The organism is Heliorestis convoluta, assembly GCF_009649955.1.
Classification (GTDB): domain Bacteria; phylum Bacillota; class Desulfitobacteriia; order Heliobacteriales; family Heliobacteriaceae; genus Heliorestis; species Heliorestis convoluta.
On sequence record NZ_CP045875.1, the window covers coordinates 1,421,884 to 1,883,256 of the forward strand.

The 461,373-nt window shown below is 42.5% G+C and carries 418 protein-coding genes, 49 tRNA genes, 12 pseudogenes, 2 riboswitches and 7 other annotated features (1 of these 488 only partly in view); of the genes and pseudogenes, 340 read left to right on the forward strand and 139 right to left on the reverse strand.

Annotation, left to right across the window (positions count from 1 at the left end; all coding sequences use genetic code 11):
* From FTV88_RS06560 to addB, 3 genes are all read right to left on the reverse strand, one after another.
* A protein-coding gene (locus FTV88_RS06560) for a sugar phosphate isomerase/epimerase family protein (RefSeq protein WP_162007932.1) crosses the window boundary here: on the reverse strand, positions 1-662 show its 5' portion. The gene continues 145 nt to the left of window position 1, outside the view; 662 of the gene's 807 nt are visible here — the first part of the coding sequence; it begins with the start codon at positions 660-662; the stop codon falls past the left edge of the window.
* A 121-nt stretch (positions 663-783) separates the two neighbouring features.
* A complete protein-coding gene (gene addA / locus FTV88_RS06565; protein WP_153724941.1) occupies positions 784-4,761 on the reverse strand; it encodes a helicase-exonuclease AddAB subunit AddA in 3,978 nt (1,325 codons plus the stop codon).
* On the reverse strand, positions 4,761-8,357 hold the full coding sequence (gene addB / locus FTV88_RS06570) for a helicase-exonuclease AddAB subunit AddB (protein ID WP_153724942.1): 3,597 nt from the start codon (positions 8,355-8,357) through the stop codon (positions 4,761-4,763). Before addB ends, addA begins: the two co-directional genes overlap by 1 nt.
* 122 nt (positions 8,358-8,479) lie before the next feature.
* On the opposite strand from addB, the gene FTV88_RS06575 reads away from it, so the two are divergent.
* Both FTV88_RS06575 and FTV88_RS06580 read left to right on the forward strand, forming a co-directional pair.
* Positions 8,480-9,259 (forward strand): polyphosphate kinase 2 family protein, encoded by a 780-nt coding sequence (locus FTV88_RS06575; protein ID WP_243137381.1) that lies wholly within the window; start codon positions 8,480-8,482, stop codon positions 9,257-9,259.
* 122 nt (positions 9,260-9,381) lie between these two features.
* Positions 9,382-10,410, forward strand: a complete 1,029-nt coding sequence (locus FTV88_RS06580) for an HD-GYP domain-containing protein (RefSeq protein WP_153724944.1) — start codon at positions 9,382-9,384, stop codon at positions 10,408-10,410.
* Between the two features lie 158 nt (positions 10,411-10,568).
* On the opposite strand, the pseudogene nrdD reads toward FTV88_RS06580, so the two are convergent.
* A pseudogene (nrdD, locus tag FTV88_RS16235) lies at positions 10,569-10,670 on the reverse strand (anaerobic ribonucleoside-triphosphate reductase); the annotation flags it as partial.
* Positions 10,671-11,023: 353 nt separating this feature from the next.
* On the opposite strand from nrdD, the gene FTV88_RS16030 reads away from it, so the two are divergent.
* Entirely contained in the window at positions 11,024-11,149 is a 126-nt protein-coding gene (locus tag FTV88_RS16030) for a hypothetical protein (RefSeq protein ID WP_279236978.1), read from the forward strand.
* 135 nt (positions 11,150-11,284) lie between these two features.
* On the opposite strand, the gene FTV88_RS06590 is transcribed toward FTV88_RS16030, so the two are convergent.
* From FTV88_RS06590 to FTV88_RS06630, 9 genes are all read right to left on the reverse strand, one after another.
* The gene (locus FTV88_RS06590; protein ID WP_153724946.1) at positions 11,285-12,775 is read right to left on the reverse strand and encodes a nitrite/sulfite reductase; all 1,491 of its coding nucleotides are present in this window, start codon (positions 12,773-12,775) and stop codon (positions 11,285-11,287) included.
* Between the two features lie 60 nt (positions 12,776-12,835).
* Positions 12,836-13,426, reverse strand: coding sequence for an adenylyl-sulfate kinase (gene cysC, locus FTV88_RS06595; RefSeq protein ID WP_153724947.1), 591 nt, complete (start codon positions 13,424-13,426; stop codon positions 12,836-12,838).
* Between the two features lie 505 nt (positions 13,427-13,931).
* Complete coding sequence (gene cysP / locus FTV88_RS06600; RefSeq protein ID WP_153724948.1) at positions 13,932-15,005, reverse strand: sulfate permease; 1,074 nt, start codon at positions 15,003-15,005, stop codon at positions 13,932-13,934.
* A gap of 76 nt (positions 15,006-15,081) precedes the next feature.
* A complete protein-coding gene (sat, locus tag FTV88_RS06605; protein WP_207707926.1) occupies positions 15,082-16,215 on the reverse strand; it encodes a sulfate adenylyltransferase in 1,134 nt (377 codons plus the stop codon).
* 88 nt (positions 16,216-16,303) lie between these two features.
* The gene (locus FTV88_RS06610) at positions 16,304-17,017 is read right to left on the reverse strand and encodes a phosphoadenylyl-sulfate reductase (RefSeq protein ID WP_153724949.1); all 714 of its coding nucleotides are present in this window, start codon (positions 17,015-17,017) and stop codon (positions 16,304-16,306) included.
* A gap of 118 nt (positions 17,018-17,135) precedes the next feature.
* A complete protein-coding gene (locus tag FTV88_RS06615) occupies positions 17,136-17,315 on the reverse strand; it encodes a YezD family protein (protein ID WP_153724950.1) in 180 nt (59 codons plus the stop codon).
* Positions 17,316-17,601: 286 nt separating this feature from the next.
* The gene (locus tag FTV88_RS06620) at positions 17,602-18,036 is read right to left on the reverse strand and encodes a peptidylprolyl isomerase (protein ID WP_153724951.1); all 435 of its coding nucleotides are present in this window, start codon (positions 18,034-18,036) and stop codon (positions 17,602-17,604) included.
* A gap of 159 nt (positions 18,037-18,195) precedes the next feature.
* Positions 18,196-18,954 (reverse strand): tetratricopeptide repeat protein, encoded by a 759-nt coding sequence (locus tag FTV88_RS06625; protein ID WP_153724952.1) that lies wholly within the window; start codon positions 18,952-18,954, stop codon positions 18,196-18,198.
* A gap of 53 nt (positions 18,955-19,007) precedes the next feature.
* Positions 19,008-20,744 (reverse strand): sensor histidine kinase, encoded by a 1,737-nt coding sequence (locus FTV88_RS06630; protein ID WP_153724953.1) that lies wholly within the window; start codon positions 20,742-20,744, stop codon positions 19,008-19,010.
* 264 nt (positions 20,745-21,008) lie between these two features.
* Between FTV88_RS06630 and FTV88_RS06635 the strand changes: the two genes are divergently transcribed.
* The 3 genes from FTV88_RS06635 to FTV88_RS06645 are packed head-to-tail and all read left to right on the forward strand — an operon-like array spanning position 21,009 to position 24,979.
* On the forward strand, positions 21,009-21,659 hold the full coding sequence (locus FTV88_RS06635) for a cobalamin B12-binding domain-containing protein (protein WP_153724954.1): 651 nt from the start codon (positions 21,009-21,011) through the stop codon (positions 21,657-21,659).
* Entirely contained in the window at positions 21,652-22,710 is a 1,059-nt protein-coding gene (locus FTV88_RS06640) for a uroporphyrinogen decarboxylase family protein (protein WP_153724955.1), read from the forward strand. The genes FTV88_RS06635 and FTV88_RS06640 overlap by 8 nt, the downstream gene beginning before the upstream one ends.
* Positions 22,700-24,979, forward strand: a complete 2,280-nt coding sequence (locus FTV88_RS06645) for a response regulator (protein WP_162007933.1) — start codon at positions 22,700-22,702, stop codon at positions 24,977-24,979. Before FTV88_RS06640 ends, FTV88_RS06645 begins: the two co-directional genes overlap by 11 nt.
* A gap of 132 nt (positions 24,980-25,111) precedes the next feature.
* On the opposite strand, the gene FTV88_RS06650 is transcribed toward FTV88_RS06645, so the two are convergent.
* The 23 genes from FTV88_RS06650 to FTV88_RS06760 all read right to left on the reverse strand — a co-directional run bounded on the left by FTV88_RS06650 (position 25,112) and on the right by FTV88_RS06760 (position 28,912).
* Positions 25,112-26,161: an HD-GYP domain-containing protein gene (locus FTV88_RS06650; protein ID WP_153724957.1), complete on the reverse strand. Its 1,050-nt coding sequence runs from the start codon at positions 26,159-26,161 to the stop codon at positions 25,112-25,114.
* Positions 26,162-26,198: 37 nt separating this feature from the next.
* Positions 26,199-26,618 (reverse strand) — a sequence feature (16S ribosomal RNA rRNA prediction is too short).
* 362 nt (positions 26,619-26,980) lie between these two features.
* Positions 26,981-27,055: transfer RNA gene (locus FTV88_RS06655), tRNA-Gly, on the reverse strand.
* Between the two features lie 3 nt (positions 27,056-27,058).
* Positions 27,059-27,141, reverse strand: a tRNA-Leu gene (locus tag FTV88_RS06660).
* Between the two features lie 22 nt (positions 27,142-27,163).
* Positions 27,164-27,239: transfer RNA gene (locus FTV88_RS06665), tRNA-Thr, on the reverse strand.
* 8 nt (positions 27,240-27,247) lie between these two features.
* A tRNA-Ser gene (locus tag FTV88_RS06670) sits at positions 27,248-27,338 on the reverse strand.
* Positions 27,339-27,345: 7 nt separating this feature from the next.
* Positions 27,346-27,422, reverse strand: a tRNA-Asp gene (locus tag FTV88_RS06675).
* 6 nt (positions 27,423-27,428) lie between these two features.
* A tRNA-Val gene (locus FTV88_RS06680) sits at positions 27,429-27,504 on the reverse strand.
* A gap of 8 nt (positions 27,505-27,512) precedes the next feature.
* Positions 27,513-27,588 (reverse strand) — tRNA-Glu (locus FTV88_RS06685).
* Positions 27,589-27,593: 5 nt separating this feature from the next.
* Positions 27,594-27,669: transfer RNA gene (locus FTV88_RS06690), tRNA-Lys, on the reverse strand.
* A 5-nt stretch (positions 27,670-27,674) separates the two neighbouring features.
* Positions 27,675-27,749: transfer RNA gene (locus FTV88_RS06695), tRNA-Gln, on the reverse strand.
* A gap of 5 nt (positions 27,750-27,754) precedes the next feature.
* Positions 27,755-27,838, reverse strand: a tRNA-Tyr gene (locus tag FTV88_RS06700).
* A gap of 8 nt (positions 27,839-27,846) precedes the next feature.
* A tRNA-Phe gene (locus tag FTV88_RS06705) sits at positions 27,847-27,922 on the reverse strand.
* Between the two features lie 8 nt (positions 27,923-27,930).
* Positions 27,931-28,007 (reverse strand) — tRNA-Val (locus tag FTV88_RS06710).
* Positions 28,008-28,017: 10 nt separating this feature from the next.
* A tRNA-Met gene (locus tag FTV88_RS06715) sits at positions 28,018-28,094 on the reverse strand.
* Positions 28,095-28,102: 8 nt separating this feature from the next.
* Positions 28,103-28,189: transfer RNA gene (locus FTV88_RS06720), tRNA-Leu, on the reverse strand.
* A gap of 25 nt (positions 28,190-28,214) precedes the next feature.
* Positions 28,215-28,289 (reverse strand) — tRNA-Cys (locus FTV88_RS06725).
* 1 nt (position 28,290) lies between these two features.
* Positions 28,291-28,366: transfer RNA gene (locus FTV88_RS06730), tRNA-His, on the reverse strand.
* Positions 28,367-28,400: 34 nt separating this feature from the next.
* A tRNA-Arg gene (locus FTV88_RS06735) sits at positions 28,401-28,477 on the reverse strand.
* Between the two features lie 3 nt (positions 28,478-28,480).
* Positions 28,481-28,554: transfer RNA gene (locus FTV88_RS06740), tRNA-Gly, on the reverse strand.
* 14 nt (positions 28,555-28,568) lie between these two features.
* Positions 28,569-28,645 (reverse strand) — tRNA-Pro (locus FTV88_RS06745).
* Between the two features lie 9 nt (positions 28,646-28,654).
* Positions 28,655-28,746: transfer RNA gene (locus tag FTV88_RS06750), tRNA-Ser, on the reverse strand.
* A gap of 8 nt (positions 28,747-28,754) precedes the next feature.
* Positions 28,755-28,830, reverse strand: a tRNA-Met gene (locus FTV88_RS06755).
* 6 nt (positions 28,831-28,836) lie between these two features.
* Positions 28,837-28,912, reverse strand: a tRNA-Asn gene (locus FTV88_RS06760).
* 89 nt (positions 28,913-29,001) lie between these two features.
* Positions 29,002-29,253 (reverse strand) — a sequence feature (23S ribosomal RNA rRNA prediction is too short).
* 334 nt (positions 29,254-29,587) lie between these two features.
* On the opposite strand from FTV88_RS06760, the gene adhE reads away from it, so the two are divergent.
* From adhE to FTV88_RS06780, 4 genes are all read left to right on the forward strand, one after another.
* Positions 29,588-32,224 carry a bifunctional acetaldehyde-CoA/alcohol dehydrogenase gene (gene adhE / locus FTV88_RS06765; RefSeq protein ID WP_153724958.1) on the forward strand — a complete coding sequence of 879 codons (2,637 nt, stop codon included), beginning with the start codon at positions 29,588-29,590 and terminating at the stop codon, positions 32,222-32,224.
* A gap of 236 nt (positions 32,225-32,460) precedes the next feature.
* Positions 32,461-33,024, forward strand: a complete 564-nt coding sequence (gene ahpC / locus FTV88_RS06770) for an alkyl hydroperoxide reductase subunit C (protein ID WP_153724959.1) — start codon at positions 32,461-32,463, stop codon at positions 33,022-33,024.
* An 11-nt stretch (positions 33,025-33,035) separates the two neighbouring features.
* Positions 33,036-34,565 carry an alkyl hydroperoxide reductase subunit F gene (gene ahpF, locus FTV88_RS06775; RefSeq protein WP_153724960.1) on the forward strand — a complete coding sequence of 510 codons (1,530 nt, stop codon included), beginning with the start codon at positions 33,036-33,038 and terminating at the stop codon, positions 34,563-34,565.
* A 490-nt stretch (positions 34,566-35,055) separates the two neighbouring features.
* Entirely contained in the window at positions 35,056-35,325 is a 270-nt protein-coding gene (locus FTV88_RS06780) for a DUF1294 domain-containing protein (protein WP_153724961.1), read from the forward strand.
* A 28-nt stretch (positions 35,326-35,353) separates the two neighbouring features.
* On the opposite strand, the gene FTV88_RS06785 is transcribed toward FTV88_RS06780, so the two are convergent.
* Complete coding sequence (locus tag FTV88_RS06785) at positions 35,354-36,082, reverse strand: CoA-transferase subunit beta (protein ID WP_153724962.1); 729 nt, start codon at positions 36,080-36,082, stop codon at positions 35,354-35,356.
* Complete coding sequence (locus tag FTV88_RS06790) at positions 36,082-36,876, reverse strand: CoA transferase subunit A (RefSeq protein ID WP_153724963.1); 795 nt, start codon at positions 36,874-36,876, stop codon at positions 36,082-36,084. The genes FTV88_RS06785 and FTV88_RS06790 overlap by 1 nt, the downstream gene beginning before the upstream one ends.
* A 494-nt stretch (positions 36,877-37,370) precedes the next feature.
* Positions 37,371-37,640 (forward strand) — a sequence feature (23S ribosomal RNA rRNA prediction is too short).
* A 119-nt stretch (positions 37,641-37,759) separates the two neighbouring features.
* On the opposite strand from FTV88_RS06790, the gene FTV88_RS06795 reads away from it, so the two are divergent.
* The 27 genes from FTV88_RS06795 to FTV88_RS06925 all read left to right on the forward strand — a co-directional run bounded on the left by FTV88_RS06795 (position 37,760) and on the right by FTV88_RS06925 (position 42,118).
* Positions 37,760-37,835, forward strand: a tRNA-Asn gene (locus FTV88_RS06795).
* Between the two features lie 6 nt (positions 37,836-37,841).
* Positions 37,842-37,917: transfer RNA gene (locus tag FTV88_RS06800), tRNA-Met, on the forward strand.
* 8 nt (positions 37,918-37,925) lie between these two features.
* Positions 37,926-38,017, forward strand: a tRNA-Ser gene (locus tag FTV88_RS06805).
* A 9-nt stretch (positions 38,018-38,026) separates the two neighbouring features.
* A tRNA-Pro gene (locus tag FTV88_RS06810) sits at positions 38,027-38,103 on the forward strand.
* Positions 38,104-38,117: 14 nt separating this feature from the next.
* Positions 38,118-38,191 (forward strand) — tRNA-Gly (locus FTV88_RS06815).
* 3 nt (positions 38,192-38,194) lie between these two features.
* A tRNA-Arg gene (locus tag FTV88_RS06820) sits at positions 38,195-38,271 on the forward strand.
* Between the two features lie 35 nt (positions 38,272-38,306).
* Positions 38,307-38,382: transfer RNA gene (locus tag FTV88_RS06825), tRNA-His, on the forward strand.
* A gap of 1 nt (position 38,383) precedes the next feature.
* Positions 38,384-38,458 (forward strand) — tRNA-Cys (locus FTV88_RS06830).
* Positions 38,459-38,483: 25 nt separating this feature from the next.
* Positions 38,484-38,570 (forward strand) — tRNA-Leu (locus FTV88_RS06835).
* A gap of 8 nt (positions 38,571-38,578) precedes the next feature.
* Positions 38,579-38,655: transfer RNA gene (locus FTV88_RS06840), tRNA-Met, on the forward strand.
* Between the two features lie 8 nt (positions 38,656-38,663).
* A tRNA-Val gene (locus FTV88_RS06845) sits at positions 38,664-38,740 on the forward strand.
* 8 nt (positions 38,741-38,748) lie between these two features.
* Positions 38,749-38,824 (forward strand) — tRNA-Phe (locus tag FTV88_RS06850).
* An 8-nt stretch (positions 38,825-38,832) separates the two neighbouring features.
* Positions 38,833-38,916 (forward strand) — tRNA-Tyr (locus tag FTV88_RS06855).
* A 5-nt stretch (positions 38,917-38,921) separates the two neighbouring features.
* Positions 38,922-38,996, forward strand: a tRNA-Gln gene (locus FTV88_RS06860).
* A 5-nt stretch (positions 38,997-39,001) separates the two neighbouring features.
* A tRNA-Lys gene (locus FTV88_RS06865) sits at positions 39,002-39,077 on the forward strand.
* A 5-nt stretch (positions 39,078-39,082) separates the two neighbouring features.
* Positions 39,083-39,158: transfer RNA gene (locus FTV88_RS06870), tRNA-Glu, on the forward strand.
* 7 nt (positions 39,159-39,165) lie between these two features.
* Positions 39,166-39,241: transfer RNA gene (locus FTV88_RS06875), tRNA-Val, on the forward strand.
* Positions 39,242-39,248: 7 nt separating this feature from the next.
* Positions 39,249-39,325 (forward strand) — tRNA-Asp (locus tag FTV88_RS06880).
* A 7-nt stretch (positions 39,326-39,332) separates the two neighbouring features.
* A tRNA-Ser gene (locus FTV88_RS06885) sits at positions 39,333-39,423 on the forward strand.
* A gap of 8 nt (positions 39,424-39,431) precedes the next feature.
* Positions 39,432-39,507 (forward strand) — tRNA-Thr (locus FTV88_RS06890).
* Between the two features lie 9 nt (positions 39,508-39,516).
* Positions 39,517-39,593, forward strand: a tRNA-Pro gene (locus FTV88_RS06895).
* Positions 39,594-39,614: 21 nt separating this feature from the next.
* Positions 39,615-39,701 (forward strand) — tRNA-Leu (locus tag FTV88_RS06900).
* A gap of 4 nt (positions 39,702-39,705) precedes the next feature.
* Positions 39,706-39,780 (forward strand) — tRNA-Gly (locus tag FTV88_RS06905).
* A 3-nt stretch (positions 39,781-39,783) separates the two neighbouring features.
* Positions 39,784-39,858, forward strand: a tRNA-Arg gene (locus FTV88_RS06910).
* Between the two features lie 13 nt (positions 39,859-39,871).
* Positions 39,872-39,947, forward strand: a tRNA-Trp gene (locus FTV88_RS06915).
* 182 nt (positions 39,948-40,129) lie between these two features.
* Positions 40,130-41,086 (forward strand): tyrosine-type recombinase/integrase, encoded by a 957-nt coding sequence (locus FTV88_RS06920; RefSeq protein WP_153724964.1) that lies wholly within the window; start codon positions 40,130-40,132, stop codon positions 41,084-41,086.
* A gap of 294 nt (positions 41,087-41,380) precedes the next feature.
* Positions 41,381-42,118 carry a hypothetical protein gene (locus tag FTV88_RS06925; protein ID WP_153724965.1) on the forward strand — a complete coding sequence of 246 codons (738 nt, stop codon included), beginning with the start codon at positions 41,381-41,383 and terminating at the stop codon, positions 42,116-42,118.
* Between the two features lie 216 nt (positions 42,119-42,334).
* On the opposite strand, the gene FTV88_RS06930 is transcribed toward FTV88_RS06925, so the two are convergent.
* Positions 42,335-43,522: a tyrosine-type recombinase/integrase gene (locus FTV88_RS06930; RefSeq protein ID WP_153724966.1), complete on the reverse strand. Its 1,188-nt coding sequence runs from the start codon at positions 43,520-43,522 to the stop codon at positions 42,335-42,337.
* 354 nt (positions 43,523-43,876) lie between these two features.
* On the opposite strand from FTV88_RS06930, the gene FTV88_RS06935 reads away from it, so the two are divergent.
* The 3 genes from FTV88_RS06935 (at position 43,877) to FTV88_RS06945 (ending at position 47,290) form a co-directional block, all read left to right on the forward strand.
* On the forward strand, positions 43,877-45,733 hold the full coding sequence (locus FTV88_RS06935; protein ID WP_153724967.1) for an ATP-dependent nuclease: 1,857 nt from the start codon (positions 43,877-43,879) through the stop codon (positions 45,731-45,733).
* Between the two features lie 421 nt (positions 45,734-46,154).
* Positions 46,155-46,577, forward strand: a complete 423-nt coding sequence (locus tag FTV88_RS06940; RefSeq protein ID WP_153724968.1) for a hypothetical protein — start codon at positions 46,155-46,157, stop codon at positions 46,575-46,577.
* A 2-nt stretch (positions 46,578-46,579) separates the two neighbouring features.
* The gene (locus FTV88_RS06945) at positions 46,580-47,290 is read left to right on the forward strand and encodes an HNH endonuclease (RefSeq protein WP_153724969.1); all 711 of its coding nucleotides are present in this window, start codon (positions 46,580-46,582) and stop codon (positions 47,288-47,290) included.
* Positions 47,291-47,440: 150 nt separating this feature from the next.
* On the opposite strand, the gene FTV88_RS06950 is transcribed toward FTV88_RS06945, so the two are convergent.
* On the reverse strand, positions 47,441-48,895 hold the full coding sequence (locus FTV88_RS06950) for a DNA cytosine methyltransferase (RefSeq protein ID WP_153724970.1): 1,455 nt from the start codon (positions 48,893-48,895) through the stop codon (positions 47,441-47,443).
* Between the two features lie 186 nt (positions 48,896-49,081).
* Here FTV88_RS06950 and FTV88_RS06955 point away from each other — a divergent pair, with 186 nt between their 5' ends.
* The 32 genes and pseudogenes from FTV88_RS06955 (at position 49,082) to FTV88_RS07110 (ending at position 78,023) form a co-directional block, all read left to right on the forward strand.
* Positions 49,082-50,023: a hypothetical protein gene (locus FTV88_RS06955; protein ID WP_153724971.1), complete on the forward strand. Its 942-nt coding sequence runs from the start codon at positions 49,082-49,084 to the stop codon at positions 50,021-50,023.
* Between the two features lie 232 nt (positions 50,024-50,255).
* Complete coding sequence (locus FTV88_RS06960) at positions 50,256-50,927, forward strand: DNA-methyltransferase (protein ID WP_162007934.1); 672 nt, start codon at positions 50,256-50,258, stop codon at positions 50,925-50,927.
* A 635-nt stretch (positions 50,928-51,562) separates the two neighbouring features.
* Positions 51,563-51,979 carry a phBC6A51 family helix-turn-helix protein gene (locus FTV88_RS06965; protein WP_243137383.1) on the forward strand — a complete coding sequence of 139 codons (417 nt, stop codon included), beginning with the start codon at positions 51,563-51,565 and terminating at the stop codon, positions 51,977-51,979.
* A gap of 164 nt (positions 51,980-52,143) precedes the next feature.
* A complete protein-coding gene (locus FTV88_RS06970; protein WP_153724973.1) occupies positions 52,144-53,037 on the forward strand; it encodes a tyrosine-type recombinase/integrase in 894 nt (297 codons plus the stop codon).
* 969 nt (positions 53,038-54,006) lie between these two features.
* Complete coding sequence (locus tag FTV88_RS06975; protein ID WP_162007935.1) at positions 54,007-54,186, forward strand: aspartyl-phosphate phosphatase Spo0E family protein; 180 nt, start codon at positions 54,007-54,009, stop codon at positions 54,184-54,186.
* 87 nt (positions 54,187-54,273) lie between these two features.
* Positions 54,274-55,674 (forward strand): ABC transporter ATP-binding protein, encoded by a 1,401-nt coding sequence (locus FTV88_RS06980; protein ID WP_153724975.1) that lies wholly within the window; start codon positions 54,274-54,276, stop codon positions 55,672-55,674.
* Between the two features lie 132 nt (positions 55,675-55,806).
* A complete protein-coding gene (locus FTV88_RS06985) occupies positions 55,807-56,649 on the forward strand; it encodes an amidoligase family protein (protein WP_153724976.1) in 843 nt (280 codons plus the stop codon).
* Positions 56,650-56,693: 44 nt separating this feature from the next.
* Positions 56,694-56,972 (forward strand): hypothetical protein, encoded by a 279-nt coding sequence (locus FTV88_RS06990; protein ID WP_153724977.1) that lies wholly within the window; start codon positions 56,694-56,696, stop codon positions 56,970-56,972.
* Between the two features lie 141 nt (positions 56,973-57,113).
* A complete protein-coding gene (locus FTV88_RS06995; RefSeq protein WP_162007936.1) occupies positions 57,114-57,611 on the forward strand; it encodes a gamma-glutamylcyclotransferase family protein in 498 nt (165 codons plus the stop codon).
* A 224-nt stretch (positions 57,612-57,835) separates the two neighbouring features.
* The gene (gene terL / locus FTV88_RS07000) at positions 57,836-59,500 is read left to right on the forward strand and encodes a phage terminase large subunit (protein ID WP_243137385.1); all 1,665 of its coding nucleotides are present in this window, start codon (positions 57,836-57,838) and stop codon (positions 59,498-59,500) included.
* A 60-nt stretch (positions 59,501-59,560) separates the two neighbouring features.
* Positions 59,561-61,018 carry a phage portal protein gene (locus FTV88_RS07005; RefSeq protein WP_153724979.1) on the forward strand — a complete coding sequence of 486 codons (1,458 nt, stop codon included), beginning with the start codon at positions 59,561-59,563 and terminating at the stop codon, positions 61,016-61,018.
* Entirely contained in the window at positions 61,018-61,923 is a 906-nt protein-coding gene (locus tag FTV88_RS07010) for a phage minor capsid protein (RefSeq protein ID WP_153724980.1), read from the forward strand. The genes FTV88_RS07005 and FTV88_RS07010 overlap by 1 nt, the downstream gene beginning before the upstream one ends.
* A 2-nt stretch (positions 61,924-61,925) precedes the next feature.
* Entirely contained in the window at positions 61,926-62,462 is a 537-nt protein-coding gene (locus FTV88_RS07015; RefSeq protein ID WP_153724981.1) for a hypothetical protein, read from the forward strand.
* Positions 62,463-62,531: 69 nt separating this feature from the next.
* The gene (locus FTV88_RS07020; protein WP_153724982.1) at positions 62,532-63,446 is read left to right on the forward strand and encodes a major capsid protein; all 915 of its coding nucleotides are present in this window, start codon (positions 62,532-62,534) and stop codon (positions 63,444-63,446) included.
* Between the two features lie 266 nt (positions 63,447-63,712).
* Entirely contained in the window at positions 63,713-64,060 is a 348-nt protein-coding gene (locus FTV88_RS07025) for a hypothetical protein (RefSeq protein ID WP_153724983.1), read from the forward strand.
* A complete protein-coding gene (locus FTV88_RS07030; protein ID WP_153724984.1) occupies positions 64,060-64,371 on the forward strand; it encodes a hypothetical protein in 312 nt (103 codons plus the stop codon). Before FTV88_RS07025 ends, FTV88_RS07030 begins: the two co-directional genes overlap by 1 nt.
* The gene (locus tag FTV88_RS07035; RefSeq protein WP_153724985.1) at positions 64,371-64,814 is read left to right on the forward strand and encodes a hypothetical protein; all 444 of its coding nucleotides are present in this window, start codon (positions 64,371-64,373) and stop codon (positions 64,812-64,814) included. The genes FTV88_RS07030 and FTV88_RS07035 overlap by 1 nt, the downstream gene beginning before the upstream one ends.
* Before the next feature lie 14 nt (positions 64,815-64,828).
* Positions 64,829-65,194 carry a minor capsid protein gene (locus FTV88_RS07040; protein ID WP_153724986.1) on the forward strand — a complete coding sequence of 122 codons (366 nt, stop codon included), beginning with the start codon at positions 64,829-64,831 and terminating at the stop codon, positions 65,192-65,194.
* Positions 65,194-65,601 carry a phage tail tube protein gene (locus FTV88_RS07045; RefSeq protein WP_153724987.1) on the forward strand — a complete coding sequence of 136 codons (408 nt, stop codon included), beginning with the start codon at positions 65,194-65,196 and terminating at the stop codon, positions 65,599-65,601. Before FTV88_RS07040 ends, FTV88_RS07045 begins: the two co-directional genes overlap by 1 nt.
* Before the next feature lies 1 nt (position 65,602).
* Positions 65,603-65,899 carry a hypothetical protein gene (locus FTV88_RS07050; RefSeq protein WP_153724988.1) on the forward strand — a complete coding sequence of 99 codons (297 nt, stop codon included), beginning with the start codon at positions 65,603-65,605 and terminating at the stop codon, positions 65,897-65,899.
* 20 nt (positions 65,900-65,919) lie between these two features.
* Positions 65,920-66,228, forward strand: a pseudogene (locus FTV88_RS07055) (hypothetical protein); the annotation flags it as partial.
* A gap of 45 nt (positions 66,229-66,273) precedes the next feature.
* Positions 66,274-68,331 (forward strand): phage tail tape measure protein, encoded by a 2,058-nt coding sequence (locus FTV88_RS07060; protein WP_153724990.1) that lies wholly within the window; start codon positions 66,274-66,276, stop codon positions 68,329-68,331.
* A 2-nt stretch (positions 68,332-68,333) separates the two neighbouring features.
* Complete coding sequence (locus FTV88_RS07065; RefSeq protein ID WP_153724991.1) at positions 68,334-69,047, forward strand: distal tail protein Dit; 714 nt, start codon at positions 68,334-68,336, stop codon at positions 69,045-69,047.
* 11 nt (positions 69,048-69,058) lie between these two features.
* The gene (locus FTV88_RS07070; protein WP_153724992.1) at positions 69,059-72,208 is read left to right on the forward strand and encodes a phage tail spike protein; all 3,150 of its coding nucleotides are present in this window, start codon (positions 69,059-69,061) and stop codon (positions 72,206-72,208) included.
* 12 nt (positions 72,209-72,220) lie between these two features.
* Entirely contained in the window at positions 72,221-72,571 is a 351-nt protein-coding gene (locus tag FTV88_RS07075; protein ID WP_153724993.1) for an XkdW family protein, read from the forward strand.
* 50 nt (positions 72,572-72,621) lie between these two features.
* Entirely contained in the window at positions 72,622-72,867 is a 246-nt protein-coding gene (locus FTV88_RS07080; RefSeq protein WP_153724994.1) for a BhlA/UviB family holin-like peptide, read from the forward strand.
* A gap of 3 nt (positions 72,868-72,870) precedes the next feature.
* The gene (locus FTV88_RS07085) at positions 72,871-73,503 is read left to right on the forward strand and encodes a peptidoglycan recognition protein family protein (protein ID WP_153724995.1); all 633 of its coding nucleotides are present in this window, start codon (positions 72,871-72,873) and stop codon (positions 73,501-73,503) included.
* Positions 73,504-73,532: 29 nt separating this feature from the next.
* Entirely contained in the window at positions 73,533-73,757 is a 225-nt protein-coding gene (locus FTV88_RS07090; RefSeq protein ID WP_153724996.1) for a hypothetical protein, read from the forward strand.
* A gap of 114 nt (positions 73,758-73,871) precedes the next feature.
* Positions 73,872-74,894 (forward strand): helix-turn-helix domain-containing protein, encoded by a 1,023-nt coding sequence (locus FTV88_RS07095; protein WP_153724997.1) that lies wholly within the window; start codon positions 73,872-73,874, stop codon positions 74,892-74,894.
* Entirely contained in the window at positions 74,891-75,667 is a 777-nt protein-coding gene (locus FTV88_RS07100) for an ATP-binding protein (RefSeq protein WP_153724998.1), read from the forward strand. The genes FTV88_RS07095 and FTV88_RS07100 overlap by 4 nt, the downstream gene beginning before the upstream one ends.
* Positions 75,661-76,920 carry a DnaB-like helicase C-terminal domain-containing protein gene (locus FTV88_RS07105; protein ID WP_153724999.1) on the forward strand — a complete coding sequence of 420 codons (1,260 nt, stop codon included), beginning with the start codon at positions 75,661-75,663 and terminating at the stop codon, positions 76,918-76,920. Before FTV88_RS07100 ends, FTV88_RS07105 begins: the two co-directional genes overlap by 7 nt.
* A 140-nt stretch (positions 76,921-77,060) precedes the next feature.
* The gene (locus FTV88_RS07110; RefSeq protein ID WP_153725000.1) at positions 77,061-78,023 is read left to right on the forward strand and encodes a toprim domain-containing protein; all 963 of its coding nucleotides are present in this window, start codon (positions 77,061-77,063) and stop codon (positions 78,021-78,023) included.
* Here the strand turns inward: FTV88_RS07110 and FTV88_RS07115 are convergent.
* Together FTV88_RS07115 and FTV88_RS07120 are read right to left on the reverse strand one after the other, a co-directional pair.
* Positions 78,004-78,432 carry a hypothetical protein gene (locus tag FTV88_RS07115; protein ID WP_153725001.1) on the reverse strand — a complete coding sequence of 143 codons (429 nt, stop codon included), beginning with the start codon at positions 78,430-78,432 and terminating at the stop codon, positions 78,004-78,006. The genes FTV88_RS07110 and FTV88_RS07115 overlap by 20 nt on opposite strands.
* 35 nt (positions 78,433-78,467) lie before the next feature.
* Positions 78,468-78,872 carry a helix-turn-helix domain-containing protein gene (locus FTV88_RS07120; protein WP_153725002.1) on the reverse strand — a complete coding sequence of 135 codons (405 nt, stop codon included), beginning with the start codon at positions 78,870-78,872 and terminating at the stop codon, positions 78,468-78,470.
* A 238-nt stretch (positions 78,873-79,110) separates the two neighbouring features.
* Here FTV88_RS07120 and FTV88_RS07125 point away from each other — a divergent pair, with 238 nt between their 5' ends.
* From FTV88_RS07125 to FTV88_RS16125, 21 genes and pseudogenes are all read left to right on the forward strand, one after another.
* Positions 79,111-79,704, forward strand: coding sequence for an RNA polymerase sigma factor (locus FTV88_RS07125; protein WP_153725003.1), 594 nt, complete (start codon positions 79,111-79,113; stop codon positions 79,702-79,704).
* A gap of 42 nt (positions 79,705-79,746) precedes the next feature.
* Positions 79,747-80,430, forward strand: coding sequence for a hypothetical protein (locus FTV88_RS07130; RefSeq protein ID WP_153725004.1), 684 nt, complete (start codon positions 79,747-79,749; stop codon positions 80,428-80,430).
* A gap of 63 nt (positions 80,431-80,493) precedes the next feature.
* Positions 80,494-82,770, forward strand: coding sequence for a DNA polymerase (locus FTV88_RS07135; protein ID WP_243137389.1), 2,277 nt, complete (start codon positions 80,494-80,496; stop codon positions 82,768-82,770).
* Entirely contained in the window at positions 82,749-83,681 is a 933-nt protein-coding gene (locus FTV88_RS07140; RefSeq protein ID WP_243137391.1) for a PD-(D/E)XK nuclease family protein, read from the forward strand. The genes FTV88_RS07135 and FTV88_RS07140 overlap by 22 nt, the downstream gene beginning before the upstream one ends.
* Positions 83,682-84,014: a PDDEXK family nuclease gene (locus tag FTV88_RS07145; protein WP_153725005.1), complete on the forward strand. Its 333-nt coding sequence runs from the start codon at positions 83,682-83,684 to the stop codon at positions 84,012-84,014.
* A gap of 45 nt (positions 84,015-84,059) precedes the next feature.
* Complete coding sequence (locus FTV88_RS07150; protein WP_243137392.1) at positions 84,060-84,479, forward strand: 4Fe-4S single cluster domain-containing protein; 420 nt, start codon at positions 84,060-84,062, stop codon at positions 84,477-84,479.
* Positions 84,476-86,398, forward strand: a complete 1,923-nt coding sequence (locus FTV88_RS07155) for an anaerobic ribonucleoside-triphosphate reductase (protein WP_153725007.1) — start codon at positions 84,476-84,478, stop codon at positions 86,396-86,398. Before FTV88_RS07150 ends, FTV88_RS07155 begins: the two co-directional genes overlap by 4 nt.
* Positions 86,399-87,646, forward strand: a complete 1,248-nt coding sequence (locus FTV88_RS07160; RefSeq protein ID WP_153725008.1) for a DNA cytosine methyltransferase — start codon at positions 86,399-86,401, stop codon at positions 87,644-87,646.
* 30 nt (positions 87,647-87,676) lie between these two features.
* The gene (dut, locus tag FTV88_RS07165) at positions 87,677-88,177 is read left to right on the forward strand and encodes a dUTP diphosphatase (protein WP_153725009.1); all 501 of its coding nucleotides are present in this window, start codon (positions 87,677-87,679) and stop codon (positions 88,175-88,177) included.
* Complete coding sequence (locus FTV88_RS07170) at positions 88,174-89,103, forward strand: hypothetical protein (protein WP_153725010.1); 930 nt, start codon at positions 88,174-88,176, stop codon at positions 89,101-89,103. Before dut ends, FTV88_RS07170 begins: the two co-directional genes overlap by 4 nt.
* A gap of 341 nt (positions 89,104-89,444) precedes the next feature.
* Positions 89,445-90,083, forward strand: coding sequence for a DNA methyltransferase (locus FTV88_RS07175; protein WP_207707927.1), 639 nt, complete (start codon positions 89,445-89,447; stop codon positions 90,081-90,083).
* The gene (locus FTV88_RS07180; RefSeq protein ID WP_153725011.1) at positions 90,017-90,709 is read left to right on the forward strand and encodes a DNA methyltransferase; all 693 of its coding nucleotides are present in this window, start codon (positions 90,017-90,019) and stop codon (positions 90,707-90,709) included. The genes FTV88_RS07175 and FTV88_RS07180 overlap by 67 nt, the downstream gene beginning before the upstream one ends.
* 101 nt (positions 90,710-90,810) lie before the next feature.
* Complete coding sequence (locus tag FTV88_RS07185) at positions 90,811-91,335, forward strand: hypothetical protein (RefSeq protein WP_153725012.1); 525 nt, start codon at positions 90,811-90,813, stop codon at positions 91,333-91,335.
* Complete coding sequence (locus FTV88_RS07190; RefSeq protein WP_153725013.1) at positions 91,316-91,546, forward strand: hypothetical protein; 231 nt, start codon at positions 91,316-91,318, stop codon at positions 91,544-91,546. The genes FTV88_RS07185 and FTV88_RS07190 overlap by 20 nt, the downstream gene beginning before the upstream one ends.
* The gene (locus tag FTV88_RS07195; RefSeq protein ID WP_243137394.1) at positions 91,547-92,077 is read left to right on the forward strand and encodes an AAA family ATPase; all 531 of its coding nucleotides are present in this window, start codon (positions 91,547-91,549) and stop codon (positions 92,075-92,077) included. It abuts the gene before it with no gap.
* An 84-nt stretch (positions 92,078-92,161) separates the two neighbouring features.
* On the forward strand, positions 92,162-92,458 hold the full coding sequence (locus tag FTV88_RS07200) for a sigma factor-like helix-turn-helix DNA-binding protein (RefSeq protein ID WP_243137396.1): 297 nt from the start codon (positions 92,162-92,164) through the stop codon (positions 92,456-92,458).
* A 1-nt stretch (position 92,459) separates the two neighbouring features.
* The gene (locus FTV88_RS07205) at positions 92,460-92,849 is read left to right on the forward strand and encodes a hypothetical protein (RefSeq protein WP_153725015.1); all 390 of its coding nucleotides are present in this window, start codon (positions 92,460-92,462) and stop codon (positions 92,847-92,849) included.
* A 24-nt stretch (positions 92,850-92,873) separates the two neighbouring features.
* Complete coding sequence (locus FTV88_RS16090; protein ID WP_162007937.1) at positions 92,874-93,683, forward strand: LysM peptidoglycan-binding domain-containing protein; 810 nt, start codon at positions 92,874-92,876, stop codon at positions 93,681-93,683.
* Positions 93,647-93,892: a hypothetical protein gene (locus FTV88_RS07215; protein WP_153725017.1), complete on the forward strand. Its 246-nt coding sequence runs from the start codon at positions 93,647-93,649 to the stop codon at positions 93,890-93,892. The genes FTV88_RS16090 and FTV88_RS07215 overlap by 37 nt, the downstream gene beginning before the upstream one ends.
* Positions 93,893-94,047: 155 nt before the next feature.
* Positions 94,048-94,716 (forward strand): hypothetical protein, encoded by a 669-nt coding sequence (locus tag FTV88_RS07220; protein WP_153725018.1) that lies wholly within the window; start codon positions 94,048-94,050, stop codon positions 94,714-94,716.
* Positions 94,717-95,286: 570 nt separating this feature from the next.
* Positions 95,287-95,748: pseudogene (locus tag FTV88_RS16125) on the forward strand (tyrosine-type recombinase/integrase); the annotation flags it as partial.
* A gap of 160 nt (positions 95,749-95,908) precedes the next feature.
* Here the strand turns inward: FTV88_RS16125 and FTV88_RS07230 are convergent.
* The 3 genes from FTV88_RS07230 to FTV88_RS07245 form a co-directional block, all read right to left on the reverse strand.
* Complete coding sequence (locus FTV88_RS07230) at positions 95,909-96,418, reverse strand: hypothetical protein (RefSeq protein ID WP_153725019.1); 510 nt, start codon at positions 96,416-96,418, stop codon at positions 95,909-95,911.
* Positions 96,419-96,870: 452 nt separating this feature from the next.
* Positions 96,871-97,632, reverse strand: a complete 762-nt coding sequence (locus FTV88_RS07240) for a hypothetical protein (protein ID WP_162007938.1) — start codon at positions 97,630-97,632, stop codon at positions 96,871-96,873.
* 84 nt (positions 97,633-97,716) lie between these two features.
* Positions 97,717-98,943, reverse strand: coding sequence for a tyrosine-type recombinase/integrase (locus tag FTV88_RS07245; protein ID WP_153725022.1), 1,227 nt, complete (start codon positions 98,941-98,943; stop codon positions 97,717-97,719).
* A gap of 206 nt (positions 98,944-99,149) precedes the next feature.
* Between FTV88_RS07245 and FTV88_RS16130 the strand changes: the two genes are divergently transcribed.
* From FTV88_RS16130 to FTV88_RS07280, 7 genes are all read left to right on the forward strand, one after another.
* On the forward strand, positions 99,150-99,560 hold the full coding sequence (locus tag FTV88_RS16130; RefSeq protein WP_368277564.1) for a PH domain-containing protein: 411 nt from the start codon (positions 99,150-99,152) through the stop codon (positions 99,558-99,560).
* Between the two features lie 45 nt (positions 99,561-99,605).
* The gene (locus tag FTV88_RS07255; protein WP_162007940.1) at positions 99,606-100,112 is read left to right on the forward strand and encodes a hypothetical protein; all 507 of its coding nucleotides are present in this window, start codon (positions 99,606-99,608) and stop codon (positions 100,110-100,112) included.
* A 98-nt stretch (positions 100,113-100,210) separates the two neighbouring features.
* On the forward strand, positions 100,211-100,537 hold the full coding sequence (locus FTV88_RS07260) for an amidoligase family protein (protein ID WP_279236979.1): 327 nt from the start codon (positions 100,211-100,213) through the stop codon (positions 100,535-100,537).
* A 43-nt stretch (positions 100,538-100,580) separates the two neighbouring features.
* On the forward strand, positions 100,581-100,859 hold the full coding sequence (locus FTV88_RS07265) for a hypothetical protein (protein WP_153725026.1): 279 nt from the start codon (positions 100,581-100,583) through the stop codon (positions 100,857-100,859).
* Positions 100,860-101,263: 404 nt separating this feature from the next.
* The gene (locus FTV88_RS07270; protein ID WP_243137398.1) at positions 101,264-101,638 is read left to right on the forward strand and encodes a hypothetical protein; all 375 of its coding nucleotides are present in this window, start codon (positions 101,264-101,266) and stop codon (positions 101,636-101,638) included.
* Positions 101,599-101,901 carry a hypothetical protein gene (locus FTV88_RS07275; RefSeq protein WP_243137400.1) on the forward strand — a complete coding sequence of 101 codons (303 nt, stop codon included), beginning with the start codon at positions 101,599-101,601 and terminating at the stop codon, positions 101,899-101,901. Before FTV88_RS07270 ends, FTV88_RS07275 begins: the two co-directional genes overlap by 40 nt.
* A gap of 53 nt (positions 101,902-101,954) precedes the next feature.
* Entirely contained in the window at positions 101,955-102,572 is a 618-nt protein-coding gene (locus FTV88_RS07280; protein WP_153725027.1) for a DUF4351 domain-containing protein, read from the forward strand.
* Between the two features lie 290 nt (positions 102,573-102,862).
* Here FTV88_RS07280 and FTV88_RS07285 read toward each other — a convergent pair whose 3' ends face one another.
* The 7 genes from FTV88_RS07285 to FTV88_RS07315 form a co-directional block, all read right to left on the reverse strand.
* Complete coding sequence (locus FTV88_RS07285; RefSeq protein ID WP_243137402.1) at positions 102,863-103,789, reverse strand: AraC family transcriptional regulator; 927 nt, start codon at positions 103,787-103,789, stop codon at positions 102,863-102,865.
* A 244-nt stretch (positions 103,790-104,033) separates the two neighbouring features.
* Positions 104,034-104,534, reverse strand: coding sequence for a hypothetical protein (locus tag FTV88_RS07290; protein WP_207707928.1), 501 nt, complete (start codon positions 104,532-104,534; stop codon positions 104,034-104,036).
* A 195-nt stretch (positions 104,535-104,729) separates the two neighbouring features.
* Positions 104,730-104,894 carry a hypothetical protein gene (locus FTV88_RS07295; protein WP_153725029.1) on the reverse strand — a complete coding sequence of 55 codons (165 nt, stop codon included), beginning with the start codon at positions 104,892-104,894 and terminating at the stop codon, positions 104,730-104,732.
* 163 nt (positions 104,895-105,057) lie between these two features.
* The gene (locus tag FTV88_RS07300; protein ID WP_207707929.1) at positions 105,058-105,579 is read right to left on the reverse strand and encodes a DUF1648 domain-containing protein; all 522 of its coding nucleotides are present in this window, start codon (positions 105,577-105,579) and stop codon (positions 105,058-105,060) included.
* Positions 105,580-105,737: 158 nt separating this feature from the next.
* Entirely contained in the window at positions 105,738-105,986 is a 249-nt protein-coding gene (locus tag FTV88_RS07305; RefSeq protein WP_153725030.1) for a hypothetical protein, read from the reverse strand.
* Between the two features lie 191 nt (positions 105,987-106,177).
* A complete protein-coding gene (locus FTV88_RS15625; RefSeq protein ID WP_207707930.1) occupies positions 106,178-106,477 on the reverse strand; it encodes a small multi-drug export protein in 300 nt (99 codons plus the stop codon).
* 493 nt (positions 106,478-106,970) lie between these two features.
* Entirely contained in the window at positions 106,971-107,906 is a 936-nt protein-coding gene (locus tag FTV88_RS07315; RefSeq protein ID WP_153725031.1) for a site-specific integrase, read from the reverse strand.
* Between the two features lie 203 nt (positions 107,907-108,109).
* On the opposite strand from FTV88_RS07315, the gene FTV88_RS07320 reads away from it, so the two are divergent.
* Positions 108,110-108,787 (forward strand): geobacillin-26 family protein, encoded by a 678-nt coding sequence (locus FTV88_RS07320; protein WP_153725032.1) that lies wholly within the window; start codon positions 108,110-108,112, stop codon positions 108,785-108,787.
* A gap of 384 nt (positions 108,788-109,171) precedes the next feature.
* Here the strand turns inward: FTV88_RS07320 and FTV88_RS07325 are convergent, their stop codons facing one another.
* The gene (locus FTV88_RS07325) at positions 109,172-109,630 is read right to left on the reverse strand and encodes a site-specific integrase (protein WP_153725033.1); all 459 of its coding nucleotides are present in this window, start codon (positions 109,628-109,630) and stop codon (positions 109,172-109,174) included.
* Positions 109,631-110,432: 802 nt separating this feature from the next.
* Between FTV88_RS07325 and FTV88_RS07330 the strand changes: the two genes are divergently transcribed.
* From FTV88_RS07330 to FTV88_RS07355, 6 genes are all read left to right on the forward strand, one after another.
* Positions 110,433-110,801, forward strand: coding sequence for a BlaI/MecI/CopY family transcriptional regulator (locus FTV88_RS07330; protein ID WP_153725034.1), 369 nt, complete (start codon positions 110,433-110,435; stop codon positions 110,799-110,801).
* A gap of 6 nt (positions 110,802-110,807) precedes the next feature.
* A complete protein-coding gene (locus FTV88_RS07335; protein ID WP_153725035.1) occupies positions 110,808-112,361 on the forward strand; it encodes a M56 family metallopeptidase in 1,554 nt (517 codons plus the stop codon).
* Between the two features lie 379 nt (positions 112,362-112,740).
* Positions 112,741-112,846: a sequence feature (23S ribosomal RNA rRNA prediction is too short), on the forward strand.
* A gap of 19 nt (positions 112,847-112,865) precedes the next feature.
* Positions 112,866-113,127 (forward strand) — a sequence feature (23S ribosomal RNA rRNA prediction is too short).
* A gap of 72 nt (positions 113,128-113,199) precedes the next feature.
* Positions 113,200-113,275 (forward strand) — tRNA-Glu (locus FTV88_RS07340).
* Positions 113,276-113,497: 222 nt separating this feature from the next.
* Positions 113,498-113,905, forward strand: coding sequence for a LapA family protein (locus tag FTV88_RS07345; RefSeq protein WP_153725036.1), 408 nt, complete (start codon positions 113,498-113,500; stop codon positions 113,903-113,905).
* Between the two features lie 461 nt (positions 113,906-114,366).
* On the forward strand, positions 114,367-116,115 hold the full coding sequence (locus FTV88_RS07350; protein ID WP_153725037.1) for a phosphoenolpyruvate carboxykinase: 1,749 nt from the start codon (positions 114,367-114,369) through the stop codon (positions 116,113-116,115).
* A 178-nt stretch (positions 116,116-116,293) separates the two neighbouring features.
* Positions 116,294-117,727, forward strand: a complete 1,434-nt coding sequence (locus FTV88_RS07355) for an ATP-binding protein (protein WP_153725038.1) — start codon at positions 116,294-116,296, stop codon at positions 117,725-117,727.
* A gap of 41 nt (positions 117,728-117,768) precedes the next feature.
* Here the strand turns inward: FTV88_RS07355 and FTV88_RS07360 are convergent, their stop codons facing one another.
* Entirely contained in the window at positions 117,769-119,271 is a 1,503-nt protein-coding gene (locus FTV88_RS07360; RefSeq protein WP_153725039.1) for a S41 family peptidase, read from the reverse strand.
* A gap of 414 nt (positions 119,272-119,685) precedes the next feature.
* Here FTV88_RS07360 and trpE point away from each other — a divergent pair, with 414 nt between their 5' ends.
* From trpE to FTV88_RS07445, 16 genes and pseudogenes are all read left to right on the forward strand, one after another.
* Positions 119,686-121,176, forward strand: coding sequence for an anthranilate synthase component I (gene trpE / locus FTV88_RS07365; RefSeq protein WP_153725040.1), 1,491 nt, complete (start codon positions 119,686-119,688; stop codon positions 121,174-121,176).
* A complete protein-coding gene (pabA, locus tag FTV88_RS07370; protein WP_153725041.1) occupies positions 121,173-121,739 on the forward strand; it encodes an aminodeoxychorismate/anthranilate synthase component II in 567 nt (188 codons plus the stop codon). Before trpE ends, pabA begins: the two co-directional genes overlap by 4 nt.
* A 17-nt stretch (positions 121,740-121,756) precedes the next feature.
* The gene (gene trpD, locus FTV88_RS07375) at positions 121,757-122,812 is read left to right on the forward strand and encodes an anthranilate phosphoribosyltransferase (RefSeq protein WP_207707931.1); all 1,056 of its coding nucleotides are present in this window, start codon (positions 121,757-121,759) and stop codon (positions 122,810-122,812) included.
* A gap of 15 nt (positions 122,813-122,827) precedes the next feature.
* Positions 122,828-123,667 (forward strand): indole-3-glycerol phosphate synthase TrpC, encoded by an 840-nt coding sequence (gene trpC / locus FTV88_RS07380; protein ID WP_153725042.1) that lies wholly within the window; start codon positions 122,828-122,830, stop codon positions 123,665-123,667.
* A 16-nt stretch (positions 123,668-123,683) separates the two neighbouring features.
* Entirely contained in the window at positions 123,684-124,367 is a 684-nt protein-coding gene (locus FTV88_RS07385; RefSeq protein WP_153725043.1) for a phosphoribosylanthranilate isomerase, read from the forward strand.
* A 28-nt stretch (positions 124,368-124,395) separates the two neighbouring features.
* Positions 124,396-125,586: a tryptophan synthase subunit beta gene (gene trpB / locus FTV88_RS07390; RefSeq protein WP_153725044.1), complete on the forward strand. Its 1,191-nt coding sequence runs from the start codon at positions 124,396-124,398 to the stop codon at positions 125,584-125,586.
* On the forward strand, positions 125,580-126,440 hold the full coding sequence (gene trpA / locus FTV88_RS07395) for a tryptophan synthase subunit alpha (RefSeq protein WP_243137404.1): 861 nt from the start codon (positions 125,580-125,582) through the stop codon (positions 126,438-126,440). Before trpB ends, trpA begins: the two co-directional genes overlap by 7 nt.
* 269 nt (positions 126,441-126,709) lie before the next feature.
* A complete protein-coding gene (aroF, locus tag FTV88_RS07400; protein WP_153725045.1) occupies positions 126,710-127,723 on the forward strand; it encodes a 3-deoxy-7-phosphoheptulonate synthase in 1,014 nt (337 codons plus the stop codon).
* 34 nt (positions 127,724-127,757) lie between these two features.
* Positions 127,758-128,623, forward strand: a pseudogene (pheA, locus tag FTV88_RS07410) (prephenate dehydratase).
* Entirely contained in the window at positions 128,620-129,798 is a 1,179-nt protein-coding gene (locus FTV88_RS07415; RefSeq protein ID WP_153725048.1) for a prephenate dehydrogenase, read from the forward strand. Before pheA ends, FTV88_RS07415 begins: the two are co-directional and overlap by 4 nt.
* Complete coding sequence (gene aroA / locus FTV88_RS07420; protein WP_153725049.1) at positions 129,792-131,132, forward strand: 3-phosphoshikimate 1-carboxyvinyltransferase; 1,341 nt, start codon at positions 129,792-129,794, stop codon at positions 131,130-131,132. Before FTV88_RS07415 ends, aroA begins: the two co-directional genes overlap by 7 nt.
* 54 nt (positions 131,133-131,186) lie before the next feature.
* On the forward strand, positions 131,187-131,864 hold the full coding sequence (cmk, locus tag FTV88_RS07425; RefSeq protein ID WP_207707932.1) for a (d)CMP kinase: 678 nt from the start codon (positions 131,187-131,189) through the stop codon (positions 131,862-131,864).
* 5 nt (positions 131,865-131,869) lie between these two features.
* The gene (locus FTV88_RS07430) at positions 131,870-132,541 is read left to right on the forward strand and encodes a lysophospholipid acyltransferase family protein (RefSeq protein WP_162007942.1); all 672 of its coding nucleotides are present in this window, start codon (positions 131,870-131,872) and stop codon (positions 132,539-132,541) included.
* Positions 132,542-132,671: 130 nt separating this feature from the next.
* Positions 132,672-134,711: a bifunctional 4-hydroxy-3-methylbut-2-enyl diphosphate reductase/30S ribosomal protein S1 gene (locus tag FTV88_RS07435; RefSeq protein WP_243137489.1), complete on the forward strand. Its 2,040-nt coding sequence runs from the start codon at positions 132,672-132,674 to the stop codon at positions 134,709-134,711.
* A gap of 131 nt (positions 134,712-134,842) precedes the next feature.
* The gene (locus FTV88_RS07440; RefSeq protein WP_153725052.1) at positions 134,843-137,068 is read left to right on the forward strand and encodes a type IA DNA topoisomerase; all 2,226 of its coding nucleotides are present in this window, start codon (positions 134,843-134,845) and stop codon (positions 137,066-137,068) included.
* On the forward strand, positions 137,068-137,361 hold the full coding sequence (locus FTV88_RS07445) for a GIY-YIG nuclease family protein (protein WP_153726557.1): 294 nt from the start codon (positions 137,068-137,070) through the stop codon (positions 137,359-137,361). Before FTV88_RS07440 ends, FTV88_RS07445 begins: the two co-directional genes overlap by 1 nt.
* Positions 137,362-137,396: 35 nt before the next feature.
* Here the strand turns inward: FTV88_RS07445 and FTV88_RS07450 are convergent, their stop codons facing one another.
* The gene (locus tag FTV88_RS07450) at positions 137,397-138,050 is read right to left on the reverse strand and encodes a hypothetical protein (protein WP_162007943.1); all 654 of its coding nucleotides are present in this window, start codon (positions 138,048-138,050) and stop codon (positions 137,397-137,399) included.
* Positions 138,051-138,205: 155 nt separating this feature from the next.
* Here FTV88_RS07450 and FTV88_RS07455 point away from each other — a divergent pair, with 155 nt between their 5' ends.
* From FTV88_RS07455 to FTV88_RS07715, 54 genes and pseudogenes are all read left to right on the forward strand, one after another.
* Positions 138,206-138,901, forward strand: coding sequence for a hypothetical protein (locus tag FTV88_RS07455; RefSeq protein ID WP_153725054.1), 696 nt, complete (start codon positions 138,206-138,208; stop codon positions 138,899-138,901).
* A gap of 108 nt (positions 138,902-139,009) precedes the next feature.
* Positions 139,010-139,486, forward strand: coding sequence for an ACT domain-containing protein (locus tag FTV88_RS07460; protein ID WP_153725055.1), 477 nt, complete (start codon positions 139,010-139,012; stop codon positions 139,484-139,486).
* Positions 139,487-139,491: 5 nt separating this feature from the next.
* A complete protein-coding gene (locus tag FTV88_RS07465; protein ID WP_153725056.1) occupies positions 139,492-140,781 on the forward strand; it encodes a homoserine dehydrogenase in 1,290 nt (429 codons plus the stop codon).
* An 80-nt stretch (positions 140,782-140,861) separates the two neighbouring features.
* Entirely contained in the window at positions 140,862-141,914 is a 1,053-nt protein-coding gene (thrC, locus tag FTV88_RS07470) for a threonine synthase (RefSeq protein ID WP_153725057.1), read from the forward strand.
* A gap of 1 nt (position 141,915) precedes the next feature.
* Positions 141,916-142,848, forward strand: coding sequence for a homoserine kinase (thrB, locus tag FTV88_RS07475; protein WP_153725058.1), 933 nt, complete (start codon positions 141,916-141,918; stop codon positions 142,846-142,848).
* Positions 142,849-142,865: 17 nt separating this feature from the next.
* The gene (locus tag FTV88_RS07480; RefSeq protein ID WP_153725059.1) at positions 142,866-144,125 is read left to right on the forward strand and encodes an aspartate kinase; all 1,260 of its coding nucleotides are present in this window, start codon (positions 142,866-142,868) and stop codon (positions 144,123-144,125) included.
* Positions 144,126-144,508: 383 nt separating this feature from the next.
* Positions 144,509-145,240 carry a FadR/GntR family transcriptional regulator gene (locus FTV88_RS07485; RefSeq protein WP_162007944.1) on the forward strand — a complete coding sequence of 244 codons (732 nt, stop codon included), beginning with the start codon at positions 144,509-144,511 and terminating at the stop codon, positions 145,238-145,240.
* A gap of 110 nt (positions 145,241-145,350) precedes the next feature.
* Positions 145,351-145,782, forward strand: a complete 432-nt coding sequence (locus FTV88_RS07490) for a DUF6917 domain-containing protein (RefSeq protein WP_153725061.1) — start codon at positions 145,351-145,353, stop codon at positions 145,780-145,782.
* Between the two features lie 58 nt (positions 145,783-145,840).
* Positions 145,841-147,304 carry a hypothetical protein gene (locus FTV88_RS07495; RefSeq protein WP_153725062.1) on the forward strand — a complete coding sequence of 488 codons (1,464 nt, stop codon included), beginning with the start codon at positions 145,841-145,843 and terminating at the stop codon, positions 147,302-147,304.
* A gap of 125 nt (positions 147,305-147,429) precedes the next feature.
* Positions 147,430-148,707 (forward strand): FAD-dependent oxidoreductase, encoded by a 1,278-nt coding sequence (locus FTV88_RS07500; RefSeq protein ID WP_153725063.1) that lies wholly within the window; start codon positions 147,430-147,432, stop codon positions 148,705-148,707.
* A 169-nt stretch (positions 148,708-148,876) separates the two neighbouring features.
* A complete protein-coding gene (locus FTV88_RS07505) occupies positions 148,877-150,280 on the forward strand; it encodes a hypothetical protein (protein ID WP_243137408.1) in 1,404 nt (467 codons plus the stop codon).
* Positions 150,281-150,453: 173 nt separating this feature from the next.
* A complete protein-coding gene (locus tag FTV88_RS07510) occupies positions 150,454-151,710 on the forward strand; it encodes an aspartate aminotransferase family protein (protein WP_243137410.1) in 1,257 nt (418 codons plus the stop codon).
* Positions 151,711-151,729: 19 nt separating this feature from the next.
* A complete protein-coding gene (locus tag FTV88_RS07515; protein ID WP_153725065.1) occupies positions 151,730-152,194 on the forward strand; it encodes a type II toxin-antitoxin system RatA family toxin in 465 nt (154 codons plus the stop codon).
* Between the two features lie 206 nt (positions 152,195-152,400).
* Entirely contained in the window at positions 152,401-153,222 is an 822-nt protein-coding gene (locus FTV88_RS07520; RefSeq protein WP_153725066.1) for a polyprenyl synthetase family protein, read from the forward strand.
* 25 nt (positions 153,223-153,247) lie between these two features.
* Entirely contained in the window at positions 153,248-153,979 is a 732-nt protein-coding gene (locus FTV88_RS07525) for a demethylmenaquinone methyltransferase (protein ID WP_153725067.1), read from the forward strand.
* 155 nt (positions 153,980-154,134) lie between these two features.
* On the forward strand, positions 154,135-155,037 hold the full coding sequence (locus tag FTV88_RS07530) for a 4-hydroxybenzoate octaprenyltransferase (RefSeq protein ID WP_279236980.1): 903 nt from the start codon (positions 154,135-154,137) through the stop codon (positions 155,035-155,037).
* Between the two features lie 84 nt (positions 155,038-155,121).
* Positions 155,122-156,228 (forward strand): aminofutalosine synthase MqnE, encoded by a 1,107-nt coding sequence (mqnE, locus tag FTV88_RS07535; protein ID WP_153725068.1) that lies wholly within the window; start codon positions 155,122-155,124, stop codon positions 156,226-156,228.
* Between the two features lie 3 nt (positions 156,229-156,231).
* On the forward strand, positions 156,232-157,056 hold the full coding sequence (locus FTV88_RS07540) for a menaquinone biosynthetic enzyme MqnA/MqnD family protein (RefSeq protein WP_153725069.1): 825 nt from the start codon (positions 156,232-156,234) through the stop codon (positions 157,054-157,056).
* Complete coding sequence (gene mqnC, locus FTV88_RS07545; protein WP_153725070.1) at positions 157,053-158,123, forward strand: cyclic dehypoxanthinyl futalosine synthase; 1,071 nt, start codon at positions 157,053-157,055, stop codon at positions 158,121-158,123. Before FTV88_RS07540 ends, mqnC begins: the two co-directional genes overlap by 4 nt.
* Positions 158,124-158,139: 16 nt before the next feature.
* The gene (tatC, locus tag FTV88_RS07550; RefSeq protein ID WP_243137412.1) at positions 158,140-158,940 is read left to right on the forward strand and encodes a twin-arginine translocase subunit TatC; all 801 of its coding nucleotides are present in this window, start codon (positions 158,140-158,142) and stop codon (positions 158,938-158,940) included.
* A 162-nt stretch (positions 158,941-159,102) separates the two neighbouring features.
* A complete protein-coding gene (gene tatA, locus FTV88_RS07555) occupies positions 159,103-159,315 on the forward strand; it encodes a twin-arginine translocase TatA/TatE family subunit (protein WP_153726560.1) in 213 nt (70 codons plus the stop codon).
* Positions 159,316-159,395: 80 nt separating this feature from the next.
* Positions 159,396-160,352 (forward strand): polyprenyl synthetase family protein, encoded by a 957-nt coding sequence (locus FTV88_RS07560; RefSeq protein WP_153725072.1) that lies wholly within the window; start codon positions 159,396-159,398, stop codon positions 160,350-160,352.
* A 120-nt stretch (positions 160,353-160,472) separates the two neighbouring features.
* Positions 160,473-161,882: a cytochrome c biogenesis protein ResB gene (resB, locus tag FTV88_RS07565; RefSeq protein WP_162007945.1), complete on the forward strand. Its 1,410-nt coding sequence runs from the start codon at positions 160,473-160,475 to the stop codon at positions 161,880-161,882.
* Between the two features lie 5 nt (positions 161,883-161,887).
* Positions 161,888-162,724, forward strand: coding sequence for a c-type cytochrome biogenesis protein CcsB (gene ccsB / locus FTV88_RS07570; RefSeq protein ID WP_153725074.1), 837 nt, complete (start codon positions 161,888-161,890; stop codon positions 162,722-162,724).
* 33 nt (positions 162,725-162,757) lie between these two features.
* Entirely contained in the window at positions 162,758-163,393 is a 636-nt protein-coding gene (locus FTV88_RS07575) for a precorrin-2 dehydrogenase/sirohydrochlorin ferrochelatase family protein (RefSeq protein ID WP_153725075.1), read from the forward strand.
* A complete protein-coding gene (hemA, locus tag FTV88_RS07580; RefSeq protein WP_153725076.1) occupies positions 163,369-164,688 on the forward strand; it encodes a glutamyl-tRNA reductase in 1,320 nt (439 codons plus the stop codon). The genes FTV88_RS07575 and hemA overlap by 25 nt, the downstream gene beginning before the upstream one ends.
* Entirely contained in the window at positions 164,688-165,647 is a 960-nt protein-coding gene (hemC, locus tag FTV88_RS07585; RefSeq protein ID WP_153725077.1) for a hydroxymethylbilane synthase, read from the forward strand. Before hemA ends, hemC begins: the two co-directional genes overlap by 1 nt.
* Positions 165,647-167,185: a uroporphyrinogen-III C-methyltransferase gene (gene cobA, locus FTV88_RS07590; protein WP_153726561.1), complete on the forward strand. Its 1,539-nt coding sequence runs from the start codon at positions 165,647-165,649 to the stop codon at positions 167,183-167,185. Before hemC ends, cobA begins: the two co-directional genes overlap by 1 nt.
* An 88-nt stretch (positions 167,186-167,273) precedes the next feature.
* Complete coding sequence (gene nirJ1, locus FTV88_RS07595; protein WP_153726562.1) at positions 167,274-168,452, forward strand: putative heme d1 biosynthesis radical SAM protein NirJ1; 1,179 nt, start codon at positions 167,274-167,276, stop codon at positions 168,450-168,452.
* A gap of 32 nt (positions 168,453-168,484) precedes the next feature.
* Positions 168,485-169,480 (forward strand): porphobilinogen synthase, encoded by a 996-nt coding sequence (hemB, locus tag FTV88_RS07600; protein ID WP_153725078.1) that lies wholly within the window; start codon positions 168,485-168,487, stop codon positions 169,478-169,480.
* 18 nt (positions 169,481-169,498) lie between these two features.
* Positions 169,499-170,494, forward strand: a complete 996-nt coding sequence (gene nirJ2, locus FTV88_RS07605) for a putative heme d1 biosynthesis radical SAM protein NirJ2 (RefSeq protein ID WP_153725079.1) — start codon at positions 169,499-169,501, stop codon at positions 170,492-170,494.
* 3 nt (positions 170,495-170,497) lie between these two features.
* A complete protein-coding gene (gene ahbA / locus FTV88_RS07610; RefSeq protein ID WP_153725080.1) occupies positions 170,498-170,959 on the forward strand; it encodes a siroheme decarboxylase subunit alpha in 462 nt (153 codons plus the stop codon).
* 46 nt (positions 170,960-171,005) lie between these two features.
* The gene (gene ahbB, locus FTV88_RS07615) at positions 171,006-171,488 is read left to right on the forward strand and encodes a siroheme decarboxylase subunit beta (RefSeq protein WP_368277569.1); all 483 of its coding nucleotides are present in this window, start codon (positions 171,006-171,008) and stop codon (positions 171,486-171,488) included.
* Between the two features lie 14 nt (positions 171,489-171,502).
* Positions 171,503-172,813 (forward strand): glutamate-1-semialdehyde 2,1-aminomutase, encoded by a 1,311-nt coding sequence (hemL, locus tag FTV88_RS07620; protein ID WP_153725081.1) that lies wholly within the window; start codon positions 171,503-171,505, stop codon positions 172,811-172,813.
* Between the two features lie 3 nt (positions 172,814-172,816).
* Positions 172,817-173,074: a hypothetical protein gene (locus tag FTV88_RS07625; RefSeq protein WP_153725082.1), complete on the forward strand. Its 258-nt coding sequence runs from the start codon at positions 172,817-172,819 to the stop codon at positions 173,072-173,074.
* Between the two features lie 528 nt (positions 173,075-173,602).
* On the forward strand, positions 173,603-175,303 hold the full coding sequence (gene ilvB, locus FTV88_RS07630; protein WP_153725083.1) for a biosynthetic-type acetolactate synthase large subunit: 1,701 nt from the start codon (positions 173,603-173,605) through the stop codon (positions 175,301-175,303).
* A gap of 2 nt (positions 175,304-175,305) precedes the next feature.
* Complete coding sequence (gene ilvN, locus FTV88_RS07635; protein ID WP_153725084.1) at positions 175,306-175,803, forward strand: acetolactate synthase small subunit; 498 nt, start codon at positions 175,306-175,308, stop codon at positions 175,801-175,803.
* A gap of 44 nt (positions 175,804-175,847) precedes the next feature.
* On the forward strand, positions 175,848-176,972 hold the full coding sequence (fni, locus tag FTV88_RS07640) for a type 2 isopentenyl-diphosphate Delta-isomerase (protein WP_153725085.1): 1,125 nt from the start codon (positions 175,848-175,850) through the stop codon (positions 176,970-176,972).
* A gap of 133 nt (positions 176,973-177,105) precedes the next feature.
* The gene (locus tag FTV88_RS07645; RefSeq protein WP_153725086.1) at positions 177,106-177,846 is read left to right on the forward strand and encodes a hypothetical protein; all 741 of its coding nucleotides are present in this window, start codon (positions 177,106-177,108) and stop codon (positions 177,844-177,846) included.
* 55 nt (positions 177,847-177,901) lie between these two features.
* On the forward strand, positions 177,902-178,666 hold the full coding sequence (locus tag FTV88_RS07650) for a hypothetical protein (RefSeq protein ID WP_153725087.1): 765 nt from the start codon (positions 177,902-177,904) through the stop codon (positions 178,664-178,666).
* A 91-nt stretch (positions 178,667-178,757) separates the two neighbouring features.
* Positions 178,758-178,871 (forward strand): annotated as a pseudogene (locus FTV88_RS16045) (PDZ domain-containing protein); the annotation flags it as partial.
* A complete protein-coding gene (locus FTV88_RS07655) occupies positions 178,851-180,095 on the forward strand; it encodes a DUF512 domain-containing protein (protein WP_153725088.1) in 1,245 nt (414 codons plus the stop codon). The pseudogene FTV88_RS16045 and the gene FTV88_RS07655, both read left to right, overlap by 21 nt.
* Before the next feature lie 21 nt (positions 180,096-180,116).
* A complete protein-coding gene (gene der, locus FTV88_RS07660; RefSeq protein ID WP_153725089.1) occupies positions 180,117-181,439 on the forward strand; it encodes a ribosome biogenesis GTPase Der in 1,323 nt (440 codons plus the stop codon).
* Between the two features lie 55 nt (positions 181,440-181,494).
* Positions 181,495-182,100 (forward strand): glycerol-3-phosphate 1-O-acyltransferase PlsY, encoded by a 606-nt coding sequence (gene plsY / locus FTV88_RS07665; protein WP_438266912.1) that lies wholly within the window; start codon positions 181,495-181,497, stop codon positions 182,098-182,100.
* Positions 182,101-182,138: 38 nt separating this feature from the next.
* Complete coding sequence (locus FTV88_RS07670) at positions 182,139-183,164, forward strand: NAD(P)H-dependent glycerol-3-phosphate dehydrogenase (RefSeq protein WP_153726564.1); 1,026 nt, start codon at positions 182,139-182,141, stop codon at positions 183,162-183,164.
* Positions 183,165-183,387: 223 nt separating this feature from the next.
* Positions 183,388-184,866, forward strand: a complete 1,479-nt coding sequence (spoIVA, locus tag FTV88_RS07675) for a stage IV sporulation protein A (protein ID WP_153725091.1) — start codon at positions 183,388-183,390, stop codon at positions 184,864-184,866.
* A gap of 180 nt (positions 184,867-185,046) precedes the next feature.
* The gene (locus tag FTV88_RS07680) at positions 185,047-185,640 is read left to right on the forward strand and encodes a flavodoxin family protein (protein ID WP_153725092.1); all 594 of its coding nucleotides are present in this window, start codon (positions 185,047-185,049) and stop codon (positions 185,638-185,640) included.
* Between the two features lie 33 nt (positions 185,641-185,673).
* Complete coding sequence (locus FTV88_RS07685; RefSeq protein ID WP_207707933.1) at positions 185,674-186,681, forward strand: deoxyguanosinetriphosphate triphosphohydrolase; 1,008 nt, start codon at positions 185,674-185,676, stop codon at positions 186,679-186,681.
* A 172-nt stretch (positions 186,682-186,853) separates the two neighbouring features.
* On the forward strand, positions 186,854-188,812 hold the full coding sequence (gene dnaG, locus FTV88_RS07690) for a DNA primase (protein ID WP_153725094.1): 1,959 nt from the start codon (positions 186,854-186,856) through the stop codon (positions 188,810-188,812).
* A complete protein-coding gene (gene rpoD / locus FTV88_RS07695) occupies positions 188,790-189,902 on the forward strand; it encodes an RNA polymerase sigma factor RpoD (protein WP_153725095.1) in 1,113 nt (370 codons plus the stop codon). Before dnaG ends, rpoD begins: the two co-directional genes overlap by 23 nt.
* Before the next feature lie 86 nt (positions 189,903-189,988).
* A tRNA-Ile gene (locus FTV88_RS07700) sits at positions 189,989-190,063 on the forward strand.
* A 344-nt stretch (positions 190,064-190,407) separates the two neighbouring features.
* Entirely contained in the window at positions 190,408-191,208 is an 801-nt protein-coding gene (locus FTV88_RS07705; RefSeq protein WP_153725096.1) for a tRNA (adenine(22)-N(1))-methyltransferase, read from the forward strand.
* The gene (locus tag FTV88_RS07710) at positions 191,163-192,284 is read left to right on the forward strand and encodes a Nif3-like dinuclear metal center hexameric protein (RefSeq protein ID WP_153725097.1); all 1,122 of its coding nucleotides are present in this window, start codon (positions 191,163-191,165) and stop codon (positions 192,282-192,284) included. The genes FTV88_RS07705 and FTV88_RS07710 overlap by 46 nt, the downstream gene beginning before the upstream one ends.
* 22 nt (positions 192,285-192,306) lie before the next feature.
* Positions 192,307-192,918 (forward strand): metallophosphoesterase family protein, encoded by a 612-nt coding sequence (locus FTV88_RS07715; protein WP_162007946.1) that lies wholly within the window; start codon positions 192,307-192,309, stop codon positions 192,916-192,918.
* 15 nt (positions 192,919-192,933) lie between these two features.
* Here the strand turns inward: FTV88_RS07715 and FTV88_RS07720 are convergent, their stop codons facing one another.
* A complete protein-coding gene (locus FTV88_RS07720; protein ID WP_153725099.1) occupies positions 192,934-193,653 on the reverse strand; it encodes a TVP38/TMEM64 family protein in 720 nt (239 codons plus the stop codon).
* A gap of 45 nt (positions 193,654-193,698) precedes the next feature.
* On the opposite strand from FTV88_RS07720, the gene mobA reads away from it, so the two are divergent.
* The 19 genes and pseudogenes from mobA (at position 193,699) to FTV88_RS07815 (ending at position 212,428) form a co-directional block, all read left to right on the forward strand.
* Entirely contained in the window at positions 193,699-194,292 is a 594-nt protein-coding gene (gene mobA / locus FTV88_RS07725; protein WP_153726565.1) for a molybdenum cofactor guanylyltransferase, read from the forward strand.
* A 3-nt stretch (positions 194,293-194,295) separates the two neighbouring features.
* A complete protein-coding gene (gene fdhD, locus FTV88_RS07730) occupies positions 194,296-195,087 on the forward strand; it encodes a formate dehydrogenase accessory sulfurtransferase FdhD (RefSeq protein ID WP_153725100.1) in 792 nt (263 codons plus the stop codon).
* A 62-nt stretch (positions 195,088-195,149) separates the two neighbouring features.
* Positions 195,150-195,659 carry a molybdopterin-guanine dinucleotide biosynthesis protein B gene (gene mobB / locus FTV88_RS07735; RefSeq protein WP_153725101.1) on the forward strand — a complete coding sequence of 170 codons (510 nt, stop codon included), beginning with the start codon at positions 195,150-195,152 and terminating at the stop codon, positions 195,657-195,659.
* Between the two features lie 435 nt (positions 195,660-196,094).
* A complete protein-coding gene (locus FTV88_RS07740) occupies positions 196,095-196,667 on the forward strand; it encodes a 4Fe-4S dicluster domain-containing protein (RefSeq protein WP_153725102.1) in 573 nt (190 codons plus the stop codon).
* Entirely contained in the window at positions 196,664-197,539 is an 876-nt protein-coding gene (locus FTV88_RS07745; RefSeq protein WP_153725103.1) for a CoB--CoM heterodisulfide reductase iron-sulfur subunit B family protein, read from the forward strand. Before FTV88_RS07740 ends, FTV88_RS07745 begins: the two co-directional genes overlap by 4 nt.
* Positions 197,540-197,552: 13 nt before the next feature.
* Entirely contained in the window at positions 197,553-199,535 is a 1,983-nt protein-coding gene (locus FTV88_RS07750) for a CoB--CoM heterodisulfide reductase iron-sulfur subunit A family protein (protein WP_153725104.1), read from the forward strand.
* On the forward strand, positions 199,532-199,972 hold the full coding sequence (locus tag FTV88_RS07755) for a hydrogenase iron-sulfur subunit (protein WP_153726566.1): 441 nt from the start codon (positions 199,532-199,534) through the stop codon (positions 199,970-199,972). The genes FTV88_RS07750 and FTV88_RS07755 overlap by 4 nt, the downstream gene beginning before the upstream one ends.
* Positions 199,969-200,913 (forward strand): 4Fe-4S dicluster domain-containing protein, encoded by a 945-nt coding sequence (locus FTV88_RS07760; protein ID WP_153725105.1) that lies wholly within the window; start codon positions 199,969-199,971, stop codon positions 200,911-200,913. Before FTV88_RS07755 ends, FTV88_RS07760 begins: the two co-directional genes overlap by 4 nt.
* 52 nt (positions 200,914-200,965) lie before the next feature.
* Positions 200,966-201,979: a 4Fe-4S dicluster domain-containing protein gene (locus FTV88_RS07765; protein ID WP_153725106.1), complete on the forward strand. Its 1,014-nt coding sequence runs from the start codon at positions 200,966-200,968 to the stop codon at positions 201,977-201,979.
* Positions 201,980-201,983: 4 nt separating this feature from the next.
* Positions 201,984-202,853: an FAD/NAD(P)-binding protein gene (locus FTV88_RS07770; RefSeq protein ID WP_153726567.1), complete on the forward strand. Its 870-nt coding sequence runs from the start codon at positions 201,984-201,986 to the stop codon at positions 202,851-202,853.
* Positions 202,854-203,107: 254 nt separating this feature from the next.
* Positions 203,108-203,473 (forward strand): response regulator, encoded by a 366-nt coding sequence (locus FTV88_RS07775; protein ID WP_153725107.1) that lies wholly within the window; start codon positions 203,108-203,110, stop codon positions 203,471-203,473.
* The gene (locus FTV88_RS07780) at positions 203,474-204,109 is read left to right on the forward strand and encodes a chemotaxis protein CheC (RefSeq protein ID WP_153725108.1); all 636 of its coding nucleotides are present in this window, start codon (positions 203,474-203,476) and stop codon (positions 204,107-204,109) included. It begins immediately after the preceding gene.
* Entirely contained in the window at positions 204,102-205,706 is a 1,605-nt protein-coding gene (locus FTV88_RS07785) for an ATP-binding protein (RefSeq protein WP_162007948.1), read from the forward strand. Before FTV88_RS07780 ends, FTV88_RS07785 begins: the two co-directional genes overlap by 8 nt.
* 5 nt (positions 205,707-205,711) lie before the next feature.
* Positions 205,712-205,855 (forward strand): annotated as a pseudogene (locus FTV88_RS16135) (hypothetical protein); the annotation flags it as partial.
* 41 nt (positions 205,856-205,896) lie between these two features.
* Positions 205,897-207,132: a CheR family methyltransferase gene (locus FTV88_RS07795; protein WP_153725111.1), complete on the forward strand. Its 1,236-nt coding sequence runs from the start codon at positions 205,897-205,899 to the stop codon at positions 207,130-207,132.
* A 6-nt stretch (positions 207,133-207,138) separates the two neighbouring features.
* Positions 207,139-208,143 (forward strand): chemotaxis protein CheW, encoded by a 1,005-nt coding sequence (locus FTV88_RS07800; protein WP_162007951.1) that lies wholly within the window; start codon positions 207,139-207,141, stop codon positions 208,141-208,143.
* Between the two features lie 16 nt (positions 208,144-208,159).
* A complete protein-coding gene (locus FTV88_RS07805; RefSeq protein WP_153725113.1) occupies positions 208,160-209,620 on the forward strand; it encodes a methyl-accepting chemotaxis protein in 1,461 nt (486 codons plus the stop codon).
* An 18-nt stretch (positions 209,621-209,638) separates the two neighbouring features.
* Complete coding sequence (locus FTV88_RS07810; protein ID WP_153725114.1) at positions 209,639-211,813, forward strand: hybrid sensor histidine kinase/response regulator; 2,175 nt, start codon at positions 209,639-209,641, stop codon at positions 211,811-211,813.
* Positions 211,814-211,837: 24 nt separating this feature from the next.
* Positions 211,838-212,428: a CheB methylesterase domain-containing protein gene (locus FTV88_RS07815; protein ID WP_153725115.1), complete on the forward strand. Its 591-nt coding sequence runs from the start codon at positions 211,838-211,840 to the stop codon at positions 212,426-212,428.
* Positions 212,429-212,471: 43 nt separating this feature from the next.
* Here FTV88_RS07815 and thiH read toward each other — a convergent pair whose 3' ends face one another.
* The 4 genes from thiH to FTV88_RS07835 all read right to left on the reverse strand — a co-directional run bounded on the left by thiH (position 212,472) and on the right by FTV88_RS07835 (position 215,155).
* Positions 212,472-213,578, reverse strand: a complete 1,107-nt coding sequence (gene thiH, locus FTV88_RS07820; RefSeq protein WP_153725116.1) for a 2-iminoacetate synthase ThiH — start codon at positions 213,576-213,578, stop codon at positions 212,472-212,474.
* A 64-nt stretch (positions 213,579-213,642) separates the two neighbouring features.
* Complete coding sequence (locus tag FTV88_RS07825) at positions 213,643-214,410, reverse strand: thiazole synthase (RefSeq protein ID WP_153725117.1); 768 nt, start codon at positions 214,408-214,410, stop codon at positions 213,643-213,645.
* Between the two features lies 1 nt (position 214,411).
* Positions 214,412-214,612 (reverse strand): sulfur carrier protein ThiS, encoded by a 201-nt coding sequence (gene thiS, locus FTV88_RS07830; protein ID WP_162007952.1) that lies wholly within the window; start codon positions 214,610-214,612, stop codon positions 214,412-214,414.
* A gap of 66 nt (positions 214,613-214,678) precedes the next feature.
* Positions 214,679-214,786: riboswitch (TPP riboswitch) on the reverse strand.
* A gap of 63 nt (positions 214,787-214,849) precedes the next feature.
* The gene (locus FTV88_RS07835; RefSeq protein WP_153725119.1) at positions 214,850-215,155 is read right to left on the reverse strand and encodes a hypothetical protein; all 306 of its coding nucleotides are present in this window, start codon (positions 215,153-215,155) and stop codon (positions 214,850-214,852) included.
* Positions 215,156-215,357: 202 nt separating this feature from the next.
* On the opposite strand from FTV88_RS07835, the gene FTV88_RS07840 reads away from it, so the two are divergent.
* Positions 215,358-216,338, forward strand: a complete 981-nt coding sequence (locus FTV88_RS07840) for an ATP-binding cassette domain-containing protein (protein ID WP_153725120.1) — start codon at positions 215,358-215,360, stop codon at positions 216,336-216,338.
* Positions 216,339-216,372: 34 nt separating this feature from the next.
* Entirely contained in the window at positions 216,373-217,170 is a 798-nt protein-coding gene (locus tag FTV88_RS07845) for an ABC transporter permease (RefSeq protein WP_243137053.1), read from the forward strand.
* 90 nt (positions 217,171-217,260) lie between these two features.
* Here FTV88_RS07845 and FTV88_RS07850 read toward each other — a convergent pair whose 3' ends face one another.
* The 5 genes from FTV88_RS07850 to FTV88_RS07870 all read right to left on the reverse strand — a co-directional run bounded on the left by FTV88_RS07850 (position 217,261) and on the right by FTV88_RS07870 (position 222,422).
* Positions 217,261-217,437: a hypothetical protein gene (locus FTV88_RS07850; protein ID WP_153725122.1), complete on the reverse strand. Its 177-nt coding sequence runs from the start codon at positions 217,435-217,437 to the stop codon at positions 217,261-217,263.
* Positions 217,428-218,807 carry a Ger(x)C family spore germination protein gene (locus FTV88_RS07855; RefSeq protein ID WP_153725123.1) on the reverse strand — a complete coding sequence of 460 codons (1,380 nt, stop codon included), beginning with the start codon at positions 218,805-218,807 and terminating at the stop codon, positions 217,428-217,430. Before FTV88_RS07855 ends, FTV88_RS07850 begins: the two co-directional genes overlap by 10 nt.
* On the reverse strand, positions 218,804-219,931 hold the full coding sequence (locus tag FTV88_RS07860; RefSeq protein ID WP_153725124.1) for a GerAB/ArcD/ProY family transporter: 1,128 nt from the start codon (positions 219,929-219,931) through the stop codon (positions 218,804-218,806). Before FTV88_RS07860 ends, FTV88_RS07855 begins: the two co-directional genes overlap by 4 nt.
* 16 nt (positions 219,932-219,947) lie before the next feature.
* On the reverse strand, positions 219,948-221,684 hold the full coding sequence (locus FTV88_RS07865; protein ID WP_153725125.1) for a spore germination protein: 1,737 nt from the start codon (positions 221,682-221,684) through the stop codon (positions 219,948-219,950).
* Between the two features lie 99 nt (positions 221,685-221,783).
* Positions 221,784-222,422, reverse strand: a complete 639-nt coding sequence (locus FTV88_RS07870) for a superoxide dismutase (RefSeq protein ID WP_153725126.1) — start codon at positions 222,420-222,422, stop codon at positions 221,784-221,786.
* A gap of 163 nt (positions 222,423-222,585) precedes the next feature.
* On the opposite strand from FTV88_RS07870, the gene FTV88_RS07875 reads away from it, so the two are divergent.
* On the forward strand, positions 222,586-223,050 hold the full coding sequence (locus FTV88_RS07875; protein ID WP_153725127.1) for an HAD family hydrolase: 465 nt from the start codon (positions 222,586-222,588) through the stop codon (positions 223,048-223,050).
* Here FTV88_RS07875 and FTV88_RS07880 read toward each other — a convergent pair.
* From FTV88_RS07880 to FTV88_RS07895, 4 genes are all read right to left on the reverse strand, one after another.
* A complete protein-coding gene (locus FTV88_RS07880; RefSeq protein ID WP_153725128.1) occupies positions 223,009-223,422 on the reverse strand; it encodes a hypothetical protein in 414 nt (137 codons plus the stop codon). The two genes, FTV88_RS07875 and FTV88_RS07880, sit on opposite strands and share 42 nt — an antisense overlap.
* 61 nt (positions 223,423-223,483) lie before the next feature.
* Entirely contained in the window at positions 223,484-224,572 is a 1,089-nt protein-coding gene (serC, locus tag FTV88_RS07885; RefSeq protein WP_153725129.1) for a 3-phosphoserine/phosphohydroxythreonine transaminase, read from the reverse strand.
* A gap of 197 nt (positions 224,573-224,769) precedes the next feature.
* On the reverse strand, positions 224,770-225,504 hold the full coding sequence (locus FTV88_RS07890) for a hypothetical protein (RefSeq protein ID WP_153725130.1): 735 nt from the start codon (positions 225,502-225,504) through the stop codon (positions 224,770-224,772).
* A 77-nt stretch (positions 225,505-225,581) separates the two neighbouring features.
* Positions 225,582-226,199, reverse strand: a complete 618-nt coding sequence (locus FTV88_RS07895) for a nitroreductase family protein (RefSeq protein WP_153725131.1) — start codon at positions 226,197-226,199, stop codon at positions 225,582-225,584.
* A gap of 291 nt (positions 226,200-226,490) precedes the next feature.
* On the opposite strand from FTV88_RS07895, the gene FTV88_RS07900 reads away from it, so the two are divergent.
* The 30 genes from FTV88_RS07900 (at position 226,491) to sigG (ending at position 259,650) form a co-directional block, all read left to right on the forward strand.
* A complete protein-coding gene (locus tag FTV88_RS07900) occupies positions 226,491-227,252 on the forward strand; it encodes a histidinol-phosphatase HisJ family protein (RefSeq protein WP_153725132.1) in 762 nt (253 codons plus the stop codon).
* 54 nt (positions 227,253-227,306) lie between these two features.
* Positions 227,307-228,128 (forward strand): M55 family metallopeptidase, encoded by an 822-nt coding sequence (locus FTV88_RS07905; protein ID WP_153725133.1) that lies wholly within the window; start codon positions 227,307-227,309, stop codon positions 228,126-228,128.
* 70 nt (positions 228,129-228,198) lie between these two features.
* Positions 228,199-229,005 (forward strand): bacillithiol biosynthesis deacetylase BshB1, encoded by an 807-nt coding sequence (bshB1, locus tag FTV88_RS07910; protein ID WP_153725134.1) that lies wholly within the window; start codon positions 228,199-228,201, stop codon positions 229,003-229,005.
* A gap of 7 nt (positions 229,006-229,012) precedes the next feature.
* Positions 229,013-230,140: an N-acetyl-alpha-D-glucosaminyl L-malate synthase BshA gene (bshA, locus tag FTV88_RS07915; RefSeq protein WP_153725135.1), complete on the forward strand. Its 1,128-nt coding sequence runs from the start codon at positions 229,013-229,015 to the stop codon at positions 230,138-230,140.
* A 72-nt stretch (positions 230,141-230,212) separates the two neighbouring features.
* Positions 230,213-230,320 carry an RCKP-type rubredoxin-like domain-containing protein gene (locus FTV88_RS07920; RefSeq protein ID WP_153725136.1) on the forward strand — a complete coding sequence of 36 codons (108 nt, stop codon included), beginning with the start codon at positions 230,213-230,215 and terminating at the stop codon, positions 230,318-230,320.
* Positions 230,321-230,678: 358 nt separating this feature from the next.
* Positions 230,679-231,803 (forward strand): DUF362 domain-containing protein, encoded by a 1,125-nt coding sequence (locus FTV88_RS07925; RefSeq protein WP_438266913.1) that lies wholly within the window; start codon positions 230,679-230,681, stop codon positions 231,801-231,803.
* An 81-nt stretch (positions 231,804-231,884) separates the two neighbouring features.
* A complete protein-coding gene (locus FTV88_RS07930) occupies positions 231,885-232,286 on the forward strand; it encodes a Fur family transcriptional regulator (RefSeq protein ID WP_153725138.1) in 402 nt (133 codons plus the stop codon).
* Positions 232,287-232,422: 136 nt separating this feature from the next.
* A complete protein-coding gene (locus tag FTV88_RS07935) occupies positions 232,423-232,926 on the forward strand; it encodes a DUF4912 domain-containing protein (protein ID WP_153725139.1) in 504 nt (167 codons plus the stop codon).
* Positions 232,927-232,931: 5 nt separating this feature from the next.
* Positions 232,932-235,796, forward strand: a complete 2,865-nt coding sequence (locus FTV88_RS07940) for a 1,4-alpha-glucan branching protein domain-containing protein (protein ID WP_153725140.1) — start codon at positions 232,932-232,934, stop codon at positions 235,794-235,796.
* Positions 235,797-235,988: 192 nt separating this feature from the next.
* Positions 235,989-237,158 carry a M28 family metallopeptidase gene (locus FTV88_RS07945; protein ID WP_162007953.1) on the forward strand — a complete coding sequence of 390 codons (1,170 nt, stop codon included), beginning with the start codon at positions 235,989-235,991 and terminating at the stop codon, positions 237,156-237,158.
* A complete protein-coding gene (locus tag FTV88_RS07950; protein ID WP_243137054.1) occupies positions 237,155-238,183 on the forward strand; it encodes a ThiF family adenylyltransferase in 1,029 nt (342 codons plus the stop codon). The genes FTV88_RS07945 and FTV88_RS07950 overlap by 4 nt, the downstream gene beginning before the upstream one ends.
* A gap of 91 nt (positions 238,184-238,274) precedes the next feature.
* The gene (locus FTV88_RS07955; RefSeq protein ID WP_153725142.1) at positions 238,275-238,826 is read left to right on the forward strand and encodes a UbiX family flavin prenyltransferase; all 552 of its coding nucleotides are present in this window, start codon (positions 238,275-238,277) and stop codon (positions 238,824-238,826) included.
* A 157-nt stretch (positions 238,827-238,983) separates the two neighbouring features.
* Positions 238,984-239,415, forward strand: a complete 432-nt coding sequence (mraZ, locus tag FTV88_RS07960; RefSeq protein WP_153725143.1) for a division/cell wall cluster transcriptional repressor MraZ — start codon at positions 238,984-238,986, stop codon at positions 239,413-239,415.
* Positions 239,416-239,473: 58 nt separating this feature from the next.
* A complete protein-coding gene (gene rsmH, locus FTV88_RS07965) occupies positions 239,474-240,412 on the forward strand; it encodes a 16S rRNA (cytosine(1402)-N(4))-methyltransferase RsmH (RefSeq protein ID WP_153725144.1) in 939 nt (312 codons plus the stop codon).
* A 47-nt stretch (positions 240,413-240,459) separates the two neighbouring features.
* Positions 240,460-240,966, forward strand: coding sequence for a cell division protein FtsL (locus FTV88_RS07970; protein WP_153725145.1), 507 nt, complete (start codon positions 240,460-240,462; stop codon positions 240,964-240,966).
* A gap of 148 nt (positions 240,967-241,114) precedes the next feature.
* Positions 241,115-243,265 (forward strand): stage V sporulation protein D, encoded by a 2,151-nt coding sequence (locus FTV88_RS07975; RefSeq protein ID WP_153725146.1) that lies wholly within the window; start codon positions 241,115-241,117, stop codon positions 243,263-243,265.
* Between the two features lie 53 nt (positions 243,266-243,318).
* On the forward strand, positions 243,319-244,863 hold the full coding sequence (locus FTV88_RS07980) for a UDP-N-acetylmuramoyl-L-alanyl-D-glutamate--2,6-diaminopimelate ligase (protein ID WP_153725147.1): 1,545 nt from the start codon (positions 243,319-243,321) through the stop codon (positions 244,861-244,863).
* Positions 244,850-246,334, forward strand: coding sequence for a UDP-N-acetylmuramoyl-tripeptide--D-alanyl-D-alanine ligase (locus FTV88_RS07985; RefSeq protein ID WP_153725148.1), 1,485 nt, complete (start codon positions 244,850-244,852; stop codon positions 246,332-246,334). The genes FTV88_RS07980 and FTV88_RS07985 overlap by 14 nt, the downstream gene beginning before the upstream one ends.
* Positions 246,335-246,357: 23 nt before the next feature.
* Positions 246,358-247,323, forward strand: coding sequence for a phospho-N-acetylmuramoyl-pentapeptide-transferase (gene mraY, locus FTV88_RS07990; protein ID WP_153725149.1), 966 nt, complete (start codon positions 246,358-246,360; stop codon positions 247,321-247,323).
* Between the two features lie 25 nt (positions 247,324-247,348).
* A complete protein-coding gene (murD, locus tag FTV88_RS07995; protein ID WP_243137055.1) occupies positions 247,349-248,707 on the forward strand; it encodes a UDP-N-acetylmuramoyl-L-alanine--D-glutamate ligase in 1,359 nt (452 codons plus the stop codon).
* 119 nt (positions 248,708-248,826) lie between these two features.
* Positions 248,827-249,927 carry a stage V sporulation protein E gene (gene spoVE / locus FTV88_RS08000; protein WP_153725151.1) on the forward strand — a complete coding sequence of 367 codons (1,101 nt, stop codon included), beginning with the start codon at positions 248,827-248,829 and terminating at the stop codon, positions 249,925-249,927.
* A gap of 36 nt (positions 249,928-249,963) precedes the next feature.
* On the forward strand, positions 249,964-251,085 hold the full coding sequence (gene murG, locus FTV88_RS08005) for an undecaprenyldiphospho-muramoylpentapeptide beta-N-acetylglucosaminyltransferase (protein WP_153725152.1): 1,122 nt from the start codon (positions 249,964-249,966) through the stop codon (positions 251,083-251,085).
* A gap of 137 nt (positions 251,086-251,222) precedes the next feature.
* Entirely contained in the window at positions 251,223-252,617 is a 1,395-nt protein-coding gene (gene murC, locus FTV88_RS08010) for a UDP-N-acetylmuramate--L-alanine ligase (RefSeq protein WP_243137056.1), read from the forward strand.
* Between the two features lie 10 nt (positions 252,618-252,627).
* Complete coding sequence (gene murB / locus FTV88_RS08015) at positions 252,628-253,560, forward strand: UDP-N-acetylmuramate dehydrogenase (protein ID WP_153725153.1); 933 nt, start codon at positions 252,628-252,630, stop codon at positions 253,558-253,560.
* The gene (gene murA / locus FTV88_RS08020; RefSeq protein ID WP_153725154.1) at positions 253,561-254,835 is read left to right on the forward strand and encodes a UDP-N-acetylglucosamine 1-carboxyvinyltransferase; all 1,275 of its coding nucleotides are present in this window, start codon (positions 253,561-253,563) and stop codon (positions 254,833-254,835) included.
* A gap of 141 nt (positions 254,836-254,976) precedes the next feature.
* Entirely contained in the window at positions 254,977-255,762 is a 786-nt protein-coding gene (locus FTV88_RS08025) for a cell division protein FtsQ/DivIB (protein ID WP_153725155.1), read from the forward strand.
* Positions 255,763-255,886: 124 nt separating this feature from the next.
* Positions 255,887-257,056 (forward strand): cell division protein FtsZ, encoded by a 1,170-nt coding sequence (gene ftsZ / locus FTV88_RS08030; RefSeq protein WP_153725156.1) that lies wholly within the window; start codon positions 255,887-255,889, stop codon positions 257,054-257,056.
* 147 nt (positions 257,057-257,203) lie between these two features.
* The gene (locus FTV88_RS08035) at positions 257,204-258,022 is read left to right on the forward strand and encodes a sigma-E processing peptidase SpoIIGA (protein ID WP_279236715.1); all 819 of its coding nucleotides are present in this window, start codon (positions 257,204-257,206) and stop codon (positions 258,020-258,022) included.
* A 57-nt stretch (positions 258,023-258,079) separates the two neighbouring features.
* Positions 258,080-258,787: an RNA polymerase sporulation sigma factor SigE gene (gene sigE / locus FTV88_RS08040; RefSeq protein ID WP_153726570.1), complete on the forward strand. Its 708-nt coding sequence runs from the start codon at positions 258,080-258,082 to the stop codon at positions 258,785-258,787.
* An 89-nt stretch (positions 258,788-258,876) separates the two neighbouring features.
* A complete protein-coding gene (sigG, locus tag FTV88_RS08045; protein ID WP_153725158.1) occupies positions 258,877-259,650 on the forward strand; it encodes an RNA polymerase sporulation sigma factor SigG in 774 nt (257 codons plus the stop codon).
* 748 nt (positions 259,651-260,398) lie between these two features.
* Here sigG and FTV88_RS08050 read toward each other — a convergent pair.
* The 3 genes from FTV88_RS08050 to recJ form a co-directional block, all read right to left on the reverse strand.
* On the reverse strand, positions 260,399-261,559 hold the full coding sequence (locus FTV88_RS08050; protein WP_153725159.1) for an MFS transporter: 1,161 nt from the start codon (positions 261,557-261,559) through the stop codon (positions 260,399-260,401).
* A gap of 207 nt (positions 261,560-261,766) precedes the next feature.
* Complete coding sequence (locus tag FTV88_RS08055) at positions 261,767-262,939, reverse strand: ATP-grasp domain-containing protein (protein WP_153725160.1); 1,173 nt, start codon at positions 262,937-262,939, stop codon at positions 261,767-261,769.
* Positions 262,940-263,398: 459 nt separating this feature from the next.
* Positions 263,399-265,102, reverse strand: a complete 1,704-nt coding sequence (recJ, locus tag FTV88_RS08060) for a single-stranded-DNA-specific exonuclease RecJ (RefSeq protein WP_153725161.1) — start codon at positions 265,100-265,102, stop codon at positions 263,399-263,401.
* Positions 265,103-265,236: 134 nt separating this feature from the next.
* Here recJ and FTV88_RS08065 point away from each other — a divergent pair, with 134 nt between their 5' ends.
* From FTV88_RS08065 to FTV88_RS08095, 7 genes are read left to right on the forward strand one after another with little or no spacing between them, the layout of a single operon-like run.
* Entirely contained in the window at positions 265,237-266,043 is an 807-nt protein-coding gene (locus tag FTV88_RS08065; protein ID WP_153725162.1) for a hypothetical protein, read from the forward strand.
* Entirely contained in the window at positions 265,982-266,380 is a 399-nt protein-coding gene (locus FTV88_RS08070; RefSeq protein ID WP_153725163.1) for a hypothetical protein, read from the forward strand. Before FTV88_RS08065 ends, FTV88_RS08070 begins: the two co-directional genes overlap by 62 nt.
* Positions 266,377-266,628 carry a hypothetical protein gene (locus FTV88_RS08075; protein WP_153725164.1) on the forward strand — a complete coding sequence of 84 codons (252 nt, stop codon included), beginning with the start codon at positions 266,377-266,379 and terminating at the stop codon, positions 266,626-266,628. Before FTV88_RS08070 ends, FTV88_RS08075 begins: the two co-directional genes overlap by 4 nt.
* On the forward strand, positions 266,625-267,533 hold the full coding sequence (locus FTV88_RS08080) for a hypothetical protein (RefSeq protein ID WP_162007954.1): 909 nt from the start codon (positions 266,625-266,627) through the stop codon (positions 267,531-267,533). The genes FTV88_RS08075 and FTV88_RS08080 overlap by 4 nt, the downstream gene beginning before the upstream one ends.
* Positions 267,530-268,342, forward strand: coding sequence for a DUF8727 domain-containing protein (locus FTV88_RS08085; RefSeq protein ID WP_153725166.1), 813 nt, complete (start codon positions 267,530-267,532; stop codon positions 268,340-268,342). The genes FTV88_RS08080 and FTV88_RS08085 overlap by 4 nt, the downstream gene beginning before the upstream one ends.
* Positions 268,326-269,675: a nuclease domain-containing protein gene (locus FTV88_RS08090; RefSeq protein WP_153725167.1), complete on the forward strand. Its 1,350-nt coding sequence runs from the start codon at positions 268,326-268,328 to the stop codon at positions 269,673-269,675. Before FTV88_RS08085 ends, FTV88_RS08090 begins: the two co-directional genes overlap by 17 nt.
* Complete coding sequence (locus FTV88_RS08095; RefSeq protein WP_153725168.1) at positions 269,672-270,019, forward strand: hypothetical protein; 348 nt, start codon at positions 269,672-269,674, stop codon at positions 270,017-270,019. The genes FTV88_RS08090 and FTV88_RS08095 overlap by 4 nt, the downstream gene beginning before the upstream one ends.
* 88 nt (positions 270,020-270,107) lie before the next feature.
* On the opposite strand, the gene FTV88_RS08100 is transcribed toward FTV88_RS08095, so the two are convergent.
* The 4 genes from FTV88_RS08100 to FTV88_RS08115 form a co-directional block, all read right to left on the reverse strand.
* Complete coding sequence (locus FTV88_RS08100; protein WP_153725169.1) at positions 270,108-271,346, reverse strand: LysM peptidoglycan-binding domain-containing protein; 1,239 nt, start codon at positions 271,344-271,346, stop codon at positions 270,108-270,110.
* A 150-nt stretch (positions 271,347-271,496) separates the two neighbouring features.
* A complete protein-coding gene (locus FTV88_RS08105) occupies positions 271,497-271,967 on the reverse strand; it encodes a hypothetical protein (protein WP_153725170.1) in 471 nt (156 codons plus the stop codon).
* A gap of 268 nt (positions 271,968-272,235) precedes the next feature.
* Positions 272,236-274,413 carry a cell division protein FtsA gene (locus tag FTV88_RS08110; protein ID WP_153725171.1) on the reverse strand — a complete coding sequence of 726 codons (2,178 nt, stop codon included), beginning with the start codon at positions 274,411-274,413 and terminating at the stop codon, positions 272,236-272,238.
* Between the two features lie 121 nt (positions 274,414-274,534).
* Positions 274,535-274,780 (reverse strand): type II toxin-antitoxin system HicA family toxin, encoded by a 246-nt coding sequence (locus tag FTV88_RS08115; RefSeq protein ID WP_153725172.1) that lies wholly within the window; start codon positions 274,778-274,780, stop codon positions 274,535-274,537.
* A 146-nt stretch (positions 274,781-274,926) separates the two neighbouring features.
* Between FTV88_RS08115 and FTV88_RS08120 the strand changes: the two genes are divergently transcribed.
* Positions 274,927-275,484 (forward strand): 3D domain-containing protein, encoded by a 558-nt coding sequence (locus FTV88_RS08120; RefSeq protein WP_153725173.1) that lies wholly within the window; start codon positions 274,927-274,929, stop codon positions 275,482-275,484.
* A gap of 111 nt (positions 275,485-275,595) precedes the next feature.
* Here FTV88_RS08120 and FTV88_RS08125 read toward each other — a convergent pair whose 3' ends face one another.
* The 35 genes and pseudogenes from FTV88_RS08125 to FTV88_RS08295 form a co-directional block, all read right to left on the reverse strand.
* Positions 275,596-276,114 carry a gamma carbonic anhydrase family protein gene (locus tag FTV88_RS08125; RefSeq protein WP_153725174.1) on the reverse strand — a complete coding sequence of 173 codons (519 nt, stop codon included), beginning with the start codon at positions 276,112-276,114 and terminating at the stop codon, positions 275,596-275,598.
* 19 nt (positions 276,115-276,133) lie between these two features.
* On the reverse strand, positions 276,134-276,916 hold the full coding sequence (locus tag FTV88_RS08130) for a CheR family methyltransferase (protein ID WP_153725175.1): 783 nt from the start codon (positions 276,914-276,916) through the stop codon (positions 276,134-276,136).
* A 267-nt stretch (positions 276,917-277,183) separates the two neighbouring features.
* Complete coding sequence (locus FTV88_RS08135) at positions 277,184-277,321, reverse strand: hypothetical protein (protein ID WP_153725176.1); 138 nt, start codon at positions 277,319-277,321, stop codon at positions 277,184-277,186.
* A gap of 42 nt (positions 277,322-277,363) precedes the next feature.
* Entirely contained in the window at positions 277,364-280,048 is a 2,685-nt protein-coding gene (gene ppdK / locus FTV88_RS08140) for a pyruvate, phosphate dikinase (RefSeq protein WP_153725177.1), read from the reverse strand.
* A complete protein-coding gene (locus tag FTV88_RS08145) occupies positions 280,041-280,895 on the reverse strand; it encodes a pyruvate, water dikinase regulatory protein (RefSeq protein ID WP_153725178.1) in 855 nt (284 codons plus the stop codon). Before FTV88_RS08145 ends, ppdK begins: the two co-directional genes overlap by 8 nt.
* A 17-nt stretch (positions 280,896-280,912) precedes the next feature.
* On the reverse strand, positions 280,913-281,578 hold the full coding sequence (ccpN, locus tag FTV88_RS08150; RefSeq protein WP_153725179.1) for a transcriptional regulator CcpN: 666 nt from the start codon (positions 281,576-281,578) through the stop codon (positions 280,913-280,915).
* 113 nt (positions 281,579-281,691) lie between these two features.
* Positions 281,692-283,767 carry a glycine--tRNA ligase subunit beta gene (glyS, locus tag FTV88_RS08155; RefSeq protein WP_153725180.1) on the reverse strand — a complete coding sequence of 692 codons (2,076 nt, stop codon included), beginning with the start codon at positions 283,765-283,767 and terminating at the stop codon, positions 281,692-281,694.
* Between the two features lie 100 nt (positions 283,768-283,867).
* Positions 283,868-284,764 (reverse strand): glycine--tRNA ligase subunit alpha, encoded by an 897-nt coding sequence (glyQ, locus tag FTV88_RS08160; RefSeq protein ID WP_153725181.1) that lies wholly within the window; start codon positions 284,762-284,764, stop codon positions 283,868-283,870.
* Between the two features lie 88 nt (positions 284,765-284,852).
* Positions 284,853-285,121, reverse strand: a binding site (T-box leader).
* Positions 285,122-285,212: 91 nt separating this feature from the next.
* Positions 285,213-285,641: a DUF4342 domain-containing protein gene (locus tag FTV88_RS08165; protein ID WP_153725182.1), complete on the reverse strand. Its 429-nt coding sequence runs from the start codon at positions 285,639-285,641 to the stop codon at positions 285,213-285,215.
* A 20-nt stretch (positions 285,642-285,661) separates the two neighbouring features.
* Complete coding sequence (gene recO, locus FTV88_RS08170) at positions 285,662-286,432, reverse strand: DNA repair protein RecO (RefSeq protein ID WP_153725183.1); 771 nt, start codon at positions 286,430-286,432, stop codon at positions 285,662-285,664.
* 42 nt (positions 286,433-286,474) lie between these two features.
* On the reverse strand, positions 286,475-287,155 hold the full coding sequence (gene deoC / locus FTV88_RS08175) for a deoxyribose-phosphate aldolase (RefSeq protein WP_207707842.1): 681 nt from the start codon (positions 287,153-287,155) through the stop codon (positions 286,475-286,477).
* Positions 287,156-287,208: 53 nt separating this feature from the next.
* The gene (gene era, locus FTV88_RS08180; RefSeq protein ID WP_243137494.1) at positions 287,209-288,141 is read right to left on the reverse strand and encodes a GTPase Era; all 933 of its coding nucleotides are present in this window, start codon (positions 288,139-288,141) and stop codon (positions 287,209-287,211) included.
* A 92-nt stretch (positions 288,142-288,233) separates the two neighbouring features.
* Entirely contained in the window at positions 288,234-288,701 is a 468-nt protein-coding gene (locus FTV88_RS08185; protein WP_153725186.1) for a cytidine deaminase, read from the reverse strand.
* A gap of 85 nt (positions 288,702-288,786) precedes the next feature.
* Complete coding sequence (locus tag FTV88_RS08190; RefSeq protein ID WP_368277237.1) at positions 288,787-289,164, reverse strand: diacylglycerol kinase; 378 nt, start codon at positions 289,162-289,164, stop codon at positions 288,787-288,789.
* The gene (ybeY, locus tag FTV88_RS08195; RefSeq protein WP_153725188.1) at positions 289,139-289,630 is read right to left on the reverse strand and encodes an rRNA maturation RNase YbeY; all 492 of its coding nucleotides are present in this window, start codon (positions 289,628-289,630) and stop codon (positions 289,139-289,141) included. The genes FTV88_RS08190 and ybeY overlap by 26 nt, the downstream gene beginning before the upstream one ends.
* Positions 289,631-289,644: 14 nt before the next feature.
* Positions 289,645-291,774, reverse strand: a complete 2,130-nt coding sequence (locus FTV88_RS08200; protein WP_153725189.1) for an HD family phosphohydrolase — start codon at positions 291,772-291,774, stop codon at positions 289,645-289,647.
* Between the two features lie 94 nt (positions 291,775-291,868).
* A complete protein-coding gene (locus FTV88_RS08205; protein WP_153725190.1) occupies positions 291,869-292,849 on the reverse strand; it encodes a PhoH family protein in 981 nt (326 codons plus the stop codon).
* Positions 292,850-292,898: 49 nt separating this feature from the next.
* Positions 292,899-294,140 carry a sporulation protein YqfD gene (gene yqfD, locus FTV88_RS08210; protein ID WP_153725191.1) on the reverse strand — a complete coding sequence of 414 codons (1,242 nt, stop codon included), beginning with the start codon at positions 294,138-294,140 and terminating at the stop codon, positions 292,899-292,901.
* An 18-nt stretch (positions 294,141-294,158) separates the two neighbouring features.
* Positions 294,159-294,443 (reverse strand): sporulation protein YqfC, encoded by a 285-nt coding sequence (gene yqfC, locus FTV88_RS08215; protein WP_153725192.1) that lies wholly within the window; start codon positions 294,441-294,443, stop codon positions 294,159-294,161.
* Positions 294,444-294,580: 137 nt separating this feature from the next.
* Positions 294,581-295,030, reverse strand: coding sequence for a GatB/YqeY domain-containing protein (locus FTV88_RS08220; protein WP_153725193.1), 450 nt, complete (start codon positions 295,028-295,030; stop codon positions 294,581-294,583).
* Between the two features lie 41 nt (positions 295,031-295,071).
* Positions 295,072-295,248, reverse strand: a complete 177-nt coding sequence (rpsU, locus tag FTV88_RS08225) for a 30S ribosomal protein S21 (RefSeq protein WP_153725194.1) — start codon at positions 295,246-295,248, stop codon at positions 295,072-295,074.
* A gap of 178 nt (positions 295,249-295,426) precedes the next feature.
* Positions 295,427-295,771, reverse strand: a complete 345-nt coding sequence (locus FTV88_RS08230; RefSeq protein WP_153725195.1) for a histidine triad nucleotide-binding protein — start codon at positions 295,769-295,771, stop codon at positions 295,427-295,429.
* 21 nt (positions 295,772-295,792) lie between these two features.
* Positions 295,793-297,112 (reverse strand): tRNA (N(6)-L-threonylcarbamoyladenosine(37)-C(2))-methylthiotransferase MtaB, encoded by a 1,320-nt coding sequence (mtaB, locus tag FTV88_RS08235; RefSeq protein ID WP_153725196.1) that lies wholly within the window; start codon positions 297,110-297,112, stop codon positions 295,793-295,795.
* Positions 297,109-297,852 carry a 16S rRNA (uracil(1498)-N(3))-methyltransferase gene (locus FTV88_RS08240; protein WP_162007955.1) on the reverse strand — a complete coding sequence of 248 codons (744 nt, stop codon included), beginning with the start codon at positions 297,850-297,852 and terminating at the stop codon, positions 297,109-297,111. The genes mtaB and FTV88_RS08240 overlap by 4 nt, the downstream gene beginning before the upstream one ends.
* 1 nt (position 297,853) lies before the next feature.
* Positions 297,854-298,795 carry a 50S ribosomal protein L11 methyltransferase gene (gene prmA / locus FTV88_RS08245; RefSeq protein ID WP_243137058.1) on the reverse strand — a complete coding sequence of 314 codons (942 nt, stop codon included), beginning with the start codon at positions 298,793-298,795 and terminating at the stop codon, positions 297,854-297,856.
* Positions 298,796-298,826: 31 nt separating this feature from the next.
* Positions 298,827-299,948 (reverse strand): molecular chaperone DnaJ, encoded by a 1,122-nt coding sequence (gene dnaJ / locus FTV88_RS08250; RefSeq protein ID WP_153725198.1) that lies wholly within the window; start codon positions 299,946-299,948, stop codon positions 298,827-298,829.
* Positions 299,949-300,017: 69 nt separating this feature from the next.
* Positions 300,018-301,856 (reverse strand): molecular chaperone DnaK, encoded by a 1,839-nt coding sequence (gene dnaK, locus FTV88_RS08255; protein WP_153725199.1) that lies wholly within the window; start codon positions 301,854-301,856, stop codon positions 300,018-300,020.
* 41 nt (positions 301,857-301,897) lie between these two features.
* Positions 301,898-302,524, reverse strand: coding sequence for a nucleotide exchange factor GrpE (grpE, locus tag FTV88_RS08260; protein ID WP_162007956.1), 627 nt, complete (start codon positions 302,522-302,524; stop codon positions 301,898-301,900).
* The gene (locus tag FTV88_RS08265; RefSeq protein ID WP_153725201.1) at positions 302,521-304,083 is read right to left on the reverse strand and encodes a TCP-1/cpn60 chaperonin family protein; all 1,563 of its coding nucleotides are present in this window, start codon (positions 304,081-304,083) and stop codon (positions 302,521-302,523) included. Before FTV88_RS08265 ends, grpE begins: the two co-directional genes overlap by 4 nt.
* 83 nt (positions 304,084-304,166) lie before the next feature.
* Entirely contained in the window at positions 304,167-305,198 is a 1,032-nt protein-coding gene (hrcA, locus tag FTV88_RS08270; protein WP_153725202.1) for a heat-inducible transcriptional repressor HrcA, read from the reverse strand.
* Between the two features lie 96 nt (positions 305,199-305,294).
* Positions 305,295-306,449 carry a radical SAM family heme chaperone HemW gene (gene hemW, locus FTV88_RS08275; RefSeq protein WP_153725203.1) on the reverse strand — a complete coding sequence of 385 codons (1,155 nt, stop codon included), beginning with the start codon at positions 306,447-306,449 and terminating at the stop codon, positions 305,295-305,297.
* Positions 306,450-306,461: 12 nt separating this feature from the next.
* Positions 306,462-308,266 (reverse strand): annotated as a pseudogene (gene lepA, locus FTV88_RS08280) (translation elongation factor 4).
* 84 nt (positions 308,267-308,350) lie between these two features.
* Complete coding sequence (gene murJ, locus FTV88_RS08285; protein ID WP_243137059.1) at positions 308,351-309,991, reverse strand: murein biosynthesis integral membrane protein MurJ; 1,641 nt, start codon at positions 309,989-309,991, stop codon at positions 308,351-308,353.
* Between the two features lie 115 nt (positions 309,992-310,106).
* Positions 310,107-311,252, reverse strand: a complete 1,146-nt coding sequence (gene spoIIP, locus FTV88_RS08290; RefSeq protein WP_162007957.1) for a stage II sporulation protein P — start codon at positions 311,250-311,252, stop codon at positions 310,107-310,109.
* An 80-nt stretch (positions 311,253-311,332) separates the two neighbouring features.
* Entirely contained in the window at positions 311,333-311,689 is a 357-nt protein-coding gene (locus tag FTV88_RS08295; protein ID WP_153725205.1) for a phage holin family protein, read from the reverse strand.
* Between the two features lie 171 nt (positions 311,690-311,860).
* On the opposite strand from FTV88_RS08295, the gene rpsT reads away from it, so the two are divergent.
* Positions 311,861-312,130: a 30S ribosomal protein S20 gene (rpsT, locus tag FTV88_RS08300; protein WP_153725206.1), complete on the forward strand. Its 270-nt coding sequence runs from the start codon at positions 311,861-311,863 to the stop codon at positions 312,128-312,130.
* Positions 312,131-312,169: 39 nt separating this feature from the next.
* Here rpsT and holA read toward each other — a convergent pair whose 3' ends face one another.
* Positions 312,170-313,264: a DNA polymerase III subunit delta gene (gene holA, locus FTV88_RS08305; protein WP_153725207.1), complete on the reverse strand. Its 1,095-nt coding sequence runs from the start codon at positions 313,262-313,264 to the stop codon at positions 312,170-312,172.
* A 96-nt stretch (positions 313,265-313,360) separates the two neighbouring features.
* Here holA and FTV88_RS08310 point away from each other — a divergent pair, with 96 nt between their 5' ends.
* From FTV88_RS08310 to FTV88_RS08325, 4 genes are all read left to right on the forward strand, one after another.
* Entirely contained in the window at positions 313,361-314,518 is a 1,158-nt protein-coding gene (locus FTV88_RS08310; protein WP_153725208.1) for a CotS family spore coat protein, read from the forward strand.
* Positions 314,519-314,582: 64 nt separating this feature from the next.
* Positions 314,583-317,072, forward strand: a complete 2,490-nt coding sequence (locus FTV88_RS08315; protein WP_153725209.1) for a DNA internalization-related competence protein ComEC/Rec2 — start codon at positions 314,583-314,585, stop codon at positions 317,070-317,072.
* Between the two features lie 88 nt (positions 317,073-317,160).
* Positions 317,161-317,961, forward strand: coding sequence for a spore coat protein (locus tag FTV88_RS08320; RefSeq protein ID WP_243137060.1), 801 nt, complete (start codon positions 317,161-317,163; stop codon positions 317,959-317,961).
* A 390-nt stretch (positions 317,962-318,351) separates the two neighbouring features.
* Positions 318,352-319,674 (forward strand): replication-associated recombination protein A, encoded by a 1,323-nt coding sequence (locus tag FTV88_RS08325; RefSeq protein ID WP_153725210.1) that lies wholly within the window; start codon positions 318,352-318,354, stop codon positions 319,672-319,674.
* Between the two features lie 609 nt (positions 319,675-320,283).
* Here the strand turns inward: FTV88_RS08325 and FTV88_RS08330 are convergent.
* Positions 320,284-321,813 (reverse strand): glycine betaine uptake BCCT transporter, encoded by a 1,530-nt coding sequence (locus tag FTV88_RS08330; RefSeq protein ID WP_153725211.1) that lies wholly within the window; start codon positions 321,811-321,813, stop codon positions 320,284-320,286.
* A 210-nt stretch (positions 321,814-322,023) separates the two neighbouring features.
* Between FTV88_RS08330 and FTV88_RS08335 the strand changes: the two genes are divergently transcribed.
* Complete coding sequence (locus tag FTV88_RS08335) at positions 322,024-322,377, forward strand: hypothetical protein (protein ID WP_153725212.1); 354 nt, start codon at positions 322,024-322,026, stop codon at positions 322,375-322,377.
* Positions 322,374-323,612: a DNA polymerase IV gene (locus tag FTV88_RS08340; protein ID WP_153725213.1), complete on the forward strand. Its 1,239-nt coding sequence runs from the start codon at positions 322,374-322,376 to the stop codon at positions 323,610-323,612. Before FTV88_RS08335 ends, FTV88_RS08340 begins: the two co-directional genes overlap by 4 nt.
* 92 nt (positions 323,613-323,704) lie before the next feature.
* Here FTV88_RS08340 and FTV88_RS08345 read toward each other — a convergent pair whose 3' ends face one another.
* Positions 323,705-325,003 carry a peptidoglycan-binding protein gene (locus FTV88_RS08345; protein ID WP_153725214.1) on the reverse strand — a complete coding sequence of 433 codons (1,299 nt, stop codon included), beginning with the start codon at positions 325,001-325,003 and terminating at the stop codon, positions 323,705-323,707.
* Between the two features lie 284 nt (positions 325,004-325,287).
* Entirely contained in the window at positions 325,288-325,935 is a 648-nt protein-coding gene (locus FTV88_RS08350; RefSeq protein ID WP_153725215.1) for a ComEA family DNA-binding protein, read from the reverse strand.
* A 689-nt stretch (positions 325,936-326,624) separates the two neighbouring features.
* Between FTV88_RS08350 and FTV88_RS08355 the strand changes: the two genes are divergently transcribed.
* The 38 genes and pseudogenes from FTV88_RS08355 (at position 326,625) to FTV88_RS08540 (ending at position 364,672) form a co-directional block, all read left to right on the forward strand.
* Positions 326,625-326,894 carry a YlmC/YmxH family sporulation protein gene (locus tag FTV88_RS08355; protein ID WP_153725216.1) on the forward strand — a complete coding sequence of 90 codons (270 nt, stop codon included), beginning with the start codon at positions 326,625-326,627 and terminating at the stop codon, positions 326,892-326,894.
* Between the two features lie 150 nt (positions 326,895-327,044).
* A complete protein-coding gene (gene nrdR, locus FTV88_RS08360) occupies positions 327,045-327,503 on the forward strand; it encodes a transcriptional regulator NrdR (RefSeq protein WP_153725217.1) in 459 nt (152 codons plus the stop codon).
* Positions 327,504-327,615: 112 nt separating this feature from the next.
* Positions 327,616-329,754, forward strand: a complete 2,139-nt coding sequence (locus tag FTV88_RS08365) for an anaerobic ribonucleoside triphosphate reductase (protein ID WP_153725218.1) — start codon at positions 327,616-327,618, stop codon at positions 329,752-329,754.
* A gap of 215 nt (positions 329,755-329,969) precedes the next feature.
* On the forward strand, positions 329,970-330,476 hold the full coding sequence (gene nrdG / locus FTV88_RS08370; protein ID WP_153725219.1) for an anaerobic ribonucleoside-triphosphate reductase activating protein: 507 nt from the start codon (positions 329,970-329,972) through the stop codon (positions 330,474-330,476).
* Positions 330,477-330,497: 21 nt separating this feature from the next.
* Positions 330,498-331,322, forward strand: coding sequence for a peptidoglycan editing factor PgeF (pgeF, locus tag FTV88_RS08375; RefSeq protein ID WP_162007958.1), 825 nt, complete (start codon positions 330,498-330,500; stop codon positions 331,320-331,322).
* Positions 331,323-331,334: 12 nt separating this feature from the next.
* On the forward strand, positions 331,335-332,039 hold the full coding sequence (locus FTV88_RS08380; protein ID WP_153725221.1) for a response regulator transcription factor: 705 nt from the start codon (positions 331,335-331,337) through the stop codon (positions 332,037-332,039).
* Between the two features lie 7 nt (positions 332,040-332,046).
* Positions 332,047-333,435: a two-component system histidine kinase PnpS gene (gene pnpS, locus FTV88_RS08385; protein WP_162007959.1), complete on the forward strand. Its 1,389-nt coding sequence runs from the start codon at positions 332,047-332,049 to the stop codon at positions 333,433-333,435.
* Between the two features lie 115 nt (positions 333,436-333,550).
* Complete coding sequence (locus tag FTV88_RS08390; protein WP_153725223.1) at positions 333,551-334,765, forward strand: methyl-accepting chemotaxis protein; 1,215 nt, start codon at positions 333,551-333,553, stop codon at positions 334,763-334,765.
* A 103-nt stretch (positions 334,766-334,868) separates the two neighbouring features.
* Complete coding sequence (locus FTV88_RS08395) at positions 334,869-335,756, forward strand: phosphate ABC transporter substrate-binding protein (RefSeq protein ID WP_153725224.1); 888 nt, start codon at positions 334,869-334,871, stop codon at positions 335,754-335,756.
* Positions 335,757-336,085: 329 nt separating this feature from the next.
* Positions 336,086-336,646 (forward strand): substrate-binding domain-containing protein, encoded by a 561-nt coding sequence (locus FTV88_RS16050; RefSeq protein ID WP_153725225.1) that lies wholly within the window; start codon positions 336,086-336,088, stop codon positions 336,644-336,646.
* Between the two features lie 62 nt (positions 336,647-336,708).
* Positions 336,709-336,942, forward strand: coding sequence for a substrate-binding domain-containing protein (locus FTV88_RS16055; protein WP_162007960.1), 234 nt, complete (start codon positions 336,709-336,711; stop codon positions 336,940-336,942).
* 102 nt (positions 336,943-337,044) lie between these two features.
* Entirely contained in the window at positions 337,045-338,004 is a 960-nt protein-coding gene (gene pstC / locus FTV88_RS08410; RefSeq protein WP_243137061.1) for a phosphate ABC transporter permease subunit PstC, read from the forward strand.
* A gap of 2 nt (positions 338,005-338,006) precedes the next feature.
* On the forward strand, positions 338,007-338,852 hold the full coding sequence (gene pstA, locus FTV88_RS08415) for a phosphate ABC transporter permease PstA (RefSeq protein ID WP_153725227.1): 846 nt from the start codon (positions 338,007-338,009) through the stop codon (positions 338,850-338,852).
* Positions 338,853-338,875: 23 nt separating this feature from the next.
* Entirely contained in the window at positions 338,876-339,634 is a 759-nt protein-coding gene (gene pstB / locus FTV88_RS08420) for a phosphate ABC transporter ATP-binding protein PstB (RefSeq protein ID WP_153725228.1), read from the forward strand.
* Positions 339,635-339,656: 22 nt separating this feature from the next.
* A complete protein-coding gene (phoU, locus tag FTV88_RS08425; protein WP_153725229.1) occupies positions 339,657-340,316 on the forward strand; it encodes a phosphate signaling complex protein PhoU in 660 nt (219 codons plus the stop codon).
* A gap of 158 nt (positions 340,317-340,474) precedes the next feature.
* The gene (gene uraA / locus FTV88_RS08430) at positions 340,475-341,734 is read left to right on the forward strand and encodes a uracil permease (protein WP_153725230.1); all 1,260 of its coding nucleotides are present in this window, start codon (positions 340,475-340,477) and stop codon (positions 341,732-341,734) included.
* A 103-nt stretch (positions 341,735-341,837) separates the two neighbouring features.
* Entirely contained in the window at positions 341,838-342,827 is a 990-nt protein-coding gene (locus tag FTV88_RS08435) for a biotin/lipoyl attachment domain-containing protein (protein ID WP_153725231.1), read from the forward strand.
* 125 nt (positions 342,828-342,952) lie between these two features.
* Positions 342,953-343,639, forward strand: coding sequence for a YggS family pyridoxal phosphate-dependent enzyme (locus FTV88_RS08440; protein ID WP_153725232.1), 687 nt, complete (start codon positions 342,953-342,955; stop codon positions 343,637-343,639).
* Between the two features lie 22 nt (positions 343,640-343,661).
* Positions 343,662-344,132, forward strand: a complete 471-nt coding sequence (locus FTV88_RS08445) for a cell division protein SepF (RefSeq protein WP_153725233.1) — start codon at positions 343,662-343,664, stop codon at positions 344,130-344,132.
* Between the two features lie 11 nt (positions 344,133-344,143).
* Positions 344,144-344,968 (forward strand): pyrroline-5-carboxylate reductase, encoded by an 825-nt coding sequence (proC, locus tag FTV88_RS08450; RefSeq protein WP_243137062.1) that lies wholly within the window; start codon positions 344,144-344,146, stop codon positions 344,966-344,968.
* 51 nt (positions 344,969-345,019) lie between these two features.
* On the forward strand, positions 345,020-345,277 hold the full coding sequence (locus FTV88_RS08455) for a YggT family protein (RefSeq protein WP_153725234.1): 258 nt from the start codon (positions 345,020-345,022) through the stop codon (positions 345,275-345,277).
* Between the two features lie 105 nt (positions 345,278-345,382).
* The gene (locus FTV88_RS08460; protein ID WP_162007961.1) at positions 345,383-346,012 is read left to right on the forward strand and encodes a DivIVA domain-containing protein; all 630 of its coding nucleotides are present in this window, start codon (positions 345,383-345,385) and stop codon (positions 346,010-346,012) included.
* Positions 346,013-346,033: 21 nt separating this feature from the next.
* Positions 346,034-346,265, forward strand: a binding site (T-box leader).
* 105 nt (positions 346,266-346,370) lie between these two features.
* The gene (ileS, locus tag FTV88_RS08465) at positions 346,371-349,100 is read left to right on the forward strand and encodes an isoleucine--tRNA ligase (protein ID WP_243137496.1); all 2,730 of its coding nucleotides are present in this window, start codon (positions 346,371-346,373) and stop codon (positions 349,098-349,100) included.
* 211 nt (positions 349,101-349,311) lie between these two features.
* Positions 349,312-349,865, forward strand: a pseudogene (pduL, locus tag FTV88_RS08470) (phosphate propanoyltransferase).
* 141 nt (positions 349,866-350,006) lie between these two features.
* Complete coding sequence (locus FTV88_RS08475; protein WP_153725237.1) at positions 350,007-350,297, forward strand: ACT domain-containing protein; 291 nt, start codon at positions 350,007-350,009, stop codon at positions 350,295-350,297.
* Positions 350,298-350,320: 23 nt separating this feature from the next.
* A complete protein-coding gene (locus FTV88_RS08480) occupies positions 350,321-351,688 on the forward strand; it encodes a PFL family protein (RefSeq protein ID WP_153725238.1) in 1,368 nt (455 codons plus the stop codon).
* A 127-nt stretch (positions 351,689-351,815) separates the two neighbouring features.
* Complete coding sequence (locus FTV88_RS08485; RefSeq protein ID WP_153726576.1) at positions 351,816-352,133, forward strand: DUF5665 domain-containing protein; 318 nt, start codon at positions 351,816-351,818, stop codon at positions 352,131-352,133.
* A gap of 25 nt (positions 352,134-352,158) precedes the next feature.
* A complete protein-coding gene (locus FTV88_RS08490; RefSeq protein WP_153725239.1) occupies positions 352,159-352,887 on the forward strand; it encodes a TraR/DksA C4-type zinc finger protein in 729 nt (242 codons plus the stop codon).
* A 689-nt stretch (positions 352,888-353,576) separates the two neighbouring features.
* Positions 353,577-353,858 (forward strand): alpha/beta-type small acid-soluble spore protein, encoded by a 282-nt coding sequence (locus FTV88_RS08495; RefSeq protein ID WP_153725240.1) that lies wholly within the window; start codon positions 353,577-353,579, stop codon positions 353,856-353,858.
* Between the two features lie 131 nt (positions 353,859-353,989).
* Positions 353,990-354,466: a signal peptidase II gene (lspA, locus tag FTV88_RS08500; RefSeq protein ID WP_207707950.1), complete on the forward strand. Its 477-nt coding sequence runs from the start codon at positions 353,990-353,992 to the stop codon at positions 354,464-354,466.
* 15 nt (positions 354,467-354,481) lie between these two features.
* A complete protein-coding gene (locus FTV88_RS08505; RefSeq protein ID WP_243137063.1) occupies positions 354,482-355,444 on the forward strand; it encodes an RluA family pseudouridine synthase in 963 nt (320 codons plus the stop codon).
* Positions 355,445-355,734: 290 nt separating this feature from the next.
* Positions 355,735-356,283: a bifunctional pyr operon transcriptional regulator/uracil phosphoribosyltransferase PyrR gene (pyrR, locus tag FTV88_RS08510; RefSeq protein ID WP_153725241.1), complete on the forward strand. Its 549-nt coding sequence runs from the start codon at positions 355,735-355,737 to the stop codon at positions 356,281-356,283.
* Between the two features lie 80 nt (positions 356,284-356,363).
* Positions 356,364-357,305 carry an aspartate carbamoyltransferase catalytic subunit gene (locus FTV88_RS08515; protein WP_153725242.1) on the forward strand — a complete coding sequence of 314 codons (942 nt, stop codon included), beginning with the start codon at positions 356,364-356,366 and terminating at the stop codon, positions 357,303-357,305.
* Positions 357,289-358,593 carry a dihydroorotase gene (locus FTV88_RS08520; RefSeq protein WP_153725243.1) on the forward strand — a complete coding sequence of 435 codons (1,305 nt, stop codon included), beginning with the start codon at positions 357,289-357,291 and terminating at the stop codon, positions 358,591-358,593. The genes FTV88_RS08515 and FTV88_RS08520 overlap by 17 nt, the downstream gene beginning before the upstream one ends.
* Before the next feature lie 19 nt (positions 358,594-358,612).
* On the forward strand, positions 358,613-359,704 hold the full coding sequence (gene carA / locus FTV88_RS08525) for a glutamine-hydrolyzing carbamoyl-phosphate synthase small subunit (RefSeq protein ID WP_153725244.1): 1,092 nt from the start codon (positions 358,613-358,615) through the stop codon (positions 359,702-359,704).
* 1 nt (position 359,705) lies between these two features.
* Positions 359,706-362,930 carry a carbamoyl-phosphate synthase large subunit gene (carB, locus tag FTV88_RS08530; protein ID WP_153725245.1) on the forward strand — a complete coding sequence of 1,075 codons (3,225 nt, stop codon included), beginning with the start codon at positions 359,706-359,708 and terminating at the stop codon, positions 362,928-362,930.
* Positions 362,931-362,946: 16 nt separating this feature from the next.
* Positions 362,947-363,768 (forward strand): dihydroorotate dehydrogenase electron transfer subunit, encoded by an 822-nt coding sequence (locus tag FTV88_RS08535; RefSeq protein ID WP_153725246.1) that lies wholly within the window; start codon positions 362,947-362,949, stop codon positions 363,766-363,768.
* Positions 363,761-364,672 carry a dihydroorotate dehydrogenase gene (locus tag FTV88_RS08540; RefSeq protein ID WP_153725247.1) on the forward strand — a complete coding sequence of 304 codons (912 nt, stop codon included), beginning with the start codon at positions 363,761-363,763 and terminating at the stop codon, positions 364,670-364,672. Before FTV88_RS08535 ends, FTV88_RS08540 begins: the two co-directional genes overlap by 8 nt.
* Before the next feature lie 143 nt (positions 364,673-364,815).
* On the opposite strand, the gene FTV88_RS08545 is transcribed toward FTV88_RS08540, so the two are convergent.
* Positions 364,816-366,033 (reverse strand): L-lactate MFS transporter, encoded by a 1,218-nt coding sequence (locus tag FTV88_RS08545; protein WP_153725248.1) that lies wholly within the window; start codon positions 366,031-366,033, stop codon positions 364,816-364,818.
* A 354-nt stretch (positions 366,034-366,387) separates the two neighbouring features.
* Complete coding sequence (locus tag FTV88_RS08550; RefSeq protein WP_153725249.1) at positions 366,388-368,184, reverse strand: Rqc2 family fibronectin-binding protein; 1,797 nt, start codon at positions 368,182-368,184, stop codon at positions 366,388-366,390.
* A gap of 185 nt (positions 368,185-368,369) precedes the next feature.
* Here FTV88_RS08550 and FTV88_RS08555 point away from each other — a divergent pair, with 185 nt between their 5' ends.
* From FTV88_RS08555 to hslO, 24 genes are all read left to right on the forward strand, one after another.
* Positions 368,370-371,174 (forward strand): calcium-transporting P-type ATPase, PMR1-type, encoded by a 2,805-nt coding sequence (locus FTV88_RS08555; protein ID WP_243137064.1) that lies wholly within the window; start codon positions 368,370-368,372, stop codon positions 371,172-371,174.
* Positions 371,175-371,208: 34 nt separating this feature from the next.
* The gene (gene dapF, locus FTV88_RS08560; protein WP_153725251.1) at positions 371,209-372,054 is read left to right on the forward strand and encodes a diaminopimelate epimerase; all 846 of its coding nucleotides are present in this window, start codon (positions 371,209-371,211) and stop codon (positions 372,052-372,054) included.
* Positions 372,055-372,291: 237 nt separating this feature from the next.
* Complete coding sequence (locus tag FTV88_RS08565; RefSeq protein ID WP_153725252.1) at positions 372,292-373,170, forward strand: YicC/YloC family endoribonuclease; 879 nt, start codon at positions 372,292-372,294, stop codon at positions 373,168-373,170.
* Positions 373,171-373,275: 105 nt separating this feature from the next.
* Positions 373,276-373,551 carry an extracellular matrix/biofilm regulator RemA gene (gene remA, locus FTV88_RS08570; protein ID WP_153725253.1) on the forward strand — a complete coding sequence of 92 codons (276 nt, stop codon included), beginning with the start codon at positions 373,276-373,278 and terminating at the stop codon, positions 373,549-373,551.
* Positions 373,538-374,161, forward strand: a complete 624-nt coding sequence (gene gmk, locus FTV88_RS08575) for a guanylate kinase (RefSeq protein ID WP_153726579.1) — start codon at positions 373,538-373,540, stop codon at positions 374,159-374,161. The genes remA and gmk overlap by 14 nt, the downstream gene beginning before the upstream one ends.
* A 35-nt stretch (positions 374,162-374,196) precedes the next feature.
* Complete coding sequence (gene rpoZ / locus FTV88_RS08580) at positions 374,197-374,406, forward strand: DNA-directed RNA polymerase subunit omega (protein WP_153725254.1); 210 nt, start codon at positions 374,197-374,199, stop codon at positions 374,404-374,406.
* Positions 374,407-374,408: 2 nt separating this feature from the next.
* Positions 374,409-375,620, forward strand: coding sequence for a bifunctional phosphopantothenoylcysteine decarboxylase/phosphopantothenate--cysteine ligase CoaBC (coaBC, locus tag FTV88_RS08585; RefSeq protein WP_243137065.1), 1,212 nt, complete (start codon positions 374,409-374,411; stop codon positions 375,618-375,620).
* Positions 375,621-375,730: 110 nt separating this feature from the next.
* Positions 375,731-376,924 carry a methionine adenosyltransferase gene (gene metK, locus FTV88_RS08590; RefSeq protein WP_243137066.1) on the forward strand — a complete coding sequence of 398 codons (1,194 nt, stop codon included), beginning with the start codon at positions 375,731-375,733 and terminating at the stop codon, positions 376,922-376,924.
* A 206-nt stretch (positions 376,925-377,130) separates the two neighbouring features.
* Positions 377,131-379,416, forward strand: coding sequence for a replication restart helicase PriA (priA, locus tag FTV88_RS08595; protein ID WP_162007962.1), 2,286 nt, complete (start codon positions 377,131-377,133; stop codon positions 379,414-379,416).
* Positions 379,417-379,447: 31 nt separating this feature from the next.
* The gene (def, locus tag FTV88_RS08600; protein ID WP_153725257.1) at positions 379,448-379,915 is read left to right on the forward strand and encodes a peptide deformylase; all 468 of its coding nucleotides are present in this window, start codon (positions 379,448-379,450) and stop codon (positions 379,913-379,915) included.
* A gap of 3 nt (positions 379,916-379,918) precedes the next feature.
* Positions 379,919-380,860, forward strand: a complete 942-nt coding sequence (gene fmt, locus FTV88_RS08605) for a methionyl-tRNA formyltransferase (RefSeq protein ID WP_153725258.1) — start codon at positions 379,919-379,921, stop codon at positions 380,858-380,860.
* Between the two features lie 37 nt (positions 380,861-380,897).
* Entirely contained in the window at positions 380,898-381,728 is an 831-nt protein-coding gene (locus FTV88_RS08610; RefSeq protein ID WP_153725259.1) for a DUF116 domain-containing protein, read from the forward strand.
* 10 nt (positions 381,729-381,738) lie between these two features.
* Entirely contained in the window at positions 381,739-383,091 is a 1,353-nt protein-coding gene (gene rsmB / locus FTV88_RS08615; RefSeq protein WP_162007963.1) for a 16S rRNA (cytosine(967)-C(5))-methyltransferase RsmB, read from the forward strand.
* Positions 383,092-383,094: 3 nt separating this feature from the next.
* On the forward strand, positions 383,095-384,171 hold the full coding sequence (rlmN, locus tag FTV88_RS08620) for a dual-specificity RNA methyltransferase RlmN (protein WP_243137067.1): 1,077 nt from the start codon (positions 383,095-383,097) through the stop codon (positions 384,169-384,171).
* A 2-nt stretch (positions 384,172-384,173) separates the two neighbouring features.
* Positions 384,174-384,938, forward strand: coding sequence for a Stp1/IreP family PP2C-type Ser/Thr phosphatase (locus FTV88_RS08625; RefSeq protein ID WP_162007964.1), 765 nt, complete (start codon positions 384,174-384,176; stop codon positions 384,936-384,938).
* The gene (gene pknB / locus FTV88_RS08630) at positions 384,935-386,839 is read left to right on the forward strand and encodes a Stk1 family PASTA domain-containing Ser/Thr kinase (protein ID WP_162007965.1); all 1,905 of its coding nucleotides are present in this window, start codon (positions 384,935-384,937) and stop codon (positions 386,837-386,839) included. Before FTV88_RS08625 ends, pknB begins: the two co-directional genes overlap by 4 nt.
* A 35-nt stretch (positions 386,840-386,874) precedes the next feature.
* Positions 386,875-387,786: a ribosome small subunit-dependent GTPase A gene (gene rsgA / locus FTV88_RS08635; RefSeq protein WP_153725263.1), complete on the forward strand. Its 912-nt coding sequence runs from the start codon at positions 386,875-386,877 to the stop codon at positions 387,784-387,786.
* Positions 387,783-388,454 (forward strand): ribulose-phosphate 3-epimerase, encoded by a 672-nt coding sequence (rpe, locus tag FTV88_RS08640; protein WP_153725264.1) that lies wholly within the window; start codon positions 387,783-387,785, stop codon positions 388,452-388,454. Before rsgA ends, rpe begins: the two co-directional genes overlap by 4 nt.
* Before the next feature lie 110 nt (positions 388,455-388,564).
* A riboswitch (FMN riboswitch) is annotated at positions 388,565-388,685 on the forward strand.
* Between the two features lie 116 nt (positions 388,686-388,801).
* Positions 388,802-389,950, forward strand: a complete 1,149-nt coding sequence (ribD, locus tag FTV88_RS08645) for a bifunctional diaminohydroxyphosphoribosylaminopyrimidine deaminase/5-amino-6-(5-phosphoribosylamino)uracil reductase RibD (protein WP_153725265.1) — start codon at positions 388,802-388,804, stop codon at positions 389,948-389,950.
* Positions 389,923-390,588: a riboflavin synthase gene (locus tag FTV88_RS08650; protein ID WP_153725266.1), complete on the forward strand. Its 666-nt coding sequence runs from the start codon at positions 389,923-389,925 to the stop codon at positions 390,586-390,588. Before ribD ends, FTV88_RS08650 begins: the two co-directional genes overlap by 28 nt.
* 48 nt (positions 390,589-390,636) lie before the next feature.
* Positions 390,637-391,842 carry a bifunctional 3,4-dihydroxy-2-butanone-4-phosphate synthase/GTP cyclohydrolase II gene (locus tag FTV88_RS08655; protein WP_438266894.1) on the forward strand — a complete coding sequence of 402 codons (1,206 nt, stop codon included), beginning with the start codon at positions 390,637-390,639 and terminating at the stop codon, positions 391,840-391,842.
* 40 nt (positions 391,843-391,882) lie between these two features.
* On the forward strand, positions 391,883-392,350 hold the full coding sequence (gene ribH, locus FTV88_RS08660) for a 6,7-dimethyl-8-ribityllumazine synthase (protein WP_153726583.1): 468 nt from the start codon (positions 391,883-391,885) through the stop codon (positions 392,348-392,350).
* Positions 392,351-392,365: 15 nt separating this feature from the next.
* A complete protein-coding gene (locus FTV88_RS08665) occupies positions 392,366-393,268 on the forward strand; it encodes a bifunctional hydroxymethylpyrimidine kinase/phosphomethylpyrimidine kinase (protein WP_153725267.1) in 903 nt (300 codons plus the stop codon).
* Entirely contained in the window at positions 393,261-394,148 is an 888-nt protein-coding gene (gene hslO / locus FTV88_RS08670; RefSeq protein ID WP_153725268.1) for an Hsp33 family molecular chaperone HslO, read from the forward strand. Before FTV88_RS08665 ends, hslO begins: the two co-directional genes overlap by 8 nt.
* Positions 394,149-394,201: 53 nt before the next feature.
* Here the strand turns inward: hslO and FTV88_RS08675 are convergent, their stop codons facing one another.
* On the reverse strand, positions 394,202-395,743 hold the full coding sequence (locus FTV88_RS08675) for a methyl-accepting chemotaxis protein (RefSeq protein WP_153725269.1): 1,542 nt from the start codon (positions 395,741-395,743) through the stop codon (positions 394,202-394,204).
* A 325-nt stretch (positions 395,744-396,068) separates the two neighbouring features.
* Here FTV88_RS08675 and FTV88_RS08680 point away from each other — a divergent pair, with 325 nt between their 5' ends.
* The 3 genes from FTV88_RS08680 to FTV88_RS08690 are packed head-to-tail and all read left to right on the forward strand — an operon-like array spanning position 396,069 to position 399,385.
* On the forward strand, positions 396,069-396,479 hold the full coding sequence (locus FTV88_RS08680; RefSeq protein WP_153725270.1) for a GntR family transcriptional regulator: 411 nt from the start codon (positions 396,069-396,071) through the stop codon (positions 396,477-396,479).
* Positions 396,472-397,374, forward strand: a complete 903-nt coding sequence (locus tag FTV88_RS08685; protein ID WP_153725271.1) for an ABC transporter ATP-binding protein — start codon at positions 396,472-396,474, stop codon at positions 397,372-397,374. The genes FTV88_RS08680 and FTV88_RS08685 overlap by 8 nt, the downstream gene beginning before the upstream one ends.
* A complete protein-coding gene (locus FTV88_RS08690; protein WP_153725272.1) occupies positions 397,346-399,385 on the forward strand; it encodes a DUF6449 domain-containing protein in 2,040 nt (679 codons plus the stop codon). Before FTV88_RS08685 ends, FTV88_RS08690 begins: the two co-directional genes overlap by 29 nt.
* Positions 399,386-399,489: 104 nt before the next feature.
* Here FTV88_RS08690 and FTV88_RS08695 read toward each other — a convergent pair whose 3' ends face one another.
* Positions 399,490-401,139: a thiamine pyrophosphate-binding protein gene (locus tag FTV88_RS08695; RefSeq protein WP_153725273.1), complete on the reverse strand. Its 1,650-nt coding sequence runs from the start codon at positions 401,137-401,139 to the stop codon at positions 399,490-399,492.
* Positions 401,140-401,348: 209 nt separating this feature from the next.
* On the opposite strand from FTV88_RS08695, the gene buk reads away from it, so the two are divergent.
* From buk to FTV88_RS08710, 3 genes are all read left to right on the forward strand, one after another.
* On the forward strand, positions 401,349-402,419 hold the full coding sequence (gene buk, locus FTV88_RS08700) for a butyrate kinase (RefSeq protein WP_153726584.1): 1,071 nt from the start codon (positions 401,349-401,351) through the stop codon (positions 402,417-402,419).
* Positions 402,416-402,844 (forward strand): methyl-accepting chemotaxis protein, encoded by a 429-nt coding sequence (locus FTV88_RS08705; protein WP_162007966.1) that lies wholly within the window; start codon positions 402,416-402,418, stop codon positions 402,842-402,844. The genes buk and FTV88_RS08705 overlap by 4 nt, the downstream gene beginning before the upstream one ends.
* Before the next feature lie 184 nt (positions 402,845-403,028).
* The gene (locus FTV88_RS08710; RefSeq protein WP_153725275.1) at positions 403,029-403,652 is read left to right on the forward strand and encodes a stalk domain-containing protein; all 624 of its coding nucleotides are present in this window, start codon (positions 403,029-403,031) and stop codon (positions 403,650-403,652) included.
* Between the two features lie 156 nt (positions 403,653-403,808).
* Here the strand turns inward: FTV88_RS08710 and FTV88_RS08715 are convergent, their stop codons facing one another.
* From FTV88_RS08715 to FTV88_RS08780, 13 genes are all read right to left on the reverse strand, one after another.
* On the reverse strand, positions 403,809-403,988 hold the full coding sequence (locus FTV88_RS08715) for a hypothetical protein (protein WP_153725276.1): 180 nt from the start codon (positions 403,986-403,988) through the stop codon (positions 403,809-403,811).
* Between the two features lie 139 nt (positions 403,989-404,127).
* Positions 404,128-405,039 (reverse strand): M28 family peptidase, encoded by a 912-nt coding sequence (locus FTV88_RS08720; RefSeq protein ID WP_153725277.1) that lies wholly within the window; start codon positions 405,037-405,039, stop codon positions 404,128-404,130.
* Positions 405,040-405,061: 22 nt separating this feature from the next.
* Complete coding sequence (locus tag FTV88_RS08725; RefSeq protein ID WP_153725278.1) at positions 405,062-405,496, reverse strand: dual specificity protein phosphatase family protein; 435 nt, start codon at positions 405,494-405,496, stop codon at positions 405,062-405,064.
* Between the two features lie 370 nt (positions 405,497-405,866).
* Complete coding sequence (locus FTV88_RS08730) at positions 405,867-406,631, reverse strand: hypothetical protein (protein WP_153725279.1); 765 nt, start codon at positions 406,629-406,631, stop codon at positions 405,867-405,869.
* Between the two features lie 531 nt (positions 406,632-407,162).
* Entirely contained in the window at positions 407,163-410,441 is a 3,279-nt protein-coding gene (locus FTV88_RS08740; protein ID WP_153725281.1) for a UvrD-helicase domain-containing protein, read from the reverse strand.
* The gene (locus FTV88_RS08745) at positions 410,438-411,514 is read right to left on the reverse strand and encodes a RecB family exonuclease (RefSeq protein WP_162007967.1); all 1,077 of its coding nucleotides are present in this window, start codon (positions 411,512-411,514) and stop codon (positions 410,438-410,440) included. The genes FTV88_RS08740 and FTV88_RS08745 overlap by 4 nt, the downstream gene beginning before the upstream one ends.
* A 172-nt stretch (positions 411,515-411,686) precedes the next feature.
* Positions 411,687-413,147, reverse strand: coding sequence for a hypothetical protein (locus FTV88_RS08750; RefSeq protein WP_153725283.1), 1,461 nt, complete (start codon positions 413,145-413,147; stop codon positions 411,687-411,689).
* Between the two features lie 292 nt (positions 413,148-413,439).
* Positions 413,440-413,649, reverse strand: coding sequence for a hypothetical protein (locus FTV88_RS08755; RefSeq protein ID WP_153725284.1), 210 nt, complete (start codon positions 413,647-413,649; stop codon positions 413,440-413,442).
* A 118-nt stretch (positions 413,650-413,767) separates the two neighbouring features.
* Complete coding sequence (locus FTV88_RS08760; RefSeq protein ID WP_153725285.1) at positions 413,768-415,363, reverse strand: AAA family ATPase; 1,596 nt, start codon at positions 415,361-415,363, stop codon at positions 413,768-413,770.
* Between the two features lie 433 nt (positions 415,364-415,796).
* Positions 415,797-416,849, reverse strand: coding sequence for a hypothetical protein (locus FTV88_RS08765; RefSeq protein ID WP_243137068.1), 1,053 nt, complete (start codon positions 416,847-416,849; stop codon positions 415,797-415,799).
* A gap of 3 nt (positions 416,850-416,852) precedes the next feature.
* A complete protein-coding gene (locus FTV88_RS15880) occupies positions 416,853-417,623 on the reverse strand; it encodes a hypothetical protein (protein ID WP_243137069.1) in 771 nt (256 codons plus the stop codon).
* A gap of 21 nt (positions 417,624-417,644) precedes the next feature.
* The gene (locus FTV88_RS08775) at positions 417,645-418,667 is read right to left on the reverse strand and encodes a helix-turn-helix transcriptional regulator (RefSeq protein ID WP_153725286.1); all 1,023 of its coding nucleotides are present in this window, start codon (positions 418,665-418,667) and stop codon (positions 417,645-417,647) included.
* 66 nt (positions 418,668-418,733) lie between these two features.
* On the reverse strand, positions 418,734-419,897 hold the full coding sequence (locus FTV88_RS08780) for a hypothetical protein (protein WP_153725287.1): 1,164 nt from the start codon (positions 419,895-419,897) through the stop codon (positions 418,734-418,736).
* A gap of 450 nt (positions 419,898-420,347) precedes the next feature.
* On the opposite strand from FTV88_RS08780, the gene FTV88_RS08785 reads away from it, so the two are divergent.
* The 11 genes from FTV88_RS08785 to FTV88_RS08835 all read left to right on the forward strand — a co-directional run bounded on the left by FTV88_RS08785 (position 420,348) and on the right by FTV88_RS08835 (position 430,413).
* Positions 420,348-420,776, forward strand: coding sequence for a Na-translocating system protein MpsC family protein (locus FTV88_RS08785; RefSeq protein ID WP_153725288.1), 429 nt, complete (start codon positions 420,348-420,350; stop codon positions 420,774-420,776).
* Between the two features lie 268 nt (positions 420,777-421,044).
* Positions 421,045-421,509, forward strand: a complete 465-nt coding sequence (locus FTV88_RS08790; RefSeq protein WP_153725289.1) for a RidA family protein — start codon at positions 421,045-421,047, stop codon at positions 421,507-421,509.
* A gap of 148 nt (positions 421,510-421,657) precedes the next feature.
* Complete coding sequence (locus tag FTV88_RS08795; RefSeq protein ID WP_153725290.1) at positions 421,658-421,903, forward strand: hypothetical protein; 246 nt, start codon at positions 421,658-421,660, stop codon at positions 421,901-421,903.
* Positions 421,900-423,723 (forward strand): cobalamin B12-binding domain-containing protein, encoded by a 1,824-nt coding sequence (locus FTV88_RS08800; RefSeq protein WP_243137070.1) that lies wholly within the window; start codon positions 421,900-421,902, stop codon positions 423,721-423,723. The genes FTV88_RS08795 and FTV88_RS08800 overlap by 4 nt, the downstream gene beginning before the upstream one ends.
* The gene (kamB, locus tag FTV88_RS08805) at positions 423,720-424,736 is read left to right on the forward strand and encodes a lysine 5,6-aminomutase reactivase subunit KamB (RefSeq protein ID WP_153725291.1); all 1,017 of its coding nucleotides are present in this window, start codon (positions 423,720-423,722) and stop codon (positions 424,734-424,736) included. The genes FTV88_RS08800 and kamB overlap by 4 nt, the downstream gene beginning before the upstream one ends.
* Before the next feature lie 326 nt (positions 424,737-425,062).
* Positions 425,063-425,983, forward strand: coding sequence for an AEC family transporter (locus FTV88_RS08810; RefSeq protein WP_153725292.1), 921 nt, complete (start codon positions 425,063-425,065; stop codon positions 425,981-425,983).
* 77 nt (positions 425,984-426,060) lie between these two features.
* Positions 426,061-426,423 carry a protease complex subunit PrcB family protein gene (locus FTV88_RS08815; protein ID WP_153725293.1) on the forward strand — a complete coding sequence of 121 codons (363 nt, stop codon included), beginning with the start codon at positions 426,061-426,063 and terminating at the stop codon, positions 426,421-426,423.
* A gap of 308 nt (positions 426,424-426,731) precedes the next feature.
* A complete protein-coding gene (locus FTV88_RS08820) occupies positions 426,732-427,457 on the forward strand; it encodes an ABC transporter ATP-binding protein (protein WP_153725294.1) in 726 nt (241 codons plus the stop codon).
* A gap of 5 nt (positions 427,458-427,462) precedes the next feature.
* Positions 427,463-428,242: an ABC transporter permease gene (locus tag FTV88_RS08825; RefSeq protein WP_162007968.1), complete on the forward strand. Its 780-nt coding sequence runs from the start codon at positions 427,463-427,465 to the stop codon at positions 428,240-428,242.
* Between the two features lie 61 nt (positions 428,243-428,303).
* Positions 428,304-428,999, forward strand: a complete 696-nt coding sequence (locus tag FTV88_RS08830; RefSeq protein WP_153725296.1) for a response regulator transcription factor — start codon at positions 428,304-428,306, stop codon at positions 428,997-428,999.
* A 73-nt stretch (positions 429,000-429,072) separates the two neighbouring features.
* Complete coding sequence (locus FTV88_RS08835) at positions 429,073-430,413, forward strand: sensor histidine kinase (protein WP_153725297.1); 1,341 nt, start codon at positions 429,073-429,075, stop codon at positions 430,411-430,413.
* A 7-nt stretch (positions 430,414-430,420) separates the two neighbouring features.
* On the opposite strand, the gene FTV88_RS08840 is transcribed toward FTV88_RS08835, so the two are convergent.
* Positions 430,421-430,741 carry a type II toxin-antitoxin system RelE/ParE family toxin gene (locus FTV88_RS08840; protein ID WP_153725298.1) on the reverse strand — a complete coding sequence of 107 codons (321 nt, stop codon included), beginning with the start codon at positions 430,739-430,741 and terminating at the stop codon, positions 430,421-430,423.
* Entirely contained in the window at positions 430,719-431,009 is a 291-nt protein-coding gene (locus tag FTV88_RS08845) for a type II toxin-antitoxin system Phd/YefM family antitoxin (RefSeq protein WP_153725299.1), read from the reverse strand. The genes FTV88_RS08840 and FTV88_RS08845 overlap by 23 nt, the downstream gene beginning before the upstream one ends.
* Before the next feature lie 284 nt (positions 431,010-431,293).
* Between FTV88_RS08845 and FTV88_RS08850 the strand changes: the two genes are divergently transcribed.
* Both FTV88_RS08850 and FTV88_RS08855 read left to right on the forward strand, forming a co-directional pair.
* A complete protein-coding gene (locus tag FTV88_RS08850; protein ID WP_153725300.1) occupies positions 431,294-432,451 on the forward strand; it encodes a pyridoxal phosphate-dependent aminotransferase in 1,158 nt (385 codons plus the stop codon).
* Between the two features lie 244 nt (positions 432,452-432,695).
* Positions 432,696-437,210, forward strand: coding sequence for a PDDEXK-like endonuclease domain-containing protein (locus tag FTV88_RS08855; RefSeq protein ID WP_153725301.1), 4,515 nt, complete (start codon positions 432,696-432,698; stop codon positions 437,208-437,210).
* Positions 437,211-437,353: 143 nt separating this feature from the next.
* On the opposite strand, the gene FTV88_RS08860 is transcribed toward FTV88_RS08855, so the two are convergent.
* On the reverse strand, positions 437,354-438,121 hold the full coding sequence (locus FTV88_RS08860) for a TspO-related membrane protein (protein ID WP_153725302.1): 768 nt from the start codon (positions 438,119-438,121) through the stop codon (positions 437,354-437,356).
* Between the two features lie 259 nt (positions 438,122-438,380).
* Here FTV88_RS08860 and FTV88_RS16270 point away from each other — a divergent pair.
* The 11 genes and pseudogenes from FTV88_RS16270 to FTV88_RS08915 form a co-directional block, all read left to right on the forward strand.
* Positions 438,381-438,431: pseudogene (locus FTV88_RS16270) on the forward strand (IS3 family transposase); the annotation flags it as partial.
* A gap of 465 nt (positions 438,432-438,896) precedes the next feature.
* Positions 438,897-442,061 carry a helicase-related protein gene (locus tag FTV88_RS08870; RefSeq protein ID WP_153725303.1) on the forward strand — a complete coding sequence of 1,055 codons (3,165 nt, stop codon included), beginning with the start codon at positions 438,897-438,899 and terminating at the stop codon, positions 442,059-442,061.
* 12 nt (positions 442,062-442,073) lie between these two features.
* A complete protein-coding gene (locus FTV88_RS08875; RefSeq protein ID WP_153725304.1) occupies positions 442,074-442,802 on the forward strand; it encodes a DUF4391 domain-containing protein in 729 nt (242 codons plus the stop codon).
* 19 nt (positions 442,803-442,821) lie between these two features.
* The gene (locus tag FTV88_RS08880) at positions 442,822-444,831 is read left to right on the forward strand and encodes a site-specific DNA-methyltransferase (RefSeq protein WP_153725305.1); all 2,010 of its coding nucleotides are present in this window, start codon (positions 442,822-442,824) and stop codon (positions 444,829-444,831) included.
* Between the two features lie 12 nt (positions 444,832-444,843).
* Positions 444,844-447,913 (forward strand): annotated as a pseudogene (locus FTV88_RS08885) (restriction endonuclease).
* Between the two features lie 158 nt (positions 447,914-448,071).
* A pseudogene (locus FTV88_RS16145) lies at positions 448,072-448,320 on the forward strand (restriction endonuclease); the annotation flags it as partial.
* 177 nt (positions 448,321-448,497) lie between these two features.
* Positions 448,498-448,992 (forward strand): hypothetical protein, encoded by a 495-nt coding sequence (locus FTV88_RS08895; RefSeq protein WP_162007970.1) that lies wholly within the window; start codon positions 448,498-448,500, stop codon positions 448,990-448,992.
* A 22-nt stretch (positions 448,993-449,014) separates the two neighbouring features.
* The gene (locus FTV88_RS08900; RefSeq protein WP_243137498.1) at positions 449,015-450,037 is read left to right on the forward strand and encodes an McrB family protein; all 1,023 of its coding nucleotides are present in this window, start codon (positions 449,015-449,017) and stop codon (positions 450,035-450,037) included.
* A gap of 11 nt (positions 450,038-450,048) precedes the next feature.
* On the forward strand, positions 450,049-450,468 hold the full coding sequence (locus FTV88_RS08905) for a 5-methylcytosine restriction system specificity protein McrC (protein WP_243137071.1): 420 nt from the start codon (positions 450,049-450,051) through the stop codon (positions 450,466-450,468).
* A gap of 328 nt (positions 450,469-450,796) precedes the next feature.
* Positions 450,797-450,973: a hypothetical protein gene (locus FTV88_RS08910; RefSeq protein WP_153725309.1), complete on the forward strand. Its 177-nt coding sequence runs from the start codon at positions 450,797-450,799 to the stop codon at positions 450,971-450,973.
* A gap of 158 nt (positions 450,974-451,131) precedes the next feature.
* On the forward strand, positions 451,132-451,377 hold the full coding sequence (locus FTV88_RS08915; protein ID WP_153725310.1) for a hypothetical protein: 246 nt from the start codon (positions 451,132-451,134) through the stop codon (positions 451,375-451,377).
* A gap of 341 nt (positions 451,378-451,718) precedes the next feature.
* Here FTV88_RS08915 and FTV88_RS08920 read toward each other — a convergent pair whose 3' ends face one another.
* The gene (locus FTV88_RS08920) at positions 451,719-455,270 is read right to left on the reverse strand and encodes a tetratricopeptide repeat protein (RefSeq protein WP_153725311.1); all 3,552 of its coding nucleotides are present in this window, start codon (positions 455,268-455,270) and stop codon (positions 451,719-451,721) included.
* A gap of 310 nt (positions 455,271-455,580) precedes the next feature.
* Here FTV88_RS08920 and FTV88_RS08925 point away from each other — a divergent pair, with 310 nt between their 5' ends.
* Positions 455,581-455,778, forward strand: a complete 198-nt coding sequence (locus FTV88_RS08925) for a hypothetical protein (protein ID WP_279236994.1) — start codon at positions 455,581-455,583, stop codon at positions 455,776-455,778.
* A gap of 198 nt (positions 455,779-455,976) precedes the next feature.
* On the opposite strand, the gene FTV88_RS16240 is transcribed toward FTV88_RS08925, so the two are convergent.
* Entirely contained in the window at positions 455,977-456,228 is a 252-nt protein-coding gene (locus FTV88_RS16240; RefSeq protein ID WP_438266914.1) for a sunset domain-containing protein, read from the reverse strand.
* Positions 456,225-456,482 carry a thermonuclease family protein gene (locus FTV88_RS08930; protein ID WP_153725313.1) on the reverse strand — a complete coding sequence of 86 codons (258 nt, stop codon included), beginning with the start codon at positions 456,480-456,482 and terminating at the stop codon, positions 456,225-456,227. The genes FTV88_RS16240 and FTV88_RS08930 overlap by 4 nt, the downstream gene beginning before the upstream one ends.
* Positions 456,483-457,061: 579 nt before the next feature.
* Between FTV88_RS08930 and FTV88_RS08935 the strand changes: the two genes are divergently transcribed.
* The 3 genes from FTV88_RS08935 to FTV88_RS08945 all read left to right on the forward strand — a co-directional run bounded on the left by FTV88_RS08935 (position 457,062) and on the right by FTV88_RS08945 (position 460,640).
* Complete coding sequence (locus tag FTV88_RS08935; protein ID WP_153725314.1) at positions 457,062-457,757, forward strand: hypothetical protein; 696 nt, start codon at positions 457,062-457,064, stop codon at positions 457,755-457,757.
* Positions 457,758-457,778: 21 nt separating this feature from the next.
* The gene (locus FTV88_RS08940; RefSeq protein ID WP_153725315.1) at positions 457,779-458,768 is read left to right on the forward strand and encodes an HNH endonuclease; all 990 of its coding nucleotides are present in this window, start codon (positions 457,779-457,781) and stop codon (positions 458,766-458,768) included.
* A 279-nt stretch (positions 458,769-459,047) separates the two neighbouring features.
* Positions 459,048-460,640 carry a deoxyguanosinetriphosphate triphosphohydrolase family protein gene (locus FTV88_RS08945; RefSeq protein WP_162007972.1) on the forward strand — a complete coding sequence of 531 codons (1,593 nt, stop codon included), beginning with the start codon at positions 459,048-459,050 and terminating at the stop codon, positions 460,638-460,640.
* A gap of 370 nt (positions 460,641-461,010) precedes the next feature.
* Here the strand turns inward: FTV88_RS08945 and FTV88_RS15885 are convergent.
* Positions 461,011-461,269, reverse strand: a pseudogene (locus FTV88_RS15885) (transposase domain-containing protein); the annotation flags it as partial.
* Positions 461,270-461,373 lie beyond the last annotated feature (104 nt).

Consider the following 461,373-nt stretch of genomic DNA (forward strand, 5'->3'; position numbering starts at 1 on the left):
TCAATCGTCCCTTTTCCGATGGGAAGATGTAGATCAGAATGGCCATCATTGTCATGAAGATGCAAGCCTGCGAGCTTCGTTCCTAGACGACGAATCACAGAGGGAATATCCCAACCGTTAATGTGAGCATGCCCTACATCGAGCAAAGCTTGTGCAGCTACCTGCTCTTGCAGTAAAGCGATATAGGCTTCTTGACCAAAAATCTCCCCGTCTCCATGACCTATATTTTCAATGGCCAATGGAATTCCCAATCGATGGGCTTTGCCTGCTAACAAAGACAAGGCTTGCTTAATTCGCTGTCTTGCTAACGTTGTATCAAAGATTTGCGTTGAACTTGCATTGGGATGAATCGTCACATGATCGCATTGTAACTCCACAGCAATTTGCAAAAAATCTTTGTATGTATCAAGCGATATTTCACGAATCGCAGGGTGGTTCTCTGAAGCAAGATTCAGATCATAAAAAGGTGCATGAAGACTCCGTGGTCCCTTATAGTGTCGCAGCCATTCCTTCGTCTGCTCAAAATCCGATTCTGGGTCTCGCCAACAAGGTCTCTCGGCAAAGATTTCGATACCAATCTCTTCATCCATGCACTTTTTTAGATCCTCTTTGTCCCGTAATGAAAGCGTACTTACAAAGATACGTTTCCTCTTTAAGACCATGGTTCGCCTCCTCCAAGTCGACAACATCTTCCATCAGAGAAATGTTAAAGCTCTTTCTATAAATTTCTTTCTCCACACTCTGACAAATTCCTGCCACGCTTTTTGAAGGACAAAGTTGTTATTATATTTGCAACGCTTTTCCAATGGAGAAAAAGTAGATATGTCGCTCCTGTGGCTTCTGGCTCCACGCTTCGACCAAAGCTCTTTCGTACCAATCAAGTTGGGAACGATACTTTCGCTTCATCTCTTGCAACCACAGCTCTTGATCAGGGTTTTTTTGCCGATCCGATTTATAGTCGAGTAAGATCCATTGACCCTTTTCTTCAAAAAGACAGTCAATCACACCTTGTAGCACAATCTTTTCACCTTTTCCATCTTCTTCGCCTTGTACCACCTTATGACCTCTCTGTATCCTTCCTACTTCTCGCGCCTCTGGACAAGATCGAATAAAGGCTTCGAATTCAGGGAGAGGCAAAGCCAAGCTAAAGGGCACTTCGCGCAGAACCGTAGAAGCAGAAAGAAGTCGCTTCCCTAAAGGGCTTTGGAAAAACTGATAAATCTCTTGATCCGAAAGGGCTTGTCGCTGCTCTTTACGAAGCACTTCTCGAAGAACAAGATCATCAATTTGTCGACCAATCGCAGACAGTGATAGATCTCCTGCCAGCGCGATATGCTGCATCACCAGGTGAATGGCCGAGCCTCTTTCAGAGCCTGAAAGAGCGCTTTTTTTCTGCAAAAATTGAGGCCGCTCTTGAAAGTACATTTCCAAAGAGTTGCTTTGCCTTTCTGGAAGTAGAGTCTTCTCATCGACAAAACCAGGTTCTTCCGGGCGGGTAAACCAGTTTTTCAATTGGCTGATCGACACTTTTACAGGCAAGCCTGCTTTTGCCTCATAGCCATAGTTCCACTGCAGATAGGGGCTTAGGTCCTCACTATTTGTAAAAGGTTCAAAGGCTCGGACTTTTTCTATCTTTTCTTGAAGAGAAAGCTTATCTTGAGCCTGCTCTTTCTCTTCAGCAACTGTTGTCCTGTTGGACTGGTGAAAATCGCGAGAAGTACTGTAATAAAGAGACCAGCAAGAATTCATCCAAGGCTTGCTCATAGTACTTCTGGCTATCTCCCTCCCTACTTCCTCTTCTCCAGATGCTTGCTTCGCTCCCTGTTCATCTTGTGCTCCTTCTGCCCACTTCTTAATAATCTGGCCATCAGGGTGCGCTGCTAGAACCGGTCCTATCCAGTCAAGAAAGCTAGAAGCCCGCAACAGATTCTGATCGGCCAAGGGTTTGCCCAGTTCTACCTCTTGTTGACACCACTTTTGCGCTGTTTTTACACGATCGGCCACAGTTCCTACCAGAATCAGTTTTTCTTTCGCTCTCGTTACAGCCACATAGAGAACGCGCATCTCTTCAGCCAAGGTCTCTTTATAAATCTTTCGTTCAATGGCCAGTTTTGCTATCGAAGGATAGTGATAGCGCCCTTCTGGTTGTAGAACAAGAGGGCCTAGGCCCAACTCTTTATGCAGCAAGAGCTTTTGTTTGCCCTCTCTTAGGTTAAAACGATTGCCCAGAGAAGGGACAAAAACAATGGGAAATTCCAGCCCTTTGCTCTTATGAATGGACATAATTCGCACAACATTCTCTTTTTCCCCAAGAGCTCGTGCTGTTCCGAAGTCGCCACCTTGATCTTGCAGTCGCTCGATAAAGCGCAAAAAGCGAAACAAACCGCGAAAACTTGTCTTTTCAAACTGTAAAGCCCGAGAATAAAAGGCTCTTAAATTGGCTTGTCTCTGGTGTCCGCCCACCATTGCTCCAACATAATCGTAAAAGCCTGTTTCTCCATAGATCTGCCAAATCAAGGTTGCTAGAGGTCCGCTTCGAGCCAGGGTGCGCCATTTTTCTAGCTTTTGTAAAAAAGAAAGAACCTTCCCCAGAAGCGCATCAGAGAGGGAGGCCTCGTTTCCTCCTTCTCGGGAATAAGCAAGCAAGGCCTCATAGAAGGCACCCTCTTGTTCGTACAGTCGTAACGTGGCCAGTTCCGCTGCCGTAAAGCGAAAAAGAGGGGACCGTAAAGTGGCCGCAAGAGGAATATCCTGGCTAGGATTGTCGATCACTTTTAATAAGGCCATCATAACGGACACTTCCGTTGCTTCAAAATAGCCAGAACCGACTTCCGCATAAGCAGGAATTTCCATAGCGCGGAACTCATCAACAAACACATTGGCCCGGCCTTTCGTAGCGCGCAGTAAAATTACAATATCTAGATAGGTCGCTTGCCGGTACGTGCCCTTTTCTTTGTCATAGACATACTCCGATGCGACCAACTGTTCAATGCGACGGCCGATCAGGCGTGCCTCTAGCTGTGTACGCTCCAGCTCAACCTTTTCATCAAAGCCATCATCATTTCTTTCATCGCCAAGAGCTTCTTCTTGCCCCTCAACACCAGTCCTTTCTGCTTCCTCATCAGACCCTTCTTGATCTTCTTTGTTCTGAAGCAAGTAGAATTCAATGGGTCCGTCACCAAGATGGGTGGAATCCTGGGGATAAAAAGCTCCACTTTGTAGAAACGCCTTTTCATCATACGTCATTTCACCAGCATAGGCTGTCATAATGTGCTGAAAAAGAAAGTTAACACCCTCTAGTATATTGGCGCGACTGCGAAAATTTTTCGCCAGATCAATTTTTCTACCGCCCTTTTCCTTCTCTAACACTGCCTCTTCATAAGGTTGAAAAGCACCGTACTTTTGAAGGAAAAGACTGGGCTCTGCGAGACGAAAGCGATAGATGCTTTGCTTGACATCACCGACCATAAAGCGGTTCTCTTGAGACAAAAACTCTAAGATAGTTTCTTGTACCCGATTGATATCTTGATATTCATCGACAAGAACTTCCACGTAATGTTTCGATAGCTCTTTCGCAATCGGTGAAGGCTTCCAGAGGCCAGAATCTACTTCCTCGCTGAGCAAAGCAAGGCATTTATGTTCTAGATCGTTAAAGTCAAGAAGACGCTTTTCTTCCTTTCGCGCTTGATAGGAATTGGCAAAATCTAAGGTTAGTTCCACGAACAACGCCATCTCTGGCCCTAGCTTCTCTAGCTCTTTCACCATCTCATTGGGATGGCGAGAAAAGTATTTTTTCTCCATATCCCGTAGCTTGTCTTTACAATGGTTTCTCTTTGCTTTAACTTCTTCTTTCCGCGCTTCGTCTACTTGAACTCTCTTACTCGGCAATCTCTTGAAAGCAAGATGAACAAAGCCCTCGTATAAAGAGAGCCAAGATTTTTTACAAGCTTGCTGCAAATCTTGAAGCTGATGCAATTCCTCTTGCACAATTTCTTCATAGTGATAAGGCCCTGGTGCTTGGCAAAGAGCGAGCGCTCCTGCTAGTTCCTGGGCCAAGGCTTCTAAATCCATGGCCAGATCTTCACGCAACAGGGCAAACCAAGGTATATCATCAATCGATTGCTGCTGCACCTGGTCAAAAAGATTGACAATCTGCTGTAACCAAGTAAAAGGTTGCGGTTGGCTTTGCGCACGTTCATAGAGCTTACGAACCACTTCTTGCAAGGCACTGTCATCCCGATCGCTGCCGTAGGCATCTAAAAGTCGGTCAAAAGCGTCTGCTTTCTCTTGTTCTACAATACCTGCACCTATCTTGTCATAAAAATCTTCAAAGACTTGATCAAGCCCATCTTGTTGCAACAAGGCACTTTCTGTCTCATCAGCAATGCGAAAAGAAGGGTCTAGCTCTAAGCGATAATAGTGCTTTCGTACCAACTCCAAGCAATAGGAGTGAAGTGTCGTAATAGAAGCTCTGTTGAGCAGGACCAGTTGTCGCCGCAGGTGTCCATTTTCTGGTTCTTGATGAAGTGCTTTCGTTACAGCCTCTCGAATCCGTTCTCTCATCTCTGCGGCGGCTGCATTGGTAAAAGTCAGAACGAGCAAGCGATCGACATCAAGGCCTTCTCGAATGTAGCCAATAATTCGTTCTACAAGCACAGCCGTCTTACCCGCACCAGCGGCAGCCGCTACCAACAAGTTAGAACGGCGCGCTGTAATAGCCTGCCACTGCTCATCAGTCCACCGACTCTCTCGCTGTAACATCAAAAACGCCTCCTATCGTAGCCACCTGAGCCATCGATGCCAAGAATTCCTTCCTTGTTGCCTTTTGCGCACTGGCTTAGATCGTACATAACCGATCTTTCGTGACTCGAACTTTGCCCCACTTTTTCTATCTTTGACCAAATGGCCTCGCTCGGCTCATCAAGGAGAATTCGATACTGGTTCTCATCTAGCAACAAGTCGAACTGACAGACCGCTTTATAAGCGCAAAAAGTACAAGCCACCCTTTCTTTTCTTTTGTAGGGATCAATGGCAATGGAGCCATCAAGAATGGCTTCCCCCATCTGACGAAAAAGTTGATGCAAGTACGTACGTAGCTTTTGAAACTGATCTAACGTCATAATAGAAGAGCGGCTATCGAAAGTACCATCTTTTTTTAAAGCGACTGGTAAAATATCAGAAAAACCAAAGAGATCGCGATCCATAAGACGAACCGCATCGGGATCAGCCAAAAGCACCCCTTGCATTTTCAGCTTTTTGATCAAAGATTTTGCCGCCTCTTCCGGTGCGATAGGCCCTTGTTGTGTCAACATGGGGTTTTGCACCGTAAAATAAAGCATACCACCGGGATGAATCAGGTGATGATCGGAACGGTTGAAAAGATAAGGTCCTGCAGCAAGCGCCACATCGAGGTAGGCCAGTAACTGCAGTCTCAGTCCATGATACATCTCAGCAAGCTCTAGACGGCTGAAGCTCGATTTGTAATCAACAATGCGCAGCAAAGAGCGATCGTTGCCATCATAGCCATCAATGCGATCAATCCGACCGACTAGCTCTAAAGAGCGTCCTTGTGATAACGGCACGATTAAAGGTGGCAAGCCTTGCCCCGGTCCAAAAGACGCTTCTAAGCGCAAGGGTCGGAAGGAGCCACGACGCAACTGCTCTGTCATCGTCCAAGTGGCACGGCCTACCGTTTTTTGCAATCGTCGTTGCAAATAGCGAAGACGAGCCGAACTAAGTAGAATTTCATTCTGTAGCTGCGGCGCCAAGGAAGATACAATGGTCTTGCTCAAATCCCCACATTGCCCTTCTGTCATGGACGCCCAGTCTAACTTTTTCTCGAACACTTGCTCACCAAAAATCTTCATCGCTTCATGGAAGAACTGCCCTAGATCGGGTGCCTGCAACCGGAAAAGAGAACGCTCTTTTAATCGCAAGCCATGAGAAAGAAAGTGAGAAAAAGGACAGCTCGCAAACTGCTCAATCCGTGAAATTCCGGTACGCAATTTTTTTCCGTAGAGCTTTTTGCTTAGCTCTACTGTCAGGGGCGGTTCCTGGTTGTGATGCCACAGACCAGGCACAATTCCCTCTAGCTCAGAGCGCCATGATGCTTGCCGAACAAACCAATCATAAAGCTTCCACCAAAAGGGCGCCATCGCTCGGCCAGCAAAAGCTTCTCGCAAAGGTGGCATCAGATACGAAAGAGCACGGCGAGGATGATATAGATATTCCTGCAACAACCTTTCTTCTTCTTCTTCGAATAAAGGTGGCTCTACAAAGTACGTCTTTTCTTCCACTTGCTCATAAAGCTCTCGAATCCGCGCGACAATCGAAGAAGGCATCATCGCTTTGCCTTCTTCATCGGCCAGGGGATAGGTCACAAAGAGGCGTTCGCTCGCTCGAGTTAAAGCGACATAGACAAGATACTGTTCTTCAAAAAGACGGCGGCGACTGCCTGGTGCTAGCTCTAAGCCGCTTAACACTTTTAACCGCTCTCGCTCTCCATCATCGAAGATCCCATCTTCTTGTACGCGCGCTGGAAAAATACCATCAGAAGCACCAATCAGAAAAGCGGCCTTTACTTCAGGGCTGCGAGAGCGATTCAGAGAAGCAATCAGAACTTGATCATATTCCGGCGGAATCAAGCCTAAGGTAAGACTTTCTAGACCGGCCTCTATGACAAGGCGATAGGTGGCAAGATCCATCTCCTGATCGTCAAAAGCTTCTACCACTTGATCGAATAGATCAACGATGGCTTTCCAGATCTGACGATGAGTCCTTGCTTCTTCCAGCAAGCCCTCCTCTTCGGCTTGATCACTCCAACGAGCCAAAGTTGCTGGTACCTGTAGCTCCATAAGCAATTCGTACAAAGCCGCTGTAATGGCTCGAACTTCTCCTTTTTTTTCGACTTTCTGCTGAAAAACGAGCAAAGCGTGACGAGCCTTATCTCGAGCCTCATTGACAGCAACGAGCCGCTCTAGATCTTTTCGCTGTCTCTCTAGATCTTCTTCTTTGCCTGTTATCTTCCGTTGAAAGACCCAGGGCTGCTGATCACGCCAGCGATAGCCGCGAATGCCATGAGCGAGTACATAATTTTCCAATCGATCGACTTCTTCCCGCTCTAAGGGAACCAAGTCGGTCTTCAGATAGCGAAAAAGAGGCTCATAAGACCAATCAAAGTGTAGAGCATCTAAAGCAGAACGAAGCAATTCTACCAGCGGATGATGCTGTACGGGACGCTTGCGATCAAGGAAAAAAGGAATATCAAAATCTTGAAAAACAGCGGCGATCAGATCATGATAAGGCTCCATATCGCGAACAAAAAGAGCCATCTCACGCCATCGATAGCCCTCATCGCGGCTCAAACGCAAAATTTCCCGAGCCACACCCTCTATCTCACTTCTTCGATTCACAGCACCACCTACTACAAGACCAGAAGCAGGCCCTGGCAGCACTGGCGTAAGGCGGTGGAAATAAGCGCGCTCTAGATGCTGTAGTACGTGATTCTGCAAGCGATAGAGCTTGCGTTGCACGACAGTTTCTTCTACAGGCACTTGTAATTGCTGTGATAGTTCGATCAACTGTTGATATGTTTGGGCCGTACGATAAAAAGGATCGGTCTCATCGGATGCACGCTCGATTGTGGTAGCATCGAGCGTTAGCGTTATATTGACTTGATGACAGCACTTCATCAAAGCGCCAAGTACCTGCAACTCCTGTGGTGTAAAGCCTGCAAAGCCATCAACCCAGATCGTACCGTCTCGTAAAGTCTCTGATTGAGGCAGCTTTTGAGCTAGTAAAGTTAAGTAATCATCAGGATCGGTATATGTATGAGCTAAAAAGGCAGAAAAAGACTCATAAATCAAAGCCAAGTCTTGTAGCTTATGGGCCAGCAAATTGTTGCCTTCTTTTTCTTTGACCTGATTATAGCTCTGTAGCAGACTTTCCCCATTGACTTGATATAATTTTAACTCTGTTAAAGTGCCCGCCAAGGCATCGGCAAAGCCAGGCCGTTCAGCAGAACGATGAAAAATACGTAAATCCTCTTTCTTCGCTTCTACGATCTGGCGAAGAACCATCCGCTTCCCTATCTCACCAATGGGCAACCGAGCAGCGCCACCGACTTCCTGCAAGATACGCCAGGCCAGACGACGAAAACTATAGACTTGGCCTCGAATGGTACCACGCAGTTCTGGCGTAGACAAAAGGGCTCGTTCTGTCTGAAAGGAAGCTTGTTCTGGAACGAGCAGTACCAGTGCTTTTCCCTGTCTTGAACAATGAAGAGCCCTTCTCGCTTCTTGCAAACAAAGATGGGTCTTACCTGTGCCAGCTCGTCCAAGGATCAACCGAAGCCCCAATAGAAGACACCTCCTTGATTCTTAACATATCTTGACAGATTAATAAAAAGCAATTCGTCAAAGGAAAAAGCAAACCCTTTTTTACCCTATTATCATTTCTAAGAAAAGGAATCGCCTACGCAGTGAAGAATAAAGTAGGTAATAAAAGAAAAAGAGAATTAGGAACAAACGGAGGTTTGATGATGCGACTTGCTGATATTGATCTAACGCAGCGTTTAAACCGAGCCGAATATCAGGAAAAATTATCTCAATTACAATTGGCTCACTTACAATACCAAGCGATGATGATCGAAAAAGATGTAGCCATTATCATGGTTTTTGAAGGCTGGGACGCCTCTGGCAAAGGCGGTGCTATAAAAAGAATTACAGAGAAACTAGATCCACGAACCTACGAAGTTCACCCGATAGGCGCCCCTACACCCATAGAACTACAGCACCACTACATGCGACGTTTCTGGGTGCGGCTACCTCGTCATGGACAAATGGCTTTGTTTGACCGCAGTTGGTATGGCCGCGTTCTCGTAGAAAGAGTTGAGAAACTATGCGAGAAAGAAGCATGGCGACGGGCCTATCGAGAAATTAATGAGTTCGAAAGGCTCTTGCTCGATGACAAAACACTGCTGCTGAAGTTTTTTCTTCATATCAGTCCAGAAGAACAATTGAAACGGTTCAAAGACAGAGAAGAAAACCCCTACAAAAGATGGAAAATCACCAGCGAAGACTGGCGCAATCGGGACAAGTGGGCAGAGTACCACAAGGCAATTGATGAAATGCTAGAAAAAACGCATACAGCCACAGCACCCTGGTACCTCATCCCTTTTGAAGATAAAAAGTATGGACGCATTCGAATCATGGAAATTATCCTTCAACGATATAAGCGTTTTTTCAAATATGTACTCTAGCCGCAGGCTCTTTACGTATGGTATAGAATAGAACTCTCTGAGCATCTCGAAAGGCTCTCCCAAGTTAAAAAAGGACTCCCCCCTAAGTCTCTTGTAGTCCTCTTTACGACAGGAGGAAAGACATGCAACCAACTATTAAAAGAATACGATCTGCCTCGGCTCGAATTGGAATGGAACTAGCCAATGATGTTTTCTCTCCCACAGGTTCTGTAATCGCCAACAAAGGAGAACGCTTGAACGTTCGGCTCTTACACATGATTCGAATGCACAATATAGAATATCTCTATATCATTGTTGGCGAAAAGATTAACCCGGAAGAGTATCTCAATATTGAGAGACAAAGCATGATACAATTCTCAGAAGCTTATAAGGCAACAGAGTCTGAAGTAAAAAAGAGCATGCAAGGCATATGTCAAGGCGAAAAAGTAGAAGCTCATTGTTTTTTTGAAATCACCGATAAGGTTATGCATTCCCTCGAAAAGCCAGAAGAAATTCTCAAGTATTTGTACGCTCTACGAGCAGACCGAAGTACCACCTTTACGCACAGTTTAAACGTATCGATTGTAAGCAACCTTATAGGAACGTGGTTACACTATGGGCCAGCGCAGATTAAAGAACTGACCATCGCAGCTCTTCTTCATGATATCGGTAAAACTATAAGGAGTTATCACCCAGAGCAAGATTATCACTTCCATCCCCTTATAGGGCACGATCTGCTTCAAAAGCACAATTATCCCGCATCGATTGCCAACGCAGTCCTTTTTCATCATGAAACCCTCGATGGCACTGGCTTTCCCATGAAAATAAAGTGGGGAGAAATTCCTGAGTACGCCCGTATTATTGCCATCGCCAATTTTTATGACAATCAAACAACAGGTGGCAAGACTTATCAAGAACGGCCCCATCCTTATAAAGTTCTACAACTCTTAGAAAGAGATGGGTTCACACGCTTTGACTCAACCTACATGAACACCTTCATGAAAAGAATTGCACACTATTACCAAAATGCCTGGGTTCGCCTTAGCGATGGAAGAAAAGGCAAAATCGTCTTTATTAACGAATATGCACTCTCTTCACCGATTGTAGATATAGCCGGAGAATTGGTAAACCTCTATAGTAGAAAAGACATAACCATTGATCGTATCCTGTAAAGAGTAAAAAAAAGAGCTACCTCTTAGCGTAGGTAGCTCTTTTTCCATTAAACAAAATCAGCCAATACTTTTTTCTGATCCTTTTCCGTCCAAGCACAATCGGGCATGCTTTTTTCCTTAAGCCTGTCCAAAGGGTCGAGATCATTTTGACAGCAGCCATGGGTTGTACGAGCATGTAACTCAGCAAGCTTCGCATCGTTAAAACGATCTGTCGTAGACAAATAACCGGTGATTCTCCGAACACGAACAATGGGGCTCGTTCCAATAACTCGAAGAGCCATTTGCCCTTCCTCTTCCAAAACTTCTACTGTATGGGGGTTATAAATCTTCTCTTCTTGCACCATCTTCTTCGCTTCAGCAAGCACAAGCTGCTCTTGTTCTTTCGTCAGTGTCAGGGCCGAATGAATGATCATGGCCGCCACCTCCCCTAGTTATCTATCTCTATTGTGCCGATTGGGCCATCTTTTGTCAACGCTAATTATTATTATTATTGACCCCTTTTCCTTCTTCTCATTCAGCTATAAAAAAGGTGAAATAAGCTGGAATTATTAACCATATCTTTTCGACAACATATACATAATAGTGAACCTATAGCTAGAAGGGAGGGATTATCATGTTCCCACCAGAAAAACCGAAGCCTCGCGTTATCAGCGTAACTCTTCGTCCTGGGGACCGCCTCGTTGTAAGCTGTGATCGAAGAAAAAGAAAAAAATCTTGCTGCCGTCCCATCTTAATGTAGTTGATTTTACTGTAGCCCGATCCTGCTGTAGTCCGATCCTGCTGTAACCTATTCCTACTGTAGAACTATCTAGAAATAGTTCTACTCTACAATCATAAATCCTTTACAAGAAAGAAACCGCTAAGAGATATTTCTCTATGCGGTTTCTTTCTTCCCTATTTTCTTTTTGATGTACTCTGTAAGGGCTCTGACTATATCTTTTTCGAGGACGACAGCCACTTCTTCCGTGCATAGACCACTTTCTTGGTTTTTTTCATAGATAGTGAAAGCTTCGACCACGTTGCCATCGAGGGCTACTTTTTTTCCTTGCAAGCCAATATCAGCAAGATGGCGATGACCACAGCTGTGAGGACAACCTACAAGATGAATGCGTAGTGGCGGAACTTCTATACCTTCTTCTGCAAAATTCTGGTCAAGCTTTTGCACCCATTGATAGAGCTTTTCTTTGGTATCAATAGTGCTGTACTTACAATATTGCCCACCAGTGCAAGCAAGAGACTGGCCTGTCAAAGCAGCCGGTTGAAGAGGCAACTCTTGGAAAATCTCTTCTTCTTGAAGCTCTCTTTTTTTATAAAAAGGAATATGGGTGATCAGTATATTCTGACCATAGCCAATACGCAACTCGCCAACCCCATACCGATCTGCAAGGCTTGAAAGCACCTGTAACTGAACCGCAGTGAATCGTCCCATGGGAATATGAACACCGAGAAAATCATAGCCCTTTTGCTTTTGTCGATGAAAACCATAGTAAGGGCCAGGACGCTCTGTTTCTACAGCACTTATGCCTCGGCTAGGTAGTTCATATCCTACATATCGGATCAACTCTTGTTGAAATTTCGTTAGGCCCCATTGTTGTACCACATGCTTTAAGCGCGCTTTTTGCCTGTTTTCACGGCAGCCATAATCGCGAAAAAGAGCGACAGCGGCAGCAGAAAGAGGTACCACTTGATGAGGCTCTACGAAAAGATCCAACTCCTGTGCCACCATAGCGTCTCGCGATAAACCACCACCCACATGAACGTGAAAACCAAAAACAGAATCTTCATCAACCTTTTTATAAGCTGGTGTAAAAGCAAGGCACTGAATCTTCTCATGACCTTGTAAAACAGCACTGGCTGTCAAAGCAATTTTGAACTTACGAGGCAAGTCCGTGCAACTTCGATCTTGTTGAAAAAACTGATAAAGCCCTTGAACCAGCCCCCTCGTATCTAGGAACTCCTGGGGATCAATGCCTGCTAGTAAATTGCCTGTAATATTTCTCGTCCGATCGCCGCCAGAACCACTGGTCGCAAGGGCTACTTCATCAAGCTTCTTTAATATATCAGGAATATCTTGCAGACGCAGATTATGAAATTGCACAGCCTGGCGCGTCGTAATCGAAAGACGCCCATCACCATAGGTCGAAGCAATGCGAGCTAGCATTCTCCCTTGTTGACTGCTGAGCAGACCTGCCGGAATATTCACCCGCAAAAAAAGGAGGCCTTTTTCTTTCGGTTTATGAAAATAGATGCCTTCTTTCTTCAACCACTTCTGATCATGATCTTCGATTGGACCAACACCCGATTGCAGCAATCTTTGAATTTTTTCTATAGTTTCATAGGTTTTACTGTTCGTAACGAGATTCATCTGCCCTTCGCCTCCCAGGTTACTTATAATAAGCAATCGGACTAGCCTGCTAGGTCCCCACTACACAATCGAACGCTTTTTCAAATATTGCACCACTTGATCTACACTCTCATCTAAACTAAAACGATCCGTCTCAATAGTAAGAGCAGGCGCCGTCGGCTCTTCATAAGGCGAGCTAATACCTGTAAAAAAGGGAATCTTGCCAGCACGTGCTTTTTGATAAAGACCTTTCGGATCTCGTCGTTCACACTCTTCCAAAGAGCATTTTACATAGATTTCAATAAACTCTTCCTCCGCTACAAGCTGGCGAACCTGGTCCCGATCTTCACGAAAAGGTGAGATAAAAGCCGTTAAAACCACAATCCCAGCATCAACAAAAAGCTTAGACACTTCACCAATACGACGGATATTTTCCTGACGATCTTGATCAGAAAAGCCTAAATCTTTGTTCAGACCGTGACGTACATTATCACCATCTAGAAGATAGCTATGAACTTTCTTTTCATACAGCTTGCGCTCCACAGCATTGGCCAACGTCGATTTGCCCGAACCAGACAACCCGGTAAACCATAAGATAGCGCTTTTATGACCTTTTTGTTTTTGTCTCTCGTCCTTAGAAAGGACCGTTTCATGCCAAAATATATTATTCATTACAAAAACCTCCTCCGTTAATAACCCAACTGCCTACCAACAGCCTATTTACGAACCCCATGCCCATTCGGGTACAAACAAAGAGCAAAATTAACTATCGCTAATTACCTTGGGGGTACTTTACCTAGGGGCCAGGTCATCACGCTTTCCTCCGCTCTGGACTGGTCCCACGCTGTTACCGCCAGCAAAGCTGGCGACAGCTGAGGTCCCAAGTCCCGCTACGGAAAGCGTGATGCCCAGTCCCAGAGGTTTTTTTGCTGATTGTTACTCCCCTTGGCATTGCTTTGTGTAAATTTCTGCTATATACGTAACTGCCTGTATTTTTCAATAAGCCATTTGGTTATTCACAGCCAGCAAGATGTACCTGGGTCAGGACTTATTCATTCCTGGAGAGAGGACTTCAGACCTCAGCCATCGGCAGCTTTGCTGCCGCTCATGGCGTGGGATGAGTCCGTTCGGAAGGAATGAATAAGTCCTGACCCCACCACAGGGTATCTATTTCGTGCTATATCCCCCCACCTTGATCATGAATCGCCCGTCTCTCCTGCTGAATCGACTTCGCCAAACTAATAGCACCGACAGTAGCAATAAAAAGACTTGCCAAGACGAGTAAAGTATAATAATCGGCTTTGATAAAAAGCTGAATAAAACCGTAAGAAAGAACCAGAGACAGCAGAGGCGAAACAACCCAAACTTTAAGAATTTGCTTAATAATCCCTTTTTGCCAGAGCATAAAACCTTGACGCGCTGTTCCGATGCCCATAATCCCTGAGGTAGTCACTTGCGTCAGAGGTACAGGCAAACCGAAAATGGAAGCAATAATAACAAGGCCGCCGCCCGTAAAAGATACAGCACTCCCTTGAAGCAGCGTTAGATTGGTAATGCGCTTGCCATTTGTTTCGAGCACTCTTCCTCCCATTAAAAGAGCACCGACGGCAACGAAAAGTCCACCGTAGAGAACGCCATTGTTCACATCTATCATACCAGCTCCAACGAGGGGACCAACGGCGTTGGCCACGTTGTTCATTCCGGCTGCGAAGGCTTCTAAGGTGCCTGCTGTAATGAGCAAGATGACGAGGGGCTTTTTCCACTTGCCTTCCCCTTTGAGCTGGGGCCAACGCTTTTCCATTTTCAGAACGAATTTGCCAAAAAAGTAAGACAACGAAAAAGCCACGATGGGCGTTATTACCCAGAAAGAGACAATCAAAGCGAGCTTGTCGTAATAGAGAGCTTGAAAAGCAATCCCTGCACCCACTATAGAGCCTACGACAACTTCACTCGTTGACAAAGGGATGGCCATAAGATTGGCAATAAACAAAGTTAAGCAGGCAGCAGCCAAAATAATAACGACCAATTCTACCGTTACAATGGAAGAGGGAATGATGCCAGAGCCGATGGTGCGAACAACTTCACCACCGGCTAAAGCACCCAGGAAAACAGCAATGGCTACTACGAGTAGGGCTGTTCTTTTTTTCAATGCGCCGCTTCCATAAGCGGGGCCCATGGACGCAGCCGTTCCACTCGCGCCAATATTCATGGCGAAAAAGAAGGCTACGGCAAAGGCAATATAGATAAGCATGGGCTGTCACCTGCTTTTTATCAATCTACGCTAGCAATCCACTTTTCTATCATAGAAGAGGCAGTCTTACTAGAAATCAATCTTTCTCCTGCAAGCCTTTAATCAAGACTTGAGCCACTTCGGCTCTTGTAAATTCTGGTGGCGGTACAATGCCCTGATGTAGCATCTCGCGAACTTTAGTCCCTGAAAGCGTTAGATGATGTTCTTTCCCGTGGGGGCAAGTCTTCGAAGAGGCCATGTTACCGCATTTTTTGCAGAAAAAGGTGTGTTCAAAAAATAAAGGTCGAATGCCCAGTTCATGGCTGTTGAAATTTTTGAAAATTTCCTGGGCTTCATAGGTGCCATAGTAGTTGCCCACACCGGCATGATCCCGTCCTACAATAAAGTGTGTGCAGCCATAATTTTTACGTACTAAGGCATGAAAGACAGCTTCTCGCGGTCCGGCGTAGCGCATGGCCGCTGGGAAAAAGGCCATGAAGACACGATCCTGGGGATAGTAGTTTTCTAGAAGTACTTGATAGCTTTCTGTTCTGATTTCTGCAGAAATATCATCAGACTTGGTCTCACCAACCAGTGGATTGAGAAACAATCCATCAACAATCTCTAACGCTGCTTTTTGAATATATTCATGGGCTCGATGAACAGGGTTGCGTGTCTGAAAGCCCACAATCCGCTCCCAGTTGCGACGAGCAAATTCCGCTCTTGTCTCGGCTGGCGTGAGATAGAACTGTTGAAACTTTTGACGCTGTAAGGGCTGAAGTACAACAACATCACCGGCTAGGTAGATATCGCCTCGCTCGAAAAGCCTTTTCACACCGGGATGGTCTAGATCAGTTGTCTTATAGGCCTGGTAGGCTTCTTCTTTTTTGTCAGGACGAAACTTTTCTTCTACCGCTAGCACACCGTAGACATCACCCTGGTAGGTAAGCTTCACTTTGCTGCCCAGAGGAATCTTTTGGGCCACTGCTTCTGTTACGGGTAGTGTAATGGGTAGAGGCCAGATGGAGCCGTTTTGTAAACGCATAGACTGAAGAACTTGATTGTAATCTTGCTGATTCATAAAGCCACGCAAAGGACTATAACCACCGTTACCGAGTAGCTCCAAATCAGAAAGAGCATAAAAATCAATTTCTACCGCTTCTGTAAGGGCACTTATGTCGTAGGTTGGGTTAAGCAGATTCACAAGTTCCGATTTTTTAGACAAGGTCATATAGGACACTCCTTTTTATCTTTTTGCTATATAGCCACTTTATCAAGATCAAAGCACGTCACGAGGAACCCTCCTTATTCAGGACACCTTATCGGTGTAGGCCACACTCTGTCTTACTTTGACCGGCCCAACGACCGGCTCGGCTATCGCCATCTTCATCAACAGGCGCTGTACAAGGTGCACAGCCTATACTAGGATAGCGTTGATCATGTAGTTCGTTATAAGGCAACTGGTGCAAGCGGATATACATCCACACTTCCTCCCAGGTCCAATGAATGAGAGGGCATACTTTGACTTTGCCAAATCGATTGTCTGGATTGATAAACTGAATATGTTGCCTTGTCTGGCTTTGTTCTCGGCGCAAGCCTGAAAGCCAGGCGCTATAGTTATGCAGCGCTTTCTCTAAAGGAACCATCTTGCGAATCTGGCAACAGCGGTCCGGCTCTTTCTTCCAAAGTTCAGGACTTTCTTTTTGAGCTTGTTCTTGCAGTGTTATCGTTGCTTTTACCATTTCAATCTTCAGTTCAGGGTAACGAGCTTTCACTGCATCAATAAGTTGATACGTTTCTGGAAAATGCAAGTCTGTATCAATAAAAATAAGCTCAGCTTTGGGATTGACTTTGCTAATGAGATCAATGAGAACCATTGCTTCAGCACCAAAGCTACAAGCATAGACTAGGTCCTTACCCCAACGTTCGTAGGCCCAGCGAAGAACGAACACTGTGTCTTGTTCGGCCAGAGACTGGTTCAATGATTCGTAATCTTCTGTAGTGAGATTTTGATAAGAAAGTTGCTTCTCCATGGGAACACCTCCACGCTATCTGTATAGACAAAAAAGCGCCATTGACACTTCTTTATGTCACTGGCGCCTCTAGTATTTCTAGTCGGCACAATTGAGAATATGTTCCTTTTACCTGAACTCACTTTAGCCTGATTTTTTCATTCTTTTCTAGTTGAATAACTTGCCCATCTTGCACCACCAGGGTGATGGTGCCATAGCGAAGGGAGGCGAGCATCTTTTCAAGATGTTGATACAATAAGCTGTCAGGAGCCTCCTTCAGTTGTCCTTGCTCTTTGCTTGTGACGGCTTTTTTGATCATCCGGCATGCCTCCAGTTCCTTATTTTTAATCCCGAGTATTCATATCGGTTTTCCTATGTTTAATCTTATTGTAGCGACTGGGCTTTCTGCTGTCAACGGGTCTTCGTGAAAAAAACTAGAAAAAGTGCAAAAAAAAAAGACAAGGTCTTTTCCTCTGAATAAGATCAGAGGAAAAGACCTTGTCAAATACCTGATTCCGTTGGGGCTACTTTATACAGGCCTGGTCATCACGCTGTCACAACCAGCAAAATCTACCTGCCCCCACCACAAGATATTGTCGCACTAATTATTCTACTTCTTCAATTGTAACCTTCGTCATTCTATCGCCTCGACGAATATCATCAACAACCTCAAGCCCTTCTACAACACGACCAAATACCGTATGATTGCCATCTAGGTGTGGCTGGGGGCTGTGGCAGACAAAGAATTGACTGCCTCCTGTATCACGGCCTGCATGAGCCATGGAGAGGGATCCACGCATATGCTTATTCGGGTTGTTCTGAACTTCGCAGGGAATGGTATATCCAGGTCCACCAGAACCTGTTCCATTGGGGCAACCACCCTGAATAACGAAGTCAGGAATCACACGGTGAAAGGTTAAGCCATCGTAATAGCCTTCCTTAATCAGCTTTTCAAAGTTGGCCACTGTGCCAGGGGCGTCTTTTTCATAGAGTTCAACTACCATAGTTCCTTTTTCTGTCTCAATGATTGCTTTTTTCACTTGAAGGCCTCCAAATCTCCGAAAGTAGTAATCTTACAAGAAAGATTCCATTGCTTAGTATAGCACGATAGAAGCAGAATCAAAAATTTTTATCAGTAGAGGGATATAGTTCCTCCTGCAGGGCAGAGAAAGTATGCTTGTCTATCCTTTTTCGACCTCTTATCTTCTTGTAGGGCCTTTGGTATTGCCTTTTTTCTTGCTATTTTTCTTTTTGCCACGCTTGCGGGCCTCTTTGCCAGGGGACGATCTCATGCCTATTTTCTTCTGTGCTTCTTCATCGCCTTGTTCGGCTGCCTTTCTATACCACTGCAGCGCTTCTTCTGGCGATGCTATCGTGCCAATGCCTTCTTCAAGCATAAAAGCTAGGTTGAATTGGCTGTCTACATGACCTTGTTCTGCGGCTTGGCGATACCAATGCAGCGCTTCTTGATCGTTTTTTTCGACGCCTTCGCCGATAGAAAGCATCATAGCCAATTGGAATTGTCCTTCAGCATGGCCTTGCTCTGCAGCTTTCCGAAACCAGCCTAAAGCTTTTTGTCCATCCGCTTCTACAGTAGTGCCTTCCGCGTAAATTTCGCCTAGTCGAACCTGGGCCTCTACCACGCCTTGGCCAGCGGCGGCTTCGTACCAACGCAGTGCTTCTGCGTCATTCTGAGAGACACCCCAGCCATCTTCATACATCGTAGCTAGAGCCAATTGGGCCATGCTGTGGCCTTGTTGGGCTGCTTTTTCGTACCAGCGAAAAGCTTCTTTGCCACTTTCTCGTAGGCCTCGTCCTTCTTCGAAGCATTGGGCTAGGTGGTACTGTGCTTCGGCATCGCCTGATTCAGCTTGTTCTTGTATATAAGGTAGCGATAGTTTTTCATGAGACTTTTCTTTTTCATCTTTTGCTTCTATTTCTACTTTGTCATCTATCATCGTTGCTAGGCCTCTCTTTTCTTAGAATACCGACTAGAGCCATTCTAGCCGATCTACGCACTATCTGACTGGTACAAGGGGAGATAAATCGTTACTTCTGTCCCTTTATTCTTCCCTTCGCTGTAAAGTTCTATTGTTCCTTCTAATTTATGAATCGTTAATTGGCACAAAGCAAGTCCCATGCCCAGACCACTGTACCTGCGACTTGCTGTACCATCAACTTGAACAAACTTTTGAAAAAGTCGCTTTTGTTCTTCTGGTTCAATGCCAATTCCCGTATCGGTGATGACAAAGGCGATATGGTTGTCTCTTTTTTCTGCTTTAATTGTGATCGTACCTGAAGATGTAAACTTGATTGCATTTTGCAATACATGCATAAGCACGCGAAGTACTTTTTCGTAATCTGTTTCCAGTCGTAGTTTTTCCACTTGAGGTTCCACAACAACAGTCAAGCCTTTCTGTATCGGCTGACTTTCTACATAGTTATGAAGAGCATCCATGAGTAGTTCTACATCTACAAGGGCTTTCTCAAAGCTTTCTGTGCCTGATTCCATTTTGGCTAGGGTTAAGATATTGGTAATGATCGTAAGTAATTCTTGGCCGTTTTTTTCGATTATATCAACGAATTCTACCAGTTGTTGTGAATCTTCAAATTCTCCGTCTTTGATTAACTGAGAAAAGCCAATCACAGCATTGAGGGGCGTCCGTAATTCATGAGAAATATTGGATAGAAATTCATTTTTCAGTTGTTCAGTTTGCAGTAGCTTTTCATTCAGTTTTTCAAGATGTTGGGCATGAAGTTTTAACGCTTCATTCTGTTCTACAATAATCCTTTCTTGCTCTTTTCTTTCTGTAATATCATGCTTCACACCAAGAAAATGGGTCGTTACACCTCGATCATTCTTAATGGGTGTGACCAATACTTCTTCCCAATAGAGTGTGCCATCTTTCTTTTTATTTAAAATTTCACCGCTCCAATCTTGGCCGGAACGTATTGTTTTCCACATTTCGCGATATTGTTCTTCTGGTGTTTCTCCCGATTGGAAAATCTTAGGGTTGTTACCAATCACTTCGTGACTATCATAGCCCGTCAGTTGAAAGCATTGATCGTTGGCATATTCTATGGTACCTTGCTGATCTGTAATTAACAAAGTATTAGAAGATTGCCGTACTGCTTCTGAGAGCTTGCGCAGTTGATCGTTACAATAGATTCGTTCAGTCACATCGCGGACAATGCCTTCCACGCCAATGGTCTTTCCTTGAGCATCACGAAGCGGTACAGCTCGTAAGCTAAGCCAGATCCACTTGTCTTCTCTATTCTTGCAACGATAGTAATGGGTTTTATGGTTGGGGTGTTCTATGTATTTTTTGAATTGTTCCTGATCTTCTGGGTGAATGCGTTCATAGAGCAATTCTGGATAGGCATAACATTCTTTGGCTTTATAACCCAAGATTCGCTCCACAGCAGGACTGATAAATTGCAAAGTTAAAGTAGGGTAAAAAAGATAGCGGAAAATAATATCTTCTGCATTTTCCGCCAACAGACGAAGGGAATCTTCTGAGAAAAGGAGGGCATTTTTCATAGTTTCTATCTTTTCCGTATAATATTGAATCATGAAAAAGAGCATCAGACCTGTCGTAATAACAAAGAAAAGCCCTTTGTATATTTCAACAGTGGGAAAGTCTTTACTATCTAAGAACAGCTTTATGACGAGTATATCGGTTGTCACAATCCAAAATGAAGCAGCAATAAGGTAAGCAAGAGTAACCTTGAGTGACAATTTCTTCACTGTAGAGGAAAATTGTTCTTTTTTGATACCATTCAGAAGAATTCACTCCTTTATGAAAACCGTGAAATCATGTACATTTATTATTTTATCAGTTTACACAAAAATATCATGAGAAAATTGTCCGAAGGTGTCGAAAAAACCTTAATTATACTTTTCTCATACAAAGATTTTCACGACCTTCTCTGTACAAAAAGGATTCTCTAAGCTTTTGTTGAATTGGTAAAAAAAATCAATGCCCTTCCAAATTGAAAGTAGGTGCCTTTGATGACAAAGAACAGGATGATAGAAGAGTTTAAGATAGCGTTGCTGTCTATGAATCATTTGTACTCAAGAGAACTATTACAAGGGTGGGTGCGCCAATTTACAGCTATGGAGGTCATTGAGGAGCTTATCGTTCCTGTGATGCATGAGATTGGTATAGGCTTTGAAGAAGGTGAAGTCGCCCTCTCCCAAGTCTATATGACCTCTCGCCTTTGTGAAGAGCTGGTTCAAGAACTGCTACCTGTCGCGAAAGTAGAGTACAAAAAAGAACCTCGGCTCGGTATTGCTGTCATTGCTGATCAACATTTGTTAGGCAAACGTATTGTTGCAGCAACACTGCGCGGAGCAGGGTATTATGTCCATGATTATGGCGGCGGCCTTCTTCCAGAAGAATTGGCCCAGAAAGTTATGGACGATCGAATCGATATCTTGCTTCTATCATCACTCATGCTACATTCGGCTTTACGGATTAAAGAAGTCAAGGCAGAGCTTCTACGAATGAACTATTCCATACCGATTGTTGTCGGCGGTGCTCCTTTTACCTTTGACTCGCTTTTATGGCAAAAAGTTGGTGCAGATAGTATGGCAAAAACAGCCAGCGACGCCTTGATGCTGGTGAAAAAATGGGAAAAGGAGATGAGCATGCATGGATAAAATGACTTCCTTAGAACGTGTCTTATGCGCTCTCGGTCATCGTGAGGCAGATCGCGTTCCTGTTTTTCTTTTGTTAACCATGCATGGTGCCAAAGAGCTGGGTTTAACGATAGAAGAATATTTTTCCCGACCGGACTATGTGGCAGAAGGACAATTGCGTATGCAGGCTCGTTACGGCCACGACTGTTTCTACGCCTTTTACTATGCGGCCTTAGAGTGCGAAGCTTTTGGCAGCGCTACCTTCTTCGTAGAAGACGGTCCGCCGAATGTTAAGGAGCCTTTCTTAACGAGAGAAAAGATTGATACCCTTAGCGTTCCTTCTGTTGTAGAGAGTAAACCACTGACTCGTGTATTAGAAACGATTGCCCTTCTGAAGGAAAAATCAGATGGCACCATTCCCATTATTGGCGTGGTTATATCACCCTTTTCTTTACCTATTATGCAAATGGGCTTTGAAGCCTATCTGAATCTTCTCTGGGAAGATCAAGAGCGCTTTCACCGTCTCATGGCGATCAACGAAGCTTTTGCTTTTTCCTGGGGGCAAGCACAGCTTGATGCTGGCGCGACGGCTCTTTGTTATTTTGATCCTTTTAGCTCTTCTTCTATGATTCCACGTGAGACCTTCTTACAGACAGGCTATCCCATTGCTTGCCGTATGCTCAAGCAGTGGCAAGCACCCGTGGCTATACATATGGCTTCAGGACGTTGTATGCCTATTGTTGATAAGTTGTTAGAGACAGGTACGGGTGCTATCGGCGTCAGTGTTCTTGAAGACTTGGGTCAATTAAAAGAAGCATGTCGTCACCAAGCCACTGTGTTTGGCAACTTAAATGGTCTTGCCATGTGCAATTGGACTTTGCAAGAGACTGAAGAAGCGGTTCGCCGCGCCCTTGCCCAAGCAGCGCCTGGAGGCGGCTTTATTCTCAGCGACAATCATGGTGAAATCCCTTGGTATGTGTCTGATGATACACTGATGACAATTATGGAAACAGTAAGAAAATGGGGACGTTATCCGATAAATTGGATTGGAACTGACGAAGATGGACGATGAAACAAAAGAAAGCGTTACTAAGATAAAGTATTGGTTCTGTCGACAATTGCAAAGAGAAGTTGAGAAAGTTGCAGCTGAAGAAGGTCTGCTGCCGATACAGCAAAACTTTTTCGCCCCTATTTGTCATCTTACCAAAGATAAAAGGAAAACTCCATTTCCCGTCTCTGCTCTTTCTACAGAAAAAAACATTGTTCTCTGCGGTCACTGTTATCGTCTTCTTTCTAGGAAAGAAGACGATACTGATTTATCGAAGCTAGAATTTTTCTCCCTAGACAACTGCTTTTATCTTTTTGCAAACCCATCGATCATTGATCATTTCATTGATCAGGGACAATTTTTGCTTTTGCCAGCCTGGCTGGATCGCTGGGAAAGATATTTGCAAGCATGGGGATTTGATCAGACCGGTGCTCGTCTTTTCTTTCAAGAGTCTGTGAAAGGATTCTTGCTATTGGACACTTTCTGTTATCCCAATAGCAAAGAAAAAGCCCAAGAGCTGTCCCACTACATTGGCCTACCCTGCGAAATTATACCTGTAGGCTTGGACTATCTACGTCTTCATGTCAAGAATCTGTTATTGCAGCAACAGCAGGTGCTCGAACGCAATAAAGCGATGAAGCGAATCGCTCAAGCCAATCGTAAATCAAGTGACTATGCCATGGCACTTGATATTCTTATGAACACAAGGTCCTTTATGACGGAAAAAGAAGCAACGCAGCATTTAGAAGATCTTTTTCGTTTGCTCTTTGCTGCTGATACAGTTCATTATCACGATTGGTGCTATTTGTCAGCGAAGAACAGTGGCTATTTTTTAGAAGAAGATTCGAAGGGTTTTTACTTTCACCTTACCTATCGCCAAGAAGTATTAGGTACAATGGAAGTGAAAAACCTACCTTTTTCTTCTTATCTTCAAGATTATCTGAATCTAGCAATTTCACTATCTGGTGTATGTGGCCTCACTATCGCCAATGCTCAAAAGTTTGAGCGGATTAAAGAAGTAGAGAAATCTCTGCGCCATGCAAAAAAACAAGCCGAGCAAGCCAGCGAAGCAAAAAGTTCCTTCCTCGCCAATATGAGCCATGAAATTCGTACACCCCTGCATGGGATTTTTGGCATACTAGAGGTTTTGCAAGATTCACAACTTGGGAAAGAGCAGAAAGAACTTTTACAGTTGGTTCAAAATTCAGCCAAAGTATTGCTTACGATTCTTAATGATGTACTGGATCTATCAAAAATTGAAGCGAAAAAGATTGTTCTTGAGTACAAACCTCTTGACGTAAAACAGTTGCTACAAGAAGTAAAAGCACTGCTATCCTATTCCTACCAATCGAAATCTCTTCTGTTTCATATCCATGTAGACTCTGCTGTACCTACCGAGATGCTTGTTGATCCTGCTCGCTTACGTCAAGTTCTTTACAATTTGACGAGCAATGCCATTAAATTTACGGAAGAAGGTACCATAGAACTGACTGTAGATCTTGTTGATTGCCAAGATTCATCTCTAACGGAAAAGGGCCGCTTTACCAAGAAGTTTTCTTCCTATGTTCGCTTTCAAATTCGTGACACCGGTATTGGTATCGCGCCTGAGAAGATACCTTATCTTTTTGAAGCATTTACACAAGCCGATAGTTCTATTACACGGAAATACGGTGGCACAGGACTGGGCCTTACCATTTCGAAAGAGTTTGTCACATTAATGGGTGGTGAAATGGGTGTGGAAAGCGAAGTGGAGAAAGGTTCTCTTTTCTGGTTTACCATACCCCTAGTATCATCGTCACACCTTTCTTCTCGGGAGGACGAAGAGGACCGGGACGATAAGGAGGATAGTGCGATAAGCGCTGCTGCCCTTTCTTCTACTGAGGATGGGCTCTCTATAACAGAAGTTTATCCCTTGCTCGTAGTAGATGATAATCCGGTGAACCGCAAATTGACACATCTACAATTGTCAAAGCTTGGTTATACACAAATAGCCGATGCAAGCAATGGAGAAGAAGCCGTAGAGAAAGTGTCTCGTGACCGTTATTCTCTCATCCTTATGGATCTACAAATGCCGGAATTGGATGGGTATGAAGCGACGCGGTTGATCCGACAAGATGAGCAAGCAAGGGAGCTCTCGCCTGTCCCTATCGTTGCCATGACAGCCCATGCCATGGAAGACGAACAGAGCCGTTGTCTAGAAGTAGGGATGAACGATTTTATTACCAAGCCTGTGAATTTAGAGACTCTAGAGAAGGTGCTACAGAAATGGCTGTCTAGAGCGACAAAAACTTGATTGTTAGAGTTCTGTGAAAGAAGACCTTTGCCTATGACCGGTAAGGGTCTTTTGTGTTTATAAAACCATGCCATAGAAGCAAAAAAAGCTTTCCGTTCCTGCGGAGAGCTTTTCATGAGCTTATATTCGTACTTAGCGAGCAATAACGATATGGGAGTTCTCAATTTCTTTCAAGTCAAGCTTTTTATTAACAGCACCATTTTTTAAGGTAAAGACAACTGGGCGGTTGGGTAATGCATCGTTTTGAGAAACGACAATGGCATTTTCTCCTGTTGATAGTTTGACGATCATACCGTTAGAGTAAAGGGTTACTGAATCCTGAAATAATTTTATTATCCTAGGATCAAATTGCTTGCCCGATCCTTGCACAACATACTCATAGGCTTCTAAAGAGCTCCAAGCTGGACGTTGAGGACGTTCTGAAGTTAGAGCATCATAAACATCGGCGACAGCACTAATTCTTCCAAATAAGTGAATATCATTTTTTGAGACAGCCCTGGGATAGCCTGATCCATTAAATCGTTCTTGGTGTTGTAAAGCTACATGAGCAGCGAGTACTGCATTGCATGTCTTAATTAAGTCATATCCTATTTTGGAGTGTTGCTTGATCTTTTCATATTCCTCTTTCGTAAGAGGTCCTGGCTTATTCAAGATTTCTTTATCTATCTCTAGCTTCCCTACATCATGAAGAATGGCACCGATTCCAAGATTGCGAAGGGTGTCTACATTCATCCCTAACTTAATGCCAATGGCTAAAGAGATGGCCGCTACAGACAGACTATGGGTATAGGTGTATTCATCGTAATGTTTAATCATTTGTATATCGAGCATAATATTGCGATTCTTCAGCATATCATAAATAATGCTTTCTACAGTGCCTTCTATTTCTTTAAGGCAAAAGTTCTTTTTCAAACCTACATTATTCAAAGTTTTCCTGATATCGGTAATTGAAAACTGAACCGTTTCTTGAGAAATTGCATTTTCCACACTCACCAATTCTAGGCCTGGTGTTTCAATGCAGATATAGTCGACTCCCATTCTTTTTAAGCGATCTACATATTTGGATGTTAATTTGACACCCTTCCCAAGAAGTACGCTTCCTTTTTCATCAAGAATAGGAAGAGCGAGAACACAGCCATCTTCAACCATTTTAAGGGGAATTCTTTGCAACGCTTTTGGCATCAGTGATTACACCTCTCTCTTAATCTACTAGTGTATAGGAGTAAGGTGTTACATGTGTAGAACTTTTCCTGTTAATCTTTATTCGTTATGAAGAATATATTTCCTGCTATTTTAGGGTGGCATGGGGGGTTAACACTCAGCCCAGTGTGGCCGTTCACCCTCTCAGGCCGGCTACCGATCGTCGCCATGGTAGGCTTTTACTCCACCATCTAGCTAATCGGACGCGGACCCATCTATTAGCGGATTGCTCCTTTGGTTGTCCCATGATGCCATAGAACAACTTTATGCGGTATTAGCTCTCCTTTCGGAAAGTTATCCCCCTCTTATAGGTAGGTTATCCACGCGTTACTCACCCGTTCGCCACTAAGTCTTGGAATAGCAAGCTATCCCTTAACTCCGTTCGACTTGCATGTGTTAGGCATGCCGCCAGCGTTCGTCCTGAGCCAGGATCAAACTCTCCAAAAAATTATGGGTGAGCCTGATAAAGCTCTTAATTGACTTTTTTTGATAACTTTTGTATTTATAATGAAGGTTTCGAAAAACCATCACCGAATCTGCAAAAGCTCTCAGAATTGATTGGTTTGTCGTAAGCCCGAAAGCTTCGACATTTTCGCACGCTTGACTTGTTTACAACTGTTTGATTTTCAAGGACCGGTTTGTTTTGCCCTCTTGTTGGGCGGAAATACATAGTATCATGTTTGTCATCGTTTTGTCTACTGGTTCTTTTTGGCAACTCCGCCGTTAAAACAAAGCTTACCAAATCGTCCATTCTAAGTGCTGTAAGTGTTGGTTCTGATGCTACATTAATTAAAGTAGCAATGGAGCGGAAGACGAGATTCGAACTCGCGACCCTCGCCTTGGCAAGGCGATGCTCTACCACTGAGCCACTTCCGCAAGTGGTGCGGTCGAGAGGACTTGAACCTCCACGGTTGCCCGCTGGAACCTAAATCCAGTGCGTCTGCCAATTCCGCCACGACCGCAAATAAAATTGTATAGTAAAGATGGAGCCAGCGACAGGAATTGAACCCGCAACCTACTGATTACAAGTCAGTTGCTCTACCGATTGAGCTACGCTGGCAAACAAGATGGCGGAGTGGGAGGGATTTGAACCCTCGCTGGACTTACGCCCACTAACGGTTTAGCAAACCGTCCTCTTCAGCCGCTTGAGTACCACTCCATATAAATGGCGGAGCTGACGGGATTCGAACCCGCGGTCTCCTGCGTGACAGGCAGGCATGTTAGGCCTCTACACCACAGCTCCATTTTTTGGTGGGCGATGACAGGATCGAACTGCCGACCCCCTGCTTGTAAGGCAGGTGCTCTCCCAGCTGAGCTAATCGCCCTAAATAATTGGTGACCCGTAGGGGATTCGAACCCCTGTTACCGCCGTGAAAGGGCGGTGTCTTAGACCACTTGACCAACGGGCCCTACATGGTGATCCATGCTGGACTCGAACCAGCGACACCCTGATTAAAAGTCAGGTGCTCTACCAACTGAGCTAATGGATCTTATATGGCTGGGGAGGCTGGATTCGAACCAACGAATGGCGGAGTCAAAGTCCGCTGCCTTACCACTTGGCTACACCCCAAAAATTGGTGGAGGGAGAAGGATTCGAACCTTCGAAGCTTACGCGGCAGATTTACAGTCTGCTCCCTTTGGCCACTCGGGAATCCCTCCAAGGAAGATGGTGCCTCGAGGCGGAATCGAACCACCGACACGAGGATTTTCAGTCCTCTGCTCTACCGACTGAGCTATCGAGGCATACTAAATGGTGGACGATGACGGAATCGAACCGCCGACCCCTTGCATGTCAAGCAAGTACTCTAACCAGCTGAGCTAATCGTCCAGTGTTTTTTTGGTAGCGGTGGTAGGATTTGAACCTACGACCCTACGGGTATGAACCGTATGCTCTGACCAACTGAGCTACACCGCCAAATACCGTGGTGCCGAAGGCCGGGGTCGAACCGGCACGAAGTTTCCCTCACTGGTTTTTGAGACCAGCGCGTCTGCCAATTCCGCCACTTCGGCATATTACATATAGCTGTTATATAATTGGAGGCGGCACCCAGATTCGAACTGGGGAATAAAGGTTTTGCAGACCTCTGCCTTACCACTTGGCTATGCCGCCATGGGGTGGCTGATGGGACTTGAACCCACGAGTGCCGGAGCCACAATCCGGTGCGTTAACCACTTCGCCACAACCACCATAATATAATTTCTTAGAACTCTAACTTTAAAGTGGCGCGCTTGGAGAGATTCGAACTCCCGACCGACCGCTTAGAAGGCGGTTGCTCTATCCGACTGAGCTACAAGCGCCTATGGAGCGGGTGATGGGAATCGAACCCACGTAGCTAGCTTGGAAGGCTAGAGCTTTACCATTAAGCTACACCCGCATTTTTAAGAGATATGGTCGGGGTGACACGACTTGAACGTGCGGCCTCCTGCTCCCAAGGCAGGCGCTCCACCAAACTGAGCTACACCCCGATTCTTCTATGGCGGAGAAAGAGGGATTCGAACCCTCGAGACGGTTTTGCCGCCTACACGATTTCCAATCGTGCGCCTTCGACCAACTCGGCCATCTCTCCTGATAAATTGGTTGCGGGGACAGGACTTGAACCTGTGACCTTCGGGTTATGAGCCCGACGAGCTGCCAGCTGCTCCACCCCGCGTCATTATGGCTCCTCGAGTAGGACTCGAACCTACAACCTACCGGTTAACAGCCGGTTGCTCTACCGATTGAGCTATCGAGGAATATTGTTTTAGCTCAATGATTCTTTTCAGAGTATATTCCTGAAAACTACACAGAGAAATAATAGCGATGTAAAGAGTAGGTTAAGTCCTCGACCGATTCGTACTCGTCAACTACACGCCTCACGACGCTTCCATCTCGAGCCGATCAACCAGGTCATCTTCCTGGGTCTTACCTACTTACGTAGTGGGAAGTCTCATCTTTGGGTCGGCTTCGCGCTTAGATGCTTTCAGCGCTTATCCGGTCCCGACTTGGCTACCCACTTCCCACTACGTAAGTAGGTAAGACCCCAGGAAGATGACCTGGTTGATCGGCTCGAGATGGAAGCGCTGTGAGGCGTGTAGTTGACGAGTACGAATCGGTCGAGGACTTAACCTACTCTATTACATCGCAAATTGCTTGGGGATTAAACCCCGCGGAAACTCAGAAACAATTCTGACAATTCGCGGTTACGTTAAAACCCTTCTCTGTGTAGCTTTCAAGGAATAAGTGAAGACCTTGTTGTTCGTGATAACAGCAAGGTCTTTTTGTTTGTGCATCATTACTTTATAAAACGACTTTGCCACCACTGAGGTACCCAGAAAAATCCTTTTAATTTTGATTATCATTCTGCGGAACATAGAATAGAATAGACAGGGAATCAAAGGAATTTGTCGAAGTTACATTTTATAAATGCTATGTTATTTCTTTTGCAACGACCACAAAGACTAGTCTTGTTTTTTAATGATTTCTACAAGGAGGTTCCTTTGAAAGAAATGGATGCAATTGATAGCTTAGTCTCTAATGGACAGCGAGCTTTAGAACAGTTTTTAGACCTTGATCAAGACCAAGTAGACCGTATCGTTCATGCCATGGCCATGGCGGGATTAGAACAGCGAATGCCTTTGGCCAAGCTGGCCTATGAAGAAACAGGCCGTGGTGTCTATGAAGACAAGATTATCAAAAATACCTTTGCCACGGAATCAGTTTATCACAGCATTAAGTATCACAAGACTGTTGGCGTAATCGGTGTCAATGAATTTGACGATTATGAAGAAGTTGCTGAACCGGTCGGGGTGATAGCTGCGCTTACGCCAGTGACCAACCCTACTGCTACAACCTTATTTAAGTCTCTCATTGCCATGAAGACTAGAAATCCAATTATTTTTTCTTTTCACCCATCAGCTCAGAAGAGCAGTGCTGCTGCTGCGAAAGTCGTTCGAGATGCAGCCATTGAGGCAGGGGCGCCAGAACATTGTATTCAGTGGATAGAAAAGCCTTCTATAGAAGCAACCAATGGACTCATGAAGCATCCAGGCGTTAATTTAATTCTAGCGACAGGCGGAGCGAGCATGGTCTTGGCTGCATATAGCTGTGGCAAACCTGCCCTCGGTGTTGGGCCCGGCAATGTACCTTGTTATATTGAAAAGACTGCCAATTTGCGCCGGGCCGTAACAGATCTGATTATGTCTAAGACTTTTGATAACGGCATGATCTGCGCTTCTGAACAAGCTGTAATCGTTGATCAAGCCATTGCCAGAGACTTTGAAAAGCTAATGAAAGAAAACAACTGCTATTTTCTATCGGAAGATGAAGCGTCTCTCTTAGAAAAAATGGCGCTTAACGAAGAAAAGTGTTCTATCAATGCAAATATTGTTGGCAAATCAGCCTACCAAATTGCCGAGATGGCAGGCTTTTCTGTACCAGAAGGAACAAAAATTCTATTAGCGTCTCTAGAAGGAGTTGGACCGAATTATCCTCTTTCGAGGGAAAAGTTAAGTCCCATTCTGGCTTATTATATTGCAAACAATGCTGGCGAAGGTATTGATCGAGCCGAAGAAATGGTTCGCTTTGGAGGGATGGGTCATTCGGCTGTTATCCATTCCGAAAATCCAGAAGTGGTGCATGCTTTTTCTCGACGCATTAAGACAGGGCGCCTCATTGTTAATGCACCAGCAAGCCAAGGTGCCATCGGAGAAATTTACAATGCCAATACACCTTCATTAACCTTAGGGTGTGGAACTTTTGGCGGGAACTCCACATCCGCCAATGTGTCAGTGGTGAATTTAATTAACAAAAAAAGGGTGGCAAAGCGGCGAGAAAAAATGCAATGGTTTAAAATACCTGAACGAATCTACTTTCAATTTGGTGCCATTGGCTATCTAGAAAAAATGCCTGATATACAAAGAGCCTTTATCGTAACCGATCCAGTTATGATGGAACAAGGTTATGTCGCTCGCGCACTTCATTACTTGCGGAAACGTCATGACTACGTGAATAGTAAAATTTTTTCCGAAGTAGAGCCCGATCCTTCTGTGGATACAGTGATGCGTGGTTGTCGCATGATGAATGAGTTTCAACCGGATGTCATCATCGCTTTAGGTGGTGGTTCTGTTATGGATGCTGCCAAAGGCATGTGGCTTTTTTATGAACATCCTAACACGGACTTCGCTGCCTTACGGTTGAATTTTATGGATATCCGTAAGAGAGTCTATAAGTTTCCCAAGCTTGGTTCTAAAGCAAGATTTGTTGCCGTTCCGACTACATCAGGAACGGGATCAGAAGTGACTTCTTTTGCCGTTATTACAGATAAAGAGAAAAACATCAAATATCCCTTGGCTGATTATGAACTGACGCCTGATGTGGCCATTATTGATCCCGAATTCGTCATGACAGTGCCACCAAAAGTCACCGTTGACACGGGGATGGATGTATTAACCCATGCCGTAGAAGCTTATGTATCCGTCTTAGCATCTGATTATACCGATGCTTTGGCTATAAAAGCCATCCAGATGGTATTTGAATACCTGCCTCGGGCTTATAGGAATGGAGGAGACAGACAAGCTCGTGAGAAAATGCATAACGCTTCTTGCATTGCTGGTATGGCCTTCACAAACGCTTTTCTTGGTGTCAATCACAGTATAGCTCACCAGTTAGGTGCCGCTTTCCACATTCCACACGGTCGAGCCAATGCCATTTTACTTCCTCATACGATTGCTTATAACGCTCGTCGTCCTACCAAATTTACTTCCTTTCCCAATTATGAATCTTATGTAGCGGACCAGCGTTATGCAGAAATTGCTCGCATGATTGGTTTGCAAGCCAATTCTGTAGAAGAAGGTGTGCAATCTCTGATTAAGGCTGTGCGTCAGTTGATGCGAGAATTGGAGATGCCTTTATCGATTGCCCAGTGCGGTGTGGAAAAGCAAAGATTCCTGCATATGGTACCGGAGCTGGCCGAGCGAGCCTTCGATGATCAGACGACAACGGCCAATCCAAGGATGCCGCTTGTTAGTGAAATTCAGGAAATACTGCTTCGGGCTTATGAAGATTGAATAGAAGATCGATAGAAAAATGTCACTTAAAGTAAAGGCTCGTTGTGATGTAGTTCTGAGTAATTCAAGGAATCATAAAAAGGGAGACTTAGGGAGGCTTTGACCTCCCTTTTTTATGTTGCAATACGAACATAAAAGAATTTTTTTGTCGACAAAGGACAATTATAACAATAGTAAGGATATAAAATCTGAAAGCAAAGAAGTCCCTTTAAGAAAAATGTAGGAGGAAATCTGAGATGTCATTAATCGGCACTGAGGTAAAACCATTTAAAACGCAAGCTTATCACAACGGAAATTTTATAGAAGTTACAGAAGAAGATTTTAAGGGTAAGTGGAGTATCCTTTGCTTTTATCCTGCCGACTTTACTTTCGTATGTCCAACAGAACTAGAGGATTTACAGAATCATTATGAGGATTTGAAGAAGCTTGGCGTTGAAGTTTATTCTGTTTCAACAGACACTCATTTTACACACAAAGCGTGGCACGACAGTTCAAAAGCGATTGGAAAGATTACGTATATTATGATTGGAGATCCGTCACATACGCTATCTAGAAACTTTGACGTATTAATCGAATCTTCTGGCCTTGCTGATCGCGGCACATTCATAATTGATCCTGATGGTGTCGTGCAAGGCGTTGAAATTAATGCAGGTGGAATTGGTCGAGATGCAAGTACTCTTGTCAACAAAATCAAGGCAGCACAATATGTTCGAAGCAATCCTGGTGAAGTTTGTCCAGCGAAATGGCAAGAAGGAGCCGCTACACTGAAGCCAAGTCTTGATCTCGTAGGCAAGATTTAAGGATCACCATCATGCAACTAGACGCTGAAATTAAGGAACAACTTGGTCAATACCTAGAGTTGCTGGAGAACAACGTGCTCATCAAGGTGAGTGCTGGCTCTGATAATGTATCGAAGGACATGATGGCTCTACTTGATGAAATCGCCAACATGTCACCAAAAATTACGGTAGAGAAAACAGCGTTAGCAAGAACGCCAAGCTTTAGTGTAAATCCTATCGGTGAAGATAGTGGTGTAACTTTTGCAGGAATTCCTTTAGGGCATGAATTCACTTCACTGGTATTAGCTTTGCTGCAAGTGAGTGGCAGACCTCCAAAGATTGATCAGAAATTAATAGAGCAAATTAAAAGGATCCAAGGGGAATACCATTTTGAAACGTACATCAGCCTAGAGTGCCACAACTGTCCAGAAGTTGTACAAGCTCTAAACGTAATGAGTATTTTCAATAAGGGTATTACCCACACCATGATAGACGGTGCTACCTTTAGAGATGAAGTAGAAAAAAATAACATCATGGCTGTACCAACCATTTATCGTAATGGTGAGTATTTCAGCAGTGGTCGGATGACACTTGAAGAAATTCTTGCTAAGATGGGCAATATTGTGGATGTTTCAGATTTTGATAGGAAAGAGCCCTTTGATGTGCTTGTTGTTGGAGGTGGGCCTGCCGGAGTTAGCGCAGCGATTTATGCAGCACGTAAAGGCATTCGCACAGGCATTGTGGCAGAACGCTTCGGTGGCCAGGTCATGGACACCATGAGCATTGAGAACTTTATCAGTGTAAAATATACAGAAGGGCCCAAATTAGCAGCTAGCTTTAGGGAACACGTCGAAAATTATGATATTGATGTGATGAATCTACAACGGGCACGTAGCTTAGAGAAAAAGGAATTCATCGAGATTACACTTGAAAATGGTGCTGTTTTAAAGAGTAAGACGGTCATCATAGCTACGGGCGCTCGTTGGAGAGATTTAGGCGTACCAGGAGAAGCTGAATTCAAGAACAAAGGTGTAGCCTACTGCCCTCACTGTGACGGGCCTATATTTAAAGGAAAAGACGTAGCAGTCATTGGCGGTGGTAATTCTGGCATTGAAGCGGCCATTGATCTTGCAGGCATTGTAAAACATGTAACTGTGCTTGAGTTCATGCCAGAGTTGAAAGCCGATGCAGTGCTTCAAGAGCGTCTATACAGTTTGTCCAATGTCGCTGTTCTTAAAAATGTGCAAGTAAAAGAAATTACCGGTACAGATAAAGTGAATGGTCTTACCTATTTGGAGCGAGAACCAGGAACGGTTAAGCATATTGATTTGCAGGGCCTATTCATCCAGATAGGGTTGTTGCCAAATACAGATTGGTTAGGCGATAAAGTGGAACGGAATCGTATCGGTGAAATCATCGTTGATAGCTATGGTGCTACCAACCTTCCCGGTCTATTTGCTGCGGGAGATTGTACCAACAGCCCCTATAAACAAATTGTTATTTCTATGGGCTCAGGCGCCAATGCGGCCTTAAGTGCATTTGATTATTTAATAAGAAACTAATTTCGGAAACTACAAATTAATTCTTCAGCAGAAAAGTCAGAATAAAGACTAATCAATAAATAAAAAATAGATTGTGTAACTTTTAAGGAATAAGTGAAAGCCTTGCTGTTCGCGTTAACAGCAAGGCTTTCACTTATTCCTTGACATGACTGCTAGGCCGTCTCTAAAGACCGCTTACAAGTTTGAAGCTTTTCATAAAACGAAACCATCAAGATAGCATAAAGCTATTTTTTAATAAGGCTGACCTTATCAATAGTCGCTAAAAAATAGAATCAAGATTTTGCCTATGCTACTGGCTTATCGGTTAGACTTTTGTCAAAAAGATTGATCGGATGAAACTGCTTAGTTCGAAGTAAACGTAAGAAAAATTTTCATTTTTGCAGGATTTTGCAAGACAATGTATAGAAATATATTCAAGAGCCTCTTGGCCTTTTTACGCCACTTCTTTGTTTATCCATATACATTTTTGTCAAGCTGAAAGGAATTAATCATGACACTTGCCATCTATATATTATGGAACGTCATTGCTTTTTTTCTCGTTGGCTATGATAAAAGACAAGCTCAAAAAGGGGGCCAGCGCATTCAAGAAAAGACTTTCTTTTATGATGCTTTTTTCCTTGGTGCCGCTGGCGTTCTTTTTGGGCTTTACTTTTTTCACCACAAGACAAAGCATCGATCATTTGTGATCATCATACCTTTGTTGTTACTTTGGAATCTAGCTGTACTTTATTATTTATGGATACAAGGGGTATTGTTCTAGCTTACAATTATGATACAAGACCTTTTATCTAGAGGGAAAATTCCGCATACCGAATTCCTTGCGGATCAACTCTTTCTAAAGCAACTAGCTCTCTTTCAGTCGGTGCTGCTGCAATCGCGAAGTCAGCACTTTTTAACAGTTCAAATTCTGTTTTATCTGCAACTTCCTCCCAAGATACATTGGCACGAAGACGCCATACTTTTAAGAGACCATCTTCTTTGGAAAAAATACAAAGAGGCGTTACCACTTTATCGACTCGCCCTGAGGCCGTACGAAAAGAAAGATCTTTAACAAAAGATCGACGATCGTGTTTGGTTCGCCACAGAATAACACGTTGTGCCGTTGGCATAATGACGGCACTACCGGCGCCACCGGGCAAGCGTACTTTAGGTTGATCAAAATCACCGATAACACTCATATTAATGTCGCCGTGGATATCTATTTGTACGCCACTAAGAAAAGCAGTATTTAATTGACCACGAGCAGACAAATCAAAAATCTCTGCTAAAGAAAAATAGCTAGTAGCGCCTTCAGTTAGTTTTGGATGGACTGTCGATTCTTTCAGGCTTGAAGGCTCTGCGTTAACAGCGCCAGCAATACTCAGATATACCAGGTTGGGAGCATCTAATGCGCGGGCTAAAAGAATGGATACCATTGGTAGTGGTGATGCCAAACCATGAAAAACAATTTCACCATTACGTAACAAACGAGCCATCGAAAGAGCCATCCAGTCGGCTTGTTGGCGTAACTCAGTCATTACTTCACCTCCTCGAGGTACTCGGGCAAATCTTTCGATTGCAAGGAAAGATAGTGTCGAATGGCATGGCTATCGTAATCGTACTCACCAAAGCAACTACCTGGAAATGCGCCTTTGGGACTTTCGACGACGGAATGCACAAGAAAGCCTGGAATATGTACAGCATCGGGTTTTTTTTGAAAACAACTGCTTTTTACAATTCTTTCTGTCGTTATGATTACAGCACGAGCTGCTCGGCTCATTAGTAGATCTTCGTAATGAGGCCCAATAATAGAAGCGTTGCCTTCTAAATCAGCTTCCTGTGCATGAATGATAGCCCAATCAGGGCGCAGACGTTGAACAAGTACGACTTCTTTACCACTGCCGAAAGGATCTTTTTGCACCAAAAAGTTACGAACACGAAGCAAATCACTTTTGCCTAATGAGGCAAATGGCATAAAAGGGATTCCGAAAGCCGCTGCCCTCAAGCCTGCAATAACCGTGTAACAAGCATGTTCAAGTGCTTGTACAGTTCCAGCTTCGACAGCTGCGCGATAATTTTGTGCTAAACCAAACTCACTTTCAAAACCAACAAAGCCTGCATGAACAGCTTTTACAGATTGACTCAAACATAATAAATCCACATCATAGGCACCGGCTGTTTTGATTAAAGTCAGCTTTTTTTTCTTCTGTCTAGCCAGCTCTCTGACAAAAGAGCCAGGAAAGCGGTGAATACTGTTGCCTCCGAGCGCAATTGATTGTCCATCTTGAATGAGCTGACCGGCGCTGCTCAGATCGATTTGCTTGTTTATCATAAAAAACCTCCCTTTTCTTTACTAAGCACAAATCCACCTTGAAGAGAATGTATTCTAGGATACCCCTCCTAAACCTTCTTTTGGAAAAAACATATAGAATAAAAAATATCAATAAAAAACTTTTCTATTGGAAAAAAAAGATGGTTGCATTTTGAATACAGTTATGTGATAATACTTCTTGTCGCCGCGAGCAAGCGCCGACAGAAAACGACAAAAAACGCTTTTCAGTAAGCCTTTGGTCCTTGAAAATCAAACAGTTGTAAACAAGTCAAGCGTGCGAAAATGTCGAAGCTTTTGGGCTTACGACAAACCAATCAATTCTGAGAACTTTTGCAGATTCGGTGATGGTTTTTCGAAACCTTCATTATAAACACAAAAGTTATCAAAAAGAAGTCAAGTAAGAGCTTTATCAGGCTCACCCATATATAAGGAATGCAAAGGAAGTTCACTGCTGACGCCATTTATGGCGCAGCGAACTCCAAAACATCCTTTTTTGGAGAGTTTGATCCTGGCTCAGGACGAACGCTGGCGGCATGCCTAACACATGCAAGTCGAACGGAGCTTCAAAGTAGCTTGCTACTTTGTGCAGCGCTGGGTAGCCAAGTCGGGACCGGATAAGCGCTGAAAGCATCTAAGCGCGAAGCCGACCCAAAGATGAGACTTCCCACTACGTAAGTAGGTAAGACCCCAGGAAGATGACCTGGTTGATCGGCTCGAGATGGAAGCGCTGTGAGGCGTGTAGTTGACGAGTACGAATCGGTCGAGGACTTGACCTGAATATTACATTGTAGTATAATACTCTGGTAACTCTGAGTTAACGCTTTCTTCTCTGTGCAGTTTTCAGGGAATAAACCCTAGAAAATCTCATTTGAGATAGCAATATTCCTCGATAGCTCAATCGGTAGAGCAACCGGCTGTTAACCGGTAGGTTGTAGGTTCGAGTCCTACTCGAGGAGCCATAATGACGCGGGGTGGAGCAGCTGGCAGCTCGTCGGGCTCATAACCCGAAGGTCACAGGTTCAAGTCCTGTCCCCGCAACCAATTTATCAGGAGAGATGGCCGAGTTGGTCGAAGGCGCACGATTGGAAATCGTGTAGGCGGCAAAACCGTCTCGAGGGTTCGAATCCCTCTCTCTCCGCCATAGAAGAATCGGGGTGTAGCTCAGTTTGGTGGAGCGCCTGCCTTGGGAGCAGGAGGCCGCACGTTCAAGTCGTGTCACCCCGACCATTTTTCTTAAAAATGCGGGTGTAGCTTAATGGTAAAGCTCTAGCCTTCCAAGCTAGCTACGTGGGTTCGATTCCCATCACCCGCTCCATAGGCGCCTGTAGCTCAGTTGGATAGAGCAACCGCCTTCTAAGCGGTCGGTCGGGAGTTCGAATCTCTCCAGGCGCGCCACTTTTCAGTTGGCGTTCTAAAGAAAATATATTATGGTGGTTGTGGCGAAGTGGTTAACGCACCGGATTGTGGCTCCGGCACTCGTGGGTTCAAGTCCCATCAGCCACCCCATGGCGGCATAGCCAAGTGGTAAGGCAGAGGTCTGCAAAACCTTTACTCCCCAGTTCGAATCTGGGTGCCGCCTCCAATTATATAACAGTTATATGTAATATGCCGAAGTGGCGGAATTGGCAGACGCGCTGGTCTCAAAAACCTGTGAGGGAAACTTCGTGCCGGTTCGACCCCGGCCTTCGGCACCACAGTATTTGGCGGTGTAGCTCAGTTGGTCAGAGCATACGGTTCATACCCGTAGGGTCGTAGGTTCAAATCCTACCACCGCTACCAAAAACACTGGACGATTAGCTCAGCTGGTTAGAGTACTTGCTTGACATGCAAGGGGTCGGCGGTTCGATTCCGTCATCGTCCACCATTTAGTATGCCTCGATAGCTCAGTCGGTAGAGCAGAGGACTGAAAATCCTCGTGTCGGTGGTTCGATTCCGCCTCGAGGCACCATCTTCCCTGGAGGGATTCCCGAGTGGCCAAAGGGAGCAGACTGTAAATCTGCCGCGTAAGCTTCGAAGGTTCGAATCCTTCTCCCTCCACCATTTTTTGGGGTGTAGCCAAGTGGTAAGGCAGCGGACTTTGACTCCGCCATTCGTTGGTTCGAATCCAGCCTCCCCAGCCATATAAGATCCATTAGCTCAGTTGGTAGAGCACCTGACTTTTAATCAGGGTGTCGCTGGTTCGAGTCCAGCATGGATCACCATGTAGGGCCCGTTGGTCAAGTGGTCTAAGACACCGCCCTTTCACGGCGGTAACAGGGGTTCGAATCCCCTACGGGTCACCAAAATATTGGGCGATTAGCTCAGCTGGGAGAGCACCTGCCTTACAAGCAGGGGGTCGGCAGTTCGATCCTGTCATCGCCCACCAAAAAAATGGAGCTGTGGTGTAGAGGCCTAACATGCCTGCCTGTCACGCAGGAGACCGCGGGTTCGAATCCCGTCAGCTCCGCCATTTATATGGAGTGGTACTCAAGCGGCTGAAGAGGACGGTTTGCTAAACCGTTAGTGGGCGTAAGTCCAGCGAGGGTTCAAATCCCTCCCACTCCGCCACGACGTTTGCCAGCGTAGCTCAATTGGTAGAGCAACTGACTTGTAATCAGTAGGTTGCGGGTTCAATTCCTGTCGCTGGCTCCACTTTTCTTACGGGGCGTAGCTCAGCTTGGTAGAGCGCTACCTTGGGGTGGTAGAGGTCGCACGTTCAAGTCGTGTCGCTCCGACCATTCAAAAAACCCCAAACACTTGCGGTCGTGGCGGAATTGGCAGACGCGCTAGATTCAGGTTCTAGTGGTCGCAAGGCTGTGGAGGTTCAAGTCCTCTCGACCGCACCATTAAGCGGAAGTGGCTCAGTGGTAGAGCATCGCCTTGCCAAGGCGAGGGTCGCGAGTTCGAATCTCGTCTTCCGCTCCATTCGCGCCCGTAGCTCAGTGGATAGAGCACTGGTCTCCGGAACCAGGTGCGCAAGTTCGATTCTTGCCGGGCGCACCATTTGTTGTGATATAGGGGAGTAGCTCAACTGGCAGAGCGGCGGTCTCCAAAACCGTAGGTTGCGGGTTCAAGTCCTGTCTCCCCTGCCAAAACCTTTGAAACCATTGATGGCTCGGTCTTTGTGGGCTTTTAGTAAGCTTCAAGTAAAGCACCGAAAAATCGTTAAAACTGCGATAAAATTGAGTAAACCGTTGGCCTATTTACAAAGTAGGTCAGCGGTTTTTTCGTTATTTCTGGCCAGAAAACTTGTCAGAAAGGCGATGAAAAGACGATGAGAAAAATGAAAGAATTGTCCGTAACTTACGACAGTTGGGAAGCAGCGATGGAAGATTTTCTTTTTCAAAAAGAAAGTGAGAACCTTCGTCCTCGAACCATCGAAGATTACAGAAGCCACATTAGCCGTTTCTTCCGTAACCACCCAGAAGCTTTCGGTGGCTCTAAGCAAGCATTAACTACAGCAGTTAAAGAACACTTTTCCGGCACCAAGTCCAATAACTACTTTAACGGCAAGCTGCGTACCTTATCGCCATTTTTCCGGTGGCTACACAGCCAAGGCGTAATTCCCTGCAATCCTTTAGAAAATATTAAGGGCAAGAAGCAGACGAATCGTATCGTTGAGTTATCGACAGAGACGTTAAAAGAGTTATTACAGCAGCCAAACCGTCAAACCTTTGCAGGGCTAAGGGATTATACGTTGATGCTTACGTCCATCGAAGTAGCTGCTAGGCCCAATGAGCTTCTGTCGTTAACTCCCAATGACTACAATTTCCGATCTCGTGAGTTAATCATTCGTGAAGAACATGCTAAGACCCATGAACAGCGAACACTTCCGTTGCTTCCACAGGTGGCCAATGCGATCAATGAGTTTTTACGTTACAGGCCCGATGAATGGAACAGCGATGTATCGATCTTCTGTACGGAAGATGGCAGGAAGTTAGCTGTGGAAAGCTGGGGGAAGAAGGTTAAAGCGTATGGCAAGAATATTGATGTTCATGTAACGCCTTATATGTTCAGACACGCCTCAGCCTTGCATCATTTGCGAAATGGAGCAGATGTGTTTACGGTTCAACGTATTCTTGGTCATGCTGATTTGAATATGACGAAAAGGTACTTGGCTTTGACTCAAAGTGATGTGAGGGAGGTACACAGTTTGACTTCGCCAGTGAATGATATTTTGAATACAGGTAGAAAGAGAGTTAGGTCGTTGGCGAAGCAGGGGAAGAGGTAGGATTGTTGTAGTTGACTGAATGACTGTTGTAGTTAATTAATTGAGTCGTTTGAGTTAAGGCTGTAGTTATCAATATAGAAAGAGAGACCCGTCAGAAATGACTTCTGGCGGGTTTCTTGCTATAGATCATAAGTAAGTAAATAACGCTAGCTCATTAAATATCAAGAATAGTAATATGAAAATGTCCTTTGATTTGTATAAATATTGTATGCAGTCAGCAGTAGAGAATAGTGTTCTATTTTTTAGCAGTTATACATACATTAAAGAGGAAATCTACTAAAGGGGGATTGACTGATGACAATTATAAGATACAGCTCTGATTCACATAGCACGGTGAAGTATATTAAGAATAATCTAGAGTTTATTGGTAACATAACTAGTTTTGAAGCGTACTTTAATGATGAAGATATCCCAGAGATTTATCGAAATGTTCCTGATGTATATCTGGTCGATGGAAAACGTAAAGATAGTTCAAAGAACTACACACTAATACTAAGAGACGACGAAAATGAGCAAGAAATATGGTTAGACGGTGCTAATTGTGGATATGGTGGCAGTGGGCCATGTGCAACTGTTCAAATTTTGCAAACTTTAGGCATTAAGTATGATTACGAGAGAATTCATAAAGAAAAGATAATTAATGAGAAAAATCCCGTTTCGTTCCATGACCTAAACATGATAGTATATCGACCAGAAGATGTCATAGGAATACGACAAGAAAAAATTTTGAAAGTAAAAATGTCTTTTGAAAAAGCCTATCAAAAATATAATACTAAGAAGTCGTTAGAACAATTAGGAATTATACAACCTTTGAGTAATTTTCAACATGAACATGATAATAACGGCGATATTGAAACTTATTACTTTGATAACTTACCCTATTCTACAAAAAAAGAATGGGCTGATTATACTACAAACAATGCATTAACATTAAAACAAATTTACGCAAAACTAGACACTGAAACGATTGAAGATATCATTAGAGATATTTCTTATAACTACAGCGAAAGCATTGAAGTTGAGAAATTATAAATGATTACTTCTTTTTCTATCAACAGAAAAAATTAAAGTATTTTCGCTTTCCTTTAAGTTAGTGTGCTGAATTTATCATAAAAAGAAACCCGTCAGTAATGACGGGTTTTTGCTGTACGTTGCCATTCTCGTAGAGCCAGTTGACTATAGTATCTCGTTTTTGCTTTCGACGGTCATCCTAGAAAGCCGTATTATATCGAAGCTATCGTTGTGTAGTTATCCTACCCCAATCTTCTCAACAGCGTTAGCTTTCGATTTCTGCGAAACTCCACCGTACTTCTCCATAAAATAATCCAAGCTATCAATCCCCATTAACTCCTGTATAACCTCTGGCCGGACATCCATCTCTAGCAGTTGAACAGCAAAGGTCTTTCGTAACGAAAATAGGCTATATAAAGGAAGGTTTGCTTTCACCAGCAGTTGATGAAACTTCCTCGTAAGATTCCGTTGCAGAACGGCTGTCCCTTTTGACGTCGTAACCACAAAGCCTGTATCTACATATTGATCGCCAGTAAGTTGCCTATCATAATCCTGATAGACCTTCCATCGTTGCAATGCTTTGATAAGGTGGCTGTTTAATGGTATCTGCCGTTGACGATCTTTTCTGTTCGCTTCTTGCAAAATAACTTTGTAGTTATTGCCGTTAACTACAGTTTCATCATCATTTCTAATCCTTACAGCCGATAAGCGAAGGTTGATGATTTTTTTATCGAGATCCACGTCAACCCATCGAAGGGCTAGCAGTTCGCCAACTCGTAAGCCCGTTCCCAGTAGAAGTTGAAAAGCGATACACAGCCTGTCCTCTTTGGCGATGGCAAGGAAAGTGGCCATTTCCGTTGGACTCATATAGGCCATATCGGTGTTATCGTTATCATCTTCTTTTCGTGGCTTATGTACGGTGTCGGCAATGTTGACCGTTACATGACCTTCTTCAACAGCTTTCCGTAATGCCGACCTAGCTGTAATCAAAATCAACTCAACCATTCGATTGGATAAGCCTGATTGTAGTTTGTCGTTAAGTAAAGTTTGTAGTTGTGACGCTTCTAAAGCTGTAAGGGAACAGTGACCCAACGTAGGCTTTAGGTGGTTGTTTACGATGTAGCTGTGGTTCTCCCAAGTTCGTGGCCGGACGTTGGGTTTTACGTGGTCTCTTAGCCAAAGGTCTAGCCAATCGGAAAAGGACAGTTCTTTCGGTGGTTCTGGTACGGTGATGTTCGGTTGTAGTTGTTGGTCGGCAAGGACAGTGGCTTTCCAAGCTACGGCCTCGTCGTAATCCTTGAAGGATTTACGTTTGTAGTCGTGTTTGCCGTTGGATTTCTTTCCTACGTAGATTTGACTAATCCAGTAGCCGTCCTTACGTTGATAAATGCTGCCCTCGCCTTTACGGTTACGTTCCCTAGACATAACGGCTGCTCCTTTCACAGTTGTAGTTGGTGGTTAACTGTTGTTGGGGCAGTTGTAGTTTATCTAGGGTGGGGGGAGAAGTGAAGTTAAAGTTGATAGAAGCTATCTATGTTAAGATGAGTCGTGTGGGCGGAAAGATTGAAAACAAGCATGCTAAGGATGTGAAATGTTCGATTTGCGTAGTATGACTTAGGTAAAAAATGCAAAATAAAAGGTTATACTTAACAAAAAGTAAAATTATAATATTGAAGAATAATTTTAGGTTATTCATGGTTTATTCTACACAAATCGACAAATTTCCCATAACAATTGTGGTAATATGATTTATAACAAGGTAAAAGGAGGGGATTTGTTGTGTCTCTCAAGTACATCAAAATTAATAACTTTAGAGGACTAGATACTTTTTCTGCTTCAATCAGTGATGGCATGTTAATTATAGTTGGTCAAAACGATGTGGGAAAATCTTCTGCATTAAAAGCTATTCAAATTTTTTTAGAAGATGGGAGGCCTGCTCTTGATGATTTTCCCAAATTTAATCAAGATGCAATGATCGAAATCGAAATTCATTTTAACGTTTCAGGACTAGAAGAGTTAAAACACGAAAACTTACTTAAACTTAAGCAAATTTATAGAAAAGATAGTAATAAGGTTAATGTTCAAAAACAGCTTTATTCCAAGACATATAAGCCGACAGAAGAAGAATTGGATAGTTATAAAAGCTTGAAATCTATTGGGGAAAAACTTGGTGTTGAATTTCCAACTAGAAAACCTAGCAATGCTGATGAAATAGAAGATCTTAAAAAAAGGGTAATTGCAGAAGTAGATTCATTGGAACCTTATGGATGGAACGAGCTTCAAAAAGAAGATTGGATTCAGGTAGAAAAATTACTTCCTGAAGTGTTATTTGTACCAGCAGCCCAAGACCACGACAATGAACAAAAAATGACAAGTGATTCTTCGGTTTTCGGAAAGTTATTTAGAGTTGGTATTAGAAATTGGCTTAAAGTAGATCAGTCAAGTAAAAGTGCAATTAATACAATTGAAGGTCAAGTAAAATCTATTAATAGTAAGATATTGAAAATTGTAGAAGATAAATTGAAAGAGCAAACACCATTAATAGAAGAGCTAAAACAAGAACTCGAGCCTCTTGATGTTAGTAAAGGATTTACGTTTACAATGTTTGTAAAAGATGGACAAGGTATAGATACACCTTTATCACAAAGAGGAAGTGGTCTTCAACGTTCGGTTTTAATAGCTATACTTAGAGCTCAGAATGAAATTAACGACTTAATTACTAAAATGAGCCATGAAAGTCAACAAGAAAATAATAGTGAGGATATTAAACCTACTTTATATATAATTGAAGAACCAGAAGCTTTTTTACATCTAGCAGCTCAAAAAGAGCTTTTCTACTCTTTAAAAGATTTATCTGAAAAAAGTGGACAAGTTTTTATTACCACACACTCAACGTTATTTATGGACGAAGCAGATATGCAAGATATTGTACTATTAACAAGACAAAACGGAAAAACAATCTCATTACAGCATATACCTGAAGAGCAGATTCACACTACTCTTGGAGAGTTGCGAGTTAGCGAATTACTAACAGGAAAAGTTTGCTGCATAGTTGAAGGAGTATCTGATAAACAAGTTTTTCAAAATTGGATTAAAAAATTAGGTTTCGATCCCAAAAGACTGGGAATTCACTTTATAACAATGGATGGTTGTGCAAATGCCGAATATTATGCAAATGCAGATATTTTAATAGATTTTCAAATTCCTTTTGTCTTAATTCTTGATAGAGATAAACATGAAGATGGAAGAGATCCTGATAGAATAAAAAATCGAATTGAAGATAAGCATAGATGGCTTAGAGGTAAGGAAAGAATTAGAATTTTAGACGGTGAGTTAGAAAACTACTTTGTGTTAGAAGCTGTATCAAACGTACTTAGAATTCCAATTGAACTGATAGATCCTGCGGAATATGATAATGATCCAAAAGAGGCTATGGCTATAGCTAGACACAGAGCAGAAGAAGCAGGAAAAGTTGGCGTGCGTGTGTATAATGAAAAGCGTGATAGTAAAAAAATAGCTGAATTAATGACAAAGGAAGATATACTAGTTAGGGATGATATTAAAGAAGTAATAAAAATGTTGATAGAATTATCAGGTGAAGAGTTTATTGACGATTCACAGGATGATGTTGCCTAATACTTCTACTAAAATTTACAAGCGAGTCTAAAAAGAGTATTATCTTTATTTTTTAGCGACCTCGTATTAAAGCGAAGTCGCTTTTTCCATTTTATTGAGAATTAAAAAGGAAGTTCTGTAAGTACGTCGAATTACTATCATAAACAGGATTTTCTGTAGCGAGTTGTTACCTACTGTATTTTCGAGGCTTGCAATGAAATTAACCTCCTATCGTCTATCCTTCAACAGAAAACAATTCTACGGCTCTCTAGCCGTTTTTCTCTTTGCCACTGGTCTGCTCTTTCATCTCATATCTGAAGTCAACACGCCTGCCCTTTTCTACGACGAACTCCCCAGTAGCTTCAAAACGATCAATTTTCGTTGGAACGACCAACCATGGCCACAGCATAAGTCAATGATAAAAACGGCAAACGGCCACATCGTGAATTGGCACGATATGACCGTCAATGAAGCTGTTGGACAATGGGCTAGCGATATGATTGCTAGAGGACTACCAGATCAGGTTTTTAACCGGGTCTGGACTATCATTCTGCCTAAAGATAGTGTTCCATTCCGTGACGCTTTTGGTATAGTATTACCTTTTCGTTGGGGTTATGTAGTTGTTATAGCTGGCCAATCGCGTGGGTTTAATCCTTATCTGCCAGAGATATTCGCTCATGAAGTCGGTCATATCTATGATTTTCGATTAATGGAACATGAAAGCCGTCAACAATGGATGAATAGCAACGGCTTCGAAGGTCAATCAGTGGATGAATGGACAGTTGGTGGAATCGATAGTCCTAGCGAGATATTTGCAGATTGGGTTATGGAGCGATATGGTAGTGATATTGTAAAAGGAGATTAGATATGTCTGAAAAACGCAATCCTGCTTGGCAACGAGATGAATTGATTTTAGCGTTAGATCTATACATGCGAACGAACCCTCTACAAATAAGTGCATCGCATAGAGAAGTAATAGATCTAAGTGAAATATTAAATAGACTGCCTATTCACGGCATTAGACCAGATGCAACAAAATTTAGAAATTCAAACGGTGTTTATATGAAGCTATGTAATTTTTTGCGATTTGATCCAAGTTATCAGGGTACAGGTTTGCAAAGAGGTGGAAAACTAGAAGAAGAAATATGGAAGGAGTTCTTCCAAAAACCAGAACTCCTTCGTAAAGTAGCCTCAGCAATCAGAAATAGTATCAACGAAACCACAAACACTGTCATTTATGAGGATGAAGACGAATTTCCAGAAGGAAAAGTATTGTTTAGACAGCATAAATATCGTGAGCGAAACAGAGCGTTAGTTAGAAAAGCAAAAGCAAGGGCAATGAGGGAGTATGGAAGGCTACAATGCACAGTGTGTGATTTTGACTTTCATGAAACATACGGTGACCTTGGTGAGGGATACATAGAATGCCATCATACAGTCCCTGTATCTGAGTATGTGGGGGAAGTCAGAACAAAAGTTCAAGATGTAGTATTGGTATGTTCTAACTGTCATCGTATGTTGCACAAAAGAAGACCGTGGTTAACAATAATGCAGTTGAAAGATGTTTTGAAGGTCTGACTTTAATATTAAACGGCAAACGGCCACATCGTGGATTGGCACGATATGACCGTCAATGAAGCTGTTGGCCTGTGGGTCAGCGATATGATTACTAAAGGATTAGTAGATTAGGTATTAACCGGGTCTGGTTTGTCGTTCGTGGTTCTAACCTTAGACGTATTTTTTCAATTTGACTTTCGTCCCTAAGTGTTTGCTTTGAACTTTTTCTTTGACTATATTAATGCCGTGCAACTTTATTTTTCTTAAAGATGTTAATGATTCTCTTGGGGTGTTAATAGCCTCAATTATTTTTTCAGCTATTGCTCTTGCTAGCAACGGTGGAACAGCATTTCCAACTTGGGTGTACTGAGGTACTTCGAATTTTCTTCTTTGTCCACCAGTAGTTCTTTTGCCTAAAAAAACAAAACTGTCATCAAACGATTGTAATCGAGCCATTTCACGCACTGTAAGTATTCTGTCCTCAAATGGTGAGAGAAAATCATCGGGTAATGTTACCATTGTGGGAGCTAGGCTTGTACTAGATAATCTAATACGACTATTTTTTTTTGTTAATAAAGCCTCTAAGAGTTCTTCGGATAAATTCTTGCCTCTAAACACGTCTATGATTTCTCTAACAGTGTAGTTCTTATGTAACCTTCTAGCACATTCTTGTAAAAGATAGGGATATCTTTCTAAATCAAGACCTTCTTCAAGGATTCTTTTTATTAGCATTGATGAACTTTCACCCTGCCGATACAATGAGAACCTTTGAATAATTAGTGAGTTGTGCTTAGATATTTCATGATTATGAATATTATTAAAGTTTGAAATAGAGATACCATTAAAATTAGGTGTTCTACCTATTTTTGACTGTATTTGATAGCTAGTATCTTCTGGATTAAACTGAATGCGTAAGTCTGGATTTATGATGAGATCACCAAATGCATCAAGTACGGAAATTTTTTGGCCTTCTTCGGCAGTTATTGCTCTAGGATACAGAGGAGTTACTTGATTATGTAAGTAAGCTATAAATATTACTCTTCTCCTTCTTTGTGGAACCCCGTAATCCGAAGCATCAAGGACTTTAGGTTTTAATGTGTGATAACCAATTTCTTCAAACTCTTCTAATAGTATTTCAGGTAGAAGTACGTCGTCAGCGTATTTCTTCTTTTTTACGCCTTCAAAGCCATACAGTTTAGTATCTAAAAAACCTTCAACATTTTCCATAACGACATATTTAGGGCGTATTTCATCTACAATTCTTAAATACTCTCTAAAAAGAAAGTTTCTAGGATCGTCTTTTTTTCGTTGACCTGCTCTACTGAAACCTTGACACGGAGGTCCTCCAAAAATGGCGTCTATAGGAGGTATCTTTTTACTTCTAAATATCTCAAGATTTTCAATACTTCTCCTTATGCCCTCGCCAGTAAGCTCCTTTATATCTGCAAGTTCAAAATGAGTGTTCTTACCCTGAATATATCCAAGCTGTAGGTGTCGACTAGTATATGTTGCTTGGACAGATTCATTGATATCGCTTGAATATATAATATGAAATCCTGCTTGGAGTATACCTTCACTCATTCCTCCAGCACCACAGAATAAATCAATAGCTAATGGTTTATTCATTTCTATCACCTCGTTCAAATAAAAACTTGTTATTCTTAATTACAACTTGTATAATTTAAAAAATGAATTTTTACATTTTATTATCCTATATTTTGATGAAAAAGTCCAGGGGTAAAATAGAAAATCGACATTCTTTTATCATAACAATTTTGTTGGAAGAAAAGCAAGTTTGAGGAGTGAATAAAATTGTCGCAGACAATAATAGAACATCTCAGAAAAGAAGCAATAAATCATCTCTTTAGTCTTGATACAGTCCAAAATTGCTGGTCAATTTGGAAAGCCCAAATACAACAACAATTACCAGATCTAAATGCAATTAATGTACTGGACTTAGGGGATCATTTAAGTAATGTTTTTAGAAGTACAGGTGGAAATGGGCGAGGTCAAGGGGAAGTTTCAGGCGGAGGTACCGCATGGGAAGCGTTGATTTGTTGGTATATGAATCTTTGTTTATTAGAAAGTAGGACAGTGGTTGTAAAATTTAAAAAACGCTTAATACCAACCCCTATAAGGGAAGCACTGATAGTCAGTTATGGAGCATCTCCGACATCGACTGAATCGGATTTAGTTGCTATTACATTTCCAGAAAAAGAAATTTACGCCGGAAATAAGTTAGATATAGTAGCTCGCGACCATGCCGGACAAATTATCCCAACAACTGTTGGAAGAAATAGGTTTAATTACGAAAAAATAATAGACTCTTTAGCTGACATAGATTTTAGTGATTATGAGGTTGGAGTAATACAGTGTAAAACAAACTGGAATGATAGTGCTCAAATACCAATGTTATGGGACATGGTCTATGCTTCTGAAGGTTTTTCAAGAAATCAAATATCTGTTGGGACATCTGCGTACAAAATAAGAAACCTTAGAAAATTTTCCTATTCCTTCGTTACGGTTCCTACTAATAAAGGGTCATTTACACAAAACACTCTGGCAGTTAAAAGAGTTCAGAATATTTCAGGAGGTAACTACTGGGGGCAAGCATCTCAACCGGGTGTAGTGTATTCGGTGAAAGAAATATTCGGAAGAAACTTCAGTTCAAGTACTTCAATAGGTACAAGAGCAACTTTAAACGCGGCATTGCCTAAATTATCGCAAGAGTATTCGTATTTTGACTTAATTTAATTTGGATTTATATCTCAATTCTCTCAAATGTTTGCTATAGACAACGACATACTATAAGTTCAATATAAAAGGGAATAATCGAACATTCAGTTATTTGACAACTATGAAATCTTTTAGACATAATATTTTTACTTGTACCCCCACTCTACAGAGATGTTAACCAACGAAGAGCAGTTCCCCACACATCGTGGCTGGACTGCTCTTTTCTAATTTTGTAGAGGACGGTGGCTTTATGACGATCAACAGCAATCTCCAACTCGACACCATCCACAACATCGACATCCACGATGGCCTCCGATTACTCCCCGACAACAGCATCGACCTAATCATAGCTGACCCACCGTACGGTATCAGCTATCGCAGTAACAACCGTAAATCCAAGTTCAACGTAATCCAAAACGATCAGATCATTATGACCGACTGGCTATCCGATGCCTACCGTGTTCTCAAAGACGGTGGGGCCATGTACTGCTACACCCGTTGGGACGTGTACCCTCTTTGGTGGCATCATCTAGCCAATCAATTCAAGATAAAGAACACCATCATCTGGCATAAACGTGGTGGAGGAATGGGTGATCTTCGTGGGGCCTATTCGCCAACCCACGAGTTAATCATTTATGCCGTGAAAGGCCGACATATCTTAAACGGAAAAAGAACCAGCGACGTATGGGATGTTCCCAGAGACGCTGGTTCTTCGTATGTTCACCCAACTCAAAAACCTGTTAAGTTGGCAGAGATTATTATTGAGAAATCGTCACAGCCGGGGGATGTCGTGTTAGTACCGTTTTGTGGTAGTGGTGGGGACTGTATTGCTGCGAAGAAGCTGGGGAGACGGTTTATCGCCTTTGACATTGAACAGCAGTATATCGAAGCAGCGAATGAACGGTTGAGGGAGGTTGCGTAAGGTTATCGTCAATTACAGGTTAAACACATCTTAAACAGCCTATCGTGTTCAACCTTTGTTCACCCCAACAGCCATCTTCCGTAGCCATCCGATCTATCGTTTTTCAACGACAAAACTGCCCTGACCAGCTAAGTGAAATGACCTATGGGTAAAGTTTACTCATAGCCTATGGGTAAAGTTTACTCATAGACTGTGGGCAATGCTTTACTCATAGGCTATGGGTAATTTCGGGCCGATTGAGTAGATTTACGTGTCTCACTATGGGTAAACAGTTACCCACTAACAAGAAGGATACAAGAAACAAGAAACAAGATACAGGAGAGAGAAACAAGAGACAAGAGACAAGAATCAAGAGACAGGAGAAAGAGACAAGAATCAAGAGAGAGTTATATTACTTGTTTAGTTATTTTGTAGTTGACGTAAACTACGTGTCCCCTTAACGTAACAACCACACCAACAGCTCTAGACATCGATAACGTCTAGGGCTGTTTATTTTTATGCCGTTAAATAAAAATCAATGCCGTAATAAAAAACGGCAATAAATACCGTCCACAGTGACCTTGATTATTACCCCGTCAGCTATCGTAACAGACAGTGGTACTCACAATAGCCTACGGCAGAAGGGAGGTTTTGCTGTGAAGTCTAGAGAAGATGGCCGAGCTGTACTACATGCCTCACAACGGTTAGCAGCGGAGATGCTGGCTACGAACGATATTCACCAGAAAACGATGCAACAGATCGCCAACGAGGTCGGTATCGACATCCGAACGATTTACCGTTGGAAACAAGACCCCGACTTTATCGAGTACCAGAACGATATTGCCGAAAAGGTAATGACCAGCTTCCTTGCCGAGACATACAACATCCTGCGAAATATCGTAAGGGGTAGCGATAGCGAACGTAACAAATTGCGAGCTATCGAGTTGGTCTTGAAGAACCAGGGCCGTATGACCGATGTTCAAAAAGTCGAGGCGAAAATCGAAGATGATCGGTCGAACGAGGCCATTGATGCCGAAATTGAACGGTTGAAAAAGCTACTAGGCCAAATATAGCCGTAAAAAAGCAGTTATCCTTTTTCGAGGATAGCTGCTCTTTTTCTTGTTCAGCTTTGATTGCAATAGGTGCTGAGGTGAGGTAAGTTAGACCCCACGAAGCCCAGGCCTTCAAGGGTTTAACTCGCTTATCCCACTCATCTATGTAAAAGGAGCTGAACAGCATGATTGATGATTTTATTAAGCAACTCGAACGGCAAGGCAAAGTTATCAAGACCCAAAAGGCGTATCGTAATAGCTGGACTCGCTTTACTGAATGGCTGGCGAAAGAGAACCCCCACCCCACCCCCCTTGGGGGCCTACCAGATCCCCAGATGGCCACACAACTGGACGTAGCAAATTTCAAAAGATACGCTGTAAGGCATTATAAGCCCAATACTGTAAACCTCACGATGACCCACCTGAACGTAATCTTCCGTTGGCTAATGCAAAAGGGCGTTATCCCCGACAACCCTGTAGAGCATATCGACAGAGTACCAACGCCTCAATCGTCCCCCAAGTGGCTAACAGGAGCTGAACAAAACAGCCTGGTTCGAACGGTGAGGAAGTATGGCAATGTTCGAGAAATGGCGATGGTTATGCTGATGATGCAAGCAGGTCTGCGAGTACAGGAATTATGTGACCTACGGCTGAAAGATATCACAATCAGCGAACGAAAGGGCAAAGCTGTCGTTTACAACGGCAAACATGGCAAGTATCGTGAGGTGCCTTTGAACGTCGATATCAGGCGATGCCTTACCAAGTATCTTGAAAGCCGTAGCAAAGAAAGCGAATATCTTTTTGATTCTCAGCGAAATGACAAAGTTTGTGTTCGAGCTGTCCAAAGCCAGATGGAGCGATATAGAAAACTTACAGGCATTGACCACTTAACCTGCCATTCCCTACGGCATACATTCGGTCACGAACTAGCTTTACGGAAAACGCCTCTGGACGTAATTGCTAGGCTAATGGGACACATGAAAAACGATGGCACACCGAACTTGGCAATGACCGTCCGTTATACCTTGCCGAGTGAAGAAGATTTGGCAAGAGCTGTCGAGGAACTAAGCTGGACATAACCACAGTTCGCCACAGAAGTATCTGTTTTGCCACACGTTAAGAGATAAGCCCATGGTTGGAGTATTCATGCCCTAAAGGATTGTGAAAGGCACGTTGGGGTAATTATTCTGCAAACGGGATATATTGATTTATTTATCAAGGGCGAAGATGAAAATAGATTAAAAATTCAAGGTGAAATGACGATGTTGCAAACTGCACTTGTAGCACATTGCTGTGAATCGCCACAGAGGTATCTACTTTGCCTCCTGTTACGAGATAACCCCCTAGTTGATATATTCATACCCTCTGGCATATCCAAAGCCAACGTGGGGCAATTCTGAGGGAGACAGGATATATGGACTTATTTATCAATGCAATAATCAATGAAAAGATTAAAAAAATAAGGTTATAAAGGCATAAAGTTAAATTACCAGAGCAACTAATCAACGAGATTACCCCTGTAAGGCTCATAATTGGGCTGTGTTCGGAGAACAGGTAAGGGAAGGCATATTCATGCCAAATGGGGTAACGAATCGAACATGGGCCAATCTACGAAGTAGCTGGATAAAGATGTAATAAGTATAGTCCACATGCCGTTATATTGTTTTGGATTTATCAACGGCTCAAAGCTTTTAGGCAGGCTGTTCTCTTAATCTATTCTTGTTCTTTTGGTTATTGTTAATCTGGTTCTTGTTACTGTAAAAGCCCTTTGACATGGTTACGTCGTAATCTTTTACTACCCTACGTCACGGATTTTGACTAGGTATTGGCTAAAAAGGCTAGAGGACGTCACGATTTTTTACTTGGATAGACCGGCTGTTTTGCAACAAATCACAGTCCTCTTCAAACCCTAAACAATGAACAAACATTGCACAACAAAAAGAGGTCTAGCCGTTACAAAAAATTGAAAGATCTTTCACCCAAACGAAGGAATTTGTAAGTGTATGTCGAATTAAACAGATAGCACCATTTGAAAAGGGATGAGGTATATGAGGGAGAAACTGGCTTTACTAAGGAAGATAGATAGAAAACGAAAAGCGATGTACCAAGCGATGGATAAAGGTCAAGATTACGAAATAGTCTACAAGCTATCCTGTGAATTGGACGTATTGATCGTAGAATTTATCAAGAAATACCAGAAGAGAGATTTGATGCAATCAGCCTGTTAATCTTGACTTACATAAAGAAAGATCGAGCATAGAACAAATAAGTCTATGCTCTTTTTCATGCCTACTTTTACGTAAAGGGGTGTAGATATGGCTTCTGTAAAATACGAAATATCCAAACGCTTCACCATGGAAAGCCCAATCACATCACGTACTCTCGCCATATCCGAAGCCTTCGGTATTTCCCTAGACGATGAGCAGACCTTTACCGTCTACGACAACGAAGAGATCACCATAACCACTGGAGATATCGTTTACATTACAGGCGATTCAGGAAGTGGCAAATCCATACTGCTCCGTGAACTAAAACAGCGAATCCCCAACGGTATCAGCAACAGCGAGCTTACCATCAACTCCGACCAGCCGATTATCGAAGCTGTCGGCAAAGACCTCGAAGAAGCCATGTATCTCTTATCGTTGGTGGGCTTAAACGATGCTTTCATCTTCCTCCGTAAGTACAGCGAATTAAGCGATGGCCAGAAATATCGCTTTCAACTTGCTAAGTTACTAGAATCAAATGCCAACTGCTACTTCATTGACGAATATTGTGCTTTGTTAGACCGAGAGACTGCAAAAGTAGTCTCTTTTAATATACAAAAAATCTGCCGTAAACTAGGCAAGACCTTGATTGTTGCCACAGCCCACACCGACCTTGCCGATGATTTACTACCTAACTTGCTAATCCGAAAAGGTTTAGAAAATGATGTTCAGGTGGAATATCGTAAAGTCCGAGAAAACCCACAATGCTCCCTCGTCGAAAAGCTAGAGCTGCTACCAGCTACCCTTGAAGATTACTACGTCCTATCCCGTTTTCATTATCGCCAAAGAAAAGTACAAGCCGTTCAAGAAATCTACAAACTGGTCAACGGCAAGGAAATTGTAGGTGTTATCGTCTACGTCTACCCACCACTCGCTCTCGCAGGCCGTAACGTCGTAACCAGCCGGTATAAAGCAGCAACCAGCGAAGTAGCTCGTTTAATCAATCAAGAAGTTACAATGATTAGCCGGGTTGTTCTTCATCCGAAATATCGTGGCATTGGCCTTGGTACAAAGCTAATCAAAGATACTATGCCGTTAACAAGCAAGCGATATGTAGAAGCTCTGACGGTCATGGGCCGATATAACCCTTTTAACGAAAAAGCTGGCCTTCGCAAAGTAGAGTACGAAACGAAAGATCGTTATAAAAAAGTAAGAAACCAACTCATTCTGCTTGGCTGGGATATGAAGATGGCTTCCACACGTCAATACAACCTCGATAAACTCAACGATCTCGACGAAGCTACCTACAAACTTCTGGCCGACCAAATCGTAACCAAAGTCCTGCAAGGTAGAACTTACTGTGTCCGTGGTGGTGGGCGTAAAGGGAAAGTCAAAGATGGCAGCGATTTTATGAAAGAAGAAGTGGCCTCTATGATTAAAGAAATCGTACCGAAAGAAAAAGTATATTTAATCTGGGAAAACCCGGACTGGAATATGGAAGCTGTTGGCTAAAACTAAGCTGTAAGGAAATACCTCCCTCAAAATACGGTAAAAAAGGCAAAAACAAGTTTACCGTTTGGCGAAGTCGAGATATAGTTACCGTGCAAGCAAGACATCGCCAAAACAACGAGGGAGAGATGCAGCATGAGTAACAGCACAAGCTTCAACAACGAGAGAACCTTCGGAGTAGAAATTGAATTTTTCGGAGTTCACTACAGCAAAGTTATCGAAGCCCTCACCAACAAAGGCATCAACGTAAGACACGAATCATACAACCATGTAACAAGACGACACTGGAAACTGGTATATGATTCAAGCGTAACAAGAAGAGACACAGGCAATCATGGTGGAGGCCACGAACTTGTATCACCCATCTTAAAAGGCCAAGAGGGATTGAAGGAACTGAGAATCGTAATGGAAGCCTTACAAGAAATCGGGGGGAAAGTAGACAAAACTTGCGGAATCCATGTACACCACGATGCAGGCGATATGAAACTCGAAAACTTCAAGAACATCTACACCATGTATTACAAATTTGAGAAATGGATTGATACCCTCTTACCACCAAGCAGACGAGGAAACGGCAATACATACTGCAAATCCATCGAAAAATACAAAATGGAGGCCATAATCAATGCCAATAGCATGAACGACTTGCAGATGATACTTAACAGCCGATACCTAAAATTGAACATTCAATCCTACTGGACACATGGAACGCTAGAGTTCAGACAACATGGCGGATCGTTAGAACCTGAAAAAGTAACCAACTGGATCATCTTTAGCCAATCCATTGTAGAAAGATCAAAAGGCACCAAGGTTCGCCTTAGCCATGATAGAGATAGCGTAGACTTGGACAAGCAAGAAAGAAGATTTCGCAGAATGATCTTTGGCGACTACAAAGCCGGATGCCTCGACAATGAATACGGACAAGCCTTCCAGTACCAAGTAGAGCGGAGACAACACTTTTTAAGCCGGGTCGCATAAAACCCGGCTTCTTCCCCCAATAAACAATCAAGGAGAAGGGTATAATGGCTGTAACAATGATGGAGAGGTTGTATTCATTGCTAAGAGTCACCTTAAATGACGGAACGGTTCTGATCGGTTCAACCTATGAAGAGGTCGTGAAAAATCTCTGGCATGATTCTTGGGATGCAGCAACGACCGTAGAAGAATACATGGAAAAAGTGCAAAAGCGAGTAGTAATCCAAACTGGCGACTCTATCACTTTTCATGACCATGAATCTTTTATTAAAGAGCTTGCAAGAGTAAAACTGGTTACCACAATTGAAACCGATGTAGCACACTAGCAAATCCTTCTGGCGATAGATAAGCTTGCAGGGCATCGTGAATAAGCGATGCCTCTTTTTTTTATCTAAAACAGTTTACAAATAAAGTAAAAGGAGATATAACAGACCTAACCTAAGTACAAGCAGAAGGAGATGTTACAGTTGTTTTATAAAAAGATGAAAAAACGAACGACCCATTTACCACTTTTGTATTTTGCCTACGGCTCCAATCTGCACAAAGAACAGATGCAAATACGATGTCCTGATAGCGTACCTCTTTGCAGAGCTACCGTTTATGACTACATCTTAACCTTTCGAGGCAATCGCAGAGGCGTTGGTGTAGCTGATATTATCCCAACGAACAAAAGCCAAGTGGAAGGGGCTTTATATCGGGTTTCCTTACGAGACTTACGAAACCTTGACCGATATGAAGGCTACCCTACTTTATATCGACGCTACCCCATTGAAGTGGAAACAGAAGATGGCATAAAAGAAGCCTTTGTCTATCGGATGAATGAAGAGTTTACTTTTGCTCCACCATATGAAAAATACTTTCATACCATAAGCGAAGGCTACGACCATTGGGGAATCAATGAAGAGGACTTATTAACAGCAAGACAAAAAGTAACCAACCTTATTCTTGGAAAAAAAGCAAACTAATCCACAAAGCGACAAAAAAGCTGTGGATAATGTGGACAATGTGAATAAATAAGAACGCTGCAGATTCAATTCTGTGGCGTTTTTTTATGTTATCCCCATAAAGGGTTTGCTCTATAAAACGGTGGCCACAGCTGGGCATAGGAAGGCCAACGTGGGGAAGGTACGTCGTACAGATGGAGGTGTTTTGAATCAATACAGAAGAAAGAAAAGAACGGATTCTCCGATTGGAAGAACGATGTCGACTGATTGGATCGGTTCAAGACCAATATGGCTTAGATAAAAAAATGCAAGACCAGTACATTGCTGATATGAAGGAGCTTTTTCGCTTACGACGAATTGAACGAGCCGAATCAGATGTACTGTCTTTTATCTATGAATACTTTTCTGACGACTTAAACCCTGAAAACGACCAAAACCTCATTCCTGCCGGAACATCTTATGAGCAAGCACCAAAATTTCACCAAGAACTTTGTAACCTTCTTCGTACCGTTTCTATTGATAACCCTACAGCAAGAATTGCATGGGCAGCACCAAGGGGCCACGCCAAATCTGCCTATCTATCGAACTGTTTTCCTATACACCAGATTGTATTCAACAAACGAAAGTACATCTTGATTATTTCAGAAACCGATTCCATGGCAAAGAAGTTCATCGAGTGGATATCGTTGCAACTTAAATTCAATCAAAAGCTACGAGCCGACTTTGGTGAGATTCTTTCGGAAAGAAAGTCGATGAACGAACGAGATAACCAAGAGGCTTTCCTAACGAGAAACGGTATTTTAGTTGAAGCAGCATCTATGGGCAAACAGCTTCGTGGTAAAAGAAACGGCTCTTACCGGCCCGACCTCGTTATCCTTGACGATCTAGAATCAGCAAAAAACACGAACACGCCAGAGCTGCGAGATAAAAACCTTCACTGGTTTAACTCCGTCATTATGCCGATTGGCGATCCAGCCAAGACAGCTTTTATCTACATGGGGACGATTGTTCATCCTAGAGGCTTGTTGCCGACGGTTTTACAGAGAGCAGATTTTGAATCTCGTATCTATTCAGCCATTGTTTCTTATCCTGAGAAAGAAGATTTGTGGGAGCAATTTGAAACGATCTGTCGTAATCCAGAGAAAGAAAATCGTCTGGAAGAAGCGATGAATTTTTATAAAACCAATCAAAGTGAAATGGATCAAGGCGTCGAGGTCTTATGGCCCGGACGCTTTTCTTATGCCCGTTTGATGACAGAAAAGATCAATATCGGCTCAAGAGCCTTTGGTTCAGAGTTTCTCAACAATCCAGTAGACGAAGAAAGCCAGATCTTTAAGCCCAGTATGTTTACCTTTTTCGATTATGGCGATCTAAAAAATGACCAAGGTAGACCTTTACCTCTTGATTACTTCGGAGCTTGGGATATAGCGATGGGTAAGTCCAACCGAAGTGACTACAATGCCATCGTTACCATCGCTAGAGATCGTAAAACAGGCATCTTATATGTCGTTGATAGCTGGGCCAAAAAGTGTCCTGCCCATGAAGCCCTAAACGTCTTGGTTGATAAAGTAAAAAAGTATCATCATAGAGTCTTTGCCATAGAAACAGTACAAGCTCAATTTGATTTTTTCCGTCAAGCAAGAGAACGACTGGCCAGTGAAGGTGTCTATACGACCAAGCTCAAAGCCGTAACGAGCCGAACGAAAAAAGAAGAACGGATTGAGTCCCTAGAACCTGTTATCGAGCAAGGCATCTTACGTTTTATGAGACACCAACGACTGCTTTTAGAAATGCTAGAGCAATTCCCCAACCACGACCACGATGATTTGCCTGATGCTTTGCAGATGGCGGTTGAACTTTGTGGCAACGGTCGACGAAGAACCTTCCATAAAAAACCCCTTGGCTTGTAAAAGAAAAGTGTAGTGATTCTAGGTAATCGAAGTTGGCTTAGGGAAGGAAGTGAGTTTTCTTTGTTTACGATAGGCAGCCATTATCCAGATCGTGCCCATAGAGAACGGATTAAACGATACAGGGAAAACAAAAAGCTCTTTTTAGGGCAGCATTATGAAATTTTTCAGCGAGTACAACATCGCTTATCGAGCCGACAAAGTGAGGTTCTTTATATCTCAACCAACTTGCCCGGTGTGATTTGCAAAAAATCAGCCGACTTTCTCTTTGGCGAAAGACCAACCTTTACAGCCGGAAAAAGCGATAACTCCAATGAACAAAAAGCCATAGAACGGTTCATCGACAATAACGATTTGCACATCACCAACTATGAAAGTGCCTTATCGAACGCGTACAGAGGCGATTCCTTCTACAAGATTCGTTACGGTCAAGAATACGAAGGAGCTGTAGATAAAACCTTAGATCCTTTTCGAGTAATTATTGAAAGCCAGAACCCAGAGTACGTTTTCCCAGAAACAGCACTAGGCGATACCAATAAGACGGTTGCTTATCATATTGCTTACCCTGTATTGGTCAAACACAGCGATAACGAAGAATGGATTCTAAACGTAGAAAGCCACTACCCAGGTCGGATTCAATACAGGAAGTATCGTATGAATCCAATCGTCGTGACCGTAGACAATGAAATCAACGAATGGCAGATTTACGCTGAAATCCTAGCAGAAAGAAAAGAAGTAGCAACAAGTGTACCTTTTCCCTTGATCGTTCATGTACCCAACTACGCCACCGACGATAGCTGGGAAGGTATCGACGATGTAAGCGAACACAAACCTCTATTTGATGAAATCAATCATCGACTCTCTCAAATTGCTTCCATCTTGGACAAACATGCCGACCCAGCCATGGCTGTTCCAGCAGGCACGTTGGGTGAAGATGAACGAGGCAATCCCATCTTTCGAGTCGGTATTGATAAAGTCTTTGAAGTGATGGGTAAAGATGAAGTGATTCCTCAATACATCACGTGGGATGGTCAACTGCAAGCTGCCTTTACAGAGCTAGAACATTTAATCAAGATGCTTTTAATCAATGCAGAAATACCGGAAATCGCTTTGGGTGTAGGTGATGCCGGAACCAGTGGTGCTTCTGGTTTGGCGATCAAATGGAGACTTAACTCAATCCTTGCAAAAATCAACAGGAAACGACAGTATTACGACAAAGCCTTAAAGCGAGTATTGTTGTTAGCTCAATTGCTAGAAAAAGCTCGCCAAGGAAAAGTAGACTACGAAGTTACCGTCCCAAAAGTGAAGTTCAAAGACGGTTTACCGGACGATGAACTAGAGCTTGCTAACATCATGTCGATTCGAACCAGTGGTAAGCCAACAATCTCTCAAAAAGCAGCTATGATGTGGTTAGATGATTTAACAGAAGAACAAGCCGAGGCTGAGTTGGCTCGTATGAAAACGGAAGAAGAATCAGCAGACCCTTCCATCTTTCAAGAAGCAGAAGAAGGTGAGGAATAATGCCCCACCTTCCAAGCCCCAACTATGAAAGAGATGTAAACCGACTTATAAGTTACTACAAAAAAGCCTTTCTTGTAGTAAGCCAGCAACTGCGAGTGATCCCTCAACTTCGTACCATCGAAAAAGCACAGGCCGAAGCTTTGTTAGGTCAAATTATGTTTACCCTTCGAGAACTCGATAACTCTACAAAGAATTGGTCAGATGACGTAATCAGAAAAACCTTCACAGAAGCCCAAGCAAGAACTGTACTTACACTTGGAGCTGCTTCCACCTTATCGGAGGCAGCTTCTTCTGTTTCTTTTTCGCTACTCGCCCGTGAACGAGTGGAAGCTCTTATCAACGATACTTACAGCGATCTTTTAATGGCTACGCAGAATACGGAAAGAAAAGTAAAAAGGCTTGTAAGGAACACCGTTGGCGAAGCAATGAGGATGAAAGCCATCGAGCAACTTGGTCGCAGAACCACGAAAAAAGCCATTGTTGCAGAGCTTACCCTGCAAGGTTTATCAAGGCAACTTCAAAGTGATGCTTGGGTAGGTATTGTAGACAAAGCAGGCCGACGATGGAAGTTGTCGACCTATGCAGAGATGGTGGTTCGAACGAAGTTGACACAAGCACATATTGAAGGCGTTCGTGTTGAAACATTGGAACGTGGTGTAGACCTTGCTGTTATATCATCCCATGGAGCAAAAGATGCTTGTAGCTCTTATGAAGGCATGATTATTTCACTCCATGGATTAACAAAAGGCTATCTTACTTATGAGGAAGTAAGGGCCACAGGCAAGATTTTTCATCCCAATTGCCAGCACCACGTAAGCCCTGTAAGAGATGTGAATTTACTGCCTTCTACTCTGCGAGACAAACATGAAGAGAAAAGAAAGCAGTTACAACAAAGGAGGAACTAACTTTGGCTGATACAGTACAAGAAACAAATCAAGAGCAGCAAACAAAACAAGAAACGCAAACGGTAACAAAAGACACTTTAATCCCCAAAGAACAGTTCGAAGAAATCCACAGCAAATATGAAGAAGCTCAAAAGCAACTGCAACAACTGCTTACAGAAAAAGAAAATGCCGATAAAAAAGCAAAAGAAGAACAAGGCAAATTCGAGGAGCTTTATAAAACGACGGCAACAGAATTAAACAAAGCCAAGGAAGGATATACAACTACGAACAATCGTGTACAACAGTTAGAGCAAGCAATCCAAGGCTTAATCGATACAAAGCTACAAGGCATTCCCGAAGATTACCATGACCTGATTCCAACCAACCTCACACCGGAAGCTCGCCTTAACTGGCTGACCAATGCCGAAAACAAAGGACTTTTCAAAACACAAAAAGATGAACCTCTGGGCCAACCGACGAACCCCGGCAAAACCGAAACAACAGACTTAAACTCGTTAAGCCCTATGCAACTCATACGAATGGGCTATGCACAAAAGTAGCGTGACCTTTCAATAAGGTGACGCTTTTTTATTTCCCTACAATAACAGCACGATTGAAGGAGGAACAACATGGCTTTAACTCTTACAGAAGCGTCAAAACTCTCGACAGACACATTGCAAAAAGGTGTCATTGAAACTTTCGCACGAAGTTCTGCTGTCTTAGAACTGCTCCCCTTTATGGAGATCGCAGGTAACTCCTATCGCTACAACCAAGAACATATCTTGCCTGGTATCGCTTTTCGGGGTGTCAACGAAGGGTATGTAGAATCTTGTGGTGTTGTCAATCAACTATCAGAAGGCTTGTATATCCTCGGTGGTGACGTAGATATTGATAAGTTTTTGATCCAGACTCGTGGCAACGTCAATGATATCCGAACTGTCCACACATCCATGAAAGCCAAAGCACTCGCCTTAGAATGGACACGTGCTTTCTTTAAGGGAGATATGGCTGCTGGACAGCAATTCGATGGTTTGCAAAAACGACTTACAGGCAATCAGGTTATTGACGGACTTGTTGAACCTATTACCACAACCATGCTCGATGAATTGATTGACACTGTAGAAGGCGAACCAGACGTTTTACTGATGTCCAAAGCGATGCGACGACAAGTGAAAGCCGTCTTGAAAAAATCGAAGCACTATATTGAAAGTGGAGAAGATTCTTTCGGTCGACCTGTAAACCTCTACGCCGGTATTCCGATTCGAACGATTGAAACAGATGGTGCTGGTCAAGAGATTTTAGGATTTAACGAAATTGGTAACACAGCTTCTATCTATGCTGTAAAGTTTGGATCAGAGCAGTACACATCGGGCTTACGAAATGGTGGGGTACAAGTTCGTGACCTTGGTGAGATTGACGAAAAACCAGTATTCCGAACTCGAATTGAGTTCTACTGTGGTATGGCTGTGTTCCATCCACGAGCAGCAGCTCGGCTATCAAATCTTCGTAGAATGACACCTGACGAAATGAAAGAAGAAAAGTAAAAATCAACAGTGGCAGGGAGAGCTTTCTCCTTGTCACTTTATTTTTTTAATTAAAGGAGGAATCGCCATGGCCTATCTGATTACTACCAAAAACAAACTTTATAACGGTGCAACCGAAGGTGTTCTCTTTAATCAAGCAAAGCCATCGTAGAAGATGAACGGATCAAAGATATTTTAGTTATCAACTACGGTTATGAAGCCACAGTGATTGTTGATAAAGGTGAAGAAAAGAAAACAAAAACACCTCAAAAGTGAGGTGAATCATTTTGACCTATGATGTAGTAGAGGCAGACCGTTATTTTACTGAACAAGTTCTTCATAACGAAGAATGGTTTGCTGTTACTCTAGAAATTCGCCAAAGAGCCTTACAAAATGCAGCCAATCAGCTTTACCGATCTTTTCGTCGTTATCACCGAGAACAACGACCTCTCCCCATCGAGGCCATCTACGAACAAGCCCTCTGGCTTCTACGAATGGACGAAACGATTCGCAAATCAGAACAAGGCGTAAAAACCGTCTCTGTTAGTGGCCTTAGCATTTCCATGGATAAAGCAAAAGCCATTTCTCCTGATGTCTTCGCTATCATAGGGCGAAAAGTAGGGAGGTATATCTAATGATTCCATTAAAACAAACGGTCAAAGTACGGCAAGCTGGACGATTGGATAGTTGGGGCATTGCAGAATTAGATCAAATTACATCATACTTCTGCCGAATTGACGAAGCCTTCAAAGTTGTAAAAGACAGTAACGGTAAAGAAGTGATTTCACAAGCTACCGTTTTAATCAAAGGTTTGGCTTCTATCAGTATGGACGATCAGATTGAATGGCGAGACGAACTTCACAGAAAGCACAGCAAAAGGCCCATTTCAATCTCAGTGATACGAGACTTTAGTGGCAAACCTCTCTTCACCAAGGTGTCTTTGTAATGGCTACTATGAACTTTAATGTAGAAATCAATAATCGGTTATTGAGAAGAATCACCAAAGAAACATTGCGAGCAGCCGAAGAAGCCGTCCATGATTGTGTCGACGATTTAATCCGAGTATCGTCAGAAACGGCTCCTCACGACAAAGGTATCTTAGAAAAGTCTCATGCCAAAGAAGTGAAAGTAAGACGTGGCCAAGTTGACGGTCGAGTTGATTACACCATCAAGGAAAGGTACTCACAAGGAAACTTTAACTACGCTCTATTCATCCATGAAGGAACCTACAATCTCGGTAAAAGGTCACGCCAAAAGCCTGGTGGCATTGGTATGAGTGGCAAGCATTACAGCGTAGGCAATAAATTTTTAACTCGGCCCTTAGAAGGAGAATCGAATGAGTACAGTCGTCATATTGGCAAGCAAATAAAAAGAGAACTTGAACGATAGAGAGGTGGCTCATTATGAAAGTCATCGACTTACTTCGTCTCACCGAAGAAAACATAAATTACCCTTTTTACCCTAACGCCTTTCCCACAGAAGGGGAAAACAACTGTGCTGTCCTTCGTTTAACAGGAGGTAGACAATATAAAAGCAAAGTACAACGGCCTGCCTTTCAGTTCATTATCCGAGCCGAACACCCAGCCTTAGCCGAAGAACGAGCATGGCAAATCTATAAAGTCTTTAATGAAAAGCGAAACTTCGACGTTGGTGAAAGCCACGTCATTTTTTGTGTAGCCCAAGAAGCTACGCCTTTATATATCGGAACGGACGAAAATGAACGATTTCTCTACAGCCTAAACTTTACGACTGTGACGGAGGTACGATAATGGGCAAAATTGCTGGCGTAGATGTCCTTTTGTATGTAGAGATTAACGAAGAAAAAATCGTATTGGGTGGTCAAAGTGGAGCTACCTTAAACCGAACAACCAACATCATTGATACCACGTCGAAGGACGCAGGAGGCTGGGTAGAAAACGTAGCTGGCGTAAACTCTTGGGGCTTAGATTGCGAAGGTTTTCTTGTAACCGATGACACAGCCTTGGGAGAAGTAGAGAGAGCTTGGACAGAACGAAAACCCTTAATCGTAGAAATTCGCTTGCCCGGTGGACGAATTTACGGTGGCAAATGCCTTATTTCTGATTTTCCAACGGAATTTCCACAGGACGATGCTGCTTCATATAGCCTCACCTTAACAGGAACAGGGCCGTTAGAGTCGAAAAAGGAGGTAGTCTAGGATGACCAACAAGCGTCGTGGCTTCATCGATATTGAACTGGACAGACCTCGACAATTACGTTATACCCTCAATGCTTTTGCTGAAATTGAAGAACGGCTGGGTGTTCCTTTAGCAGAACTGGGCAATATCAAGCTAGGCATGAAAACAGTACGGACGATTCTTTGGGCCGGATTGCTTCACGAAGATATTAGTATTACAGAAGAAGAAGTTGGCGATATGGTAGGCTTTGAAAAACTAGAATATGTACAGAGAAAAATTGCAGAAGCCTTTGAAGTAGCCACCGGAAAAAAGGAGTAGGGCGAGCCGATTGGGATGAATTAAAAAGAATCGCCTTCGGTTCGCTACGGTTAAATCCTCATACCTTCTGGAATCTTATCATGTCAGAATTGATGGAAATGTATCAGGCTTATGTAGAAGAAGAAAAACGGCAATGGGAAATGGAGTATGATCGCACAGCTTGGTTTGTCTCACACATAATGAACGCCTCTGGCAACTACAAAAGACCGATAACTCCCGATAAACTCTTAAATAAAGCAAAAGACTCAAATCCTAGAGTAACGATAGAGGAAAGACAAGCAACTCTCAAAGAATTACAAGCAAAGTTTCAAAAGACCGCTAACCAATAAATGAGGTTGGCGGTCTTTTTTATTTGATCCAAAAGGGGTGGTTTTTTGTCCTCTACCTTAGCCAGCTTACTTGTAAGAATTGGCGTGGATATGTCAGACTTTCAAAGTTCCATGGAGTCGATGGAAAAGAAATTGACCAAAGTAGGTAAGAAGTTAAATGATGTAGGCAAAGACCTTTCTATGAAAGTAACAGCACCCATCGTAGCTTTCGGAACGGTAACACTAAAAGCAGCAGGCGATTTTGAATCATCCATGAATCGAGTGAAAGCCCTATCAGGAGCTACAGGCGATGAATTTGCTTCTATGCGAGATTTAGCCAAAGAACTAGGTCGAACTACACAGTTTTCAGCTTCCCAAGCTGCCGATGCGATGGGCTTTTTAGCGATGGCAGGCTTTAAGGCCAACGAAATGATGGGGGCTTTGCCGGGGACGTTAAATCTTGCAGCAGCAGCCGGTATTGATTTGGCTACATCTGCTGATATCGCTTCCAACATTCTCACAGGGTACGGCAAAAGCGTAGAAGAACTGGCTCACGTCAACGATGTCTTGGTTAAAACAATGACTTCATCGAACGTAGATTTACGGATGCTTGGCGAATCAATGAAGTACGCAGCTCCTGTAGCAAGTGCCTTGGGTGTATCTTTTGAAGAAGCCTCTGCTGCAATCGGAATGATGGGCAACGCTGGTATTCAAGGTTCACAAGCAGGTACAGCTTTACGTGGTGGACTGGCTCGACTGGCAAAACCAACAAGAGAAGTAACTCGTGCTTTAGATCGTTTGGGCGTTCAAACTCACGACTCGACAGGCAAGATGAAACCTTTGGCTGAGATTATAGGCGATTTAGAAAACAAAGGAGCCACGGCTGCCGATATGCTGGCGATCTTCGGACTAGAAGCTGGCCCAGCTATGCAAGCTCTTTTAGAACAAGGCTCTGATTCCTTAAAGTCCTTTACATACGAACTTGAAAATGCAGGTGGAACAGCCGAAACGATAGCTGCTGCTCAAATGGAGGGCTTTAATGGATCATTAAAGGAATTGCAAAGTGCCTTAGAAGGCTTAATGCTGGCGATTGCTGATTCTGGTCTATTAGAGTGGTTTACGGAAATCACAAAAAAGGTAACAGCATGGCTTCAAAAGGTAAGTGAAACAAACCCAGAACTACTTCGCCTTGGAACCATCGTGGCCCTCGTTGCAGCAGCCATTGGCCCCTTATTAATCGTCTTTGGAAAAGTGATCGGTGCCGTAGGTGTTATCGCCGGAGCATTGCCTGTCATGGGTACAGCCTTGGCAGCCTTAACCGGGCCAATTGGAATCACCATTGCAGCCGTAACTGCTTTTATTGCCGTTGGATATAGCCTTTATAAAAACTGGGATGAAATCGTAGGCTTTTTAAGTCAACTCTACAACAATCTTAAAGACAAAGTTTCTGGTACGATGAACGAAATGGGTCAATCCATTTCCCAGCATTATCAAAAGGTAAAAACATCAACAGTAGAAAGTTGGGGCTATGTAAAAGGTTATCTTGCTATAACACTATCTGAAATGAGCAAAAGTGTAGCCCTTCATGGTGGCTCTATCTATAACAGCATGGCGAACAGCTTTCACAATGTTCACGCCGTAACAGCTTCTATCTGGCAGGGCGTAAAAAACACCATCTTTCGTCATATCGAAGAAGCCAAAGAGATTGTAAGAAGTGGTCTAAAAGCTATTCAAAGTTTCTTTAGCAACCTTACCTTAACCTTACCCCGACCGAAGCTACCTCGCTTTAGCCTATCAGGAAACTTTAGTCTTACACCTCCAAGTGTACCCAAAGTCGACGTGAGTTGGTACAAAAAAGGTGGACTCTTTAACGGCCCTAGTATCATCGGTGTCGGTGAAGCAGGGCCGGAAGCTGTTGTACCCTTGCAAGGTCATCGCATGAAACCTTTTGCAGCCGAGATTGCACAACAAATGGGCCACAGCCCTACAGGTGAAAAAGTAGATGCTGTAACCATCCAAGTAGCTCAGTTGATTGTTCGAGAAGAAGCTGATATCGAAAAGATTGCTAACCAGCTTTACCGTTTGCAACAGCGAGGACAGCGAGCCAAAGGAGTGTTTGCTTAAAGATGTTTTACTTTAACAATCAAGACAGCACCGACTTTTTAATTGAAAACAAAGTCCGACACAGCCTTTTGCCACAGCTAGAGAAAAGAACCTTAACTGTAGCAGGGCGACCGGGCTTTTATGACTTTGGATCTCGACTCGGAGGAAGAGAGATTCAAGTGGACGTAACGATAAAAGAAAGTTCATCGCTGATGTTACGGCAAAAGGCAAGAGATATTGCTTCATGGCTTTATCATCAAGAAGTAAAACCGCTTCTTTTCAGCGATGAACCGGATAAACACTACTTTGCCAGAGTGGATGGTAAAACTGATATTGACGAAATCGTAGGATTAGGTCAAGGAACAATCACTTTCCTTTGTCCTGACCCTTTTGCTTATGGAGCTATTAAGACCGTTCCACTTCATGCAGGGCCAATCACGAATGAAGGTAGTTACGATACCTACCCCGTTATCACTTTGCAATTTCAACAAGCTACATCACAACTAAGAATACGTTCTGGCGATAAGCAAGTTTTACTGGTTCATCCATTTCAACAAGGTCAAGAGCTTGTAGTTGACCATAATAGAGCTGTAGTGAAGTTGAATGATCTTAGAATTATGAACAGCTTATACCTTTCGAGCGAGTTCTTTCCTATATATAAGGGCGATAATTGGATCACTTTGGAGCCAGCGAATATTGCAACTGCAACTGTTCAATTCAGAGAGAAGTGGTTATAAGGGGGCCAACAATGAGCGAAAGCAGATTTGACGAAAGCCCTTTATTCGTGTTTGACCGAGAAGAAAAGTTTTGCTGCCTACTTTCCAACAGCAATCCCGAAGCTTGTCCTTATACGGAAGCTCTTTATATCGAGAAACTACAAGGTGAACAAACTTTTGAATTTATTGTCCCTGCCAACCACGAAGATGCTGCTTATCTGGTGGAAGAAAACATGGTGGCTTTTCAAGACCTAGAAAACAACTATCAGCTTTTTATCATTCGCCAAATCGAAGAAGCCCATGGCGAGATTATCGTAAAACGAGTGTACTGCGAACATGCCTCTTTAGAATTGTTAGATGAAATCGTAACAGAGCTTAGACCGAAAAACGTTTCAGCAGGCTTTGCTTTATTGCAAGTTTTAGATCAAACACGGTGGCTGTCTGGTACAGTAGCCAATCTTGGATTAGGGAGCTTAGACAGTTACTATGACAATGCCTTATCTACAATCCATGAAATCGCAAACATCTGGGGTGGTGAGCTTCGCTTTCGAGTAACCATTTCCGGGAATACCATCACAGGTCGATATGTCGATTTGATATCTTTACGAGGTACAGAAACAGGCAAACGATTTGAATATAACAAAGACATCATCAACATCTGCCGAAAAGTCGATTCTAGCAATGTCAAAACAGCTCTGATTGGTAGAGGTAAAGGCGAAGAAACAGGTGATGGCTATGGTCGAAGAATCACTTTTGAAAAGGTAGAGTGGCAAAAAGCAAAAGGCCATCCTGTCGATAAGCCGAAAGGTCAAAACTTTATAGGTGATGCAGAAGCCTTAGTCATGTTTGGTCGAAGTAACAGCAACGGAACAAAGCGACATCGTATGGGCCTGTATGAAGATATAGAAGAAGATAATCCAGAGAGACTTTTAGAGAAAACATGGATGGATTTACAGAAACAAAAAATGCCTTTGGTTCAGTATGAACTAACGGTCGTAGACTTAGAAACTTTGACGGGTTATGACCACGAAAAGGTTAGGCTAGGCGATCAAGTTATCGTTATTGACCGAGAACTACAGCCAGCCTTGACAGTAAAAGCTCGTATTATAGAGATTCGACGATATAAAAACGAACCAGAAAAAGCAGAAGTAAGGTTAGGCAACTTTTTACCCATCTTTACCGATCAAATGACAGAGATGAATCGTTGGCGTTCTAAAGTAGCCAACAAAGAAGTATTCTGGGACAACAAGATGGATAAAGGGAATGTCAAAACAGATTGGTTAGAAGGTGTCATCAACGCCTTACAAAACGAAGTCCGAGCTGGAAGTGGAACAGTAAAGATAACAGAACAAGACGGCATCTTAATTACGGACAAAGAAGAAAATCCCACCAGAGCATTACGGCTTTTAGGTGGGATTCTTGCGATTGCTAACAGTAAAAACGATGCCACCGGAGAATGGAATTGGAGAACCTTCGGTTCAGGTGATGGCTTTACTGCCGACCTTATCAACACTGGTAAGATTCGTTCGAACCAGATAGAAGTCGGATTCGATACGACCTTTCAAAGTGGTTATGACCCTTCTCAAAAAGAAACACCAGAAGGCTCGCAGGCAAAGGCCAATTCAGCCGAAGAAGCAGCGAAATCCTATGCTCAACTGGTAGGTCAAAGAATCAATCCTTACTTCGAAAAAGAAAAAAGTTTCTGGTCAGCAGCCTACGAAGGAAAAACAGTGAATCAAACCAACGCTGGCACCATCGTTCATGGAACAGGTATCGCAGGTGGTGCCGTATGGGAGATTCAAGGCCAGCAATGGGCTTATTATGTAGAACCTATTCCTGTCAACGTAAACCGGATTTATAAATTAAGATTGCGAGTAAGACAAACCATAAACCCCACCAATGGTGGAGAAAAAAATAAAGTCTACGCCGGGGTCGTAACGTTAGACGGCAATTACAGACATATTGACGGTGGAGCTGGTTTTCATCGTTACTGTGCCGTAGCCGGAACAGGTATTACAACCAGCCAAGGTTGGCATGTCTTCGAAGGCTTGATTACTGGCGTAGGCAATCAACATCATCAATTTCGCCAAGGGACGGTATATGTACGTCCCTTATTTTTAGTCAACTATGAAGGTGGCAACGGGACAGTTCAAGTCGATTCTTTAGAATTTATAGATGTAACAGAATCCACAGAAGCCCAGCAAGTTGCCAATACTGTTAAAAGCACTGTTGATACGAACAAAGCCATCTGGGATCGAGCTGCAACGATTAATAGCGACGATACGATTACAGCCTCTAAGTTAAAAGGAGCTATCAATGTAGCCAGCAATATGATTCAACGAGATTCCAACTTCTACTGGGATCAATCGGGCTTTTATGCCAAAGACCCGAACAATGTTCAACGAGTTGTTCGTATTACCAGTGGGGGTGTTGGAGTATCGACCAATGGAGGACAGAGCTTTAGAAATGCCATCACAGCCGACGGTGTAGTAGCAAGTACATTAACAGCCGGAACGATTCAAGGTGTAACCATCGAAGGTGGTACGATTCGATCCAATACGAGTATTGACGTAACAACCAATCTTCGAGTGGGTAAAGAAATTACTTTAGGTAGTATGTCTGATGGTACAGATAAGAAAATTCACTTTTCTACGTCGGCTCTTATCTCTACCTATCCTCATGCTGTCATGGGTGTCAATGCCCTTCGAATATCTTCACCCTATTTGACCATTGATTCGCCTATCAGTATCAATGGTACTTTAGAGTTATTGAATCAAAATGGTTCTTTTGCTTGGCAGACAAATAGCCAATATATCGGTGCCAATACGTGGACGAAACTAACGTATAATCACGTAGGGTATGATAGAAGAAGTGAGTACAACAACAGCCTTTCACGGTTTACAGCCAGTAGTAGTGGTAGATATCTAGTAACCGCTTCCATTCGCTATATATGGCATGCTCACAATACGACCAGTTCTATGATGTTATATCGAAATGGTGGGGCCTATCTCCGGTTTAATACGGCCTTTTCAGGAGCCATAGGTGCTACTACCATATCAGGAGCTGTTATTACAGAGTTAGCGACAGGTCATTACATTGAGTTATATGGCTTTTTAACCAATCCAGCCAATACCGATGCTTCGCAAGAATCATCCTACTTCACGGTTTATAAAATCGCATGAAAGGTTGAGGCCATGAGAAAAAATATCGCTTTGGCTATCCTTATTCGATATCCAGACCTGAATCCCTTAGAGGATTTTACCGTAAGAGATGATGGGGAAGGACAGTATCTTGACCATTGGAACAACAGTTATTCCAAACCGAGTGAAGCCGAATTGGATGAATGGTGGAGCCACTATCTTTTTGCTTACCAGAACAACAGTTATCGAGAAAAAAGGTTTGCAGAGTATCCACCGATAGAAGAACAACTTGATGCAATCTGGAAGATACTTAATCTACCGAAAAATAGTGAAGCATGGTTTATGAAAGTACGAATGAACGAAATTAAAGAAAAACATGAAAATCCACTACGAATGAAAAAGTAAGCCTCCTTTTCGGGGGCTTTTTTATTTTCCCAAAAGAAAGAGGTGATGTGATGGAACAAAGTCTCCTAAAAGCAGCCTTAGAACAAGGTTTGTGGGCTTTATTGTTTGTTTCCTTGTACCTGTATCAGCTAAACGAAAGCCGACGATTGCAAGCCGATGCCAAAGAACGAGAAGTAAAGTTGACCAACTTCCTACAAGACATGACCCGGCAATTCGAGCTTCTTGCGATGCAGTATGAGCGACTCAGTGACAACGTTCAAGAAATCAAATCTGAAATACGTGAAAGGGGACGATGATTTATGAACATCATTCAAGATTTTATTCCAAAAGGTAACCGTAACCGACCGGGTAACACCATGAATCCTCGTTATATTACTGTTCATAACACTGGCAACGTCAACAATGGTGCCAATGCGTTAGGCCATTCTAATTTTATCAAATCCTTAGCTGCCGGATCGACCAGTTGGCATTACACGGTAGATGATCAACGAATCGTTCAACATCTACCTACCAATGAAAACGGTTGGCATGCTGGTGATGGTGGTCATGGCCCCGGTAATCGAACAAGCATTGGTATCGAAATCTGCGAAAATGCTGACGGCAATTATGCCAAAGCCGAAGAAAAAGCCGTTGAGCTAATCGTTCATCTGATGGAAACACATAACATTCCTGTTGAAAATGTTGTATCTCACAAAAAATGGTCAAATAAACAGTGTCCTCATCGCATCCTACCTCGCTGGGGAGCTTTTATTGAAACTATCAAAGAAAAGGCCAGTGAAAAAACGGTTGCCAAACGATTTGACGAAGTACCTGATTGGGCAAGACCATCGGTAAAGAAACTGATGGATCGAGGTATTATTGGTGATCCTGTCGGAGATGCCACGTTCTATCGCATTGCTGTTATTCTTGATCGTCTCAAAGTGATTGCATAATAAAAATATAGTAAAAGGAGAAATGAACGATGTTTGAAGCTGGAATGGTTGTAACGGTTATCATCGCTATTGGTCAATTCACCAAACTTTATGTCGACAGCAAGTACATTCCAATCGTAACAATGATTCTAGGTATTATCGCTGGCCTTTTGTACTTACCTGCTGAAACGATTCAGGCAGGTATTTTTCATGGTGTTGTTGTAGGATTATCAGCCAATGGCCTCTTTGACGTAACCAAAACCTTACACAAGTAAATAGAACTTCCCTTTAGGCCCACTAGCTTACTATAGCTGGTGGGCTTTTTTTTCGTTGAAGATGCAACAATTCATACCCCTTTTTCGATATGAACAAGCAAGGGGGTGTTCTCAATGAAAGATCAAATGCTCGCCCTAGAGGTAAAGCAGTCTTTCAACGTTCTAAACAAAACATGGGACAATCAAATTTTTCTCAAACTCTACGTTAGCTTATTTACCAGTGGCCTTGTTTCGCAGCTTGGCTCAGACCGAACCATTACCTTATTAGCTATTGCTTCTTTTATGAACGAAAAGGGTGAATGTTACCCCACACAAGAACAAATTGCAGAGCGAATTGGTGTGACTCGCAAAACAGCAGCTCGTTATATTGAGTCTCTACTGAATTTTCGTTGGAATGATCAACCCATCATTACAAGAATCAAAAAACGAAACTCTAGCAATGCCTTGATTGAGTTTTCTGTTTATACTGTGTTGCCTTTATCGCAAGTTGCCATTTTTCATAGTCAAATTGATGCCCCAGAGGGTATAGATGATACCCCTCCAATGAGTCAACCTTACTCATTGGACGTGAGTAAAGTTTACCCACGGACGGTGGGTAAAATTGAACCGTCGGTGGGTAAAAAAGAGCCTCCGGTGGGTAAAACTGACCCTCCGCCGGTGGGTAACGCTTTACCCATAAACAAGAACCATATAAACAAGAACCACAATAACAAGAAAGATATAGAGTCAGGGCCAGATGCTGTTGAAGAAAAAAATAAAATAACAGCTCCTTCTACGGCAAGAGAGTTTTATAACTATTTCTCTCAATCCTACCAGAGCCGTTATATCTCAAAATATCAGTCCAACTGGGAAAGAGATATAGATTTACTCAAAGATAAGCTCCTGCCTCACTACAGCCCTGAACAGCTACAGGCCATCATAGATACCGTTTTTGAAGAGTACGAGTATCGTTGGAAAAGAAAGAACTACCTACGGCCTACCATTGGGCAGTTGGCAAGTTGGCTGGCTGAACAAGTTCATGCTGTTGTGGAAGATAAAAAAGAGCAAGAAAGGCAGTATGCAAAGATTCAGAAGCATGGAGGCATGGATGTTGACGAGATTCTAAAACGGATTAAAAAAGGGAGAGTAAAAGAATGAGTCTAGAAGCAACTTGTCTACTAGCCCTGAGATGCAAAAAAAGGGGCCATAGAGATCATTGCCATAGCCTCTGCTATCCTTACCTTAGATTGCATGGTGAAAAGGGCACAGGAGGCGTTAGAGGGCTTGCACAGATCCCTAAGTCTTACGAGCAAGTGATGGCTCACAATCTTCCTTACGAAAAAGACAATCCAGAAGCCCATGCTATTGTCACAGCTTATTGCCAAGAAGTATTAGAAAAAGTGGATGAAGGATTGGGGCTATACCTCTATTCCATACCCGGTAGAGGTAACGTAAAAGGAACTGGTACAGGCAAGACCACCACAGCCATTGCTATCCTCCATGAGTATCTCGTAGCTCGGACGATTCAACACATTAAGAAAGAACGAGTTCTAGATGCTTTGCCAGCTTTATTTATCAATGCTTCGAGGTTTCAAAATCACTACAATGCTCAGTTTCGTGGCCCCAAGGAGTTACAAGATAAAGCAAGTTTACGTTACTACGAAAGCAAGGCTTTTATGCTACAAACCAATCTGCTTGTCTTAGACGATATCGGGATTCGTGAAGCCACGGAAGCCTTCAAAAGCGAGTTCTACGAAGTCATCGATGAAAGAGCCGTAGACCAGAAGGCGACAGTATTTACCTCTAACGAACCCTTAGAGAGACTGGAAACCTTACTTGACCCTCGGATTGTAAGTCGCATAGAAGGCTGTACGTTTTCTATATCTTTTGAGGGTGAGGACAAGCGTAAGAAGGGAGCCTTGCTATGCTAGAGACACAACTGCTATCGAAAGTGATTGACGAGAATAATTTTTTAATCCTACAACGCTATAACATCGATGTATCCGATTTCCCTACACTTGGCGAGGTCTATCTTTTCTTACGTGATTATGTAAAAGAAAACCACCAAACTCCTGATTATCGAACGGTAGTGGCTCGCTTTGAAAGTTTTGACTATGTTCCAGAAGTACAAGATTCCTTCAAATATCTTTGTAGCCGACTAAAAGCTCAAACTGCCAAGAGACAAGCCTTTGAATTGCTGCAACACCAAGCTGCCAAAAAGTTTAGCGAGCTATCAGGAGATCGTTTTATCCAATGGCTCAAAGACGAGACGTTACGGATTGAAACAACGACAAAAATCTTTACAGACCTTGGAACCAACTTTTCTGTTAATGGCGAAGAGAGGGCACAGTGGTATCAAGAAGCCAAAGAGAATCAGACGAGAAGTTACATACCCACGCCATACCCTTCTTTGACCGAGGCTCTTGGAGGTGGTTTTGAAGTAGGCGATTACATCTTGTTAATGGCCTTTACCAATCGGGGAAAGTCATGGCTAGCTTCTCACATCGGTGTCGCTGCTTGGGAAAATAACTTTGGTGTACTTCACTACTCACCAGAGCTATCAAAAAGACAGCAAGCTTTTCGATTAGATACTTTAATGGGCCACTTTGATAACGTAAAACTTCGTCGAGGCCAGCTAGAAAATGAATCACAATATTTAAGTTACCTAGAAGCTTTTAAGACAGAGATGAACATGGCTCCCTACCTCATTAAGACGATGGAGAACTTACCTAACGGATTGTCCTTAGAAACGATTGAAGCGGATCTACAGATGAACCCCAATGTAAAAATGGTCATTATCGATGGCTTTAACCTAATGAACCACGGAAGAGGCAAGATGCGAGATTCTATGTCTTATACGTCAAGAAAGCTCAGGCAGCTCTTTGGTCATTACGGTGTAGCTGGATTGGTCGTTCACCAAACACCGGGATCAGCCGAAAAAGAAAGCCGTAAAACAGACGATGAAGGAACACGCCTTGTGAACCCACCGAAATTAACGGATTACTCCGAAACGGTGGCGGTTATTCAAGATGCTGCTACAGCATTGACCTTCGATGCTTCTGAAGGAATCGGAAAAATCAGCATTGAGAAAGCTCGTGAACCTAACGTAGGTACTGTTATCGAGTTGGTTTGCAACTTTAATATAGGGGTAATCAAAGAAACAGAGATTACAGATTTGTTCTAAAACATTCCATACTAACAATCATTTACAGGTTGAAGGTATGTCTATCCTTTGTTAGACTTTGCTTGTACCGAAGTTCACAATACAGCGAATATCGTGAATGTGGTGAACGTAAAATCCAAAAAAAGGAGATGAAATAATTCTTGTTGCTTCAAGGGCAGCATCTTGACATCGATATTGAAGCAGAGTTACAGCAATATGATTGGAGAAAGCCAAGTTGGAAAAGTGGTAAGTTTCTCGCTTGCTCACCCTTTCGTCAAGAACGTACACCATCATTTGCAGTTCGCTTGGACAACGGCATTTGGATTGACAGTGGAAGTAGCGATGAAGAGTGGCGAAAAGGGAACTTTGCAAAGCTCTTATCATGGCTTAGAAACGAAACATACGAAGAAACAGTAGACTACCTGATTCAAAACTACGGTTATGGTAACTTTGAAGATATCGAGGCTCTACGTTTAACGATTGATCTTCCTCAAGAGGTAGCGAAAAAAGAAAAATATCTAGCCTCTGAAATACTTAAAAGCTATCTTTATCGCCATCCCTATCTTGAAGAAGTCCGTGGTATTTCCGAAACGTGGCAGCGTAGATTCAAAATTGGGTACGACAAAAAAACCAAGGCTATTACAATACCTTGGTTTGAGCGAGACGGTCAACTGGTGAATGTCAAGTATAGAAGTGTAAAAGACAAACGGTTCTGGTACTTTCGAGGCGGTCAACCAGTGAAAGATCATCTCTATGGACTCCATTGTATCTACCAAGAAGAACAGAAAAGTGCCTTTATCGTAGAAAGCGAGATTGACGTTCTCACACTTTGTCAAGCAGGTTTCGCTGCCATTGCTTTAGGGGGAGCCAATCTTAGTCGACGGCAAAAAGAACTGCTTATTCAATCTCCTGTAGAAGAGTTGATTCTCGCTACAGATAATGATAAAGCTGGAGAACGTATTGCTCAAACTATTGTAAATCAGCTAAACGGTTATAAGAAAATAAAAAAAATACGTCTTCCAGATGAAGTGAAAGACGTAAATGATTTAAGCCAAGATAGGTTGTTAAAAATCATTACAGAGTCAGTAGAAGTATCTTATTTCTTTACTCAATCACGTGAATAGCCAACAATAACCCAATAAAAGCAAGGATAGAAGCGATACCAACGGTAATGACAAACATCCACCAGACCCTTTTAGGATCTTTCATAAAAAAAGTTTTCTCAGGATACAAAATGTGAAGATGCCAAGCAAGAAAGAGATCGAGAACTTCTTCCTTTGTTTTGGGATCTACCAAAGCTTCCACTTTACCGTTTCTTTTATAGGCCAAGAAAGAGAGACTTTCATTGAGTCTGAATTGTCGATCTTTCACTTCCAAGATACGTCTGATTCGAGGAACGATGGTGGAAAAGTACAAGATACCTAACAAAAAACCAACAGCAGTATTAGAAAAAATGCTATATAAGTTTTTAATTTGTACTGCTGGACGATAACCAAAAGTTTCAACCAAATAGTTTGTTATTAGGTCTATCAAAACAAAGCCACTCCGATGGGTACTCATTTAACTAACTAAGAGTTTTTCTCATCGTCAAGGAGTTTATACAAATCATGTAAATAATCGTATAGCTCCTGTTTTTTATCTTCCGGAATTTTTTTATGCTTGCCAATACCCACAAGTGTTTTTAAGAGCATTGGCTCATTTCCTAACACAACTCTTGCTGCAATAGGGATTTTACCAAACTTGGCAAAGAGAACGTCTTCTTCGAGGTCGTAAAAATCCGCCAACTGATGAATGAGATGATCGCTGGGAGATTTTAATCCTCTTTCAAGCTCTGATAAATAAGGGGCACCAACACCAACCTCTTTGCTTAATTGAGCCAGAGAAAGCTCTTTTTTCAACCGTAATTCTTTGAGGTATTGACCAGCACTAGCAAGAAGCAGTAACTCTTTGGAGCGATCTTCTAGGTTGGTCAAGGGGAGTCAATCCTTTGCTGTACGAATTTAGTGAATTTGTAACGTTATTTGTAGCTTGCACGCAATAACGTTATTTTGTCCCTTTTTGTTCCTTACTTGTCCTTATTTTTCGAACTTCACGTCAATCAAGACATGGAAGAAAAAAAGAATAAATATTTTTTGAAATAACGAGACAAATCATACCCCTTTTTCGACATGAATTAATGAGGGCGAAATAAGGGGGAAGGGGGAAAAGAAAATGGATTTGGATAAAGAGTTAGACCAACTGGCTTTACAGTTTAACAAAACAGGTGATGAAAATGCCTTCAATCAACTCTTTGAGAAAATGAAGCCCATTGTCAGAAAGCAAGCCCTAAAGTACCACTACTCTACAGGAATTGCTGTGGAGGAATACGAGAGCATTTTTGCAGAGGAAGTATGGAAAGCAGCTATCTTTTATGACGGGACTTCTCGATTTCTTCAACGGTTTTATTTTCACATCAAATCAGCTCAGACCGACCTCTATCGCTACCATAAAAGCCAAAAACGAAGCCTTTATAAAGAAGAATCCATTGATGTAGAAAACGGTGACATAGTTCTCGATCAAGTAGCTATACAACAAACTTCTACGGAGCAAGAGTATTTAGACTGTCAAGAGGTAGAAAAGAAGATCCATGATTTCGAGCGAACCAATGAACGGCATGGAAAAGTAATTAAACTTCTTAATTTCGGTTGTTCCAACCAAGACATTGCAGGTGTCTTTGGTCGGAATAAGTATGATTCTACAGTTCGGAATATTGTTAATAGGGCAAAAGAAAAATTCAAAAAGTATCTAATTGAGACTGTTTCTTAAATTATTATAACTTATAAAAACAAATTTAGGGGGATGTAATGAATGGGAGTAATCACAGCCAAAGGAAAAGCAGCCAAGGAATCTGCGAATAAGAAAAATAATCAAATCGATTTCAAAAAGGTCTACTTCCGATTAAAAGATGGCGATTCTGTACGTGTCCGGCTGTTATCACCAGAAGATTACGTGGAATATCGTGCCCACAGTTCTTTTCATCACGAAATATACACCCAGCCTTGTATCGTTCCTTCTGGTCAAAAATGTGCCATTTGTGAAGCTGCCGATTCTAAGATCGAAGAGTTTCAAGTTTTACGAGCGAAAAAGCGTTACCTCTTTGCTTTTGCCGATATTGATGAAGGCATTGTTCGTGTCTTTGATGCTAGCCGAGGACAGGCCCAAGGATTAATCAATACGATTGAACAGTATGTTGAAGATATTGAGGATGTAGCCTTTATCTTTAAGCGTACCGGAACGAAAACAGATACGACCTACACATTAAATCCTATTCTAAAACTCAAAAAAGACGATCAAGAGAAGTTCAATCGTTTTGAAAATGAAAAGGTAGAGATTGAGTTCTATGAAACAGTTTTACAGGCAAGAACAAGACAGCAACAGATTGAAGATTTACAAAAAGCAGGCTTTCCAGTAAGCGATTACTTTGATGATGAAGTATTAGAAGATGGTGTGACAGCTATTAACGAAGATAACAGCCCAGACAATATCTTTTAGAGGGGGCTTTACTCCCTCTCTTCCCTTTCCCTTATATCGTGAAGAAAGGAGGCATTTCTCATCATGGAAGAAGTTCTAACACCTAACTTAACAATGCAAGAAGAAGATTCAACAGCTTGGGGACGAGCTTTAGAAGCTCAAGAAAATAAAGAGCTTTCAAAGAAAGAGCCAACGTGGGAAGAGATGTGGGAAATCGGATGGACTAATCATAAGGGAACCTTTAAGAAAGCAATCTTTCAGTCGAAAATGTCGGCTACAGATAAAGAACGGCTTCTTATCGTAAAAAAAGCGATTGAAGATGGCGAAATAGGTACTGGCGTAGAAAGCATGAAAAAGTTTAGCAAAGCCCATGCTTTACGGCTCTGGCGTGATTTACAGGAAAAAAGGAAAGATAAAATTCTCAAAGAGATGGTCGAGAGTACGCCGAAGAATTATCTTTTAGTCCAGACGGAAAAAGCATTAAATCAATTGATTAACGACCTGACGAAAGAACCGATCATTGCTTTAGATACCGAAACAACGGGTCTAGACGTTTATAAGGATGTTATCGTCGGTTTATCAATTACTTTACCTATAGCCGATTACCACGTTTATATCCCCGTGGCCCATAAAAAGGGAACACAGCTTGAACGAAAAACCGTATTATTAGCCTTAAAACCTGTGCTTACCAATCCCGATATAGGCAAAGTTCTTCATAATGCGAAATACGATATGCACATGCTGCTTCGACATGGGATCAAAATGGAAGGATTGTATCACGACACTCGTGTAGCCATGGCCATCTTAAACGAAAATGAACATTCTTATGCTCTTAAAAACTTGGCCACCAAGTATGGGAGGCTATTCGGTTTTCAAGAGGACAGTCATACGTATGATGACTTGTTTGGCAAGACCTCTTTTGACGAAATTGATCTTGATGTGGCTTTGGTCTATGCAGCGAAAGATACCCATTTGACCTGGAAGCTCTACCAGTGGCAAAAGACGTTCTTTGATGATAGGGAGAAACTACGTCGGCTTTATCAAGAGCTAGAAAATCCTTTGATTGAACTCTGTGTTGATATGGAGCAATTCGGTTTTTTAATTGATCAGGACTATGCCAAAGAGTATGGCAAAGAGTTAAAAAGAGAAATCGAAGAGGAAGCAAAGGCTCTCCGTCACCACTTTGGCGATATCAACTTTAACTCACCGTTGCAGCTTGCCAAACTCTTTTATGATGAATTGAAACTACCTGAAGTAAAAGCTCGTTCTACCGATGTAAAAACCTTAAAAGCTCTACAAGAACATCACGATGGCATTAAGCATTTGTTGAAATATCGTGAGTCCACGAAGTTACTCGGAACGTACGTCGAGTCCTTGCCAGAGAGAATTAAAAAAGACGGTAAGATTCACGGCTCTTTTAATCAAGTATCTACCGTCACGGGTCGATTTTCTAGCAACGAACCAAACCTTCAAAACTTGCCACAAAACGCTCGAAAGCTCTTTGTTGCACCGAACGGTAAAGTGATGCTAGGAAGTGATTTTTCTCAAATTGAACCTCGTGTGTTGGCTCATATCAGTGGAGATAAAGAACTACAAGAACCGTACCTACAAGGGCAAGACTTGTATTCTACTCTAGCCAGCCGAGTGTTTAACGTTCCTTTACAAGATTGTGGCGATGGCTCGAAATATCGAAAGATGATGAAGGTTGGCTTACTTGCTGTGATGTATGGAACGAGCATGTTTACTTTATCGAGCCAGCTAGGGATTACGGTTGAAGAAGCTCAGAAGTTTATTCAAGACTTCTTTAAGACCTATCCTGATGTTGATGCTTTTATTAAGGGAACCCATCGTAAGGTCAAAGAAAAAGAGTATGTAGAAACACTCTTTGGTAGGAAACGACGTTTCCCAGGTCACAAAGAAAAGGCAATTGTTTACGATAAACTAGCCAAACAAATCTGCGATCATTTAGGCGTAGAAGAAGTACCTATCAATCTTTGGGAGCATAAAAAACTACCTTACGACCTAAAACGTAAGTTTCAAGATATCAAAGGAGACGTTGAGTCTGTTCGCAGGCAAAGTGTAAACGCCATTATTCAAGGGACGGCTGCCGACATAATGAAGCAAGCTCTCTTAAATTTGCACAGCCATTGCCGGCAAAAAGGCTGGTCACTTTGTGGAACCGTACACGATGAAGCCTTGATGGTCGTTGATGAAACCATCACGATAGATGAAGTATTAGAACTTGAAAGAGCGATGACTTCTACCGTTTCCTTGGAAGTACCTCTGAAAGTAGATACCGAGGTTATGGTTCGTTGGGGTGAAGGAAAGCCAAAGAAGGAGTGGTTTCAATCAGTAGCTTAATCAATCGAAAGGGAGCCAAAGAACTGCGAGATGAGGTATTATCCCATCGAGAAGATAGAGGAACGGAATTAACGACAGCCATCTTAGAGCACTTCGATAATATCAACAGCTTTGATGTTGTCACAGATCGTGTAATAGAAGAAATCATTTTACAAGATGAACTATCGGGCCTACAAAAAGATAGTGAACGTATCTTTCCTAAAGGCATTACTTCTTTCTCACCGTCGTCAGCTTATAAATGCGAACGAGAACTGTACTTCAAGGCAAAAAGGTACGCCAAGATTCAAGAAGATCGTTTTCCTTATCAACGTAGGTGGGCCAGAAACGGAACAGCCGTTCACGGTGCTACTCAAAAGGATCTATTGTATGCCGAGAAATACTTGGACAAGCCTTTGTTCAAAGTAGCTCGTACCAAAAAAGAAAACCGTCCTGCTTGGGAAAAGAATATCAGAACGGGAAAACAGTTTACTCACCAAGACCAGTCGTTTCAACTTTACGGCATGATGGACGGTGTTCTGATATACCAGAAAGACAACAGCAAGATTGGTTTTGAGTTTAAGACCAAGTCGACTACTTTAGGAGCCATCGGTAATTATCGCATGAAAGAGTTACAGCCTGATCACAAAGAACAGTGTGTGGCCTATTCGCTTCTCTTTGGCGTTACAGAGTTTCTCGTTGTTTATGAATCTTTAGCCAAAGACGGTTGGACAAAAGGAATCGATGCAAAACCCGATATGAGGGCTTTTTATCTGGCTGTTACAAAAGAAGAACAGCAACGCTTGTTAGATAAGTTTGCTACTGTTGCTGCAATGATTGACAACGACGAAATACCACCAGCCGATGAAAGCAAATGTTTTTTCTGTCCTTACAAGCCTTACTGCCAAGCTCTAGAAGGTGAGGTGGCAGCATAAGTGGCCAGAACGAATTATCAGCGAGGTTATGAAATCGAACGAAAGATTGTTCATCAACTAACAGACCAAGGCTATCTCGTTTTACGTTCTGCCGGATCACATTCGAAGATTGATGTCTTGGGAATCAGCAAACAACGTATCGTAGCTGTTCAATCGAAAAGAACGAAGAAGTTTACGCCTTCTGTCTATAAAAAAGAGATTCAGCAGATTCAAGAAATTCTTCAAGAGTATGAGTTGGGGGAAAAGATAGACTTTGAGTTCTGGGTGTGGGTGGATAGAGAGGGCTTTCGGAAATGGAAGGTCACAGATGAAGTCGTAAAGGAGGTTGCCTAAATCGTTGCTGAGACTAGAACCGTTCAAGTAGCAGGTTTTAACGATTTGAATACGACCGATGCCGTGGGAATCGCTTTTACTGTTTTCTTTCAAGGTTGCTCTATTCGGTGCCTTGGATGCCATAACCCGGAGTTACAATCTTTTGACGGAGGCCAAGCTGTCGCCATTTCAGATATTGTTGCAAGAATAAAGAAACATAGAAAGTTTTACGATGCCCTTGTCTTTGTTGGTGGTGAGCCATTGGATCAAAAGAGTGCATTACAGCAGTTATTAAATGAAGGGAAAAATCTTGGCCTTGCTACTTGGCTTTATACAGGCTATGAAATAGACGAAGTACCGAGCGAGTTTCTTGCCTTATGTGATGTTATCGTTGCTGGCCCTTATAAGGAAGAATTAAAGACCAACTCGTTTCCTGCTAGTTCCAATCAAGTTGTTATGGACAGACGGAAGGGAGAAGCAGCGTGAAACTTACACTTACGTTTGAACCAGGCTTTGACCGACTTTACAACAAGTTTGCCAAAGACGAAAGGGGGCTTCGTTTTCTTGAACTGGAAGGTATCAGCCCGAAAAAGGTAGACGTAGGGCAGATGTCTCACGATTACTTTACCAAACGACTAGCCGATGCCACGGTTGATCAAAACGCCAACTCCAATGAAGAACTGTCGGCCAACAACTATCAGGCCGAAGTAACAAAAGGAATTTTGAAGTTAGAGGGTTATTACCTTCTATGGCGATATGCAAAAAAGAGATTTGGCCTTCGTAGAGCCAATGAATTGATTACTTCTATCTGGCGTGGAGAACTGTACTTTCACGATAGTTCAGGGCAGGGGATTCAAATTCCTTACTGCTTCGCTTTTTCCACAGCCAACTTAATGACAGAAGGACGGCCTTACGGTCAACTAAGTTCTGTTGTACCGAAACGATCAGATAGCTTCGCAGCACAGGTAACAGAAGTGGTTATGGATTTAAGTCAAGAGTTTGCCGGGGCTGTTGCACCGAGTGATTTTATTGTGAACCTTTGCTGGTATCTACAGCGAGAAGGTAGAGATTTGCGAAATAACGATGATAAAGATTACATCATCAATATCTGGCAGAAGTTTATTCATGTTGCTAACAACAAGTTTCGTGTATCAGGCCAAAGCCCTTTTACCAACGTATCTATCTTTGATCGAGTGAATCTACAAAAAATATTTAACGACTATCGTTACCCCGATGGCTCTAGCGTTGACGTTGAATACGTGATGGCAGTACAAAAGCTGATTGCCTTATTCTTTGCCAAAGGCGATCCGACTACCGGCTTGCCTTATCGTTTCCCTGTAATGACAGCCAACCTTTCTGTGAACGAACAGCGAGAGCCATTGGATGAAGATTTTTTGGATTTTATCAGCCGGATTAACCGTAAGTTAGGATTTCTGAACATCTACGCCAACGAAGGTTCTAAGATTGCAATGTGCTGCCGTTTTGTAAACGATAGAGAACGGATGAACTACAGAGCCGACAGCTTTGGTAATGGAGGATTAAACATTGGCTCCCATCGAGTAGTAACGATTAACTTTCCTCGATTGGCGTTAGAAGCTCATAGTAAAAAACACTTTTTTGAAATCCTAGACAAACGAGCAAAGATGGCTCGTGACCTCCTTGTTGTTCATCGAGAAGAGATTCTACGACGACGAGTTGAAAAAGGTTTTTTGAAATTCTTTAAGCCCTTGCAGTGGTTTTCATTGGACATGCTCTTTTCCACCATAGGTATTCACGGTCATTATGAGATGTGCCATTTTCTAGGGATGCCGATGGAATCAGAAGAAGGGCAGGACTTTACGGAAGAAGTTTTGAAGAAAACAGAACAATATGCTCTTGCCTTTAGCGAAGAAACTGGTCACTCCTTTAACACCGAAGAAATCCCTGCTGAGAGTACGGCTATTACATTGGCGAAGAAAGATAAGCTGCTCTATGGCGAAGAACAACCTTTTGAATTGTACTCCAATCAGTACATTCCGCTCATTGCCGATGTGGGGACGATAGATCGAATAAAGCTTACAGGTCGTTTTATGAAACACGTTAGTGGGGGAGGTATCCTTCACCTAAACATTCAAGATCGCATTGAAGATCCAGATGTTATGAAAAAGCTTATTCGCCTTACTCTTTCAGAAGGGGTAGAGCATTTTGCTATCAACTACGGATTCGGTGTTTGCACAGATGGACATACCACTGTTGTTGGTACAGGTAAGACGTGCCTACTCTGTGGGCAGCCCGTTCAAGATTATTTGACCAGAGTGATTGGCTACTTTACCAAAGTTTCATCATGGGGAGAATTTCGTAAAAACTACGAATATCCTCAACGAAAGTTTCGTGAAGTAGAAAAAGCTGATCGGGAGGTAGCCTAAATGAAGATGGGAAGTCTTTTTGACGGTATAGGAGGCTTTCCCTTAGCAGGACAAAAAGTAGGGATCGCCTGCTTATGGGCAAGTGAAATAGAACCATTTCCTATAAAAGTTACTCAAAAGCACTTTCCTAGAATGATTCATTTAGGAGATATCGTAAATATTGACGGTGCAAAAATCGAGCCTGTTGACTTGATAACATTCGGAAGTCCCTGCCAAGATTTAAGTGTAGCAGGGAAGCGAGAAGGGCTTAAAGGGGAACGATCCAGTCTATTTCTTGAAGCGATACGAATTATAAAAGAAATGAGAAAAGCGACGAAGGGAGAGTTTCCGCGATATGTACTTTGGGAAAACGTCCCCGGAGCCTATAGTTCTAATAAAGGAGAAGATTTCAGGAGAGTTATCGAGGAAATCAGCCAGAGCAAAATTCCACTGCCTGCTAGTGGAAAATGGGCAAGAGCTGGAATGGTCAGAGTGGGAGAGTGTGAAATCGCTTGGAGAACTCTCGATGCCCAATATTGGGGTGTCCCCCAACGTAGAAAAAGAATCTTTCTTATCGCAGATTTTAGAGGCACAAGTGCCACAAAAATACTTTTTGAGTCAGAAGGCATGTCAAGGGATTCTTTGCAGATCAGAGAAAAGAGGGAAGCAGTTACCACATCTGTTGGAAAAAGCTCTAAAAAGACAAATATCATTCTTTTTGAACCAAGAAGCCAAGACAGAATTCCAAGAATCCACGAAAAAGAAATCTGCCCGACGTTAAACAAATCGCAGGGGGAACAGCGACAAACCCGTGTAGTACAGGTTATCCCTATCAACGATAAAGCTACTAGATATAAAGGTGGAGGCTATACTCGTAATAGTGATGGCAGTGGCAATGGATTAGGCATAGGGAAAGAAGGTGACCCATTTCCTACATTAACGGCAGGGGATCGACATGCAGTAGCACAGTTTATAAATTATATTAGAATACAAAGATCAGACAGTTACGAAGAATCTACTATTGCAAGTACGATAGCCAGTAGGGACTATAAAAGCCCAACGGATTTGATATCTTTAAATTTAGCTGTACGTCGATTAACACCTTTGGAATGTGAAAGATTACAAGGTTTCCCGGATGGTTGGACAGATTGTGGTTCTGATACAGCTCGTTATAAAGCATTGGGTAACAGTATTGCAATTCCTTGTGTAGAGTGGATTTTAGAAAAAATGGTTAAGACTGCAAGATTGCCTCGCGAGAAATGTGCATAGAGAAGGTATCAGTTGAAAAGGTGGTTAAAAATGAGTAATAAAGTTGGTTTTAAGAAGCTCCATGAAGAAGCGATGGTTCCCAAACGACAGACCCAGTTATCCAGTGGTTTTGACCTTTATTGCTTTGATGCAGTTACAACTGCTCAACTCAAAAATACGTACAACGAGGACTTTAAGTTGATCGAACTTCAACCAGGGGAGCGAGTGCTGGTCAGAACGGCCATAGCCTTACAAATGACCGATGGTATGGAAGCCCAAGTTCGACCTCGTAGTGGACTTGCCTTGAAGCAAGGAATTACCGTTTTAAACACACCAGGTACGATTGATGCCGACTACACAGGTGATGTTGGCGTAATCTTGATTAATCTTGGTCAAGAACCTACCATCATTCAAAAAGGAGATAGAGTGGCTCAACTGGTTTTCCAAGCTGTAAGGCATGATATTGAGTTAGTGGAGTTAACGGAATTAACTACAACTGAACGTGGTGCAGGAGGCTTTGGTCATACAGGGGTGAAAGGGGATAATTCTTGAACAAATTTATGATTGACATCGAGGCGTTGACGAAGAATTCCAATGTTCACCTGAACCAAGAGAGAATTGATGATATAAAAAACATTGAAAAGTTTATCAATGAAAACTATGTAGCAGAAGGATATAGACCTGTTCAGTCTGGTCGAGTAATCGTTTTACGAAACACCGATAAAGGTCGTAAGTCCAGTGCCTTTGCTTCTGCCTTATATCTCGGTAAATATGATGATATGAACAACACAGATCGCTTTCTTAAAGGCATGGTTAGAGCAGGTCATTCCTATGAACCTATCCGTGGCGAGACGATTTCTTTCCTTTATATATGTGTAGGAAAACCAACCTACGATCACTTGATTACTTATACCATTCGGAACCGTCGAGTAGCTGGTGGATTACGAGCCAATAAGCCGTGGGGCTTCGTGATTCCAGAAGAGGCGAAAGACAAACAAGTTTATCGCAGATTGATGGAAAGCCAGTTGGCTTGCTGTGAAGCTCTCGTTCAAGGTGCTGAGAGGGAAAAGGATGAAGGAAAGCGAGCTGAACAACTACAGGCTGTTCGCTCCCTTTATCCAACAGGTGTAATCGTACCACCTTTCATGTTGGACTTTTCCGAAGAAGCTCTCGCTAAACACATCTTCAAGCAACGTATCTGGGAAAAGGGGGCACAAGGAGAAACGGTAGAAATCGTGCAGGATATGTACGATGCTCTCTATCAACTTGACCCAGAAAAGTGGAGTTGTATCAAGGAATATCATGGCCCTCACATAGTTAGCCATAACAGAGCGATGCAAAAGCTACGAGAACAGCGACCGAAGCTAGGGCAGTTATTGAAGCAAATAAAAAACGACCAGACCGATGTTTACGATCTGGACGTTTATGAGTTATTGATGACTACAGTGGGAAGATTGCCAAAAACGATGTGGGAATAGGATTTTTAATAAAATATTAGGCTCTATCATTATATATTATATTCCATTTACCCGCTTTTTTAAGATTAACGATAGTCGACCTTAAAAAAGCGAGAATGGAGCTAAAGTATTAACAATCTATTTTAAATGAAATGTTTAACTTAATCAGGAGAATAAACGGTTACCCAATAATAAAAAAAGTAAAAAACATACGAAACGTCCAATTTCTAATCTTATGTAATAACCATTAGGATTGACAAGAATAAGTTTCAAAGCTACGGATCACCTCCGGTAGCTCCTTCTCGCGTTGAATATTATAACGGTATATCTTTATTATTTCAACAAATTATAGGAGGATTATTTTGAAAGAAGAATTAAACAAAAATAAAATTCTTACAGGTGACTGTTTAGAAAAGCTGAAAGAACTACCTGATAACTCTATTGATTCCTGCGTAACCGATCCTCCTTACGGTCTTTCCAAAGAACCGGATATCCAAGAAGTATTAACGAAATGGATGGCTGGTGAAGATTACGAACATCGTGATAAAGGGTTTATGGGCAAGAGCTGGGACTCTTTCGTTCCGGGACCAGCGATCTGGCGTGAAGTATATCGTGTCTTAAAGCCCGGTGGCCACATCCTCTGTTTTGCCGGAACGAGAACTCAAGACTTAATGACCATCTCACTTCGCTTAGGTGGCTTTGAAATTCGTGATGTAATCGAATGGCTCTACACCAGTGGTTTTCCTAAAAGTATGGATATCAGTAAAGGCTTCGATAAAAGAGCTGGTGTAGAAAGGCATATTATTGGACAAAGAGGAGTACCAGATAAACGTAACGGCCACGGCAGGGCTTACGGTTCATCGCTGTTTGCAGGCGAAAAGACAGGTACGGTCATTCATTATATTGGCGAACCTACGACAGAATTGGCGAAGCAATGGGATGGTTGGGGAACCTCCCTAAAGCCTGCACACGAGCCAATTATTCTGGCGAGAAAGCATTAGAGGGCAATACTTGTGACACCGTTGAAAAGTATAATACAGGTGCAATCAACATCAAGGACTGTCGTATTGCTTTTGAAGATGAAGGGGAAAGAAGAAGGCTACGACATAAGCCAGTAGAAAACAACAGTGAAAGCTGGAAAAACACCAGTAAAGTGATGGGCTATATGAACGAAGAAGGTTTGCCACCAGAGGAAGGCCGTTTTCCAGCTAACTGTGTAACCATTGAAGAAAACGAGTGGTACAGCAAGTTCTTTAATATTTCACCGAAAGAATTGTCTAAGAAGGCAACGAAAAAAGATCGCAACAGCGATTGGCAGGGCAATATCATTAACCTTGACGAAAGGCGTACCTATCCCGGAACGGGCCGTGGCGTAATCAACAGTAAGTACACCATGGACGGCAAAGAGCGAAAGCCTGTGGTAAGCCGTAACCATCACCCAACCGTAAAACCTGTGGCATTGATGGCGTGGTTGATTACTTTGGTTACGCCACCTGACGGTATCGTTTTAGATCCCTTTGGGGGAAGTGGTAGTACGGCAGTAGCTGCCAAACAGAAAGGTTACGATTTCATCCTCATAGAGCGAGAAGAAGAATATGCAGAGGTTGCAATGGCGAGGGCGTGTTAAACGCTTCTCGCCTTCTTTTTTATTTTTTCACCAAACTTGGGACAAACGGTGGTTCTCTTTCGACATGAATAGTTGAGAGCCAATTGAGGGAGGTGAAAAAAATGAGTTCAGCTAATGCCTATGACCGTTATCGAATGGACGGCAGAACCTTAGAACAGTTCGCCAAAGATATCGAAAAGGCTGCAAGGGTAGAGCGAGATATCATTGAACTGTACGTTGCCTACTACGAGAGGACATACAACAAACGACCTGTTATCGAGGACAATGGATGTGACAACAGTGGTCAACTTCTTTCTCGTAAAAAAGTATCTACCAAGGCTGATTTCAAAGTGAATGGAAAACTCGTTGAGGTAAAGTACAACAACGAATGGTTGAAGAAGTTTCGCTTCAAAGCTGATCAACTCAATAGTTACTTGAAACAAGATGCTTCTGTTTTATGGGTGAACGGCTATACAACGAAAACTCCGAAGTTTACTGTACTTAAAACTAAGGATATGGAAACGATCAAAGCTACCAAAACGCCAATCCCTTTTATCCCATGGGGAGGCAAGAAGTGTTATGAGTTACAAAGCGATGATTACGTGTGGACAGAGCTAGGAGGTCGTAATGAACGGAAATGTGCTTGATTATCGAAAGGTCTTGTCAAAGGTAGAAGGAGAAGCTCGTTTATTCGTAACCTTTATGAACTCACTGGCAAAAGATATGAAGCCCGGTGAAGAACGAAAGATCAATGTAACTCCGTCTGAACTGGCTTACTATGAAAGATTGCAGAAAAAGTATGAGTTGTTGCAGCGATGGTCTAAAAATGATCCACGATATAGAAAGGTGGCCAGCTAATTGAAAGGTGTAAAAATCGCTTTAACAGGCAAGATGCGAAGTGGCAAAGATACAGCCGGTGAATACTTGGTTAACAAGTACGGCTTCAAACGGTTTGCTTTTGGCGATGCTGTACGAGAAATCTGCCAACAACTCTACCCAGAACAGATTGAGGAGGGTAAACCTCGCTTTCTCTATCAGCAAGTGGGACAAGCACTACGGAAACAAGATAGGAATGTATGGGTAAAGACTTTGCTTCGTCAAATTGAAAATGAAACCACGCTAGATGACAATATCGTAATTACAGACCTTCGCCAATTCAACGAATATCAGCACGTGCTTACGACAGGCTTTACCATCGGTCGTATATGGGCCAACGAAAAGACTCGACGTGAAAGGATGAAAACATTAGGAGATAACTTTGATTACAACGACCTCTACCATGAAACAGAACAAGGTATTGATGCTCTTGTCGTAGACTATGAAATCGTCAATGTAGGGGAACTGCAAGAGCTTCATCGACAAGTTGATGCTTGGTTACACCGTATATAAAAAGCAGAAGGACGGTGAAGTAAGATAGCTGGTAGTAAAGCCGACTTAATCAGCAAGCAGAAGCGATTCGAAGAAGCCTATCCCTTGGACAGAGACTACGGTATTTACGCCTTATTACTAAACTTCTACCATCTTCGAGAAGCTCGATATATTCGAGGGGAGTACGATGCCAGCGTTTTGTTGCTGGACTTTTATAACTCCTTGCATGAAGCAAAGCTAACGAAAAGACAAAAAGAAATCCTCTACCACGTTTTTATCAAGGACATGATGCAACAGGAAGTAGCCGGAAAGTTGAACATTACCCAGCAAGCTGTAAGTGACCACGTTAATGCAGCCATTCGTAAGATAGCAACACTCAATCGACGAAAGGAGGTGGCCTAGTTTGTACGAAGATAAGTTTTATCCTGATGGTGAGTACAAACAAGAGTTTGAGGAAGAAGTGGACGTTCTCATAAAAAAAGAACAGCCTCTACCTTGGAGGATAGAAGCTGTGAAAATCTTAACGGACATATATGTTCAACGAATCGGTGAGATGCCTGAAAGCAAACAACTTGAACGACTGGCCAATTACATTCTGTCAGACGAATTAAAGGACAGACATCCTGATAAAGTGGCCAATACAGAATATCCAATTTTTAGCGATGTGCAGTTAAAGGTTCGTCAACGTAGGGAAGTAGCTTTTGAAAAGCTAGAACAAATGGCTACCAATGCAAGAGATCGAAAGCCGAAGAAACAGAAAAAGTCCTATAAGCATCTTTCCCAGACAGCTTAAAATAAACAAAAGGTGGTTGATTGGGTGAGGGAGTACGTAACGAAGATAATGTTTGGAATCATAATAATCGCCTTCTTAGCTTTCATTGTAGCTGGAACAGCAAATGCAAACTCGTTGTATAACGTAAAAGCAGGCGATTCGCTGTGGAGGATTGCCACGAATCATGGAACGACGGTTCAACAGATTCGAGAGTTGAACGGCTTAACTGGCGATATGATTCTTGTAGGGCAGAGCTTAAAGTTACCTCAACCAGCTTATAGAGTACAGTCGGGGGATACATTGTTTAGAATTGCACAGCACCAAGGCGTAACCTTGGTTGAGTTGATAAGGGCCAATAATCTTACGAATCCGAACATGCTTTACGTAGGGCAGTTAATCAACGTACCTAATCAGCCTACGGCAACACCAACACAACCAACTCCTACACCACAGCCAGTACCGACTCCAACATCACAACCTGACTTTGCAGAACAGGTGGCCAACTTGGTTAACGTAGAAAGAGCCAAAGCAGGGTTACGACCTTTACGATACGATGCCGAGTTAAGCAAAGTAGCGTTGATTAAGGCACAGGATATGATACAGAATAATTACTTCTCCCATACGTCACCTACTCATGGATCACCGTTCGATATGATGAAAAGCTATGGGATTCGATATACAACGGCAGGCGAGAATATTGCAAGGGGACAGCGAACGCCACAGGAAGTTATGACGGCATGGATGAATAGTTCAGGACATAGGGCGAATATTTTGAATGCGAACTTTGATACCATCGGTGTAGGGTACTATCAAGGAGCATGGGTACAGATGTTTACGAGAAGCGTGGGGCACTAAGCCTCACGCTTCTTTTTTATCTGGAAGGATACTTCTGGGAGTTCAGAAAAAGGAAAAGCTATGATAAAGAGAGAGACTATGAGTTCAATGCATCGATTCATTACCCTTTCAAGGAGGACTTTGCTGAGGTAATTTATAAAATTGATACTTGGACTGAGGCTCATGACGAGTATTTGAATGTTTTAGATAAGCAGAAGAAGGAAGGTTAGTCTTTGATTCATACGCGTTGTATGTATAGGGTTTACGAGAAGCGTGGGGCATTAAGCCTCACGTTTATTTCTTGTTAAGTAAAGCACCACAGCTTGTCCTTACGTTAAAGAGTTGGTAGAATTTACACAGTAGATTATTGTAGAGGACTGAGTATATGAATAAAAAAATAGTTATTTTTATAGGCATTATACTAGGTATTGTTTTTATAGGCGTACCTATCACTATAAATATAATCATGTCAAGCTCGTGGTCACTTACATACATTGGTGATAGTCCTTGGTTACTATTTCATGCAGGTTACTATGGGGCTATAATTGGCGGAATATTAAGTGGTGGATTTACATTTTTGGGTGTGTGGTGGACAATACAAAAACAAAAAATTGAAAAATTTATTGACATTTATCCTAAGAAAATAAAAAGTGTAAATAATCTTACTGATGGTTTATCAGAAGTAATTAATAAAGGTTATAACGATGTGTTTAGTGTTCCTTACAATATGGAGAATTTTATCAGAGAAGAAAAGTCTAATCTTCGAAAGCTACGAGATGAAGCTTGTGAGCTGGAAGTAAATATTTATAAAGCATTAGAGAAATTAGGTGAAAAATTACAAAAGTGGCATGATGATTACAATACAAAAATAAATTATGTTGAAGAAAATGAGTACGGAAATATGGTTTTAACAGAAGAGTCTAAAACTGTCCGTAAACAATTTATTGAAGAATATAAAAATGACGTTGAAAGAATCCTATATGAAGTACATAGTTTTAAGAGGAAACTGCAATTTATATACTTAAAATACTCAAAAGATAATACTGGAATTTAATTTTTGAAAACTTTTGCCAACGGTGTTAATGACCCTTGTTTTCTTTTGTCGTAGGGGGTCAACGGTGCTTGAAACCGTTGCCCTATAACTACACCCTTCACACCACACCCCCATAAAACGAAAAAAAGACTGCCACCACAGCCCCCGCAACCCTTTATTTAGGAAGAAAATGCCGTTGCTAGTGCTAAAACAACTAGATATAGTGGTCAGCACACCTACGATTCAAAAAAACGTACGAGTTGAGATCGTAGCGTAATCTGGCCACGGATAAGGGAAAAACTCAATAACGTCGCAGTTTTAGCCAACGGTTTTACATATTTGACCTCCAAAACCGTAGGTTGCGGGTTCAAGTCCTGTCTCCCCTGCCAAAACCTTTGAAACCATTGATGGTTCGAGCTTTGTGGGCTTTTCGTAAGCCTCAAGTAAAGCACCGAAAAATCGTTAAAACTGTGATAAAATTGAGTAAACCGTTGGCCTATTTACAAAGTAGGTCAGCGGTTTTTTCGTTATTTCTGGCCAGAAAACTTGTCAGAAAGGCGATGAAAAGACGATGAGAAAAATGACTACAATTTCCGATCACGTGAGTTAATCATTCGGGAGGAACATGCTAAGACCCATGAACAGCGAACACTTCCGTTGCTTCCACAGGTGGCCAATGCGATCAATGAGTTTCTACGTTACAGGCCTGATGAATGGGGCAGCGATGTACCGATTTTCTGTACGGAGGATGGCAGAAAGTTAGCTGTCGAAAGTTGGGGGAAGAAGGTTAAAGCGTATGGTAAGAATATTGATGTTCACGTAACGCCATATATGTTCAGACACGCCTCAGCCTTGCATCATTTGCGAAATGGAGCAGATGTGTTTACGGTTCAACGTATACTTGGTCATGCTGATCTGAATATGACGAAAAGGTACTTGGCTTTGACTCAAAGTGATGTGAGGGAGGTACACAGTTTGACCTCGCCACTGAATGATATTTTAGATACAGGTAGGAAGAGGGTTCGGTCGTTGGCGAAGCAGGGGAATAGGTAGGTGGTGTTGTAGTTTGCTGTAGTTGCTTGAATGACTGTTGTAGTTAATCGTTGAGTTAAGGCGTAGTTATTGCTATAGAAAGAGAGACCCGTCAGAAATGATTTCTGGCGGGTTTTGCCGTATATGTATGTGGGTGTTTACTAATGGTCATTGCTAGCGATTATTGAAAAGAATGGTGAAACACTTCTCTTCCATCGTCGTAAATCACACTAAATTGTTCAGGATTAAAACTAAGATTTTCTCCCTCCAGTGGTATGTACCAATAGTAAGAATGTACTTTATATCTTATATCAAAGTCATTGTTTTGAAACCGAATCATATTAACGCTCTTAGGGGCATACCCATACAGAATCCCTCTATCAGAAGCTGTTATTGAACTAATAAAATCAATGCGAAAATCTTCTTCGCTCAATCTTGGCCTACTAACAGGCGAAGAAACACCATCTACACGCCACCCAAAAACCCCTTTTTTATATGAACTAGCTTCAATAAATTCACTGGAATCAATAATAACAACTTTTTCGCTATGATTAACAGGAATAATTTCCAGGATATTTCCTTTAACGACTTTTTCAATTGTGGAACTTTGATAATAAGTGATTCCCAAATACAAAAGAAAGACATTGATAATACCAATAATTGAAAAAAGCAATTTCCGTTCTATTTTCATAGATATGCCCCCTTAAAGCGAAAATAGGGAAGAGGAAGGGCGATGGAGTAGACTCTACTTGGCTGAATGACTGTTGTAGTCAATCGTTGAGTTAAGGCTGTAGTTAATGAAAGAGAGGCCCGTCAGAAATGATTTCTGGCGGTTTTTTTCTGTGTATCACTAGGGTTCGACTTAATTCAATTGTTGAAAGGAGACCCCCTAATTTTTAGTAAGGTTTATATATACCTTTTAATTTGTTTTTATATCGTTCGAGTTTTGAAATTTTTCTAAAAGTAATGAAAGAACAAACTGTAGCAATTATAAGCATCCACTCATGTTCTTCGCCTCTGTTATCAATAATCTTCTTCAAGACAAACTCTCCTTTATTATTCTCTAGCTTAATTAATCTCATTGCACAGTTTAACTTCGCCAGTGAACGATATTTTGGAACAGGGAGGAAGAGGGTTAGGTCGTTAGCCGTTTAACATACTATCAATCTGTGATAATTTTACTAATATTTCTTCTGATTTTATTGAAATTGTTGTACGACCATTACTACTATATTCAACGCTAGTTTCGTTAAGTAGGTTAATTAAAAATTCGAATTCTTTAATGAGAGCTTCTATTTCTTTGGTTTCCATATTTATCATTTTTAGATGTAAAACATCAAACACTTCAATCCATTTAGAATTGAATCGATTCATATCCTTCGCCTCTGGAACTGAATTAACATTGTAGGTAATGCTTCTTGGTCTTAAGGCTAAGAATAATTCTTCTTCTCTTTCATTAAATTGAAATTCACCAAAATCATTGATTGATTTTTCCACAAAAAATTTTATGTTATTCAAATTGGCACCTTTAGCTCTAATATCTTCATGCATTATAGGATATATGCTTCTTTTTAATACCTTCTGGTTATGATCATGGTAAAAATAAAAGACACTTGAGAATAGCAACAAAAGAGAACTAATAAGAATGATACTATTCTTTCGATCCATACTAACAAACCACTCCTTTTCCAATTCACTAGATCTATTGTAACATATTGGGCTTAGTATAAAGTAGCGATAGTGTATTTTTAGTTGGGCGAAAAAGGAAGGGGGGTCAGGTTCTGTTACGTTTGACAAACTGGCTGTAGTTAATCTGTATGAAAGAAAGAAAAGCCCGTCAGAAAAATTCTGGCGGGTTTTTGGCGTATGGTGATCAGCCATTCTCACTGATCCAGTTGCTCGCATTTTCGTTTTGGCTACCTGTGGCTATCGTAATGCTCGCTATGCTATCGGAATAAATCGTTGAGTTATCTGTAGTTATCCATTAACTCAACTTCCCCATGCCGTAACTCTGCTGTTTTCCCTCATCGCCACCCCAATCTTCTCAACAGCATTGACCTTCAACCTCTGCGAAACACAGCCGTACTTCTCCATGAAATAATCCAAGCTGTCAATTCCCATCAACTCCTGTATAACCTCTGGTCGGACCTCCATCTCTAGCAGGTGAACAGCGAATGTTTTCCGTAAAGAAAATAGGCTATATAAAGGAAGGTTTGATTTAGCCAGCAGTTGATGAAATTTCCTCGTAAGGTTCCGTTGTAGAACTGCCGTCCCTTTCGACGTTGTAATCACAAAGCCTGTATCTACATATTGCTCGCCAGCAAGTTGCCTATCGTAATCCTGATAGACCTTCCATCGTTGCAATGCTTTGATAAGATGGCTGTTTAACGGTATCTGCCGTTGATGATCTTTTCTGTTCGCTTCTTGCAGAATAACTTTGTAGTTATTGCCGTTAACTACAGTATCATCATCGTTTCTAACCCTTACGGCAGATAAGCGAAGGTCGATGAATTTTTTATCGAGATCCACATCATCCCACCGTAAGGCCAGCAGTTCGCCAACTCGTAACCCCGTTCCCAGCAACAGTTGAAAAGCGATACACAGCCTGTCCTCTTTGGCGATGGCAAGGAAAGTGGCCATTTCCGTTGGACTCATATAGGCCATATCGGTATTAGCGTTATCCTCTTCTTTACGTGGTTTATGTACGGTGTCGGCAATGTTGACCATTACATGACCTTCTTCAACAGCTTTCCGTAATGCCGACCTAGCCGTAATCAAAATCAATTCGACCATTCGATTGGATAAGCCTGATTGTAGTTTGTCGTTAAGCAAAGTTTGTAGTTGTGATGTTTCTAAAGCTGTAAGGGAACAGTGGCCCAACGTAGGCTTTAAGTGGTTGTTTACGATATAGCTGTGGTTCTCCCATGTTCGTGGCCGGACGTTGGGCTTTACATGGTCTTTTAACCAAAGGTCTAGCCAATCGGAAAAGGACAGTTCTTTCGGTAGGTCTGGTACAGTGATGATATTCGGTTGTAGCTGTTGGTCGGCAAGAACAGTTGCTTTCCAAGCTACAGCATCGTCGTAATCCTTGAAGGATTTACGTTTGTAGTCGTGTTTGCCGTTGGCTTTCTTTCCTACGTAGATTTGAGCTATCCAGTAGCCGTCCTTACGTTGATAGATGCTGCCTTCGCCCTTATGGTTACGTTCCCTAGACATACGGCTGCTCCTTTCACAGTTGTAGTTGGTGGTTAACTGTTGTTGGGCAGTTGTAGTTTATCTAGGGTGGGGGGAGAAGTGAAGGGGATTCTGGTTGTAATAGATGAAGAAGTAAAAGGCTACATTATAAGGCGATTAAATGGTGAATTGCAAATTTAATCATGGTAAAATAAACACAAATCAACAATAAGATGGGTGATATCCTGATGTACTTTCGTTCAAAACGTGACTTCTGGTTAATATGTTTGTGGTTAACATTTTCAAGCATCCTAATCCTAGGAATAATCAATCTAAATCCAATTGCTATATCATTTGGTTTAATTGTTGTTGCAGTTGGGTGTTGGTTTCAATTTACAACCGGATATACTCTGGGAGAAAAGGCATTGTCAATACAATGTGGCCCCTTAAATAAGACAATATCTTACCATGAGATTCAAAGGGTACGAAAAATCCGAACTTTTCAGTCTGGGCCTGCACTTTCTATCGAACGCTTAGAAATAATTCATGGTGAACCTGCTAACAGCATTTTCATATCGCCGGAATACCGGGAAGATTTTGTTTCGAAGTTAAAGCAGCGATGTCCACAGATGAAAATTGAAGGCAGTATACGGAGCTAATTCAAGATGTTCGTTCTGTTTATGGGAGTAGGGGGGATGTCTATTTTGAGTTCATTATTAAAACGACAGATTGCAATGGTGATTGCTGTTTTTGTCACCATAACTCTGTTTTTTACAGCTTTTCTGTTCATACAAAGAGATGAAATTAAAAGTGTATGGACAGGAAATAGTGGTACTTCCTTCTATAAGATAGAACAAGTTAAGGTAGAAACGGTAGAATACAATTGGACAGTTGGTCTGTCAGAAGAAGAAGTCAAGGTAGGAATAAGAGAGAACGGAAACAACCACAACCAGCTTCATCAGTTTAAAGAAGCAGTAGATGAAATTATTCAGCAAAGAGTCAGCCTGTTATTTTTAGGAATCTATATTGTTCTTTTGATTGTTGTTTTGACTCTTTTATGGCGAAGTAAAGAAAGAAGTAGAGAGATTACTAAATTAAAAGCTTTTTTGATTATGGCGATCTGTTTTTTGTCTGTATTTATCGCATTGAAATATATCAAGTTGAGTGAATTTATTGAACGTGCAAACTATTACTACTATTACTTGCTATAGAGTTTAGCGGGCAGCAGTCACATTCTAACTATAAGGCACGATATTAAGCAAACAAAAAGGAGGCCATAATCAATGCCAATAGCATAAACGACTTGCAGATGATACTGAACAGCCGATACCTAAAATTGAACATTCAATCTTACTGGACACATGGAACGCTAGAGTTCAGACAGCATGGAGGATCGCTAGATGGCGAAAAAGTAACCAACTGGATCATCTTTAGCCAATCCATTGTAGAAAGATCAAAAGGCACCAAGGTTCGCCTTAGCCATGATAGAGATAGCGTAGACTTAGACAAGCAAGAAAGAAGATTTCGCAGAATGATCTTTGGTAACTACAAAGCCGGATGCCTCGACAATGAATACGGACAAGCCTTCCAATACCAAGTAGAGCGGAGACAACACTTTTTAAGCCGGGTCGCATAAAACCCGGCTTCCTCCCCAATAAACAAGTTAGGAGAAGGGTATAATGGCTGTAGTAACAACAGAGAGGTTGTATTCATTGCTTAGAGTCACCTTAAATGACGGAACGGTTCTGAACGGCTCAACCTATGAAGAGGTCGTAAAAAATCTTTGGCATGATTCTTGGGATGCAGCAACGACCGTAGAAGAATACATGGAAAAAGTGCAAAAGCGAGTGATTATCCAAACTGGCGATTCCATCGATTTTCACGACCATGAATCTTTTATTAAAGAGCTTGCAAGAGTAAAACTGGTTACCACAATTGAAACCGATATAGCACACTAGCAAATCCTTCTGGCGATAGATAAGCTTGCAGGGCATCGTTGAATAAGCGATGCCTCTTTTTTTATCTAAAACAGTTTACAAATAATCAACAAGGACTTATTAACAGCTAAACAAAAAGAAACCAACCTTATTCTTGGGAAAAGAACAATTTAATCCACATAAAACGACAAACAGCCTGTGGATAATGTGGACAATGTGAATAAATAAGAACGCTACAGATTCAATTCTGTGGCGATTTTTATTTTATCCCCATAAAGGGATTTGCTCTATAAAACGGTGGTCACAGTTGGGCATACCCTACAGCTAGAATTGCCTGGGCAGCACCGAGGGGCCACGCCAAATCTGCCTATCTATCGAACTGTTTTCCCATACACCAGATTGTGTTCAACAAACGAAAGTACATCTTGATTATTTCAGAAACCGAATCCATGGCGAAGAAGTTCATCGAATGGATATCGCTGCAGCTCAAATTCAATCAAAAGTTACGGGCTGATTTTGAAGTTCGTATCTATTCAGCCATTGTTTCTTATCCAGAGAAAGAAGATTTGTGGGAGCAATTTGAAACGATCTGTCGTAATCCAGAGAAAGAAAATCGTCTGGAAGAAGCGATGAATTTTTATAAATCCCATCAAAGTGAAATGGATCAAGGCGTCGAGGTCTTATGGCCCGGACGCTTTTCTTATGCCCGTTTGATGATAGAAAAGGTCAACATCGGCTCAAGAGTGTTCCGGCAGGCACGTTGGGTGAAGATGAACGAGGCAATCCCATCTTTCGAGTAGGTATTGATAAAGTCTTTGAAATGATGGGTAAAGATGAAGTGATTCCTCAATACATCACGTGGGATGGTCAACTGCAAGCTGCCTTTACAGAGCTAGAACATTTAATCAAGATGCTTTTAATCAATGCAGAAATACCGGAAATCGTTTTGGGTGTAGGTGATGCCGGAACCAGTGGTGCTTCTGGTCTAGCGATCAAATCGTTGCTGCTTTATACCATTTTGTTACGATGTTACGGCCTGCCAAAGCCAGTGTCATCTTCTTGAGTTTTCCTCTTTAACGTCCCACCGTCCGATGCTAAAATAAGGATAGAGAAGCAATGAAGAAGGCGGTGGTCTTCATTACACAGTCAAAAGCTAGGTCTGAAAGAACTGGGAACCAGTACGATACGACATTAAAAGAAATATTTGAAGATAGTTCGGAAGCTTTTATTCAGTTTTTCACAGGGCAAAACTATAAGCTAGAAGAAACAATGACCATAGAGTTTCCCAAGACAGAAAATCGTCGTGCTGATGGAGTTTTTCTAATAAGCAGTACAGAAGGCGAGATGGTCTGTCACATCGAATTTCAAAGCTCTAATGATTCGACAATACCGTATCGCATGTTACGATATGCTTTGGAAATACACCAACGTAAAGAATTACCTGTATGTCTAGCTGGCATAGTTCACGAAGATTCGTTGGTTAAAAAAGTCTTTGCGGAGGTGGATAAAATGATCAATCTTCAAGAGTCATCTACCTATCGGCGTATTATAAAAGAAGGAAAAAAAGAAGCCTTAACAGAGATATTACTACATCAACTTAATGTTAAATTCGGTAAGTTACCAGAATCATACGTTGAGCAAATAGAGAAGCAGGATTATGATGTTTTAGAGGTTATTGCTGGTAGAATATTTGAACTTGACAAACCCGAAGACTTAGACAAATACCTGAATTAAAAAAACACAGACATAGCTTAAATACGTCCTGTGCCTCTCTCTAGCTCGACGAGTTCTTTCCTTATTATATCTACGTGTATTAACGTACAGAAAAGATGCAAAAATTGAATATGCAGAAGTAGCAATGGCGAGGGCGTGTTAAACGCTTCTCGCCTTTTTTTTTCACCAATTAGAGCAAACACTTCCAAAGGCAACGATGCTTGAAACCGTCGGCCTATAACTACACCCCTCACACCACATCTCCACAAAACGAAAAAAAGACTGCCACCACAGTCCTCGCAACCCTTTATTTAGGCAGAAAATGCCTTTGCTAGTGCTAAAACAACTAGATATAGTGGTCGGCACACCTGCGATTCAGCGTATTCTTGGTCATGCTGATTTGAATATGACGAAACGATACCTAGCGTTAACTCAAAGTGATGTGAGGGAAGTACATAGTTTGACCTCGCCCGTGAACGATATTTTGGATACAGGGAGGAAGAGGGTTCGGTCGTTGGCGAACTAGGAAAAGCCCCTATTGATTCGAATACAGCCCATGTTAAGGCAGAAACTTCAAGTTTTGAAAAGTTTTCGGGACATTCTTGTGTTGTTGCTACTCCTATATACTGATCAAGCATTCCTTTTTCTTTCATGCGTCCTTCAGAAAAGTTTGTAGATGCTTGAATCATCCCACTCGGTTCAACATTAGAGATTTTTTTTAATTGGTCTATTTTTTCCATAGTCAAAGATTGCCACATAGCTGTTATTTCAGGATTTTCCCCTTCAAAAATAATGGGAACTCTTTTCATAATACCAACTATATAAAATGCCTCTTTTTGTTCGATACGGTAGTTCATTTCATTTCCTCCTCTTATTGTTAATTGGAAGGTCATCAGTGGATAGGCTTTTAATTGCTGACCATTGTTTCTTGCTTCTGATGGTGTTACACCATGTAAGTTTTGAAAAGCTTTAGTAAAAGAGTCTGGAGAGTTGTATCTATATTTAATAGCAATATCAATTATTTTTATATTACTATTTGTAAGCTCAAATGCTGCCAAGCTAAGTCGTCTTCGGCGGATGTATTCTGATAATGTAATACCTGCAAGAAAAGAAAACATCCTCTTAAAATGATATTCGGAACAATGAGCGATCCTTGCCACCACTTTGTAGTCTATTTCGTTAGTGAGGTTATCCTCGATGTAATTCATTGCATCATTCATTTTCTTAAGCGAATCCATTAGATGACCTCCCTCATTTATCAATAGAATAACTGTAGTTGAATATATCTGTCCGACATTTTGTGCACCATTTTGTCGGTTGTAGAGAGAGAGAGACCCGTCAGAAATGTTTCAGGCGAGTTTTTTGCCGTAAGTTATAAGCTACTTACGATTAAGTGCCCATAGTATTTCATTTTATCTTATGGTCATTACAGTCATGCTGCGAAACACAACCGTACTTCTCCATGAAATAATTCAAACTGCCTTACTTCATGATAAAATCATCCATTTTCGTTTCTTCCCATTCGATTCCTTTGGGAGAAATATTAGAATATAAGGTTATTGCATCATTTTCATCAATAACAACCTTTAAATGAAAATTCATTTCTCTTGGTTGCAAATATTCATCATACATTTGTTGGTAATTATTATTTTCACGGTCCTTCGCCTCTTTAATATATCCAACTGTATCTGGATTTTTATCGTAATTTTTATGTATCAGCTTATATGAAAAAGTCGCTTCGACCCTTCCGTTTACAACTTCTTCCTGATAATCTGATGTTTGAAAATCTAACAACTCATAGTATGGAGAAAAAGCTTCTCTACATTCTACTTCCATATATGCACGTACTCTATCATAGTTTGCCTTATCCGTTGTTTTTTCGGTATCAACGTAAGTCCCATTATCACTTTGTACATCATTACACGCAGAGACTCCGAATGCTACAAGAATTGTCAATAAAATCATCATTATAAACTTTTTCAACTTATATTCCTTCTTTCACTTCAGGTATGTTGATATTGTAAAGCTTCGCCTCTACCTTATCATGTGTGTTTTTTGGAAGACGCCCCTGGGTACTACTTGTCGGTAGTTCCCAAAAAGGTGGCGTTTTTCCTTTTTTTCCATATTGCTATAGTCATTATATACAGCAATTCTTAGACAGGCAATCCCGTCAGTTTTTTACCTTTTTTGGTTCTTAATCACAAATACAGCTTGGATAACAAAGCAAATTGCACCTAAGAGATAAAAGGCAAGAGTTAACCATTTCATATTTTCATTTAGTCCAAAGAAGTAACCTGTGATTGCAAGGACAAGTCCAACAAAAAGAAATGTATGCTTTCTCATTTTTTCACCTCTTAACATCTAATTAAATTTTTTTAGATATATTTAAACTATGAGCTAATTATTAAAATGTTTTAGTCGTTTTTGGCTTAGAAAGAGAGACCCGTCAGAAAAATCTGGCGGGTTTTTACGTATATTGCTGTTGAACTATCGCTTCCTTGTTTTCTCAAGAGTTTAATTTCATCAACTTCACCAAAGCTCTTATAATCGGCAAACCTGTTCCCAAAAAGACAAGTGGTATAAGAACGAACCCGATACCTTCTCCCCATCCCAAGGCTATTATCATGCTATTAATCATCACAAGTGCAAACAAGAGCAGGATAATGTTCTTTATATATACGGTCAACGAACGTGAAATACGGTACGCTTCTTCTGCATTTGATTCAGTAATCTCGATTGGATAGTTATGCAAATGCGGATATTTCTCAAGCACATGCATCAGCAGATAAAGACCTGCTCCGACAATCAGTAAGATCACCAACTCCCATTTGGAGCCATGTCGAGTTATCTCACCAGTGATGCCAAAATGGGCAGGAACCTGAACTGGCAATTTACTCCACATCACAATAAGAAAAACTACACTCCCGATGAATAATAAGATACTTATTATGGATAGAAATCGTTCGAACACTGATTTCTTTATTTTTTTAAGTGTAATTTTAGGGCGATCTGAATTGAAAGTTCTCACTTGGAACGCCTCCAATCTTCTCAACAGCATAAAAATAGAATAACACAAACAATTAAAATGGCAATTTGGAATTTTAGAAAAAAGAAAAAGTGCCAAAACAAATGGCATCAATCTTTAGAGTTGATTGATGCCAGTAAAGTTGGCTGAGATTATTATTCCTAAATCTTTAATATCGGTAGACTTTTATCATAGTCTTTTGTCCAAAGCTCAAGAATAATTACTTTTTCATCACTATCCCTCAGAATTATATCATTTAAATAATTCACAAATTCTTCTGTACCCCAACATGTTGGGTGTCCATACTTGTCAAACTCTAGTAAATATTCTTTAAGCCTCTTAATAGTTTCTTCAGGGCCATCGATTATGGAAGCATACCATTCATGTTCATCTGTTATCACAGCTTTCATTAATCGCTACCTCTTTTCAAAAATCTAATTATTCATTCCGCCTAAAATTTCTATACCAAAATATGACGCGACTGTAAAAACAATAGTCCACAAAACAAGACTAATTGTTATCCAGAAAATCGTTGTTTGTTTTTTTGCTCCTAAAGCCAATCCAACAATTACTGCTATATGAGAGCCAATTAAAAGTGGCCCTAACAGTGAAAGACCTGGCAATCCATATTTGTTCCACACTTTTGTAGCTCGTTCTTGTCTCTTTGAAGGTTTTTTTCATCCTTCTTTTTTCTACTACTATGCCACTGCTGATATTTTTCAATAAAAATGATCAAGAGATAAACAGTTGTTAAATTACCGAAAAAAGCCACAAGTCCGACTAATAAAGGATTTAGCCCATTAAGTATGCTTAGGGGAATGATTACACCAATTTCAATCCATGGAACTGCGGCTAACAGAAAAACAAGGATATATTCCCAAACATCCAGTAAGAAACTCATCAGTATTCTCTCTCTTCTATGATCGCTCCCCGATAGTTCAAGAAGTGGCTAATTATACTAGTATTTGGTTCTTCTAAAATATTTATACAAGCTTACTAATCCCACGACAAATAAAACTGTCATAGAGAAGCCATAAAAAATCGACTTAAAAGTATAACTAAGTGAATCTATACTACTTACCATTGCAGAACCCAAAACAAAGAATAATACTACTACCACCAACAATCTGTTTTTCATATATTTTTTCTCCTCTAAAAAATGAGAAATATCTTGCTTCAACAAATCCTGCCAGTGAATGATATTTTGAATACTGGGAGGAAGAGGGTTCAGTCGTTGGTGAATTTACTTTCTAATTCTTCAATTCTTTTTTCTAATTTTTTTATTTTAGAGTGATTATCAAAATAGAAATACACAACTAATACGAGTAATGCTGAAGCGATTATTTCCATCTTGTTTTCACCATCATCCCTTTCCATAAGGTTTCATCGATTTGTCACGTCGTAACCACAAAGCCTGAATCTACATACTGCTCACCAGCAAGTTGCCTATCGTAATCCTGATAGACTTTCCACCGTTGTAATGCTTTGATAAGATGGCTGTTTAACGGTATCTGCCGTTGATGATCTTTTCTGTTCGCTTCTTGCAGAATAACTTTGTAGTTATTGCCGTTCACTACAGTTTCATCATCGTTTCTGACCCTTACAGCAGATAAGCGAAGGTCAATGATCTTTTTATCGAGATCCACGTCATCCCACCGAAGGGCCAGCAGTTCGCCAACTCGTAAGCCCGTTCCCAGCAACAGTTGAAAGGCAATACACAGCCTGTCCTCTTTGGCGATGGCAAGGAAAGTGGCCATTTCCGTTGGACTAATATAGGCCATATCGGTGTTGGTGCTATCCCCTTCTTTTCGTGGCTTATGTACGGTATCAGCAATGTTGACCGTTACATGACCTTCTTCAACAGCTTTTCGTAATGCCGACCTAGCTGTAATCAAAATCAATTCGACCATTCGATTGGATAAGCCTGATTGTAGTTTGTCGTTAAGCAAAGTTTGTAGTTGTGATGTTTCTAATGCTGTAAGGGAACAGTGGCCCAACGTAGGCTTTAAGTGGTTGTTTACGATATAGCTGTGGTTCTCCCATGTTCGTGGCCGGACGTTGGGCTTTACGTGATCTCTTAGCCAAAGGGCTAGCCAATCGGAAAAGGACAGTTCTTTCGGTGGTTCAGGTATGGTGATGTTCGGTTGTAGCTGTTGGTCGGCAAGGACAGTGGCTTTCCAAGCTACGGCATCATCGTAATCCTTGAAGGATTTACGTTTGTAGTCGTGTTTGCCGTTGGCTTTCTTGCCAATGTAGATTTGAACTATCCAGTAGCCGTCCTTACGTTGATAAATGCTACCTTCGCCTTTACGGTTACGTTCCCTAGACATAACGGCTGCTCCTTTCACAGTTGTAGTTGGTGGTTAACTGTTGTTGGGGCAGTTGTAGTTTATCTAGGGTGGGGGAAAAGTGAAGGGGGGAAAACAGTATCCAAAAAAATGAAATTAACCATTGACTTTCCAACCTACGCACTGTAGACTAAAAAAGACTACAAAGCGTAGGTATCGAATTAAAATGTTTGGGAGGGTTAATTATGAGAACATACATTAAATTGCTTAGCTTAGTAGTATCACTCTGTTTATTACTATCATTTGTAGGACCAAGTTTCGCAGCTAGCGTAGAAACTCATTATATCGATGGAAAAGTAATTAAAACCGAGGTTTTGGTTGACAATGAGTCAGTAAGAAAAGTCAAAGTAACTGAAAATAATGAAAAAACTGTTATAACTACATACGACAAAACTTCTGGTAACTTAGAAATATTGGAAACAGATAATCAAACTGCAGAAATCAAAATAACTAATCTTAACGTTCAGAGTGGCGAATCGACTAGTATCGGAGTACAATCGTCTTTCTTGCATAAAGAGGGATTATTTTTTGATGGAAGCTATATTATTAGTGGCTCATATTGGCAAATTTATAACAGCAATGATCAAAGAAAGTTTCTGACATTAACCACGAGTAATAGTACTAATTTGAATAACTTTAAAACAGCAATAGATAATATGGTTGAAAGAGAAAGATCAGCGATTGCTGCGGGTGGTACTACAATAGTGTCAACTGTGGTAGCTTTATTTACAACACCGCCGGGACTTTCTGTACTCCTTTCTACAGTAACAGCCCTAGGAGGAACGGTCACTACAGGAATTATCCTTTGGAATGCCTATGACTATCAAAAAGAGGCTGACTACTATTGGGGACAGGCTAGGTAGGATTTTATGAAGACACTCAATAAAATCCTTATGTTAATAGCACCAATTATTGTAGCTGCGTTAGCAATCTTTAATATTTATCGATGGTATCTACAGAATTTAGATCAAAAAAGCACAGCCTTGTTTTTAGTTCTTATAGTGACAGCAGGTTCCCTTTTTTGGTTTGTTGTTGCCCTATTTGTTTTTTTTATAAATTAAAATACGGTATATACTCATGTCTTAATTACAATCTTTTTTTCCAATGAAGACGTAGGCATTTGTCAATCACCTCTTACAGCAATTGTAAGAGAGAATTCAGTATAAATATAGTTCAGTCGTAAAAGCCCACGTTACGAAAAAAGAAGCCCGTCAGAAATGACGGGTTTTGTCGTATCCAATTAGCAATCATCGCTGATCCAGTTGTCCATAGGATTTTGTTTTAGCTTCTGGCCATCGTTGCTTATGTACGGTGTCGGCAATATTGACCGTTACATGACCTTCTTCAACAGCTTTTCGTAAAGCCGACCTAGCTGTAATTAAAAACAATTCGACCATTCGATTGGATAAGCCTGATTGTAGTTGGTCGTTAAGCAAAGTTTGTAGTTGTGACGTTTCTAAAGCTGTTAGGGAACAGTGGCCCAACGTAGGCTTTAGTTGGTTGTTGACGATGTAGCTGTGGTTCAGCTGTTGGTCGGCAAGGACAGTGGCTTTCCAAGCTACGGCATCGTCGTAATCCTTGAAGGATTTACGTTTGTAGTCGTGTTTGCCGTTAGCTTTCTTTCCGATGTAGATTTGAGCTACCCAGTAGCCGTCCTTACGTTGATAAATGCTGCCCTCGCCTTTACGGTTACGTTCCCTAGACATAACGGCTGCTCCTTTCACAGTTGTAGTTGGTGGTTAACTGTTGTTGGGGCAGTTGTAGTTTATCTAGGGTGAGGGGAGAAGTGAAGGGGGAAAATAGTGTCCAAAAAAATTGAAATTAACCATTGACTTTCCAACCTACACACTGTAGAATAAAAAACACTACACAATGTAGGTTAAAAAACAGGGATATTTAGAAGCACGAATTAGATCATTGGAAACGTAAGGGCTGAAGAATCTAATGCTTTTCACAAACGCATTCACGCTGGTTTAACCTTATTGTGTATCTGTTTTGACGTGATATGGCTCGCTTTTGTGAAGTATTTTGAATTAAAGCGTTATTCGAGCCATGAATTCTCAAGAAAGGAGATGATACTGCGAGCTTTTTCTCAATGTACTCTGGTAACCGACAAAAATGTCAAAGTGATAAATACCTTTAGTGATGAAAAATAGCGAAGAAATCAAATAAAACTAAATGAGAGGTCTGAGCATGAAGATCAATCAGATTATTTCACTCATTTGTTTTTTTATTGGTATAACACTATGGATACCTAATATTGTATTTCAGATAGCATCACCTCTTTGGTTATTAACTTTTATTATTGCACCAATTGGGATCGTTTTTTCTATACGTGGAAAATCTAATATACTTTTAACCTTAAACTTATTGGTGTTGCTCAGTTTCTTTATCTTAATGTTTCTTGGATATTTAGCTTTAGTATTTACAAATTAAAATGAAGCTGTTTTACTTTGTATGCCAATTTACATTCCCCTTAAGTCCCTTAAATAAAGGAGCAGTATTTACATGAAAAAGATACAGAGAATGTCAGATGCAGAAAAACAAATTATGGAGTTTATATGGTCCGTCAAAGGCCCCGTAACGACGAAAGATATCATAGGTAATTTACCAGAAGGAAAGACATGGAAGAAGAACACAGTCATAACCTTTCTATCTCGCTTGACAGATAAAGGAATCCTTACAGCAACGAAAATAGGCAAAGCCCACCATTATGAACCTTGCCTAACAGAAGAAGAATATAAATTATTCGAAACAAAGCAATTTATTCAAGATGTTCATAAAGGATCACTCGTTGGCTTTTTAAGTACGCTTTGTGGTAGTGGTGATTTAACCAAGGAAGACATTGAAGAACTGAGAAAGAAACTGAAAGAGTGAGTTTTTATGCTAAGTAGTATCTACAGTCAATTACTCACCCTGTCTATTGTAGCTAGCGGGCTATACCTTCTTTTCAAGCTAGTAAGCCCTACTACTTTGAAGCATTTCAGTCCCAGATGGCACTATCTAACTTATCTGCTAGCTTACACTTTTTTTCTGATTCCTTATCACATGTTTCTACCCTGGCTGGATCTAACCTATCTTTACAGAGCGAGTCAAAATTCAGGGCTCTCTTACATAACTGAAGCAATCGATAAACAGAACTTGGTGATCCCACAGGAACAAGTGTATGTTACTTTTTCCTCTTACTATGACTTCTTACCTCATCTAATGATAGCTGGTACACTCATCTTTCTGACTGTTTTTTTGATTCAAAACTATCAATTGCATCGCCGTATTTTTCGCACCTGTCGACTATCAGATAACAGACAGGCATTGAACGTTCTTGCTACATGTAAAAAAGAAATGAACATAACCAAAGAGATAGTCCTTTATCAGTCATCTTACGCATCAACGCCTTTTTTGTACGGTCTTTTTAAGCCTTGCATTGTATTACCGGATATCGAGTTTGCAGAAGAAGAGTTAAAGTATGTATTACAGCACGAATTGACCCATTGGAAACATAAGGACAACTGGTTGAAGGTTCTATTACTTTTCATAAACGCCCTTCATTGGTTTAACCCTATCGCTTACATGGCTCGACGTGACATGGATCGCTTTTGCGAACTAAATTGTGACCGAAGTGTTATAAGATCCATGAATTTCCAAGAAAAGAGACGATATTGCGAGCTTATTCTCAATGTACTTTGGAATGTAGCCGATAAAAATGCCAAGGTTATAGCTGCCTTTAGTAATGAGAAAAAACTGTTAGAAAGGAGAATAGAAATGATCTTGCAAAGTGAAGGTAGGAATAAAGTAGGGATTCAATTCATAGCAATCGTAATCACTGTAAGCCTTGCATTCATCGGTGTTGTCAGTGCGAATGCAGCTACCGAAAGAAAAAACGGAGTTATCGAAAGTACTATCCAACAGAACATAACTACAGAAGTCGCTGATAGATCATCCTTCCATGATAAAGCTGAACACCTTTTTCTAGACTCCTATGACGAAGCCAATCCTAAAGGCGTTGATGAATGGCAAGAAAATAAAGCAACTGAGGAAGTTGACAACGCTTCTGCCCAGAATGAGATGGAAGATATATTTTTAGATTCATATTATGAGAAAATACCTACAATTACAGAGGAAAGTCAAGTCGGTATAATGGCTGTGTATAGCATCAACAACTGGAACGTACCTGCCCACCAAAGCCGTTATGGCGTAAGTCGTCTTAGCATGACCCAAGGTGCTAAAGTCCCTTACGATATAACGTGGTCTCCCCAGCCTGGTGTAATACGTGTTGGCTTATACAATCACAATACAGGCAGATACTATTGGGCTACATCGTCTACGAGGCCACCACTTCGTGGAACGATAACAGTTTTAGAGACAGGTCTTTATAGTTTTGCAATCGGAAATGGTTCCGATAGAGCAGTTCTTGTGAATGGTTCTTTTACTTATTAGTCTGGACTTTATTGTGGGGGAGGTGATCCCATGAAATTGATAAATGCTAAATCCTGATCAAGGCTACAAATGGCTATAATTACGAAAGCCTTGAATATTCAAAAGGAGCGACTGTTACGATAAGCAATGCACAAAGTGACGTTACTTACACTGTTATCATCTTGAACACATCAACCAATAATATGATTGCAAAAGTTGATATTACAAGTTATATCAAGTGTTAATTGATTACCATTTAAATATATAGAGCCTTCAGATCAAGATACCCGTCAAAGTAACTTTTGATCTGAAGGGCGTGCCCAATAGCCTTGCATCAAAGTAAAAAAATACAAAAAAATCTATTAGCAACCTGTGATTTTTTCGTTGGATACAAGTCGACCGAAGGAAGATATCCCTTCTCAGGGGCTGAAGTAGGTCCCAAGGGTTGGGCTGTTCGCCCATTAAAGCGGTACGTGAGCTGGGTTCAGAACGTCGTGAGACAGTTCGGTCCCTATCCATCGCAGGCGAAGGAAGTTTGACGGGAGCTGCCCCTAGTACGAGAGGACCGGGGTGGACCGACCGCTGGTGTACCAGTTGTGTTGCCAAATGCAGCGCTGGGTAGCCAAGTCGGGACCGGATAAGCGCTGAAAGCATCTAAGCGCGAAGCCGACCCAAAGATGAGACTTCCCACTACGTAAGTAGGTAAGACCCCAGGAAGATGACCTGGTTGATCGGCTCGAGATGGAAGCGTCGTGAGGCGTGTAGTTGACGAGTACGAATCGGTCGAGGACTTAACCTACTCTATTACATCGCGAATATTTCTCTGTGTAGCTTTCAGGGAGCAACCTTGTAGATATTGGGCCCGTTGGTCAAGTGGTCTAAGACACCGCCCTTTCACGGCGGTAACAGGGGTTCGAATCCCCTACGGGTCACCATTATTAAAGAATCAAAACCGTTAAGAGTATGATGCTCTTAACGGTTTTTTTATGGAAAAGCGATAAAAATGAGCTCCTTTCGGATAATACTTTTACTCAACCGATCACAGATCTTTTCATAGTTTGGTTCGAGACATAGAATAAGTTTTTCTGTAGAACCAGACGACATATGTTGACAAAGGTTTGTTCTATGTGATAATTTTTACGTAAGAGGTGATCACCATGCAATGGTCAATTATACTTGCCCTGGTAAGTGCACTTATTGTTGCACTCTTAGCGATTGCCAATATCGAAATCGTAACCATCCACTATATTGTAGGCTCAGTAAACTTGCCTTTGATCATCGTTATCCTTGGTTCGACTTTATTAGGTGTCCTAATTGGTGGACTTCTTAGCTTTATCCGCCAGAGCAAAATGCGTAGAGATCAGAAAAAGCTAGAGAAAGATCTCGTCCTCTTAGAAGAAACATTGCGCCAAGAGCGGAACGAGAAAAAAGCACTTGCTTTACAAGTGGCAACATTAAAAGATGAAGAACCTTCTTCTTTTCAATCCTACATAAGCAAACAAAAAAGTTCCTTTGAAAAAAATGATGAGTCAGAAAACCGAGAAAAAAGTAAAGAATCGGAGTAAGAAGCGCTATGAGATCGAAGATTGGCTAAACAAAGCCTGGCTAAAAGGAAGCATAATACGATACAGAAGTCTATGGCAGTGATCTTGCCATAGACTTTTTCTTAATGAAGGGAAATCACACCAAATTCAAGGGATGGAATAAAATATGAAAGATGGTAAGGAAGGATGGTTGTGGGATGAGAGTATTTTCCTAAGAGATGTTTTTTTTGCAAAAAAGAGAAGATATTAAAGGAATCTTGGCTGTACATATAGAAAAAATCATAACCACAATCACAAAAACATAGACATAAATGATAATCACATAAATGACAGCTACAAATTAGTATAAGAGGTTTAACAGATCCTATCCAATCCTCTTTTCGCTTGCCTTTTTTAAGAAAAAAGGTTTATAACAATGAGGTGGCCGTCGTGAATAAAATAGGTATATCAAAACGAAACGATTGACTTGGGGAGGAGACTCTATGATTAAGAGCAAAGTCTTCAATAGCAAGGCTATTATTCGCATTAAAAATGGCCTTTGCGAAACGACCGAAGACATTTTCTCCAGCCATTTCTTTAAGGATGTTATTCGGCTTTGTATCAATGATCTACAAGCCAAACAATCTCCTTTGCTGGGAATCTTCGGTGATAAGACCATCGATGAGCAAAATATCGATTTATTAATTGAGGCATTGCGTCACCTTTCCAAAATGCCTATAAAAGCCGTAACGGCTGTCGTAGATGATTCAGAAGTATTTTTCCGTGACAGCACTTTGCTGGCTCACTTTGTTCAATATCTCTATGATTTTTGGATTGGCTTTGAGAGATTTACCATTTGCGAAGCAGAAGGAGAAATCTTTGACAAACGCTTATCCAATCAGTTTAGCCGCTCTGTTGATAGACTGAACGGCCTTATCCAAAAAGCTTATCAAGACATAGAAGATAATATTTCTATGAACTATGTGCGCATTCACCGGCAAGTGATTGCGGGAGGCGATATCTCTGCTGTTGGTATGCGTAAAGAAATTCCCTACCCTGAGCTATACAAAGATTTGAATCGTATCCAGATTATTCGAAAAGTCCTTTTGTACCCACCCCTTGTGCTTGACCCGTCCATGAATAAGCGTACGGGACAATTTATCAAAATTGATCAAAATCCAATGAAACACTGCCAGCTCAATCCTGATGAGTGGCTATGCTATCCTGCGAAAGTCGGCCCATTGCTCATTAACATTTATTTTCATGAAACATTTATCGATCTAGGCCTTTCTCTATGCAATCTTTTTGACCTCGCCAATCCAGAAGAGCTAAAAAGAAAGCCTGATGCCGTTTACTTGTTTGGTGTTCCTGACGACTCTCTTGATGGTCTCGCATCTTTTCCCACCGTCTTTTATGACGACGAGGAAAACGATATGCTTGTTGCCGCAATTCCCAATCGTCAGCAATTTGGCTACTTTGGCTACTTAAAGAAAATGGTGCTTACACTTCATAACATCAAAATGATGAAACAAGGAAAATGGCCTTTTCACGGTGCTCTGGTACGAATTACATTGAAAGATGGCAAATCAGCTACAATTCTTATGATTGGCGATACAGGCGCTGGTAAATCAGAAACGCTAGAAGCTTTTCGAGTCATTGGTGGAGAAGAAATAGGAGAAATGCTTATCATCGCTGATGATATGGGCTCTTTACAAATTGATGAGCAAGAAGGTATTTTGGGTTACGGGACCGAGATTGGCGCCTTCCTACGTATTGACGACTTGCAATCGGGCTATGCTTTTGGGCAACTGCATCGGTCAATTATTATGAGCGCCGGTCGAGTGAATGCTCGAATCGTTATTCCTGTAACAGACTTCAAAAGTGTTATCAGTGGTCACCAGATTGACTTTATCCTATATTGCAACAATTACGACGAAGTGGACGAAGATCGTCCTTTGCTAGAACCTTTTTCCACTGCAGAAGAAGCTTTAGACGTCTTTCGAAAAGGTGCTGTTATGAGCAAAGGGACGACCACCTCCAGTGGCCTTGTCTACAACTACTTTGGAAACATCTTCGGACCTGTTCAGTATAAAAAGATGCATGATGAACTGGCTGAAAAATATTTCGCCGCTTTTTTCGAGAAAGGCGTCTATGTAGGACAACTGCGAACCCGACTGGGCTTACCAGGTTGGGAGTTCAAAGGTCCTGAAGAAGCAGCTCGTGAATTGGCCAAACAAATACGTAACCGCTGACTCCTTGTAAAAAGAGGCTCAGAAAAGTAGAAAATCAACTGCTTTTCCGGGCTTCTTTTTTCTTGCGAATAACAAATAGAGCACAGATTGTGAATATATTTCCAATTACAAAACAGGATAATAGAATTTTCTATAGAATTAGTTACTGTTATAGGGAAAGAGAAAAGAGGGTTATGTCTTGAAATACAAAGAACTTTCAGAAGATACAGAAAGATTGCTTAATAATCTGATAGATTGCTTTGCCATCTATCAAGCCCTTCTTGATGAAAAAGGAGACCCAGAAGATTTTACTGTTGTCTACCTCAATCGTGCAGCCCTTCAGTTTATTCGACGAGGAAAAGAAGATATTATCGGAAGAAAATTAAGTGACCTTATTCCAAATTTTCGGCGCTCCCGAATGTTTGTACTCCTCTGTGACGTTGTGAAAAAGAATAGACCTACAGAAATGGATTGCTTTGAATCGCTTAACTTTGCCCATGAGAGGAAGCTCGCCCAGGTTAGAATCAGTTACTATAAGGAAAAGACAGTGGCCGTTTCCTGGCGTGATCAATCACAACAGATAGAAATGGAAGAGTCTTTTTATCAGTGTGAGGAACGTTTTCACAAAATTTTTAACGCCAGTCCCATTCCTATGATGATTTTTGATTTTGCGACTGAAGCTATTATTAATGTTAATCAAAGTTTTTTGCAGATCGCAGAATATGATCGAGAAGAGGTAGTAGGTCGAACGACAAAAAATATTCTGCTTTACGATAGAATGGAAGATCGCAGTAAAATATACAAGCAGATAGGAGAAAGAGGATCCATTCGTAATTATCAATTGAATTTTCGCACTAGAACAAACCGATTGTGGGTAGGCTTATTTTCAGCGGAATTGATAACAATTAACAAAAAACCTTGTCTCTTGGTCCAGATTAATGATATTACAGATAAAAAAAAGTTAGAGAATGAATTAATTCGGTTAGAACGATTAAATCTTGTCGGTCAACTAGCAGCAGGTATTGGCCATGAGATACGCAACCCTTTAACAAGCGTACGAGGTTTTTTGCAGCTCCTACAAGGAAAGAAAGAGCTTGAACATTACGATAACTATTTTGATTTGATGATCGACGAACTTGATCGCGCGAATCAAATTATCACTGATTATCTTTCTCTTTCTACAATAAAGCATGATAGGAGAGAGGAAAAAGAGCTTCACTCTATTGTTCTGGCTCTTCATCCTTTAATTCAAGCAGAAGCATTAAATGCGAACAAACATGTCAGATTCGATGTACAAGAAATACCGATTTCTCTCTACATCGATGAACAAGAAATAAAACAATTATTATTGAATATGGTGCGCAATGGCTTTGAAGCCATGTCAGATGGTCAGACTTTATCGATACGTACTTACATGTCTGGTGATGAAGTCATTCTAGCAATTCAAGATGAAGGCAAGGGCATTGATGTGGACATTCTATCTAAGCTTGGTACACCATTTATGACTTCTAAAGAAGCTGGGACCGGTCTGGGTTTAGCCATTTGCTACAATCTTGCTGCTAGAAATAACGCAACAATTCATGTTGAAACGAGTGATAAGGGCACCACCTTTTATATACTTTTTAAGAATTAAAAAGCACCCGCGGTCTAGATTGACCATGGGTGCTTTTCCTTTTATGGTAAAATAACAACGATTTCACGGTTTTCTTCTTTATACTCCACTTGATAACCTAACTCTTCGCTGATAAGTCGAAGAGGTGCGAAAGCTCTATCTTCTTGCACAGGCAAAGATTGCAAAGACAAGGTGAGAGAGCGACCCTGGAAAAGGACTAACGCTTCCTCTCTATCTTCATCATGGGATGCGACACCACCAAGTGCTTCGATGAGAAAACGAAGAGGCAGATAGGCACGATCTTCTCGTATCATCGGCGCTTGTTCAATGAAGAATTCTTTACCTGATAGGACTGCTTCGGGACGATCGAGATAGAGACGAAGCTCTCTTTGCGTCGGTGGCTCTAAAACTTCTTTGGCTCGTAAAAGCTGTAGACTTCTAGTACTAACAGGAAGGTCCGGCGCAAGTCCAACTTGATCAATCATCCTCCCCTGCGGTGACTGATATCGAGCAATTGTAGCTTTCAAGACACCGCCAGATTCTAAAGGAAAGAGACTTTGTACAGAGCCTTTGCCAAAACTGTTAGATCCAATAAGAAGAGCCTGGGAACGTTCTTGTAAAGCCGCACTTAGCAGTTCTGCAGCACTTGCTGTATGATGGTCAATGAGGACAGCCATGGGAAGAATCGTCTCTGACCCTTCTGTTCGAAAGATGCTTTTATCCCCATCGTTATAAATAAGGTAATATAAAGTCCCTTCTGGTAAAAGGAAGTCTCCAATTGATTGAGCCGCTGTCATAGAACCACCGCCATTGCCGCGCAGATCAAGAAGCAATTTTTCCATGCCTTGTTCTATCAGATCGTTATAAACATTGGCAAAGTCCTCGCCTGCTTGTTCTCCAAAGCTATAGAGACGAATATAGCCAATGGACTCTCCGACGATCTCTCCTTCCGCTTGCGGTATAGAAATGCGTTCTCGAGTCATTGTTAGTTCATAAGGTTCACCGGTTCGAGAATTGTTCAATCTCATTGTAACAGAAGTTCCTTCTGGTCCTCGTACCTGGCTAGCCACGAGATCTGTTGTGACACCTTTCGTAAGCAGATCGTCAACCTGTAAGATAGTATCACCTTTGCCAATACCTGATTTTTCAGCCGGTGAATCAGGAAACACTCTGTCGACGACAGGGTAATCATCAATTTGCGTAATGACCATGCCAATACCAGCGTAGTTCAAATTTAGAGAGTCGAGCAAAGCCTGTTCTTCCTCCGGTGTTAGATAGCTCGTATAAGGATCACCCAAGGCCTCTAAAATTTCATCAATTGAATTATGCTGGAGGATCGCGGCTCCAGGTTGGTCAATGTGATGATATTGCAACAACTGACGCACTTCTTCTAGCAACGCATCTGTGTCTTCTCTTTCACTAGCAACGATTGCTTCCTGTACTTCTACTGCTTCACTTAAAACAATTTCAGCAAGTTGATTTTGACTGCTTTGGTGATAAGCTTGTACAGGTATAAACGTTAAAAAGACAAGGAAAAGAAAAGTGAAAATAACAGTACCTTTCATAGTAGCGCCCCCCTTTGATTGAGAAAGGATACCTTGGTTACTACAGTAAAAGTGGTAGCAGTAGATATTGATAACAATACCTACTAGATTATACTCTATCTGCTTCTGCTTGTCAGTTAGATGGAGCAATAAGAATGGCTCAGTTTGTTACTTTTTTCTCACATCTAACGATACTTTGCCCTTTCGTTCTTTTCTCAAAAAAAGTATTGACAAAAAAGTGGTAACCTGATAATTTTGAGTAGAGATGAGTTTAGAGTTGAGTAGAGTTGAGAAGAGTAGAGTCGAGCGGAGAATGAGCGGGGTCTTTCTATTTATGTATGAAAGAACCGGTCTACTTCGGTAGGCCGGTTTTTTGTTATGCTTTTTTAAGAAATTTAACTTTTTCGCTTGTCGATATAGAAAGGGAGAGTTCATATGAATGGGATCATCGGTTGTCAAGATTTTATGGAACAAAGTAAAAAGTATCGTTATATTCCCATGCACAGTACTTTCTCAGCAGACTTAGATACACCGATTACGTTTTTTCACAAGTTGACAGGTCATGGCCTGGGATACTTATTAGAAAGTGTAGAGCGCGGTACTGTTCTGGGTCGCTACTCCTTCGTAGGCGCAGAACCTATGGCCTTTTTTACTTGGCCCGTAGATGATAACAAGGGAAAAGAGGCCTGCACAGAGAAAAGAGACCCTTTGCTTGCTTTAAGGCATTGGTTAGAGCAATTGCAAGTAGCGCCGCTTTCAACAGAAGGTGAACTTCCTCGGTTCTATGGCGGTGCTGTTGGCTACTTTGCTTACGATTTGATTCGCTATTATGAACGATTGCCAGAAAGGGCTGTCGATGATCGCTCTTTACCAGAAGCTTCTCTGATGGTAACACGCTACACCCTGGTTATTGACCACCTGCGTCACAAAGCGACGTTGGTCTATCTTGCAGAAGCAGGCGATGAAGAAGCCTATCATTTTGCTCTAGAACAATTGCAAGAAAAGTTGCACCTTCTAAAAGCACAGCTAGAACCATCTTCTTTTGAAAAAGCTTTACTTGAAAAGCAAGGTCAAACCTTTGCAGGGAAAGCAGAAGTTACATCTACATTCAATCAAGAGACATTTTGCCGGGCTGTAGATAAGTGCAAAGAATATATTGCAGCCGGCGATGTTTTTCAAGTTGTATTGTCACAGCGCTTTTCACGACCTTTACGGGTCCATCCTTTTAATATCTATCGCTCTTTGCGGTCCCTCAATCCATCGCCTTATCTTTTTTATTTGAACTTACCAGGCTTAACACTGGCCGGTTCTTCGCCGGAGTTGCTTGTTCGAGCAGAAGGCAATCATTTAGAGACCCATCCGATAGCAGGTACAAGGCGAAGAGGCAAAGATGAAGCAGCAGATCGTGAGTTGGCAGAAGATTTGTTGAGCGATCCAAAAGAAAGAGCAGAACATCTGATGCTGGTCGATCTGGGCCGCAATGACATAGGAAGAGTGAGTCGTACAGGTACAGTAAAAGTAGATCGTTTTATGGAAGTAGAGAAATACTCTCATGTGATTCACTTGGTCAGCAAAGTAACTGGCGAGATTGCAGAAGATAAGACAGGTCTCGATGCTTTGGCCAGTGTAATGCCAGCCGGTACCCTTAGCGGTGCTCCCAAAGTTCGAGCTATGGAGATTATTGATGAGCTAGAGCCTGTTCGGCGAGGTCCCTATGGTGGCGCTGTAGGATACCTTGGCTTCGATGGGAATTTAGATTCTTGTATCACCATTCGTACGATGGTCATGCACAATAACCAGGTTGATATTCAAGTTGGTGCCGGTGTTGTCGCTGATTCCGTACCAATTCTAGAATATGAAGAGACCATGAACAAAGCACGAGCCCTTTTTGAAGCGATTGATCGGGCGGAAGGAGAATTTCTATGATCGTAATGATCGACAACTACGATTCCTTCACCTATAACCTCGTCCAGTATCTCGGGGAGTTAGGAGAACAAATACAAGTTTTTCGCAATGATCATGTAGAGATAGCGGAGATTGAAAAATTGCAACCTCAGCACATTGTTATCTCGCCAGGGCCTTGTACGCCCAACGAAGCAGGCATATCGATGGATGTAATTCGACACTTTGCTGGTTCTATCCCTATCCTCGGAGTCTGCCTCGGTCATCAATCGATTGGGCAAGTTTTCGGAGGAAGAGTGATTCGAGCAAGCCGCTTGATGCATGGAAAGACCTCGCCGATTTCTCATGATGGCAAGACAATTTTCGAAAATTTACCCGATCCTTTTACGGCAACGCGCTATCACTCACTGGTGGTAGAACAAGCAACTTTACCAGATTGTCTCGAAGTGTCAGCACGAAGCGATGATGGAGAAATTATGGGGTTGCGTCACAAAGAATTCTGCGTCGAGGGAGTGCAGTTTCACCCGGAATCCATTTTAACAGATAATGGGAAAGGCCTATTAAAGAACTTCTTAAATTTACGATAGCATGAAGGTGAGTAGAGATGAGTCATTTGCAAGAGGATATTGCTCGTGAGAGCTTGTTGACTCTGCTAGATGGGGAGCTTTTAGGAGAGAAGAGAGCAGAATCACTTATGAACGCTGTTATGGAAGGCAAGGTGCCTCCCATACAACTTGCAGGTATCTTGGTGGCTTTGCGGTTTATGGGAGAAAGAGAAGAAGAGTTGACAGGTCTGGCGCGAGCTATGCGCAACCGCGTCTATAGAGAGATGACTCCCTTTGTTCCTGCCAATTACCATGAGATCAAAGACTCTGTTGTAGATACTTGTGGTACCGGTGGCGATGGTGCAGGCACTTTTAATATCTCAACGGCGACAGCGATGGTAGTCGCAGCTGCAGGTGTTCCTGTAGCCAAACATGGCAACCGTGCTGTATCAGGCAAAGCAGGATCAGCAGATGTGTTGGAAGCGTTGGGCCTTGCTGTAGATTGTTCTCCCGAAAAATCATTTCAATGTCTCATGAAGACTGGCTTTGGCTTCTTTTTCGCACCGCAATGTCATCGGGCCATGGCTCATGCAGGACCTGTTCGTCGGGAACTGGGAGTGCCGACCTTATTCAATCTGTTAGGGCCTCTTACCAATCCCGCAGGTGCGAAGAGGCAATTGGTAGGTGTCAATCGTCCTGAACGAGTAGAATTGATGGCTCGAGTCTTGCGAGGTCTCGGTGTTACAAAAGCTTGTGTTGTTCATGGTCACGGCGGCCTAGATGAACTGACACTTACAGGCCCTTCGCAAGTGGCCTTCTTGAAAGAAGGAGAAATCGAGAACACCCTTATTGATCCGAAAGATTATGGTTTTTCTTACTGCCACATAGAAGAAGTAACAGGTGGAACAAAAGAAGAAAATGCAGCCATTCTTGAAAAAATATTTTATGGAGAGAAAGGTCCACAACGTGACATTGTTGTCTTGAACGCAGGTGCTACCTTCTATGTTGCTGATATTGTATCAGATTTGCGTGAAGGGATTGCACTTGCGGAAGTAACGATTGATAGCGGAAATGTTATCGCTTTATTACAAAAGATTAGAACTTTTATGCAGTAAAAGGAGGCGCAATTCTTGGCACAACCTCAAGTTACTTTAGAAGGTTTTCTGCAAAGGGTATGGGATTGCAAGCAAAAAGAGCTTGCAGAGGCAAAAGCAAAAGTTTCTTTTAAGGATTTAGAAAATGAAGTGGTCAACGTACCAGCGCCTCTCGATCTAGCCCAAGCGCTTCGGAATAAGGGCAACCCTATGAAAGTTATCGCTGAGATCAAGAGAGCCTCTCCATCTAAAGGCCTTCTTCATGGTAGTCTACAAGCGCCTGTAATGGCTAAAACGTATGAACAAGCTGGTGCAGCAGCTATCTCGGTCTTAACAGAAGAAAAATATTTTCAAGGCTCCTTACAAGATCTTCGAGATGTAAGAAATCAAGTGAACATTCCTTTGCTGCGAAAAGACTTTCTTTCGGATCCTTATCAGATTGTAGAAGCGAGAGTAGCCGGTGCTGATGCAGTTTTGCTTATTGCAGCTTTTCTTGGGCCTGCCTTGTTAACAGAAATGGTGCAGGCAGCCCTTCATTATAAAGTACAGCCGCTCATTGAAATTCATGATAGCCATGAAATTGCCTGGGTCAATGAAGCCATAACAAGTGGACAGAAAACAGATAGACAGTGGCAACCGATTGTGGGGATCAATGCCAGAAACCTACAAAGCCTTGTTGTTGATAAAGAACAGGTCTTAGAACTGGGAAAACAACTGCCTCAAGACCTGATTAAAGTCGCAGAAAGTGGCCTTAAAGAGCCAGAAGAAGTCTTAAAAGCAAAGCAAGCTGGCTTTGATGCCATATTGGTAGGAGAAGCATTGGTTACAGCAGACTATGCAGGCACAGCTCTAAGGAACCTAGTCAGTTTAACTTGAGGAGGCAATATCGACCGTGGCACGGGTAAAAATTTGCGGTATCGGTACCTATGAAGACGCTATGGTGGCGATTGAAAGTGGCGCCCATGCTATTGCTTTTAACTTTGTTCGAGCTTCTAAGCGCTATATTAACCCTGAAAAAGCGCGAGACATCATCTTGCAGCTACCACCTTTTGTATCGATAGTCGGTGTCTTTGCTGATGAACCTCGCTATAGTGTAGAAGAAATTGCTTCTTTATGTCGTCTTCAAGTTCTTCAGTTTCATGGCCAGGAATCGCCGGAATATTGTCGTCGATGGTCCTATCATACGATCAAAGCGTTTCGTCTTGCTGACGCTAAGAATGACATAGCGAAACAAGAACAGAGCAACGCTTTGTTCAGTTCATGGACTGCTCTGTTAGAAGAATCACAACAATATGACGTCGATGCTTTTCTCGTAGATGCCTACAGCCCTGGTGCATTGGGTGGGACAGGCAAAGCTTTTGATTGGTCTAAGATAGATGGCCCTCTTTCCAAACCTTTTGTTTTAGCGGGTGGACTTAATCCAGACAATGTAGCAGAAGCTGTAAGAATAGTTAAGCCCTATGGCGTTGATGTTGCTTCCGGTGTTGAAGTAGGTGGACGAAAAGATCCTGCCAAAGCCAAAGCATTTATCAATGCTGTTCATAAAGGAATAAGTCTCTACGGTGTTTCAATCTAATAACAAAGGTCCAAAAGGAGATTCAGAGATGTCAACAACTATAAAAGCCGGTCGCTTTGGTTATTTCGGTGGATCCTATGTACCGGAGACATTAAAGCCGGCCTTAGAAGAACTAGCGCAAGCCTATGAACAATACTCTCAAGATGAAGAGTTTCAAAATGAATTTATCTCTTACTTGAATGACTATGCAGGCAGGCCAAGCTTGCTTTATAAAGCAAATCGGTTAAGTGAACGCCTTGGTGGCGCTACGATTTATCTTAAACGAGAAGATCTAAATCATACAGGGTCACATAAGATTAACAACGTTCTTGGTCAAGCCTTATTAGCTTATAAAATGGGCAAAAAGCGTGTGATTGCCGAAACAGGCGCTGGTCAACATGGTGTAGCTACGGCAACAGCCTGCGCCCTCTTTGGATTATCTTGCGAAGTTTATATGGGTGCTGAAGATGTGAAACGACAGGCCCTTAATGTATTGCGTATGGAACTTCTTGGCGCCAAAGTGATTGCTGTAGACAAAGGCACAGCGACACTAAAAGATGCGATCAATGAAGCGCTTCGTGACTGGGTCACAAACGTTGATAGTACTTACTATTGCTTTGGGACTGCTGCTGGACCCCACCCTTATCCAAGTATTGTTCGAGACTTTCAATCGATCATTGGTAAAGAAGCACGAAAGCAAAGCTTACAAGCAGAAGGACGTTTGCCAGATGCTGTTATCGCTTGTATCGGCGGTGGTAGCAATGCCATGGGCATCTTCTCAGGCTTTATCGATGATCAAGAAGTGCCCCTGATTGGCGTAGAAGCAGGCGGCACAGGAATGGAACAAGGAAAGCATGCGGCCTCCCTCGTTGCTGGCAAGCCTGGTGTCTTACATGGGGCTCGTTCTTATCTATTGCAAGACCAATATGGTCAAGTTTTATCGACCCATTCCATTGCAGCAGGCTTAGACTATCCTTCTGTCGGTCCCCAGCTTGCTTACTTAAAAGATTGTGGTAGAGCAAACTTCGAAGTTATTACAGATCGTGAAGCTCTTGATGCCTTTGCTCTTTTAGCAAGTACCGAAGGGATATTGCCCGCTTTAGAAAGCTCTCATGCTGTTGCTCAGGCGATAAAAGTGGCACCTGCTATGAGAAAAGATCAATTTATCATTGTCAACCTTTCTGGTCGAGGCGACAAAGATGTGCATACACTGGCAGAGGAGATGGGCAAGAAATGGTAGAAGAAATGAAGAAAGGAACATACAAAGCCTTACGGGGGACTCAAAAAATTGAAGCCACCTTCGAAGCCTTGAGAAAAAAAGGCAGCAAAGCTTTTATTCCTTATATTACAGCAGGCGATCCTGATATAGCGACAACGAAAGAACTGGTTCTGGCCTTAGAGAACGAAGGGGCTCACATCATTGAGCTTGGAGTGCCTTTTAGCGACCCCGTAGCCGATGGACCTATCATACAAGAAGCCACAGCGCGCTCTCTTGCTGCCGGCACGACTTTGGCATCAGTCCTTGATCTGGTAAAGCAAGTACGACAGGAGTCAGAAATACCTCTGATTCTTATGACCTATTACAACTTACTTCTCGCCTATGGACTGGAAGAATTTGCTCGAGATGGTGCTAAAGCGGGTGTTGATGGCGTCATCATTGCCGATCTTCCTGTAGAAGAAGGCGATGAATTGCGTGAAGTATTAGATCCACAAGGGCTGGCTCTTGTGCCTCTTGTGGCACCAACATCAACACAAGAACGCTTGCAACGTATTGCAGAACATGCCCGTGGCTTTATTTACTGCGTTTCTTTAACGGGTGTTACAGGAGAAAGGCAAGAATTGCCGCCCGATGGCGAGAAGCTGCTTCAACGAATGAGAGAAGTGACCGATCTACCGCTGGCTCTTGGTTTTGGCATCTCGAAAGCGGAGCAAATTCCTTATATGGCAGAAAAAGCCGATGCTGTTATTGTTGGTAGTGCCATTGTAAAAGTAATTGCCCAGAATCTGAATGAAAGAGAAAAGCTGGTACCCCAGGTGGCTTCTTTGGTACGGCAAATGGTGCAGGCTTTGCCACAAAAATTGACAATTAAATAATTCAATCATTGTCAGCCGGTGGAGGCTGTGATATAGTTTATTTTGTAGGACCTTGCCAGAGCAAGGTGTGTAGTATGGGTAGTAGGCATGGAGTTTTGATTTTTTTGGATTCCCAATGTTGTAGGATGGTAGCACGGTAGGAGCCATGAAGATTTTTTAGGCACTCCACCTGTTCTGTTGGAGTGTCTTTTTGTCTCTTTATGAGAAATACCGATTGCCAAACCTTCCGAACGGAAAGATTAAAAGCAAAGAAAAGGGAGGCGTGGATAATGATCATTGTGATGAACCGAGGGGCATCGGATGAAGCCATCGATGCGGTCTGCGAAAGGTTACAGAAAGAAGGATTTGTGATTCATCTATCTAAAGGTGTGGAGAGAACCATTATTGGAGCGGTCGGTGATAAGACGCGCATTGATCGATCTAACTTGGAGGCATTGCCTGGTGTGGAGAAAATTGTCCCGATTTTACAACCCTTTAAGTTAGCGGGAAGAGATTTCCGTCAAGAAGACACAGTGATTCGAATTGGTGATGTAGAAATAGGTGGCGATCAGGTTCAGATTTTTGCTGGTCCTTGCGCCGTCGAGAGCTGGGAGCAATTGATTGAGTCGGCTCGAGCTGTCAAAGCGGCTGGTGCTAAAATTTTACGAGGCGGTGCTTTTAAGCCTCGCACATCACCCTATGCTTTTCAAGGTCTCGAAGAAAAAGGCTTGCAGCTACTAGCACAGGCTCGAGAAGAGACGGGTCTGTTAATTACGACAGAAGTAATGGATCCACGTAGCATCGAAGTAATTGCTCATTACAGTGACATATTGCAAGTCGGCGCTCGCAATATGCAGAACTTTTTCCTGCTCAAAGAGCTATCGAGAGTCAACAAACCGATTTTACTAAAACGAGGCTTATCTTCGACCATAGAAGAATGGTTGATGGCAGCAGAATACTTAATGGCTGGTGGCAACCACCAGGTGATTCTTTGTGAACGAGGCATTCGTACCTTTGAGACATACACTCGCAACACGCTGGATTTAAGTGCCATCCCCATAGTAAAGCAAATGAGCCATCTACCGGTAATTGTTGATCCCAGTCATGGCACAGGGAAGTGGCAACTTGTTCGTCCTATGTCCAAAGCAGCTCTCGCCGCCGGTGCCGATGGGATTATGATCGAAGTTCATCCTAACCCCAGTGAAGCTTTGTGCGATGGACCGCAGTCCTTAACACCTACCAATTTCGAAGCTTTGATGGAAGAATTGCGTACAATGACTCGAATGATGGGGAAGACTTTATAATAATTGAGAAGCAGCAAAAGGTTTTGGAGGTTATATGAAAGAAAAAACCGTTAGAGCCGGTTATTTAGGACCTGAGGGAACCTTCAGTGAAGAGGCCGCTCAGGTCTTTTTTTCTGATCAAGAACAACAGGTTTCTCTATCTCCCTACCCATCCATTACGTCTCTTTATGATGCTTTAGGAACCCGGGAGATTGAGTCGCTGTATTGCCCGTGGAAAACTCCATTGAAGGAACCGTAAATCAAACGCTTGACGAATTGATTGAAAATCCCTCCTTGTTAATCAGTGGTGAAATAATTGTGTCGATTCACCATTGCTTACTTGTTGCACCTGATTGTGACTGGCGACAGGTAGAAAAAGTTTTTTCTCACCCCCAGGCGCTGGCCCAATGTCGACCTTTTCTAGAGAAAAAATTACCAGGTGCAACTTTGATTCCTACTTTATCGACGGCCGAAGGTGCGCAAAAAGTAACTACAATGCAAGGAGATGAAAAGAAGTATTCCGCAGCCATAGCTTCTGCCTTTGCAGCTTCTCGTCATGACTTGCAGGTGGCCAACTTCTCTATTCAAAGTCATGATAATAACAAAACGCGCTTCTTGGTCATGAGCCGCCAACTTACAGAGCCAACAGGAGACGACAAGACGTCGCTTGTCTGTGCACTGCCACAAGATCGACCCGGTGGACTGTACAGTATCTTAAAAGAGTTTGCAGAAAGACAGATTAATTTGACTCGCATTGAATCAAGACCAACCAAGCAAGAGTTGGGACACTACCTCTTTTATATTGATTGTGTAGGTCACCAACGAGATCCCAGGGTTGCAGAAGCTTTAAAGGCTATCGGTAAGAATTCGATTCTGACACGCATACTAGGCAGTTACAAAAAGGGAGCGGTACAAGAATGAGCAGCCTTTTTTCCCAGCAGGACCAGCACTGTTCCTTTCAAAGAATTGCTATTATCGGTATGGGCTTAATCGGTGGCTCTATGGGGATGGCCTTACGACAAGGTAACATGGCAACAGAAGTGGTTGGTTGTGATCGTAATGAAGAAAGTTTAGCCCTAGCTCTTACAACCCAAGCGGCCCATCGTGTAGAAAAAGAAATTGCCAGAGCTGTCGAAGGGGCAGACTTGATCATATTAGCTACGCCAGTACGGACCTATCCGAAAATCCTAGATGCCATGAAAAAGCACTTAGAACCGGGTGCCATTGTAACAGATGTTGGTTCTACCAAAAGTTGGGTTGTACAAGAACTTGAGTCGATGTTAGGTGAGAAAAACCCTTTTGTCGGTGGACATCCGATGGCTGGTTCAGAAAAAAAAGGCATCGAAGGAGCCGATCGCTATCTCTTAGAAAATGCAGTCTATGTGCTTACGCCAAGTGAGCGAACAGATCGCAATGCATTAAAAAAAGTAGAGAAAATGGTGCAATCTTTAGGTGCTCGCACTTTAGAACTTTCGCCGGAAGAACACGATACCATGGTGGCTATGGTCAGCCACCTCCCTCACATGGTTGCCGTTGCACTTGTTGATACACTGGGAGAAGTGACAAAAACTCAACCTGAAGTGACCATGCTGGCCGCCGGTGGTTTCAGAGATACGACAAGAATCGCGGCCGGAGACCCGCAGATGTGGTTCGACATAGCTTGTACCAATCGCAAGCATTTGGTAGAAAAAATCGAGCACTTCCAAAGGCTTTTGACGCAATTAAAAGATGAAATCATTGCCTGTGGCCCTTCTTCCTCTAACGTCAAAAACGAGGGTCTTTCACAGAGTCCACAAGAACCTTTAAAAGGGCGGCTACATCGAGCTCGCGAGCTTCGCTTAACCATCCCCGGGAAAGCGAAAGGACTCCTGCCGGGCATTCACGAAGTTGTTGTAACAGTGCCCGATCGTCCTGGTATGATCGGGCATATAGCACGATTGTTAGGCGATGAAGAAGTGAACATAGCTGATATTGAAATCTTACGAGTCCGAGAAGGTCATGGCGGTACCATTCGTGTTGGTTTTTATAAAGAGGAAGAAGCAGAAAAAGCGTTGCAAATTCTAAGTCAAGATGGAATTATTGTGAAGAGATGGTAAGGAGGAGTGGCTCTGTGCAAGGACAGGACGTTGTCGTAAAAGGACTGGGGCCTTTGCAAGGTGATCTCACTGTGCCCGGTGATAAGTCGATTTCTCATCGTGCAGTTATGTTCGGCTCTTTAGCAAAAGGGCAGACAAGGATCAAAAACTTTTTGCCGGGTCAAGATTGCCTATCGACGATTGCTTGCTTTCGCAAGATGGGTATAGCCATCTCCCAGCCAACAGCGACAGAAGTAATCGTACAAGGTCAAGGGCTACAGGGATTGCAAGAGCCTGGTGATGTTCTAGATGTAGGTAATTCAGGGACGACCATGCGTTTGATGACAGGTATCTTAAGTGGTCAACCTTTCTTCTCTGTTCTTACAGGCGATGACTCCATTCGAAGTCGACCGATGGGACGGGTGACGGAACCTCTAAAAAAGATGGGAGCTACGATTCTAGGACGTCAAGATAGCAAAAAAGCACCCTTAGCCGTTGCAGGGACAGGAAGACCTTTACAAGCCATTGATTATAGCACTCCTGTAGCCAGCGCCCAGATCAAGTCGGCAATTTTATTGGCAGGACTCTATGGCGATGGTATTACAACGGTCCGAGAACCTCACCGCTCTCGCGATCACACTGAACGAATGCTTACGGCCTTTGGTGCAACAATCAGGCAATCGACAAATCCGTCGGTTGAAGGCTTTTTCAGTTCTATAGAAAGTTTTCCCACTTTACAGGGACAGGACATAGAGGTACCCGGTGATATTTCTTCGGCTGCTTTTTTACTTGTAGCCGCTTCTATCGTTCCGCAATCACAGTTGCGCATTCGCAATGTCGGTGTTAACCCAACCAGAGATGGCATCATCGAAGTTTTACAAGCCATGGGCAGTTCGATCCAGCAAGAAAATGAACGCATCGTAGCAGGGGAACCTGTCGCTGACCTAATTGTGAAATCGGCTTCTTTGCAGGGGACGACCATCGGAGGAGACTTGATACCACGGCTTATTGATGAGATACCGATTCTAGCTGTGGCTGCCCTTTGCGCGCAAGGAAAAACAGTGATTCGTGATGCCGCTGAACTACGGGTTAAAGAATCGGATCGCATTGCCGTCTTAGCTGGAGAGTTACGAAAGATGGGGGCCACCATAGAAGAACATCCTGACGGCATGACCATTTGTGGTTTTCAACGCCTACAAGGCGCTACAGTAGAAAGTAAGGGCGACCATCGCATTGCTATGGCTTTAGCCATTGCAGCTCTTGTGGCAGAAGGTAGCACAACGATCCAAGATGCAGGCGCTGTCGATGTATCTTTTCCAGGCTTTTTTTCTACATTGAAGCTGCTGCAGCAATGAGAAAAATATGGTACAATACCGGCAGAAAAAGTGGCTGAAGGAGATTTTGTAACAGTGATAGAACCGATACAAATCGCAATTGATGGCCCTGCTGGTGCTGGCAAAAGTACGGTAGCCAAAGAAGTAGCTCGACGATTGGGCTTCCTCTATATAGATACAGGTGCCATGTATAGAGCAGTAACTTGGCTAGCCCTAGAAAGAGGTCTTTCTTTACATGATGAAGAAGTTCTCACGGCACTAGCCCAAGAGGCATCGATTCAGTTACTCCGTAAGGGTGACAGTCTCGCTGTGCTTGTAGATACTATTGACGTAACAGATGCAATACGAAGTCCTCAAATTTCTAGCAATGTCTCACAGGTGGCTGCTGTCGCTGGTGTACGCATGGTACTGGTAGAGCAGCAAAGAGCCATGGCCAAATCTCAAAATGTTGTTATGGATGGTCGTGATATTGGCAGTTATGTATTGCCTTTTGCGCAAGTAAAAATATTTCTGACTGCCTCCATTGAAGAGCGAGCGCATCGTCGTTATCTGGAATTTATGAACAAAGGCATTCCGGTAGAGGAAGAAAGACTGCGACAAGAGATTCGACGTCGCGATGAACAAGATGCTTCTCGCGATGTGGCTCCTCTTGTTCGGACAGCAGATGCTTTTCTCATTGACACAACAGGACTGGGAATAGAAGAAGTAATTCAAAAAATCCTAGATCTTCTGCCAAACCGTGGAGGCAGGTGAAGGCTGTGGAACATGAAGTTAATAAAGAGAAGGATTTTTCTCCTCATGAACGACCTTCCTGGATCTTTCGTTTTTTTCGCCCGCTAATCATCTGGTTCTTTGCTAGAATCTGCCGTTGGGATGTACGAGGCCTTGAGAATATCCCCCGACAGGGACCTGTTATTATCGCTTCTAATCATATATCGAACTGGGATCCTTTGATTGTCGGTTGTGCTGTCCATCGGCCTGTTCATTTTATGGCCAAGATGGAATTGTTTAAGATACCCATACTTGGAGCGCTGCTTCGTAACTTTGGTGCTTTCCCCGTAGAAAGAGGCGGCACGGGGCGAAAAGCTTTGAAGAAATCGATAGAATTGCTCGCTGAAGATAAAGTGATAGGCCTTTTTCCAGAAGGAACAAGAAGCAAAACGGGTACCCTAGGAGAAGGCAAATCGGGCGTTGCTTTAATTGCGGCCAAGTCTGGTGCCTCGATCGTACCGGTTGGCTTGTATAATACCTCTCAGGTTTTTTCTCGAGGTAGATTTAATTCTTTTGTGGTCTCCTTTGGTAAGCCCCTTGTCATCGAGACTGGAGCAGGGGAAAAGATATCGAGTCAGAAAATACAAGAAATAACAGATCAAATTATGACTTCCATTGCAGAGCAAATTGAGGAAGGCCGTAAAAACCATTGCGCTTAAGAAAAATAAAAGCAAAGTAGCCTGCTAGTTTTTTTTCCCCTCATAGCGCAAGCGAAAGGGGAATTTTTATATGTCAAGCAGGAATTATACGTTTTATCTCGAAAATAGTACCAGAACAAGGCAAGGAGTGATGGGATTGCAAGTCATCCTGGCGGAGCACGCTGGGTTCTGTTTTGGCGTTCAGAAGGCTCTGGACAAAGTGGAAGAAGAGTTACAAAAGCATGATCATGTTTCCACCTATGGTCCCTTGATTCACAACCCCCAGGTTGTTGAAAGATTGGCTCAGCAGGGTGTTCAGGCAATCGAAGACCTGCATACAGCCAATCCGACGCGGGTTGTAATCCGCTCTCATGGCGTCGGCCCTGAAGTATACAGCTGCGCTGAGCAACGGGGCTTCACTGTTATCGATGCCACTTGCCCTTTTGTCAAGAAAGTACAAAAGGCTGCACAGCGCTTCACTGATCAAGGGTACCAGGTTCTTGTAGCAGGGGACCGAGAACATCCAGAAGTTCAAGGCATCGTTGCTTGGACCGGCGGAAAGGCCTTGGTTGTAGCTAATCAAAAAGAGGCAGAAGCGTTAAACCTCTTGGGTAAGGTGGCGTTAATTGCGCAAACTACGCTTAAGGAAAGTACTTTGCGTGAGATAAGCCAGGCTCTTCATCAGAAAGAGTTACAGGTAGAGGTTGAGAATACCATCTGCTCAGCCACAGCGAAGCGGCAAGAAGCAGCCCAAAAGCTGGTTGAGCAGGTTGATGTGATGGTGGTCATCGGAGGCCGCAATAGCTCTAATACGAAAAAGCTAGCGCAGATCTGTCAGGAAGCAGGTGTACCCACCTATCACATAGAGAAGCCTGAAGAACTGGATTGTCATTACTTTAAGAATGTTCAAAAAGCCGGCGTTACGGCAGGGGCATCAACACCCCATTGGATAATCGAGGAGGTAGTTCAAAGAATGTCCGAGTGGAACCAGGAAGAAAACGAGAACAAAGAAATCGCTACAGAGCAAGAGGCTGCAAAGGTAGAAGAGGAAGTAACCTCTCAAGATGTTGAGATGGAAGATATGGGTAGCTCTTTCGAAGAGACTTTCAAGAAGTACGAAGAAGAACACAAAAAGTACGAAGAAGGTCAGCTTATCACAGGTGAAGTTGTTAAAGTAAGTTATGATGAAGTACTTATCCACGTTGGTGGTAAGTCAGAAGGTGTTATTCCTCGTAGAGAGATTGCACCGCGCGTACCAGAGAATGTAGAAGAGATTGTGAAAGTTGGTCAAAAGATCCCAGTTATTGTATTGCGCGCAGAAAATGAAGACGGCACTCTTCTATTGTCTCGTCGCAGAGCCATCGAGAAAGAGAAAATGGTATCCTTAAAAGAAGCCAAAGAGCGCGAAGAGATTCTAACCGGTGAAGTCGTTGCTGCCGTCAAAGGTGGTCTACGCGTTGACATTGGCATTATCGGCTTCGTTCCTGCTTCTCATGTAGAGCGTGGTTTTGTTGAAAACCTTGATCAGTATGTAGGTCAAACACTAAGAATGAAGATTATGGAAATCGATGATCAGCGCAACAATGCTGTTTTATCGCAAAAAGTCGTTCTCGAAGAAGAATATCAAAAAGCTCGTAAAGAGACATGGGGAGAAATTGAAGAACATCAAAAACGTCGCGGTACCGTTCGTCGTTTAACGGACTTTGGTGCTTTTGTTGATCTAGGTGGCGTCGATGGACTTCTTCACATTTCAGAAATGTCTTGGGGACGAATTAAGCATCCCGGCGACGTGTTAAAAGAAGGCGATCTAATCGAAGTTTATGTTCTCAAAGTAGATCGCGATAAAGAAAAAGTATCCTTAGGGCTCAAGCAAGTATTGCCCAATCCATGGGATACGGTTGCTGAAAAGTATCCTATCGGCTCGATCATTGAAGTAACAGTCGTTCGACTAACGACGTTCGGTGCCTTTGCCGAGCTAGAGCCTGGCGTAGATGGCTTAATTCACATTTCCCAGTTGGCCGACCGTCGTGTCAACAAACCAGAAGATGTTGTTGCAGTCGGACAGCAAGTAACTGTCAAAGTATTAGATATTAAAGAAGATGAGCGCCGTATCTCTTTAAGCATTCGTGCTGTACAAGATGATCAAGAACAAGAAGAAGTGCAATCCTACTTGGACAATCAAGAGGGTTAAAGATAGCCTTCTTCCCTTGAACTTACGCACAAGCTTATTACGGGATGGTAGCTGATTTGAATTAGTAACAAAAAAGCGGGGCAATGGTCCCGCTTTTTTCTCTTTCTAAATATAGAAGGTAGGTAGGCTTTATGATTTTAGTGATAGCCGAAAAGCCTTCAGCAGCTCGTGAAATTGGGCGTGTCATCGCACCCAATGCGAGAAAAAACAGCCAGGGCTTTTTAGAAAATGAAAACTTTGTCATAGCTCATGCCAGAGGACATCTCGTAGAACTGCAATTGCCCGGGGAAATCGACGGCAAATATAAGAGATGGAATCTAAACAATCTGCCCATTTTACCCCATACCATTCCATTGAAAATACGCAGCAGTACTGCAAAAGAGTTCAAAGCATTAAAAGGCCTATTGTTGCAGAGACGGTTTCGTTATGTTGTCTGTGCTACCGATGCCGGTCGTGAGGGTCAGTTGATTTTTGATTATATTTATGAGTTGGCTCAATCTTCTTTGCCCGTTAAACGGCTCTGGCTTTCTACTTTTACCGACGAAGGGATCAAAAAAGCCTGGGTTGCAATGAAGAATTACGATGAATATTCGGGTTTATCAAAAGCAGCGCGCTTACGAGCACAATCAGACTGGATTGTAGGCATGAATGCTTCACCGGCCCTGTCTTTATGTGCTGGTAGAAAGATTAATGTGGGTCGGGTTATGACGCCTACACTTACTGTAATTGCCCAACGTACGGAAGCACATCGTAACTTTCATCCGGAGCCGTACTTTCTTGTAAAAGCTTTATTTGGCAATACCTATTGGGGGACCCTTCTTGCAGAAGATAGTGACACCATCCATCGTTTGCAAGATAAGGCTCTTGGCGCAGCCATTATAGAAAAAATTGAAGGCCAAACAGGTGAAGTGCTGTGGCAAGACAATAAAAAAGAATGGCAAAGTGCGCCGCCACTTTTTAATCTTTCTGATCTACAAGTGACAGCTGCGAAAGCCTTTGGCTTTACAGCCGATAAGACTCTGTCCCTGGCTCAAGCGCTTTATGAAAAACACAAATGCCTTTCGTACCCTCGTACTTCTTCACGACATCTAGAGCCTTCTCTGACAGCACAACTTCCGTCAATTATCCAGGTGGCTGAAGCCATTCCAGAACTATGCACGATAGCTCGTTCTATTCTTCATGCACCCTTGCCTCGCTTAAGCAAAAAATATATGGACAGTACCAAAGTAACGGATCACCACGGTTTGATTCCTACCGACAAAAAAGTAGGGTTAGATCGATTAACAAGCGATGAAAAAGCGATTTACTTACTGGTGTTACGTCGCTTTTTGGCGATTTTTTTACCACCTGCACAATATGAGAAAAAAGAAATTATTACGGGACTGCCACAGCAAGAAGACGATAAGTTCTATCGGTTTCGCTCTCGTGGAAAAAGACTGCTTAGTCCGGGTTGGCTTGTCCTTTATGAACAGGGTGACAACAAGACAGCAAAAGACGATGATAGTCGCGAAAAGGATGGAGAAGAATCACAAAACTTACCGGATGTTGCAGTCGGCGACCGCTATCTCGTTACAAAGACTTCTCTTGAAGAGAAAATGACAACAGCACCCCCTCTTTTTAATGATGGAACGATCATTAAAGCGATGCAGAACATTGCAGAGTTCATCGATGACAAAGCCTTAAAGGGAATCTTAAAACCACTAGGATTAGGTACAGAAGCAACACGAGCCGCTATCCTTGAAAAACTGATAAAGCTTGATATGATTGAGCGAATCGGCAGAGGTAAAGTAAAACAGCTGGTAGCCACTGACTTTGGTATGCAAGTCGTACAGGCCATTCGTGACGAGTCGATTAAATCACCGGCGTTAACAGCATTGTGGGAAGATAAGTTAGCACAAATAGAAGAAGGAACCTTGTCGGAAGAGAGCTATCGCCAAGAGTTAAACCTTTATATACATACTTTAATTGATAACTTGCAAAAAGCAAAAGTCGTTGAAAGTTCAACAACAAATTCTACAGCAAAGATTGACAACATAGCTATAAAAAAGAATCAAGGGAATACCAATGAAAAGGGAACCCTAGAAAAAACTTCAAGTGAAAAAAATATTGGACTTTGCCCTCTCTGCCAAGGAGAAGTAATTGAAGGTCGCAAAGGCTTTGGGTGCTCGAACTGGAAAAAGGGATGTACCTTTGTAATCTGGAAAGAGATCGCCGGCAAAAAACTGACGATGGCCTCCTTGCGAAAATTGCTTCGAGACGGCAAGACAGGTACTTTAAAAGGATTCCGTTCTAAAGCTGGAAAAACATTCTCAGCGGCTCTGGTTTTACAAAATGGCAAAGTGGAGTTTCTTTTTTGATGGCATACACTTATATTTTGCAATGTGTGGACGGTACCTACTATACGGGCTGGACTGTAGATCTGGTAAAAAGAGTAAAAACTCACAATGCAGGGCTAGGCGGTGCCTATACAAGAATTCGTTTGCCCGTGCAATTGGTCTACTGGGAATGCAAAGATACGAGGCAAGAAGCACAACGACGAGAGTGGGAAATTAAACAACTCAAAAGAGCTCAAAAACAGGCGTTAATAGACGCTTTTTCGCTTTCTATAGAAAAATCCAGAGAAAAAAGCCTCATGAACCAAAGTTCATGAGGCTTTTTTTTTAGAAGAAAGGGCAATGTAGACCTTTATTGCTTATTCGGTTCATTCTCACCGTCTCGCTCCGGCAAAGGTTCAGAAAAAGGAATAAGGTCTGGTTTTTTTACAGGTCTTGGAGGCATAGGCTTTAGAGGCTTTTCAATCGGTTTCTCGATCGGCTTTGGTGGTAGAGGCTTTTCAACTGGCTTTTTTACAGGTGGTGGTGGTACATCGATTGGTTTCGGTGGTAAAGGCTTCTCAATGGGCTTCGGTGGCAGAGGCTTTTCAATCGGCTTTTTCGGTGGTGGTGCTGGTTTTTTGATTGGCTTGGGCGGCTCTTCAATTGGTGCGACAGGCTTTGGTACAGCGGGGATTTTGGGTGGTGGGCACGGTTTTTTAGGCGCTTTGGGAGGAAGTGGCTTTCGTTCCGGAATGGGAGATAGAGCCGGCGGAGGACAAGGTTTGGTGGGCAAAGTTGGTTTCACATCTTCCTTCATGCATAGGAACATCATTTGCATATGTTTATATAACCGCCGATACATATGCTGACCATATTGATCCATCATGGCTCTAACCATTTGTTCCGTTCGCATTTCATGTTCTCGCATCAACCGATGGCACTCTTCAATTGGTTCTCTTTTTACCGGTTTTTTCACATGCTTTGGAGGGTGACAGGGGTAGGGTGGGTAACGACAATCACACATCGAAGGGTCCCCTTTCCAAATCAATCATATAAAAAGATATCGTTAATTATCGCTACATCATATGTAGATTCACTGATTCTGGTGACGGCGTAAAAAGAAGTAAGAGAACTGGTTGACATGATAGGAAAAAAGTATAAATGAAAGGAGTGATAGTGATGTCATTTTTATTAAAAAAAATGCTGCTACTGCTAAGCATTGCGCTAGTTATAGTCACATTTCCTCAGAAATCCTATGGAGAAGAGCAAATTGTTTTCAGTGGTTCTCAGGCCAACGCTTTTGATAGGGCCATGGAAATTGAAGATTTATCAAAGAGAACTTTGATTTATGGAAACTTCTCCGTTAAAGGTCAGCGTGATTTTTTTCAAGTAAAAGCTCAAAAAGGAGAAACTGTAAATATTGAAATGGCCATACCTCAAGTAGACGCTCTCAATACTTTTCGCCCTTCTTTTTTTCTGGTGGGACCAGACTTACCAACTTATGATGAGTTACCATTTTTTCTGCCCCTTTCTTCGGACTATGGAGCTTATAAAGTTATGCCTTCGGAGCAAGAAAAAGATTATCTAGATCCCATGACAGGAAACCTATACTGGATAACACAAGCTTTTCAGTATCCTATCACAACAACAGGAGACTACTATATCATTGTCTACGATGAAAAAAAGCAAGAAGGAAAATATTTGCTAAAAATTGGTCAAAAAGAAGAAAAGTATTTCTACCAGGCCCTCCTTCAGCCAATCAATTTCTTGGCCTTTCGTAGTTGGTATAATCCCTTACAAGTGCTAATACCCTTAGCCCTCATTGCCATGGCAGGCCTTATATTTATCATCAACATCATAAAACGGAAGCACTAAAAATAAATTGTGTAACTTCTTCATTCCCTCTTGCTCTTGAGGACAAAGAAGCTTATAATGTCTACGGTACAGAGAAATATTCCTCCGTGTGTGGACAGAGGTGAGACTGTGGAAAAGGGAGGAAGGCGGTTCTATCTCGTTGATGGCTCTATTTTGCCAGAAGCAATCTTGAAGACGGCCCTGGCCAACGAGATGCTGGCCAAAGGCGAAGTGAGCAAGGTCAGCGAAGCCGTCGAGAAAGTAGGTCTTAGTCGAAGCGCCTACTATAAATACAAAGATGGCGTTCTTCCTTTTCAAGGGAATGGACGCTCTCATATTCTCTCCGTTCGCTTGTTGCTAGAACATCAACCTGGCATTTTATCTCGTGTTCTCCATACAGTAGCGTCTGTAGATGGTAATATTTTAACAATTAATCAATCGGTGCCAGAGAAAGGGTTAGCGCCTGTTTTATTGGTGCTCGATATTTCTCGGCTTTCTGTTGTCATTCCTCGATTGCAAGAGGAACTAAAGCAGTTACAAGGTGTAAGACAAGTTCAACTCGTTGCCGATGAATCCTCAGAGACGAATCATCAAAAAGAGGTGTAATTAAGATGAAAAAAGCGATTGGCATTGCTTTATTAGGTCTTGGTACAGTAGGTGGCGGCACCTATCGGATACTGGAGAATCGAAGAAAAGAAATCGAACAACGTTTGGGACAGCCCATTGAAGTTAAGAAAGTTCTTGTTAGAGATGTGAATAAGCCAAGAGCTACGGCTGTGCCTATAGAGCTACTAACGGACAATCCCGCAGAAGTTATGAACAACGAAGAAATCAACATTGTTGTCGAGTTAATGGGTGGTATTGAACCTGCTTTTACCTATATTAAAGATGCCTTAGAAGCTGGCAAAAGTGTTGTTACGGCTAACAAAGATCTCATGGCTCTTCATGGTGGCGAGTTATTGGCCCTAGCGGAAAGCAGAGGTGTTGATCTAGAGTTTGAAGCTTCTGTTGCCGGTGGAATTCCCATTATTCGACCCCTGAAAGTTTGCTTAGCCGGCAATCGCATGGAAGAGCTAAAAGGGATTATCAATGGTACGACGAACTTTATTCTGACGAAAATGACCCAGGAAGGCAGCGATTTTTCAGAAGTACTAAAGGAAGCACAAGAGCTTGGTTATGCAGAAGCAGATCCGACTTCTGACGTAGAAGGTCTTGATGCAGCTCGTAAGCTTGCGATTTTAGCATCGATTGCCTTCAACACTCGTGTGCCTCTCGATCAGGTTTATGTAGAAGGGATTACGAAAATCTCGGCTCGCGATATTGAATATGCCCGTGAGATGGGCTACACTATCAAGCTTCTGGGCATTGCCAAGGAAGAAGAGGGACAAGTAGAAGCGCGCGTTCACCCTGCTATGATTCCTTCTTGCCATCCTTTGGCTGCTGTCAATGATGCCTTTAACGCTATTTTTGTACGTGGTGATGCTGTCGGAGATGCTATGTTCTATGGTAGAGGCGCCGGTGACTTACCTACAGGCAGCGCTGTTGTTGGTGACATCATTGATGCAGCACGAAATCACATTCGTCAAAATCGTGGCCGCATTAGTTGCACTTGTTACGATGAAAAAGTCATCAAGCCATTTGGACAGATCTCTTGTCGCTACTACTTGCGTCTACGTGTAGCAGACAAGCCTGGTGTGCTTGCTGCCATTGCTGGCGTATTGGGTGATCATGAAGTGAGTATTCAGACAGTCATTCAAAAAGAACAAGTTGATAAAGATGCAGAAATTGTCCTGGTTACCCACAAAGTCAAGGAAGAAAATTTGCAGAAAGCATTGCAAATTCTTGATAGCATGGATATTGTAGAAAAGATTGATAATGTCATACGGGTAGAGCAAGATTAGTGTTAATTCTTGCAGAATAGTGCATAAACCATTAGAATAATCAGAGATTGAGTGAAAGGGTATCGGAAAGGGGCAGAACAATGTCGGATTGGCAAGGGATTATCCCTGCATACAAAGATTTTCTTCCAGTCACAGAGCGTACGCCTATGTTAACGCTAAAAGAAGGCAATACACCGTTAATTAAAGCACCTCGGCTGTCAGAGCAGGTAGGTGTAAACTTATATTTTAAGTTTGAAGGTATGAATCCGACAGGTTCTTTTAAAGATCGTGGCATGGTCATGGCTGTTGCCAAAGCGGTTGAAGAAGGCGCGCAAGCGATTATGTGTGCTTCGACAGGCAATACGTCGGCAGCGGCAGCAGCTTATGCGGCTCGTTGTGGTATTAAATGTATTGTTCTCATTCCAGAAGGAAAAATTGCCCTTGGCAAATTGGCACAAGCTCTTATCTATGGCGCGAAAGTGATTTCTATAGAAGGCAACTTTGACGAAGCTTTGAAGATTGTACGCAACATTTGTGCCAATCACCCAGTAACACTGGTCAACTCTGTGAATCCTTATCGGATTGAAGGACAAAAAACAGCTGCTTTTGAAGTTTGTCAACAACTTGGAGCCGTGCCTGATTATCTGGCCATTCCTGTGGGCAACGCAGGCAATATTACAGCCTATTGGAAAGGCTTTGTAGAATGGCACCAAGCAGGCAAAGTAGATAAACGGCCGAAAATGATCGGTTTTGAAGCAGAAGGTGCTGCAGCCATTGTCTACGATCGTGTTATTGAGAAGCCAGAAACAGTGGCCACAGCCATTCGAATTGGCAACCCGGCCTCCTGGGAGAGTGCTGTTAATGCAGCAAAAGAATCAGGCGGCTTGATCGATTATGTAACAGACGAAGAGATTTTGGCGGCCTATCGTTTGCTAGCATCGCAAGAAGGGATTTTCTGTGAGCCTGCATCGGCAGCTTCTTTGGCTGGTGTGATCAAAAAGAGACAACAAGGTCTGCTCCGTGATGGAGCCACTGTCGTTTCCGTTCTTACCGGACATGGCTTAAAAGATCCTGATAATGCCATTGCCTCTGTAGCTGGAGGACCAATCATGGTGCCGGCGACAGAAGAAGCGGTCCTGCGGGAGGTTTTTTAACATGACAGCCGCCAGGACTTCTGGTTTCGTGCGCGTCAAAGTCCCGGCGACAACAGCGAACCTAGGTCCCGGCTTTGATACACTCGGTATGGCTTTAGAGCTTTACAATATCGTTGAATTAACAGCTCTTCCCCAAGGAGAGCTCGTGGTAGAAATAGAAGGAGAAGGTATCTCCAACATTCCGAGAGATGATTCGAATATTGTAATAAAAATAATTCGACAAGTCTATGCCAAAGCGAAGATGCAACCTTGTGGCTTCAAGCTTAAACTGATCAACCATATTCCTGTAGCAAGGGGTCTTGGTTCATCGGCAGCTGCTCTTGTCGGTGGTGCTGTTGCAGCCAATGAGCTTTGTGGCAATGTTCTCACAGATCAGGAAGTCTTAGAACTCGTAACGACTTTTGAAGGCCATCCCGATAATGTAGCGCCAGCTCTTTTTGGTGGTGTTGTTGTATCGGCAGAAGTGCAAAATGCCCAAGGCTCGGAAGTAGTCAGTCGCAAAATTCCGCCACCTTATGGCTTAAAAGCACTGGTTGCTATACCGGACTTTCACTTGGCTACCAAAAAAGCACGCAGTGTTTTGCCACGACAAGTGCCTTTCGAAGATGCTTTGTTTAACCTTTCTCGTGTAAGCATGGTTATTATGGCCTTTGTCCATAACGACTGGGAACTTTTAGGAAAAGTAATGGATGATCGTTTGCATCAGCCTTACCGAGAAGAATTGATTCCAGGGATGAAAGATGTCTTTGCTGCTGCTTATGATGCCGGCGCTATTGCTGCCGTTTTGAGTGGTGCTGGCCCTACGCTAATTGCTTTTGCCCGAGAAAATACAGAAGACATTGCCAGAGCCATGAAAGAGGCTTTTGAGCGTCATGGTGTGAAGGCTACAATTCAAGAATTAAAGCCAAGTCCCGTCGGGGCGAAAGTATTCTAACAAAGGAAGTGAAGGTTGTGCCCATAGTAGTTCAGAAATTCGGTGGCTCTTCGGTCGCCAACGCTGAACGGATCAAACGTGTGGCCCGACGGGTCGTAGAAACGAAAGAAGCAGGCAATCAAGTGATTGTAGTCGTATCAGCCATGGGTGATAGTACCGATGATCTGATCGAACTAGCCAATCAAATCAACGAAAAACAAAAACCGCAAGCTCGTGAGATGGACATGCTCTTGGCGACAGGAGAACAAGTATCAATTGCTTTACTCGCCATGGCCATTGCTCAACTGGGGCATGAAGCGGTCTCTTTAACAGGCCCGCAGGCAGGCGTTATGACCGAATCTGTTCACTGCAAAGCTCGAATTGTAGATATTCGTACAGAGCGATTGCAAAAAGAATTAGAGGCCGGTCGCATCGTAATTGTTGCTGGATTCCAGGGTCTTACTGCCAACGGGGACATTGCCACTTTAGGCCGTGGTGGTTCTGATACAAGCGCTGTCGCTCTAGCAGTCGCAATTGGTGCACAAGTGTGTGAAATCTTTACAGATGTTGATGGCGTCTATACGACCGATCCTCGTGTCGTTCCCAGAGCCCAGAAATTATCAAGAATTACTTATGATGAAATGCTAGAATTGGCCAGTTTAGGGGCCCAAGTTCTTCACCCGCGTTCAGTAGAACTGGGTAAAGCTTATAAAATGCCTATACATGTACGGTCTAGTTTTAATCATAATGACGGAACGATGGTGCAGGAGGCAGAAGGAGATATGGAAAAAGAGTTAATGGTCAGTGGTGTGACCTATGATATGAACGTAGTCAAGGTAGGTCTTTTTGACGTGCCCGATCGCCCCGGTATTGCAAGAATTCTTTTTACTGCACTGGCAAAAGCACATGTCAACGTAGACATGATCATACAAAGTGCCATGCACAATGAAAGAAACGATATATCTTTCACCGTAGGGCAAAGCGATCAAGAAGTGGCTGTTGCTGTCGTTCAACAAGTGAAGGAAGAAATCGGAGCTGGTGGTGTTATCTATGATGATAAAGTCGCCAAAGTTTCCATTGTTGGTGCGGGAATGATTAGTAGACCGGGTGTTGCTGCCCTGATGTTTGAAGCCATTTCCGAAGAAGGCATCAACATTGAAATGATTTCTACATCGGAAATTAAAGTTTCCTGTGTTATTGTGGCTGAAGATGCCAAAAGAGCTGTACAAGCAATTCACCGTAAGTTCGAACTCGATGGATTGGATGCAGTGAATTGTGAAGGATTTGCAACAGCCTAAAAACAAAGAAAACCCTGTCAGAGATGAACTGATAGGGTTTTCTTTGTCTATACAGCATAAAAATACAAAAAAAAAGCAGCCAACACCGGGGAGGTTGACCGCTAAGGTAGGAGCAAAAATGTATGCAAACATGGTTTGCGCATGTCCGATCTTATCACAAAATAATTTTCGTTGTCTAGGAAAAAATTAGTGAAACTATGCACAATGAAGAAAGATTCAGCACATACATAACAGGATTTCAAAGAAACTACTAGAATTTATGATTTATATCCTATGATTCCGTCAAAGTATAACGAATCAGTCATACCTTGTTGGGCACAACCCTTTGATGAAAATCACTAAAAATAAAGTAGTTACCAAAGATGAGAAAGAGAGAGGTTACTATGGTTTCAAAAGAAGAACAAGAAGAAGCGGTCCTTTCCGTGATTCATCGATACGACGAGCCTATCGGCTCAGGCAACATTCGTGAAAAAGTGGCAGAACGAGGTTTTCAGATCAGCGAAGCAACGGTGGGGCGATTGCTGAAAGACTTCGACAACCTCGGTTATACGCAGAAAATAGGTTACCAAGGGCGTATTATTACGAAGGAAGGCTACAGGCGTCTTTGCGAATTAAAGCATCGTCGTGAAAGAGAGTGTCTAAGCTTAGAATTGGCTGATAGCCTTTGCCCAGAAACACAAAAAAACATGCTAGATCTTTTAGTAGCCCGTCGAGCGATTGAAGGGGAAATAGCTTCTCTCGCAGCAGAACATATTCGAAAAGAAGAAATAATGGCTTTAGAAAAAATCTTAGAACATCAGATATTGCATCATCAACGAGGCGAACTTGCTGTAGAGCAAGACTTGGATTTTCATCGCATCGTGGCGCAAGCTTCACGAAATGAAATTCTAGAAAAAGCCATCTCACTGATTCGACAGCAAGGCCGTCATGCTACTTCTTTAGAGTACATACGACAACAGGTAAGCAAATCAACGATAGAAGATCATCAACAAATCTATCAAGCTATATGTGAAGGTGACGCAGAAAAAGCTCGTCAAGCCATGATACAGCACATTGAAAATCTGATGAAAGATGTAAAAACCTATTGGCGCTATAAAGAAAATCAAAAAAAGTAAGGAAAAAGAGAAAAAAAGATCTTTTACAAGAAGGATTTTCATCTTCAAAAGCGAATTGATATAACTATCGCAACTCATCAATGATGAGCGATGAATGGAGGTGACGCTTTTTGACGGATCCATACAGCAAAGGTCTTTTGAAAGTTCATCCCTATGCCAAGAAAAAAGATGTGACGGGTGAACTGGTTGCCATTCTCGATGGGAAAATAGAAAATCGCGGCTTAAAGCTAATTAAACCCATCTCAAGAGTTCTCTGCGAAGATGAAATTCATGAAATTATCATCACCGATGAACAAGATGCAGCGCCAGGTAAAGAAGTAAACGCCATTGCCTATCTCGCTTTTTTTGAATTAAAAGGTGGCGGTGTCATTGTTACAGGTGATGAAGTATACCTGAAAGGAAAACTTATAGGACAAATCGCCGGTTTTGATGAAACCCATATGCCCAATCATATCAACATTATTGTCAAATCTGCAGAACGTTACACTGGCATGGAAATTAATGCTGAAATCGGAATGCAGTTATTGATAAAAAAACCTTAAGCAAACTTCATTAATGAAATGCGGAATTTTAGTTTCAAAATTCGAAAGGAGTTTCACTGTGAGCAAATTCAAGTACAAGTTCCAAATGTATAAGAACCTTCAAGCGAGCCTTCCAGCAATTTATGGAGAAGCAAAAAAAGCAGCCGATGAAATTGGCATTCCCACAGAAATTCGAGGCAAATTCGGTCTCACCGGTGCCATCTCTGGATGCCCTGCACCGCTTCGCAAAGACATTGTAGAAGCGGGCGAAAAAGCAGGTCAAGAAGTAGTCCCTCTCGCAAAATATGTCGATGAGATTCGAGAAATTGTAAAAGACGTTTATGGTGAAGAATACGATGCTGCGCCTACAAGCACTTGCGAAGCGGCACTTTGGCTTACCTTCGACTGCCTCTTCACACCACCGAATTTAGGTCGCGGCGATAATTATAGAGCTCGCTATATAGCTCCTTATGAAAAACATCTCCATCACCAAGGTGCCTACGGTCGTCCTTTCCCTGCAAAGTACAAAGATATTTTTGCCGATCGTGGCACCACAGCCGGTGAATTGGGCTTCTATGGCAAAAGGCAAAACAACCTTGACAGCATTATCGTTCCACTAGAAGGTGCCAAATACGATGTTCACGGCATTAAGTACCATCCGACGCCTTTGCTTTCAGGTGTAGATGCAGAAGCTTCATTGAAAAAGCTGCAAGAAGTAGCAGCTCAGCAAGCTGAAAGCCTAACAGGCCTCACTTCCTTAGGCTATGACACGCCAGGTTATGGATATGCGCAACAAGATGATGAAGGAACGCCTCTACTGCAAAAAGGCTTGTCTGACATAGCTAAGAAATACAACGTTCCATATGTGATTGACAATGCCTGGGGTATTCCTTTTGCAGGGACAAGCATCGTCAAAACAGGTGCCGACGTTATGGTCTATGCCATGGACAAGGCAACAGGAGCGGCCACATCCGGTCTTATTATCGGTAAAGAAGAGGTAATGGTTCCCCTTCGCAGAGCCATGGGCATGCATGGTGACCGCTTCGGAACGACAGCTTCCTATGGTAAAGCTGCTTATGTAACCTTTGATCCCGGTAAAGAAGCACTGGCTACACAAGTGCAAGCACTGAAAGTGCTTCGTGACAATCCAGAAATCGTTACAAAGCCTGTAGATGATTTAGAGCGACTCGTTCGTGAAGAGTTTGCGAATATTCATCCAAGATTAAAAGAAGGCATTGTCATTACCAAGTCCTATAACTCTACAGCGGTAGAAGTGAACTATGAAGGTACTTGGAAAGATGGCATGGGCCTACCCATCTTCTCCATTGAAGATATGTATGCGGGATCAAACATTTTCCAAACAGGCATGGCCCAGATGGGTGTAATTCCAACAGTCGCTTATGATGGCAATATCTTTATCTCTCCCGGTCTCGGTACGACAGATGAAGAAGGTCAATTAAATGAAGAATTGTCTCGCTATGCCATTCGTGCTCTCGTACGATTGCTAGAAATCGTTGGTCGTCACGTTGGTATTATCGAGTAAAAAAGTGCCTCAAAAGCACTAGTTCCCTCTTTCTCTAGCTTTCCACGGAGGCAGATGACGAAGAGCTTTACAAGGGAAGTCATCTGTCTCCATAAAAAAATAGTTTTTTTATGGAGGGTCACAACATGGCAAAAGTCGTTATCATCGGTGGTGGTTGGGCAGGCGCTGGCGCAGCGGTAACTGCAGCCAAAGCAGGAGCAGACGTAGTATTACTAGAGCGCACAGACATGCTGTTAGGAACAGGTCTGGTTGGTGGCATTATGCGCAACAACGGTCGTTTTACAGCTACAGAAGAAGCAATCGCACTAGGCGCGCCTGAACTTTTTCAGGCTGTTGATGATACAGCAAGACATAAAAACATAGAGTTTCCCGGTCACAAGCATGCCACGCTTTACGATGTTGCTAAAATAGAGCCTGCTGTACGTCAATGTTTAGAGCAATTGGCCGTCAACGTTCGCTTTGAAAGCCTCGTTAATGGCGTAAAAGTAGAAAACAATCGTATTACAGCAGTTGTACTTAAATCAGGTGAAGAAATTACGGGTGATGTATTCATTGAAACAACAGGTACAGCAGGCCCTATGGGCAACTGCGCCAAGTATGGCAATGGCTGTGCCATGTGTATCCTCCGCTGTCCCACCTTTGGTGGTAGAGTCAGCATTGCAGCCAAAGCCGGCGTTCAAGAAATTGTAGGTAAAAAAGGTGATGGCTCGATTGGTGCCATGTCTGGTTCTTGCAAACTCCATAAAGAATCACTAGCACCTTCTATTGTAGAAGAATTAGACAAAACAGGTGTTGCCATTGTACCCATTCCTGCAAAACTACAAAAAGGTGACAGCCTCGGGGTCAAAGCCTGTCAACAATACGCCTTAAAAGAGTTTGCAGAAAATATCATTCTTCTCGACACAGGTCATGCCAAATTAATGTCGCCTTACTATGCATTGGACAAGCTACGACAAATTCCCGGCTTTGAAGATGCTCGATTTGAAGATCCTTATTCAGGTGGTATCGGCAACTCTGTACGTTACCTTGCTTTATCACCCCGTGACAACACTCTAAAAGTTGAAGGCATTGAAAACCTTTTCTGTGGTGGGGAAAAAGCGGGTCTGCTCGTCGGTCATACAGAAGCAATTGTGACAGGTTCCCTAGCAGGGCATAACGCTGTCCGTCAAGCCAAAGGAAAAGAGCTGGTGGAACTTCCTACCAACTTAGCCATTGGTGATGCCATCGCGCATGTTAACGAACAAATGAAAACAGAAGAAGGACTGGGCAAAAAGTACACCTTCTCAGGCTCCGTTTATTTTGAGCGGATGAAAGCAGAAGGAATATACTGTACCGACATAGCCAAAATCCAAGAAAAGGTAGATCAAGCTGGGCTTACAGGCGTTTTTGCTAAGAAAATATAGCCTAAGGTAAGGCATAGAAGAGAAACTTTTGCCATGCCTCTATATAGAGGCATGGCAAAAGTAAAAAAACATGACCAATGTCATTTTACTATAAAAAAGTACCACGATGGTTCCTTTCATGCTCCCAGCACAGTAAAAAATCCAAATAATTAAGAAGGGATTTTTGCAAATGCCAGAGTTAACACTTTTACACTGGATCTACTTATCGGTTGTGCTATGGGTTATCGGATCTATGATCTTTCGTAGAGACGTTGTGGTTCCCTGTATCGTCGGTATCTTTCTAATCGGTTGGGTCTACCAAGAGTTTAAACTAGTTGGTGCTGCGCAGACAGTCTTCCGAGCTCTTGAAACATCAGGTACAGAACTTTTTGATATAATGTTGGTCATTGCTCTGATGGTAGCTATGCTAAAGGCGCTACAAAGCATTGGATCGGATGTCTTGATGGTTGCGCCAGCAAAGCGCTTTATGACCAAACCGACTGTAGCCTTTATTACCTTAGCAACAGTCATGTATATTGCAGCAACCTTCTTCTGGCCTACACCTGCTGTTGCTCTTGTGGGAACAATACTAATCCCGGTTGCCATTAGCGCCGGCTTGGCTCCTCTGGCAGCTGCGATGGCCTTGAACTTAGCCGGACACGGTATGGCTCTCTCCGGTGACGTAGTCTTACAAGGCGCACCAGCCATTACAGCAAGAGCTGCTGATGTCGATGTAGCCCTTCTTGTTACCAAAGGCTGGATGTTCGCTACGATTACCGGTATTGTTGCTCTTACTGTTGCATACTTTATGCTACGCAAGCGAAATGAATTGGTAGCCAATGCAGAACAAATCAAGAAAAATGAACTATTAAAATCGAATACAGAAGTGAAAAAGACGGCTGTATCAAAGTTTTTTGCCGCTGCCGTTCCTGCTGTTTTCTTCTTTATTATTATTGTTATGATTCGTTCTAACTTAAACCCCGATCTTCCCGATATCAAAGGTGGTGGCGCTACTTCACTGCTCGGTGGTACAGCCGTTTTCTTCTTACTCGCATCGAGCCTAGCGGGCCACGGACTGTCCGCACTGGAAAAAGTGGTGGGCTTCCTGCGTGAAGGTTTTCTTTTCTCCATTAAAATCTTTGCTGCTGTTATTCCCATTGCAGGCTTCTTCTTCTTGGGAGCGCCTAGCTTAGCCCCAGTTATTTTAGGAGAAGGTGCACCTGGATTTATGTTTGATCTAGGTACAGCACTGGCTCATGTACTACCTCTTGGTACGGTACCTCTGGCATTTGGTATTGTCCTGATCGGAATTATGACGGGTCTTGATGGTTCTGGATTCTCAGGGTTGCCTCTCGTTGGTTCTTTGGCCAACGCCTTAGGTGGACCTGCTGGTGTCGATGTCGCTACTTTAGCAGCTTTAGGCCAAGTGGCTGCCATTTGGACAGGCGGTGGTACTTTAACTGCTTGGGCTTTCGGTGTCGTTGCAGATGCTGGTATTGCTGGCGTCAGCCCTATAGACTTGGTGAGGCGAAACTTTGCTTGTGTTGCTATAGGACTCTTCATTACAACCCTTGTAGCTATAATGATACTATGACGACGTTGGGTTTACTTGCTCGTCCCTGATAGAAAAGTGGATTTATATTGTTTTGTAATGTAAATAAGATATACCATAACAAAAAGAGGGCTTTCGGAGTCCTCTTTTTTGCATGAAATCATAATAAATGGATAAATTGTACATATAGAGGAAGAAAAAGGAGGAATATTACCTTGTCTTCACTATTGCTACAGTATGAAAAAAATATTAACCCTTCAATGGCTCGTATCTTTCGTTTTATGGGATTGGGAACGGAAGCAGTTAGAGCAGAAGGTTCTTATGTATATGACGATCAGGGGAATTGCTATCTTGATTTTTTGGGCAACTTTGGTGTTTTCAATTTGGGTCATCGCCACCCTCGTGTTCTTGAAGCAGTTCGGCAGCAGTTAGAAAAACTTCCTCAGACAACACGCTACTTGGTCGATAGACCTACTGCGGAATTAGCGGCTTTGTTAGCAGAAGTAACGCCTGGTGACTTACAATATTCTTTTTTTTGCAACTCTGGTGCAGAAGCTGTAGAAGGTGCCATTAAGCTGGCTCGACTTTCAACAGGGAAGAAAGGGATTATTAGCACCTTTAATAGTTTTCATGGAAAAACAATGGGAGCTTTAACTGTTTCAGGTCGTGAACTTTTTCGAAAACCTTGTGAACCCTTGCTGCCTCAGGTAGAACATATTGCTTTTGGTGATATCGATGCACTTAAAAAAGTAATAGCCAATCATTCCGATTGGGCTGCTTTGGTTCTAGAGCCCATTCAAGGTGAAGGTGGTGTACAAGTTCCGCCGAAAGGATATCTTCGACAAGTAGAAGATATCTGTCGCAACGAGGGAATTCTATTGATTCTTGATGAAGTCCAAACGGGCCTAGGCAGAAGTGGTTATTTTTTTGTTTGTGAAAAAGAAGAAGTCGTGCCTGATATTCTTTGTTTGGCCAAAGCTTTAGGCGGTGGAGTCATGCCGATAGGGGCCATTGTAGGGCGACCTACTGTTTGGGAACCTTTTTTAGAGAACCCATTTATTCATACGAGCACTTTTGGTGGCAATCCTCTCGCTTGTGCGGCAGCCCTGGCAACCATTAAAGTAATTATAGAAGAGGAATTGGTTCAGCAAAGTCGAGAGAAAGGAAACAAGGCTCTCACGTATTTGCAACAAGTCGCTGCCAACCATGCCGATGTAATCGTAGAAGTTCGTGGACAAGGGTTACTCATTGGCATTGAGCTAGCCCATGAAGGGATGGGTGGCTATATGATCAATCGGATGGTTGAAGAGAAAATCATTGTTGGCTATACTTTAAATAACAGTCGCGTCATTCGATTAGAGCCACCTTTGAATATAGCCATGGAGGACCTAGAAAGAGCTCTAGATCGAATTGCTACGATTACAAAAGAAATGACTGATCAGCGAGAAGATTTTATGGAATCGACTCAGTAAGGGTAAGGAAGGTGTCTTAATGCCCTATATTGAAATAACACGATGGGTACAAGGTGAACCCGAAAAAGTCTATCAACTTGCCAGTCAAATGGAGCAATACCCGGCGTTTATGAAAGATGTTCGATCGATTCAAATCCTAGAACGTGGAGAAGGATATACAATCACTGAATGGGTAACAGAAGTGGATGGCAGAGTTATTCGGTGGCAAGAGCGAGACGAATTTTTCCCTCACGAAGGCTTGATTCGATATCATCAACTTTCCGGTGATTTGAAAAAGTTTGAAGGTTACTGGAAAGTTGAAGAAAAAGAAGAAGGCGGCTTGAAGGGTTCTCAAATTACTTTGGTCATTGACTTTGATCTAGGGATCCCCATGTTGTCGGCTTTGCTCCATCCTGTTCTAAAGCAAAAAGTAAAAGCCAATTCCGAATCTATGGTAGAGGCAATTAAGAAACAAATCGAGCAAAAAGAGAGAACTCTAGGATAGGGAAATAAATCTTATTGACTTAATTAGGGTATATGATGTTATAATCATCTCTAGATTCGGAAGCGGGACTGGTTTTCGATGATGAGCCTTTGCAAACCGTAACGGTGCCGTAGCGGTATTGTGAGGCTTTGTTTTTTTGCAGGATTTTAAGAGCTTTGCTCGAAGTAGTATAGACGCTGCTGACCGGACGGAAAGGAGAGTTACACATGTCTTGGAATATCTGGGAGTCCCTTCTTCCCGAGCTGGCAGAAGTAAGATTAGAGCTTAAAGATAAGATACCTCTTCCAGTAAACTATGGAACCAATGGATCCAAGAAGGGCCTCTATGATGTGCAGAAAATGTTGCCAGCTATTTTGGTCTTTTTGACAACTCGTATGTATGGCGAAACAGACCGCTCGACCCGTTATCTGGCTCTTTCTGTTCAATTTATTCAAGCGGCAACGGATATTCATCGTACCGTACCGGAAGAAAGCTGGAATCGACAGTCCCTAGAGCAACAAATGATCCCTTCATCTGTTTTGATGGGAGATCTTCTTTACGCGCAGGCTGTTGACTATCTCTGTGAAGGACAACTTTTTTCCTATCTCGATAGAGTATCAGAAGCAATCTGCCGTATCCATGAAGGTGCTGTCATTCGGAAAGAAATCATGGAGAATGCTTTCACAGCGGAAGAGCGATTGGAAAAGGCCAAGGAGCTTGAATTTGCAACACTGTCAGCGTTGGCTTGCCGACTGGCTGGTGAGATTCATGGTGTAGCACCTCAAGACCTGAAGGCTTTAGAGCAATTTGGTCGTGTGGCCGGTCTGTTGGCAGGACAAGGTACCATCGCTTCGTCGATGCTTCAGTGTAATATTTGGTTGAAGCAAGGTTTGGAAGCCTTGGGTGATTTACCATCGGGTGTCATGAATGACGCAGGTCAACTTTTGTTAACACAGTTAACTGGATTTTCTTGGAATGAGATTATTCCTATGTCAGTGGAAAGCAAGAACGGCACCCTGACTGGTAAAACGAAAAAAGTGGTCGTTTAGAACAGGGTAGAAGGAGGTAAAGTTCTTGCAGTATTCAGATGGCTTTCGTTCTGCTGAAGAGAAAGAACGATATATACAATCTACTTTTTCTGCCATTGCGAACCACTATGACAGCATGAATCAATGGATGACTTTTAATCTTGATAGTCGCTGGCGTAAGAAGACAGCTCTTTTTTCGGCTGTTCCGCTAGGCGGGAAAGCGCTCGATGTATGCTGTGGTACAGGGGAGCTGAGCCACTGTCTGGCAAGTCAAGTTGGCACGACTGGTGAAGTTATCGGCCTTGATTTTAATGAAGATATGCTTGCAGTAGCCCGTGAGAAACAGAAAAAAGATCAGATACACAAAAACATTATTTTTGTGCAAGGCAATGCTATGACTTTGCCTTTTCCTGATAATACCTTTCATACGGCTACGATTGGTTTTGGTTTGCGTAATGTCCCTGACTTTCGTCATGTTCTCGGAGAAATGATGAGAGTGATACAACCGGGTGGTACTGTTGTCTCTTTAGAGACAGGCAAGCCAGAGGCTTTCTTGATTAAAGACATGCACAAGCTTTATGTAAAGAAAATGGTGCCTATGCTTGATAAACTTTCTGGTGGTCCCCGAGGCCCTTACGCTTGGCTGGCTCGCTCTGCACAAAGCTTTTTGCCCCAGGAAGAATTGGCCAAAGAATATAAAGCACTCGGTCTTGAAAAAGTAAAGTATTATAATCTTTTGGGCGGTGCTGTAGCAATTCATGTGGGATTCAAAGTATAAAGGAAAAGGTACTTTTTCATACCGGAGAGTCTTTCTTATTGGTAGCAATAGGTAAGTCTCTCCGGATTTTCGTGTTTTCTTTTTTCGCGTTCTCACGCCCCCACTGGGAAAAGATAAAGAATATAAAGACGATAGGCCAGAAAGGAGGTCGTCGCTTGTCACAAAGCACTACCGAAAGAACAGGAAATAATAACGGATCAAGTAATACGCTGAAGCGTATAAAAATTTTCATGGAAATGATCAAGTTTGAACACACCATCTTCGCCTTGCCTTTTGCTTATATGGGTGCCCTCTTGGCACAACAACAAATACCTGCTTGGGATGTTCTCTTCTGGATCACTGTCGCTATGGTCGGTGCTCGAACAGCCGCTATGACTCTCAACCGTATGATTGATCGCCACATCGACCGCGACAATCCGAGAACAGCAGATCGCGCCATGGCCAAGGGTGCGATCAAAGTGGGCGAAGCTTGGATCTATACCCTAATCAGTTTTGGCTTGTTGATCCTAGCCGCAGCTATGTTAAACCCTTTGGCCTTACTACTATCGCCGTTGGCTGTCTTTATTCTGACTATCTACTCCTACACCAAACGCTTTACCTGGGCTTGCCACATTGTCCTCGGTGCTGCTCTCGCTGCCGCTCCCGTTGGCGCTTGGATCGGTGTAAACGGCTCTATAGAGGGTTCTATCATTATTTTAGGGCTTGCCGTTCTCACCTGGGTAGCCGGCTTCGATATCCTCTATGCCTGCCAGGATACAGAATTCGACCGTTCCTATGGTCTTCACTCTATTCCTGCCCGCTTTGGCATTGCCAGATCCCTCTGGATCGCCCGTCTTTTCCACATAGCCGCCGCTCTACTCTTAATCATGACAGGCCTTTTGCTTGGACTCGGTTATTGGTACTATATAGGCGTCCTTATCGCGATTATCCTTCTGATCTACGAACACAGCTTGGTATCGCCCCAGGATTTAAGCAAGCTCGATGCCGCTTTTTTTGCTATGAATGGCTATATTAGTGTCACCATGTTCTTCTTCACATTGCTAGATATTGTGCTATAAATGAGAAAGAATCCTCTAAGACGCATTGATTATGAGTCCAAAGTTATTGCCAACCACTAGACAAAACGCAGAGGGAGGAAAAAAGTGCAGGACCTACTAACAGAGAAGAGTCCCTTGGCCGATTTGATACCCAAAGTTCAGGCTGGACAGCGCTTAACAAGAGAAGAAGGGATTCGGCTCTATCAATCCAATGATCTCCTTACCATCGGCTACTTAGCCGATATCATAAGACGTCGAAAAAACGGCGACAACGTTTACTTTATTAATAACCGTCATATTAATCCGACCAATGTATGTATCAATCGTTGTCCTCTCTGTGCATTTGGCGTGGACAAAGAAGACCCCAAATCCTATGTCATGACACTTGATCAAATTGAAGAAAAAGCGAGGGAATCGAGAGAGAGCAACCCCTCAGAAGTCCATATTGTGGGAGGGCTTCACCCTGATATTTCATTTGATTTCCAAGTAGAGATGTTACAACGGGTGCGCAAAGCTTTACCAGATAGCCATATTCAGGCTTTCACAGCGGTGGAAATTGACTACTTCAGTGAACAAACAGGCATGGATCCTCTTCAAGTTCTCAAAACATTGCAAGAAGCAGGCCTCGGCTCTTTGCCAGGAGGCGGTGCTGAAATATTTAGCGAAGGCGTACGCAAAAAAATCTGTGAGAAAAAGATATCAGGAGAGCGCTGGCTAGAAATTCATGGCCTAGCCCATCAACTAGGTATGAAGACAAATGCAACGATGCTCTACGGTCATATAGAGACCATAGAAGAACGAGTCGATCACTTAATTCAATTACGAGAACAGCAAGATAGAACTGGGGGCTTTCAAGCTTTCATTCCTCTGGCTTTTCACCCTAAAAACACAGGCCTCGAAGAGTACGGTCTCGCTCGAACAACAGGCTATGACGATTTAAAGGCACTGGCCATCGCTCGCTTGATGCTTGATAACTTTGATCATATCAAAGCTTTTTGGATTATGATTGGCCCGAAGCTAGCGCAAGTGTCCCTGGCTTTTGGTGTCGATGATATTGACGGTACCGTGGTAGAAGAAAAAATTACCCATGCAGCCGGTGCAGATACAGGACAAGCTTTGACCAGGCAAGAACTGGTACAAATGATTCGTGCTGCTGGCCGGGTACCTTTGGAGCGAGATACATTGTATAAGGTTATTCGCAAGGAGTTTTAGCCCATGTTACGCTTGGGAAAAGTGGACTATCTCAATGTTCTACCCATCTACCACGCTTTTTCCTCCCGCTCTGTACCTTTAGAAGCTGAGCTAGTAGCAGGCGTTCCCGCCTTACTCAATCAAAAATTTCTAGCCGGCGAACTTGATATTACTCCTATCTCATCGATTGCTTATGCAAGGCAACCGGAAGCCGGTTGGGTCTTGCCTGACATCTCGATTAGTGCTGATGGTGAAGTTGAATCGATTCTGCTCTTTTTAAATTGCCCTGTTGAAGAATTACAAGGTAAGACAATAGCTGTTACGACTTCTTCAGCAACATCGGTTGTTCTTTTGAAGATCCTTATGGAGCGGTATTTTCATATTTCTTGTTCTTATCAGCCACTACAGCCCAACCTATCGGAGATGCTAGCACAGTATCCTGCCGCTTTACTGATTGGGGATGATGCTTTATTGGCTCGTGAGAACTGCAAAAGACCTTATGTAGACCTAGGTTTTTTGTGGAAAGAAATGACAGGACTTCCTATGGTCTATGCACTTTGGGTGATTCATCGTGATTATGTACAATCGAAGAGCCATCAGATAGGTTCTGTCGTAGAAGCATTTCAACAGAGTCGTCGCTGGGGCATGAACCATCGAAGTGAAGTGATCAGAGAAGCTAGAAAAATCTGCTCCTTGCCGACTCCCCTTTTAGAAAGATACTTTGATACGATACGATACGATTTAGACGATTCATATCGAAAAGCTGTGGAAGTTTTTTTTGATTATGCGGCACAGGTCAAAGCTTTGCCGGCACCTGTGAAGCTTAAAGTTTGGGGCGTTGATGGATGACGAAAAAGCTACTTCATATTGTTGAAAAAGTAAGGCAGCGTCAACGTTTATCTGTCGAAGAGGCAGAAATACTGTGGACAGAAGGCGATCTTCTTCTACTCGGTCTATTGGCGCAAGAAGTGCGCAAAGCAATGCATGGTGATGATACAGTTACTTTTGTCATTGATCGGAACATTAACTACACGAATGTATGTACCGTAGGTTGTCGTTTTTGTGCTTTTTATAAAAACCCAGATCAAGAAGGTGCCTACCTTTTACGTCATGAAGAGATTTTTCAAAAAATTGAAGAGACCCTTGCTGTAGGAGGCACCCAAATCTTAATGCAAGGTGGTATTCATCCTGATCTATCTCTGGAATATTATGAAGACCTTCTAAAAGCTATCAAGAAAAGATATATCATTCATATTCATTCTTTTTCCCCACCAGAGATTTTTTCCATGGCTGAAAAAAGTGGATTGTCGATTGATAAGACTCTTTGTCGATTGAAAGAAGCTGGTCTTGATTCCATACCTGGCGGCGGTGCAGAAATCTTAGATGATCGAGTTCGCGCGATTATCAGTCCTCGAAAGATAGGCTGGCAGCGTTGGATGGAGGTTATGCAAAGCGCCCATCGTCAAGGCTTAAAAACAACAGCAACGATGATGTTTGGCTCTGTAGAAACCCTTCAAGAGAGGCTTTATCATTTAGAGCGCCTTCGTCAAGGGCAAGATGAAACAGGGGGCTTTACAGCTTTTATTCCATGGAGCTTTCAACCGACTTATACAGAGTTGGGAGGAAAGACAGCTACTGGTGTCGAATACCTAAAAACTTTGGCGTTGTCTAGAGTTTTTTTGGATAATATTCCAAATATACAAGCGTCTTGGGTAACGCAGGGCTCTAAGATGGCACAAGTTGCCCTTGCTTTTGGTGCCAATGATTTTGGCGGAACCATGTTAGAAGAAAATGTTGTAAGGGCAACAGGGATTCGTTATCGTGTTCCTCTTGATGAGATTTTACATTGTATTCGTGAAACAGGGAAAAAACCTGTGCAGAGGGACACGTTGTACCGAGCGCTTCGTGCGTTCTGAGGAGGCGAAGTTTTTCGTGGCTGAAGAAGAAAAAAAAGAAAATACCATGTCCCTTACGGATCATTTAGAAGAGCTTCGCAATGTCTTGATCTGGTCTCTTGTTTTTATGGCGATAGGTACGGCGATTGCTTGGATTTGGCATGAAGAGTTAACAGCGATGTTGGTAAAACCTTTAACCGATTTGGGATTAAAGCCAGTTATCTTAAGACCTGCTGAAGGCTTTTTTGCATCCTTAAAAGTTGCTTTTTTTGCAGGCTTAATTATTGCATCGCCTGCTGTTTTTTGGAAGATTTGGAGCTTTATTGTCCCTGCCCTCTATCCCAATGAGCGGAAATGGGTCTATATTTTGTTGCCCTTTTCGATTCTTTTGCTTGTAACAGGTGTTTTGTTTTCCTATTTTACAGTCTATCCTTTGGCCATTCGTTTTCTTGTCACCTTTGGTGATTTTACGCCTATGCTTTCCATCGGTGAATATTTAAGCTTTGCAATTACCTTCATTTTACCTTTTGGGATTGTATTTCAACTGCCTCTTGTTGTGATGTTTCTTGTTCGGATTGGTGTAGTAAATCATCACTTTCTAAAGCATTATCGCCGTCATGCTCTGATTCTTATGTTTGTTATGGCAGCTATCTTCACACCTACGCCCGATGTGATTTCGCAAATACTTATGGCCGGTCCTATGTATATTCTTTATGAAATCAGCATTGTGATTGCTCGCGTAATAGAACCGAAAAAGAAAAAAGAATCAGAGGAAGAAGATACAGAAGAAAAGGAAGAAGGCTCGAAGGAAGAAGCTATAACAGAACGTAAGGAATAAAAGGCCCTTTTCTTTACAGAAATCAGACATTATGCGATAATACTCCACAAGGACTTTACGTAGTTTTAACAAGAGATTGCTTGAGATGTTCAATGCCAAGAAAGAATATACTTTAAATGATTATGGCGTCAGCCTTAGGAGGTGTTGGTTTTGTTCGGCTTTATTCCTAACATAGGTTTTCCCGAACTCCTCCTTATTCTGGTCGTTGCACTACTTGTATTTGGACCTGGCAAATTGCCGGAGATAGGAAAATCTCTGGGCAGGGGTATCAATGAATTTAAGAGAGCAACGTCGCAACAGAAAGAACTGGATGAACCTCCTCAAAAGTCTGAGGAGTCTCAAAGTAAAGGGGAGACTCCTTCAAAGGACAAATGACCTTCCCATGAGGCACGTCCATAGGACGTGCCTCTATTATCGTTTCGGAAGAGAATATCAAGATAGTAGCAGGTGAGCCTATGGCTTTTCATCTATTTCAAGAAATTGAAGAAGATCTAAGAAGTGTGGAAGCAGAACTGAATAAACAAATGGAGACAACGCACCCAACCATCACGGCCGCCTCGAGTCATCTACTTTTAGGTGGAGGAAAAAGGTTAAGACCGGCTTTTGTGCTTTTAGCTGGAAAGTTGTACAATTATCAACTTAACCGTCTTCTGCCTCTTGCTGTTGCCTTAGAAATGGTTCATATGGCTACGCTTGTCCATGATGATGTTATTGATGAGTCAAAAACTCGACGAGGTATTGCAACGGTGCGTGCTCGCTGGGGCAACAAAATCTCCATTCATACAGGCGATCACCTATTTGCTCGTGCTTTAATTCTGATTGCTGAGCTCGGTGATAGTAGAATTACACAATTATTAGCCAAAGCAAGTGTGCAGATGTGTGAAGGCGAGATTCAGCAAATGGAAAGCACTTTTAATGTGAATCAATCTTTCCGCGATTATCTGTATCGCATTAATCGTAAAACAGCGTTGTTACTCTCCCTATCCTGCCAACTCGGTGCGATGGCTGTTCAAGCGGAACCTAGGGCTGCGAGAACGATGAAATGGTACGGTCACCATTTAGGTATGGCTTTTCAGATAACCGATGACATCTTAGATCTTGTGGCCAATGAAGAAGAACTGGGAAAACCAGTAGGGTCTGATCTTCGTCAAGGCATTATGACATTGCCTATTTTAACGGCCACTGTGCGAGATCCTTTATTAAAAGATCTGGTTCATCAAAAAGAAAAAACAGAAGAAGAAGTAAAAGAGGCAATTGAAAGAATCGTTAAAACTGGCGCTATAGAAGAAAGCAAAAAGGTAGCTCTTTTGTACTTACAAAAGGCCAAAAAAGAACTGGATCATTTGCCTGATTCATCGGTGAAAGAATCTTTCCACAAAATTGCTGACTTTATAGCACAAAGAAACTACTAAGGGTAAATAATTCATTCATCAAATGACAAAATCTACATTTTATGATAGTGATATTAAGCCTATTAATGATAGTGTTAATATGCTAGAATGTTTAGGGTTCAAGTAGAAGGAGGGGAAGTTTTGTCGAAGAACAAGGAAGACTTAGACATGCTACCGGAAGGAGCCAAGCAGGAACAGGAGCCACAGACTGGTTTTGTCGATCGTTTGTGGAATATCTTTAGCTCGATGAAGCTAGGCCTATTCTTGTTGCTCGTGATTGCCATTACTTCTATTGCTGGCACTATCATTCCACAGAAACGCATGCCTCAAGACTATGGTTCTCTCTACCCCTTGTACTCAGCGCTTGGATTGACGGATATGTATGCTTCTTGGTGGTTTGTCACTTTACTATTTCTTTTGGCGATGAACTTGTTTATATGTTCATTTAATCGCATGACACCCTTATGGAACCTTTTTGCAAAGCCAAAGGCAAAAGTAAGTGAAGGTTATCTTACAAGGTTAGATCATCATCTCACGCATCAAAGTACAAAAAACCAAGAGGGCTTGTGTCAACAAGTCAAAGAAGACTGGCAAGGTCGCGGTTATCGAGTTGTAGAAGAAAAGCTAGATGGCAAAGTATTTCTTCACGGTGACAAAGGTCGATATGGAATCTGGGGCTCTTTTATAACCCATGTTTCATTGCTTGTTATTTTATTTGGGGCTGTTTTAGGGATCTACTTTGGAACAGAAGGACGTATTGCAGCCGAAGTGGGACGCACTTTCTCGCTTCATGAAGTATATGAATTGACACCTGATGAGGATTTTAAAGTTCGTGTCGATGATTTTAAGACAATTTACAGAGACGATGGCTCTGTCGATGCTTGGGTTAGTACGCTAACGGTTATTGATGAGGGTCAGGAAGTATTAACAGAAGAAATTCGTGTTAATCACCCCCTCAACTACAAAGGCTATAAGTTTTATCAATCTTTTTACGGATCTTACATTCCTCTTAGAGTTGCTTCTCCCGGATCGCCTGAAGGCGTTGAAGTAACCGTTACAGAACGAGATTTCGTTCCTGTACCAGGAACAAATCTTGGCGTATGGGTTGCTCAATATATTCCTGATTTTGATCCCAATCTAGGTTGGGTCTCCAAATCGCCAGATCCGAACAATCCGAGAATCATATATGTGCTTTATCGAGGCAATCAACAAATTGGCATCGGTGCTGCTACGATCGGGGAGCCAGAAATCTTAGTGGGCGGTGAAGGCGCTGTTACTTTTCTAGACTACAAGCCCTACACAGGGCTATCGGTCCGAAAAGATCCTGGTGTTGGTATCGTATGGCTCGGCTGTGGCCTCATGATTTTGGGCTTATCTCTATCTTTTTATGTGCCTCACCGACGCATCTGGGCCATCATTGAAGAAAAAGACGGAAAAGGCCATTTCACCATGGGTGGTCATGCACAAAAGAATAAGATCGCTTTTGTTAAAGAATTTGAAGATATTGCTACACCATATGCGAGAAAAGCAGAGGGGAGTGGGACATCATAGAAACAATGGGTTTTGAAGAGAATTTGTTATTCTATCTCACCTTCGCAGCCTACGGGATAGCATCGCTGTTATACATTTCCTATGTAGGTACGAAAAATGCAGTAACAGCGAAAGTTGCATTTTACATTGTCGTTTTTGGTGTTGTCGTTAATACGGCCGCCATGCTCTTAAGAGGCTACATTGGCGGTTACGTCCCCTTAAGTAACGGCTACGAATTTTTGTTGGCTTTCTCATGGGGTATCGCTTTCGTGTACTTGGTGACGGAATGGAAATATAAAGTACCGATTACAGGTGCTTTCGTAATTCCTATCGCTTGGTTGCTTCTTGCGTATGTGGCTATTTTGATGCCCGTAGAATATAAAGTAGCTAGACCTTTGATGCCAGCTTTACAATCAAACTGGCTTACCTATCATGTAATTACAGCACAATTTGGCTATGGTGCTTTTGCTTTTTCTTTTGGTGCTGGCATCATGTATCTGATTAAAGAAAGAGCAATCAACTTGGGAATAAAAAGCGGTTTGGCCGCAAAGTTACCTTCTTTAGAGACACTGGATCAATTGGGTTATCGTCTGATAGCAGTAGGTTTCCCTCTTTTATCTCTTTGTATTATTACTGGTGCAATCTGGGCTGAATATGCCTGGGGTCGCTACTGGAGCTGGGATCCAAAAGAGACTTGGTCACTGATCACTTGGCTTGTCTATGCTGTCTATCTTCATGCTCGCTTCACCTATGGATGGCGCGGAAAAAAAGCTGCCATCTTAGCTATCATTGGCTTTATTGCCGTACTCTTTACTTTCTTCGGAGTGAATTACTTCCTCTCTGGTTTACACTCTTACGCATAAGATTCTTTCTAGTTGCAGGAGAAAGGGGATAGCGTGTTGTATCCTATTATATTGAAGCTAGAAAGTCGTCCCTGCTTGGTTGTTGGAGGCGGGAAGGTTGCTGAACGTAAAGTTAACAGCCTTGTCGACGCGGGTGCAAAAGTTGCTGTAATTAGTCCTATGATTACGGAAAATATTCAGAAATGGGTTGACCAAGGTACGGTGCGCTATCAAGGGCGAGGCTACCAAGAAGGTGATGCAGCGGGATATTTTTTAGTTGTTGCTGCTACCGACTTACAAGAAGTGAACGATTTAGTAACTCGCGATTGTAATCAGCGCAATATCCTGATCAACACTGTGGATAATCCTGAAGGAAGCAACTTTTATGTACCGGCCACCATTCGAAGAGGCGATTTACAGATTGCTATATCAACGGGTGGTGCTAGCCCGGCTGTGGCTCGAAGGATACGCCAGAGTTTAGAAGTTCAGTTCGGAGAGGAGTACGGGGAGTTTTTAACTTTGATGGCTCGTTTGCGTGAACAGGTTCTCAGAGAGGTTCCTTGTCCTGTCCGTCGAAAAGCAATTTTTGATAGTTTGGCAGATGCAGATCTTCTAGAGCTCATCAAATGTGGTGAAGAAAAACGCTTAAAGGAGCGGGTCGCCCAGTGTTTATCTTCGTCGTTGGATTAAATCACAAATCAGCGCCCGTTGAAGTGCGTGAGCAGCTTACTTTTCCAGAAAGCACAATTGGTGAATCCTTAACTCGCCTTAGGAGCGAAAAAGCGATTGAAGGTTGCATCATCTTATCGACCTGTAATCGTACAGAAATTTATTGTGCAACCACCGATCTGGAGAAAGGCCTGGCATCGGTTCGACGATTTGTTACGAATTCAGGGCCTCTTGTCGTCGACGATTTTGCGAACCACTTCTACACCCATAGTATCTATGATGCTATTCGGCATTTGTTCCGTGTCGCCGCTGGACTGGACTCCATGGTTCTGGGTGAAACCCAGATCCTGGGGCAGGTCCGGCGGGCCTACCAACTAGCCTGTGAACATGGAGCTTCTAACAGTGTTTTGAACACATGGTTTCAACAAGCTATTGCCGTAGGCAAGAGAGTTAGAACGGAGACAGGGATCGATCAGAACCCCGTATCTATTTCTTACACGGCTGTGGAACTAGCCCGACAAGTCTTTGATTCCCTAGGAGGGAAAACGGCTCTAATTCTTGGCGCTGGGAAGATGAGCGAATTAACCTTAAAACATCTTTGTAGTAACGGCGTATCGACGGTCATTGTAGCCAATCGCTCTTTTGATAGAGCAGAAGCTTTAGCAAGCCAATTTGGTGGACGAGCCATTTCTTTTTCTGAGCTAGAAAATTATATTGTTGAAGCCGATATTATCATTTCTTGTACAGCAGCAACGCACTATGTAGTCAGAAAAAACATGGTTGAAAATATTATGGCTTGCAGAGCAGAACGCCCCCTATTCTTGATTGATATTGCCGTACCAAGAGATGTAGAGCCTTCTGTAGGTACAGTGCAAGGCGTTCATTTGTTTGATGTGGACGATCTGCAAAATGTCATTGACCAGAATCTTGCAGAACGGCGAAAGGCAGCTTCTCAAGCTGAAATTATCATTGAACAGGAAATTAATAAATTTCTTAAGTGGTTGAACTCTCTTTTTGTTGTTCCAACGATTATTGCCTTAAAATCAAAAGGAGACGATATCAAGAACAAAGAGCTTGACCGGGCTTTTGCAAAGCTGAAAAACCTTTCTGAAAAAGAGCAAAATGCGATTGGGGCTTTGGCCTCCTCCCTGGTCAATCAAATTCTTCACGATCCGATCACACAGATACGACAGCATGCTGCTAGTCCTGAAGGACATCTATATTCAGAGATCTTACAAAATCTCTTTAACTTAGAGGTAGCTGGGCAAAGGCAGAAAAAGAATGTTGAATACTCTGAGACAAGGAGCCAGAAGTAATGTCAGCAATCATAAATCGTCCTGTTATTATTGGAACTAGAGACAGTGCCCTTGCTTTATGGCAAACAAACTGGGTCTTAGGAAGATTGAAAGAACTCTTTCCTGAGCAAGCCTTTGAAGTAAAAGCCATTAAGACCAAAGGAGACAAAATCCTTGATGTAGCCCTGGCCAAGATTGGTGACAAAGGACTATTTACCAAGGAACTAGAAATGGCCATGCTCGAAGGTGAGATTGATATGGCTGTTCACTCCCTGAAAGATATGCCAACAACATTACCAGAAGGTCTTGTGATTGGTGCTATCTGTGAGCGGGAAGATTGCCGTGACATCTTTATTTCACCAACAGGAACTAAAATTGAAGAATTGCCCCAAGGTGCTAAAGTGGCTACATCAAGCTTGCGACGCAAATCACAGCTCTGGAAATGGAGATCCGATCTTGAGCTTGTTGACATTAGGGGTAATCTTCAGACGCGCATGCGCAAATTAGAAGAACAAAAATTAGATGGCCTTATTCTAGCGGCGGCCGGCGTAATTCGCCTTGGCTGGGCCGATAAAATTACGCAGTATATACCAACCGATGTGATCCTTCCTGCCGTAGGACAAGGATCTATCACCATTGAAATGCGTGAGGGAGACGAAGAGATCGCTCAAGTTGTTAAACCTCTTAATCACGAAGAATCATCTCTCACCATTCGAGCTGAAAGAGCTCTTATGCGTACTCTTGAAGGTGGCTGTCAAGTTCCGATTGGAGCCCTTGGCTCTCTACAAGGCCAAGGTGATAATAGACGTCTCGTTTTAAATGGTCTCGTTGCTTCCCTAGATGGGCAAAAGATTTGCCAGGGACAAGAAGAAGGGAATGCTGATGAGCCTGAACAAATTGGTTTACGTCTGGCTGAGCGTCTGCTCCAATTGGGTGCCAGAGAGATACTAAATGAAGTGAGACAGGAGTCGAAGCAGTGATGAATCCAAAAAATGTAGGTAAAGTATATCTAGTCGGCGCCGGGCCGGGAGATCCCGGACTCATCACCGTAAAAGGCTTGCAATGCATTCAAAAAGCAGAGGTTCTCGTCTATGATCGCCTTGCAGGTCATCGCTTGCTAACCTATGCAAGACCTGATGCAGAGCTGATTTTTGTTGGCAAAGGTCCCGATCTTCATGTGTACAAACAAGAAGAAATTAATGAAGTATTAAAGCAAAAAGGTCTTGAAGGGAAAATTGTAACAAGACTAAAAGGTGGAGACCCTTACGTTTTTGGACGGGGTGGGGAAGAAGCGGAAGTTTTAAAAGAAGCTGGTGTACCTTTTGAGGTTGTACCGGGCATTACTTCAGCTATTTCTGTACCTGCTTATGCAGGCATTCCTGTTACACACCGTGACTTTACTTCTAACTTTGCAGTCATTACAGGCAACGAAGATCCGAACAAAGAAGATTCAGCCATTGACTGGGCCAAGATCAGCACTGGCATCGGTACGCTCGTCTTCCTTATGGGCATGGGCAATTTGCCAATGATCGTGAAAAAGTTAATTGAAAACGGCAGAGATGCAGAAACACCTGTCGCTTTAATCCGTTGGGGTACTCGTCCCGAACAGAAAACGTTAACAGGCACTCTGAACAACATAGTTGAAAAAGCCACAGAAGTAAACTTCAAAAATCCTGCCATTATTATTGTGGGAGAAGTGGTGAAGCTTCGCGATACCTTAAACTGGTTTGAGAAAAAGCCTCTTTTTGGCAAGCGCGTTGTAGTAACTCGTTCCCGTCAGCAAGCTTCTGCTTTTGCGGCTAAATTAGAAGGACTCGGAGCAGAACCTTGGGAGTTCCCAACAATCGACATACAAGATCCAGAAGATTTGGCACCACTGCAACAAGCCATTGCAAAAATCCACGAATATGAGTGGATTGTCTTTACGTCTCCCAATGGCGTACAACGGTTCTTTACTCGCTACTTTGAAGCGGGTCACGACATTCGTGATCTCTCGGGTGTTCGTCTTTGTGCCATTGGACCACAGACGAAGAAAGAACTGGCCAAATTCGGTCTCAAAGTTGACTATGTACCAGAAGAGTATAGAGCAGAAGCTATTATTGATGGCTTGAAAGATTTAGACTGGAAAGGTCGCAAAGTTCTATTGCCAAGAGCTGATATTGCTCGCAAAATTTTACCAGAAGCACTGGCCTCTTTTGGTGCAGAAGTCGATGATGTAATTACTTATAGAACGGTACGCGGTGGCGGGGATGCCAAGCTGCTTCGTCAGATGCTGGCAGAAAAAATGATTCATGCTGTTACCTTCACCAGCTCTTCGACAGCCCGCAACTTTGTTGAAATGCTTGGTGTTGATGATCAGGAAGAGTTGAAGCAACTATTAGAAGGTGTTACTCTTGCTTCGATTGGACCTGTCACTTCCGGAACGATGGTGGAGCTCGGTCTTACTGTAGATATTGAAGCAACAGAATATACCATTCCAGGACTGACAGATGCACTGTTAAAGCACTGGGGTTTATAAGAGACTTCCTAAAAAACATTGCAATATAGAGGAGCCCGCTGGGAAAAAAATGAAGCCTGGCGGGCTTATCAAGGAAAGGAAGAACGATATGATCGGCGTAACAAAACTACTTTGTGATTCAGAAAACTTTGGTGATCGACTCCGTTATGCCCACGGTTCCCAAGGACAGAAGCACGGTGCCGTTGCAGGATATGGGCCTGTTGTGGCTTGGAACGTTTCTAGAACTTGTAACCTAAACTGCATTCATTGTTACTCTGACTCAGAAGATAAAGACTACCCCAATGAGTTAACGACAGAAGAAGCGAAAAAATTTATTGATGATCTGGCTGACTTTAATGTACCTGTTTTGCTTCTTTCTGGCGGCGAACCTTTGATGCGTCCCGATATATTTGACTTGGTCGCCTATGCGACAGAACATAAAATCCGCGTAACTTTCTCCACCAATGGAACCTTGATTACGCCCGATGTTGCCAAAGAAATTAAAAAGTTTGGCGTAGGCTATGTTGGAATCAGCCTTGATGGCATTGGCGAAAACAATGACCGTTTCCGTGGAAAAAAAGGCGCTTTCAATGAAGCTTTAGAAGGCATCCGCAATTGCCTAGCCATCGATCAGCGTGTTGGCTTACGTTTTACGATTAATCGTCATAACTTTAACCAGCTAGAAGATATTTTCAGACTGATTGAAGAAGAAAAAATTCCTCGCGTCTGCTTCTACCACTTGGTCTACTCCGGTCGCGGTGGCAGCATGATGGAAGAAGATATTACCCATGAAGAATCAAGACAAGCCATGGATCTGATCATGGACAAAGTCTTAGAATTTCAGCGCAAGAACTTTGATTGTGAAATTCTTACCGTCGACAACCATGCCGATATCGTCTATCTCTACCTACAAATGCTGAAAAAAGATCCAGAGAGAGCTGAAAAGGTCTGGAAGCTTATGCAGTTCAACGGTGGCAATCGCACAGGCATCGCTTTTGCTAACGTAGATTCCCAAGGCTTTGTGCACCCTGATCAGTTCACACAAAACCATACTTTTGGCAACGTAAAAGAAAGACCTTTTGGCGAGATCTGGACAGATACTAGTAAGAGTGAGATTCTAGCGGGACTGAAAGATCGCAAGCCCTTGCTCAAAGGTCGTTGTAGCCAGTGTAAGTGGCTGAATGTTTGTAACGGTAACTTCCGAGCTCGTGCAGAAGCTGTGACTGGAGACTTCTGGGAATCCGATCCAGCTTGCTACCTCACCGATGAGGAAATTGGTTTAAAATAAAACCTTCAGATTTCTTTGGAGGCGTAAAGACGATGAAAGATATCTATCCTGGCTTTCCAGTCCAACGGCTTCGTCGCTTGCGAGAGAATGCTGTACTGAGACAGATGGTTCGAGAGAACCATCTGTCTCCAGAGGATTTAATTTATCCTTTGTTTGTTATACCAGGGGAAAACCGAAGCAATCCCATTTCATCGATGCCTGGTGTTAGCCAGCTTACCATTGATCTTCTTGTTAAAGAAGCCATCGATGCTTACCAAGTTGGTGTCAAAGCGGTAGAAATCTTTGGTATACCGCCAGAAAAAGATGAAATTGCTTCTGGTGCTTACGATCCCAACGGCATTGTCCAAGAAGCCGTTCGTGCTTTGAAAAAAGCTTGCCCTGACTTGTATGTCATTACAGACGTATGTCTTTGTCAATTTACCAACCACGGTCACTGCGGAATTGTAGAAGAAGGCAAAATCTTAAATGATCCTTCTCTTGATTACTTAGCTCGTACAGCGCTGTCTCATGCCCAAGCAGGTGCTGATATGGTTGCGCCTTCTGACATGATGGATGGACGGGTCGCAGCAATTCGTAAAGCCCTTGATGAAAATGGTTTTGACCATATTCCCATTATGTCCTATTCAGCCAAATATGCTTCTAGCTTTTATGGACCTTTCCGAGAAGCGGCAGAGTCGGCACCGCAATGGGGTGACCGTCGAACTTATCAGATGGATGCATCCAACAGCGAAGAAGCCCTTCGAGAAACAGCTTTAGATATTCAAGAAGGTGCTGACATTGTTATGGTGAAGCCTGGTATGGCTTACATGGATATTGTTCGCAGATTAAAAGATACCTTTGGTTTACCTGTTGCTGTCTACAATGTATCAGGTGAGTATGCCATGGTAAAAGCGGCTGCAGAAAAAGGCTGGATCCATGAAAAAAGGATTGTTTTGGAGCTACTACTTAGCTTTAAACGGGCTGGTGCAGATCTTATTATCACCTATCATGCCAAAGATGCAGTACGCTGGATGAAAGAACAGGCCTAGAAAGGAAGGAACAGAGCAATGATTATTTCTTGGAATACTACCAATGATTGTAATATGTATTGTGATCACTGCTATCGCGATGCTGGGGTAAAAGCGGATGAGGAGCTGTCCACCCAGGAAGGAAAAAATCTAATTGATGAGATTGCCAAAGCAGGCTTTAAGATTATGATCTTTTCCGGTGGAGAGCCTCTAATGCGTCCTGATATAGTTGAACTGGTAGCATATGCCACCTCAAAAGGCCTACGCTCTGTCTTTGGCACCAATGGCACCTACATTGATCTTGATATGGCCAAAGCACTTAAAGAAGCAGGCGCCATGGGTATGGGTATTTCCTTAGACTCCCTAGACAAGGAAAAGCATGATCGTCTACGCAAATACGACAATGCTTGGGATGAAGCTGTACGAGGCATGGAAAACTGCCGTGCTGTAGGACTTCCCTTTCAGATTCATACAACTGTTATGGACTGGAACCGTCATGAGGTGAGTGCCCTCACAGACTTTGCTGTTGAGATGGGAGCAGTCGGTCACCATACCTTCTTCCTCGTACCAACGGGACGAGCAGTATCGATTGAAGAAGAATCTCTTCGCGCGGAAGAATATGAGCAGATTCTGACTGAAATTATGGAAAAGCAAAAAACTGTCGACATTGAGTTAAAGCCGACTTGTGCCCCTCAGTTTATGCGTATTGCTAAAGAAATGGGTCTGAATCTTCGCTACGGTCGGGGTTGCTTAGCAGGCACACATTACTGCATTATCTCTCCTGTTGGTGTCGTACAACCTTGCGCCTACTTAAACATATCAGCTGGCAATGTAAGAGAAAAGCCCTTCTCCGAGATCTGGACCGATGCACCTATCTTTAAAGAGCTGCGCACTCTAGATTACAAAGGTGGCTGCGCGAGTTGTAAGTACAAAGTCGCTTGCGGTGGTTGTAGAGCTCGTGCTTACTACTATCATGACCAAGATTTTATGGCTGAAGAGCCATGGTGCCTCTATCACGGTCGAAAGGGGTATTAAGCCATGAGACTGGACGAGTTAGATCGCCAAATCTTAAATATCGTTCAATATTCTTTTCCTGTAGCAGCAGAGCCATATAAAGCTCTAGCAGAACAAGTGGGTTCAACAGAAGAAGAGATCATGAGCCGGCTAAAAAAACTCAAAGAAGATGGCGCCATTCGTCGGATCGGTGGTATCTTTGATTCTCGCAAGCTTGGTTACAAGTCATCGCTTTGTGCCATGAAAGTTCCTGTAGAAAAACTCCAAGAAGCAGAAGAGATTATCAATGCTTATCCTGGAGTGACTCATAATTACTTGCGTGAGCATGAATACAATATGTGGTTTACATTAATCTCACCTTCAGAAGAAGCGATGGAAGCGACTCTAGAAGAGATGAGAGAAAAAAGTGGCTGCGAGATCCGGAATCTCCCTGCAGTTCGTTTCTTTAAGATTAAAGTTGACTTTAAGCTTACCGACAACAAATAAAGCTTGGCTCCTTAGAACATATAGATCAATCATGAAGGAATGAGTGATGATCATGATCACAGAATTAGATAAGAAGCTAATTCGTTTTTTACAAGACGACTTGCCGATCACTTCAAGACCTTTTACAGCCATTGCCCAAGAACTGGATATCACAGAAGAGGAAGTTTTGGCTCGAATTGAAAAATACTTGGAAGAGGGATCGATGCGTCGCTTTGGTGTCGCTTTAAGACACCGCGAAGTCGGCTTTACAGCCAACGGCATGGGATGCTGGGATGTACCTGAAGAGCGAGCTGAAGAAGTTGGAAAAATTATGGCTACCTTCCCTGACGTTTCTCACTGCTATCAGAGACCCCGCTTTGAAGGATGGCCTTACAGCCACTTTACAATGTTGCATGGGCAAACAAGAGAAGATTGCGAAGCTGTAGCCAAGCGCATCTCGGAAGCAACAGGCATCACCAACTATAGACTCCTTTTTTCTACAGCAGAGCTGAAGAAAACCAGCATGCGTTACTTTATGGAAGAAAAGTAAGGAGGTTACTCGGTTTGCATAAAGGATACCAACGTTCTGAAGCTCTTTTTGCTGAAGCAAAACAACTGATTCCGGGTGGCGTGAACAGTCCTGTTCGTGCTTTTAAAGCAGTTGGTGCCAACCCTGTTTTTATTGATAGAGCAGAAGGACCTTATCTCTATGATGTTGATGGCAATCGTTATATTGATTACGTCTTATCATGGGGACCTATGATTGCCGGTCATGCCAACGAAGAAGTTTCTGCAGCTTTGAAAGAAGCCATCGATCGCGGTACATCCTATGGTGCCCCCACAGAACTAGAGACTCGTCTGGCCCAGCTTCTTCTCGATGCTTTCCCCGCCATGGACATGGTTAGGATGGTGAACTCAGGCACTGAGGCAACGATGAGCGCCCTTCGTCTGGCTCGAGGTTATACCGGTCGCAACAAAATTGTGAAATTTGAAGGTTGCTACCATGGTCACGCTGATAGCCTCTTGATTAAAGCAGGCTCTGGTGCTTTGACCCTCGGTGTACCGACAAGTCCTGGTGTTCCAAGCAATATCGCCAACAACACAATTACAGCACCCTACAATGATCTAGAGACCATGAAAAAAATCTTCGAAGAAGCTGGCGATGATATTGCAGCTTTGATCATTGAAGGTGTACCTGGTAATATGGGTTGTATTCCGCCGAAAGAAGGATATTTGCAAGGTCTTCGTGATTTAACCCGTCAATATGGTGCCTTACTAATCATGGATGAAGTGATGAGTGGCTTCCGTGTTGCTTATGGCGGTGCGCAGGTTCTATACGATATTGAACCAGATATCACTTGCCTTGGTAAGATCATTGGCGGAGGCTTGCCTGTGGGTGCCTACGGTGGAAAAAAAGAAATTATGGAAATGATTGCACCAGCAGGTCCAATCTATCAGGCAGGAACACTTTCAGGCAATCCTTTGGCTATGACAGCAGGGATTGCTATGCTAGAAATCCTGAAGCGCCCGGGCACTTATGAAACGCTAGCAGAGAAAACGCGCTATGTAGCGGAAGGAATTGCAGCGGCTGCAAAAGATGCAGGCGTGCCCCTTTATAGCACTCGGGTAGGCTCTATGTTTTCTGGATTTATTACGACAGAAACAGTAGAAGACTTTGCATCTGCATGCACCTCTGATACAGAAGCTTTTGGAGCATACTTCAGAGCGATGTTAGAAGAAGGCGTCTATCTCGCTTGTTCCCAATTTGAAGCCGGCTTTATGTCCTTAGCACACAGCCAAGAAGATCTAGACTTTACGATTGCTGCTGCTCAGAAAGCTTTCCGCAAGGTAGCTGAAAGAAATGGTGGGAAATAAAGGGTGGATCGAAAGAAGATAGGTCGCCTGCTTACTTTGGTCTTTGTTTTTGCATTTGCTGCTGTGTTCTATTTTGCTTTTCTACAAGAAAGGAATCCACACGGCAACTTGGAAAAATGGGAAGTAGAACATGGTGATGTTGTACTCAATAATCAGAATCCTGAACGATTTTGCTATCAGTGTCACGTTGGAAGGGCTTCCTATTGTAACCAATGTCATGATGCGAATAACATTCAACTAGAGATACCTCTTCCTGAGTAGGTGGTCTTAGATAACTCCGCAGATAACCGATCTGCGGAGTTATCTTTTCATAGAAAAAATCTTTTTTCTATGAAAGGATTTTTTAACTTTGCATAGAATAGCTAGTGATAATACAAATGCAATTGATAATTGAAAAACTGTCAAATCCGATGCGGGGAAAGAGTACTGAGATACTGTTGCAGTTGATAGAGAGCCACTCTAGGCTGAAAGGTGGCACTGTCAGATCTCTTAGGGAAAATCATCCCCAAGGTGCAGGCTGAAAGCAAAGGCAAGTAAGCTGAGCCGGTAAGGTCACCGTTAGCAGACCGGGGCGAGTATTGTCTCGCCTTTCCAGGGAGATCTTTCTCTTCTATTATTAGGGTAGGAACCTGATAAGGGCTTGGAGCAGGATTTATAACGAATCTAGGCCTCCTGCCAAAAGGAAGATTTCCAAACAAGGGTGGTACCGCGAAAGTAAACCTTCGCCTCTTGAAAGAGGTGAAGGTTTTTTTAATTTCAAAAAAACATAAATAAAACGAGGTGTCAGGTATGAAGATGACCGGAGCGCAGGCCGTTGTGAATAGCTTACAAAAAGAAGGGGTAGAAGTAATCTTCGGCTACCCTGGTGGAGGCGTACTACCTCTATACGATGCCCTCTATGATTCTCCTCTCCGGCATGTTCTTACTCGTCATGAACAAGGCGCGGCTCATGCTGCCGATGGTTATGCTCGCGCGACTGGAAAAGTTGGTGTAGTCATTGCCACATCAGGTCCCGGTGCCACCAATCTGATTACGGGTATTGCGACAGCCAATATGGACTCTGTACCGATGGTATGTATTACAGGCCAAGTTGGTCTTTCGATTATAGGAAAAGACTCTTTCCAAGAAGCCGACATCACCGGTATTACAACACCCATTACCAAGCATAACTATCTCGTTAAGAATCCCAAGGACCTACCTCGCATTCTGCGCGAAGCCTTCCATATTGCCCAGACAGGTCGCCCAGGTCCTGTTGTAATTGACATACCCAAAGACGTCTTTACAGCAACGATTGATTATGACTATCCCGAAGAGATTGTTTTACGTGGTTACAAGCCTCTCTATGAAGGGAAAAAGAAAGAAATTGATGAAGTGGCAAAGGCCCTACAAAAAGCCAAAAAACCATTGCTTTTTGTAGGTGGAGGTGTCATATCTTCTGAAGCGACTGATCTTGTTCGTACCATTGTCGACCAGTATAAAATTCCTTTAATAAGTTCTTTCATGGGCTTAGGTGCCATAGAAGCGAAAGATCCTTGTAATTTGGGTATGGTAGGAATGCACGGAACTGTTGCAGCGAACATGGCTGTTATGGACTGTGATCTATTAGTAGGTCTCGGGGTGCGCTTTGATGACCGAGTGACAGGCTTGCTGGCGAAGTTTGCACCGAAAGCACAAATCGTCCACTTCGATATCGATCCTGCCGAAGTGAACAAGAATGTATCTACGCAATACCGTGTAATTGGTCATCTGAGATGGAGCTTACAATCGTTGCTAGAAAGCTTAGAGCATAAAATTGACACAAAAGTACAAGCAGACTGGACCCTTTGGCTGCAGCAAGTACAAAAATGGCATCAAGAAAATCCTCTGACTTTTAAGAATAGTGAAAAAGTTATTAAGCCGCAGTATGTCTTACAAGAGCTCGATAGACAAACAAAAAGCAATGCCATTGTAGTAACCGACGTAGGGCAACATCAGATGTGGACAGCACAGTACTATGGCTTCCATCGTCCTAGAACGCTAATTTCTTCTGGTGGCCTTGGTACAATGGGCTTTGGTCTACCAGCGGCGATTGGTGTTCAGATGGCCTGTCCCCAGGAGAATGTACTGCTTGTCACGGGTGATGGCTCATTATTAATGAACTGTCAAGAAATTGCGACGATTGTAGAACATCAACTGCCAATTAAAGTAGCTATCGTTAACAACCATGCTCTAGGGATGGTACGCCAGTGGCAGAGAATGTTCTTCCAACAGCGCTACTCTCATTCAACTTTCCATAATGGTGGCACTGATTATGTACGTCTGGCAGAAGCTTTCGGAGCGAAGGGCTTGCGAGCTACAACGCCGGAAGAAGTGCCTCAAGTCATCGCCAAAGCCCTAGAAATAGAGGGTCCTGTTTTCATCGATTTCCAAGTTTGTTCGGAAGAAAACGTCTTACCTATGGTTCCTGCTGGCGCTTCTCTGGATCAAATGATAGAAGGGGTGGTGGACTAGTCATGCGTCACACGTTAGCAGTACTGGTTGAAAATCGTCCTGGTGTACTTGTTCATGTATCGGGCTTAATTGCTCGCCGTGCCTTCAACATTGAAAGCATCTCAGCGGGCCATACAGAAGAACCTGATATGACTCGTATCACCATTGTCGTTGATGGTGATGAGCGCAATATAGAGCAGGTCGTAACACAACTTTCAAAATTAATTGATGTTATTAAAATCATTGATTTAACAGAAGAAGCATCGATTGAAAGAGAATTGGCGCTTATTAAAGTGAAAGCAACACCAGAGACTCGCTCTGATATTGTTGACATTGTTGAAATTTTTAGAGCCAAAATCGTTGATATTAATCGAGAGACAATGGTGATTGAACTTACTGGCGAAGAGCGCAAAATTGATGCCCTTTGCCAAGTATTACAAGATCATGGCATTGTCGAATTGGTTCGTACAGGTAAAATCGCTTTATCACGCAACCCTGGTGCGGCCAAAAACAAAGAATAAGCGGTACAAAGCACCGAGAGGAATCTGGAGGTTTTTTCTTTCCTATGGATAACCTCAGAGAGGTACGAAAAATTGACCATATCCGTCAAACGCTGGCCTTAGAAGATGGCCCCCAGGATAATGGTTTTTCTCATGTCCACTTGATTCATAATGCATTACCAGCACTGAATGTGGAAGAGATAGATCTTTCCCTTTCCTTTCTTGGCAAAAAAGTCAATTCTCCTCTCCTAATCAACGCAATTACAGGAGGCCATCAGTCCGTTACAGAGATTAACCGTCGACTGGCGCAGGTAGCAGCCAGGAAAGGCCTTGCGTTAGCAGTAGGTTCTCAATCGGCAGGGTTACGAAATCCTGAACTATGGTCTAGCTACAGCGTGGTGCGAGAGAATCATCCAGACGGTGTGATCATTGCCAATGTTAATGCTGATACAACGGTTACAGAAGCGCTTCGAGCTATAGAAGTCATTGAAGCGGATGGGATTCAAGTTCACTTGAATGTAGCACAAGAATTGGCCATGAAAGAAGGAGATCGGCATTTCAGAGACTGGATAAAAAGAATCTCTGATCTCGTTCAACATAGCCCCGTACCTGTCATCGTGAAAGAAGTGGGTTTTGGCATTTCCAAGGAAGTCGCTTTTGAACTCTTAGATAGAGGTGTCACTTACATTGATGTAGGTGGTGCCGGCGGAACGAACTTTGTATCGATTGAATTGAGACGGCAGAGTAAAGAAAACCGAGGCTTTGAGTCATGGGGAATTCCGACGGCTATGACCTTAGGAGAAGTGATTTGGGCTTACCAACAAAAAGGGATTCCTTTTCACGAAGGGGCTGTCATAGCCACCGGAGGGATTCGAAATGGTTGGGAGGCTGCAAAAGCACTGGCTATGGGCGCAACTGCATTTGGAATGGCTGGATCTATTCTTAAGCGCTTACTTCTTTCGGTGGTTCCTTCCCAAGAAGAAAGACTCATTCCACAAAGCTCTGACCTGAACGGACGAATAGAAGCTGTAGAAGATTACATTGACGATTTTGAGCAGGAATTGCTACAAGCGATGGTTTTAACGGGGAGTCAAAATCTACAGGACTTGCATGGAAAACCCTGTATTTTTACAGGAAGGGTAAAAGAATGGTTTGAGCAGAGAGAAATCGTTATTCAGAGGAATCGATAACGATAGAAATAATATTTCTCGAGATCAATGGTAAGAAAGAGAAAGTTTGTCGATATTTTATTGACGAGTTTTCTCTTTCTTTTTCGTTTGAGAGCATTCTCTGTCGGGCAACCTAAGGGTGGAGGTGAACAGAATGCCTCGATACCCTTTTGGAACCATTTTGTTAGCTCTCTCCTTTGTTTTCTTGTTTTTTGATATGGCAAAAAGCTTTCTAGAACGATTCCAGTTAACGAAAGCAGTGGCTCTTGTCATAATTTTGCTTTGGTGGGGCGCTTCTTACTTAGAACTTCCTCTTCAATGGGTCCGCTGGAACGTAACAATCAATGTAGGCGCCTTTCTTGTACCTCTTTTTCTAGGTTTATTTTTCTTGATTCGATCAGAAAGGACTTCTCTACGCTTGTGGGTGGCCATTGGCGCTGTCATTATCAGTGGTATTATGGGTCAACAGCTTGTTGGTATGGAACAGGAACACTTTTTTTGGGATGGTCGTATTTTATTCGTATTTCTAGGAGCTTTGGCTGCCCTACTGATTACAACAGATGCCAAAAATGCTTTAATAGCCTTATTATTAGGCCATCCTATTATAGAAGCCTCGACTTCTCTGCTAGCAGGGCCAAGAAGTTATTTTGATTCAACAGGATACTTACTAGGATCAGCGGTTGCTTTCGATCATGTCATTCTTGCTGCATTATTTCTATGGCCTCTTACCGTGCTCATGGAGCGCTTCGTAACCTATGAAGAAAGCGAAGCCAATGCCTGGTTACCACTGTATCTTTCCTCTGATAGCGAGAAAGAAAAGCAGCTAATGAACGAGATGGACGGTCAAGCCAATGAAGAGACCTTGGTGGAGCAGGAAGAATACAAATCAAAATAAAGGAAAGAGTTCATATTTTATTGGGCCTTTCCTAGGAACGATTTTTTTCTTTATAATGCTCTCGCTTGTAATAGGCGCTATCTATTTATCCATACCCTTGGATAGGATTGAAGCGATTCCACGTCAAGAAAGACAAGAAATTGTCATTTGGCCAGAAAAAAAACCTTTAGGATGGACCGAACGACAGTGGGTACCGGGAGAAAGCTTTATTGATCCCCAGGGAAGGCCTTGGAAGGTAACTTCGACGAGCAAGGGAGAAGTCGTTGTTTGGTCTGATCCCAATCTACTATCCTGTACCTCCGATCCTGTCTTATCTCAGGAGGGTTTTCCATTTTCCTTTCATCTTTCTTTTGAAAATAAATTGGGTACCATTGTACTTATTTATGATCAAAGGGAAGCTTTACAAGCGAGCTACTGGCAAGAAGCTCTAGGAGAACAGGGATACCAAGTAGAAATGGTTGCACACGAAGCAGCGCGCAGAGGGCAGATTCGAAAAGCCAAAGAAGCAGGACCATTGGCCATTCTTCGACTACAGGAAAGTGATCTTTGGAATTGGCAAGATGAAGAAGGAAAAGATAGAGTAATTTTTCTACTTGATCGTCATCCTAGAATGGATTCTAACCTTTCTTTTCTATTACGATGGCAAGAAGAAATTCCAGAACATCTTAGAGCCGTCATAATCTTCTGTCGTCAATCTTATGGGCAACACTTTTTTCCTCGTTCCGTTGATATCATGGTCCCCTCTAGATTGTCAAAACAAGATATAGAAGTATTATCAACAAGCTTAATCTCTGCATTAAACCCTTTTCTTGACGAATAGTGAGCAGTCCGTCATAATGGTGAAAAGGATGAAGAAAAAGGGAGGATCGGGCCGTGCAAGCAGCAGGAGGCGTCATTGAGCTGTTGATCCCGCCGGTCTCGGTGCCCGTATTGGTCTAAAAAAAGGTGATAGGCTCTTAAGCCTGAATGGTCAAAAGGTTTATGATCTTTTAGACTACGGCTTTATGATTCGCCAAGAACAAGTGCAATTGAAAATACTTGATCAAACCACCGGGTTAACCCGGTGGTTTGAGATTGAAAAAGATGAAGATGATGATCTAGGCATCTTATTTGAACAGGCAACTTTTGATGGTATACGACGTTGCCATAATAACTGCTTGTTTTGTTTTGTCGATCAAATGCCTTCAGGCATGCGTTCTTCTCTTTATGAAAAAGATGATGATTTTCGCTACTCTTTCTGGCATGGTAGCTTTATTACCTTGACCAACTTGCGCGAAGAAGATTTTCAGCGCTTGCTTTCTATGCGACTGAGTCCCCTTTATGTATCGGTACAAGCAACGGATGAAGGCGTGCGCAGAAAATTATTGCGAAATGCAAAAGCAGGTCAGATTCTAGAACGTTTGCGGAGACTTGTCGACGCCCGTATAGAACTACATTGTCAGGTTGTAGCTTGCCCTGGTATCAACGATGGGGATGTGTTAGAAAAAAGCCTAGAAGATCTCTGGACTTTGGGTTTTGGTCTTGCCTCTGTCGCTGTTGTACCTGTGGGATTGACCCACCATCGAGAAGGATTGTTCGAATTACGTCCTTTCCAACAAGATGAAGCGAAAAACCTTATTCAGCAAATTGAAATCTGGCAAGATAAAGCGATGAAAGAAAGAGGAGAAAGAGTTTTCTTTGCCGCTGACGAGTTCTATTTGTTGGCTCATCAAGAATTTCCTGATAGTGAGGCCTATGATGAGTACAGTCAGCTAGAAAATGGTGTTGGGATGAGTCGCCTTTTTATCGATCAATGGCACCAAGGGGCAAAACAATGGCTTACATCAGGTACTGTTCAGATAGATAGAAGTAAGAGGCCTGATAAAATTTATATTGTTGCAGGAAAATCGGGACAACAAGTCTTGCAACCTTTGCTTGATGAAACAGAAGAAAAGTACGGTATTAATTGGTCAGACTTAGGCGTGCAAGTACTGGCTGTAGAAAATCAATTTTTTGGGTCCACTGTAACAGTAACAGGCTTGTTGACAGGAAAAGATATTGTTGAACATATGACAAAGCATAAACTTTCTGTTACGAGACAGGATATGTTGATATTGCCTTCAATCATCTTTCGAGCAGAAGGCGACGTGACCCTAGACGACATGACAGCTACAGAGATATCGACCCAATTAGGGTCTATACCCTTTACAGTTGTTGAAGCACAAGGAGATTCTCTGCTGAAAGCTTTGATCTGGCCTAGAGAATCCTGAGGAAGGAAGGAAAATACAATTATGGCGAAACCAATTGTCGCAATTGTAGGACGACCGAATGTAGGAAAATCAACACTATTTAACCGGATCAGTGGGGGAAGAGTGGCGATTGTAGAAGATCAGCCAGGGGTAACACGAGATAGAATTTATCGCGATGCCCAATGGCTTGATCGTCCTTTTACCTTAATTGATACAGGCGGCTTAGAATTGGGTGATTATGAAAATCCATTCTCCGACGTCGTTCGAAAGCAAGCCCAGTTGGCCATAGAAGAAGCAGATTTGGTTCTTTTTGTTGTTGACGGCAAGAACGGACTGACAGCAGAAGACGAAAAAATTGCTGATATCTTACGAAGAACACAAAAGCCGGTACTCCTTGTTGTTAACAAAATCGAAGATTTTTCCAAAAATCAATACATGGAGTTTTATGCCTTAGGTCTTGGCGATCCCATTCCCGTTTCAGCATCACATGGTATGAATACAGGTGATCTGCTCGATATGGTTGTAGCAGCTTTGCCAGAGATTGAAGAAGACTATGCACCAGACGTGATAAAAATTGCCATCATTGGCCGCCCCAACGTAGGTAAATCTTCATTGACCAACGCTATGTTAGGCCAAGAAAGAGTGATTGTATCCGATATTCCAGGAACGACTCGCGATGCCATTGATACGCCTTTTGAACGTGATGGCAAACATTATGTGGTCATTGATACAGCAGGAATGCGTCGTAGAGGAAAAGTAGAAGAAGCGATAGAACGATACAGTGTGATGCGTTCCTTACGAGCTGTTGATCGCTCTGATGTTGTACTCATGGTTATTGATGCTGTAGAAGGTGTAACAGAGCAAGATAAAAAAATTGCAGGATATGCCCACGAAGGCGGAAAAGGTTGTATACTAGTATTAAATAAGTGGGATCTTGTTCAAAAAGACGATAAGACGATGCAGCGTTATGATAAGGTTATTCGCTCGGAACTTGGGTTTATGCAATATGCGCCGACCATGTATGTGTCCGCCAAAACAGGACAGAGGCTGCCAAAAATTTTAGAGATTGTAGACTTTGTCTCTGAACAAACAAATCGACGAATTAGCACATCGATCCTGAATGAATTGCTTGCTGATATTGTACGTGTTACACCGCCACCGACAGATAAAGGTAGAAAACTAAAAATCTACTATGCTACACAGGCTTCGGTCAAACCACCCACTTTTGTTCTTTTTGTTAATGACGAAGAGCTTTTTCATTTTTCTTATCGTCGACATATTCAGAATCGTTTTCGAGAAACTTTTGGTTTTGAAGGCTCCCCCATTCGATTTATTATTCGACAACGAGAAAAAGAAAAAGATTGAACATTTGTCCTTTTGTAGGTGACAGAAAGGGGGCAAAGTTGCTATATTTATGAACATGACGATGGACACGACTTTATTGTTACTATTTATTGCTGCCTTTTTTCTGGGTTCGATTCCTTTTGCATATCTTGCAGGACGTCTAAAAGGGCTAGACATTCGTCAACATGGCAGTGGAAACATTGGTGCAACCAATGCTTTTCGCGTACTTGGTAGCGCCATGGGGGCGACCGTTTTGTTACTTGATGCAGGGAAGGGGGTTGTAGCTACCCTCTGGGCTTTTTCTTATGCTGGTGAGACAGCCGCTGTCATTGCCGGTCTTGCAGCTATTATGGGGCATACTTATTCTCCTTTTATGAGGTTTAAGGGTGGAAAAGGTGTAGCCACAGCAGCCGGGGTGGTTATTACACTTGTTCCAGAAGTAGCTTTAATTTGTATTATACTTTTCGCAATTGTTGTAGCAATCTCCAAGTATGTATCCTTGGGATCCATTGTCGTTGCCCTTGCTTTACCTATTCTGATTTTTTTATTCAATAAACCATTATCCTATCAAATCTTTGCCTTAGCCACAGCTCTCTTTGTTATATATCGTCATGTTCCCAACATAAAGCGTCTCCTTGCTGGACAAGAGAACTCAATTCGCCGCAATTATCCTAAATTTTAAGATGCACTGAGAACATAGAGGAGGTAATTATTGTGAATCTGAAGAAAGTTGCTGTACTCGGAGCTGGGAGTTGGGGTACTGCTTTAGGACGACTGCTCGCGCAGTCAAATCAACAAGTGCAAATATGGGCTCGACGACCTGAATTGGCGAAAGAAATTAATAGCTATCGTGAAAACCGTAGATACTTGCCTGGTGTTTTATTACCAGCGCGTGTGCGCGCTTGTTCTGATATAGATGAAGTATTGAACAATGCATCGACTCTCGTTATTGCCGTTCCATCTTCAGCTTTACAAGAAACATTAGAAAAATTAGAAGGCAAAATTACGCCTGACACTTTGATCATTAACACAACCAAAGGATTAGAACCTAAGACGTTTCGTCGTCCCAGCCAAATATACAAAGATACTTTGCCTGCAGAGCTTTATCAGAGAATGGTAGTTTTGTCGGGGCCGAGTCACGCCGAAGAAGTCGCAAGAGACATTCCCACAACAGTGGTTATCTCCGCAGAAAATCGGGCTACAGCAGAAGAAGCTCAAGACTTACTGATGCGCTCTCGTTTTCGCGTCTACACCAATCCTGACCTAGCTGGTGTAGAATTAGGCGGTGCTTTGAAAAATATCATTGCTTTATCTTGTGGTGTTGCAGAAGGGCTTGGTTTTGGAGATAATACCAAAGCAGCCCTTGTCACGCGAGGTCTGGCCGAGATAACTCGACTGGGCGTTGAAATGGGTGCCAATGGTGCAACTTTTTCGGGTCTTTCTGGCTTAGGCGATTTGGTTGTAACTTGTACGAGCAAGCATTCCCGAAATATGCGTTTTGGTATTTTATTAGGCAAGGGCAAATCTTGTCACGATGCTTTGAATCAGATTGGACAAACTGTAGAAGGCATTCGTACGGCAGAAGCAGCTTATCAATTGTGCCAGCAGAAAAATATTGAAATGCCAATTACAACGGAATGCTATAAAGTGCTTTTCGAAGGCCTCTCTCCTTCTGAAGCCGTAGAAAACTTAATGGGACGAGACAAGACTTATGAAGTTGAAGAAGGCGTCAAAGACTGGTGTTAACACCAGTCTTTCTTATTTTCAAGCATATCTCCATGAACGGATACATAACCATTGAAAGGGCCTATAAGAAAAAATCCTGCTCCAGCAAAAGCTTGTTGTCATAGACCTGTCCAAAAGAACATATACATTTTAGCGTTAAGGCCTGTCAACGGAATTATAGGGGGACTATCCCTACCCGGCGGCCAGGGCAGGAAACCAAAACCGATAAGGAGGGAGAAGGCCGATGGAAAAGCTTGACATATTTCGAGACATTAGCGATCGTACTGGTGGCGATATCTATATCGGGGTGGTAGGCCCGGTCCGCACGGGTAAGTCCACCTTTATCAAACGATTTATGGAGCACCTTGTCTTACCAAATATCAAAAACATACATGATAAAGAGAGAGCTCGTGACGAGCTGCCTCAATCCGGTGCCGGTCGTACCATTACGACGACAGAACCTAAGTTCATACCCAATGAGGCCGTAGAAATTGGTGTTAAAAGCGGTATAAAAATGCGTGTACGCATGGTTGACTGTGTCGGCTATACTGTTGAAGGGGCTCTAGGCTATGAAGAAGAAGAAGGGCCTCGTATGGTGATGACACCATGGTCTGAGAACGAAATGCCTTTCCAAGATGCAGCAGAGATGGGAACAAGGAAAGTCATTGCCGATCACTCTACCATTGGTGTTGTAATGACAACGGATGGATCCATCAGTGATATACCGAGAGAAGCCTATGTGGAAGCAGAAGAAAGAGTCATTGAAGAGCTTAAAGAATTACAAAAACCTTACATTATCATTCTAAACTCCTTGCATCCCCATGCCAAAGAAACTGTTGAAATGGCCTATACCCTAGAAAGCTACTATCAAGTTCCTGTACTACCTCTAAATGTAGCTACATTAACGCAAGATGATATTCTTAAAATACTAGAAGAAGCACTTTATGAGTTTCCTGTCACAGAAGTGAATATCAACTTACCACTCTGGATTGAAGAACTCGATAACAAACATCCGTTACGTCAAAAATTTGAGAGTGCTGTTCGTGATACAATCGCACAAGTAAAGCGTTTGCGAGATATTGATATGGCTGTAGAGGCCCTGGCCAATTACGATTTTGTGCAGGATGTCTTCCTAGAGCAAATGGATTTGGGCAATGGTGCTGCCACCATTGAAATGACAGCACCAGAAGGCATGTTCTATCAAGTTCTGCAAGATGAAACAGGCTTTACCATTACAGGCGATCATGATCTACTGCGTCTAATGAAAGATCTTGCCTTAGCGAAAAAAGAATATGACAAAGTCGCTACGGCTTTAGAAGATGTACGTCAAGAAGGATATGGTGTCGTCAACCCCAGCCTTGAAGAGATGTATCTCGAAGAGCCTGAACTGATTAAGCAGGGAAATCGCTTTGGTGTCAAACTAAAAGCGAGTGCGCCTTCATTGCATATTATAAGAGCGGATATTACAACAGAAATCACTCCAATTATTGGGACTGAAAAGCAATGCGAAGAACTGGTTCGCTACATCCTTGAAGAGTTCGAAGAAAATCCGCAAAAAATCTGGGAATCAAATATCTTTGGCAAGTCTCTCCACGATTTAGTACGAGAAGGTGTTCAGAACAAGTTACAAAGAATGCCTGATAATATACAAGGCAAACTACAAGATACACTTCAAAGAATTGTCAATGAAGGAAATGGTGGACTTATCTGCATTATTATTTAATAAAGAAAAGCCGGGAAAAGCTCCCGGCTTTTTTCCCTGTCATAATCAAGCAGGGATTTTGTTATGGAAGTGGTATTAATGTAGTATATATTATCATAAGGTCCTCTAAGCCAAAGCACCTAGCTTGTGCAACAGTGGCTTACTTTGAAATGAAAGTTCGAAAGGGGTCTTTTTATTAAGATGAAGATGATTGTAGTTAACGGAAGTCCCAATCCCCAAGGAAATACAGCAACATTATTACAAGCTGTTGTTGATGAATTAGAAAAAAATCAAGTAACTGTGCAGTGGCTTCAGGCTGCAGAATTAATCGCAAGTGCACGTCATCCTTTCTGTACGGCCTGTTCCACCCCTTGCTCTGCTGTTTGTTACAAAGGAACAAATCTCGAGCAAGCTTTTGATGATATATCCCAAGCCGACGCTGTAATTTTTGGAAGCCCTGTCTACTTTGGAACTGTCAGTGGACAGTTGAAAGCTTTTTTTGATAAAACGAGAAAAATTCGTGGGCAGAAAGCTTGGCTTGGATTACCGGCTTCCGCTGTAACAACAGGGGCTTCTCGTTTTGGCGGACAAGAAACGACGGTGCGAGCCCTTCATGACATGATGCTGGTACAAGGCATGACAGTCCTAGGCGATGGTCATATTGAACATGATTGTGGTCACTTTGGTGCGTCGGCACAAAGACCGGTCGATCAAGATCAGGATGGGCTTTTGCGGGCAAAAATTCTGGCCAAACGTATGATGGAAGCGGCAAGGCAATATAAGCAAAGGAAATAACTCCGAAAGCGTAAAGCGAGGATGGTGAGTACAGTGGTCTTGCGAGAAGTGCTAGAATGCCGAGAAGAGGAGATGCTATCTCCTTTTGCCTGCAAAGCTGGCAAAAGTAAAGGACGGCTTCGCGCAGAAAAGGAATGTCATATAAGAACGGCTTATCAACGAGATCGTGATAGAATTATACATTCCAAATCCTTTCGTAGATTAAAGCATAAGACGCAAGTCTTTATATCTCCAGAAGGTGACCACTTTCGTACTCGACTAACTCATACCTTAGAAGTGGCTCAAATTGCAAGAACCATTGCTCGAGCACTTGCTCTGAATGAAGATTTAACAGAAGCAATTGCTCTGGGCCATGACCTAGGCCACACTCCCTTTGGTCACGCCGGCGAAGAAGCCCTAGACCGAGTTTTCCCTCCCGGTTTTTCTCATAGCAAACAAAGTTTACGCGTCGTTGATGTTTTAGAACAAAAAAATGGACTCAATCTTACCTGGGAAGTCCGTGATGGTATCGCCAACCACTCCAGTCATGGACGACCTTCCACATTAGAAGGACAGATAGTGCGCTGGGCCGACCGATTTGCCTACATCAATCATGATATTGACGATGCCATTCGTGGTGGCATTATTAAAGAGCAGGAGTTACCGGAAAAGTATGTTAAAGTTCTAGGAGATCGCCATCGTAGCCGGATCAATACCATGGTTATGGATATGATTGAAGCTTCATGGAACCAGGAAGAGATTCGTCTTAGCCGAGAAGTGGAAGAAGCCATCTGTTCTTTACGGGATTATATGTTTAAGAATGTCTATATAGGATCTGCCGCGAAAAGAGAAGAAACAAAAGCCAAAGACTTGGTGATTTCTCTTTATCAATTCTTTTTGGCGCAACCACACCTATTACCAACAGAATTTCAGAAAATGATCGATGGCTTTGGATTAGAAAGAGCGGTTGTCGACTATATCTCCGGCATGACGGACCGCTTTGCATTAAAAACATATGAAAAATACTTTTTACCCTCTCCTTGGTTCGTTGGTAGGGACTAGATCGCAAGAACATTAGATATAATATAAAAGATAAGAAGAAGTATATTAAAAAAATGTCGAAAATATGGAGGAAATGTTCTTTTTACCTAGAATAGAAAGATGAGAATTCTGCCTGGAGAGGTAAAGCAGGATTTATGCGAAAGATGGCGAATCTTTTATAAGGTGATGTACTTTGCGCGATCCCCAAACAATAGAAGAGATTCGTCATCGTATTGACATTGTGGAAGTGATCTCCCAATATGTTCCTCTCAAAAGACAGGGAAATCGTTTTGTAGGACTTTGTCCTTTCCATCAAGAAAAGACACCGTCTTTTTCAGTGTCTCAGGATAAGCAGTTTTTTCACTGCTTTGGTTGTGGTACTGGCGGCGATGTCTTTACATTTGTCATGCTGCAGGAGAATCTTACCTTTCCAGAGTCTCTCAAAAGACTGGCAGAGCAAGCGGGAGTTTCACTACCCGAGGCAGATCGAACGCCAGCCCAAGAAGCAGCTCGACGAATGATAGAAAAAGGACGAGCGCTTCATAAAAGAACGGCAGAGCTTTTCTTACAGTGTCTTCGAGAAGATCCCCAGGGACGTCAAGGACGGGAATACTTACACAAAAGAGGTGTCAGTGACCAGGTTGCTGTAGCCTTTGGCTTGGGATTTGCTCCTCTTCAATGGGAGTTTTTGACGAAGCAACTTGTTCAAGAAGGCTATAGTCCTGAAGAGTTGGAACGTTTTGGCCTTGTTGTCAGAAGGGCAGGCGGAGAAGGCTATTACGATCGATTTCGAAATCGCCTAATCTTTCCGATTTTTGACAACCAGGGTCGGCCGATAGCTTTTGGTGGTCGTGTACTAGGCGATGAAATGCCGAAGTACTTGAACTCACCAGAAACGCCTTTGTACAAGAAGGGGCAGCAACTCTATGGACTACATGTGGCAGGACCTTCCATACGAGAAAAAGGCTTGGCCATTCTTGTGGAAGGCTACATGGATGTAATTGCTTGTCACCAACATGGAATTACACAAGCTGTAGCAACACTAGGAACAGCTCTAACAGCTGAACAAGGTCGTCTGTTGTTACGATACAGCTCTTCTATTTTAATTCTTTACGATGGTGATAGAGCAGGAATTGCAGCGACAGAGAAAGCTGGTCTAATATTGACCTCTATGGGTGCTCGGGTGCAGGTCTTGCAATTACAGGATGGGATGGATCCCGACGATTTCTTACAAAGCCAAGGTGCTGAACAACTATGGAAAGTGATCGATAAGGCACCTTCTTACTTTGAATACCGCTATGAACAAGTTCGCCAACGCCATGGCCCTACGTCAATTCAAAGTAAAGTTGCATCGATTCGAGAATTGGCACCGGATCTACTAGCCATTCCAAGTGCCGTAGAGCAAGAAGCAACGGTACAATGGCTGGCTAGGCAAGTCGGTTTATCAGAAAGCTCAATTGTAGAAGAATTGCGAAGTCTATCTCAAGGGGGACCTTCTTATTCAAGGGATAGAAAGGAAAATCCATGGCATACTAATTCTATCCAAAGGAACATATCGCAGGATTCTGAAGGTAGAGAGAGAAGAAGTTATTCGTACGATTCTACTTCCATCGATGCAGAAGAAAGCAGCCGACTTGCACAAGCATGGCGCTATCTAATATATTGGATGATCGGGGAGGCACAGCGAATTGGCTGGGTACGAGATCGTATGAACGAAGAAATCCCAACGCTTTACGAGCCTATAAAGGAGATCGTAGAGTCTTTGATGACGATAGAACAACACAAGACCGGTTCTGTCGTTAGAGAAGTAACAGAGGCATTAAAAACGGATAAAGCCAGGCGCTATTTGAGTGCCTTGCTTGTCGACGATCCAGCACCTGCCTGGGAAAATCATGTCATTGAGGACTGTATTAACACAATACGGTACGGGTGGTTACTCGAAGAAATAGGGCGACTAGAGAGACAAATCAATCGTTGCTACCAAGAACAAGATGACCAAGAACTGCGGCATCTATTACCACAACTGGCGAAATTACAGCAACTAAGAAGTCGAGCTGGTCGCATACATGGAACGGTGCCTTTAGGTGGTCGGCAGGATCAACGGTCCTGGTCTAAGGGGGGAACCACAGATGAAAGAAGAGCAGAAAGATGAACAGGCAAAACAACTTCAAAATGTACAAGATCTGATTTCCAGAGGCAAGCAGAAAGGTCTCCTCACATACCAAGAAATCATGGATGCTCTGCAAGGTGTGGAAATGACAACAGAGCAAATTGATGAAGTCTACGAACAACTTGGTAATCTGGGGATCGACGTTGTTCCAGACAACACAGAAGAAACGCTTGATAAGGGCGAGGAGCCGATCATTCGAGAAGAAGAGGAAATCGAGGTCGACCTTTCTGTTCCCGAGGGAGTAGGGATCGACGATCCTGTTCGAATGTACTTAAAGGAGATCGGGCGGGTTCCCTTATTATCAGCAGAAGAAGAGATAGAACTTGCCAAAGCGATGGAAGAAGGCGACGAAGAAGCAAAAAGAAGGCTTGCAGAAGCGAACCTTCGACTTGTTGTGTCTATCGCCAAACGATATGTAGGCAGAGGTATGCTATTTCTTGATCTGATTCAAGAAGGAAACCTAGGACTGATCAAAGCAGTTGAAAAATTTGACTATCGGAAGGGTTACAAGTTTTCAACCTATGCGACTTGGTGGATTCGTCAGGCTATTACGAGAGCAATTGCAGATCAAGCAAGAACAATTCGTATTCCCGTACACATGGTAGAAACGATCAACAAATTGATTCGTGTGTCAAGACAACTGTTGCAAGAATACGGAAGAGAGCCTTTGCCTGAAGAAATCGCCAAAGAAATGGAAATTCCTGTAGAGAGAGTCCGAGAGATTATGAAGATCGCCCAGGAACCAGTATCTTTGGAGACGCCGATTGGTGAAGAAGAAGACTCTCACTTGGGAGATTTTATTGAAGATCAAGATGCACCAGCTCCAGCTGAAGCGGCTTCTTTTATCTTATTAAAGGAACAACTAGAAGAAGTGCTCGAAACATTGACTCCACGAGAAATGAAAGTATTGCGATTGCGCTTTGGTTTAGACGATGGCCGATCTCGAACTTTAGAAGAAGTGGGTCAGGAGTTCGGTGTAACTCGTGAGCGTATACGACAAATTGAAGCAAAAGCTTTACGAAAGCTACGCCATCCCAGTCGCAGCAAAAAATTAAAAGATTATTTGGATTAAATAGGCTATTGACGAATGGTGGATCCTATAATATAATCTATAAGGACTTAAGAGACATCCCCACTTCGGATGAGGGATGTCGTGACGGGCCTATAGCTCAGCGGTAGAGCGGCCGGCTCATAACCGGTTGGTCCCTGGTTCGATCCCAGGTGGGCCCACCAATAATGGTGTTAAGCACCCCTTTGCCTATTCAGGCAAAGGGGTTTTTGACTTTTATAGCCCTCTTCGTGCTAACCCCCCATGCCCGGTCGGGCACAACCAATGATGAAAATCAATATTTCCTGATCACATTGGGGTTACTTCATAGAGGGGCCCGGTCATCACGCTTTCCTCCGCTCTGGACTGGTCCCACGCTGTTACCGCCAGCTTGCTGCCGCTCATGGCGTGGGATGAGTCCGTTCGGAAGGAAATCATAACGCCTGACCCCACCACAGAGTATCTATTTCATAATAAAAGGCATTTACCCCATTGAGGTTGATAAATAGACAGAGAGGAATTGTAAACCATGGATTTAAGTATGCGCCTTGCTCGGTTGGCAGAGCTGGTACCCGCATCGACGGTATTAGCCGATGTAGGAACCGATCATGCCTATTTGCCTGTCTCCCTTGTCAAGTCTGGGAAAATAGATAGAGCCATTGCTATAGATGTTCATCAAGGTCCAGCAGAGGCCGCTCGGCAACATGTGAAAGCCTTTCACGTGGAAGATAAGATTGAAGTACGTGTAGGCGATGGCTTAGAACCTCTGCAAGCTGGAGAAGTAGAGACGGTTGTAATTGCTGGCATGGGTGGAGGAACGATTCAGAAAATCCTACAAGAAGGCGCAAGTGCCGGCAAAGTAGAGACGATAGAGCGAATGGTTTTACAACCCTTAGAAGGAGCAGCTTCTTTACGGAAGTGGCTTCTAGACCAGGGTTGGGTGATTGTCGAAGAAGATCTTATAGAAGATAACAAGCGAATCTATGAAGTCATCGTTGCTGAGCAGGGTTCAGAAGGTACAACGGAGAAAAAGAATAAAAACCATGATAGAAATGATAGAGAAGGAAGCAACATAGAGACAAAGAAAGTCATCACTGAAGCGATAGAATGTTTATTAGGACCAAGATTATTAGACAAAAAACATCCCCTTCTCTTGCCAGTTGTCGAAAAACATATCCAAAAAGAGCAAAATGCATTAGAAGGTATGCAAGCGGGACGAAAGATAGATCAAGAAGCTCTCGCTGCAAAGGCAAAGAGAATCAAAGAATTAGAAGAGGTGAGAAGATGGCTCTTGCATGCGGAAGAATCATCGAATGGATTGAAAGAATAGCGCCACAAGCTTTGGCGGAGCATTGGGATCAAGTAGGATTGCAAGTAGGTCATAGTGCAACAGAAGTGAAAAAGGTTTATCTCGCTCTAGATCTTGATGAGGCTGTCCTCGAACAAGCCCTAGAGAAAGAATGCCAAATGATTGTTTTGCATCATCCCTTTATCTTCAAGCCCTTACACCATTTGCGCTGGGATACACTACAGGGGCGCTTGATCAAAAAAGTGATCGAAAATAACCTGCAAATCTATGTCGCCCATACCAACCTTGATATTGCGCGAGGCGGCGTTAACGATGTACTCGCAGAAAAGCTAGGCTTAGAAAATGTGGAGCCCTTGTATGAGAATAAGAAAGAAGAACTTGTAAAAATTGCCTACTTTGTACCTTTAGAAGATGAGAAAAAAGTGCGACAAGCCATTGGTGATGCCGGTGCTGGTCATATCGGGCAATACAGCCACTGCACGTTTCGAACAGAAGGAACAGGTACTTTTTTGCCCTTACAAGGAGCCAACCCCCATATTGGCGCTGTTGGTACGATAGAAGAAGTCAAGGAAATGCGTGTGGAAACGATTGTACCCCAGAAAAAACTAAAAGCAGTCTTGAAAGCTTTGTTCAAAGCACACCCCTACGAAGAAGTGGCCTATGATATCTATCCACTGCAAAACGAAGGAGAGAAAAATGGTCTCGGACGTATTGGCCTACTGGCCACACCTCTTGCGATAAAAGACTTTGCAGAAGAAGTGAAGCAAAAGCTAAATCTCACATCGTTACGCTGGGTTGGCCTCGACGTAGAGAGAAAAGTGAAAAAAATAGCCCTTTGCGGTGGTTCCGGTGGATCGACCATTGGACATGCTCGTTATAGAGGTGCAGACTTACTGCTAACTGGCGATATCAAATATCATGAAGGCCAAGAAGCATTGGCACTGGGTATCGATCTTTTTGACGCCGGTCATTTTGCCACAGAGAAACCAGCGATGGATCGTTTGGCTCAATATTTACAAGACAAAGCGAAGGAAGAGAAGCGGAATCTAGAATTTTTTGTACATGAACCCAATCAGGATCCATTGCGATTGTTATGATTTTTGGAAAGAGGTGGAACTTATGCGCTATGGTATCATCTCTGATATTCATGGGAACGTCAATGCTTTGAAAAATGCTCTGAATCTGTTACGAGATGTTGATCAGATTGTCTTTCTTGGTGATGTACCCAATCATCGCAATGGCAAAGGTTTTCAAGAAACATTAGAGATTCTTCACAGAGAAAACGTAAAGGCTGTTCGTGGCAATTGTGATGCTTACGTTCTTTCACAGTATCGTTCCGGTGAAATCGATGAAAGCTTATGGAATTTTTATGCTTCATGGCCTATTGAAGACAGGAAAGACAATGAAATCTTATGGGTCCATGGCGGTCCTCGTGATCCACTTGGTGAGAGAATTGTTGATGAAGAAAGAGCATGGAAAAACTTCCATGCTCAAGATTTTCGAATATGCTTTCACGGACATCAACATACAGTAACTTGCTTTGAATATGAACAAGGAGATGTTCGCTCCATCTCCTTACAGGAAGGCGTCGCCTTCTACCTGCATGACCACTGTCGTTATATTGTTGGAGTGGGCTCTGTTGGAGATCCTCGAGACAGCAGTCGAGGAAGTCTTGTACTCTATAATCAATCTACCTCAGAAATTGTAGTGAAACGCCTTCCTATAGACTAACGTAGCGGAAAACTTTTATGACTCTAGCTTATTACTTGCTCTATTTACCTTTTGATACCCTTTCTTTTTGAACAAATTGCTTAATAAGGGTGTAAGAAGAAGTAGCAAGAGTACCCAAAGACCAAAGTAGACAAGGTACTGCCAGAGGGACAAAGAGCGATAGCCAAGGAAGGTATAAAAGGCAATGGCCGGTGTCTGCCCTAAGGCAGTACCCCAGGCAAAGGACCACCAAGTAAGGCGTGATAAGCCAAAGGCGTAAGAAGTGAAGTCAAAAGGCATAAAGGGCAAAAGTCTGGTAAAAAGGACTGCCATAGAGCCATAGGTTGCTAAAAAGGTGTCGATCTTACCCAAAAAGCCATCTTGCACGAATTGAGCGACAAAAGGACGACCCAATTGACGAGCTATCCAGAAGCAGAAAAGGGCACTCGCTAGGGAACTGAACCAGGAAAGAAAAAAGCCTAGCCACTTTCCAAAAATGGCTCCATTGACGATAAAGATCAGGATAGACGGAATGGGCGAGACAAAAGCCTGAAAAATCATGAGCAGAAAAGAGATAATGGGAGCGGCCATACCAAAAGAAAGTACATAATCTCGTAAGCCTGAGAAATTGCCTGTAACCATGAGTTCTGTCGCTAAAAATAGATTTTGACGTAGAACCGGTATAATCGCAAAAGCAATGATAACAACGAGTAGGAGAATCCAAGGTAGGTAGGATAGCTTAAAAGGAATCTTCAAGACAAACCTCCTTGCTTCGCTCCTATGAAAAAAGGAATGGGATCAATGGAAGCAGCAGCCACCATTTTAGCAGGTGGACAGAATGTACGGATGGGAAAGAACAAATCTCTTTTACCAATTGGGGAAAAATTACTAATTGACCTTATTATAGAACAACTTCAGTCGGTTGTGCAAGAAATCATTATCGTCACCAATGAGCCAGAACTATATAGAGACCAGAATGTAATCTTTACAAAAGATCGACTTTCTTATAGAGGCCCTCTTTGTGGGATACACGCTGCCTTACTTCAATCAACCTATCAATATAATTTTATCGTTGCTTGCGATATGCCTTTTATTCAAGCACAGTCTATTAGAGAGCTTTTGGAGTTATCACCAGGCTATGATGTGGTTGTACCGAAGATAGGGAAGCACTTGCAACCGCTGTACGCCGTCTACTCAAAGAACTGTTTACCAGCTATCGAAAAGTCTCTTCAGCGTGGTGAAAGAAAAGTTGTAGCTTTTTATGATCAAGTTCGGGTTCGCTATGTGGAAGAAGAGATCATCAATCAATGGGGCTCTTTAGAACAACTATTTTTCAATGTGAATACACCAGATGACTACGCCAAGGCGAAGGAAAAAATTAAAGAGGGCACTTGAATCATGAATAAAAGAACCAAAGCTTGGCCGATCCAGCGTCTCTATGAAGGAGGCCAAAGAGAAGAATTGTTAGAAGACCAATTGGTCGTAGAATGGCCCCTAACCATTTATCTCAATGGGCAAGAAGTGGTTACGCTGCTTACGACACCAGAGTATGAAGAGCATCTAGCCATCGGTTTTTTGGCGGCTGAAGGCTTTATCCGAAAAGCGGATGACATTGAGATGGTTCGCTCTGATGCAGAGAAAGGCCAGGTCTTTGTAGAAGCAAAAGCTGGACAAGTGGCTGAAAAAACTTTCATGAAACGTTTTATCACAACAGGTTGCGGCAAGGGGACTTCTTTTTATCATCTCGATGATGTGCAGCGCAGCAAAAAAATCGCCAACTCTTCAATGAAGGTAAAAGCAGAAACCGTCCTAGAGTTGATGAAAAAAATGCAAACTTTATCAGAACTATATCAACAGACCGGTGGCGTTCACTCCGCAGCCCTTTGTAATAAGCAAGAGATATCTATCTATCGAGAAGATGTAGGACGACACAATGCTGTTGATAAGATCATAGGCCAATGCTTTATCAATCAAGAATCGCTTCATGATAAACTTCTCCTTACATCAGGTCGAATTTCTTCAGAAATACTAACCAAAGTAGCTAAAATGTCCATCCCCATACTTGTGTCTCGTTCTGCACCAACCGACTTAGCGGCGTCCTATGCTGAACAACTGGGCATTACTTTAATTGGCTTTGCCCGAGGACAACGAATGAACATTTATAGCCATCGTGATCGCATCCTAGTTTGAGTGTTCTCTATAACCGATCTAACCGATGAACCAATGACTATCTCAATGTGAGAAGGGTGAAAATGAAAAAAATACCGATCCTATCAGTGGTGGGAACGTCTAACTCTGGCAAAACGACATTAATAGAAAAAGTGATTCAAGATTTAAAACGAAAAGGCTACCGCATCGCCATTATCAAGCATAGTCACAAAGACTTTGAGATAGATCGACCTGGTAAAGACACCTATCGCCATGGACAAGCTGGGGCCGACATCGTTGTCTTATCGTCGCCTTACAAAGTGGCTATCATGGAGACAGTGCAGGAAGAAAGGGATCTCGAAAAAATAGTTCAAAGCATCACAGAAGTAGACTTGATTTTGACAGAAGGGTACAAAAAGGGTAATCAGAAAAAGATAGAAGTGCATCGTGCTTGCCTAGGAAGAGGAATCATTACACCTATGGAAGAGTTACTAGCGGTTGCTTCTGACGACTCTCTTGACTTGACTGTGCCGCTACTCCATATCGATGATATTGAGGGAATTACGCAGATAATTGAGCAGTTTATAAATGAAAAACAACAAAAAAGTTGTTGAAGCCTTGAGCAACCTTTGTTTTTTACAGAAAGGTTGCTCAATCTTTTTAAATAAAAGTGGAAAATTCTTTTATGACTTTAATCCTTGAATTCGCTTTTCAATTCCAATAAAATATCAGTTATAGTGAAAAATCATTCAAGCGCTAGAGGGTCTTTTTTGTGAACTATCTGTTTTAGCAAAAATCATGCATCTAAGAAGGAATTATAAGTAAGGAAGCGAATAGAAGTCCTTGTGACAATAAGGAGAAATAAGACAACTTGTTTTAATATATATATATAAATAGAGTTGCATCTTGGCTTGTGAGAATTTACGCATTTCAAGATTTCTTTTTACTTCCACAGACTTCTATAGGTTTTTTATAAAACAGAATTATGGCCATTGATCATACTCTAGAATCTCTACGACTGATAATGCATGGAGGAGGTCGAGTCTACGATGGGATCGATTGAAATGTCCAAAACAGTACCAGAGAGCGATGACTTTCGAGCTCTTTTGAAAGATCAATATGACGCCGATGTTTCTCTTTGTTATCAATGTGGGAAATGCTCTGCCGGCTGTCCTGCTGCTTTTGCCATGGAGAACACAGTGCGGCAAATCATACGTATGGTTCAAGTAGGCCTAATCCAAGAAGCTTTAAGTACCTATAGCATATGGGTATGTGCTTCCTGTGAGACTTGTTCTACACGCTGCCCTCGCCACGTAGAACCAGCAAAAGTGATGGAATCCTTACGCATTGAAGCGAAGAAAGCAGGCCTTGTTGCTGATAAAAGAGCCGATCTATTTAATGATCTATTCTTACAATCTGTATCCAGCCACGGTCGTCTCCATGAAGTGGGCCTCATTATGCGCTACAATATTTTATCAGGTCAATGGTTTAAAGATGCAGAACTAGCGCCTTCCATGATGTTGCAAGGAAAACTAAAGATTTTACCAGAATCGATTAAGAATAAAGAAGCAGTAGCCAAAATATTCGAGAATGTGCAAAAGAAAAGAGGTGGCAAAAAGTGAAGTATGGTTTCTATCCTGGCTGCTCCCTTCACGGAACAGGCCTTGAATATGGACTATCCACCCATGCCGTTGCCAAAAAAATAGGGCTCAACCTTGTAGAGATTCCAGATTGGAACTGCTGTGGTGCCTCTTCTGCACACAATCGAGATCCTCTCTTAGCACAAGCCTTGCCAGCGCGTAACCTGGCGCTGGCAGAACAATATGGTCTCAATGATGTGGTGATTTCATGTGCTGCTTGTTATCAACGTTTAAAAATTGCAGAGCTAGCAACACAAGATAAAAAAGCTCGTGTGGAAATCGAAGAAGTTATAGAAATGAAGCTAAAAGGACAAGCGAAAGCACGCTCCATCCTTGAGGTTTTTGCCAATGATATTTCTTTAGAAAAAATTCAATCTCACGTTGTAAAGCCTCTACAAGGACTTAAAGTCGCTTGCTATTATGGCTGTCTCTTTGTAAAGCCGCCTGAAGTAGCCATTGACAGTTCTGAAAATCCTCTCATGATGGATGAAATCATTAAAACTTTAGGCGGAACACCGGTAGACTGGGCCTACAAAACAGAATGCTGTGGCGGCTCTTTATCAATTACACGGACGCAAGCGGCTGTTGAAATGACAGCACAGGTCTTACGCTATGCCAAGCTTGCTGGAGCAGACTGTATTGCTACGCCTTGTCCGCTCTGCACTTCTAACTTAGATATGCGGCAAAAAGCAGCGGAGAAAGCCTTAGGTATCTCCTTCAATTTGCCAATTTACTATTTTACAGAACTGATGGGAACTGCTTTTGGCCTTGCTCCGAGTGAGCTTGGGCTTGATAAGCACTTCGTAGAAGCCAAGTCTCTGCTTCAAAATCTAAGCGCCACAGAGGCTCAATGAGGAGGGAAATGGCGTGAAACGAATTGGCGTTTTTGTCTGTCATTGTGGTACAAACATTGCTAACACCGTGCATTGTGACCAAGTTGCTGAGATGGCCAAAAGCTATCCCGGGGTGGTCTATGCCTGTGAAAATAAATATATGTGTTCAGAACCGGGTCAAATGATGATTCAAGAAGCTGTTAGAGAACAGAATCTTGATGGGTATGTTGTAGCCGCCTGTTCTCCCCGCATGCATGAGAACACCTTTCGCAAGTGTGCAGAGCGTGCTGGCCTTAACGCTTACATGAGTGAACAAGTGAACATTCGAGAGCAATGCTCTTGGGTACACGCTGATAAAGAAAAAGGAACAGAAAAAGCCATTGATCTCGTTCGAATGGCTGTGGCCAAAGCGGTTAGAAATCAGCCTCTTTCGACAAGCACAATTCCTGTTACAAAGCGTGCCCTTGTTATTGGGGCGGGCATTGCAGGAATTCAAGCAGCCCTTGATATTGCGGACAATGGTTTTCAAGTGACTTTGCTAGATAGAGAGCACTCCATTGGTGGGCGGATGGCTCAAGTTGATAAAACTTTTCCAACCTTAGATTGTTCGGCCTGTATTCTAACACCGAAGATGGTGGAAGCAGCGCAACACCCTAACATTGAGATGGCCACCTATACTGAAGTAGAATCGGTAGATGGTTTTGTTGGGAACTTTGATGTCACATTGCGTAAAAAGGCAGCTTATGTAGACTTTCATCTCTGTACAGGTTGTGGACTTTGCCAGGAAAAGTGCCCGAAAAAAGTATCTTCCGAATTTGAAATGGATTTAGGGCCTCGCAAAGCTGTATATGTGCCTTTTCCACAAGCCGTACCGAACAAGCCTGTCATTGATGCGAATCACTGTCGTTATTTGTTAGATGGCAAGTGTGGAGTCTGCAAAAAGATTTGCCCAACAGGAGCCATTGATTATGAGCAAAAAGACGAAGTAATTGTAGAGCGCTTTGGCACGATTGTAGTTGCTACAGGTTTTGAACAGTTTGATATATCAAAATATGAAGAATACGGTGCCGGACGTTACCCCGATGTCATTACGGGCCTCCATCTTGAACGATTGATGAATGCCTCGGGGCCAACAGCTGGTAAGATCAAAAGGCCTTCAGATGGCAAAATTCCAGAAAAAATTGTCTTTGTCAAATGTGTAGGTTCTCGAGATGAAGCGAAAGACCGGCCTTACTGCTCTAAGGCTTGTTGCATGTATGTAGCCAAGCATGCTACGTTGATTAAAGAAAAGTTGCCTCAGTCCAAATCCTACGTCTTCTATATGGATGTACGGACAGGCGGGAAAAATTACGAAGAGTTCTACAAGCGTACGCAAGAACAATATGATGGACAGTATATTCGCGGTCGAGTCTCTAAAATATTCCAAGTCGGCGATAAACTGATAGTCCGTGGAGAAGATTCTCTCGTCGGTCGCCCGATTGAAATAGAAGCCGATCTGGTCGTTTTAGCAGCCGGTATGGAACCACAAAAAGATGCCAAAGACATGGCGCGCCGTCTAGGGATCTCTTATGATCAGCACGGTTGGTATTCAGAAGCCCATCCCAAATTGCAGCCGATTGAAACACACACAGCAGGTATTTATCTTGCTGGTACTTGCCAAGGGCCGAAAGATATTCCAGAATCAGTCGCCCAAGCCTCGGCAGCCGCTGTAAAAGCAACAGGCCTTCTGTCCAAAGGAGAGTTGACCTCAGAAGCAATGACAGCGGAATGTAATGAAGCCGTCTGTGCAGGCTGTGGCTTGTGCATGTCTATATGTCCCTATAAAGCCATCGATGGCAAAAAGATTACAGAACGAGTTCATGGCCAGATGAAAGAACGGGAAGTTGCCCATGTTAACGCAGGTCTCTGCCAAGGTTGCGGCGCTTGTACCGTGAACTGTCCCTCTAGCGCTATGAACATTAAAGGATTTACGAACGAACAAATATTGGCGGAGGTGGATGCTCTGTGTCAACGATAGAAGAAAAGACGCAAGCTGAACAAGCCTGGGAACCCAATATCGTTGGCTTTGCCTGTAATTGGTGCACCTACGCAGGGGCTGACCTGGCTGGTCTGTCGAGAATGCAATATCCGCCCAACGTTAAATTGATTCGCGTACCTTGTTCCGGTCGAACGAACCCTCAATTTGTCTTGCGAGCTTTCCAAAAAGGGGCCGATGCTGTTCTTGTGGCAGGCTGTCACCCAGGAGATTGTCATTACTCAACAGGTAACTATTTTACCCGTAGACGGTACTTGCTTATGCAGCGGCTCCTAGAATATATGGGCATCGATCCACGACGCTTTCAAGCACGATGGATCTCTGGCTCAGAAGCGCCGAAATTTCGTGACGTAGTGACAGAAATGGCAGCAGAAGTAAAAGCTCTGGGACCGAACAACAAGTTGAGGGAGGAGCTATGAAAGAATTGATCAAGGAAATGCAAGCAGTGGCTCAACAACTGCTTGCATCAGGGGAAGTAAAGGGCGTCCTGGGTTGGACCAAAGGAAGTCGCTGGTATCTAACACCGCCTCTTTTTATCCAATCTGTAGAAGAAGTAGAAAAGCTTCATTACGATGAGTTTGCAGTCAATAATTTGACGAGCTTGCTTCTAGACTATCGCAATAGTGATGAGAAGATTGCTATTTTTGTCAAAGGCTGTGACAGCAGAGGCATTCTACGGCTTATTCAAGATAAGCAAGTACAAAAAGAAAAGGTGCATATCATAGGACTTCCGTGCTTTGGCATGGTTGATAAAGAAGCCGTTCAAGATCACCGGAATCGTCATAACTTGCCTTTATTGAATAAATGTCAAGAATGTCGCTATCCCAACCCTGTACTAGCCGATCAGGCTCTTGGTGCCGTAACAATTACCAAGGAACCAGCTAGGCCGACAGGTCTAACAGCAGAAGTAGCCAATCAAAAAGGTGTTGGCCAAAAAGCTGAAGCCCGCTATGAACAAGTACAGGCGATTGAAGCAATGAGCGCTGATGAAAAATATGATTTCTGGCAGAAGCAACATGAGAAGTGTATTCGTTGCTATGCCTGTCGAAATATTTGTCCCGCCTGTAATTGTCGAGAATGCATCTTTGAATCAGACCAAAAAGGATGGGTCAACAAAGCAGCTACGAAGGCAGACAATGCTTTCTTCGGGATTACAAGAGCCATGCATGTAGCCGGTCGTTGTGTAGATTGTGGAGAATGTGAGCGTGTCTGTCCTGCTGGAATCCCCATCATGGCTATTAATCGCAAAATTATGCAAGACATTGATGAGCTTTTCGGTTCCTATGATGCAGGAACCGATTTAGAAGAAGCAGGACCACTGAATCACTTTAAATTAGACGATCCAGAAGAATTTATGTAATGGAGACCGAGAAAAGTATTTTTATTCGAAATGTGAGGCAGGTGATTCCGTCTTGAAAGCCTTTCCCAAAAATAAATTGTCTGAAGTGCTCAGCGCTTTGTCGAAGAAAATGCCTCTTTATGTACCGGTTCAAGAAGGTGACCTGAGTCGCTACGGGTTTTACAGGGATGAGGTAGAGCTTTCGATGGAGAATAACAGCTCCATCAGTCCGAAAGAACTCTTTTTTCCATCGACAGAGAAGATATATAAATTTACTGCTTACGGGATCGATGGTGAATACGAGGAAATTCTTCCAGAGAAAAAGCCCTATATTCTCTTTGGAGTTCGATCTTGCGATATGCAAGCCATCGTCTGTATGGATGATGTTTTTTTAACAAGAGGATATGTGGATGAATCTTATAACTGTCGCAGAGAAAGCGCTACCATTGTGACGCTTGGCTGTACAAAGCCGGGACCAGACTGTTTCTGTACTTCTATGGGGCTAAATCCTAAAGAACATGAAAGTGGAGACTTGCAGCTCTATGATCTTGGCGACCACTATGGCATGCTGGCACGAACTGAAAAAGGAGAAAAGGTTATAGAAGATATAGCGGCAACTTCTTTGCTTGTAGAGTCAACAGCTGTCGCCGCAGATCCAGAAGACTGCATTCTTCAAGTAGACAGTGCTGGAATTGCCGAAAAACTACAAGGCATGTTCGAACATCCCCTCTGGGATCAGCTCTGGCGCAAATGCTTAACTTGCGGAACCTGCACCTATCTTTGTCCTACTTGTCACTGTTTTGATATCTCAGAGAAAAAGAAAAACCAGCATTGTGGCGTAAAGATAAAGTGTTGGGACTCCTGTATGTTTAATGAGTACGCTTTAATGGCTGGAGGACACAACCCTCGTCCCAGTAAAAAAGAAAAAGTCCGCCAGCGCTTTATGCATAAGCTTCGTTACTTCCCGGAGCGGTACGGAAAATATCAATGTACAGGTTGTGGTCGCTGCATCGCCAAATGTCCTGTTAATCTGGAGATCACCGATGTGATCAATCAGGTAAGGGAGGCGAAAGTAGATGGCCGATAACAGAATGATTGCAGCGAACCAGACGAGTGCAACAACAGCAGATATCAAACGAATCAACCCTCTAGTACCGATGAAAGCAAAAGTAACCAAGATTATTGAAGAAACGCCCGATGTTAAGACCTTTTATATCTCCAAAGAAGAAAATGGACAAATGGTCGTTCCTTTTCACACTGAACCAGGTCAATTGGCTATGCTCTCTTTACCAGGTGTTGGGGAAGCCATGTTCTCAGCCACCGATGCGCCAGATCACCTGCAGCTATCGATCAAAAAAGTAGGCATGCTAACCAATGAACTGCATGAAATCGTACCAGGACAAACGGTAGGCATTCGCGGTCCCTACGGCAACGGTTTTCCTATGGAAAGAATAAAAGGGAAAAACGTCTTATTTATCGGTGGTGGTATTGGTCTAGCACCTGTACGGACAGCCGTTCGCTACTGTGTTGATCACCGCGATGACTATGGAAAGCTTCACCTTATCTACGGTTCTCGATCGCCTGCTGATCTGGTCTTTCAATACGACCTTTTTGAAACATGGCCGGCCTTAGGAGATTTCAAAGTCTCCGTAACGGTAGATCGTGGTGATGATAGTTGGAAAGGAAATGTTGGCTTTGTTCCAGCCTACTTGGAAGAATTGAAGCCGGACCCGGACAATAGTGTTTGCATTATCTGTGGACCTCCGATTATGATTAAGTTTACCTTGGGCATTCTTGACAAACTGGGCTTTACAGCAGAAAACGTAATTACAACTTTAGAAATGCGCATGAAATGCGGCATCGGCAAATGCGGTCGTTGCAACATCGGCAGTTGCTTCGTTTGTCTCGATGGACCTGTCTTTAGCTTAGCAGAAATGAAAAAAATGCCCAACGAATACTAATAAAGACCCGTAGAACAAAAAGGAGTCCCTCCATGAAATAGAGGGCTCCTTTCTTTGCATCTTTGCATAGGAAGAGTCATAGTGACCTATCATATCTCAGTTCTTTCCCGACGTTATGTTTATTCTTTTTTACACCCGAAGCAATCTTCTCGCGAAAAAGTGTACAATATCGAGACTTTAATAGAAGGAACTAGGCCTTACGTCAAGAAATATATAAGTAATAAATCGGTGCAACTGAAAAGAGGGGTTCAGAGATGAAGATTTTGGTGATCGATGACTCGCAAGTCTACAGGAGCCAAATGATTCGGCTTTTAAGAGAATTATTACCAGATGCGGAATTTATCACAGCTGGTGATGGTATAGAAGGTTACTATAGTTACTTGCGTGAAAAACCTGATTATATATTGCTTGATTTACTCATGCCAGGCATGACGGGCCAAGAAGTGTTGCAAAAGATCAGGGAGGAAGATCCGTACCAACCTGTAATTATACTTACTGCAGATGTGCAAAGATTTGTGAGAGAAGAAGTGTTAGCCTTAGGGGCCCTTGCCGTTCTACAAAAACCAATCAATCGAGAAAAAATCGCAGAAGTGGTACAGATTATGAAGGGAGCAATTTAAATGCTCAACCCTTTACAACAAGATGCCCTCAAGGAATATATGAACATTGTCATTGGACAAGCAGGTCATGTACTTTCTGAAATGGTGCGCCAGAAGGTTTATCTAGAAGTTCCAGAAGTACAACTGCTACAAGCACGTGATAGTTCCATCATACAAGAACTAATTACATCCATCTTGCAAGGTCATGTTGTATCTTCTTCTTTGCGCTTTGGTGTAGAATGTAGTGGTCAAGCACAGTTGCTTTTTCCTGTGGATAAGGGAAAAATGCTGGTCAATCTTATGCTAGGCGATGAAGACTTTATCGAGCACAACGGCAATGACTCTCTTTTTTCTGACACCGATACCGATGCCATGAAAGAGATTGGCAATGTGCTACTCAATGTTATTATTGGCAGTCTCGGTAACTTGCTCAACACAAGAATAGACTATTCTTTGCCAGAGATTGAATTTCTCTTTGTGGAAGGATTACGACCGGAGCCCTTTTTTTATCCTGGCTACTACACGCTCGTGCTTCGCAACACCTTCGTTGTTGGGGAAGAAAAGATTGAAGGTGCCATAGTAGTCATGTTACAGTTAGACTCTGCGACAAAGCTCATTGAAAAGATCGATGAAATGCTGGTGGACATCTATGAATAATCTATTATCACAACTCATTAATCAGGTCAATGTAGGTGTCCTTGTTCTTGATATGAACTATCGTATTGTAATTTGGAATGAGTGGTTAGAAAAACTAACAAAGCACCAAGCGGAAGATGTAATCGGAGAAAAACTGATTGATCTCTATCCACGCTTTCAAGAAGCGACCTTTCGTCCTATCTTCGAAAAAGCCTTTGAAGCAGGTCAGAATCGATTCTTTTCAGGCGCTTTTCATGGACATTTTATTGAGCCCTCTGATGAGATTGCCAAAAAATTTGCGAAGCAAAATATGCTTGTTCAACCTTTAGAGGTTGATAAAGAAAAATACATAGCCATACAAATTTTTGACATGACCCGTCAGCAACATAGAGTCGATGAGTTGCGGGTCTTAATTCGTGAATTAAAAATAGCCAAAGAAGAATTAGAAGTCTCCAAAGAAATGGCTGTCGTTGCTAACAAAGCAAAGTCAGAATTCTTAGCCAACATGTCTCATGAGATTCGGACCCCCATGAATGCTATCATGGGGTTTATCGATCTTACATTGCAGACAGACCTTGATGAAGAACAGCAAAGTTATCAAGAGATGGTTAAGGAAGCCGCCCAAGCTTTAATGAGCCTGCTAGAAGAAATCCTTGATATCTCGAAAATAGAGTCGGGCCTTTTTCCTTTAGAGCACAAACCTTTTCAACTTTCTAATGTAGTCAAAAAAGCCATGGATCTCATGTCTTTGAAAACAAAAGAAAAAGGATTGTCTCAACGACTTTTGATTATGCCTCCTATTTATGAACATCTTATTGGTGACACCAAAAGGCTGTCTCAGATATTGTTAAATATACTAAGTAATGCTGTGAAATTTACCCACAAAGGTGAAGTTTCTTTGCTTGTAGAGCAAATCGAAGAATATGAAGATAAAGTGTTACTGCTTTTTTCAATTCGCGATACAGGCATTGGCATCGAACCCAAAAATCAACCCTGGATTTTTGAAAAGTTTTATCAAGTTGATGGTTCTATGAATCGCTCTTTTGGTGGCAGTGGATTGGGTCTAGCCATTGTAAAGCAACTGGTTGATACCATGGGTGGACGAATTTGGTTTCAATCTACCGTTGGTCAGGGGACGGTTTTTTATTTTAACTTGCCTTTTTACAAAGACAAAGAGGCAAAAGAACGAGAAGATGCAAAGAAAGGGAAAGATCCATCTCGTGATGACAAAAAAACGAGAGCTGGGAAGATCTTACTTGTTGATGATGATTCATTCAATCGAAAAATAGTAGGTGCTTGGATGAGAAAATGGAACTTTGACTATGAGGAATGTAGCAGTGGCAAAGAAGCACTTGCGTTGATTCATAAAAAGACTTTTGATCTCATCTTAATGGATGAGCAAATGCCAGGAATGCGAGGCACCGATGTGGTACGTCAACTGCGAAAAAATCCTCAATGGGCTTCTATTCCTGTCGTAGCCATGACAGCCAATGCGATGAAAGGGGATCGAGAGCGCTTCCTTGCTATGGGCATGGATGATTATCTATCGAAACCTTTTGAATCAGCTTGTCTGCTACGTTTGTTGCAAAAATGGATACCAAAAAGAATAGAGGCATAGTTTCCATGGTACCGGTAGTCTTAGAAGGCATTCAAAAGCTAATTACCAAAAAGACAGGACTTGTCTTTTCAGAATCAAAAATAGATATCCTAGAAAATACCCTTAAAGAACGAATGAAACAATTGAAGCTATCTTCTTTAGAAGGATACTACAATTTACTATTATCGGCAGAGCCAGAAGGGGAGGCTGAATGGGAACAGCTTTACCCACTGATTACCATTGGAGAGAGCTTTTTTTCCGTGATAAAGGCCAGTTTCAGTTGCTCAAACAAAGAATTCTTCCCCAAATTATACAAAGAAAAGAAAAGCAAAAAAAAATATCCCTTTGGAGTGCCGGTTGTTCTACGGGAGAAGAACCCTACTCTCTCGCCATCGTGATGCAAGAGCTTCTTGGTAAGAACAGTGATTGGCATGTAAAAATTATTGGAACGGATATTAATCGAGAAGCTTTACAGAAAGCTCGGCAGGGACAATACCGATCCTGGTCTTTTCGAAGTATTGATCGCACTTATATGAATCAGTACTTTTCGCAGGATGGCAGTTGGTCTATCGATCCTTCGATCAGAGAAGCAGTTCGTTTTGAATATCTCAACTTGGTGGAAGACAGCTATCCCGATTATGCAAAAGGAATTTACGATATTGATCTAATTCTGTGCCGCAATGTCTTTATCTATTTTCAAGACGAAGGGATTGAGAAAGTTCTCAATAAATTTTTCCATACTCTTTCGCCACAAGGATATCTCTTAACAGGCCATGCTGAGATATTAGGTGTAAAAACAGAGCACTACTTTCATATGGATTCTTATAGAGAAGGCCGTATTTGGAAACGAGGAAAGCCCTCCTTCGTGAAAGAGCAGAAAGCGTCTTTTTGCGCAGAAAGGATTCTGTCGGTTGCTTTTAAGGACTCTAGCCTAGTAAAGTCAGTTCTTGATCAGAATAGGACTCTTTCACATCGCCAAAAGCAAGAAAGTCTTCGTCAAGAGAAAGAGTCAATGCTCTCTAGAGAGCATAGGGAGGTTTCTACGGATGAAGATCAAGAGAAACGAAGCCTGCTTGAGATAGCGAGGGAGAAAGCAGATCGAAAAAAGTATGCAGAAGCCCTTCAAGATTGCCAACGTCACTTGAAGAGCCATCCCTTTGACGCCAGAGCCTATTATCTTATCTCGCTGATCTATGTAGAGCAAGGGCTCGAAGAGGAGGCCATTGCTACTTTACGTAAAGTCTTGTATCTTGCTCCGCACTATATATCGGCTCATATAGAGCTAGGTCATCTCTACATTAACCAAGGGAATCTTCAAAAAGGTAGAAAAGTGTGGATAAAAGCAAAAGAGATCATTTTACAAGAACCAACGGATTTGTATTACGAAGGTGATGAAAGGCTCGAGGAACTATTACGCAAAATGAAGTGTCTGCTAGGAGAGGGATAGAATTTGTTGGGAACTTCTAAAGAGAAGGTCTATCTAATTATTGTTCTTAAAGGGCAACGATATGGCGTACCTGCAGAGCAAATAAAGCAGATAGCGCCTTTACCAATGATTAGCCAGGCAGAAGAATATCCTGATACTGTTGCTGGATTGATTGACTGGCATGGCCAGGCAATGCCACTTATCGATTTGTCTCGCACTTTAGGAAGAGGGTCTCACGAATATAGACTGCAAGATAAAGTCATTGTATTAGAGGCAGGAGATACAACAGTCGCTCTTGTCGTGAATGCTGTAGAAGATATGTATTCTTTTGCAACAGAAGAAATCAAAGCGATTCCGCAAGTGCAACATCAATCGCTATTGCCACCTTTTGTAACGTCTTTGGTTCGTCATGATCAGGAGCTTATTTTTCTTCTTTCAGGGGACTTGTTGCTTTTACAATCCTTTGAAAGTGAGACAAGGTTAAACAATAAAGCTTGGCCTCCTTGGACTGATGAAGAAAAGCAGGAGTTGCGCCAGCGAGCACAGGTACTCGCGCAGCCTTTTGATAAGGAAAGCAATCGTTCAGGAGAACGAGTCGGTGTGGTCGTGCGATTAAATGGCGAGCTTTTTTGGTTTGATTTAATCTATGTGCAAGAGTTTTTAACTTTATCAGAGATTGTTCCCATTCCTTGTACCCCAGAGCATGTTGTTGGTGTTACCAATCTGAGGGGCCAGATTATAACAGTTTTTGATTTGCGGCCTTTCCTGGGCTTACCTCGTAAGAAATCTACTAGAAGCAAATTGGTCGTTATTGCTACCAAAGATTTTTTAGGAGCCTTACAAATTGATGCGATTATGGATCTCGTGGTGCTTAGAGAAGAAGAGATATTGCCAGCGCCAGTGGCCTTACGGTCTCTTGCTGATGAATATGCTCGTGGTCATATCCCTTTTAGAGAGAAATTTATAGCAACCATCCTTGATATAGATAGAATCTTTCAACGAGAAGAACTTGTCGTTTACGAAGAAATATAAAAGAGGAGGGTACTACGTGTTTTCCATAAAGCTTAGAAATAAAATATTTCTCAGTTTTTCTTTTCTATTATTTTTTCTTTTACTTCTAGTAGCGGTAAACTACTTATTAACAAGTAAAAGTCTCGAACTGAGAAAAATAGCTGTTGATGAGTCAGCAGAATCTACCTTGATTATGGAGCTAGAAAAAGATCACTTGCAGTGGGTCTTAGCAGCAAATAGCTCTCTCATTGACGGCAGGCCCTTTGAAGAACAATTCGATCATGAACAGTGTAGCCTTGGGCAGTGGTATTACAGGTACATAGAAACAGAGGCCTTCAAGCAACTACCAGAGGAAAAGCAGCGAGTCTACTTTGACTTAGAAGAACCTCATCGCTTGTTTCACCACTATGGTGCAGAATTTGCAGCCTTAATCGAAAAAGGACCTTCTGCTAGAGCAGAAGCCAATGATTTTTTCTATAACCATGTGAACCCAGAGCTAGAAAAAACGTACCAACTACTTGGGGAGATCAATCGTTTTAAACAGGAAAGAGCTACCCAGGCCTTGCTGGAAGCAGAAGAGCAAGAATCTTACGGAAAAATGGTAACTTTTATAATTGCAGTACTGTCACTGCTACTAGGAAGTGGCCTTGCCTTTATACTGGCAAATAGCATTGCCAAACCAGTGCAAGAAACCATTCAGACGATCGCTGTAACATCGGCGCAAGTCGCCGCATCGATGGAGCAAAGTGAACGAACAGCCATTTCTCAAGCTTCATCAGTAGCGGAAGTTACTTCTACGATGGAAGAATTGCGTGTTTCTTCTGAGCAGTCTACACAACAAGTGATTAAGGTTGCAGAAAATGCGCGCGACGCCGCTGTTGCAGCCACCGAGGGGCTTACTTCTGTAGAAGCGATGATTCGCGATATGCAAGATCTGCGCTCTAAAGTTGATTCTATCGCCCATCAAATCTTAGATCTTAGTGAACAAATCAGTCAGATTGGTACAATTAGTTCTACTGTGAAAGATCTAGCTGATCAGACCAATATGTTGGCTCTCAATGCAGCTGTTGAAGCTGTACGTGCAGGAGAACATGGAAAAGGTTTTGCCGTCGTCTCGGCAGAAATCCGGAAACTCGCTGACTTAAGCAAAAAAGCATCACAACAAATAACAACGATCGTCGTGGATCTTCAAAAAGCTACGAACCGAACTGTTATGGTTACGGAAGAAGGCACCAAACAAGTGGTAGCAACAGAAAGACTAACAAACAAAAATGGTGATGCTTTCCGAGAGTTACAGAGGAGCATGGAAGAAATATCTCAATACATTGAACAAGTATCACTGAACTTAGAGCAGCAAAGCGGTGCCATTGGAGGCGTGTCGACAGTGATGGAAGATATTACACAAGGTACAAAAGAAACGGCTGCTTCTATTGGGGAAACAAAAGAAGGTATGGAGAATCTCCGTAAAGCAGGTATGATGCTCAAAGACACGGTTTAATAAAAGAAGGTGGGATGGATGACAATTGTTGATCAAGAGTTAAGAGAAATCTTTCAAGCTGAAGCAGCGGAACGCCTTGACCGCATGGAAAGAAATCTTTTACAACTTGAGCAGGAGCGCCACAACCAGGATCTGATTAAGGAGCTATTTCGTGACGCCCATTCTTTCAAAGGTATTTCCCGTCTCGTAGAACAAAAAGAACTAGAAAGGCTATCGCATCAGTTAGAAGATCTCTTAGATAAAATCAAAAGTGGGCACGTAGCCATAACAGAAGAATTGATCACCACGCTAGCCGAGTGGGTTGATCAGTTACGTATATTGGTCCATTGTGCTATAACGGGAGAGATGAAGGTAGACAGTGAAAGTCCCTTTCTAGGAACACAAGATTCAAGGGGCAATCGCCTTGCCACTGCTGTTGAAACTGCGGTCCAGGAGACCGCGGAAACAATGGAAGGCAAAGGAATTCAGAAACGAGAAGCTAGACGCACCCATGTACTAGAAACGATTCGTGTAGCTACAGCAAAGCTTGATGGACTGCTACAACAGTCTGGCGAGTTAACAGTATCACAAGTTCGCTTGAAAGAGCATATTGGTTACTTAGAACTCATCAATGGACAAGTAGAAGATTGGCTCAATCAACGTAAATATTACACTTCGCCTAAAAAAGAGTTGAAGCAACTTAAAAAAAACATGGCCTATCTGAGTCAAGAGTTGAATCGTGTATACAAACTTCTAGACAACGATTGTGAGCGCCTTCATTGGATTGCCAATCAGATGAGCGATGAGATTGGAACAATCAGACTGATCCCGCTTTCTTTTCTTTTCAAACAATACCACCGCTTGGTGCGCGATCTGGCTACGTCGCAACAGAAAAAAATACGTCTGACCATAGAAGGAGAAGACATTCTCGTAGACAAATATATTCTTGAACAATTGCGCGATCCACTCGTTCACCTTGTGCGCAATGCCATTGACCATGGCATTGAGAGATCCGATCTCCGCTTAGAAAGAGGCAAAGACGAGTATGCCACTTTGCGAATCAAAGCGATGCAAACTTCCACTCACGTACTCTTACAAGTTCAAGATGATGGAAATGGAATCAATCTAGAAATGATTAAAGCAAAAGCGCTTGCTTTGTCGCTTTATCAGCGAGAAGAGCTAGAAGCCATGTCAACGCAGCAACTTCAAATGCTCATCTTTGAATCAGGTTTTTCCACACGTACAAATGTCTCTGCTCTTTCCGGTCGAGGCATTGGATTGGATGTAGTAAAAAGTAGAATTGAAAGCTTAAAAGGATCTATTCATCTCCAATCTCAAATCGGTGAGGGAACCTTAATTCAGCTTCGAATGCCCGTCTCTTTAATAACCACATCGATTATAGTTGTTCAAGCAGGTGCCTATAACTATGGTATTCCCTCTGAGGAAGTTAAAGGTCTACGTTTTTTTCGCAGCGATGAAGTGTTTTACACGGAAGGCCGAGAAGCTATTATGTACCAAGGAGAACCGGTATCGATTCAGTCATTGTTGGAGTTACTGGAACTAGCCGATGAACAACAAGTCCGGCAAGAGAATCAAGAAAAAAAAGGTGCTATTATCATTTCTAATGGAGAAGAAAAGGCGGCTTTTGTTGTAGATGCCTTTATTACAGAAAGCCAGGTGATTGTGAAGCCTTTTTGTTCTCTTCTGAAGAGAATCCGCAATGTCATGGGCGTTACCGTACTCGGAACGGGGACAATTTGTACTGTATTAAATCCTTATGACCTAGTGAAAGCGGTGCAAAAAGAGAGAGTTAAAACTTTTTCGCTCCGACAAGCTCCTGTTGAGAAAAAAAAGACATCTGTTTTATTGGTAGAAGACTCTATCACGACGCGTGTTCAAGTAAAAAGAATTTTAGAAAGCCAAGATTTCGTCGTAACAACAGCCGTTGATGGAGCAGAAGCTTGGCAACTGTTGCAGGATCATCCCTTTCATGCTGTTGTAACAGATGTAGAAATGCCCAATATGGATGGCTTTACTTTAACAGAGAAGATTCGTCAAAGCCCCAATCTCAAGCAATTACCTATCATTTTGCTAACGTCACTGATGAAAGAAAGTGAAAAAAAGCGTGGTGTAGCGGCGGGCGCCGATGCATACTTGGTTAAATCTTCTTTTGAACAAGAAGTTCTAATCAATACATTGCATCGGCTGTTATAGGAAAAGAAAGGCGGCCTGTTATAAGTGCCTAGGATCGATAGAGAAACCCCTTCTGTAATTGCCATTGGGGCTTCTACGGGTGGCCCTCCTGTTTTCCTTCAAATCCTACAAGCCTTACCAAAAAAATTTCCTGTACCTATCGTGGCCGTACAACATGTGGCAGAAGGTTTTATGAACTCTCTAGTTGGTTGGCTGCAACAGCACTGTCGTGTAAAAGTTAAATTGGCAGAAAAAGGCGAACGAATTTGTAGAGGAACAGTATACTTTGCGCCAGAAGGCTATCATCTAGAAGTAAATTCAAGTGGAATCATTGCACTTTCTTCAGCACCGCCACAAGCCGGTCATCGTCCGTCCATTGATCTAACTTTTCAGTCTTTGTGTTGCTTTAGTCCTTGTTGTTGGGCTTTTCTCCTAACGGGCATGGGCAAAGATGGGGCACAAGGATTGAAAGGCCTTCATGATAGTGGTTGTTACACGGTAGTGCAAGACCCTGCTTCGTCTATTATTTATGGAATGCCTGGAGAAGCCCTTCGCTTACATGCTGTTGATGAGGTGTTGTCGCCACCGTTGATGATTGAACGGCTCTTGGGACTTGTTGAAAGAAAAGCATTGTAAACAAAGAAAAGCCTGCCCGATATAAAAGGGCAGGCTTTTTCTGTTAAATATTATGCCAATCTTGAAAAACTGGTTGATAGCCTTTCTGAAGTAACATCTGACGAATTTCTTCCGTTGATCGTTCGTCAGAAATGATAAATTGACCGTCTTTCGCTTCTTCATCAATATGGCCACCTACCGCTGTATTTACACCGGAAGAAAGACGAGTCACGCCCAAAGGCACTAGATTGTCTCGTAATGCAGCCGATTCCCTCGTGGAAAGCGTAATGCCCAGACGGGGCATAAAGAGGCGGAAAGCGAGGATGATCTGAACTAGATCGCGATCAGAAACGGGCGCTGTTGGTTGATATCCTTCAGGGCCGCTCTTAATGCGAGGGATAGAAACGGATATTTCCGTATCTAAGTAACGGTCTTGCAAGTATTGTGCATGGAGCCCTGTGAAAAAGACTTCAGAAGGCCAATGATGTAAACCAAGAAGAGCCCCAACATTCACGCGCCTCATGGCAGCTTGACAACCACGCTCCGGTGCATCGAGGCGCCAACGATAATCACGCTTGGGGCCAGCAGGATGGAGTGACTCGTAGGTCTTTTCATCATACACTTCCTGATAAATCGTTAATCCATCAACGCCATGCTTTGTTAGCAAAGTGTATTCTTCAGTGCTTAAAGCATTGATTTCAACAGATAAGGAAGTAAAGGATTCTTTGATAATATCCAGTGCTTGTACCAGATATTCTAGGGGCTCTTTGCCTGGCACATCGCCTGTTAATAGCAAGACTTGCTTTAATCCTGTTGAAGCAATTGCCTTTGCTTCTGCTTCAATTTCTTCTGGTGACAAGCGACGTCTCTGAATCTCTTTGTTAATATGACTAAAATTACAATAGAGGCAGCGATTCACACATTGATTGGACAAATAAAGAGGCGTATAAAGTTGTATCGTACGTCCAAAGTGTTGCAGCGTAAGTCGATGGGCCTTCTGCGCCATTTCTTCTAAAAATTCTGTTGCAGCGGGAGACAAAAGGGCTAGAAAATCAAGAGCCTGCAGTCGTTCTTTACGGATGATAGATGCGACTCTTTGCGAGGTCACTTTACGCATATAATCATTGACGTCAAGGCCATCGTAGCTTTTTAATAAGGGATAAAAAGACATGTTATGATCCGTCCTCTAATTCGTTGACTCTCCCAAGAAGTAGTGACAAAAGTTGTAAAAAATCTTAGTCCTGCAAAAATCCTGTCAGCGGTGAACTAGCACGAGCATACTCTACAGTTTGCCCCGGTTGGGCGAGATAGGCGAGACGGCCTGCTTGTACAGCCTGGCTAAAAGCTTTGGCCATGATTAGAGGATCACCAGCCGTAGCAATGGCTGTGTTCACCAGTACAGCGGCGGCACCCATTTCCATGGCTTCAGCAGCTTCCGAGGGCTTACCAATACCAGCATCAACAATAATAGGGAGAGAGCACTCTTCGATGAGAATACGAACGATCTCCTTCGTTTTTAATCCTCTGTTCGTGCCAATGGGAGCACCTAGGGGCATAATGGCAGCGGCGCCTGCTTTTTCTAAAGCTTTGGCGGCGTACAGATCAGGATGCATATAGGGAAGAACGACAAAACCTTCTGCTGCTAAAACTTCTGTGGCTTTAATCGTCTCATTGTTGTCAGGCAAAAGATACTTATTATCAGAAATCACTTCAATCTTAATCCAGTTACCACAGCCGCTCGCTCGGGCCAAGCGGGCAATGCGAACGGCTTCTTCTGCTGTTCGAGCGCCCGAAGTATTGGGCATAAGAATGGCTTCCGGTGGAATATGGCGCAACACATTCTGTTGTCGGTTCTGCAAATCGACACGGCGCAATGCAACGGTCACCACTTCTACGCCTGTCTCTGTCATAAGGTCCTGAATAATTCCTTCATCTGCGAACTTACCACTGCCGATAAAAAGACGATTTCGAATCTCCTTATCTCCAATTCTTAGGTTGTCCATCTTAACCACCTCCAACAAACATCAATATCTCAATTTGATCGCCTTCTGCGAAAGTAACCTTCTCCCAACCATCTCTAGAGAGAATGGAACCATTGTACTCAATAATCAAGCCTTCTAAAGGAAGCTCTTTGGATTCTAAGTAGGTGATCAGAGACATAGGAGAGGCTACTTCGACAGGTTCGCCATTCACTGTAACCTTCATCGTTAAACTCCTTTCTGAAAGACAAAAAAGACCACGCCCGTAGGGTAGCCTTTTCATTGTGACAATCATTCACATAAAGCGCTTCCCTACGCTGGTATAATCCAGGTCAGGTTCAAAGAGTTGAGAAGACACCTTCTCTCTCAGCCGCCTTAGGCGGCACCCCTAGCAAACAATCTATTGAATTGATAGACCTATCAAGAGTTTACTACTATCATGGCAAGACTGTAAAGTCTTAATTCAACGATTTTTTGTATCGCGAACTGATTTGATAATTCCGAAAGTAACGCCTGTTACAAAGGCAACATAAATCCCTATCTCAGCACCTTTTTTAAAGCCAGCCCAATTGAAGCAATCTGCTTGCCAGAAACCATAGAGACCACCCCAGATCAAACCAGCAAAAATGAGCACAAAACCATTGAAGACTTTGTACATCTCAGGATGATGACGTAAGGCGTACTTAAAAACTTCTACAGTGGTAAGGATGAGAACTGATAAAATCGCAATTAAATACTCGCCATTGGTCGGAGTCAAAGCCCAATCCATTATTTACCACCCCTGCCATAGCCTATGACAAAGATGGCACGATAGGTGAATAAAGCGATAGAAAAAGATAAAGAACATAAGCCTTCTTTTTTTTCCTAGGTGGAAGTGATATATTAAACTATGAAATCAAGGGATTCCTTCAGAGGAAGGGTCTACTCAGAAGCGTGATAATGATACATAAAGAAAGGGATCCTTCGTAAGAATGACGATTATATATGTAGAAGATCTGGTTAAGCAGTTTAAAGATTTTACAGCGGTAAAAGGGATATCTTTCGAAGTACAAAAAGGTGAAATCTTTGGCTTTCTTGGTCCCAATGGCGCTGGTAAATCAACGACAATTAAGATACTTTGCACTTTGCTTTCTCTTACATCAGGCAAAGCAATGCTGAATGGATTTGATGTAACGAAAGAAGCGCTCAAAGTGCGTCAGTCCATTGGCTTGGTTTTTCAAGATTACTCGCTTGACGATCGATTGACGGCAGAAGAGAATCTTTACTTCCATGCCATGCTATATAGTGTACCTCGGGAGCAGATGAAAGAACGGATGGATCAAGTCTTGGCTATGGTTGATTTAACGGACCGACGACGCGATCCAGTGCGCAATTTTTCTGGAGGCATGAAACGACGCTTAGAAATTGCCCGAGGTCTCTTGCATCATCCCAAAGTACTTTTTCTTGATGAGCCCACCATTGGTCTGGATCCACAGACACGCCGAGCTATCTGGAGCCATGTAAATAAATTGCGCGATGAATTTGAGCTAAGCGTTTTCATGACCACCCATTATATGGAAGAAGCTGAAAATTGCGATCGAATTGCCATTATTGATCATGGTGACATCGTTGCTTTAGATTCACCTGAAAGCCTAAAAGAACAAGTGGGTGGCGATGTGATTACGATCCGAACAGATCAGAATGAAGCAATGATAGGTGCTATAGGGGAAAAATATGGCCTACAAAGCACTTTAGTGGGTGATTCCATCCGCCTAGAAGTCCAAGATGGTTCTTCTTTTATCCCTCGTGTGGTAGCAGACTTTCCCGGTGCAATTCAGAGCATTCATGTTCATGAACCGACTCTCGATGATGTCTTCTTAAAAATAACAGGCCGGGCCATTCGTGATGAATTGATTAGCGAAGCAGAACGATCACGACAAAAAGTAAGAAGTTTTCGCAAAGGAAAGCGGTAATGCTTGTTACTTTCTATAGAGAGAGGTTTTATTGTTGAACTTGTTAGAATCAATTGCAAAAACCATTTACGTCATCTGGTATCGAGAACTACTTCGTTTTCGTCGTGAGAAAAGCCAATGGGCGGGTATGGTCATGCAGCCCACTTTGTATTTGCTATTTGTAGGAACAGGTATAGCTTCTGCCATGGCTTTTCGCGGCTTGCCAGAGGGGGTGGAGATTGACTATCTTACCTTTGTTTACCCTGGCATTATTGGCATGTCCATACTTTTTACGTCCATGTTCTCAGGCGTCTCGATTATTTGGGATCGGGAGTTTGGCTTTCTGAAAGAGATTTTGGTTGCACCCGTACCACGCTGGGCCATTTCTGTGGGCAAGGCACTCGGCATTGCTACGATCGTTTCTTTTCAAGCTGTTGTCTTGTTGCTCCTCTCCCCCTTAGCCGGTGTGCCCTTGACTGTGAAAGCAGCTCTTGGCATTTTACCTATCTGCGCCATGATTGGTTTTTCTATTGGTTGTCTTGGTATTGCCATTGCAGGACGCATGGAATCTCTCCATGGCTTTCAATTGATCTCGAATTTTTTAACCATGCCCATGTTTTTTTTAAGCGGTGCCATCTTTCCTTTACATACGGCTCCGGATTGGTTGCAGTGGCTGATGAAGATCAATCCTCTTACCTATGGCGTTGATGCCTTACGCAATGTTATCTATGATGGCATTCCCACAGCACGCCTAATGGTACAACACAGTCTTAGTTATGACTTGATGATACTGGCCCTTTTTGGCTTGGTCACTGCGACTGCTGCAGCGACGGCTTTTAATAAAACGGAGTAGACTGCGTACCCCTTCTTCTGTGCTTCTTAGAAACACAGAAGAAGGGGTTTTTTGTGTTTTTTGAAGTTATGTCAGGAAGGGTATGACTGGTTAGAAAAAAGCCAAAAGATATAGAGCCGTAATGATTACAAGAAAAGCCAGCAGAAAAGTAGACCAAGCTGTAAGCTTCTTGTCTCTGCGCAGAAACCATCTACCTAGGTTTATTGTGTAGATGACTACGGCAAGGCCTACTACGATGATGAAATAATCATGAAATGCTACTCCCATTCTGCTTCACCTGACAAGTCCTCTTCTTCTGTTGTTTCTGGCGGAAGCAACTTTTGAGTAGCAGGATTGGGCCGTGCTGGCGCCAATTGGAAACCAAAGAACTCTATCTCAGGTTGAATCGAAACAACGATATCGGCTTTTTGGTACCATTCATGCCAAGGAAGGGCCATATACTCTTTCGTTGTTAAAGTGCGCCAACGAAGAGGGCGAATCAAGTAAAAAGGGTCGGCGGGAAGGGCTTGCATTCTCTGAATCAGATCTAAAGCTTGCTGATTCAGTTCTTCTGCAATGGCTTCTTCTAAGAAGCGAAAAGCTTCTGGGGTTACATAGGGACCAGCTTGTACTTCTAAGAGCTTTCCTAAGAGCCTGGCTGATATTTCTATACGAATGGGGTCTGTAGATTCGTCGACCTTGATGCGCACTGGTTTTTGTTGATCTAATATAACAGAAACATACTTACCTTCTTCCATGGGATCTGGAAACGTCCAGATGCCTGTCTGATAGCGGCCACGAATGATTTCTGTTATGCGCACCTCATCGGCATCCATATAGCCTACCAAATGCCCACCTACAAGAACGCCTGCACCGATATAAGATACAGGATTGCCGCCAGAGCGATGCAGCGTGCTTGGAATGTTTCTCACTTCTTCCTCTACAGATCCTTCGTCCGCTCTAAATTCAGAAGTAGGTCGAGGCTTTACTTCCGTTCCTTCTTTTTCTTTAGCTACTTCAGGGTTGATAGCCATAATGGGAATCAATCCGTCAAGATGATAAACTTCCATTTCATTGTTCAGATCATGAAGACGGACAAAAGGTGAAAAGCCAAATTGACGTTGTATGTCCACAATATCTTCAATATATCGAGCAATGTTCTCTTCCAGGACAGGCACAGCATGTTGAAAAATTTCTCGAGCGGGAGAACCCTTGGACATAAAAAAGATAAGGGTTCGCCGAAACTCACGATGACGGTTGAAAAAGTCTAGAATTTGGTCAAGGCCTTGACGTACCAGTTCTTCTCCAATAACGACAGTACGACATTGTGTAAAAGTAACTCGTCGCTCCACCGTTGCCTCTAGCAGAGCAAATCCTTCCGGAATGGTACGAGCTGCAATTGTTACGACTTTCGAGATTTCTGCTGGTGAGGTCGATTGATCGCCACCGCCGCCACCACCACCTACAATCGCTTCAGGAACGGCAATGCGCGCTGTTACTTCAATAAGTCCTTGTGGACTTTGATCAATGCCCATGGAAAGGACAAAAGCCATTTGATCTAACTCTTTCTTATCCCAACAAGACGTAAGCCATAGAGGAGATAGAAAAAGTAGAAGAAGAGTCCCTAGTTTTTTTTTGTTCCCTATTGATTTGATCATAGCGATGTCTGCTCCCTCTTGCGGACGAGCTTTATTTTTCGCTTTTTTTTCTTGCGCCACATTGCGACGAGAAGCAACAATAAGGCCAAAGCAAAGATCAGGCCCAGTCCCCAGGGCCGCAAGATTTCATATTCCCACTTCATAGCCGTAAGATAATCAGTAGGCATAAAAGCATAGAGATAGGTTAGCAACGCCAAAGGGAAAACATAGGGCTGATAAAAAGGTGCATCTACTGTTTTGGCAAAGGTAATCGTGGCCACATAGAGAGAGAGAGACGTTTTAACAATCATCATAATCACTGTCGTAAAGACAAAGAGAGACTCTAAGTTCTGCAGGAACCGCCCCCAATTGATATTACGAATTAACTGATACAGGGGCGAGCCTACATGAGGTGTAGAGGCGAAGGGGAAGTTCAGTCCGTAGGCTAACAAAGCAAGTGAAATAAAAAAAACATTAAAAGCCATGCCGTAGAAAGCGACAAAGCGAAGGCTTTTGGCGCTTCGGATGTTCGGATAAAGGGCCATTAAGATAGCCACTTCAATAAAGATAGAAAGGCGAAAAAAAGCATGGATGGCCAATTCATCAAGGCCTGGACCGAAGATAGGAGCTAAGAAGATGATTTCGGCTTGAGAAAAGGAACTAAATATAAGAAAAAGAAAGGCGCCTAGCGTAAGGGGGAGGAGCAATACATTGGCTCGGCTGATTGCTTCAGGACCCTTATAGGCGCCATAGGTAACAGATAGCATAAAAGGCAATAAGAGAGCCCACAAAGGCGTTTCAGGCAAAATGGTGTAATTGACAATATCTCCAAATTCTCGCAGAGCAATGGCTGTGATATAAAGAATATAAAAAGTTAAGGGCCAACCGATCAGAATTACAGCCCATTTACCGAAAAGAAGGCCAGGGATTTCCACTAGAATTTTATCAGGAAAATAGTCTCGTAGTTTTACAATGATCCAGAGCAAAGGCAGAAGATAGATATAGCTAATAATGGGAATGAGCCAGAGAGCACTTAAGCCATCTTGGGCGTATAGACGAGGAAGGGCAAGTAAAATGACAGAAGTTACATAGATCCAAAGCAATAGAAAGAGTTCAAAAGTACCGATTTTGCCAGGTGTCTTCATAACAAGGGTGCCTCACTTAGAGCGTTCTGCGCAGTTTTATCTTACCTATTCTAGAACGAGGCGGTCGCCATTGATTTTCACGAAATTTATCAAGACTTCGTAGAGAGAGAGGACGCTTGTTCTGGTAAGAAATAGGTCCTCGAAAAATAAAGTCATCTCCAAAAGGTCTTTTGGGCGTAAGGGGTGATAGCAAAGGTACGCCTAGAGATTTGACCCCGGCTAGGTGAAAAGCTAGTAATAAAGCGACGATGGCCAGACCATACAGTCCGAGGAAGGCAGCGCCTACTAATAGAATAAGTCGTAAGATTCGAATGCTATAGAAAAAAGTATAAGTCGGGAGGCTAAAGCTGGCTAAAGCCGTAATGGCCATGATTACAACAAGAATGGGAGAAACGAGGCCTGCTTCAACAGCAGCCTGACCGATAATAATGGCGCCTACGATACCGATGGTAGGACCCACTTGTTGAGGCACTCGCAAGCTGGCTTCACGAATTAACTCCAATGACAATTCAAGAAAGAGTATTTCAATAAAGACAGGAAAGGGCACTTGTTCTCGAGCACCTGCCGTAGCCAGCATGAGTTCGGTCGGCAACATCTCTGGGTGATAAGCCTGCACAGCCATATACAAAGCCGGTGCAAATAGTGTAATAATCACAGAAAAAAGGCGAAGCAAGCGAATGAAATTCCCAAAAGGTGTACGAAGATACATGTCTTCGGGAGAATGAATAAAATTCCAGAGTGTGATAGGTGCTACAAGGCCATAAGGACTGCGATCCAAAAGAACGGCCATCGAACCATCGGAAAGTGCTGCTGTAACCCGATCCGGTCGCTCTGTTATGACATGTTGTGGAACGAGTGAGTTGCTTTGATCTTCTAAATATTGTTCAAACAGTCCAAGATCGTGAACCGTATCTACATCAATGGATTGAATGCGTTTGCGCATCTCCTTCACAAGCGCTGGATTGGTCAGTCCGGCAATATAGACTAAGCAATAACGAGTGCGTGCAAGGCGTCCGACAACACGAATCTCGCAGACCAACCGCGGTGTCCGCAGGCGGGCCCGTACGAGACCGATGTTCGTATCAAGATCTTCTACAAAACTTTCTTGAGGTCCCCGAGCTGTTGATTCGATGGTAGGAGGAGAAATGGCCCGCCCCGGCACGGTAATGCCTTCAATCACCAAAGCTTTTTCCTGACCTTCTACAAAAAGAATAACATGACCATTGATGAGTCGTTCTACAATCGTTTTCTTGTCCTGGGTGATTAAGGTTTCTCCTGGTGCTGTAGTGACCTTGCAAGCTAGAAGATCTAATAAAGTCGCTGTTTCTGGCGAAGACGCCGGTGGCGTCACTTCCATGGTTAAAGGGTGAATCAGCATCGTGCTTAGATGCTCTGTACTGACCTGGCTATGAAAGTAGACGAGTAAAGCAGGTACAGAATAAGGCAAGCCAATGGAGAGAGGTCGCACCATTACGTCGTCATTCAGTGAGAGAAGAAATTCTTGATCAAGCCAATGGCGAACCGAAGAAAGGTTGTTAGGAATGACGCCAGACTCTTGGTCTTCCTGGTTCTTTTGATCGGGAAAAGGTGTTGGTTTTTCCTGTGGTTTGTACAGGGATGTTACATCTTCAGGCTCTTCTAGAGGACTTTTTTTCAAGGGGGGCGTCGGCTTAAGAGAAAAGGATTTATCGATGGGTGGCTTTTTGATAGACAAAAAACTTTTTATAAGCTTCTTCCAGTTCAGTGAAGACAAAGAAGACACCCCTCGCTACGACCTGACTATCTTTCCTTCCTTCGTAGCTTTTGTTGAACCCTTCCTTTCTTATTCTTTTTTTCCTTTCTTTCAGGCGCTTTAATAGAGGCTTTCTTCTGTATGGTCTGCACTGTTTAATTGATCAGCCCAGCTTTGTAGACTTATGAAGCGTCTGTTCACCACATCCCAGTCAATGTTTTTCATAAAAGCGTCGATGTAGCGCTCGCGCTCTGTGCCATAGTCTAGGAAGTAGGCATGTTCATACATGTCGATAATTAAGAGTGTGGTGGCGCAATCCACAATGCCTTTATCGTGAGCATCGGCCAGGTAGTTATGGAGCTTCTGATCGCGAAAATCAAGACTAAGTAAGACCCAGCCGCGAGAAGCAGCAGCTGCCGCTTTAAAATCTTTTTCCCAGGCTTCATAGGAGCCAAAGTTTTTCTTAAGTGCATCTACAATAGGTCCGTGAGGGCGTCCTGTACCTCCAAGGTTTTCGAAGTAAAGTTCGTGAAGAACGACACCGTTAATATTGAACGTTTCCTCTACTTTCAGACAGCGGTAGGGGGTATAACGAGGGTTCTGGTCTGCTCGGTCTACTTGTTGGAGACGACTGCGAATCTCGTTAATAGTCTTTACATAGCCTTTGTAAAGTTTTTCATGCTCTTTAATCTGCTTTGGAGAAATGCCCTTTAATTGCAATAGAGCTGGATCAAGAGGATAAGCGCTGATTTTACTCATTCAGGGATGCACTCCTTTCCAATTCTCTCGATCTACTGTACGATAAAAGTGGAAAGAATAGGTCTCGAAAATAATGGTAGAGGTTGGTAGAGTTGAAGGTGCATTGGGTGATTCTTAATGTTGCTATCAAAGATAAGAAAGTATATAGAAGAGGTGTATTGATATGAAAATCCAGATACCGGGACGTGAAGTCCTCGTAGTAGAGCATTTGGTTCTTGATTACAATGGTACGATTGCAGAAGATGGCCACTTGCTATCTTCTGTACCGCCTCTATTGGAAGATTTGTCGACTTTATTCAAGATACATGTCATTACAGCCGATACCTTCGGATCGGTAGAGCGGGAATGTGTTTCTTTGCCTGTTACGGTGCACACACTAGAGAGTACTGATCATAGCAGGGAAAAAGAAGAATTTGTTCGCAGTCTACTCGGTGCTGTGGTAGCCTTCGGGAATGGGGCCAATGACAAAGAAATGTTGAGAAGTTCTGATCTAGGAATTGCTGTTCTAGGGCCGGAAGGGTGTGCGGTGGAAACTTTACGCAGTGCTCAAATTGTGGTTCCTTCCATAGAAAAAGGTCTGGCTCTTTTACAAAAGCCAGACCGTCTTATTGCTACCCTGCGGCGTTAAGTTTTTTGTTAACAGGTATAAAGGCGATATGGGGATAGAGGATTTGCCACATTTCATAGGCGGTAACGATTTGATAAGAAGGTTGTCCACTTTGTAGGATATCTTCATAGAGGCTAAAGGCCAGTCTTGCTGATAGTCAAGGTATTGTAAAAGCGATTGGGCTTTAGGAGCTGGTAGGGTGCCGACGCTCAACGTTGGATCTTGTAGGCCTTCTTTCTGTGCCACCCATTGAGCCAGCTCTTTGCTCTTAAAAAAGGGCAATACTCGTTCACCTTGTTCCGTCGCTATAGAAGCATAAAACCCCGTCTGAAAGCCTTCTTGTTGATATACGAGAGTGTACAGTTCCTGTTCTTTGAAATCTTTCTTCTTCAAAGCTGTCATCTCCCATCTGATGTCATTGCAATTAGAGTTGTCGCAGAGTTGTTGCTTGTCTCTATCCTTTTTGATTCTGGAATTCTCTCATGAAGTCGGCTAGAGCCTGACAACCTTCGCGGGGCATGGCGTTATAGATGGAAGCTCTCATGCCACCGACGGAGCGGTGACCTTTAAGACCATTTAGCCCTCTTCGGGTCGCTTCGCTGTTAAATTCTTTTTCTAGCTCTTCATTGGGCAGTCGGAACGTGATATTCATCAGAGAACGGCTGTCTTTTTCGGCATGGCCTGTGTAGAAGCCGCCGCTATTGTCAATGGCATCATAAATCAGGGCTGCTTTTTCTTCATTGTGCTTGGCTATTGCAGCAAGGCCGCCCTGGTTCTTAATCCACTTGGCAACAAGACCGACCATGTAGACAGAAAAAGAGGGAGGCGTATTGTAAAGAGAATTGTTCTTGCTATGGGTCTCGTAACGAAGCATGGTAGGGATGTTCTTGTTGCCTTGCTCGATCATATCTTGACGGATAATAACAACAGTAACACCAGAAGGACCTAAGTTTTTCTGTGCTCCGGCATAGATGAGTGCAAACTTGCTGGCATCAAAGGGTTTAGAAAGAATATCAGAAGACATGTCAGCGATTAAAGGGATATTTCCGAATTCAGGAAAAGAATGCCATTGCGTACCGAAAATGGTGTTATTGGAGGTAATATGAATATAAGCGGAATTTTCACTGCGATGAATCTCTTCAGGCTGAGGAATACGAACGTAGTTTCCTTCTTTGGTCGTAGCCGCAATATGAGTCTGCCCTAGTTTGGCGGCTTCTTTTTGCGCTTTTTCGGCCCAACTGCCTGTAAGAATATAATCAGCTTTCTGATCTTGACCTAAAAAGTTCATGGGAATCATGGCAAACTGGGTGCTGGCCCCACCTTGTAAGAATAGGACACGATAATCATCGTCCAGTCCTAGAAGCTCTTTAATCAAGCTTTCCGTACCAGCATTAATGGCTTCATACTCTTTGGAACGGTGGCTCATCTCAATTACGGACATGCCTGAACCTTTGTAGTTCAAAAACTCCTGCTGTGCCTCTTCCAAAACGGCTAAAGGAAGTGTCGCTGGTCCTGCACTGAAGTTAAATATTCTTTCTGTCATGAACAAGGTCCTCCCAATCAATAAGTTCAAAAATTAACTTTTCTACATTACCTATTATTATAACTTCCGCAAGTGGGAAGATACAAGCTTTTTGCGTACCTTTAGAAAAGGCAACTTCTTAATGAAACAAAAGAATCGCTCCCTAGAGTGGAGCAGATTCTTTTACAAGAGAAGAGTCCCTCGCTGTTTCTGATTTTTTATTTTTGTTCCATAAAGCGTAGAGCCTCTCCATCCCACTGATAGACTTTCACAGCATCTTCTTGACTTTCTACCGTAAAGTTATCAGGTAAGATGTGCGGATCGCCAGCTACTTTTAGGCGATTGATCTTTTTGGCAATATGAATTTTATCCGGTGAAGGATAGGTGAAAGCGCTTTCTTCTTGTACGCCATGCCAGTACAGACCTTTTGGATCGTCCCAGCTTTCGTGCCAGTAATATTCACTGACTTGCACATGGGCAAAGACTTGTTGAAAGACATTGTTCTCATCAATCCGAAAGATGCGGTTCCAGGTAGTTTCTTCAAAACTCCCCACTCGATTGTCTGCATGCTCCACCACAAAAAGGCCTCGTTGCTCCATACCAGGAAGCTCAAAAGTAGATATTTTTGTAACCATAGAGAGATCTCTCGATAATGCGATCAAACGATTACTCTCCTGTTCAAAAGCAGCAAGAAAAGCTTGGTGCTTTCCCAACGTAATAGCTAGAATAATCTCGTTGCCTGCAATGGGAGAAAAATCACCTTGTAGCTGTTGAACATCAACCGGTTCTATATCTGTTATTCCTTTTGCTTGTAAAGCGCGCTCAACCAATAAAGCTTCTTCTTTTTTTTCATTTTCTGCCAAAGTAGGAATGCCGTTGTCCCAGCGTAACAAGAGCAAGGTTGTGGAAAGAAGTAAAAAAGAGACTAGCAAAAGGACCCCTTTACGAAACAATGGACATTCACCTCCTTAAAACTTGTATATTATGCAGGGTGAATGTCCAATGTTCTTTTTTTATTTTTAAAATTTTCCTAAAAACCAATCCAAGAGAGTTTACCTTCTTTGCGAGGCGGAATGGCTGCTGTACCTTCTGCATAGCCCATGGTGACAAGAGCTACCAATTCACCATCGCCCATACCTAAGGTCCTGTTAATATCATCGGCTACGTGAAGCGGTGCTGTCATCCAGCAAGTGCCTAAGCCGGCGGCGTGTGCAGAGAGTAAGATGTTTTGTATAGCTGCTGAGACACTTTGAATTTTCCCCAGCCGATCGATATTGCAAGTACGAAGATAAGTTGGTGTAGAATCGGGCTGGGCTGTTACAGGACTCGATTGACTATAACAACAGATTAAGATGGGAGCGCCGCCTAAGGTATTGAAAAACTCCAGCGTAGATTGAATGACTTTTGGCTTATCTCTGAAAGCTCTTTCTAACTTTGGCAAAATAACTTGGCCAGCAGGACTGATGATATGGGCTAACTTGTCTTTGTCAGCGCCTCTGACGATATAAAAGTGCCATGGTTGTTGATTGGTCGTAGAGGGCGCCCAGAGACCTTCTTCCATAATTTTTTCGATCACTGCTTTAGGTGGTTCTTCTTTTTTGTACTTACGGATACTGCGACGTTCACGAATGGCTTGACTCAGTTCCATTGGCTCGACCTCCTTCTGCGTAACTGAAAGTGTAAAAAAAAGGGCTATTAAAGAGAAACACTTAGAATAAAAAGAGCCTTGGCAAAATGCCTTTATGTTATTGTTCATCACAATCACATAAAAAACCTTCTTTAATTTGTCTAGAGAAGGGTTTTTCTTACTCTTTGTTGAAAAGATGAAAAAAAGGCAACATAAGAGGAGTCGCCTGAAACTTACTGTCAATAGGAAAGATAGGAAGGCCAACAGTAGGACGACGTTGAAGCTTATGATAGAGAAGGAGACGTTATCATAATGCTAGTAGATTATCATGTACATGCTATGGGACATGCTACATCTCGCCATACAGTAGAAGAGATTTCAGCTTACTTAGAAACGGCGCAAAAGCGTGGAGTGGCGCAAATTGGTTTTGCCGATCATGATCGGTACTTAGATGATTATAACGTAGAAGCGATTGCAGAAGCGGCCAAGAGATTTCCCCAGTTGCAAGTGCGTTTGGGTGTCGAAATCGACTATATTCGCAATGCCAATGAAAAGCTTAATGCTATGGTCTACCGCTATCCTTTTGACTTCGTTATTGGGTCAGTCCATAAAATTCACAGTTGGGATTTTGATCATAGTGGCTATACCAAGCAATATGGTCTTTGGGAAGAAGATAGACTGTATAAAGAGTACTTTGCACGGATTGCTGAAGTAGCTCGTTCCGGGCTTTTTAGCTTTATTGGTCATCTTGATTTAATCAAAATTTTTAAATATCGTTGTAAAAGTCCTGTATTAGAATTGGCTGAAGAAGCCCTACAAGCTATTAAAAAAAGTGGTTTGCCCTGTGAAATCAATACAAATGGTTTGAACAAGCCGATTCAGGAGTTTTATCCATCTCGTGAGCTCTTAGAACGTTGTTTTGAGTTGAACATTCCCATCACATTGAGTTCAGATGCTCACTTTAGTCATGAAGTGGGACGAGATCTAGAAAAGGCCAGGGAATTGGCTTGGTCTGTTGGCTATCGTCAAGTCGCGACCTTCTATCAAAGAAAATGCATGATGGAACCCCTTTAGCATAAGGTATACCGGACTGTTCCTTACGAGGACGGAAAGGGAAGGTGGGGTTTCTTGCGTCTCTACATTTCTGCTGATTTAGAAGGCGTGGCTGGTGTTGTTTCACCGAGACAAGTGACAGCATCAGCCGCCTATGAAGAGGCGAGACGATGGATGACAGAAGAGGTTTGCGCTGTTTCTCGAGGTGCCTTGGCAGCCGGTGCAGAGAAAATCGTTGTGAATGATGGTCATCTTAGCATGACCAATCTTCTGCTCGACCATTTGCCTGAAAAGGTAGAAGTTCTTTCGGGTCGACCGAAAGAATGGGGCATGATGTGTTCCATTGATAAAGGTTTTGATCTTGCTTTTTTTGTCGGCTATCATGCTCGTCAAGGTTCTCTAGGTCTATTGAGCCATTCTTACAGTGATGCCATTGCTCGTATAGAACTCAATGGGATAGAAGTGGGAGAATTGGGATTCAATGCAGCACTGGCAGGCTTTTACGGTGTTCCCGTAGGGCTCGTTAGTGGTGATGCGGAAGTGGCTGTAGAAGGCAGCCATCTGGTAGGAACTCGCTTTGCTGTGGTGAAATGGCCTTTAAGCCAGCAGGGAGCCCGAACTTTGCTTCCCCAGAAAAGCCAAGCTTTGCTCGAAACGCACAGCTATGAAGTTGTAAGGGATTGGCTATCAGGAGAAAATACAGTAGAAGCTTGGTGTCCAGGAGGTCCCTATCAACTTATGGTTGAATTTCGTCATGCACGGATGGCCCAGGTCGTTGCCTGTATGCCAGGTCTAACGCAACGAGGTCCCTGTCGAGTAGAATACAGTCATCAAGACTTACCAACCCTATATAAAGCCTTTCAAGCGATGTTGCTACTAGCACATTCCGTCGCCTAGTTTTCTCTGTCCCCCTTTTGCGACTGTGCTAAAAAAGGGAAAAGGTCTAATAGAGGAGAGAAGCGTAGAGATGATTGAAGCGGGTCAAAGCAGTGGATTAAAAGTTTATAGTGCCCTTCCTTTCAACGCTCTCCCTCGTTGCCACATACTGGCGATTGGTGCTCATCCAGACGATATAGAACTGTCGGTGGGTGGAACAATCGCCTTGGCAACAAGGCAAGGTCATACTGTTGTTGTGGTAGACGTAACGCAAGGTGATAAAGGAACGAACGGATCTGCCGAGATTCGAATCGAAGAGTCAAGACGGGCCGCTCAAGTGCTCGGCCTGGCAGAACGCTGGAATTGTTGCTGGCCTGATGGCGCTGTCAGTGATCCTCTTTATTGGGCTGAGCGGATTGAAACATTGGTACAATTGCTTCGTCGCTATCGACCGCAAGTAGTCCTCGCGCCAGGAGGACGGGATCGTCACCCTGATCATGAAGGCACTTCAGAACTAGCTCGGCAAGCTATTTTTTATGCTGGTTTGGCCAAATATGAAGGCGCTACGCTTTCCATAGAAGAACTGGGCGAACCCTGGCGACCTCAGCATTTTTATACTTATCGACTTAATGGAAGCCTATTAGAGGGAATGGAGCAGCCCCTGCTTGTCGACGTTTCGTCTGTCTACGAATGGAAGAAAAAATCAATTCTCGAATATAAAAGCCAATTTTCTCAAGGTTGGCAGCAACAGTGTGAGAACCTAGGGATTCCTCATCTTTTACACTGGCTTGTGGGTAGAGATCAATATTTAGGTGGCCTTGTTAGGGTTGCCTATGCAGAACCGCTCTATGGTGAAAAGCCTTTTCTGATCAAAAAGGTAGCTGCATTATGGGAGTGATCGTTTTTTGAACATTGGTATCCTCTGCTACCCTTCTTATGGCGGAAGTGGTGTGATCGCTTCGGATCTGGCTCGTTGTCTGGCCCGTCGAGGCCATGGCGTTCATGTTTTTTCTTATGAAACGCCCTTTCGATTGCAGCAATTTGAGGCCAATCTTGTTTTTCATCAAATAGAAGTGCTTGATTATCCCCTTTTTCGTTTTCCGCCTTACTTAATCGCTTTGGCTTCTAAAATCGTAGAAGTGGCTCGAAGGGATCACCTGGATCTGTTACATGTTCATTATGCCATTCCCCATACGCCGGCGGCTTTTCTCGCTCGAGATATGTTAGCTCGAGAGCGGAGACTTCCTATTGTGACAACAACACACGGTACGGATATAACACTCGTAGGCAGAGATCCTCAGTTTTTTGAGGTGATTCGATTTTCTTTAGAAAACAGTGACGGTGTCACCGCTGTTTCTCATAGCCTAGCTTTAGAATCGAAAGAGACTTTTGGGCTAGAAAAAATGCCAAGAGTGATTCCTAACTTTGTAGATGTAGACGAGTATATCCCCCATGACAACCCTGCGCTGCGCAAGCTTTTTGCCTTACCGGAAGAAAAAATCCTACTTCATATCTCTAACTTCCGACCCGTAAAGCGCTTACAAGATGTAATTAAAGTCTTTGCGGGTGTGAATCGAGTGATTCCATCTCGGCTCATCCTTGTAGGCGATGGACCGGAAAAAACGATGGCTTTACAAATGGTTCAAGAACTCGCTATAGAAGAAAGAGTCCATTTTCTAGGTCGTCAGGAAAATGTGGCAGAAATTTTTGCTTTATCCGATCTTTTTCTCTTGCCTTCTGAGAAGGAATCCTTTGGTCTCGTTGCTTTAGAAGCGATGGCATGCCAGGTGCCTGTGATTGCGAGTAGGACCGGTGGCTTGCCTGAAGTGGTAGACCATGGTCTTACAGGGTATTTAGCACCTGTAGGTGATACAGAAGCAATGACCCAATGGGCCCTTGGGCTGCTTTCTGATCCTCTCCTTTACAAGGCCATGGCAGAAAAAGCGAGATCGGAAGCCCTTCGGCGATTTTGTGCCGACCCAATTGTGGATGCATATGAGCAATACTACAAAGAAATACTAGATAAGGCTTGACAGAAGGGATGGCTTCATTTAACATAGAAACAGATGTAGTAATCATTACTGATAGAGAAGGAGAGAATTTTTATGGCTATTTACAAGTGTGAAAAATGTGGAGAAGTCATTGAAAAGCGATGTAAACCAGGCAAGTGCCCGAAGTGCGGTGCAGTCAAAGACGAATTGATTAAACAATAAAGAAACCTTCTGAGATAAGATACATACAGAAGGAAAGTAAGAGGCGTTATTTGCTTACCTTGTGTAGGCAGGGCGCCTTTTTTCTTTGTAGGCTATTTGAATTTGAAGGTGAGACAGGAATTCGTTACAATTAGCTGTGATGGACACGAAAATAGTTACCTTGTGGTGAGGGCAGGAGTTATAGCAGGAAGTTACGCCAAGCAATTCCAATGGGAGTAACAATCAGAAACAAACCCTCTGGGACTGGGCATCACGCTTTCCGCAGCGGGACTTGGGACCTCAGCTGTCGCCAGCTTGCTGGCGGTAACAGCGTGGGACCAGTCCAGAGCGGAGGAAAGCGTAAGGAGGAATTAATCAAATTATGTCCGATGTGTACTTTATTTCAAGGCGAGCAAAAGCTGGAAAAGGATTGGTTGATAAACTAAGGCTGCTTATGGACAAAGCAAGCTTAATGGATGTAGTAGAGCCAAAAGATCTTGTAGCCCTTAAGCTTCACTTTGGAGAAAGAGGCAATACAGGAACTTTGCGACCTCCCTTTGTAGGTGCTGTTGTTGATACAGTGCGAAAAAAAGAGGGGAAGCCTTTTCTAACCGATACGAACACCTTATATCGTGGCTCTCGAGCCAATGCAGCGGATCATCTTGATACAGCTATGGAAAATGGTTATGCCTACGCTGTTGTCAAAGCACCGATTGTAATTGCCGATGGCCTAATGGGCAAAGACTATCGCTCCATTCCGATTCAAGGAAAGCACTTACAAGAAGTGAAGATTGCATCAGCAGGACTTGATGCCGATGCGATGATTGTACTATCTCACTTTAAAGGCCACGAGCTGACCGGTTTTGGTGGCGCTATTAAAAATTTGGCCATGGGCCTCGCTTCTCGCTCTGGAAAGTTAATTCAGCATTCCGATGTTAAGCCTGTGGTGGGAAAGACTTGTAAATCTTGTGCCAAGTGCCTTCCCTGGTGTCCTGTTGATGCCATTTCTATGGGGGAACAAGCTGTTATAGCAGGTGAGCTTTGTATTGGTTGCGGAGAGTGTACTCTTACCTGTCCCCACAAAGCAATCGGTATTAACTGGAAGCAAGAGACGGTGTTGTTGCAAGAGAAAATGGCAGAGTATGCCTACGGTGCTATTCAAGATAAACTGAAAAATAGAAAAATTGCTTTTATCAACTTCGTAACAGATGTGACGCCTGAATGTGACTGCTGCTCTTGGAGTGATGCGCCTATTGTAGCTGACATAGGAATTCTTGCTTCTTTTGATCCGATTGCGCTCGATCAAGCTTGCTATGATCTAGTGAATGAAGCACCAGGCCTTCTTAACAATCGCATTGAAGATCGCGATCCTGCTGGGGCTAGAAAAGGGGTCGATAAATTCCGGGTGATTCATCCGAATGTTGACGGTACCGTTCAGCTACAACATGGTGAAACCATGGGACTGGGGAATCGATCTTATAATTTGATTCGACTCCCAGAGTGATTGACAATTCCAGCTTTTTTACGTAATATGGATATATAGTTATTATTCTTATTACTACTTGAGCTGGAGGGGGTGTCTCAGATGGGTGTCGTCGGAACACGCATGACCAAGCAAAAATCACTGATTCTAGATCTTGTTAAGGGCACCAAATGCCATCCAACAGCAGATTGGGTATATCAAGAAGCACGGCAGCAAATCCCCGATATTAGTTTAGGAACTGTTTATCGCAATCTGAATGCATTGGCCAACCAGGGTATGATTCGAGAGATGAATTATGCAGGCACTAGTTCTCGTTACGACGGAGACGTATCGCAACATTATCATTTTGTCTGTCAAGATTGTGGTTTTGTCTATGATTTACCGCTAGAACCTTTAAAAGCGATAGACGATCTGGTAGAGAATCAAGAAAACCATAAGGTAGCAGGACATCGACTAGAATTTTACGGAAGATGTAAAAGCTGCAAAATACAAGAAAAACAGTGAAATCGTAAGCATACCACTAGAGATTTATCTTTGGTGGTATTTTTATCGGAAAAAATTAATACTACGTTCTTGGTGGGCTTTGTTATAATGGAAAAGAAGCAAAGCTTTGGTGATATTTTGGAGGGGGAGAAAAAGCATGGGCAAATTGCCACGTTCTTACGGCCAAAATTGTATGGGTGTATTGGTCCAAGATCTATTTCACATCTATGTCTACTGGGAAATAACAGCGGAAACGCGGGAACAAGTTCTCACCAGCAGGAATTTAGATGTTGAATCTCCCTGCCAAATCCGTGTCCAACAACTTATGGGTGACAGTACGAACCTGGATTGGCAGTCTGTATACCAGGCGGAACTTCCTTTTGGTGCTGATCACTGGTATTTAAGTGGTCTTGTGCCAGGTACGATCTATCGTATTCAGATAGGTATACAAGATGGGGAAGAATTTAAAGTTCTGCTCTCTTCAGAGCAAGTTCATATGCCGCCAGCACAAAGTGGACATCGCAGAAGTTGGGGTCGAGCCCACTCGATTATCGGTGGTGTTACGCCGGTAGAGGTTATCGTCCCTGTGGAAGAAAAGATTGAGACGTACAGTTCAACGGATCTGGTTGCAGAACCGGCAACAGCAGAAAGGAGCGCCTGATACATTTGAAGGCTAAAGGATACTGGGCTTTGGTTCTCCATGGTCACTTGCCTTATGTTCGTCATCCAGAATTGCCTGAATATCTGGAAGAACGATGGTTTTTTGAAGCGATGACTGAATGCTACTTGCCTTTCACAGACACCTGGTTACGCTTACGAGAAGAAGGCCTTTCATATCGACTTACTTTTTCGGTCTCGCCACCGCTTGCAGCGATGCTAACAGATGCTTTACTACAAGACCGCTATTTGCGGTATCTAGATAAAATGCTCCTTCTGGCCAACAAGGAAGTGGAAAGGACAGAGGGAGACGACAATTTTGCGCCAGTGGCTAGGTTATATCGAGACAAACTAGAAAGACTGCGGAGTCTCTACCGTCATGATTGGGGTTGCCAGATTACAGAGGCCTGGCGCTCACTCGTACAAAGTGGACATCTCGATCTTTGGACTTCATCCGCGACCCATGCCTTTTTGCCGTACGCGTCAGAAGCGAGTTGGAGACCGCAGATTCGTACGGCTGTAGATCAACATAAAAAAATCTTTGGTCTGGCTCCTCATGGGATCTGGTTACCAGAATGTGCTTATCAACCAGGCATTGAACGTATCTTGAGTCAAGAAGGGTTACGCTGCTTTGTCGTTGACAATGGAGCTTTCCAGCGAGCCTATCCGCAAGAAGCCAACCTCTATCAACCCCTTCATCTTGGGGATGGAGTATCGGCTTTTGCCAGGGATCCAGAGACGTCTCGACAAGTTTGGGACAAAAATTCAGGCTATCCTGGTGATTATGATTACCGGGAGTTTTATCGCGACATTGGCTATGATCTGCCTTATGACTATGTAGCACCTTTTCTAGCGGGTCCCAATCGTTCTGATACGGGCTTTAAGTATTATCGGATTACAGGCTCAGGCGACCATAAAGAACCTTATCGCCCTGACTGGGCGACCCATAAAGTTGCGACGCATGCTGATAACTTTGTTTTTAACAGGGAAGCACAAATTGACTACCTCCAACAACATAATGATCAGCCGCCGCTCGTTCTTTCTCCCTACGATGCTGAACTCTTTGGCCACTGGTGGTATGAGGGTCCTGAATTTCTAGAGGCTTTGTTGCGTAGGTTCGCAGATGGCAATTCCACGGTAGCATTAATGACACCGCGCCGCTATCTAGAAGAACATGGACAGGGACCGGAAGGAAAGCTACACTTTTCTACTTGGGGAGAAGAAGGATTTGGAAAAGTCTGGGTGAACCCTACCAACGATTGGATATATCGCCATCTCCATCAAGCGGAAAAAGAAATGGTAGCTTTGGCAGAAGCGTATCCACAAGCCAAGGGCGACATGAAGCGTGCTTTGGATCAGGCTGCTCGTGAATTGATGCTGGCTCAATCGAGTGACTGGGCTTTTATTATGTATACAGGAACAACGGTAGAGTACGCCAATCGACGCACCATAGAGCATCTCGATCTTTTTTGGAAGCTGACGCAGTCGATACGGCAGGGTGATATCGATGTAATTACATTGTCAAAAGCAGAGTGGAAGCATCCCATATTCCCAGATATGGATTACCGAAATTATAACAAGCATATTTTTGTTCAAGCGGATAAGCCAAGAGAGCTACCTCTCATCTTTACTAGAGATGAAGTAACAGCTCCTAAAGGCGCTGTCTGGATTTTGACATGGGAGTATCCACCTCGTGTCATGGGCGGTTTAGGCCGTCATGTGGCCGACTTAAGTGAAGCTTTGGTCGCCCAGGGCGTACCTGTTCGTGTTTTTACGTGCCATGTACCAGGTTGCCCAGAAAAAGAAGTTATCAACGGTGTGATTGTGCATCGTTTGCAAGTCCATGGTCGTTCTTTGCAAGAAGACTTTCTCGGTTGGGTTTGGCAATTTAACTTTGCTCTCTTAGACGCTGTTCTTGATGAAGTGGGCGTAGAAATGCCTGCTGTGATTCACGCCCATGATTGGCTTGTGGCGATGGCAGCGCGCGAGAGCCAGCGTTTGTTACGCATTCCGCTGGTGACAACCATTCATGCCACAGAGCACGGTAGACAACGAGGCATTCACAATGACTTGCAACGATATATTCATGGCGTGGAAATTGAGCTTGTATCAATTACCGACAAGTTAATTGCCTGCTCTCAATATATGACTCGTGAAATATCTTCTCTTTTCGGTGTTTCACCAGCAGAGATTCATATTATCGCCAACGGTGTAGATAGCCATAAAGTGTTAACACCGCAAGGTGATGCAAGCTCCATTGCTTCTCTTGTTGATGAAGATGATGAAATGATTTTTTATATTGGTCGATTGGTATCTGAAAAAGGCGTGCAAGTACTGCTGCAGGCCTTGCCTTCTATCTTATCTCGCCGACCACAGGCTCGCCTTGTGATTGCTGGTAAAGGCCCCATGGATGGTGAACTACGCACCTGGGTACGTCAACAAAGTTTAGAGCATCGTGTTACTTTTACGGGCTTCATTGAAGATGATCAACGCAATGCTTTGCTCAAAAGAGCCAATGTAGCTGTTTTTCCCAGTCTTTACGAGCCTTTTGGGATAGTAGCGTTAGAGGCCATGGCAGCCGGTGCGCCTGTTGTAGCTAGCGATACCGGTGGGCTTGGAGAAATTATTCGCAATGGTGAAAATGGCTTGAAAGTACCACCGAACAATGCAGGCATGCTTGCCGAAGCAATTGTGCAAATTCTAGAGAATCGTCCGTGGGCAGAGAAAATGATTGAGCAATCGCAAAAGGATCTGCAAAATATTTACAATTGGAGCAAGATTGCTCTTGAAACGATGGCAGTATACAGTGAAGCCATTGATGAAGCTGATTCGGTTCGTGCGGGACTAGAGGCCAAAGCACAAAGAGCTGGATAATAAAGCAAGATAATTAGTAGGGATATGATACCAGTCCTTCCCTGGGCCAGAAGAAAAGGATTTGAAGGCATTCATGTCAAAATAGTAGTAAGACAGAAATCTAATCGTAGCAATCTGTTATTTTTCTTCCAAGATAATCCTCAAGGCGAAATAATCTTGTTCAATAGAGGAAGTCTAGAAAGAGAGGCTTTCATGGTGATAGGGAAGGGAAAAGGTGTCAATCCCTGGGGGGAGCGTCCGCCACGAGCAACTGTTGATAGGATGAGCGAAGATAGCATTATTGAGGATAAGAGCTCTGTAGAAACGGAGAAGCAATCTTCGTCGCCACTGAGTAGACGGAACTTTCTTCTCGGAGGAGCTACTGCTCTGGGACTTTCATTGACAGCAACAGGCTGGTATTGGGGTCACCATTTGCTTCATGGCCCTACTTCTGATGTAATGCTACCGATTGAAGCCATGGCACGAGATGGAAAAAGCGCTAGCGTAAGTGGGCTCTCTGGAATGATGGAACACATTGCGACGTTGAGCCAGCCTGTCTATGAAGGCCGCCTAGCCGGTACAGCAGGAGAAGCAAGAGCTGGTGAGTATATTGCTAGACTGTGGGAGCGATGGGGCCTAGAGCCCCGTGGGGAGGCGTCCACATACTTTCAGACCTTTCCGATTCCACCTCTTACGATTGTAGAGGAAGGAGAAAGAGCTAGGTTACAGGCTGTGGCAGGAGCCATGAAAGTGGCTGATAACTTGATTGGATTCTTGCCAGGCCGTGATCCTTTTTTGCGTCATGAAGTCATCATTTTGTCGGCCCATTACGATCATCTAGGACAATGGGGAGATCGTCTCTATAGAGGAGCCAATGACAATGGCAGTGGAATTGCGATTCTATTAGAGCTTTCTCGCCTGATGGTACAGCAGCGGCCTCGAAGAAGTGTGGCTTTTATAGCTTTTTCTGGTGAAGAAGCCGGTCTATTCGGATCACGCCACTTTACCAATGCTCCAACTCTTTCTCTAGATCAAGTCATTGGTCTTATCAATCTAGATACAGTTGCCAATGGTCGAACCGACGAATTTATTTACTGGTCTTCTGCCCCCTTGCCTTGGCAAGATACAATACATCAAGTTGCTGAAGCTTGCCAGATTCGTATTCGCCATCAGGTCACAGATCGCAATAGCAGCGACCATCGGCCTTTCGAAGAAAAAGGCGTACCGGCCATTACCGTTCTTTCTGACAGTTGGCTCCATAAAAACCACACACCAGAAGATGATATAACCTTAATCAATCCCGAGAAGCTACAAAAAATTACTGATTGGACGTACCAATTTATCTATGCACTGGCTGATGAAGGAGATAGAGTAGGCCGATGATAAGCTTGGAGAGATATGCAAAGCAAATTCGCTTTGCGCCCATTGGCGAAGAGGGGCAGAAAAAACTAGAACAAGCGAAGGTGCTTATTGCTGGCATGGGTGCCTTAGGAACCCATCTGGCCAATGGCCTTGCTCGCTCTGGTGTAGGCTTTCTGAAAGTGATCGATCGAGACTTTGTGGAGTTATCGAACTTACAGCGTCAAGTGTTGTATGATGAAGAAGATGTAAAGGCCCTCTTGCCCAAAGCTATTGCTGCTCAAAGAAAGTTACAAAAGATTAACTCCCAGATTACAGTAAAAGCAGAAGTACTTGATCTAAGCTGGTCCAATCTACAACAGCAAGTAGAGGGCATGGATCTGATTCTTGATGGTAGCGATAACTTTGAATTGCGCTTTCTAATTAATGACTGTGCTATCAAAGAGGGAGTTCCCTGGATTTATGCTGGTGTTACGGGCTCGCAAGGAATGGCGATGGTAATTCAACCTCAACAGGGTCCTTGCTTACGTTGCATTATGCCGAAACCACCGACACCCGGTGTAATGCCGACTTGTGATACGGCTGGCGTTCTTGGACCAACGGTACAAATGGTTACAGCCTTTCAAACCGTGGAGGCTTTAAAGATTCTTACGGGACAAAAAGATCAAGTCTGCCAGGGACTTTTGACCCTTGACTTATGGTCCGCTCGCTATGACATGCTTGATATGGCGCAGGCCCGCCGTAGCAACTGCCCCACTTGTGGTAATGGTGAATTTCCTTACCTTGAAGGGAAAGAAGAAATGCAAGTAACGCCCGTTTGTGGGTCCAATTCTGTGCAAATTAATCCGGCTCAGCAAAAGAGTTTGAATCTGAAAGAGTTGGGTAAACGCCTCTCAACCCTTGGAGAATTGCAGCAAAATCCTTACTTGCTTAAATTTATTGCAGATGGTCAGGAAATGGTGCTTTTTACGGATGGACGAGCTATGATTAAGGGAACGCAAGATCCGGTGAAGGCGAAAAGTTTCTATAGTCGCTATGTAGGTTTTTAGCACAAGGGTACTGGCACAGGGGGAAGGTTCTACTGTGTTGTGTCCATAAAGCTGCCTGATACAGTGGTTACGTGAGGAGTGCACTTTTTTCGTGGAATGGATCGTAGGAATTACTGGTGCCAGTGGCTCTATCTATGCGCTTCGGCTTCTTGAAGTGATGAAAAAAGCATCGATGCGACCTCATCTTGTTATTTCGGCAGCCGGTGATCGAGTGATTCAGGAGGAGACAGGGGTTACTGTAGAAGAGCTCCGAGAAGGTTGTCATTTCTATCCTGTTTATGATGTGGGTGCGGCCATTGCCTCGGGTTCTTTTCCAACGGCCGGGATGATTGTAATTCCTTGTTCCATGCATACGGTGGCAGCTCTGGCGCTAGGACTGTCTGATAATTTGCTCACTCGTGCTGCTGATGTGACTTTGAAAGAGAGACGCAAACTGATTGTTGTGCCGAGGGAGACGCCACTTCATGTTATCCATTTGGAGAATATGGCGGCGCTAGCACGGGCCGGTGCCTCTCTTGTGCCGGCGATGCCTGCTTTTTATCAGAGACCACAAAGCATGGACGATCTCGTTGACTTCGTTGTTGGAAAAGTGCTCGATCAAGCAGGGATTGAACATACTCTTTATCGTCGATGGGGCCTTTAATGTATGATCATAAAGGGAGGACTTCAGTGTAAAAGCTGAAGTCCTTTTTGTATTCTTCTGCCATATTTTTGCTACGCCAAAGCAGGAAGAAAGAGGCTCTACGTGGAATAAGGTGGTGTAAAGTGGTAGATATGTGGTGTAAAGTGGTGGACGACCAATGTTCATGGGGGAGTTTCAACACAGCATCGATGGGAAAGGGCGGCTTTTTATGCCGGCTCGTTTTCGCGAAGCACTTGGTGAAAAGTTTGTTTCGACCAAGGGCTTAGATGGTTGTATTTTTGTTTATCCGCCTGAAGAATGGCGTCGTCTCGAAGAAAAGATTAAGAAATTGCCTTTTACAAGAGCCGATGCACGGTCTTTTCAACGCTTCTTTTTCTCTGGTGCGGCAGAATGTGAACTGGACAAGCAGGGTCGTTTTTTGCTACCACAACATCTACGACAATATGGGTCGCTAGAAAAAGATGTTACGATTATTGGGGTAGGTACTCGGATCGAGATCTGGAATCAAGAAAGCTGGCAAAGATATAACGATGAAAGCAATTTGGATTTTGAAGAAGTGGCAGAAAAGCTTGTTGATTTTGAATTATAGTGGAAAGATACTTTGTACAAAGATAGAGCTAAAGTTTAAGTAGGGGGACCATCGTAGGATGACTTTTCAACACGTACCTGTGCTACTACAAGAAGCTTTGGATTTTTTGCATCTACAAGAAGAAGGAATCTATGTCGATGGAACAGTAGGCGGTGCCGGTCATAGCAAAGCCATCTTGCAGGCGTTGCAAGGTCGGGGTCGTCTTATCGGACTCGATCAAGACGAAGAAGCCTTAGAAGCAGCGCGGGCAAGGCTCTCAGAATTTGCTTCCCAAGTAAGACTGATATCATCGAACTTTCGTCATCTAAGAAAGGTTATTGAAGAGCTGGGCTTACAGGGATCGATCAACGGTATCTTGTTAGATATTGGCGTATCTTCCTATCAACTCGATGTGGCGGAACGCGGTTTTTCTTACCGTTTTGACGGTCCTTTGGATATGCGTATGAATCGAGAGGCTGCTCTAACAGCAGCCATGATTCTGAATGACTATGAAGAAGAAGAACTGACCAGGGTTTTCTGGAAGTACGGTGAAGAACGCTGGAGCAAGCGGATTGCGAAAAAAATTGTGGACAGAAGAAAAGACAAACCTTTCGAGACAACCGATGAATTGGTTGAAATCGTTCGACAAGCCATTCCGGCAGCGGCTCGCCAGGAAGGTGGCCATCCTGCGAAACGAGTCTTTCAAGCTTTGCGCATCGAGGTAAACGATGAACTAGGTGCTTTGCAAGAAGGATTACAAGGCGCCTTGGATGTTCTTGCGCCGGGAGGTCGCCTTGTAGTAATTACTTTTCATTCTTTAGAAGATCGGATGGTAAAACAGTTTTTTGCCGAGCAAGCGCAACGGTGTACTTGCCCACCAGGCCTCCCCATCTGTGCTTGTGATAGAAAAGCCTTGTTGAAAGTCTTAACAAAAAAGCCTGTGGAAGCATCTGAAGAAGAACTGGCTCAGAATAAGCGCGCTCAGAGTGCTAAGTTACGAGCAGCGCAAAAACTTTAATGACAGGGATGTCTATAAGTTCTATTGAACAAGGAGGTTGAATAGCTTTGAAACAAGCCACTGCTCCAATCCTTGAGCCAAGGGAGGATTACAGTCCTATAGGCGCCCCCCAGGAGCATAGAGTGATTGTAAAAAAGCGCCGTAGTCGTCAAAAGCAGCGAAATCTTGTATTGGCCATACTGGTATTAATGGGTTGTGGGTTACTGGTCGCTGGGCAGTATGCTTATGTAGCCCAAAAGGGTAAAGAAGTACAAGATATTCGCCAGGCTTTAGCAGACGAAAAGAAAGCTCTTGGGCAGCTGCAAGTTGAAATTAACCAACTGGAATCTTTAGATAGAATTGAAAGAATTGCTTTGAATCAACTGGGGATGCAGGCACCAAAAGCCGCACAGATTGTAACGGTACGAAGCGCTGCTACAGCACCTGTGATAGAGTCGAGTCAACAAAAGCAAAGTTACCAAGGGTCTTATAAGGTAGAGGATGAAGCGCTAACGGTTGGCTCAAATTCTTTCTTAGCGGCACTTTCTCGTTTTTTCAGCCGTTTGTCGACCTAAGGCTTTCTTTCCTTTGTTTGTAGAAGACTCTTGCTCTCATTGAATCTTAACACTATAATGTTTTTTGGACCCTTGGGACTTTTAGAGCCAAATAGTGCTTCTCAGGCCCTCTGAGAGGCTTTGGGGTTTGAGGTAAGGAGAGGATACTGTGTTTGCTACGCCTGTACAGGTGAAAAAGCGCTCAACACAGCTTTTCTTGTTTTTAGCTTTTTTAATGATCGTCTTGATAGGTCGTCTTTTCTGGATACAAGTTATAAAAGGTGATTTCTATGCGAGCAAAGCAGAAGAGGTACGATTGCGAGACCTACCTGTAGAAGCAAAGCGAGGCACCATATACGATCGAAATATGCGTTCGCTGGCTGTATCGATCAGTGTGGATTCTGTTGTTGCTAATCCAGCGGAAGTGCGTCGCCGTAGTGATGACAGGATACGAGAAATGGCTCAACAGATGAGCACCATTTTAGAGATGGATGAAGACGATGTCTATGAACGGATTACACGCACGAATACGGGCTTTGTTTGGGTTAGAAGAAAAGTCGATCCCGATAAAGTAGCACAGTTGCGTCAATTGGATTTACCTGGCATTGACTACATACCTGAAAGCAGACGTTATTATGAAAAGGGTAAGCTAGCCTCTCATGTCTTAGGAATTACCGATATTGACTCTCGAGGATTAGAAGGGCTAGAACTGATCTTTGACCAGCAAATGCGAGGAGTTCCAGGCAAATTGGTCGCTGAGTACGATGCCGCGAACCGAGAATTGCCACAGGCTCAACATGCTTTTATTCGGCCTGTAGACGGCCATAGTGTTGTTCTTACGATTGACGAGACTATCCAGTATATTGTAGAGCGGGAACTTGATAAGCTAGAGCGAGAACGGAACCCCAAAGGGGCTACTGTAATTGTTATGGAAGCGAAAACAGGTCGAATTCTTGCACTGTCCAATCGACCGACTTTCGATCCCAATGAACGGCATCTCTATCCAGATACTGCTCGTCGCAACAGAGCCATCAATGACATATACGAACCGGGGTCTACTTTTAAGATTGTAACGGCCGCAGCTGCTATGGAAGAAAGGGTCGTTGGGGATAAAGATAATTATCAGTGTCCCGGTTATATCATGATTGATAAATTACGGTTGCGCTGCTGGAAACATGAAGGCCATGGGCAGCAGGATTTTACAGAAGTTGTTGAAAACTCTTGTAACCCAGGCTTTGTGACTGTGGGTATGAACCTTGGCCTAGATAAGTTTTATAAATATCTTCATGCCTTTGGTTTTGGTACGCCTACAGGCATTCCGATGAATGGTGAAGCTGGAGGTATTCTGGTGCCTCGTAATGCAGCAAAACCCATTGATCTTGCTACCATGTCCATCGGTCAAGCGAACGCCATGACGCCAATTCAATTGATTACGGCTGTTTCTGCGGTGGCCAATGATGGTAAATTAATGAAGCCTCAGCTCGTCGAGAAAGTGATTGATGCGCAGGGTGCTATTGTAGAAAAATTTGAACCGGAAATGATTCGTCAGGTTGTATCAAAGGAGACGGCTGAAGAACTTAACTTAATTCTAGAATCTGTTGTAAGCAACGGTACAGGTCGAAATGCTTATCTCCAAGGTTATCGTGTCGGCGGTAAGACAGGAACGGCGCAAAAGATCAAGCCAGGCGGTGGCTATATGGAAAGAGAATATGTAGCTTCCTTTGTCGGTCTAGCGCCAGCCAATGATCCGGAGATTGTATGCCTTGTTGTCGTTGATGCGCCAGAAGGCATGCCTTATTACGGTGGCCTTGTAGCAGCACCTATCTTTCGTTCTATTATGGTAGATACACTTCGTCACCTTGGTATTCAACCACAAGCCGTGCAAGACCAAGCGCCTACAGTTATAACAGAGGGAGTTCGAGAAGTGGTCGTTCCGCAAGTTACGGGCATTGATGTTACAGAAGCATCACAGACTTTGCGAGGTGTTAGCCTCGGTGCAGCCACAGAAGGCTTTGGTAGCCGTGTTATAGGTCAATTGCCCCAGGCTGGTGAAGTCGTAGCGCCTCGAAGTACGGTGATTCTTTATCTAGATGATCACGAAGAAGTATTCCAAGCAGAAGTTGCGTCTGAAACAATCTGTCCTGATATCAGAGGAAAAACAATACGACAGGCTAGTGAGTTATTAACAAGAGCAGGATTGTCTCTTGAAATGTATGGAACCGGTTTGGCCTATCGCCAAAGCATTCCAGCAGGCACAAAAGTTCCTGTAGGCACGGTAGTACGTGTAGACTTCTTGCCTTTCGATGAACAGGGACCATGATTATTTGCTAGTTATTTGGTTATGATAAGTAGTTATGAGGGAGGGAATGGTCAATGGAACTGGGCAAGGTCCTTGCTGGTGTTGGATTCAAAGAAGTAGGCTATGGCAATCGAATTTTTCCTGGCACTTACAGTGACCAGGGCGATGAGGGGAACTTTTTGCCATTATGGAAAGAAGAAATCTCGGGCCTTGCCTACGATTCCAGGCAAGTGGAACCGGGCTTTCTCTTTTTTTGTATTCCTGGCTTGCAAAGAGATGGTCATGATTATGCAGTCCAGGCTGTGGAAAGAGGCGCTACGGTACTTGTAGTGGAGCGGTACCTAAAAAAAATTCAAGTACCTCAGATTGTGGTATCTTCCAGTCGTGATAGTCTCAGTCAAAGTGCCAGTAATTTTTATAATCATCCTTCAAGTCGCTTGCTAATGGTTGGAATAACGGGTACGAACGGCAAGACAACGACAACGCATCTGATTGAAGCTTTGTTACAAGCCCAAGGTCTTGCGGTTGCAGTGATTGGCACTATCGGCAATCGTCTTGGTGAGAAACAATGGCCTGCAACGCATACAACGCCGGAGTCCTTGGAACTGCAAGCGCTGCTCGCTCAAATGGAGTTAGAAGGTGCGCAAGCTGTTGTTATGGAAGTCTCTTCTCATGCTTTAGATCAAGGTCGTGTAGATCATGTGGAATTTGATTACGCAATTTTTACGAATTTAACGCAAGATCATCTCGATTATCATGGCACATTGGAAAATTACAGAGAAGCAAAAAGCCGACTTTTTCAAAAGCTTCATGAAGGCAAAAAGTCTCGAGTTACAAGGGCAATCATTAACGTAGATGACGAACATGCTTTTTATTTTCGTCAAAACTGTAAAGTGCCCCAAATAACCTATGGACTAAAAGAAAAAGCAACCATTCAAGGAGAAAAGTGCAAAGTTACACCGAGAGGTGCTTCTTGTGACGTTACCTATCCAGGAGGTACTGTCGCTTTGCAGTTGCAACTAACAGGTCGCTTTAATTTGTCCAATGCTTTAGCGGCTTTTGCTCTTGCTTATTCTGAAGGTCTTGCGGTAGAAGAAATTGCAAAAGCCTTAGGTTCTGTTAAAGGAGTGCCCGGTCGTTTTGAAATTGTTGATCAAGGACAGCCTTTTTCGGTCGTCGTTGATTATGCCCATACACCGGATGGCTTGGAGAATGTATTGACGACAGCTCGCAATGTGGCGAAAAAAAGAGTGATTACCCTTTTCGGTTGTGGCGGTGATCGTGATCGGACCAAGCGTCCAAAAATGGGTTCTATAGCCGCTCGCTGGAGCGATTGGATTGTTGTCACGTCCGACAATCCTAGGACAGAAAAAGCAGAACAAATTATCGAAGATATTCTGCCGGGGATTCGTGGCGTTGCAGGTGCTTCTTATGAAGTCGTTGTCGACCGAAAAGAGGCAATTCAAAAAGCATTGACGCTAGCCCAACAGGATGATCTTGTTTTGATTGCAGGCAAAGGCCACGAAACATACCAGATAGTTGGTACGGAAGTATTTCCATTTGACGACCGCAAGGTTGCGAGTGATATTTTGCGGGGGTTGGGCTATGAGAAATCTTAAGATTGGTCAATTGGCCCAGTGGATCGATGGCAAGGTTTATGGCAACCAGCAGAGATTGTTTTCAGGTCTTGCTAGAATCGATAGTCGACAAGTTCAAGAAGGCGATCTCTTTTTTGCTTTTTCTGGAAAGAATACAGATGGACACAAGTATGTACCACAAGTTTTAGCAAAAGCTGTGGCAGCCGTAGTTGTCCAAGAATTTGATGAGCAGTGGCTAGATTGGCTACAACCAGAACAAGCCATTATTGTTGTTCATGATGTGCAGAAAGCATTACAGCAGGGAGCCCGGGCGTATAGGCAAAGTAGGAATGTTCCGGTCATTGCAATTACGGGCTCTACAGGCAAAACATCGACCAAGGATTTGGTGGCTACAGCCTTAGAAAGCACTTTGGACGTGATGAAAAGTCCAGGAAACTTTAACAATGAGATAGGTTTACCTCTCACCCTGCTTTCTATGCAAGATCATCATCAAGCACTTGTTCTAGAAATGGGAATGCGTGGACGGGGTCAAATTGAGGAGCTCTGTAGCATTGCCAGCCCTGATATCGCTGTTTTAACGAATATTGGCCCTGTTCATCTAGAATTGCTTGGTTCAATGGAAGCAATTGCCGAGGCAAAAGGTGAGCTGCTCCGTTCGTTACAACCAGAAGGGATTGCCATTGTCAATGGAGAAGATGCCTTGGCTGTTCAGCAGGCTATAAATAGCAGCTGCATGTGTGTTTTTTATGGTCTTGATCACAACCAGCTCTGGAAGACACTGCGAGAGACGGGGTGGCCAGAAGATAGGCCTGTAGAAGTGATTGTGGCGGATCATATTAAAGCTTTAGGCCTAGAAGGTTCAGAAGTTTTTTATCAATGGCTCTCTTATCCTCGACAAGAGAACGACAAGGTCCCCTTGCAATCTGCTTGTTTTCGTCTTTCTTTACCAGGAAAACATCAAGTGGCCAATGCATTGGCTGCACTGGCTGTTACGAAAGTATTACATCTCGATACGTCAATGGTAGCTCAAGCTTTTCTGACAGCCCAGTTGTCTTCTTTACGCTGGGAGACTCATCGTTTTCCTCAAAAAATTACTGTAATTAATGATGCCTATAATGCCAATCCCACAGCCATGAAGGCTGCTTTAGGAACTCTATCAGAGATTGCCTGTCAACAAAGGAAGGTAGCCATTCTCGGTGATATGTATGAGCTAGGAGAAATGTCTTCTCAATTTCACCAGGAAGTTGGGAAGGAAGTACATCGCCAGGGATACAATCTATTGATCGCCATTGGCTCTTTGGGCTTACATATTGCCGAAGGTGCTTTGCAGGCAGGCATGGAGAAAAATAAAGTCTATACCTATGAAACTCGTCAAGAAGCGGCTCTATCAATTGTACCGATGCTTCAGGCAGAAGACTTTGTGCTTATAAAAGCTTCCCGCGGGATGGGGTTGGAAGAATTGGTAAATGTCCTGGTTAAAGCGCTACGTTGATGGCCTGAAGGGAAGAGATGAAGATGGAATCATTATTCTATGCTTTTATCATTGCTGCAGCAATAGGATTAATAACAGGACCGTGGCTGATTCCTTTCTTGAGACGTCTTAAGTTTGGTCAGAATATACGGGAAGATGGACCGAAGGCTCATCTAAGCAAAGCTGGGACGCCTACGATGGGTGGCATTCTTTTTTTATTTGCCATTCCTTTAGGTGCTTTAATTCCTCAAGGATTCTCTGTGGAAATGGCCCTGTTATTGCTCGGAACTCTTGGCTTTGGACTTATTGGTTTTACGGACGATTTTATTAAAGTTGTAAAGAAACGCTCTCTTGGCTTGAGGGCTTATCAAAAAATTGCAGGTCAACTTGTAGTTGCTATTATATTGATCTATGGCGTTGTTCATATTTTGGACCGTGGAACAGCTCTTTATATTCCTTTCTTAAATACTTGGTGGGAAGTAGGCTACTGGTATTATGGTCTTGCTTTATTTTTAATTATTGGTACGACCAATGCTGTAAACCTTGCTGATGGTTTAGATGGTCTTGCATCAGGCATGACTTTTTGGGTTGCTCTTGCTTTTGCTGTGATTGCATCGGCAGAACGAGCTACCGATGCAGCTATTTTTGCCTCTGCTTTAGCAGGTGGTTGTATAGGATTTCTGTTCTTTAATCGCCATCCTGCCCGTATGTTTATGGGAGATACGGGGTCGCTGGCTCTTGGTGGTGCCATTGCTGCACTAGCAATGATCACTCGTACGGAACTGATCTTACCGATTTTAGGTGCTGTCTTTGTAGCAGAAGCTTTGTCTGTTATTTTGCAAGTTGCTTCTTTTAAGCTAACAGGAAAACGTATTTTTCGCATGAGCCCTTTGCACCATCATTTTGAACTCGGTGGATGGAGAGAAGAAACGGTCGTCTATTCTTTTTGGGCCGCTTCTCTTGTAGCAGCCTCGCTAGGAACGATGCTAGCATTTAATATTCGTTTCTAGTCGAGTAGAAAGGATGAAAAAATCGTTGATAGATTTGCAGCCTTGTAATAATAAAGTTCTCGTTGTTGGTGCTGGAAAAAGTGGAATTGCTGCGGCGAGAGCTCTTGCGAAAAAAGGTGCGCAAGTAACTTTGTGTGATACCAAACCGCAAGAAAAGATTGTGGTGCCTGATGATTTTGCCACAATGTCAATTCAGATTTATGGAGGGGGCTATCCCAGCCTCCTTGAACATTCTTTCCAAGAAGTGGTCATGAGCCCTGGCGTACCGCTAACGGTTCCACCAGCGCAAGAAGCGATGGCACAAGGTATTTCAATTACAGGGGAGCTAGAGTTAGCCTTTCGGCTATCGCCAGCGCCTTTTATCGCGATTACCGGTACGAACGGCAAGACAACAACCACTTCTTTAATGGGTGCTATACTGGAAGAAGCTAACTGGGAGCCTTTGGTGGGTGGTAACATTGGCTCTCCTTTGATAGAAGCAGTGCAAGATTTATCAGCCAACCATTGGGTGGTCGCAGAAGTCTCATCATTTCAGCTAGAGACTGTCGAGAACTTTCATCCCAAAGTAGCTATGATCTTAAACATTACGCCCGATCATTTAGACCGACATAGTACCATGGAAAACTACGGTGCAATTAAAAGCCGTATTTTTGCCAGACAGGATGATGGCGATATTACAATTCTCAACGGGGATGACCCTCTGGTGGCACCTATGATGAAGCTTTGCGCTGGGCAAGTCTATACTTTTAGCTCGAAAAGGAAAGTAGAGCGAGGTACCTATTACGATGGAGAAAAGATTTACTTTGTCTCAACGGCTGGAACGATTCCCCTTGTGGCAGTCAAAGATTTGCAGATCCTAGGGCTTCATAACATTGAAAATGCTATGGCTGCTTCGACAGCAGCATTGGCACTGGGGATTGCGCCCTCTGTTGTAGCAGAAGCGCTGAAAAAGTTTCATCCTGTAGAGCATCGAATGGAGCCCGTTGGTACTGTTAATGGTGTTACTTATGTGAACGATTCTAAAGGTACCAATCCCGATGCGGCAATTAAAGCAATAGAGTCTTACGAACAACCCGTAATTCTTATCGCTGGAGGCAAAAATAAAGGAAGCGACTTTTCTCAATTGGCAGAGGTGATCCAAAAGAAAGCAAAAGCGGTTATTTTGGTTGGGCAGGCCGCGGGAGCCATTGAAAAAGCGTTGCGCGCTCAAGGCTATCAAGCCATTGTTACAGTAGAAACTTTTGATGAGACGGTGCAAGAAGCTGTTAAAATCGCGCAACAAGGTGATATAGTCCTCTTAAGCCCTGCCTGTGCCAGCTGGGATATGTTCTCAAGTTATGAAGAAAGAGGACGTTTGTTCAAAAAGCTAGTCCAAAGCTTATAGAGCTCTCTATTGTAGAGAATGAAAGCAAGCCAGTCATGAGCTTTGCTGTTACAGATGAGAGACTAGGAAAGAAGTTATAAAGATCTGTCTGCTTTCGAGGTCGAGAGGAGGGAGACTCGATGCGTCTCAAAGCGAGGGCACCTGATTTTATCATTTTTCTGTCTGTCATTCTCTTATTGACCTTTGGTATTGTAATGGTTTTAAGTGCTAGTTCTGTGAAGGCCACCTATCTTTATAACGATGCTTTTCACTTTTTTAAAAGACAAACTATGTGGGCTTTGCTAGGAATTGCTGTTATGATTGCAATGATGCGTCTAGACTATAGACGTCTCATCCCCTATAGCAAATGGTTTATCATTGGTAGTTTTATACTTTTGATTGCAGTACTAATACCCGGTCTGGGGAAAACCGTATCAGGTTCAACGCGATGGCTTAATCTTGGGCCTTTAGCTTTTCAACCTTCTGAGTTAATTAAGCTGGCTGTAGTTATTTTTGTAGCCCATCGATTATCCCAATCGGGCTATAAATTAACGAATTTGACAAAGGGACTGAGTCCCTATCTTTTGTTAATGGCAGCAATTGCGGGGCTTATCTTATTACAGCCTGATCTTGGTACGGCCATGGCGATTTGTGGTACTATTTATATTATGCTCTATGTAGCAGGCGCTCGTAAAAGTCATATGATATCGCTCGGTGTAATCGGTGTTATTCTCATTGCACTAGCTGCAATCTTAGAACCCTATCGTATGAGGCGAATTACAGGTTTCCTAGATCCTTGGGCCGATCCATTGGGAACAGGGTTTCATACTTTGCAATCCCTCTTTGCCTTAGGTTCTGGAGGTCTTTTCGGGAGCGGCCTAGGCCAGAGCAAACAGAAGTACTTTTACCTTCCAGAGAACCATACAGACTTTCTTTTTGCAATTTTGGGCGAAGAACTAGGTATGTTAGGCGCTACTTTTGTTATTGTCTTATTCTTCGTTTTGGTGTGGCGTGGTTTGCGAGTAGCCATTCTTTGTCCCGATGCTTTTGGTAGTTTGCTGGCTGTTGGCCTTACTTGTCAAATTGCCTTACAAGCGATTATCAATATGGGCGTTGTAACAGGGTTGTTGCCAGTAACAGGGATTACCTTGCCTTTTCTCTCCTACGGGGGCTCTTCGCTCTTCTTTACCCTGGCTGGTGTCGGTTTGTTATTGAACATATCGCGATTTACCCCTCGATAGGAACCCTTTCTACGCTAGAAGAAAGGTAGTTTTTTTATGATGATGAAAAGAAAAATGACTTTTGTCGTGACTGGTGGAGGAACGGGAGGACATATCTATCCAGCCCTAGCGATTGCAAGAGGCTTGGAAAAACGTTTTTCTGGTGCAGAAGTACATTATATCGGGAGCCATCGTGGCTTAGAAAAAAGTATTGTACCTCGGGAAGGCTTGCCTTTTCTAGCTGTACACAGTCGTGGGCTAGAAAGAAAAGTTCATCCAAAAGCAATGCTTTCTTTTGGTGTGACAGCGCTGGGGTTGCTAGAAGCGCTTGTTGTTTTACGTCGACTAAAGCCACAGGCCTTGATCGGTACGGGAGGCTTTGTAGCTTTGCCAGTGGCTATGGCAGCGCTTTTTTTAGGTATCCCAACGCTGATTCATGAGCAGAATGCTTTTGCCGGAATTACCAATCGTATTCTAGCGCCTCGAGTCCGGAAAGTGCTCTTAACGTTTGATGAAGCAAGAAAAAGATTGGAAAGTCGTCAGGCTGTTCTGACGGGTCTCCCTGTACGACCTTCCATTGTAACGGCGACAAGAGCGGAAGGCCGACAGTTTTTCTCTATATCAGAAGATTCCTTTGTGTTGCTTGTCGTTGGTGGTAGTAGAGGCGCTCAACGTCTGAATGAAGCTTTGCCAACGCTGGCTAAAGCCTGGTCTGGGAACAATAAATATCATATCATTCATGTTACAGGGCAAGCCAACTATGATTCGACGCGAGAGCACTATCAAAAAACGGGCATAGATCTGGATAATGATGGAAACATTAAGATTATCGGCTATCTTGATCATATGGAGCTTGCTCTGGCTGCTGCTGATCTTGCTGTTGGCCGGTCCGGCGCAGCTTTTCTTTCTGAGCTTACTGTTCGAGGTGTACCTTCTCTATTGGTACCTTATCCCTATGCAGCAGAGAATCACCAAGAAGCAAACGCCCGCAGCATGGAAGCCGCGGGCGCAGCGCAAATTCTGTTGGATAAAGACGTAGATGGAGAGACTATTAAAAAAACCATTCAATCGCTTTGCAACCAACCTACTCAGTTGGCTTCCATGGCAAAAGCTGCGAAGGCTTTGGGTCAACCGGAGGCGTTGGAAAGAATTTTAGATGAGATTGAAGATGTATTATAAGTTTTTTGACTTTTATTAAGACAAGCCTAGGAGCAGTCTTGGTTCTGCTGCATAGTATGTAGCAGTTTCAGCCGGGCGGGTCTACACAGTACGATATGATTCCAGGGGCTTCCCGGGAAAGGAGCTGAACCTATACAGTGAAATGGAATAAAGACAGAAAGATTCACTTTATTGGCATTGGCGGAACAGGCATGAGTGGCTTAGCCAGGATTTTATTACAGTTAGGCTATCCTGTAAGCGGTTCCGACTTGGCTGATACAGTCGTTACTCAGAGATTGCGTTCAGAAGGAGCTATCGTTTTCAAAGGTCACAAAGCACAAAATATTGACTCCGCTGTCGACGTTGTTGTCGTCTCCACGGCTGTAAAGAAGGATAATCCGGAGCTCATAGCAGCGAAAGAAAGAGATCTTACAATTTTACACAGAGCTGACTTGTTGGCAGAACTCATGAAGCTGAAAAAAGGGGTTGCCATTGCCGGTTCTCACGGTAAAACAACAACAAGTGCTCTTTTAGGGCTCGTCTTAAAACAGGCTCAGCTAGATCCAGCCATTGTTGTTGGTGGTGAAATTCGTGATATTAATGGCAATGCCACATGGGGGCAAGGCGATTATATGGCTGCTGAAGCCGATGAAAGCGATGCTTCTTTTCTGAAATTAAATCCCTGGATGGCTGTAATTACGAACATCGAAGATGATCATCTTGACCATTATCACTCTGTCGATGCGATCGTTAAAGCATTTTATGATTTTGCTGATAATGTATCACCAGAAGGTTCTTTAATTCTTTGTAATGATGATCAACGATTGCGAGAGATGGCGACTGCCATAGTGAACAAAAAGGTGTGGACCTATGCTATTCATGAAGAAGGGGATTACAGAGTTGTCAACCCCAGCTTAACAGCAGCTGGTTCCGAAGGAGAGATATTTTTCCAAGGTCAATATCTTGGCACGATGAAAATCTCCATACCAGGGCTTCACAATCTGAGTAATGCGCTAGCTGTCTTTGTCGTTTGTCATCAAATCGGGATGCCCGTTGAAAGGATTTTACAAGGCATAGAGGCTTTTCGTGGTGTAGGTCGTAGATTTCAGCGAATAGGCCATATTCGAGGTATTGAGGTAGTCGATGACTATGCACATCATCCTACAGAAGTAAAAGCAACGCTTGCAGCGGCCAAACAAGTGGAACCGAAAAGAGTTATTGCTGTATTTCAGCCCCATCGTTATAGTCGTACGCAAGCGCAGTATCAAGAGTTCGGGAAAGCTTTTGGCGATGCCGATGTTGTAATTATCAATGAAGTGTATCCAGCTGGTGAAAAGGCAATTCCAGGCGTGTCAGCAGACTTGATTATTAAAGCGCTGCCGAAGGAGATGCAAGAAAAAGTCTTTTACGGAGCCAATGCAGAAGATATGATTCAACATTTGATAAGAATTGCAAAGCCTGGCGATCTTGTTCTGACCATGGGAGCCGGAAATATTTGGTCCGTAGGCGTTGAATATTTAAACCGATTGACCGGAGAAGTATCTATCCGGTAGGAGGAGAACAATGACGATTCATAAGGGTCTAGAAAGAGCCTATCAGCACATTCAAGGGGCTTTTCGAGGCTCTTGGAAAGTCAATGAGTCCATGGCTCTTCACACGACTTGGCGAATTGGCGGACCTGCTGATGTCTTGGCCATACCGGAAGATGAGGCTGATCTAGCTTATTTGCTTTTACAGTGTAAAGAATGCAAGGTACCTTGGACTGTCATCGGAGCAGGTTCTAATATACTTGTTTCTGATGGTGGAATAGAAGGTATTGTTATTAAATTGGATAATTTTTCGCAAAAAGAATGGCAAAACCATCGATTCATTGCTGGTGCAGGATGTAAATTGCCTTCTTTGGCTCGCTATACAGCACAAAAAGGATACAAAGGATTGGATTTTGCTGTAGCGATACCAGCTACCTTAGGTGGTGCTGCTGTTATGAATGCCGGTGCCCACGGTCAGTCTATGGCTGAAGTGGTGACCTGGATTGAAGGCATCAATGAACAAGGCCAAAAGGTTTGCTACGAAAAGTCAGAATTACAATATGGCTATCGTTTTTCGCGTCTGCAAAAAGAAAAAATAGTAGTGACAACAGTTGCTATGGATTTGCTTTCTCATGTAAGAGAAGAGATTGAAGCTACCATGAGAGAGGTTTTTGAAAAAAGAAAAGCTACGCAGCCATTGCAATGGCCCAATGCAGGTAGTATTTTTCTTAACCCCCCCGGTCAATCAGCAGGAAAGTTGATTGAAGAAGTGGGGATGAAAGGCTTTACCTTTGGAGGTGCCCAGGTTTCAAAGATTCATGGCAACTTTATTGTCAATCTTGGCAATGCGAAAGCGGCAGAGGTACTAGAGATTATTGAAGAGGTTCGTCGACGTGTGAAGACAACCTGCGGGATAGAACTGGAATCAGAAGTTCATGTCATCGGGAGAACCGGGGAGGCAGGTTGAATGTCAGGGGAACGAAGGATCTGCATAGAGGGGGGGCATCCTTTAGCCGGGACAGTTCGAATTAGTGGAGCGAAGAACGCCGTATTGCCTATCTTAGCAGCTTCATTGATGGCGAAAGGTTCTTGCAGGATCACTGATGTCCCAAATTTAACAGATGTTCGGGTTATGCTTGAGGTCTTATCCAATCTGGGTGCGCAAGTTCACTGGGACGAAGGAACTTTAGTTATAGATGCGACAGAGGCTAGAACCGATGAAATTTCTGCTGATCTAATGCGACGCATGCGTGCATCCAATCTCGTCTTAGGGCCTTTACTTAGTCGCTTTCGACGAGTAAAGCTTTCTCATCCTGGTGGTTGCTCCATTGGGAGTCGCCCTATGGATCTTCACCTTAAAGGATTACAAAACATGGGCGCTCGCTTTGAGGAGAGATTCGGCTACTTTGAAGTAGAAGCGGAACGCTTGCAAGGAGCCGATATTCATCTAGACTTTCCAAGTGTGGGAGCAACGGAAAATTTAATGATGGCTGCTTGCTTGGCAAAAGGCACAACGGTGATTCGCAATGCAGCCAAAGAGCCAGAAATTATCGATCTTCAAAACTTTTTGAATGCTTTGGGTGCGAGAGTGCGTGGCGCAGGCCTTGATGTAATTCGAATTGACGGCGTTTCAGAATTAGGTGGTGGCAAGCACCAGGTTATTCCTGATCGAATTGAAGCAGGCACATTTATGGTTGCTGCAGCAATTACAGAAGGCGATGTTCGAATTACGAACGTAATCCCAGAACATGTAGAGCCCGTAACAGCAAAACTTCGAGAAGCAGGCGTTATTGTACAAGAAGAGAACGATGCGATTCGTGTTATTGGAACAAAGGAACGACAAGGTATTGACTTGAAAACGATGCCCTATCCAGGCTTCCCTACGGATATGCAGGCACAAATGATGGCTTTTTTATCAATCGGTCAGGGAACGAGTGTGATATCAGAAACCATATTTGAAAATCGTTTCAAGCATGTTGATGAATTAAGAAGAATGGGTGCCAACATTCGGCTAGAAGGTCGGGTTGCTATTGTGAAAGGAGTACCCTCTTTAAGTGGTGCGGTTGTAGAAGCCACTGATTTGCGGGCTGGTTCTGCCTTGATTTTAGCAGGCCTTTGTGCTGAAAATGGTACGACTGTAGAGAGAATTCATCATATAGAAAGAGGCTATGAAAGATTGGTCGATAAACTATCTATATTGGGAGCTCAGATTCGACTAGAAGAGACCATTTTTTCTCAATAAGCTCCAGTATCTTATCACTGGGGCTTATTTTTCTGCTTTTTTAAGCATTAGACCTCTTGGAAGGGTAAGAAATCTTTGGTATAATTAACACATGGTAGTTTTTGCCACTCTAAATGCTATATTTTGATAGGAGGCACCATAATGGTTCGGAGACGTACCAATGTTCTCGCCTTCTTTTTTCTCTCTCTTCTTTTCTTATCAATCTATTACTTCATCCATTCACCCTACTTCGGTGTGACGAAAATAACCGTCGATGGCATCAACTTGTTAGAAGAAGAGGAAGTGATTCGTCTCTCTGGTGTTCGCAATGGTGAGAACTTGTGGCGTCTCGATGAGAGCCGTATTCAAGAGCAGCTTTTCTTTCACCCTCACATAAAAGATGTTAAGGTAATGCGAAAGTGGCCTTCTGAGGTTCGCTTACAAATTGAAGAAAGAAAGCCTCTCGCTGTTATAGCGCAAGGTGCTTCCTTTGTCCTCTTAGATTCTGAAGGAATTTATCTAAAATCAATCGACTCTCTTCGAAGCTTTCGTATTCCTGTTATAACAGGAATAGAGGTGACTGAAGCGAGCGGGCCAGGACAAGCTTTTCGTGACGAATCAATATCGTTTGCTTTAAACGTTTTAATGCAATTTCCACCTACATTACTTTTGCGCATTGGTGAGCTTCATGTTGGTGTCGAAAGCAGACTTGTACTTTATACGACAGAAGGTATAGAGATTCGATTTGGTGTTGCTGAACATACCCAGGAGAAAGGAGAAGTGTTACAGGAGATTTTGAATGAACTTGCTTTGAGCGGCGAAACAAATAAAGTTCGTTACATAAATGTTTCATCTCCTAAAGCACCGGCGATTAAGCCAAAGGTAGGTGCGCAATTGCACGGAATCAGAAGTATGGGTATAACCATCGGTGATGGAATCTATGACTAAAAAAAGTTCCAACATCTAGAGGAAATCAGAGCTTTTTAGCGAAGAAATAGGGATCATAAAGCAAAATTTAGAAAAGAATGCAGTAAAAAAGTAAATCACTGCCATCCTAAAGGAGGTACTCCCTTTGTTTGAACTAGATGTGGATCTGAATCCATTGGCTGTGATTCGGGTCGTTGGCGTAGGCGGTGGTGGTAACAACGCCGTTAATAGAATGATCTCTCATGGCGTCAGAGGTGTACAGTTCCTTTCCTGTAATACCGATGCACAGGCTTTACAATTGTCTCGTGCTGAAATTAAATTACAAGTCGGTACAAAGCTAACCAAAGGACTCGGTGCTGGTGCGAATCCTGAGATTGGTCAAAAAGCAGCCGAGGAAAGTCGCGAAGATTTATACAATGCTTTAAAAGGCGCTGATATGGTCTTTGTAACAGCAGGCATGGGTGGTGGTACGGGAACTGGTGCAGCACCTGTTGTTGCGGAAGTGGCTAAAGAATTGGGTGCCTTAACTGTTGGTGTTGTAACCCGTCCTTTTACTTTTGAAGGTCGGAAAAGAGCCATGCAAGCTGATAAGGGCATTCAAGAGCTGCGAGCTGCAGTAGATACCTTAATTGTCATTCCCAATGACAGACTTCTTCAAGTGGTGGACAAGCATACGCCCATGAATGAAGCTTTTCGTTTGGCTGATGATATTTTACGCCAAGGCGTACAAGGAATTTCTGATTTGATTGCCGTACCTGGATTGATCAACTTAGACTTTGCTGACGTAAAAACAATTATGACTGATACAGGATCTGCTCTTATGGGTGTTGGTACATCTACTGGTGAGAACAGAGCTGTTGAAGCGGTGAAGAAAGCAATTTCGAGTCCTCTGCTAGAGACTTCCATTGATGGAGCTCGAGGCGTCCTTATGAACATTACTGGCGGCGTTAATTTAGGTATGTTAGAAGTAAATGAAGCAGCCGAGATTGTAACAGAAGTCGCTGACCCAGAAGCAAATATTATTTTTGGTGCCGTCATTGATGAATCGATGGAAGATGAAGTACGGGTTACTGTCATTGCAACAGGATTTGATCATGTTGAAAAAATGGCCTTCCGTCAAACAGCGACCACAACAACGTCTTCAAGAGAAAAAGTTTTGATTCATGGGCAACGTTCTGCCAAGCAGAATGAGGAGACAGAATCAGCGCCACCGCCACCGCAACCATCTTTTCCACCAATCGATGTAAAATCGGTCAATCCTCTTACGGATGATATTGACATTCCAGTATTTCTTCGGAAACTACGCAATCGCTAATGGAAAACTATCTCAAATAACCTTGCAAAGAGTTTTGCAAGGTTATTTTTTTATTTTATTAGGCTGTTAACGCAAAGTGTGACATTTTTTGTAAAAACTGTCGGGTATAATGTTCTTGTATTGAAACAACGGTGGTGTTCAGAGGGAGTGCATGAGAGAGTCATTATTTATTGGGATGTTCTGTGGTTGCTCAATTTCATGATGGATATTTTACTGCTATCTATCACAGGGTCTGTTCTGCGCTGGAAGAGTAGAGTCCCTAGAATCTTGTTGGCTGGTGCAGTAGGTGCCACCTTGTCTATCTTGTTTTTATGGGTTCAAATCTATGATTTTATTTTAGGGCTTTATAAAGTAGCTCTTGCTGTTCTCATGGTCAAGATAGCTTTTCCAATCAAGGGGATGCGGCAACTTTTGCAAGGCTCAATCATTTTCTACTTAGGTGCATGGGTAGTAGGTGGGATTTTCTATGCCTTTGCACCTTCAGAGAAATGGTTCACAGGTATCTTTTTCTGGTTGCTACTGATTCTATCAGCCTTACTAGCAGCAATGGGACTTACGTACTGGCGTAATCATGGGCAGAAAAGAGTTTGGCAAGGAGATTTACTTTTGAAAATACATGCTGAAGAGATCAAAGTTAGAGCGCTTGTAGATAGTGGCAATCAGCTTGTCGATCCCTTAACAGGCAATCCTGTCATCATCGTTGAGTATCAAGCTCTTGCTCACCTGCTGCCCCCAGGATGGAGTGAGAGTGCAGCTACAGATGAGTCTTTACGACCTCGCTATATTCCTTACACATCCATGGGAAACCCTCAGGGCCTCCTTCTAGGTTTTCGACCCACCAGAGTGGAACTGTACCGAGATAATGAAGTGATTCATTGTCATGATGCAATCGTAGCTTTAAGTCACCAACGGCTCGATCCATCGGGGCATTACCAGGCTTTAGTTCCTACGGCTTGGGAACATTAGTTTCTATGAAAGGAGGTATGTTTGTTGATGGAGAAGCCGCTCTTGCTATTTAAGAATATGGGGCGGTCCCTCGAATCGAGCTTTATGAAGCTACTACAAAAATTTGACCTCTTATCAGAAGTGCATTATATCGGTTCTAGTGAAACCTTGCCTCCGCCACTAACAAATGATGAAGAAATTCATCTCTTAGTACAACTAGAACAAGGCGATTTAACTGTTAAATCGATTTTAATTGAGAGGAACTTGCGTCTGGTCGTTTATATTGCACGCAAATTTGAGAATACAGGTGTTGGAACAGAAGATCTTGTATCTATTGGTACGATTGGATTAATCAAAGCAGTCAATACTTTTGATCCATTGAAAAAAATAAAGTTAGCTACATACGCATCACGATGTATAGAAAATGAAATTCTTATGTATTTGCGAAGAAACAATAAGACGCGATCGGAAGTATCTTTTGATGAGCCTCTAAATATTGATTGGGATGGGAACGAATTATTGTTATCCGATGTCTTAGGCACGGAGAACGATATTATTTACAAATCCATTGAAGAAGAAGTGGACCGTAAACTGCTACATGCAGCGATGAGCAAACTAACATCGAGAGAACGCAAAATCGTTGAACTCCGTTTTGGTCTTCGTGATAGTCGAGAAAAAACACAAAAAGAAGTGGCAGATTTGCTAGGCATTTCTCAATCCTATATTTCCCGATTGGAAAAAAGAATCATTAAACGCTTGCGCAAAGAAATCCATCGCATGGAGTAATTTTTTTCATGGAGCTACGACAGTATAAGGCACTGCTGGCAAGCTCATACTACTGTATGTGATGAATAGCAGTGTCGGGAGGGTTGTCCATGATGGTCAACAAGGTGGAAATCTGCGGTGTTAACACTTCAAAATTACAGGTGCTAACGAACGCAGAAATGCGAACCTTGTTTCAGGCCATGCAGTCAGGAGATATTTCTGCTCGAGAGAAGCTGATCGGCGGCAATCTGCGCTTGGTGCTCAGCGTAATTCAACGTTTTACCAACCGCGGGGAGTATGTAGATGACCTTTTTCAAGTCGGTTGTATTGGTCTTATGAAAGCGATAGACAACTTTGACCTTAGTCAGAATGTAAAGTTTTCTACTTATGCTGTGCCTATGATCATTGGGGAGATTCGTCGCTATTTAAGAGACAACAACCCTATCCGAGTCAGTCGGTCTTTGCGTGATATTGCCTATAAAGCGCTACAAATACGAGATCAACTGGTCAATCAGCTTTCAAGAGAGCCTTCTGTAACAGAAATTGCAGAAGCTCTGGGATTTGCCCGAGAAGAAGTCGTCTTTGCTCTTGATGCCATTCAGGAACCGATATCACTTTTTGAACCCATTTATCATGATGGTGGTGACCCCATCTTTGTAATGGATCAGATTGGTGACGAGAAAAACCAGGATGGACAATGGCTTGAAGGCATCGCTGTACGAGAAGCCTTGCGGAAGCTAAATGATAGGGAAAAGTTGATTCTGACGCTTCGTTTTTTTGAAGGAAAAACGCAGATGGAAGTAGCCGATGAGATTGGAATTTCTCAAGCACAAGTGTCGAGACTGGAAAAGGCTGCTTTAGGACATATGCGTAAGCATCTGTAGCGCCAAGCGCGCAAGTTTTGAGCGATAGCACTTATTTAAGAGTGCTATTTTTTTTATTATTGAAAGGGTTGGGCTTGATTTTGTCACGAAAGGAGTGGGTGCTTCATAGTATATAGTACGAAAATAGCTACCTTGTGGTGGGGTCAGGCGTTATTTACTCACCGTTCGCCACTAAGTCTTGGAATAGCAAGCTATCCCTTAACTCCGTTCGACTTGCATGTGTTAGGCATGCCGCCAGCGTTCGTCCTGAGCCAGGATCAAACTCTCCAAAAAATTATGGGTGAGCCTGATAAAGCTCTTAATTGACTTTTTTTGATAACTTTTGTATTTATAATGAAGGTTTCGAAAAACCATCACCGAATCTGCAAAAGCTCTCAGAATTGATTGGTTTGTCGTAAGCCCGAAAGCTTCGACATTTTCGCACGCTTGACTTGTTTACAACTGTTTGATTTTCAAGGACCAAATGCTTATTGAAAAGCGTTTTTTGTCGCTTTCTGTCGGCGCTTTCTCGCGGCGACAAGAAGTATTATCACACAACCAAAATGAAATTGCAAGCATCATTTTTTTCCATTTTCAATTATTTTATGCTTTTTAAATTTTTTATTTTTATAAACAGCAAGAAACCCACCTGTTTTCAGGAGACAAGTGGGTTTCTTCCATTATTGATTGCCTACAATCCATCTGTCCTTTAAAGTTTGCGCTTATTTTGTAACAAGTAGTTTTATCGTAAAACATCGTTACAGGAGCATTACCCTTTGCTTTCAAACCCAATCGTTCTTGTTGTAAAAATATCTCTAAATAATAAGAATAAACTTGTCGTCATAACGAAGACGAAGATACTCGCAAAGATAAAAGGATCAATGCCCCAGCGTGTAAAGTAACCTGTTGCAAGGGGTCCTAAGACAACACCAAGAGAAAACATGCCATAGAAAAGGCCGAAGGCGGCACTTCGTTCTCCATCATCAGAATTGTCTACAACTGTTGCTGTGGCTGCGGGAAAGAGTATGCCAAAACCAAACCCATAGATAACCATCATAACTACCATAGAGGTTAATGTTGTTGCCCAAGCCAGTCCACCCATCGCAAACATCACAATAATCATGCCAATCAGAAGAGGAACTTGACGTCCTATCTTATCAGAGATACGACTCAAAGGCGTTACAAAAACAAGAATCGCAACGGCAGCAAAAGCACTAAACAATATGCCGATAGAAGTACCTGACAGACCATTGGCTTGTGCAGCAAGTGGCAATGCAAAGGCCATTGTGCCTTTCGCAAAAAGCAAGATGAAAGCAGCCACATAGGCCATGAGCAAGTTAGGTCTACGTAACAACGAAGGAATATTCACAGAGCGGTCTTCCTGTGCCACCGGGGTCGCTGGTAGCACTTTGCGAACAACAAAAGCTGTTACGATAAGCAATGACGACATTATGTAAAAAAGATGGTAAACCGTTAATTTGTCTAATATGATACCACCTAGCATGGGTCCTAACAATGCTGCTACGGCAATGGCTATACCGGACTTGGCCATTTGCTTTCCTCGCTCACTCGGTGGTGCAAGTTCAGCCAGGTAAGAAAAGGCAGCAGGAACGACAACAGCCATACCTAGGCCGTGAATCAATCGTATCGCTAATAAAGTATAAGCATCATTTGCAATGGAATAGCCAAAAACTCCAACTGCAGCTAGCAATAGACCGAAGAAGATAGCATTTCTTCTTCCTATCTGCCCAATACACCAACCAGCTCCAAAGTTACCGAGCATGTTGGCAAAGGAATAAGCCGAAGTGACTACAGCAGTAAGAAAGAGCCCTGCACCTAGTAGTTGAGCGTAAAGGGGCATGACTGGCAACTGAACAAATGTATCCATGAAAGCGATTACAACCATGGCGTAAATAATCCACTTTAGCATTCAATCCCTCCCCTTCGATCGTAGTACCTTGTTAATCTACAATTTTCTACAGCTTGTACTATATGTGTTATCATAATCTATTTATACCCTAATGCAGTAATGGCGTCAACGGGGTGAGAAACGAATTCATTAAAATACAGATTCTTTCTTTTGTATAAACATTCTCAGTACACTTTACCAAAAATAGGGTGTCACGTAAAAATAAGATTAGCAAAGAGCAAGCATTGAATCAATAGCTTCTTCTACCTCCTCTAATCGCGGAGATCGATAGAGATAGCCATAGTCACCAATGGCTCTCGCTAAAACAGGGCTTATAGAGCTATGATGGGGTACCTTAGAACCGTATTGTCGAAGTATATCATCGTGCGAAAGTATATACTTTTTATTATTTTTTCTTCCTACGTAAGCACAATAATATTTCTTTTCGTAGTAAAAAGTATTTTTCTCGTCAACTATACCATTGGCCCATTGTTGATAGAGATCAATATCATTGGCGTAGTTAAACATATCCATGGTTAATCCACCGGGTGGTCGCATATTTACTTCTAAAGCAATAAAGCGATCATCAGCTGTACGGAAAAATTCAAAATGAAAAAAACGTTGTCGAACTTGATAGGCATCTACAATCTTCATGCCCGCTTCAACTAACTTGCGAGGAATTTCTCGAAGAGAATAGTAGTAGATATGCAAATCTTCATTAACTGCTTCCATAACACCTTGGCCATAACGATGAGAAGTATAAAAAAGAACATTGCCTTCTTTGTCAGTTAAACCATCAAAAGAATAAATCGTACCTTCAATAAATTCTTCCATAATGTAGTCTCCATAATAACCAATGGATTCTTTTTGGCAAAAGAGATTCTCTAACTCCTCTAGGCTATGAATTTTGTGTGTATTTGCAGCACCGACGCCAGAATTCGGCTTTAACACAACAGGAAAGCCAACAATCTGAAGAAAAGCACGCGCTTCTTCTAAAGTTTGAACAACACGACCTTTCGGTACTTCAAGTCCCGCTTGCACGAAAACCTCTTTCATAAGACCTTTATTTTTCATTTTTGCGATTTGATCTTTCTGAACCCCCCAGACATTAAAGTCTGTTCGCAGCTTTGCTTCATACTCCAACCAATACTCATTTAAGGAGTCAATGCGATCAATCTTACCATGACGATGGGTAAAATAACCACAAGCCCGCAGTAGTTGGTCATAATCTTCCATGGAATGAACTTGGTAATAGTCAGTTAATGATTCTCGTAGTTCCACAGGCAAATCTTCAAAAGGTACATCAGCAATTCCAAAGACTTTTGCCCCTGCCTTCTTTAAAGCCACTACAAAGAGATAATAGTTTGATGGAAAATGAGGAGATAAGAAAAGAACGTTCACAGATCAGCCACCCTTTCTATAATTCTTCTTTCAGATCTTTAAACTCTCTAATTCTTTTATCCATCCTTCCAAGCGAATATGTCGCAAAATAAAATATAGATCAAATTCGCAGTTCTGTTTAATTAAGCCATTCCTCTTATGAATTAACGTAAAAAGGGTAGACTAAAAACATAAATTACGAAGTCTCTATGTACAATCTACCTCTCTCGTATTAGATATTCAGCACCCAGTTAAATCTTTCCAAATATTCAGCCTTCATTCTCCCTTTTTTATAGGCATCTTACCCTTACATTCAAAACAAAAAGGAGTCGAAAGCAAAAATGGGTTTATTTGGTGAATTGATTCAATCTTTTCTCAGGTTCCTCTTATACTCTCTCATTTCATTGGCTTTGGCGCTATCTACTCTTAATCAACAAGAAGATAGCTATCACGAAGAAAATAGGAACCTATAGCCAGCTACTACAACGAAGTACCTATGACGGATTGCTTTTCAAAGTCTCTGTATCTTCGAAGACCCTGATCCCTAACTTTAAATTGCAATGAACCATTAAAGCTGTTTATTTCCGGCAAACCAAGTAGAGCGAGAGGCTCTTTATCTACCATTTGACGATATTTTTCTGCTTGATGAAAAGCAATGACTTCAAAATGAGGTCCCCGCAGTTTTAGATGTTTTTGCTCCGCTCCAATGAAAAAAACTTGTTGTGGCACATAAGGCATCAACAAGAGCTGCGGTCTTGAAAAACCAACGCCATAAGGCGCCAATGCTTCGACCTCTTCGATCAAGCTAACAGAGATATCCTCAGGTCGAACCAAAGCCGTAACGTCAACAGAAGGCTCAAAAAGAGTAACATCTACCCCTTGAATAAAGCCTCTCAGACGTTCCCTTAAAGAAGCTATATCTTCTTTACGCAAGGAACAACCAGCGGCCATATCGTGACCACCGCCTTTCACCAAAAGGTCGGCACAGCCATCGACTAAGTACTTTTTGAGAGAAAAACCTTTTACTGTTCGAGCAGATCCTTTTACAATCCCTTCTTCGGTGCTATCTGTTAGTACCAGTACAGGTTTATAAAAGCGTTCTTTTAGCCGAGAAGCGATTAAACCAACAATACCTTCGTGAAAAGACTTATCATAAAGTACATGGAAGCCCTCTTCCTTCTTTACCAAAGTCTTAGCCATCTCTGTTTGGCTTTCCGTCATTTGCTGTCGCAATTGATTGATTCGTTTTAGAGTACCCGCCCATTCATAGGCTTTGGTAGAATCGGAGGTCAACAGCAATTCTACGGCTTCAAAAGGCACACCTTCAAGCCTACCTTTGGCATTGATCATAGGTCCAAATATAAAACCTAGATGATAGTGTCCATTAATGTCACCTTGTAAACTTGTAACATCTTTAATCGCTCGAAAGCCCAAGCGTGTTTTTTCTCCCCAATTCAATAGCTTAAGACCGTTTTTGACAAAAATTCTATTTTCTCCTCGCAAAGGCATCACATCGGCTACAGTACCTAGAGCAACCAGGTCGAGAGAACGAAGCAATTCTCTAGGTCGTTGCACCTCATCGAAAAGAATTTGCAACACTTTAAAAGCAACACCAACACCGGCCAACTCTTTGAAGGGATAAGGGCAGTCTGGTTGCTTTGGATTGACTACAGCGCTTGCAGGCGGTATTGTCTTATCAGGTTCGTGATGATCTGTAATAATAACATCCATACCCAATTCTTGAGCTCGTTTGACACCATCTATCGCAGCGATACCATTGTCTACAGTCACAATAAGACGAGGCGTCCCTCGTGCTGCAATTTCTTCTACACCTTGCACTTGCATACCAAAGCCACCGACAAAGCGACTGTTGATATACCAATCTACAGTCGCACCGAGCTTCCGTAAACCTTCAACAAGTAATGCTGTCCCCGTAATACCATCGGCATCATAATCACCGTAAATCGTAATTGGAATCGACTGCTCAATCGCAGCCTTGATCAAAAAGGCTGCTTTTTTTGCGTCTTTTAACAGTCCAGGATCGAGTAAATCCTGTACGGAAGAGCGGAGAAAGATTTCCGCTTCTTCGGGCTTAATTCCGTTTTGAAATAGAATTGATGCTTGTAAAGCCGTTACACCTGCATAATCGGGTATTGCGAAAGAAGGCAATAGCCACTTGGTCAAATTAAATCACCTCATTCTTCTAATCATTCGACTCATTTTGTTTAAATCCTACGAGGCGAAAGAAAGGTATTCTCCATTCTTGAAGAGAATAAACAAAAAATGCTAAAAAAAAACAATCAGGAAGGTGAGACCATGTGAGCAAAGCATTGTGGAGATGGCTACTAGATATGATGCCTCATGATGATCTTGTAAGCTTGGCCAGGGTCATGCATGTGAAAGTACCTGGTTTTCGTCAAATCGTACTGGATCATCGCATCCATTTGTTACGACCTCGCTTAATCCAAACAATCATAAATAGCAAAAGTTTTATCAAGCTACAAGAAGCAATGGATAGGCATATGCAGGGACAAGAACCTTATCTAGCCTGTCGAGAAAAAGACAAAGAGCAACTGTTAGAGCTTATCTATTTAGGTGCCAACCCAGCGACACTTTTGAGCGCTCTTATATCAAGCCCTGAACAAGAACATCAGGAAAAAGCAGAATCTTTATTTATAGAACTACGAGAATCAGAAAAGCTTCAATCTTATGAAGAACAGGTTGCAGAAAAACGAAAAGACGATATAGAACAGAAGAAAATCCTAGATACAGCTGAACAGTGGCACAAGCAATATCAAGAAATCGAAAAGAAATTTATAAAATTAGAAGAGAAGATTGGTAAATTAAACCAGAGTTTGGAGAAGCAAAAAAATGAATTTGATATAGAAAAAAAGCAATGGCACCATGAAAAACAGGGATTCTTACTGGAAATTAAAGAGAAAGACAAGAGAATTAAAGATAAAGAAGACGAAATCCGAAGAATGACTGAACTCTGTGATACTTTACACAAAAACATTGCAAAATACTACTTCATGGAATATAAATCACCAAAAAGTGGAGGCTATGGCAGAAGCAGAGATAGTTACTGCAGCAGCGACTGCAATTGCTATTACAACTACAATTGAAGACATTGATAAATCAGAGTCTTCACAAGAAACAGATGAAACTTGTCCAGTAATTGTCAAACAGCAAATAGCTCTCGTTGGTAAGTTGCCTCCGAACCTTCACCGTCTGCACAATCTGAACCGTTATACTATACAAAATGTTACGACCGAACATATTACCAAGGCTTTTGAAGATCGCCTTTTCACCCACTCTGATCAGGTCTGGGTATTAAACTACGATATTCCCTTGTTTATTAAGCGAAAATTACGCAGAGAAGTAACCATTGATAAATATTTTGAATTTAATAGTTTGTCTGACTTGCAAAGATATCTAAAACAAGGGGAATCAGCAACATGAGAAACAGCAAATGGAATTTTGACGTCATAGGCGTATTGGCCAGTGATGAGTATGTAGCGACGAAAATGAATGGTGGCGCAGTATTCGTAAATCGTCAAAACTCATTGCAATTTTCAGTGCAGTTGATTTCAGAAACACCAGAAGATTTTCCAAACAACAGTCTTTATACAGCTATGCCTCTGACATTGAACGATATGGCTTTGAAGAAAAGTACTACGCCAACGAATACCATAGAATTGATGATTTGAAGGATTTCCTCGCTGAAAAACTATTTATTTTTCGACCGGAGCGACGTGGGGATTATTTTTATATCAAAGACGTACGACTTGTACCCAAACCTTTGTCTTATATGAATACATCAACCTATGTAACGCTCCCTCTTTTTAGTAAAGTTCAACACGGTTATAGTTATGATGATTTTTTGAAAAAACTGATAGATCAAGAACTTGTAGGACCGATTCACGCGTATGCAGAAGGAGTCAAAACGCCGCCTTTCCTTTTATGGCGAGATGATGATCATTCTTTTTTTATCTTTGGTGAGTTGATTGAACATCGCCAAAGTCATAACAATTACGCTTTTTACTACGAACAGTTAAAAAAGATCTCTTTCCCAGAAGCCTGGTTCGAAGAAGCTATAGAAGTGCCCGGAAACGATACGCTTCTATTTTTATCAAAAGAAAAACAGAGCCAGATCTATGAGCGTATGAAAAGCACAGAAGATCTCATAGCCTCTAGTAAAGAAGAGAACTCGTTAAACGATTCTACCTTACTAGAACAGGATCCCAACGACAGACTGGTGGCGATGCAGTGCTGGGAAGAAAAGTTGCTTTCTTTAGAGACCAAAGAAGGGGACTCATCTGAATCTCTGTTTATACAAAATTTTATGCAAATCACACGAGAGCAAGGTCTATTATACGACTGGAAAGATTTGATTCACTTCCATACTGCTATGAAAACATCGAATCTAGTCATTTTAGCGGGAATGAGTGGCACTGGCAAATCGAGGCTTGTACAAGCTTATGGTAAAGCGTTACAACTCAAAGAAGATCAGTTGGCTTTTATACCTGTTCATCCTTCTTGGAATGACGATGCTGATCTGATTGGTTCGGTAGATTGCAGAGGCAAAGTGTACCAACCAGGGCGAACTGGTTGATTGATTTATTGCTGCAAGCCTCTAAAGATAATCGTCGAGACAAGGGGCTTTATATTGTCTGTTTTGACGAAATGAACTTAGCTCGTGTTGAGCATTACTTTTCTCAGTTTCTTTCTGTTCTTGAAATGGATCCTTCTCGTAGAGAACTTCATCTTTACAACAAAGAATTGGAATCAACGCTCCTTAACTCCGCTCAATACCCGCCATCCATTGCGATTGGTGATAATGTTCTTTTTGTCGGAACTGTAAACATGGATGAATCGACTTATCATTTCTCTGATAAAGTCTTAGATCGAGCGAATGTTATTCGACTGAATATCCTTCCTTTTGAAGATTTGAAAAAATTAAAGTATCATAAGGAAAAGAAAAGTATAGGCAAGGAATGGACTTATAGTGAATTTCAATCTTTCATAAAAGAGCAAGAAGATTATGATTTAACAGATCGAGAATTGTCGTTCTTGCGACAATTTCACCTACAACTACAATCAATTAATAAAAACATGGGCATTGGCTTTCGCATTCTACGACAAATTGATCGGTATTTGAAAAATTTACCTCAAACACCCTTTGTAACGCGCAGTGATGCCTTTGATCGGCAGATTGTACAACGAATTTTAACCAAAGTGAGAGGTCCCGAAGAACAGCTTAAATCCGTACTTGGCTCATTTCATGTAGAACGGCAAGGGCAAGTAGACGGACCCTTGATAACTCTCTTAGACGAATATGCCGATTTATCGGCTTTTGAAGAGACTCGCCAAACTATATATCATAAGGCGAAAGAGCTGAGTATGTATGGCTACACAGTTTGAGGCGCCTCCTTTTTCTCTTGCTTTTCTTAACGGCGATCGATTTATTCATCTAAAAGAGTTTTTTGAAGAAGAAAAAGAACTGTATCAGGCTGAAGCAGGCCTTAAGATTCGAGAGAACTTGAATCTAATGCTCCTTTTTCGTTCTTCTGACCCGAAAGCTCGCTTCTACATGGATGGTTTGGAAACACTGCCTGAAAGAATGATTCTACGAGATGAAGAAGGGCAAGCCTATTTAGCTCCATCAGAACAAGAGTACCTTCTTTTTCGCTATGACGATTATCCTCTCATACCCGGTTACTATAAGCTAACTGTTTTTGTTTTTGGTAAATCGTACCATGCGCTACTGCAAGTTTTGCCGAAGCAAATGACACAAGCCCAATGGGAAAGTATGAAAGAAGAATTGGAAAAAGAGCTGCACGATTTAGCTCTCAACCTTTTTAGCAAAAATATGGGTCAAGCTATTCCAACACTTAAAGAATTGCCTTCGCGCCTCTGGTTTCGCTTTATAATGATTCAGAAGTCTTATAAACCCGTTATGGCTGCTCTCAGCGATCTCTATCGAAAGGCTAACTATCGAATACAAAAAAATCGCACCTTCGATTATGATCTTCCCGAAAACCGTTGGCTACGTCAAATTATAGCTACGATTGAAAAGAGCCTTCAAGAATTCCTTCAGGCTTTGCATGAACAAGAGGAAAAAGCAAGAGCTATCCTTTCGGATAAAAATCTACTTTCCTCAAAAAATAAAACTTTGTCTATTATCGGTCATTATCGAAGTCAATGTGAAAGAATGATAAGTAGCTTTCGCTTTATTTGCCAAGCGCCCTGGTACAAGCAAGTACGTTCTAGACCAAAAGAAATGATCCCCCAAGTTATGATGACAGATTTTCGATATGCTGCACTTTATAAGCTTTATAAAGATCTGCGCAAAGAAAACATAGAAGTTGCTTTAGACAGGACCTATCAGTATCAATGGAAAAGAACAGACCTGCTTTATGAAAACTGGGGCTTTCTAAAGATTTGTAACGCCTTAATGAATGATCCGCTCCGATACGAAGTGAAAAGCGGTTGGCTTTTTGACCTTGACTTTTCTGATCATCACCTTTTCATACCTTCTTTGCCTTCGGGTACGACCATTGTGCTAGAAAAAGGCAAGACAAAGCTTCATCTTGTCTATGACGCTTTAATTCCTCGCAAAAGTGAACAAACAGAAAAATATAAAGCACCACTTTATATCAAAGGAACCCACGATCGTCCCGACGGACGCCTGGACATTTATCAAGAAGAGGTCTATGGCGGTAGCATTTTATTTGACTTTAAGTATAGGCCTTGAAAAACTTTTGGGATCCTCAGAGAATTGATGCACCCAGTCGACCCGGTGCAATGAGACAACTACTGGCTTATGGTGCTTATTGTAAGTCTCCCTATCTTATGGGAGAAGGGTTTCATGACTTTTTGCGTCGCCATAGTAGCCCTGTACCTGAAGTTTGGGCTATCTATCCTACCGATTATGACGAGAAAGTAAAAGTTCGGTTTTACAAAGACTACGATTTAAGACTACTTAAAATGTGCCCCGATACAGATTTAAATCATATAGGCGAAGAGATCCACAAAGTGGTTGAAGCAATTTTAGAGAGGGTAGAAATCTTTCAATCTCTTCAAAAAAAAGAGACATAAAGCGAGAATGAGCAGAGGCTCGTCGGGTTTGTAGCCTGACGAGCCTCTTTAAGAAGAGCACTATGAAGCTGAGATAAATGGCTCAGCTTTACCTTCCTCCTGCTTTTTGAATCATATCATGATGCTGACGAATATATACGTCAGAGGCACTACCATGGGCTGTACTATTGAGCAGGTAAATATCAAAGTGACCTGTGACACCGTTGTTGTGGATGGTATTGAAGCTATGAGGCATTCCAGATAGAGACCCTGCTATGTTCATGCCGTCTTTGAATATAACGATAGCACGAGGTGTCCATGTCCATTGCTGGTTAAAGATCTCACGCATAATTGCCGTATCTTGCATTGTGAGCGGCTCAACATCAGCATGATTGTATCCACCCATCATTTTAACTTGAAACCTCTTGTTCGTCTCTATATCAACGACTGTGAAAATATCGTTTCTTCTAAGCAAGTATTTTCCTTCTAAAAACCAGTCTACTACAGTGCCTACTTGAGCAGGCGCTTTGTGTTGTCCTGGTGTTACCGTATATAGCCTAGGCGCATAGCCAGAGATAGCGATTTTTTCTCCTGCATTAAACCATTCATGAGGTTCCATATAGTTATACCTCAAAAGATCGTGAACAGCCACACCAAACCTCCTGGCAATAGAAGAACCTGTATCACCAGGTAAGACAGTGTAGGTAACGGCAGGCCATTGCGTCACACTTTCTCTATCTCCACGCGATGGCGATGGCGATGGTGCTGCTGGCGGCGCTGAATAGCTTGAGCCATTGCCTTGTGGAATTAGTAGCTTTTGACCGACCCAAACTGTATCATTGGTAAGTTTGTTCAGAGAACGAATTTCGTCTATCGTAACATTGAACTGCATACTAATTTTCCACAGGCTGTCATTCGGTTGTACCACATAAGAATGAGTATTGCCGCTATTATTAGCAGGTAGATCTCCCTCTTGTAGTAGTAAGACTTGCCCTGGCCTGATTTCATCACTGGTAAGTTGGTTTATGTTTTTTAGTTTTTCAATCGTGAGACCATATTGGTTTGATAAGATCCATAGCGTATCACCGGGCTGTACCGTATGGCTCATGACCTGATTCCGCAATTTCAATATCTGTCCGACGTAGATAAAATCATGTTGTAGCTGATTTAACGACTTAATCTCGTCAATGGTCATATTAAAAGTACGCGAAATTTTCCAAAGACTATCGCCAGCTTCAACAGTATATGTAGAAGGAACGGCCGTCTTGGCCGTCATCATAGCAGGGGCGCCTAAAAGAAATGCAGACAAAGTCATGCCTATGAGAAGCCTTTTCGTACCCTTTTCCAAAGTTTCACCACTTTCTGATGCAGGAAGGGGTGCTAAGACATCTCACCTTCATAGGCTCTACTATAATAATTCTGGTAAGGGTACAGTTTTTCGGTAGAAAAAGCGCTAGTATTACAATGGATTAGCAACCTTTATTTGGGTGTCATCGAATTATTTTAAGAAATCTCTCTGATAGGACATTTTACGAATGGCAAGATAGATCAACAAGATCAGATTAAAAGCTGCGACTATACCGTAATAGAGAAGCAGATCCCACCACCAACCTAAAAAAAGCAAAAGAGCACTGATAATAAGCAACCTCGGCATGGCTTTTCCAAGCTGAGAAGGCAAGTCCTTTTTCTCATCTTCTTCATCCGATAGATTTGCTTCTTGTAAAGACTTTTCTTCTACTTTCACGTTGTAGATTGCTTCTATCGATGGCGAGGGATCCATAGAGCTTTCATTCATATTCTTCCAAGATATCCAGAGTTGAAGGAACAGGGGACTAAGAAGAACAATAGCGGCAGCAATGGCCAGATATATTTGCCAAGAACCGCCCGGCGCTAACAATGCAAATAGAAGATAAAGCACTATCAATGTCGCTGCTATACGTAGTAAAATTTTGCTAATACTAATATTCATGGAAAATTCCTCCTCTTAGCTAGAGATTGCCCTTGTTCAGATTTTTTTATCCATATATTGATAATTTTTGTTTCCCTATTACAATAAAAGACTTATGTCCTCTTTTCTCAGGACATAAGTCTCATGCGATTCTTATTAATATTTGGTATATTTTCCTCAGGCCTTTTATTTTGCCAACTTGACCTTAACCAATCCCCAGCCAAAATCATTAGATCAGGAGGTGCAACTGTAATCTAATTTTTCCTGCCAGAAGCTCTGGCAGGTTTTTTTATATCCAATAAATCATAACTCGACTCTGGTCCCGTATGGCTGTCATATAATCACCTGGAAAACCATTGACAATAATCTGAAGGTTCTTTTTTCCAACAGGTGGCGTAGGGTCGAAACCAATTTTTGCTAGCAACTCTGACAGGATAAGTTCTGTAGATTTGCCTGCTAAAATTACAATCTGATCGCCCTCTTTAAGCCATTCTTCTCCCGTTGCAACTTTTTGATTTACATAAAGTTTTGCTTTTTCACCGGGAAAATTCCATTCTTTGTCGTTGATCAGAACACGCAGATCCTGTCCATTCCATTGCTTTAGATCCACAATTTCTTTGATCTGCATTTCTGAGACAGTCGCATACTTTAACTCAATTCTGTCGCCTTCTTTGACCGATCCATTCAATGAAGCGACAGAACCATTTACAGTAAGCTTCGGCATTGATATTAGAACTTTTTTCTTTTCACCATTTAAGGTATAGGAAATGGAATGTTCTTCTTTTAATGAATCTAGTTGTCCTAGGCAGTCTAAAAGATTAGCGACAGTATCAATAGATTGATACTGTATTTTAGCACCATCTACTAATGCTGTCTGTAGGGTAACTTTTTTTCCATTCATAAATATCAGAGGCTCTACTTTAACAGGTCTACCGTTAAGAATTACAGCTACAGCGCGTAAAGTCGGTACAACATCTTCAATCAATCCTTGCCCATTTTTACCCGTTTGCGATTCTATGAATTCAATGGCATCGCCATGTTGGACAAGACTGTTAAGTTTGGCTTTTTCACCATTAACGGACAATTCAGCGCCTTGACCAACAGTTCCTCGTAATATTTTTACTTGACCGTTTACTTCTACAGTGAGGGCCATTCCAGGACGCCCATGTATGCTCTGCATGCTAACACCAGCCGAAAGTAAAACGTCTCCTATAGTTCCTTTGCGCATATTTAATAGGCGAACGGACTTTCCGTTAAGCGTAACTTCAATAAAACTTAAGGTTTGATGATTCAGTGATGTGATTGCAATGCCCACAGGCGTTACATATTCTGGACCTTTCATCGTATTTATGTAACCGGTTAAACCTTTCAAGCTTTCTCTGCCACGGACACCGACACGTTCACGAGGCAACTCCAATGCTTCAGCTACTTTCTCTGGCAACAAAGGAGTAAGAGAGCCACCACCTATCAAGATGATTGCTTGTGGACTTTTTTCATTCAATGTAAGGATCTTGTCAGCAATTTGTTGCGCTAGATTGGACACTGTTGGCTCTAAAGTGGCAAGAATTTCTTCAATTTCATAGCTCTGCTCAAAACCAAGAATATCTTGAAATCTAATTCTTTCTCTTTCTTCTTTTGATAATAAGAGCTGCGCTTGGACATCTTTTTTGATTCGTTCACCTTCAACAAAGTCTAAAAGGTACTTTTGACAGATTGCTTCTGTCATTTCATCACCTGCAATAGGAACCATTTCATAAGCTTTTATGGTACCTTCCGCCGTGATAGCAATATCAGAAGTACCTGCACCTATATCAACAAGTGATAAGTTCAATTGTCTCATATTCGCTGGAATAACCACGTTGATAGCTGCAATTGGCTCTAAAGTTAAACTTTTCATGGTTAATCCACATCGTGCTAATACAGAGAAAAGAGAATCAATGACAACTCTTGGCAAAAAGGTGCTGATTACTTCTACTTCTGCAACTTTTCCGCGTTGTCCTACAAGACTTCCAATGGCTTGTCCTTCTAGAAAGTAATGCATAACACTATAACCAACGCAGTGATAGTCTTTTACAATATCGTCATCATGCTTTTTAATGGATCGTAAAGAGTTCTGCACCGCTGCTAATTCGAGCGCTAGTTGGTCTTCTACAGAAAATTCTTGAAGGGTCGTCCATTCTTGTTTCTTTTTACCGATCGTTGTTTTTAGAGTCCTTCCAGCAGCAGCTACCGCAACCGTCGTTAGGGATTGGCCTACTTCTTTTTCGAGAGCTTGTTTGACTTTATCAACAACTTGTGACACTTGTACTACGTCGTGAATCTGGCCATCTAACATGGCTCTATTCCGATGTTCTTCAATGACCATATGTAAAATTTCTAGACCTTCTTCGGTTTTTTTTGCCACAAGTCCGATAACGGTGCGCGTTCCAATGTCTAATGCAAAGATAGTTTCATTACAACAGTCCATGGCGATCCCCCTGCATGCAAAATGGGTCTCTCTACTTTCGACTTAGCAGCATCATTTTCCTGCAACACCAGCGAAACTGTTACACCTCCCACCTTCACCCTCCCTGCCTCAGTAATTGGCTTTAGGCGGATAGAAGTCTAAGAAACTTTTCTTTACTGAGGCCTGCTTGTTGTAAGATGCCCATGAGCGTTCCTTTTTTCAAATCTTTTTGATTCCCTGGAATGGTTACTGAAAAGACTGCCTTCGGTTCAACTTTCACAAACCTCATATGGCTTCCTTTTTGTCGTCTCTGTTCAAAACCTTCTCGACAGAGTACTTTCGCAACATCCATTCCTGACAGGGTAGGTAAGCGGTGGGCTATCTTCATAAACAGCGTCACCTCCAGTTTCTTAAGGAGGTGTAACAGTTTCTAAGAAGAATTATTCCCTTTCTTTATTCCTTTTACGTACAAGCTTTTTCAAAGCTTCTTGTATAAAGCTGATTTCATTGGTACATGATAGGAATGCCTGTCTATTGTTCAAAAAGGAGTTGATAATTCTGTACCAACAATGGATAAAGCTCTCTTTTTCCTTGCTTCTAGCAGGTACACTATGCTTTCAATTCCTTATCATTGATCCGAAAGAGGCGCTGGCAGAGCGAAAAGTACCTTTTCCTTTGCCCATCTATCATGAACCTGTAAAAACGATGGATCAGATGGTAATGAAAGGATATCAGATTTCTGTACCTATGGAAGTAGAAGCAACAGCCTATGATGCATGTCTTATATGTTGTGGCAAAACAGATGGCATTACAAAGTCCGGTGTACTTGCACAAGAATGGTACACAGTCGCTGTAGATCCGAACTTAATTCCACTAGGGACGAAAATCTATGTACCTGCTTTTGGGCGTGTTTTTGAGGCACAAGATATAGGCGGTAGCATACGTGGTCGTAAAATGGATTTTTTTCTACCGGATCATGAATCGGCGCTTCTTTTTGGAAGACAAAGTTTACAAGTCTACTTGTTAACAGGACCTGATCAAGACAATTTTACCTTGCCCGTAAGCGATACTGTTGATTCAAATTCGCTGTAGCTCATTACGGGGTGGCACGGAGACGGTTTCGTTTGGTAGCTATTTTTCATCTTTGGTTGTGCCCGACCGGCGGGCATGATGGGTTACCAATGAATAAAGGGAAGGTCTTGCTTAGACCTTCCCTTTATAGTCTTTTCTCCACAAATCCAGGTATCGCTGGGCATTTCCTTGAAAGCGCTTTACCTCTTCTGGCGTAAAGGTTTTTACCACTTTTCCTGGATTGCCTAAAATAAGGCTATAAGGTGGAAATTCTTTTCCTGGCGGTATTAGCGTATGAGCACCTACAACAGAGTATTCCCCTATAACAGAACGATCCAGCAAGACAGCACCCATACCAATTAAAGAGCAATTCCCGATTTTTGCACCATGGATTATTGCACCATGGCCAATGGTTACCCAGTCACCAATCTCAGTAGGCCAATCATAATCTGTGTGCAACATCACATGATCTTGCACATTCGTATATTCTCCTATCGTTATAGGCCAGCCACAGTCTCCTCGTGCAACTACATGAAACCATAGGCTAGCTCCTTTTTTTACTATAACATCACCAGCAACAACTGCAGTGGGTGCAATATAGGTATCTTCGTCAATTTGCGGTTCTTTATCACCAATTTTATAGATAGGCATGGCTACTCCTTCCTTATGTTCAAGTCTTCTGATAAAAAAATGTTGCTGCCGTGGTAAGACCTAATTCGCGAGCTTGAAAAATTTGTTCTGTTGATCCTGTAAAAAGGATACCACCTTTGCGTAAAGACTGGTGGAATCGCTTGTAGAGAATCGTTTTTGTTTCTTCGGTAAAATAAATAACGACATTACGACAAAGAATTAGATCAAAGTTGGTTTCAAAAGAATCTTTCAACAGATTTTGTTGCTGAAACTTTATATGCCTTTTGAGATCATCTTTTACTTGATAAAATCCTTCACCTTGCTTTATAAAATATTTTTTTACCAAAGGTTCTGGAATATTAGCCAGTGATTTGGCTGAATATAAGCCAATTTGAGCTTTTCGTAGAACTTCTCTATCAATATCGCTTGCTAATACTTTATGGCTCATATCACAGCGGGCTTCTAACATGGTTATGACCAGGCTGTACGGTTCCTCTCCCGTAGAGCATCCAGCAGACCAGACTTTTAGCTTTGGATTTTCTCGTAACAATTGAGGTATAATTTTATTTTTTAAGACATCCCATTGTCCCGGATTGCGTAGAAATTCAGATACGTTGATTGTTAAATGATCGATGAATTTTTGATATTGGTTGCTATCACGATCGATAATAGAAAAATAACTGATTAAGTCCGTTGCACCTTGCGAGCGCATCAATGTTCGAATTCGTCTTTCCATCTGTGGTCTTTTGTAATTGGACAAGTCAAGCCCGCTTTTGGCATGAACTTTTTTTATAAAAATCTCATAGTCATCCCCAATGGTCATTCTGGTTCCTCCTTTAAGATTTAAGTAAGATTAAGCCAATACTTAGTAATAATTCAACTCATCTCGTTACTGGTAAAAAGGTGTTATGCAAAGAGTATCCTTTTTTATTAGCTCGCTATGATTTATTGTGGGGTTGTTCTATTAAGATTTCTAGAAAGATGTTACGTATTCCTTCTCTAGATGCATATTAAGATAGCCCCTGGCTGTATCAGCCAGGGGCACAACGCAGTGGCTCCGCTGCCCCACCTGCGCTTCGAGAGGACTCAATTATATTTTATGCAAAGTGGTGGGGGCTTCATGACTCATTTCTTCCTTTTTGGTGATTCTTTTTGCTACCATGGGAATGCGCTCACCTGGAAGATCCATTTGAAAAAGGTGGTCTTCATGTTCTTCTATAATCATCATGGCACTAGTATGCCCTGATGAACTGTAAATTACTCTTCTAGCTTAGCCATTTTTAATAGCAGCCTGTGCAGCGGCTAAGCGTGCAATGGGTACGCGGTAGGGGGAGCAAGAAACGAAGTCGAGATTAATGAGATGGCAGAATTCAATGGAAGAAGGCTCTCCGCCATGCTCGCCGCAGATACCGACAAGTAGATTGGGGTTGCTGGCTCGACCTTTTTCTACTGCCATTTTCATCAAACCGCCTACGCCTGCACGATCGAGCACGATGAAGGGGTTATCTGTCAATACTTTGTTTTCAGTGTAGTACCCTAAGAACTTACCTTCTGCGTCATCACGAGAAAAGCCGAAAGTCGTCTGGGTCAAATCATTGGTTCCGAAGGAGAAGAAGTCTGCTTTTGTAGCTATCTCTTCCGCTGTTAAAGCAGCTCTAGGTACTTCAATCATTGTTCCAACGGTATAAGGAATGATAACACCTGTTTCTGCTGCAACAGCATCGGCTACATCTTCTACCATTTTACGCAGATAAGAGAGCTCATTAACATGGACAACAAGTGGAATTTCCACTTCTGGCTCTACTTCATAGCCTTCTTGAACAAGCTGAGCAACAGCCTGGAAGATAGCACGGGCCTGCATTGCGTAGATTTCAGGATAAGTTATACCTAGTCGGCAACCACGATGTCCAAGCATGGGGTTGAATTCATGAAGCTGTCGCACGTTTCTCAGAAGAATCTCTTTTTCATCGACCTGATCACGAATCGCTTCTTTCTCATCATCAGATACAGTTTCCAAAGCACAATTGAGCTTGGTAATTTCGACAAGAAGATCTTCTGCATTCGGTAAGAATTCATGAAGAGGTGGATCGAGTAGGCGAACGGTAACGGGGAAACCAGCCATTTCTTTTAAGATGCCATAGAAATCTTGCTGTTGCATCGGTAAAAGTTTGGCTAGAGCTATTTGACGCTCTTCTACAGACTGCGCTAGAATCATTTCTTGTACGATAGGTAAGCGCTCTTGTGCCATAAACATATGTTCCGTACGAGTCAATCCGATACCGGCAGCACCGAATTCACGCGCTTGCTTCGCTTCTTCTGGTTTATCAGCATTGGCTCTCACACCCAAGGTACGAACCTCATCAGCCCACTGCAGCAGTATTTGGAATTCATTGGTTAATTCAGGCTCAAGCATTGGTACTTCGCCATCAATAACTCTTCCTGTAGCACCATCAATGGATATCAGATCGCCTTTTTTGAAGACTTTCTGTTCCCCAGATTGTGTATAAACGACAAATTCTTGCTTTGCATAGTCGATGCGAATAGATTCGCAGCCACATACGCAAGCTTTCCCCATTTGACGAGCCACAACAGCAGCGTGTGAAGTCATGCCACCACGGCTGGTTAAGACACCTTGTGCTGCAATAATGCCATGAATATCATCAGGCGTTGTTTCTGTACGAACAAGAAGGATTTTCTCACCTGCTTTATTCCTTGCATCCGCTTCATCGGCATTAAAGACAATGATACCCGACGCAGCACCTGGTGATGCAGGTAAACCAGTGGCAACTACAGTAAGTTTTGCTTCAGGGTCGATGCGGCGATGAAGAAGCTGGTCTAGATGTTCTGGCTCTACGCGCATGATAGCTTCGTTTTTGCTAATAAGTCCTTCTTCTACCATATCAACAGCAATCTTTACAGCAGCTGCTGCCGTTCTCTTACCATTGCGTGTCTGTAGCATCCAAAGCTTGCCGCCTTGAATGGTAAATTCAATATCTTGCATATTGCGATAATGTTTTTCTAAAGTCTGACAAATCTCTACAAACTGAGCAAAAACCTCAGGCATTTCTCTTTCTAAGGTAGAAATATGATTGGGTGTGCGAATTCCAGCTACAACATCTTCACCTTGGGCGTTAATCAGGTATTCACCGTAGAGAATTTTTTCTCCTGTGGAAGGGTTCCGTGTAAAAGCAACACCCGTTCCGCAGTCGCTGCCCATGTTACCAAAGACCATGGATTGTACGTTAACTGCGGTACCTAGGTTATCAGGAATTTTGTGAATATGACGATAGATTTTGGCACGATCATTATTCCAAGATTGGAAAACAGCACGAACGGCGCCTTCTAATTGCTCCATAGGCTCTTGAGGGAAAAGGCGACCTGTTTTTTGCAATACTAGGCTTTTATAGCCTTCAATAACTTCTTGTAAAGAAGCTGGCGTTAGCTCATTATCGAACTTGACGCCTTGCTTTTCACGGCTTTGTTCTAAGATATGTTCAAAATCATCATGCTCAACATCAAGAACAACGCCAGAGTACATCTGAATAAAACGACGATAACAATCTAAGGCAAAGCGCTCATTTTCTGTTGCTTGAGCGAGAGCATTGACAGTTTCATCATTCAAGCCAAGGTTTAAAATGGTATCCATCATACCTGGCATGGAAAAAACTGCACCAGAACGAACAGATAACAATAGTGGATCGGTGGAGTCACCAAACTTCTTGCCAAGCTTCTCTTCTACTTTTTCTAGAGCTTCCTTCACCTGGTGCAGCAAATCAGAGGGAAAATTTTTATCATTCTCATAATAAGCATTGCATGCTTCTGTTGTGATTGTAAGTCCTGGAGGCACAGGTAGACCAATGTTGGTCATTTCTGCTAGGTTAGCTCCCTTTCCTCCTAGGAGCGATTTCATATCAGCTTTACCTTCATCAAAAAGATAGACCCATTTCTTAGACATTACGTTCCCCCCTGTAATATATCTGTAACACTTTAGCCGCTGTCTCTTCTACGGCTTTATTGGTTACATCAATGACTGGACAACCGATGCGTTTCATAATGGCTTCAGCGTAATCTAATTCATCCAAGATGCGCTTCAAACTGGCATAGTCGGCATTGCCAACCAATCCTAGAGCCTTCAATCTTTCTGTTCGAATGCCGTAGAGAAGTTGTGGCGAGATGGTTAGTCCAACAATTTTGCGCTTCGGCATTTGAAACAATTCTTCTGGAGGCCCTACTTCCGGGACAAGAGGAACGTTCGCTGCCTTTACCCTTTTGTGAGCCAAGTACATGCATACGGGTGTTTTCGATGTCCTAGAGACACCAACAAGAACAACGTCAGCATGTAAAATACCACGTGGATCTTTCCCATCATCGTACTTAACAGCAAATTCAATGGCTTCAACTTTTCGAAAATACTGTTCATCCAGTTGATGCAGCAATCCTGGCTTCATGGCAGGCTCTTTCTTCGTTATCTTTTGAATGCCATGAATCATTGGACCTAAGATATCAACGGTGACAAGATTTTTCTCTTCAGCTAGGCGCAAGAGGCATTCCCGCAATTGAGTAACCACAAGAGTATACGCAATAATTGCTGACTGATCTGCTGCCTCATCTATGATTTTGTGGATATGACTCGTATCGGATACGTAGGGTATCCTCTTGATTTCCACTCCATCACCATCAAATTGACTCGCTGCTGCTCGCGCTACGAACTCTGCCGTTTCACCAATGGAGTCTGAAACGACGTAGACAATGGGTTTCTCACCATTGACAGTAGAGATACTCTTCCCCTCCTCGGTTGCCATTGACCGCCAGTGTTAATTTACGTTATTTTCCATCTAATTATGCCCTTCACCGAGCTCAACAAACAATTTCGTAATTGTTGTTTGGTAATGCGGCCTACGACCTCCTGCCGTTCTAGGCCATTGGGAAGTGCGAAAGTCCTTACTACAGGGAGGGTGTCAATCTCATGGACAATAAGACGTTTGGCAGCCTGAAAAATGGTATCCTCTGGGGATACTGTCACAATATTAGGCATTCGCGTCATAACCATACTAACCGGTATCTTATGGGTATCGCTTCCACCAATCGCAATCTTTAAGAGATCTTTTCTTGATACGACACCATTAAGATTGCCTTCGCTATCTACGATAATGAGCGTGCCTACATCTTCTGTGAACAGTGTGACAATGCTGTCATAGACTGTTGTCGCTTCTCTCACTACAACAGGCAAAGACTTTACATCTTTGACTCGAATTTTACCGATTGCCCTAGCCACCAGAGTATTTCCAGACTGACTATTGTAGTAATAGCCAACACGAGGTCGTGCTTCCAGGATTCCAGACATGGTTAGAATGGCTAGATCAGGTCGTAAAGTAGCTCGTGTCAGATTCAGGATTTCTCCTATCTGTTCTCCCGTAATCGGACCTCGTTCTTTTACGATCTCTACGATCTTTACCTGACGGTCCGTCAGTTCAATAATCGTCACCACCCTACTCTATAATTTACCTGGAAGGCACAATTATGACATACTAAATGTCTGATCACTCCCAATAAAGTATACTATATTGTCTTATATTTTCCTGCTTCTTTTGTAAGAAATTATTCTACTATTTTCTTAAGATCGGCAATGCCATCCATCAATGCATCAACAGCTTTTAATAAAGCCAATCGATTGTCGCGAATTGCTTCATCTTCTACCATGACCATTACATTGTCGAAGAAAGCGTCTAAAGGTTTCCGTAGTTGGGCCACCACAGAGAGAACAAGGGCATAATCGCCTTCTGCTTCTTTAATCTTCTGTTGTGCCTTCACAAGGGCTTCGTAAAGGTCTTTTTCCACTTGTTCTTGCAATAATGCACTTGAAATTGCTTTTTCATTGCCTTTTTTCGCTAGATTCGCGGCTCTGGTGTAGGTTGTTAGAAGAGCACCAAATGCTTCTTCTTCCCGGAAAGAAGCTAATGCATAGGCTCTCTTATATACTTCAGCAGGTTTATCAATACCTGCTTCTAACACAGCCTCAATGACATCGTAGCGGAAGCCTTCTTCACTAAGCAGGAACCGTAGTCGCTGGTAGAAAAAGTCAAGCAAATCAGCAAGTACATCAGGCATTGTTCTCGAAAGTTCTACTTTTTCACTGTACAGCTCATAGGACTTTTTGAAGAGTTCTGCCAGTGAAAGAGGTAAGTCTTTTTTCATTGCAATCAGACAGAGGGCTTGAGCCTGCCGTCTAAGCGCATAAGGATCTTGCGATCCAGTCGGAATAATACCAATGGCAAAAGATCCTACAATGGCATCGACTTTATCAGCCATTGCAACAAGTGTTCCCTCAATCGTCTCTGGGAGATTGTCGCCGGCATGACGAGGAAGATAATGTTCTCGAATCGCCTGGGCTACCTCTTTTTCTTCCCCTGATAAAAGAGCGTACTTTTCCCCCATCAAGCCTTGCAGTTCAGGAAACTCATAGACCATAAGTGTCACCAAGTCTGCTTTGGCCAGCGCCGCCGCTCGATTTGCTCTCTTCGCTGAAGTCTGATCTACGTCAAGATGATGAGATAACCAGGTCGTTAGTTCCTTTTCTCGCTCTACTCGATCATAGACAGTACCTAGCTTTTCTTGAAAAACAATTTTTTGCAATCGTTTTACCTGATCATCTAAAGAGACTTTTTGATCTTCTTCATAGAAAAAAGCTGCATCAGCCAATCTTGCTCTCAATACTTTCTCATTGCCTGATTGCACCACTTCTAGGTGATCGGTTGTGCCGTTGCGAACAGTTATGAATTTTGGTAGAAGTTGACCTGCTTGATCGATAACTGGAAAATAGCGCTGATGCTCCTTCATCGGTGTAATCAAGACCGCATCTGGCAACCCCATATATTTTTCATCTATAGCGCCACAAAGAGCTGTTGGATATTCGACCAGATAATTAATTTCTTCTAGCAAATCTTCATCTTTTTCCACCTGGCCGCCTTCAGTAAGAGCAAGCTCTTGAATTTGTTGCCAGATTTCATGCTTTCTTTTCTCTGGATCAACAATGACAAAAGCTTCTTCCAGTTTTTTCTCATACTCTCTTGGATGGATAATTTCAAGCGGTTCTTGGGCTAAGAAGCGATGGCCATAGGTGATTTGACCTGCTTTCACCTTTTCTAATTCTAGAGGAATAATTTCTTCTCCGTACAGTGCTACAAGCCAGCGGATGGGACGAGCAAAGCGCATTTCTCCCCAGGCCCAACGCATTGGCTTGGGAAAAGAAAGACCACTTATCCAGCTTTTTAATAATAGAGGCAACACTTCTTTGGTTTCTTGCCCTTTTTCTGTACGCAAAGCAAAGAGGTAAGAAACACCGTTGACTTCTCTGGTAATCATATTCGCCGGATCAACGCCTTGAGAACGGGCAAAACCTAATAATGCTCTTGTTGGCTTGCCATCTTGATCATAGGCTACCTTTTCCGATGGCCCTTTTACTTCTGTTTGTAAATCTTCTTGAGTGGCTGCAAGTTCTGTCACTATAATGGCGATACGCCGGGGCGTCCCAAAAACTTGTAAATCTTTATAAGATAAACGGGCTTCTTTGAGTCCTTCTATAGCTTGTCCTTTCAGTTGTTTTAACGTAGAAGTCATAAATTTTGCTGGAATTTCTTCTACACCGATCTCTAAAAGCAGATCGCTCTGTTTCAAGACGTTCCTTCCTCCTTATGATTCAACAAAGGGAAGTGATTCCTTTGCTCTTACCAATTATATGGAATATTTTTCTTCTATCGATTCGCTTCGTTTGATACTAGAGTCCCAAAGCAGAGCGCAAAGCTCTATCTTTTAAGAGCGGATAACCGAGCTTTTCTCGCTGCTGTACATAGGCAGATGCGCAGGTTCGTGCTAGATTCCGCACACGGGCGATATAACCGGTCCGCTCTGTAACAGAGATGGCGCCACGGGCATCGAGAAGGTTAAAAGTGTGAGAACACTTGAGTACATAGTCATAGGCTGGCTGGACAAGCCCTTTTTCGATAACTCGCAATGCTTCTTTTTCGTAGAGGTCAAAGAAGGTGAATAATGCGTCGGTATCGGCTACTTCGAAGTTATAATGTGAGTAATCAACTTCTCCTTGGTGATGTACGTCACCATAGGAGATGCCATCGACCCACTCAATATCGTATACAGAGTCTCTCTGTTGAATAAACATGGCGATTCTTTCTAAGCCATAGGTAATTTCAGCACAAACAGGCTTGCAGTCAATGCCTCCACATTGTTGGAAGTAAGTGAATTGGGTAATTTCCATGCCATCAAGCCAAACTTCCCAGCCCAACCCCCAAGCTCCTAAAGTCGGTGATTCCCAATTATCTTCAACAAATCGAATGTCATGCTTTAAAGGATCGATGCCTAGGCAACGTAAACTATCAAGATATAATTCTAGTACGTCATCAGGTGAGGGCTTTAAAATAACCTGGTACTGATAATAGTGTTGTAGCCGGTTAGGGTTTTCTCCAAAACGGCCGTCTGTAGGTCTTCTCGATGGTTCTACATAGGCTACATTCCAGGGTTCTGGCCCTAAGGCACGTAGAAAAGTAGCAGGATTCATCGTTCCAGCTCCTTTTTCCACATCATAGGGTTGTTGTATGATGCAGCTTTTCTCTCCCCAAAATTGGTTCAGTGTGAGGATGATTTGTTGAAAGTTCATCTTATTGGGTCATCTCCTTCTCCTTCAGTATCTGTAGCAATCAGGAAACTTGTAAAAAACACACAAAACCTCTCGTCACTGGCTTTGAGCCAGGGACGAGAGGTTTCTCCCGCGGTTCCACCCTGATTGACAGAGTTGAGTTCAATCTCACTCTGTCCTCTTTCAAATCTATGTTGGGGCTTTACTGACAGAAATGCAAAATCTACAAGAAAAAATCTTGTATAAAAAAACTTTCTTTTCTGCGTTCTTCCCCTGACTCTGGAATGCCTTCGCACTGCTGTGCCATGCCGGCTTTTCACCCTGTCCCGGCTCGCTGAGATGGTTGTCAGTGTTACTACTTTCCTTCATTGCCTTCTATTACTACTGTCTCGTCACAAGAATAACAGGTTCTTTTCTTTGTGTCAATTAGAGAGCTTTGTTCTTCTATGATCGAAGACTTTACTTCTATTTATCTACGATCTTCCCTATCTACATCAATCCAATCGATAGTACCATCTTTTTTCTCTACTTCGAGCTTACAACCGGAGGCAACGGCGGCGATAGTCCCGAGAGCTGCGATGATAGCCAACTGGGTACTTAGTAAGGCGCCTGTAATGCCCAATACACCGATGGTAACAGGAATATTAAATAGTACTTGATCACCTTTAAGCAGGCGTACGCGCCGTACATTACCTTCTTTGATTAAGTCTTTCAGTTGCTTCCACCATTTTTGGCTGGTGAAGCGCCAGTTTGTTGTATCGGTTCTGTTTTCTAAGTATACAAGCGCTTCTACGACGTCACCGTTGCAATACTGCAATGCTTCTTGTGCTTCACTGTAAGAGACGCCCATACGACTTCGAATGAGATCTATTTTTTCCAAATCTGTTAAATGTTCCATGGGTAGCTTGCCTCCTTTCTTTAATTTCCCCCCATAGTTTCTAATACAGTCCAGGAGCGCATTCTTCCTTCGTAACGGCTTTGAATCGTTTCTTGTAAAACTCTTCTAATAAGCATAGCATTTTTTTCGCCTACTTGTACTTTATGAATTTCTCGCGGATCCATAACACGCAAATAGTTGAGTAAAGCAAGAGCATTGGGAGGAAGAATATATCCTTTGTCGTCGAAACGTTGACAGCATGCTCCAACTGTTCCACCTTTAATCGGTGAATAGATGGGATAGTTCGATGTAACCATGGGATCTTTTGTCTCTGGTAGTATTATTCCACAATTTATACAGGCATCAAACACAGGGCCATAGCCTAGTTGATCCAAAAAACGAAGTTCAAAGAGTCTTGTCACTAGGGGGATCTGATAAACTGATAGAAGGTGCCAGAAGGTGAGTAATAAAGGATAAAGTTCTGCACCTCCTTGATCGAGTGAGAATTTATCGACCAATTCAGCCATATAAGAAGCATGGGTAAAACGATCGGGATCGGTTTGCAAAGAAAAAAAGCTTTCTATTGGTTCAGCTTGTGTAATTGTGTATAGGTTCTTTCCTTCATGAACCATCATATCGCTTTGACTAAATAGCTGGACGCCTGCCTTTAAGCGACTTGTTGGTTTACGTACACCTTTGGCAATCCCATTGATTTTACCTTTTTCATAGGTAAGCAAGGTGAGCAATCGGTCGGCCTCTCCATAGCTGCGGCTGCGAATCACAAGCCCTTGAAGTCGAAGTAAGGCGGCCATAAGCTTCTCCTTTCAACCTCGCCATATAAAGAAAAAGCAACACTAGAGTGTTGGTGCGCCTAAATCATTCATTATTTTTAGAGAAGCGCTCGTTCCCAAACGATCAGCGCCAGCTTCTAACATGGTTATAGCATCCTGGGCAGAACGAATTCCACCAGAAGCTTTTACTTTTCCTTGCCTTGACACAATATTTTTCATTAGAGCAACATTTTCTACAGTTGCACCTGCAGGGCCAAATCCTGTTGATGTTTTTACATAATCTGCACCAGCGGCCATAGCTCTCCGACATGCTTCTTCAATTTCTTGAGGTGTTAAAAAAGCTGTTTCAAGAATCACCTTCACAGAAATGTTTTGGAAAGCTTTTCCTTCTAGAACGACAGCTTCTATATCTTCTTGCAGCTTTTCCCAACGTCCTTCTTTGGCCCAAGCGATATTCATCACCATATCTAACTCCTGGGCACCTCTTAGAATTACTTCTCTTGCTTCTAGTGCTTTTAGAGTCGACCAAGTTGCGCCTAGAGGAAAAGCAATGACAGTAGCTACTTTAACAGGTCCTTCCCTTAGAATATGTCGTGCTTCTTCTACCCACAAAGGATTGACGCATACAGAGGCAAAAGAATAGCGAGTTGCTTCAGCGCAAAGCTTTCGAATCTCCTTTTCTTCAGCCTCTGCTTTTAGTAAGGTATGATCGATGTGACGAGCTATGGACTGCCAATCTTTCATAAGCCTACTCCTCATTCATCATTCTTTTCTATAATTAGATTGAAAAACAAAGACTAGTCAAACTTTTCATCATAGCCAAAAGAGCGCAGTACATCAGGTCGACTCCGCCAGTCTTCTTTTACTTTGACCCAGAGTTGTAGATAAATTGGTGTGCCTAGCAGTTTTTCTATATCTTGACGAGCTTCTATACCTAGTTCTTTTAGCATCGAGCCACCCTTACCGATAAGCATGCCTTTTTGTGATTTTCGTTCCGTAAAAATGGTTCCATGAACAACGAGAGGCCCTTTTTGACGTTTTTCTAAATGTTCAATGACGACTGCTACAGAATGTGGAATCTCTTCTCTCATGGCATATAGGACTTTTTCCCGGATGAGCTCTGCCATCAAGAGCTTTTCTGGTTGGTCCGTAATCGCATCAGCAGGGTAGTACCGCGGTCCTTTTGGCAAGTTCATAAAGATCATTTCTTTTAAGCGATCTAGATTCTTGTTCACAAGAGCTGAGACAGGAATAACTTCTTTCCAAGTTACAAGTTGACTATATTGAGCAATTCGCTGTAATCCTTTTTCGCGTTCAATGGCGTCCATTTTATTAACGATTAAGAAAATCGGCGTCTTCAAACCTTGTAGCAAGTTGCTAATATATTCTTCTCCACCGCCTGGTTCCATGGTTACATCGACAACGTAAAATATAAGGTCTACTTCACTAAGCGTTTTTCTTGCTGTCGTAACCATGATCTCACCGAGCTTGTGTTTGGGTTTGTGGATGCCTGGTGTATCAAGAAATATAGCTTGCCCTTCCTGTGCATGAAGCACACCGACAATTCGATTTCGCGTGGTCTGGGGCTTATCGGACATGATGGCCACTTTTTTTCCAATCAATTGATTCATTAACGTCGATTTTCCAACATTGGGTCGTCCGATAATCGCAATAAAACCAGAACGAAAGTCTTCTACTTCTTGCTGTCCTGTTGATACATCAAAAGGCACAAGGGGCGCTGTTTTCGTCTCTTGCTTTTGATTGACTTTTTTCTTTTCACTTTTTGGTCTCGTAAAACGTTTTAATAGTCTGTATTTTTCTGTCAAGTCGATTTCTCTCCTGTTTTCTCTGTAGAAGCAGTTGTAAATACAAAAGCTTGTGGTAACAACACTTGTAGATCCATCCATACCTGCTCTTCTTCATCATTAACATAAAGAATGGGCAATTCAGAGGCAAATTCTGAAAGAACTTGACGACAAGCACCGCAAGGGGTTACAGGATCTTTTCTGAGCGTTGTAAGTACAAGTAAAGTAAAGCGATTACAACCTTCAGAAAGAGCTTTAAAAAGGGCCGTTCTTTCAGCGCAATTGGTTAAGCCAAAAGAGCTATTCTCTATATTACAACCTCCATAGAGATTGCCATCAAGACTTAATAAAGCAGCCCCGACGGGGAAGTTAGAGTAAGGTACATAAGCCCGCTCTCTCATCTTGCGAGCCAACTGAATCGCTTCAATTACCTTCTGTCTATCCAAATTAACAGGCAATCTAGCAAAATCTTCTTCTCTTATCATAATCAAATCCCTGTTCTTTTCGTTGTTATAAAGCAGCCAAAAGGCCTGTCCCCCAACAAGCTACCGTGCTAACAGTGGCAAGTCCTTACCAAAGAGCAAGAACTCTAGGACCAAAAACAGTTATACCAGCTATTATAGCCTGAATTGCCAATAATAGAACAGCACCGGCTGCCGCATCTTTGGCCAATTCGGCAAGGGGATGGTAGGCCTGTCCACCACGATCTACAACCGCTTCAATGGCCGTATTAAACATTTCAGCAGATAAAACCAGAAAAGTAGAAAGGATGATCCAGGCTCTTTCCCATCCATCAATAGCAAAGTAGAAAGTCAGAAAAATCACGACCACTGTTGTGGCAAGATGAATCTTCAAATTCTGTTCTTCTTGAATAGCCTTCCAAATTCCTCGGATAGCATAAAAAAAAGAAAAAATAAGTTTTCTACCCTTCATCCCGACTGAGACCATATGCAGTAAGAACTTTCTCTTCTAAAGCTCTCATCTCTATTTTCTCTTTCTCCTCTTGATGATCATACCCGAGAAGATGAAACATCCCATGTACAAATAAATAAGCCAGTTCTCTGTCTATCGTATGACCATAGTCTTGCGCTTGTTCTTTAACCTTATCTAACGAAATAACGATATCACCCAAAAGCTGTCCCTCAGTAGGATCGTCAAATTCTATCTCTTCATCGCTTTGTTCTTCCATAGCAAAAGATAAAACATCGGTAGGCATATCTATATTGCGATAGTCTTTATTCAACTGTTGAATTTTATCATTGTTCGTTAGAAGCAGGCAAACCTCTACATCATCGATAGGATATTCCACTTCTTCCAGACAAGCAAAGGTCAATTGTTCTAGCATAAGCTGCCAAGTTTCTTCTGTTTCTGCATCCAATTCTTCCGTATATTCATTGACTATAAATAGTTCCATCTCAATCTTCCTTCCTACTCTTTCGAGACTTGTTCAGGATATTCAATCCGCGTATGATAGATGCCATTTAAAACGCGACAAAAAGATTGAGCTATCAAATCTAAATCTTTAAACGTCAGGTCAGACTCTTCCAATTGACCATCATTCAACTTATCTTTGATCAGCTTTCGAACCAATCCTTCGATCTTTCCTGATGTTGGCTGAGGCAAAGAACGTACCGCCGCTTCTACTGTATCAGCCAACATAACAAGCGCCGCTTCTTTTGTCTGAGGCTTAGGCCCTTCGTAGCGGAAATCTTGTTCCTGAATAGACTCGGTTCGATCGGCTTCCATGGCTCGATGATAGAAGAAAGAAACAAGTGTATCACCATGATGTTGTTCTACAATATCAACAACAGCCGTAGGCAAGCCTGCTTTACGACAAAGCTCTACACCATCTTTTACGTGTGATGTAATAATTAAAGTACTGAGCGAAGGCGCAATTTTATCGTGAGGGTTTTGTCCCTGGTTCTGATTTTCGATAAAAAAAGGCGGTCTCTTAATTTTTCCAATATCATGGTAGTAAGCACCTGTGCGAACAAGTAAAGGATCGGCTCCGATTTGTTCCGCTGCCGCTTCACCTAAATTTCCAACAAGCAAACTATGGTGGTACGTACCCGGTGCTTCCATTAAAAGTTTTCGAAGCAACGGCTGGTTGGGGTTGGCAAGTTCTAACAGTTTTACAGAAGTCGTGATCTTAAAGGTTGATTCTAGATAAGGCAAAGAGCCGATCATAAAGACAGAAGACAAAATACCACTAAGTAAGCCCATGGGAATACCGTAGGCCGCAATTATTGTCAAGTTAGTATTTGTAATCAATCCCAATGCAACGATGGCAAGTGAATTAACAATGGCTACATTGATGCCAGCCCGAGCAAAGTCCATTCTCTGGCTAAAACGCGAGACACTATAGATCCCCACAAGAGAACCAAAAAATGCAACAAAAGCGTGGGTAATAGAGTAATCTGCCATAAGTCCTATCAACAAACTATTTACAATAGAGACAAAAATGGCAATACGGCTATCTAACAAGATCGCTAGTAGCATCGGTCCTGTAGCTGCCGGAATCACATAGAGCAGTTGCTCCATCACCTCTGGTTGCTCGTGCAGTCGCACCGATGAAATCGCTTTGGCTGTTAATAAAGACAATGTAATCATTAGACCAAGCAACCAGAGCATTCGCTCATCTTGAAATAGATCTCGCCGATGGGTCCATAAATACCAGATCAGCACAGCCATGTTGAGCAGTACTAAAAAGGCCATACCGGCTGTTTGTAACCATATATCACCCGTACGTAACAAGCCAAACTGCGATAATATCTCAATATGTTCTTCTGTCACCACATCTCCTGTGCGCAAAATCATCTGATCTTGACGAACAGGGAAGGTAACAGGCGCGACACTTTGACGTACTTCGTTGTGCAATCGCTTCGTTGCTTCTACATCTAGAAAAGAATTAGGCCTAAGAAACAAAGGAACGGTACTGTGTAAGATTTCTTTTACATCTTGTGCTAGATTGGCATTCTCAATCCGCCCATCTACAATTCTCTTTGCTTCTTCCATGTTATAAGGTAAAACTCTACCGGCGGCACGAGTCTGGGGCATACCTTCGGGCAATCGATTGAGCTCTTCTGTAAGACCGGGCATACTGAGCATTTCTGCAATTAAATTCTCAGTCTCAACTTGAATGAAAGCAAGTGTCTCCGGTGATGTAGTGATTAGTTTTTGTAATATATTTTCAGGTATCGGTATAGGCACTTTTGCTTTGAGTTGATCGATTTGCTCCCTCTCTGTTTCATCATGAATGACAACAGCATCTTCAAGGACGGGAGGCTCTGTCTGACGCCAATCAATTAAAGTCCTAAAAAACTGATCAACGAGATTTTGTACCCGTACCACCGCATTTGGATCATGGGTATATACAGGTGGCGTCGCTCGAACTTTCTGCTCTCGTGCAATGGCCGTTTTTTCTTCATCGATAATATCTTTAGATTGGGGTGCTTTAATATCTTTGGCACTGACCTGTCCGACTTCTAAAGTCTCTAGATCAGAAAGGTACCCGAAAGACATAATGGCTGTAAGGGCTATAAAAAAAACCAAAGCCATGGTGATGCGACGGATTGTCGGGTACTGCCACGCTTTTGCTACCGCAATTTTTAACAGAGCACCAATCCGGCGTAAGCCACCGTTGTCACCTCATTTATTTCCCCTGTGGACCACTCTGTTTCTCAAACTCTTCATAAGCCCGGATAATACGACCGACCAGTGGGTTCCGCACAACGTCACCGGCTGTAAAGAAATGAAAGTCAATCCCTTCAATGTCTTGCAAGATTTTTTGTATCATAATGAGACCTGAGTTAGAGCCTCGGGGCAAATCAACTTGCGTAATATCGCCTGTTACAAGTGCTTTTGATCCAAAGCCAATACGAGTGAGAAACATCTTCATCTGTTCTGGTGTCGTGTTCTGTGCCTCATCAAGTATGATAAAAGAATCATCGAGGGTTCTACCGCGCATATAAGCCAATGGAGCAATTTCAATGACACCGCGCTCCATAAACTTTTCCGCCGTTTCCATACCGATGGTATCAAAAAGACCATCATAGAGCGGCCGTAGATAAGGGTCTATTTTCTCTTGTAAATCACCCGGCAAAAAGCCGAGCTTTTCTCCTGCTTCTACTGCAGGTCGTGTTAAGATGATGCGATTAATTTCTTTGTTCTTCAAGGCAAGGACAGCCATAACAACAGCTAAGTAGGTCTTTCCTGTTCCTGCTGGACCAATACCAAAAACAATTTGGTTCTTTTGGATCTTATCAATATAATTTTTTTGGCTTAGTGTTTTTGCTTTAATTTGTTTGCCACGAACGGTTGTAAAGATAATGTCACCAAGTGTATTGGCTATAAGTGGTTGTTTCCCGTTCTGTAGCAAAGACCAAGCATATTCTACTTCTGATTGGCCAACAGTCTGTCCTGATCGCACCAATGCTTGTAATTGCTCAAAAAGATGGGCTGTCCATTCTACATCTTCTTGCTTTCCGGTGAGAATGAGTTCGTTTCCTCTTGCGACGATTCTAGCTCGGCTAAGTCGTTCGATTAAACGTAAATTCTCATCACGATGACCAAAAAGCTGAGCTGCTTCCCAGTTGTTCTCTAAGTGAATTCTGATCTCATGGCATGATGCCAACAGTCTGACCCAACCTCCTAAAGATTACGCCTCTCGCAATCAAGAACGTTCATTGCGGTGTTGAGCTCGTAAAAGGCTCTGTTTTTGCAATATCTTCGAGCGTTTCTATGGTTATTTTGACTTTTACCATGCCAGGATCTGCTGGCTGTGGCACTACCATTTCTCGCAGAATTCGAGCGCCTGGTGTTAAGGTCGCTTTCACTTCTCGTTGAAAACGCTCTTGTGCTGAAACAATGGCTTCTTCTGCTGAACGTTCCTGGCGATAAGGACGCAATTCATAGAATTCCTTTTCTAGTAGTTCGACAGGGATTTGAAGATTCCTCCAAAGGAGGGGCGTTCTTATAGAAACCTCTTCTTTTGACACTTCAAAAGGATTTTCTGAAGGTCCTTTTATGATGATTTCCTGATTTCTCCACTTTATACGCCATTGACGGGCTACGTCACCTGTTGGCAAAGCGCCTTCTAAATGAATCGGCTCCTCAATCATTGTTTCATACCATACTTGAGCCCATACTTCTCCTTTGGCTTGAACTTTTTCTAAAAGAACTTTGTCAGGAAGCTTGTCCTGATCTTGTTGTTGTACTTCCAGTCGATTTTCTGGGGCATAGATTAGGCCGGAGATGAGTAAGTCCCCTTTTTTGACTTTGTCTCCTTCTTTTACTTTTTCTTCTCCTACCAAGACAAGCAATCTTTGTATGACACCTTCTTTTGCTGCTACGACATGTTGGCCGCCTTCTACAACAGGGCTTTGCGGGAGAACTTTTTCTTCTATTTCTATAATAATTCTTGTTCCTCTAGCATACACACCAACCCATTCTAGTCCGGGCACGTTGTTCATAATGGCTCGTTCTGTTTCACGTAGATCGATAGCAGGCTTCCAGCGTCCCACCTGAACACCCTGGCCGTGGGCAACTTGTAAGATCTCTTGCTTGTCCACCTTTTCATTACCAACAACATCAACAGCCCAGATAAAGGTCGATAGCATATATAAGGTGAAAACAAAAAGCAAAGCGCCAAGATAGAGAGAGCGACGACGCTTCATAACTGTCATAACAAAAGGAAAGCCGGCCCGATTTTCAATGCGTACTTTACTTCTTGTCTTGCGAGCTACATGTCGTAAAGAGCGAAAGCCATCAAGTCGCACTTTCGCACTCATTCGCTCAGGTCCCTCTCGACGTAAGTCATAGAGAGGAACACCTCTGCTTGCAGAAAGATTAATAAACTTTTCAAGTTGTTTTCCCTCAATTCGGATTCGCAAGAAACCAAGCCAAAAAGACCACCAGTTTCTCAAAAAAACACACCTCCTTTGCTATATATCAAATCGAACTTGTTTTATGTGTCCTTCAACGACCAACTCTTCTGGTAAGATCGTTTTTAAGATAAGTTTCTCGCCCACGATTTCAATTTGACCACCGGTGACCATAATTCTCATTTTTTCTTCTGAGTACTCAATAATACCTCGATGATTTTCTAGTACTAGTTGCACATTGCCTATCATGGTTAGCTTAGGATAGTCCATTAGTACATCTTTGGGCATTTCTAGAAACCCTGATAGGGCTTTTTGTAATCGCTCTTTTCCACGCTCCCAGGCCAAGGCTTCTGCCTCCTTTACCACTTTCCCCTTGTCCCATTGGTATGCTCAAGGAAAAGAAAAGATTCCCTTGCCAGAAATGTTAAAAACCCCGAAGGTTTTTACCTTCGGGGTTTTATCAAGCAGTAAGACAGCTCAGATCAGTTGAGCATCTCCTTAACAATCTGGTTCACAATTTTACCATCGGCTCGTCCTTTGACTTTGGGCATTAAAGCGCTCATTACTTTACCCATGTCTCTTGGACTTTGAGCACCCGTCACCGTTACAGCCTCTTGAACCAGAGAGCGGATATCATCTTCTGAAAGCTGTTGGGGAAGATAGGCGGTAAGGAGAGCGATCTCCTCATTCAATTTGGCTACCTCTTCAGAACGGCCTGCTTTTTCATACTCAACGCTAGAGTCTCGACGTTGTTTGACTTCCTTGGCTAATACTTCTATAACTTCGTCTTCTGTCAAATCACGTCTTTTGTCGATCTCTAACTTTTGTATGGCAGACCGAGCCATGCGGATGACAGAAAGCCTGAACCTGCCGGCTTCCTTTTCCTTCATAGCGGCTTTCATGTCCTCCGTTAACTGTTGCTTTAGGGACATGGAAAAAACTACCTTTCTTATTCAAAATCTATTCAATAAAATTAGGTAGACTTCCGTTTCCGGGCTGCCTCTGACTTTTTCTTACGCTTAATACTCGGCTTAAGATAATGTTCACGTTTACGATATTCGGAGAGAACGCCTGACTTTTGGCAAGAACGCTTAAATCTACGTAAAGCGCTGTCTAAGGTCTCATTCTTTCCGACTCTAATTTCGCTCATTCCGCTTTCCCTCCCCCCACTGGTATCTATGATGGTAGGTCCAGGCTACACATGGTGCGGTGAACGGTCTGTGAGCTTCTTCGAAATTGCGCACATACTAAATTATACTTCCAGTGAGCAAGAGCGTCAACTGAAACCTTTCAGGAAGTGAAAAACTCCTGAATTAACCAGTCCAGAATTAGCCCGGTGGCCATCCAAGGGCACGTCCAGCCAGAAGGTGCATGTGCAGATGAAAGACAGTTTGTCCACCATCTGCGCCTGTATTAACAACCAGTCTGAATCCATTTTCTTGAAAACCTTGTGCTTTCGCAATTTTTCTGGCAGCGCCAAAAAGCTTACCCATAATTAGCTCTTCTTCTTCCGTACTATCAGCAACAGAGCGGATATGCTTTCGAGGGATGATCAATATATGATCAGGCGCCACTGGATTAATATCTCGGAAAGCAACAACCTCTTCATCTTCATAAAGCAGAGGTGTTCCTATCTCTCGATTAACAATTTTACAGAATATGCAGTCTTCCACGACTCTCACCTCCCTTGCAGGCTATAAGACTGAGAGAACCCCTTCTAAAGAACCATCTTCTCTGACCGTCTTAAGCTCTATTATTTGAAGAGAGCCTCGTAAAGTATGGTCTTCGAGAAAATCTTCTCCTACAGGAACGAATACCTTTAAATAATTATCAGTGTGACCGGTCCAATGTCTGTCCACTTTCTCTTCTAGTAGAACTTCTTTTCGTTGTCCTAGAAATTTCTGGCTATATCGATAGGAAAGATGACGAGATATTTCCTGTATACGTTGAACTCGTTCTTCTTTCTTCTTTCTATCGATCTGTCCAGGAAAAGTTGCTGCTTTGGTGCCTCGACGAGGAGAAAAAGGAAACACATGAACCCCTGCTAACTGTAATGTGCGACATAGTTCTTCTGTCTGCAAAAAATCTGCTTCTGACTCGCCTGGAAAACCAACAATGATATCAGTAGTAATGGCCCCATCTGGTAGCATTGACATTATCTTCGTGCATATATCAATAAAATCCTGCCTATTATAACGTCTTCCCATACTTTTTAGGATTTTATCAGATCCTGATTGTAAAGGTATATGAAAATGAGGACAAATTGTTGGTTCTGTTAGGGCTTCTAGCAAAGAGGGCGTAAATTCTTGCGGTTCAATCGAGCCAATACGCAATCGATGTAGCCCTTCTAAGCGACAAAGCTTTTTAACAAGATCACCTAGATCAACATTTAGATCGGTACCGTAGGCACCGAGGTGAATGCCTGTAATAACAAGTTCTCGAAAGCCTTCTTGAATGAGTCGCTTTGCTTCTTTTATAACACTTTCGGGAGGACGGCTTCGCACGGGACCGCGCGCATAAGGAATAATACAGTAGGTACAGAAGAGGTTACAGCCATCTTGAATTTTTATAGAAGCACGAGCTTTAGAAATATCGGCATGGGCAGGGAATTCTTCAAAAAGTGTAACAGAACGAATATCTTCTACGGCATGGATCTGTTCTCCAACCTTTTTGTAATCTTCTACTAGCTCCACGATTTTTTGGCGTTGATCGGTGCCGATAATAATGTCTACGCCTTCTATGGCTTGAACTTCTTCTGGCGAGACTTGGGCATAACAACCTGTAACGACAACGACAGCTTCTGGATTTCTACGCTGGGCTCGTCGAATCATTTGTCTTGATTTACGATCGCTAAGTTGGGTAACTGTACAAGTATTGATGACATAGACATCAGACCGTTCTTCAAAAGAAACGGTCTGATACTGTCGAGCTTTAAAAAGGCCTGCTAAAGCGTCTGTTTCACCTTGGTTAACTTTACAACCGAGAGTGTAAAAAGCAACAGTAGAACTTCTCATCCCCAATCCCCCAGTTCATACATCAACGCAGCAATCGCAGCAAGGCCTGCTGTTTCTGTACGGAGAATTCTTGGGCCGAGTCGCAGTGAAATGGCACCTTTTTGAAAAGCAGGTGCCACTTCTGCTTCTGTTAAACCACCTTCTGGTCCAATAAGAAGGGTGACTTTTCGGGGCACTTCCGTCCATGATTGAAGTGTTTTTTTCATGCCTTTGCTTTTTTCTTCTTCCCAAGGAATTAACAATGGCTCTGTTGGATTTATATTTTCATACCATTGTTGTAGCTTTTGCGGTACATCTACCTGCGGTACAAGGGTACGCCAACTTTGCTTGGCTGCTTCACGAGCAATTTTCTGCCATCGTTCTTGTCGCTCTCGACTTCTTTTCTCATCAAGTTGAACTATAGTTCGCTCTGTGAATAGAGGGGTGATTCGATGTACGCCGAGTTCCGTCGCTTTTTGTACAACCCAGTCCATCTTTTCGCCTTTGGCAATGCCTTGTACTAAATGAATGGCCAAGGGTGCTTCTCTTGTGAAGCCTGTTGGGTTTAGTTGCCCTATAGCGACTCGCTTCGAAGATATTTCTACAACAATGGCATGAAACTCCTGTCCTTGACCATCAAAAGCAATAATTTCATCACCTTCGTTGAGTCGTAAAACTTTCGTCAGGTGACGACTTTCTTCTTCATCAAGCCAGATGGTTTCAGCAGGCAAGTGCTTAGAGTTAAATAAAAATCGATGCATTTTACTCTCTCCGCGAGACAATGGCAGCCCATTCTCCATGACTGATTAATTCTTCTACAGTAAAACCATGGGTTGTTATATTTTCTACAACTTCGTCAAGTCGATGTTGGATAATCCCTGATGCAATAAATACTTTCCCGCTTTGCAGTACCTGTGCAGCCTGGGGAAGCATTCGAATGATTACATCAGCTACTATATTCGCCACCAATAGGTCTGGTTTTTCTTCAATCCCCTGCAGTAGATCATTTTCTTGTACTGTTGCGATGTATTCCATGTTGTTTAGCTCTATGTTTTCTCTGGCTACATTGATTGCAATGGGATCATTGTCAAAAGCCTTTACAGAGGATGCGCCTAAGAGGGCGGCTGCAATAGCCAGTACACCTGAACCGGTCCCTACATCGATAACAGTGTCACCTTCATAGAGGTAATCTTCTAGGGCTCGTATACACATCACTGTGGTGGGATGATTGCCAGTACCAAAAGCCATACCGGGATCAATAGATATGACGAGATCATCAGGAAAAGCTTTGTAGTTTTCCCAGGAAGGGCAAATTACTATCCTCTGGCCGACTTTCTCTGGCTTGAAAAAAGCTTTCCAAGCATTGGCCCAGTCTTCTTCTAGTAAGTCATTGAAAGTAATTCTATGGCCTGCCCATCCTTCTGTGTTCTCACGAGCAATAAGCTCTTCTTGAAGAAGTGCAAGTCGGTCATCAATCCGAGAATCGACGGGTAGATAGGCTTTTAGTCGAACCATGCCAGGAGGAACATCAGGTATTTCAACATCATGATGATCCCAACTGTTATTGGCAATATAATCTGCAATCAGTTGGGGATCTTCGACAACCATGCCAACAGCTCCGACTGTTTCAAAAATCTCAGCCAATGCGTCCATATTAGCCTGACAAGTAGTGATGGATAGTTCACGCCACTTCAATAAGGCCACACCCTTCCCCCGTTGTTGACAAAATACTGGCTCACATAAAGGCGTCTTTTACTTTTTCAAAGAAAGACTTTTCCTTATCTGTATTCATATTATCTCTGTTCAAAGTACGCCCAAAGTTCCGCAACAATTCTTTTTGTTTCTCTGAAAGATTCGTCGGGATCGAGACTTTGATTTGTATTTTTTGATCGCCTCGTCCGGTGCCTCGCAAACGCTTAATACCTTTGTTACGGATACGAATGATAGCGCCATTTTGTGTGCCTTCAGGAACTTTAACGATAACTTTTCCGTCTAAGGTGGGCACTTCTACTTCATCACCGAGAGCTGCCTGTACGATGGTAATTGGAACCTGACAAATTACATCGTCTTGCTCACGCTCAAAAAAGGGATGGGGTTCAACTTCAATAAAAACGTAAAGATCTCCAGGTGGCCCGCCCTGGGTACCTGCTTCTCCTTCGTTCTGAACTCGAATTCGATTGCCCGTATCCACACCACCTGGGACATTTACTTTGATTCGTCTATATTTTCGAACTTTGCCCTGGCCAGAGCAGTGTTTACAGGGCTTACTGATTACTTTACCTTCGCCACGACAAGTGGAGCAAGTACTGACAGTTTGAACTTGACCTAAAAAGGTCTTTTTGACGGTAGCGACACGACCTGTGCCTTTACAGGTGGGGCAGGTTGTTGCTGTTGTTCCTGGCTCAGCGCCACTGCCATCACAAATCTCACAAGATTCCATACGAGCGATTTCAACTTCTTTTTCTAGACCGAAGGCGGCTTCTTCAAAGCTAATTCGCAGATTGAACCGCAAATCAGCGCCTCTTTGAGGACCTCGACGCTGGTTCCCTCCAAATCCGCCTCCAAAGAACATATCAAAGATATCTCCAAAACCGCTCATATCGGAGCCCATGCCACCGTACTCAAAGCCACCGCCTGGCCCCATGTGACCAAATTGATCGTATCGAGCTCTCTTGTCTGGATCAGAAAGAACTTCGTAGGCTTCGTTGATTTCTTTAATCTTCACTTCTGCTTCTTCTTTATTCGGATGTACATCAGGGTGATATTGTTTTAGTAATTTTCGATAAGCTTTTTTGATATCCGATTCTGATGCATCCTTCGATATACCAAGGACTTCATAGTAGTCACGCTTGCTCATCTTGCCCCTCCCTCCAGTCAAAGCATCGACAGGGGAGGCCCTTGTTGTGCCTCCCCAGGTCTGTTATCTTTACGATTTCTTTTTATCTTCGTCAACAACAGTATACTCTGCATCAACTACATTGGGATCTTTTGGTTCCGCCTCTCCCGCTGTTTCTTGTTGATTTTCTGCAGGTCCTGCTTGTTGATACATTTTTGTTGTCATTTCGTAGAGAACGACAGTTAAGGCTTCTGTTTTATTCTTGATATCTTCAAAGTCTTCACCGGCTAAAGCCTGTTTAAGCTCTTCTTTAGCTTGATTCACTTTTTCTACTTCTGCAGCCTCTGCTTTTTCACCCATTTCATTGATTGTTTTTTCTGTCTGGTAAACAAGTGAGTCTGCTCGGTTGCGTATTTCTACGTTTTCTTGTAATTTACGGTCTTCTTCAGCATGAAGTTCAGCATCTTTTACCATTTGATCAATTTCGTCTTTACTGAGGCCAGTAGAAGCTGTAATGGTAATCTTTTGTTCATTGCCTGAAGCGAGGTCTTTGGCGCTTACGTTGACTATACCATTAACGTCGATGTCAAATTTCACTTCAACTTGAGGAATGCCTCTTGGTGCTGGTGGAATGCCTGTTAGATGGAAGCGACCTAAGGTTTTGTTCTGTGCTGCAATTTTGCGCTCTCCTTGGAGAACATGGACTTCTACAGAAGTCTGGTTATCAGCAGCTGTTGTGAAGATTTCGCTCTTAGAAGTAGGAATACGGCTGTTACGTTCAATCAAAATTGTACAAACGCCACCGAGTGTCTCAATTCCTAAGGACAAAGGTGCAACATCCGCTAAGATAATACCTTTGACTTCACCGCCAATAACTCCACCTTGAATGGCCGCACCCATAGCAACAACTTCATCAGGATTGATACCTTGGAAAGCGTCTTTGCCAAAGTGTTTGCGAATGGCTTCTTGAACAGCTGGAATTCTAGTAGAACCGCCTACGAGAATAATTTTATCAATTTTGCTGGGCTCTAATTTGGCATCAGCAAGCGCCTGGCGAGTTGAGATCATCGTTTTTTCGACTAAATCGGCTGTCAACTCGTTAAATTTTGCTCTCGATAAAGTCATGTCTAAATGTTCTGCACCATTGGCTGTTGCTGTGATAAAGGGCAGATTAATAGTCGCTGATAGAACAGTAGAAAGTTCTTTTTTGGCATTTTCAGCTGCTTCTTTGAGGCGCTGTATAGCCATTTTATCTTTCCGTAGGTCAATGCCTTTTTCTTTTTGGAACTCACTAATCATCCAGTCAATAATACGGTCATCGAAGTCGTCTCCACCAAGTTTGTTATTCCCGGAGGTAGACTTAACTTCAAAAACTCCTTCGCCAAGCTCTAAGATTGAGACGTCAAAGGTACCGCCACCGAGATCATAGACAAGGATGGTTTGATCTTCTTCTTTGTCAATACCATAAGCGAGAGCCGCTGCTGTTGGCTCGTTAATAATTCGCATCACTTCTAAACCAGCGATAGCGCCTGCATCTTTGGTAGCTTGACGCTGAGAATCAGTAAAATAAGCAGGTACGGTAATAACAGCTTTTTGTACCTTCTCACCGAGATAGGCTTCTGCATCGGCTTTTAACTTTTGCAGAATCATAGCGGAGATTTCTTGTGGTGTATAGCCTTTTTCTCCAACTGTAACTTTGTAATCTGTACCCATATGTCTTTTGATCGATGCGATAGTGCCATCAGGATTGGTAATGGCTTGACGCTTTGCCACTTGACCAACGAGACGTTCACCATTTTTGGCAAACCCTACGACAGATGGTGTAGTACGAGCACCTTCTTTGTTGGCGATAACAACTGGCTCGCCACCTTCCATTACAGATACACAAGAGTTGGTTGTACCTAAGTCAATACCTATTATCTTACTCATGATTCTTGAAACCTCCGTAATTTTTAAGCTGAATTATCAAATTATCCTTGTGCTACTTTGACCATAGCAGGGCGAATCACTTTTCCTTTAAGTAAGTAGCCCTTCTGAAATTCATCCATCACTGTGCCATCCTGGTATTCTTCTGTAGAAGGGGCATACATGGCAGCTTCATGATAGTTCGGATCGAAAGGCTGGCCAATGGCTACCATCGGCTCTACGCCTTCTTTGACCAATTGATCCAGCAGTTGGCGATAAATCATCTCTATGCCTGATAAAACATTGCTGGCACTGTCCCCATTGATGGCTTGTAAAGCTCGTTGAAAATTATCTAGTACAGGCAATAGCGCTTTTACGAGACCTTCTGTTGCATAAGTCGCCAGTTCTTCTTTTTCTCGTACTGTTCTGCGTTTGTAGTTGTCAAAGTCTGCTTGTAAACGATTGTATCTGTGTTCCCACTCTTGCAGCTCTTTTTCAGCTTCTTCTAGCTTGGCTTTGGTTTCGGCTACTTCTTCTAGAAAGGCTGCTAATCGTTTGCTCGCATCTTCTGCTTTTTCTTCAGAACTTCCTGTAGCACCATCTGAAACTTCTTGCCCTTCATCTGTAGTTACCTCAAGTTGTTCATGCTCTTGAGAAGCTTCTGTTGTTTCTTTTTTCTCTTCTGGAATCACCAATTGCCCTCCCCTGTTTCTCTCTCATGGCGATCTTCTCGCTTTTTGATGATCGTATCAATGCGTAAGATCGCCTCGGCCACTTCACCTGCTGCTTTTAAGGCATGAACTTTGACCAATACAGGGTCAACAACGCCCATCTCCCACATATCGGCTACTTCACCATTGTCGCAGTTAATAGAAAGACTGTCGCTATTCTTTTCCATCTGTGCAGCAATGACGTCGCCTAGCTTTTCGAGTGGGTTAAAGCCAGCATTGGTTACAATCTGTGAAAAAGGTCGTTTTAAAGCTGCGACGACGCAATCGAGTCCATAGGCCGACATCCCTTTCATCTCACGTCGCAGCTCTTCTACTTTTCTTGCTACAGTAAGCTCTACAGCGCCACCACCTGGGATAAGACCTGCTTTTACAGCGGCTTGCACAGCAGAGGCTGCATCTTTAGCGATTCTTTCTCTCTCTCCGACTACTTCCTCTGTAGCTGCTCCCACAAGTACAGTTGCAACGGGCTTGCTTTTTCCGTCTAAAATATGCAATTGTTCTAATTTTTCATCAACAATTGCTTTTCCACAGAAGCCTACGTAACGTTTTAATTCAGGTAGATCTTTTTTCAAGCCTGTTCGTTTTATAGCTCTGGCTCCGCTGTGCTCAGCTACTTTTTTCAATTCTTTGCTTGATACTCTTTGAACAACAAGAATGCCTGCATCACCGAGCATTTCTTCAGCAATATCTTCTACACCACGATCGACAAGTACAACTTTTACATCTAGTTCGATAATCTTACGGATATTTTCAACAAACTCTTGTTGCATTTGGCGATACCAGGCAAAGCCTGCTTCGGTACTTAAGGCTTCTTCACTTAATTGCTCCGGTTCTAAAGCATCGTCGATAATGAGGATAGAAGCATCATCAAGACGCTTTGGCATATCTTCATTCATCGGCATTTTGTTAACAATAACACCGGAGAATACCTGATTATCAGCATTTTCTTGCGCTTTTATGGTATCAGAAAGTTTGAAGTTATGTTCTTTTAACTTTTCTTCTCCCACCAATCTAGCTGCTTCAATCACAAGATGAGCAATATCAAGATGCTCTCGTCCTGCTACAAGGGCAACCTTTTCTAGCATGGGATCTTGCAACGTCTCCACAGGACGAGCACTTTGATAGAACAAGTCAATGGCATTTTTGACGCCGCCCTTGAGACCTTCAATGACTCTTGACACAGGTACGCCTTTGCTTACTTGATTGACACCTTCTGCAACCAAGCTTCCTGCTAATACGGTGGCCGTGGTGGTGCCATCGCCAATCTCATCTTGTTGCGCTTTGGCTGTTTTAATTAACATGCGAGCAGCAGGATGGTTGACTTCCATCAACTGTAGAATTGTAACACCATCATTGGTAATGATAACGTCACCAAACTTATCAACAAGCATCGTATCGAGGCCTTTAGGGCCTAGTGTCCCTTCCACGGCGGAAGTAATTGCTCGAATGGCATTCGAATTGGTAATCAAAGCGGCAAGGCGCTCATCTACTTCTGATTGGTTGGCTTGCTTGGCACTCAAAGATAAACTCCTCCAAGATCGACAAAAATTGATTGGCAGGCAAATAGGGACTTTTTATTCAAAGCCCCTACTTCTCGAAACAATCAGCGCCGAAAATATTTTCTCAATACATGAGACAGTTGATCCGTTAGAGTCTCTACGGCAGCCATTGCTTTGGAGTACTCCATACGAGTCGGACCAATGAGTCCGATGACCCCCAGTGTCTCACCATCTACTTGATAGGTCGCTGTAATCATACTGCAATTACGAAAGCCCTGGTGCACATTCTCTAGACCAATTTTTACATTGAGACCTTTTTTGGAAGTCTCATTCAAAATATGTCGAACCGTATGATGCTCTTGTAGTATGCCCAAAAGAGTTTGAATTTTTTCCACGTCTTTAAACTCTGGCTGTTTAAAGATGTTCAGCGTTCCTCCAAGGTATACTCTTTCTTGTCCTTCCGCTTTCAGTGCTTCATCAATCACTTCAAGAGCTTGACTTAACACCTGCTCTTCTTTTTTTAGAATTTCTGCCAATTCTCTAAAAAGAGCCATACGGACTTTGTCAAGAGATAACCCCATCAAACTTTTATTGAGAAAACGAGCTACTTTTTGCAAATCTGCGGTAGACAAAAATTCTGGTATGTCGAGAATCTTACTTTCTATAATTCCAGCTGACGTAATAACAACAGCCACCGCTTTGTTCGGTTGTAATGGAATCAATTGCAATTGTTGAAAAGTAGTCTTACCTATTTCGGGGCTCAGTACAACAGCTGTATAATTCGTCAATTGCGATAACAAATCAGTAGCTTGCTGCATGACCATATTCACTTCTAAGTGATCGTGTAAAGTCTCTCGAACAACGTACAACTGGGACTCATGAAGTTGCTCGCGCTCCATCAGGCAATCGACAAAGTATCGATAGCCACCATCTGATGGAATCCGACCTGCAGACGTATAAGGCTGTTCAATAAAGCCAAGCTCTTCTAAGTCGGACATTTCATTACGAATGGTCGCAGGACTTACACCTAGATTATACTTACGAGCTATTGTTCGGGAGCCAACAGGTTCAGCTGTGGACACATAGTCACGGATGATCGCAGACAACACTTTTTGCTTTCTTTGATCCATCTGCATCTCCGACAACCTCCCGTTGTTAGCACTCTTCAACAACGAGTGCTAACGTTCTTTAGATAAAAAATACCATTGAGAAAAAGTATTGTCAATACCACTTTAGACAAGATAGCGTTTCATGATCTCATTGGAAAGCAGATAGCTTTTAGGCAATAATGCAATTTTCTCTTGCTCATAAGCTATCCACCCTTGCTGATGAAGCTGAGAAGAAATTTTCTTCCATTGCTGTACAACTTCTGTAGACAGATTAAAATCATGCTCTAACAAAGTAAGATCAACACCTTCTCGACGTCGCAAACCTAGAAAGAGTGCTTCTTCTGCCCCTTCTAAAGCTGTTACAATTTCTTCTTCCATGGGAATGGGTTGGCCTTTTTCTATCGCTTCAACATAGCGCTTGCTATCTTGAAGCCAAGTCCAGCGACGCAAGCCTTCCATGGACACAGCGCCGCTTCCAAAGCCTAGATAGTCACCTCGCTGCCAATAGTTCATGTTATGGCGGCACTCGTAACCTGGCAAGGCAAAGTTAGAAAGCTCATACTGTCGAAAGCCCTTCTTCTCTAGTATGGTTACAGCCTTTTCGTACATAAGAACTTCTATTTCTTCTGAAACCACTTCTAAAAGCCCTTTCTCTTGCCATCGGGAGAACATCGTACCTTCTTCTATTTTTAAGTTATACAAAGAAAGGTGCTTTGGATGCAACTCTAAAACCTTTTCTAACGTAGAAAGCCAGTCCTCTGGGTTTTGCCCTGGTATACCGTAAATCAAGTCAAAAGAAAAGTTGTCCAAGCCTTTTTCCCTAGCGCTTTCAACAGCCTTAACAATCTCTTCTGAACTATGAGGTCTCCCTAAATATCGAAGCAATCTTGGTTGAAAAGCTTGTAAGCCGAGTGACAAACGATTACAACCTGCTTTCACCCATCCATAGAGGCTTTCTTCTGTCAAGGTGCCGGGATTTGCTTCTACTGTCACTTCAAAGTCCAGCGGCAATTGAAAGTAACTTCGAAGCAATTTCATAAGTCTATCTAAAAAAGAAGGATCCATAAGAGAAGGGGTCCCCCCACCTAGAAAAAGTGTACTCGGTGAGGGACTCTTCCTCCCATAGGATTGACCAAAGACCCTTTCTACATGAAGCAAAATTGCTCTTTCATATCTTGCTCGCTCTGCTTCTGTAGAACGATGAGAGTAAAAATCACAGTAATAACATTTGCTCTGGCAGAAAGGAAGATGAATATAGATACCCCAATTTGGTTTCATATCGTCAGACCTTTAATCGTCTACACGCAACACTGCCATAAAGGCTTCTTGAGGAATTTCAACACTACCCACTTGTTTCATCCGCTTTTTACCTTCTTTTTGCTTTTCAAGGAGCTTTCGTTTACGACTGATGTCACCGCCATAACACTTCGCTAAAACATTTTTGCGAATCGCTTTGATTGTCTCACGAGCGATAACTTTATTCCCAATCACAGCTTGCACAGGCACTTCAAACATCTGCCGAGGAATTAGCTCCCGCAGTTTCTCAGCAAGACCACGACCGCGCCCATAGGCTCGATCACGGTGAACAATGACGGAAAAAGCGTCAACCAACTCATTGTTAAGTAAAATATCAAGCTTGACTAGATTGGACTGTTTATTTCCAATCATCTCGTAGTCTAAAGAAGCATAGCCTTTTGTTCTAGACTTTAGTTGATCAAAAAAGTCATAAATAATTTCAGCCAATGGCAATTCATAAGTCAGCATAACCCGTTTGCTAGACACGTAATCCATGTTAACAAATGTGCCTCGCTTCTCTTGACATAGTTCCATGATGGCACCAACAAAGTCAGAAGGAACCATAATAGAAGCTTTTACATAGGGTTCTTCGATATATTCAATTTTTTGTACCGTTGGCAGTTTGGTAGGATTATCAACGAGAACCACTTCTCCATCTGTTTGCATGACTCGATAGATAACGTTGGGCGCCGTTGTAATCAGTTCCAGATCGAACTCTCTTTCTAAGCGTTCCTGAATTATTTCCATGTGAAGCAAACCCAAAAAGCCACAGCGGAAGCCAAATCCTAAGGCAACAGAAGTCTCGGGTTCATAAACCAAAGCCGCATCATTTAATCGCAGCTTGTCTAAAGCATCTCGTAAATCTTCATACTGAGCACCTTCTACAGGATAAAGACCACAATAAACCATCGGTGTCACTTTACGATAGCCAGGCAATGGCTCTTTTGCTGCCTTTTTCGCGTCTGTAATTGTATCGCCAACTTGTGTATCTTTTACATTTTTGATCGAAGCCACAATAAAGCCAACAGAACCGGCTGATAACTCCTCTACTTGACGAGGCGCTGGGGTGAAGACACCCACTTCTGTCACTTCAAACTTCTTTCCTGTAGACATCATTTGAATGGTCGTACCTTTGCGAACCCTTCCATGTACCACTCTTACATAAGAAATAGCGCCTTTGTAAGCATCATAGAAAGAGTCGAAGATCATACATTGCAGTGGTTCTTCATATCCCCTTGGGGTGCTGGAATTTTTGCTACAACAGCTTCAAGCACTTCTTCAATGCCGATCCCTGATTTGGCGGAAGCGAGAACAGCATCAGAAGCATCAAGGCCGATTACTTCTTCAATCTCTGCTTTTACTCGGTCTGGTTCCGCACTGGGAAGATCGATCTTATTGATAACAGGGATAAGCTCTAGATCGTTTTCCAAGGCTAGATAAACATTGGCTAACGTTTGCGCCTCAATTCCCTGGGCTGCATCTACCACTAGCAGAGCGCCTTCACAAGCCGCTAGAGATCTAGATACTTCATAGGTAAAATCAACATGGCCCGGTGTATCGATCAGGTTAAGGGTATATGTTTCTCCATCTTTCGCTTTATATTGTAAGCGAACTGCTTGTAGCTTAATAGTAATGCCTCGCTCCCGCTCTAAATCCATAGAGTCAAGAACTTGGGCTTCCATTTCCCTTGCCGATAGGGCACCCGTATATTCCAATATGCGGTCGGCAAGGGTTGACTTCCCGTGATCAATATGAGCAATAATACAGAAATTCCGAATTTTATCGAGCTTTTGATTCATTTTTTCGCTTCCTCCCTTGCCTATTCAGAAAGATATCCAAACTATTATAACCGACCCATCCCCCCATAAACAACAAAGGAAGGATCAAGAACGAGAAAAGAGTCTGCCAAAGCGTCCCATAAAGGTTGTCCAGAGCAGTCGTGCTTCTTCCATCTTCATAGCCAGAGCCAGCAGACCATAGACCAAAGCGCCGATTGTTACAGCCACTGCCAAAAATCCGATCTGACCGGTCTTTGTTGACGTGTCGATCCAGTAGGGTAGATAGAGAAGCAATCCCTTTAAGACAAGAGCCATCACAGCAGAAGCAAAAGCACTTTTTGCAATAGAAAGAAGCAACGCTTTTCCATCAATGCTTCCTAAAGCTTTGCGAGTAAGAAGTAAGAATAGAGAAAAAGCAACAAAGGCACTGATGGAAAAAGCTAGCGCTAAACCTTGTGCTCCCATGTAAGGAATTAGCAGAAGACTTAAGATCGTATTTACAACAAGTACAACAGCACTAATACGCACAGGGATCTGAGGACGTTGCAAGGCATAAAAAACACGAGGCAAAAGCTGATTGGCTCCCTGTGCAAAAAGGCCGATTAAGAAAAAGAGCAAAACAGAGGCTGTTGTTAAGGTGGCAAGATGATCGAACTTACCATGCTCAAAAAGAACTTGTACCACCGGAACGCGTAACACAGCCATGCCAACAGCAGCTGGTAAAGTAATAAAGATAACACTGCGTAATCCTAATGATAGATTCTGACGAAAATCAGTCCACTCTTTCCGCGCTGCACAATGGGTCAAAGTTGGGAATATAGCGACCGATATGGCAATGGCAAAAACACCGAGAGGCAATTGCATCAAACGATTGGCAAAACGAAGCGCTGTAATCGAGCCAGCCTCTAAAGCGGATGCTAAGTTCTGGGTAATAATTTCCTGAAATTGAACAACGGAAAGGCCAATTATTGCCGGAATCATCAATTGTCCTATCCGCCTAACGCCAGGATGAGATAGATCTAGCGTAAAAGAATAGCGGAATCCGACTTTACGCAACATGGGTACTTGTACCAAAAAGTTGGCCAAAGCACCTAAAACGACACCGATGGAGAAAGCGGCAATCCCATAGGCGTCCGCTAATAGGAGGCCACAGAGAATAATAACAACATTGTAGACGACAGAACCTAAAGCTGGCATCAGAAAGTGACGATGAGAATTGAGAACTCCCATAGCCAGACCAGCTAAGCTTGTAAAAAGCACCGAAGGAAACATGATTCGGGTTAAAAAGATAGCTTGTTCTAAAGTCTCCCCTTTGAAGTCATAAGCAACCAAAGGAATCAAGTAGGGTGTAAAAATAATACCTAGAACAACACCGACAGAGATTAGCAAAATCATAGCATTGATAAAAGAGGAAGCTACATGCCAGGCCTCTTTATCATTTTTGGTGGCAATATAGGAGGAGAAAACGGGAATGAAAGCCGTTGATAAGGCACCGCCTACCAGTAAAAAATATAAAAAATCAGGCAGCGTAAAAGCCGCGATATAAGCATCGGTCACTTCATTCTGACCAAATTTGGCTCCTATGGCAGCTTCTCGAACAAAGCCAAGAACTCGTGAAATTAACATGGCTATCATGATTGAAGCGGCCGCCGTTGCTACCTGCTGCCCTCCAATGGATGGCGTCTTTTTTTCATCTTTCTCTATTATTTCGGGAGATTGATTCTGATCCTCCGGCCGATCGCTCACGCATAAGCCCCTTTCATCGATTGTTCCCTACAATATTGTATTGCCTTTGTCCATAAAGACAAGATAATTTTGCGAAAAAAGATAAAAAAGCTCTCACCGATTGTCGATGAAAGCTTCATTCTCCTGCCATTTCTAATAAGTTTCTCTCTTTTAAGACTTCCACTAGAGCATGGCTTAGCAGTTCAGCAGCAGCCAAAGCTTCCGGAGTTGAATTCAAATGCCCTCCAATTTCCACCAATAAGGCTCTTGGATGCATTTGCTGATGATATCGCCCCTGCTTGGTCATGACTCCTTTGCTAAGTCCAGGATAAAGCTGATCGAGTTTTCTTGATATGGCTTCGGCAAAGCGAAGATTGTCTTGCCATCTGGGGTGTGGTGCTCGAGCATTGGTACCGACGACAAAAAGAATTTTTGCGACTGGTTTTCCATCGATCATAACTGTTTCACGACGAGGAACGGCATCTCGATGGATGTCCAAAAGAGCCAATGGATTGGGATATTGCGTCAGAAGATCAATGACCGTCTTTTGAGATTCTGTATAAGCAAGGGCATAGGATGGATAGTCATGAATGGTATCGCGATGAATCACTTCCATGTTGTAGGAATTCTCCAGTGTCTCTGCAACTCTTTTCCCGGCTAGGTAGACACCACCATTATGTCCATCGACGTGAAATTTTCCATCCGTAGCACCGTAAGTTTCTCCATTGTGAGTGTGGTAGATAAGTACCGGTCCTTGCGTAGGCTTATCTTCTAAGGTTGCATCATAGAAAGAAGGGGTACTATCACCACGAGGATCTTCACGCAAAATATGCAGTTCCGGAAAGTCATCGCCTTCTACGCGCAAAAGCGGCTCTTGTTCTGTGCTATGATTCATGGCAGATACAGCGACAACATCGTCTTGTAGGTTCACATAATATTGCGAGTCAATTTGCAAGGCCTTTCCTTCTATCGGTTTTGACTTTTCACTAAGAAAAGGAAGCTGGCTTTCCATCCAGAGCTGAAAAGGTTCTTTTTTTAGGCTTTGTAACCACGGTGCGCTCCCAAAAGTCATTGTCACTTCGTCAGATTGTTCCTCTCTTTCAAAAGCAAGAACAGGCATGGCCGTTTTCAAAAGGTCCATAGGTGCTATCCAAACCCAGAGAGGGCTCGATACTCTTCCCATGCTTCCCCAGATTACAAGGATGACCATCAGAAGTAAAAAAGCCAGCCCTAGCAGACCCGAGCTTCTTCTGCCCCAATGGTTTGTCCTTTTAAAAAACAAAAGAACAGCCCCCCTTCCTACCATTACTATGGTTATGACCAGGGGGCTATCCCTATGACAATTTCATCATAGCGCTTCTATTACTTTTTTCCTTCTTTGAGAGCTCTCGTATTTAGAGGTGTAGGCAAAAAAGCATCGGCTACGCCAATCACGAGAGCCGCAATTAAGGCACCAAGAAAACTAACTTGAATCGATCCTGGCACAAGAAGTTGGCTTATCCAAATTACAGCCGCTGCTGCAATAAAGCCAACAAGACCTCGTTGTCCCCCGCTAATTCTTTCACCAAAAATAGCTTCTACAGCGTAACCTAGCAAGGCGATAACCAAAGCGGCCACAATTGCGCCTACAAAACCATTCACAAAAAAGCCAGGAATAATCCAACTAGCTACCAAAAGGACCACAGCAGAGATTAAAAAACGCAAAAACAGGCCCATCATACTATTTACGATTCCCTCCTTGTGGTTTCACTTCGACAACTAGTATGGTCATAGCCCTAAACAAACATACCTTTTCAATTTAATAAAACATTTTCGGTAAACTCTTCCTTGCGCAGTCCACAGTTTCATGATAAAATGGCTTTTGTGTAATGTGGCAAGGAGGTGAGGATTGTGCCAAATATTAAATCTGCTATCAAGCGAGTAAAAATCAGCCGTGAGCGGAACTTAAAAAATGCTTCTGTTCGTTCTGCTTTACGTACAACTATAAAGCGCTTTGAAGAAGCCATCGCCTCCGCCAACGTTGATAATGCTCGTGTAGCTCTTGCGAAGGCTGTTCGAGCTCTTGATAAAGCTGCTGCAAAAGGATTGGTTCATAAGAACCAGGCAGCCCGCAAGAAGTCTCGCCTGACTCAAAAGCTTAATAAAGCTGCTTCCCAGTAAGCTTTATTTTTGTCCAAAGTAAAAAGCTCTTCTCATTGATCATGAGAAGAGCTTTTTTTCTTTGGCCAAAGAAAGAATGGTTCCTTCTAAGGTTTGCTGTGCTTCTCCCGCTCCTGTTTTAATCTTCACATCAGCCTGACACAAGCTACTATAAAAGCGCCGCAATTCTTCCATGCTGAACTGTCGAGCCTGCCGTTCTAGTTTGCCAATGACTGTCACAGGCACTTTCAGCTCTTTCGCACAATCGCTAGCTTTCAAATTTTTGGCTTTCATGTCTTTAAGCCAGAGCAGTTGACGCACATGACGAACGAGTAAGAACAATAGTTTAACAGGTGCTTGGCCTTGTCGGATCAGATCGCGAAGAATCAGCAGCGTCTTATCAAATTGTTTGGCACTAATGCTATCGGCCATCGCAAAGACATTATCTTCTGCAGTTGCCGGTACAAGGCGACGAACTCGTTCAAAGGTAACGCGTCGCCGCGAGGAAGGTTGCCCAAGAAAGGTGTATAACTTCTCTAATTCCAAAGCGACTCGGCCAATCTCTCCATCAGTCCGTTCTAGCAACAAATTCAAAGCATCTGGATCAAAGGGCAGTCCCATCTTTTTGGCTCTTTCTAGAGTCCAGGCTTGTACACCGGCTAGAGTCGGTTTTTTTACGTCGACAACATAGCCACGCTTCTCCAGTACTTTGTAGAGCTTTTTTCGTTTGTCAATTCCAAAAGGCGAATAAAATATCAAAGTACTCGTTGGTGAAGGATCATCTAGATAGGCTAACAGTGCATCTTCAGAAGAGACGGATCCTTTCCGGCTTTTTTCTGTCTTTGTAGCAGTACTTTTATCCTCTTCTTTTTCTTCAAGATTTTTTTTGGGCGCTCGTACGTATTGAGAGTCTCTTATGAGAATCAATTTTTTCTCGGCAAAAAATGGTGGCATCTGGGCAATTTCTACGATTCTTTCAGCAGAGCTTTCTCCATCGAGTCGTTCAATCCCGAAGTCACCACCTGACATTTCTGTAAAGGTGTTACTTAATTCCTCTACCAGTTCTTGCATCATATGTGGTTCATTGCCTGTAATCAAATAGACAGGTGCAAAAAGACGGCGTCTAATCGTGGCTTGCATGGCTGAATAATCCATAATACCCGCCTTCCCCTAGAAACGACATCGACAGCTTTCTCATATTGTATAGCATCGGGAAAACACTCTCAAGTCCAAACCTGCAGGTGATCAAATTTGAATTATGTAGCAGAAGAAGTGGTCACTTTGCTTAAAAAAAAGTATAAAGTTACCGTTTCAGCAATTCAACAGCTTTCCGTAGTCTGGCGACTGGAAAGCAACCTCGGTCCCCTCTGTCTCAAAAAAGTAACCTACGAAGAAGAAAAACTTCAGTTTATCTGCCAGGCTATGGCTCATCTCAATCAACAACACTTTTCCCTTTCACCGCAATTAATTCCTACTTATGAAGGCGATTCTTATACACCCTTTCAAGAAGGCTTTGCTTTTTTAACAGACTGGGTTGCCGATAGACCTTGTGACTTCCAACGAGAAAGCCATATTCTAGCAGCGACAAAAACAGTAGCACAGTTTCATCAACAAGCCAAGGGCTTACAAGTTCCAGCGCAAAGCCGTCGCGCTTACTGGGACCGCTGGCCCAAGGTACTACAGCGTCGCACCAAAGATTTACATAACTATCGCTCTTACGTAGCTTCTAAAAAACTTGCATTATCAATACCCTTGGAAAAATCTCTCTTGTCCTGGCTCGATCAAGCCATCACGCAGGCAGAAGCTTCCTTGTTTATCTTGGAAAAATCTCAATATGATCAGGTTTGCCTCCAGGGAAGATTGGAAAAAACATTTGTCCATCGTGATATTGCCGCTCGAAATTTTGTGCTCGATCATTACAATCAAGCAAGACTGATCGACTTTGACTATTGTCGCTTCGATATATATGTCTGCGATCTAGCTCGGCTGCTCGATCGAACTCTACGTTACTGGCGCTGGTCTTTTCAACGAGGACAACAAATCTTGCAAACCTATGATGAAATACGACCACTTACAGCTGCTGAGTATCCCGTTTTATTGGCTTTATTGACTTTTCCACAAAAGTTTTGGCGACTTTGTCATCGCTTTTTTCGCGAAGAATCTGCCATGAGTCATCGAGAATTTTTTCATCGATTGGCCCACATAGATAGTGATTTTTCCTCTAAAAACCGCTTTCTCCAACGTTATGCCCGGGAATACTGCTTTGGTTTCTTATGTCGTCAACAAAGTACAATAGCTTCTCTTTTCCAAAGTGACAGTACAGACGAGTGTATAAATTGGCTAGAGCAATCTTCGATTGGTTTACCTTATCAGTTAGATTTGTACAAAAAAATATACAAATCTTCCTAGTAATTATTTTTTCAACAAAGGTATTTTGCTATATTTGTAGAAAGTTACCACAGGAGGTGGAAATATGCAGAGACCTCTTGTGGTTTTTGTTTTATATATGGCAATGGGTGTCGCTTTTGGCATTGCCCATGGAGAGTACTATCGCTATCCTCTTTCTCAAGATGTAATCGGCTTATGGCTTTCTTTGACCATCATTGCAGCATTGCTCTTCTATGTTGGTGATGCCTATCTTTTTCCAAAGCAAGGCCACTTCTTGAGGCCTCATAAAGCAATGCCAGCCCGATGGCTTCTTTATCTGCTAATCTTTACAATGGCTTGGTTTTATAGTTATCAACAAGCTCTTATTCCGTCTGATTTAGCAGAAGAAGAAAATAAGGCTATCTACGGAAAAGTTGTTTCCGTACAAGAAAGACCCACTCAACTTCTCTTTGATCTACGACGTCCCGATGGAGAAAAGATTCGAGTCAAGTACACAGGGCCACCATTGCCTCAAGAAGTTGTCATCGGACAAGCTCTTTCTCTCTCAGGAACTATCTATGTGCCCAGTCAACGAAGAAATCCCGGTGCTTTTGATTATCAAGCTTATCTGTGGCGTCAAGGGATTGCTCGAGAGATGACTCTTCGCTCTCCCGAATCTATCCGTTTTCTAGATTCTGAAGATAGAAACAGCCTCGTTATGGCCCTTGGAGCGAAAGCCTCTTCTCTACGCAATCAAATGATTTCTTTTATTCAAAATCACGGACCGCCTTCGGCAAGTGGCGTCATTGGTGGCATTATCTTTGGTGGCCAAGAAGGGCTCACGGAAGAAGATCGGGAAGTTTTTCGAATTACAGGTGTAGCTCATGCGTTTGCTGTATCGGGTACAGCTGTAGGCGTCCTTGCAGGAACCGTTATGGTCCTTTTACGCAGTGGGCGACAGTGGCGCCTTCCTATCTGGCCAAGTATCTTAATTACAACAACCATTCTTTTCTTTTATGGTTTTATGACAGCTTTTCCGCCATCTGTACAACGTGCTGTTTTAATGGCTTTAGGAGGACTCCTAGCCTACGGCTTTCAGAAAAAAGCCGACCCACCTACCATGATGGCAGCAGCAGCAATGGCGATTTTGCTCTACAATCCTTTAATGCTGGGGGATATCGGCTTTCAGATGTCTTTTGCTGCGACCTGGGGTATTTTATATTTTCTCCCTCTTTTTCAACAGTGGCTAGGGGGACGCAATCTTCCTTTTTATCTAAAAGGACCTATTGCCATTTTGGCCTTATCCTTAGCGGCCCAGTTGGCAGTAGCACCTCTAACAATCTATTACTTTAACTTGCTCTCCCTGTCTGGCTTTGTGGCCAATCTCGTAGCCGGCCTTTTTATTGCTACCGTCATTACCTTCGGCTTTGCCATTTTTCTTCTTCTCTTTCTTTGGGAGACAGGCGCATCCTATCTTCTCACTTCTCTCGCCCTAATCGTAGAAATAACAACCTACCTTTTGCGCAAGCTCTCTACAATACCTGGCGCAGCTCTCACGGTCGCTACCCCTCATCCCCTACTTATGGTCGCCTATTATCTGGCTCTTATTGTAAGTCGCGAAGTCTACCTCAATAACATAAGCCCTAAAGTGCTGGCTTCTTTTCAAAGGGCTTTACTACCTGCCAGCGCGATCATCCTTCTGCTTTTCCTAGTACCATCCTTATTTACTCCCGCTACTGTAAAAGTAACCTTTATTGACGTGGGACAAGGTGACGCCATTTTTATTGAAACGCCAGAAGGAAAACGCATCCTCATCGATACACCAGGACCTGTAGGGTATCAGAGAGCACTGGGACAAGAAACTAGCAAAGAGAACCAACTTTTGACAGCACTTGCGAACAGAAGGCCCTACGATCCTGGTGAAAAAGTTGTGGCCGCTTTTTTTAATCATAAAGGAATTGGTCATATCGATCTGATAATCAATACGCATGCCGATCAAGATCATATTGGCGGTTTACTGTATCTAGTTCAAAATTTTTCAGTCGGACAGCTAATCCTTTCTCCGCCTCCGAAAGAAGTATTTACATATGAAGAATTAAAAAGCATTGCTCTTGATAAGAAGGTTCCTATCTGGGAAAGTCCCGCCCCGCTGAGCGATATTAGCCCTGACAAGAGGGTGGCTTTAACAGTACTCTATCCAGGAGAAAGAAGTCCTCAAGCCAATATAAATGACAGTTCCATCGTCTTACTGTTACAACACCAAAATGTGCATATGCTTTTTACAGGCGATCTGGAAATCGAAGGACAAAGGGAACTAGCTTCCCTCGCAAAACAAGGAAAAGTAGATTTGCGAGCAGAGGTCGTCAAAATACCTCATCACGGTAGTAAATTTTTTGATGAACTTTTTGTGAAAGAGACAGAAGCCCAAATCGCTGTTATTACGGTAGGTCGCAACTATTTCGGACATCCTTCTTCCGAAGCTTTAGAAGCTTGGGACTCTATAGGCTCTACCTTATTACGTACCGATCTTCATGGCGCTGTAACCATAGAAAGCAATGGACGTAGAATCTGGTACGAGACAGTGCGTTTTTTTTGAGAAAATTTAACAGTCCATCAACCAGTATCTTTTCTTGTTTTGGAGAGATATTAACACGTGGAAAAATGGTTATGGAGGTTGAGTTAAAATGGATAATCAAAGGTATAGAACACAACAAGCTCAGACAGGTTCAGGCATGAACGAGGGGACAACCTTCGGTGCTGGTATGTCCATTCCCTTTGGCTCAACTGTAGGTACAGGGGCGACCATGGGCGGTACAGGCATCAGTACAGGCATCGGTACAGGTATCGGTACAAGCATGCTGGGCTCACAATCCCTGTATGGTGGAACGACACAGCAGAATATGATAGTATCGCAGCAAAAAATCGGTGCTCATGAGTTAATCATGACACATGAAATCCTTACAGGCACCATCGACTGCATTAATACCTTTGAACTATATCGTCCTCACATTAAAGACCAAAGGCTTTCTCAAATCGTTGATCATCAGTTGCAACACATGCAATCAAACTATCAAAGTCTTGTATCTTTCCTGCAAAACCGTCAGGGGCAACCTACCTCTTCCTACCGTACACCGATTCAAAGCAGCCCAGCGTACGGATTGCGCAACCCAGCACCACAACAGCCTAATAGCAATATCAACCAAGTGGATGATCGCGATGTGGCTTCTGGTCTGTTAAGTTGCACCAAATCTTTGGCTATGAAAAGTACGATTGCAGCTCTAGAGTGTGCCGATCCAACACTTCGTCAAATTATAAGCAATTGCGTTCAATCTTGCATTAATCAAGCTTACGAAACTTTCCAATATATGAACCAAAAAGGCATGTACCAAGTTCCTACTTTGGCTGCCAATACGACACAAACAATGATGAACACCTATCAACCAACTGGATCCTTTGCAATGCAGGGGACTACGCAGTTGCAGTAGCGGCTCGAAGCACCGTAGTAACACCGAGGTACGGTTCTGCGTTATTTATTAAACCTTGTGCTGGGGCAGGCGTTATTCATTCCTTCCGAAGAGACTCATGCCACGCCATAAGCGGCAGCAAAAGCTGCCTGAAAGGCTGAGGTCTGAGGTCCTCTCCCTCTAGGAGTGAATCAAAGGCCTGCCCTAGCTTTCGTCTTGCTTCTTATGACAAGTGTGAAGTGAATAAAGACATTGTACTGGTAACAAAAGAAACAGAGACAGCAATCGTTATATCACTATCTTCATCAGGTTCTTCCTCGTGAGAGTAGACTTACCATAAAAAGGGCGCTTCTATGGTAAAATAGGTAAAAAAGAAGATCTCACTAGGATAAGAGAAAGGAAAAGCGAAAAATGGATCTCTTTTCGTATCAACGAGAACAGAAAAAAGGAACAGAAGGTCCACTGGCTTATCGAATGCGCCCTCAGAATCTCGATGAAGTGGTTGGGCAGTCCCACTTAATAGGACCCGGCACCGCCTTACGACGAATGATTGAAGAAGATAACTTACATTCTCTCATCCTTTATGGCCCCCCAGGAACGGGAAAAACGACTTTGGCCCAATTAATTGCCCGCAAAACGGAAAGTTATTTTGTAACCCTTTCTGCCGTTAGCAGCAATTCAGCAGAAATCAAAAAAGCCATTCATAGCGCAGCAGAGCGTCTAGGCTATTACCAACAACGCACTATCTTGTTTATTGACGAAATCCATCGCTTTAACAAGGCCCAGCAAGATTTGCTCCTCCCAGCCATAGAAGACGGTACAATCTTGTTAATTGGAGCCACTACAGAAAATCCACTATATGAAGTAAACGCTGCTTTAATCTCACGGTTGCGCGTCTATATGCTTTATCCTTTACAAGAAAATGAAGTACGATCTTTGCTGGAGAGAAGCCTCACCGATCCAGAACGAGGCTTAGGCCTTTCTGTGGCAACATTAACGGAAGAAGCTTTTGATCTCATTATCAGAGCTTCTAAAGGCGACGGCAGAGCGGCCTTGACTCTATTAGACATGATCATAACAGTTCACGATCCTTCTGAAAAAGTAACAGCCCAGCAAGTCATGGAAGTAACGGGCCAGATGGCTACTTATTATGACAAAAAAGGCAGTGGCCACTATGATACGATTTCTGCTTTCATTAAAAGCATACGCGGTTCAGACCCTGATGCCGCTTTGTTCTGGCTTGCTGTTATGCTAGAAGCGGGCGAAGATCCACTTTATATCGCTCGCAGACTTATCATTCACGCTGCAGAAGACATTGGGCTTGCTGACCCAATGGCTCTTGTATTAGCCCAGTCGACAGCCGAAGCCGTCAAAATGGTAGGCTTGCCAGAAGGACAAATTCCACTGTCACAAGCAACCATTTATTTAGCGACAGCTCCCAAAAGCAATAGCGCCAAAAATGCAATCTATCAGGCCAGAGCCGCTGTACGAGAAAGCAAAGGCTTTCAAGTGCCTCCACACTTGGCTGACAGCTCTCATTCTCTTGCATCAAAAGTACTTCAAAAAGGGGAAGGCTATCAGTACCCCCACGATTTTGGCGGCTATGTAAAACAAAGCTACCTGCCTCCCGAAATGGAAGGCAAATGCTTTTATCAGCCTACAGAACAAGGACAAGAACATAGGATTAAAGAGTGGTTGCAAAAGCTGCAAAGCTATTTGCAACCGAATAGGTAGCCTCTAGCATATATGTTCACAGGCTGTTACAGCATTGACCTAAAGCTACCTACCTGCTACCTGCTAAACATAAACAGTCATGCTCGACGAGCAGAACCATTTGATGAAAAGCAACTTTTTCTGATTGCCGCCGTTGGGGTTACTGCTTGCAGGGGCCTGGGCATCACGCTTTCCTCCGCTCTGGACTGGTCCCACGCTGTTACCGCCAGCAAGCTGGCGACAGCTGAGGTCCCAAGTCCCGCTCCGGAAAGCGTGATGCCCAGGCCCAGAAAGTTTTTGCTGATTGTTACTCCCATTGGCATTGCTTTGCGTAACTTTTTGCTATGTATACGCAACTGTCTATTGCATTTGCAATAGGCCAAAACTCAGTCACAACCAGCAAAATGTACCTGGGGCAGGCGTTATGACTTCCTGGAGAGAGAGGACTTCAGACCTCAGCCTTTCACGCAGCTTGCTGCCGCTTATGGCGTGGGTAGGACCTTCGGAAGGAAATCATAACGCCTGACCCACCACAAAACTTTGCCAACCACTATGCGATTTTCCTTCTAATCATAAGTGGCTTTTTCGTATATCCTTAGCTCTTCGGCTCCTACCTAAAGCCATCTTGATTTATTTTTCTTGTTGCCGAAAAAGCACTTCTAACTGCTTGTTGCGCATACGATCTGAGCGAAAGCGTTCTTTATCTTCTTCTTCTAAAGACTTAATAATAGACATACACATAAAGACCATAATTACAGCAAAAGGCAAAGCGGCTACAATTGATGCGGTCTGTAAGCCCTGTAACCCTCCACTTAACAAAAGCACAGCCGCACTGGCTGATTGTAAAAAGCCCCAAGCTAACTTTACTCGTACGGATGGATTGAGCCTTCCTTCCGAAGAAAGCATCCCTAAGACAAAAGTAGCCGAATCAGCAGAAGTAATAAAAAAAGTGGTAATCAACAAAGTTGCTAGTATGGATAATAACAAACCAACAGGAAATTGCTCTAGCGTAATAAAAAGCGCTGACGATACATCGGCTTGTACAGCTTCTGCAATTCCACGACCTTCAAACATCTCGAAGTGCAAAGCACTACCACCAAAGACAGAGAACCAGACAAAGCTAAAAAGACTTGGCACAAGCAAAACACCAAGAACGAATTCTCGAATTGTTCTTCCCTTAGAAACACGAGCAATAAAAGAACCGACAAAAGGTGCCCAAGCAATCCACCAAGCCCAGTAGAAAAGAGTCCAGTTGGCAATCCATTCTCCTTTCGTAAAAGGAGTAAGGCGTAAGCTCATCTGAATAAAGTTTTGTAGATAGCCTCCCAAAGTTAAGGTGAAAAGATCGAAGATAAAAGAAGTAGGACCACTAAAAAGGGCAAAAAAGAGCAGACCCAGAGCAAGCTTTAGATTGATATTGCTTAAAGTCTTAATCCCCCGATTCAGGCCTGTACTCGCTGAAATCATATAAAGCACCGTAACAACAGCAATAATGATCAATTGCGTTGTAATCACGTTCGGTATGCCCGTAAGATAGGACAGGCCGCCGTTGATTTGCAAGGCGCCCAATCCCAAAGAAGTAGCCACTCCAAAAACAGTTGCAATAATTGCCAAAGTATCGATGGCTTTACCAATAGGACCGTTCACTCTTTCTCCCAAAAGAGGATAAAAAGTATGGCTGATCAAGCCTTGATATCCTTTGCGAAAGTTAAAATAAGCCAAAGCCAGCGCAATTACTGTATAAATACCCCAGGGGTGAAGCCCCCAATGAAAGAAAGAATAACGCATGGCCATACGAGCAGCTTCTACACTTTCTTCAGCAACATCAAAAGGAGGCGCTGCATAGTGAAACATCGGTTCCGCCACGCCCCAAAAAACGAGGCCAATGCCCATACCAGCACTAAAAAGCATGGCATACCAAGTAGGCTTTCCGTACTCAGGCTCATCATCGTCAGAGCCTAGCTTAATAGAACCATGCTTGCTAAAGGCCAGATAAAGAGAAAAAAGGAGAAAGCCAAAAGTGGCCAATAGATAAAACCAACCAAATTTCTCAATTGTAAAACCGAGCAGTCCTTCGGCCGTTGCCGTTAGCCCAGCAGGATGAATGGCACCCCAGAGTACAAAAAGAAAAATACAGGCCATGGAGATATAACGAACCATGCATACCCTCCGTCGCCAAATCCTTACTAGACAAGCTAGACAGGATTTCCTTTTAATTCTTTCATCATTTTCTTACTCTAGTAATCCCGAACTGATTTTTTCTATACAATTTAAAAATTTCTTCAATTTACCATCATGACAAAAGATGGTGCACAGCATATAATAGAACTAAAATTCCTAGAAATTATATTCTCGGTAAGGAGGTTCTATATGCGTCAGCGTAGCCATACCTTTTTTGGTGAGAACCGACTCTGGCAAGGGTCACGAATGATCTTGCCAGAACACCGAGCTGGTTCCATCGAAAAAGTCTGTGAAGAAAGTCTCGCCGATAGCGCCATACCCTGCCCTACGCAAGACTATTTAGAAGAGTTACAAGGGCTCATTGAAACAGCAATCGCCCAAGGTACACATCTTACTTTGCTGGTCAAAGAAAAAAACTATGTCAAAGCAGTCCAAGGCAGGCCCCTTCGTCTCGGTCAACCGCCCGGTTTTTTACGTCTTGAAAAAGAAGGGACTTCCTTCTCCATTCCCATCACAGCCATTGTAGGTGTTGAAGAAGTATGAGCCTTCAGAAAGAAGAAGCTACCATTTTACTGGCTGACATGAACTCTTTCTACGCTAGCGTAGAGAGGGCTCACAATCCAGCGCTACAGGGCAAACCTGTCCTCGTCTGTGGCGATCCAGAGCGACGTCACGGCATTATCTTAGCGGCTTCACAAGAAGCGAAAGCCTATGGCATTAAGACAGCAATGACTGTCGGAGAAGCGCTGGCTCTCTGTCCAGAAGCGCAGTGCGTCTTACCTCGCATGGCTCTTTATCTTGAAATATCTTGGAAAATACAGCAAATCGCTCGCACTTTTTCACCGCTCGTAGAACCCTATAGCGTCGATGAGCTTTTTATAGACACAGCCGGTACAGAGAAGATGGGTACGTCCGCTGAAGAAGTAGCCCATCGCTTTCGCCAACGCCTCCGCGAAGAGCTTAACATTCCCTGTTCGATTGGAATGAGCCATAACAAATTCCTAGCCAAAATGGCTTGCGACATTGAAGCCAAGAAAAGCTCTCAAGGCATCGCCTTTTGGCGAAAAGAAGATATAGAAAAAAAGCTCCATCCTCTTCCCATCAGAAAAATGTTTATGATTGGTTCCCGCATGGAGCGCCATTTTCGTAACATGGGTCTTTTGACCATTGGAGACGTAGCACACTATCCTGTCTATTATCTCACGAAGCGTTTCGGGCTCCGAGGTGAAATCTATCACCACCTGGCCTGGGGACGAGACGCCTCACCAGTCTTGCCACAATCGCTAGAAAATCCAAAAGGCATTGGCCATTCTATCACCTTGCCTCGAGACTACCACCAACTGGAAGACATTGAAACCGTTCTCTTAGAGCTTACTGATCAAGTCTGTAGTCGCGCTCGACGCCTGCAAAAAGCAGGTCGAACCCTCTCGCTTTCCCTTCGCTCCTACGATCTTACCAGAGGCTTTCATCGCCAATTCAGCCTTCCTGCGCCAACCAATCTTTCAGAGCAAGCCTTTCGTGCTGTCAAAATGCTCTTGCATCGTCACTGGAATGGCTTGCCCGTTCGTTCTGTTTCCGTAGGTCTTGATAACCTAGTAGACGATGAGATATTGCAACAAGAACTTTTTGTAGATCGGGCCCAACAAGATCGCCTGCATCGTGTTATAGACAGTGTTAGAGAACGCTTCGGTACGACAGCCATTTTACGGGGCTGCTCCTTAACAACAGCAGGTGTTGCCAAAGATAGAGCCCGAAAAATCGGAGGGCACGAAGCCTAAGATCGCAATAAAAAACCCCCTGAAGCTCCAAAAAAGAACTTCAGGGGGTTTTTGACTTTCAATAACTTTGGGCAAAGCAATTCATCAAAAGCTTACTGACGCTTCATACCAGCATGGTCAAAGAACATTTCCACAGCTTTGATTTGATACTGCACTCTTGTGTTAATCGGATCTTTAGTGCAAGTCTCAAAAATAGCTGCTTCAGACCCATGAAGACCAGCAGCACGAGCCAGACTGCCACCTACAGGGTTGCGAAGAACATTAAAGCGCTTTGTAGACGGCAAGTTTTTGTTCAATTCAGCTGTCAGTTTGTTGGCAAAGCTTTGCATCTGACCAGAAGGATGATAGATAATCGTCTGTCCTACAGAGTTTCGGTTCTGCACATTATAATCGTATCCTTCATGCAGGTCTAGAACATATTGAGGCTTGTAAGCCTGATACTCACTCCAGATTGCTCTGGATAGAGCATCGCTAGCCGTAGCACCATTGCTTTGTGGGAAGGCTCTGTTCAAGTCACCAAAAGAAGAATTCCGGCGATTGTTACTAATACCGACTTTGTTAGCATCAGGAATAACAATCAAAGTACCATTTTCAATCTTCCAGTCTTTGATTTGACGAGCGGCACGAAAACCAGCAGGCTCATTACCATGAACACCGCCTACGATCATCACGGTAGGACCTTCCTTGGCACCTTTAATCACATACATTTCTGTTGCCCAGGAAGTACCCTGACCCAGTGTTTTGGTCGTCACAGAAGCTTGTCCCGCTGGCGCCGTGTCATTGCTTCCTGTTACAGGGGCTGCACTATTGTTATTGGCTGGTGCTGCTACAGGCGCTGCTACAGGTGCTGCAGCCTGACCATTTCCAGCTAGAAGTTCATTGAGCTTTCTTGTCGTCTGCGGGCCTACTACACCATCAACAATTAGATTGTGCTCTCTTTGGAAGTTCTCTACCGCTCGATGGGTCATAGGACCGAAGTCACCATCGACACGACCCGTATAAAAGCCAAGATTGGTCAGTCGCATTTGCACTTCTACAACATCGTTACCACGATCGCCTCTTTTTAGAGAACGCTCCAATTGAAGCGTAGCATTCACATTGCTAGGAATGGCTTTCACATAAGTCGGATTGGTGGTAATATAGCCAATTCGACCATTTTGGGTCTGTACTTTCTGCCAGTACTGATTCGCTTGTTCTAAGACAACAAGTGTCTCTCCCTTGGGAACAAGCTGAATTCGAGTTGCATTTAGTTTCGGTTCTGTCCGTAAATAGGCGCCTCTTTCTACAACAGCCAGACCTGTCATTTCTTCCGTCGTAGCAAAAACCATAGAAATGGTCATGGCCAACAATAAGAAGACAGAAAGAGCTGCAATTGTCAGTTTACGTTTCAAAAGCTTATCCACCTTTCCTGTAATAATAAAAAAACCTTTATCCTCTGCAACAATGAATTTGCAACATTGCTACATGACAAATGGTACATGCATAATCCTAATACATATCAGGGGGTCAGATCCATACAAAATTAATTGAAACAGAGGGCATTAGTTGTTAATTATTAATAAAATGGCAGCTCTAAGCTTTAAAAACAAAAAAAGACCCAGTGTTATTTATTCACTCGATCTTTATGGAAAGCAGACGAAATAAGAAAAAGCGTAGGCAAACTCTTTCGCTAAATTTAATCTACAACAGCAATCTTGTCGCGAAGATCAGCATATTTCTTCGCCCCAATTCCAGCAACATTCTGCAAGTCTTCTACTTTACGAAAAGGCCCCTGGGTCGTACGATGATCAATAATTTTTTGCGCTAACGCTGGGCCAATGCCTGGCAATTGCTCTAAATCCCTGCTTTCTGCTCGATTGATATTAACCAACCCACTGGCGGTAATGGCACTTCCCTGACTGTTGTTATTATTGTGACTGGCCAATACTAGATGCGCTTCTACCGCGCTATCTTGACGCAAAGGTACAATTACCTTTTGTCCATCAATGAGTAAAGAAGCTCGGTTTAAAACTTCAATGTCCGCTTCTTCCATTGGATAAGCAAGTTGGAGAGCATCTTCCATACGACTCCCCTCTTGCAGACGATAGACACCAGGATTTTGTACAGCACCTGTAATATGTATAAAGATAGAAGGCCCTTCTTCTTCTACCTCATCATAAGCATTATCTTTGCTTCTATCACTTTGATTTTGTGCATGGGCTTCATTGGGCAAGTTAATGACTCTTTCATTAGAATAAAAACGACTTCCTTGCAAAAGCATGCCGACCACAAGGGCGATTACAATTGCACCAGCAATGTAATAGATCCTTTTTTTGTTTTCCACCAAAAATTCCTCCTGCGACCATTGTTTTCCTTAATTTCAATTCTTTCGACATATCTCTATTTATTCCTTCTTCTGTGATTCGGAATTTGTTAGGAAAAATCATTTTTCTTGTACAGTTTGAAAGCACTGAAAAAGTCTCTACTTTAGTTAACACGAAAGAAAATAGCTACTTTGTGGTGGGGTCAGGCGTTATGATTTCCTTCCGAACGGACTCATCCCACGCCATGAGCGGCAGCAAGCTGCCGATGGCTGAGGTCTGAAGTCCTCTCTCCAGGAAGTCATAACGCCTGACCCAGGTACATTTTGCTGGTTGTGACTGCGTTTTGGCCTATTGCAAATGCAATAGACAGTTGTGTAAACATAGCAGGAAGTTACGCCAAGCAGTGTCAACGGGAGTAACAATTAATAAAAAGCTCTCTGGGACTGGGCATCACGCTTTCCGCAGCGGGACTTGGGACCTCAGCGCATCAGTAGCTTGCTGGCGGTAACAGCGTGGGACCAGTCCAGAGCGGAGGAAAGCGTGATGACCAGTCCCATGCAAGAAGTAACACCAACATAATCAAGTAAAGTTGATTTTCATCTTTACTTGCTGTAGTAAATGAATTTACTCTAGGCTTCTGACAAGTTCAAGTTTGGGTCCTTAGATTGTCTGATTCATTATGCGTTCATAAGAAGGAGGTGTCCTGCCTTTGATTAAGATCTCAGATCTGCGAACTCGTGATATTGTAAATGTGACAGATGGTCGGCGGTTGGGCGTTATTAAAGATATTGATATTGATCCAGAAATGGGCAAGGTAAAAGCACTGATATTGCCTGCCCAGGGACGTATTATGGGTCTTTTTGGTAAGGGTGGCGATGATTTAATTGTACCTTGGGATAAAATCAAAAAAATTGGTATTGATGTGATTCTTGTAGAATTAAATCATCTTGGTGAGCCTTTTCATCAAGATATTGGCTAAAAGAAAGCCTTTAATCGAAGGAAAGAGATGACTTCGATTAAAGGCTCTTATTATGCGAAAGTATGGCAAATTGTGCCTTGACGCATCAATATGTAGAAAGATATAATTACTCGTGCACTAGATCTAGTAAAAAGAAGCGGGGTTTATCCAATGTATTGTCTATACTGTGGTCATTCTGAGACCAAGGTCATAGATACCCGTTCTGCTGAAGACGGAAGAGCGATTCGACGGCGCAGAGAATGTTCTGACTGTAATAGACGCTTTACAACTCTAGAGAAAGCAGAAGAGATGCCTCTATTGGTCCGTAAAAAAGATGGTTCCTTAGAGCTTTTTGATCGAGACAAGCTTGCGAAGGGACTGCTAAGGGCGTGTGAAAAGCGGCCTGTTGCGACGGATCAAATTGAGGCGCTTGTTTTTTCTGTGGAAAGAGATCTACGCAACCAATGTAGTCGAGAAGTGACGGCGCAACAGATTGGGGAGCTTGTTATGGAAAAGTTGCGTGATCTAGATGAAGTTGCTTATGTGCGATTTGCTTCTGTCTATCGTCAATTTAAAGACTTGAATCGGTTTTTAGAAGAAGTAGAGAGACTTTTACTGAAGAATAAGTAGGTTGTTTTTACGCGAGGCACCGATTTCTTAGGGCTATTAGAGATAGCAATTAACAATGTAACCACAGTGTCAATTATATAAATAAGGATACCTGCTTAAGGAGGAATGATGGTTGTTCAACCAGATTCGCAAAAGAGATGGACGGGTCGTTGATTTTAATGAATCAAAGATTACCGATGCCATTTTCAAAGCAGCGAAAGCAGTCGGTGGGGAAGACCGCCATATGGCGATGGAATTGACGCTACAAGTGATACGTGCTTTGAAAGCAAAATACAATGGACATATTTTTTCGGTTGAAGATGTGCAAGACATGGTAGAAAAGGTTTTGATTGAAGAAGGCCATGCTCGAACTGCAAAAGCATACATAATCTATCGCAGCCAGCGTACAAGAATTCGTGATGCTCGTTCTGACTTGATGGATGCTGTACAAGAGATTCTGAGAGAAACGAGTCGTGAAAATGCCAACGTGTCGAACAGCCCTTCCGCCAAGGTTCTTCAGATTTCTGAAGTAGCTTCGGTGAACTACTACTTAAACCGCGTTATTCCTGAAGAAGAATCGGCAGCTCATCGCAATGGTGATATTTATATTCATGATCTGGCTTGGTACGGCAAAACGATGACTTGTTTGCAAATCCCATTAAGTAGATTGTTAGCCAAAGGTTTTGATAATGGTCACGGCTATATTCGTCCTCCCAAAAGTATTAAGACAGCAGCAGCGTTAGCAGCGATTATTTTGCAGTCGAATCAGAATGACATGCATGGCGGTCAGTCTTATGCATCTTTCGATTCCGATCTAGCTCCTTATGTGAAGTCTGAGTATGAACGCCAAAAAGAAGAGCTTCTAAAGGATTTTCAGTCTTTGGATCTTGAGGTTTCTCCGGAAAAGGCCGATCAATTGGTTCGACGCCGTGTAGAAGCGGAGACTTATCAAGCTATGGAAGGCTTTATCTATAACCTCAACACGATGCACAGCCGTGCAGGGGCCCAGGTGCCTTTTTCATCGATTAATTTTGGTACCGATACTTCTTGGGAAGGTCGGCTTATTACAGGCACTTTTCTCAAAGCATATGCACGAGGCTTAGGCAAGGGAGAAGCGCCTATATTCCCCAATGTTTGTTTTAAAATCAAAAAAGGCGTTAACTATAATCCCGAAGATAAGAACTATGATCTGTTTCAATTATCGATGAAGGTAGCATGCAAACGTCTCTTCCCAAACTTTGCTTTTCAAGACGCATCTTTCAACAAGCCTTACAGTGAGCAAGGTGAAGAAGTGGCTTATATGGGTTGCCGTACCCGAGTCATTGGCAATGTAGTAGGGCCTGAAGTTACAGAAGGTCGTGGGAATCTCTCTTTTACAAGCATTAACTTACCTCGGCTAGGCCTTCGTGCAGAAGGCAATCTAGAGCGCTTCTGGTCTCTCCTTGATGAAACGATTGAACTGGTCGTTCAACAGTTGCTAACTCGTTATACCGTTCAGAGCAACTTAAAAGTCCGAGATTTTCCTTTTCTCATGGGGCAACGCCTTTATCTAGATAGTGAACAATTAGGGCCTCATGATACGATAGAATCGTCGATTCAACATGGCACTTTGTCTATGGGTTTCATTGGCTTGGCCGAATGCCTTATCGCCTTGGTGGGGAGTCACCATGGGGAATCAGCAAAAGCGCAAGATCTAGGTCTTAAAATTGTGGCTCATATGCGAGCGCGCCTTGATCAAGAGACCCAAAAGAGGAAACTTAATTTCTCTTTGCTAGCTACGCCCGCTGAAGGATTGTCTGGGAAGTTTACAGCGAAAGACAGAGGTCTTTTCGGGATTGTAGAAGGTATCACCGATCGAGAGTGGTACACCAACTCTTTTCATGTTCCAGTCGATTATAAGATTGGTGCGTTCGAAAAAATCGCCATTGAAGGACCTTATCATAAATATTGCAATGCAGGCCATATCTCTTATGTGGAACTGCCTTCAGCACCGGAGCATAACTTACAAGCTTTTGAAAGCTTAATTAAAGCCATGTATGACGCCGACATGGGTTATGGAGCTATTAATTTTCCCGTTGATATCTGTAAATCTTGTGGTTACTACGGTGTTATTCCCGAAGATTCTTGTTGCAAATGTGGTGAAGGCGCCATTACACGAGTTCGACGCATTACAGGCTATCTTTCTACACTGGATCATTTTAACGATGCCAAGAAAAAGGAAGAAGCGAGCCGGAGAGTCCATTACAATCCCAAATCGGATTGCTGTCATTGATCGAAAAAGCGGCCCAATACTCATAGGAGTATCGGGTCGCTTTCATCGCTTTCGTACAGATTCTCTACGTAGCTTGTCCAATCCCTTGGTTGATTCGCCGAATCGGGCAGGGCTTTTCACTTTATGAATTTTTCCTATATAATGATGGAGAGGAAACATAGAGATGACGCACGAAGGAAGAAAAGGAAAATGATCGAAAGTAATAGGAGTTCGAAATGATTACACTACGATTGGCAGGCATCGTAAAAGATAGCATTGTTGATGGGCCTGGAATTCGAGCTACTCTTTTTGCACAAGGTTGTCTTCATCATTGTCCTGGTTGCCACAACCCGCAAACGCATGATTTGACGAAAGGGCAAGAGATGTCCATCGATGAAATTGTAACGATTCTTGAAAAAACAACATATCTAGATGGAGTAACTTTTTCTGGCGGTGAACCTTTTTTGCAAGCCCAGGCCTTTGCGTTACTAGGGCAAAAGATTCGTGCTCGGGGAATGCATCTCATCATTTATACAGGTTATACTTTCGAACAAATTATAGCGCTGGCGGAGCATGAGAGAAGCTACCTTGATTTGTTAGAGCAAGCGAACTGGTTAATCGATGGTCTCTTTAGAGAAGAAGAAAAAGATTTGTCTCTGCCTTTTCGAGGCTCAAGAAATCAACGAATTATTGACGTGAAAGAATCAATTCGGACAGGTAACGTGATTCCAGTGATGGATTGATGAAAAGAAAGGGGAAGTATTTTGCCAGAGAAGAAGTGGTCACAGCAGCGTGAAGGCGATTTTGTCTTTTTCCATCCCCATTGGCCATCTGGTGCGATTGGTGCCGTTAGTACAAGATATGGGGGCGTTAGCTCTAGACCTTATGATAGTCTGAACCTAGCCTTTCATGTTCAAGATGAAGAAGCTAGGGTTTGGGAAAATCGAGAGCGGCTTACCCAGACCCTGGGCTTATCTTCATCGCAATGGGCTACTGTGAATCAAGTACATGGTACGAAAGTACACTGGATTGAAAAAGAAGAGTGCCATGATTTTGCAAGACGAGAAGGCATAGAGCTTCTCGATGGAGATGGCATTGCGACGGAGGTTCCTTCCTTGCCTTTGGCTGTTTTTGGCGCTGACTGTGCTTTACTGCTCTACTATGATCCAATAGATAGAAGAATTGGTGCAGTTCATGCTGGTTGGAGAGGCACTGTTGCTGGTTTACCAGCTCTCATGGTTCAAGAATTCAAGCAACGAGGTAGCCTTATTGACAATATACATGTAGCCATAGGCCCTGCCATTGGTCCTTGTTGCTATCCTGTTGGCCCAGAGGTGGTGGCAGCTTTTAAGGAAAAATGGTCTTTTGCGGATCAGCTTTTTTCTCCTGAAGATAAAGATGGAACAGTGCGACTTCATCTTTTAAAGGCCATTGAACTTCAACTTGAAGAGGTCGGACTTTTAGGAGAGCAAGTTTCATCGCTTGATTTATGTACATCTTGCCATGATGATATTTTTTATTCTTATCGTCGTGCTCATGGTCAGACAGGCCGTCATGGTGCCTTGATTATGTTAACAGAAGAAAGGTAGAGGAGAGACTTTATGGCTAAGATTTTAGTTGTTGAAGATGACAGCAATATTTTAGAACTTGTTAAGTTTAACCTAGAAAAAGAAGGCCATCAGGTAGAAGAAGCTCTTGATGGCGAAAGCGCTATTATAAAGTTACAAGAAGAATTGCCCGATTTGGTAATATTAGATCTGATGCTTCCTCGCCTTGATGGTCTTGAAGTATGTCGGAGAATTCGTTCACGGTCTCGTTCCTCGAACTTGCCTGTTATGATGCTTACAGCAAAGGGTGAGGAAGTAGATAAAGTATTAGGATTAGAGATGGGTGCCGACGACTACATGACCAAGCCTTTTAGTCCTCGCGAACTGGTGGCAAGAGTCAAGGCTCTATTAAGAAGAAGCCACCGCGGTGAAGCTTCTGCTAGCGGACCTATTCATGTTGCTGAATTGTCCATTGATGTAGAAAGGTATGAAGTCTGGATTAACGGACGCAAGCAAGATCTAACACCGAAAGAATTTGAATTATTGCGATGGTTGGCTTCTAATCCTGGTAAAGTATTTAACCGTGAGTTTTTGTTGGAACGTGTCTGGGGTTATGACTATTACGGCGATAGTAGAACAGTAGATGTACATATTCGCCATATTAGACAGAAAATCGAGAAGGACCCAAGCAATCCTAGATATATCGAAACTGTACGAGGCGTGGGATATAAATTCCGCGATCCAGCGGAAATGGGATGAAAATATTTTGAGAAAACCTTATAGCATCAAAATAATTATTGTTTACACCTATCTTTTTCTTTTGTTAATACCAGCGATTGGTTTATTTATTTTCGGACCTGCTATGGAAGATAGGTTGCAGACGGCTTGGTGGTTCCTGGGCTACCTTGTGCTCTCAACGGGGCTTGTCTATGTCTGGGCTGGAAAAATAAGTCGCACCCTTGATGATGTAAGACGAGCTGTAGAGGATATGAAAGATGGCGCCATGCCTAGACTTTATGGCATTCAAAGAGAAGGAGAGTTAGGTCAACTAGCCTCAGCCATTCGAACTACGGCAGAAAGCTTACAAAAGGAAATACGAGACTTAAATCAAGAAAAGGATAAGTTTGAAACAGTACTCGGTTCTATGGTAGAAGGCGTTGTCGGCTTTGATCGACATGGTCGTATCCTATTAGTCAATGAAGCAGCCGAAAAAATGTTATTGATTGATGCAGATAAGGCCAAGGGGAAGCTCCTTGTAGAAGTAATCCGGAATAGAGAACTAGAAACAGTATTTTCTCATACTTTACAAAGCGGTGAGGCAGGGCGACAAGAAATTCAACTTTGGCCCAATCGATGGTTGATCTATCGAGTGCAGGTCATTCCTTTCTGGTCAGAAAAGCGCCTTCGCGGTGCTGTTATGGTTCTTCAGGATATTACAGAAGTAAGACGCTTAGAGCAGATGCGAACAGAGTTTGTAGCGAATGTCTCCCATGAATTGCGAACCCCTCTGACTTCGATCAAAGGATTTGTAGAAACGTTACTCGATGGTGCTCTTGAAGATAAAAAAGTATCTCAACGATTTTTATCTATCATTGATGCTGAAACGGATCGCTTACAGCGTCTTATCGAAGACTTGCTAAAACTATCTCATATAGAAAGCCACCGCGAAGCGATCTTTCAAGGTGAAACAGATGCTGTACCAGAGATCTATCGAATTAGAAGTTTATTAACGCCGATGGCGCAGGAGAAGGATGTAATACTACACTTTGAAGTAGAAAGGTCTTTGGTGTTGGTGCCTCTTACGTCCGATCATCTGCAACAAGTTCTCGTCAACCTCGTTGAAAATGCCATTAAATACAATAAAAAAGGTGGTGTCGTTCACCTTCGGGCCTTTCAGAAAGAGGGACTGGTACAAATCACGATAAAAGATACGGGAATTGGTATTCCTGAAGAAAGCTTACCAAGAATCTTTGAGCGCTTTTATCGAGTTGATAAAGCTCGTTCCAGAGATATTGGAGGTACCGGGCTAGGTCTAGCCATTGTAAAGCATATTGTGGAAGGCAGTGGTGGAACCATCGCCGTAACTTCTCGTGTAGGCCAAGGAACGACTTTTTCGATTTCTTTTTCAAGCGTTAACAATTTAACGAGAACTTAATCTGATTTTTATGGCTCTATAATGGACAAAGTCTACTATTACCTTATAAGAACGAGGGTGAGTAGACTTTTTTTATTGCCTTTTCTTATCATCTACAAAGGAGGAATCAACAATAGTGTTACAAAATCGCAAAGCAACAAATGTGCTGGCCAAAGAAATAGATGATATGATGATTGCTCATTCCATTGCTACAAAGCCCATTGGTCAATTTACAGAACCTGTTCAGATGATGGATGGAAATATGAAAACACGTTATATTGCTGATTTTTTTGAGCGGGCACCTCATTCACAAAGTATCGTGGTTACTGATAAAGGGCTGCCAATTGGTTTGGTGATGAAAGATAAATTCTTTGCCCACCTTGGAAAGCGCTATGGTGTTTCGATCTACTACGAGAGGCCTGTCCACTTAATAATGGATCCAAATTTTACTCGTGTTGATAGCGAGGCAACGGTGGAAGACGTTTCGAAGATAGCGACACAACGAGAAAGCAATGTACTATACGATAGCATTGTTGTAACAGATCATGGTCGCTGTGTCGGCATTATTACAATTAAAGCTTTGTTAGATCTTATTACAGGAAATCAAGTTGCTTTGGCCAGGAGTCAAACAAACAGTTTAAGAAAAACAGCTGATATGGTAGCTAATATTGCTGAATTAGCGCAGAAAATTGAAGCCTATAGTGCCCAGACCAAAGAAAAGTCTCAGAACATGCACAATTCAACAGTAGGAGGTCGGAAAGCAGTAATAGAAACACTCAAAGTAATCGAGCAAATTGGTCAAGCCATAAAAAAAGAAGCAGAGATCATTCATGAACTCGAAAAATATTCCAATAAAATCAAACCCATATCGTTGGTGATTGGCAAATTAGCTGGGCAGATTGACATGCTTGCTTTGAATGCTTCTATTGAAGCAGCGCGAGCCGGTCAACATGGTCGAGGCTTTGCTGTCGTTGCAGCTGAAATCAAAAAACTTGCTGATGAGACCAATGAATCAGCTAAAAATATAACAACACTCATTCAACTAATCATTCAACAAATTAGTGAAGCCGTAAAGACAGCAAAAAATTCACAAAAGCAAGTTCACGCAGGTGAAATGATATCAGGAAAAATAGAAACATCCTTAGAAGAGATCTTCCATTCTATTGAAGAAACGAATCATCATGTAGAAGAAATTTTTGATCTAGCGAGTGAGATATCTTCTAGCTCCACCAATTTACTAGATGTAATCCAGTTTATGGCCCTACAAGCAGAGAAAGCGGCAGGTCTATCTGCCTCAAATACCCCTAGAGGGATGACGATAGAGAAAAAACCAATTAAGCAAATAAATTAACACTTTATTAAAATAATGCTAATCAAGTCATAACAACTTTTCTATATTATGATAGTCGTAGCAGGACAAAAGGTCCTGAAAAAAGAGGAGGGTAATATTTTTTATGAATCTAAAAAAAATCACAAAGGTTCTTAGTTTATCAGTTGTAACAGCTCTTCTAGGTGCAGTTGCTGTAGGTTGTACAGGAGATGACGGACAAAGCAATACGGGAGAGGGTGGACTTTCTGGAACCGTTCAAGTAAGAGGTTCTGATACATTAGTGAACATGAGCCAGGCGCTTGCTGAAGAATTTATGGATAAACATCCTAATGTCAGTGTTGCTGTAACAGGTGGTGGTTCCGGAACAGGTATCTCTGCACTGATTAACGGGACTGCTGACATGTCCAATTCTTCTCGTGATATTAAAGAAAGTGAAATCGCTGATATCAAAGAAAAAACAGGAAAAGATGTTGCGGAATATACGATTGCCCTTGATGGCCTTGGTTTCATTGTACATAAAGACAGTCCCATTGATGCATTAACCATGGAACAGTTAAAAGGTATTTACACAGGAAAAATTACGAACTGGAGCGAAGTAGGTGGCCCCGATCAAAGAATAACGGCTCTAGCTCGAGAGACTTCTTCAGGAACACACGTTTTTGTTAAAGAATTTATTTTGGACAATGAAGAATATCGTCCCGATGCCCTTCTTCAAACTTCTAGTGCAACGATAGCGAAAGAAGTAGAAACAAACCAGGCAGCAATCGGTTATGTTGGTATGGGCTATCTCACCGATAAAGTGAAAACGCTGTCTGTAAAGAAAACGGAAGAAAGCGCTCCTGTGTTCCCTACCAATGAGGCCGTAAAAGATGGTTCTTATCCTGTTTCTCGTCCCCTTCATGTCTATGCTGCAGGTGAACTAGAAGGCGCTGCCAAAGCATTCATGGACTTTATGCTCAGTACAGAAGGACAGAAAATTATCGGTGAAATGGAGTTTGTTCCTATAAAATAGCAAGGGCAAAACGTAAAATAACTGCTTATGCATAGGTAGTACAAGAAAAGCTGCAGAATAGATTAAAAAAGCCTGCTCCATTGCCTCGAAAGGATGGGCAGGCTTTTTCATAAAATAGGACACTATACCAAGAATATTTTATCATAAATTACACATAACCCCCTTCTCTGTGCGTTTTCCTCGTAATTTGTCGAAATAACTATGAACTTAACATTTTCTTAATATAACCGTAACAGAAGTCTAATAAAGTCATAGTATCGTTTACGAGAGAGAGCAGGGTCTTTTTTGTGAAAAGGATCCTGGACATAACGAGGAGGGACATCTATTTCATGACCTATTTTAAAAAGGTTCGGAAATTTCTGGCAATTTCTGTTATAACAGCCATGGCTGGCCTTGTTGCAACAGGATGTACAGGCGAACCGATGGAGTCCATTAAAGTAAAAGGCTCTGATACAATAGTGAATATGACACAAGTCCTAGCAGAAGAGTTTATGATTCAAAATGATGTTAGTATTGCTGTAACCGGTGGCGGTTCTGGTACAGGCATTGCTGCTTTGCTTAATGGAACAGCTGATATAGCAATTACTTCTCGTGATATTAAAGAAAGTGAAATAGAAACCATTAAAGAGAAAACAGGAAAAGAAGTTGTAGAGTATACAGTTGCTCTTGACGGCTTAGCCTTTGTTGTTCATCCCGAAAACCCCATTGAAGAGTTAACGATGGATCAACTGAAAGATATCTATACCGGAAAGGTAACCAACTGGCTTGAACTCGGTGGACATGATCAAAATATTGTCGTTCTTGCCCGAGAAACATCTTCTGGCACCCACGTTTTTGTTAAAGAATTTGTTATGGCCAATCAAGAATATCGCCTGATGCCCTATTATTAACGTCTAGTGGCACCATTTCCAAAGAGATTGAAACAAATCGATCGGCCATTGGCTATATCGGTGTGGGTTATCTTACCGATACGGTTAACGCCATTTCTGTTAAGAAAAATGACGAAACTGATGCTATCTACCCTACAGAAGAAGTGATTAAAAATGGATCTTATCCTATTTCGCGTCCTCTTCACTTCTATACAGCCGGTATGGCAGAAGGTCTAGCCAAAGATTTCATTGACTACGTCTTAAGTGAAGAAGGACAACAAATCGTTGACGAGATGGAGTTTGTCTCCATTAAGTAAATATATCGTTACGATGATGAAAAGTTTTCATTCGGGTAGAGTCCGACTGCTCTGCCTTTTTTTTTCTGATAGCAGTTCCCCTTAATAGAGGAGGTAAAAGCATTGAATTCAAAGGAAGGCAACGTCGTTGAAGATGAATCGTTAAACAATAAGAAAAAACTTTCCAAATCCTCTTCCACGCGCCGGCGTCTGTGGGATATCTTTGAAAAATTTTCCGAAGGCCTTCTATTTGTGAGCGCTTTTATAGGCGTTATTACTGTTATTATGATTTTTTTATTCCTCTTCAAAGAGGCCGTTCCTCTGTTTCTCGATCCCCTTTCAGCACCTACGTTAGTTGAGAAAAACTGGTACCCCATTTCAAACCCTCATGTTTTTGGTCTCTGGCCATTAATTGCCGGTTCATTGCTTGTCACTTTTGGAGCCATTGTAATCAGCGTTCCACTGGGTGTGGGAGCGGCCATTTATCTTTCTATGGTAGCAAGTCCTAAGATGCGAGAGTTTTTGAAACCAACGATTGAAGTTCTGGCAGGGATTCCTTCCGTTGTATTAGGCTTTTTTGGCCTTGTTGTATTGGCGCCATGGATTCGAGACTTTTTTGGCCTTTCTACAGGACTAACAGCTTTAACAGGCTCGATTACGCTAGCGTTGATGGCTTTGCCAACAATTACGTCTATCTCAGAAGATGCTATTTCATCAGTGCCTCGCAAATACATGGAAGCTTCTTTAAGTATGGGAGCCACTCGTTGGCAGGCGATTGTTACAGTTGTAGTGCCTGCCGCCCTATCCGGGATTACGGCTGCTGTTATGTTAGGCATTGGACGAGCCATTGGAGAAACAATGACTGTTCTTATGGTAACGGGTAATGCTGCTATCATTCCTGGCTCGTTGTTAGAACCGGTTCGAACGATGACGGCTACCATTGCTGCTGAAATGGGTGAAGTCGCTCGAGGCAGTGAACATTACCATGCGCTCTTCGTCGTTGGTGTTGTTCTCTTTATGATTACCTTTGCTGTAAACTATATAGCAGATCTGGTCAGTAGGCGCATGAAGGAGGTTGAATAGCGATGTCACCGAAATTGCAAGAAAAAATTGCATTCAGTATTTTGCGGGCCATTGCTTTCTTCATTGTGCTCTGCCTAGCTGTTGTGCTTTGGGATATTTTCTCTAAAGGTCTTCCTGCTCTAACGTGGGAGTTTATCACAGAGAATCCTCGTCGTGGTATGACCGAGGGTGGTATCTTTCCAGCCATTGTAGGTACTTTCTATCTCGTTATGGGAACGATTCTTTTTGCATTGCCTATCGGTGTTATGACAGCTATCTACCTTGTTGAGTATGCAAGAGAGTCTTGGGCAACTCGTATGATCCGATTGGCTGTTGTTAACTTAGCAGGTGTGCCTTCTGTCGTTTTTGGTCTCTTTGGTTTAGGTTTTTTTGTACTCTTTTTAGGCTTTGGTGTCTCCATCTTGGCTGGTTCGCTCACGCTGGCCTTAATGATTTTGCCAGTTATTATTACAACTTCGGAAGAAGCATTGCGAACGGTTCCGCGAGGTTATAGAGAAGCGAGTCTGGCTTTAGGTGCAACAAAGCTACAGACAATCCTCTTTATTGTTCTACCCAATGCCATGCCGGGAATTCTGACAGGTTCAATTCTTGGTGTAGCTCGAGCCGCTGGTGAAACAGCCCCTATTTTGTTAACTGTTGCAGCCTTTTTCCTACCTAGATTGCCGAGCAGCATCTTTGATCAGGCCATGGCTTTGCCATACCACCTTTATGTGTTGGCGACACAAGTACCGCACGCCGATCAATCCATCCCCTACGGAACAGCGGCTGTTTTAATGATCCTCGTGTTAGGGTTAAATTTGGTTGCCATATTATTCCGATCTTATTTCCGTCGTATGCATAAAGTGTAGTGCGTAGACTGTAGGAGGATATAATGAGTAAAGTAAAAATTATGGCTGAAGACCTAAGTCTTTTTTATGGTGACTTTCAAGCACTTAAAAAAATTAGTTTAACGATGAAAGAAAAAGAAGTAACGGCTTTAATCGGACCTTCGGGGTGTGGAAAATCTACTTTTCTACGTTGTTTAAATCGTATGAATGATATAATTCCTACTTGTCATGTAGAAGGAAAACTAACCTTTGAAGGGGAAGATATATATCACCCGGACTGTGATGTTGTAGCCTTGAGAAAAAGAGTGGGGATGGTCTTTCAGGCGCCCAACCCTTTTCCAAAAAGTATCTACGAGAATGTGGCCTATGCCCCCAAATTACATGGTACAAAAGATCGAGCCCTTTTAGATGAAATTGTAGAAACATCGCTCAAACAAGCAGCTTTATGGGATGAAGTCAAAGATCGATTGAATAAGCCAGCCTTAGGCTTATCAGGTGGTCAACAACAGCGACTCTGTATAGCTCGTGCTCTCGCTATCAAGCCAGAAGTATTATTAATGGATGAACCTACTTCAGCGCTTGATCCAATTTCAACGTTGAAGATTGAAGAGTTGATTCGTGAATTAAAGCAACATTATACGATTATTATTGTTACACACAATATGCAGCAAGCGGCCAGGGTATCCGATAGAACGGCCTTTTTCCTTGTTGGTGATCTAGTGGAAGTTGATGATACGGAAGTTATCTTCACCAATCCAAAGGATCAAAGAACGGAAGACTATATTACAGGACGATTTGGTTAAATCAAAAGAAAGGGCGGAGCATATGGCAATTAGAACAGAGTTTGACCAGTCTTTACGAGATCTACAAGCCAAACTATTGAGAATGGGGACGCTGGTAGAAGAAGCGATTCATAAGAGTACAGAAGCTTTGATCAAACAAGATAATGCCCTGGCAGATGCAGTCATTGATGGTGACGATGTTTTAGATCGTCTTCATATGGAGATTGAAGATAGCTGTATGAAGTTGATTGCGATGCAACAACCCATGGCAAAAGATCTGCGTAAGATTAGCGCCGCTTGGAGAATCTCTGTTGAATTAGAGCGCATGGCCGACAACGCTGTGGATATTGCCAAATCATATCGACGCATTGCAGGTCAACTCTACATTAAGCCCTTGATTGATATTCCAATGATGTCTGAAATTTGTCAGCAGATGGTAAAAGGTGGTCTTGACGCCTACATCAAAGACGATAAAGAAATGGCCATTAAGATGAGTGAGCTTGACCATAAAGTAGATGCCCTTTATAAGCAGGTATTTCGTGAACTTCTTGCGATTATGCTAGAAGATCCGAAAACAATTGCTCAAGCGACTCATCTCCTCTTTATAGCCCGTCATTTGGAGCGTTTTGGCGATCATGCAACGAACATTGCTGAGTCTGTTGTCTATCTCGCAACAGGTGAACGAGCTTATCTAAACGAATAGCACAAAACTATAAAAAGCCGCCCTTTGAAAGAAAAGGGTGGCTTTTTTGTTTTTTTACATGTCGACAAAACCTGCAAGATCAGGCAATGGTGAATGATTTTTGAAGCTTTCGCACATAGATAAGCTGTAATGCCACTATTTCTGAGGAGAGAAGTAGGTTGAAAAAGCGAGAAATTGGCGTACTAGAACGGCCACCTTTAATAATTTCCTTGCCTTTAAGTTTACAGCATCTTTTTGCTATGTTCGGAGCTACTGTCTTGGTGCCTATGTTTTTTCAAGTGAATCCGGCTACCATATTACTCTTTAATGGAATTGGTACGCTCCTCTACTTGATTCTTTGCAAAGGTCAGATTCCTGCTTATCTAGGCTCTAGCTTTGCATTTATCTCTCCAGTACTACTCGTATTGCCTCAATATGGTTATGAAGCAGCCTTAGGAGCTTTTATTGTTGTAGGCATTATCTTCTCAATCGTTGCTATGATTATTGCTGTATCTGGAACAAAATGGATTGAAATTGTTTTTCCGCCTGCCGCTATGGGTGCTATCGTAACTGTCATTGGGTTGGAATTGGCGCCTGTGGCAGCTGATATGGCCGGCCTAACAGCAGAAGTGCTGGATCCTCAAGTCATAACAGTTTCCTTGTTTACCTTGGCTGTAACTGTAGTCGGCTCTTTGGTCTTTCGAGGCTTTCTTGCTGTAATTCCAATTCTGATTGGCGTTCTTGCAGGCTACTTTCTTGCCTTATTCTGGGGCATGGTTGATCTTCGATTGATTCAAGAGGCTCCTTGGTTGGCCATGCCAACGCTTTATAGACCTTCTTTTGAATGGGAAGCGATTGCGATTATTGCACCGGCTGCCCTCGTTGTAATTGCGGAACACATCGGTCATCTCGTCGTTACGGGTAATATCGTTGGAAAGGATCTATCGAAGGAACCGGGACTGCATCGCTCTTTACTTGGTAACGGCCTTTCGACGACACTTTCTGGTTTTTTTGGCTCTACACCGAATACAACCTATGGTGAAAACATTGGTGTAATGGCTATTACTAGAGTCTATTCAGTATGGGTTCTTGGTGGCGCAGCGATTATTGCCATTGTTTTATCTTTCGTGGGAAAACTAGCGGCTGCTATACAAACCATTCCTACAGCTGTAATGGGTGGTGTATCTTTGCTTCTCTTTGGCGTCATTGCAGCTTCCGGTGTGCGCATGCTAGTAGAGACAAATGTTAACTACTCAAAAGCAAGCAACTTAATTCTAACGTCTGTTGTTCTTGTCATCGGTGTGAGTGGCGCCAGACTTTCATGGGGTGCCTTTACTTTAAAAGGAATGGCTCTGGCTACGGTGGTGGCCATTTTACTAAGCTTACTTTTTCGTTTCTTAGAGATTAAAAAACTTACAAATGATAGTGTAGAGGAATAAATCATTGTATTTCTGCATAGAGCCCGGATTGACAATCGTCGGTCCGGGCTTTAACATTACTAAGGAAGCGCTGGGAAAAGAATAATAACTAGGGGGTCAATTCATGTCCCGGCTAACAATGGTTCCTCTTGGCAAAGAAGCAATGGTTCGTCGAAGACGAACAAACATATTAAAGATATCAACCTTTGTGGCACTCCTCTTTATCACGTTAAGCGCCGCCTGGTTGTTAAAAGGTGTTGTTACTTCTTGGTTTGTCAAAACAATTGTTGATACAGAGCCTGCTAGAATAGGTCAACTGGCTGATACTCGTGAACTGCCTGGATGGTTGATTCGAGATGAAGTGATTGTTAACGCACCTGTGACAGGAAGAATAGAGCCGCTTGTCGAGGATTATGAGCGTGTCAGATTGGGAACGACTGTAGCAAGAGTAAGAACTATCAATCCTTCAGGTATGGATATGGGAGAATGGGTTGAAATTACCTCACCCAGATCGGGTCTTGTGGTCTATGCAGTTGATGGGTTAGAAGATATTATGTCTGTTAGAATATTAGAAGAAAGAGAAGCCCATCAAATCTCTTCACTTCGAGAAAAAGAAAGAAGAATTGAAGCAAATCAGCTTATACAACAAGGACAACCTCTTTTTAAGATTATTAACAACCTCGATAAAGCCCACTTCTTAGCTCACTATAAAATACAAGAACTAGGAAGAGCATTGGTGCCAGGCGCTCGTGTTACTTTGGCCTTAAGCCCAGAAGGACCTACTTTCTCAGCTCGTGTCATTAATGTACGGGGTGGAGACGAAGCTTGGGTGCTTTTACAGCTTTCCAATCCTTCAGTCGATATCATGAAAGAGCGGAAAGTAAACTTCCAACTTGTCGATAAAATTCATCGTGGCATTGTTTTGCCAACGTCAGCTCTTGTTGAGAAAGACGGTCAAAGTGGAGTTCTGTTGAGCATCAAAAAACGTGCCCAGTGGAGACCTGTCGAAGTCATTGCTGTCATTGACAAGCAGATGGTTGTGCAAGGGATTGATGAAGGTCAACTTGTTGTCTTAAATCCTCAATATATTCAAGAAGGACAAGAAATCAAATAAGGGTTGATCCATAAAAAGTCAGAAAATAAAAATATAATAGAGACATATTTTTAAAAGAAATGTAGCAGGATTTTCCTTTTTCTGTGGCGAAATACGAAACAGGCTGAAGGGATTGAGCATAAATAATGGGTCATATTGAGAAGAATCTGGACCGTCTTCAACAAGAAATTCATGCAGCAGCTCATAGATCAGGGCGGAAGCCAGAAGAGGTTCGGCTCATTGCAGTGACAAAAAATGTTTCGATCGCAAGCATAGAGGAAGCGATTGCTGCCGGCGTTACAACGGTGGGAGAAAATCGTGTGCAAGAATTGAAGAATAAGATTCATCAAATACACACTCCCGTTCAATGGCATATGATTGGCACATTGCAATCTAACAAAGTAAAGTATATCTATGATAAAGTCGATCTTATCCATTCGCTGGATAGAATATCATTGGCCATGGCCATTCAAAAGTATGCTAGGTTACTCGGGAGGCCAATCTCTTGCTTGGTTGAAGTCAATGTGGCACAAGAAGATAGCAAGGAAGGTTTGAAGGTAGAAGAAGTTCCTGCTTTTCTACGTCAAGTCTCTCAGCTAGAAGGAATAGCTGTACAAGGTCTCATGACCATGGCTCCTTACACAGAGAAACCTGAAGAAGTTCGTTGGGTTTTTCAAAGGCTGCGAGAGTTGTCCCATGAAGTAACAGAAAGTAATTTTAATGGTGTTACAATGAAAGAGTTATCCATGGGTATGTCCAACGATTTTAAAATTGCTGTAGAGGAAGGCTCCACCATGGTTCGTGTAGGAACTGCAATTTTTGGTGAGCCTTAGTTAGAGAGGAGGAGCTTACACAGTGGCGAAGATCTTAGACAAGTTTTACAATATCATGGGCTTAGGTGATGAGTATGAAGAAGTGGAAGAGAGAGTGGTAAAAGAGCCAGAGAAAAATAATTTTTCCGCTAAAAATACGCAGGAGCGACCAGAGAGACAAATTGGTGCACCTGTTTTAAGTCTAGCATCGGAAAGACAGAAAAAAGATCACAAAGTGGTTGTTGTCGATCCGAAAAGTTTTGAAGAAGCCCAGAGCATTGCCGATCACCTTAAAAGTAAAAGGCAAGTTATATTAAATCTAGAAAAATCGGATCGTGAAATGGCACAGCGTATCATTGATTTTGTCAGTGGCACCACCTATGCTCTTAACGGTTCGATGCAAAAAGTAGGTGCTCATATCTTTGTTTTTGCACCGAGCCATGTCGATATATCGGGAGATATACTTGCTGAGAGTACACTGATACGTCCTCGTGTTTGGGCGAGTAAAGGCTAGGAGTGAATCATTTGGGTCAACAGTTTCTCCAAAATCGAAAGATTGGGTTTATCGGTGGCGGAGCTATGGCTGAAGCGTTGCTACGAGGTCTAAGCAATCTATTTACACCTGACCGCCTAGCCGTCTCAGACTTATCAGAACAGCGATTAAAGTACCTAAAAGAGGAATTATCGGTAAATATATATATAGATAATAATTTACTTTGCAGAGACTGTACCATTCTTCTGTTGGCCATAAAGCCACAAGTGTTACCACAAGTGCTCACTTCCCTGAAAGGCAAGATAGGGAGAGACCACCTTGTCATATCTGTAGCAGCTGGGATTTCATTACAGAAACTTGAATCGCTCTTGCCAGAGGGTGTTCCTGCTATCCGAGTAATGCCCAATACGCCTTCTTTGATCGGGAAGGGTGTCTCGGCGCTATCCAGAGGAACTCACGTTTCAGATGAACAAATTGAAGCAGCTATGACTTTGATGGGTGCAGTTGGTACTGTAGAACTTGTCCCAGAAGCTTATATGGATGCTGTAACGGGAGTCAGTGGTAGTGGGCCTGCCTATGTATATTTATTCATCGAAGCTTTCATTGATGCAGCTGTACGAGAAGGATTACCACGTGATTTAGCGCGCAATCTTGCCTTGCATACTGTAATAGGTGCTGCTGAAATGGTCCTACAGTCGGGCAACCATCCTGCTGTAGAAAAAGATAAAGTAACCTCACCGGGCGGCACAACGATAGCAGCGCTAGAAGCGCTAGAAGAAAAAGGGCTGCGGTCAGCTCTATTCGCTGCTGTTAATGCAGCAGCGCAACGCGCTCGTCAGCTTGCAACATCCGAATAAAGCTTTATATGGTCTTTCGCTAGATTTTTTTATCAGAATGGAGGTTGACCTTTGGGGCTTGGCCAGATTATCTCTACGGCTTTCTGGGTGATGAAAGTCCTTATCTTAATCCGCGTTGTTGTCTCTTACTTTCCTCATAATCCTAACAATGCAGTTTTTAAGTTTATTTATGAAGTTACCGAGCCAATACTGGCACCTTTACGTAAAGTTGTACCGATTCCAAAATCATTGCCTATTGACTTTACCCCGCTCGTAGCATTTATTCTATTAAGCATTTTAGAGCAAATTGTTTGGAGCATTTTTCGTTAATTAAATTTAACAAGCAGGGTATAACTACAACAGAGACCTTGTTACACAGAAAAACAACTGTTTTTTGTAAGAAGCACCTGTTGAACCATGGGCGAGGAGGTCTCAATGTTAACGCCTTTGGAGATCCACCAAAAAGAGTTCAAAAAAAGCGCCTGGGGTTATAAAGCAGAAGAAGTCGATTTTTTCTTGGATAGAATTGCACGAGCTCATGAAGCTTTATATAAAGAGAATATGATTCTCAAAGAAAAAATAGCCCAGGTAGAAGATAACTTGTGTCGATACAAAAAACTAGAAGAAACTTTAAGCACAACGCTGCTTTTAGCCCAAAAGACGGCTGACGAAGTGAAATCATCAGCCCAACGAGAATCGGAATTGATGCTTAAAGAAGCAAAACATCAAGCAGAAATTATCATAACGAATGCCAAAGATAAACAAAAAGAGCTAGAGCAAAATTTTGAACACCTTAAGAATCAATCTCGACAGTTTCGTCTTCAATTTAAAGCGATGCTACTGTCACAACTAGAAGCTCTGAACGAAGATGAAGTTGCCAAAAAAGAGATTGACGAGAAGAATCAGAAAAAAGTAGAATGTAAAAAAGAGTCTGCCCATACCTATAATGATCAAGATGAGATGTTTTCACCGGCTCTACAGGTAGCAATCGCGAAAGCCGATTTTGCTGCCCCTGTAGAAGGGTTTACGGAGTTAGGTGGATCAAAAATCAATAAAGCCATATAATAAAGCTTATAATCTACTATTCTAAAAGCAAAGAATGGGACAGATAGCATGGAATTGTCTTGACAGCGAACCTGGATTTGGTGGAAGCCAGGACTTGACGACCATGGCTATATCCCCCAGGAGCTGCGTCAGTGAAGCAGAGTAATTGACGACGGAAGTGGCCGTTATCCGCGCTTAAGAGGCTGTGAGCTACCTGTGTTAAAGGTGGATTACAGTGAATTAGGGTGGTACCGCGAGCTATTTCGCCCCTTGCATATGTAAGGGGCTTTTTATTTTATATTGAGGTGTGAATAGGTTGAACGAGAAAGATACTTTAGATTACAGCAAAACATTGAACTTGCCAAAAACAGATTTTCCAATGCGAGCAAACTTACCCAAACGAGAACCGGATATTCAGAAGTACTGGGATGAAATTAACCTTTATCAGGAAGTAGCTCAATCCAATCAAGGGAAAAAGAAGTTTATCCTTCATGATGGCCCACCTTATGCCAACGGCGACATTCACTTAGGTCACACATTGAACAAAGTGCTGAAAGACTTTATTGTCAAGTACCACTCCATGGCGGGATACGATGCGCCATATGTACCGGGTTGGGACACCCATGGTTTACCCATTGAGCAGCGAGCCATAAAAGCTTTAGGTTTAAATCGTCATGCTGTTTCACCTCTTGAGTTTCGTCAGCGGTGCCAGGAATACGCATTAAAATATGTAAACATTCAGCGAGATCAGTTTAAGCGTTTGGGTGTTCGAGGCGACTGGGAAAACCCCTATCTAACGTTGCACAAAGATTTTGAAGCGGCTCAAATCGGCATATTCGGTGAAATGGCGAAAAAAGGCTACATCTACAAAGGCATGAAGCCTGTCTATTGGTGTGCTTCCTGTGAGACTGCTCTGGCAGAAGCAGAAGTTGAATATGGTGATAAAGAGTCTAATTCTATTTATGTAAAATTTTCTGTTGAAGATAGCAAAGGTCTCTTTGCCGCAGAAGATGCTTCAATTGTAATCTGGACAACAACGCCATGGACTTTACCAGCCAACGTAGCCATCACGGTTCATCCAGAATATCGCTATGTTCTTGTAGCTTACGGCGAAGAAAAATTAATTCTAGCGAAAGAATTGCTTTCTGCATTCGAAGAAATTACAGGGCTAGGTACTGGTAAAATCATAGGAGAATGGTCAGGGAAAGAACTAGAATACGTAACTTGTCAACATCCCTTCATGGATCGCCAGTCTATTGTTATTGTGGGAGACCATGTAACACTAGAACAAGGTACAGGCTGCGTTCATACGGCACCTGGACATGGGGAAGAAGACTTTATGGTTGCTAAGACCTATAAGCTTCCTGTCATCTCTCCACTCGATAACCAGGGGCGCTTTACAGCCGAAGGAGGTCTTGTAGCAGGCCTCAAAACGACAGATGCAAACGCTGTCGTAATTGAAGAATTGTCCAAGAGAAATCAACTTGTTCTTTCAGCGAAGGTACGACATCAATATCCTCACTGTTGGCGCTGTAAAGAGCCCATTCTTTTCCGTGCTACAGAGCAATGGTTTGCGTCTATTGATGGTTTCCGCCAAGAAGCACTTACTGCGATTGAACAAGTCCAATGGATTCCAAACTGGGGTAAAGACCGAATTCATAATATGGTGGCCGATCGAGGCGACTGGTGTATATCCCGACAACGGATCTGGGGCGTACCGATTCCCATCTTTTATTGTAGCGATTGCGGCGAAGCGATTATTAATGACGAAACAATTACCCATATTCAAAAGCTTTTCCGCGACCATGGTTCTGATATTTGGTTTGCGAAAGAGGCTGATGAGCTCATCCCTCCAGGTTTGGCTTGTGGTAAATGCGGTCATGGCTCTTTCCGCAAAGAAACAGACATTATGGATGTTTGGTTTGACTCAGGATCTTCCCACGCTGCTGTGCTGGAGGGGCGGGAAGGCCTAAGTTGGCCTGCTGATCTGTACTTAGAAGGTTCGGATCAGCATCGCGGCTGGTTCAACTCATCGCTATCAACGGCTGTCGCTACAAAAGGAACAGCGCCCTATCGCGCTGTCTTAACCCATGGTTTTCTTGTTGATGAGCAAGGACGCAAGATGTCTAAGTCCTTAGGGAATGGCGTTGATCCCCTCGATGTTATCAAAGAGATGGGGGCTGACATTTTACGTCTCTGGGTAACGTCAGCCGATTATCGATCGGACGTGGCTGTATCTCCCAATATTCTTCGCCAGATCGCCGACAGCTATCGAAAGGTAAGAAATACATTCCGCTTTTTCTTGGGCAATTTATACGATTTTGACCCTGCGAAAGACATGGTAGCAGATCAGGATTTATTAGAACTGGATCGCTGGGCTCTTATGAACTTGAATCGACTTATTCAGCGCGTAACCACAGCTTGCCAGAATTATGAATTTCACGTCATATACCATGCTGTTCACAACTTCTGTGCCGTTGAAATGAGTGCACTATACCTAGATATCATCAAAGATAGACTCTATGCGTCACCGGCTGAATCTCTAGAGAGAAGGTCAGCGCAAACAGTTCTTTATAAAAGCGCCCATGCCCTAGTACGATTGCTGGCACCATTTATTTCCTTCACCGCCGAAGAAATCTGGCGCCATATACCGGGAGCAGAGGCTGAATCGAAAACTGTACAGACCATGCCTTGGCCTGAGTACAATGACTCTTACAACGACCTGCTCTTGAAGAGTAAGATGGAAAAGCTCTTAGAAGTCCGTGCTCGCGTCTCTAAAGCCCTGGAATTGGCTCGTCAGAATAAAGTGATTGGTCACTCCTTAGAAAGCAAAGTAGAACTATATGTCGAAAAAGACTTGCAAGATTTCCTGAAAGATGAAAACCTTGCACCTTTCTTCATTGTATCAACGGCCAGAATTGCTGGACTAGGTCAAGAAGCGCCGGCTCATGCCTATCGGGATCAAGAATTCCCTCAGCTAGCTGTTGTTGTAAGCAAAGCAGAAGGAAGCAAATGTGAGCGTTGCTGGATTTATAGCACTGATATTAGCCAAGATGAGGATTATCAAAAACTATGCCCTCGTTGCGTAGAAGTAATCCAAGGAAAGTAAATCAAAATTGTAAAATAAAAGTTCCTAAAGCCACCGTATGGATACGGTGGCTTTACTTCTCTCTGATAGTTTCTATTCACGGGGTAACGATACAGATAGTGCTTAAAAGCGAGGGAGGCGAAAGAAGATGGCTCTATCGGCAACGAAGGCTACCAAAAAGATGATTGCCATCGGTGTATCGAACCGCCACATTCACCTGGCTGCACAAGATATGGAGATTCTTTTTGGGCCAGACCATGAGCCCCAAGAATTTAAGAAGCTATCTCAACCTGGTCAATATGCCTCACAAGACGTCGTTACCTTACTAGGACCGAAAGGTACCATTGAAAAAGTACGAATCTTAATGCCTTTTCGATCGAAAACGCAAATCGAAGTTTCCTTGACAGACTGCTTTAAGCTCGGGATTCCTCCTGTTATTCGAGATTCAGGTGATACACAAGGCTCGCCGGGTGTTACTATGATCGGACCGAAAGGGCAAGTTACTCTTCAAGAAGGCGTGATTGTAGCAGCACGTCATATTCATCTAAAACCTGAAGAAGCAGAATTATTAGAGGTAAAAGATGGGCAACGAATCTCAGTGGAAGTACAAGGAGAACGAGGGCTTCGCTTTGATGAAGTTTAATTCGTGTTCACCCATCTTTTGCAGCAGAAATGCATATCGATACCGATGAAGCCAATGCTGCTGCCATAAAAAATGGTGAACTTGTCACCCTTTTATTACCAAAGGAAGCGGCAAAAGCAACAACACCTTACGCACTTGTGTGAACAATCATAAAAATATTTGCAACTTCGACAATTTTTGATATCAGGGCAGGAGTTGCAAGAGCAGGCACGAAATAAGTAAGAATACCTTGTAGACAAGGTAATCTTATAGGCTTGTGCCTTTTTTTTGAGGAGTGGAACTTTATGACAGCGAAAAAAGACAATCGCGTTATTGTTACTGTAATCGGACAAGATAAAGTGGGAATTATTGCTGCTGTAGCTACTATTTTAGCAGAAGCCCATGCCAATATCTTGGATATTAGTCAAACGATTATGCAAGAAGAGTTTTTTGCCATGATCATGGTTGTTGATCTCGAAGAGGCCCGAGTTTCCTATGATCAACTTAAAAGTACCTTGGATGAAAAAGGAAAGAGTCTGGGCGTTCAAATCATGGCCCAACATGAAGATGTCTTTAAATTCATGCATCGTATTTAATTATTACAGGAGGCCATGATACTATGCCGATGACTATCGCCAATGATGAAATTTTGGAAACCATTCGAATGGTACAGATGGAAAACCTTGATATCCGAACAATTACCATGGGAATTTCTTTGAGGGACTGCACTCGTATCAGTGCTGATACTACAGCCCAGGCTATCTATGATAAGATTACGAAAAAAGCCGAAAATCTTGTTCAAGCAGGAGAAGAAATCGAAAAAGAATACGGTATTCCTATTATAAACAAAAGAATTTCTGTAACTCCTATCGCCATTGTTGCAGAAAGTTGTAGCGAAGGAGATTATCTAAAAATTGTTAAGGCTCTTGACCGAGCTGCGATTGAAGTCGGCGTCAACTTTATTGGTGGATATTCTGCCTTGGTTCACAAAGGAAAGACCGTCGGCGATGAAAAGCTCATTCAATCGTTACCAGAAGCTTTAAGTATTACAGAGCGGGTATGTGCTTCTATCAATATTGCCACGACCAAAGCAGGCATCAATATGGATGCAGTGGCTCAAATGGGAAGAATTATTAAAGAAACGGCAGAAGCAACAGCGCAACGTGACGGAATTGGATGCGCCAAGCTTGTTGTTTTTTGTAATGTTCCAGAAGACAATCCCTTTATGGCCGGTGCTTTCCATGGGATTGGAGAGCCTGAGTCTGTCATTAACGTAGGTGTAAGCGGTCCCGGTGTGGTATTAAATGCTGTTCGGAAAAAGCCGGGCTGTGATTTTGGAGCGCTGGCTACAACGATCAAACATACAGCATTTAAGATTACTCGTATGGGAGAGTTAGTTGGACGTGCTGCCTCTGCAAAGTTAGGTGTGCCTTTTGGGATTATTGATCTTTCTTTAGCTCCAACACCAGCCATTGGTGATAGTGTGGCAGATATTCTGGAAGCCATGGGATTGGAACGTTGCGGTACCCATGGAACAACAGCAGCCCTAGCACTCCTGAATGACGCCGTAAAAAAAGGCGGCGCTATGGCATCTTCCCATGTTGGTGGTCTATCGGGCGCATTTATTCCTGTTAGTGAAGACGCTGGCATGATTGCAGCTGTAGAAGTCGGTGCATTGAGCATCGACAAGCTAGAAGCGATGACCTGTGTGTGCTCTGTCGGTTTAGATATGATTGCAGTACCTGGTGATACAGCACCTGAAACCATCAGTGCAATTATTGCGGATGAAGCAGCCATTGGCATGATTAATCGCAAGACCACTGCCGTTCGTATCATTCCCGTTCCTGGCAAAAAAGTAGGGGACCATGTAGAGTTTGGTGGATTGCTCGGACATGCGCCTGTAATGGAAGTACATCCTTTTAGTGCTGCTTCTTTCATTGGTCGTGGAGGTCGAATTCCGGCTCCCCTACAGGCTTTAAATAACTAAAAAAAGAAAACAATGCAAAGCCACCTTCAGTTTTTTAGGAGGTGGTTTTTTTTGCAAGAATAAAGGAGTTAAAAACTCAGAAATAGAAGATATTTACATATAGTAAGGTGTTGAGAGGATGGGCAAAATGAAAGAGGAGAAAAAGAAGCCAGAAAATCCGCAGCTGCTGGAAAAAGTATCTCAAAAGATCGATGACATGGCTGTGGACTTGGAAAAATTAAAAGTGGCTGAATATATAGAAATGCTGAATAATCCCAGACGGCTGCTTTTTCTTAACTTTTTAGCAGGTATTGCTAGAGGCCTTGGGATGGCTATCGGCTTTACCATCTTAGGTGCTATTGTCTTGATCATTTTGAGAGAACTGGTTGTCCTGAATCTTCCTCTAGTAGGTGGTTTTATCGCTGAAGTGGTGCGAATGGTGCAGACGCAAATGGGCATGCAATAAAATTATAAAGGGGCTGTGAAGACCCATGCATTCTCAACCATCGATTGATCATGAAGCGCAATGGGACAGACTAGAAGAGATGGAGAAAGAGAACGAGCGGATGCTTCACCATCTAACAGAAGATGCGCTGGGCGAATCACTTGGTGAATCGATACAAGAACTGAGCACCTATGACAATCATCCGGCCGATATTGCTACGGAACTCTATGAGCGTGAAAAAGATCTAGGAACACGAGATCGACTCAGTCGAGAACTTGATGAAATCGTTGAGGCGAAGAAGAGAATAACGGAAGGTATTTACGGAATTTGTGAAGATTGTGGAGAGACCATTAACACAGAAAGAATGGAAGCCATGCCTACGGCTACCCTATGTATTCGTTGTCAAAGAGAAGAAGAGTCCCTTCACCCAGACCGCCATCCAAGACCGATTGAAGAAGATGCACCGCCTTACCCCTGGGGAGGCCAGTCTGATCACCTCTATTCCATTGGTGAACATGGTGCGGATCACGATGGAAAGGATCCAGTTATGTACGATGGCGAAGATACCTGGCAAGAGGTGGCTGCCTACGGTTCTTCAGACTCTCCCAGTGATATCGAATTTACACCGGAATACCCCAACATCTATCCAGATCATGGTGAAAGAATCGGTGGCTCTGAAGCCATCGAGATGATTCCTGTAGAAAAAGACAAAGATGGCACCTTCTATCAAGACATGGATGGTTTCGATGATGAAATCGGGCCAAGACCTCTATAAAAAAAGGCACCCTTTCTAGGGGCCTTTTTTTCGAGTTAAACCGCCCCCATGCTTGGTTGGCACAACCCTTTGATGAAAATAGCTACCAAAAGGAATGTCCCTGTGCCATCCCTGCTATGTCCGATTACGTTGGGGTTACTTCATAGAGGGGCCAGGTCATCACGCTTTCCTCCGCTCTGGACTGGTCCCACGCTGTTACCGCCAGCAAGCTGGCGACAGCTGAGGTCCCAAGTCCCGCTGCGGAAAGCGTGATGCCCAGGCCCAGAAGGTTTTTGCTGATTGTTACTTCCGTTGGAATAGCTTGGCGAAAATTTCTTCTATCCGCAACTACCTATTGTATTTGCAATGCAATAGGCCAAAACTCAGTCACAACCAGCAAGATGTATCTGGGTCAGGCGTTATGACTTCCTGGAGAGAGGACTTCAGACCTCAGCCATCGGCAGCTTGCTGCCGCTCATGGCGTGGGATGAGTCCGTTCGGAAGGAAGTCATAACGCCTGACCCCACCACAGAGTAGCTATTTTCGTTGAAAGCGTACTTTGCTTTATCTCAAGAAGGACAAATAAACCATCCCTGTCATGGCATGGACATTACCCCAAAGGCTAATTGTTTTAACAATAGGTTCATGCTATGAAGCGCTCCATTGTGAGGCATTCTATGACCAGACAAGGAGGGAGGTGAAAAAGTAAAATGCCTAATCGTAACAAAGCCGTTTTCCCTGGAGCCCAATCTGCTTTGGATCGCTTCAAGTACGAAGTTGCTTCTGAAATCGGCTTGTCTAACAAGATCCAAACCCAGGGCTGGGAAAACATGACTACCCGCGAAGTTGGCGCCATCGGTGGTTTTATGACCAAGAAGATGGTTCAACTGGCAGAACAACAATTGGCTCAAAACAACGGTGTATCGAGTCAACTCGCTCGTTCTGCTGGTGCCGATGCTAGCCAGGGAGCAGCACAAGAATCAGGCCGATAAGGATGTCATAGAAAGGTCAGCCCTAGGGCTGGCCTTTTATTGATAAAACAGGCTAGTTGCATCTCCCATGATGTCTATGCTAGAATGAGGCAGATTCTCCGCTGGAAGGAGTGTTCTTTTTTTTGAAAAAAGTGCTTCCCCAAAAGATATCGAATCGAAGCTTCTGGAGCATTGTTTTTGTTATCGTCTTTATCGATCAGCTCACAAAGTGGCTGGTACATCAACAGATGACGCTTTATCAGTCGATACCCTTAATCCCCAACATATTCCATCTTACCTATATCCGCAATCCTGGTGCAGCTTTTGGGATGTTAGCTTATCAGAAAAGCTTTTTCATTGTTATAACAATTCTTATTCTATTGGTTATTTTTTATTTCTATCGAAAAATACCACCAGAGCAACCTATTTTTCGACTTGGATTGGCTTTGCAAGGTGCTGGCGCCATCGGTAATTTTATTGACCGATTGAAAGACGGTTATGTAATCGATTTTTTTGACTTTCGACTTTGGCCTGTCTTTAATATTGCCGATATAGCCATTTCGGTAGGCGTTCTCTTGCTTATCTATAGCATTCTTACAATGCCAGACGATGAAAAGCAAAAAACATAAGAAGCGGTGACAATCGTGATAGATGAAAACAACTGGTTACCTGATGAAATAGAAGGCGAAGTCCTTCAAATAGAAGTCACGCCAGAGGAAGCAGGAAGCCGTCTCGATCTCTGGCTTTTTCAAAAAGGCATTGCGCCTTCACGTTCTCATGGACAGATTTGGATACGAGATGAAAGAGTTACTCTCCATGGCAAAGCGCTAAAGGCCAACTATAAAGTGAGATCAGGCGATCAAATTCAAGTTAGCAAATCTTTTCCACAACCCGTTGCCATTGGTCCGGAAGATATTCCAATTTCAATCGTCCATGAAGACGAAGATGTTGTTGTAATCAACAAACCAGCCGGTCTCGTTGTTCATCCTGCAGAAGGTCATCATAGTGGAACACTGGTCAATGCTTTGCTTTACCACATCAAAGACTTATCAGGCATTAATGGCGAGATTCGACCCGGCATCGTTCATCGCATAGACAAAGATACGTCGGGATTGTTGGTGGTTGCTAAAAATGATAAGGCCCATATCGATCTGGCCAACCAGGTCAAAGAACATCGTGTTCAAAGAGATTATCTAGCTTTAGTCCATGGAATCGTACCTGCTGAGACGGGTCGTATTGACGCCCCCATTGGTCGTGATCCCCAAGATCGACAAAAGATGGCAGTGATATCAACGGGGAAAGCAGCGGTGACACACTTTGTTGTCAAAGAGCGATTTCCTGTAGATGCTGGCTTTAGTCTCCTACAGTGTTCTTTAGAAACAGGCCGAACACATCAGATTCGTGTTCACCTCGCCTACATGGGTCACCCTGTTGCAGGTGATCCCAAATACGGCCCCCGCAAAAGCGCTTTTAACTTAAAGGGGCAAGCCTTACATGCTTGGCGACTTCAATTTCAACATCCGCGCAGTCAAGAAATGATGACTTTTGAAGCGGAAGCACCAGAAGTACTTCTAAAACTTTTGGGCAAACTAAGACAAAAGGATTGACAAGATTCGACATGAGACTTACAATAGTTTTAATAACTAGACCATCCTTTAACTCGGTCCTGTGAGGCTGACAAGGTTGGGCATCGTAGAATATAGGATGTTACATTGAATTTCCCTAAGAGGCTAAAAACCTCAGTGGAGAGGTAGCTTTTTTGTAGGGTGAATTCTACCTATAACAACGAAAGCCTGTCTTTGTCGGTGAACGACACAAGGCAGGCTTTTTTGCTGTACTGTTATGCCTTATGTTTGGGGTTTTACTATCTGGAATGGGAACAAGGAGGGTGCGTTCCATGTCTTTACCAGTGAAAGCTCATTTAATGGATTCAGAAGGAATTCGCCGTGCTATAACCCGTATTGCCCATGAGATTGTAGAAAAAAACCAGGGTGTAGAAGAACTTGTTTTTGTAGGAATTCGACGCCGTGGTGTGCCTCTGGCACAGCGTTTACGGGAAAAAATTGCTGATATTGAAGGCTTACAAATTCCGCTAGGTGCACTCGATATTACCCTCTATCGAGACGATCTTACGACTTTGCACGTACAGCCCCTGATCCACAAAACAGAGGTTCCGTTTTCTATCGACGGAAAAATCGTCGTTTTAGTTGATGATGTACTTTATACAGGTCGTACAGTAAGAGCTGCTTTAGATGCCTTGATGGACATAGGTCGACCTCAAGCCATTCAATTGGCTGTGTTAATCGATCGCGGTCATCGGGAGCTTCCAATTCGTGCTGATTTTGTTGGAAAAAATGTACCAACTGCGAAAAAAGAAAACATTTCTGTTCGTCTTCAAGAGATTGATGGAGATGATGTTGTTTCTATTCAGGAGATTTCTTTCTGATGGAAAAAAGAACCTCCCGGCCTGCCAGGAGGTCTTTTTATGACATTTCTGCCTAGGAGTTATAGGAGGCGAAGCATTCAATGAGCTTGCAACGGAAAGATCTACTCGGCTTACGAGGCATGAGTGCCCAAGAAATCACCCATATTTTAGACACAGCACTACCAATGAGAGATGTAATTCAAAGAGATATTAAAAAAGTACCGACCTTACGGGGTAAAACGGTCGTCTGTTTGTTCTATGAAGCTTCGACACGTACGCGCACGTCCTTTGAGCTAGCAGGCAAATACATGAGTGCAGACACAATCAACATTTCTGCCTCAACTTCCTCTGTCGTCAAAGGAGAGTCTTTGATTGACACAGGAAAAACCATCGATGCCATGGGCGCGGACATTATTGTGATCCGCCATGGTGCTTCTGGGGCACCGGCTATGCTAGGAAAGCATGTAAAAGCACGTATTATTAACGCTGGAGATGGTGCTCATGAACATCCCACGCAAGGGCTTCTAGATATGTTAACGATACGAGAAAGAAAAGGAAAGCTAGAAGGGCTTACCGTTACGATTCTCGGCGATATTTTACACTCACGAGTGGCACGCTCTAATATCTGGGGTTTAACAACAATGGGTGCGAAAGTTCGTGTCTGTGGACCTGCCACACTATTGCCACCGGAAATCGAGTCACTCGGCGTAAAAGCCTATACATCGGTAGAAGAAGCCTTAGAAGGTGCCGACGTAGTCAACGTGTTGCGGATGCAATTGGAGAGACAGCAAAAAGGCCTCTTCCCGACGATCCGAGAATATGCTCGACTTTATGCTTTGAATCAAGAACGACTTAAGCGCTGCAAATCCGATGTACTCGTACTGCATCCTGGACCGATGAACCGAGGCATTGAAATTGCCAACGATGTAGCGGACGCTGACTTTGCAGCCATTGAAGAACAAGTCACCAACGGAGTGGCTGTACGGATGGCCATTTTGTACTTGATGATGGGAGGAGGCGCTGCCCATGGCTCTGTACATTAAAAAAGGTCGAGTGATTGACCCCGCCAATGATGTAGATAGAATCAGCGATCTAAAAATTGAAAATGGACAGATTGTAGGTCATGCTCTTGCTTTAGCAGAAGAGGCAACGAAAGACGATGTAGTCATCGATGCAGAAGGAAAGCTTGTTATTCCTGGATTAATCGATCTCCACTGTCATCTACGCGAACCGGGTGGTGAAGCGAAAGAAACGATTGCTACGGGAACTCGTGCAGCAGCGCGAGGCGGCTTTACCGCTGTTGCCGCCATGGCCAATACTACGCCTGTCTGTGATAGTCAAAGCGGAGTAGAATTTTTATTAAAACGCTCGAAAGAAACAGGCCTTGTCCGAGTTTATCCGATTGGTGCGATTACCAAGGGATTACAAGGACAAGAGTTGGCAGAAATGGCTGACATGGCCTCTTGCGGTGCTATCGCTTTTTCCGATGATGGCAAGACCGTTGCTCGCAGCGATATTATGCGCCGAGCTCTTCAGTATTCCCAGATGTGTGAGCGGTTGATCATTTGCCATTGTGAAGATGACGATCTCGTCCACGAAGGGGTAATGAATGAAGGCTACTGGTCTACCTTGCTAGGGCTTAAAGGCATACCTACTGTCGCCGAAGATATCATCGTGGCCCGCGATATTATGTTAGCAGAAGCTACCGGTGCATCGATTCATATTGCCCATGTGTCAACAGCCGGTGCTGTAGAAATCATCAAGCAGGCTAGAGCAAGAGGCGTTGATGTGACAGGTGAAGTTTGCCCTCATCATCTTGCCCTTACCGATGCAGCGGTGGAAGGATTCAACAGTGCTACGAAAGTTAATCCACCCTTGCGGACGGAAAAAGATCGTCAGGCCTTGAAAAAAGGATTGCGTGATGGAACCTTGACGATTTTAGCAACCGATCATGCCCCACATACTACGGAAGAAAAAGCACGTGAATATGCCTACACGCCTTTTGGTATCTCTGGCTTAGAAACAGCCTGGCCCATATACTGGCGTGAGTTAATAGAAGATAAAGTTCTAACGGTAAACGAAATGGTAGCCGCATTAACAGTTCATCCAGCAGCGCGGTGCAACCTTCCGGGTGGCACTTTAGCAGTCGGCGCACCTGCCGATATAACAATCATTGATCCCCAGAGAGAAGAAACTGTCACCCTTGACGGTTGGGCTTCCCAAGGAAAAAACACACCTTTTCTTGGGTGGAAGCTTCGCTCTTGGCCCATCTACACTCTTGTTGGTGGGCGCATTGTGATGAAGAATCGAGAAATTGTTGACGAATTGTAGACTAATGGAGGGCATGGACTTGAAAGGATACTTACTATTAGAAGATGGTTCTATCTGGGAAGGGAAAGCATTCGGAGCAACAGGACAGCAAACCGGTGAAGTCGTCTTCAATACTTCGATGACAGGATACCAGGAAGTGCTCACCGATCCTTCCTACTGTGGTCAAATTGTCGTGATGACTTATCCTTTGATTGGAAACTACGGTGTTAACAAAGATGACTTTCAGTCAAAGAAGCCTTCCTTACGTGGCTTCATCGTAAAAGAGTGGGCCCAAGAACCTTCTAACTGGAGATGTGAACAGCCTATCGATAGCTACTTGCGTCAGGAAGGGATTGTTGCTCTTGCTGAGATTGACACAAGAGCCTTAACTCGTAAAATTCGCAGTCATGGTGCACTGAAAGGTATCATTGTAAGCGGCCAAGAAGAGCTTAACATTCCTGCTCTTTTAGAACAAATAAAAGGTTCCCCCGCTATTTCTGAACAATCACTCGTTGAAGAAGTGACGACAAAAGAAGTCTATACCTTAAAGGGTGATGGCCCTCGTGTCCTAGTTATGGATTTTGGTGCCAAGCAAAGTATCATTTCTTCTCTTTACGAGCGCGGTTGTGAAGTTGTTGTAGTGCCAGCTACCACGTCAGTTGAAGACATAAAAGCATTGGACCCCGATGCAATTATGCTTTCCAACGGGCCGGGAGACCCTATGGCTGTTCCCTATGCCATTGAAACAGTTCGTCAGCTCATTGGATACAAACCCATCTTTGCCATCTGCTTAGGACACCAGATCTTAGCTCTTTCATCGGGTGCCAAAAGCTACAAGTTACCTTTTGGCCATCGTGGTGGTAACCAGCCCGTTAAAGATTTATCAACAGGCCGCATCTATATTACAAGTCAAAACCACGGCTATGTGATTGATCAAGATACACTGCCTGAATACGTAGAAGTGACTCATATTAACATGAATGATAAATCCGTAGAAGGAATTCGCTTTAAGAATGCACCTGCTTTTTCAGTTCAATATCACCCTGAAGCAGGACCAGGACCCGGAGATTGCAACATGCTTTTTGATCAGTTCATAACAATGATTGACGAGAATCGTGAAAGGAAGGCCTAGTATGTCTGACAGAAAAGAATTGCGCAAAGTAATGGTAATTGGCTCTGGCCCTATCGTAATCGGGCAAGCCGCAGAATTTGACTATGCAGGGACACAGGCTTGTCGTGCGCTTAAAGAAGAAGGCTTTGAAGTTATTCTTGTCAACTCCAACCCAGCGACGATTATGACAGATGCCAACATTGCAGATCGGGTCTTCATTGAGCCATTGACACCTGATTTTGTGGAAAGAATCATACGACAAGAAAAACCAGATGGCTTGCTGCCAACACTGGGTGGACAAGTCGGTCTGAACGTAGCACGCATTCTTGCGGAACGAGGTATCCTCGAAGAGCTGAACGTTCGTCTTTTAGGAACACCTTTGTCTGCCATTGAAAAAGCAGAAGATCGAGATCTTTTCAAGCAAATGATGGAAGAAATCGGCGAACCGGTTCCGCAATCAACGATTGTAGAGACCTTAGAAGATGCTGTCGCTTTTGCTGAAGAAGTAGGCTTTCCCTTAATTATCCGACCTGCCTACACCTTAGGTGGGACAGGCGGTGGAATTGCTAGTGATATGGAAGAATTCAAAGCAGTCGCTGTGCGTGGCTTAAAGCATTCTCCGATTAGCCAGATTCTTGTAGAACGCAGTGTAGCAGGTTGGAAAGAAATTGAGTTCGAAGTCATGCGCGACAGTGCTGACAACTGCATCACCATTTGTAGTATGGAAAACGTAGATCCTGTGGGCATTCACACCGGTGATTCTATCGTTGTAGCGCCTACACAAACATTGTCGGATCGAGAATTCCAGATGCTTCGCGCTGCTTCTATTAAGATTATTCGCTCACTAAAAATTGAAGGAGGCTGTAACGTACAGCTGGCCTTACATCCGGACTCTTTCGAATATATCGTCATTGAAGTGAATCCTCGTGTAAGCCGCTCTTCTGCTTTAGCCTCGAAAGCAACGGGATATCCGATAGCCAAAGTGGCGGCTAAAATCGCCATTGGTAAGACCCTTGATGAGATTCCCAATGCAGTTACCGGAAAAACCTACGCTTGCTTTGAACCAACCATCGATTATGTAGTCATGAAAATTCCTCGTTGGCCTTTTGATAAGTTCACAGGTGCTCACCGTCGTCTTGGCACACAGATGAAAGCGACAGGTGAAGTGATGGCCATTGAAAGAAATTTTGAAGCTGCTTTAATGAAAGCCATTCGTTCTTTAGAAATGGGTGTTGAAGGTCTCTATCAGAAAGGGTGGGACAAGCTTTCTGATGAAGATCTTACGAAAGCTCTCGTCGAAGCCGACGACCGTCGTTTGTTTGTCCTAGGCGAAGCTTTCCGTCGTGGTTGGACCGTTGCAAAAATCAACGAGATTACGGCGATAGATTTCTTCTTCCTCCACAAAATCAAAAATATTGTCACCATGGAAAATGAGTTAGCCACATATAAAGGCCAAACGGTAGAAGCCATTCCTCTAGACCTATTAACCAAAGCGAAAAAGATGGGCTTTGCCGATGCTGATCTGGCTCGAATTGTAGCTATCGACGAAGTAACGATTCGACAATATCGCCTGAATGAGAAGATTCAACCGGTCTATAAAATGGTTGATACTTGCGCCGCTGAGTTTGAAGCTGAAACGCCTTACTTCTACTCTAGCTATGAGAAAGAAGACGAAGCAAACGTTACGGACCGCCCCAAAGTGGTTGTACTTGGGTCTGGCCCCATTCGTATCGGTCAAGGTGTTGAGTTCGACTACTGCTCCGTTCATTCTCTCTGGGCCATTGCTGAAAGAGGTTACGAATCAATTATTATTAATAACAACCCAGAAACGGTATCTACCGATTTCGATACAGCAGACCGCCTCTACTTCGAACCACTTCTCCCTGAAGATGTGATTCACATCTTGAACAAAGAAAAGCCTGAAGGTGTAATTGTACAGTTTGGTGGACAAACAGCCATTAACCTAGCAGCACCACTGGCTGAAGCAGGCTATAAGATTTTAGGGACATCTGTCGATGATATTGACCGTGCCGAAGACCGCGATCGCTTTGACCAAGTCTTGACGGAACTGGACATTGCAAAACCACCGGGAAAAACAGCTACATCTGTTGAAGGTGCCTTGGCTGTGGCCCGAGAAGTCGGTTATCCTGTACTTGTTCGTCCTTCTTATGTACTTGGCGGTCGAGCCATGGAAATCGTCTATAATGACGATGAACTGGTTGGCTATATGACAACAGCTGTAGAAGTGAATCCCAAGCATCCTGTGCTTGTAGACAAATACATGATTGGAAAAGAAATCGAAGTTGATGCCATTGCCGATGGCGAAAGAGTGCTCATTCCTGGCATTATGGAACATGTCGAAAGAGCGGGCGTTCACTCCGGAGACTCTATCGCCGTCTATCCAGCGAACAACCTTTCCGAAAGAATTATTAATACAATTGTTGACTATACAACCAAGCTCGCTTTACACCTTAACGTTAGAGGCGTCTTGAACATTCAATATGTTCTCCATGACGATCAAGTCTATGTAATTGAAGTGAACCCCCGTTCTAGCCGTACAGTGCCTTATCTATCGAAAATTACCAATATTCCTATGATTAACATTGCGACGCGCATTATATTAGGCGAGACACTGGCGCAACAGGGTTATGAAGGCGGACTTGTACCACCACCACCTTACGTAGCTGTTAAAGTGCCTGTCTTCTCCTTCGGAAAATTGGTTGACGTTGAAACTTCCCTTGGACCTGAAATGAAGTCTACCGGGGAAGTGATGGGTGTCGATGCCAACTTCCACAAAGCTTTTTACAAAGCTTTAGTCGGTGGCGGCATGGACATTCCAGAGAGTGGCACTGTTTTGGCGACCGTTGCTGATAAAGACAAAGATGAAGCTATCGCCATCCTCAAAGAATTCCACGAACTCGGATTCCCTATCATCGCTACAGGCGGTACAGCAGAGGCTCTTCAAAAAGCTGGCGTACCTGTACAAGCTGTCAACAAGATTGGCGAAGGTTCACCCCATATTATTGACTTGATCAAAGAAGATAAGATTCAGCTCATTATCAACACCATGACAAGAGGAAAAGAACCGCAAAGAGACGGCTTTAAGATTCGCCGTGCTGCGGTAGAGCATTCCATTCCTTGCTTAACTTCTTTAGATACAACTTCTGTTCTGTTACAAACGCTAAAGGAAATCCGCAAAGGCAATGATTTTGATATGATTCCTCTGCAAGAATATTTGGCTCAATAGGAAAGGCGGCGATTGGATGCAGCCTCTAATCCATCAAGCCACTGTGCTGAACCATATAGAAGTAAAAAAAGATATTTTTCGAATTCAACTCGTAGCACCTGAGCTGGCTCGCCGTTCTCGGCCGGGCCAGTTCCTCCAAGTTCGAGTTAGTGCTACTTACGATCCCTTGCTCCCTCGTCCCATTAGCCTTCATCATATTGATCCCCATGAAGGTACTGTTACTTTACTCTATCATCGGGTAGGAAGAGGAACAGCCCTCCTTGCACAGTGCAAAGCTGGTGAAAAGATAGAGATCTGGGGTCCTTTGGGGCGTGGTTGGTCTTTACCTGGCGATAAGAACGTGCCTGCTCAATCGGTTGTTCCGATTTATGTGGCTGGTGGAATTGGAATTGCCCCACTTTTACCATTAGCAGAAGCTTGGTCCTCTGTAGGCAATCCTGGTATTTTGCTTTGTGGTGGACGTTGTGAAGAACAATTGGTTGCTGTCGATGATTTTAGAACAAGAGGTGTTTTCGTCGATCTGGCGACAGAAGATGGCTCTTGCGGTCACTATGGTCGAGTGACGGACCTATTCGATACCCTTCCTCTGCAAGGGCGCCAACCAATTCTATATACTTGTGGACCCATGGGAATGCTTAAAGCAATTCATGAACTGGCTACAGATAAAGGATGGCTTTGCCAAGTATCCCTAGAAGAGCGAATGGGCTGTGGTCTTGGTGCTTGTCTTTCCTGTGTCTGTAAGACAAAAGCAGAACAAGAAGGCAAAGTATGGACTCATAGCAAAATATGTACGGACGGCCCCGTCTTCTGGAGCAAAGAGGTGATCTGGGATGGCTGATCTAGCTGTAAATCTTGGCGGCCTAGCCATGAAAAATCCTGTAACAACGGCTTCAGGGACTTTCGGCTTTGGTGTTGAATTTGAGCCTTTTGTAGATTTGCGTCGCTTAGGTGCAATTGTGGTAAAAGGAACCACTTTAGAAGGGCGAGAAGGCAACGCCACACCGCGTATGGCTGAAACAGCAGCCGGAATGCTCAATGCCATAGGCTTGCAGAATCCTGGTATTGAAGCTTTTATTAAAAATCACTTGCCTCCTTTAGAGCCTCTTGGAACACCTGTTATTGTCAATATCAGCGGAAACACACTAGAAGAGTATGGAGATCTTACTGCAATTATTGACCAATGTGCAGGCATTGCAGCCATTGAAGTCAACATCTCTTGCCCCAATGTGAAGCAAGGTGGCATTCAGTTCGGAACTTCCCCTTGTATGGCTGCTGATGTGACAAAAATGGTACGAAAGCATACCAATAAGCCTGTCATCGTGAAGCTTTCGCCGAATGTCACCGATATTACAGAAATGGCGAGAGCTGTGGAAGATGCCGGTGCTGATGCAGTGGCCTTAATTAACACTCTCTTAGGTATGGCCATTGATGTGGAACGAAGACGACCTCAGTTGGCCAATACCTTTGGTGGTCTGTCGGGACCTGCTGTGAAGCCAGTGGCTTTACGAATGGTTTATCAAGTTTACAAAGCTGTATCTCTTCCTATCTTAGGGATGGGTGGCATTATGTCCTCGCGAGATGCCCTTGAATTTATCATGGCTGGTGCTACTGCTGTCGCTGTTGGTACAGCCAACTTTACCAACCCGCGAGCTACAATGGATATTGTGGAAGGAATTGAATCTTTTTGTGAGAGAGAAGGCCTCTCCTCTATCCAAGAATTAATTGGAGCGGCCCATACGTAACAAGGGAATATGACTATGACTGCGTAGAGCCCCCATAATCGATGGATTTATGGGGGCTTTTTTCCGTTTCTAAATAAAAAAAACCTCCCTGTGTCAGGGAGGTAGATTCGTACCGTAAAAAGGCGAAGTAAGGAGTGTAGACTTTACGCCAAGGCTTTCTTGCCCGAAGGCTCTTCAACAGGTGCTTTTAGCATGATAGAGAGGACTGTTGCAACGGCAGCCAAGGCTGCTGCAACAATGTATGCAACGGTGTAGGTGCCTGTAGAATCGACCATATAGCCAGCTAACATAGGACCGAAGACACCACCAACACCCCAACCAGTGAAAACAACACCATAGTTGGTACCAAGGTTTTTCGTTCCATAGTAGTCTGCTGTTGTAGCAGGCACTAGAGCAATGGATGCACCATAGGCAAAACCAACAACAATGAGAGCTGCAGCAATCATGTAGGGGGAGTCTAAGAAGTTAAGTACTCCTAAGACAATAGCAGCAGGTGCGAAAACAAAGGTCATCGTTTTGGTTCGACCTAATTTATCAGATAAAGCACCAGACATTAAGCGACCGCCTGCATTGGCAATTGCAAGAATAGCGACAAGGATAAAGCCCCAGTTAGCGCCACTTAGACTCATAATTTTCGCAGCATGACCAATTACCATTAAGCCAGACATGGCAATGCACGCAAATATAAACCAGAGATAGTAGAATTGAGGGGTTCGAGTCATTTCGCTAACACTGTACTGGCGGGCCTGCGCTGTGACAGCAGATGCGCCGGCACCAGGACTTGTACTTTCTTGTGCTGGTGGAGGAACAAGAAATTGAGCGAGTAGTACACTAACAACGGTAAAAGCAATACCAAGAATTAAGAATGATTGCTGGATACCATAGGTATTTAACAGGTATGATGCCAATGGAGAAGCGTAGACAGCAGCTCCACCAAAACCTGTAACAACAATTCCTGTAATTAAGCCTTTCTTCTCTGGTGGGAACCATTTAATGGCTGCAGGCGTAGCAGCAGCATAGGCCAAACCAATCCCTGAACCAGTTAAAATTCCGAAAGAGAGCATAACCATTGTTGGTGAGGGATAGAGACTGGCAATGATCAATCCGATACCACAAAGAGCACCACCTACGGTCGCTACAATGCGAGCTCCATAACGGTCTTGCATACGACCGGCAGGCCACATCAACAAGGCAAACATAGCAATGGCCAAGGTGTAAGGCAGCGTGGCCTCTGTGTTTGTCCATTGCAGCTTCTCGGTCAGTTCTTTGGCGAAAACACTCCAAGTATATAGGATACCGAGTGTAAGGTTAATCCCAAATCCAGCTAATACGACTAACCAGCCACGATATGATGAATTCATTAGTTTCCTCCTTCATTGTTGCAACGGAGCACATCAATATGTTTTTGATAACATATTGAACGATCGAGCTTCTACAGCCATTGGTACATACGTTGCTTTCAGCGTTCTTGTTCTAAACTGCGAAAAAATGTTTTTAAAATGAAGACCCCATAACATGGCTGATAGCCCGAAGAAATTTTTATTTTTCTCTAGTTTTCCTTTGCGATTCTCTGTCTATGTTCTTGCTAACATTTTCCCTCCCTCGCCATAACCGTTTAACATTGTATAGGATCTGACAGAAAAGAACAAGTATTTACAAAAAATTTACGTAATTAAGATATTACACATTTTTTTGAACTTTCAAGTATATCACTGTTATCTTTGGAATGAGCCTTCTACAATGCTTTGAGGGTTAACCCAAAGGGTCTGTTGATGATCATAGATGACAAAGCCTGGCTTGGCACCTGTTGGCTTGCGTACATAACGACGTTCCGTATAATCGACAGGCACTTTTGCACTTTGACGACCTTGGCTATAGTAGGCTGCGTAGGTGGCTGCTTTTTCAAGAACAGATAAGGGTATTTCTCTACCATCACGTCGTGGAATGAGCACGTGAGCGCCTGGTATATCTTTGGTGTGTAACCACAGGTCTTTATCTCGTGCTACTTTCATCGTTAGGTAGTCGTTTTGACGATTGTTGCGCCCTACCAAAATGGTCCAGCCTTCGGGATGAAGAATTGTCAGTGGTTCTGGAAGTGGGGCTGCTTTTTTGTCCTTTTGTCCTTTTTTCTTGTTTGAATGCTTTTTGGTACTTTTTTGTTCCTTTTCTCTCGGTAAGTAGCCTTCTTGAATTAGTTCTTGCTTGATTTCGAAAAGATCTTCTATTGTTTCACTTTGTTCTAATGTGGTCAGTACGGAACTAACATAGCGAAGATCGTCTTTTGTTTTTGTGAGCTGTTCTGTTGCTTGGAGGACTGTTGCCGTTGCTTTGTTATAACGGCTGTAAAAGGTTTGGGCATTTTCTGTCGCTGAAAGAGCGGGATCTAGGATAATGGTGTGACTTACTTCGGGCTTTTCTAGATCGGTGGCTACGAAAACTTCTTCACCACCTTGTAGCTTGTACAAGTTGGTAAAGATAAGATCGCCCCAGGTACGACAGATTAGATCTTTTTTTGCTTCTTCAATATCTTGTTCTTGGCTTTTTTGCTTTCGTTGTAGCTTATCCCACTCGGCGGCAACTTTTTTTTGAAGGCTTTGACGAAAGATATTTCTTTTTTCTAGATCTACTTTGCCCAGATAAAAGCCATCTACTGTTTCATTAAGGCTCCCTTTTTCTTCTTCATATACTTTGCTGAGATGATGAAGGGGCCAGGGAGAGAAAGTTTTTAAGGTTTCTCCTTCTCTGTATATCTTGCCTTTAATATCTTTTTCTTCAAAAATTTGCAGTAACTCTTGCAAAGCGATAATGATACGACGAAACTCATAGTTGCCGCAATGGCCTACTTTGATTTGCTCATCCAATTCAGCACGATAACAAATTTCTCGGGCTGTTTCTGGACTTAAGCCTGCGACATTTTCTTGCAGGCTTTTTTGTACCTTTTTATCGCCGTCTTTATAAAGAATTTGGGCTAGCTCTTCATCGGTTAAAGGATGGGGTGCTACTTTGTTTTGTGCTGGTGGTAAAAGGTACTGACGCCCTGGTAAAACTTCGCGATGGCGACTGATGGCATGGCTATATCGTCGTACGCCATCAACGATTTGTCCTGTTTTTTTATCCAGTAGAATCAGGTTCGAGTGACGGCCCATGATCTCTAGAATTAGTTTTTTCTCTGTTCGGCCTCCTAACTCGTCTTTGCCCTCTATGGTGATCATTACAATTCGTTCCCAAGGGATTTGCTCGATCTTTTGTATGCGTCCTCCTTCAAGATGCTTGCGTAATACCATGCAAAAAAGAGGTGGTTGCGCTGGATTTGCTTTGTTCACTTTGGTGAGGTGTAATCGAGCCGTCATCGCATGGGCCGATAGCAACAAACGCCAATTCTTGCTACCAGTTCTTCCTATAAGATGAACTTCTTCTGGTTCAGGTTGAACAATCCGATCAATTCGCCCTGACGGAAGGAGATCTTCCAATTCTTGAATAAGGGCCTGTAATGTGATTCCATCTAAAGCCACCTTGTTTATCCTCCTTTTAAGTCACTTGATCATACCATGGTCTCTTTGGTAGGAGCAATTGAGAAATTGTATTGTTATAACTTCCTTTATTCGAGGGACTTCTCACTGGACACTATGCATGGAAAGCTTTTCCTGATCATAGTCATTAGACAAAGAGGTAAGGGCTCTAGTTGAGGAGGATGGTCATGGAGAAAGATGGCAGCGTAGGAGGCCGGCCAACGCCGACGTCTTTACGAGAAAAGTCATGGCATTCACGCAAGGTAGAAGAAGTGGTAGATTTTTTTGAAAGTGATCTGGTAGAAGGTCTAAAAGAGAAAGTTGTGAAAAACAGGAGAGCTTTAGTAGGTCCCAATCGAATTGCCGAAGCGATGAAAGAGCCGCTGTGGAAAAAGTTGATCCAGCAGTTTCAAGACTTTATGATACTTGTTCTACTCGGTGCTACAATTTTTTCTTTTTTCTTAGGTGAAACGATTGATGCCTTAACCATTCTAGCGATTGTGATCATGAATGCCATCCTAGGCTTTGTACAAGAATATCGAGCAGAAAAGTCCTTAGAGGCATTAAAAAAATTAACCGCCCCGGAGGCAAAAGTTCTTCGTGACGGCCAGGTAAAGACGATTGCAGCAGAAGAGATTGTGCCCGGCGATATTCTTTTCTTAGAATCCGGTGATCGCGTTCCTGCCGATCTTCGTTTAATTGAAGTGACAGAATTGAAAGTAGATGAAGCCGCTTTAACAGGTGAATCAATCGCTGTTCGTAAAGAATGTGGCTTTATCGATGAAGAGGAGACAAGCTTAGGGGATCGCTACAATATGGCTTTTTCAGGAACGATGGTAACACAAGGTCGGGGAAAAGGTATCGTTGTCGGAACGGCTATGGATACAGAGATGGGGCATATTGCACATTTAATAGAATCGGTAGATCAAGAAATGACACCGCTACAAAGACGCTTAGAACAGCTAGGAAAAACTCTTGTGGCTCTTTGTCTTTTTGTTTGTACTCTTGTTGTGCTCATTGGCTTGTGGCAGGGAGAACCTATCTATCGCATGCTTCTCGTAGGTGTCAGCCTTGCTGTAGCAGCCATTCCCGAAGGTTTACCAGCGATTGTCACGATCGCACTCGCCATTGGTGTACAAAAAATGATCAAAAACCGAGCGATTATAAGAAAGCTTCCAGCTGTTGAGACCTTAGGTTGTGCTACCGTAATATGCTCTGACAAAACAGGCACGTTAACCCAGAATGAGATGACCGTTCGTGAGATATTTTTGCCAGGTCCTATGGGTACTGTTATGGTAGAAGGACAAGGCTACGAGCCCATCGGCGCTTTTCGAGTTCGTGGAGAGATTTTGAAGAATAAGAAGCCTGTAACAGAGTTATTACAGGCAGCAACCCTTTGTAATAATGCTTATTTAAAATCGCCTCAACCATCTTTTTTGGGCGCGAAAAAGGGGACATGGCAAGGGCAAGGCGATCCAACAGAAGTTGCTTTAATGGTTTTAAGTGCTAAAGCAGGAATTTACCGTGAAAATGTAGAAAAAGAATATAGAAGAATCAAAGAGCTTCCTTTTGACTCCACTCGAAAAAGAATGGCTGTGATTGTAGAAGACCGCAGGAAGCGTTTTTTTTCTTACGTAAAAGGTGCACCGGAACAAGTTTTGCAACGCTGTGCTTCTGTACAAATGGAAGGGAAAAGGGAACTTTTAACGGACGAAGATAAAGACTCGCTTATGGCAATAAGCGAGAAGATGGGGCAAAAAGCTCTACGTGTCCTTGCGCTGGCCTATCGACCTTTGCCGCCTATAGAGCATAACGAAGATGATGCTTCTAGGGCTGAAGAAAGCTTAATCTTTCTTGGCTTTGTAGGTATGATGGATCCACCAAGATCGGGTGTGCAAGAAGCGGTAAAAAGTTGTCAAAGAGCTGGGATCAAAACGATTATGATTACAGGCGATCATCCTGTAACAGCCTTGGCCATTGCGAGAGAACTGCACATTGCCAAGGGATCAGAGGAAGTCGTCAAAGGCCATGAACTCGATCAGATGGGCCCTCGTGAGCTCGCAGAGCGAGTAGAAAGAACTGCTGTTTTCGCCAGGGTATCGCCAGCACACAAACTAAGGATCGTCCGGGCTTTCAAAGAACGAGGACATGTCGTTGCGATGACTGGCGATGGTGTGAATGATGCACCTGCTGTAAAGGAAGCAGATATTGGAATATCGATGGGGCGTACAGGCACTGATGTTACCAAAGAAGCTTCTTCTATGGTCTTAGCCGACGATAATTTTGTTACCATTGCTGGAGCGGTGCGACAAGGTCGAGCTATCTATGACAACATACGGAAGTTCATTCGCTATCTTTTATCTTGCAATACGGGAGAAGTTCTCGTCATGTTCTTAGCGAGCTTAATGGCCATGCCTTTGCCTTTGTTGCCTGTTCAATTGCTCTGGGTCAATCTCGTGACCGATGGCTTGCCAGCTATGGCTTTAGGGTTAGAAAAGGCTGAAAAGGATGTTATGGAGCGCTCGCCGCGCCATCCTCGAGAAAGCATCTTCTCGAGAGGCTTAGCGAAGAAGATTTTATTCTGGGGAACATACTGTGGCATTGCTACGCTCGCTGTTTTTGCTTACGGAATCTACCTAGGTGATCTTGATTTAGCTCGAACGATGGCTTTTTGCACTTTAACCTTTTTTCAACTCTTTTATGTTTTTGAATGTCGTTCTGAAAGATATTCTATATTTGAGCTCGGTTGGACAAGCAATCCTTACTTAATTGGTGCTGTCGCCTTGTCAGCGCTGATGCAAATTGCAGTCGTTTATGTTCCGCCGCTACAAGCCATTTTTCAAACCGTTCCTCTAGAAGCGACCCACTGGTTGGTCATTCTATTTTTTGCAGGTGGATGGCTTTTCTTGGCAGGCCTCTGGCACTGGATAGCTCGATCGAATCGCTCCTCCAAAGTGACCTGGTCGAGTCGTAAAGTAGACAATGAATTATAGTGTAAAAATATAGTAGAAAGGTGGTCCTTGCAGAATGGAATTTGTAAAAATGCATGGACTGGGCAACGATTTTGTAATTGTCGATGCTAGAAAAAGTCCTTTGCTAGAACGGACAGATTGGGAAGATGTGGCCATAAAAGTCTGCGATCGTCATTATGGGGTTGGTGCCGATGGATTGATTCTGGTACTTCCATCGGAGATAGCCCACGTTGGATGGCGCATTCTGAATCCTGATGGTTCTGAACCAGAAATGTGTGGTAACGGCATTCGTTGCTTTGCTCGCTATGTTTACGAAAGATCGATTGTTACAGATAAGGTAATTCAAGTTGAGACCTTAGCCGGTATTATCGTGCCAGAGATTCAAGTTGAAAATGACCAAGTTGTCGGTGTCAAAGTTGATATGGGAGAACCTATTTTTGAACGCAGCAAAATCCCTATGACAGGAGAAGGGGATCAAGTTGTGGAAGAGGAAATCGATATTCAGGGAAACCCTGTCAAGATTACGGCTCTTTCCATGGGCAATCCCCATTGCCTGATCTACGTTGATAAGGTGGAAGAAGCACCTCTGACCGAATGGGGCCCTATCGTTGAAAAGCATCCTCTCTTTCCCAAGAAAACGAATGTGGAGTTCGTAGAAGTCGTTAATAAGAATGAAGTACGCATGCATGTCTGGGAAAGAGGGGCCGGTCCTACTTTGGCTTGTGGTACGGGCGCTTGCGCTACCATCGTGGGCTCTGTACTACATGGTTACACCGATCGTAAAGCAACGGTACATTTGCCTGGTGGAAGTTTAGCAATAGAATGGGACGAGAAAAGCAATAAAGTTTTTATGACAGGTCCTGCTGTAGAAGTCTTTCAAGGGACCTATCCTTTGAAATAAATCATTCTATAGGGACAGGGTAGGAATCGGCTATAACGAATACGGGGAAGGCTATTTCCGAATCGCTCTTACCGTTGAGAAAGAGTCGATTCGTGAAGCGCTGGCACGTACGAAAGAAGCGATTGGAACGATAGAATTTTAAATTGCTTTGATCGAGGCCGGGGAAACCGGCCTCTTTTCCATATTTATCCTAAGAGGCAGCTTCATGATAGAATACAAAAGAGGTGACCCGAAAGCATGATAAAAAGCATGACCGGTTATGGTCGTGGAGGCGCTTCCGGTTCTGGTCAACAAGTGACAGTCGAAGTAAAAGCTGTGAACCATCGGTATTTAGAAGTGGTTGTACGAATCCCTAAAACCTATCTAGCTCTTGAAGAAGGTATTAAGAAGCTCTATCAAAAAGGCTTGTCTCGCGGGAGAGTTGATGTTTTTGTCAACATAGAACAGCTTGGTGAGGGAAGTGGAAAGGTAAAGGTTGACAAGAAATTAGCGCTACAGTATTATCAATCTTTGAAAGAGTTGTCCGATGAACTAGGACTTTCGTCTGATTTGGGTGTCAATCAATTAATACAGCTTCCTGAAGTGGTTTCTTTAACAGAAGCAGAAGAAGATCTGGAAGCACTTTCAGAATTAGCCATGCAAGCTTCTCAACAAGCCTTCCAACAACTTTTGCGAATGCGAGAACAGGAAGGAAAGGCCCTGGCCGAAGACCTTCTAAAAAGACTAGACTATCTCAGGCAGTTGATAGAAGAGATCCAGAAAAGAGCACCTTTGCTTGTTGGTGAATATAAGAATAAGCTTCAGGAGCGGATTGCCGAGTATCTAGACCAAGTTCCTGTAGATGAGCAAAGGTTAGCCATGGAAGTGGCCTTGTTCGCCGATCGTGTTAGCCTAACAGAAGAACTGGTTCGTCTTAACAGTCATCTGGAGCAATTTGAAAAAGCATTAAAACTACAAGAACCAGTTGGGCGAAAGCTTGACTTTATTGTTCAAGAGATGAACCGAGAAATTAATACTATCGGTTCAAAGGCCAATGATCTGGAAATATCACGACAGGTTGTTAATTTCAAAAGTGAACTAGAGAAGATTAGAGAACAAGTACAGAACGTGGAATAAGTTATGAAGAAAGTTCTGATAGGAGCAACTGAGTTAGGCACATAGAAGATTTTTCGCACTGCGTTGCAGACAATTATCGCGATACTGACTTAGGGGGATAAGGCTGTGGATATAAAACTGATCAATATCGGTTTTGGTAACATTGTATCGGCCAATCGGATTGTGGCAATTGTAAGTCCTGAGTCGGCACCGATTAAGCGAATTATCCAAGAAGCAAGAGATCGGGGCATGTTAATTGATGCTACTTATGGTAGACGTACACGGGCTGTGATTATTGTAGATAGCGATCATGTCATTTTATCAGCAGTACAACCTGAAACGGTAGCTCATCGACTTTCAGTTAAGGAGTCGGGCCAACATGGAGAGGATGGAAACGAATAGAGGTGCAGAAATCCTTGATTCTTGGTTAGCTCGTTTGAATCGAGGCGTACTTATCGTTATTTCTGGACCTTCTGGTGCTGGAAAAGGGACGCTCTGTCGTCTCTTATTAGAAAAAGAAAAAGATATCAAGCTCTCCGTATCTGCAACTACCCGGTTGCCTAGAGCGGGAGAGGTAGAAGGTACCCATTATTTTTTCATGAAAAAGGCAGATTTTATCCAGCAGATCAATGAAAATGCTTTTTTAGAATGGGCACAAGTGTACGATAATTATTATGGAACGCCACGAAAACAAGTGGAAGAATTTCTAAGTCAGGGGAAAAATGTTCTTTTAGAAATCGATATTCAAGGAGCTTTACAAGTCAAAAAGCACTATCAAGAAGCAGCACTTATCTTTATAGCACCGCCATCACTGGAAGAACTGGCAAAACGTATTTATGGTAGAGGCACCGATAGTAAAGAAGTGATTCAAAAACGCTTGCGCTTGGCTTCTGAAGAACTTGAGTATATTGACAAGTATGATTACTGCATAATTAATGATGAGGTTGAGCGAGCGACAGAACGTTTGCAAGCCATTGTGGCTGCAGAGCGGAGTCGAATCTATCGATCATAAGCTACTTTTTTCCATATAGAGGAGGCCTTGCGAAAATGAACCAACCATCTCTCGATCGTTTGATGGAGAAAGTGGACAGCAAATATGCTCTTGTCGTTTTAGCGGCCAAAAGAGCTCGCGTTTTGACAGAAAAAAAAGAAACATTGTCAGAGCAAGATAAAGCCACAAAATCCGTGACGTTGGCATTGCAAGAAATTGTAGAAGGTAAAGTAAAGTATGAACAACCGAAGGGCGGCCTTAAATAACCTTGAACAATCAATGCTTGCAAGGGAAAAAGATTATTGTCGCCGTGACAGGTGGGATTGCGGCCTACAAAGCTTGCGATCTGGTCAGTCGTCTAGTCAAAGCAGGTAGCCAGGTCCAAGTGATTATGACAACTTCGGCCATGAAGTTTGTAGCGCCTCTAACCTTTCAGACCTTGTCTCGGAATCCAGTTATTACGGATATGTTCGAAGAACCGAAGGAATGGAAAGTAGCGCATGTGTCTGTCGCAGAAGCGGCAGACCTTTTCGTCGTTGCTCCTGCTACAGCCAATCTCATTGGTAAGTTACGGGCAGGTATTGCCGACGACTTTTTGACGACCACTTTACTGGCTACGAAAGCGCCAACTTTGTTGGCCCCTGCCATGAATGTCAATATGTACGATCATCGAGCTGTACAAGAGAATTTACAAGTTCTCCGCGCACGGGGCATACTGTTTGTAGAGCCTGGCGAAGGCCTCTTGGCTTGTGGCGTCGTTGGTAAAGGTCGACTGGCTGAGGTAGACCAAATTATGGCGAAGATTCAAGAAATTATGGCGCCAAAAGAGATACTAAAAGGAAAAAAAGTGCTCGTAACGGCTGGCGGTACAAGAGAAGCCATTGATCCGGTTCGCTATCTCACCAATCGCTCATCAGGCAAAATGGGCTATGCAATGGCAGAAACGGCTGTAGCCATGGGTGCTCAAGTCATTCTAGTTTCAGCACCTACGAATTTACAAAATCCACCAGGGGTTCGCAAAATTGCCGTAGAAAGTGCGCAAGAGATGCGAGAAGCCGTCCTGGATCTTTATGACAACGTTGATATTGTGATTAAAGCAGCCGCCGTGGCTGACTATCGACCTGCACAAGAACAGAAACAGAAAATAAAGAAAAAAGACGAGACCTTGTCGCTAGAATTGGTAAAAAATCCTGATATTTTGGCGGAATTGGGTCGGCACAAAAAGCATCAATGCCTTGTTGGTTTCGCAGCAGAAACTCATAACTTGGAAAAATACGCAAAAAACAAAGTTTTCTCCAAAAACTTAGACTTTCTTGTTGCCAATGATGTAACAGCACCGGGTGCTGGCTTTTCTGTAGATACCAATATTGTCACTCTTTTTGACAAGCACGGTCAAAGAGAAGACTTTCCGATTATGACAAAAAAAGAAGTAGCGCAAGAGATATGGAAACGAATTGCACAGTCTTGGCATAAACAATAGTAAAAGAGAACTCTTGAATTTCGTGGCTTTCCTTGTTAATCTAGGAAAGTGTAGATTTATACAACATTATATCGAAAGATGGCGATGAGCCATTGAAGGAGGAGCGTATATTGAGTCGTCGGCGTTTATTTACTTCAGAGTCTGTAACAGAAGGCCATCCTGATAAAGTGGCGGATCAGATTTCTGATGCCGTTTTAGATGCTATTTTTGCACAAGATCCCATGGCTCGAGTGGCGTGCGAAACATCGGTAACGACAGGACTTGTTCTCGTGGCTGGGGAAATAACAACACAATGTTATGTAGATATTCCCAAAGTGGTTCGTCAAACCATACGTGAAATTGGCTATACTCGTGCGAAATTTGGTTTTGACTGCGAAACCTGCGCCGTACTCACTTCCATCGATGAGCAATCTCCTGACATTGCGATGGGTGTAGATACAGCTTTAGAAGACCGTGGCAGAGAGATGAGCGACTCCGAAATTGAGTCCATCGGAGCGGGCGACCAAGGCATGATGTTTGGTTATGCAACCAATGAGACACCTGAATTAATGCCTATGCCAGTCTCCTTATCCCATAAGCTTTCACGTCGCCTTGCTGAAGTGCGTAAGACGGGAGAATTGGAATACTTACGTCCAGATGGTAAAACACAGGTGACCGTTGAATATGAAGGCAATAAGCCTGTTCGAGTTGATACTATCGTTATTTCTACCCAACATTCACCAGAAGTAACACTGGAGACGATTAAAAGAGATCTTTTTGAGCGTGTGATTGCGCCAATTATTCCTGGTGAATTGCTCGATGATCAGACAAGATACTTTATTAACCCCACAGGTCGCTTTGTTATCGGTGGTCCCCAAGGTGATGCCGGTCTCACTGGACGGAAGATTATTGTTGATACCTATGGTGGTATGGCTCGTCACGGTGGTGGCGCTTTCTCAGGGAAAGATCCCACGAAAGTTGACCGCTCTGCAGCCTATGCGGCTCGTCATGTGGCGAAAAACATTGTTGCAGCAGGCTTAGCGGACCGCTGCGAGATTCAGATTGCTTATGCCATTGGCGTTGCGCAACCTGTATCCGTCATGGTTGATACTTTCGGAACGGCGAAAGTGGATGAAGCCAAAATCGAAGAGTGGGTTAAAGAAGTCTTCGACCTTCGTCCTGCAGGCATTATCAAAGCCCTTGACCTGAGAAGACCTATTTATCGTCAGACAGCGGCTTACGGTCACTTTGGACGTACGGACGTTGATCTTCCTTGGGAGAGACTTGATAAAGTAGAAGATTTGAAGAGACTCGCGAGTCTGTAGTCTGGTCTTCATTGTTTTAGAACGAAAAGTTGATTTTCATCAATACTGTGCCCGACTGGTTATGACGGGTTTGTAAAGATAGTGGCAAAGCCTGGAGCCTATGCTCTGGGCTTTTCTATGCTTTCAGGACATTCACTTTGCTATCTTCTTTGGCTTAAAAGGTAAAGTTTTGTTATAATGATGATGGATTGCCTTTTCAGTTGGAGGTGGCTATTTCGGAAAAGGACTTCGTCAATAGAGGGTACGCCCAGGTTATTGTTGATAGCACCCATAAAAATTTAGATCGTCCTTTTTATTATCTCATTCCGGAAGAAATGAGAGCCACCGTAGCACCAGGCATGGAAGTATACGTGCCTTTTCAACGCCGACTTCTTCGCGGTTGGATTATGGCGATCGAAGAGACATTGCCTCTTGATTTATATGAGAAGAGCTTACTCAAGATTGAAGCTCTGAATGAACAATATAAGCTAGAAAACGACTTATTATCTCTTGTGCCCTACCTGTCAGGAAAACTTCTTTGTTCTCAAGCGGATATCTTACGCTCCCTGGCACCAGTAGGTGTGCAGAGAAAAGCACAGACTTGGATTGTTCTACCAGAAAAATTATCAAAAGAAGAGCTCTATGCTTGGCAAGGCCTTGATCCTGATAGCGCTGCACTACTAGCCCGTCTTAATAGAGCGCCAGGGCAAAAGATCAAGAAAAAAACTTTGTTAGCACAGCAAGAAGAAGGCCCTGTGCGGGCGCTTCAAAGATTGCTAAAAGATGGACTGGTCCTGGAAAAAAATGTATTGGCAGACAGAAAAGAAAGTAAAAGAATAGAGAAGCCCTCTACAGAGATAGAAACAAGCGAGGGGAAAATACTTACAGAGGAACAACAAGCTGCTCTTCGCAGAATTATAGAAAAGATTGAAGAAAGAATTTTTGCAGTTTTTTTACTCCATGGTGTTACAGGCAGTGGTAAGACTGAAGTATATATTGAAGCAGCCAAGAAAGTGTTAGCTCGTAAGCAAAAGGTTCTTTACCTTGTTCCTGAAATTTCCTTAACGCCACAAACAGGTCGCCGATTGGGTGAGCGATTCGGTCGCTCTAACGTTGTTGTTTTACACAGTGCTTTACCGGAAGCAGAACGACGACAGCACTGGCAACGAATTGCCTCTGGTGAAATAGATATTGTTATTGGAGCTCGCTCGGCTGTCTTTGCGCCTTTACCGAATCTAGGTCTTGTGATTGTTGATGAAGAACACGAACCTTCCTATCGACAAGAAAAAGATCCAAAGTATCATGGGCGAGACGTAGCCATTCAAAGAGCGATTTACCATCAAGCTACCGTTTTGCTAGGTTCAGCAACGCCTTCGCTGGAAAGTTACGAAAAAGCCAAAAGAGGAATCTACGAGCTTATAGAATTAAAAAAGCGTGCTTTCGGACAGTCCATGCCCCCTGTCCATATTATTGACATGCGCCAAGAGTTAGCAGAAGGCCACAGAGGTATGCTATCTCGACCTTTGCGTCAAGCCATTGAAGAACGATTGCAGCGGCAAGAGCAGGTAATCTTATACTTGAATCGACGAGGTTTTTCCACTTTCGTTCTTTGCCGTGACTGTGGCTATACAGTGCAGTGTTCTCGGTGCTCTATTTCGATGGTCTATCACCGTACCGGGGAAAAATTACACTGTCATTATTGTCAACAAAAAGAAGTTGTTCCGACCTTTTGTCCACAGTGCAAAAGCAAGTCCATTCGCTTTTTTGGGACAGGAACGCAAAAAATTGAAGCAGAACTAAGAGAGCTCTACCCTAGCGTTCCTGTTTTGCGAATCGATCGAGATGTGGCACAGCAAAAAGGCATGGAAGAAGTATTAGAACAATTTTCTCGTGGCGAAGCGCCGATTCTTATTGGGACACAAATGATTGCCAAAGGATTAGACTTTCCCCAAGTTACCCTTGTAGGTGTATTGGCCGCCGACGCGTCTCTCTATGTATCGGAATTTCGAGCTTCCGAAAGAACCTTTCAGTTGCTTTCTCAAGTAGCCGGTCGAGCCGGTCGAGCTCAAAAAGCAGGAGAAGTCATCTTACAAAGTTATTGTCCTGAGCATTACTGTCTACAAGCTGTTAAAGAGCATGACTATCTCTCTTTTTATTACCGAGAGTTAGAGATTCGGAATAAGCTTGTCTATCCACCTTATTCCCAGCTTGCGCAAATCCTTTTTACAGGATTGAAAGACGAAGAAGTGCTTCAAGTGGCCCAATATTGGACAGATCTATTGAAAAAGATCAGTGCTAGGGAAAAGATTCAACTTGATGTCTGGGGTCCGGCGCCTGCTTCGATTCATCGCGTGGAAGAGAAGTTTCGTTGGACCGTGACAGCTCGCCAAGATCATCGTCATAGTGCAGAGCCTTTGCGGCATTTATTGCGGTTGGTTCAGACCACGTACCGAGAAGGTCAGAAGGGGAAGGCTGCTGTGGCTGTAAGCCTTTCTATCGATGGAACCGATTAGAAATGTCCATTTTATGTAAGGAGGAAATATTTTGGCTGTCTATGAAATACTAACGGTAGGTCATCCAGCTCTTCGTGAGAAAGCAAGAGAGGTAACAAAGTTTAATGAGAATCTAGGTCGTCTGCTTGATAATATGGTAGAAACAATGGTAGCGGCCAATGGTGTTGGTTTGGCGGCACCACAAATAGGCATTGGTAAGCGTGTCGTCGTCATTGATGTCGGTCAGGGGCCCATTGAACTGGTAAACCCTGTTCTGGTGGAATATAAAGGCACTATTCAGGAGGTAGAAGGCTGTCTTTCCGTGCCTGATTATACCGAGGAAGTGCAGCGCCATGGTTGGGTGAAGGTAAAAGCCCAAGATCGCCAGGGCCAAGAGTTTTTTATCGAAGGGACAGAGCTTTTGAGTCGAGCTCTACAGCATGAGATTGATCATCTTGATGGAGTTCTTTTTATTGATCGGGTTCAATCCAATCCTTTGCGGGACAGACGGGAGAGATAGTGAATGCGCATTGTTTTTATGGGGACGCCAGATTTTGCTGTTCCGTCTTTGCGTGCTCTTGTGGAGGCGGGCTTTGAGGTGCCCTTTGTGGTGTCACGGCCGGACCGACCTCGGGGGAGAGGGCAGCAGAAAAGTGCCAGTCCTGTGAAAATAGCTGCCCAGGAATTAGGAATTCCTGTATACCATCCTGTGAAACTCGATGATTCTTTTATTGAGCAGTTGAAAGAACAGAAGATTGATCTTGGTGTTGTCGTGGCTTTTGGTCGCATTTTACCGCTTCCTCTTTTAGAATCGTTGCCACTAGGTTGGGTCAACGTCCATGCTTCCTTATTGCCAGCCTATCGTGGGGCGGCACCGATTCATCGAGCAGTCATAGCTGGTGAAAAGGAAACAGGTATTACAACCATGGTAATGAGTGAAGGCCTTGACGAAGGCGACATGTTGTTGCAAGAAAAGATTGCGATCCATCCTGATGATACGGTGGGGCATGTTCATGACAAGTTGGCCCTTGTTGGTGCTGACTTGCTTGTGAAAACGCTGCAAAAGTGGGAGCAAGGAGAATTAAAAAGGATTCCTCAGAATCATGAGGAGGCTACATATGCTTCCATGCTTCATCGAGAAGATGAAAAGATCCAATGGCATTATAATGCAGAAACCATTCACAACCAAGTGCGTGGCCTAACACCTTGGCCGGGTGCATATATGGAGGACCAGGGCAAAGTTGTGAAAGTGGTGAAAGGTAGACTGCGCATAGAAGGGCTTCATCTTGCGACAGAAGAGGGTCAACTTGGTGAAATTGTTGCCATTGACGGAGATGAAGTGGCTATTGCAACGGGAAAAGGACTTTATTGGCTGCAAGAGCTTCGTCCTTCAGGAAGTAAAACCATGACGGCCAGTGCCTATGTTCGCGGGAGAAGGATCTCAAAAGGTTATTGTTTCACCTAGACTTTTTAGCCATCATTGCCAGGAGAGGTGAAGAAGGATGCATATACGTAAAAGATTGTTTATTGGCTTAATGGTTGTAAGCTTTGTCACCGTGCTGTTCCTTCTATTAGTTGGCTGGTACACCATTAACTATCAAGAGCATTTATGGAATCAGGCCTTGATTGGTTTGGTGGGCCTTGTTTTTCTGGGCCTTATCTTAATCATTGCTTTTGGAATTGGCGCTATGATCTTCTCCATATGGCAAGATAGAGCAATACCGCAACTGTATCGATGGACTCGCATGGCTACGAATGTTTTATTCCCTTTGGCACTGGTCCTGGCTAAAATACTAGGTATCTCTTCGGACCGATTAAAAAGCAGTTTTATTGAAGTAAGCAATCAACTCATCCGAACAAGAGACTTTCAAGTGGAACCGGAACGAGTGATGATCCTAGGGCCTCATTGTTTACAGAAAACAAGTTGTCCCCATAAGATTACTCTCGATATTAACAACTGCAAAGAATGCGGCGGCTGCCCCATAGATGGTTTGAAGCGGTTGTCCAATCGCTATGGTGTCGTCTTGACCATTGCTTCCGGAGGAACTTGGGCTCGCAAAATGATTCTGGAAAATAGACCAAAAGCCATTGTCGCTGTAGCTTGTGAAAGAGACCTTACAAGTGGCATTCAAGATATCGATCGAATTCCCGTTATTGGCGTTTTAAACGACCGGCCGGAAGGGCCCTGCTGTAATACCCGCGTCGATTTAGATAGAGTTGAACAAGCCATTCGCTTTTTTATTTATGGCGATAGAGCGAGTTGGACGCTAGATAGTTCGCCTACTTCGGAAAGAATGCTTAAAAAAAGGACGACCAGTAAAATTATTAGCTAGAGGTGTGTCGATGAAAGAATCTGCTCGACAATGGGCCTACCAGGTGCTTGCGGCTGTAGAAGAAAGACAGGCTTATGCCAATTTGCAATTGTCTCATGTATTAAACAAAAGCAATCTGGCCAGGATGGATCGAGCCTTTGTTACAGAGCTTGTTCTCGGCGTATTGCGACGACAAAATGCCTTAGACTTTGCGATCAATTGCTTTTTAGACAGGCCTGGCAAATTGCCTAAAGAAATTCGTCGTCTCCTTCGACTTGGTTTTTACCAAGTTCTTTTTCTCGATCGCGTTCCCGATGCTGTGGCCAGCAATGAAACGGTAGAGCAAGCCAAAGGACTGGCCAAAGGAAAGTTTGTCTCTCTTGTCAATGGTGTTTTACGGCAACTGGTCAGAAAAAGAGAAATTCCCTGGCCTAGCTGGGATAAAAACCCCATCGACTATCTTGTTGTGGTTGAATCCCATCCTCAATGGCTTGTAGAACGATGGGTCAAACAATATGGCCTCGAAAAGGCAAGAGCTATCTGTGAATGGAATAATAAGCCTGCGACGGTAACGCTACGAACCAATCTATTGCGTAGGGACCGGAAAAGACTCTTAGAGGACTTTGCAAAAGAGGATGTAGAAGCCAACGCTTCTCCCTTTTCTCCCCAAGGCATTACACTAAAGGGCTCTTCGGCCATTACAGCTTTGCCTGGTTTTTTAGAAGGTCTATTTACAGTACAAGACGAAAGCTCCATGGTTATAGCGCCGATTGTGGCGCCCCAAGAAGGTGAAATTATTGTTGATGCTTGTGCAGCACCCGGTGGCAAAACGACACACTTGGCCGAGTTATCAAATGATAAAGCTATCATACATGCTTGGGATATTCATCCTCACAAAATGGGCCTGATTCGTCAGAATTGCGAACGTCTGGGTGTAAAGAGCGTCAAAATAAAAGCCATCGATGCTCAGAAACCACCGGAGGAATTAATAGGCAAAGTGGATCGAATCCTGGTCGATGCACCTTGTAGCGGTTTGGGCGTTTTAAGAAGAAAGCCAGAATTACGTTATCGTCTTACAGAGAAAGATATCGATTCCTTGCGTAACCTGCAATCCAAAATATTAGATGGTCTGGCACCTCTTCTTAAGCCGGGTGGAACCCTTGTCTATTCCACTTGTACCATCGAACCGGAAGAAAATTTTCAACAGGTCAAAGATTTTTTGCAACGACATCAAGAGTTTGAAAGAGACGAATTGATGCCCTATCTGCCGCCTTTGGAATTTTCAGAAGAAGAAAAGCGTCAAATTGAGAAAGGCTTCTGGCAGATATTGCCTTATCGATACCATTCTGATGGCTTTTTTGTAGCTCGTCTAAGGAGGAAGTAGACCATGGTCTCATCGATGCCCCCTTTGCGAGGGTTGCTACCGGAAGAAATTGGCTCTTATATACAACAATGGGGTCATAAGCCCTATCGCGGCAAACAAATCTTTACTTGGATCCAATCGCAAGCTGTCCAGAGGGCCGATGAAATGACCGATCTGCCCAAAGGGTTACGACAAGAGATAGAAGAAAGAAAGTTGCTGCAGCCTCTGCGGAGGAAAGCAAAGCAGATCTCGCGAGATGGTACAGAAAAATATCTATGGGAACTTGGAGACGGTGAATGCATCGAAACAGTGTGCATGCCCTATGAGCGACGACAAAGTCGTCAAAGGGTTACGCTTTGCCTTTCAACACAGGTTGGTTGCCCTTTAGGCTGTAAATTTTGTGCAACGGGTCAACAAGGATTTACTCGCAACCTGACAGCAGCAGAAATTCTAGGGCAGGTCTTAGATATTACCTACGAAAAGCGTCTGGAAAAGCAGGACTTTAAGGTAACCAATATTGTCTTTATGGGCATGGGAGAACCAATGCTCAACTATGATGAAGTGAAAAAAGCCATTGCCCTCCTTACCCATCCCCAAGGACAAGCCATTGGTCAACGCCGCATCACTGTGTCTACAGCAGGTGTTGTCCCGGGGATAGAGCGATTTGCTGAAGAAGGATGGGAAGTTAACTTGGCTCTTTCACTTCATACCATCGATCCAGCTTTACGCAGCACTTGGATGCCTGTCAATGACCGCTATCCTTTAAAGGAAGTTCTAGAAGCTTGTAAAAGATACTGGGAGAAAACAAGACGACGTCTATCTGTCGAATATGCTCTCATTGCAGGTGTCAACGATAGCCTCGAAGATGCTCAAAAATTGGCAAAAACCTTTCATCAATGGCCTGTTCATCTCAACATTATTCCTGTTAACCCCGTGCAATCGAGCGGTGCCCTCCGACCGGCCAAAGAATCATTACAAAAATTCACGCAGGAATTACAACGACGGGGCCTTGAAGCAGTCGTTAGGGAAGAACGAGGTACCGATATTGATGCTGCTTGCGGCCAACTACGCAGTCAAAAGCAAAATAAGAAGGAGGGATGAAGATGAAATGTCCCGTACAATCGATCGTCCGAACGGATGTAGGGCGCGTTCGAAAGACTAACGAAGATAGTTATCTCATTGATTGTGACGATGGACTTTTCGTCGTTGCCGATGGGATGGGCGGTCATGAAGCCGGTGAGGTAGCCAGTGCGCTGGCTGTTAAAGCAATTGCCTCATACTGGCAAGAAGAAAGAGAAAAGGCAAAAGGGATTCACGAATTGGAAATAGCTTGTCAAAAAGCGAATTATCAAATCTATCAAGAGTCTCAAAAAAATCCAAAGCTATCAGGAATGGGTACAACAGTAACAGCACTTTTTGTATCTCAAGGATCGCTTATGATTGCCCATGTCGGTGACAGTCGAGCTTACAAAATGAGTCTGGGAAAGCTGCATCAGTTGACACTGGATCACTCCTTTGTAGAAGAAATGGTTCGCCAAGGTAAGATTACGAAAGAAGAAGCCCAAGCCCATCCCCAAAGAAATGTCATTACCAGAGCCTTAGGGACCCATGCAGAAGTGAAAGTTGATCTGATAGAAGAAAAATGGGCTTATGAAGATCTCGTTCTTTTATGTACAGATGGACTTACGAATCTCGTTACAGAACAGGAAATTGAAGAAGTTTTTAAAATCATGGTTCAACCTTTTCAAAGAGATGTCTTAGAAAAAAGTGCCGATCGACTGATGGAGCTTGTACTAGAACGAGGCGGCCACGACAACGTCACCTTTCTAATCCTTTGGCATGAGGATCAGGAAGGATGGTCGCAATGAAAGGGCGCTTATTTGGAAACCGCTACGAAATCGTAGAATATCTTGGTGGCGGTGGCATGGCCCAAGTCTATAAATCCTGGGATCGACTTCTAGAAAGAGCTGTTACCATTAAGTTCTTACGAGAAGGCTTAACGAATGACGAAGAATTCGTTCGTCGTTTTCGAAGGGAAGCACAAGCCATTGCTTCTTTATCCCACCCCAACATTGTAAACGTCTATGATGTGGGAAGAGAAGGCGAGACAGATTACATAGTGATGGAATATATCGACGGACCGACTTTGAAAGAAGTGATTCGTCGTCGGGGGCCCTTGCCTCCCGTAGAAGCTGTGAACCTGGCACGCCAAATATGTGATGCTTTAGAACATGCCCATGAGAACAAGATCATTCATCGAGATATTAAACCGCACAATATTTTACTAACCAATTCAGGCCGAGTGAAAGTAACAGACTTTGGCATCGCCCGCTCTACCACACAAAATACCATGACCATGGATCGAACCATTGTAGGTTCTGTTCACTATCTTTCGCCCGAACAAGCCCGTGGACTTCCTGTGGATGAAAAATCAGATATCTACTCTCTCGGCGTTGTCTTATACGAATTGCTTACCGGTCGAGTCCCCTTTCAAGGTGAGACGCCCATTGCTGTTGCTTTGCAACAAATTCAAGAACAACCACAGGCCCTATCAGAGATTCAAGAAGAAGTTCCCCAGGCATTAGAAGAAATTGTACTTCGTGCTTTAGAAAAAAGTGCAGAGCGCCGGTACAACAATGCCAGAGCATTGCGAGAAGACTTGGAGCATGTTTTTACTGGCACTATAGTAGGACGACTGCCTCTTGACGATGATAGCCCTACCATGCGATTGGATCTTCCAATTCCACTAGAAAAAGATCGAGTCAGTGAGAGCAATAAAACGCCTCAGACAGAGCAAAAAGCCAAAAAAGTTCAAGAAGAGTCTTCTTCCCCCGTGAACTGGAAAGTGCTCCTTTCTTCTTTGCTACTCCTTGCTCTCATTGCTTTCGCCAGTTCTTTTGCCTGGCAGCGCTATATGAATGTACCAGAGGTTATGTTACCTCGCGTCGTAGGCATGCACTATAGGGAAGCCATTGAGGCCATACAAAAAGAAGGGCTACAAGTACAAGTAGAGGCAGTTCATCATCGTGAAGTTGCTCGAGATCTCGTCATTAGCCAAGATCCTGAAGGCAATCGTATGGTCAAGCAAACAAGAGAAGTGCGCCTAACCGTTAGCCAGGGACCCAAGCTACATCCCGTTCCTCCTGTGACAGGCATGACAGAGCGTGAAGCAATTCTTCGATTGCAAGAAGCAGATTTTGCTTATGAAATTACAGAGGAGTATAGCGAGCGGGGTGCTGTTGGCACTGTCTTATCACAAAGACCGGCCGCCAATACAGAGCAACCTGCAGGCACGGTCATTGAGCTGAGAATAAGCAAAGGACCACAAAGACAGGGTCTTATGCCAGCACTGATTGGTTTATCTGCAGAAGAAGCCAAAACGCTGTTAAAACCTCTTGAAGTTCAGATCGAGCAACAAGAAGAAAAAAGCGATCGTCATGATGCAGGCACTGTATTATCACAAGATCCTTCCGCAAACAGTAGAGTTGATAAAGGTGCTACGGTAAGGATTACAATTAGTACGATGGCTGAAGTTCAGATACAAGAGCAAGAACAGAAAAAAGTAACACCTATCACTTTGTTAATTCCCGAAGAATCTTCTGAAGCGCCTGTACGGATTCTGCTGATCCAAGGAGAACAAACAAAAGAAGTATACGCAGGGACACACAAAGGCGGAGATACAGTCAGCCAACAGGTAGAATATACAGGTCAAGCAACGATTCAAGGCTTTATTAACGGTGAAAAAGTATTAGAGCGAAAAGTAGAATAGACGAAAAGCGAAGTGGCATCGCAAGGAGGGTATCTGTGAATTCAAAAGGAAAAGAAGGTACGATCATTAAAGGCTATTCTGGCTTTTATTACGTCTTAGCAGAAGAGACCCTGTTTACTTGCTCTTTACGTGGTAAGTTTCGGCAAAAAGAGAAGGGACAAACTTTTTTACCAGGCGATCGGGTTATAATAAGCTCTTTTGATGATCAAAAAGGCGCTATTGAGGAAGTTCTTCCAAGAAAAAATGAACTATTACGACCGACGATTGCCAATGTAGATCAAGCTTTGCTTGTCTTTTCGCTCACTTCACCCAATCCAGACTTTACCTTGATCGATCGCTTGCTTCTTTTCACGTACCTAGAACAGATTGAGCCAGTACTTATCTGGACCAAAGGCGATCTGGCCACTGAAGAAGGTATCACAAAAGCACAAGAGCGCTTTATTCCTACAAAAGTAAAGCAAATCGTCGTTTCAACGAAAACAATGGAAGGCATTGATGGGGTAAAAGCAATCTTAAAAGAAAAGATTACCGTTCTAGCAGGCCCTTCCGGTGTAGGAAAATCTACCTTACTCAATGCCATAGAGCCCGGTTTGGCCTTAAAGACAGGTGAAGTGAGCAAAAAGACAGGTCGTGGCAAGCATACAACGCGACATGTGGAATTATTGCGACTCTCTTTCGGCGCCTTGGTAGCTGATACGCCAGGCTTTTCTACTTTGCAAGTGCCAGATATCAAGGGAACTGATCTGGCACAGCTTTTTCCTGACATGGCCGAATATGCAGGACGATGTCGCTTTACAAGTTGTCTACACCGTACAGAGCCAGACTGTGCCGTGCGAGAAGCGCTTGAACAAGCCTTGATTCATCCTAGAAGATATGAGAATTACCTTTTGATTCTAGAAGAAGTTATGGAAAAAGATCGCCGCAAAGGGAAAGGAAGAAAAGAATGAGCATTAAAATTGCACCATCCATATTATCAGCAGACTTTTCTCAACTCGGTCAACAAGTGGCAGAAGTAGAAAAAGGTGGTGCCGAATATCTTCATATTGATGTGATGGACGGGCACTTTGTACCCAATATAACGATTGGTTCTCTTGTGGTCGCTTCTTTACGGCCGAAAAGCAAAATGTTTTTTGATGTTCATCTTATGATTGAGTCTCCAGATCTTTATATCTCTGACTTTGTTCAAGCAGGCGCCGATCTGATTACGGTGCATCAGGAAGCAACCAAACATTTACATCGAACCATTTCTTTTATTAAAGAAAAAGGTGTAAAAGCCGGAGTGTCTATTAATCCAGCAACGCCTTGGCAAAGTCTAGAGTATGTATTGCCGATGGTCGATCTGGTTCTTGTTATGTCTGTCAATCCCGGTTTTGGCGGTCAACAATTTATCTCTTCTTCTTTATCAAAGATTAAGGCCTTGGCCCAATATCGGAAAGAGCACCAATTGGACTTTGAGATACAAGTTGACGGTGGCATCAACCGAACCAATGCGCCTCTTGTCGTGCAAGCTGGTGCTGATGTACTCGTAGCAGGATCCGCCATTTTTGGTGCTAAAGATATTCAGCAAGAAGTTGTTGCTTTACGGAAACAAGGAGAAGCAGGACAAACGGAATAGGCTGTGAAACTTTAGGTTTATTGATACAATGATTGACTGAATCCGAAGAAAAGGATATAATTGCTATCAGTAATCGTGATAATTAAAGAAACTATCCAATTAAATAGTAAAGTTTCCTTCGGGGGTGGGTGTAATTCCCTACCGGCGGTATAGCCCGCGAGCTCTTTCCTAAAGAGCAGATTCGGTGAGATTCCGAAGCCGACAGTATAGTCTGGATGAGAGAGGGAAAGGTTATGCTTTTTTTGCTTTTTTATAAGCAGGATCAGCGAAGTCTGTTGCATTCAGAAACCTCGGGGAAAGATAGCCTCGAGGTTTTTTATTTGTCAATGGCTAAAAGGTAGGAAACAATGAAGGAACAAAAATTTATGGAAAGAGCCCTTCAGTTGGCTCTGAAAGCAAAAGGCAACACAAGCCCCAATCCACTTGTCGGTGCCGTTCTTGTCAAAGAAGGTACTATCATTGGTGAAGGCTATCATCGAAAAGCAGGAACAGCCCATGCAGAGGTAGTGGCTCTCCAAGAAGCAGGTCAAGAGGCGGTAGATGCTACCCTTTACGTTACTTTAGAGCCTTGTAGTCACTTTGGGCGAACGGCGCCTTGTACAGACGCCATTATTGCAGCCGGTGTCAAAAGTGTCAGCATGGCCATGTTAGATCCCAATCCGCAAGTGGCTGGGAAAGGCTTGGACAAGCTAAAGCAACAAGGCATTGATGTGCATGTTGGGTTGATGGCCCAAGAAGCAGCTCGAATCAATCAACCTTTTCTTACCTGGATCACTGCGAAGCGCCCACAAGTGCTAGCCAAATGGGCGATGACTTTAGATGGCAAAATCGCAACTGTTCAGGGTGATAGTAAATGGATCTCTTCGCCGGCAAGTCGACAGCAGGTGCACCAGTGGCGGCAAGAAAGAGATGCCATTCTTGTAGGCATAGGTACGGTTCTTGCCGACGATCCAGAGCTAACAACGCGTATCGCAGATTTTGATCTGACTTTTCCGCGGCAAGAGCAGAAACATCCACTACGAGTTATTTTAGACAGCCAGGCTCGCACCCCTTTACAAGCTAGGCTTTTACATGGACCAGGGAAAACCCTGATTGCTGTTACAGACAAGGCGCCTGTGGAAAGAATAAAAGCTTTAGAAGAAAAAGGTGCTGAAGTATGGATCTGCCCTTTTGATGAAGCTGGCAAAATCGACGTAGCCTATCTGCTACAGCGACTCGGTAGAGCAGGCATTACCTCTCTCCTTGTTGAAGGGGGCGCAGCGGTACATGGCGCTTTTTTTCAAGCCAAAATGGTCGATCAACTGGCTGTTTTTATTGCGCCGAAAATCGTGGGCGGTGCCCAGGCACCTTCACCTGTGGGCGGTATGGGCCTTGAGCAAATGGCCCAGGCCTGGCAATTGTCACAGTGGCAAGGCCGACGGTCCGGTGAAGACTGGCTACTTGAAGGAACGCTACAGGAGGTGGGCCCTTGTTTACCGGAATCGTTGAAGAGCTAGGGAAGATACGAGATATTCGCAAAGGACCTCGTTCCGCTCAACTCGTAGTAGAAGCCCAAAAAGTACTTACAGACGTTAAACTAGGCGATTCTATCGCTGTCAACGGCGTCTGCTTGACAGTCGTCGAATTTACAAAAGATTATTTTGTGGCTGACATTATGGATGAAACATTACAGCGCACCGCTTTGGCCCAGGTCTATAGAGGTAGCTATGTCAACTTGGAGCGTGCTCTGCGGATGGGCGACCGCCTCGGTGGTCATATTGTCTCTGGCCATGTTGATGAAGTAGGCACAATAAAGGGCCAGAAAAAAGTTGACATTGCTGTCATTACAGAAATTGCTTGTTCACCAGCATTGCTTCGATATGTGATTCCGAAAGGCTCTATCGCCATTGATGGTATAAGCCTCACTGTTGTGGAAGTTTTAGATCAATCTTTTACCGTTTCTCTGATCCCGCATACGGCCGGTGAAACGACTTTGGGCATAAAGAAAAAAGGGGACCTTGTGAATCTAGAAGGGGATATGCTAGTGAAATACGTAGAGCGGCTCTTGTCTGTTCCAAGTCCCCTTGATTCGAGTAAGAGAAAAGCTGGGGCGGGTAAGCTAACGAAAGAGTTTTTGATGGAGCAGGGGTATTAGAAAGGCTCATCGTCGATGGCTCTTAATTATTATAGAGGAGTGATTCCTTTGCCTTTTCATCGTATAGAAGAAGCAATTGCTGATATAGAAGCTGGTAAAATGGTGATTGTCGTAGATGATCAAGATCGAGAAAATGAAGGCGATCTTTTAATGGCTGCCGAGAAAGCAACGCCAGAAGCGGTTAACTTTATGGCGACCTATGGCAAAGGCTTAATCTGTGTACCTATGTCAGGGGAACGCCTAGACAGCTTAGAACTGTATCCCATGGTTCAAAATAATACCGACCGAATGGAGACGGCTTTTACAGTCTCTGTCGATGCTTCTACTTGCACAACCGGTATTTCAGCCTTTGAAAGAGCCCAGACCATTCAAGCCTTACTGGATCCGAAGACAAGACCGGCTGATCTTCGGAAGCCTGGCCATATCTTTCCTTTACGAGCTCGCGATGGTGGTGTCTTAACAAGAGCAGGCCATACTGAAGCGGCCGTTGATCTAGCGCAAATGGCAGGCCTCTATCCAGCCGGCGTTATCTGCGAAATCATGGCCGATGATGGGACAATGGCTCGTGTGCCCGCGTTGATTGAGTTTGCAGAAAAACATAATCTTAAGTTGATCACCATTGCTGATCTGATTGAGTATCGTCGCAAGAAAGAAAAGTTAATTCGCAAAGTAGAGACCATTCAATTGCCCACAAAGTACGGCGATTTCCAGGCAGTTGCTTATGAGAGTCTTCTCGACAAAGATTGCCACTTGGCCATTGTCAAAGGCGATCTATCGGATCAAGAAGAGGGCCTACTCGTCCGTGTTCACTCAGAGTGTTTAACGGGCGATGTGTTAGGTTCCAAACGATGCGACTGTGGCGATCAATTAGCGGCTGCCCTTTGCAGAATTGAAGAAGAAGGCCGGGGAATTGTCCTTTATATGCGTCAAGAAGGACGAGGGATTGGCCTGGTCAATAAAATTCGAGCTTACAAACTACAAGATCTAGGTGCTGATACGGTACAAGCCAATGAAATGCTAGGTTTTCCAGCTGACTTGCGAGACTATGGCATCGGTGCACAAATTCTCGTTGATCTCGGGGTGAAAAAGATTCGACTGATGACGAACAATCCTCGCAAGATCAAAGGCTTAGAAGGTTATGGTCTGTCGATTGTGGAACGAGTGCCCATCGTGGCAGGTTGTGCGCCTGAAAATGAGCGATACTTGCATACCAAAGAAGAAAAGCTGGGTCATATGCTTTTTGAACAGTCCTAGTACAGGCAAAATAGGAAAGGCGGTTATAAAGATTATGGAAATCAAAAAATCTTATGAAGGTCATCTCTTAGGTGAAGGTTTAGAGTTTGCCATTGTAGTGAGCCGTTTTAATGATTTTATTACGAGTAAACTATTATCAGGTGCTCTTGATGCACTTTATCGTCATGGTGTGGCGAAAGAAAATATATCGGTAACTTGGGTGCCTGGCGCTTTTGAAATTCCTTTGGCTGCGAAAAAGTTGGCTGAGAAAAAGAATCATGCTGTGATCTGCTTAGGTGCTGTCATTCGCGGTTCTACACCTCATTTTGACTATGTCTGCAGTGAAGTGGCCAAAGGGGTAGCACAAGTGAATATGCAGACAGGCAAGCCTACTATCTTTGGTGTGATCACCGTTGATTCTATTGAGCAAGCCATTGAAAGAGCTGGCACGAAAGCCGGTAATAAAGGGTGGGAAGCAGCCATGTCTGCTTTAGAAATGGCCAATCTTATGGCCGCCTTGGACGAGTAGCCGATTGAGGGAATAATGATGAGTAAAGTGCCTGCCATTGTATCGATACAAAGTATGGTTGCGCAAGGTTTTGTCGGCAACGGTGCTGTCGTAGCTGGCATGTTACACTGTGCTGTTCAACCCTTGCCGATTCCAACGGTATATTACGGTGCTCACGGTGCCATTCGTCCTCGACGAGGCGGGGAAGTACCAGCGACATTGTTTTATCAGCTTTTGAAAGCTTTAGAAAATCGAGAAATTGATTTTCTGCTCAGTGGTTTCTTAGGATCGCCTCGTCAAGGAGAGATTCTAGCCAAGTGGTTAGAGCATAGAAAAGATTTGCCCTATCTCCTTGACCCTGTTCTTGGCGACGATCCACAAGGTCTTTATGTCTCGCCTGAAGTGGTTGAAGTGGTTCGAGAAAAGCTTTTACCGCGAGCCGACTATATTACACCGAACCCTTTTGAGTTGATGGTTTTAGCAGAAAATGAAACGGCACCTTTACCAGAAGAAGCTGCGCCGAGAGATTGTGCGACTCTTTTTCAAGGAGCTCAAAAATTGCTGGCCCAAGGACCGAGTTGGGTCATTGTGACCAGCTGGCGGAAAGATAGAAACGAGCAGACCCTGTACAATCTTCTTTTGCATCGAGAAGGCGCTTGGGAAGTTGCAGTGAAGGCAGTGCCGAAAAAAGCTTTCGGGACGGGCGATCTTTTTGCTGCGATTCTTGCTTCTGCTCTTTCTAGAAGTTTTTCAGTGAGACAAGCTGGCGCAGCCGCTGCACTGGCTGTAGCGCAGTCTTTGCAAATCGCAGCTTTACAAAATGCCGACACAGTCATTCCGGTTGGGCTACGAACCGATCTTTTTGATGAAACGAATTATGAACAATACGGTATCTCCGTTACACCGTTGGGAAAGGAAGCGTATAGTACAGATGGATGATCAGTTGATCTGGGCCACCGATCAAGAAGGGCAAATTCGCTTAATTGCAGCGAGAACGACAGACTTGGTGCGAGAAGCGCAACGTCGTCACAATAGCTGGCCCACAGCAACAGCAGCACTTGGTAGAACGATGACGGCTGCCCTATTAATTGGAGCGATGCAAAAAGGCGATGAAAAGATTACCTTGCGCATTCTTGGTGACGGTCCCTTAGGCGCTGTAGTAGCGCAAAGCAACGGTCAAGGCCAAGTTCGCGGTTATGTACAGAATCCTGACCTCGACTGGCCTTCTAAATCACCGGAAAAGCTTGATGTAGGTGGTGCCGTTGGTTCTACCGGTCATCTTCATGTGACACGCGATCTAGGACTGAAAGAAAGTTATACCGGTTCGGCGCCTCTAGTCAGTGGAGAAATAGCCGAAGACTTAACCCATTATTTTGCTACATCAGAGCAAACACCCTCCGCCGTTGCGCTGGGTGTGCTGGTGAACGAAGATGGCTCAGTTCAAGCAGCGGGCGGTTATATATTGCAGCTATTGCCCGGTGTAAGTGAAGAAAGAATTGAAGATATAGAGAAGCAGATTCAAGCTTTAGGTCCTATTAGTCACTTTTTCGCCAGTGGCAAAGATCTCGCCGATCTGGTGGAACCGCTTTTGCCAGGTCATGAGAAAAAAGTGTTGGCTGTGAAAAAGCCTGCTTTTTATTGCCACTGCGATCGAGAGCGCTTAACGGTAATGTTGAAGAGCTTAGGTGCCCAAGAGCTCGCTCAGATGCGGGAAGAGCAAGGCGGCGCTGAAGTGGTTTGTCATTTTTGCAGTGAGCGTTTTTGGTTTTCGGCGGAAGATTTGACGGCTTTGGAGCGGGAAGTTAGCGGGTTGGAGTAGCAAAACTTGTTCAAGAAGCCAAATAGCTGGAGGCAGGGGGAAAACTTCTAATGCTACATTTGTACTGTCACATCGATTCCCCAAACTGCGATGACAATGCCGTCTTGATTTTTTATGGGCCAGGATAAGGTAACACACCAGTTGCGAGTGATAGCTGAAACATAAGGACTGGAAATATAGTGACGACCTTTCATAGCTTCTTGCCACCAGGGTCGTTGTTGAGCGTTAGTAAGCGCGGCAGGTGGTAGGGAGACGATGAAAGTACCGTTATTTCGGGTGCTATATACAGCTTCCACTTGTGAACAAGTACTTTTGATATCTTCAGCCAAACGGAGATGAAGAGCTGGTTCTAATATGTTTTCATTGGCTTTTTCAAAAGCTTTTTCAAGCTTTTCTTGAATTGGGGCTTTTATATTCTCTAGACTGACGTTATTTTCATCGAGCATCTGAACATTATCAGTAACTTCTGTTAATACATTAACTTCGCGATGTAATACGCTACCTAACTGACTAAGTTGTTGTAAAAGGATTTGTTGTTGTTCCACATTACGGGCAATCTCTGTTACACCTGTTGAAGCATGACTAAATAGTTCAACCGTTCTATGCATACTTTCGCTTGTCTGAGAAATTATTTCTACCTGTTTTTGTTGAGATGCAACAGCTTGATGAATGCTTTGATCGGTTTTGTCAATGGCTTGAACGAAACTGTCAAACTTTTGTGTGATGGCAGAAGTAGCTACCAAGCCTTGCTGTACCGCTTCCATACCTTTTTCCGAAAATTGAACGAGTTTAGCAATGGCTTGTCGAATTTCACCTAAGGTCTGATTGGTATTGCGAACAGCCTGCGCAGATTGCTCAGCAAGAACCTGTACTTCACCAGCTACAACGGCAAACCCAGCGCCTGCTTTACCAGCACGGGCTGCTTCTATGGATGCATTAAGTGCTAAGAGCTGTGTTTGAGCGGAAATGTTGCCAATCGTGGCTGTGATTTGATCGATTTGAGAAGCCAACTGTTCCAGTTGCTTTAGTACCTCGTTTGTCTCAGAAGTATGCCTACCAATACTGGTCATTCGTTCTTGCACTATGATAGAAGCTTCTTGACCTTCTTTCGTCAAGGTTCGATTGGTTTTACTTTGCCCATAGATATGATCCATGATGGAAGAAACTACTTTAGATGCTTCAATTGTTTTCTCTAAGGCTTTATCAGCTGAAAGCAACGTATCAGATGCCTCCTGGGTCATTGTATCGATTTGACTAGCGTTGCTTGTTAATCGTTGATTTCCTTTTTCCACATCTTCCAAATCAACACGTAACTGTTCGGCCACACCTGCAACAGGACCGGCCGTTGCGTTTACATCTAAAATCTGACGTTGCCAGAAGTGAAAAGCATCATGCAAAGCTTGTGCTGAAGGGGATATTGCTACTGGTAAGTTCTTTTTCCTTAAGTCACCTTTCGCGAGCGCTTGTAGTGCTGTTAATAGCTGTGGTTCTTTCTGTTGCTTTCGCTTCATTATATTCATTCCTACAACGATAGAACCGATACCGATTGCTACTACCAAAAAAGTGAAAGCCATAAAAAAAGTATCGATTTCCATATTTTATACCTCCTCAAAAAAAAAGAGAGACCTGATGAATTGCCATCAGACCTCTTCGTCCTAAACGCTTATGATTTTAGCAAAGTTTTGAAAATAAATCAATACTAGCCAATAATGCCTTATCAGAAATAGCCAAATTATTTGCATCATTTATGTAACCGTTTTTTGATAGGGAGAACACAGAGCTAGGCCTTAATGCAGGCCTGGCTTTTTTCAATGTCAATTTCCAGAAGCAATGACAAATTGCCTATTGAATCTTTCAGCAAGAACTGCTACACTCTAACTGTACCACGTGTATTAGTACAGTCGACACGAGGGGGCGAATATGATTGAATTAGATTTGCGCAGTGGCTTGCCCATCTTTGAGCAATTGGTAAATAACTTCAAAGAATTAATCGTTCGTGAAGTTTTAAAGCCTGATGAACAACTGCCTTCCGTCCGCACATTAGCCAGTCAATTAACAGTCAATCCCAACACCATTCAGAAAGCCTACAAAGAACTAGAACGGCAAGGCTTTATTTATTCCGTGAAGGGGAAAGGGAGCTTTGTAGCACCTATCAAAGACCAGGTTAATCGTGAAAAGCTAGAAGTGCTCAAAAAAGAGCTGCAAAAGATTACAGTGGAAGCGATGTATCTGGGCTTGTCCCAAGAGGAGATCTGTCGATGGGTTACAGAGGCAGCGAATCATCGAGGTCACGGGGAAAGCAAGCGAAGTCAGGGGGAAAGCAATGATTGAAGCAACCGGAGTCAGTAAATCTTTTGGATCGCTAGAAGCGTTAAAAAAAGCATCATTAAAAGTCGATAAAGGCTCTGTCTATGGCATCGTAGGATCCAACGGAGCTGGTAAAACGACGTTGTTAAAAATATTGGCTGGCATTTATCAACAAGATCAAGGCGAAGTGCGCATAGGCGGAGAAGGGGTATTTGAAAACGTCAAAGTAAAAGAAAAAATTCAATTCATTCCTGATGTACTGTACTTTTTCGCTCAACATAGCATTGAAGATATGGCCCAGTACTACAGAATGATTTACCCCACTTGGAACGAAGAGCGCTACCAACTGCTCTTCAATGTATTCCAAATCGATAGAAAGAAAAAAGTAACGAGTCTCTCCAAGGGCATGCAGCGTCAAGTCGCTTTCTGGTTGGCCCTTTCAACGATGCCAGAAATCTTAATCCTAGATGAACCCTTAGACGGTCTCGATCCTGTCATGCGCAAAAAAGTAAAAAAGCTGATCATTGACGATATTGTTGAGCGGGAACTAACGGTACTGATCTCCTCCCATAACCTCAGGGAATTAGAGGACCTATGCGACCATATCGGCATCCTTCATCAGGGCGATTTGTTCCTACAAAGAGAGCTCGATGATCTGAAGAAAGAAATACATAAAGTCCAGATTGCCTTTCAAGGAGACCTCCCTGACGGAATCATGGATCAAGAAGGGATTCTCTACCATGAAAAGCGGGGCAGTGTGAGCCTTTTCGTTGTAAGGGGCGAGCAGCAAGAGATATTGCAGCATTTTCAACAATTTCAGCCTTTGCTCCTCGATCTACTCCCGTTGACTTTAGATGAGATTTTCATTTACGAGATGGGAGGTATGGGCTATGTTGTTGAAGAACTTGTGGCCGAATAAAGGGATCATTCTCAACGATTTGAAGCGCTTTAACTGGATCGGAATTATCTACACTCTTTTGCTCTTTTTCGCTATACCTTTACAGATCATCATGCATCTCAATAAGCTAGAAGAACGTATACACTATCTCTCCAATCCTTTTCAGCCTCTTTTTTATTTTCAAGGAGAAATAGTAAAATTCTTTATTCTAATCATACCGGTTCTAACAGCTATCTTTTTATTGCGCTATCTTCAGGAAAAGCGTTCTGTTGATATGGTTCACGCTTTGCCGTTAACAAGAGTGACTCTGTACACCAGTCATGTCGTAGCTGGTACTTTGCTCTTGGTGGTGCCCGTACTTCTAACAGGCTTGCTATCTTGGATCACCCTGTCTGCTTACAACCTCGAAACTTACTATGCTCTTATCGATATTGTGCAGTGGGCCGGCACGATCATCTTGCTAAGTCTAACCATCTTTCTCTTTGCTCTTTTTGTGGGTATGGTCACAGGCACTTCTGTTGCCCAAGGTGTGCTCACCTACATTACCTTGTTTCTACCTGTCGGCCTAACGGTATTACTTCTGTCTAATGTAGAACACTTGCTATATGGGTTTCAAGCACAATACTATATGCAAGACGGCAGAATGTTAGAGTACTTTACGCCATTTGTTCGCCTTTTTGAGTTGCGGGACGGAAATATGTTAGGTACTGCAGAGATTGTGGCCTATCTCTTGGCCATGGTGATTCTATTTGTGCTTACCATCTTGGCTTACAACAAAAGGAAGTCAGAAGCAGCCACACAAGCCATCGCCTTTGACTTTCTGAAGCCCATCTTCAAATATGGCGTCACTTTTTGCACCATGCTTCTGGGCGGTTTGTACTTTTGGGATATTCAAAATGATTTTCGCTGGGCAATTTTCGGTTATATCGTTGGTTCCTTATTCGGATACATCGTCGCTGAGATCATCCTGCAGAAATCGCTCAAGGTTTTGGCAAGCCTCAAAAATTATCTTGTCTATCTATTGATTATGGCTGCTTTGCTCGCTGGACTTGAAGCAGATATCTTTGGATATGAAAGGAAAGTTCCTCCGGTGGATCAAGTAGAGCAGCTCTACATTGGAGAAGGCGGTTATTTCACCTATGTTCGCTGGAGAGATGGTGCCGAAGAACAAAGCTTCATTACGAAGAAAGAAAACATTGAAAAAGTGGTACAACTTCATGAAGCAATTATAAAAAACAAAGAGGACAATCAGAACAAACAGTCTTATTACAACTTGACTTTTGCCTATCAATTAAAAAATGGCCAAACCCTCTACCGAGAGTATGCAATTCCGAAAGAAGAGTATGAGCAATACCAAAAGCCTATTTATGAAGCGATTGAATACAAACAGATGCATTTTGCTATTTTCAACGTTGATGAGCAAGAGCTTGAGAAGATTGTCTTCGAACCCCAGGGTCTTTCTAGAACAGTCCTTATTACTGAACCAGCTCATATTCATGAAGTAGTAACTATTCTGCGTCAGGAAACAGAAAGAGAATCTTATGAGCAAATGAAAGACGAAATCCAACCTTGGGCTTATATTAAACTCTGGCGTCTCGTTGATGTAACTTCTCCAGAGATGACCTATCGGTACGGCGTCGATATGACGTTCCAAATTGATGGCAAAGAGTCTTACGAAGTCATGCATTTAAGCTGGAAGAAACACTATCATGAATTAGAACAATGGCTTCGAGAAAAGGGCTACTGGCAAGACGCCCGCATTCTACCAGAAGATATCGCCTATGCCAGAGTCGTGAAAATAGGAAAGGAACGGGATTGGGTTGATCCGAAGCTGCTTCCAGGGATTGATATTTCTAAGCAAGATGAACTGGAAGTATGCCTGCAACAACTACTAGGGCGACCTCAGACTGCGGAAAGTCAGAATGAAAGTTATCGAATTGCTTTTTATAACAGGAACGATGAAGCCATACTGAGCGGCTTTTTGGAGCCGCAAAGCGTGCCTTTCCTGAGGGAGCACTTTTCTACTCAATAATCTAAATATGATTATGGCAAAAAGTCTATTGTAGCCTTTTAACATACTACAAAAAACCAGCCTCATGTTGCTGAGCAACCGGGCTGGTTTTGCTTTATAATAAATTAAACTTTTGTGCCTGGTGGTATGGGATTGGCTGTATCTACATCGATCAGAGTCGGCTCTGGAGAATGCAATGCTTCATGAAGTGCTTGCTGCAAAGCTTCTTCATTGTCAACGCGGTAGGCTTGCCAACGGCAAGAACGAGCCATGGCAGCAAAATCAGGTGGCTCGAAAGCATTGCCGAGGGGTATTAAAGAACCGACTCGCATGCGATTTTCTTCTGTGGCCAATGTTTTGTTGCGAAAAAGGACAACTTTCACGGGAAGATTTTCTTGCCGTGCTGTTACCATTTCACCACAACTCATTAAGAAACCACCGTCACCGATCAAAGCAACCACTTGCTTGTGGGGCATCAAGCTTTTGGCTGTTATAGCATAGGGTAAGGCAGATCCCATAGAGCGCCATTTGCCGGAGACGAGAATTCGTTGTTCTCTGGCCAAAAAGTTGCGCGCAAACCAGAGCGTGTGATCGCCCACGTCGACAGCAACCAAGGCTTGTGGATCAATTTTTTCAGATAAAATTTCCATGATCCGCTGTGGCAGGAGGGGAGAAGGCGTAACCTGATCAAGATTCTGGTGCTCCTTCGTTGCAGGGTTGGCATAACTTGTATAGCGACTTAGCCAGGCTGATTTGGCGGCTTCGATGCTATTACGCCAGCTTTGGCGATCTTTTTTGGGCAGTCGTGATAACAACTTGCTTAAGATTGCTTCACCATCACCAGCGACCGCATAAAGAAGATCTGTGGCGCCACCTAGGTTATCAGCTCGACAATCGATTTGGACTACAGGAAGCTTAGAAGGCACAGAACCACTAGGCCACCAGGTCGCACCAATTTTAAGACATAAGTCAGCTTGATATAATATTTCAGCCGAGCTTTCTCGGCCTGCTTTACCAAGAGCGCCTACAACGAGAGGATGATGATGAGAAATCACACCCGTTGCTGGCAAGGTATGAATGACAGCAGCTTCATAATGTTCTGCAAAGCGTCGCAAAAGATCACCATAAGCAAGGGTCCCTTGACCGGCCAGTATTACGGGCTTTTCCGCTTGCTGCAATAGCGGCAAAAGACCATCGATGACTTCTTCTTCACTTCTACTGGGTGTTAGAAGATAGGGCTCTGATGAACGAACTTTGCCTTTACAAGGTGCTGGAAAAAGATTTTTAGGAATCGAGAGATGACTGACGCCTTGTCGTGCTAGAGCTGTCCTTACGCTATAGACTGTCATAGGCAAAATGGCATCAGGCGCTGTAAGCTGGGCACTGTACTCGGCAACTGGATTCATCATACCTACCAAATCAATATATTGTTTGTGCCATGTACCCACGTAGAAGGATTCAACTTGTCCTGTTATGGCAAGAACAGGGACATTGTCAGCGGCTCCATCTGCCAGACCATTGATTAGATGACCGGCACCTGGCCCAGCCGTGGCGGTGCAAACGCCGATTTGCCCCGTCAATTTAGCATGCGCTACAGCCATAAAAGCAGCTGCTTCTTCATGGCGCGTAGGAAAAAAACGAATGCCATCGAATCGTGCCAATTCGTCGAGTAAATAGATAATTCCATCGCCAGGAACCCCATAAATGGTTCGTACACCGTAAGCATGAAGCTGTTCTAAAAGCCAGCGAGCGACTGTTTTTTCTTCCTTTACCATGCCGATTTCCTTCCTGTTTTTTGATGATTGCCTTTATTTTTTCTATCTTGCTTGAAAATAATAAGGGCTCCTAGGAAGTAAAAAGGCGAAAAGAGCGTTTATTTTTTAGTTGTTACAAAAACGCTACAATTTCTCGAGCTGCTGGTGGCATCGGTGGGAACATAAAAAAAGCCCCTGAAGATATTCGAAAGGTGTGGAAAAAGGAACGAATGAAAAAAGCTTATAAAGTTTTGGTGATCAATCCAGGTGCCACATCAACCAAGATAGCTCTTTACGAAGACGAAAAAGTGTTGCTATCTGATAATATTCGACACGCTACCGAAGATCTCAGTGCTTATAAAGAGGTAATCGAACAGTTACCCTATCGTTTACAACTGATTCTAGACAGACTCAGTAAGGGCAAGATTGCGATGTCTTCTATCGATGCTGTCGTTGGTCGCGGTGGCTTGCTAAAGCCTTTGCAAGGTGGCACCTATCGAGTGAACGCAAAGATGCTGCAAGATCTAAAGCAAGCATTGCGAGGGGAGCATGCTTCGAATCTAGGTGCTCTCCTAGCCTATCATATGGCTCTACCACTAAAGAAAGAAGCCTACATTGTCGATCCTGTGTCTGTCGACGAGTTAAATCCATTGGCTCGCCTTTCCGGATGGCCGGAACTCCCTCGCACAAGCTTAAGTCACGTCTTAAACAGCAAAGCAGTGGCTCGGAAAGTAGCCGCCGCAAAAGGTAAAAAGTATGAAGAAATGCAATTGATTGTTGTGCACTTGGGCACGGGTATTTCCGTATCGGCTCATCAAAAAGGCCAAATCATTGATGTTAACAATGCTATGGAGGAAGGTCCTTTTTCCATCGATCGAACCGGTACTTTGCCAGCGCGCGCACTGGTTCAGTTATGTTACAGTGGAAAGTATGAAGAAAAAGATTTGTTAGCGAAAATGTCTCGTTCAGCGGGCCTGTTTGCCTATCTAGGCACCAAAGATTTGCAAGAAGTCGAGAGAAGGATCATCGATGGTGATGAAGAAGCCGAATTGGTTTTTAAGTCAATGCTTTATCAAACTGCCAAAGAAATTGGCGCCATGGCCACTGTCTTATCGGGACAAGTAGAAGCCATTGTTTTCACAGGTGGCATGGCTCACTCAGACTTGGTAATTCAAACATTGAGAGAAAGAGTTTCATTTATTGCTCCAACCGTTGTCTATGCAGGCGAAATGGAAATGGAAGCCTTGGCTTTTGGTGCTTTGAGAGTGTTACGGGGGGAAGAAGAAGCGTTGGTATATTGAGGAGTTGGAGAGCCAAAGAATCATCGGAAGAAGTTCGTCGTATTGTTGCAGATATACGCAAGGAAATCACGGCTGTTACGGAAGAAGCACAAGCAGGCATCCAAGAAGTTGAAGTCGGTAATGTCGTCGTTCAAAGAGCACGGCAGTCCTTCGCTTCTATTGAAAACAATAGCCAGGTCTTATCAGAAGCGATTGGAAAAGTGGCTTCTGCAGTTCGTATGATGACACAAAAAGGCGACGATATTGTGAAAAACTTTTTAACTATCGATGAAATTGCCCGTAAAAACTCCGAAGATAGTCAGACTTCGGCTGTATCTATGGAAGAACAACGCGCCTTAATGGAAGAATTAGCAGCAAGTGCTGATACATTGAAAGAAATTGCTCAAATCTTAGAAGATAAAGCAAAGCAATTTCGTTTGACCTAAAAAACTCGGACTTTCCACAGGATGCTTAAGAAATGAGTCATGGGAGCCGCAGAGATTCGTCGAAAATAGAAAAAAGAGAATGCCTATAAAAAAGTTTAGTATCGAATAGAGATTGAGAGATCTATCTTGTGTGCTATAATGTGGTTGTCTTACCACGATTCATTAATAAAAGGGAGGAATAAGGGTGCTCAAATCAAGAATCTTCTATCTCATTCTAGGCATTCTGATCGGCTCTATGTTATTTGCTACAGTTACAATGGCAGCACCACAAATAAGGCTTATTGTGAATGGAACAGACATAACGGACCAATTTGACTACAAGCCGATGCTTATTAATGAGCGTACTTACGTTCCAGCAAGACCTCTAGCAGAAGCGCTTGGAGCCACTGTAACCTGGGATTCATCTAGAAATGCTGTCATCGTCAATACCGGTGCTTATCAACAACCGAATGAAACGGCATCTTCCAATCAATTTACCGGTATTTGGTCTTATGAGAACGAGGAGCAAGGCTGGGGATTGGCACTAGATATCTCCAGATTTGAGGACACCATACTCGGAAATCATGCAGCCTACGCTTATTTTGGTAACCGACTCGATATTGGCTATGATGTATCCATTTATGGAGATTTTGTCTCTTCCAATCAAGTGGTTGTTCTTTGGGACAGTGGTTATGGTGATGTATCTGGAACGGCTACCTTAACCTTTAATAACGATGGCTCGTTATATTGGGAAATCAATGATGTCTTCCAGACAGGTGATTTTTCGGAATACTACATTCCTCAAAAGGCTTTGCTAATTCGCAATTAGGAGGGTGGCGGGGGAACCTTTCGCGTGGCATACTCTCTTTCATAAAGATCAAGGCGATTGTTTTAGCGTAAAACAATCGCCTTTTTGTGCTTGCTTGAGCCATGGTGCATAAGATGGCAAGCAAAACGTCCCCTTGGCTCGGTAATGGTGATAACCTTAGTCTTCACAGTCTTCACAAGTATCTACAAATTCCAGTGGACAAACTTCAGGACTTTCGGCATCGGGATCATCCGAAATTTTACAGCCTACATAACCTTTGTGTACTGTCATATGTTCGCATGTTAGACAATCGACGGAGAGTGGGCATTCGCAGATAGCACATGTTATTTCAGGCATCGTTTATCTCCTTTCCTTTTACTTTGTTGAAAACTATAGACGTTAATAAATATTCTTGTGTTAATGACTGATATTCTAATTTCTTCAAGACTGACCTGTGGGAGGTCAGTCTTTTTTATGCTCGCCAGGCATGGGTTGTCTATGTCTTATCGATTTCTTGCATTACCGCAGAAAAGCCCGATACAACTTGAGCCATTTTTTCATAATCTAAGGTTTCAAGGGTATCTCTTAAAGTATGATAATGCGGGTTGCGGTAAAAGGCTGTATCGGTAATCATCACAGCCCGATAACCTTCTTCCCAAAATGACCAGTGATCGGATAAATCCATATCCATCAATGGGCCATGAGGGATGATTTGACGATTGGTAATCATCGGTACAGTTGATTTCTGATTAAATGCAGCATCCATGCGCTCTAAATAAGCAATTTCATTGGAATTTCCGATTGCAGCAATGAAGTTGCTATCACTTGGGGCTATCGTGCTTAAGATACCATCCAAATCACCGAAGTGACTCCAGTTAGGCGGTTGATCCGTATAATAGCCAATCATTTCAAAGATAATGGCTAGTTTAATCTTTTCATTCCGTTGGCGAGCCTTTTGAGCGTAAACAAAACTGCCCATATAAGGAGACTTAAAAAAGGGGGGCTCTTCATTGGTAAAAGCAATAAATTTAACAGTTTTCTGTAAAGGAACATTTTTCAACAGTCGTGCCAATTCGAGCATACCAGCGATACCGCTGGCATTATCATCTGCACCGGGGCTATCTCCACAGGAATCATAATGAGCTCCCACAATGACAACCTCATCGGGTGTGGCTATCCCTGGTTTTATGGCAATAATGTTGCGATAAGACAGCGGACTTCCTATGGGAGCATCCTTACGAGAGATTTCAAATTCCTGAATCTGAACCTCATATCCCATTGAAGCAAGTTCTTCATGAATATAATCAGCAGCCTGCTCTAATCCGTTGTAATAGCTGTAATTTCTTGGCCCGATCTCAGCGGCCAACTTTTCTACATGCTTTTTTAAGTTGAAACAAAGTGACTCCATCACCGCACCTCCTAAATTTCATTTACATATGGTTTTTGTTTTGATTAGAACCTTTTATCCACTGAATAATTGATTGGAATCTACGATCTGGGCAAACAATGGATCGAATGCTTTTCAGTCTTCTATAGGCTTTTTCATAACCCATTTCTTCAGCCATGAGCCATAAGGCCAATGTTGCAGAACGAGATATTCCCATATGGCAGCTAATCAATATTTTCTTGTTTTGTCTTCTTGCAGTATCGATAATTAATTTGGCAATGGGGTATATTTTTTTAGCAGCTTTTTCATCACCATCTAAAAAAGGCATTCTAATTACGACTACATTTTCTGGAATTTTAATAAATAGATTATCAATGTCTTCATCTCGAAAATCGATCCAAATATCGACTCTATCAATTATGCTTTCTACTTCTTCTTCGCCACCTAAATATAACCAGGGGAAAATTTTCGTGGCCATATACAATCATCCTCCTATTCGTTTCATTAGAAATTTATAGAACAAAGGTTGTAGTTATTCAAGGTAACATGGCATTTTTAATACTTGACTTTATTCAATTTTCAAAGAACATCTTGCATAACCATTATATTACAGACAGAAAAAGAAAACATGTCACGGGGTGACATGTTTTGAAATAAGTATGTGGAGGGTTTAAAGAAGTCAGTCTTATGAAAAAGAAAGATATCTACTGAAAGAAGTTAATTTTGAGTTGTAATCAGCTCTCATAGCATAGTTTAAATTAAGAATGACCTTTATGCTAAGAACCATATGGGACCACTCTTATATACAGAACAACTAAAGAAGTGAAGTATTTTCATTAAATGTTTACTTAGCGCATACGAGGTGGAGACATTATTTTATAAAGAAATATACCAATTAAAAAGTTATAGTTACTATTCCAAAGATCTGATACCTTTGGATCATTCCAACCATCTCTTCCTATTTCATATATAATATTTTTCAATAGAAGATTAAGTCTTAAACTACCAGTGCCAGGTAAAGAAAAAGGAGAGTCACTTTCGTTTCGTGAACTAATAATACCAAGTTCATATAAAAAATATAACAAATGAGCTCTATTATAAATAGGTAGAAACTTCTTTGGATGGTAGAGATAAGCTATTTTACCTTTAAGTAAATACTTATTTGAAAGTAAATTATTTGAACTAAGTGCTCTTAATGTGTTACCATCGCAGACGTCAATTAGTTCAATGATGTCATTCCTTAATTTATTCCAAGCATCATCTAAAGAAGCAAAACGTTGATTATATATATATTTTTGCTGGTTTCTATTGTATACGACTGTAAAGTTTCTTGCATCAATAAAAAGACTTCTTGTGCTACCTAGTTTTTCCAATTCAAATACTACCCAATAAATAAACGAATTCCTTTCAAAATAAGCATATTGCTCAACAGTCATAGAACATAAAGATTCACGAGGAAACTTCCTGTAAAATTCTGCTTTTTTTCGTAAAATATCACGAAGTTCGTCCTGTTTACTTTGTACATTTATATATTCGAAAAGAAATTCTTCCATCTTATTTTTAAATTCAAGTCTTACATTCTCATCTAACTTTCTTTGTAATTCATTAATCATGACCTCTAAAACAGCCCCTTTCCTTCACTTTAATACAATTTTTTAAACACCTAGTCCGAATTTATCAACAGAAATAAAGGATCAATCAAAAAGGAAGAAATTTGGAAGCATCAGCCTGCGTACCCGTGAAGTAGGTACCTAGGTTAATTGGGGGGGGCAAGCGCAGGTGGCAAAAAATTACTATAGACGAATTCTATTATGATTAAGGAAGCCTTTACTGTGGTTATAAGACAACTGTCATATGTTCGCATGTTAAGCAATCAACTGAGAGTGGATAATCGCAGATAGCACATTTTTAAGACTGACTTGTGAGAGGTCAGTCTTTTTTTAGTGCGCCTGACATGCATTGTCTATATCATCTGTTTTGATTAGAAGCTATTATAGATTGAATAATTGATCGAAATCTACGATCTGGGCAAACAATGGAACGTATGCTTTTCAGTTTTTCATAGGCTTTTTCATAACCTATTTCTTCGCCATAAGCCATAAGGCCAATGTTGCTGAGCGAGCTATTTTCCATATGACAGCTTATTAATATTTTTTCATGTTGCCTTCTTGCTTCAATTCTTCCTCCGTAAAGCATATCATCGCTCCAACGATAGGCATATGAATCCATGCTTCATAGACGGAACAACCTGTTGCTTTATAAAGAGCCTCGGCGTAAATCCGAAGTTGTGGTAGATGCTGTATACCGTGGGATAACCATTTTGATTCTTTGCCTGGAAAGGTTTTATGATCTATAATCACCCATCCCTTGGGTGTACGAAGTAACAAATCAACCCATCCTGTTGCCTTTTGCAAACCTTGGCGCAAATGAACAGGGTATTCACGATGTCTTTCGAGAATTTCTGGGTAATGCTGCGACAGGAAATGTTCTAGCTGGTCGGTAGCTTGTATTAATGAATCTTCTGACAGCCCATAGATTTCATATCTTTGTAGAAGTGCTTGAGCCATTGCCTGTCTCTCGGTCTTCGATTTTGCGGGATTATCTGCAGCTAAAAATGCATGAACCATTTCACCGAGAACTGCCATGTCTGGTTTACCTGATAGTGGGAGGCGATTATCCATGCTATGTATTTTAGATAAGTTTATGTCGATATTTTTTTGTGCTTGGGGGCCGCTCTCGCTATCATTCAGATTTGGATCAAATTTTTGTTCACTGGGATTAAAACGTGCAGGTAATAATACTCTACTTTCTTCTCTTTTTCCTACATAAAATACTTCTGTCTCTACCGTGGATGCTACAGCTTCTTCTGATGGTACAATAGATAAAAGTCGTACTTTACAAGGAAAGGATTTGTCATTCACTTGAATTATCCCATCAGCACCTTCTAGAGCAGATGGATCCTCATCTTCATGGACAATAGCGATTTTTTCAATTACTTCTTGTCCGTCCTTGGCGGTTAATTCTTTAAGCCAATAAGCTTTGGAGAAATCACGGGTTGCCAATACAAGGTAATCTCGTGCCCGCGTCATACCAACATAGAGTATTCGTTGGTTTTCATCGAGAAGCAACTGTTTTTTTCTTAGTAGTTCAGGTGCCTTTTCTACATGCCCGTCTAGTGCAACGTTTGTAGATTGTTTACTGTACGGCCAAGGCCAATAATAAAGACATCGACCATTAAGAGGAGCATCTATCTTATAAGGCATTCTACTAACTGCTGTTACTTGATTAAATACCGGTGGCGGACCTTGCCTTTGTGACGATCTCTCTAATGAATTCAAAATAACAAAAGACCATTCCAATCCTTTCGCTTTATGATAAGTTAAGACACGAATTGCTTTGTGATCAGTTGATTCTCCCATGCGGTTTAAATCTTTGTTCGTTTTTACATTTTGAAGATACATAAGAAAGCCAATCGTTGTTGCAGCTGTACCATTGGTTTCTGAAACTTCTTCATATTGTAAAGCTAAAGAACGGAGTGCATCCAAGTTTGCTAAGCGTTGATCACTTTGACCCCATCGCAATGAAACTTCATCAACTTTTGCAATTACGATAGCTAAGTCTAAAACTTCTGATGGGCTCATTTGTGCAATTTTTTCTCGAGCTATATACAATTCTTGGACAATAGGCTCATTACCTGTAATAGCTACTTGTTTTTCTCTTGGAATCCAATTGGATAACCAGGCTCCTTCTCTCCAATGATCTGATGAAAAATGTATGATTTCAGTGAGAGCCAGGGTGTCATTTTTGTCAACCAAATAGCGCATAGATGCAATTGCATACACAACTTCTGGCGTAGACAACAAGCCACTTTCTCCGACGGTCGCTGAAATACCTATTTTGGAAAGAGCTTCAGCTACTATCGAACAGTCCTCATTCGATCTACAGAGAATGGCTATATCGCCTGGTTGCAGTGAACGAAGTTGGCGAGTTTTTTTATCTTCAATTAAGTATTTTTCTTTTTGATGTAGGACATTTTGCACGCCTATAGCTAAGAAAGCCGCATCTTTTTCTTTACTGCCTCTAGTTTTGCCTGGGTATTGGTAAGACCATGTTTCTATGGAAACTCTTTGCTTCTCATTGTCAACACGCTTTGGATCTAATTTGATTTTATCTTCTGATATCCCTTTCGCTTTAAAAACAGGAACAAAGAGGGCATTTACAAACTGGACAAGAGATTCCCTCGAACGATAGGAAGCATCTAGTACTTCTATATTCACATCTTCAATACTGTCCATAGCTTTTTTCATCAGTTCTGGGTCAGTCCCTCGAAAACCATATACGGCTTGTTTAACATCTCCAACCCAAGTGGCTTTCTTTGCAATTTCAAGAAGTTGCATATTCAGAGCAATTTGTAGCGGACTAGAGTCTTGGAATTCATCGACAAAGACTTCAGAAATTCTATCTTGTAATACTTCTAGATTATCTTTGTTTTTCAGTAAAGTAAGAGCCAATGATTCTTGATCAGTAAAGTCAATCCATCCACGTTTGCTTTTTTCGTTGGAATATATCTCCATTGCTTCTGCTGCGCAATGAAATAAAGCAAAGATACATTCTTTCATATCTTGATGCAATCTCGGATGACGATCATGAAGGGAAGCTGCTGCAACAATCGGTGATATAGCATCTCGACTTCTTGCCCCAGGACTTAATTTGCTTAATTTAGCCCAATTATACCAAGATAAGGATTCATAGCGACTCCATTCTCTCAGCGTTTTATCAATTGTATCAATGACCTCTTCAGTAGCCTTAGTTGTATCTCCTTCAGGAAGCTTGGGTCTGACCATTCTCAAAGCCGAACGTAATCTTTCATCCATTTGCTCAGGACTTTCTGATGCACTTGGCAGCCAAGGAGTCATAATGCTCCAGGAGTAATCGGCGCATTTTTTTACATCTCTTGGATCTAATCCATTTTGACGGGCCAGTTCAATGATTCGTAATATTTTTTGACGCCAATCGTCTTGACCAAGTCGAAAGAATACCTGCTTGTAATCATGGTAGTATCTATCGATTACTTCAGCAGCAATGTTGTTAAATAATGTAGAAGACTCTGTTTCTGCCAATACCTTTTGCACCGGTGATAAGCCCATCTCTAGTGCAAACTCGCGCAACAGTCGTCCAAATACGCTGTTCATCGTTCCAACGTAACCATCTAAAATCCTTGTAGCTGACTTGTTGTCTCCTGATTCTAGAAGCTTAAGGCGAACCCTTTCAATCAACTCATCGGCTGCCTTGGTTGTAAAAGTAGTTGCCACAATATTTTCTGGAGGGATACCACTTTGAATCGCTTGTAATATCTCGTCAGACAACCGAGAAGTTTTTCCTGCGCCTGCTCCAGCACTTAATATTTTCAGCTTTTCACTCATTGGTCCAACCTCCTTGAGCCACAAAGATTTTGATAGTCGCAATAATCACAGGATGGTTCTATAAGGGGTGTAAAGGTGTTGTCATGTTCCGCAGTTGTTGCTATTCCTGAAGCAATTACAGTTCCTTGTGAAAGTTGGGACCAAACGTCATTTACTGATTTACGTATTGTCATAATGGAATCAAGCAATGAAGGGCCATCAACATGGTAGTCGGAGGGGATATCCTCATGAGGTCGAGAGAAAAATTCACCACCCCGTAACATAAAATAAGCTACAGGTAGTTCTTCTGTCTCTTTATCAGATAAAAGCCAATGATAGAGAGACAATTGGACAGAGAGCTTGGACAAACGTTCTTTGTACTTTTTTGGTTTTCCTGACCATTTTGCGTCAATCAGTATTTTCTTACCTGTTGCCGTTTCTCCAATAAGATCGAGAGTGCCTTTAAATTGGACTGTTTCAGACCACTTTTTTTGTAGACTGATTTCCGTATTATGAATTCGAATACCTGCGTTACGTAAAAGGGCAAAAAACTGTGCCATTGAATTTTGCAAGTGAAAACGCATATCGTTTCTTTTTATACCATTGTGTAACTCTAATAAGGGTGCTGCTAACAAGGGAGACCATTCATCAAAGAGTTCTCCTGTGCGTTTGCTTACTTCATCTTCTTTCCAAGTCGATTTTTCCGTAATCAATATTTCTAAAATTTTATGACCGATTTTTCCGAGAATAAGAGACTCATGTGGTATAGAAAGTGCATTTCCTGCTCTTACTTTTGCTACATAACGAAGGGTCCAACTCAATGGACAAGATACTAAACGTTCAAAACTCGTAGCTGATTCTACTTCCTGAGGTAATACTGAATTTGCTGAAATTTCCCAATTTCGAATCGGAGCGGGGATATTACGACCCGTTAATACTTCTCTTGAAAAAGATATTTCACCAAGAGTAAAATTTTGATTTTTACGTAATTCTGATGCCGTGATTGTAAATTTGCTTTCCAAAGAATGATCCTTTGCCATGGCGTGACGAATTTCATCCCAAAAAGGGTGTATTGGAATTTCTTTTCCTTTCACTTTGGCAGGCACAAAGAGAATTAATCTTCTGTTGGCAAATTTTGCAGCACGGTGCCAAGAAGCAGCTTCTCTCTGGCGCACTACATGCTCATCGATAAGGAAAAGGCCTTGCTGGTGAAGCCACGAGCGCTCTTTCGATGTCCAAGTCCTAATAGGGGGTCCGGACATGTTTTTATGAAAGCCCCACCAGAGAATGGTATCTGCTTTGCCCCAGATTTGGCCTGGATGATGAACCATTTGCCATGAAGAAGCTTCTTGAAACGTAATCTGATAACCTAGACCCTTCTCCCATAACAGAGTCCAATATTCTTGTCACTTGTAAACGAGAAACAGAGTTTTCGCCGAGTGTTTTAACGCCTTCTATGACTTCTTTTGCATACTCCATGACATGGTGATAGATAGATTCATTGGTGAAAAGGCTCTGGTTCATGGCCCATTGACTGACTTTCTGACATATCTGGATTAATTTTTCAAGTGGAATTCCTTCGTGCACGTCGTAATAATCATGATTTATCCATAAAGTAAGCTTCTCGTCTAAACTTTTACGGCGCTTTTGGATCTCAGATGGCTCAAGTTCCTGCGAAAGCCATAGCTCTTCATATTCCTTTGTACCGTCCTCAAGGGCTTGCACCCATTGCGGACCGCCAATACCAGGTGTATCTGCTAAGACTCTCGCTAATTTATATCGAATGCGCCCAGGGACTGGTGAAGATGGAATCGTTAATAATTCCATCACTCTTTCAATTCGTAGGGGCTTCCAATAGGTATCAATGGTAAGGGGTAAGACTTGAAGAACTGATCGCCATTTGGACAATCCATCGACACCAGGAGCTGGAAGACCGCGACGATGTAGATATTCGTCAAGGAATAAAGAACCATTCCCTTTGATTAGAATAGTTTTTTCTGAGCCTTTTTCTTGCAACCAGCTTGTTAAAAAGTCTGCTCCATCCCATTCCTGTTCGGACCGTATTAGAAGTAAGCTACCATCGCCACGAGCCTCTCCAGTAGGGGCTTCGCCCGCTAAAATTTTTTGAAGAAGGGATAAGTCTGAAAGTGGCTTTTCTTCTTCTTTTTCCTTAAGAACATCTTCTTTTAGGACTTTTACACCAAGGCGTTTTACCTCATTTATCAAACTGATAGACCAAGGATCCCATAAAGTTTCGTCTTTATCTACAATTGTAATCCTATCAATCGGCAAGTGGTCTTCTTTTTGTAATGTAGCTAGCAATGCGCGGACTCTATCTGGAAAACCCTTTTTGCCATCCTTATTGGCACGTTCTAACTGAGCTAGAGTATCAATCCATATACCTCCACCTACATGGATCGTGGGATCCCAACCTGCCAAGACCAACTCATCACGACGGCGTAACAATTCTTTTGCTGTATTCCATGAATCTGTTTCAAAAGACTTAGAAAAGGGCATATTGCCTGTATCGTGCTGGCGTATCAACGCCTGCCATTCTGCAATTCGTAGATTTTCTGATACTTTCGGTGAAGTTAGACCTAACTGCGTTTCTAATACCCCAATGAAGCCTTTAAAACCTGTTACGAATGTACCTACTGATGCGTCTCTATAACCCAGTGCATCAGGGTAAGCGACAGAATCTAGCCAATGACCAAGGATTATATGCAATCGCGTGCCCTCCTTTTTTGATGATATGACTGCTATACGTACAATTACTAAGGTGTTGTGGTTGTTGTTTTATTGTAAATCATTGATGACAAATAACTTCTATGAAAAAATATTTAATCCTTCTAATGGATGGATTATTATGGCTAAATCTGAGAACTCGATGACTGATGAAACATTCACATTGGGGAAGTGTTGGACCATGGTAAATATTATTTACGCTTTGTTATAATAGTGCAAAAGATCAAAATGAGCACAAGTCTACATAGACTTGTGCTCATTTACGAATCTTGTATTACCATTCATCAGAGCGGAAAACTTCCCAAGCGGAACAACTACTTCCTCCAGCCATCATATTTCCACGAAAACTGTTCCTAGGCCCATTGCATCGTCCTTGTTCGTCTGCTTCAACAGTAAAATGACTGGCCGAAAAGTCGATTTCTCTTTGGCCTGACCAATAACGACAAGAAGCACAAACTTGTTGGTTTTTTCCCCAAGTAACCATATGCGCTTACCCCTCTCTTCTTTAAGAAATGATTTTTCATGAAATCTTCTAACTAAAAAAGGAACCATCATTATTTTAACAGATTACTCCAGAGAAAACGTGTCACCTTAAGACGTGTCTATTCACGAAAGCCAACTCTTTTTCGACTTAACCGACTTTCAAGCTCCATTAATGCGGCATCAACATGCTCTTTTTCGATGATGATTTGTGAATTTGTTGTCATATTCTTCGTGATTTCAACTTGATGATTGATAGCATTTTTTAAGATCATCGTTGACAATTCTATGGCCATTGCACCTGTTAAAGTAAGATTCTCTGGTAATACGCTTTCAAAAGAAGGAAAATGTCGTTCAAAACTACCGAGTTTGCGATGAAGCAGTTGGGCAATGTTGTTGACGCATAATTCACCCATATAGATTCGAGCATCAATCCGACCCGGACGTTCGACAATGGCTTTCTCTACTCTTTCAAGGCGGTTTGTTGTTAGAATAACGAGTACACCATCATTTTCTTCCAAGCCGTCCAAATGACTCATCAATGTAGCTAAGGTATATCCATTGCCGTGAAAGGTTTCTCTATCTACAGCATACAAATCAACATCTTCAAGAATGATAATGCAAGGTCTTCCTAAGCGAGCCAACCGGAAGATGCGGTCAATATCTTTGGTGTTAGTCACATCACCAGCCTTAACCCAGATGACCGTTTCTTTCATGGTGCTAACCAATATTTTACTTAACATGGTTTTGCCTGTGCCAGGTGGACCGTGTAGAACAACACCACGTTTAAAGGGCAAGCCAGCACGGCGATAGATTTCTTCCATATTAAAAAAATGAAAAATCTCTTTCTCAATTTGCTGCCTCGTTGTGGATTCTAAGACAATGTCATCTAGAGTAACTTTCTCGGCCAAGCGAATGATTTTTTGATCGCCTGTAAATTTTCCGCCTTTGATATCGCCACCTTCAAAAAGCATTTTTTCAAAGCGATAATCAAAAAGGTTCTGGATGGACTCAATGTCTTGAGTTCGTGCAAAAACAGATATACTATGCTCGACGTGACGTCCATTGTTTTGTTTGGTAATGCCCACAGCAAAGACGAGACCGTTTTTTTCATAAATTTTATAGCTGTTCATGGCAATATAACGATGAACATCTTCTGTGACTTCCACACGATGACGTTCGGGACGTTCAAAGCGATCGTGATGAAATTCGGCTTTTCCACGATAGGAAAATGATTCGAACAAGCTATCAATCGCTTCGCCAACTGTAATGAGCAGATTGTCTGACAAATACATAACTCTTAATCGTGTTGCTTCACCAAGGTAGTCTAACAAATGCTCCATTGAAATAAATTCATGGGGCATTTCTGCTTTCATAACATGATAAATTTCTAGAATCATCTTTTTAACTTCTTCTTCATGTCGGTCAGGGTAGGAGAGGAGAAGTCGACTTTTATGTGTGAGAGACCGTTCCGTACCAGCGCCGATGATAAAATGAAAGATAACTTGATTCCCTTTTGTCATTTTTCCTTTTAATGTATGAGGTATCAGGATTTTTTTCTGCATCATTAATTCGCTTCGTGCCGGTTCAAAGGAGCAATGAAGTTGATGATGCAAGGCTAGCCTGTTTAAGGTACTTTCTATAATGGTCATTTCATAGTCCGTCAAGGGGAGAATTACTTCCTTGAATTGTGTTGACTCTTTGCGTAGTGCTTTCAATTAAAACACCTCCAAAAAATTTTATTCAATTATCAAAGAAGATTTTCTGTAATCAGTATAAGACAGACAGAAAAAGAAAACATGTCACGTGGTGACATGTTTTAAAATCGTGTTTAGAGGAAAATATTAAGTAGATAACAAATTATTAGAATCTGAACTTCCGAATTATTCATGGATATGTTATGATAACACTAACAAAGCCGTTCTTATGCTAGTAAAAAAGTAGAAGTAGAGACGGCTTTTTTGTTAGTCAAGATATTTTAAAAAATATAAAAGAATTGCAAAAAGATAGTTGATCCTGCCGTTTTACATTTGTTGGTTCTGCATTGTGGCTTTGTGTATTTATAAACTTAAAACTTAGTGAATCATATTATACAAAGTAAAAATCCCATTGCGTCCTATTTAAATTTAATTAAATAGCGCAATGGGATTTTTACTTTATTAATGCAGGTTCTTTTATCCAAACTCCAAGATAACAACCTTGCTCAAATACTGTTGAAACAATTAATTGCCAAAACTTTTTTGTTAATGTAATATCATCTTCCTTTGAATCTATATGATTTTTGAAAGCTTCTAAGATAGTTATTCCATTATAATTAAAATTAGGAGTATTAATTGGTTTCAGATTAATTTTTAAAAAGTGTCCAAAAATATTCTCAGTTAAAATAATTTTACCAAAAGAACATTTTTCCGTGTCAGTATTAAATGCTTGACAAGGAACAAAGCTAAACATTTCATTCACGGGGTTATCATAAGTAGCTCCTTTGTAAATAATAAATTTTTTTTCAGTATCTGTTATAAAATATTGTCCATTTTTTTTATTTAATCTTTCAAAAATTTTTTCTAAAACTACATTTTTAAATATTTGATATTTTTCATCACTAAATTTATTAAATTGAGGATAATCACTTTTGTTGATGTGTATAGTATTATCTCCAACAACAAAAACAGTATCTAGTTCCATGTAAACTGTTTCTTTGTTAAAAACTTTACCAGGGGTACCAAACAAAATAATATCACCTTTTTGAAGTCGAATCATTTCTCCGCGTTGTTTGCAATTAGTATAGAAAAAATTATCTCCAAAAACATATGGATCTGTATTTTGAAGATAAACACCTGATTCTTTTTTTATCTTATATACATGATGTAAATATTTTGGGCGCTTAGAATTCCGTATAATACTAATGATATTATCTTTTATACTATCATTAGTATAATTAATAGTCTCGAAAGTAGTAGCAGGTTCCCATTCACCCCAAAAAGTGATATCTCCTAATAAAGGTGGTTTGTTTAACGAAGAAATATATTTTCCATAGGCCTTCATAAATTTTCTATAATGCTCACCATCATTCCAAGGCATATATCTATTATTTATTGCTTGGGATAAATTAAAAGTATGATAATCATTATTGCTTTTTTCCTTCATTGGAATAAAATTTTTTAAATGTTCACCACCACTATGACCAAACAATACAATTCTAGGCAAGACTCAATACACCTCCATCTTTCTTAAGGAATCTTGAATAAATTCATTTGTCATAGCACCAAAAGGTGTTCCTCTCATATTTCTACCATTATAAATATAAATATCATTATATTTATACTTTCTAACAAAGCCGTTACTTTGATTTTCAAAAGATACGACAGCATCTTCTTTCGATCTTATATTAAATAGTGACTTTAAACTGCTAGAACTAATTGAGGCCATAATAATACTAGGATTTAAATATTCTATAAGATCGTTTAACAATGGTTGAAAATCTTCTATTAAGCTATCCTTAATACTATTATTAATCTTTCCCCATTTTTCTTGTGTTGCTAACGGACATAAATCTATATGTAATGCATAATTTGAGTACCTATAATCACCTGTTTTACCACCATACGTTGAATTAATATAATTTAAAGGTGTTTCTAATCTGCGAAACCAACTATTATATGGTTCATCTTCAAAATATTTATTTAATGTCTCAACATATATTAATTTATCTTCATTACTTAGACTATTTTTAAAGTATATCTCGGCACCTCTCTTAAAGCGAATAAAACTATATGGATCATCTTTATTTAGTTTAAACTCGTCATTAGATGGATTAATAGCTAAAGTAACTACTTTTTTATGACTATTTTTATATTTCGAATAATTTCCAAACCATAAAATTGGGATACTTGGTTTCACTATAAAAGCGTTATCCTTACCCCTATATTTTACATATAAATACCAACTTTTTTCAATTATTGAATTCAATTGACTGTCCACAAAATTCCTCCTCTTTACTAACTACTCCCTATACTTACCCGCCATAGCCTCAGCAATTTCTCTCAATCGCTCTCGAAAAGACAGCGGTTCCAACACTTCAATGAGAGCTCCCCAGCGCAGAACCCAACTGATCATACCTTCCCAGGTATCTACGTTAAAAGTTGCAGTAACGGAACCATCGATGTTATCTTCCAGTTGTTGCGAATGATGGTACTGAATATTACGAAGATCTTCAGCAGCCGTACCTTCTGCATGGATTCGAACAGTTATTGTTTTTCCAGAGCGGTTTATCATGGCTGACCAAGTATTTTCCAAATGCTGAACCAGTGAAAAATTTTCAGGATAGACAAAAGGCTCGTTGGATACTTCTAAATCTTTCATACGATCGAGTCGAAAAATCCGCTCTTCTTTTTTGTTCAGACAATAAGCAACAAGATACCATCGTTCGTCTCGATTAAAAAGTCCCAGGGGATGAATTCGTCTTATTCTATTGTTATAGCGAATTCTCATGATGAGCTCTTGTCCCAGTGCTTTTGTGCAGAGATCTAATTTTGAGGAAATATCACTGCTATTTTTTTGTTGAGGCTCAAAGTATAGAATTCGTTTTTTCATTTTTTCCGTGTACTCATTAAACTTTTGAATTTGCAAAAGATGATAAAGCATCCAGCCATTTTCATTTCGTTCTTGACTTTTGGCCATCGGTCTTTTTTCCATTCTTTCAAGCATTAAAGAAAGCCAGAATAAGCGTTGTTCATTCATGTGAGCAAGAAAAGGTGGCTCTAAAAGAAATCGGCGAGGATTACTCTTAGATTGACGTCCCGGACCGGGTGAATGGAAAGTTACACCTGCTTCTTCTGATATTTCTTTAAGTTCTTTAATCATACGTTGAACTTGTCTTGAATCGACTTGACAGTTCTCATCAAAAAAATCTTCAAATGTCATGCCGCCTTCCGGAAAGCTATGAAACAGTTGAAACATCATTCTCGCCATCCGCTTACTTGGTGAATCCTTAAGCCGGCCTCTTTTTTGTTTTGCTTGATCCATCTTGACCTCCCTCAAAAAGTACGGAAGACTTTTTACACAGTATGGCTTTGTACAATAGGGAGAGAATTATGTAATGTTCGGTATTGTCAATGCAAAAGCTTTTCCTTGGGCAAGATGCTCTGGCTTTATAGAAGGCCATTCGTAACGATGGCCAAGGCCTGAGATATCTACTAAACTTCTGCATTGCATCGGAAAGATTTGTTCTGGCTTCTTCATCAATAGGGGTAACCACTCGGCCAAGGGCAAAGCCAATAAAGTATCTTGATTTTTACAAAAGTTTATCTCTTTGAGATTTGTTAAGTTATCTCCCGTCATCACAATAATGACGGGAAAAGAGCTTCCGTCTTTCAACATAAGAAATCCAAAAGTCCGAAGGGATAAGATTTTTCCTTTGCTTTCTTCTTTACAGATGATAGGATTTTTTCTTTTTTTGAATAAAAAATCACGTGCAGATTTTTCATCAGGACAGGAAGCAATACTACTTGGCGATGAAAATAGATGTCTCTTTTTTTCTTCAAATCCCCAGTGTAAAAAGTAGGAATCATAGTTGCTTCTCATCTGATGAAAGCCTGGGAATAGGATTTGACTCATCTGAGCTTTGACTTCGCCATCTTGAAGTTCAGCAATCAATTCAGTGATAGGCTTTTGGCGATATAACTCAGATAAGCTGATTAAACCGTGAAACGCCTGCTGCTTAATTGCCTCAAGATTTTCTTGATTTGATACATCGCTTCCTCCAACATGAGGGTTTATAGAAGAACTACTCTCTAAAAGTTGCTCTTCTTCAAGGGAGCCTATTTCATCAAAAAAACCTTCTAACCCACCCTCTGGTCCGATGGCTTTTGCGTATTTCACAGCCAAGTCCTCAACATAGTCATAGGCAACATCTAAATTGCATGATGGACATAGCGGTGGACGATGGTTCTCACCCATCGGATAGTGGACCGTTGGTTCCTTACAAACAGAACAATGGTAACTATAATGATCAAGCAGATAGTTGCCCCAAAAAATAAAGGGATGTTCACTGTGTTTTGCTTTCTCAACAATAGAGATGTAAGTAGGATCTGACATAGTAGTAACAGCGACGGTAGAGCGGTCTTCTAATAGCAGAATTCGGTCGGGAGAGCTCTCTCGCTTTTTGGAATGATAGATAAGCAAGCTATAGACAGACCCATTGCGTTCTACTTTGCTAATAGATTTTCCAGGAATCAACCAGGAGAAATAAGCCAAAAAACCCCCTCCTTATTAAAAGTAACTTACTTTTTTAGTTAACCAGCCATGCTCTGTTGGACACAACCAGAGATGAAAAATGGGTGACAAGCGAAACGTCCCCGTGCTACATGACCGAAACTCAGTCACAACCAGCAAGATGTACCTGGGTCAGGCGTTATGACTTCCTGGAGAGAGGACTTCAGACCTCAGCCATCGGCAGCTTGCTGCCGCTCATGGCGTGGGATGAGTCCGTTCGGAAGGAAATCATAACGCCTGACCCCACCACAGGGTAGCTATTTTCGTGTTAGCTTTACAAGTCCAACGCACTCTTTTCCGCATTATACCATCAAAGATATTGCTTACGGAACCATTATATAACAAATAGACATAGGAAACATGTCACAGTATGACAGCGTTTCACTTTCTCATAAATTTTTCAATAAAAATTAATTTCTTAGCAGGAATACCTTGAACAAAGTCGAACTTGTACAAAGTCAAAGAAACATATACAGCCGAGATCATTTCGTAGGGGGCTCTATGAATCAACTAGGCCATTTCAAGCAACAAATTCAGACCATCAATAATAAAACGAACATGGAAATCTTTCAAACTGGATTGCTGTGGCAGAAAGTAGAAGTTATTGATGATGCTATCCTTCTAATTACTCGCAACAAAAGAGTGCCTGCACTACAAGCTTTAGATCAAAAAGATAGAATAACGACTCGACTGATTGATCAGGCCTTATTAGAAGAATATAAAGAAAGGCTCAAAAAAGCCTTGGTTGAACAATTAGGGATTGATTTTGTAACAATCTTCAAAGACTATGATCCTGATACAGAAATATCGGTCACAATTATTATAAAAAAAGGGAAATTAACTCAAAACCTCAGAGGTTGAGGGAGCTATTATAGAGCCCAATAAAGCCGCTGGAACAAGATAAGTATTGTTTTTTTCAATACTTATTATTGTGCTGGCGGTTTTTACTTTTTTTATCTTGCAAACTACAGGGAAAGGAGGTGGTATTGACGGTTATTGGACAATCAGGCTGGAACAGCTTTATGTGATGTAATGGTTATTACATTTCACATCTTGTTCTTGTGGTTTTTTTTACTATTCATTCATCACCCAAGTAAATATATTTATAAAAAAAAGGAGAACTCAACAAATGAACTATGAAGCAAAATTAAAAACTTTAGGATTAGAATTGCCGGAGGCCCCTAAGCCTGTTGCTGCCTATATTCCAGCTGTAAAAATTGGTGACTATGTATATACATCTGGACAGATTCCACTCTTGAACGGCGAGTTGAAGTACAAAGGCAAAGTAGGATCTGACATTACTGAAGAAGAGGCCTATCAAGCTGCCAAGTTATGTGCTTTAAATTGTTTAAGCGTAATCAAGTCTCTGATTGGCACGCTTGATAACATTGAGCAAATTGTCAAGCTCACTGGATTTGTTGCCAGCAGTGCTGACTATAATATGCAGCCGAAAGTAATCAATGGCGCTTCGGAACTATTGGGAGAAGTATTTGGCGAAAAAGGATTCCATGCTCGATCGGCTGTTGGTGTCAACGAGTTACCACTGAATGCAACGTGCGAAGTTGAGATGATCGTGAAAATTAAAGCAGACTAACTAAGGATCTAGCAAGATAATCAAAGTTTGATTTCGCTGCAGAAAGTCCTTTTTAGCTTTTTGCAGCAGAATCAAGATTCAACGAAGAACAATGAATCAACGAACCATATATCAACGCTAATAATCCTACATTACCGGAGGGCTCGTATTGACGAACGTTTTATCTCGAGTTACCGACGCCTTAGATGTGGAAACTTTTTTGACATGCGAAAGTGAAGAGCAAGGTAAAAGCTTAGCTTTGCAAATGATGAAAAATCTAGGATTTGAAGATATTGATCTTCTTTTCATTGAGTTTATGGGTTTCGGAGCAAGAGTTAGAGTCAGAGCATACTTGCATCGCTCGGGAGATCAATATGGATGGCTCTTTACAGGAACGGATGGTGAAAAGTCGTGACGAAAAAAGTACTTTTATCACCTCTTGATCCTGTTCACGATATTGGGTTAAAAATGATTAAGCTTGGTTTAGGAAAAGCAGGGATTGAAACAAAACTGCTGCCGCCCGATTCTCCACCTGAGGAAATCATTAAGCTTTGCTTGGAGGAAGATTTTGACACCTTGCTATTAGGTAGAACCCTTGGCTATGGTGTCGCTGAACTCTTGTCTCGCTTTATTGATCTTGCAGATGCTTCAGGAATGAGAGACAAGGTAAAAATCGGGATTGGTGGCATGGCGATAAGACCAGAAATTGCTGCAGAACTGGGCTATGACGCAGGCTTTGGACCAGGAACCTCGGTAGAAGAAGTTGTTGCTTTTGTGCAAGACATAGAATATGAGCCCCCATCCAAAGAGATCATTAAGGAAAAAAAGGATATAACTACGAACTATAGTTATCAATACAATCATCATAAAATTGGCCTACTTCTGCAAGAAATAAGCCAGCAGATTATAAATTGGGCAGAAAATAGAACTTCTATCGGCGTAGAAAGAGCGCAGTTACGGGATCAAGAGTGGGATTATGAAAAGTTTTTACACAATGAGGAAAACGAAGCATTTTATAAGCATTACAGAGAACTCTGTGATGACATACCGCAGCAGTATTATCTAAAAGGAAAAATTCATCCAAAAACGAGAGAACTGACGAAGCAAGAGCTTACCAGCTTTAATTCTTATATCGACGCAGTGAAAGAAAAGATTGTGCTGAAAAAGCTCCAGTTCAACCCCAATGACCCTGTTGTATGGAATCAATATGGTACAGGCTGCCCTTTTATGGACATTGCCCATATTAAGGTGAGTGAAGCTTGGGGCGCTGATGGTGTCGTACATTTTGATCCATCTTGGGGAGCAAGAACGGAAGGTTTTCTAGGTGGTAACGTAACACATGCAGAAGATGGTACCGTCATTACTCCACATAACCTATCTAGAATTCGTCAAGCCTTAGAAAGGTCTACATTATGGCAAGTCAGAGCCCATCGCGGACTGAATACAGCAGAGACTGTCGTTTTAGCGGGAAAAATAGGCGCCGATTTAACGAAAATCAATATATGCTACGGTTCTCTCGCTGCAGGAACTGATCCAGCTCGGTTAACAATAGATGGTTATCACGCTATAAAATACGCTGCCAAATATAACATGCCTTTTGATATTGTTACGAATGAAGAATTAACAGGTGTACCCGCCTATAAAGCTTTTGCTGGCATGTTAATCGTCGCTGATCTAGCCGTTCGATTGGGAGCGAGACCTATCTTACAGCCTTTGTTTGCCTATTCACCAGAAGTTATGATAGGTGGACAAATGGAAGACAATTATGTAGATTTTAATGTTGCAAAAATTATGGCTTTGCGGGAGATTATCCATGCTCCCATATGGCCTGGCGCTCCCATTGGCTTCCTTACGCAGAGTGAAGATCGCGTCCAATCTTCATTAAGTACTTCATTGCATGCCATGTTAGCAAAAAGTTTAAATATCGATGCCATATCTATCGCCTCGGCAGATGAAGCGTATTCAGGTGGACCGATCAGTGTTCCTTCCAAGATAGATACACTTCGTGGCGTTCAAGAAGCTTTTCGCTTTTTAGGAAAAGCAAAGATTGAAGCGAATCCTAGAGCGGTACAATGGAAAGAAGAACTCGTTGTGGGAATAGAAAAGGTACTACAAGACGTTGCGAATAAGAATGATTTTGTAGAAGCCCTATATTCAGGTCTCTTAGGAAGCAAAGAAGATGGTGCTTTTCCTGGAAGAGCCGGACAAAATACGGTTCGGATTAAGAAAGCATGAAACCAATTGTTGTAGGAATTGCTGGTACTGCGAAAAACACTGGTAAAACAACTACAACCTCAGCCTTGCTAGAAGAAATTCAGAAGAACGATGATATAACCTTGGGTTTAACCAGCATTGGTTATGATGGTGAAGATATTGACAACATTACAGGCCTTCCAAAACCGAAAATTGAAGCATGGCCTGGCGTCATCGTAGCCATTTCTGAAAAATGCTTGGAAAACAGCAGCGCGAAAGTCAAAACCCTCCTTCGAACCAACATTTCAACACCCTTGGGTAAAATACTAATCGCTGTGGTCAAGGAAAAAGGAAAGCTATTACTGGCTGGCCCCAATAAAAGCAAGGACTTGGCGCAGGTTATCAATATTTTTCATCAACTGCAAGTCAACCTTACCTTGGTTGATGGAGCTTTAAATAGGATAGCCCCCATGGTTGAAGTAGACGGAATTATTTTGGCAACAGGCGCTGCTAAAAACAGAGACATTCAACAATTGATCCAGGAAACGCAACAAATTGTAGATATTCTAAATTTCCCGATTATGAATCCGACGAACCCCAGCCTCGTAAACTATGTATTAGATGAAAAAGGTGCAGATAAAGTTCTAGAAGCTTTCAAGTATCATGATGCACTCTATATTCAAGGTATAATTGGTGAAAAGTATTTTAATTACTTTGCAGATCACTATACCTCGAGTGCTGGAAAGCAGCTCCTTTTTTCTGATGCTATCAAACTTTTGCTTTCTGGAGAGATATCGAATGTTTGGAATATTCTAGGCAAACTAAAAAAGCTTGACCTAAAAGTAGGAGTCAAGAAAAGCGTAGATATTCTTGCAGTGACTGTTAACCCCTACTATCCTCTCTATCGTTTTTCAACAAATGATTACCAGGCTTGCTATGTTGATAAAGATAGGTTATTAGACGAATTTACGAATAAATTAACCATTCCTGCTTACGATGTTGTCGTTGATGGCGGTCATAAGCTTTTTAGACAAATTCTTTCTTATAGCAAGTAAACGTGTCAAGGGGACGTTTCGCTTGCCATCCTCTCTTTCATAAAGATCAAGGCGATTGTTTTACAGCTAAAACAATCGCTTTTTTGTGCTTAAGACTATATGTTCCGGAGAAGTTATAGTAAAATATAGACAAAATTGGAATACAAAGAGCTTGGTAATACAATAGAAAATCAATTTCTACTGATGTCTAGCCAGATTAAAGGTGAAGCAGCACAGGCTATAGAAGCAATAAAATTAGCCTAAAGCCCGATTCACGGGCTGTATTGCCTTTGTGTTTGCTGTACTTGGGAAGGTGAACAGAATAAAGGACTAAGCGAGGGTATTATGTGAGCAACTTTATTATCATAATTGTTTGTTTGGGTCTAGGCATTTTGCTTAGGAGAACGAATGTTTTTCCAGTCAATGCGGATAAGAGTATTAACCAATTTATCATTTACATCAGTTTACCTGCTATGATTCTATATCATCTGCCGCAAGTCACCTTTGACTCTAGCTCTGTTATTCCGATAGCTACTTCTTGGATGGTCTTTGCGGGTTCTTACCTTTTCTTTTCATTTTTAGCATGGCTTAAGTCATGGCCTGAAAAAGTAACAGTATGTCTAATTATTACTGCAGGGTTAGGCAATACATCTTTTATAGGGTTTCCGGTCATTGAAACGTTGGTAGGCTCAGAAGGCTTGCAGTATGCTATTATGGCCGACCAACCAGGGACTTTTTTGATTTTAACTACGGTAGGCTTGTTTCTTATAAAAAAAGCGACTCAATCATCTTCTAGTATTATCGATACTATCAAAGGGCTTTTTTTGTTCCCGCCATTTATGGCCTTTATAGTTGGCTTGATGATTAACTACTTTGGTATAGTTATGCCAGAAGCGCTATCATTAGCCTTACTTGGTATAGCAGGCACTGTTTCACCTTTGGCTCTTTTTAGTGTTGGCTTGCAGTTAAAATGGCCGAAACAACATATTTATTTGCCTTTTCTCTCTTTCGGTTTGCTGTATAAGTTGATACTAGCCCCATTGTTGACTTTACTCGTATGGTACGTTTTGGCTGGAAAAACAGGCATGGAAGTTACTGTTTCTATATTAGAAGCGGCTATGGCGCCCATGATCACTGCGGCAATTATTGTTGCTACCTATAAGATAAAAAGTAATTTGGCCACCATGATGATTGGAATCGGTATTCCACTTTCTATTTTTAGTTTGGCTATTTGGTATTATGTGCTTACGCTATTAGGGCTTTTGTAACGCTCAAAACCATCTAGAAAATTTAAAATAAATTAGATAGAATAGTAAAGGTATAGATCGACGAAAGGAGTACGTTAATGAACAAGAAAATCTTTGTAGTATTTACAGTCGTAGCGTTCCTACTTTTACTTTTTGGAACAGGTTGTGAAGGCCAAAAAGCTGATGCAGTTGTGGAAGAACCTGTTGCTTCGGACGTTACAGCCCATGTAGAAGAGGATCAGGTTACTGTTTCATGGGGTGAAAAACCAACCGGTGGTTATAGCATCTCTATTGTAGACGTAACTTGCCAAGCAGGAACACTTACAGTTTCCTATGAGCTGACGAGTCCAAAACCAGGCGATTTTGTTACAGAAGCTATAACGTATCCTGAAGATTCCGCGCCCCTTCCCGATGATTGCACCGATTTCACAGAAATTGTCTTAGTGAACGTTTCGAAATAAAGCCTTAACAAGAAACTCCTGAATCAACAATCTTTTACTAATTGTTGATTCAGGAGTTTTTTTCATAAAGAAGTCCTTTTAACGGATTGATTCAACAAAGAAGGAACTGACGTTTCTATAGCTTGATTAATAATATAAATCACATTCTAAGGTCAAATGGTAGAACCAAACAGTAAAGAGAGTACAGAGGTGTAGGAAAAAATTAAGATTTACACATAAAGTATGTAAGATTTACTGGCTATGATATAGACAAATGATAAAACCAAGAAAAAGTGATTAGAAGATTGGAGATAAAGGGGGAAGTAGCAATGAAAAAAATCACTGTACAATTTGATACAGTGACCAAAAAGATAGGCAAAAAAAATATTATTGATGGGATTTCCTTCACCATTGCACCAGGCGAGGTTTTTGGCTTGTTAGGGCCAAACGGTGCTGGTAAGACGACCGCATTGCGAATGTTGACAGGGTTGATGAAACCAACGGAAGGCGAGATTCGTATATGTGGTTATAGCATTCAAAAAGATTTTGAAAAAGCAATTCAACATGTAGGAGCTATCATAGAAAACCCTGACTTATATATGTACCTGACAGGTTATCAGAACTTGATTCATTTTGCCCGGATGTCTGGGAACGTGGATAAAAAGCGAATTGAGAATATAATTACGCTTGTGGGGCTCGGAGAAGCGATTCATGACAAGGTAAAAACGTATTCTTTGGGCATGCGTCAACGTCTCGGTCTTGCCCAAGCCTTGCTTCATCAGCCTGCTTTGCTCGTACTCGATGAACCGACGAATGGACTCGATCCAGCAGGAATTCGGGAACTACGTCAATACTTGCAAAAAGTAGCTCATGAAGAAGGTGTTACTGTCTTCGTATCAAGTCATCTACTTGCGGAAATGGAACTGCTCTGTGACCGCATTGCCATTATTCAAAAAGGAAAGATAGTGCAGGTTCAAAAAGTAGAAAGCTTTGTACAAAACAGCACTTTAGAAGATCGTTTTCTAGAAGTAACGACGATGAATCAGAAAGGATGATCCCTATGCTTTCCTTGCGTCAAAGCCTAGCTTTGGTACAAAATGAGAATATGAAAATATATGCGCGCCCAACCACCTGGTTGATGATAGGGTTATTGCTGCTTCTGATTCCAGTTACAGCCTTACTCTTACCATTAGCCACAGGAATAACACAGGACTTCTGGTCTTTTCTATTTTCCTCAGCGCAGATTGGTGCCATGGTTACCTTGCCTGCTATTGTAATTGCAGGGAACCTTGTGGCCGGAGAGTTTGCCAATGGCACGATTAAACTATTGTTGATTCGTCCAGTAAGTCGCGGCAAAATCTTAGGGGCTAAATATATAGCACTCTTGCTTTTTATCATTCTGGTCGTAGCTCTACTGTTCATTGCATCTATGGTTACAGCCCTTATCTTTTTCGAAGTACCTCTCGTTACAAACCTAGTTGAAGCTACCATGATACAAGAAAATCTAAACAGACTTATCGATTTATACCTTTATAGCACTGTAGAAACGGTGATGATGGCTACCTTGGCTTTTATGCTGTCAACACTCTTTAGAAGCAATTCTCTAGCCATCGGCCTCTCTTACCTTTTACTTTTTACGGGCCCGGGATTGATGATGCTATTACAGAATTTTGAATGGTCTAAGTACCTTCTTTTTGCCAACACCAATCTACGCTTGATTGCAGAAGGAATAGCGCCTGTAGAAGGGATGACTGTATCCTTTGCCTTGACCATCTTGCTACTCTACTTTATTCTCTTTCAAGCGCTAGCTTGGTACAGCTTCGTAAAAAGAGATGTTTAGGATCGTCACCTTTCGTGGAACGATTTTATCGAAGGCGGTTAGAAAAGGAGAGTATTCAAATATGAAAAAGATACTCATAGTCGATGATGAACAAGAAATCGTTGAATTGCTCAGTGATTACCTGAGCTTAGAGGGCTACTCAATTCTAACAGCCTATGATGGGCAATCGGCACTGCAAAAAGCGAAGCAAGCAAAACCAGACTTGGCTATTTTAGATATTATGATGCCAGAGCTTGACGGTTTTGAAGTCTGCCGTATTTTACGGAAGGATAGCAATATCCCTATTCTAATCATTAGTGCTCGTCAAGAAGAAAGCGATAAAGTACTCGGTCTTGGCCTAGGCGCTGATGATTATCTTGTTAAACCTTTTAGCCCTCGTGAAGTCGTAGCACGAGTAAAAGCACTGTTGCGTCGAGCCACAGTGCTTTCAGGTGTTCCACAGAAACAGGATATATTACGCTTCTCTGGATTGGAAATCTATGTGAAAGAGTATCGGGTTTTGAGACAGGGTACAGAAGTCTCTTTGCAAGCCAAAGAATTTGAACTGCTACGGTTACTAGCAGAGCACCCTAGACAAGTTTTTACGAAAGATCAACTGCTAGATCGAATCTGGGGTGGCGATTACTTTGGCGACTCGAATGCTTTGTCAGTCTACATAAGAAGACTGCGTGAAAAAATAGAAGAAAATCCTGCGCAGCCTCGCTATATTAAAACAGTGTGGGGAGTAGGTTATAAGTTCGAAGGTGAGTCTTCATGAAATCATGGCATCCGGGGATTCGATTTAAGCTTTTCTTAATTTTTCTTTTGGCCGTCATGGTGCCTTTGCTAGCTTGATTGGCTCTTTCTTTATTTTAATGAGTCAGGAAAAGTTAGAATCGCCCGATGATGTACGGTCCTATCTCTATGCAGAAAAGCTAGGCGGGCTCTTGGTAGAAGAATATAAGCAGAAAGATTCTTTAGAGGAAGCATCTCGTTCTGTACTAGAACGAACTGAAATACCTACGGAAGTCCGCTTAGAGGTACTTAATGAAGAGGGAATCGTTCTTTTTGATAATTTTGGTCTTCGCGAAGGTGAAAAAGTTGATGTTATGGAGATGGCCCAACTTTTTGTATTATCGAAAGAAAACGAACCTTTGGAAGAACGGATGAACTATCATATCGTTCCCTTGATAATAGAAGGAAAAGAGATAGGGCTATTCATCTTGTCCTATCCTGTGACTATAATTCTAGAGCCTCTCTATCGCAACATGGTAGTAACTTTTTTGATAGCTCTTTTTTCAGCCCTTGTCGTTTTTCTTCTCTTAGCCCTCTTCCTGTCACAATGGCTTTTAAGACCTTTGCAAGAAATGGTCACAGCGACAGAAAAAATTGCTGGTGGTGATTACGAAAGTCGACTTACCATTCAAAGTGGCGATGAACTAGGTCGCTTAGCAACTGCTTTTAACGAAATGACGGAAAAGCTTTATCAATCTAGAAAGAGGGAAAAGGAACTAGAGCAATTAAGGCGTGATCTTGTAGCAAACGTTTCCCACGATCTTCGTACACCACTTGCTTCTATCCGAGGGTACGTGGAAGGACTATTAGATGGCATGGCCGATGATGCCGAGAAAAGAAAGCGCTATTTACAGGTCATTTATGATAAAGCCTTAATCTTACAAAGGTTGATACATGATCTTTTTGAACTATCTCGATTAGAACGAGGCATTTTGGCAATGGAAAAAGTGAAAGTCCCGGCGTCAGAAATGCTACAAGAGCTGGCTGAAAAATATAGCCATGATGCAGAACTTGTAGGCATAACTTTTCAAGTAGAAATTGAGCCTCACTTACCAACCCTATTCGTCGATCCGATTCGAGTTGAACAAGTTTTAACCAATTTACTGCAAAACGCCTTTCGTCACGCTAGCGCTGTTACTTTACGAGCTACCTTGGAAGAGCAAAAAATCAAAATTTCAGTGGAAGACAACGGTGAAGGTATCGCAAGCTCTCAATTGCCTTATATATTTGACCGTTTTTATAGCGGAGAAAAATCAAGATCGAGACAAAGAAACGGTACAGGACTGGGCTTAGCGATTTCCAAAGAAATCGTTTCAGCCCACGACGGAACAATCTGGGCTGAAAGCGAAGTAGGAAAAGGTTCTACTTTCTCTTTCTTTCTACCGGTTTATCGCTGATATGTGATTAACCCCGGACCAGCCACCCATAATCTTGCCGACAATCGATTATATAGTCAACGTACACCTTTTGATCTTTGATCTGATACAAAATCAGATACCATTTTTCTACGAACATTTTGTGATATTTATTCGGCGGAATAAATTCTGCTTCCAGAAAGGGAAAACGTTCTGGCATTATATGTAGAGAACGGATAGCATTTATTAAATCGTTTTTTACCTTGTGAGCGGCATCAGGGCTTTTAAGTGCCAAAAAACGAATATGGCCCGCCAACATCTGACGGGCACGGTCTGAAACAATCACCTTATATTGAGGTTTCTTTTCCATGTTCCACCTCATCAATAATACCTTCAAGGTATTTGTCCAGTTCATCGGGTGTTACTCCTGTGCGTCCCGCCAAACGGTCTTCTTCAACAGACAGCAGTTCCTCCCTCAATTTCAACATTTTTTCACGGCGGGCAAAAGCCTCTATATCCATAACCACTAGATCACCCTCGCCGTTTTTTGTAAGGTAGACAGGTTCACCGGTGGACTTGCACAAGGCAGCAATTTCATTATAATTCTGCCGAATGCTCGCAGATGGTTTGATTTGCATTGTATCCGCTCCTCGTAGTAATATTCTACCTATATTTTAACTCTATCCCACCATGAGTTCAAGAGCGCACGAAAGAGTCCGATCTTTCCTTTAGATCATGAATCTCTCGAAAGGAAAGCCGCTTACTGGTTCTGTGTGTTAGACTGGCCTGTGGGAGTACTTACTGAAGTGGGTACCCTATTTCGAGATTCGCGATCTACTCTGATTCATATATAAACAATATTGACAAGCAAGATGATAGAAAATATACTTCTGCTCAGCTACAAAAGATAGGGGAGTATACAATGGCAGAAGTGAGCAAAAGGTTGCAGCATTTTGGCGAGTCTGTAATTCGAAGAATGACACGAGTCGCTCAAACTTATGGCGCCATCAACTTATCTCAAGGATTCCCTGATTTTGATCCACCCCAGCAGTTGTTAGAGTCTTTGCATAGAGTGTCTTATGAAGGGCCTCATCAGTATGCAATCACTTGGGGAGCACCGAATTTTCGAGAAGCGTTGGCTCGTAAACAATCACGCTTTATGAATCTACCGATCGATCCAGAGAAAAATATTGTAGTAACCTGCGGCAGTACGGAGGCCATGATGGTTGCCATGATGACAATCTGCGATCCTGGAGACAAGGTCATCGTTTTTTCACCTTTTTATGAAAACTATGTAGCTGATACAATCTTAACGGGAGCTGAACCAATTTACGTCCCTTTACGTCCACCTACCTATAACTTTGATGAGGCCGAACTTCGTCGCGCCTTTGAACAAAAACCGAAAGCCTTGATACTTTGCAATCCTGCCAATCCAAGTGGAAAAGTCTTTAGCCTTGAAGAACTGCAATTGATCGCGAAATTTGCGGAAGAATTTGATACTTTTGTGATTACCGATGAAGTGTATGAGCATATTGTCTATGGGCCCTATGTGCACACATATTTTGCTTCCCTTCCTGGGATGTTTCAGCGAACCCTTTCTTGTAGTTCCCTTTCCAAAACATATTCGATCACGGGCTGGCGTCTTGGCTATGTGATTGCGCCACCTCACTTGATTGATGGTGCACGCAAAATCCATGATTTTCTAACCGTTGGCGCTGCTGCACCTTTGCAGGAAGCAGCTGTGACAGCACTTAATTTTCCTGACGACTATTACCAAGATCTAACGCTGCAATATCAAGAAAAGCGCGATACTTTTCTTCAATATTTAAACGCTTTAGGGTTGAACTACACGAACCCTCAAGGTGCCTATTACGTCATGGTAGATATAACGCCTTTTGGCTATCAAGACGACAATAGATTTTGCGAGTGGATGGCCCAGGAAATCGGTGTTGCCGCTGTGCCAGGGTCAAGCTTCTTTCGCGAGCCCATTCATCAATGGATTCGATTGAATTTTGCCAAACGCAAGGAAACATTAGATGCGGCGGGACGACGGTTGCTTCGGTTAAAGGAGTTTGGTTGAAAACTCAAGAAATTGAGAAGGTAGCACAACGCAGCAATCTTCTTAAAGAAATGCTATGAAATCCATCTTTCGGTAAAAAGTATTTTTACCAAAAGATGGATTTTTCTCGTCCAAAAATAGAAACCTCAAAAACGTATAGAACAATCAAACCACTAATAGGCTATAAAGGAAAATGACACCATAGCCCAATAAGGAGCCCTTACGAACAAACGAACGATAAAACAAGGTAGGATGGTGTTTGCAAATGCAAAATATGGCCAATACAGTGCCATCTACAGAAGCAAAGGATAAACTGCTGCAAGTATTCCGCTTTGCTCACGCACTCAACCAACTACGAAACCCAGTGCAAAAAAACATTGACGACTATTCTTGGACTTTTTGGCTTCATCAATTACCAGAACATGATAGTGTCCGAAGAGGCACAGTCAATCAAAATGAAGAAACAGATGAATTTATTTTTAAGATAAAAAGGGCTGAAAAAACCCTACCACCGAAAGTACCCAAAGAATTAGAGCCTTGGATTTCACGCACTTATATGGATCCTTTTCAAGAGCTTCAGTTGAACAAAAGCATTACGATTAAAAACGAACTAGATGAAACCATCACCGTATCATTCGAAGAAGAACGAGAAAGAATTATGAAATTTAAAGCTTGGAAAACAAAATACGATGAATGGCAATTAAAAGAAAAACCAGCCCGCCGATCGATAGAGATTTTTGAAAGACTATATAATCTATACGCTAGATTAGAACGAGAAAATGAACAGTTAGAATTGATTCTAGGCGACGGAATACTCTACTGGTTAAAGACAGAGGGCAACACAATCAAGCATCCCATGCTGCTTCAACGTGTTCAAGTCCACTTTGACCCTCCCATACCTGAGTTTACACTTACCTATACAGATCATCCGAAAGAACTATATACTGCTGCCTTGCGAATCTTAGATGAAGTAAGCCCGAAAGTAATCAATCAACTACAGGAAGAAATAAATAACAACAACTACCATCCCCTTGAGGAAAAAGAAACAACAGAATTCTTAAAAAGTATGGTCAACCAACTGGCTTCCAATGGAGAATTTACAGGTCAAGAAGTACCCAGTGGAAAAAGAGATAGACCGCAAATAGGCAGAGACCCTGTAATATTTCTTCGCAAGAGAAACATGGGCATGACTGCAACCATAGAACAGATCATTGAAGATTTGACAGAAAGAGAAGATAATCTTCCAAGCTTTCTAAAAAACATTGTTGGCTTAGAGGAAAGGATAACAACAGCCAATGAAGCAACAGCAAGAATTACTTTGGATCCCAATGGAGAAGACGAACAAATCCTTTTATGTAAAGAAGCGAATGCCGAACAACTTCAAATTGCCAGGCAACTGGAGAGTTCAGGCGCTGTGATGGTACAAGGACCACCGGGAACAGGGAAAACCCATACGATAGCAAATCTATTAGGGCATCTATTAGCACAAGGTAAGAATGTACTCGTTACCAGCCATACATCGAAAGCCTTAAAAGTATTGAGGGAGAAAGTTGTAGAACCACTGCAACCCCTCTGCGTCAGTGTCCTTGCTGATGACAATCGTCAACAATTGGGCAGCGCCATTGATGCAATAACAGAAAAACTATCGAACTCCATTCCAGAACAGCTCGATGAAGAAGCGGAAAAGCTTTTAGCAGAACGGAAAAAAGTTCTTGCAAAACTACGAGATAAGAGAGAGCAACTAAAGTCTGCTTGCTACGATGAATATCGCTCCATCGTAGTCGCCGGAGAAACCTATGAACCATCGAAAGCAGCACGCATACTGCACGAAGGCATAGGGAAGCATGATTGGATTCCATCACCTGTTACACTTGGAGCGCCTCTACCTCTAGCAGAAAAGGAACTGAAGGAACTATATCAGTTAAATCATTCGATCTCTACAGATGATAAAAAAGATCTGATACTTCCTCTACCAAATCCAAGTACCCTTTTAACAGAGCTAGAATTTCAAGAACTAGTTCAGAAGCGGAAAGAGCTCTTGGAGCAGAATCTAAAGCATCGTAAAGACTTATGGGATCATAGCAAGGAAAGAAAATACGAAGAACTGCAAGAACTCATGAATCAGTTACAACAAGTCCTTTCCTTCATCAATCAAAGAGAATCGTGGAAACTCAACATTATTGAAGCCGGAAAAAAAGGGCCTCTCTATTGTCAACCCTGGATTAACCTGCTCGATCAGATCAAAAATACTTACGAAGAAGCAGCAAAAGCGCAAGAAAAAATCTTCGAATACGGTCCCTTGATCCCTCCAAAGCTGCTTCATGAAGAGACGGAAGTAGTTTTACAAGGCTTACTTGAAGCAATCAAGCAAAAGGGAAAAATAACTAGGTTTGATTTATTATTCAAAGGTGAGTGGAAAAAAATCCTTGCAACAGTAAAAGTTAACGGCAAAGAACCATCCCAACCTCAACATTTTGAAGCTCTGCTTGCTTATCTAAAAGTCATGACAGCAAGGAAAAAACTTATCGATCGCTGGGAAAGACAAGCCGTAACAATTGGTGCGCCCACTGTACAGGAGCAGCAAGAACCTGAACAAATCTTATATCAATTTTACCAACCTATTCAGAATTGCCTAGATTGGTATCAAGACAAATGGCTCAAGATGGAGCATACCCTTCAAAGACAAGGTTTCAATTGGGATGTACTCATCAATGAAAGCGATCTGAGCTTTTCCGAATATCAGGACCTATTAAAGATTCAAAATGCTGTAGAAAAGAAACTCCCAGCCATTATGCAAGCAGAGCAACATAGAATTCAACTTAAAGAAATAACAAATCAAATCAATGAACAGAGTAAGAAACTTGAAAAAGAAGGGTACTCACACCAGGGGATTGGAAAAGAGCTTTACAGCGCTCTAATAAACTCAAACACTGCCGAATACCAAAAAGCCTATCAACGGCTGATCGAATTAAAAACTATACTCAAAGATTACAATAGAAAAAATGTTCTCTTACAACAACTTAACAACAGTGCTCCAGCTTGGGCTTCTGCATTGATGACGAAAAAAGAGCCCCATAATCAAGCAAGCACTCCTGGTCCTGCAAAAGAAGCATGGATCTGGCGACAGCTTCGAGATGAGTTAGATAGAAGGCACAATATATCGGTAGAAGAATTACAACAAGAAATAGAAGGCTTGCGAAAGACATTGATAGAGATGACAGCATCATTGGTAGAGAAAAAAGCCTGGTCAGCGCAAGTACGCAGAACAACCTTAAAACAAAGGCAGGCTTTACAAGGCTGGAAACAAATTATGAGAAGAGTTGGCAAAGGTACAGGCATTCGAGCGCCTCAGCTACTAGCAGAAGCCAGACAACTCATGCCTATTTGCCAAACAGCAGTGCCAGTTTGGATCATGCCTCTTAATAGAATGACTGAAGCCTTCAGTCCAAAAGAAAATCGTTTTGATGTGGTAATCATTGATGAAGCAAGCCAGTCCGATATCATGGCTCTCGTAGCTTTATACCTAGGAAAACAGATCGTCATCGTAGGAGATGATCAACAAGTCAGCCCTATGGCTGTAGGGGAAAGACAAGGAGAAGTACAGAAGCTCATAGACACTTACTTAGCAGCACACAACATTCCTAACGCCAAGCTTTATGACGGGATGTTTTCCATATATGATCTAGCCAAGACAACGTACCAACCTGTTTGTCTTAGAGAACATTTCCGCTGTGTTGCACCGATTATTCAATATAGCAATGACCTATCTTATGAAGGAAAAATTAAAGCCCTTCGAGATGATAGTACGACAAGAATCAAACCACCTACAGTAGCCTATCGAGTAGAAAAGGCTGAAATCAACAGGAGAGTCAACGTAGAAGAAGCTAAAGCAGTTGCATCCCTATTGATTGCTTGCACAGAACAGCAAGAGTATGCAAAAGCCTCTTTTGGCGTCATCTCTCTTTCAGGAGATCAACAAGCAGGATACATTGATTCCTTGCTTCAAAAACACCTTTCTACTCAAGATTATATAGAACGAAAAATCCAATGTGGCAATCCTGCACATTTTCAAGGTGATGAAAGAGACGTTATCTTCCTATCCCTTGTCGATGGTCCTGACGAAAAAGGAGGTCCCTTACGAAGAAAGACAGAGGGAAACCAAGATCTATTCAAGAAACGATACAACGTGGCGGCGAGTAGAGCTCGTGACCAATTGTGGGTCGTCCATTCACTCGATCCATCTAATGATCTTAAAGAAGGCGATCTACGACTAGGACTCATTCGCCATGCCGAAGATCCTTTTTCTAAGATCAATGAATTAAAGCAAAAGAGCAAAAAAGCAGAATCGGAATTTGAGAGAGAAGTACTAAAGCGATTAATCCATAAAGGCTATAAAGTCACACCGCAATGGCACGTAGGCGCTTACCGCATTGATATGGTAGTAGAAGGGAATGGCAACAGATTGGCCATAGAATGTGATGGTGACAAATATCACACCCTAGACAATCTAGAAGATGACATGAACAGACAGGCAATACTAGAACGATTGGGTTGGCGCTTTGCTCGCATTCGAGGAAGTCAATTCTACAGCGACCCCGATCATAGGATGGAAAGACTCTATAAAAAACTAAGCAACCTAGAAATATATCCATCCTTCGAGAAAGGACAACTAGAAATAGACTTTACTCATGATGCAGCAAAGGAAAAAGTAATCATTCGAGCCGCAGAGATTCGACGGGAATGGGAGAGCCAGGAAGAAAAGCAGGGATGGGTTTCGTAAGGGTGCGAGAGGGACGCTTGTGTGTCACGGCGGTGGACCAAGGAAGTTTTGTGCGCTACTATAACAGGAAAATTCTATAGAATTGAATAGAAATGCAGAAAAGCCGTCTCATGCTAGAAAAACTAGACAGGAGACGGCTTCTTCTATCTTCTTCTTTGCCGAAAAATGATCAAGCTCATAAGCGCCAAGAAAGCAGCAAAGGCAAAAGCGATGGCAGAGATAAGTGAATTGTCTTTTTGGTTTACACCTATCGCTATCAGGGCCCAGATAATTACAAGCATAAAGGCTATATCGCCGTAACGATTCCCAAAGTAAAGAGCGAGGAACAAAGCTATCACAAGCGTCATGATCGCTAGAAATAGCTCGCCCATTCCCCAATGACCTGACGTGAAGACAGAAAACAGAACATTCATATTGATAAGAGTAGCCGCGGCAACCCAAGCTAGATAAATACGAAAAGGCAAGTGAACTAACAGGCGCTCTATTCCGAGGAACTGTTGCACTTCCTGTGCATAGGCATTCATTCTTCTGTATATCAAGAATAAAGTAGTCAAAAGAGCAACGATGATCAAGGTAGCTGATATTACATAGAGATAATGCCACAACAATATCCAAAGCGCATTAAAAAGGCAACTAAGGAAAAACCAAGGACCAATGCATTCAAGTATTTTATCGTTTCGCCACCGTGGTATTAACTGAAGGATTACAAAACCAGCCAGTAATAGATAGATAAGCCCCCAGATAGAAAAAGCATAAGAAGCCGGTGTTACTAAAACAGGATAGAGTGCAGAAACTTCACCCGTTGTCCTTCCCCCAATGGGCAATGCGTTAGCCAAATAATTAACCGATACCATAATAATGAAGCCCATAAGATTCAATAGAGCCCACAGAGAAGCTGGCCATTTACTCAATTTGGACACCCCTCTAGGAGTTTATGTAAAGACAAAAGAAGTATGAGGGCTTTTTAAGAAGCTAAATTACGGTCACTAGGGGGGGAGTGACTGTAATTATGGTACCGGAGTGGATTGGTGCTGGCTTACATCTTGCTATGCTAAGGCCTATCATCGTAGAAGGAATTTTTCTCCCGAGCCTGGTGCTTTTAATGTTAGTGAAGTCGTTAAGAGAAGAATTGCTGAATAGTCATAGGCATGGTTACAATGTTGAAAAAAGAGTCAAGCAATTGAAGAGTACGTTCATTTTTACAATAACGAACGACTTTAGAAATGACTAAATGGCTTCAGCCCCATTGAATTAGGAGCAAAGCCGCTGGTTTTTGATCGTTTTATATTCGTTGGATAACGATTATATTTCTTTGTTATTTCAGGATATAACCTCTATTATAGCTTAAAAATAAGTTAGCACAATTATCGCGGGGACGCACCCCTCGCTGGCAAAGGTTGGCTTTAAATACTTTTCCAATCCGCGCTCATGAAGCCTCCGTAGGTTAGCAAGCAAAGCGTGCCGGAGGCTTTTATTCTTGCCCAGACCCAATCACTGAGGCCACAAAAAAGTCAGTTCCTTTGAAAAAACCAATCGGGCTGTGAGTCTACTTTCGGGATTTATTTTGGGGCTTTGTTTTCACTATCGCTACATTTTTCGACAATTTACAAACTACGCAAGATGTTATAATAAAAAATAACAATAACAATAACAACATAATCCACAATACATCGGGAGGGATTGCCGATGAATGAGGTTATCAGTTCCAACGATCAACTCATAGCAAAAATGAATGAAGTACTACAAGCCAGAAAAGGCAGTAAAATAAACATCATTAACGACAAACTAACCCTATCGGTTTTCGGAGAACTTTCAAAAAACCTAAAAAACGTCGATAAGATCAACTTTATCATTCGCAATACCAACTATGTACCCCAGGGTCACGAACTACCCCGAGAGTTTGAGATACGTCAAAGCGATACAGACCTTTTCTTCAACTCCTATGACATCATCCAAAAAAACAAACTACAACACTTTTCCAAAGCAAAATCGATGTACAACTTCATCCAAAAACATGTCAATGTACACAAAACCAAAGAAGCAGACAAAATCGCAGGCAACATTATCATGATAGACGATGAAATCGCCATCCACGGTACTTCATCTTTGGAAATATCAAGAAAAACAAAACGCGGAGAGCTAGCTCCCATCCATTTCAACTCCACCATCACAGAAAAAGCACAGCTAGACAAACTACAAAAGATGTTCCAGACCGTATGGAACAATAAAGAATACACCGAAGACTATAAAAAACAACTGCTCCAGAGCTTGAAGTATGTCTATAAAGATTACTCCCCCGAATTCCTCTACTACTTTACCCTCAAAGAGCTCTTCGGCAATCAACTAGACAACGGTCTTGATCGCTTTGAAAAAGATAAAACAGGCTTCAGGAAGTCAATCATCTGGAATAGCCTCTATGAATTTCAGAAAGATGCTGTCGTATCAGCCATTCAAAAGATCAACAAATACAACGGTTGCATCATCGCCGACAGCGTGGGACTGGGAAAAACCTTCGAAGCCCTCGCTGTTATCAAATATTTCGAACTCCGAGAAGACAACGTTCTTGTCCTATGTCCGGCCAAACTCTACGACAACTGGGATTCTTTCAAAAACCCTTACATAGATAATGCCTTCGTCAAAGACAACTTCAACTACAAAATCCTTTGCCACACCGATTTAACAAGAACAAAAGGCTATTCCAGAAGTGGCATCGACTTATCCAGGATAAAATGGAGTCACTTCGACCTCGTCGTCATAGATGAATCTCATAATTTTCGCAACCGCAACGAAAACATAGAACACATTAGTCGCTACATGAAGCTCATGAACGATGTTATAAAAAAAGGCCACGGAACAAAAGTACTTATGCTATCAGCAACACCCGTCAACAACTCACTCATTGATCTAAAAAACCAGATCAGCATCATTACAGCCGATAAAGATCATGCCCTAGAAGAAGCAGGGATCAGTAGCATATCCAATCTGCTACGCAAATCACAAAAAGAAATCAACGACTGGCTCAAAGGAGAAGAACGGACGAAAAATGCTCTTCTCGACAAGCTGCCTGCAGAATTCTACAAACTACTTGAAATGCTCACCATCTCTCGCAGCCGCAAACATATTACAGGCTATTACGGCAACCAAAACATCGGAAAATTTCCCGACAAATTGCCTCCCAAAACCTATCACCCCGAAATCGATAGCCAAAAAAGATTGCTAAAATTCGATGAAACCAACGAAGTACTAGAATCTCTCAAGCTAGCCGTCTACTCTCCCATGTCCTACATCCGATCAGAATACAAAGAGTACTACCGCAGAAAATACCAGACTGTTCACGGCGACAGAGTCCTGTTCTACCATGAAAACCGTGAACAGATCACCGCACGATTACACAGATTCAACCTCTTTAAGCGCCTAGAAAGCTCTGTCTTCGCATTTGCAGAAACCATCCGAAGACTCATAGCTAGAATCGACGATTACATAGAAGCCCTATCTCGTAGCAAATCAGGAGAAGTACAACTAGAAGGCGAAGAATATACCGAAGAAGAGGTAGTCCTGAACTATAAATATGAGATAAAAGTTGAACATCTGATCGCAGCCGATTTCCTAGAAGATCTATACTACGACAAGAAAATACTTGAAGATCTCTACAGTGACGTATTAAAAATACTGAATGACAAAAGAGACGCCAAGCTGAAAAAGCTAGAAGAACTCATCATCGATAAAATTATAGAGACACCTTATAACCCAGGGAACAGAAAAATGCTCATCTTCTCAGCCTTTGCAGACACAGCCAACTATCTCTATAACAGCATTGCTCAAGAACTTTCCCAGCATGGGATCAATGTAGCTTGCATTACCGGATCAAGCGAACCAAGAACAACAATGAAAAAAGTTCGCTCCGAGTTCAACACCATCTTGCGCCACTTTTCTCCTAAGTCTAAGCTTGGACAAGACTTGCCCAGGCAAGAACAAATTGACGTCGTCATTGCCACTGACTGTATATCAGAAGGACAAAACCTACAAGATTGCGACACCGTAATCAACTATGACATTCAATGGAATCCTGTCGTCCTTATCCAGCGCTTCGGTCGCATCGATCGCATTGGCAGTCAAAACAAACAAATCGCCATGATCAACTTTTTCCCCAACATGGCCTTAAATGATTACTTACAACTTGAGCAAAGAGTCAAAGGAAAAATGATGGCAGTGAACTTAACAGCCACAGGCGATGAAGACTTCCTATCACCAGAAATGAACGATTTCATCTTCAGGAAAAAACAACTAGAAAAATTGCAAGAAGAAGTCATTGAAATCGATGAGCTCAATGACAACATCTCACTAACCGACTTGAATATGAACGATTATCTCTATGAACTATCGGGATATATCAAAAATCATCCTGAAATTAATAAAATACCCCGAGGTGTCTACTCAGTTGCCCAAGGCGATAAAAAAGGATGCCTCTTTTGCTTCAAATATCAAAAAGAAAAGGCCAAACCCACCAAAGAAAGCTCTCTCTACCCTTACTACATCATGTATATCGGTAAAGATGGCCAAGTCTACTACGGCAATGGTAACGCTCGTGAAGCTCTGAAAGAGTTTAGAAAAATAGCCTACGGCAAAGACAAGCCTGAGCCTGTTTTGTTCAAAGCCTTTAACAAACGTACCAAGAACGCTGAAGATATGTCTTTTTACTCACGATTGCTCAACAAAGCCATAGAAGCCATCCAAGGCGACGAAGACAAAATCGCCGAAACAACCATCTTCGATTTTGGAGGATATAACAACGACTTTGCCAACGCAAGCAGTGATGACTTTGAGTTAATATCTTTTCTCGTCGTGGAATAGAGGTGAAGCAAAGTGCTAGACATTCCCTCTCGCTATAAAATCGATAAAACTTTTTCCATAAAAACATTTATTACCGCTGACTTAACACCCAAAGAGAAAAAACGTTTCAAAGAAGAAGTTATAGAAATAAAACTATCCCATCAAATAGCAGGAGAAGAGATCCCTTCTTTTGTCAACGACGAATACGACTGCCAGGTCATTCTTTTCTTCACAGTCCAGTTAAAGAAATTAAAATATGCCAACTTTGTGGGACCCATTATCCAAGGTCTCGTCAAGTCTTTATGTGTTATTGAATTTTATGACCATAGTAGCCAACAAGTCTACTGCTTTTCCCACAAAAGGCTCAACATACAAGATAAAAGCCAAATCGTCGTAGAAGAAACAGTCTATTCATCGCTTACTTCCATGCAATTTACCGATGAAATCAATGGCCTCTTGAAAGAGTACATTGCCTATGACAACATCTATAACAGAGGCAACAAGCTGGACTTTTATCTGGAAATGATGATCAAAGCTTATATCATCTCCAACCTATCTTTATGGTCTGGAACAAGAGCGCTGCTTGCTTCAAATGTATGGTATAACAGAGATACCATGTTAAAGCTCTACCATGGGCTAAAAGAAGTAGAGCAACGAAAAAAAGAGCTGAAATCAGCCAGAACCATCGCGGAACAGTCTACAATCAATGCAAAACTAAAAAAGAGCTATGCTCAATTTAAGGAAATGATGGAGAAAACATAGGACATAGGAGGCTAATAAAATGGAGTTTCCCAAAGTGCCAAAAGAGATCTTCAATCCCATCAATGAAAATATAAAAAAGCTAGCCGAGCTATTTCCTTCCGTTGTAAAAGACGGACAAATAGATCTTGAAGCATTGAAAGCCGAATTGGGACACTTTGAAAGTACCAGTGAAAAGCTATCAGAACGCTACGAACTTGGCTGGGCTGGCAAAGAAGCATCCAAGAAACTGGCCAATCAAGATGTTGTAGGACGGACCTTGAAATACATTCCCGAAGATAGCAAAAACCCCGAAACTACAGAGAACTTGTATATTGAAGGGGACAATCTGGAAGTTTTGAAGTTGCTTCGGAATTGTTACTATAACAAGATTAAGATGATCTATATTGATCCGCCCTATAATACGGGGAATGACTTTGTGTACAAAGATAATTTTTCGATTGCTCAAAAAGAAAATGGTGTTTTAGAAGGGGAGTTAGATAAAAACGGAGAGCGGTTGATAGTAAATCAGAAAAGCAGTGGTAGGTATCATTCTAATTGGTTGTCTATGATGTATCCGAGGTTGAAAATTTCTAAGGACTTATTAACTGAAGATGGAGTTGTATTTATCAGTATTGATGATAATGAAATTGAGAACTTAAGGAAACTATGCAACGAGATTTTTGGCAGGGAAAATTATATAGAATCAATAATATGGTATAAGAATTCAACAAAAAATGATTCGAAAGATTTTGCTACAATTCATGAATACATAATATGTTATGCTAAGAACAAAGCACACAGAAGAGATAGAGGATTAACTTTTAGAGAAAAAAAACTTGGTTTTGAACAAGTTATGAATCTTGCTCAAAAATGGGAATTGGAAAATACTGACATAGAAGATGCACAAAAAGAGGTTAGGTTATTGTATAGAAATAACCGAGACTTTAAAGGCTTATCGCAATATAAATATGTCGAGATTGTTGAAGGAAAATATAAAATATACAGAAAAGATAATGCAGCTTGGCCTCAAGGAGAAGGACCAAAATATGATGTTATTCATCCAATAACTAAAAAGCCATGTCAAACTCCCAAGAGAGGCTGGAGATGGAAAAAAGAAACAATGGATGATCTTTTAAAGCATAGATTAATATGTTTTGGTGAAGATGAATCCATAGTACCTCAGTTCAAAAGATATTTAGATACAATGGAAAGCAATATTGTTAAATCGGTATATGTTAACAATAATAATGGTGATGTAGATTTACGAGAAACCTTTAAAAAAACTGTTTTTGAACATCCTAAGCCGATTTCATTAATTAAGGATCTTTGCTTGTGGGCAACAAGAAAAGATTCAATGATACTCGACTTCTTTTCAGGATCTGCAACCACAGCTCATTCCGTTATGCAATTAAATGCTGAAGATGACGGTTGTCGTAAATTCATCATGGTTCAACTCCCAGAACCATGCGATGAAAAAAGCGAAGCCTACAAAGCAGGTTATAAAAACATCTGCGAAATCGGAAAAGAACGCATCCGCAGAGCCGGAGAAAAAATTCTAGAAGAAAACAAAGATAAAGCAGGCATTGAAAATCTTGACATAGGATTTAAAGTCTTTAGAACAGCAGATACCAACATCCGCTGGTTCAGCGAAGCCATAAAGAACAACGAACTCTTTGACTATGATAATCGAAGGTCTGACAAAGACAATTTAGACTTTAACCCAAGCTATAAGGACATCGACGTAGTCTATGAAATCTTACTTCGCCACAGAGATATTCCCCTTTCTTCAAGTGTAGACAAGCTTTCTTCTATTGGCGAACGAACTTATATCTTTGCAGACACAGTATTGGTCTGCCTAGAAGAAAACATAACGGAAACGATGATTGACAAGATTGCAGCCATAGAACCAATGCCTTCCAAGATCATCTTCCGTGATAGTGCTTTTGAAGCCGATATTTCTTTGAAAAGCAACAGCATGCTACGCTTAGAAGCGCAAATGAAAAAAAACAGCGGCACCAAGAAAAAGGCTTACCGCGTCGAGTTTATATAAGGGGGGCGAACAGTGGCCAACCGCATTTCTTTTCAATTCGAAGATGGACTGAAATTCCAGCAAGATGCTATAAAATCAGTCATCAATCTTTTTAAAGGCGTTAGCCGCCAAGATGAAGGGACCATCTACTACAATCTGAACAGAATCAAAAAAATCACAGAAGGCGACCCTGTTCGTAACCCTCAACTTGTAAAACCCACAAGGCTTTTACATAATCTTCGAGAAGTGCAACTCAATAATAGGCTCTTCATGGCTCAAGAGCTTCAAGGCAATAACTTCACCATTGAAATGGAAACAGGCACAGGGAAGACCTATGTATATCTCAGAACAATACTTGAACTATATAGAACCTACGGATTTACCAAGTTTATGATTGTTGTCCCGACCATCGCCATTCGAAAAGGCGTCGAAAAAAGCATAGACATGTTGCGAGACCACTTTAAAAGCCTTTATCATGGCCTCGATATTAAGAACCATGCTTTTGTCTATGATTCCAAGAGCCTCAATAAGATTAGCAGTAGTTTTGTTGAAACGAGAGATTTAAGTATCGTCATAATGAACATCCAAGCATTTAATAAAGATTCCAATAAAATTCGTCAATCTGATGAAGGCGGGCAAATTCTATGGGAAGACATCAAATACATCAATCCTATTGTCATTATCGACGAACCGCAAAAAATAGAGGGAACAACGAAGAAAAAGAGTGCTTCCTTAGAAGCCATTGAAATGATTAACCCTTTGTTCATATTACGATACTCGGCGACCCATAAAAAGCTTTTCAACCAGATCTACAAGCTTGACTCTTACGACGCCTATCAACATAATCTGGTAAAAAAAATCGAAGTCAAGACCATTCACGGCACCATTCCTAAAGATTATCCCTATGTACGTTACGTAGAATTTACTAAAGACTTGTATGCCAAAATCGAATTATTTTGCGTGGAGCAAGGTGGCATGATCCGCAAAAAACAACTGAAAGTACGAGGTGGAGATTCTTTATACGAATGCTCTGGTAACTTAGAGCAATATAGAAACATGATTGTCATGGAAGATCCACACAAATTGAAAAAGCTCATCATCGGCAAATGGGATGACCGCTTGGAACTTGCTGTTGGCGAAAGCAACTTCAATATCGGTGATGAAGAAGCAGTTAGAATCCAGATCAGACTGGCTCTCAAAAGCCACTTGGAAAAACAGTATAGAAACTTAAGAGCAGGGAAAAAGATAAAAGTTTTAACTCTCTTTTTCATTGATGCCGTTAACAAATTCAGAGACAACCAAAGTGCCGACGGCCGTGGTGAATACCTGCGTATTTTTGACGAAGAATACAACAAAATGATTGTCGACACCCAATGGAACAAAATATTCAAAGAGTACCCAGAGCTATTCAAGGAATACAAGAATGTGCACAAAGTCCGTGAAGGATATTTTGCAGTAGATAAAAATAAAAAAGCCGTTGAAGTTGAAAACTGGGAAAACACAATGGATGAGGGAAAACTAAAAGCCAAATCGCAAGAAGATGTCGATCGAGGTATCGAACTGATTCTAGAGAAAAAGGACGAGCTCATTTCCTTTGAAGAACCGCTGGCTTTTATATTCTCTCACTCTGCTTTGCGAGAAGGATGGGACAACCCCAATGTTTTCACCCTATGTACCTTAAAAAAAGGTGGCTCCGACATTGCCAAAAAGCAAGAAATCGGTCGAGGTCTAAGGCTTTCCGTTGATATCGATGGCAACCGTTGCACCGATGAGAAGATAAACGAATTAACAGTCATCGCCAATGATCATTACGACCATTTTGCAGAAGCACTTCAACAGGACTTCAACGAAAGTTCCGGCTTTAACAAAGACGAAGTTACCTACGATGTGATCTATAAGACCTTACAAGATGCAGGCATACCAGAAGATAAAATCATGGAACTAGCAGAACCTTTTAAAAGTGAGCTTAAGCAACAAAACATCATTAACAAAGATGGCGTGCTGACCAGAGACGCCAAGAAAATAGAAAACATTACCTTTATTCATAAAACGCTTAAGGAACACAGCATCTTAATTAAGAAAAAGTTCATTGAAACAATGCAAGCAAAGGGCACTAAGAAAATTGTCATCATAAATGGTGATGAAGTACCTGTCGACAATGGCAAACACAGCTTCATTTCGGAAGATTTTTTTGAGCACCTACTCAAAGAATTGGGCAAGCGGATGTCACAACGAACCATGTACCAGGTCCAAATCGACAGCGATGCTTTTATAGAAGAATCGGTGACAGAATTAAACGATCTATTGCGTTACAAACGAGTCAAGTATGAGTACAACATAGAGACAGGTAAAGTAGAATATGACGAACAGAAGAAATTTCGCCTCTCCGACCCTTCCGTGCAAAACGTTTTCTACGAGCTTGAGGGAATGGATACGCAAAAAAGCCAATTCGAGATCATCAACTATATCATGTACCACACCATGCTCCCTCGCCTAGCCATTTACAGGATCATATCCAAATTTGAGAAAACGGAAATTCTAAAGAACCAGGATATCCTTGACTTCGTAACGCAAAAGATCAAAGAAAAGCTTACCGATTTCATGGCCAAAGGCGTCGTTACATACGAAGCCATTGATGGCTATGTATTTGATGAATCCACCATATTCGAAACTGATCAAATCGATTTATCCATGCTCAATGATGCCACATCCCTCGTCTTCAAAACCAACGCCGACAGCCGTAGAGCAGTTTAGCAAGTACTATAAATTCGACAGCAAAGGAGAACTTGACTTCGCCAAACGGCTTGACGTCGATGAAAAAGTGCTCCTATATACCAAGATAAGAAAAGGCGGCTTTGTCATCGATACACCCTATGGCGAATACTCGCCTGACTGGGCTGTGATCCGAAAAGGGGAGAATAACAAAGCAAGACTTTTCTTCATCGTAGAAACCAAAATAGACAAAATTGAACGCGATTTAAGCGAAGTCGAAAAGACCAAGATAAAGTGTGGAAAGCTTCACTTTAAAGCCGTTGCCCAAGATGTTCAGTTTAAGCAGGCTAAAAATTATGATGACTTTTTGCAGAAGATTGGGGTTTCGTAGGGTTAGAGTTGTAAAAATAAGTATGTGGTTATAGAAAAGCAGTCCAGGTTGTTTTGAGCAACCTGGACTGCTTTTTTAAAGAGGCGAATGGGGATTACTTTGGTTGGCTGGAGTTAGCATAGTTTTACAAAAAAGCTCAGGAGTGCTTTAGTGTTGATGTAATCATAGAAAAAGCAGCTTGGAAAATTGCAATTCAGGCCAAACGCTACCAAAGCTACGTAGGCCTCGATGCGGCACAGGAAGTTATTGGAGCACGAGGTTTTTACAAAGCTCATGAGGCATGGGGTGTATCAAATGCAGATTTTAAGCAATTAACGAAGCAACTTGCAATGAGCAAGCATGTAAAGATGGAAGAATCACCAATTATATTAGCTAACAAGAGAAAGATAAATGCCAAGAGCTTATAAAGATGAAGATTTTTGGACGAAGTCTATTGACGGATTTTTGAATGTTACAAGATCCTTGTTCAATGGGATCTTTTTTCTTTATAAAAATGGCTAATATATACAATGCATAAAAAGAGAATACAGGTGATATGAAAATAGGTCTTAAAAAGAATTATCGCAAGATGTTTGGTTAAAGAGATGAAAAAAAGCTACAGTTGGACTAAACCAAATATACCCAAATTAATTGGAAGAAAAAAAGTCGACCTTTCTACTTTTGAATACGCGATTCATATTCCTAGAGACTTTATTGTGGATTTTGTTCAAGCTAATGATGGATTTCACTTGGAGCGCGGAAATAGAATTGAAATAGTTTTAATGCATGATGGGATTCTTTATAAAGCTTTTTTGCACAATGTAAATCAACAGAAAAACGAGGGTGATGTATTACAGATACGTTATGACAATAGCGAAGAATTAAAGCAAGTACTCAGGGAAAGATTAAATAGAAGTTACTCATATATTCAAGAACAAAAAGCGATAAAGGAAGATTCAGCGAGAATAAAGATACCAAACGAAATTGCCGAATATGTAGATTTCTATGACACAGGTAAACCTTTTGAATATCGAATAGAGCTTATTACGGCAGGTAACAAAGAAGCTCTAACCACCACAGGATTTCATCAAGAAAAATGATGATGATGAAATAAGTACATGGATTTTTCAGGCTAACCCCAAAAAGTATGACCTTTCTGGGGCTTTACATGCTCTTGAAAAGCTAACCTGGGGTACTTTTCGCTATAAAACGAAGATTCGCAAAGGACATAAGGTGTATTTATGGGAGGCTGGTGAAAAATCAGGAATTGTTACTACTGCAACGGTCTTAATAGAGCCAGAAATGGTTCAAGCAACTCCAGAAGAAGAGCCTTACTTTATTGCAAGAGAAATAGAACGGGTAGGAGTTTGGCTCAAAATAGAAGCTATACTTCCAAAGAGAATTTTACGTAAAGACATACTTGACCATCCTGTATTAAAGGAAATGCTAATCATTCGACAAGCCAATGGCACCAATTTTCCAGTTACAGCAGATCAAGAAGAAGCCATAGAAGCGTTAATCCAATCAAAAGAACAGATAAAGGCAGTTTACGATGATGAGACTATGGAGGATGATCATACTTTTTTTTCACCGAATCCCGAATACTCATTAGCTGAATGTGCTGAAGAGACTGGGGTTAGCGAAGAAGAACTATCTAAGTGGATACGAGTGATTCAATCTAAAGGACAAGCTATTTTTTATGGACCACCTGGAACAGGGAAAACGTACTTAGCACAGCGTCTAGCTAAACACCTTATTGGAGACGGTAACGGCTTTCAAAAACTAATTCAGTTTCATCCTGCCTATGCTTATGAAGATTTTATACAGGAAATACGGCCTGCAGTTAATCGGCATGGTCAATTGGAGTATAAGCTTACTCCAGGACGATTTATGGAGTTTTGCCAAGAGGCAGAAAAAAGAAATGGCATATGTGTTCTTATCGTAGATGAAATTAATCGAGCTAATCTGACTCGGGTTTTCGGTGAATTAATGTATTTATTAGAGTACAGAGATCGAAATATTCCGTTGTCCTGTAGTGGTCATTTCACAATCCCACAAAACGTACGCATTATAGGAACCATGAACACGGCTGATCGTTCCATTGCATTAGTTTTCTTGACAATATTGGTCCAGGTCATCATGTAGGAACACATACAATGTTACCTTTTTTGATCAATATGGCTCGTCTATACGAACAGTTCGTAGCTCAGTGGTTGGTAGAGAATTTACCAGAGCAATATCGATTAAAAAAGCAGGAGCGTGTTCAAATTGACCACGACGGTGAATTAATAGCTTCTATTGATCTAGTGATTTATGATTGGCGAACCAATCAAGTTCTACATATTTTAGATACGAAGTATAAAGTCGTTGAACGCCCAAGTCCACAGGATGTTTATCAAATTGTAGCCTATGCAGTGGCCAAAGAATGTCATGAAGCGATACTTGTATATCCTTTTCAGGTAACAAATCAAAGAATAAGAAGAATTGGCCAAATTCGTTTGAGGATGCTTTCTTTTCCGCTAGGTGGTGACTTAGGGGAAGCGGGACAGGCTTTTCTTAGAGACTTGTTGGAGTAATCAAGTTAATTTAATGATTGGCAGTACACTTTAGCGAAAGCTCATTAATTAAAGTTTCAAAAATTAGGGAAAGAAACACCAAAGGAACTCTGAAAAACAACTCATAAGATGAAAGAAAATTGAGCAGACGCCTTAATCCATGATGGGGTGAGAAGCTCAATTTTTTTAATGGGAACAAATAAGAGAGGACTGAAGCCTATCTTTATACCAATAATAGCTTAACCAGTGCGACATTGCGACGGTATAAAATTAAAAAATTAAACATTGACAAGTCGTTGCAATGGTGCTACTATAACTGTGAGAAATGAAAAACATGGAGGTATTTAAGGTGGTTGAAGAAACAACGAAAAGGGTAACGCTTTACGTTACAGAAGAATTTAGAGAGGCATATGCAAGGGCAGAAGATGTTGCAAACCAAAAGAAAACATCTATTTCGTCAGAGATTCTTAACGCACTAAAAGAATATTTTGATCAAAGGAGAGATTTAAAATTTCATTATTATTAAAGCAAGCTGATGAAAGTGGCCAAATACGACATAAAAGAATTGGATTTGAAGGAAATAAGATTATTGAAGCCGATTATGATGGTTGGGATGATGAGACTAAACAAAAATATTACCCAGCTTATGATCCTTCGGTACCTTCTGAAGATGTAAAATGCTTCATGGAAATCTACCAGACAGTTACTAGTAAGCTACTGGTATATATCAAAGCTTGGTTTGTGGTCTATCCAAATTATTGTCATGAATACGGGCGTGATCCTGAAGATTTTGAAATTAAAAATGAAAAGACATATTATCAAGTATTTGAATCAGTAGATGATGTCGTGCTTACTTTTCCTAATTTGCGTTCGGATATAGTTGATACGTTAATCATGAACGCTTGTCCGATTGAGTATTTAGAAATTTAAAAAACTCGTTGTATTATTCGTTTTATTTTATTGAGGGAGTGGTTTGTCATGAGATGTCCTTTTTATGGTTCCGAAGATGTAAAGCACAATGGTTCGCATTTTGATGGTGAAGGTTTCAAATGCAATATATGTAAAGAAGACTATATTATTGATAACGGGTATGGTGAAACTGCTTCAGATAAACTCTTAGGAAGTTATAGTTCAAAGAAATAATTTGATAAACTTTTCTTACACATAAAAGTTTACGAAAAAACCAGCCAAGGTTGTCAACCATGTGGCTGGTTTTGCTTTTCTACAAGTTTTTTGTTTCTTGAAAAGATCCGGAGTAATAGTAAAATAAATTACGATTTGTATACTTGTTCTTTTCTGAACTTAAGTACACCTTTACTGTCTGACCTATTCATAGGACATTGATTATATCTTAAGCATTTCACACATTCCGCCTTATTAAATTGCACAGTAAATTTTTTATTGTTCGAGTTATACTTAATATTTAAGGGTATTGCTTTTTCTATACAATCTGTAATAGTTCTTCTAGTAGAGTCGAAATTAAAACAAGAAAAATCTTGGTCTATTTGATTACTATTGTGTTGCGTGTCTTTTTGAAAAGTATTTCTAATATTACTTTTTAGCTCTTCTTCAGAAGAAGCGGTCTTTCCATTTAGCTCAACCGCAGAAATATGCTTAAATAATAAGTTAAAATTATCCATAGTACCAAGCATATCTAATATATCTTTAGACAAGTTCATTGAGGAAAGCACTTTTTGAAAAGTTTTAATATAAAAAATTTCTTTAAGTGCTAAAGATGAGACTGTTGAATCATTATTCAAGTAAAGTATTTGATTAAAGTCTTCTATGGCTTTATCAAATTGATAAATCATAATATATAATTTGCCACGATTATAGTAAGCTATCGATACATTAGGATCAAGTTCAATGGATGTTGTATAGGCGTTGATAGCATTCGTATACGCTTTAATACCTTTATAAGCTTCACCTAAAGTATAATAAACCAAGGGATAGGGTGGTTTCGAACTAACAATATTCTCCAAAACATCTACTGCTTCATTGTACTTTTCTAGTTCGTTAAGAACATAGCCCTTATAATTGAGAATTTCAAAATCATTAGGACTGAATTTCAATGCTTTTTCTAAATAGATTAAAGCCTCTTCAAACTCATTATTATCTATAAAGGTTAATGCGTATTGTTTATATTTCTTTGCTTTTGGATGTCTGTTAGAAGTTACTGACCATAAAAACATTACTCGTTCTAATTCAGTAGGTGGTTTTGCTTCTGTTTTACTATTTAATGCATTTTTACATTCTGTTATATGCTTTCTTATATTATTCTTAAATATACTCTCTTTATCAGTAGAAGGATTTCTATTCCAACTTTTATCAATAGTATCAAAAATATAACAAGGTAGAGTTAATGCTTTCTCAAATAATTGAATAGCTTCTACATATTTACCTAAATCATACAGCAAGAGACCTTTGATAAAGTAACCATTTCCAATAGTTGCGTCAACAGCAATAGCATTGTCCATTGTTTCTATAGCTTTTTCATAATTTTTAAGAAATCTAAGTGTAGAGGCCTTGTCTAAATAGACTTCATACCATTCCGGCTTAATGCTCAAAGTCTGGTCAAAATAGCGTATTGAATAATCAGACCCGCTAACCATATAAGAGTAGGCTACACCTAGATAATAATAGCCTTCTGCGTGGTCAGGGTACTTTTCTATAACATTATTAAAAAAATCCACAGCTTTTGTAAAATCTTTCTTGCGTATACTATACTTTCCTTTTTGTAGATACTGTTCAAAGTCATGCTTATCTTTTAATTTTTGGAAGTCTTTTGTTATATTACTGACTTCTTTTTCTTCTATTTGTTTGTTAACTTGGCGTATATATTCTTCTCGAGGTAGATCTCTAGATAACTTAAGTGCGTAATCACTCTTTTTGGTGTTTCCGATTTTCTCCAATCTATATGCTTCTTTAGCCCAATCTTCTTTTGTTGATTTATTTTTCAAAGATAGTTTTTCATAATTACACTCAGTCATTGTTTCAACGTAACTGGATATTTCATTCAGCATTAAATTTTTTGTATCTTCTTCGTAGATATAAAGATTATCCATTGCACGACTTGTAGCTACATAAAAAAGGTTAAAGGAATGCCTATATTTTGTTTGACGTTTCCCTAAACCCTTTACTATATCCTCCCAGATTGCACTATTTTTTGTGATAACATTGATGCAGAATACAGTAGAATATTCTAATCCTTTTATCTCATTAATAGTAAAAATTCGACCAGTTGCTTCAGGATTTATTTTTTCTAGTCGCGCCCGTTCTTCTTCATCTGGAACAATTACGGCTGAATAATGCTTATCTTTTACTGAATCCAAAATCATAGAAAGTACATCTTCTTTAGGTGTAACTAATGTGGGCTTTTGGCCTATACGTATATACCCTTCTTCGTAATCAAACGGGGTAAAGCCTATTTTTGTTTTGCGTATCTCAATCAATCTATTCAAAAATGTTACAATACCTGATACGCTTCTATAATTTTTAGATAAGATTCTTTCTTCAGTATCAGTATTTAATGAATAATACATATTTTTAAGTCTTCCAAATTCAAAAAAAGTAGCGATGATCATTTGATGCAAATCGCCAGTATAAAGAATTTGACTTTGATCTTTAACCATTTGACTTAATAAATATAATTGTACTTCTGTAAAATCTTGAACTTCATCTACAATAATAAAATCATACTTTGGTTGTTCATTTAAGTTAGTCAAACATTCAAATGAAAGATCACATTCGTCATATCTGTTAGTTTCATTTAGCCATTTAGTATAAGCTTCAGTGAGATCATAAATCGCTTCTTTAGTAGATTTGTCAAAAATGGAGTAATCTTTTGGAATTAATAGATACTCTTCTTTGCTTAGGATATTATTGTTTCTTACAAATTTATTTTTAAGCTTAAACTCAAAACCCATGAAACCTTTTATTAAAGTTCGAATTTCACTCCATATATAAAAAGTATTTATTTTCTTAAGCTTTTTATACTTGTAGCGATTAGACACAAACCAATTGTTAAATTCTTCGAAGGTGACCAAAAGTGAATTATCTTGTTTTATTTCTTGAGCCCATTTTTTTATGGAATAAAAAGTTGCTATGTTTTCTGACGATAATTTGTATTTTTCATATAAATTTTTTATATTTTCCATTAATAAATCTGAATTTGTAATATAACAAGCTTTTAACCTATTTTTTTGACACCATAGTAACTTCTGAACAGCAACTGTAGTTTTTCCACTTCCTGCTGCTCCTAATAACAAAATAGGTTTATCTCGATGTTCTAGGCATTTCCATTGCTCATTGGATAAATAATATAAGTAATCGCTATTTTTTTCATCTAATAATAAAGATATATAATGATCTTCGACTACTATAGATACAAGATCATTTAGAATCAAAGAATTATTAGTTCTTTGACTTTTTACGAAAGTATTATCATTATCTTCTACTTCTGCATGATTCCAAGTAGAAGAAGTTAAAATATCAAGATCTATACTTTTTTCTAAAGATGCCTGAGTGTCCATTCTTTGGCCTTTTCTAATTTGCTCATCATGATTACAATAATCCAAAAATATTATCTTTGCAGTTTTATCGATTTTTTGATCTTTAATATAAGTAAAGAGAATACGATCTTTGTTATTCAATCGAAACTTAAATATGTTAGTTCCAGTAATTTTTTTTATCCAAAAACCAGCAGGAAGCTCTTTTATGTGACCTTGTGCTTTTTCCAACATATCATTAAAGTAACTTAATTTAACTAATATAGATTCTTTTAAATTAGATGGAACTTTTTTCAAAAAGTCTTTAGTTATCAATATCAAACAAATCACCTTTCTTTCTCTCAGTATGTTCAAAACTAACCAATCATTGTTTAACTATTTAAAAGAATATCTTATCTATTATTAATGAACATAGATCCTGCTTACTTTTAAGCATATCCCCCCTATTTAATACTAAAGAGGCAATAGAAACGTGACATATAGTATTGGAATTATATAGTATTAATTATAACAAAGATTAAGAGAGTCGTTAAGATTGTTTGGTCACAAATTTCACATGTAGGAACAATAAAAATCCTCAGTTTAAAAATTACTTATTAACGCTCCTCTTCATAAAACTGTAGGAATACCAGTGAAAGTATTCTCTGGTGTGGTTCGTGGGTATGGCTTACAAGATAAAGAGTGGCATGAAATTGATTTAAATCAATCCAATCTCGCATGGAATGAAGTGTACATAAACGGTCGTTGGGTTATACAAGACCCTACTTGGAATGCTGGTTATGTAACGATGGATGGAGAATTTGTTTTTTTCACTAAACCATAAGTACTATGATCCCGCTCCATTGGTTTTTTCTGAAGATCATCGTAAATTAAGGGAATTTGAATACTAACGCTTAAACTTATTTTTCTAATCTCAATCTTGCGATAAGCCATCCTCTACATCATCTATGAGTATTTGTAAAGCAAAAGTATTGAAATTAATAAGGGCCAGCATATCAACTATGACATGCTGGCCCTTATTTTATCTCTTGCTTGCTCGAAAACCGGCTGATCTAGCTTCTTCTTCTGTGAAGAACCAAGCTTCTGGTACTGTTTGCTCGTAGAACTGACCGCCAGGAACGTGATGGATCTTTTCCCCTTTGCTATTTATGTTCCCTTTGATCGGTTCTCCATTGGGTCCAGGTCCTGTTGCGGTGGAGGTACTACTGGAAGATGCAGATTTTGTTTCTGCTTGATTAATAGTGGATTTGTCTTCTAGATCCCATAGACCTATTTTTGCAGCCCTTGCTTCTTTAGCATAGGTGCATTCGGTGGGATGGTCAACTGCTGGCCAGAACCTTGTAGTAACAGCTGAGCGTTAAACATTTTCTTTCGTACTTCCTGATCGGAATCATTTTCTGGTTCGGACAGCCATACATAGGCTAGTATTCTGCCGTATTTGTCTCTAGGTTGAAGATCGAACTCTAAGAAAACTTTCTTGCCGGTCAACTTATTCTTAGTTAGTAAAATCAGAAGCCTCGGGGGCATAAGGCTCTACAAGCTTGCTAGGATGCTTGAGCTCTCTGGGGTGGGGACATCTGTTAATCTTACCGTTTCTTCTTTTCCATCTATAGTAACTATGATAGTGTCTCCATCCACTACTCGAGTTACCTTTGCTTCAATTAAGGGAGAGGGAAGAAGGTATCGTAGATTAATTTATTCAAAAAAATAGCGTCAATATATCAGAAAAGTAACAAAATTCGACATAGTTCTAGGATTTTACGTGGTATAATAAGTATAAACTTAGTAATATTTCATTAAAAACCAGCCCAAGGTTGTTCCTAGCAACCAAGTGGTTGGTTTATGTGTTTTATGCGATGAAATCATCGACTAGGATTAAGCATAGATATAACAACTTCAATTCGTGACATCGAAGAGTGGTTAATTAGTCATCTACATATTGCATACATAGGCACGTAAGACACTTGGAAATAAAAGCCATACATAAACTTGGGCTGTGTCCTGTTACAGGTGGTCGTTATAATCAGCGGTCTGTACAGCAAGAAACTAATGGGCATTGCTAATAAAGATTGTTAGAGTTTTATATTACATTTTGGAGAGATTTTAATGATTCCTGGTGAATACTTTGATGAAGATAATAATTGGGTTATTGATATACAACATGGAGTCTATTCTAGGGTCGTGGTAGATATGATTTGGTTTGCTCGGAATGCATATAGGCATGCTGAGCAAACAATTGGCGTTAGTACTGAGTTAGGAAAGAACATGTATGCAAGCACTTTTCATTATCGTGGTTTACAGTATTTTCATGATATGATTGCTGCTCGTTTTCGTTATAAGTATGCTAATGAAATTGAGCCGTGTCTTCCCGGTTTATTAGACGATTTTACGGATGAAGAACGAGTACTGATTCTATGGAATGAGTTTTATCCCGATGAAGTTAAGCGTCTTTTTTTGCGTTATCCAGAATTACCAAGACTGATTGTTACTGCAGCAGTTTACAATAATCCAGATCGCAGGGGCATAGAAGCGGAAGAATGGATTTACCAAATTATAAATGATGCATACCCAGAAACTAGAGAGTGGCGGAATAAAAAGTTAGGAAAAAGTGGGTTAAAACTGAAACTGAAGATTGGCTCAGAACCAGTGAACATTAAAATAGAGGATAATATGCGTACTATATTGGAAGATTGTATGAGGGAGAAAAATATCTCACTTGAAGAAGCGATGAACTATCTTATCAGTGTTGGATGGAAGGAATATCGTCTGGTTAACGAAGTAATCCCAAAAAAGGATGATTGAGTTGGTTTAGGAGGGACAAGTTTGAATTACTACGAAAAGTGTATCAACTCTTTCTTGTCCAATGTCTCTTCTAAAATGTCGGCACTCTACCTACCAGTTATGTTTCTTTCCTTGATTGAATTATTGGAAGATCACTACAAATTTGATGTTGTTTACGGTGAGCACATTCAAGTGACAAACACTCGAGTAAAAATCTCTTATCCTTTAATATCTTCGTACTTTTTATCCTATCTGCTGCGGATAAGAAAAGAGATTCCTTCTATAAAAATGGCACCAACAAAAAATAGAACACATGATGAAGCCTTTATCGAAGATCAAGAAGGGTTACTAAAAGAACTTGCATTACCAGGTCAGATTCTTTATTCATCTGTCTTCGAACAAAGAGGGAAGACAGTTCTTAGTCGAATGAGGAAATCAGATAACGTTTTTCCCGTTTTTGAGAGACATTGTCCGATTTTGGTCTGTGAAAAAACGCATATAGAAATGGATATTGCAGCCGTGCATGCCCTAAAAAGCAATTCTGTGCTGTACGCTCGTATGGGTGAGCTAATTTGCTTCCAGTACCTTAGCAGAATTTCATTTAATTACGATTTGCGTGAGAAGATTGAACAATACTTCATCCGAGGGGATAACCGTGTTGATTTCCCGGGCCAAGCAAAGTCCTATGTAATTGACTTTCAAAAGAACCGTTGTTATTACTGTGAACGTGAATTAGATGGTAGTTCGTCTAAAAGTCAGCCAAGGGCAGATCACTTCATACCTTGGGTCTTCGTAAAGACGTCGACTTTAGAAAATTTTATTTATGCTTGTAACGAATGCAATGGAACAAAGCTTCATCGGCTGCCGAAGTTGGTTTACTTCAATAAGCTCTTACAACGGAATGCGTCAAATGGAGATTTTATATCGAGTTATCCTGAGCTAATTCCTAACTGGACAGAACCTGTAGAGAGATGGGTTAAGAATTATCATCAGGCAACGGAGCAGCTGAGTACGGGGTGGGGGCCACGGTAAAAAGGAAGCAATGGTGAAAAAATTAAACTTCTTTTTCTTTGACAAGAAACTTTTTAGGCTTCTGACCTATAAATGTACGATTTTCAGCCTTTCATGATGAGAAAGAGAATATCTTTTTTGAACCTAACGTTACAATTATGGGAGTTTTTGTTGCTGATTTACTGTAGTTATATCAAATATATTGCAAAAACGACATCTTAATTTATTCGTTTCCAATAGTAAGAAATAGCTCTTGTGAAGGGAAAAAGTAGTTCATCAGAATATGAGGGAGGGGTATTTGTGCTTTGCCAAAATGGATCAAATAAGAACTCGGTCGTTAGTTTTGGGTGTCTTTCTGAACAGGATAAACAGTATTGCACCGAACAACGTAACTTGGCATCATACCGTTCAAAGTTTATGCAGGATCGTGATCGTGTTCTATATAGTCGCCCTTTTTTACGTTTAGCAGGTAAAACTCAAGTGTATGGAACTGGTTATGATGATCACGCTCGAAACAGACTAACGCATTCATTAGAAGTAGCCCAAATTTCTAAAACAATAGCATCTGCGTTAAATTTGGAATATGGATCAATAATTAAAATCGATTTAGACCTAGTAGAGGCAATAGCTTTGGGGCACGATATAGGTCATACACCCTTTGGGCATGCCGGGGAGCGAAAATTAGATGAAATCTTGAACTATGAAGACGAAGATATTAACAAGAGACTTGAATTACCATCAAGCCCATGTATAGACCTAATATCAATAATGGATAAAAACAGAGGATTTAAGCATAATTGGCAAAGTGTTCGTATTGTCAATGATTTAAGTCGTGATTTTTATGACTTTAATATGGAATTAAGTTCAATCACTGTTTCAGGAATTTTATTTCACAGTTCTTTAAAATTTACAAAACGGGAAGAACCACCTCAGTTTTACTTGGATAGATACAAAAAACAAATAATAGTAAATCAAGGTAATTATGTCTGGTCTTTAGAGGGTCTGATAGTTGAAATAGCAGATGAAATAGCACAGCGCCATCACGACATCGAAGATGCAATTTCTTGCCATTATTTAACGCCCAAAAAGGTAATTGAATTACTTAAAAACAGCTTAGACGAACTTGAAAAAAGAGACGAGAAGTTTAAAAACAAGGAGATTCCAGATGGCTTTAATAACATATTAGATGAAATATTAAAAGCAAATGATTCTTCAGAAAAAGAACTAGAAGAATACAAGGATACAGACATATTTTTAAGACAAATTTCAAAATATATAGTAAACTGGTTGGTTGCAGATTGTGTGCAAACAACTGCTGAACAATTAAAAGAAGTAATAAAAGATTCTGAAATTCGTGATATGAATATTATCGACGATAAATATGAGTATGAACGTCGTATAAAAAAAGACATTGTCAAGTTATCACCGAAAACAGCTTTTGCTGACAAACTACTACAATATCGTCTAAAGAAAGTAGTATTGAATTCAAGAAATGTTCAACGTATGGATAACCGAGGTAGTTTCATTATAAGGAAACTCGTATTAGCATATATAACTTCGCCCCAGCAAATGCCTGACAAAACCATATTTTCTTTGTTTCGGGAATATGTAAAGAACTTTTACAATGAACACATGAGTGAAATTGAAAAAGAATGTAATAGATATTTATTTAAAGATGCTGCTGATGCACGGAATGCCCTAGACTACTGTTTGAACGACGAAAAGAGTACAGAGATTATCTTTTCCAAGGAGCACAAAGTGTCTCTTGATAAAACCAAGTTTAAACTGTCTTTACTTCGGGTTATAGCTGACTATATTGCTGGAATGACTGATTCTTATGCTGAAAAAGAATACAGAAAACTCTACGCGATTGATCACGATATTGAGGCATAATTGCTGTAAACAAGGAATTTTATCAGAGGGACTACCGAGGACAACACTCTTCAAGAGTCAAGTTCTTCTTAAAATCAGTCTTTTGATTAAAAGAAAAACTTCCTAGAACCATGCCTCTAGGAAGTTTTTCTTTTTTTATGCTATGTAAAACTTCTTAGAACCCGTAAAATAAGCATAGAAAAAAACTTCCTAGAACCCGGCAATAAAAGGAGCATTCGACTATGTTTAACGAGTGGTTACCGACAACAAGAAGGAAAAAACATTAAAACGATTCAGTCCTACAATCGTAAGCGGTTAATAATCGGGTGCATTGAAGTAAAAACCCCAGTACGATACCATATAATCGTACTGGGGTTAAATTTCATGTTCGTTAATTTGTCTTGTGGCAATAAGCCGGCAATTTATCAGACCATGGCATAAAGTCCTCTAGCAGTTCAGGGTTGGCCTTGAAGTCTAGCTCTGGAAGCTTGCTGAAGATATGTACCAGATACATGTACACATTAAGATTATTTCTCTTTGCTGTTTCCACAATACTGTAAACGACAGCACTGGCATTAGCTCCTTTTTTCGTGTCTGAAAAGCCAAGCCTTGCGGCCAATCACAAAGGGCTGAATGGCATTTTCGGCACGAAATTTTCATATAAGTTAATCTTCATTTTTAGAATACGCGATTATAGTGTTATGGTTTGCGATGGATGGCATTGGAAATGTAAGATAAGTCAATCAAACAATAC

Excerpts from the sequence above, each read along its gene's own strand:
- addA (WP_153724941.1), bottom strand. The coding sequence starts at position 4,761 with ATGTTACAGCGAGAGAGTCGGTGGACTGATGAGCAGTGGCAGGCTATT.
- FTV88_RS06580 (WP_153724944.1), top strand. The coding sequence starts at position 9,382 with ATGCAACCAACTATTAAAAGAATACGATCTGCCTCGGCTCGAATTGGA.
- FTV88_RS16030 (WP_279236978.1), top strand. The coding sequence starts at position 11,024 with ATGTTCCCACCAGAAAAACCGAAGCCTCGCGTTATCAGCGTAACTCTT.
- FTV88_RS06590 (WP_153724946.1), bottom strand. The coding sequence starts at position 12,775 with ATGAATCTCGTTACGAACAGTAAAACCTATGAAACTATAGAAAAAATT.
- cysC (WP_153724947.1), bottom strand. The coding sequence starts at position 13,426 with ATGAATAATATATTTTGGCATGAAACGGTCCTTTCTAAGGACGAGAGA.
- cysP (WP_153724948.1), bottom strand. The coding sequence starts at position 15,005 with ATGCTTATCTATATTGCCTTTGCCGTAGCCTTCTTTTTCGCCATGAAT.
- sat (WP_207707926.1), bottom strand. The coding sequence starts at position 16,215 with ATGACCTTGTCTAAAAAATCGGAACTTGTGAATCTGCTTAACCCAACC.
- FTV88_RS06610 (WP_153724949.1), bottom strand. The coding sequence starts at position 17,017 with ATGGAGAAGCAACTTTCTTATCAAAATCTCACTACAGAAGATTACGAA.
- FTV88_RS06615 (WP_153724950.1), bottom strand. The coding sequence starts at position 17,315 with ATGATCAAAAAAGCCGTCACAAGCAAAGAGCAAGGACAACTGAAGGAG.
- FTV88_RS06625 (WP_153724952.1), bottom strand. The coding sequence starts at position 18,954 with ATGATAGATGACAAAGTAGAAATAGAAGCAAAAGATGAAAAAGAAAAG.
- FTV88_RS06635 (WP_153724954.1), top strand. The coding sequence starts at position 21,009 with ATGACAAAGAACAGGATGATAGAAGAGTTTAAGATAGCGTTGCTGTCT.
- FTV88_RS06640 (WP_153724955.1), top strand. The coding sequence starts at position 21,652 with ATGGATAAAATGACTTCCTTAGAACGTGTCTTATGCGCTCTCGGTCAT.
- FTV88_RS06645 (WP_162007933.1), top strand. The coding sequence starts at position 22,700 with ATGGACGATGAAACAAAAGAAAGCGTTACTAAGATAAAGTATTGGTTC.
- FTV88_RS06650 (WP_153724957.1), bottom strand. The coding sequence starts at position 26,161 with ATGCCAAAAGCGTTGCAAAGAATTCCCCTTAAAATGGTTGAAGATGGC.
- adhE (WP_153724958.1), top strand. The coding sequence starts at position 29,588 with ATGTTATTTCTTTTGCAACGACCACAAAGACTAGTCTTGTTTTTTAAT.
- ahpC (WP_153724959.1), top strand. The coding sequence starts at position 32,461 with ATGTCATTAATCGGCACTGAGGTAAAACCATTTAAAACGCAAGCTTAT.
- ahpF (WP_153724960.1), top strand. The coding sequence starts at position 33,036 with ATGCAACTAGACGCTGAAATTAAGGAACAACTTGGTCAATACCTAGAG.
- FTV88_RS06780 (WP_153724961.1), top strand. The coding sequence starts at position 35,056 with ATGACACTTGCCATCTATATATTATGGAACGTCATTGCTTTTTTTCTC.
- FTV88_RS06785 (WP_153724962.1), bottom strand. The coding sequence starts at position 36,082 with ATGACTGAGTTACGCCAACAAGCCGACTGGATGGCTCTTTCGATGGCT.
- FTV88_RS06790 (WP_153724963.1), bottom strand. The coding sequence starts at position 36,876 with ATGATAAACAAGCAAATCGATCTGAGCAGCGCCGGTCAGCTCATTCAA.
- FTV88_RS06920 (WP_153724964.1), top strand. The coding sequence starts at position 40,130 with ATGAGAAAAATGAAAGAATTGTCCGTAACTTACGACAGTTGGGAAGCA.
- FTV88_RS06925 (WP_153724965.1), top strand. The coding sequence starts at position 41,381 with ATGACAATTATAAGATACAGCTCTGATTCACATAGCACGGTGAAGTAT.
- FTV88_RS06930 (WP_153724966.1), bottom strand. The coding sequence starts at position 43,522 with ATGTCTAGGGAACGTAACCGTAAAGGCGAGGGCAGCATTTATCAACGT.
- FTV88_RS06945 (WP_153724969.1), top strand. The coding sequence starts at position 46,580 with ATGTCTGAAAAACGCAATCCTGCTTGGCAACGAGATGAATTGATTTTA.
- FTV88_RS06950 (WP_153724970.1), bottom strand. The coding sequence starts at position 48,895 with ATGAATAAACCATTAGCTATTGATTTATTCTGTGGTGCTGGAGGAATG.
- FTV88_RS06960 (WP_162007934.1), top strand. The coding sequence starts at position 50,256 with ATGACGATCAACAGCAATCTCCAACTCGACACCATCCACAACATCGAC.
- FTV88_RS06970 (WP_153724973.1), top strand. The coding sequence starts at position 52,144 with ATGATTGATGATTTTATTAAGCAACTCGAACGGCAAGGCAAAGTTATC.
- FTV88_RS06975 (WP_162007935.1), top strand. The coding sequence starts at position 54,007 with ATGAGGGAGAAACTGGCTTTACTAAGGAAGATAGATAGAAAACGAAAA.
- FTV88_RS06980 (WP_153724975.1), top strand. The coding sequence starts at position 54,274 with ATGGCTTCTGTAAAATACGAAATATCCAAACGCTTCACCATGGAAAGC.
- FTV88_RS06985 (WP_153724976.1), top strand. The coding sequence starts at position 55,807 with ATGAGTAACAGCACAAGCTTCAACAACGAGAGAACCTTCGGAGTAGAA.
- FTV88_RS06990 (WP_153724977.1), top strand. The coding sequence starts at position 56,694 with ATGGCTGTAACAATGATGGAGAGGTTGTATTCATTGCTAAGAGTCACC.
- FTV88_RS07010 (WP_153724980.1), top strand. The coding sequence starts at position 61,018 with ATGCCCCACCTTCCAAGCCCCAACTATGAAAGAGATGTAAACCGACTT.
- FTV88_RS07020 (WP_153724982.1), top strand. The coding sequence starts at position 62,532 with ATGGCTTTAACTCTTACAGAAGCGTCAAAACTCTCGACAGACACATTG.
- FTV88_RS07030 (WP_153724984.1), top strand. The coding sequence starts at position 64,060 with ATGATTCCATTAAAACAAACGGTCAAAGTACGGCAAGCTGGACGATTG.
- FTV88_RS07035 (WP_153724985.1), top strand. The coding sequence starts at position 64,371 with ATGGCTACTATGAACTTTAATGTAGAAATCAATAATCGGTTATTGAGA.
- FTV88_RS07040 (WP_153724986.1), top strand. The coding sequence starts at position 64,829 with ATGAAAGTCATCGACTTACTTCGTCTCACCGAAGAAAACATAAATTAC.
- FTV88_RS07045 (WP_153724987.1), top strand. The coding sequence starts at position 65,194 with ATGGGCAAAATTGCTGGCGTAGATGTCCTTTTGTATGTAGAGATTAAC.
- FTV88_RS07050 (WP_153724988.1), top strand. The coding sequence starts at position 65,603 with ATGACCAACAAGCGTCGTGGCTTCATCGATATTGAACTGGACAGACCT.
- FTV88_RS07065 (WP_153724991.1), top strand. The coding sequence starts at position 68,334 with ATGTTTTACTTTAACAATCAAGACAGCACCGACTTTTTAATTGAAAAC.
- FTV88_RS07070 (WP_153724992.1), top strand. The coding sequence starts at position 69,059 with ATGAGCGAAAGCAGATTTGACGAAAGCCCTTTATTCGTGTTTGACCGA.
- FTV88_RS07075 (WP_153724993.1), top strand. The coding sequence starts at position 72,221 with ATGAGAAAAAATATCGCTTTGGCTATCCTTATTCGATATCCAGACCTG.
- FTV88_RS07080 (WP_153724994.1), top strand. The coding sequence starts at position 72,622 with ATGGAACAAAGTCTCCTAAAAGCAGCCTTAGAACAAGGTTTGTGGGCT.
- FTV88_RS07085 (WP_153724995.1), top strand. The coding sequence starts at position 72,871 with ATGAACATCATTCAAGATTTTATTCCAAAAGGTAACCGTAACCGACCG.
- FTV88_RS07090 (WP_153724996.1), top strand. The coding sequence starts at position 73,533 with ATGTTTGAAGCTGGAATGGTTGTAACGGTTATCATCGCTATTGGTCAA.
- FTV88_RS07095 (WP_153724997.1), top strand. The coding sequence starts at position 73,872 with ATGAAAGATCAAATGCTCGCCCTAGAGGTAAAGCAGTCTTTCAACGTT.
- FTV88_RS07100 (WP_153724998.1), top strand. The coding sequence starts at position 74,891 with ATGAGTCTAGAAGCAACTTGTCTACTAGCCCTGAGATGCAAAAAAAGG.
- FTV88_RS07105 (WP_153724999.1), top strand. The coding sequence starts at position 75,661 with ATGCTAGAGACACAACTGCTATCGAAAGTGATTGACGAGAATAATTTT.
- FTV88_RS07125 (WP_153725003.1), top strand. The coding sequence starts at position 79,111 with ATGGATTTGGATAAAGAGTTAGACCAACTGGCTTTACAGTTTAACAAA.
- FTV88_RS07130 (WP_153725004.1), top strand. The coding sequence starts at position 79,747 with ATGGGAGTAATCACAGCCAAAGGAAAAGCAGCCAAGGAATCTGCGAAT.
- FTV88_RS07135 (WP_243137389.1), top strand. The coding sequence starts at position 80,494 with ATGGAAGAAGTTCTAACACCTAACTTAACAATGCAAGAAGAAGATTCA.
- FTV88_RS07160 (WP_153725008.1), top strand. The coding sequence starts at position 86,399 with ATGAAGATGGGAAGTCTTTTTGACGGTATAGGAGGCTTTCCCTTAGCA.
- dut (WP_153725009.1), top strand. The coding sequence starts at position 87,677 with ATGAGTAATAAAGTTGGTTTTAAGAAGCTCCATGAAGAAGCGATGGTT.
- FTV88_RS07180 (WP_153725011.1), top strand. The coding sequence starts at position 90,017 with ATGGGATGGTTGGGGAACCTCCCTAAAGCCTGCACACGAGCCAATTAT.
- FTV88_RS07185 (WP_153725012.1), top strand. The coding sequence starts at position 90,811 with ATGAGTTCAGCTAATGCCTATGACCGTTATCGAATGGACGGCAGAACC.
- FTV88_RS07190 (WP_153725013.1), top strand. The coding sequence starts at position 91,316 with ATGAACGGAAATGTGCTTGATTATCGAAAGGTCTTGTCAAAGGTAGAA.
- FTV88_RS07215 (WP_153725017.1), top strand. The coding sequence starts at position 93,647 with ATGGGTACAGATGTTTACGAGAAGCGTGGGGCACTAAGCCTCACGCTT.
- FTV88_RS07220 (WP_153725018.1), top strand. The coding sequence starts at position 94,048 with ATGAATAAAAAAATAGTTATTTTTATAGGCATTATACTAGGTATTGTT.
- FTV88_RS07230 (WP_153725019.1), bottom strand. The coding sequence starts at position 96,418 with ATGAAAATAGAACGGAAATTGCTTTTTTCAATTATTGGTATTATCAAT.
- FTV88_RS07240 (WP_162007938.1), bottom strand. The coding sequence starts at position 97,632 with ATGCGAGCAACTGGATCAGTGAGAATGGCTGATCACCATACGCCAAAA.
- FTV88_RS07245 (WP_153725022.1), bottom strand. The coding sequence starts at position 98,943 with ATGTCTAGGGAACGTAACCATAAGGGCGAAGGCAGCATCTATCAACGT.
- FTV88_RS16130 (WP_368277564.1), top strand. The coding sequence starts at position 99,150 with ATGTACTTTCGTTCAAAACGTGACTTCTGGTTAATATGTTTGTGGTTA.
- FTV88_RS07260 (WP_279236979.1), top strand. The coding sequence starts at position 100,211 with ATGATACTGAACAGCCGATACCTAAAATTGAACATTCAATCTTACTGG.
- FTV88_RS07265 (WP_153725026.1), top strand. The coding sequence starts at position 100,581 with ATGGCTGTAGTAACAACAGAGAGGTTGTATTCATTGCTTAGAGTCACC.
- FTV88_RS07280 (WP_153725027.1), top strand. The coding sequence starts at position 101,955 with ATGAAGAAGGCGGTGGTCTTCATTACACAGTCAAAAGCTAGGTCTGAA.
- FTV88_RS07285 (WP_243137402.1), bottom strand. The coding sequence starts at position 103,789 with ATGGATTCGCTTAAGAAAATGAATGATGCAATGAATTACATCGAGGAT.
- FTV88_RS07295 (WP_153725029.1), bottom strand. The coding sequence starts at position 104,894 with ATGAGAAAGCATACATTTCTTTTTGTTGGACTTGTCCTTGCAATCACA.
- FTV88_RS07305 (WP_153725030.1), bottom strand. The coding sequence starts at position 105,986 with ATGAAAGCTGTGATAACAGATGAACATGAATGGTATGCTTCCATAATC.
- FTV88_RS15625 (WP_207707930.1), bottom strand. The coding sequence starts at position 106,477 with ATGAGTTTCTTACTGGATGTTTGGGAATATATCCTTGTTTTTCTGTTA.
- FTV88_RS07315 (WP_153725031.1), bottom strand. The coding sequence starts at position 107,906 with ATGTCTAGGGAACGTAACCGTAAAGGCGAAGGTAGCATTTATCAACGT.
- FTV88_RS07320 (WP_153725032.1), top strand. The coding sequence starts at position 108,110 with ATGAGAACATACATTAAATTGCTTAGCTTAGTAGTATCACTCTGTTTA.
- FTV88_RS07325 (WP_153725033.1), bottom strand. The coding sequence starts at position 109,630 with ATGTCTAGGGAACGTAACCGTAAAGGCGAGGGCAGCATTTATCAACGT.
- FTV88_RS07330 (WP_153725034.1), top strand. The coding sequence starts at position 110,433 with ATGAAAAAGATACAGAGAATGTCAGATGCAGAAAAACAAATTATGGAG.
- FTV88_RS07335 (WP_153725035.1), top strand. The coding sequence starts at position 110,808 with ATGCTAAGTAGTATCTACAGTCAATTACTCACCCTGTCTATTGTAGCT.
- FTV88_RS07345 (WP_153725036.1), top strand. The coding sequence starts at position 113,498 with ATGCAATGGTCAATTATACTTGCCCTGGTAAGTGCACTTATTGTTGCA.
- FTV88_RS07350 (WP_153725037.1), top strand. The coding sequence starts at position 114,367 with ATGATTAAGAGCAAAGTCTTCAATAGCAAGGCTATTATTCGCATTAAA.
- FTV88_RS07360 (WP_153725039.1), bottom strand. The coding sequence starts at position 119,271 with ATGAAAGGTACTGTTATTTTCACTTTTCTTTTCCTTGTCTTTTTAACG.
- trpE (WP_153725040.1), top strand. The coding sequence starts at position 119,686 with ATGAATGGGATCATCGGTTGTCAAGATTTTATGGAACAAAGTAAAAAG.
- pabA (WP_153725041.1), top strand. The coding sequence starts at position 121,173 with ATGATCGTAATGATCGACAACTACGATTCCTTCACCTATAACCTCGTC.
- trpD (WP_207707931.1), top strand. The coding sequence starts at position 121,757 with ATGAGTCATTTGCAAGAGGATATTGCTCGTGAGAGCTTGTTGACTCTG.
- trpB (WP_153725044.1), top strand. The coding sequence starts at position 124,396 with ATGTCAACAACTATAAAAGCCGGTCGCTTTGGTTATTTCGGTGGATCC.
- trpA (WP_243137404.1), top strand. The coding sequence starts at position 125,580 with ATGGTAGAAGAAATGAAGAAAGGAACATACAAAGCCTTACGGGGGACT.
- aroF (WP_153725045.1), top strand. The coding sequence starts at position 126,710 with ATGATCATTGTGATGAACCGAGGGGCATCGGATGAAGCCATCGATGCG.
- FTV88_RS07415 (WP_153725048.1), top strand. The coding sequence starts at position 128,620 with ATGAGCAGCCTTTTTTCCCAGCAGGACCAGCACTGTTCCTTTCAAAGA.
- aroA (WP_153725049.1), top strand. The coding sequence starts at position 129,792 with ATGGTAAGGAGGAGTGGCTCTGTGCAAGGACAGGACGTTGTCGTAAAA.
- FTV88_RS07435 (WP_243137489.1), top strand. The coding sequence starts at position 132,672 with ATGGGATTGCAAGTCATCCTGGCGGAGCACGCTGGGTTCTGTTTTGGC.
- FTV88_RS07440 (WP_153725052.1), top strand. The coding sequence starts at position 134,843 with ATGATTTTAGTGATAGCCGAAAAGCCTTCAGCAGCTCGTGAAATTGGG.
- FTV88_RS07445 (WP_153726557.1), top strand. The coding sequence starts at position 137,068 with ATGGCATACACTTATATTTTGCAATGTGTGGACGGTACCTACTATACG.
- FTV88_RS07450 (WP_162007943.1), bottom strand. The coding sequence starts at position 138,050 with ATGTGTGATTGTCGTTACCCACCCTACCCCTGTCACCCTCCAAAGCAT.
- FTV88_RS07455 (WP_153725054.1), top strand. The coding sequence starts at position 138,206 with ATGTCATTTTTATTAAAAAAAATGCTGCTACTGCTAAGCATTGCGCTA.
- FTV88_RS07465 (WP_153725056.1), top strand. The coding sequence starts at position 139,492 with ATGAAAAAAGCGATTGGCATTGCTTTATTAGGTCTTGGTACAGTAGGT.
- thrC (WP_153725057.1), top strand. The coding sequence starts at position 140,862 with ATGTCGGATTGGCAAGGGATTATCCCTGCATACAAAGATTTTCTTCCA.
- thrB (WP_153725058.1), top strand. The coding sequence starts at position 141,916 with ATGACAGCCGCCAGGACTTCTGGTTTCGTGCGCGTCAAAGTCCCGGCG.
- FTV88_RS07485 (WP_162007944.1), top strand. The coding sequence starts at position 144,509 with ATGGTTTCAAAAGAAGAACAAGAAGAAGCGGTCCTTTCCGTGATTCAT.
- FTV88_RS07500 (WP_153725063.1), top strand. The coding sequence starts at position 147,430 with ATGGCAAAAGTCGTTATCATCGGTGGTGGTTGGGCAGGCGCTGGCGCA.
- FTV88_RS07505 (WP_243137408.1), top strand. The coding sequence starts at position 148,877 with ATGCCAGAGTTAACACTTTTACACTGGATCTACTTATCGGTTGTGCTA.
- FTV88_RS07515 (WP_153725065.1), top strand. The coding sequence starts at position 151,730 with ATGCCCTATATTGAAATAACACGATGGGTACAAGGTGAACCCGAAAAA.
- FTV88_RS07520 (WP_153725066.1), top strand. The coding sequence starts at position 152,401 with ATGTCTTGGAATATCTGGGAGTCCCTTCTTCCCGAGCTGGCAGAAGTA.
- FTV88_RS07540 (WP_153725069.1), top strand. The coding sequence starts at position 156,232 with ATGTTACGCTTGGGAAAAGTGGACTATCTCAATGTTCTACCCATCTAC.
- mqnC (WP_153725070.1), top strand. The coding sequence starts at position 157,053 with ATGACGAAAAAGCTACTTCATATTGTTGAAAAAGTAAGGCAGCGTCAA.
- FTV88_RS07560 (WP_153725072.1), top strand. The coding sequence starts at position 159,396 with ATGGCTTTTCATCTATTTCAAGAAATTGAAGAAGATCTAAGAAGTGTG.
- ccsB (WP_153725074.1), top strand. The coding sequence starts at position 161,888 with ATGGGTTTTGAAGAGAATTTGTTATTCTATCTCACCTTCGCAGCCTAC.
- hemC (WP_153725077.1), top strand. The coding sequence starts at position 164,688 with ATGTCAGCAATCATAAATCGTCCTGTTATTATTGGAACTAGAGACAGT.
- cobA (WP_153726561.1), top strand. The coding sequence starts at position 165,647 with ATGAATCCAAAAAATGTAGGTAAAGTATATCTAGTCGGCGCCGGGCCG.
- nirJ1 (WP_153726562.1), top strand. The coding sequence starts at position 167,274 with ATGATCGGCGTAACAAAACTACTTTGTGATTCAGAAAACTTTGGTGAT.
- hemB (WP_153725078.1), top strand. The coding sequence starts at position 168,485 with ATGAAAGATATCTATCCTGGCTTTCCAGTCCAACGGCTTCGTCGCTTG.
- nirJ2 (WP_153725079.1), top strand. The coding sequence starts at position 169,499 with ATGATTATTTCTTGGAATACTACCAATGATTGTAATATGTATTGTGAT.
- ahbA (WP_153725080.1), top strand. The coding sequence starts at position 170,498 with ATGAGACTGGACGAGTTAGATCGCCAAATCTTAAATATCGTTCAATAT.
- ahbB (WP_368277569.1), top strand. The coding sequence starts at position 171,006 with ATGATCATGATCACAGAATTAGATAAGAAGCTAATTCGTTTTTTACAA.
- ilvB (WP_153725083.1), top strand. The coding sequence starts at position 173,603 with ATGAAGATGACCGGAGCGCAGGCCGTTGTGAATAGCTTACAAAAAGAA.
- ilvN (WP_153725084.1), top strand. The coding sequence starts at position 175,306 with ATGCGTCACACGTTAGCAGTACTGGTTGAAAATCGTCCTGGTGTACTT.
- fni (WP_153725085.1), top strand. The coding sequence starts at position 175,848 with ATGGATAACCTCAGAGAGGTACGAAAAATTGACCATATCCGTCAAACG.
- FTV88_RS07645 (WP_153725086.1), top strand. The coding sequence starts at position 177,106 with ATGCCTCGATACCCTTTTGGAACCATTTTGTTAGCTCTCTCCTTTGTT.
- FTV88_RS07650 (WP_153725087.1), top strand. The coding sequence starts at position 177,902 with ATGCTCTCGCTTGTAATAGGCGCTATCTATTTATCCATACCCTTGGAT.
- FTV88_RS07655 (WP_153725088.1), top strand. The coding sequence starts at position 178,851 with ATGATTCGCCAAGAACAAGTGCAATTGAAAATACTTGATCAAACCACC.
- der (WP_153725089.1), top strand. The coding sequence starts at position 180,117 with ATGGCGAAACCAATTGTCGCAATTGTAGGACGACCGAATGTAGGAAAA.
- plsY (WP_438266912.1), top strand. The coding sequence starts at position 181,495 with ATGACGATGGACACGACTTTATTGTTACTATTTATTGCTGCCTTTTTT.
- spoIVA (WP_153725091.1), top strand. The coding sequence starts at position 183,388 with ATGGAAAAGCTTGACATATTTCGAGACATTAGCGATCGTACTGGTGGC.
- FTV88_RS07680 (WP_153725092.1), top strand. The coding sequence starts at position 185,047 with ATGAAGATGATTGTAGTTAACGGAAGTCCCAATCCCCAAGGAAATACA.
- rpoD (WP_153725095.1), top strand. The coding sequence starts at position 188,790 with ATGAAAGAAGAGCAGAAAGATGAACAGGCAAAACAACTTCAAAATGTA.
- FTV88_RS07705 (WP_153725096.1), top strand. The coding sequence starts at position 190,408 with ATGGATTTAAGTATGCGCCTTGCTCGGTTGGCAGAGCTGGTACCCGCA.
- FTV88_RS07710 (WP_153725097.1), top strand. The coding sequence starts at position 191,163 with ATGGCTCTTGCATGCGGAAGAATCATCGAATGGATTGAAAGAATAGCG.
- FTV88_RS07715 (WP_162007946.1), top strand. The coding sequence starts at position 192,307 with ATGCGCTATGGTATCATCTCTGATATTCATGGGAACGTCAATGCTTTG.
- mobA (WP_153726565.1), top strand. The coding sequence starts at position 193,699 with ATGGAAGCAGCAGCCACCATTTTAGCAGGTGGACAGAATGTACGGATG.
- fdhD (WP_153725100.1), top strand. The coding sequence starts at position 194,296 with ATGAATAAAAGAACCAAAGCTTGGCCGATCCAGCGTCTCTATGAAGGA.
- mobB (WP_153725101.1), top strand. The coding sequence starts at position 195,150 with ATGAAAAAAATACCGATCCTATCAGTGGTGGGAACGTCTAACTCTGGC.
- FTV88_RS07740 (WP_153725102.1), top strand. The coding sequence starts at position 196,095 with ATGGGATCGATTGAAATGTCCAAAACAGTACCAGAGAGCGATGACTTT.
- FTV88_RS07760 (WP_153725105.1), top strand. The coding sequence starts at position 199,969 with ATGAAAGAATTGATCAAGGAAATGCAAGCAGTGGCTCAACAACTGCTT.
- FTV88_RS07770 (WP_153726567.1), top strand. The coding sequence starts at position 201,984 with ATGATTGCAGCGAACCAGACGAGTGCAACAACAGCAGATATCAAACGA.
- FTV88_RS07775 (WP_153725107.1), top strand. The coding sequence starts at position 203,108 with ATGAAGATTTTGGTGATCGATGACTCGCAAGTCTACAGGAGCCAAATG.
- FTV88_RS07780 (WP_153725108.1), top strand. The coding sequence starts at position 203,474 with ATGCTCAACCCTTTACAACAAGATGCCCTCAAGGAATATATGAACATT.
- FTV88_RS07785 (WP_162007948.1), top strand. The coding sequence starts at position 204,102 with ATGAATAATCTATTATCACAACTCATTAATCAGGTCAATGTAGGTGTC.
- FTV88_RS07795 (WP_153725111.1), top strand. The coding sequence starts at position 205,897 with ATGGGAACAGCTTTACCCACTGATTACCATTGGAGAGAGCTTTTTTTC.
- FTV88_RS07810 (WP_153725114.1), top strand. The coding sequence starts at position 209,639 with ATGACAATTGTTGATCAAGAGTTAAGAGAAATCTTTCAAGCTGAAGCA.
- thiH (WP_153725116.1), bottom strand. The coding sequence starts at position 213,578 with ATGTCTTTTTATCCCTTATTAAAAAGCTACGATGGCCTTGACGTCAAT.
- FTV88_RS07825 (WP_153725117.1), bottom strand. The coding sequence starts at position 214,410 with ATGGACAACCTAAGAATTGGAGATAAGGAGATTCGAAATCGTCTTTTT.
- thiS (WP_162007952.1), bottom strand. The coding sequence starts at position 214,612 with ATGAAGGTTACAGTGAATGGCGAACCTGTCGAAGTAGCCTCTCCTATG.
- FTV88_RS07835 (WP_153725119.1), bottom strand. The coding sequence starts at position 215,155 with ATGGATTGGGCTTTGACTCCGACCAATGGCGAGTATTTAATTGCGATT.
- FTV88_RS07840 (WP_153725120.1), top strand. The coding sequence starts at position 215,358 with ATGACGATTATATATGTAGAAGATCTGGTTAAGCAGTTTAAAGATTTT.
- FTV88_RS07850 (WP_153725122.1), bottom strand. The coding sequence starts at position 217,437 with ATGGGAGTAGCATTTCATGATTATTTCATCATCGTAGTAGGCCTTGCC.
- FTV88_RS07855 (WP_153725123.1), bottom strand. The coding sequence starts at position 218,807 with ATGATCAAATCAATAGGGAACAAAAAAAAACTAGGGACTCTTCTTCTA.
- FTV88_RS07860 (WP_153725124.1), bottom strand. The coding sequence starts at position 219,931 with ATGAAGACACCTGGCAAAATCGGTACTTTTGAACTCTTTCTATTGCTT.
- FTV88_RS07870 (WP_153725126.1), bottom strand. The coding sequence starts at position 222,422 with ATGAGTAAAATCAGCGCTTATCCTCTTGATCCAGCTCTATTGCAATTA.
- FTV88_RS07875 (WP_153725127.1), top strand. The coding sequence starts at position 222,586 with ATGAAAATCCAGATACCGGGACGTGAAGTCCTCGTAGTAGAGCATTTG.
- serC (WP_153725129.1), bottom strand. The coding sequence starts at position 224,572 with ATGACAGAAAGAATATTTAACTTCAGTGCAGGACCAGCGACACTTCCT.
- FTV88_RS07895 (WP_153725131.1), bottom strand. The coding sequence starts at position 226,199 with ATGGAACTGAGTCAAGCCATTCGTGAACGTCGCAGTATCCGTAAGTAC.
- FTV88_RS07900 (WP_153725132.1), top strand. The coding sequence starts at position 226,491 with ATGCTAGTAGATTATCATGTACATGCTATGGGACATGCTACATCTCGC.
- bshB1 (WP_153725134.1), top strand. The coding sequence starts at position 228,199 with ATGATTGAAGCGGGTCAAAGCAGTGGATTAAAAGTTTATAGTGCCCTT.
- FTV88_RS07920 (WP_153725136.1), top strand. The coding sequence starts at position 230,213 with ATGGCTATTTACAAGTGTGAAAAATGTGGAGAAGTCATTGAAAAGCGA.
- FTV88_RS07930 (WP_153725138.1), top strand. The coding sequence starts at position 231,885 with ATGGGTGTCGTCGGAACACGCATGACCAAGCAAAAATCACTGATTCTA.
- FTV88_RS07935 (WP_153725139.1), top strand. The coding sequence starts at position 232,423 with ATGGGCAAATTGCCACGTTCTTACGGCCAAAATTGTATGGGTGTATTG.
- FTV88_RS07945 (WP_162007953.1), top strand. The coding sequence starts at position 235,989 with ATGGTGATAGGGAAGGGAAAAGGTGTCAATCCCTGGGGGGAGCGTCCG.
- FTV88_RS07950 (WP_243137054.1), top strand. The coding sequence starts at position 237,155 with ATGATAAGCTTGGAGAGATATGCAAAGCAAATTCGCTTTGCGCCCATT.
- mraZ (WP_153725143.1), top strand. The coding sequence starts at position 238,984 with ATGTTCATGGGGGAGTTTCAACACAGCATCGATGGGAAAGGGCGGCTT.
- rsmH (WP_153725144.1), top strand. The coding sequence starts at position 239,474 with ATGACTTTTCAACACGTACCTGTGCTACTACAAGAAGCTTTGGATTTT.
- FTV88_RS07980 (WP_153725147.1), top strand. The coding sequence starts at position 243,319 with ATGGAACTGGGCAAGGTCCTTGCTGGTGTTGGATTCAAAGAAGTAGGC.
- FTV88_RS07985 (WP_153725148.1), top strand. The coding sequence starts at position 244,850 with ATGAGAAATCTTAAGATTGGTCAATTGGCCCAGTGGATCGATGGCAAG.
- mraY (WP_153725149.1), top strand. The coding sequence starts at position 246,358 with ATGGAATCATTATTCTATGCTTTTATCATTGCTGCAGCAATAGGATTA.
- spoVE (WP_153725151.1), top strand. The coding sequence starts at position 248,827 with ATGCGTCTCAAAGCGAGGGCACCTGATTTTATCATTTTTCTGTCTGTC.
- murG (WP_153725152.1), top strand. The coding sequence starts at position 249,964 with ATGATGATGAAAAGAAAAATGACTTTTGTCGTGACTGGTGGAGGAACG.
- murB (WP_153725153.1), top strand. The coding sequence starts at position 252,628 with ATGACGATTCATAAGGGTCTAGAAAGAGCCTATCAGCACATTCAAGGG.
- murA (WP_153725154.1), top strand. The coding sequence starts at position 253,561 with ATGTCAGGGGAACGAAGGATCTGCATAGAGGGGGGGCATCCTTTAGCC.
- FTV88_RS08025 (WP_153725155.1), top strand. The coding sequence starts at position 254,977 with ATGGTTCGGAGACGTACCAATGTTCTCGCCTTCTTTTTTCTCTCTCTT.
- sigE (WP_153726570.1), top strand. The coding sequence starts at position 258,080 with ATGGGGCGGTCCCTCGAATCGAGCTTTATGAAGCTACTACAAAAATTT.
- sigG (WP_153725158.1), top strand. The coding sequence starts at position 258,877 with ATGATGGTCAACAAGGTGGAAATCTGCGGTGTTAACACTTCAAAATTA.
- FTV88_RS08050 (WP_153725159.1), bottom strand. The coding sequence starts at position 261,559 with ATGCTAAAGTGGATTATTTACGCCATGGTTGTAATCGCTTTCATGGAT.
- FTV88_RS08070 (WP_153725163.1), top strand. The coding sequence starts at position 265,982 with ATGGCAGAAGCAGAGATAGTTACTGCAGCAGCGACTGCAATTGCTATT.
- FTV88_RS08075 (WP_153725164.1), top strand. The coding sequence starts at position 266,377 with ATGAGAAACAGCAAATGGAATTTTGACGTCATAGGCGTATTGGCCAGT.
- FTV88_RS08090 (WP_153725167.1), top strand. The coding sequence starts at position 268,326 with ATGGCTACACAGTTTGAGGCGCCTCCTTTTTCTCTTGCTTTTCTTAAC.
- FTV88_RS08105 (WP_153725170.1), bottom strand. The coding sequence starts at position 271,967 with ATGAATATTAGTATTAGCAAAATTTTACTACGTATAGCAGCGACATTG.
- FTV88_RS08110 (WP_153725171.1), bottom strand. The coding sequence starts at position 274,413 with ATGGACTGTTGTAATGAAACTATCTTTGCATTAGACATTGGAACGCGC.
- FTV88_RS08115 (WP_153725172.1), bottom strand. The coding sequence starts at position 274,780 with ATGAAGATAGCCCACCGCTTACCTACCCTGTCAGGAATGGATGTTGCG.
- FTV88_RS08125 (WP_153725174.1), bottom strand. The coding sequence starts at position 276,114 with ATGCCTATCTATAAAATTGGTGATAAAGAACCGCAAATTGACGAAGAT.
- FTV88_RS08130 (WP_153725175.1), bottom strand. The coding sequence starts at position 276,916 with ATGACCATTGGGGATGACTATGAGATTTTTATAAAAAAAGTTCATGCC.
- FTV88_RS08135 (WP_153725176.1), bottom strand. The coding sequence starts at position 277,321 with ATGATGATTATAGAAGAACATGAAGACCACCTTTTTCAAATGGATCTT.
- ppdK (WP_153725177.1), bottom strand. The coding sequence starts at position 280,048 with ATGTCTAAGAAATGGGTCTATCTTTTTGATGAAGGTAAAGCTGATATG.
- FTV88_RS08145 (WP_153725178.1), bottom strand. The coding sequence starts at position 280,895 with ATGGCAACCGAGGAGGGGAAGAGTATCTCTACTGTCAATGGTGAGAAA.
- glyQ (WP_153725181.1), bottom strand. The coding sequence starts at position 284,764 with ATGAACTTTCAACAAATCATCCTCACACTGAACCAATTTTGGGGAGAG.
- FTV88_RS08165 (WP_153725182.1), bottom strand. The coding sequence starts at position 285,641 with ATGGAACATTTAACAGATTTGGAAAAAATAGATCTCATTCGAAGTCGT.
- recO (WP_153725183.1), bottom strand. The coding sequence starts at position 286,432 with ATGGCCGCCTTACTTCGACTTCAAGGGCTTGTGATTCGCAGCCGCAGC.
- deoC (WP_207707842.1), bottom strand. The coding sequence starts at position 287,155 with ATGAAAGATTGGCAGTCCATAGCTCGTCACATCGATCATACCTTACTA.
- FTV88_RS08185 (WP_153725186.1), bottom strand. The coding sequence starts at position 288,701 with ATGATAAGAGAAGAAGATTTTGCTAGATTGCCTGTTAATTTGGATAGA.
- FTV88_RS08190 (WP_368277237.1), bottom strand. The coding sequence starts at position 289,164 with ATGGTCTCAGTCGGGATGAAGGGTAGAAAACTTATTTTTTCTTTTTTT.
- ybeY (WP_153725188.1), bottom strand. The coding sequence starts at position 289,630 with ATGGAACTATTTATAGTCAATGAATATACGGAAGAATTGGATGCAGAA.
- FTV88_RS08200 (WP_153725189.1), bottom strand. The coding sequence starts at position 291,774 with ATGGCTTTGGTTTTTTTTATAGCCCTTACAGCCATTATGTCTTTCGGG.
- FTV88_RS08220 (WP_153725193.1), bottom strand. The coding sequence starts at position 295,030 with ATGTCCCTAAAGCAACAGTTAACGGAGGACATGAAAGCCGCTATGAAG.
- rpsU (WP_153725194.1), bottom strand. The coding sequence starts at position 295,248 with ATGAGCGAAATTAGAGTCGGAAAGAATGAGACCTTAGACAGCGCTTTA.
- mtaB (WP_153725196.1), bottom strand. The coding sequence starts at position 297,112 with ATGAGAAGTTCTACTGTTGCTTTTTACACTCTCGGTTGTAAAGTTAAC.
- FTV88_RS08240 (WP_162007955.1), bottom strand. The coding sequence starts at position 297,852 with ATGCATCGATTTTTATTTAACTCTAAGCACTTGCCTGCTGAAACCATC.
- dnaJ (WP_153725198.1), bottom strand. The coding sequence starts at position 299,948 with ATGAGCAAGCGTGACTACTATGAAGTCCTTGGTATATCGAAGGATGCA.
- dnaK (WP_153725199.1), bottom strand. The coding sequence starts at position 301,856 with ATGAGTAAGATAATAGGTATTGACTTAGGTACAACCAACTCTTGTGTA.
- hrcA (WP_153725202.1), bottom strand. The coding sequence starts at position 305,198 with ATGCAGATGGATCAAAGAAAGCAAAAAGTGTTGTCTGCGATCATCCGT.
- hemW (WP_153725203.1), bottom strand. The coding sequence starts at position 306,449 with ATGAAACCAAATTGGGGTATCTATATTCATCTTCCTTTCTGCCAGAGC.
- FTV88_RS08295 (WP_153725205.1), bottom strand. The coding sequence starts at position 311,689 with ATGATGGGCCTGTTTTTGCGTTTTTTAATCTCTGCTGTGGTCCTTTTG.
- holA (WP_153725207.1), bottom strand. The coding sequence starts at position 313,264 with ATGGATTATTCAGCCATGCAAGCCACGATTAGACGCCGTCTTTTTGCA.
- FTV88_RS08315 (WP_153725209.1), top strand. The coding sequence starts at position 314,583 with ATGCAGAGACCTCTTGTGGTTTTTGTTTTATATATGGCAATGGGTGTC.
- FTV88_RS08320 (WP_243137060.1), top strand. The coding sequence starts at position 317,161 with ATGGATAATCAAAGGTATAGAACACAACAAGCTCAGACAGGTTCAGGC.
- FTV88_RS08325 (WP_153725210.1), top strand. The coding sequence starts at position 318,352 with ATGGATCTCTTTTCGTATCAACGAGAACAGAAAAAAGGAACAGAAGGT.
- FTV88_RS08330 (WP_153725211.1), bottom strand. The coding sequence starts at position 321,813 with ATGGTTCGTTATATCTCCATGGCCTGTATTTTTCTTTTTGTACTCTGG.
- FTV88_RS08335 (WP_153725212.1), top strand. The coding sequence starts at position 322,024 with ATGCGTCAGCGTAGCCATACCTTTTTTGGTGAGAACCGACTCTGGCAA.
- FTV88_RS08340 (WP_153725213.1), top strand. The coding sequence starts at position 322,374 with ATGAGCCTTCAGAAAGAAGAAGCTACCATTTTACTGGCTGACATGAAC.
- nrdR (WP_153725217.1), top strand. The coding sequence starts at position 327,045 with ATGTATTGTCTATACTGTGGTCATTCTGAGACCAAGGTCATAGATACC.
- nrdG (WP_153725219.1), top strand. The coding sequence starts at position 329,970 with ATGATTACACTACGATTGGCAGGCATCGTAAAAGATAGCATTGTTGAT.
- FTV88_RS08380 (WP_153725221.1), top strand. The coding sequence starts at position 331,335 with ATGGCTAAGATTTTAGTTGTTGAAGATGACAGCAATATTTTAGAACTT.
- FTV88_RS08395 (WP_153725224.1), top strand. The coding sequence starts at position 334,869 with ATGAATCTAAAAAAAATCACAAAGGTTCTTAGTTTATCAGTTGTAACA.
- FTV88_RS16050 (WP_153725225.1), top strand. The coding sequence starts at position 336,086 with ATGACCTATTTTAAAAAGGTTCGGAAATTTCTGGCAATTTCTGTTATA.
- pstA (WP_153725227.1), top strand. The coding sequence starts at position 338,007 with ATGTCACCGAAATTGCAAGAAAAAATTGCATTCAGTATTTTGCGGGCC.
- pstB (WP_153725228.1), top strand. The coding sequence starts at position 338,876 with ATGAGTAAAGTAAAAATTATGGCTGAAGACCTAAGTCTTTTTTATGGT.
- phoU (WP_153725229.1), top strand. The coding sequence starts at position 339,657 with ATGGCAATTAGAACAGAGTTTGACCAGTCTTTACGAGATCTACAAGCC.
- FTV88_RS08435 (WP_153725231.1), top strand. The coding sequence starts at position 341,838 with ATGTCCCGGCTAACAATGGTTCCTCTTGGCAAAGAAGCAATGGTTCGT.
- FTV88_RS08440 (WP_153725232.1), top strand. The coding sequence starts at position 342,953 with ATGGGTCATATTGAGAAGAATCTGGACCGTCTTCAACAAGAAATTCAT.
- FTV88_RS08460 (WP_162007961.1), top strand. The coding sequence starts at position 345,383 with ATGTTAACGCCTTTGGAGATCCACCAAAAAGAGTTCAAAAAAAGCGCC.
- ileS (WP_243137496.1), top strand. The coding sequence starts at position 346,371 with ATGCGAGCAAACTTACCCAAACGAGAACCGGATATTCAGAAGTACTGG.
- FTV88_RS08475 (WP_153725237.1), top strand. The coding sequence starts at position 350,007 with ATGACAGCGAAAAAAGACAATCGCGTTATTGTTACTGTAATCGGACAA.
- FTV88_RS08480 (WP_153725238.1), top strand. The coding sequence starts at position 350,321 with ATGCCGATGACTATCGCCAATGATGAAATTTTGGAAACCATTCGAATG.
- FTV88_RS08485 (WP_153726576.1), top strand. The coding sequence starts at position 351,816 with ATGAAAGAGGAGAAAAAGAAGCCAGAAAATCCGCAGCTGCTGGAAAAA.
- FTV88_RS08490 (WP_153725239.1), top strand. The coding sequence starts at position 352,159 with ATGCATTCTCAACCATCGATTGATCATGAAGCGCAATGGGACAGACTA.
- FTV88_RS08495 (WP_153725240.1), top strand. The coding sequence starts at position 353,577 with ATGCCTAATCGTAACAAAGCCGTTTTCCCTGGAGCCCAATCTGCTTTG.
- pyrR (WP_153725241.1), top strand. The coding sequence starts at position 355,735 with ATGTCTTTACCAGTGAAAGCTCATTTAATGGATTCAGAAGGAATTCGC.
- FTV88_RS08515 (WP_153725242.1), top strand. The coding sequence starts at position 356,364 with ATGAGCTTGCAACGGAAAGATCTACTCGGCTTACGAGGCATGAGTGCC.
- FTV88_RS08520 (WP_153725243.1), top strand. The coding sequence starts at position 357,289 with ATGGCTCTGTACATTAAAAAAGGTCGAGTGATTGACCCCGCCAATGAT.
- carB (WP_153725245.1), top strand. The coding sequence starts at position 359,706 with ATGTCTGACAGAAAAGAATTGCGCAAAGTAATGGTAATTGGCTCTGGC.
- FTV88_RS08535 (WP_153725246.1), top strand. The coding sequence starts at position 362,947 with ATGCAGCCTCTAATCCATCAAGCCACTGTGCTGAACCATATAGAAGTA.
- FTV88_RS08540 (WP_153725247.1), top strand. The coding sequence starts at position 363,761 with ATGGCTGATCTAGCTGTAAATCTTGGCGGCCTAGCCATGAAAAATCCT.
- FTV88_RS08545 (WP_153725248.1), bottom strand. The coding sequence starts at position 366,033 with ATGAATTCATCATATCGTGGCTGGTTAGTCGTATTAGCTGGATTTGGG.
- FTV88_RS08555 (WP_243137064.1), top strand. The coding sequence starts at position 368,370 with ATGGAGAAAGATGGCAGCGTAGGAGGCCGGCCAACGCCGACGTCTTTA.
- dapF (WP_153725251.1), top strand. The coding sequence starts at position 371,209 with ATGGAATTTGTAAAAATGCATGGACTGGGCAACGATTTTGTAATTGTC.
- FTV88_RS08565 (WP_153725252.1), top strand. The coding sequence starts at position 372,292 with ATGATAAAAAGCATGACCGGTTATGGTCGTGGAGGCGCTTCCGGTTCT.
- gmk (WP_153726579.1), top strand. The coding sequence starts at position 373,538 with ATGGAAACGAATAGAGGTGCAGAAATCCTTGATTCTTGGTTAGCTCGT.
- rpoZ (WP_153725254.1), top strand. The coding sequence starts at position 374,197 with ATGAACCAACCATCTCTCGATCGTTTGATGGAGAAAGTGGACAGCAAA.
- fmt (WP_153725258.1), top strand. The coding sequence starts at position 379,919 with ATGCGCATTGTTTTTATGGGGACGCCAGATTTTGCTGTTCCGTCTTTG.
- FTV88_RS08610 (WP_153725259.1), top strand. The coding sequence starts at position 380,898 with ATGCATATACGTAAAAGATTGTTTATTGGCTTAATGGTTGTAAGCTTT.
- rsmB (WP_162007963.1), top strand. The coding sequence starts at position 381,739 with ATGAAAGAATCTGCTCGACAATGGGCCTACCAGGTGCTTGCGGCTGTA.
- rlmN (WP_243137067.1), top strand. The coding sequence starts at position 383,095 with ATGGTCTCATCGATGCCCCCTTTGCGAGGGTTGCTACCGGAAGAAATT.
- FTV88_RS08625 (WP_162007964.1), top strand. The coding sequence starts at position 384,174 with ATGAAATGTCCCGTACAATCGATCGTCCGAACGGATGTAGGGCGCGTT.
- pknB (WP_162007965.1), top strand. The coding sequence starts at position 384,935 with ATGAAAGGGCGCTTATTTGGAAACCGCTACGAAATCGTAGAATATCTT.
- rpe (WP_153725264.1), top strand. The coding sequence starts at position 387,783 with ATGAGCATTAAAATTGCACCATCCATATTATCAGCAGACTTTTCTCAA.
- ribD (WP_153725265.1), top strand. The coding sequence starts at position 388,802 with ATGAAGGAACAAAAATTTATGGAAAGAGCCCTTCAGTTGGCTCTGAAA.
- FTV88_RS08665 (WP_153725267.1), top strand. The coding sequence starts at position 392,366 with ATGATGAGTAAAGTGCCTGCCATTGTATCGATACAAAGTATGGTTGCG.
- hslO (WP_153725268.1), top strand. The coding sequence starts at position 393,261 with ATGGATGATCAGTTGATCTGGGCCACCGATCAAGAAGGGCAAATTCGC.
- FTV88_RS08675 (WP_153725269.1), bottom strand. The coding sequence starts at position 395,743 with ATGGAAATCGATACTTTTTTTATGGCTTTCACTTTTTTGGTAGTAGCA.
- FTV88_RS08680 (WP_153725270.1), top strand. The coding sequence starts at position 396,069 with ATGATTGAATTAGATTTGCGCAGTGGCTTGCCCATCTTTGAGCAATTG.
- FTV88_RS08685 (WP_153725271.1), top strand. The coding sequence starts at position 396,472 with ATGATTGAAGCAACCGGAGTCAGTAAATCTTTTGGATCGCTAGAAGCG.
- FTV88_RS08690 (WP_153725272.1), top strand. The coding sequence starts at position 397,346 with ATGTTGTTGAAGAACTTGTGGCCGAATAAAGGGATCATTCTCAACGAT.
- FTV88_RS08695 (WP_153725273.1), bottom strand. The coding sequence starts at position 401,139 with ATGGTAAAGGAAGAAAAAACAGTCGCTCGCTGGCTTTTAGAACAGCTT.
- buk (WP_153726584.1), top strand. The coding sequence starts at position 401,349 with ATGAAAAAAGCTTATAAAGTTTTGGTGATCAATCCAGGTGCCACATCA.
- FTV88_RS08715 (WP_153725276.1), bottom strand. The coding sequence starts at position 403,988 with ATGCCTGAAATAACATGTGCTATCTGCGAATGCCCACTCTCCGTCGAT.
- FTV88_RS08720 (WP_153725277.1), bottom strand. The coding sequence starts at position 405,039 with ATGGAGTCACTTTGTTTCAACTTAAAAAAGCATGTAGAAAAGTTGGCC.
- FTV88_RS08725 (WP_153725278.1), bottom strand. The coding sequence starts at position 405,496 with ATGGCCACGAAAATTTTCCCCTGGTTATATTTAGGTGGCGAAGAAGAA.
- FTV88_RS08730 (WP_153725279.1), bottom strand. The coding sequence starts at position 406,631 with ATGATTAATGAATTACAAAGAAAGTTAGATGAGAATGTAAGACTTGAA.
- FTV88_RS08740 (WP_153725281.1), bottom strand. The coding sequence starts at position 410,441 with ATGAGTGAAAAGCTGAAAATATTAAGTGCTGGAGCAGGCGCAGGAAAA.
- FTV88_RS08755 (WP_153725284.1), bottom strand. The coding sequence starts at position 413,649 with ATGGTTACTTGGGGAAAAAACCAACAAGTTTGTGCTTCTTGTCGTTAT.
- FTV88_RS08775 (WP_153725286.1), bottom strand. The coding sequence starts at position 418,667 with ATGGATCAAGCAAAACAAAAAAGAGGCCGGCTTAAGGATTCACCAAGT.
- FTV88_RS08790 (WP_153725289.1), top strand. The coding sequence starts at position 421,045 with ATGAACTATGAAGCAAAATTAAAAACTTTAGGATTAGAATTGCCGGAG.
- kamB (WP_153725291.1), top strand. The coding sequence starts at position 423,720 with ATGAAACCAATTGTTGTAGGAATTGCTGGTACTGCGAAAAACACTGGT.
- FTV88_RS08815 (WP_153725293.1), top strand. The coding sequence starts at position 426,061 with ATGAACAAGAAAATCTTTGTAGTATTTACAGTCGTAGCGTTCCTACTT.
- FTV88_RS08820 (WP_153725294.1), top strand. The coding sequence starts at position 426,732 with ATGAAAAAAATCACTGTACAATTTGATACAGTGACCAAAAAGATAGGC.
- FTV88_RS08825 (WP_162007968.1), top strand. The coding sequence starts at position 427,463 with ATGCTTTCCTTGCGTCAAAGCCTAGCTTTGGTACAAAATGAGAATATG.
- FTV88_RS08830 (WP_153725296.1), top strand. The coding sequence starts at position 428,304 with ATGAAAAAGATACTCATAGTCGATGATGAACAAGAAATCGTTGAATTG.
- FTV88_RS08840 (WP_153725298.1), bottom strand. The coding sequence starts at position 430,741 with ATGGAAAAGAAACCTCAATATAAGGTGATTGTTTCAGACCGTGCCCGT.
- FTV88_RS08845 (WP_153725299.1), bottom strand. The coding sequence starts at position 431,009 with ATGCAAATCAAACCATCTGCGAGCATTCGGCAGAATTATAATGAAATT.
- FTV88_RS08850 (WP_153725300.1), top strand. The coding sequence starts at position 431,294 with ATGGCAGAAGTGAGCAAAAGGTTGCAGCATTTTGGCGAGTCTGTAATT.
- FTV88_RS08855 (WP_153725301.1), top strand. The coding sequence starts at position 432,696 with ATGCAAAATATGGCCAATACAGTGCCATCTACAGAAGCAAAGGATAAA.
- FTV88_RS08870 (WP_153725303.1), top strand. The coding sequence starts at position 438,897 with ATGAATGAGGTTATCAGTTCCAACGATCAACTCATAGCAAAAATGAAT.
- FTV88_RS08880 (WP_153725305.1), top strand. The coding sequence starts at position 442,822 with ATGGAGTTTCCCAAAGTGCCAAAAGAGATCTTCAATCCCATCAATGAA.
- FTV88_RS08895 (WP_162007970.1), top strand. The coding sequence starts at position 448,498 with ATGAAAAAAAGCTACAGTTGGACTAAACCAAATATACCCAAATTAATT.
- FTV88_RS08905 (WP_243137071.1), top strand. The coding sequence starts at position 450,049 with ATGTTACCTTTTTTGATCAATATGGCTCGTCTATACGAACAGTTCGTA.
- FTV88_RS08915 (WP_153725310.1), top strand. The coding sequence starts at position 451,132 with ATGGAAATCTACCAGACAGTTACTAGTAAGCTACTGGTATATATCAAA.
- FTV88_RS08930 (WP_153725313.1), bottom strand. The coding sequence starts at position 456,482 with ATGCCCCCGAGGCTTCTGATTTTACTAACTAAGAATAAGTTGACCGGC.
- FTV88_RS08935 (WP_153725314.1), top strand. The coding sequence starts at position 457,062 with ATGATTCCTGGTGAATACTTTGATGAAGATAATAATTGGGTTATTGAT.